At 32.6% G+C, this 461,373-nt stretch carries 444 protein-coding genes, 3 tRNA genes, 1 other RNA gene, 5 pseudogenes and 2 riboswitches (2 of these 455 only partly in view); of the genes and pseudogenes, 142 read left to right on the forward strand and 311 right to left on the reverse strand.

The window, feature by feature from the left end:
* The 11 genes from PYW31_RS08680 to zapA form a co-directional block, all read right to left on the reverse strand.
* A protein-coding gene (locus tag PYW31_RS08680) for an XTP/dITP diphosphatase (RefSeq protein ID WP_046836152.1) crosses the window boundary here: on the reverse strand, positions 1 to 127 show its 5' end (the start). It extends 455 nt beyond the left edge of the window; only the first 127 of its 582 coding nucleotides appear in the window; its start codon is at positions 125 to 127; the stop codon falls past the left edge of the window.
* Positions 128 to 143: 16 nt separating this feature from the next.
* Positions 144 to 938: a glutamate racemase gene (racE, locus tag PYW31_RS08685; protein WP_046836151.1), complete on the reverse strand. Its 795-nt coding sequence runs from the start codon at positions 936 to 938 to the stop codon at positions 144 to 146.
* A 212-nt stretch (positions 939 to 1,150) separates the two neighbouring features.
* Positions 1,151 to 1,978, reverse strand: coding sequence for a succinate dehydrogenase iron-sulfur subunit (gene sdhB / locus PYW31_RS08690; protein ID WP_046836150.1), 828 nt, complete (start codon positions 1,976 to 1,978; stop codon positions 1,151 to 1,153).
* A 2-nt stretch (positions 1,979 to 1,980) separates the two neighbouring features.
* Positions 1,981 to 3,744, reverse strand: a complete 1,764-nt coding sequence (gene sdhA, locus PYW31_RS08695; protein WP_046836149.1) for a succinate dehydrogenase flavoprotein subunit — start codon at positions 3,742 to 3,744, stop codon at positions 1,981 to 1,983.
* Positions 3,745 to 3,786: 42 nt separating this feature from the next.
* Positions 3,787 to 4,398 (reverse strand): succinate dehydrogenase cytochrome b558 subunit, encoded by a 612-nt coding sequence (locus PYW31_RS08700; RefSeq protein ID WP_046836148.1) that lies wholly within the window; start codon positions 4,396 to 4,398, stop codon positions 3,787 to 3,789.
* A gap of 339 nt (positions 4,399 to 4,737) precedes the next feature.
* On the reverse strand, positions 4,738 to 6,525 hold the full coding sequence (uvrC, locus tag PYW31_RS08705) for an excinuclease ABC subunit UvrC (protein ID WP_046836147.1): 1,788 nt from the start codon (positions 6,523 to 6,525) through the stop codon (positions 4,738 to 4,740).
* A gap of 178 nt (positions 6,526 to 6,703) precedes the next feature.
* Positions 6,704 to 7,018, reverse strand: a complete 315-nt coding sequence (trxA, locus tag PYW31_RS08710; protein ID WP_046836146.1) for a thioredoxin — start codon at positions 7,016 to 7,018, stop codon at positions 6,704 to 6,706.
* Between the two features lie 81 nt (positions 7,019 to 7,099).
* Positions 7,100 to 9,445: an endonuclease MutS2 gene (locus tag PYW31_RS08715; protein WP_046836145.1), complete on the reverse strand. Its 2,346-nt coding sequence runs from the start codon at positions 9,443 to 9,445 to the stop codon at positions 7,100 to 7,102.
* A gap of 9 nt (positions 9,446 to 9,454) precedes the next feature.
* Positions 9,455 to 11,167: a DNA polymerase/3'-5' exonuclease PolX gene (gene polX / locus PYW31_RS08720; protein ID WP_046836144.1), complete on the reverse strand. Its 1,713-nt coding sequence runs from the start codon at positions 11,165 to 11,167 to the stop codon at positions 9,455 to 9,457.
* A 93-nt stretch (positions 11,168 to 11,260) separates the two neighbouring features.
* On the reverse strand, positions 11,261 to 11,782 hold the full coding sequence (locus PYW31_RS08725) for a CvpA family protein (RefSeq protein WP_046836143.1): 522 nt from the start codon (positions 11,780 to 11,782) through the stop codon (positions 11,261 to 11,263).
* On the reverse strand, positions 11,779 to 12,048 hold the full coding sequence (gene zapA, locus PYW31_RS08730; RefSeq protein WP_046836142.1) for a cell division protein ZapA: 270 nt from the start codon (positions 12,046 to 12,048) through the stop codon (positions 11,779 to 11,781). Before zapA ends, PYW31_RS08725 begins: the two co-directional genes overlap by 4 nt.
* A 304-nt stretch (positions 12,049 to 12,352) precedes the next feature.
* Between zapA and rnhC the strand changes: the two genes are divergently transcribed.
* Positions 12,353 to 13,282, forward strand: a complete 930-nt coding sequence (gene rnhC / locus PYW31_RS08735) for a ribonuclease HIII (RefSeq protein ID WP_046836141.1) — start codon at positions 12,353 to 12,355, stop codon at positions 13,280 to 13,282.
* A gap of 73 nt (positions 13,283 to 13,355) precedes the next feature.
* Here the strand turns inward: rnhC and pheT are convergent, their stop codons facing one another.
* From pheT to PYW31_RS08765, 6 genes are all read right to left on the reverse strand, one after another.
* A complete protein-coding gene (pheT, locus tag PYW31_RS08740; protein ID WP_046836140.1) occupies positions 13,356 to 15,758 on the reverse strand; it encodes a phenylalanine--tRNA ligase subunit beta in 2,403 nt (800 codons plus the stop codon).
* Entirely contained in the window at positions 15,758 to 16,816 is a 1,059-nt protein-coding gene (gene pheS, locus PYW31_RS08745) for a phenylalanine--tRNA ligase subunit alpha (protein WP_046836139.1), read from the reverse strand. Before pheS ends, pheT begins: the two co-directional genes overlap by 1 nt.
* Positions 16,817 to 17,158: 342 nt before the next feature.
* Positions 17,159 to 17,899 (reverse strand): TrmH family RNA methyltransferase, encoded by a 741-nt coding sequence (locus tag PYW31_RS08750; protein WP_046836138.1) that lies wholly within the window; start codon positions 17,897 to 17,899, stop codon positions 17,159 to 17,161.
* Between the two features lie 25 nt (positions 17,900 to 17,924).
* A complete protein-coding gene (locus PYW31_RS08755) occupies positions 17,925 to 18,866 on the reverse strand; it encodes a M23 family metallopeptidase (RefSeq protein ID WP_046836137.1) in 942 nt (313 codons plus the stop codon).
* A 132-nt stretch (positions 18,867 to 18,998) separates the two neighbouring features.
* Positions 18,999 to 19,172 (reverse strand): 50S ribosomal protein L32, encoded by a 174-nt coding sequence (rpmF, locus tag PYW31_RS08760; protein WP_002507971.1) that lies wholly within the window; start codon positions 19,170 to 19,172, stop codon positions 18,999 to 19,001.
* 81 nt (positions 19,173 to 19,253) lie between these two features.
* The gene (locus tag PYW31_RS08765; RefSeq protein ID WP_046836136.1) at positions 19,254 to 19,802 is read right to left on the reverse strand and encodes a YceD family protein; all 549 of its coding nucleotides are present in this window, start codon (positions 19,800 to 19,802) and stop codon (positions 19,254 to 19,256) included.
* 126 nt (positions 19,803 to 19,928) lie between these two features.
* Between PYW31_RS08765 and PYW31_RS08770 the strand changes: the two genes are divergently transcribed.
* Complete coding sequence (locus PYW31_RS08770; protein WP_046836135.1) at positions 19,929 to 21,062, forward strand: nucleotidyltransferase; 1,134 nt, start codon at positions 19,929 to 19,931, stop codon at positions 21,060 to 21,062.
* Between the two features lie 134 nt (positions 21,063 to 21,196).
* On the opposite strand, the gene coaD is transcribed toward PYW31_RS08770, so the two are convergent.
* Together coaD and rsmD are read right to left on the reverse strand one after the other, a co-directional pair.
* On the reverse strand, positions 21,197 to 21,688 hold the full coding sequence (coaD, locus tag PYW31_RS08775) for a pantetheine-phosphate adenylyltransferase (RefSeq protein ID WP_046836134.1): 492 nt from the start codon (positions 21,686 to 21,688) through the stop codon (positions 21,197 to 21,199).
* Positions 21,675 to 22,232: a 16S rRNA (guanine(966)-N(2))-methyltransferase RsmD gene (gene rsmD / locus PYW31_RS08780; protein ID WP_046836133.1), complete on the reverse strand. Its 558-nt coding sequence runs from the start codon at positions 22,230 to 22,232 to the stop codon at positions 21,675 to 21,677. Before rsmD ends, coaD begins: the two co-directional genes overlap by 14 nt.
* A gap of 70 nt (positions 22,233 to 22,302) precedes the next feature.
* Here rsmD and PYW31_RS08785 point away from each other — a divergent pair, with 70 nt between their 5' ends.
* Positions 22,303 to 22,692, forward strand: coding sequence for a DUF7147 family protein (locus PYW31_RS08785; RefSeq protein WP_046836132.1), 390 nt, complete (start codon positions 22,303 to 22,305; stop codon positions 22,690 to 22,692).
* 112 nt (positions 22,693 to 22,804) lie between these two features.
* Here PYW31_RS08785 and PYW31_RS08790 read toward each other — a convergent pair whose 3' ends face one another.
* Positions 22,805 to 23,056 (reverse strand): YlbG family protein, encoded by a 252-nt coding sequence (locus PYW31_RS08790; protein ID WP_046836131.1) that lies wholly within the window; start codon positions 23,054 to 23,056, stop codon positions 22,805 to 22,807.
* 129 nt (positions 23,057 to 23,185) lie between these two features.
* Here PYW31_RS08790 and PYW31_RS08795 point away from each other — a divergent pair, with 129 nt between their 5' ends.
* Entirely contained in the window at positions 23,186 to 24,106 is a 921-nt protein-coding gene (locus PYW31_RS08795; RefSeq protein WP_046836130.1) for a lysophosphatidylglycerol phospholipase D, read from the forward strand.
* A 98-nt stretch (positions 24,107 to 24,204) separates the two neighbouring features.
* Here the strand turns inward: PYW31_RS08795 and PYW31_RS08800 are convergent, their stop codons facing one another.
* The gene (locus tag PYW31_RS08800; protein ID WP_046836129.1) at positions 24,205 to 24,639 is read right to left on the reverse strand and encodes a YlbF/YmcA family competence regulator; all 435 of its coding nucleotides are present in this window, start codon (positions 24,637 to 24,639) and stop codon (positions 24,205 to 24,207) included.
* Between the two features lie 17 nt (positions 24,640 to 24,656).
* Entirely contained in the window at positions 24,657 to 25,706 is a 1,050-nt protein-coding gene (locus PYW31_RS08805; RefSeq protein WP_046836128.1) for a CAP-associated domain-containing protein, read from the reverse strand.
* A 178-nt stretch (positions 25,707 to 25,884) separates the two neighbouring features.
* Here PYW31_RS08805 and PYW31_RS08810 point away from each other — a divergent pair, with 178 nt between their 5' ends.
* Complete coding sequence (locus tag PYW31_RS08810; RefSeq protein WP_046836127.1) at positions 25,885 to 28,143, forward strand: ATP-binding cassette domain-containing protein; 2,259 nt, start codon at positions 25,885 to 25,887, stop codon at positions 28,141 to 28,143.
* A 154-nt stretch (positions 28,144 to 28,297) separates the two neighbouring features.
* Here PYW31_RS08810 and PYW31_RS08815 read toward each other — a convergent pair whose 3' ends face one another.
* The gene (locus PYW31_RS08815) at positions 28,298 to 28,759 is read right to left on the reverse strand and encodes a DUF420 domain-containing protein (protein WP_046836126.1); all 462 of its coding nucleotides are present in this window, start codon (positions 28,757 to 28,759) and stop codon (positions 28,298 to 28,300) included.
* Positions 28,760 to 28,783: 24 nt separating this feature from the next.
* On the reverse strand, positions 28,784 to 29,695 hold the full coding sequence (gene cyoE / locus PYW31_RS08820; protein ID WP_046836125.1) for a heme o synthase: 912 nt from the start codon (positions 29,693 to 29,695) through the stop codon (positions 28,784 to 28,786).
* A 286-nt stretch (positions 29,696 to 29,981) separates the two neighbouring features.
* Here cyoE and PYW31_RS08825 point away from each other — a divergent pair, with 286 nt between their 5' ends.
* Complete coding sequence (locus PYW31_RS08825) at positions 29,982 to 30,890, forward strand: COX15/CtaA family protein (protein WP_046836124.1); 909 nt, start codon at positions 29,982 to 29,984, stop codon at positions 30,888 to 30,890.
* A 369-nt stretch (positions 30,891 to 31,259) separates the two neighbouring features.
* Here PYW31_RS08825 and PYW31_RS08830 read toward each other — a convergent pair whose 3' ends face one another.
* The 3 genes from PYW31_RS08830 to PYW31_RS08840 all read right to left on the reverse strand — a co-directional run bounded on the left by PYW31_RS08830 (position 31,260) and on the right by PYW31_RS08840 (position 37,020).
* On the reverse strand, positions 31,260 to 34,715 hold the full coding sequence (locus PYW31_RS08830; RefSeq protein WP_046836123.1) for a pyruvate carboxylase: 3,456 nt from the start codon (positions 34,713 to 34,715) through the stop codon (positions 31,260 to 31,262).
* A gap of 412 nt (positions 34,716 to 35,127) precedes the next feature.
* Positions 35,128 to 36,363, reverse strand: coding sequence for a cell division peptidoglycan polymerase FtsW (gene ftsW, locus PYW31_RS08835; protein ID WP_046836122.1), 1,236 nt, complete (start codon positions 36,361 to 36,363; stop codon positions 35,128 to 35,130).
* Between the two features lie 381 nt (positions 36,364 to 36,744).
* Positions 36,745 to 37,020, reverse strand: coding sequence for an Fpa/YlaN family protein (locus PYW31_RS08840; RefSeq protein WP_046836121.1), 276 nt, complete (start codon positions 37,018 to 37,020; stop codon positions 36,745 to 36,747).
* Positions 37,021 to 37,376: 356 nt separating this feature from the next.
* Here PYW31_RS08840 and PYW31_RS08845 point away from each other — a divergent pair, with 356 nt between their 5' ends.
* Positions 37,377 to 37,859 carry a hypothetical protein gene (locus PYW31_RS08845; protein ID WP_046836120.1) on the forward strand — a complete coding sequence of 161 codons (483 nt, stop codon included), beginning with the start codon at positions 37,377 to 37,379 and terminating at the stop codon, positions 37,857 to 37,859.
* 1 nt (position 37,860) lies between these two features.
* On the forward strand, positions 37,861 to 38,034 hold the full coding sequence (locus PYW31_RS08850; RefSeq protein ID WP_082104699.1) for a DUF2197 domain-containing protein: 174 nt from the start codon (positions 37,861 to 37,863) through the stop codon (positions 38,032 to 38,034).
* Positions 38,035 to 38,368: 334 nt separating this feature from the next.
* Here PYW31_RS08850 and typA read toward each other — a convergent pair whose 3' ends face one another.
* Entirely contained in the window at positions 38,369 to 40,216 is a 1,848-nt protein-coding gene (gene typA / locus PYW31_RS08855; protein WP_046836119.1) for a translational GTPase TypA, read from the reverse strand.
* Positions 40,217 to 40,316: 100 nt separating this feature from the next.
* On the opposite strand from typA, the gene PYW31_RS08860 reads away from it, so the two are divergent.
* Positions 40,317 to 40,508 (forward strand): DUF5325 family protein, encoded by a 192-nt coding sequence (locus tag PYW31_RS08860; protein WP_046836118.1) that lies wholly within the window; start codon positions 40,317 to 40,319, stop codon positions 40,506 to 40,508.
* A gap of 86 nt (positions 40,509 to 40,594) precedes the next feature.
* Here the strand turns inward: PYW31_RS08860 and PYW31_RS08865 are convergent, their stop codons facing one another.
* Positions 40,595 to 41,416: an inositol monophosphatase family protein gene (locus PYW31_RS08865; protein WP_046836117.1), complete on the reverse strand. Its 822-nt coding sequence runs from the start codon at positions 41,414 to 41,416 to the stop codon at positions 40,595 to 40,597.
* 247 nt (positions 41,417 to 41,663) lie between these two features.
* On the opposite strand from PYW31_RS08865, the gene PYW31_RS08870 reads away from it, so the two are divergent.
* A complete protein-coding gene (locus PYW31_RS08870; RefSeq protein WP_046836116.1) occupies positions 41,664 to 42,275 on the forward strand; it encodes a YktB family protein in 612 nt (203 codons plus the stop codon).
* A 106-nt stretch (positions 42,276 to 42,381) separates the two neighbouring features.
* Here the strand turns inward: PYW31_RS08870 and PYW31_RS08875 are convergent, their stop codons facing one another.
* Positions 42,382 to 42,876, reverse strand: coding sequence for a DUF4064 domain-containing protein (locus tag PYW31_RS08875; protein WP_046836115.1), 495 nt, complete (start codon positions 42,874 to 42,876; stop codon positions 42,382 to 42,384).
* 218 nt (positions 42,877 to 43,094) lie between these two features.
* Here PYW31_RS08875 and PYW31_RS08880 point away from each other — a divergent pair, with 218 nt between their 5' ends.
* A complete protein-coding gene (locus PYW31_RS08880) occupies positions 43,095 to 44,435 on the forward strand; it encodes an Nramp family divalent metal transporter (RefSeq protein ID WP_256201625.1) in 1,341 nt (446 codons plus the stop codon).
* A gap of 43 nt (positions 44,436 to 44,478) precedes the next feature.
* Here the strand turns inward: PYW31_RS08880 and auxB are convergent, their stop codons facing one another.
* From auxB to PYW31_RS08940, 12 genes are all read right to left on the reverse strand, one after another.
* Complete coding sequence (gene auxB, locus PYW31_RS08885; RefSeq protein ID WP_046836113.1) at positions 44,479 to 45,696, reverse strand: lipoteichoic acid stability factor AuxB; 1,218 nt, start codon at positions 45,694 to 45,696, stop codon at positions 44,479 to 44,481.
* Positions 45,697 to 45,769: 73 nt separating this feature from the next.
* Complete coding sequence (locus tag PYW31_RS08890) at positions 45,770 to 46,843, reverse strand: ABC transporter substrate-binding protein (protein WP_046836112.1); 1,074 nt, start codon at positions 46,841 to 46,843, stop codon at positions 45,770 to 45,772.
* Positions 46,840 to 47,652 (reverse strand): ABC transporter permease, encoded by an 813-nt coding sequence (locus PYW31_RS08895; protein WP_046836111.1) that lies wholly within the window; start codon positions 47,650 to 47,652, stop codon positions 46,840 to 46,842. Before PYW31_RS08895 ends, PYW31_RS08890 begins: the two co-directional genes overlap by 4 nt.
* A 5-nt stretch (positions 47,653 to 47,657) precedes the next feature.
* The gene (locus tag PYW31_RS08900) at positions 47,658 to 48,461 is read right to left on the reverse strand and encodes an ABC transporter permease (protein WP_046836110.1); all 804 of its coding nucleotides are present in this window, start codon (positions 48,459 to 48,461) and stop codon (positions 47,658 to 47,660) included.
* Positions 48,454 to 49,548 carry an ABC transporter ATP-binding protein gene (locus tag PYW31_RS08905; protein WP_046836109.1) on the reverse strand — a complete coding sequence of 365 codons (1,095 nt, stop codon included), beginning with the start codon at positions 49,546 to 49,548 and terminating at the stop codon, positions 48,454 to 48,456. The genes PYW31_RS08900 and PYW31_RS08905 overlap by 8 nt, the downstream gene beginning before the upstream one ends.
* Before the next feature lie 12 nt (positions 49,549 to 49,560).
* Positions 49,561 to 50,100, reverse strand: coding sequence for a helix-turn-helix domain-containing protein (locus PYW31_RS08910; RefSeq protein ID WP_046836108.1), 540 nt, complete (start codon positions 50,098 to 50,100; stop codon positions 49,561 to 49,563).
* A gap of 181 nt (positions 50,101 to 50,281) precedes the next feature.
* The gene (locus PYW31_RS08915) at positions 50,282 to 50,554 is read right to left on the reverse strand and encodes a UPF0223 family protein (RefSeq protein ID WP_046836107.1); all 273 of its coding nucleotides are present in this window, start codon (positions 50,552 to 50,554) and stop codon (positions 50,282 to 50,284) included.
* A 146-nt stretch (positions 50,555 to 50,700) separates the two neighbouring features.
* Positions 50,701 to 52,107: a dihydrolipoyl dehydrogenase gene (lpdA, locus tag PYW31_RS08920; RefSeq protein WP_046836106.1), complete on the reverse strand. Its 1,407-nt coding sequence runs from the start codon at positions 52,105 to 52,107 to the stop codon at positions 50,701 to 50,703.
* Positions 52,108 to 52,110: 3 nt separating this feature from the next.
* Positions 52,111 to 53,406 (reverse strand): dihydrolipoamide acetyltransferase family protein, encoded by a 1,296-nt coding sequence (locus tag PYW31_RS08925; protein ID WP_046836105.1) that lies wholly within the window; start codon positions 53,404 to 53,406, stop codon positions 52,111 to 52,113.
* Positions 53,407 to 53,550: 144 nt separating this feature from the next.
* A complete protein-coding gene (locus tag PYW31_RS08930) occupies positions 53,551 to 54,528 on the reverse strand; it encodes an alpha-ketoacid dehydrogenase subunit beta (RefSeq protein ID WP_046836104.1) in 978 nt (325 codons plus the stop codon).
* A gap of 3 nt (positions 54,529 to 54,531) precedes the next feature.
* Complete coding sequence (pdhA, locus tag PYW31_RS08935; RefSeq protein WP_046836103.1) at positions 54,532 to 55,644, reverse strand: pyruvate dehydrogenase (acetyl-transferring) E1 component subunit alpha; 1,113 nt, start codon at positions 55,642 to 55,644, stop codon at positions 54,532 to 54,534.
* A 267-nt stretch (positions 55,645 to 55,911) separates the two neighbouring features.
* On the reverse strand, positions 55,912 to 56,538 hold the full coding sequence (locus tag PYW31_RS08940; protein WP_046836102.1) for a YkyA family protein: 627 nt from the start codon (positions 56,536 to 56,538) through the stop codon (positions 55,912 to 55,914).
* Positions 56,539 to 56,665: 127 nt separating this feature from the next.
* Between PYW31_RS08940 and def the strand changes: the two genes are divergently transcribed.
* A complete protein-coding gene (gene def / locus PYW31_RS08945; RefSeq protein WP_046836101.1) occupies positions 56,666 to 57,217 on the forward strand; it encodes a peptide deformylase in 552 nt (183 codons plus the stop codon).
* Positions 57,218 to 57,269: 52 nt separating this feature from the next.
* On the opposite strand, the gene PYW31_RS08950 is transcribed toward def, so the two are convergent.
* Positions 57,270 to 57,542: a hypothetical protein gene (locus PYW31_RS08950; protein ID WP_046836387.1), complete on the reverse strand. Its 273-nt coding sequence runs from the start codon at positions 57,540 to 57,542 to the stop codon at positions 57,270 to 57,272.
* Between the two features lie 502 nt (positions 57,543 to 58,044).
* Between PYW31_RS08950 and PYW31_RS08955 the strand changes: the two genes are divergently transcribed.
* Both PYW31_RS08955 and rnjA read left to right on the forward strand, forming a co-directional pair.
* Entirely contained in the window at positions 58,045 to 58,260 is a 216-nt protein-coding gene (locus PYW31_RS08955; RefSeq protein WP_046836100.1) for a DNA-dependent RNA polymerase subunit epsilon, read from the forward strand.
* Positions 58,260 to 60,122, forward strand: a complete 1,863-nt coding sequence (gene rnjA, locus PYW31_RS08960; protein WP_046836099.1) for a ribonuclease J1 — start codon at positions 58,260 to 58,262, stop codon at positions 60,120 to 60,122. The genes PYW31_RS08955 and rnjA overlap by 1 nt, the downstream gene beginning before the upstream one ends.
* A 116-nt stretch (positions 60,123 to 60,238) precedes the next feature.
* On the opposite strand, the gene PYW31_RS08965 is transcribed toward rnjA, so the two are convergent.
* The 3 genes from PYW31_RS08965 to PYW31_RS08975 all read right to left on the reverse strand — a co-directional run bounded on the left by PYW31_RS08965 (position 60,239) and on the right by PYW31_RS08975 (position 63,364).
* Entirely contained in the window at positions 60,239 to 60,898 is a 660-nt protein-coding gene (locus tag PYW31_RS08965) for a potassium channel family protein (protein WP_046836098.1), read from the reverse strand.
* A gap of 97 nt (positions 60,899 to 60,995) precedes the next feature.
* A complete protein-coding gene (locus PYW31_RS08970) occupies positions 60,996 to 62,012 on the reverse strand; it encodes a cytochrome d ubiquinol oxidase subunit II (protein ID WP_046836097.1) in 1,017 nt (338 codons plus the stop codon).
* On the reverse strand, positions 62,012 to 63,364 hold the full coding sequence (locus PYW31_RS08975; RefSeq protein WP_046836386.1) for a cytochrome ubiquinol oxidase subunit I: 1,353 nt from the start codon (positions 63,362 to 63,364) through the stop codon (positions 62,012 to 62,014). The genes PYW31_RS08970 and PYW31_RS08975 overlap by 1 nt, the downstream gene beginning before the upstream one ends.
* 198 nt (positions 63,365 to 63,562) lie before the next feature.
* Between PYW31_RS08975 and PYW31_RS08980 the strand changes: the two genes are divergently transcribed.
* Entirely contained in the window at positions 63,563 to 63,793 is a 231-nt protein-coding gene (locus PYW31_RS08980) for a glutaredoxin family protein (protein WP_046836096.1), read from the forward strand.
* A 233-nt stretch (positions 63,794 to 64,026) separates the two neighbouring features.
* On the opposite strand, the gene ptsP is transcribed toward PYW31_RS08980, so the two are convergent.
* The 5 genes from ptsP to auxA all read right to left on the reverse strand — a co-directional run bounded on the left by ptsP (position 64,027) and on the right by auxA (position 69,618).
* The gene (gene ptsP / locus PYW31_RS08985) at positions 64,027 to 65,742 is read right to left on the reverse strand and encodes a phosphoenolpyruvate--protein phosphotransferase (RefSeq protein WP_046836095.1); all 1,716 of its coding nucleotides are present in this window, start codon (positions 65,740 to 65,742) and stop codon (positions 64,027 to 64,029) included.
* A gap of 1 nt (position 65,743) precedes the next feature.
* A complete protein-coding gene (locus tag PYW31_RS08990; RefSeq protein ID WP_046836094.1) occupies positions 65,744 to 66,010 on the reverse strand; it encodes a phosphocarrier protein HPr in 267 nt (88 codons plus the stop codon).
* 164 nt (positions 66,011 to 66,174) lie between these two features.
* Positions 66,175 to 66,717 carry a hypothetical protein gene (locus PYW31_RS08995; RefSeq protein ID WP_046836093.1) on the reverse strand — a complete coding sequence of 181 codons (543 nt, stop codon included), beginning with the start codon at positions 66,715 to 66,717 and terminating at the stop codon, positions 66,175 to 66,177.
* Between the two features lie 56 nt (positions 66,718 to 66,773).
* Positions 66,774 to 67,943 (reverse strand): class I SAM-dependent rRNA methyltransferase, encoded by a 1,170-nt coding sequence (locus tag PYW31_RS09000; protein WP_046836092.1) that lies wholly within the window; start codon positions 67,941 to 67,943, stop codon positions 66,774 to 66,776.
* 373 nt (positions 67,944 to 68,316) lie between these two features.
* Positions 68,317 to 69,618, reverse strand: coding sequence for a lipoteichoic acid stability factor AuxA (gene auxA, locus PYW31_RS09005; RefSeq protein WP_046836091.1), 1,302 nt, complete (start codon positions 69,616 to 69,618; stop codon positions 68,317 to 68,319).
* 257 nt (positions 69,619 to 69,875) lie between these two features.
* Here auxA and graF point away from each other — a divergent pair, with 257 nt between their 5' ends.
* The 4 genes from graF to PYW31_RS09025 all read left to right on the forward strand — a co-directional run bounded on the left by graF (position 69,876) and on the right by PYW31_RS09025 (position 73,193).
* Entirely contained in the window at positions 69,876 to 70,007 is a 132-nt protein-coding gene (gene graF / locus PYW31_RS09010) for a glycopeptide resistance-associated protein GraF (protein ID WP_198552176.1), read from the forward strand.
* Between the two features lie 192 nt (positions 70,008 to 70,199).
* Positions 70,200 to 70,301: riboswitch (TPP riboswitch) on the forward strand.
* 86 nt (positions 70,302 to 70,387) lie between these two features.
* Positions 70,388 to 70,963: an ECF transporter S component gene (locus PYW31_RS09015; RefSeq protein ID WP_046836090.1), complete on the forward strand. Its 576-nt coding sequence runs from the start codon at positions 70,388 to 70,390 to the stop codon at positions 70,961 to 70,963.
* A 12-nt stretch (positions 70,964 to 70,975) separates the two neighbouring features.
* Positions 70,976 to 72,394, forward strand: a complete 1,419-nt coding sequence (locus PYW31_RS09020; RefSeq protein ID WP_046836089.1) for an ABC transporter ATP-binding protein — start codon at positions 70,976 to 70,978, stop codon at positions 72,392 to 72,394.
* Positions 72,387 to 73,193, forward strand: coding sequence for an energy-coupling factor transporter transmembrane component T family protein (locus PYW31_RS09025; protein ID WP_046836088.1), 807 nt, complete (start codon positions 72,387 to 72,389; stop codon positions 73,191 to 73,193). Before PYW31_RS09020 ends, PYW31_RS09025 begins: the two co-directional genes overlap by 8 nt.
* A gap of 56 nt (positions 73,194 to 73,249) precedes the next feature.
* Here the strand turns inward: PYW31_RS09025 and purD are convergent, their stop codons facing one another.
* From purD to purE, 11 genes are read right to left on the reverse strand one after another with little or no spacing between them, the layout of a single operon-like run.
* Positions 73,250 to 74,488, reverse strand: coding sequence for a phosphoribosylamine--glycine ligase (gene purD / locus PYW31_RS09030; RefSeq protein WP_046836087.1), 1,239 nt, complete (start codon positions 74,486 to 74,488; stop codon positions 73,250 to 73,252).
* A 22-nt stretch (positions 74,489 to 74,510) separates the two neighbouring features.
* Positions 74,511 to 75,989 carry a bifunctional phosphoribosylaminoimidazolecarboxamide formyltransferase/IMP cyclohydrolase gene (gene purH / locus PYW31_RS09035; protein ID WP_046836086.1) on the reverse strand — a complete coding sequence of 493 codons (1,479 nt, stop codon included), beginning with the start codon at positions 75,987 to 75,989 and terminating at the stop codon, positions 74,511 to 74,513.
* 15 nt (positions 75,990 to 76,004) lie between these two features.
* Positions 76,005 to 76,571: a phosphoribosylglycinamide formyltransferase gene (gene purN / locus PYW31_RS09040; protein WP_046836085.1), complete on the reverse strand. Its 567-nt coding sequence runs from the start codon at positions 76,569 to 76,571 to the stop codon at positions 76,005 to 76,007.
* 2 nt (positions 76,572 to 76,573) lie between these two features.
* Positions 76,574 to 77,602, reverse strand: coding sequence for a phosphoribosylformylglycinamidine cyclo-ligase (gene purM / locus PYW31_RS09045; protein ID WP_046836084.1), 1,029 nt, complete (start codon positions 77,600 to 77,602; stop codon positions 76,574 to 76,576).
* Complete coding sequence (purF, locus tag PYW31_RS09050; protein WP_046836083.1) at positions 77,595 to 79,082, reverse strand: amidophosphoribosyltransferase; 1,488 nt, start codon at positions 79,080 to 79,082, stop codon at positions 77,595 to 77,597. Before purF ends, purM begins: the two co-directional genes overlap by 8 nt.
* Positions 79,061 to 81,250: a phosphoribosylformylglycinamidine synthase subunit PurL gene (purL, locus tag PYW31_RS09055; RefSeq protein WP_046836082.1), complete on the reverse strand. Its 2,190-nt coding sequence runs from the start codon at positions 81,248 to 81,250 to the stop codon at positions 79,061 to 79,063. Before purL ends, purF begins: the two co-directional genes overlap by 22 nt.
* A complete protein-coding gene (gene purQ, locus PYW31_RS09060) occupies positions 81,243 to 81,914 on the reverse strand; it encodes a phosphoribosylformylglycinamidine synthase I (RefSeq protein ID WP_046836081.1) in 672 nt (223 codons plus the stop codon). Before purQ ends, purL begins: the two co-directional genes overlap by 8 nt.
* Entirely contained in the window at positions 81,914 to 82,174 is a 261-nt protein-coding gene (gene purS, locus PYW31_RS09065) for a phosphoribosylformylglycinamidine synthase subunit PurS (RefSeq protein ID WP_046836080.1), read from the reverse strand. Before purS ends, purQ begins: the two co-directional genes overlap by 1 nt.
* Before the next feature lie 2 nt (positions 82,175 to 82,176).
* The gene (gene purC, locus PYW31_RS09070; protein WP_046836079.1) at positions 82,177 to 82,878 is read right to left on the reverse strand and encodes a phosphoribosylaminoimidazolesuccinocarboxamide synthase; all 702 of its coding nucleotides are present in this window, start codon (positions 82,876 to 82,878) and stop codon (positions 82,177 to 82,179) included.
* Entirely contained in the window at positions 82,878 to 84,005 is a 1,128-nt protein-coding gene (purK, locus tag PYW31_RS09075) for a 5-(carboxyamino)imidazole ribonucleotide synthase (RefSeq protein WP_046836078.1), read from the reverse strand. Before purK ends, purC begins: the two co-directional genes overlap by 1 nt.
* Positions 83,992 to 84,474 carry a 5-(carboxyamino)imidazole ribonucleotide mutase gene (purE, locus tag PYW31_RS09080; RefSeq protein ID WP_046836077.1) on the reverse strand — a complete coding sequence of 161 codons (483 nt, stop codon included), beginning with the start codon at positions 84,472 to 84,474 and terminating at the stop codon, positions 83,992 to 83,994. The genes purK and purE overlap by 14 nt, the downstream gene beginning before the upstream one ends.
* A 205-nt stretch (positions 84,475 to 84,679) precedes the next feature.
* Between purE and folD the strand changes: the two genes are divergently transcribed.
* The 7 genes from folD to rihC all read left to right on the forward strand — a co-directional run bounded on the left by folD (position 84,680) and on the right by rihC (position 91,593).
* Positions 84,680 to 85,537 carry a bifunctional methylenetetrahydrofolate dehydrogenase/methenyltetrahydrofolate cyclohydrolase FolD gene (folD, locus tag PYW31_RS09085; protein WP_046836076.1) on the forward strand — a complete coding sequence of 286 codons (858 nt, stop codon included), beginning with the start codon at positions 84,680 to 84,682 and terminating at the stop codon, positions 85,535 to 85,537.
* A 431-nt stretch (positions 85,538 to 85,968) separates the two neighbouring features.
* Positions 85,969 to 86,286, forward strand: a complete 318-nt coding sequence (locus PYW31_RS09090) for a DUF5011 domain-containing protein (RefSeq protein WP_046836075.1) — start codon at positions 85,969 to 85,971, stop codon at positions 86,284 to 86,286.
* Positions 86,287 to 86,556: 270 nt separating this feature from the next.
* The gene (qoxA, locus tag PYW31_RS09095; protein ID WP_046836074.1) at positions 86,557 to 87,678 is read left to right on the forward strand and encodes a cytochrome aa3 quinol oxidase subunit II; all 1,122 of its coding nucleotides are present in this window, start codon (positions 86,557 to 86,559) and stop codon (positions 87,676 to 87,678) included.
* The gene (gene qoxB, locus PYW31_RS09100) at positions 87,678 to 89,666 is read left to right on the forward strand and encodes a cytochrome aa3 quinol oxidase subunit I (RefSeq protein WP_046836073.1); all 1,989 of its coding nucleotides are present in this window, start codon (positions 87,678 to 87,680) and stop codon (positions 89,664 to 89,666) included. The genes qoxA and qoxB overlap by 1 nt, the downstream gene beginning before the upstream one ends.
* Entirely contained in the window at positions 89,656 to 90,261 is a 606-nt protein-coding gene (gene qoxC / locus PYW31_RS09105) for a cytochrome aa3 quinol oxidase subunit III (RefSeq protein WP_046836072.1), read from the forward strand. The genes qoxB and qoxC overlap by 11 nt, the downstream gene beginning before the upstream one ends.
* A complete protein-coding gene (qoxD, locus tag PYW31_RS09110) occupies positions 90,258 to 90,548 on the forward strand; it encodes a cytochrome aa3 quinol oxidase subunit IV (protein WP_046836071.1) in 291 nt (96 codons plus the stop codon). The genes qoxC and qoxD overlap by 4 nt, the downstream gene beginning before the upstream one ends.
* A gap of 136 nt (positions 90,549 to 90,684) precedes the next feature.
* Complete coding sequence (rihC, locus tag PYW31_RS09115) at positions 90,685 to 91,593, forward strand: ribonucleoside hydrolase RihC (RefSeq protein ID WP_046836070.1); 909 nt, start codon at positions 90,685 to 90,687, stop codon at positions 91,591 to 91,593.
* 65 nt (positions 91,594 to 91,658) lie between these two features.
* Here rihC and PYW31_RS09120 read toward each other — a convergent pair whose 3' ends face one another.
* Together PYW31_RS09120 and PYW31_RS09125 are read right to left on the reverse strand one after the other, a co-directional pair.
* Complete coding sequence (locus PYW31_RS09120; RefSeq protein WP_046836069.1) at positions 91,659 to 92,822, reverse strand: serine hydrolase domain-containing protein; 1,164 nt, start codon at positions 92,820 to 92,822, stop codon at positions 91,659 to 91,661.
* A 19-nt stretch (positions 92,823 to 92,841) separates the two neighbouring features.
* Positions 92,842 to 94,500 (reverse strand): phospho-sugar mutase, encoded by a 1,659-nt coding sequence (locus tag PYW31_RS09125; RefSeq protein ID WP_046836068.1) that lies wholly within the window; start codon positions 94,498 to 94,500, stop codon positions 92,842 to 92,844.
* Positions 94,501 to 94,971: 471 nt separating this feature from the next.
* Between PYW31_RS09125 and PYW31_RS09130 the strand changes: the two genes are divergently transcribed.
* The 4 genes from PYW31_RS09130 to PYW31_RS09145 all read left to right on the forward strand — a co-directional run bounded on the left by PYW31_RS09130 (position 94,972) and on the right by PYW31_RS09145 (position 102,314).
* Positions 94,972 to 96,309 carry an LCP family protein gene (locus PYW31_RS09130; protein WP_046836067.1) on the forward strand — a complete coding sequence of 446 codons (1,338 nt, stop codon included), beginning with the start codon at positions 94,972 to 94,974 and terminating at the stop codon, positions 96,307 to 96,309.
* Between the two features lie 22 nt (positions 96,310 to 96,331).
* Positions 96,332 to 96,802, forward strand: coding sequence for a DUF2538 family protein (locus PYW31_RS09135; RefSeq protein ID WP_046836066.1), 471 nt, complete (start codon positions 96,332 to 96,334; stop codon positions 96,800 to 96,802).
* A 76-nt stretch (positions 96,803 to 96,878) separates the two neighbouring features.
* Entirely contained in the window at positions 96,879 to 97,301 is a 423-nt protein-coding gene (locus PYW31_RS09140) for a GNAT family N-acetyltransferase (RefSeq protein WP_046836065.1), read from the forward strand.
* A 234-nt stretch (positions 97,302 to 97,535) separates the two neighbouring features.
* Positions 97,536 to 102,314, forward strand: a complete 4,779-nt coding sequence (locus PYW31_RS09145; RefSeq protein ID WP_046836064.1) for a GW dipeptide domain-containing protein — start codon at positions 97,536 to 97,538, stop codon at positions 102,312 to 102,314.
* A 185-nt stretch (positions 102,315 to 102,499) separates the two neighbouring features.
* Here PYW31_RS09145 and PYW31_RS09150 read toward each other — a convergent pair whose 3' ends face one another.
* Positions 102,500 to 102,922, reverse strand: a complete 423-nt coding sequence (locus tag PYW31_RS09150; protein ID WP_046836063.1) for a MarR family transcriptional regulator — start codon at positions 102,920 to 102,922, stop codon at positions 102,500 to 102,502.
* Between the two features lie 203 nt (positions 102,923 to 103,125).
* On the opposite strand from PYW31_RS09150, the gene PYW31_RS09155 reads away from it, so the two are divergent.
* Entirely contained in the window at positions 103,126 to 104,130 is a 1,005-nt protein-coding gene (locus PYW31_RS09155; protein ID WP_046836062.1) for an acyltransferase family protein, read from the forward strand.
* A gap of 121 nt (positions 104,131 to 104,251) precedes the next feature.
* Complete coding sequence (locus PYW31_RS09160; RefSeq protein WP_046836061.1) at positions 104,252 to 105,415, forward strand: aminotransferase class I/II-fold pyridoxal phosphate-dependent enzyme; 1,164 nt, start codon at positions 104,252 to 104,254, stop codon at positions 105,413 to 105,415.
* 234 nt (positions 105,416 to 105,649) lie between these two features.
* Here PYW31_RS09160 and PYW31_RS09165 read toward each other — a convergent pair whose 3' ends face one another.
* The 5 genes from PYW31_RS09165 to PYW31_RS09185 form a co-directional block, all read right to left on the reverse strand.
* Positions 105,650 to 106,108 (reverse strand): MarR family winged helix-turn-helix transcriptional regulator, encoded by a 459-nt coding sequence (locus tag PYW31_RS09165; RefSeq protein WP_046836060.1) that lies wholly within the window; start codon positions 106,106 to 106,108, stop codon positions 105,650 to 105,652.
* Between the two features lie 442 nt (positions 106,109 to 106,550).
* Entirely contained in the window at positions 106,551 to 107,369 is an 819-nt protein-coding gene (gene menB / locus PYW31_RS09170; RefSeq protein ID WP_046836059.1) for a 1,4-dihydroxy-2-naphthoyl-CoA synthase, read from the reverse strand.
* On the reverse strand, positions 107,362 to 108,168 hold the full coding sequence (gene menH / locus PYW31_RS09175) for a 2-succinyl-6-hydroxy-2,4-cyclohexadiene-1-carboxylate synthase (RefSeq protein WP_046836058.1): 807 nt from the start codon (positions 108,166 to 108,168) through the stop codon (positions 107,362 to 107,364). The genes menB and menH overlap by 8 nt, the downstream gene beginning before the upstream one ends.
* Positions 108,155 to 109,837: a 2-succinyl-5-enolpyruvyl-6-hydroxy-3-cyclohexene-1-carboxylic-acid synthase gene (menD, locus tag PYW31_RS09180; RefSeq protein WP_063410196.1), complete on the reverse strand. Its 1,683-nt coding sequence runs from the start codon at positions 109,835 to 109,837 to the stop codon at positions 108,155 to 108,157. The genes menH and menD overlap by 14 nt, the downstream gene beginning before the upstream one ends.
* Positions 109,830 to 111,182, reverse strand: a complete 1,353-nt coding sequence (locus PYW31_RS09185) for an isochorismate synthase (protein ID WP_046838114.1) — start codon at positions 111,180 to 111,182, stop codon at positions 109,830 to 109,832. Before PYW31_RS09185 ends, menD begins: the two co-directional genes overlap by 8 nt.
* 181 nt (positions 111,183 to 111,363) lie before the next feature.
* Between PYW31_RS09185 and PYW31_RS09190 the strand changes: the two genes are divergently transcribed.
* The gene (locus PYW31_RS09190) at positions 111,364 to 112,302 is read left to right on the forward strand and encodes a 1,4-dihydroxy-2-naphthoate polyprenyltransferase (RefSeq protein WP_046838113.1); all 939 of its coding nucleotides are present in this window, start codon (positions 111,364 to 111,366) and stop codon (positions 112,300 to 112,302) included.
* A 91-nt stretch (positions 112,303 to 112,393) separates the two neighbouring features.
* Here the strand turns inward: PYW31_RS09190 and PYW31_RS09195 are convergent, their stop codons facing one another.
* A complete protein-coding gene (locus tag PYW31_RS09195) occupies positions 112,394 to 112,960 on the reverse strand; it encodes a GNAT family N-acetyltransferase (protein ID WP_046838112.1) in 567 nt (188 codons plus the stop codon).
* Between the two features lie 166 nt (positions 112,961 to 113,126).
* Between PYW31_RS09195 and PYW31_RS09200 the strand changes: the two genes are divergently transcribed.
* Positions 113,127 to 113,339, forward strand: a complete 213-nt coding sequence (locus PYW31_RS09200) for a TM2 domain-containing protein (RefSeq protein WP_046838117.1) — start codon at positions 113,127 to 113,129, stop codon at positions 113,337 to 113,339.
* A gap of 427 nt (positions 113,340 to 113,766) precedes the next feature.
* Here PYW31_RS09200 and PYW31_RS09205 read toward each other — a convergent pair whose 3' ends face one another.
* The 4 genes from PYW31_RS09205 to PYW31_RS09220 form a co-directional block, all read right to left on the reverse strand.
* The gene (locus PYW31_RS09205; RefSeq protein ID WP_046838111.1) at positions 113,767 to 113,958 is read right to left on the reverse strand and encodes a hypothetical protein; all 192 of its coding nucleotides are present in this window, start codon (positions 113,956 to 113,958) and stop codon (positions 113,767 to 113,769) included.
* Between the two features lie 256 nt (positions 113,959 to 114,214).
* Positions 114,215 to 114,303, reverse strand: a tRNA-Ser gene (locus PYW31_RS09210).
* A gap of 2 nt (positions 114,304 to 114,305) precedes the next feature.
* A tRNA-Asn gene (locus tag PYW31_RS09215) sits at positions 114,306 to 114,380 on the reverse strand.
* Positions 114,381 to 114,534: 154 nt separating this feature from the next.
* Positions 114,535 to 115,098: a competence protein ComK gene (locus tag PYW31_RS09220; protein ID WP_046838110.1), complete on the reverse strand. Its 564-nt coding sequence runs from the start codon at positions 115,096 to 115,098 to the stop codon at positions 114,535 to 114,537.
* A 253-nt stretch (positions 115,099 to 115,351) separates the two neighbouring features.
* On the opposite strand from PYW31_RS09220, the gene PYW31_RS09225 reads away from it, so the two are divergent.
* Positions 115,352 to 115,570, forward strand: a complete 219-nt coding sequence (locus tag PYW31_RS09225) for an IDEAL domain-containing protein (RefSeq protein WP_046838109.1) — start codon at positions 115,352 to 115,354, stop codon at positions 115,568 to 115,570.
* A 99-nt stretch (positions 115,571 to 115,669) separates the two neighbouring features.
* On the opposite strand, the gene PYW31_RS09230 is transcribed toward PYW31_RS09225, so the two are convergent.
* Positions 115,670 to 116,659, reverse strand: a complete 990-nt coding sequence (locus PYW31_RS09230; RefSeq protein WP_046838108.1) for a lipoate--protein ligase — start codon at positions 116,657 to 116,659, stop codon at positions 115,670 to 115,672.
* A 201-nt stretch (positions 116,660 to 116,860) separates the two neighbouring features.
* On the opposite strand from PYW31_RS09230, the gene PYW31_RS09235 reads away from it, so the two are divergent.
* Entirely contained in the window at positions 116,861 to 117,046 is a 186-nt protein-coding gene (locus PYW31_RS09235) for a YkvS family protein (protein ID WP_046838107.1), read from the forward strand.
* Positions 117,047 to 117,051: 5 nt separating this feature from the next.
* Complete coding sequence (locus PYW31_RS09240; protein ID WP_046838106.1) at positions 117,052 to 117,654, forward strand: CPBP family glutamic-type intramembrane protease; 603 nt, start codon at positions 117,052 to 117,054, stop codon at positions 117,652 to 117,654.
* 169 nt (positions 117,655 to 117,823) lie between these two features.
* On the opposite strand, the gene PYW31_RS09245 is transcribed toward PYW31_RS09240, so the two are convergent.
* From PYW31_RS09245 to PYW31_RS09275, 7 genes are all read right to left on the reverse strand, one after another.
* Entirely contained in the window at positions 117,824 to 119,332 is a 1,509-nt protein-coding gene (locus PYW31_RS09245; protein ID WP_046838105.1) for a bifunctional metallophosphatase/5'-nucleotidase, read from the reverse strand.
* A 181-nt stretch (positions 119,333 to 119,513) separates the two neighbouring features.
* Positions 119,514 to 120,872, reverse strand: a complete 1,359-nt coding sequence (locus PYW31_RS09250; protein ID WP_046838104.1) for a TrkH family potassium uptake protein — start codon at positions 120,870 to 120,872, stop codon at positions 119,514 to 119,516.
* A 17-nt stretch (positions 120,873 to 120,889) separates the two neighbouring features.
* On the reverse strand, positions 120,890 to 122,647 hold the full coding sequence (locus PYW31_RS09255; protein ID WP_046838103.1) for a S1C family serine protease: 1,758 nt from the start codon (positions 122,645 to 122,647) through the stop codon (positions 120,890 to 120,892).
* Positions 122,648 to 122,949: 302 nt separating this feature from the next.
* Positions 122,950 to 123,750: a TerC family protein gene (locus PYW31_RS09260; protein ID WP_046838102.1), complete on the reverse strand. Its 801-nt coding sequence runs from the start codon at positions 123,748 to 123,750 to the stop codon at positions 122,950 to 122,952.
* A gap of 335 nt (positions 123,751 to 124,085) precedes the next feature.
* Positions 124,086 to 125,648 carry a peptide chain release factor 3 gene (locus PYW31_RS09265; RefSeq protein WP_046838101.1) on the reverse strand — a complete coding sequence of 521 codons (1,563 nt, stop codon included), beginning with the start codon at positions 125,646 to 125,648 and terminating at the stop codon, positions 124,086 to 124,088.
* A gap of 12 nt (positions 125,649 to 125,660) precedes the next feature.
* A complete protein-coding gene (locus tag PYW31_RS09270; RefSeq protein WP_046838100.1) occupies positions 125,661 to 125,900 on the reverse strand; it encodes a YueH family protein in 240 nt (79 codons plus the stop codon).
* A complete protein-coding gene (locus tag PYW31_RS09275) occupies positions 125,890 to 127,374 on the reverse strand; it encodes a UDP-N-acetylmuramoyl-L-alanyl-D-glutamate--L-lysine ligase (RefSeq protein ID WP_046838116.1) in 1,485 nt (494 codons plus the stop codon). Before PYW31_RS09275 ends, PYW31_RS09270 begins: the two co-directional genes overlap by 11 nt.
* Positions 127,375 to 127,813: 439 nt before the next feature.
* Between PYW31_RS09275 and PYW31_RS09280 the strand changes: the two genes are divergently transcribed.
* Positions 127,814 to 128,989 (forward strand): diglucosyl diacylglycerol synthase, encoded by a 1,176-nt coding sequence (locus PYW31_RS09280; protein WP_046838099.1) that lies wholly within the window; start codon positions 127,814 to 127,816, stop codon positions 128,987 to 128,989.
* On the forward strand, positions 128,967 to 130,160 hold the full coding sequence (ltaA, locus tag PYW31_RS09285) for a lipoteichoic acid biosynthesis MFS flippase LtaA (RefSeq protein ID WP_046838098.1): 1,194 nt from the start codon (positions 128,967 to 128,969) through the stop codon (positions 130,158 to 130,160). Before PYW31_RS09280 ends, ltaA begins: the two co-directional genes overlap by 23 nt.
* A gap of 138 nt (positions 130,161 to 130,298) precedes the next feature.
* Here the strand turns inward: ltaA and PYW31_RS09290 are convergent, their stop codons facing one another.
* The 3 genes from PYW31_RS09290 to PYW31_RS09300 all read right to left on the reverse strand — a co-directional run bounded on the left by PYW31_RS09290 (position 130,299) and on the right by PYW31_RS09300 (position 133,311).
* Positions 130,299 to 130,808 (reverse strand): YjcG family protein, encoded by a 510-nt coding sequence (locus PYW31_RS09290; RefSeq protein WP_046838097.1) that lies wholly within the window; start codon positions 130,806 to 130,808, stop codon positions 130,299 to 130,301.
* Positions 130,809 to 130,893: 85 nt separating this feature from the next.
* Entirely contained in the window at positions 130,894 to 131,640 is a 747-nt protein-coding gene (locus tag PYW31_RS09295) for an esterase family protein (protein ID WP_046838096.1), read from the reverse strand.
* A 99-nt stretch (positions 131,641 to 131,739) separates the two neighbouring features.
* Positions 131,740 to 133,311, reverse strand: a complete 1,572-nt coding sequence (locus tag PYW31_RS09300) for an alanine/glycine:cation symporter family protein (RefSeq protein WP_063410197.1) — start codon at positions 133,309 to 133,311, stop codon at positions 131,740 to 131,742.
* Positions 133,312 to 133,637: 326 nt separating this feature from the next.
* On the opposite strand from PYW31_RS09300, the gene cozEa reads away from it, so the two are divergent.
* Positions 133,638 to 134,723 carry a lipoteichoic acid biosynthesis protein CozEa gene (cozEa, locus tag PYW31_RS09305; RefSeq protein ID WP_046837376.1) on the forward strand — a complete coding sequence of 362 codons (1,086 nt, stop codon included), beginning with the start codon at positions 133,638 to 133,640 and terminating at the stop codon, positions 134,721 to 134,723.
* Positions 134,724 to 134,901: 178 nt separating this feature from the next.
* On the opposite strand, the gene fabI is transcribed toward cozEa, so the two are convergent.
* From fabI to PYW31_RS09340, 7 genes are all read right to left on the reverse strand, one after another.
* On the reverse strand, positions 134,902 to 135,672 hold the full coding sequence (gene fabI / locus PYW31_RS09310) for an enoyl-ACP reductase FabI (RefSeq protein ID WP_046837375.1): 771 nt from the start codon (positions 135,670 to 135,672) through the stop codon (positions 134,902 to 134,904).
* Between the two features lie 253 nt (positions 135,673 to 135,925).
* On the reverse strand, positions 135,926 to 137,764 hold the full coding sequence (locus tag PYW31_RS09315; protein WP_046837374.1) for a monovalent cation:proton antiporter family protein: 1,839 nt from the start codon (positions 137,762 to 137,764) through the stop codon (positions 135,926 to 135,928).
* A 10-nt stretch (positions 137,765 to 137,774) separates the two neighbouring features.
* On the reverse strand, positions 137,775 to 139,160 hold the full coding sequence (mgtE, locus tag PYW31_RS09320) for a magnesium transporter (RefSeq protein ID WP_046837373.1): 1,386 nt from the start codon (positions 139,158 to 139,160) through the stop codon (positions 137,775 to 137,777).
* A gap of 26 nt (positions 139,161 to 139,186) precedes the next feature.
* Positions 139,187 to 140,041, reverse strand: a complete 855-nt coding sequence (locus tag PYW31_RS09325) for an RluA family pseudouridine synthase (RefSeq protein WP_046837372.1) — start codon at positions 140,039 to 140,041, stop codon at positions 139,187 to 139,189.
* Entirely contained in the window at positions 140,041 to 140,850 is an 810-nt protein-coding gene (locus tag PYW31_RS09330) for an NAD kinase (protein ID WP_046837371.1), read from the reverse strand. The genes PYW31_RS09325 and PYW31_RS09330 overlap by 1 nt, the downstream gene beginning before the upstream one ends.
* Positions 140,851 to 140,862: 12 nt before the next feature.
* On the reverse strand, positions 140,863 to 141,498 hold the full coding sequence (gene yjbM / locus PYW31_RS09335; RefSeq protein WP_046837370.1) for a GTP diphosphokinase: 636 nt from the start codon (positions 141,496 to 141,498) through the stop codon (positions 140,863 to 140,865).
* Positions 141,499 to 141,514: 16 nt separating this feature from the next.
* Positions 141,515 to 141,862: a UPF0738 family protein gene (locus PYW31_RS09340; protein WP_046837369.1), complete on the reverse strand. Its 348-nt coding sequence runs from the start codon at positions 141,860 to 141,862 to the stop codon at positions 141,515 to 141,517.
* 185 nt (positions 141,863 to 142,047) lie between these two features.
* On the opposite strand from PYW31_RS09340, the gene PYW31_RS09345 reads away from it, so the two are divergent.
* The 3 genes from PYW31_RS09345 to yjbH all read left to right on the forward strand — a co-directional run bounded on the left by PYW31_RS09345 (position 142,048) and on the right by yjbH (position 143,898).
* Positions 142,048 to 142,632, forward strand: a complete 585-nt coding sequence (locus PYW31_RS09345) for a CYTH domain-containing protein (protein ID WP_046837368.1) — start codon at positions 142,048 to 142,050, stop codon at positions 142,630 to 142,632.
* 88 nt (positions 142,633 to 142,720) lie between these two features.
* Entirely contained in the window at positions 142,721 to 143,092 is a 372-nt protein-coding gene (locus tag PYW31_RS09350; protein WP_046837367.1) for a truncated hemoglobin YjbI, read from the forward strand.
* Between the two features lie 17 nt (positions 143,093 to 143,109).
* Positions 143,110 to 143,898 (forward strand): protease adaptor protein YjbH, encoded by a 789-nt coding sequence (yjbH, locus tag PYW31_RS09355; protein WP_046837366.1) that lies wholly within the window; start codon positions 143,110 to 143,112, stop codon positions 143,896 to 143,898.
* Positions 143,899 to 144,068: 170 nt separating this feature from the next.
* Here yjbH and PYW31_RS09360 read toward each other — a convergent pair whose 3' ends face one another.
* The 5 genes from PYW31_RS09360 to spxA all read right to left on the reverse strand — a co-directional run bounded on the left by PYW31_RS09360 (position 144,069) and on the right by spxA (position 149,559).
* The gene (locus tag PYW31_RS09360; protein ID WP_046837365.1) at positions 144,069 to 144,683 is read right to left on the reverse strand and encodes an NAD(P)-dependent oxidoreductase; all 615 of its coding nucleotides are present in this window, start codon (positions 144,681 to 144,683) and stop codon (positions 144,069 to 144,071) included.
* A gap of 324 nt (positions 144,684 to 145,007) precedes the next feature.
* On the reverse strand, positions 145,008 to 146,816 hold the full coding sequence (gene pepF / locus PYW31_RS09365) for an oligoendopeptidase F (protein WP_046837364.1): 1,809 nt from the start codon (positions 146,814 to 146,816) through the stop codon (positions 145,008 to 145,010).
* A gap of 48 nt (positions 146,817 to 146,864) precedes the next feature.
* Complete coding sequence (locus PYW31_RS09370; RefSeq protein ID WP_046837363.1) at positions 146,865 to 147,860, reverse strand: competence protein CoiA; 996 nt, start codon at positions 147,858 to 147,860, stop codon at positions 146,865 to 146,867.
* Positions 147,861 to 148,106: 246 nt separating this feature from the next.
* The gene (gene mecA / locus PYW31_RS09375) at positions 148,107 to 148,823 is read right to left on the reverse strand and encodes an adaptor protein MecA (protein WP_046837362.1); all 717 of its coding nucleotides are present in this window, start codon (positions 148,821 to 148,823) and stop codon (positions 148,107 to 148,109) included.
* A 340-nt stretch (positions 148,824 to 149,163) separates the two neighbouring features.
* A complete protein-coding gene (spxA, locus tag PYW31_RS09380) occupies positions 149,164 to 149,559 on the reverse strand; it encodes a transcriptional regulator SpxA (RefSeq protein WP_040030144.1) in 396 nt (131 codons plus the stop codon).
* A 305-nt stretch (positions 149,560 to 149,864) separates the two neighbouring features.
* Here spxA and trpS point away from each other — a divergent pair, with 305 nt between their 5' ends.
* Positions 149,865 to 150,854 carry a tryptophan--tRNA ligase gene (gene trpS, locus PYW31_RS09385; RefSeq protein ID WP_046837361.1) on the forward strand — a complete coding sequence of 330 codons (990 nt, stop codon included), beginning with the start codon at positions 149,865 to 149,867 and terminating at the stop codon, positions 150,852 to 150,854.
* A gap of 128 nt (positions 150,855 to 150,982) precedes the next feature.
* On the opposite strand, the gene PYW31_RS09390 is transcribed toward trpS, so the two are convergent.
* The 5 genes from PYW31_RS09390 to opp3b are packed head-to-tail and all read right to left on the reverse strand — an operon-like array spanning position 150,983 to position 156,683.
* Entirely contained in the window at positions 150,983 to 152,635 is a 1,653-nt protein-coding gene (locus PYW31_RS09390) for a peptide ABC transporter substrate-binding protein (protein WP_046837360.1), read from the reverse strand.
* A 20-nt stretch (positions 152,636 to 152,655) separates the two neighbouring features.
* Entirely contained in the window at positions 152,656 to 153,600 is a 945-nt protein-coding gene (locus tag PYW31_RS09395; protein ID WP_046837359.1) for an ABC transporter ATP-binding protein, read from the reverse strand.
* On the reverse strand, positions 153,590 to 154,672 hold the full coding sequence (locus PYW31_RS09400) for an ABC transporter ATP-binding protein (protein ID WP_046837358.1): 1,083 nt from the start codon (positions 154,670 to 154,672) through the stop codon (positions 153,590 to 153,592). The genes PYW31_RS09395 and PYW31_RS09400 overlap by 11 nt, the downstream gene beginning before the upstream one ends.
* Before the next feature lie 17 nt (positions 154,673 to 154,689).
* Positions 154,690 to 155,757 carry an oligopeptide ABC transporter permease gene (gene opp3C / locus PYW31_RS09405; RefSeq protein ID WP_046837380.1) on the reverse strand — a complete coding sequence of 356 codons (1,068 nt, stop codon included), beginning with the start codon at positions 155,755 to 155,757 and terminating at the stop codon, positions 154,690 to 154,692.
* Positions 155,757 to 156,683, reverse strand: coding sequence for an oligopeptide ABC transporter permease (gene opp3b / locus PYW31_RS09410; RefSeq protein WP_046837357.1), 927 nt, complete (start codon positions 156,681 to 156,683; stop codon positions 155,757 to 155,759). The genes opp3C and opp3b overlap by 1 nt, the downstream gene beginning before the upstream one ends.
* Before the next feature lie 246 nt (positions 156,684 to 156,929).
* On the opposite strand from opp3b, the gene PYW31_RS09415 reads away from it, so the two are divergent.
* Entirely contained in the window at positions 156,930 to 157,304 is a 375-nt protein-coding gene (locus tag PYW31_RS09415) for a DUF3899 domain-containing protein (RefSeq protein WP_046837356.1), read from the forward strand.
* Positions 157,305 to 157,714: 410 nt separating this feature from the next.
* Here PYW31_RS09415 and fabF read toward each other — a convergent pair whose 3' ends face one another.
* Positions 157,715 to 158,959 carry a beta-ketoacyl-ACP synthase II gene (fabF, locus tag PYW31_RS09420; protein ID WP_046837355.1) on the reverse strand — a complete coding sequence of 415 codons (1,245 nt, stop codon included), beginning with the start codon at positions 158,957 to 158,959 and terminating at the stop codon, positions 157,715 to 157,717.
* 11 nt (positions 158,960 to 158,970) lie between these two features.
* Positions 158,971 to 159,912, reverse strand: coding sequence for a beta-ketoacyl-ACP synthase III (locus PYW31_RS09425; protein WP_046837354.1), 942 nt, complete (start codon positions 159,910 to 159,912; stop codon positions 158,971 to 158,973).
* 230 nt (positions 159,913 to 160,142) lie between these two features.
* On the opposite strand from PYW31_RS09425, the gene PYW31_RS09430 reads away from it, so the two are divergent.
* Entirely contained in the window at positions 160,143 to 160,337 is a 195-nt protein-coding gene (locus PYW31_RS09430; protein WP_046837353.1) for a YjzD family protein, read from the forward strand.
* Between the two features lie 143 nt (positions 160,338 to 160,480).
* Here the strand turns inward: PYW31_RS09430 and clpB are convergent, their stop codons facing one another.
* From clpB to PYW31_RS09445, 3 genes are all read right to left on the reverse strand, one after another.
* Positions 160,481 to 163,087 (reverse strand): ATP-dependent chaperone ClpB, encoded by a 2,607-nt coding sequence (gene clpB / locus PYW31_RS09435; RefSeq protein WP_046837352.1) that lies wholly within the window; start codon positions 163,085 to 163,087, stop codon positions 160,481 to 160,483.
* Between the two features lie 338 nt (positions 163,088 to 163,425).
* On the reverse strand, positions 163,426 to 165,255 hold the full coding sequence (locus PYW31_RS09440; RefSeq protein ID WP_046837379.1) for an acyltransferase family protein: 1,830 nt from the start codon (positions 165,253 to 165,255) through the stop codon (positions 163,426 to 163,428).
* 280 nt (positions 165,256 to 165,535) lie between these two features.
* Entirely contained in the window at positions 165,536 to 165,844 is a 309-nt protein-coding gene (locus PYW31_RS09445; protein WP_046837351.1) for a metal-sulfur cluster assembly factor, read from the reverse strand.
* A gap of 113 nt (positions 165,845 to 165,957) precedes the next feature.
* On the opposite strand from PYW31_RS09445, the gene PYW31_RS09450 reads away from it, so the two are divergent.
* Together PYW31_RS09450 and PYW31_RS09455 are read left to right on the forward strand one after the other, a co-directional pair.
* On the forward strand, positions 165,958 to 166,800 hold the full coding sequence (locus PYW31_RS09450) for a Cof-type HAD-IIB family hydrolase (protein ID WP_046837350.1): 843 nt from the start codon (positions 165,958 to 165,960) through the stop codon (positions 166,798 to 166,800).
* A gap of 32 nt (positions 166,801 to 166,832) precedes the next feature.
* Positions 166,833 to 168,155, forward strand: coding sequence for a CoA-disulfide reductase (locus tag PYW31_RS09455; protein WP_046837349.1), 1,323 nt, complete (start codon positions 166,833 to 166,835; stop codon positions 168,153 to 168,155).
* A 322-nt stretch (positions 168,156 to 168,477) separates the two neighbouring features.
* Here PYW31_RS09455 and PYW31_RS09460 read toward each other — a convergent pair whose 3' ends face one another.
* Positions 168,478 to 169,398 carry a ketopantoate reductase family protein gene (locus tag PYW31_RS09460; RefSeq protein ID WP_046837348.1) on the reverse strand — a complete coding sequence of 307 codons (921 nt, stop codon included), beginning with the start codon at positions 169,396 to 169,398 and terminating at the stop codon, positions 168,478 to 168,480.
* Between the two features lie 141 nt (positions 169,399 to 169,539).
* On the opposite strand from PYW31_RS09460, the gene PYW31_RS09465 reads away from it, so the two are divergent.
* Positions 169,540 to 170,061 (forward strand): TetR/AcrR family transcriptional regulator, encoded by a 522-nt coding sequence (locus tag PYW31_RS09465; protein WP_046837347.1) that lies wholly within the window; start codon positions 169,540 to 169,542, stop codon positions 170,059 to 170,061.
* 84 nt (positions 170,062 to 170,145) lie between these two features.
* Here PYW31_RS09465 and PYW31_RS09470 read toward each other — a convergent pair whose 3' ends face one another.
* The 9 genes from PYW31_RS09470 to PYW31_RS09510 form a co-directional block, all read right to left on the reverse strand.
* Positions 170,146 to 170,535, reverse strand: a complete 390-nt coding sequence (locus PYW31_RS09470; RefSeq protein ID WP_046837346.1) for a YisL family protein — start codon at positions 170,533 to 170,535, stop codon at positions 170,146 to 170,148.
* A 265-nt stretch (positions 170,536 to 170,800) separates the two neighbouring features.
* On the reverse strand, positions 170,801 to 171,706 hold the full coding sequence (locus tag PYW31_RS09475) for a fumarylacetoacetate hydrolase family protein (protein ID WP_046837345.1): 906 nt from the start codon (positions 171,704 to 171,706) through the stop codon (positions 170,801 to 170,803).
* 117 nt (positions 171,707 to 171,823) lie between these two features.
* The gene (locus PYW31_RS09480) at positions 171,824 to 172,963 is read right to left on the reverse strand and encodes a DUF418 domain-containing protein (protein WP_046837344.1); all 1,140 of its coding nucleotides are present in this window, start codon (positions 172,961 to 172,963) and stop codon (positions 171,824 to 171,826) included.
* A gap of 21 nt (positions 172,964 to 172,984) precedes the next feature.
* Positions 172,985 to 176,641 (reverse strand): helicase-exonuclease AddAB subunit AddA, encoded by a 3,657-nt coding sequence (addA, locus tag PYW31_RS09485; protein WP_046837343.1) that lies wholly within the window; start codon positions 176,639 to 176,641, stop codon positions 172,985 to 172,987.
* Positions 176,638 to 180,102 carry a helicase-exonuclease AddAB subunit AddB gene (gene addB / locus PYW31_RS09490; RefSeq protein WP_046837342.1) on the reverse strand — a complete coding sequence of 1,155 codons (3,465 nt, stop codon included), beginning with the start codon at positions 180,100 to 180,102 and terminating at the stop codon, positions 176,638 to 176,640. The genes addA and addB overlap by 4 nt, the downstream gene beginning before the upstream one ends.
* A 237-nt stretch (positions 180,103 to 180,339) precedes the next feature.
* Positions 180,340 to 180,915, reverse strand: coding sequence for a signal peptidase I (lepB, locus tag PYW31_RS09495; protein WP_046837341.1), 576 nt, complete (start codon positions 180,913 to 180,915; stop codon positions 180,340 to 180,342).
* Positions 180,916 to 180,933: 18 nt separating this feature from the next.
* A complete protein-coding gene (gene lepB / locus PYW31_RS09500; protein WP_046837340.1) occupies positions 180,934 to 181,455 on the reverse strand; it encodes a signal peptidase I in 522 nt (173 codons plus the stop codon).
* 4 nt (positions 181,456 to 181,459) lie between these two features.
* A complete protein-coding gene (locus PYW31_RS09505) occupies positions 181,460 to 182,035 on the reverse strand; it encodes a TVP38/TMEM64 family protein (protein WP_046837339.1) in 576 nt (191 codons plus the stop codon).
* A 341-nt stretch (positions 182,036 to 182,376) separates the two neighbouring features.
* Positions 182,377 to 183,708, reverse strand: coding sequence for a glucose-6-phosphate isomerase (locus PYW31_RS09510; RefSeq protein WP_046837338.1), 1,332 nt, complete (start codon positions 183,706 to 183,708; stop codon positions 182,377 to 182,379).
* Between the two features lie 345 nt (positions 183,709 to 184,053).
* Here PYW31_RS09510 and PYW31_RS09515 point away from each other — a divergent pair, with 345 nt between their 5' ends.
* The 3 genes from PYW31_RS09515 to PYW31_RS09525 all read left to right on the forward strand — a co-directional run bounded on the left by PYW31_RS09515 (position 184,054) and on the right by PYW31_RS09525 (position 188,078).
* A complete protein-coding gene (locus PYW31_RS09515) occupies positions 184,054 to 185,259 on the forward strand; it encodes an argininosuccinate synthase (RefSeq protein WP_046837337.1) in 1,206 nt (401 codons plus the stop codon).
* The gene (argH, locus tag PYW31_RS09520) at positions 185,249 to 186,622 is read left to right on the forward strand and encodes an argininosuccinate lyase (protein ID WP_046837336.1); all 1,374 of its coding nucleotides are present in this window, start codon (positions 185,249 to 185,251) and stop codon (positions 186,620 to 186,622) included. Before PYW31_RS09515 ends, argH begins: the two co-directional genes overlap by 11 nt.
* A gap of 508 nt (positions 186,623 to 187,130) precedes the next feature.
* Positions 187,131 to 188,078 carry a glycerophosphodiester phosphodiesterase gene (locus PYW31_RS09525; RefSeq protein ID WP_394298760.1) on the forward strand — a complete coding sequence of 316 codons (948 nt, stop codon included), beginning with the start codon at positions 187,131 to 187,133 and terminating at the stop codon, positions 188,076 to 188,078.
* 437 nt (positions 188,079 to 188,515) lie between these two features.
* Here the strand turns inward: PYW31_RS09525 and PYW31_RS09530 are convergent, their stop codons facing one another.
* The 6 genes from PYW31_RS09530 to PYW31_RS09555 all read right to left on the reverse strand — a co-directional run bounded on the left by PYW31_RS09530 (position 188,516) and on the right by PYW31_RS09555 (position 194,557).
* Positions 188,516 to 189,760 carry a Glu/Leu/Phe/Val family dehydrogenase gene (locus PYW31_RS09530; protein ID WP_046837335.1) on the reverse strand — a complete coding sequence of 415 codons (1,245 nt, stop codon included), beginning with the start codon at positions 189,758 to 189,760 and terminating at the stop codon, positions 188,516 to 188,518.
* A 110-nt stretch (positions 189,761 to 189,870) separates the two neighbouring features.
* Positions 189,871 to 191,061, reverse strand: coding sequence for an ornithine--oxo-acid transaminase (locus PYW31_RS09535; RefSeq protein WP_046837334.1), 1,191 nt, complete (start codon positions 191,059 to 191,061; stop codon positions 189,871 to 189,873).
* A 386-nt stretch (positions 191,062 to 191,447) separates the two neighbouring features.
* Entirely contained in the window at positions 191,448 to 191,576 is a 129-nt protein-coding gene (locus tag PYW31_RS09540) for a hypothetical protein (RefSeq protein WP_256201624.1), read from the reverse strand.
* Positions 191,577 to 191,724: 148 nt separating this feature from the next.
* Positions 191,725 to 192,858, reverse strand: coding sequence for an NADH-dependent flavin oxidoreductase (locus PYW31_RS09545; protein ID WP_046837333.1), 1,134 nt, complete (start codon positions 192,856 to 192,858; stop codon positions 191,725 to 191,727).
* Positions 192,859 to 193,073: 215 nt separating this feature from the next.
* Positions 193,074 to 193,457: a S1 domain-containing post-transcriptional regulator Ygs gene (gene ygs, locus PYW31_RS09550; protein ID WP_046837332.1), complete on the reverse strand. Its 384-nt coding sequence runs from the start codon at positions 193,455 to 193,457 to the stop codon at positions 193,074 to 193,076.
* 503 nt (positions 193,458 to 193,960) lie between these two features.
* Entirely contained in the window at positions 193,961 to 194,557 is a 597-nt protein-coding gene (locus PYW31_RS09555) for a peptidylprolyl isomerase (protein WP_046837331.1), read from the reverse strand.
* 67 nt (positions 194,558 to 194,624) lie between these two features.
* Here PYW31_RS09555 and kapB point away from each other — a divergent pair, with 67 nt between their 5' ends.
* From kapB to PYW31_RS09600, 9 genes are all read left to right on the forward strand, one after another.
* On the forward strand, positions 194,625 to 195,005 hold the full coding sequence (gene kapB, locus PYW31_RS09560; RefSeq protein ID WP_046837330.1) for a sporulation phosphorelay system protein KapB: 381 nt from the start codon (positions 194,625 to 194,627) through the stop codon (positions 195,003 to 195,005).
* A 129-nt stretch (positions 195,006 to 195,134) separates the two neighbouring features.
* A complete protein-coding gene (locus tag PYW31_RS09565) occupies positions 195,135 to 197,552 on the forward strand; it encodes a Na+/H+ antiporter subunit A (RefSeq protein WP_046837329.1) in 2,418 nt (805 codons plus the stop codon).
* Positions 197,533 to 197,961, forward strand: a complete 429-nt coding sequence (gene mnhB1 / locus PYW31_RS09570) for a Na+/H+ antiporter Mnh1 subunit B (RefSeq protein ID WP_046837328.1) — start codon at positions 197,533 to 197,535, stop codon at positions 197,959 to 197,961. The genes PYW31_RS09565 and mnhB1 overlap by 20 nt, the downstream gene beginning before the upstream one ends.
* Positions 197,961 to 198,308, forward strand: a complete 348-nt coding sequence (gene mnhC1 / locus PYW31_RS09575) for a Na+/H+ antiporter Mnh1 subunit C (protein WP_046837327.1) — start codon at positions 197,961 to 197,963, stop codon at positions 198,306 to 198,308. The genes mnhB1 and mnhC1 overlap by 1 nt, the downstream gene beginning before the upstream one ends.
* A complete protein-coding gene (locus PYW31_RS09580) occupies positions 198,295 to 199,791 on the forward strand; it encodes a Na+/H+ antiporter subunit D (RefSeq protein ID WP_046837326.1) in 1,497 nt (498 codons plus the stop codon). Before mnhC1 ends, PYW31_RS09580 begins: the two co-directional genes overlap by 14 nt.
* Before the next feature lies 1 nt (position 199,792).
* The gene (locus PYW31_RS09585) at positions 199,793 to 200,272 is read left to right on the forward strand and encodes a Na+/H+ antiporter subunit E (protein WP_046837325.1); all 480 of its coding nucleotides are present in this window, start codon (positions 199,793 to 199,795) and stop codon (positions 200,270 to 200,272) included.
* Positions 200,272 to 200,565 carry a Na(+)/H(+) antiporter subunit F1 gene (locus tag PYW31_RS09590; protein ID WP_046837324.1) on the forward strand — a complete coding sequence of 98 codons (294 nt, stop codon included), beginning with the start codon at positions 200,272 to 200,274 and terminating at the stop codon, positions 200,563 to 200,565. The genes PYW31_RS09585 and PYW31_RS09590 overlap by 1 nt, the downstream gene beginning before the upstream one ends.
* On the forward strand, positions 200,543 to 200,899 hold the full coding sequence (locus PYW31_RS09595; RefSeq protein ID WP_046837323.1) for a Na+/H+ antiporter subunit G1: 357 nt from the start codon (positions 200,543 to 200,545) through the stop codon (positions 200,897 to 200,899). Before PYW31_RS09590 ends, PYW31_RS09595 begins: the two co-directional genes overlap by 23 nt.
* Positions 200,900 to 201,049: 150 nt before the next feature.
* Positions 201,050 to 202,216, forward strand: coding sequence for an NAD(P)/FAD-dependent oxidoreductase (locus tag PYW31_RS09600; protein ID WP_046837322.1), 1,167 nt, complete (start codon positions 201,050 to 201,052; stop codon positions 202,214 to 202,216).
* Between the two features lie 96 nt (positions 202,217 to 202,312).
* On the opposite strand, the gene PYW31_RS09605 is transcribed toward PYW31_RS09600, so the two are convergent.
* From PYW31_RS09605 to PYW31_RS09630, 6 genes are all read right to left on the reverse strand, one after another.
* Entirely contained in the window at positions 202,313 to 202,687 is a 375-nt protein-coding gene (locus tag PYW31_RS09605) for a PaaI family thioesterase (protein WP_046837321.1), read from the reverse strand.
* A gap of 29 nt (positions 202,688 to 202,716) precedes the next feature.
* A complete protein-coding gene (locus PYW31_RS09610; protein WP_046837320.1) occupies positions 202,717 to 204,033 on the reverse strand; it encodes a Na+/H+ antiporter family protein in 1,317 nt (438 codons plus the stop codon).
* A 224-nt stretch (positions 204,034 to 204,257) separates the two neighbouring features.
* Positions 204,258 to 205,733, reverse strand: a complete 1,476-nt coding sequence (locus tag PYW31_RS09615; RefSeq protein ID WP_046837319.1) for a M17 family metallopeptidase — start codon at positions 205,731 to 205,733, stop codon at positions 204,258 to 204,260.
* A gap of 168 nt (positions 205,734 to 205,901) precedes the next feature.
* Complete coding sequence (locus PYW31_RS09620) at positions 205,902 to 207,110, reverse strand: NAD(P)/FAD-dependent oxidoreductase (RefSeq protein ID WP_046837318.1); 1,209 nt, start codon at positions 207,108 to 207,110, stop codon at positions 205,902 to 205,904.
* A 237-nt stretch (positions 207,111 to 207,347) separates the two neighbouring features.
* Positions 207,348 to 207,707 (reverse strand): HesB/IscA family protein, encoded by a 360-nt coding sequence (locus PYW31_RS09625; RefSeq protein WP_046837317.1) that lies wholly within the window; start codon positions 207,705 to 207,707, stop codon positions 207,348 to 207,350.
* A gap of 13 nt (positions 207,708 to 207,720) precedes the next feature.
* Entirely contained in the window at positions 207,721 to 207,957 is a 237-nt protein-coding gene (locus tag PYW31_RS09630) for a YuzB family protein (RefSeq protein WP_046837316.1), read from the reverse strand.
* A 477-nt stretch (positions 207,958 to 208,434) separates the two neighbouring features.
* Here PYW31_RS09630 and PYW31_RS09635 point away from each other — a divergent pair, with 477 nt between their 5' ends.
* Positions 208,435 to 209,499 carry an NAD(P)/FAD-dependent oxidoreductase gene (locus PYW31_RS09635; RefSeq protein WP_046837315.1) on the forward strand — a complete coding sequence of 355 codons (1,065 nt, stop codon included), beginning with the start codon at positions 208,435 to 208,437 and terminating at the stop codon, positions 209,497 to 209,499.
* Between the two features lie 157 nt (positions 209,500 to 209,656).
* Here PYW31_RS09635 and PYW31_RS09640 read toward each other — a convergent pair whose 3' ends face one another.
* Positions 209,657 to 209,968 carry a YuzD family protein gene (locus PYW31_RS09640; RefSeq protein WP_046837314.1) on the reverse strand — a complete coding sequence of 104 codons (312 nt, stop codon included), beginning with the start codon at positions 209,966 to 209,968 and terminating at the stop codon, positions 209,657 to 209,659.
* A gap of 107 nt (positions 209,969 to 210,075) precedes the next feature.
* On the opposite strand from PYW31_RS09640, the gene PYW31_RS09645 reads away from it, so the two are divergent.
* From PYW31_RS09645 to PYW31_RS09660, 4 genes are all read left to right on the forward strand, one after another.
* Positions 210,076 to 210,318, forward strand: a complete 243-nt coding sequence (locus PYW31_RS09645; RefSeq protein WP_046837313.1) for a NifU family protein — start codon at positions 210,076 to 210,078, stop codon at positions 210,316 to 210,318.
* A 316-nt stretch (positions 210,319 to 210,634) separates the two neighbouring features.
* Positions 210,635 to 211,246, forward strand: a complete 612-nt coding sequence (locus PYW31_RS09650; protein WP_103356918.1) for a TetR/AcrR family transcriptional regulator — start codon at positions 210,635 to 210,637, stop codon at positions 211,244 to 211,246.
* A gap of 26 nt (positions 211,247 to 211,272) precedes the next feature.
* On the forward strand, positions 211,273 to 212,154 hold the full coding sequence (locus PYW31_RS09655) for an ABC transporter ATP-binding protein (RefSeq protein WP_046837311.1): 882 nt from the start codon (positions 211,273 to 211,275) through the stop codon (positions 212,152 to 212,154).
* Between the two features lie 23 nt (positions 212,155 to 212,177).
* Positions 212,178 to 213,785, forward strand: a complete 1,608-nt coding sequence (locus PYW31_RS09660) for an ABC transporter permease (protein WP_046837310.1) — start codon at positions 212,178 to 212,180, stop codon at positions 213,783 to 213,785.
* Between the two features lie 98 nt (positions 213,786 to 213,883).
* On the opposite strand, the gene dltD is transcribed toward PYW31_RS09660, so the two are convergent.
* The 8 genes from dltD to PYW31_RS09700 form a co-directional block, all read right to left on the reverse strand.
* Positions 213,884 to 215,032, reverse strand: a complete 1,149-nt coding sequence (dltD, locus tag PYW31_RS09665) for a D-alanyl-lipoteichoic acid biosynthesis protein DltD (RefSeq protein WP_046837309.1) — start codon at positions 215,030 to 215,032, stop codon at positions 213,884 to 213,886.
* Positions 215,029 to 215,265, reverse strand: a complete 237-nt coding sequence (dltC, locus tag PYW31_RS09670) for a D-alanine--poly(phosphoribitol) ligase subunit 2 (RefSeq protein ID WP_046837308.1) — start codon at positions 215,263 to 215,265, stop codon at positions 215,029 to 215,031. Before dltC ends, dltD begins: the two co-directional genes overlap by 4 nt.
* A 21-nt stretch (positions 215,266 to 215,286) precedes the next feature.
* Complete coding sequence (gene dltB / locus PYW31_RS09675) at positions 215,287 to 216,501, reverse strand: D-alanyl-lipoteichoic acid biosynthesis protein DltB (protein ID WP_046837307.1); 1,215 nt, start codon at positions 216,499 to 216,501, stop codon at positions 215,287 to 215,289.
* Complete coding sequence (dltA, locus tag PYW31_RS09680; protein WP_046837306.1) at positions 216,501 to 217,964, reverse strand: D-alanine--poly(phosphoribitol) ligase subunit DltA; 1,464 nt, start codon at positions 217,962 to 217,964, stop codon at positions 216,501 to 216,503. The genes dltB and dltA overlap by 1 nt, the downstream gene beginning before the upstream one ends.
* A 14-nt stretch (positions 217,965 to 217,978) precedes the next feature.
* Positions 217,979 to 218,122, reverse strand: a complete 144-nt coding sequence (locus PYW31_RS09685; protein WP_046837305.1) for a teichoic acid D-Ala incorporation-associated protein DltX — start codon at positions 218,120 to 218,122, stop codon at positions 217,979 to 217,981.
* 293 nt (positions 218,123 to 218,415) lie between these two features.
* Positions 218,416 to 219,381: a 2-hydroxyacid dehydrogenase gene (locus tag PYW31_RS09690; protein WP_046837304.1), complete on the reverse strand. Its 966-nt coding sequence runs from the start codon at positions 219,379 to 219,381 to the stop codon at positions 218,416 to 218,418.
* Between the two features lie 10 nt (positions 219,382 to 219,391).
* Positions 219,392 to 220,171, reverse strand: a complete 780-nt coding sequence (locus tag PYW31_RS09695; protein ID WP_046837303.1) for a TIGR01457 family HAD-type hydrolase — start codon at positions 220,169 to 220,171, stop codon at positions 219,392 to 219,394.
* Between the two features lie 6 nt (positions 220,172 to 220,177).
* The gene (locus PYW31_RS09700; protein ID WP_046837302.1) at positions 220,178 to 220,609 is read right to left on the reverse strand and encodes a DUF86 domain-containing protein; all 432 of its coding nucleotides are present in this window, start codon (positions 220,607 to 220,609) and stop codon (positions 220,178 to 220,180) included.
* Positions 220,610 to 220,763: 154 nt separating this feature from the next.
* Here PYW31_RS09700 and PYW31_RS09705 point away from each other — a divergent pair, with 154 nt between their 5' ends.
* On the forward strand, positions 220,764 to 221,030 hold the full coding sequence (locus PYW31_RS09705) for a DUF3055 domain-containing protein (protein ID WP_046837301.1): 267 nt from the start codon (positions 220,764 to 220,766) through the stop codon (positions 221,028 to 221,030).
* A 67-nt stretch (positions 221,031 to 221,097) separates the two neighbouring features.
* On the opposite strand, the gene PYW31_RS09710 is transcribed toward PYW31_RS09705, so the two are convergent.
* From PYW31_RS09710 to sufC, 12 genes are all read right to left on the reverse strand, one after another.
* Positions 221,098 to 221,481 (reverse strand): YutD family protein, encoded by a 384-nt coding sequence (locus PYW31_RS09710; RefSeq protein ID WP_046837300.1) that lies wholly within the window; start codon positions 221,479 to 221,481, stop codon positions 221,098 to 221,100.
* Between the two features lie 170 nt (positions 221,482 to 221,651).
* Positions 221,652 to 222,581: a lipoyl synthase gene (gene lipA, locus PYW31_RS09715; protein WP_046837299.1), complete on the reverse strand. Its 930-nt coding sequence runs from the start codon at positions 222,579 to 222,581 to the stop codon at positions 221,652 to 221,654.
* A gap of 81 nt (positions 222,582 to 222,662) precedes the next feature.
* Complete coding sequence (locus PYW31_RS09720; protein WP_046837298.1) at positions 222,663 to 223,982, reverse strand: bifunctional metallophosphatase/5'-nucleotidase; 1,320 nt, start codon at positions 223,980 to 223,982, stop codon at positions 222,663 to 222,665.
* Between the two features lie 22 nt (positions 223,983 to 224,004).
* The gene (locus PYW31_RS09725; RefSeq protein ID WP_046837297.1) at positions 224,005 to 224,829 is read right to left on the reverse strand and encodes a sulfite exporter TauE/SafE family protein; all 825 of its coding nucleotides are present in this window, start codon (positions 224,827 to 224,829) and stop codon (positions 224,005 to 224,007) included.
* Positions 224,830 to 224,839: 10 nt separating this feature from the next.
* Positions 224,840 to 225,688, reverse strand: a complete 849-nt coding sequence (locus tag PYW31_RS09730) for a DUF72 domain-containing protein (protein ID WP_063410201.1) — start codon at positions 225,686 to 225,688, stop codon at positions 224,840 to 224,842.
* Positions 225,689 to 225,935: 247 nt separating this feature from the next.
* Positions 225,936 to 227,003, reverse strand: a complete 1,068-nt coding sequence (locus PYW31_RS09735; RefSeq protein ID WP_046837288.1) for an NAD(P)H-dependent flavin oxidoreductase — start codon at positions 227,001 to 227,003, stop codon at positions 225,936 to 225,938.
* A 52-nt stretch (positions 227,004 to 227,055) separates the two neighbouring features.
* Positions 227,056 to 228,072, reverse strand: a complete 1,017-nt coding sequence (locus PYW31_RS09740; RefSeq protein WP_046837287.1) for a hemolysin family protein — start codon at positions 228,070 to 228,072, stop codon at positions 227,056 to 227,058.
* Between the two features lie 618 nt (positions 228,073 to 228,690).
* Positions 228,691 to 230,088 (reverse strand): Fe-S cluster assembly protein SufB, encoded by a 1,398-nt coding sequence (gene sufB, locus PYW31_RS09745; RefSeq protein WP_046837286.1) that lies wholly within the window; start codon positions 230,086 to 230,088, stop codon positions 228,691 to 228,693.
* Between the two features lie 176 nt (positions 230,089 to 230,264).
* Complete coding sequence (gene sufU, locus PYW31_RS09750) at positions 230,265 to 230,714, reverse strand: Fe-S cluster assembly sulfur transfer protein SufU (RefSeq protein WP_046837285.1); 450 nt, start codon at positions 230,712 to 230,714, stop codon at positions 230,265 to 230,267.
* Positions 230,704 to 231,942 carry a cysteine desulfurase gene (locus PYW31_RS09755; protein WP_046837295.1) on the reverse strand — a complete coding sequence of 413 codons (1,239 nt, stop codon included), beginning with the start codon at positions 231,940 to 231,942 and terminating at the stop codon, positions 230,704 to 230,706. Before PYW31_RS09755 ends, sufU begins: the two co-directional genes overlap by 11 nt.
* A gap of 165 nt (positions 231,943 to 232,107) precedes the next feature.
* On the reverse strand, positions 232,108 to 233,415 hold the full coding sequence (gene sufD, locus PYW31_RS09760; protein ID WP_046837284.1) for a Fe-S cluster assembly protein SufD: 1,308 nt from the start codon (positions 233,413 to 233,415) through the stop codon (positions 232,108 to 232,110).
* A gap of 99 nt (positions 233,416 to 233,514) precedes the next feature.
* Positions 233,515 to 234,276, reverse strand: a complete 762-nt coding sequence (gene sufC, locus PYW31_RS09765) for a Fe-S cluster assembly ATPase SufC (protein ID WP_046837283.1) — start codon at positions 234,274 to 234,276, stop codon at positions 233,515 to 233,517.
* Between the two features lie 367 nt (positions 234,277 to 234,643).
* On the opposite strand from sufC, the gene popT reads away from it, so the two are divergent.
* The 4 genes from popT to PYW31_RS09785 all read left to right on the forward strand — a co-directional run bounded on the left by popT (position 234,644) and on the right by PYW31_RS09785 (position 238,947).
* Complete coding sequence (gene popT / locus PYW31_RS09770; RefSeq protein ID WP_046837282.1) at positions 234,644 to 235,495, forward strand: polyprenyl-phosphate transporter PopT; 852 nt, start codon at positions 234,644 to 234,646, stop codon at positions 235,493 to 235,495.
* A gap of 209 nt (positions 235,496 to 235,704) precedes the next feature.
* Entirely contained in the window at positions 235,705 to 236,733 is a 1,029-nt protein-coding gene (locus tag PYW31_RS09775) for a hemolysin family protein (protein WP_046837281.1), read from the forward strand.
* Positions 236,734 to 237,204: 471 nt separating this feature from the next.
* Positions 237,205 to 238,509 (forward strand): TrkH family potassium uptake protein, encoded by a 1,305-nt coding sequence (locus PYW31_RS09780; RefSeq protein ID WP_046837280.1) that lies wholly within the window; start codon positions 237,205 to 237,207, stop codon positions 238,507 to 238,509.
* A gap of 147 nt (positions 238,510 to 238,656) precedes the next feature.
* Positions 238,657 to 238,947, forward strand: a complete 291-nt coding sequence (locus PYW31_RS09785; RefSeq protein WP_046837279.1) for a hypothetical protein — start codon at positions 238,657 to 238,659, stop codon at positions 238,945 to 238,947.
* A gap of 332 nt (positions 238,948 to 239,279) precedes the next feature.
* On the opposite strand, the gene PYW31_RS09790 is transcribed toward PYW31_RS09785, so the two are convergent.
* From PYW31_RS09790 to PYW31_RS09825, 8 genes are all read right to left on the reverse strand, one after another.
* Positions 239,280 to 239,729 carry a GNAT family N-acetyltransferase gene (locus PYW31_RS09790; RefSeq protein ID WP_046837278.1) on the reverse strand — a complete coding sequence of 150 codons (450 nt, stop codon included), beginning with the start codon at positions 239,727 to 239,729 and terminating at the stop codon, positions 239,280 to 239,282.
* Between the two features lie 217 nt (positions 239,730 to 239,946).
* Positions 239,947 to 240,762 (reverse strand): MetQ/NlpA family ABC transporter substrate-binding protein, encoded by an 816-nt coding sequence (locus PYW31_RS09795; protein WP_046837277.1) that lies wholly within the window; start codon positions 240,760 to 240,762, stop codon positions 239,947 to 239,949.
* Between the two features lie 24 nt (positions 240,763 to 240,786).
* On the reverse strand, positions 240,787 to 241,482 hold the full coding sequence (locus PYW31_RS09800) for a methionine ABC transporter permease (RefSeq protein ID WP_046837276.1): 696 nt from the start codon (positions 241,480 to 241,482) through the stop codon (positions 240,787 to 240,789).
* Positions 241,475 to 242,500 carry a methionine ABC transporter ATP-binding protein gene (locus PYW31_RS09805; RefSeq protein ID WP_046837275.1) on the reverse strand — a complete coding sequence of 342 codons (1,026 nt, stop codon included), beginning with the start codon at positions 242,498 to 242,500 and terminating at the stop codon, positions 241,475 to 241,477. The genes PYW31_RS09800 and PYW31_RS09805 overlap by 8 nt, the downstream gene beginning before the upstream one ends.
* Before the next feature lie 86 nt (positions 242,501 to 242,586).
* Positions 242,587 to 242,692, reverse strand: a riboswitch (SAM riboswitch).
* Positions 242,693 to 242,746: 54 nt separating this feature from the next.
* Entirely contained in the window at positions 242,747 to 243,046 is a 300-nt protein-coding gene (locus tag PYW31_RS09810) for a thioredoxin family protein (protein WP_046837274.1), read from the reverse strand.
* Positions 243,043 to 243,435: a toprim domain-containing protein gene (locus PYW31_RS09815; RefSeq protein WP_046837273.1), complete on the reverse strand. Its 393-nt coding sequence runs from the start codon at positions 243,433 to 243,435 to the stop codon at positions 243,043 to 243,045. The genes PYW31_RS09810 and PYW31_RS09815 overlap by 4 nt, the downstream gene beginning before the upstream one ends.
* Positions 243,436 to 243,702: 267 nt before the next feature.
* Positions 243,703 to 244,083, reverse strand: a complete 381-nt coding sequence (gcvH, locus tag PYW31_RS09820) for a glycine cleavage system protein GcvH (protein ID WP_046837272.1) — start codon at positions 244,081 to 244,083, stop codon at positions 243,703 to 243,705.
* A gap of 182 nt (positions 244,084 to 244,265) precedes the next feature.
* Positions 244,266 to 244,619, reverse strand: coding sequence for an arsenate reductase family protein (locus PYW31_RS09825; RefSeq protein WP_046837271.1), 354 nt, complete (start codon positions 244,617 to 244,619; stop codon positions 244,266 to 244,268).
* 143 nt (positions 244,620 to 244,762) lie between these two features.
* Here PYW31_RS09825 and PYW31_RS09830 point away from each other — a divergent pair, with 143 nt between their 5' ends.
* Complete coding sequence (locus PYW31_RS09830) at positions 244,763 to 245,083, forward strand: thioredoxin family protein (protein WP_046837270.1); 321 nt, start codon at positions 244,763 to 244,765, stop codon at positions 245,081 to 245,083.
* A 95-nt stretch (positions 245,084 to 245,178) separates the two neighbouring features.
* On the opposite strand, the gene PYW31_RS09835 is transcribed toward PYW31_RS09830, so the two are convergent.
* Positions 245,179 to 245,718: a nitroreductase family protein gene (locus PYW31_RS09835; RefSeq protein ID WP_046837269.1), complete on the reverse strand. Its 540-nt coding sequence runs from the start codon at positions 245,716 to 245,718 to the stop codon at positions 245,179 to 245,181.
* 67 nt (positions 245,719 to 245,785) lie between these two features.
* Entirely contained in the window at positions 245,786 to 246,505 is a 720-nt protein-coding gene (gene aroD / locus PYW31_RS09840) for a type I 3-dehydroquinate dehydratase (RefSeq protein ID WP_046837268.1), read from the reverse strand.
* Positions 246,506 to 246,684: 179 nt separating this feature from the next.
* Here aroD and PYW31_RS09845 point away from each other — a divergent pair, with 179 nt between their 5' ends.
* The 5 genes from PYW31_RS09845 to PYW31_RS09865 all read left to right on the forward strand — a co-directional run bounded on the left by PYW31_RS09845 (position 246,685) and on the right by PYW31_RS09865 (position 250,669).
* Positions 246,685 to 247,110 carry an organic hydroperoxide resistance protein gene (locus PYW31_RS09845; RefSeq protein ID WP_046837267.1) on the forward strand — a complete coding sequence of 142 codons (426 nt, stop codon included), beginning with the start codon at positions 246,685 to 246,687 and terminating at the stop codon, positions 247,108 to 247,110.
* A gap of 507 nt (positions 247,111 to 247,617) precedes the next feature.
* Positions 247,618 to 248,154 carry a GNAT family N-acetyltransferase gene (locus PYW31_RS09850; protein WP_046837266.1) on the forward strand — a complete coding sequence of 179 codons (537 nt, stop codon included), beginning with the start codon at positions 247,618 to 247,620 and terminating at the stop codon, positions 248,152 to 248,154.
* A 202-nt stretch (positions 248,155 to 248,356) separates the two neighbouring features.
* A complete protein-coding gene (locus PYW31_RS09855; RefSeq protein ID WP_046837265.1) occupies positions 248,357 to 248,623 on the forward strand; it encodes a hypothetical protein in 267 nt (88 codons plus the stop codon).
* A 192-nt stretch (positions 248,624 to 248,815) separates the two neighbouring features.
* The gene (locus tag PYW31_RS09860) at positions 248,816 to 250,111 is read left to right on the forward strand and encodes a CitMHS family transporter (protein WP_046837264.1); all 1,296 of its coding nucleotides are present in this window, start codon (positions 248,816 to 248,818) and stop codon (positions 250,109 to 250,111) included.
* Between the two features lie 321 nt (positions 250,112 to 250,432).
* Positions 250,433 to 250,669 (forward strand): hypothetical protein, encoded by a 237-nt coding sequence (locus PYW31_RS09865; RefSeq protein WP_046837263.1) that lies wholly within the window; start codon positions 250,433 to 250,435, stop codon positions 250,667 to 250,669.
* An 11-nt stretch (positions 250,670 to 250,680) separates the two neighbouring features.
* Here PYW31_RS09865 and PYW31_RS09870 read toward each other — a convergent pair whose 3' ends face one another.
* The 3 genes from PYW31_RS09870 to PYW31_RS09880 form a co-directional block, all read right to left on the reverse strand.
* Positions 250,681 to 250,896, reverse strand: a complete 216-nt coding sequence (locus PYW31_RS09870) for a YozE family protein (protein WP_046837262.1) — start codon at positions 250,894 to 250,896, stop codon at positions 250,681 to 250,683.
* Between the two features lie 249 nt (positions 250,897 to 251,145).
* Positions 251,146 to 251,352 (reverse strand): TM2 domain-containing protein, encoded by a 207-nt coding sequence (locus tag PYW31_RS09875; protein ID WP_046837261.1) that lies wholly within the window; start codon positions 251,350 to 251,352, stop codon positions 251,146 to 251,148.
* A gap of 73 nt (positions 251,353 to 251,425) precedes the next feature.
* Entirely contained in the window at positions 251,426 to 251,923 is a 498-nt protein-coding gene (locus PYW31_RS09880) for a hypothetical protein (RefSeq protein WP_046837260.1), read from the reverse strand.
* Positions 251,924 to 252,199: 276 nt separating this feature from the next.
* Between PYW31_RS09880 and tsaT the strand changes: the two genes are divergently transcribed.
* Positions 252,200 to 252,382: a type II toxin-antitoxin system toxin TsaT gene (tsaT, locus tag PYW31_RS13745; RefSeq protein WP_046837259.1), complete on the forward strand. Its 183-nt coding sequence runs from the start codon at positions 252,200 to 252,202 to the stop codon at positions 252,380 to 252,382.
* A 108-nt stretch (positions 252,383 to 252,490) separates the two neighbouring features.
* Here the strand turns inward: tsaT and PYW31_RS09890 are convergent, their stop codons facing one another.
* Positions 252,491 to 252,700: a hypothetical protein gene (locus tag PYW31_RS09890; protein WP_046837258.1), complete on the reverse strand. Its 210-nt coding sequence runs from the start codon at positions 252,698 to 252,700 to the stop codon at positions 252,491 to 252,493.
* 188 nt (positions 252,701 to 252,888) lie between these two features.
* Between PYW31_RS09890 and PYW31_RS09895 the strand changes: the two genes are divergently transcribed.
* The 6 genes from PYW31_RS09895 to vraX all read left to right on the forward strand — a co-directional run bounded on the left by PYW31_RS09895 (position 252,889) and on the right by vraX (position 255,885).
* Positions 252,889 to 253,137 (forward strand): hypothetical protein, encoded by a 249-nt coding sequence (locus tag PYW31_RS09895; RefSeq protein ID WP_046837257.1) that lies wholly within the window; start codon positions 252,889 to 252,891, stop codon positions 253,135 to 253,137.
* 116 nt (positions 253,138 to 253,253) lie between these two features.
* Positions 253,254 to 253,385, forward strand: a complete 132-nt coding sequence (locus PYW31_RS09900) for a hypothetical protein (RefSeq protein ID WP_256201623.1) — start codon at positions 253,254 to 253,256, stop codon at positions 253,383 to 253,385.
* Positions 253,386 to 253,521: 136 nt separating this feature from the next.
* The gene (locus PYW31_RS09905; protein WP_046837256.1) at positions 253,522 to 254,484 is read left to right on the forward strand and encodes an arsenic resistance protein; all 963 of its coding nucleotides are present in this window, start codon (positions 253,522 to 253,524) and stop codon (positions 254,482 to 254,484) included.
* Positions 254,485 to 254,664: 180 nt separating this feature from the next.
* Positions 254,665 to 254,805: a hypothetical protein gene (locus PYW31_RS09910; protein ID WP_156168129.1), complete on the forward strand. Its 141-nt coding sequence runs from the start codon at positions 254,665 to 254,667 to the stop codon at positions 254,803 to 254,805.
* 275 nt (positions 254,806 to 255,080) lie between these two features.
* On the forward strand, positions 255,081 to 255,257 hold the full coding sequence (locus PYW31_RS09915; RefSeq protein WP_169746240.1) for a hypothetical protein: 177 nt from the start codon (positions 255,081 to 255,083) through the stop codon (positions 255,255 to 255,257).
* Positions 255,258 to 255,720: 463 nt separating this feature from the next.
* On the forward strand, positions 255,721 to 255,885 hold the full coding sequence (vraX, locus tag PYW31_RS09920) for a C1q-binding complement inhibitor VraX (protein ID WP_157821428.1): 165 nt from the start codon (positions 255,721 to 255,723) through the stop codon (positions 255,883 to 255,885).
* 365 nt (positions 255,886 to 256,250) lie between these two features.
* Here vraX and PYW31_RS09925 read toward each other — a convergent pair whose 3' ends face one another.
* The 4 genes from PYW31_RS09925 to PYW31_RS09940 all read right to left on the reverse strand — a co-directional run bounded on the left by PYW31_RS09925 (position 256,251) and on the right by PYW31_RS09940 (position 258,456).
* The gene (locus PYW31_RS09925) at positions 256,251 to 256,688 is read right to left on the reverse strand and encodes a GNAT family N-acetyltransferase (protein WP_046837255.1); all 438 of its coding nucleotides are present in this window, start codon (positions 256,686 to 256,688) and stop codon (positions 256,251 to 256,253) included.
* A gap of 164 nt (positions 256,689 to 256,852) precedes the next feature.
* On the reverse strand, positions 256,853 to 257,239 hold the full coding sequence (locus PYW31_RS09930; RefSeq protein WP_046837254.1) for a VOC family protein: 387 nt from the start codon (positions 257,237 to 257,239) through the stop codon (positions 256,853 to 256,855).
* Positions 257,240 to 257,375: 136 nt separating this feature from the next.
* Positions 257,376 to 257,558, reverse strand: a complete 183-nt coding sequence (locus PYW31_RS09935) for a hypothetical protein (protein WP_046837253.1) — start codon at positions 257,556 to 257,558, stop codon at positions 257,376 to 257,378.
* Positions 257,559 to 257,625: 67 nt separating this feature from the next.
* Positions 257,626 to 258,456 (reverse strand): alpha/beta hydrolase, encoded by an 831-nt coding sequence (locus tag PYW31_RS09940; RefSeq protein WP_046837252.1) that lies wholly within the window; start codon positions 258,454 to 258,456, stop codon positions 257,626 to 257,628.
* Between the two features lie 267 nt (positions 258,457 to 258,723).
* On the opposite strand from PYW31_RS09940, the gene PYW31_RS09945 reads away from it, so the two are divergent.
* The 3 genes from PYW31_RS09945 (at position 258,724) to PYW31_RS09955 (ending at position 261,275) form a co-directional block, all read left to right on the forward strand.
* Positions 258,724 to 258,996, forward strand: a complete 273-nt coding sequence (locus tag PYW31_RS09945) for a hypothetical protein (protein ID WP_046837251.1) — start codon at positions 258,724 to 258,726, stop codon at positions 258,994 to 258,996.
* A 230-nt stretch (positions 258,997 to 259,226) separates the two neighbouring features.
* The gene (locus tag PYW31_RS09950; protein ID WP_046837250.1) at positions 259,227 to 260,663 is read left to right on the forward strand and encodes a YfcC family protein; all 1,437 of its coding nucleotides are present in this window, start codon (positions 259,227 to 259,229) and stop codon (positions 260,661 to 260,663) included.
* Between the two features lie 255 nt (positions 260,664 to 260,918).
* On the forward strand, positions 260,919 to 261,275 hold the full coding sequence (locus PYW31_RS09955; protein WP_046837249.1) for a DoxX family protein: 357 nt from the start codon (positions 260,919 to 260,921) through the stop codon (positions 261,273 to 261,275).
* Between the two features lie 36 nt (positions 261,276 to 261,311).
* Here PYW31_RS09955 and PYW31_RS09960 read toward each other — a convergent pair.
* From PYW31_RS09960 to PYW31_RS09970, 3 genes and pseudogenes are all read right to left on the reverse strand, one after another.
* Positions 261,312 to 261,719, reverse strand: a pseudogene (locus PYW31_RS09960) (CHAP domain-containing protein); the annotation flags it as partial.
* A gap of 633 nt (positions 261,720 to 262,352) precedes the next feature.
* Entirely contained in the window at positions 262,353 to 262,604 is a 252-nt protein-coding gene (locus PYW31_RS09965) for a GlsB/YeaQ/YmgE family stress response membrane protein (protein ID WP_046837247.1), read from the reverse strand.
* A 615-nt stretch (positions 262,605 to 263,219) separates the two neighbouring features.
* Complete coding sequence (locus PYW31_RS09970; RefSeq protein ID WP_169746241.1) at positions 263,220 to 264,635, reverse strand: aminotransferase-like domain-containing protein; 1,416 nt, start codon at positions 264,633 to 264,635, stop codon at positions 263,220 to 263,222.
* 110 nt (positions 264,636 to 264,745) lie between these two features.
* Here PYW31_RS09970 and PYW31_RS09975 point away from each other — a divergent pair, with 110 nt between their 5' ends.
* Together PYW31_RS09975 and PYW31_RS09980 are read left to right on the forward strand one after the other, a co-directional pair.
* Entirely contained in the window at positions 264,746 to 265,630 is an 885-nt protein-coding gene (locus tag PYW31_RS09975) for a DMT family transporter (protein ID WP_046837245.1), read from the forward strand.
* Between the two features lie 482 nt (positions 265,631 to 266,112).
* Positions 266,113 to 266,424: a hypothetical protein gene (locus tag PYW31_RS09980; RefSeq protein WP_046837244.1), complete on the forward strand. Its 312-nt coding sequence runs from the start codon at positions 266,113 to 266,115 to the stop codon at positions 266,422 to 266,424.
* A gap of 78 nt (positions 266,425 to 266,502) precedes the next feature.
* On the opposite strand, the gene PYW31_RS09985 is transcribed toward PYW31_RS09980, so the two are convergent.
* Together PYW31_RS09985 and PYW31_RS09990 are read right to left on the reverse strand one after the other, a co-directional pair.
* Positions 266,503 to 267,141 carry an HD domain-containing protein gene (locus PYW31_RS09985; protein WP_046837243.1) on the reverse strand — a complete coding sequence of 213 codons (639 nt, stop codon included), beginning with the start codon at positions 267,139 to 267,141 and terminating at the stop codon, positions 266,503 to 266,505.
* Positions 267,142 to 267,470: 329 nt separating this feature from the next.
* On the reverse strand, positions 267,471 to 267,977 hold the full coding sequence (locus tag PYW31_RS09990) for a GNAT family N-acetyltransferase (RefSeq protein ID WP_046837242.1): 507 nt from the start codon (positions 267,975 to 267,977) through the stop codon (positions 267,471 to 267,473).
* Between the two features lie 102 nt (positions 267,978 to 268,079).
* Between PYW31_RS09990 and PYW31_RS09995 the strand changes: the two genes are divergently transcribed.
* Together PYW31_RS09995 and PYW31_RS10000 are read left to right on the forward strand one after the other, a co-directional pair.
* Entirely contained in the window at positions 268,080 to 269,486 is a 1,407-nt protein-coding gene (locus tag PYW31_RS09995) for an MFS transporter (RefSeq protein ID WP_053042479.1), read from the forward strand.
* 158 nt (positions 269,487 to 269,644) lie between these two features.
* The gene (locus PYW31_RS10000; protein ID WP_046837241.1) at positions 269,645 to 270,133 is read left to right on the forward strand and encodes a P-loop nucleotide/nucleoside kinase family protein; all 489 of its coding nucleotides are present in this window, start codon (positions 269,645 to 269,647) and stop codon (positions 270,131 to 270,133) included.
* A gap of 725 nt (positions 270,134 to 270,858) precedes the next feature.
* On the opposite strand, the gene PYW31_RS10005 is transcribed toward PYW31_RS10000, so the two are convergent.
* The 13 genes from PYW31_RS10005 to PYW31_RS10065 form a co-directional block, all read right to left on the reverse strand.
* On the reverse strand, positions 270,859 to 271,329 hold the full coding sequence (locus PYW31_RS10005) for a DinB family protein (RefSeq protein ID WP_046837240.1): 471 nt from the start codon (positions 271,327 to 271,329) through the stop codon (positions 270,859 to 270,861).
* A gap of 173 nt (positions 271,330 to 271,502) precedes the next feature.
* Positions 271,503 to 271,864: a transfer-messenger RNA gene (gene ssrA / locus PYW31_RS10010) on the reverse strand.
* Positions 271,865 to 271,970: 106 nt separating this feature from the next.
* Positions 271,971 to 272,435: an SsrA-binding protein SmpB gene (gene smpB, locus PYW31_RS10015; protein WP_046837239.1), complete on the reverse strand. Its 465-nt coding sequence runs from the start codon at positions 272,433 to 272,435 to the stop codon at positions 271,971 to 271,973.
* A gap of 22 nt (positions 272,436 to 272,457) precedes the next feature.
* Positions 272,458 to 274,839, reverse strand: coding sequence for a ribonuclease R (rnr, locus tag PYW31_RS10020; RefSeq protein WP_046837238.1), 2,382 nt, complete (start codon positions 274,837 to 274,839; stop codon positions 272,458 to 272,460).
* 37 nt (positions 274,840 to 274,876) lie between these two features.
* A complete protein-coding gene (locus tag PYW31_RS10025; RefSeq protein WP_046837237.1) occupies positions 274,877 to 275,617 on the reverse strand; it encodes an alpha/beta hydrolase in 741 nt (246 codons plus the stop codon).
* A 137-nt stretch (positions 275,618 to 275,754) separates the two neighbouring features.
* Complete coding sequence (gene secG / locus PYW31_RS10030; protein ID WP_046837236.1) at positions 275,755 to 275,988, reverse strand: preprotein translocase subunit SecG; 234 nt, start codon at positions 275,986 to 275,988, stop codon at positions 275,755 to 275,757.
* Between the two features lie 68 nt (positions 275,989 to 276,056).
* Positions 276,057 to 276,518: a hypothetical protein gene (locus tag PYW31_RS10035; protein ID WP_046837235.1), complete on the reverse strand. Its 462-nt coding sequence runs from the start codon at positions 276,516 to 276,518 to the stop codon at positions 276,057 to 276,059.
* A 459-nt stretch (positions 276,519 to 276,977) separates the two neighbouring features.
* A complete protein-coding gene (gene eno, locus PYW31_RS10040; protein ID WP_046837234.1) occupies positions 276,978 to 278,282 on the reverse strand; it encodes a surface-displayed alpha-enolase in 1,305 nt (434 codons plus the stop codon).
* Positions 278,283 to 278,474: 192 nt separating this feature from the next.
* On the reverse strand, positions 278,475 to 279,992 hold the full coding sequence (gene gpmI, locus PYW31_RS10045) for a 2,3-bisphosphoglycerate-independent phosphoglycerate mutase (RefSeq protein ID WP_046837233.1): 1,518 nt from the start codon (positions 279,990 to 279,992) through the stop codon (positions 278,475 to 278,477).
* A 1-nt stretch (position 279,993) separates the two neighbouring features.
* Positions 279,994 to 280,755, reverse strand: coding sequence for a triose-phosphate isomerase (tpiA, locus tag PYW31_RS10050; RefSeq protein ID WP_046837232.1), 762 nt, complete (start codon positions 280,753 to 280,755; stop codon positions 279,994 to 279,996).
* Between the two features lie 81 nt (positions 280,756 to 280,836).
* Complete coding sequence (locus PYW31_RS10055; RefSeq protein WP_046837231.1) at positions 280,837 to 282,027, reverse strand: phosphoglycerate kinase; 1,191 nt, start codon at positions 282,025 to 282,027, stop codon at positions 280,837 to 280,839.
* A gap of 133 nt (positions 282,028 to 282,160) precedes the next feature.
* Positions 282,161 to 283,168, reverse strand: coding sequence for a type I glyceraldehyde-3-phosphate dehydrogenase (gene gap, locus PYW31_RS10060; RefSeq protein ID WP_046837230.1), 1,008 nt, complete (start codon positions 283,166 to 283,168; stop codon positions 282,161 to 282,163).
* A gap of 40 nt (positions 283,169 to 283,208) precedes the next feature.
* The gene (locus PYW31_RS10065) at positions 283,209 to 284,237 is read right to left on the reverse strand and encodes a sugar-binding transcriptional regulator (RefSeq protein WP_046837229.1); all 1,029 of its coding nucleotides are present in this window, start codon (positions 284,235 to 284,237) and stop codon (positions 283,209 to 283,211) included.
* A 364-nt stretch (positions 284,238 to 284,601) separates the two neighbouring features.
* Between PYW31_RS10065 and PYW31_RS10070 the strand changes: the two genes are divergently transcribed.
* Positions 284,602 to 284,829, forward strand: coding sequence for a hypothetical protein (locus tag PYW31_RS10070; protein WP_046837228.1), 228 nt, complete (start codon positions 284,602 to 284,604; stop codon positions 284,827 to 284,829).
* A 334-nt stretch (positions 284,830 to 285,163) separates the two neighbouring features.
* On the opposite strand, the gene PYW31_RS10075 is transcribed toward PYW31_RS10070, so the two are convergent.
* Positions 285,164 to 285,904 (reverse strand): DUF4887 domain-containing protein, encoded by a 741-nt coding sequence (locus tag PYW31_RS10075; RefSeq protein WP_046837227.1) that lies wholly within the window; start codon positions 285,902 to 285,904, stop codon positions 285,164 to 285,166.
* A 298-nt stretch (positions 285,905 to 286,202) separates the two neighbouring features.
* Between PYW31_RS10075 and PYW31_RS10080 the strand changes: the two genes are divergently transcribed.
* The 3 genes and pseudogenes from PYW31_RS10080 (at position 286,203) to PYW31_RS10090 (ending at position 287,880) form a co-directional block, all read left to right on the forward strand.
* The gene (locus PYW31_RS10080) at positions 286,203 to 286,403 is read left to right on the forward strand and encodes a hypothetical protein (RefSeq protein WP_046837226.1); all 201 of its coding nucleotides are present in this window, start codon (positions 286,203 to 286,205) and stop codon (positions 286,401 to 286,403) included.
* 367 nt (positions 286,404 to 286,770) lie between these two features.
* Positions 286,771 to 287,672: pseudogene (locus PYW31_RS10085) on the forward strand (TIGR01777 family oxidoreductase).
* Between the two features lie 19 nt (positions 287,673 to 287,691).
* Positions 287,692 to 287,880: a hypothetical protein gene (locus tag PYW31_RS10090; RefSeq protein WP_046837225.1), complete on the forward strand. Its 189-nt coding sequence runs from the start codon at positions 287,692 to 287,694 to the stop codon at positions 287,878 to 287,880.
* Between the two features lie 63 nt (positions 287,881 to 287,943).
* On the opposite strand, the gene clpP is transcribed toward PYW31_RS10090, so the two are convergent.
* Positions 287,944 to 288,528, reverse strand: coding sequence for an ATP-dependent Clp endopeptidase proteolytic subunit ClpP (clpP, locus tag PYW31_RS10095; RefSeq protein ID WP_046837224.1), 585 nt, complete (start codon positions 288,526 to 288,528; stop codon positions 287,944 to 287,946).
* Between the two features lie 153 nt (positions 288,529 to 288,681).
* On the opposite strand from clpP, the gene PYW31_RS10100 reads away from it, so the two are divergent.
* Positions 288,682 to 288,753 (forward strand) — tRNA-Arg (locus PYW31_RS10100).
* A 467-nt stretch (positions 288,754 to 289,220) separates the two neighbouring features.
* On the opposite strand, the gene PYW31_RS10105 is transcribed toward PYW31_RS10100, so the two are convergent.
* Entirely contained in the window at positions 289,221 to 291,506 is a 2,286-nt protein-coding gene (locus PYW31_RS10105; protein ID WP_046837223.1) for a CDP-glycerol:glycerophosphate glycerophosphotransferase, read from the reverse strand.
* A gap of 298 nt (positions 291,507 to 291,804) precedes the next feature.
* Here PYW31_RS10105 and PYW31_RS10110 point away from each other — a divergent pair.
* A pseudogene (locus PYW31_RS10110) lies at positions 291,805 to 292,104 on the forward strand (site-specific integrase); the annotation flags it as partial.
* A gap of 111 nt (positions 292,105 to 292,215) precedes the next feature.
* Here the strand turns inward: PYW31_RS10110 and PYW31_RS10115 are convergent.
* Positions 292,216 to 292,917, reverse strand: a complete 702-nt coding sequence (locus tag PYW31_RS10115) for a class I SAM-dependent methyltransferase (RefSeq protein ID WP_046837222.1) — start codon at positions 292,915 to 292,917, stop codon at positions 292,216 to 292,218.
* 109 nt (positions 292,918 to 293,026) lie between these two features.
* On the opposite strand from PYW31_RS10115, the pseudogene PYW31_RS10120 reads away from it, so the two are divergent.
* Positions 293,027 to 293,441 (forward strand): annotated as a pseudogene (locus PYW31_RS10120) (cytidine deaminase).
* 173 nt (positions 293,442 to 293,614) lie between these two features.
* On the opposite strand, the gene whiA reads toward PYW31_RS10120, so the two are convergent.
* The 19 genes from whiA to fakB1 all read right to left on the reverse strand — a co-directional run bounded on the left by whiA (position 293,615) and on the right by fakB1 (position 317,292).
* Entirely contained in the window at positions 293,615 to 294,559 is a 945-nt protein-coding gene (gene whiA, locus PYW31_RS10125; protein WP_046837221.1) for a DNA-binding protein WhiA, read from the reverse strand.
* Positions 294,560 to 294,602: 43 nt separating this feature from the next.
* A complete protein-coding gene (locus PYW31_RS10130; RefSeq protein WP_046837220.1) occupies positions 294,603 to 295,601 on the reverse strand; it encodes a gluconeogenesis factor YvcK family protein in 999 nt (332 codons plus the stop codon).
* Entirely contained in the window at positions 295,588 to 296,514 is a 927-nt protein-coding gene (rapZ, locus tag PYW31_RS10135; RefSeq protein ID WP_046837219.1) for an RNase adapter RapZ, read from the reverse strand. The genes PYW31_RS10130 and rapZ overlap by 14 nt, the downstream gene beginning before the upstream one ends.
* A gap of 505 nt (positions 296,515 to 297,019) precedes the next feature.
* On the reverse strand, positions 297,020 to 297,964 hold the full coding sequence (gene trxB / locus PYW31_RS10140) for a thioredoxin-disulfide reductase (RefSeq protein WP_046837218.1): 945 nt from the start codon (positions 297,962 to 297,964) through the stop codon (positions 297,020 to 297,022).
* A gap of 65 nt (positions 297,965 to 298,029) precedes the next feature.
* Complete coding sequence (locus PYW31_RS10145) at positions 298,030 to 299,466, reverse strand: tetratricopeptide repeat protein (RefSeq protein ID WP_046837217.1); 1,437 nt, start codon at positions 299,464 to 299,466, stop codon at positions 298,030 to 298,032.
* Between the two features lie 21 nt (positions 299,467 to 299,487).
* Entirely contained in the window at positions 299,488 to 299,967 is a 480-nt protein-coding gene (locus tag PYW31_RS10150) for an acyltransferase (protein WP_046837216.1), read from the reverse strand.
* A 10-nt stretch (positions 299,968 to 299,977) separates the two neighbouring features.
* Positions 299,978 to 300,814: a prolipoprotein diacylglyceryl transferase gene (gene lgt, locus PYW31_RS10155; protein WP_046837215.1), complete on the reverse strand. Its 837-nt coding sequence runs from the start codon at positions 300,812 to 300,814 to the stop codon at positions 299,978 to 299,980.
* A gap of 3 nt (positions 300,815 to 300,817) precedes the next feature.
* Positions 300,818 to 301,753, reverse strand: coding sequence for an HPr(Ser) kinase/phosphatase (hprK, locus tag PYW31_RS10160; RefSeq protein ID WP_046837214.1), 936 nt, complete (start codon positions 301,751 to 301,753; stop codon positions 300,818 to 300,820).
* Positions 301,754 to 302,028: 275 nt separating this feature from the next.
* Positions 302,029 to 304,866 (reverse strand): excinuclease ABC subunit UvrA, encoded by a 2,838-nt coding sequence (uvrA, locus tag PYW31_RS10165; RefSeq protein ID WP_046837213.1) that lies wholly within the window; start codon positions 304,864 to 304,866, stop codon positions 302,029 to 302,031.
* A 5-nt stretch (positions 304,867 to 304,871) separates the two neighbouring features.
* Positions 304,872 to 306,854: an excinuclease ABC subunit UvrB gene (uvrB, locus tag PYW31_RS10170; protein ID WP_046837212.1), complete on the reverse strand. Its 1,983-nt coding sequence runs from the start codon at positions 306,852 to 306,854 to the stop codon at positions 304,872 to 304,874.
* 312 nt (positions 306,855 to 307,166) lie between these two features.
* Entirely contained in the window at positions 307,167 to 307,397 is a 231-nt protein-coding gene (locus PYW31_RS10175) for a CsbA family protein (protein ID WP_046837211.1), read from the reverse strand.
* Positions 307,398 to 307,402: 5 nt separating this feature from the next.
* On the reverse strand, positions 307,403 to 308,044 hold the full coding sequence (locus PYW31_RS10180) for a YfbR-like 5'-deoxynucleotidase (protein WP_046837210.1): 642 nt from the start codon (positions 308,042 to 308,044) through the stop codon (positions 307,403 to 307,405).
* A 296-nt stretch (positions 308,045 to 308,340) separates the two neighbouring features.
* On the reverse strand, positions 308,341 to 309,282 hold the full coding sequence (locus tag PYW31_RS10185) for a COG3942 and LysM peptidoglycan-binding domain-containing protein (RefSeq protein WP_046837209.1): 942 nt from the start codon (positions 309,280 to 309,282) through the stop codon (positions 308,341 to 308,343).
* Positions 309,283 to 309,585: 303 nt separating this feature from the next.
* Positions 309,586 to 310,702 (reverse strand): peptide chain release factor 2 gene (prfB, locus tag PYW31_RS10190; protein WP_101116931.1). Its coding sequence is split into 2 segments (ribosomal slippage): positions 309,586 to 310,629 and positions 310,631 to 310,702, totalling 1,116 coding nucleotides; the frame shifts between segments, so codons are not numbered across the junction.
* Between the two features lie 222 nt (positions 310,703 to 310,924).
* On the reverse strand, positions 310,925 to 313,462 hold the full coding sequence (gene secA, locus PYW31_RS10195; protein ID WP_046837207.1) for a preprotein translocase subunit SecA: 2,538 nt from the start codon (positions 313,460 to 313,462) through the stop codon (positions 310,925 to 310,927).
* Positions 313,463 to 313,771: 309 nt separating this feature from the next.
* Complete coding sequence (hpf, locus tag PYW31_RS10200) at positions 313,772 to 314,338, reverse strand: ribosome hibernation-promoting factor, HPF/YfiA family (RefSeq protein ID WP_046837206.1); 567 nt, start codon at positions 314,336 to 314,338, stop codon at positions 313,772 to 313,774.
* A gap of 67 nt (positions 314,339 to 314,405) precedes the next feature.
* Positions 314,406 to 315,077, reverse strand: a complete 672-nt coding sequence (locus PYW31_RS10205) for a ComF family protein (RefSeq protein ID WP_046837205.1) — start codon at positions 315,075 to 315,077, stop codon at positions 314,406 to 314,408.
* The gene (locus PYW31_RS10210) at positions 315,070 to 316,410 is read right to left on the reverse strand and encodes a DNA/RNA helicase (protein WP_063410203.1); all 1,341 of its coding nucleotides are present in this window, start codon (positions 316,408 to 316,410) and stop codon (positions 315,070 to 315,072) included. Before PYW31_RS10210 ends, PYW31_RS10205 begins: the two co-directional genes overlap by 8 nt.
* An 18-nt stretch (positions 316,411 to 316,428) precedes the next feature.
* A complete protein-coding gene (gene fakB1 / locus PYW31_RS10215; protein WP_046837203.1) occupies positions 316,429 to 317,292 on the reverse strand; it encodes a fatty acid kinase binding subunit FakB1 in 864 nt (287 codons plus the stop codon).
* Between the two features lie 176 nt (positions 317,293 to 317,468).
* On the opposite strand from fakB1, the gene PYW31_RS10220 reads away from it, so the two are divergent.
* Complete coding sequence (locus tag PYW31_RS10220) at positions 317,469 to 318,110, forward strand: YigZ family protein (protein ID WP_046837202.1); 642 nt, start codon at positions 317,469 to 317,471, stop codon at positions 318,108 to 318,110.
* A 249-nt stretch (positions 318,111 to 318,359) separates the two neighbouring features.
* Here PYW31_RS10220 and PYW31_RS10225 read toward each other — a convergent pair whose 3' ends face one another.
* Positions 318,360 to 319,421 carry a glycosyltransferase family 4 protein gene (locus tag PYW31_RS10225; protein ID WP_046837293.1) on the reverse strand — a complete coding sequence of 354 codons (1,062 nt, stop codon included), beginning with the start codon at positions 319,419 to 319,421 and terminating at the stop codon, positions 318,360 to 318,362.
* Positions 319,422 to 319,824: 403 nt separating this feature from the next.
* On the opposite strand from PYW31_RS10225, the gene gdpS reads away from it, so the two are divergent.
* The 4 genes from gdpS to pepT all read left to right on the forward strand — a co-directional run bounded on the left by gdpS (position 319,825) and on the right by pepT (position 323,642).
* Positions 319,825 to 320,895 (forward strand): GGDEF domain-containing protein GdpS, encoded by a 1,071-nt coding sequence (gene gdpS / locus PYW31_RS10230; RefSeq protein ID WP_046837201.1) that lies wholly within the window; start codon positions 319,825 to 319,827, stop codon positions 320,893 to 320,895.
* Positions 320,896 to 321,121: 226 nt separating this feature from the next.
* Positions 321,122 to 321,883 carry a threonine/serine exporter family protein gene (locus PYW31_RS10235; RefSeq protein ID WP_046837200.1) on the forward strand — a complete coding sequence of 254 codons (762 nt, stop codon included), beginning with the start codon at positions 321,122 to 321,124 and terminating at the stop codon, positions 321,881 to 321,883.
* A gap of 14 nt (positions 321,884 to 321,897) precedes the next feature.
* Positions 321,898 to 322,398: a threonine/serine exporter family protein gene (locus PYW31_RS10240; protein ID WP_252345054.1), complete on the forward strand. Its 501-nt coding sequence runs from the start codon at positions 321,898 to 321,900 to the stop codon at positions 322,396 to 322,398.
* 11 nt (positions 322,399 to 322,409) lie between these two features.
* Positions 322,410 to 323,642, forward strand: coding sequence for a peptidase T (pepT, locus tag PYW31_RS10245; RefSeq protein ID WP_046837199.1), 1,233 nt, complete (start codon positions 322,410 to 322,412; stop codon positions 323,640 to 323,642).
* 138 nt (positions 323,643 to 323,780) lie between these two features.
* On the opposite strand, the gene PYW31_RS10250 is transcribed toward pepT, so the two are convergent.
* The 3 genes from PYW31_RS10250 to PYW31_RS10260 form a co-directional block, all read right to left on the reverse strand.
* Positions 323,781 to 324,905: a glycerate kinase gene (locus PYW31_RS10250; protein WP_046837198.1), complete on the reverse strand. Its 1,125-nt coding sequence runs from the start codon at positions 324,903 to 324,905 to the stop codon at positions 323,781 to 323,783.
* Between the two features lie 379 nt (positions 324,906 to 325,284).
* Positions 325,285 to 325,605, reverse strand: coding sequence for a bacillithiol system redox-active protein YtxJ (gene ytxJ / locus PYW31_RS10255; protein WP_046837197.1), 321 nt, complete (start codon positions 325,603 to 325,605; stop codon positions 325,285 to 325,287).
* 153 nt (positions 325,606 to 325,758) lie between these two features.
* On the reverse strand, positions 325,759 to 326,652 hold the full coding sequence (locus tag PYW31_RS10260) for an EMYY motif lipoprotein (RefSeq protein ID WP_046837196.1): 894 nt from the start codon (positions 326,650 to 326,652) through the stop codon (positions 325,759 to 325,761).
* A gap of 127 nt (positions 326,653 to 326,779) precedes the next feature.
* Here PYW31_RS10260 and PYW31_RS10265 point away from each other — a divergent pair, with 127 nt between their 5' ends.
* The 3 genes from PYW31_RS10265 to PYW31_RS10275 all read left to right on the forward strand — a co-directional run bounded on the left by PYW31_RS10265 (position 326,780) and on the right by PYW31_RS10275 (position 328,723).
* Positions 326,780 to 327,319, forward strand: coding sequence for a GrpB family protein (locus PYW31_RS10265; protein ID WP_046837195.1), 540 nt, complete (start codon positions 326,780 to 326,782; stop codon positions 327,317 to 327,319).
* 123 nt (positions 327,320 to 327,442) lie between these two features.
* A complete protein-coding gene (gene murB / locus PYW31_RS10270) occupies positions 327,443 to 328,393 on the forward strand; it encodes a UDP-N-acetylmuramate dehydrogenase (protein WP_082104717.1) in 951 nt (316 codons plus the stop codon).
* A gap of 15 nt (positions 328,394 to 328,408) precedes the next feature.
* Entirely contained in the window at positions 328,409 to 328,723 is a 315-nt protein-coding gene (locus PYW31_RS10275; RefSeq protein ID WP_046837193.1) for a CHY zinc finger protein, read from the forward strand.
* A gap of 178 nt (positions 328,724 to 328,901) precedes the next feature.
* Here PYW31_RS10275 and PYW31_RS10280 read toward each other — a convergent pair whose 3' ends face one another.
* The 8 genes from PYW31_RS10280 to nrdI all read right to left on the reverse strand — a co-directional run bounded on the left by PYW31_RS10280 (position 328,902) and on the right by nrdI (position 337,329).
* On the reverse strand, positions 328,902 to 329,225 hold the full coding sequence (locus PYW31_RS10280) for a PH domain-containing protein (RefSeq protein WP_046837192.1): 324 nt from the start codon (positions 329,223 to 329,225) through the stop codon (positions 328,902 to 328,904).
* Between the two features lie 213 nt (positions 329,226 to 329,438).
* Positions 329,439 to 330,485 (reverse strand): ferrated catecholamine ABC transporter substrate-binding lipoprotein SstD, encoded by a 1,047-nt coding sequence (locus tag PYW31_RS10285; protein ID WP_046837191.1) that lies wholly within the window; start codon positions 330,483 to 330,485, stop codon positions 329,439 to 329,441.
* A gap of 112 nt (positions 330,486 to 330,597) precedes the next feature.
* The gene (locus tag PYW31_RS10290) at positions 330,598 to 331,401 is read right to left on the reverse strand and encodes an iron ABC transporter ATP-binding protein (protein ID WP_046837190.1); all 804 of its coding nucleotides are present in this window, start codon (positions 331,399 to 331,401) and stop codon (positions 330,598 to 330,600) included.
* On the reverse strand, positions 331,398 to 332,357 hold the full coding sequence (locus tag PYW31_RS10295; RefSeq protein WP_046837189.1) for an iron chelate uptake ABC transporter family permease subunit: 960 nt from the start codon (positions 332,355 to 332,357) through the stop codon (positions 331,398 to 331,400). Before PYW31_RS10295 ends, PYW31_RS10290 begins: the two co-directional genes overlap by 4 nt.
* Positions 332,347 to 333,315, reverse strand: a complete 969-nt coding sequence (locus tag PYW31_RS10300; protein ID WP_046837188.1) for an ABC transporter permease — start codon at positions 333,313 to 333,315, stop codon at positions 332,347 to 332,349. The genes PYW31_RS10295 and PYW31_RS10300 overlap by 11 nt, the downstream gene beginning before the upstream one ends.
* 471 nt (positions 333,316 to 333,786) lie before the next feature.
* Positions 333,787 to 334,755: a class 1b ribonucleoside-diphosphate reductase subunit beta gene (gene nrdF, locus PYW31_RS10305; RefSeq protein WP_046837187.1), complete on the reverse strand. Its 969-nt coding sequence runs from the start codon at positions 334,753 to 334,755 to the stop codon at positions 333,787 to 333,789.
* A 107-nt stretch (positions 334,756 to 334,862) separates the two neighbouring features.
* Positions 334,863 to 336,968: a class 1b ribonucleoside-diphosphate reductase subunit alpha gene (gene nrdE, locus PYW31_RS10310; RefSeq protein ID WP_046837186.1), complete on the reverse strand. Its 2,106-nt coding sequence runs from the start codon at positions 336,966 to 336,968 to the stop codon at positions 334,863 to 334,865.
* A complete protein-coding gene (gene nrdI, locus PYW31_RS10315; RefSeq protein ID WP_046837185.1) occupies positions 336,931 to 337,329 on the reverse strand; it encodes a class Ib ribonucleoside-diphosphate reductase assembly flavoprotein NrdI in 399 nt (132 codons plus the stop codon). The genes nrdE and nrdI overlap by 38 nt, the downstream gene beginning before the upstream one ends.
* Positions 337,330 to 338,043: 714 nt before the next feature.
* Between nrdI and PYW31_RS10320 the strand changes: the two genes are divergently transcribed.
* The 5 genes from PYW31_RS10320 to PYW31_RS10340 all read left to right on the forward strand — a co-directional run bounded on the left by PYW31_RS10320 (position 338,044) and on the right by PYW31_RS10340 (position 344,042).
* Positions 338,044 to 338,931, forward strand: a complete 888-nt coding sequence (locus PYW31_RS10320) for a DMT family transporter (protein ID WP_046837184.1) — start codon at positions 338,044 to 338,046, stop codon at positions 338,929 to 338,931.
* Positions 338,932 to 338,945: 14 nt separating this feature from the next.
* Positions 338,946 to 339,446 (forward strand): preQ(1) synthase, encoded by a 501-nt coding sequence (queF, locus tag PYW31_RS10325; RefSeq protein ID WP_046837183.1) that lies wholly within the window; start codon positions 338,946 to 338,948, stop codon positions 339,444 to 339,446.
* A gap of 284 nt (positions 339,447 to 339,730) precedes the next feature.
* Positions 339,731 to 341,245, forward strand: coding sequence for a peptide MFS transporter (locus tag PYW31_RS10330; protein WP_046837182.1), 1,515 nt, complete (start codon positions 339,731 to 339,733; stop codon positions 341,243 to 341,245).
* Between the two features lie 236 nt (positions 341,246 to 341,481).
* A complete protein-coding gene (locus tag PYW31_RS10335; protein WP_046837181.1) occupies positions 341,482 to 342,990 on the forward strand; it encodes a peptide MFS transporter in 1,509 nt (502 codons plus the stop codon).
* Positions 342,991 to 343,100: 110 nt separating this feature from the next.
* A complete protein-coding gene (locus PYW31_RS10340) occupies positions 343,101 to 344,042 on the forward strand; it encodes a diacylglycerol/lipid kinase family protein (protein ID WP_103356921.1) in 942 nt (313 codons plus the stop codon).
* Positions 344,043 to 344,176: 134 nt separating this feature from the next.
* Here the strand turns inward: PYW31_RS10340 and PYW31_RS10345 are convergent, their stop codons facing one another.
* The 6 genes from PYW31_RS10345 to PYW31_RS10370 form a co-directional block, all read right to left on the reverse strand.
* Positions 344,177 to 344,725, reverse strand: a complete 549-nt coding sequence (locus tag PYW31_RS10345) for a 5' nucleotidase, NT5C type (protein ID WP_046837179.1) — start codon at positions 344,723 to 344,725, stop codon at positions 344,177 to 344,179.
* A gap of 277 nt (positions 344,726 to 345,002) precedes the next feature.
* The gene (gene hisC / locus PYW31_RS10350; protein ID WP_046837178.1) at positions 345,003 to 346,058 is read right to left on the reverse strand and encodes a histidinol-phosphate transaminase; all 1,056 of its coding nucleotides are present in this window, start codon (positions 346,056 to 346,058) and stop codon (positions 345,003 to 345,005) included.
* Positions 346,059 to 346,246: 188 nt separating this feature from the next.
* Positions 346,247 to 347,761 (reverse strand): ABC transporter permease/substrate-binding protein, encoded by a 1,515-nt coding sequence (locus PYW31_RS10355; protein WP_046837177.1) that lies wholly within the window; start codon positions 347,759 to 347,761, stop codon positions 346,247 to 346,249.
* A complete protein-coding gene (locus tag PYW31_RS10360) occupies positions 347,761 to 348,723 on the reverse strand; it encodes an ABC transporter ATP-binding protein (protein WP_046837176.1) in 963 nt (320 codons plus the stop codon). Before PYW31_RS10360 ends, PYW31_RS10355 begins: the two co-directional genes overlap by 1 nt.
* Before the next feature lie 334 nt (positions 348,724 to 349,057).
* Positions 349,058 to 350,836 carry a DNA helicase RecQ gene (gene recQ, locus PYW31_RS10365; RefSeq protein WP_046837175.1) on the reverse strand — a complete coding sequence of 593 codons (1,779 nt, stop codon included), beginning with the start codon at positions 350,834 to 350,836 and terminating at the stop codon, positions 349,058 to 349,060.
* Between the two features lie 13 nt (positions 350,837 to 350,849).
* Positions 350,850 to 352,730 (reverse strand): ABC-F family ATP-binding cassette domain-containing protein, encoded by a 1,881-nt coding sequence (locus tag PYW31_RS10370; RefSeq protein WP_046837174.1) that lies wholly within the window; start codon positions 352,728 to 352,730, stop codon positions 350,850 to 350,852.
* Between the two features lie 112 nt (positions 352,731 to 352,842).
* Between PYW31_RS10370 and PYW31_RS10375 the strand changes: the two genes are divergently transcribed.
* A complete protein-coding gene (locus PYW31_RS10375) occupies positions 352,843 to 353,661 on the forward strand; it encodes a ZIP family metal transporter (protein ID WP_046837173.1) in 819 nt (272 codons plus the stop codon).
* 149 nt (positions 353,662 to 353,810) lie between these two features.
* Here the strand turns inward: PYW31_RS10375 and ltaS are convergent, their stop codons facing one another.
* The 6 genes from ltaS to PYW31_RS10405 all read right to left on the reverse strand — a co-directional run bounded on the left by ltaS (position 353,811) and on the right by PYW31_RS10405 (position 361,035).
* Positions 353,811 to 355,751 carry a polyglycerol-phosphate lipoteichoic acid synthase LtaS gene (gene ltaS / locus PYW31_RS10380; RefSeq protein ID WP_046837172.1) on the reverse strand — a complete coding sequence of 647 codons (1,941 nt, stop codon included), beginning with the start codon at positions 355,749 to 355,751 and terminating at the stop codon, positions 353,811 to 353,813.
* A gap of 781 nt (positions 355,752 to 356,532) precedes the next feature.
* Positions 356,533 to 357,537 (reverse strand): 5-oxoprolinase subunit C family protein, encoded by a 1,005-nt coding sequence (locus PYW31_RS10385; protein WP_046837171.1) that lies wholly within the window; start codon positions 357,535 to 357,537, stop codon positions 356,533 to 356,535.
* Positions 357,525 to 358,232 carry a 5-oxoprolinase subunit B family protein gene (locus PYW31_RS10390; protein WP_046837170.1) on the reverse strand — a complete coding sequence of 236 codons (708 nt, stop codon included), beginning with the start codon at positions 358,230 to 358,232 and terminating at the stop codon, positions 357,525 to 357,527. The genes PYW31_RS10385 and PYW31_RS10390 overlap by 13 nt, the downstream gene beginning before the upstream one ends.
* Positions 358,233 to 358,710: 478 nt before the next feature.
* Positions 358,711 to 359,319, reverse strand: a complete 609-nt coding sequence (locus PYW31_RS10395; protein ID WP_046837168.1) for an aminotransferase class IV — start codon at positions 359,317 to 359,319, stop codon at positions 358,711 to 358,713.
* Entirely contained in the window at positions 359,319 to 360,458 is a 1,140-nt protein-coding gene (locus tag PYW31_RS10400) for a chorismate-binding protein (RefSeq protein ID WP_046837167.1), read from the reverse strand. The genes PYW31_RS10395 and PYW31_RS10400 overlap by 1 nt, the downstream gene beginning before the upstream one ends.
* Positions 360,442 to 361,035 carry an anthranilate synthase component II gene (locus tag PYW31_RS10405; protein WP_046837166.1) on the reverse strand — a complete coding sequence of 198 codons (594 nt, stop codon included), beginning with the start codon at positions 361,033 to 361,035 and terminating at the stop codon, positions 360,442 to 360,444. The genes PYW31_RS10400 and PYW31_RS10405 overlap by 17 nt, the downstream gene beginning before the upstream one ends.
* 255 nt (positions 361,036 to 361,290) lie before the next feature.
* On the opposite strand from PYW31_RS10405, the gene queC reads away from it, so the two are divergent.
* The 5 genes from queC to PYW31_RS10430 all read left to right on the forward strand — a co-directional run bounded on the left by queC (position 361,291) and on the right by PYW31_RS10430 (position 364,304).
* The gene (gene queC / locus PYW31_RS10410; RefSeq protein ID WP_046837165.1) at positions 361,291 to 361,962 is read left to right on the forward strand and encodes a 7-cyano-7-deazaguanine synthase QueC; all 672 of its coding nucleotides are present in this window, start codon (positions 361,291 to 361,293) and stop codon (positions 361,960 to 361,962) included.
* Between the two features lies 1 nt (position 361,963).
* The gene (queD, locus tag PYW31_RS10415; RefSeq protein ID WP_046837164.1) at positions 361,964 to 362,389 is read left to right on the forward strand and encodes a 6-carboxytetrahydropterin synthase QueD; all 426 of its coding nucleotides are present in this window, start codon (positions 361,964 to 361,966) and stop codon (positions 362,387 to 362,389) included.
* Positions 362,382 to 363,098: a 7-carboxy-7-deazaguanine synthase QueE gene (gene queE, locus PYW31_RS10420; protein WP_046837163.1), complete on the forward strand. Its 717-nt coding sequence runs from the start codon at positions 362,382 to 362,384 to the stop codon at positions 363,096 to 363,098. Before queD ends, queE begins: the two co-directional genes overlap by 8 nt.
* A gap of 294 nt (positions 363,099 to 363,392) precedes the next feature.
* On the forward strand, positions 363,393 to 363,989 hold the full coding sequence (locus PYW31_RS10425; protein ID WP_046837162.1) for a hypothetical protein: 597 nt from the start codon (positions 363,393 to 363,395) through the stop codon (positions 363,987 to 363,989).
* A gap of 60 nt (positions 363,990 to 364,049) precedes the next feature.
* Positions 364,050 to 364,304 carry a GlsB/YeaQ/YmgE family stress response membrane protein gene (locus PYW31_RS10430; protein ID WP_046837161.1) on the forward strand — a complete coding sequence of 85 codons (255 nt, stop codon included), beginning with the start codon at positions 364,050 to 364,052 and terminating at the stop codon, positions 364,302 to 364,304.
* Positions 364,305 to 364,398: 94 nt separating this feature from the next.
* Here PYW31_RS10430 and PYW31_RS10435 read toward each other — a convergent pair whose 3' ends face one another.
* The 11 genes from PYW31_RS10435 to norA form a co-directional block, all read right to left on the reverse strand.
* On the reverse strand, positions 364,399 to 365,469 hold the full coding sequence (locus tag PYW31_RS10435; RefSeq protein WP_046837160.1) for a glycosyltransferase family 2 protein: 1,071 nt from the start codon (positions 365,467 to 365,469) through the stop codon (positions 364,399 to 364,401).
* A 412-nt stretch (positions 365,470 to 365,881) separates the two neighbouring features.
* Positions 365,882 to 366,721 (reverse strand): aldo/keto reductase, encoded by an 840-nt coding sequence (locus PYW31_RS10440; RefSeq protein WP_046837159.1) that lies wholly within the window; start codon positions 366,719 to 366,721, stop codon positions 365,882 to 365,884.
* Between the two features lie 274 nt (positions 366,722 to 366,995).
* Positions 366,996 to 368,348, reverse strand: a complete 1,353-nt coding sequence (locus tag PYW31_RS10445) for a hemolysin family protein (protein WP_046837158.1) — start codon at positions 368,346 to 368,348, stop codon at positions 366,996 to 366,998.
* Between the two features lie 299 nt (positions 368,349 to 368,647).
* Positions 368,648 to 369,808 (reverse strand): N-acetylglucosamine-6-phosphate deacetylase, encoded by a 1,161-nt coding sequence (gene nagA / locus PYW31_RS10450; protein WP_046837157.1) that lies wholly within the window; start codon positions 369,806 to 369,808, stop codon positions 368,648 to 368,650.
* Positions 369,809 to 370,001: 193 nt separating this feature from the next.
* Complete coding sequence (locus PYW31_RS10455) at positions 370,002 to 371,945, reverse strand: PTS fructose transporter subunit IIABC (RefSeq protein ID WP_046837156.1); 1,944 nt, start codon at positions 371,943 to 371,945, stop codon at positions 370,002 to 370,004.
* Between the two features lie 2 nt (positions 371,946 to 371,947).
* Positions 371,948 to 372,871: a 1-phosphofructokinase gene (pfkB, locus tag PYW31_RS10460; RefSeq protein WP_046837155.1), complete on the reverse strand. Its 924-nt coding sequence runs from the start codon at positions 372,869 to 372,871 to the stop codon at positions 371,948 to 371,950.
* On the reverse strand, positions 372,868 to 373,626 hold the full coding sequence (locus PYW31_RS10465) for a DeoR/GlpR family DNA-binding transcription regulator (protein ID WP_046837154.1): 759 nt from the start codon (positions 373,624 to 373,626) through the stop codon (positions 372,868 to 372,870). The genes pfkB and PYW31_RS10465 overlap by 4 nt, the downstream gene beginning before the upstream one ends.
* 207 nt (positions 373,627 to 373,833) lie before the next feature.
* Entirely contained in the window at positions 373,834 to 374,313 is a 480-nt protein-coding gene (gene ybaK, locus PYW31_RS10470; protein ID WP_046837153.1) for a Cys-tRNA(Pro) deacylase, read from the reverse strand.
* Positions 374,314 to 374,388: 75 nt separating this feature from the next.
* Positions 374,389 to 375,264, reverse strand: coding sequence for a UTP--glucose-1-phosphate uridylyltransferase GalU (gene galU, locus PYW31_RS10475; RefSeq protein WP_046837152.1), 876 nt, complete (start codon positions 375,262 to 375,264; stop codon positions 374,389 to 374,391).
* A 336-nt stretch (positions 375,265 to 375,600) separates the two neighbouring features.
* A complete protein-coding gene (locus PYW31_RS10480) occupies positions 375,601 to 376,281 on the reverse strand; it encodes a hypothetical protein (RefSeq protein WP_338092686.1) in 681 nt (226 codons plus the stop codon).
* Positions 376,282 to 376,602: 321 nt separating this feature from the next.
* A complete protein-coding gene (gene norA / locus PYW31_RS10485) occupies positions 376,603 to 377,763 on the reverse strand; it encodes a multidrug efflux MFS transporter NorA (protein WP_046837150.1) in 1,161 nt (386 codons plus the stop codon).
* Positions 377,764 to 377,970: 207 nt separating this feature from the next.
* On the opposite strand from norA, the gene PYW31_RS10490 reads away from it, so the two are divergent.
* The 3 genes from PYW31_RS10490 to PYW31_RS10500 all read left to right on the forward strand — a co-directional run bounded on the left by PYW31_RS10490 (position 377,971) and on the right by PYW31_RS10500 (position 379,725).
* Positions 377,971 to 378,390, forward strand: a complete 420-nt coding sequence (locus PYW31_RS10490; RefSeq protein WP_046837149.1) for a PPC domain-containing DNA-binding protein — start codon at positions 377,971 to 377,973, stop codon at positions 378,388 to 378,390.
* Positions 378,391 to 378,835: 445 nt separating this feature from the next.
* Positions 378,836 to 379,453 (forward strand): DUF1361 domain-containing protein, encoded by a 618-nt coding sequence (locus PYW31_RS10495; RefSeq protein WP_046837148.1) that lies wholly within the window; start codon positions 378,836 to 378,838, stop codon positions 379,451 to 379,453.
* Positions 379,450 to 379,725, forward strand: coding sequence for a hypothetical protein (locus tag PYW31_RS10500; RefSeq protein WP_063410204.1), 276 nt, complete (start codon positions 379,450 to 379,452; stop codon positions 379,723 to 379,725). The genes PYW31_RS10495 and PYW31_RS10500 overlap by 4 nt, the downstream gene beginning before the upstream one ends.
* A gap of 70 nt (positions 379,726 to 379,795) precedes the next feature.
* Here the strand turns inward: PYW31_RS10500 and mdh are convergent, their stop codons facing one another.
* From mdh to PYW31_RS10525, 5 genes are all read right to left on the reverse strand, one after another.
* The gene (mdh, locus tag PYW31_RS10505) at positions 379,796 to 380,731 is read right to left on the reverse strand and encodes a malate dehydrogenase (protein ID WP_046837147.1); all 936 of its coding nucleotides are present in this window, start codon (positions 380,729 to 380,731) and stop codon (positions 379,796 to 379,798) included.
* 119 nt (positions 380,732 to 380,850) lie between these two features.
* Complete coding sequence (locus tag PYW31_RS10510; RefSeq protein ID WP_046837146.1) at positions 380,851 to 381,453, reverse strand: DedA family protein; 603 nt, start codon at positions 381,451 to 381,453, stop codon at positions 380,851 to 380,853.
* Positions 381,454 to 381,506: 53 nt separating this feature from the next.
* Positions 381,507 to 381,806 (reverse strand): hypothetical protein, encoded by a 300-nt coding sequence (locus tag PYW31_RS10515; RefSeq protein ID WP_046837145.1) that lies wholly within the window; start codon positions 381,804 to 381,806, stop codon positions 381,507 to 381,509.
* A 25-nt stretch (positions 381,807 to 381,831) separates the two neighbouring features.
* A complete protein-coding gene (locus tag PYW31_RS10520) occupies positions 381,832 to 382,740 on the reverse strand; it encodes an aldo/keto reductase (RefSeq protein ID WP_046837144.1) in 909 nt (302 codons plus the stop codon).
* A 35-nt stretch (positions 382,741 to 382,775) separates the two neighbouring features.
* Complete coding sequence (locus PYW31_RS10525; RefSeq protein ID WP_046837143.1) at positions 382,776 to 383,702, reverse strand: CobW family GTP-binding protein; 927 nt, start codon at positions 383,700 to 383,702, stop codon at positions 382,776 to 382,778.
* A gap of 226 nt (positions 383,703 to 383,928) precedes the next feature.
* Here PYW31_RS10525 and mgrA point away from each other — a divergent pair, with 226 nt between their 5' ends.
* Positions 383,929 to 384,372: a global transcriptional regulator MgrA gene (mgrA, locus tag PYW31_RS10530; protein ID WP_046837142.1), complete on the forward strand. Its 444-nt coding sequence runs from the start codon at positions 383,929 to 383,931 to the stop codon at positions 384,370 to 384,372.
* A 132-nt stretch (positions 384,373 to 384,504) separates the two neighbouring features.
* Here the strand turns inward: mgrA and cydC are convergent, their stop codons facing one another.
* Positions 384,505 to 386,181 carry a thiol reductant ABC exporter subunit CydC gene (cydC, locus tag PYW31_RS10535; RefSeq protein ID WP_046837141.1) on the reverse strand — a complete coding sequence of 559 codons (1,677 nt, stop codon included), beginning with the start codon at positions 386,179 to 386,181 and terminating at the stop codon, positions 384,505 to 384,507.
* The gene (locus tag PYW31_RS10540) at positions 386,178 to 387,809 is read right to left on the reverse strand and encodes an ABC transporter ATP-binding protein/permease (protein ID WP_046837140.1); all 1,632 of its coding nucleotides are present in this window, start codon (positions 387,807 to 387,809) and stop codon (positions 386,178 to 386,180) included. The genes cydC and PYW31_RS10540 overlap by 4 nt, the downstream gene beginning before the upstream one ends.
* 297 nt (positions 387,810 to 388,106) lie before the next feature.
* Between PYW31_RS10540 and PYW31_RS10545 the strand changes: the two genes are divergently transcribed.
* The 4 genes from PYW31_RS10545 to PYW31_RS10560 all read left to right on the forward strand — a co-directional run bounded on the left by PYW31_RS10545 (position 388,107) and on the right by PYW31_RS10560 (position 390,870).
* On the forward strand, positions 388,107 to 388,982 hold the full coding sequence (locus PYW31_RS10545) for an undecaprenyl-diphosphate phosphatase (protein WP_046837139.1): 876 nt from the start codon (positions 388,107 to 388,109) through the stop codon (positions 388,980 to 388,982).
* Positions 388,983 to 389,130: 148 nt separating this feature from the next.
* Positions 389,131 to 389,832, forward strand: a complete 702-nt coding sequence (locus tag PYW31_RS10550; protein ID WP_046837138.1) for a hypothetical protein — start codon at positions 389,131 to 389,133, stop codon at positions 389,830 to 389,832.
* Between the two features lie 4 nt (positions 389,833 to 389,836).
* Complete coding sequence (locus PYW31_RS10555) at positions 389,837 to 390,301, forward strand: YaiI/YqxD family protein (RefSeq protein ID WP_046837137.1); 465 nt, start codon at positions 389,837 to 389,839, stop codon at positions 390,299 to 390,301.
* Positions 390,302 to 390,303: 2 nt separating this feature from the next.
* The gene (locus PYW31_RS10560; RefSeq protein WP_046837136.1) at positions 390,304 to 390,870 is read left to right on the forward strand and encodes an LOG family protein; all 567 of its coding nucleotides are present in this window, start codon (positions 390,304 to 390,306) and stop codon (positions 390,868 to 390,870) included.
* A 99-nt stretch (positions 390,871 to 390,969) separates the two neighbouring features.
* Here the strand turns inward: PYW31_RS10560 and PYW31_RS10565 are convergent, their stop codons facing one another.
* Entirely contained in the window at positions 390,970 to 391,587 is a 618-nt protein-coding gene (locus PYW31_RS10565) for a LysE/ArgO family amino acid transporter (protein WP_046837135.1), read from the reverse strand.
* A 178-nt stretch (positions 391,588 to 391,765) separates the two neighbouring features.
* Here PYW31_RS10565 and PYW31_RS10570 point away from each other — a divergent pair, with 178 nt between their 5' ends.
* Complete coding sequence (locus PYW31_RS10570; RefSeq protein ID WP_046837134.1) at positions 391,766 to 393,184, forward strand: aminotransferase-like domain-containing protein; 1,419 nt, start codon at positions 391,766 to 391,768, stop codon at positions 393,182 to 393,184.
* A 71-nt stretch (positions 393,185 to 393,255) separates the two neighbouring features.
* Here the strand turns inward: PYW31_RS10570 and PYW31_RS10575 are convergent, their stop codons facing one another.
* The 4 genes from PYW31_RS10575 to PYW31_RS10590 all read right to left on the reverse strand — a co-directional run bounded on the left by PYW31_RS10575 (position 393,256) and on the right by PYW31_RS10590 (position 395,262).
* Positions 393,256 to 393,810, reverse strand: a complete 555-nt coding sequence (locus PYW31_RS10575; RefSeq protein ID WP_046837133.1) for a GNAT family N-acetyltransferase — start codon at positions 393,808 to 393,810, stop codon at positions 393,256 to 393,258.
* Positions 393,811 to 393,908: 98 nt separating this feature from the next.
* Positions 393,909 to 394,205 carry a hypothetical protein gene (locus PYW31_RS10580; RefSeq protein WP_046837132.1) on the reverse strand — a complete coding sequence of 99 codons (297 nt, stop codon included), beginning with the start codon at positions 394,203 to 394,205 and terminating at the stop codon, positions 393,909 to 393,911.
* Positions 394,206 to 394,537: 332 nt separating this feature from the next.
* Complete coding sequence (locus PYW31_RS10585) at positions 394,538 to 394,750, reverse strand: SA0632 family lipoprotein (RefSeq protein WP_046837131.1); 213 nt, start codon at positions 394,748 to 394,750, stop codon at positions 394,538 to 394,540.
* A 44-nt stretch (positions 394,751 to 394,794) separates the two neighbouring features.
* The gene (locus tag PYW31_RS10590; RefSeq protein ID WP_046837130.1) at positions 394,795 to 395,262 is read right to left on the reverse strand and encodes a GNAT family N-acetyltransferase; all 468 of its coding nucleotides are present in this window, start codon (positions 395,260 to 395,262) and stop codon (positions 394,795 to 394,797) included.
* 95 nt (positions 395,263 to 395,357) lie between these two features.
* Between PYW31_RS10590 and PYW31_RS10595 the strand changes: the two genes are divergently transcribed.
* Positions 395,358 to 396,041: a DUF1129 family protein gene (locus tag PYW31_RS10595; protein WP_046837129.1), complete on the forward strand. Its 684-nt coding sequence runs from the start codon at positions 395,358 to 395,360 to the stop codon at positions 396,039 to 396,041.
* A 177-nt stretch (positions 396,042 to 396,218) separates the two neighbouring features.
* Here the strand turns inward: PYW31_RS10595 and PYW31_RS10600 are convergent, their stop codons facing one another.
* The 5 genes from PYW31_RS10600 to PYW31_RS10620 form a co-directional block, all read right to left on the reverse strand.
* Positions 396,219 to 397,382, reverse strand: a complete 1,164-nt coding sequence (locus PYW31_RS10600; protein ID WP_046837128.1) for an MFS transporter — start codon at positions 397,380 to 397,382, stop codon at positions 396,219 to 396,221.
* Between the two features lie 282 nt (positions 397,383 to 397,664).
* Positions 397,665 to 398,153 carry a DUF456 domain-containing protein gene (locus PYW31_RS10605; RefSeq protein ID WP_046837127.1) on the reverse strand — a complete coding sequence of 163 codons (489 nt, stop codon included), beginning with the start codon at positions 398,151 to 398,153 and terminating at the stop codon, positions 397,665 to 397,667.
* Positions 398,154 to 398,158: 5 nt separating this feature from the next.
* A complete protein-coding gene (locus PYW31_RS10610; protein WP_046837126.1) occupies positions 398,159 to 399,370 on the reverse strand; it encodes a sugar efflux transporter in 1,212 nt (403 codons plus the stop codon).
* An 81-nt stretch (positions 399,371 to 399,451) separates the two neighbouring features.
* On the reverse strand, positions 399,452 to 400,312 hold the full coding sequence (locus PYW31_RS10615; protein WP_046837125.1) for a LysR family transcriptional regulator: 861 nt from the start codon (positions 400,310 to 400,312) through the stop codon (positions 399,452 to 399,454).
* A 202-nt stretch (positions 400,313 to 400,514) separates the two neighbouring features.
* Positions 400,515 to 401,267, reverse strand: coding sequence for a ribonuclease FAU-1 family protein (locus tag PYW31_RS10620; protein ID WP_046837124.1), 753 nt, complete (start codon positions 401,265 to 401,267; stop codon positions 400,515 to 400,517).
* Between the two features lie 213 nt (positions 401,268 to 401,480).
* On the opposite strand from PYW31_RS10620, the gene PYW31_RS10625 reads away from it, so the two are divergent.
* A complete protein-coding gene (locus PYW31_RS10625; protein WP_046837123.1) occupies positions 401,481 to 402,593 on the forward strand; it encodes a 5-methyltetrahydropteroyltriglutamate--homocysteine S-methyltransferase in 1,113 nt (370 codons plus the stop codon).
* 76 nt (positions 402,594 to 402,669) lie between these two features.
* On the opposite strand, the gene PYW31_RS10630 is transcribed toward PYW31_RS10625, so the two are convergent.
* From PYW31_RS10630 to PYW31_RS10645, 4 genes are all read right to left on the reverse strand, one after another.
* Positions 402,670 to 403,176, reverse strand: coding sequence for a cupin domain-containing protein (locus PYW31_RS10630; RefSeq protein WP_046837122.1), 507 nt, complete (start codon positions 403,174 to 403,176; stop codon positions 402,670 to 402,672).
* A 1-nt stretch (position 403,177) separates the two neighbouring features.
* Positions 403,178 to 403,894, reverse strand: a complete 717-nt coding sequence (locus tag PYW31_RS10635) for a YebC/PmpR family DNA-binding transcriptional regulator (protein ID WP_046837121.1) — start codon at positions 403,892 to 403,894, stop codon at positions 403,178 to 403,180.
* Between the two features lie 218 nt (positions 403,895 to 404,112).
* The gene (locus PYW31_RS10640; RefSeq protein WP_046837120.1) at positions 404,113 to 404,460 is read right to left on the reverse strand and encodes a transcriptional regulator, SarA/Rot family; all 348 of its coding nucleotides are present in this window, start codon (positions 404,458 to 404,460) and stop codon (positions 404,113 to 404,115) included.
* 421 nt (positions 404,461 to 404,881) lie between these two features.
* A complete protein-coding gene (locus tag PYW31_RS10645; RefSeq protein WP_046837119.1) occupies positions 404,882 to 405,535 on the reverse strand; it encodes a Bax inhibitor-1/YccA family protein in 654 nt (217 codons plus the stop codon).
* Positions 405,536 to 405,987: 452 nt separating this feature from the next.
* Here PYW31_RS10645 and PYW31_RS10650 point away from each other — a divergent pair, with 452 nt between their 5' ends.
* Positions 405,988 to 406,797, forward strand: coding sequence for a LysM peptidoglycan-binding domain-containing protein (locus tag PYW31_RS10650; protein WP_046837118.1), 810 nt, complete (start codon positions 405,988 to 405,990; stop codon positions 406,795 to 406,797).
* A gap of 477 nt (positions 406,798 to 407,274) precedes the next feature.
* Here the strand turns inward: PYW31_RS10650 and PYW31_RS10655 are convergent, their stop codons facing one another.
* From PYW31_RS10655 to PYW31_RS10675, 5 genes are all read right to left on the reverse strand, one after another.
* Positions 407,275 to 408,282, reverse strand: coding sequence for an inorganic phosphate transporter (locus PYW31_RS10655; protein ID WP_046837117.1), 1,008 nt, complete (start codon positions 408,280 to 408,282; stop codon positions 407,275 to 407,277).
* A gap of 13 nt (positions 408,283 to 408,295) precedes the next feature.
* Complete coding sequence (locus tag PYW31_RS10660) at positions 408,296 to 408,913, reverse strand: DUF47 domain-containing protein (protein ID WP_046837116.1); 618 nt, start codon at positions 408,911 to 408,913, stop codon at positions 408,296 to 408,298.
* Positions 408,914 to 409,445: 532 nt separating this feature from the next.
* On the reverse strand, positions 409,446 to 410,468 hold the full coding sequence (locus PYW31_RS10665) for a sensor histidine kinase (RefSeq protein WP_046837115.1): 1,023 nt from the start codon (positions 410,466 to 410,468) through the stop codon (positions 409,446 to 409,448).
* Positions 410,455 to 411,135: a response regulator transcription factor gene (locus PYW31_RS10670; protein ID WP_046837114.1), complete on the reverse strand. Its 681-nt coding sequence runs from the start codon at positions 411,133 to 411,135 to the stop codon at positions 410,455 to 410,457. Before PYW31_RS10670 ends, PYW31_RS10665 begins: the two co-directional genes overlap by 14 nt.
* A 14-nt stretch (positions 411,136 to 411,149) precedes the next feature.
* Positions 411,150 to 412,067, reverse strand: coding sequence for an NAD-dependent epimerase/dehydratase family protein (locus tag PYW31_RS10675; RefSeq protein WP_046837113.1), 918 nt, complete (start codon positions 412,065 to 412,067; stop codon positions 411,150 to 411,152).
* Positions 412,068 to 412,187: 120 nt separating this feature from the next.
* On the opposite strand from PYW31_RS10675, the gene PYW31_RS10680 reads away from it, so the two are divergent.
* On the forward strand, positions 412,188 to 412,694 hold the full coding sequence (locus PYW31_RS10680) for a GNAT family N-acetyltransferase (protein WP_046837112.1): 507 nt from the start codon (positions 412,188 to 412,190) through the stop codon (positions 412,692 to 412,694).
* A 112-nt stretch (positions 412,695 to 412,806) separates the two neighbouring features.
* On the opposite strand, the gene PYW31_RS10685 is transcribed toward PYW31_RS10680, so the two are convergent.
* The 12 genes from PYW31_RS10685 to PYW31_RS10740 all read right to left on the reverse strand — a co-directional run bounded on the left by PYW31_RS10685 (position 412,807) and on the right by PYW31_RS10740 (position 426,004).
* Complete coding sequence (locus PYW31_RS10685) at positions 412,807 to 413,838, reverse strand: alpha/beta hydrolase (RefSeq protein ID WP_046837111.1); 1,032 nt, start codon at positions 413,836 to 413,838, stop codon at positions 412,807 to 412,809.
* A gap of 122 nt (positions 413,839 to 413,960) precedes the next feature.
* Positions 413,961 to 415,028, reverse strand: coding sequence for a YkvI family membrane protein (locus PYW31_RS10690; protein ID WP_046837110.1), 1,068 nt, complete (start codon positions 415,026 to 415,028; stop codon positions 413,961 to 413,963).
* A 340-nt stretch (positions 415,029 to 415,368) separates the two neighbouring features.
* Positions 415,369 to 415,869: a hypothetical protein gene (locus PYW31_RS10695; protein WP_046837109.1), complete on the reverse strand. Its 501-nt coding sequence runs from the start codon at positions 415,867 to 415,869 to the stop codon at positions 415,369 to 415,371.
* Between the two features lie 199 nt (positions 415,870 to 416,068).
* Positions 416,069 to 416,431, reverse strand: a complete 363-nt coding sequence (dhaM, locus tag PYW31_RS10700; protein ID WP_046837108.1) for a dihydroxyacetone kinase phosphoryl donor subunit DhaM — start codon at positions 416,429 to 416,431, stop codon at positions 416,069 to 416,071.
* Positions 416,432 to 416,433: 2 nt separating this feature from the next.
* Positions 416,434 to 417,009 (reverse strand): dihydroxyacetone kinase subunit DhaL, encoded by a 576-nt coding sequence (dhaL, locus tag PYW31_RS10705; protein WP_046837107.1) that lies wholly within the window; start codon positions 417,007 to 417,009, stop codon positions 416,434 to 416,436.
* A gap of 33 nt (positions 417,010 to 417,042) precedes the next feature.
* Positions 417,043 to 418,008 (reverse strand): dihydroxyacetone kinase subunit DhaK, encoded by a 966-nt coding sequence (dhaK, locus tag PYW31_RS10710; RefSeq protein WP_046837106.1) that lies wholly within the window; start codon positions 418,006 to 418,008, stop codon positions 417,043 to 417,045.
* Between the two features lie 156 nt (positions 418,009 to 418,164).
* A complete protein-coding gene (locus PYW31_RS10715) occupies positions 418,165 to 419,181 on the reverse strand; it encodes a FecCD family ABC transporter permease (protein ID WP_046837105.1) in 1,017 nt (338 codons plus the stop codon).
* Positions 419,178 to 420,179, reverse strand: a complete 1,002-nt coding sequence (locus tag PYW31_RS10720) for a FecCD family ABC transporter permease (protein WP_046837104.1) — start codon at positions 420,177 to 420,179, stop codon at positions 419,178 to 419,180. The genes PYW31_RS10715 and PYW31_RS10720 overlap by 4 nt, the downstream gene beginning before the upstream one ends.
* Positions 420,180 to 420,189: 10 nt before the next feature.
* Positions 420,190 to 420,993 carry an ABC transporter ATP-binding protein gene (locus tag PYW31_RS10725; RefSeq protein ID WP_046837103.1) on the reverse strand — a complete coding sequence of 268 codons (804 nt, stop codon included), beginning with the start codon at positions 420,991 to 420,993 and terminating at the stop codon, positions 420,190 to 420,192.
* A 343-nt stretch (positions 420,994 to 421,336) separates the two neighbouring features.
* Entirely contained in the window at positions 421,337 to 422,173 is an 837-nt protein-coding gene (locus PYW31_RS10730; RefSeq protein WP_046837102.1) for a YitT family protein, read from the reverse strand.
* 500 nt (positions 422,174 to 422,673) lie between these two features.
* Positions 422,674 to 423,903 carry a NupC/NupG family nucleoside CNT transporter gene (locus PYW31_RS10735; protein ID WP_046837101.1) on the reverse strand — a complete coding sequence of 410 codons (1,230 nt, stop codon included), beginning with the start codon at positions 423,901 to 423,903 and terminating at the stop codon, positions 422,674 to 422,676.
* 382 nt (positions 423,904 to 424,285) lie between these two features.
* Positions 424,286 to 426,004, reverse strand: coding sequence for an ABC transporter ATP-binding protein (locus PYW31_RS10740; RefSeq protein WP_046837100.1), 1,719 nt, complete (start codon positions 426,002 to 426,004; stop codon positions 424,286 to 424,288).
* A gap of 240 nt (positions 426,005 to 426,244) precedes the next feature.
* Between PYW31_RS10740 and pbp4 the strand changes: the two genes are divergently transcribed.
* On the forward strand, positions 426,245 to 427,537 hold the full coding sequence (gene pbp4, locus PYW31_RS10745) for a penicillin-binding protein PBP4 (protein WP_046837099.1): 1,293 nt from the start codon (positions 426,245 to 426,247) through the stop codon (positions 427,535 to 427,537).
* 361 nt (positions 427,538 to 427,898) lie between these two features.
* Here the strand turns inward: pbp4 and tagD are convergent, their stop codons facing one another.
* The 4 genes from tagD to PYW31_RS10765 form a co-directional block, all read right to left on the reverse strand.
* Positions 427,899 to 428,297, reverse strand: a complete 399-nt coding sequence (tagD, locus tag PYW31_RS10750; RefSeq protein ID WP_046837098.1) for a glycerol-3-phosphate cytidylyltransferase — start codon at positions 428,295 to 428,297, stop codon at positions 427,899 to 427,901.
* 92 nt (positions 428,298 to 428,389) lie between these two features.
* Complete coding sequence (locus PYW31_RS10755; RefSeq protein ID WP_046837097.1) at positions 428,390 to 429,448, reverse strand: glycosyltransferase family 2 protein; 1,059 nt, start codon at positions 429,446 to 429,448, stop codon at positions 428,390 to 428,392.
* Positions 429,445 to 430,536, reverse strand: coding sequence for a teichoic acid glycerol-phosphate primase TarB (tarB, locus tag PYW31_RS10760; RefSeq protein ID WP_046837096.1), 1,092 nt, complete (start codon positions 430,534 to 430,536; stop codon positions 429,445 to 429,447). The genes PYW31_RS10755 and tarB overlap by 4 nt, the downstream gene beginning before the upstream one ends.
* Before the next feature lie 169 nt (positions 430,537 to 430,705).
* Complete coding sequence (locus PYW31_RS10765) at positions 430,706 to 431,506, reverse strand: ABC transporter permease (RefSeq protein WP_046837095.1); 801 nt, start codon at positions 431,504 to 431,506, stop codon at positions 430,706 to 430,708.
* A gap of 397 nt (positions 431,507 to 431,903) precedes the next feature.
* Between PYW31_RS10765 and tagH the strand changes: the two genes are divergently transcribed.
* Complete coding sequence (gene tagH / locus PYW31_RS10770) at positions 431,904 to 432,698, forward strand: teichoic acids export ABC transporter ATP-binding subunit TagH (RefSeq protein WP_046837094.1); 795 nt, start codon at positions 431,904 to 431,906, stop codon at positions 432,696 to 432,698.
* Between the two features lie 84 nt (positions 432,699 to 432,782).
* Here tagH and tarA read toward each other — a convergent pair whose 3' ends face one another.
* Positions 432,783 to 433,529: an N-acetylglucosaminyldiphosphoundecaprenol N-acetyl-beta-D-mannosaminyltransferase TarA gene (gene tarA / locus PYW31_RS10775; RefSeq protein WP_046837093.1), complete on the reverse strand. Its 747-nt coding sequence runs from the start codon at positions 433,527 to 433,529 to the stop codon at positions 432,783 to 432,785.
* Between the two features lie 240 nt (positions 433,530 to 433,769).
* On the opposite strand from tarA, the gene PYW31_RS10780 reads away from it, so the two are divergent.
* Positions 433,770 to 434,522 carry a M50 family metallopeptidase gene (locus tag PYW31_RS10780; RefSeq protein ID WP_046837092.1) on the forward strand — a complete coding sequence of 251 codons (753 nt, stop codon included), beginning with the start codon at positions 433,770 to 433,772 and terminating at the stop codon, positions 434,520 to 434,522.
* A gap of 121 nt (positions 434,523 to 434,643) precedes the next feature.
* Here the strand turns inward: PYW31_RS10780 and PYW31_RS10785 are convergent, their stop codons facing one another.
* A complete protein-coding gene (locus PYW31_RS10785; RefSeq protein WP_046837091.1) occupies positions 434,644 to 435,288 on the reverse strand; it encodes a metal-dependent transcriptional regulator in 645 nt (214 codons plus the stop codon).
* Positions 435,289 to 435,408: 120 nt separating this feature from the next.
* Here PYW31_RS10785 and PYW31_RS10790 point away from each other — a divergent pair, with 120 nt between their 5' ends.
* Genes PYW31_RS10790 through mntC form a run of 3 tightly spaced genes read left to right on the forward strand, consistent with a single transcriptional unit; the run spans position 435,409 to position 437,911 of the window.
* Positions 435,409 to 436,131 (forward strand): metal ABC transporter ATP-binding protein, encoded by a 723-nt coding sequence (locus PYW31_RS10790; RefSeq protein ID WP_046837090.1) that lies wholly within the window; start codon positions 435,409 to 435,411, stop codon positions 436,129 to 436,131.
* Between the two features lie 26 nt (positions 436,132 to 436,157).
* Complete coding sequence (locus tag PYW31_RS10795) at positions 436,158 to 436,991, forward strand: metal ABC transporter permease (protein WP_046837089.1); 834 nt, start codon at positions 436,158 to 436,160, stop codon at positions 436,989 to 436,991.
* The gene (gene mntC, locus PYW31_RS10800; RefSeq protein ID WP_046837088.1) at positions 436,988 to 437,911 is read left to right on the forward strand and encodes a manganese ABC transporter substrate-binding lipoprotein MntC; all 924 of its coding nucleotides are present in this window, start codon (positions 436,988 to 436,990) and stop codon (positions 437,909 to 437,911) included. The genes PYW31_RS10795 and mntC overlap by 4 nt, the downstream gene beginning before the upstream one ends.
* A gap of 267 nt (positions 437,912 to 438,178) precedes the next feature.
* On the opposite strand, the gene PYW31_RS10805 is transcribed toward mntC, so the two are convergent.
* From PYW31_RS10805 to PYW31_RS10845, 9 genes are all read right to left on the reverse strand, one after another.
* The gene (locus PYW31_RS10805) at positions 438,179 to 440,230 is read right to left on the reverse strand and encodes a cation:proton antiporter (protein ID WP_046837087.1); all 2,052 of its coding nucleotides are present in this window, start codon (positions 440,228 to 440,230) and stop codon (positions 438,179 to 438,181) included.
* 432 nt (positions 440,231 to 440,662) lie between these two features.
* Positions 440,663 to 441,109: a Na+/H+ antiporter subunit G gene (locus tag PYW31_RS10810; protein ID WP_046837086.1), complete on the reverse strand. Its 447-nt coding sequence runs from the start codon at positions 441,107 to 441,109 to the stop codon at positions 440,663 to 440,665.
* Positions 441,084 to 441,386 carry a Na+/H+ antiporter Mnh2 subunit F gene (gene mnhF2 / locus PYW31_RS10815; protein WP_046837085.1) on the reverse strand — a complete coding sequence of 101 codons (303 nt, stop codon included), beginning with the start codon at positions 441,384 to 441,386 and terminating at the stop codon, positions 441,084 to 441,086. The genes PYW31_RS10810 and mnhF2 overlap by 26 nt, the downstream gene beginning before the upstream one ends.
* Positions 441,383 to 441,865, reverse strand: coding sequence for a Na+/H+ antiporter Mnh2 subunit E (mnhE2, locus tag PYW31_RS10820; RefSeq protein WP_046837084.1), 483 nt, complete (start codon positions 441,863 to 441,865; stop codon positions 441,383 to 441,385). Before mnhE2 ends, mnhF2 begins: the two co-directional genes overlap by 4 nt.
* A complete protein-coding gene (gene mnhD2 / locus PYW31_RS10825) occupies positions 441,865 to 443,367 on the reverse strand; it encodes a Na+/H+ antiporter Mnh2 subunit D (protein WP_182475498.1) in 1,503 nt (500 codons plus the stop codon). The genes mnhE2 and mnhD2 overlap by 1 nt, the downstream gene beginning before the upstream one ends.
* Entirely contained in the window at positions 443,357 to 443,707 is a 351-nt protein-coding gene (gene mnhC2 / locus PYW31_RS10830; RefSeq protein WP_046837083.1) for a Na+/H+ antiporter Mnh2 subunit C, read from the reverse strand. Before mnhC2 ends, mnhD2 begins: the two co-directional genes overlap by 11 nt.
* Positions 443,704 to 444,129 carry a Na+/H+ antiporter Mnh2 subunit B gene (gene mnhB2, locus PYW31_RS10835; RefSeq protein WP_046837082.1) on the reverse strand — a complete coding sequence of 142 codons (426 nt, stop codon included), beginning with the start codon at positions 444,127 to 444,129 and terminating at the stop codon, positions 443,704 to 443,706. Before mnhB2 ends, mnhC2 begins: the two co-directional genes overlap by 4 nt.
* Positions 444,116 to 446,512 carry a DUF4040 family protein gene (locus PYW31_RS10840; RefSeq protein WP_046837081.1) on the reverse strand — a complete coding sequence of 799 codons (2,397 nt, stop codon included), beginning with the start codon at positions 446,510 to 446,512 and terminating at the stop codon, positions 444,116 to 444,118. The genes mnhB2 and PYW31_RS10840 overlap by 14 nt, the downstream gene beginning before the upstream one ends.
* A gap of 22 nt (positions 446,513 to 446,534) precedes the next feature.
* Entirely contained in the window at positions 446,535 to 447,086 is a 552-nt protein-coding gene (locus PYW31_RS10845; RefSeq protein WP_046837080.1) for a tyrosine-type recombinase/integrase, read from the reverse strand.
* 145 nt (positions 447,087 to 447,231) lie between these two features.
* Here PYW31_RS10845 and sroA point away from each other — a divergent pair, with 145 nt between their 5' ends.
* Together sroA and PYW31_RS10855 are read left to right on the forward strand one after the other, a co-directional pair.
* A complete protein-coding gene (sroA, locus tag PYW31_RS10850) occupies positions 447,232 to 447,438 on the forward strand; it encodes a sigS mRNA-stabilizing protein SroA (protein ID WP_046837079.1) in 207 nt (68 codons plus the stop codon).
* 22 nt (positions 447,439 to 447,460) lie between these two features.
* The gene (locus PYW31_RS10855) at positions 447,461 to 447,688 is read left to right on the forward strand and encodes a DUF2922 domain-containing protein (protein ID WP_046837078.1); all 228 of its coding nucleotides are present in this window, start codon (positions 447,461 to 447,463) and stop codon (positions 447,686 to 447,688) included.
* 237 nt (positions 447,689 to 447,925) lie between these two features.
* On the opposite strand, the gene PYW31_RS10860 is transcribed toward PYW31_RS10855, so the two are convergent.
* Complete coding sequence (locus PYW31_RS10860) at positions 447,926 to 448,162, reverse strand: hypothetical protein (RefSeq protein ID WP_046837077.1); 237 nt, start codon at positions 448,160 to 448,162, stop codon at positions 447,926 to 447,928.
* A 262-nt stretch (positions 448,163 to 448,424) separates the two neighbouring features.
* Between PYW31_RS10860 and PYW31_RS10865 the strand changes: the two genes are divergently transcribed.
* The 3 genes from PYW31_RS10865 (at position 448,425) to sarA (ending at position 450,625) form a co-directional block, all read left to right on the forward strand.
* Positions 448,425 to 449,354 carry a DMT family transporter gene (locus tag PYW31_RS10865; protein WP_046837076.1) on the forward strand — a complete coding sequence of 310 codons (930 nt, stop codon included), beginning with the start codon at positions 448,425 to 448,427 and terminating at the stop codon, positions 449,352 to 449,354.
* A 348-nt stretch (positions 449,355 to 449,702) separates the two neighbouring features.
* Complete coding sequence (locus PYW31_RS10870) at positions 449,703 to 449,891, forward strand: hypothetical protein (protein WP_046837074.1); 189 nt, start codon at positions 449,703 to 449,705, stop codon at positions 449,889 to 449,891.
* 359 nt (positions 449,892 to 450,250) lie between these two features.
* The gene (gene sarA / locus PYW31_RS10875; RefSeq protein WP_046837073.1) at positions 450,251 to 450,625 is read left to right on the forward strand and encodes a global transcriptional regulator SarA; all 375 of its coding nucleotides are present in this window, start codon (positions 450,251 to 450,253) and stop codon (positions 450,623 to 450,625) included.
* A gap of 289 nt (positions 450,626 to 450,914) precedes the next feature.
* Here sarA and PYW31_RS10880 read toward each other — a convergent pair whose 3' ends face one another.
* From PYW31_RS10880 to PYW31_RS10910, 7 genes are all read right to left on the reverse strand, one after another.
* Positions 450,915 to 451,715, reverse strand: coding sequence for an alpha/beta fold hydrolase (locus tag PYW31_RS10880; protein ID WP_046837072.1), 801 nt, complete (start codon positions 451,713 to 451,715; stop codon positions 450,915 to 450,917).
* Between the two features lie 194 nt (positions 451,716 to 451,909).
* Entirely contained in the window at positions 451,910 to 452,620 is a 711-nt protein-coding gene (locus tag PYW31_RS10885) for a hypothetical protein (protein ID WP_046837071.1), read from the reverse strand.
* Positions 452,621 to 452,820: 200 nt separating this feature from the next.
* The gene (locus PYW31_RS10890; RefSeq protein ID WP_046837070.1) at positions 452,821 to 453,327 is read right to left on the reverse strand and encodes an SA0570 family protein; all 507 of its coding nucleotides are present in this window, start codon (positions 453,325 to 453,327) and stop codon (positions 452,821 to 452,823) included.
* A 184-nt stretch (positions 453,328 to 453,511) separates the two neighbouring features.
* Positions 453,512 to 454,312 (reverse strand): alpha/beta fold hydrolase, encoded by an 801-nt coding sequence (locus tag PYW31_RS10895; protein ID WP_046837069.1) that lies wholly within the window; start codon positions 454,310 to 454,312, stop codon positions 453,512 to 453,514.
* Between the two features lie 4 nt (positions 454,313 to 454,316).
* Positions 454,317 to 455,015, reverse strand: a complete 699-nt coding sequence (locus tag PYW31_RS10900; RefSeq protein WP_046837068.1) for an HAD family hydrolase — start codon at positions 455,013 to 455,015, stop codon at positions 454,317 to 454,319.
* A gap of 89 nt (positions 455,016 to 455,104) precedes the next feature.
* The gene (locus tag PYW31_RS10905; protein ID WP_046837067.1) at positions 455,105 to 456,055 is read right to left on the reverse strand and encodes a FecCD family ABC transporter permease; all 951 of its coding nucleotides are present in this window, start codon (positions 456,053 to 456,055) and stop codon (positions 455,105 to 455,107) included.
* A 303-nt stretch (positions 456,056 to 456,358) separates the two neighbouring features.
* A complete protein-coding gene (locus tag PYW31_RS10910) occupies positions 456,359 to 456,706 on the reverse strand; it encodes a hypothetical protein (RefSeq protein ID WP_046837066.1) in 348 nt (115 codons plus the stop codon).
* A 248-nt stretch (positions 456,707 to 456,954) separates the two neighbouring features.
* Here PYW31_RS10910 and PYW31_RS13750 point away from each other — a divergent pair.
* Positions 456,955 to 457,047: pseudogene (locus PYW31_RS13750) on the forward strand (VOC family protein); the annotation flags it as partial.
* Between the two features lie 230 nt (positions 457,048 to 457,277).
* Here the strand turns inward: PYW31_RS13750 and PYW31_RS10915 are convergent.
* From PYW31_RS10915 to PYW31_RS10935, 5 genes are all read right to left on the reverse strand, one after another.
* Positions 457,278 to 458,168 carry an ABC transporter substrate-binding protein gene (locus PYW31_RS10915; protein WP_046837065.1) on the reverse strand — a complete coding sequence of 297 codons (891 nt, stop codon included), beginning with the start codon at positions 458,166 to 458,168 and terminating at the stop codon, positions 457,278 to 457,280.
* Positions 458,169 to 458,226: 58 nt separating this feature from the next.
* On the reverse strand, positions 458,227 to 458,865 hold the full coding sequence (locus PYW31_RS10920) for an endonuclease III domain-containing protein (protein ID WP_046837064.1): 639 nt from the start codon (positions 458,863 to 458,865) through the stop codon (positions 458,227 to 458,229).
* Between the two features lie 170 nt (positions 458,866 to 459,035).
* Positions 459,036 to 460,703 (reverse strand): arginine--tRNA ligase, encoded by a 1,668-nt coding sequence (argS, locus tag PYW31_RS10925; RefSeq protein ID WP_046837063.1) that lies wholly within the window; start codon positions 460,701 to 460,703, stop codon positions 459,036 to 459,038.
* A complete protein-coding gene (locus PYW31_RS10930) occupies positions 460,704 to 461,117 on the reverse strand; it encodes a YwiB family protein (protein WP_046837062.1) in 414 nt (137 codons plus the stop codon).
* A 201-nt stretch (positions 461,118 to 461,318) separates the two neighbouring features.
* On the reverse strand, positions 461,319 to 461,373 hold the 3' portion of the coding sequence (locus tag PYW31_RS10935) for a YwhD family protein (RefSeq protein ID WP_046837061.1). It continues 458 nt past the right edge of the window; 55 of the gene's 513 nt are visible here — the last part of the coding sequence; its start codon lies beyond the right edge, outside the window — the gene reads right to left on this strand; it ends in the stop codon at positions 461,319 to 461,321.

Here is a 461,373-nt window from a genome sequence, read left to right on the forward strand (position 1 = left end):
CTCCTGTTTCTTCTACATCAAAACCTTCAATAATTTCACTAATACCTATCACATTATATTCTGGAAAAATAACTTTGAAATCATTAATTTTGCCTTTGTTATTCGTCGCAATTACAATATCTTCCATCATTATATCTCCTTACTTAGATTTCTATTTGTTCTACTTTCACTTTCATGTGAAGCCATTCTTCAATAATACTTTCGATATGTTCCGTATCGCCTGTAGCAAAAAACTTATGGGCTGGTTTTCTTTTATAACCAGCATGTTCATTACTGAATGTTAATAACGCACTCACTTCCCGTGCTGTTTCTAAACCAGACGAAATGACAACCTTTTCTCCACCAAAATAATCATTAATATATTGATATAGCAATGGATAGTGGGTACATCCTAAAATAACTGTATCCGCATCACTATTTCTCCACTGTTTAAGCGTTTGATGCATAATAATACTGGTAATAGTTGGATCTTTATAGCGCATTTGTTCAACTAAAGGGACGAATCCTGGACAGGCAACACCTGAGACTTCAACATTAGGATTTATATTTTTAATATGATGTCTATATGCTTCAGATTTTATTGTACCTTCTGTACCTAAAATTAAAACATTTTTATTTTTAGTCGTCATAATTGCAGTTCTAGCTCCAGGTTCTATTACGCCGATAACGGGAATCGCTAGCAAATTTTGTAAATGATTCAACGCAACAGCTGTAGCTGTATTACAAGCAATCACTAACATTTTAATATCAAATGTCATGAGTTGTTCAGCCAACTCTGTTGTAAATTGCCTTACTTCAGATCCATCTCTTGGACCATAAGGACATCGTTTAATATCCCCTAAATAATAAATTGTTTCATTTGGAAGTTGACGCATAATTTCTTTAGCAACCGTTAATCCGCCTACTCCTGAGTCGATTACACCAATTGGTTTGTCCATAGTCAAATTCATCCTTACTTATTTACTTGTAATTTATTTTAGCACAGTAGTGATTTCAAAATCATTTATCACGATTGAAATAAAGGTTTTTATTATATATATAATATCTACTGGCTTTAATCATATTGTAATCCTTATTATATTATGTACAAAAAATGGGCTTAACATCTGTTCACCACAAATGTTAAGCCCTAATTTAAAATGATCGTCCATTAATTAACTTGGTGATCTGAACCAAAGAATGATTTGAACATATGGAAAGATGTTTCTCTATTTAATGCTGCAATAGATGTTGTCAAAGGAATCCCTTTAGGACATGCATTGACACAGTTTTGAGAATTTCCACACTCTTGTAATCCGCCACCGCCCATTAATGCATCTAGGCGTTCGTCTTTAGTCATTGAGCCTGTTGGATGTAAATTAAATAATCTTACTTGAGAAATCGCTTGTGCTCCAACGAAATCATTATTACTTGTAACATTTGGACAAACTTCTAAACAAACACCACAAGTCATACATTTCGATAATTCATACGCAGTTTGGCGTTTTTTCTCTGGCATACGTGGCCCTGGACCTAAATCATAAGTACCATCAATTGGGACCCAAGCTTTCATTCGTTTTAAGTTGTCGAACATTCTTGTACGATCTACTTGTAAGTCACGAATCACTGGGAATGTATTCATCGGTTCAAGTTTAATAGGTTGTTCTAATTGATCAACGATTGCAGAACATGATTGTCTTGCTTTACCGTTGATAACCATTGAACATGCGCCACATACTTCTTCTAAACAGTTCATATCCCAAATAACAGGCGTTGTTTTTTCACCTTTACTATTAACTGGATTACGTCTAATTTCCATTAAACATGCGATAATATTCAAATTTTCTCTATAAGGAATTTCAAATTCTTCTTCATAAGGTTTTGACTTATCATCATCTTGACGCTTAATTATTAGTTTAATTGATTTCTTTTTGTTTTGTTGTTGCTCACCTTGAACATCTTGTGTCGGAGTATCATTTACTTTTTTAGTTTCTGCCATGATTATTTACCTCCTTTAGACTTCGTAGAATAGTCGCGTTTACGAGGTGGAATTAAACTTACATCGACGGGTTCGTATGTAAATTTAGGTGCTTCAGTTTTTCCTTGATAAGATGCTAAAGTAGTTTTCAACCATTCTTCATCATTTCTTTCAGGAAACTCTGGTTTGTAATGTGCACCACGAGACTCGTTTCGGTTGTATGCACCGATTGTAATAACGCGGGCTAATACTAGCATATTCCATAATTGACGTGTGAAGAATACAGCTTGGTTACTCCAAGTTTGAGTATCTTCAATATCAATATTTTGATAACGTTCCATCAATTCAACAATTTTTTTGTCTGTTTCTAATAAACTCTTATTCTCACGAACCACAGTAACATTCGCCGTCATAATTTCACCAAGTTCTCGATGAAGTTTATAAGCATTTTCAGTACCTTTCATGTTCAGTAAATAATCAAATTGCTCTTGTGCATCCTGAACATGCTTCTCAAAAAGACTTTCATCTAATTCGGTATATGACTTCTCAATATTTGAGATATAGTCAATAGCATTTGGACCTGCGACAGTACCACCATAAATAGCTGATAATAAAGAATTAGCGCCTAAACGGTTACCACCATGTTGTGAGTAATCACATTCGCCTGCTGCAAATAAACCTTTGATATTTGTCATTTGATCAAAATCAACATACAAACCACCCATTGAGTAATGTACTGCTGGGAATATCTTCATTGGGACTTTGCGAGGGTCATCGCCAGTGAATTTTTCATAAATTTCAATAATACCGCCTAATTTAACATCTAACTCATGTGGATCTTTATGTGATAAATCTAGATAAACCATGTTCTCACCATTGATACCTAATTTTTGGTTAACACATACGTCGAAGATTTCACGGGTCGCGATATCACGAGGCACCAAGTTACCATAGTCTGGATACTTTTCTTCTAAGAAGTACCATGGTTTCCCATCTTTATAAGTCCATATACGGCCACCTTCACCACGTGCAGACTCACTCATTAATCTTAATTTATCATCACCAGGTATAGCCGTTGGATGAATTTGAATAAACTCACCATTCGCGTACTTAGCACCTTGTTGATAAACGATTGAGGCTGCTGATCCAGTATTAATCATTGAGTTAGTTGTCTTACCAAATATGATACCTGGACCACCCGTTGCCATAATAACTGCATCTGAACCAAAGGATTCAATTTTTGCTGTTGTCATATTTTGCGCAACGATACCTCTTGCCATATTGTCATCATCTTTAATGATTCCTAGGAATTCCCATCCCTCATATTTTGTTACGAGGCCGTCTACTTCAAAACTACGAACTTGTTCATCTAAAGCATAAAGTAATTGTTGTCCTGTTGTAGCGCCAGCATATGCTGTTCTATGATGTAATGTACCACCAAAACGTCTAAAATCTAATAACCCTTCATTTGTTCTATTGAACATGACACCCATGCGATCAAGTAAATGAATAATCTGTGGTGCTGCTTCTGTCATCGCTTTAACAGGTGGTTGATTCGCTAAGAAATCTCCGCCATATACAGTATCATCAAAGTGAACTGTTGGAGAATCTCCTTCACCTTTAGTATTGACCGCTCCGTTGATGCCACCTTGTGCGCACACAGAGTGTGAACGTTTAACAGGAACAAGCGAGAATAAATCTACATGTGCACCTTGTTCAGCTGCTTTAATTGTTGACATAAGACCAGCAAGTCCGCCTCCGACAACAATAACTTTCTTCTCTGCCATAAATTGTCACTCCCCTAAATATATATCAAAGACTTTTCTAAATTATAAAAATGCAAGAATAGCACTTAAACCGATGTATGATACTACTAAAAATACGATAAGTGAAACCCAAGTGAAAATTTGTTGTGATCTTTTAGATTGTAGTACACCCCATGTTACTAAGAATGACCATAAACCATTCGCAAAGTGGAATGTTACTGATAACATACATACAATATAAAAAATCAACCATAATGGATTTGATACAATATCGTGTACCATGTCGTAATTTACTTCATGGCCTAATGCACGTTGGATACGTGTTTGCCATAAATGAATAGCAACAAATACAAACGTTAAAATACCAGTGATACGTTGTAATAAGAACATCCAGTTTCTAAACTTAGAATAATGTCCTACGTTTTCTTTTGCCGTGAAGGCAATATGTACACCATAAACTGCGTGATAGAAAATCGGAATATAAATGACTACAAATTCCAATACAATTAAAAAAGGTAAAGATTCCATAAATCCGGCTGCCTTGTTAAATGCATCAGCACCTTTAGTCGCTTGATGATTAACAAGTAAATGAATTAATAAGAATCCACCTATTGGTATCACGCCTAATAATGAATGTAAGCGTCTTAAATAGAATTGATTTTTCGAATATGCCAAAAGGAGGCCCCCCTGTGAAACAATTGATTTTTTTGGATTTCCTTTTCTTTCAAGTGAATTAAGCTATTCTATTTATCATTAAAAACCATTAAGATAACAAGTTATTCCACCATAATATGTTTACTGCAACAAAATAATTTACTCAATTATATTTAGCAGAAAAGTATATCCTGATTTAAAATTACATATTTTCTATAATACTAAGCATTAATGATAATATCTCTCAATTAGAAAACGCTTCCAATCACAAGTAAAAAAAAGATTTCCTGTTATTTGTTATTGTAACACTAAATTATAAAGTTTTGGGTATGAGAATGATTCTCATACCTAAAACTTTTGTCACTGTTTATCACTCAAAGCTTGATGTAAATTTTGAGCGACATTCTGAGGTAAACCTGCCACTTTAAGGTCTTCAATACTAGCCGCCTTCATTTTTTTTATTGAACCAAAAGTGCGTAGTAATTTGGTCTTACGTTTAGAACCAATCCCCTCTACAGTATCCAACACTGACTGGAGGCCTGTCTTTTGACGTGTTTGTCTATGGAAAGTAATCGCAAATCTATGCACTTCATCTTGAATTCTCTGTAATAAATAAAAAGCTTGGCTATTTTTCTTTAATGGAACAATTTCGGCACTTTCACCATATAATATTTCAGAAGTTTGGTGCTTATCATTTTTACGCAACCCTGCTACGGGTATATCTAAGCCGAGTTCATTTTCTAAAACATCCATAACGCCATTCATATGTCCTTTACCACCATCGACAATAATTAAGTCTGGTAAGGGCGTCCCTTCATTTAATACTCGAGTATAACGTCTGCGCACGACTTCTCTCATTGATTTATAATCATCTGGACCTTCAACGGTTTTAATTTTATATTTGCGGTAGCCTTTTTTATTGGGCTTACCATCTATAAATGAGACCATTGCTGAAACAGGATCGATTCCTTGAATATTAGAATTATCAAAAGCTTCAATTCTTATTGGTGTTTGAATACCCATATAGTCGCCTAATTCTTCTATTGCTTTAACAGTACGTGACTCATCTTTAGAAATTAACTCAAATTTATTTTCTAAAGTAACTTCTGCATTATGATTTGCTAAATCTATCATTTCTTTCTTTTTACCTTTAATCGGTTGTACGATTTTGGTATCAACTACAGATTGAATAATATCACGATTTAAATGATTAGGTACATGTACTTCTTTGGGCAATAAATGTTGATTCAATTCATAGAACTGTCCAATAAAGGTATAGAACTCTTCTTCTGCAGTCTGTTGAATCGGAATCATCGTAGCATCTCTTTTAATCATATTACCTTGTCTAATAAAGAATACTTGAATACACATCCAACCTTTGGAGACACTATAACCAAAAACATCTCTAATCGTATTATCTGAAGTCGTGATTTTTTGTTTCTTAGTTAAATTGTGAATATGTTGAATTAAATCTCTATATTCTTTTGCTCTTTCAAAATCTAATGTTTCACTTGCTTCTAGCATCTTCTGTTCTAAATTTCTCAATATCGTTTTATCTTCACCATTTAGAAAATCGGTAATTTCTTTTGTCATTTCTGCGTATTTATTTAACTCTACTGGGTAAACACAAGGTCCTAAACATTGACCTATATGATAGTATAAACATAATTTATCCGGCATTTTATCACATTTTCTAAATGGATATATCCGGTCTAATAACTTCTTAGTCTCTTGTGCAGAATAAGCATTAGGGTACGGGCCAAAGTATTTGCCACTCCCCTTTTTTACTGTACGTGTCACTATTAATCTTGGGTATTTTTCTTTAGTTATTTTAATAAATGGATAACTTTTATCATCTTTGAGTAAGATATTATAGCGTGGTTGGTATTGTTTAATTAAATTTAATTCTAGAAGTAAGGATTCTGTTTCACTTGAAGTTACAATAAATTCAAAATCACGAATTTCCCCAACCAAACGTGTCGTTTTTGCATCATGTGCACCAGTAAAATATGATCTTAACCTATTTCTTAATCGCTTCGCTTTACCTACATATATCACTTGGTCATTGCGATCTCTCATTAAGTAACAACCAGGCTCCATTGGTACTACTGTCAATTTTTGTTTGATTTGTTCTTGATAAGTTTCCACGCCAAATCCCTCCTTCCAATTATTTTACAATTCAACACTTCATCCACTACTAAAAACTATGGATATCACTTCATCTACATTATATATGTACTCATTCATAATTAACAATGGATTAAAACACTACAAATTGAAAACTGGGACATTAAATAAATTAATGTCCCAGTTTCATGGTAGATGCTTATAAGTATTTATCTAATACTTCTGCTAAGTTTTCTTTAGGTTGGAAGCCTACTACTTTATCTACTGGTTCTCCATCTTTAAATACGATTAAAGTTGGAATACTCATAACTTCAAATTTAGCAGCTGTTGATGGATTTTCATCTACATCTAATTTTAAAATGTTAGCTTTACCATCATAGTCTCCTGCTAATTCTTCTAATACTGGAGCTATCATCTTACAAGGGCCACACCATGTTGCCCAAAAATCTACTAAATTAACACCTGATTGAATATTTTCATCAAAGTTTGAATCTGTTACTTTTACGATTGCCATAAATGCCAATCCTCCTTAAATTTCAAATGATGAAGAAATTATAACAGACTTTATATTATTCTGCATACCTCTTGCTCACGATTATTTTAATTCTGCTACGGTAACACCAAATCCACCTTCGCTTGGCATTCCGCTTCTATATGATGACACACTTTTGTGACGTTTTAAATGATTTTGTACGCCTTTTTGTAAAGCGCCTGTACCTTTCCCGTGAATAATGTAAACTTGTTCATAATTACTTAGTACCGCTTGGTCTAGATATTGGTCGACAGCAACCATTGCTTCATCATAACGATAACCACGTAAATCCAATTCCATTTTAATGCTTTGTCTATTTTCACGTTTAATCATTTTAGTTGGTTGCTCTTTTGTTTTTTTAGTTTTCTCTAAATCTTCTATAGGTAATTTCATTTTAATGATACCCATTTGTACTACAGCTTCATCATTACCTATCATTTCTAGCACTTCACCTTTTTGTCCATATGTGAGTACTTTAACTTCATCACCAGCTTTGATTTCATCCCATTTTTTCTTTTGTATATTTTGTTTAATAGATTTAGCTTCATATCGGTCATCAAGTTGTTTTTTCTTATCAATTAATTCATGTTCTTTTACATCTGCACCTTTTTTATCTCTGAGTTCACGTAATTCTTTTAATATTTCATCTGCTTCTTTTGTAGCTGATTTCACGCGCTGATTCGCTTTTTCTTTAGCTTCTTCTAGCAGTTGCTTTTCTTGATTTTGATATTTTTCATATTGTTTAGCTAACGATGCGTGGGTGTCTTGTGCTTCCCTCAATAAATGATCTAATTCTATACGCTGTTCATCCACACGTTTAGAATTATGTTCAAGAGATGCAATCATTTCATTAATCTCTTGCTCATCCTGACCAATCATTGATTTGGCTTTTTGAATAACCTTCATATTTAATCCTAATTTTTTTGAAATATCAAATGCATTTGACCGACCTGGTACACCCATTAATAATTTATAAGTAGGACTTAATGTTTTCACATCAAATTCTACACTCGCATTCATTACACCCTCTCTATTATAACTATAAGCTTTTAATTCAGGGTAATGGGTTGTAGCCATGACAAGAGAACCTATGTCATGTACATGATCTAATATACTCATAGCTAAAGCTGCACCTTCACTAGGATCTGTCCCTGCACCGAGTTCATCAAAGAGAATCAAGCTATCACGCGTCGCATGTTTCAAAATCTCTACAATGTTCTTCATATGTGATGAGAAAGTAGACAGTGATTGCTCAATAGACTGTTCATCACCGATATCACAATATACATTTTCAAATATACTTAATTTACTTCCATCTAATGTTGGAATGAGCATGCCTGATTGGGCCATCATAATAATTAAACCTAGCGTTTTTAATGTAACAGTTTTACCACCCGTGTTAGGACCAGTAATAATTACTGTTTCTATACCATCAGCAAACTCAATCGTATTCGCTACTACTGTGTTTCTGTCTAACAAAGGATGAAACGCTTTGGGTAAGTATACTGTTCTTTCCGTCGTGAATTCTGGCTTAGTTCCTTTGATAGAACGTGCGTAACGCGCTTTTGCAGTTAGGAAATCAATTTGTCCCATAATAGACTCTGACACTAAGCATGCATCAGCTTCTTCAGCGACTTGGCCTGTAAGTTCAGTAAGTATGCGTTCACGTTCTACTGCTTCATCATTACGTAAACGACTAATTTGGTTACTCATTTCTACGATAGATGATGGCTCAATGTACAATGTTTGTCCAGAAGCAGATTGATCATGTACTATACCATTAAAGTCTTGGCGATACTCAGCTTTAACTGGTATAACATTGCGCTCGTTACGTACAGTTATGATTGCATCAGATAGTTTTTTTTGATTGGCCTGACTTTTTACTATTTTATCTAAATTTTGCTTTATTCTTTGTGTAGCGCTGGAAATCTTACTGCGTATACCTTGCAATTCATAACTCGCATTATCAAACAAATCATATGCATCACATTTTTGATGAATGTTTTGATATAAATCGGATAAAATTGGCAATTGTTCCATTCTATCATTGAGAATTGGATAATTTAAATCTTCTTCTTCTAATAAACTATTATAAAAAGTTTTATACTGATTTTGTATTTGTATCAATCTTTTAATTAAATTCAATTCACTTACATTTAAAACGCCACCAATTGTTGCTCTATGAATAAGTGGTGAGATTTTAGCCAAACCACTTAGACTTGGCATGCGATGTTTGTTATAAATTTGTGAGATTTCATCTGTTTCATTCATTTGAAATTCAATAGTGTGAAAATCAGTCGCTGGTGTCATCCCTTTAACTTTTTCTATACCTATATCACTCATCGTTTCTTTTTCAACAAGTGCTTTTATTTTATCGAATTCTAAGACATTTAATGATTTCTGTCTCATACGATCCCTCTATTTCTTCATTTTAATATTATTTGTAATTAGCGATTTAAATGCCTCACGAGACATTGTATTAATCACTCTATCCTTTTTAACTAAACCTTTTTGTGCAGTAGCTACACCATATGCCATAAATTCTAAATGATCAATATGATGGGCGTCTGTATTAATCGTTAACTTCACATTAGGGTGCTTTTTCACAGTCTCCGCATTTAAATCTAAGCGTTTGGGGTTAGCATTAATCTCTAATATCGTATTGGTCTCTTCAGCAATTTCGCATAAACGATCAATATCAGGTTCATAACCTGGTCGTTTGCCAAGAATACGGCCTGTAGGATGTGCAATGTGTCTCACATATGGATTCCGACATGCGTTTTCTAATCGTTTCATAATTTCTTCTTGAGGTTGGTTAAAGCTTTGATGTATAGCTGCGATTACATAGTCCAATTGTGCCAATACTTCATCATCATAATCTAATCGACCATCTGGAAGTATATCCATCTCAATACCAGAATATATATCAATTTCATCATATTTAGCGTTAAGTGCTTTTATTTCTTTATTTTGACGTAATAACCGCTCTACTGACAAACCATTAGCTACTTTTAAGCTTTGAGAATGGTCTGTAATAACCATAAACTGTCGTCCTTTGGCAATATTAGCTAAGACCATTTCTTCTATATCAAATGCACCATCACTATACGTGGTATGCATGTGTATATCTCCATTAATGTCTTCTAATTTAATGATATCTGATAGATCTTTATCAAATTCGCTACCATCTTCTCTAATTGAAGGATTAATCCAATTCACACCAAAATGTTCATAGATTTCTCGTTCACTTTGATATTGTAACAATTCTCCATTCGCTTTTTCTATACCATATTCGCTTACTTTTTCATCATTTGCTTTTGCTAATTGGCGAATGCGAATGTTGTGATCTTTGGATCCAGTAAAATGTTGTAACGTATGATAAAACGCTTCTGGCTCTATCAATCGGAAGTCGACGCCTATCGTCTCGTCATCATAAGATAACTCTAAAGATACTTTAGTCTCTCCAACAGCCACTTCTTTTACTTTGTTTGGTATATCAAGTAATGCTTGTTGTACTTTTAGCGGCTGCTCGGTACTAATGATATAATCTAGATCCTTGCTCATTTCTTTAAAACGTCTAAAGCTACCGGCAACTTCAAATTGATCGATATCGCCTATAGTTTCTAAATAACCCTTAATCTCATAATTTAATCCACGCATTTGATCTATTGGATACTGATCTTTTTTTGCGCCTAATGCTTTTACTGCTTCTAATATATTTTGCTCTGTTTTTTTGGCAAAACCACTTAGTTCACTTACTTCACCCGCTTCACAGGCTTGTTGTAATGATTCTTTGCCATCAATGCCTAGCGCTTTATATAGCTTAGCTATTTTCTTACTACCTAAACCTTGAATTTTCAATAATGGAATTAATCCTTCTGGCACTTCTTGCTGTAACGCTTCTAGCGTAGATGATTTCTCTTTCTGACGATATTCATCTATAACCTCTCCAACACCTTTTCCTATGCCTTTTAATTCCGTAACATCTTCAATTTGATCAAGCGGTCGTTCATCTATTTCTAAGCTTTGAGCCGCTTTTCTGTATGCCGAAACTTTAAATGTATTTTCCCCTTTTAATTCCATATAAGTAGCTATTTTTTCTAATAATTGAATAATATCTTTTTTTGTCATTATCTTCACTCCATAAAAAAAGATCAAGACAAAATACTGTTATACGTTCATCAGTAAATCGATTATGTCCTGACCTCCTATATTTTAAAAACGCTATATATTCATTACAAATGTCGATACATACGGTATATGTATTACCATGTAGGTTGCAACAATTGACTCAGATAATTGTTGTTGTATGATTTCTAGTGGATACAATGCCACACCATATACTAATGTTGAAGTTATTATTATTGACGATATTACACTCATCACTACACCAATTATTCGACTTATTAAATGTAATGATTGATATTTATGTATATTATCAAATATGACGATAATACCATAGCATATCATTTTAGTGACAGTTGCTATAATTAAGAAAGCAATAATATGATCAAAACGTTGCTGTAGATTATCAAACTGCAGTGTATAATTCAAATCATATGCACGGGTTTTAGGGAATGGTACAAATAATTCTAACCGTTGTGAAATAACCATATATAATCGCTGTGCTACCCATAATGAAAATAGCGTCGAACATAAATGTATGCAACTTAACCATGCACCTCTTCTAAAGCCAATCATTCCAATATAGATAAAGATTAATACAACAATTAAATCAATAATCATTCTTCTTCACTATTTCGCAATTGTGCAATTTCTTGTTGCAAACGGTAATTTTCTTCTTCTAACTGTACTTTTTCGTGCATAATATTTACAGCCGTTAATATGGCCTTTCTCGTTGTATCTAGACCAGCACTTTTACTAGACAATTCTTTAAGTCTTTCATCAACTAAATGTGCGACATAACGGATATGCTCAGGATTGTCTTCACCGACAATTGTATAATGTTGATCATTGATAGTTACGTTAATCCGATTTTTAAACTCACCCATATTATAACTCCTGACTTTAATGTGTATTTCTGAATGTATTTTGGTTGAATCGCTTAGATTTATAGTTGTTAATTTAGAGTATTTATCACGAACCATTATACACGACTGAATATTATTTTGTAAGAGGTGTGATTTGTTATATTTGAAATATTTTAATTTTATTCCATTTAGCTAAAGTTAAATAGTCTTTTTCATATGCATGATTAATGTTATTGGCCAATAGTAGCTCACTCATTTATAGATATGATATGATAAACGTTATCTGAACAGATATTTAAGTCATTTAATAAAGTGAGGCCAAATCATGACAAATGTTGTACATAAATTAACGAATCAAGATATTCAACTGCTAATGTCAAAAATTCAATTTAATACAAATCAACTTCCTCAAGGAATGAAAGCTAAAACAAAATATAAAAGCACTTCTATTTCCATTTATAATTCGAATAAAGTTATGTTTCAAGGTAACGATGCTGAAGCGATAGCAGCTCAATTATTACCACATATTGCCCAACAAAAATCTCCATCGAAACCAACAAGTTCCAAACAAACGATACAGTATAATAAATATCAATGTATAGGTAGTGATGAAGCTGGTAGCGGCGATTATTTTGGACCGCTTACTGTTTGTGCCGCCTATGTATCTAAAAAAAATGTACAAGTGTTAAAAACACTGGGCGTGGACGATTCAAAAAAACTAACAGACCCTAAAATTATCGAACTCGCAGAACAACTCGTTACTTTTATACCTCATTCACTACTCACAATGCATAATGAAAAGTATAATGAAAAGCAAAAAGCTGGCTGGTCACAAGTGAAAATGAAAGCTGTCTTGCACAACGAAGCAATTAAAAATGTAACACAGAAAATTAACACCGATGAACTCGATTATATAGTCATTGATCAGTTTGCAGAAGCTGGCGTTTATAAAAGATATGCCCTCACTGACTTGCCTTTGAGTAATAAAACTAAATTTGAAACTAAAGGCGAATCTAAGTCAATCGCCATTGCTGCAGCCAGCATTATTTCACGCTATGCCTTTGTGAAAAATATGGACAGTATCTCGCAATCTACGCGCACCGAAATTCCTAAAGGCGCCAGCAACAAAGTTGACCTTGCCGCCGCCCGTATTATTGAACGCAAAGGTATCGATTACTTAGATTCAATTACTAAAAAACACTTTGCTAATCGAACAAAAGCGCTGAACCTTGTTCAAAAGAAACACAACAACTAAATAATTTAATATTATATTTCACAACTAAAAACCTTGGAAGCTCACTATATGGGCTCCAAGGTTTTTATTTTAGTTATCTAATTGTAGCACCTTGTGCTTGTAATGCACCCAAGATATCTTCGTGTACTGCATTTACTTTATCATCTGTTAATGTTTGTTGTGTGTCTAGATATGCCAAACGGATTGCGATTGATTTTTCATCTTCTGCAACATGTTCTCCCTCGTAGACATCAAATACTTCTGCATTTTGTAAAATATCTCCACCATGCTCGTGAATGACTTGAACTAATTTTGCAGATGGCATATTGCGGTTAACCACTAATGCAATATCTCTTGAAACACCAGGGAACCTTGGTATTGGTTGATAGTTAATATATCCAACAGAAACTGCCATTAATTTATCATAATTGAGTTCAAAAACGTATGTACGTTTTAAATCATTATCTTTTTCAGTTTGTGGATGTAACTCACCTACAAAACCAACAATTTCACCATTCAATTTCACTACAGCAGTTCTACCAGGATGTAGACCATTGATTTCTCCAGCTTCATATTCAAAGTTTATATCTAATTTTTCAGCAATACGATCTACAAATCCTTTAGCGACAAAGAAATCTATTGCTTCTTTTTTACCTTGCCACGCGTTGACTGTGTAATCGCCAGTTAAGATACCACTCAAGTATTCTACTTCATCTGGTAGTTCACCCTCACCGTTACCAAAGAATACACGTCCTAATTCATATAAGCGTACATCGTTATTTTTACGTGCAACATTATAAGCTGCTGCATCAATTAAATGTGGAATGAGACTTTGACGTAATGTTGAATGTGCTTCACTCATAGGCATTAATAATTCTATTGTTGAACGATTTTGTAAGGCAAAGTCTTTAGCTCTTTCTTTATCTACTAATGAATAGTTAATAGCTTGGCTTAAACCTGCACCCTCTAAGGTTGCTTTTACAATACGTGATTTAGACTGTCTATCTGTTAAAGCGCCATTGGTTACATCTTCAAAAACAGGTAATGTAGAAGGAATTTCATCATATCCATATATACGTGCAATTTCTTCTATTAAATCCTCTTTAATTGTAATATCTTTACGTCTTGATGGCACCATAACTGTCAGTACGTCTGAATGATTTGTTGTTTCAAAGCCTAATTGTACAAATATTGATTCAATATCAGTTGCCGAAAGTTCAAAACCTATTGTTTTATTCACTTTGTCTACTGATATTTCTATAGGAGTCACAAATTGACCTAAGTCACCTTCTGCAACACGTCCCTGCGAAACTGTTCCACCAGCATAACTTTGTAATAAATAACACGCTCTATCTACAGCTTCATCAACAAATTCTGTAGCAATACCTTTTTCAAAACGGCTAGATGCTTCACTTCTTAAATTTAATTTTCGAGAAGTATGACGGATTGACACTGGATCAAATATCGCGCCTTCAATAACTACATTTGTTGTATCTTCAGTCACTTCCGAGAAATCGCCACCCATAACACCAGCAATAGCAATCGGTGTTGTACCATTCGTTATAACAATATCAGTATCTTGTAAAGTTCTTTCTTGATCATCTAATGTTGTCATTGTTTCATTTGCCTTCGCTTGACGTACTTCAATTTGAGTAGAACCAATGTGATCTTTATCAAAGATGTGTAGAGGTTGACCATATTCTAATAATACATAGTTAGATATATCAACGACGTTATTGATTGGTCTGATACCCGCTTTAATCAAACGCATTTGCATCCATTCTGGAGAAGGTGCAATTGTCACGTTATTAACAACTCTAGTACTGTAATATGGTACTTTATCTTTATTTTGCACGCTGATATTGATTTCATCGGAAGTTTGTAATGAAACTTCATCACTTTGTGTTTCCGGCTTTGTCATTGGTACGTTATACAATGCCGCTGTTTCATAAGCAGTACCTATCATACTTAATGCATCTGCCCTATTTGGTGTTAAATCAAATTCCATCACTTGGTCATTTAAGTACAATGCCGTTAGCGCATCAGTTCCAGGTTTAACTGCAGATGAAAATACATAGATACCATTTTCAAATTGTTTAGGTACTAAGTTATTTGGGACGCCTACTTCTTGAAGTGAACAGATCATACCTTCTGAGCGTTCCCCGCGCAATTTAGCACGTTTAATTTTAACTCCGCCCGGTAACCTTCCACCTACCGTAGCAACAATTACTGTTTGACCTGCATCCACATTAGGTGCACCACACACTATTTGAACTGGTTCTGCTTCACCAATATCAACTTGGCAAATATTTAATTTATCAGCATCTGGATGAGGCGTCTTAGATTGTACATAACCAACTACTAATTTTTTAATGTCTTTTGTATAATCAATAATATCATCCACTTCGATACCCGTGCGTGTAATTCTTTCAGCTAAAACATTAACTGGTTGGTCAATATCTACATAGCTTTCTAACCATTCTTTTGAAATAAACATTAAATTTCACCTCTATCTTCTACAGCTTTAAATTGATTTAAGAAACGTACATCATTTGTATAAAAATGACGAATATCTTCTATACCATATTTCAACATTGCTATACGATCTGGCCCCATACCAAATGCGAATCCACTATATTTGTTAGGGTCAAAGCCTGCCATTTCTAAAACATTCGGATGTACCATGCCGGCACCTAAAATCTCAATCCAACCTGTTTGCTTACAGACATTACAACCAGCGCCACCACATTTGAAACATGAAACATCTACTTCTACAGATGGTTCAGTAAATGGGAAATAACTTGGACGTAAACGAATTTCTCTATCTTCACCAAAGAGTTGTTTAGCTAATAACTCTAAAGTACCTTTTAAATCGCTCATTTTTATATTTTCATCTACTACTAAACCTTCAATTTGCGTGAATTGATGGCTATGTGTCGCATCATCAGAATCACGACGATATACTTTACCCGGACAAAGAATCTTTACAGGACCTTCACCTTTACGTTGCTCCATTGTTCTTGCTTGGACTGGGGACGTATGTGTTCTCATAAGTGTTTCTTCAGTAATATAAAAACTATCTTGCATATCTCGAGCTGGATGTGATTTAGGTAAGTTTAATGCTTCAAAATTATAATAATCTTGTTCTACCTCAAAACCATCTACAATTTCATAACCTAGCCCTAAGAATAAGTCCTCTATTTCCTCTACAGTACGTGTTAAAGGATGCTTAGCACCAATAGATATTTTTCTACTTGGTAGCGTTACATCAATTTTTTCCTCCTGTAATTGTTGTTCTAATTGCTCATGGGCTAATAATTTACGACGTGATTCGATTTCACCTTCAATAGTTTGTCTTACTTCGTTAACTTGCTGACCATATGCTGGCTTTTCTTCATTTGGTAAATCTTTCATATATTTCATTAAACCAGTTACTGACCCTTTTTTACCTAAATATTTTACCTTAACATCTTGTAGTTCTTTTTCATTATGTGCCTCATTAATATCAATAATTGCTTGCTGTTTGATGTCAGCCATAGTTTCTGTTTGTGCCATACTTTGCCCTCCTAGTTTAATATACACTCATTAATTTTAAAATATACTCTCAAAATACAAAAAAAGACTTTCATCCCTTGAAACTGGGACGAAAGCCTTCCGTGGTACCACCCAAATTTATGCCTACGCATACACTTGTTGTCATTGATAACGGAAATGAAATCCGACTTAAATCTCTTTAAGTAACCAAAAAGGTGAAAAAAACTAAAAACAGCGGAACACCTCTCAGTCTCTGGATATTCTCCCTTCTACTACTGTATAAATTAGTTTACGTCTTTTTATCGGTTGTTATTCTCTTTGTCATAACATTAATTACATTATATACGATTTTTGATTACAGGGTCAACCTTTCAAATGATACATCACAATACTACCTGCAATGGCTACATTTAAACTCTCTGCTTTCCCATAAATAGGTATTGTCAAATTTTGAGTTGTTTTGTTTAACAAATCAGCATTTACACCTTCGCCTTCATTGCCTAAAAGAAGCGCAAAGTTATCCTGACTTGGTATTTGTTGATAAGGTAGCGCATTTTCTAATGCTGTTCCATAAACATTACCTTCAAAATGGTCAATAAACTCACTTAACTCCTGAGTAATAATTGGAATGTGGAATACACTTCCTTGGCTTGCACGTAACACTTTGTCTTGATATGGATCAGCCGTACCTTTTTCAAGTACGATAAGGTCTAACCCAGCAGCATCAGCCGTACGTATTAAAGTCCCTAAATTACCTGGATCTTGAATACAATCTACAAGCAATACTTGTTTGGCCTGTGTCGTTTCAGGAACTGGTTTTTCAATCACTGCAAAAAAACCTTGTGGTGTTACTGTACCAGATAAACTTTCTGCTACTTTAAGATTAATTTCAAACACTTCTTCAGCGTAAGTCATTAACCCCTCATCTAATCTTTCTACGTCAACTACAAACAATTGTTTAATTTTGACTGTACTTTGGTACGCTTCTTCAATCAGATGATAACCTTCAATAAGTGCTTGGCCAGTTTTATCTCTATCGCGTTTCTTTTTTAATTTATTTGCATTTTTAACTTTACTATTTTGAGCCGAAGTAATCATTTCCATAGCATAGCCTCTTTATTTTAAATTTTTAATTTCTGAATATTTGTGTGATGTTTGTGCTGATACTTTTAATAAATGCAGAAAAATAATTGTCTTTATTTACTAAAATATTATCTCCTGTATAGGTTACTATATCACCTTTTACAGGTGATGCGTAATTATGTAATTTTATTTTTAATGTCTGCGCCATTTGTAAATCATTACTATCCATTACTTGAAAATGTACGTGTGGTTCAGATGAATTGCCTGAATTTCCAACATTTGCAATATGTTGACCGCGTAATAACTCATCGCCCTTTTCTATTTTAAAAGAGTTGGGCTTTATGTGAGCAATCATACTATACTCATGTCTGTTGTGTTTAATAATAATATAATTTCCTTCTGGATGATTAGTATTTATTTCACCAGGCACACCATCTGCAATGCCATCTACAATTTCTACTACTATTCCATTAGCCGGCGCTAAAATTGGTTTATTATAAGCGTAGTAATTCTCGCATAATTGTGGATTACCTTTATACGTCATGCCTTGTTCTACACGAATTAAATCGAGCGCATGTCTTTGATGTTTATAATGATAATGTGAATTTAACAATACATTATCCCCACCAGACCATACAAGCCAATCTTGTACAATTGGTAACGTATAAGTTTGCTTTGTATTTTTACTTACATGTATGTGCCTAAGTGGAATTAATACCAAACTAATAATTTCTTGATATTTATTTAAAGTCACACTCACACCAGAGGTCATCTTACTATCAAACCAAATATATTCATCTTGATGATTTATATGTATATGTTTATATTGTGTGTTCGTTGTTCGAATACGATTGTACTCTTCTAATAACTTTGTTAATTCATCAAACGACGATACCTCTTGAAAATCATCACTAAAATGATGGTATATCCAATTGACATCATTATCTTCTATTCTATTCATAATTATTTGCGCGTTAATTGTCTCCATATCTTCACACAACCCATCACTTGATATCATTTTTATTCATGTATAAAATAAAAAATCGCTCAAAAATTATCAAGTGAATAATTAATGAACGATAATCGTCGACCTATATTAGGTCATTAAATTAATAAAAATTTATTTTGATACAACGTCTTCACCATTGTATGAACCACAGTTCTTACATACGCGGTGAGATAATTTGTATTCGCCACAGCTTGGGCATTCTGTCATACCAGGTACTGAAATTTTAAAATGCGTACGACGTTTATTTTTTCTCGTTTTTGACGTTCTTCTTTTTGGTACTGCCATGATATATCCTCCTTATATTCAAACACTAAATAGATATTTTCAGATTCAATAATCTATTATACTATAGATTACACAAATCTGCTATTGCTCTTCGTCATATAGTTGTTGTAATTTTTGAAGCCTAGGATCAATTTGCTTAGAATCAGATTGCTCTTGTTCTTTAGCATCATCAATCGCTTGTTCTTCGTCAATAACTTCCCAACCATTACCTTCTCGTAACATCTGATCGCTTTCATTTGAAAAAACACGCATTGGCTTTTCAATAATAACAAGTTCTTCAGCAATATCCTTTAGATTTATCATACCGTCTGTTGCATCATGATAATGTTCATCATCTTCTGCGTCATTGCTATAACGTTCATAACCTTCCAAATCAAAAATCTCTTGAGATTTGATATCTAATGGAGCTTCTACCGGAACCAAAGTACGTGCACACGCCATTGTATATGTTCCCGTGATATGCATATCTGCAATGACTTCATTTGACCTTACGGTTAATTCACCAGCAATATCAATATCAGATAGATCTATTAAATCTAATGATTTTACTAAATGATCAAAATTAACCGTTTGATGGAATTCAAATGGTTTATCTTGGAATTTTCTTAATTGTGTTATTGACCATTTCATATGGCTTCACCTCTAACAAGCACAAAATTTATTTTAACTTTATAGATATAAGTTGTCAAGATTTTTTCTTAACACATTCACATCTGTTACAATATCTATAATGAATTCTGAAAGGAAGAATTGCAAATGAAAAGCGTTGCACTAATCACAGAATATAATCCTTTCCACAATGGTCACTTATACCATGCCCAGAAGTCAAAGTCAATCACTGGCGCTGACATTTCTGTCGCAATAATGAGTGGACACTTTGTCATGAGAGGCCAACCAGCAATTTATAATAAATTTATTCGTACACAGATGGCTTTAAGCGCGGTAGACTTAGTTATTGAATTACCTGCATATGCTACGTTATCTGCCGGCCCCTATTTTGCAGAAGCTGCAGTCAAGGTTGCTGACTATTTGTCGATTGACCATTTATCATTTGGAAGTGAATCAGGCAATATTGATGCCTTTACCTCACTTGCAAAAGATATTGAAAGTGTCGAAAATTCTCAACAATTCATCATAAAATCCAAAGAAGGTAAAAGCTACCCTAGAATTTTAAGTGAGCTAGTATCAGATAACACCTTACTCTCATCTCCTAATAACACTTTAGGTATTTCTTATGTAAGGGCAATCCAAAAATGGGCTCCAACAATTCAACCATGGACTTTAAAACGCGAACAAAGTTCACATCATGATGCCGTTATTACAGGGCTTAATTTTGCAAGTGGCACTTCTATTCGTAAATCAATCAAAGATGGCGAAGAACTATGGAAACATGTAGTTCCACAGCAACTACATGACTTATATGATCAGCCAGCTGTAGAACTTGAAGATACCTTTCATTTTATAAAATATGCAATATTAAGCAATAATCTAAAAAGCCTTAATCAAATATATACGATGAGTGAAGGTTTAGAGCATCGTTTGAAGCAAGTCATTACTCAAGCAACTTCTTTCGAACATTTAATGACCTTACTTAAGACAAAAAGATACACTTACACCCATCTTCAACGTGTACTCATGAATATCTTACTAAATTTCAAACAAAACCATGCTCCTACAAATATCAATGCCGTGCGCGTACTAGGCATGAACCAAAAAGGACAACAATATTTGAAAGAATTGAAAAAGAATTATCCAGAACGTCATTTTATAACGCAAGTAAATAAAAAAAATGCACATTTCTTCTCAGATGAAATTCATGCTACAAAAATTTATAACTTATTATCACAAGATACTGCAACTGATTTTAATACACCAGTCATTCGGGTATGAAACGTTAATAACTTATAAACTGATTTTCCTAATATATTAAGTTAACAGGGTAATTAAAAGGATGATTGCTATACTATAATACAGCAACCATCCTTTTAATTACGACATTAACACCTATGATTTTCCCTTTAAAACTATTCTTCTTTTTTGAACTTTTCGTTCAGTGCTTTTTCAACGTGAACTGGCACAAAATCAGAGACATTTGCTTTATATGCAGCAACTTCTTTTACAACGCTTGAACTAATAAACGAATAATTCGTACTCGTCATCATATACATTGTTTCAACATTACTATTTAATTTCTTATTCATCGATGTCAATCGCAATTCATATTCAAAGTCACTGACCGCTCTCAAACCTCTAATAATTGTCTGAGCACCAATTTGGTCACAAAAATCTACTAATAATCCATCGAAATGATGTACCGTAACATTATTTAAATGCTTAACTGACTCTTTTATTAACGCAATACGTTCTTCAATTGAAAATGTACCGGATTTACTGCTATTCTTCAAAACACAAATATGAAGTTCATCAAAGCGATCCGCACTTCTATCTATTATATCAATGTGCCCATATGTTATTGGATCAAAACTACCAGGAATGACTGCTTTAGTTGTCGACATTTTTATCTCCTTTTTCTAATAACAAAGTATCTGTCAAACCATAATGATAACGCTTAATCACTTGGAATGGCTGAGTGTTTATTTTTTCATGATGATTGAACTCACACACGATAATACCATTTTCTTTTAATAAATTAAACTTTGCAATACCTTCCAAAGCTTTATCAATCAATCCTTTTTCATAAGGTGGATCTAAAAATATAACATCAAATTGGATTTCTCTTTTAGAAAGTGCTTTCAGTGCACGATCAGCATTATTTTTATAGACTTCAGCCTGCGCTTCAATATTTAAATGTTTTAAGTTAGCTTTAATGACTTTAACAGCTTTAAAATTTTGATCAACAAAAATCACTTTATCCATTCCTCGAGATAAAGCCTCAATTCCTAAAGCCCCACTACCAGCAAACAAGTCTAATCCTATGCCAGATACTTCATGAAGACTATTAAAAATACCTTCTTTCACTTTATCCATAGTCGGTCTCGTATTACGTCCTTCTATACTTTCTAGTGCTTTACTCTTATGTATTCCTGAAATCACTCTCATATTATTTACACTTCCATTCCTATAACAAATTTTATATAATTCATATTGCATGATAAGGAGGACATTAATAATGAAACAAGCATTTATTCAGCTTGGTGAAGGCTTAACAGACTTATTTGAATTTAATACCTTGATTGAATATAACTTTCAACGTATAGACCACATCATATATTTTCATACCCCTACATCAGAGAAAAAACTTTCTTCTGTGGCAATCATTATGGAGCCAACGAGTGGTCAGCATTTTCAAGCAATGTACATCATGATTAACGCTTTAAAATATCCATATCCAAAGCCTAACAAAAAATTCGAGCTCATTAATGCACAAGCAGATCGCTTTGACATTGACATCAAAGGCATTGATGTCCAACCTCCTGAAGCGTTTCATGACCTTGATTTATATTACAATTACTTAATCAGCGTATTAAGATTACAAAGATGGATACCGCCTTTACAATAAAAACCAACAAAATAAAGCCACCGTAGACAATCCATTGTTCTATTGTGGCTTTATTTAATTTCAAATAGATAATTGCTATCGTTACTTAAACTTTAAACTTAAATGATTTGCGTTATGAAATTTCATGCTGTTCCTTTTCATATACTTTTTCTAAATATTTATATGGTGAGCCTTCAATGTGCTTCACATATTTGAGCTTAATAAGTTTCCCGACAATTTGGTCCGCTTCTTGTTCATTGATATACATAACAACATAGCGCTGTTGCCTATTTGTACTGACAATGTGCCCAAACTTTCGCACTTGTCTTTCGTGTTTCATATGTTTCAAATATATGATTAAACTTGTTCTAGGTACAGTTTGCATTTTATTATCACTCCAATTATTAGCCCTTATATAATATCACGTCTTTTTCATTTTATAAATAACAATTATTTTGATGTAACTCTAAGTTTTGCTATATTACTCTATATACATAAAAGAGGAGGATTGTTCATGACAAATTTCAACAAATTATTAAAGGGTGCTTTTTTAAGTACGGTTGGTATAGTCAGTAGCTTGTTTTTTATAAATAGATATAAAACCAAACCTAAACCTCAAAGTATACCCGCTTTCTTTTCCAAACCTGCCCCATATATCTTAGCACATCGCGGCGGTATGGCAGTTCGACCAGAAAACACTAAACTCGCTTTTGATAATGCGGTAGCTCATAATATAGATGGTTTCGATATAAGCATCAGAATAACGAAAGATAATCAATTAATCGTTTTTAATGATACAGATGTCGATCGAACAACTAATGGTTCAGGAAAAGTCTCAGAGCACACACTTGATGAATTACAAAATTTAGATGCTGGTTATCATTATACCGATATTAATAACTTTAAACCCTATGAAGCACATCCAGATGCACGTATTTTATCATTGGGTGAACTATTAGATTTATACCCCAATCAAGTGATTAGTATTACTTTAAGTGATAATCCCAATAGTTCACACGGTCAACTCGTACCTGAGTTATTATATAAGATTATCGTAACGCATGATGCTCAAGAACGTGTCTTAGTATCTAGTGCTTATCAAGAACACATTGATCAAATTTCCAAACTAAGCAACGGTTTTATCGCAATTGGTGCTAGACCTTGTGAAATTGCTGAAGGTTTTTCTAAATTTAATTTAGGCTTAGGCCACATGTTTCAAACAAATGCACATACTTTCCACATGCCAATAGCCATTAAAGGTGTTAAATTAAATTCACCAAGATTTATTCATTGGCTAAATGAACGAAATATTGTACCAAGTTATTATGGGGTCAATAACCTTGACCTTATGAATGATTTACTATTCCATGGTGCTCATACACTTATCACTGATCGCCCAGATTTAGCTGAACGCTTTAAATTAACATATCACTAAAAAATAAAAGCTTGGATATCGCATTAAGATACCCAAGCTTTTATTTTATCTGTGATGACTCCCCACTTACTATATCCGTATTAAAAAATTCATAAATATTACAACGAACAACTACAAGAGCCACCAGTAGCACAACCACTTGAATCTTTTTGGAAAAATGGATTGCCCGTTTCAATTTTTACATTTTCAGAAACAGCATATGCAATTTTTACAATCACTTCGTCTATCAAATTTTGTAATGCTACTTCTTTTTGTTTATAGTCCATTACAACAGGTAACATTTCATATGCACGCTTTCTTTTTCGTGTATCAAGCATCACACTTTGATAATCCGGATGATATTTACCAAAACGCATAATTTCATCGTATTTGTCCTTCGATTTCAAAAAAGCTTGATATAAAAGATGTGCTTCATCATTAGCTGCTAATGCTTGTTCTGCTAATTTATATTCATGATAAACACGCGATGCTACTATTTTATCGCTAAGTTCTTCTATATCATCTAGTACAGTTAATGTTTCTTCGGTAATCATAATTACAAATCTCCTTTCTATTTTTCTTCCACAAATATATTGGTATAGTAGCCATTCATGACTTCTCCACCCATTTCATTATATTTAGAATTCAACATTCTTGACCTGTGTATATCTGAGTTTAACCAACTGTGTATCAATGTAGGTACATCATTAAAATCATAACCTACGTTTTGACTACTTGATACAAATGACACGTCTTGTTCATTAAGCTGCTGTTTTAAGGCATCTTCTGTGAATTCGACACTATCTGCTCCTGTGGCCTCATACAAGTTAAATGAAGCTATATGTGCAAGTGTATTGTTAATTTTTAATGGTTTTGCATCTTTGAGCTTTCTCATTTCATTTGTTATTTCATAAAGCGTCATCAATTGATTCGAACTCTGTTCGTAAGGTAAATCGCCATGTTTACTTTTGACTTCTTTATCTTCTTTTGAAGTTAACATTTGATATGGTTTAAATGCAGCTAATGCTTCACTATCTAAATATCTTACCGCTACAATTTTATTAGTTTGCTGATCTATATATATTTGAGCATATATATTTTTGAACTTAACTAAGGTCTGTGTTTTCATATCTGAATCAGACAATTCTAATTCATATTTTTTCCCATTAGCATTGATTGTAGGTTCTGGATTAATACTAAATTCTTCAAAAACATGGGAAGCACTATCAGAAATATGTAATGGATTCACTTTAGCCTGTTTCCCTGTCGCATAAACAGATTTGATAATACCACTTTTTGTTGTCACCAAATAATATTCATCTTTTTGTTTAAAGACATAGTTTTTAAAATCATTTTTATATGGATATACACGATCTGCTTGTCCATATTTATCAGTTAATCTATTTAAACTTTTACCTACCCACGTACCGACGCCTTCCTTAGGCATAGGGTTTTCAACATTCGATTCTTGTTCTTTAAAATCTTTATTTTGTGTAGATTTAGTTGAATCTTTATTAGGATTTTCCAAGACATCAAATTTTAAACGTGGCGAGTAAAATAGATAAATCAAAAAACAAATCAATAATAATACACCAATAACTTTAATTATTAGCTTTTTCATCACTCACCCACCTATATTTCTCTTTTGTTTATTGTACATGTTTCATTATGTTACAAGCAAGGCATGTCATTGTAAATTCTTTATTAAGCTATAAATTACTATATAAATTGAGATGTTACAAAGCAGACGTGATTCATAATACCTTTCGGGTATACATAAAATTAAGAGGTGAATTTTTATGGAAACTATCCGCATCCACGGAGCAAAACAAAATAATTTAAAAAATATTTCTGTTGATATACCCAAACACCAAATAACTGTCTTTACTGGTCGCTCTGGGTCTGGTAAATCTTCATTGGTCTTTAGTACTATAGCTGCGGAATCTGAACGACTTTTAAACGAAACATATTCCACCTATATACAACATCAACTTACTCAATATTCAAAGCCAACAGTAGATTTAATCGAAAATTTACCTGTTGCAATGATTATTAATCAAAAAAGATTAGGTGGTAATTCTCGTTCCACAGTCGGTACTATATCTGATATCTATGCTTCAGTAAGACTATTATGGTCTCGCATTGGGGAGCCCTTTGTAGGCTATTCAGATATTTTTTCTTTCAACAATCCTAAAGGTATGTGTGAAACTTGTTCTGGCCTGGGTTATGTCGAAGATATTGATTTAAATGAATTACTAGACTTTGACAAGTCGTTAAATGAAGATGCTATTCGTTTCCCTTCATTCAGACCTGATAGTTGGCGAGGTAAACGTTACTTATACTCAGGCTTATTTGATAATGATAAAAAACTCAAAGATTATAGCAAAACAGAACTTGATACATTACTTTATACAGAACCAACAAAGTTAAAAAATCCACCCTATAATTGGCCGAAAACTGCAAAATTTGAAGGACTCATACATCGTTTTAGACGGTCTTTTTTACTCAATGATAACTTTGAAAAACATAAATTTAAAGACGCTATTGACCGCATTGTAACTTCAAGTCAATGCCCAAAGTGTAATGGCAAAAGATTACATCCTAATGTGTTAAAGTGTAAAATCAATAACTATGATATAGCAGATTTCACAAATTTATCAATTGATGATGCAATCAAATTTATTAAAAACATTACTTCTGATAAAGCAAAAGTTATCATCAAACCACTACAACAACAATTAGAATCCTTGAGTTACATAGGACTCAATTATTTAACTTTATCCAGAGAGACTACTTCTCTTTCTGGTGGTGAATCACAACGGATTAAACTCATACGCCACTTAAATAGTCCACTTACGGATTTAGTATATATTATAGACGAACCAAGTATCGGCTTACATCCAGATGATATTCAACGGATTAATGAGATTATTTTATCTTTAAAAAACAAAGGCAATACCGTTCTCGTTGTTGAACATGACCCAGATGTCATACGTATCGCCGATTATATTATAGATTTAGGCCCATTAGCTGGTAAACATGGCGGTGAGATTACATTTACTGGTAGTTATCAATCATTAGTTCAATCGGCTACCAGTACAGGAACAGCTTTAAGACGGCTACACAATCTTAAAGCACATCCACGACAAGCAGAAAAATTTATCCAATTAACACAAATATCTCGTAATAATTTAAAAAATGTGTCAGTCAACATACCTCAACAAGCCATTACAGTAGTAACTGGTGTAGCAGGGTCTGGTAAGAGCTCTCTTATACGTGCCGGATTAGAACATCAAACAAATACAATCTTTATCAACCAAAAACCAGTACACGCTTCAAATCGTTCGAATTTATTGACTTATCTAGATATATTTGATGAGATGAGATATTATTTTAGTAAGAAAACAGGGTTAAAAAAATCGATGTTTAGTTACAACTCTGAAGGAGCTTGTCCAGAATGTCATGGTAAAGGCATTTTAAAAACTGAATTAGCTTTTATGCCTGACTTTACTCAAACCTGTGATGTTTGTCATGGTAAACGATATAAACCTGAAGTCTTAAACGCCACTGTGAACGGTTATTCCATTGCAGATATCCTTGCACTTACAGTGGATGAAGCTATAGAAATTTTCCAATCAACACCCACGATTTCTGAGCCTTTAAATGCACTTACATCAACAGGATTAAATTATATGACTTTAGGACAATCACTTGATACATTATCAGGAGGAGAAATCCAACGCGTTAAATTAAGTAAATATCTTACAAACACCGTTCAGCATTATACGTTTGTATTTGATGAGCCGACTACAGGTCTACACGAGGAGGACATTCCAATTTTATTAGAATGTTTTGATAGACTTATAAAAGAAAAGAATACTGTCATTATTATAGAACATAATTTAACAATGATGACATATGCAGACTGGATTATAGATATAGGCCCTTATGCTGGAGAACAAGGTGGTAAACTACTTTATCAAGGTTATCCTCAAGGTTTAATAGAAATTGATGCGTCTGTAACTGCTAAGCATTTAAAAAATTATCTATCATATTAATAGAAATTATCCTAACCAACATACAATGAACTCATTTTTAATTTTCTTTTAGCAATTTAAAAAGGTAAGCAATCATTAGGATTGCTTACCTTTTTAAATGTTATTCTTATATGCCTATTATTTCGCAAAAAACTTACGCTTTGTTTAATATTATTTATAATCCTAATGTCGCTTTAATTAAAGACGTTGTTTCTCCACCTGGGTAAAACACATATAATAATAAATATACAGCTAAACCCGTAATCGCAGTAAAGAACCAAATAATAGATGCTATAGGTCCAACGAATCTATGCACTTTAAACTTATCTTTAAAGGCTGTAATAATTTGTACTAGCCCTAAAATTCCACCGATTGTTGCTAAATTAATGTGGAACACTAAGAATATCGTATAATAAAGCTTGATTGAATCTGGACCACCAAAAGCAGTATTACCAACAAAAACGGTTCTTGAAGCATAAATGATAAAGAATGAAAGTGCAAAACCAGCTGCCCATAACATTACTTTTTTATGACTTTCAATTTCACGTTTCCAAATTTTGCGCCAACCTATTGCAACAAGGATTGCACTAATAACAATAAAGCTTGTACTGATAGTAGGTAAAATTGGTAAATTCATAAATTCCATCCTTATTATTAATTATTAGAACATTTGGATTAGAGATACGACAACAACGAGCACGAAAAATACAACTAAATAATTTAGTGAATATATAAACATTTTTGTTGCCCATTTAATTTGATCTGACTCTTTTTTAAAGCTTGTTAAGCCCATGTATATCCAACCTAAATTTAATAATGAAGCTAACACAATAAATGTGATACCTAAGTCACTAAGTAAAAATGGTAGTGGTAACAATAACACAAGCCATATAAACATGCTCACTCTCGTACGGTTAAAACCTTTAACCGATGGTAACATTGGTATATTAGCCAACGAATATTCATCTTCACGCTTAATTGCTAATGCGTAGAAATGAATGGGTTGCCAACAAAAGACTACTAAAAATAGTGCTACTGCAACCAAGCTAATATTTCCTTCAATTGCAGTCCAACCAATTAACGGTGGCACTGCTCCAGGAAAACTACCAATCACTGTATTCCATACTGTATGACGTTTAGACCAGATAGAATAAAATGATACATAACCTACAATACCTATTAAACCAATAACGCCAGATGGTATGTTTAATGCAAATAGTAAACCTTCTCCTATTAGCATCATTCCAAAACTTAAAATTAAAAGATTTCTGTTTGAAATTCTTTCATTAACTGTTGGTCTCTGTTGTTTACTTGGCATGATACTGTCAATATCTTGATCATAGTAATTATTTAAAGCACATGCGCCCCCCATAATTAACGTAGAGCCCACCAACATCATTAAGATTTGTGGTATTGACGAGAGAAAGGAATGATTAGCCAACACAACTGCAAGCCAAGAACCAGCAAATGCGGGAATTAAATTCCCTTGCACAAGTCCCATTTTGATAATTTGCTGTAACTCTTTAAAAGTTACCCGACTTGTATTATGCGACAAAGTTTGTTCTTTGTTCATAATTCCCCTCCTATTTTTTCCATATAACACAATGATATATGAAATTTGTGTTATTTACTACATTTATATAAACTAATTTGTGACACTTTAACGACATCGATAAATCGTCATTTTTATGACACAAATAAATCATCATTTATTGTTATAATTATAGTTAAGATTTATTTAATGTTAAACAAGTATGTCTTTTGGGAATTAAACATTACAAATATTAAGGCTTAACTCGCTACAACTGGAGTATTATTTAAAGTCCCAATAGTTTTATTTATAAGTGGGGTGTGAATTATTGTTTAACAAAGGAAACCTAAAATGGTTATCGGTGACAGCAGCACTAATTATGACTTGGGTTCAATTAGGAGGCGCTTTAGTTACAAAGACAGGTTCAGCCGACGGATGTGGTTCTGACTGGCCGCTATGTCATGGCGCTCTTTTACCTCAAAACCTTCCCATTCAAACAATTATCGAATTAAGTCACCGTGCAGTATCTGGCTTATCTCTTATTATTGTCTTATGGTTGGTTATTGTGGCATGGAAACATATTAGCTATATTAAAGAAGTAAAACCTTTATGTATCATTAGTGTGGGATTCTTACTCCTTCAAGCACTCATAGGTGCTGCTGCTGTAATGTGGCAACAAAATGCTTACGTTTTAGCATTACATTTCGGTATATCTCTTGTCTCATTCTCTTCAGTCTTTGTACTAACATTAATTATTTTTGAAGTTGATCGTAAATACGAAGCAGACGAATTATTTATTAGAAAGCCGTTAAGAATTTATACTTGGATTATGGCAATCATAGTTTATTTAACTATTTATACAGGCGCTTTAGTTCGACATAAAGGAGCCAGCTTAGCCTATGGTCAATGGCCTTTACCATTCAATGATTTAATGCCACATAATGTTGCAGATTGGATTAATTTCACACATAGATGTATGGCATTTATAGCGTTCACTTGGATATTACTTACGTTTATTCATGCAGTTAATCATTATCAACATAACCGTACGATTCGATATGGTTACACTGCTGCGTTTATTCTAGTCATATTACAAGTAACGACTGGTGCTTTATCTATTATTACTGAAGTGAATTTAATTATCGCACTTTTACATGCTTTGTTCATCACATTATTATTTGGCTTAATTGCTTACTTTATTGTATTGATGTTACGAACGATAAGGAGCGGTGGATAAACGCATTAAGTAACAATCCAATGATCATTAAAAACGACTAAAATCTAACTATTTGTAGTAAAAAGTACAGCTCTGTTTTTTAACAGAGCTGTACTTTTTTGATTGAAAATTTACAATTTTCAACTTCATCTTTTGCTCAAGACATATGACACTTTAATCTCTCAATCATACGATTAACTTAAATAGCAACATAGTGTATATATAATATCAACTATATTAAACGCCTTTTGATAAATTTTTATCTATACAAGTATTCATTAGATAACCAATAAAAATAAGAGATAGCCACTTTTATGAGTAGTAGCTACCTCTTATTTATGAATCCAAATACAAAAGCTTGTATCAACTTATTGCATAGATAATCGTTAATTAATCAACAGGTTCTTTTTCTATTTCTATCAACAAATCACCTGTTTCAATTGCATCACCGCTTTTAACTGTAAGTTTAGTCACTGTTCCATCAAAAGGTGCTTGGATTGTTGTCTCCATTTTCATTGCTTCAGTTATTAATAAAGCCTGACCACTTGTGACAGATTCACCCTCAGAAATTTGCACTTCTGTAACAGAACCTGGCATTTGAGCCCCTATATGATTCGGATTTAATTTATCTGCTTTCGGTTTAACACTTGCGTTTGCTTTAACATTTTCATCTTGAATATAGATACGTCTCGCCTGACCATTCATATCATAGAAAATAGTACGCATACCTTTTTCATCTGGTTCTGTTATTGTTTTTAACGTAATAATCAGTCGTTTTCCTGTATCTATTTCAATTTCAACTGTTTCATTTGAACGCATTCCAAAGAAGAACGTTGGTGTATCTAAGAGTGAAACATTACCAAATTGTTCTTGTGTCGCAATAAACTGTTCATAAACCTTTGGATAAAGTACGTAACTAATAACATCTTGTTCAGTCACTTCACGTTGTTGCTTTTCTTCTAACTCTTTTCTAACTGCCTCAAAATCTACCGGCTCTAAATATTCACCAGGTCTGTCTGTAAGCGCAGTCTGACCTTTTAAAATAACTTTTTGGAGATCTTTATTGAAACCACTGACAGGTTGACCAATGTCGCCTTTAAAGAAGGAAACCACTGATTCTGGGAAATCCAATTTATGTCCCTCATCAATAACTGCTTGTTCGTCTAGTTCATTTTGAACCATGTACAGTGCCATGTCTCCTACTATTTTAGATGATGGCGTAACTTTGACTAAATCACCAAACAAGAAATTCACACGTCTATACATATCTTTCACTTCATTAAATCGATTACCCAGTTCTAAGCTCTTAGCTTGTTGTCTTAAGTTTGAATACTGACCACCAGGCATTTCATGTTTATATATTTCCGTATTAGGTGACTTAATATCACTTTCAAAATCACTATAATACTGACGTACAATTCCCCAATAATGAGATAATTCTTCCATGCCATCAATATCAGCGCGCATATTTCTATCAAACCCATTTAATGCATAATATAATGCATTTCCACTAGGTTGACTTGTTAATCCACTCATTGAAGCTACTGCAGTATCAATGACATCGACACCTGCATCTATCGCCTCTTTATATATCATTAATCCATTTCCACTTGTATCATGCGTGTGCAAATGTATTGGTAAATCTACAGCTGCTTTTAATTCTCCAATTAATTCATAGGCTGCTTTAGGTTTTAATAAACCTGCCATATCTTTAATCGCTAAAATATGGAACCCTTCTTTTTCAAGCGTTTTGGCCATATTTATATAATATTCTAATGTGTAAATATCTGAACGTTTAGGATTTAAGATATCACCTGTGTAACAAATTGTACCTTCTGAAATCTTCCCTGCTTCTTGTACTGCCTCATTTGCAACTTTCATTTGATCTACCCAGTTTAATGAGTCGAAAATACGGAAAACATCGATACCAGCCTCAGCACTTTCTTGCACAAACTTTTTAATTACATTATCAGGATAATTCTTATAACCTACTGCATTAGAAGCACGTAATAACATTTGGAATAAAACATTTGGAATTTCTTTTCTAAGTCTTTCTAATCTTTCCCAAGGGTTTTCTTTCAAGAAATTGTAAGCAACATCAAATGTAGCTCCACCCCATAATTCTAAAGAAAAGTTATCTTGCATCACTTCAGCTGTTTTAGAAGCAATATTCATCATGTCTTTTGTACGTACACGTGTAGCTAGTAAAGATTGATGTGCATCTCTAAATGTTGTATCCGTGATTAGTACATCTTCCTGTTGTTTTAACCATGTTGCGACTGCTTGAGGTCCTTTTTCATCTAATAATTGTTTCGTTCCTTGAAGATTAGCTATTTCCTTTTTTGGTACTACTGGTATTGGTGAAGTCTCATATATTGGTTTTGGACGTTTCTCAACGTTTGGAAAACCATTAATTGAAACGTTACCAATATATTCTAATGTTTTAGTACCACGGTCTAAAGTCGGTTGAATATCAAATAGTTCTGGTGTCTTCTCAATAAATTTCGTTGTATAGTCCCCAGTTTTAAATTGAGGATGTCTTATCACATTAATTAAGAATGGCACATTTGTTTTCACACCACGAATTCTCATCTCTTGTAATGAACGATCCATTTTTTCTTCTGCTTGTTTAAATGACATGCCATGTGTGGAAAGTTTAACAAGTAATGAATCATAATATGGTGAAATCTCGGCGCCTTGGAAACCATCTCCAGCATCTAATCTCACACCAAAACCACCACTTGAACGGTATGCTATAATTCTTCCAGAATCTGGCATGAAATCATTTGTAGGATCTTCAGTCGTAATACGGCACTGAATTGCGTAACCTAAAGTTTGAATATCTTGTTGCTGAGGCATTGAAATTTCTTTATCAAAAAGATTTTCTCCATCCGCTACAAGGATTTGTGTTTTAACAATATCTACGCCTGTTATCATTTCAGTTATAGTATGTTCTACTTGAACACGTGGATTAACTTCAATGAAATAATAGTCATCTCCAGATACTAAAAATTCAACAGTACCAGCATTTACATACTCAATCTTTTCCATTAGTTGAATTGCTGAATCACATATTCTTTCTCTTAAATCATCAGTAAGTGCCACTGATGGTGCAACTTCAACTACTTTTTGATGACGACGTTGTACAGAACAGTCTCTTTCATATAAATGAACAATATTTCCGTGTTCGTCTCCAATCACCTGTACTTCGATATGCTTTGGATTATCGATATATTTTTCAATGTATACTTCACTATTACCAAAGGATTTCTCAGCTTCAGACTTAGCACGATGGAATGCCTCTTCTAATTCACCTTCTGAGTGAACGATACGCATACCTTTACCGCCACCCCCACTTGTAGCTTTAATCATCAGTGGATATCCTGCTTCATTGGCAAATGCAATTGCCGCTTCTTGACTATCAATTGGACCATCCGTGCCTGGAATAACAGTCAAGTCTGCTTTAATTGCTGTTGCTCGTGCCTTAACTTTATCTCCAAACATATCTAAATGTTCAACACGTGGACCAATAAATTTAATACCTTCTTCGCTACATCTACGTGCAAATGTTTCATTTTCACTTAAAAATCCATAACCAGGATGTATCGCATCTACGCCTGCGCGTTTTGCTACATCTAGAATACGTTCTATATTTAAATAAGACTCTGCCGGTCCTAAGTCTTTTCCTACTAAGTATGATTCATCAGCTTTATATCTATGTAAAGACCCCTTATCTTCATTTGAATATATCGCAACTGTATTAATATTCAACTCCGTTGCAGCCCTAAAAATCCTTATTGCTATTTCCCCACGATTGGCTACCAATAGTTTATTTATTTTATTCACACCATGGTCCCCCTTAAATTTTTGAATTTTCTAAAAAGTTAGTTATGAAAATCATTATATCAAAATACGAACAATGTATACAGTAAAAAATATAAGAGCAAATCTCTGTGCAATGTATAAACAGTTTATTAATTAAGGAAGCATACATAGCTACAATACATCAAATTAAACTCCTAATTCCTTACCATTAGCGTGTTCCAAAGTAATTGTATCATAATCATATCATAATAAAAAGTTATTGTTTATGATAAGTTTTTATTATTGGTTTTCTAAAAAATACTAAGTATTTCAAAATTCTGATATAATAAAATAAAAATAAGCAAACGTTTTCAACAATAATCTGTTGTAACGTTTGCTTTTAATGTATGGTTAATATTCTATTTTAAAACATCATTCATAGACACTAATACATTTAATACTTTTTAGCTATATCCACATGATTTTGACTTTTACGTGTTTTTTTCTTTTTTAATTCTTCTATTTTAATTTGTTTAGCTGTAATGAGCAACAAGCCCATTGCAATACTTAAACTTATCATTGAAGAGCCACCGAAACTAATGAATGGTAAAGGCACCCCTGTTAATGGGATGGTACCAGAAATACCGCCTAAGTTTACAAATGTCTGACTGCCTATATAACTTGCTATGCCTACACATACTAATTTATAGAAGTAAGAATTCGTTTTGTTCGCAAGTTCGAAAGCTCTGTAAACGATAAAAAATAATAAACAAATAACAAAAAGACCACCTAATAAGCCTAATTCCTCACAAATAATTGAAAAAATGAAATCTGTATGCGGTTCTGGTAAATAACCCAATTTCATAATACTATTACCTAATCCTCGACCAAACAGACCTCCATTTCCAATTGCAATAAGCGAATTAGAAATATGATAACCTGTACCTGATTCTTGACTAAACGGATTTGTTAACGTACTAAAACGTGCTGTTAAATAGTCTGGGACTAATCCTAATAGTAAGAATAGGCCTCCAATAAGTGCTACACCTATAATAATCATCAAACCATATCTAAGTGATTTTTGTACGCCTATCCCTGCATAAAATAGAATTGAAAAGAAAATGATTAATATTAGCAACGTTTGTCCAATATCTCTTTGTAAAATTACGAGCCCTATACAAAATGAAGCTAAAATAATTGGAGACATTAATAATTTCGGTTCTTTAAATACCTTAGGTCGTTTCTTTTCTATCATATATGGAATATACAATAATATTGCGATTTTCAATAATTCAGATGCTTGTAAATTCATGAATCCTAAATTAATCCAACTTTTTGAACCATTAATGTTACTACCTACCACTAATGTAGCTCCTAGTAACACAATTATTCCAGTCATCATCCATTTTTGAAATTGTGTTGATGCTAAAAATTTCACATTCATGAAAAATGCCATAAAAAAGACGAGAGATAAACTCATAATTACATACATCAACTGTCTGGTATAAAAGTAAGTTCCAGATACAGCTACACCACCTGTCAATGTACCTTTTGTGGCTGCAACCATACTTGCACTATAAACCATTACCAAACCGATGAGACATAATAATAAATATGTAATTACTAACGGATAGTCGATAAATTTAGCATTTCTGCCAATGTATCGAAAAAATTGCTTTATGTTATTCATTTGACATATCATCCAATTCTAATTATTAATATCTTTACTATTTGCTAGATCTTGATGCTTAAACCTACATATTTAGTAATGCTTAAGTTATTCATTTGACATTAAGTCTGTATTAAAAAATAATAAATTGCGCTTTTTCCATTATATCAACATTACAATATTATCTCGAGCAAATATAACACAAAGTTTAATATTTTAATTACTCACCACTTAAAAGTATATTTAAAACAAGAAAAGTGACTGCGGCCCAATCAACAAAATATTGATTTCCCAGTCACTTCTCATATGTTTATGTAGTTTTTAAATACTACAATAGCTTTTGTATATTTTTAAAATTTGGGCTATTAATGGATCTAGCCACAATACGCACTATTAACCCAATTAAACATTTGTAAATGCATCATGCAGTTTAGAAAGTTCTTTTTCTAAACGAAGCATTAAACCTTTGCCCGTTTCACTGTCTACTAAACCAAGTTCAACTGCAAAATCAACTTCTTTCTGCAATCCAAACATTTGAGTATCGAGTACTTCTTCATATAATGGGCATTGAGGTAATGTAAGATTATCCATTTGCACTTTAATAAGTTGGAGAATCCTATCAGCATCTTTATTCAACTGGTCATATGCCGCACTATTTAACTTTTGATTCTTTACCATGACATACTCCCCCTATCAATTGTAACTTTATAAATAAAAGTGTATCTCACTGAATACTAAAAAGCAAGAGAATTCAGAAATATACTAAATACTGTCATATGTGATAAAATTGTATTTAAACAAATTTTATCTCAACAGTATTTAGTACTTTATTTCAAAAACTGCTCAGCCTTGATAAGAAAGCGTTTTTATACAAAGTCATTTTTAACTAAATTAGATGTAAATATTAAATAAATTACCATCTTAATTATAAAAGTCACCAAAAATTCATGATTTGGCTTAACATTATTTTTCTGAGATAATTTTTATTATAAAGTACTATAAATATCTGTAGATATTTAAATAGGAGTGGGATTATGATTCAAATTAAGGGCGCTGTTAAATTTCCAATTACTTTAGATAGTACAACTTGGATTTTTGACGATCGCAAAGTACAAATTGAAGACTTAGAGAATGGTGTTTTTGATGGCACAAAACCAATTGCTTTTGATGATAATCGCGAATGGAATCGTGCTATTTTAGAAGGTCAAACAAATCCTCCAACACTAAATTCTGAAATTAAGTATAAGAAACGTGCAGTATTAGAAAATTCTTTTGTCATTAATATGACTCCCTTTTTCAAAAATGCGGAATTACAAGATACAGCATCTGCAATTCGTTTATTTAATCATGAAGCATCAATTGAGGTACCTATTGATTTATTACCATATTTATTTTTCCAATTTGCTAAAGATGGCAAGAGATTATATGATGACAATGCCGTTGATAGCTTTGTCTATATTCCTGATGAAGGTTATTCATATCAATTTAAGTACGTTACTCATATTGAGGTGATTTAAGATGCGGAAAGTGCAATGTATTATATGTGATACCGAAGTATTTATTGATGAAAATACATTAGAAGCTAAAAGATTAAAAAACGATCCAATGCATACTTTTATGTGTGATGAATGTAAAAGTAGACTCGATACACCTAAACATCGCAATCAAATATCAACATATAATCATCGTTAAAGTAAGCTCAATAATAATTAGTATAGCAACATCCAAATCTAGTCCGAGAGATAGATATACTGATAATCAGTTTCAAAATATAAAAGACAAACCCAATGCTATTGTTTAGCGTTGGGTTTGTCTTTTATTTTGAAAATCTAAACTTTGATCACTTGCTATAATCTTTTAAATGAACACAATGTTTCATGATAGTCATTTAGACTAACTTCTATCGTAAGACAAAAGATGAAAAATACCAGATGTTAGAGTGTCGCAAGTACAAAAAAACTGTCGACAAAGTCTAAGACCTCATCGACAGCTTGAAATAAATTTTATTCAAATCATACAAATTGTATTATTCGTCTTCTTGCATCATTTGTTTAACACGTTTTGATTCTTTCTCACGTGCTGATTTTTCTAAAATTGTTTTTCTAATACGAATATTTTCTGGTGTAGCTTCTACAAGTTCGTCGTCATTTATAAATTGTAACGCTTCTTCTAAAGTTAATACTCTAGGACGTTTCATAGTTACAGTTTGGTCTTTGTTTGCAGAACGTACGTTTGTTTGGTTCTTTTCTTTTGTGACGTTAACTGTTAAGTCATTTTCACGATTATGTTCACCAACAACCATACCTTCATAAACTTCTGTACCAGGTTCCATGAAGTTTATTCCACGATCTTCTAAGCCCATAATTGCATATGAACTTGCTTTACCTTGATCTAATGATACTAAAGCACCATTTCTTCTACCGCCAATACGTCCTTTAACACGAGGTCTAAACTCTTCAAATGTATGGTTGATAATACCATAACCGCGAGTTTGTGACATGAATTCAGTAGTATAACCGATTAAGCCACGTGCTGGTACCATAAAGATAATACGTGTTAAGCCATTATCAGTAGTTACCATATCGACCATTTCACCTTTACGTTGACCCAATGATTCAATAACTGAACCTGTATATTCTTGAGGCACTTCACATTGTACACGTTCAAATGGTTCACATTTAACGCCATCAATTTCTCTTAAAATAACTTGAGGTTTAGAAACTTGTAATTCAAAACCTTCACGTCTCATGTTTTCAATTAAGATTGATAAGTGTAATTCACCACGACCTGCAACAATCCATTTATCTGGTGATTCAGTTTGCGTAACTTTTAATGACACATCCGTCTCTAATTGTTGATCTAAACGTTCTTGAATTTGACGAGAAGTTACATAATCACCTTCACGTCCAGCAAAAGGAGAATTATTTACTCTGAAAGTCATTTCTAATGTTGGTTCATCTATTCTTAATACTGGTAAAGCATCTTGATTATCAGTAGGTGTTACTGTTTCACCAACGTTGATATCTTCCATTCCAGATACAGCAATTAAATCGCCAGCATACGCTTCATTAACTTCTTCACGTTTTAAACCGAAGAAACCAAAGATTTTTGTTACACGGAAGTTTTTAACTGATCCGTCTAATTTAATCAATGATACACTATCTCCTACACGCATTGTTCCTCTGAACACACGTCCTACACCAATACGTCCTAAATAATCACTATAATCTAGTAACGCAGTTTGGAATTGTAATGGTTCATCTCTATTATCAATAGGAGCAGGGACATAATCAATAATTGTTTCATATAATGCCTGCATGTTTTCGTCTTGTTTTTCTGCGTCTAAACTTGCTGTACCATTAACAGCTGAAGCATAAACTACTGGGAAATCTAATTGCTCATCGTTCGCTTCTAATTCGATAAATAAGTCTAAGACTTCGTCAACTACACCTTCTGGTCTAGCTTCTGGTTTATCAATTTTATTAACTACCACTACTGGTTTTAAATTTTGCTCTAATGCTTTTTTCAATACAAAACGTGTTTGAGGCATTGTACCTTCATATGCATCAACTACTAAGACAACACCGTCAACCATTTTCATGATACGTTCTACTTCTCCGCCAAAGTCAGCATGTCCTGGTGTATCTAAAATATTAATTCGATTATCTTTATAATTAACTGCTGTGTTTTTAGCAAGGATTGTGATACCACGTTCTCTCTCAATATCATTTGAATCCATTGCTCTTTCATCTACGTGCTCGTTCTCACGGAAAATTCCTGATTGTTTTAATAATTCATCTACAAGTGTCGTTTTACCATGGTCAACGTGAGCGATGATTGCTATATTACGAACATCTTCTCTAATTTTAGTCATTTTATACAAATTCCTTTCTCGAGTAAATTCCCACTTCTCTTTGCAACTTTTTTATTATATCATATAATTGGTTAAAGAAAACTATAAAGGTGTGGTCGGGATGCAACAAAAAAAATCAAAGTCAATATTTTGGGTACTCGCTATAATAGCCATTTTATTTTTACTATTATTTAGTTTTAGTTTAGCTGCAACTAATGTTCCAATGATGATTTTAACACTTATATTGTTCATTGCAACATTTGGTTGCGGTTTCACATTAAAAAAGAAATATCGTGAAAATGATTGGCTTTAAATCAGTACTTTTTTCATAAATAATTTTTAGAAGCGCCTTACTCTACAAACACGAGTAAGACGCTTTTTTTGTCTATTTGAAAATCGCTAATCACTATTTTTTAATCTTTTTTGTAATAATTCTATGATTTCAATATTTTTTTCAAAATGATTACTTATTAATTCCGAGTGAAGTTGCTTGTTTGCCATAACAATTGAACTAGGTTCATAAATAGATAATGTATCCCCCATTAAATTAGTCCCTTTACCACCAACTTCATTCAAGATAATCAACCCGCCTGCAAAATCCCAAGGTTGTAACCTTGGTGTGATATATCCTGCCAACTTACCTGTCGCTACATAAACAATTTCCAATGCTGCAGAACCGTAAGCACGTGCGCTCCTTGCTTCATCAACGATCGGTTTAAATATTTCTCCTAGCCTTGGCTTGGTCAACCAATTAGGATTTATACCTATAATACTTGTTTTTAAAGGTGTCGAAGGTATATCTGGTATTGGATGTTCATTTTCATATGCACCTTCCCCCGCTTTGGCATGGTATAGCACATCATTCATCACATCATAAACAAATCCTGCATAGGGTTTTCCTTCATTATATATACCAATCGATATTGCAAAGTTTTCTTTTTGATGTACAAAGTTCAATGTACCATCGATAGGATCTACTACCCAAACTACACCTTGTTCATCTACTAGGTCATGTCCATGCCCCTCTTCGCCGATAACTAAATGATTCGGGTATGTCTTCATTATATTATCAAATATATATTTTTCAGTAGCTTTGTCTACATTAGTTACTAAATCATTTGGGTTTGATTTTGTTTCTATTTCTATATCTTGTTTCATTATTTTTTTAACATTATTTCCCGCTTCTAATATTAGACCTTTAGCAAATTCATAAACAGTCATTGTATCAGCTCCTTAGTCTCTTTATATTATACATTAATTATTGTTCTAAAAGGTGTTGAATAACTTCCCTAATATTCATTTTTTATATGTATAGCATTTAAATTAAATTGTTTAGTTCATTAATATATCTTTGTATACCCTATTATACTTACTTTCACACGCTGATCATACGCTCAGTCAAAGTCGATGAGAGTAATAACAAATTATGCTACAATACAAACGAATATATTGAATATAGGAGGTCTATATGACTAAGTACACATTTAAACCTAATGACTTTAAAGCTTTTACAATAGATGGTCTTGATGCGCGCATGGAAGCATTGAATGAACGCGTTCGACCACAATTAAATGAATTGGGAGCGTATTTCACTCAATTTTTAGAAACAACAACTGGCGAAACATTTTATCCACATGTTGCTAAACACGCTCGTCGAAGCGTAAACCCACCTAAAGACACATGGGTGGCTTTTGCTACTAATAATCGAGGTTACAAAATGCTTCCTCACTTCCAGATAGGGTTATTTGAAGATCAATTATTTGTAATGTATGGTGTAATGCATGAAGCTAAAGATAAAGCTCAACGTGTCGATGTATTTACTGAGCAATTTGAAACATTAAAAAACTTACCAAAAGATTATAGTGTAAGTTTAGACCATATGAGTCAAGAAAAAACTTACATACATGAAATGTCTGACGAAGATTTAAATAAGGCCATAACACGTGTGAAACAAGTTAAAAAAGGTGAGTTTTTTGTTGCACGCACATTAACTCCTCAAAGCGAACAGCTAAAAAGCGATAAATCATTCTTACATTTCTTAGAAGAAACATTTGAACAATTATTAAAATTTTATAGATAATTTTCTATCAACATGGTGTAAAAGCACGGAGCTAAAGTTTAACTTTAGCTCCGTGCTTTAAATTTGTCCTTTTTTCATTACTCAACTAGATAAGTTAATCATCAAATTAATATATATAAGGATCATTGTCTTTTTTCTTTTTCATTTCCGTATCAGGGTTTACTTCCGGGTGTTGTTGTTTTTGACTGTCTCCATTTTGTTGATTGGGTTTTAGATTATTATGCTTTTTATCATTTTTTCTACTAAACAGCATAATAGCAACTATCAACCATAAAACAAGTGCAATGATATTAGCAGTAAATAAACCTATTAAACCAGCTACAATAAATAAACATGCAGATAATACTCTGTGTTTATTTATTAAAATTGTTGCTATAATACCTAATATTGTAGAAATAAGTAAGATGCTACCTTGGAAAATTGCGGTAGCTTTAAATGCTTCTGAGGATATCTCTACGCCATTTTGTTGATTCATTTCATTATACATTTCTACAAATTGTGGATTGTTTATTAAAAATAACCCTATTACTAAAAACAATAAATATATTAAACTTAGTCCATTTGCGATCCATGCAATAATGCGTTCTGCTTTTCTCTTCATCGTTATCCTCCTCTTCTATATTTTAATACTATCATAGCAAAATTATTAAAGTTTAAAAATTATCTTGTGCTATTTAGATACATAATCTATTAAATCAAGCCTATTTTATTTAATCTAATGTGATAATACTTATGTTTACAACCTTAGTTTTAGGTTGACCTAACAAATTATTTGGAGTAATCTAGAGAATATTGATGATACATTTAGGCGGTGATTTTTTGACACAACAAACAAACAATAAACATAAAAGTATGGATGAAATCAATAATACGGTTTCTGTAAACTCTAATGGTAAATTCAGCCAAAAATTACTTTCCTTTTTAGGACCTGGACTATTAGTAGCGGTAGGTTATATGGATCCAGGTAATTGGATTACTTCCATGCAAGGCGGCGCACAATTTGGTTATATTTTGCTATTCGTAATTTTACTATCTAGTTTATCTGCAATGCTATTACAAAGTATGACAGTAAGATTAGGCATAGCAACAGGTATGGACTTAGCGCAAGCAACCAAACACTATTTGAACAAACCGCTTTCGTTTATATTTTGGATTATAGCAGAGCTTGCAATTATCGCTACAGACATTGCTGAAGTTATCGGAAGTGCTATTGCCTTAGATTTACTATTTGATATTCCATTATTAATAGGTGCATTAATCACAGTACTCGACGTTTTCTTATTGTTATTTATTATGCGTTTTGGATTTAGAAAAATTGAAGCTATCGTCGGAACATTGATTTTTACCGTACTCGTTATTTTTATATTCGAAGTATTCATAGCTTCACCAGAAGTAAATGATATAATTAATGGCTTTATACCACACCAGACAATTATTACAGATAATAGTGCCCTATTTATAGCATTAGGTATTATTGGTGCGACAATTATGCCACATAACTTATATTTACATTCTTCCATCGTACAATCTAGAATGTATGATAGAAATAGTATAAAATCAAAAGCACAAGCTATTAAATTTGCCACTCTCGATTCGAATATACAACTATCTATTGCATTTGTTATTAACTGTTTATTACTCGTGTTAGGCGCCGCGTTATTTTATGGCGTAAATACGGAACAACTCGGTGGTTTTTATGATTTATACAATGCGTTGTTGCATCAACCGGTGATAGGCGCTTCTATGGGTGCAGTGATGAGTACGTTGTTTGCAATAGCACTGCTTGCCTCCGGACAAAATTCAACAATAACGGGGACAATGGCAGGACAAATAGTCATGGAAGGATTTATAAACCTTAAAATACCTAATTGGTTACGTAGGCTAATCACAAGAGTCATTGCCATATTACCTATTATTTTATGCTTAATTATATTTCATGGTAATGAAGCTAAAATGGAACAACTATTAGTATTCTCTCAAGTATTTTTAAGTTTAGCGTTACCCTTTTCATTAATCCCATTACAACTAGCAACTAACGATTATCGTTTAATGGGGCCGTTTAAAAATAAAAGTTGGGTTAATACCATTTCCTGGATCCTAATAATTATTTTAAGTATTTTAAATATCTATTTAATTATTCAAACATTTCAAGACTTATAGCGATATAAAAATGCCGATGATATCATATCATCGGCATTTTTATTTAAGATTTATCTTTTGTTTGATCTTCTGATGTCGAAGATGCTTCATTAGTTTCTTGATCTTCTGCATCATGTGATGTTACTTTTTTACGTTCTTCAAAATTCATTCTACGTTGATTTACAGCACTAGGTCGTTGCTTGCGCTTTTCTTTCTCACGTTGTCTGCGTTCTTTTTTCTCTTGCTTAATACGTGCTTTTTCTTCAGCTTTCTCTTGTTTTAATCTTGCAGCTTCTTCTGCCTTTTCTTGTTTAAGACGTTGTTGTTCTTCATATTCTGCTTGTTTACGTTGCGCCTCTTCTTCTGCAAGTTGTTGGTTATATCTTTCCGTTTCTGCTCTTTCACGTTCTGCTTGTTCATTCATTGCATCATTTTGTTGATGCTGCATTTCATCTTCAACAGGTTTACCCTTTTCATCATAAATACTACTTACCTGACCAAATTCATCATCAGAACTTTGCTGTCCATCTTGGTTTTCATGGTGCTTTTTGTTTTTATAGTTGTATTTAGCCTGTCTTGAAAGTATTTTCGGTTCTTCATCCGATGCATCTTTTTCTGTATTTACTTTTTCGGCAATTTCAGAACTATAACCACCTCTTCTGAGTTGATTATCTTTGTTTGTTTGTTGTTCTACGTCAGAAGTTTGTTGTCTGTCATCATTTTGAGGCTCCACAACACCTTGAGGTTTTGTAAATTCTTGATGTTGCTCATAATCTGTGTAATGTCCTTGATTTCCTTCTGCATAATACGCAGGTACGGTTTCTACTTTTTCTTTACGCGCAAACATCATGATTGCAATAATTAAAAATAGAATAGGGATAATCAATGTTACAAATAGTAACACTAACGGCAAAGTAACTAAAGTAGCTACTAAGAATAAGAATCCAGATAAAACTCTTATATTCATTGAAATTAATGCTAAAAATGAAATTAATAGACAAATGATAAAATATACTATAACTGCCCACACACCATTTTGTAACCATATTACAAACTGGGTTGTATTTAGACTATTATTAGCTAAAAGTTGTTGGACAAAATCATTTCCGTTCAATGAAGTTTCTAAATTTTGTATTGATGTGTCACTACTAAAAGATACTAGTGCAATAAACATCGTAATAATGGTAAGTAAGAGTAAGAATATCCAACTCAACCAACCTAATACTTTTTCTGCTAGTCGACTCACTGGACGCCTAACTTGAGTATATTGCTCTCCTGACATGTATTTACAACTCCTTATATTGCTTGTCAAACTATTATATCGAATTAACAGTAAAATAACTACTAACTACGATTTATTTTAATGACATTTTAAAATTTAAAAATCTTTCGTTATATTCGCTTAATGTTTCTTTACCTAAGTCTTTATAAACTTCTAATTTAGATTGCGTTTCTTGAGACGGATAGAAGCGATCATCATTTTTAACATTGGCCGGCAATTTTGCTCTTGCGACTTTATTAGGTGTTGCATAGCCTACCCACTCTGTATTTTGCTTATTAATTTTTGCATCTAATAGAAAATTCATAAATTTATATGCACCTTCTTTGTTTTGTGCTGTTTTTGGTATAACCATGTTATCAAACCATAGGTTAGAACCTTCTTTAGGAACTACATAATCAAATTCATCACTCGCTTGAACAATAGGTGCTGCTACGCCACTCCAAACAACTGCGATGTTTGCTTCATGTTGCTCTAACATCATTGTAATTTCATCACCTACTACACCTTTAACATTTGGGCTTAAGCGTGTTAAATTTTTCTCTGCTTTTTCTAAATGTTGTCTATGGGTATCATTTAAACTATAACCTAATTTGTTAAGTGATAATCCTATTATTTCTCTAGCACCATCTACTAATAAGACATCATCATTATATTTTTTATTGTAAAGGCTTTGCCATGAATTAAAATTATCGTTTGGATATATATTTTTATTATATACAATTCCTACAGTACCAAAAAAATAAGGCACTGAATATCGATTTCCTTTATCAAATGGCATATTCATATAATCAGAATCTAGATTTTTCATATTAGGTATTTTTTCATGATTAATAGGTAATAATAACTTTTCACGTTTCATTTTTTCTACTGTATATTCACTTGGAAAAGCTACATCGTAATGCGTACCACCATTACGGATTTTGGCTTCCATTGCTTCGTTAGAATCAAATGTTTCATAAACAACTTCTATACCAGTTTCTTTTTGGAATTGTTTAATTAACTCAGGGTCTATATATTCTCCCCAGTTATATACATAAATTTTTTCCCCGCTTGAAGAGTGATTTTTCGCAGTGAATTTTTGGCTTATAAATAAACATATCATTCCTACAGCAATTGAAACTATAATTAATTGTAAAAAGCGCTTCATCGTTGTATACCTCGCTTCAGGAGTCGTTTATGCTTCATTGTACTTTGTATTACATAATAACCTAATACTCCCATCATAATGACTACGAATAATATTGTTGATATAGCGTTAATTTCCATACTAATTCCTTTTCTGGCCATAGCGTATACTTCAACAGACAATACACTAAAGCCGTTTCCAGTAACAAAGAAACTAACAGTAAAATCATCTAGAGAATAAGTTAATGCCATAAAAAAGCCACCTAAAATTGCGGGCATTAATTGTGGTAACATGACTTTATTCAATAATTGCATCTCTGTAGCTCCTAAATCACGTGCTGCATCTAGCGTATTCCCATTCATTTCATACAGTTTGGGCAATACAATAATGACTACAATAGGAATACAAAAAGCGATGTGGGAAATGAGTACTGTCATAAACCCAAGGCCTAACCCAGTAAAATGTCCTATTGCTGTAAACATAATTAAAAATGAAGCACCAATCACAACATCTGAGGATACCATCAAAACATTATTTAATGTTAAAAGCGAAACTTTTAATTTTTTATCTTTTAAATGATATAAACCTATGGCTCCCATTGTTCCGATGACTGTAGCAAACGCTGCAGCTAACAAAGCTACTGCAATCGTATTAAAAATAACAGCCATCAAACGATCATTACTAAATAACGATTGGTAATGTTCTAAAGTAAATCCCTCAAAATGAATCATATTACCAGCAGAATTAAATGAATATACCATTAAAAATAATATTGGAATATACAATATTGCAGTTAAGCTGAAGATATATAACTTGCCATACCATTTCATTAGATTCACCCTTTTCCATTCGAAGATTTAGTATTAGTAATGATTAAGACAAGTGCCATAAAGACGATTAAACATAATGCAATCGTCGAACCCATACCATAATTTTGAATAACTAGAAATTGCTCTTCGATAGCTGTTCCTATATTAATCACTTTATTACCAGCAATCAATCTGGTAATCATAAAGAGTGACAAAGCAGGAATAAATGTAACTTGTATACCTGTTAACACACCTTGCTTAGTAAGTGGTAATATCACTTTTCTAAAAGTTGTAAATGAATTCGCCCCTAAATCACTCGATGCTTGTATTATATTATTAGGAATATCTTTCATACTATTGAAAATTGGTAAAATCATAAATGGTATATAAATATAGCTAGCAACTAATAAAAATGCTGGCGCAGTAAATAATAAATCTGTTTTAGGCAAATGAAGCATGCTCAAGATTTGATTAATAATACCATCATGACTTAACAAACCTATAAATGCATAGGTCTTGAGCAGTAAATTAATCCACGTAGGAATTATTAAGATAAGTAACCATAAGTTTTGATACTTAGATGATTTAATGAAATAAGCAGCAGGATAACTTATTAATAATGTAATGAATGTTATTGCTGTAGCAAACATAATAGAGTCCCAAAACATTTGGAAATACTTAAATGAAACAATTTTCTTATAGTTTTCAAGACTTAAATGCCCATGCAAATCAAACATTGAAAAATAAATGAGTAGAATCACTGGTATAATGATAAATAAAATCATCCATAACAAATAAGGAATGAATAAAAAATTATTAATTTTACGCATGATCTATGTCCTCATAACTTTCAATGCGCTTATCAAATTCTTTTTCTGTTTCTCCAGGCACCATAATATGAATCGCTTCTGGTTCAAAATATAAACCAACTTTACTACCTACTTCGGCTTTTTTAGTTGAGTGTATCATCCACTCATATCCTTTTCTGTCTATACAATTGATTTCATAATGTACGCCTCGAAACAGCATCGCATCTACAGTCACTTCAAATAAGCCTTCTTGCGCATCGGTTAATGTAATATCTTCTGGTCTGATTACAACTTCGACATGTTGGTTTTCTGGGATCCCCATATCTACACATACAAAATCTTGACCGTAGATATTCACTAAATAATCATTTACCATTTCTCCTTCTACGATATTAGATTCACCAATAAAGTCAGCAACAAATCTATTCACAGGTTCGTCATAGATATCTGTAGGTGAACCAAATTGTTGAATCTTGCCATCTTTCATTACAAAAATATAATCACTTAGCGCTAAGGCTTCTTCTTGATCATGTGTAACAAAGATGAACGTAATGCCTAACCTTGATTGAATATCTCTAAGTTCATATTGCATTTCTGTTCGTAGTTTCAAATCCAGTGCAGATAGTGATTCATCTAGTAATAGAATTTCTGGTTCATTGACAATAGCACGTGCAATCGCTACACGTTGTTTTTGACCGCCACTCATTTCTTCCACCGTTCTATACTCATAACCATTTAATTTCACAAGTTTTAATGCTTCTTGAACTTTCTGTTTAATTTCGACTTTACTCATTTTCTTTAATTTTAATCCAAATGCGATATTGTCATATACGTTAAGGTGTGGAAATAGCGCATAATCTTGGAATACTGTATTAACTTTTCGTTTGTTTGCAGGCGTATGCTTTATAGATTTATTTTGATAAATAATGTCACCATTATCTATTTGTTCAAATCCTGCAATGAGCTTTAATATAGTTGTTTTGCCACAGCCAGATGGCCCAAGCAAAGTATAAAAATGTCCTGATTCAATATCAATGTCTATCTTGTTCAAGATTTGTAAATCATCATAACTTTTACTCACTGACTTGAATGATAAGATTGGCTCCATTTATTTGTCCTCCTATAAATATGATGCAGTTGCAACTATCATGACTCTAGCTTCATCTTGAGTCGGGTTATATAATCTATGTATTTGATTTGCTTTAAAATATAATGCATCACCTGTCTCTGCACGATAAGTCTTATCACCTAACATCAAACACACATTGCCTTCTAAACAGTAAATAAACGTATCAGATTCTGAAGGTTTAAAATCTTTATAAGACGCATTGGCTTTTAACGTTAATAAAAGTGGCTCCATCTCTAATTCATTTGATTGTGTCACTGGCCATTTCAATATATAACCTTTGTCGTATTCATCGTAAGTAATTTGCGATACTTTCTTATATAATACCTTTTCATCTATTTGTGCTTTAAAAAAATCACTTGGATGCGTTCCTAAAACTTCTAGTATATTTAAAAAAGTCTCCATACTCGGAGATGCATGTGTACTTTCTATTTGTGATATATAGCCTTTGGATAAATCTGTACGTTCAGCAAGTTCTTCTTGAGTTAAGTTTTTAATCCGTCTTAAATTTTTAATTTTTTTACCTATATCCATTTCGTCACCTATATCTCTTTACTCCATAACGTTTGGTCATAGCAAAGTTTATTTTTAATTAGTTACAAATCTTTATTTTAAGCTCAAAATAAAAAAGCTATATTTAGTTTACTTTTATCAAACATTTTGTTTAATGCTTAATAAAAATATCAAAATATAGCTTATATGACAATAGTTATTTTTAATTTGAACTAAAATATTTTTGATCTGCTGCGCCTTTTACTGCTTGTACTGCCTTGTAACTATTATAACCACTGCTATTTTCAAATTCTTTAAAGATTTGTTTTTCCTCTGCTTTACTGGGAACAATCGCTTTGAATTGTTTATAACGTTCCAATAATACTTCCCCTTCAACTTTAGACTCATAAAATGATTCTATTGCATTGAAAAAAGATACAACTTGCATCATTTCATCATTTGACCAATCTAAATCAATAGGATATTGATATTCCATAAACAAACATGCCACCTTTTCATAATTAAATCATAATTTACAATAGCTAACGCAAATATGGCTACTCTATTATTTAAAAAAATAGCCACCAGTATAAAAACTAGTGGCTATTTCTTATGTGTTGTACGTGTATTAGAACAATATACTTACATTGTGTGGATTGGTAATCCTAATGCTTTTTCAGCTGCTTCCATAGACATTTCACCTAAAGTTGGGTGTGCGTGGATAGTTAATGCTAAATCTTCAGCATTCATACCAGCTTCAATAGCTAAACCTAATTCAGAAATAATATCAGAAGCACCAGCACCAACTACTTGTGCTCCTACTAATGTATTATCTTCTTTAAGTGTTAACAATTTAACAAAACCATTAGTATCATCTAATGATAATGCACGACCGTTAGCTGCATAAGGGAATTTAGAAGCAGTAACTGCTAATCCTTCTTCTTTAGCTTGCTCTTCAGTGTAACCAACTTGTGCAAGTTCTGGTTCAGTGAAACATACAGCTGGCATACCGATGTAATCAACTTCTGATGCTTCACCAGCAATTACTTCAGCAGCAACTTTAGCTTCATAGCTTGCTTTGTGCGCAAGTGGTAAACCTGGAACAATATCGCCAATTGCAAAGATATTTTCAGCAGAAGTACGGCTTTGTTTGTCTACTTCTAACAATCCACGATCTGCGAATTTAAGACCTAATTCTTCTAAGCCTAATTCATCAGTGTTTGGACGACGACCTACAGTAACTAATACGTAATCAGCATCGATTGTTTGCTCTTCACCTTTTACTTCATAAGTTACTTTAACGCCATTTTCTGTTTCTTCAGCAGATTTTGCCATTGCTTCAGTAACAATTTCAACGCCTTTTTCTTTCATACCTTTTTTAACAGGTTGTGTCATTTGTTTTTCGAAACCGCCTAAAATATCTTTAGCGCCTTCTAAAATAGTAACTTCAGAACCAAAGTTAGCGAAAGCAGTTCCAAGTTCAGAACCGATATATCCGCCACCAACAACTACTAATTTGCCAGGAACTTCTTGTAAGTTTAAAGCGCCTGTAGAATCAATTACACGGCTACCAAACTTGAAGTTAGGGATTTCGATTGGTCTTGAACCAGTCGCAATAATAGCATTTTTGAAGTTATATGTTTGAGCACTTTTCTCATCCATAACACGTAAGCTATTGTTATCAACAAAGTAAGCTTCGCCTTTAACGATTTCAACTTTATTACCTTTTAATAGTCCTTCAACTCCACCAGTTAATTTACTAACAACTGATTGTTTGAATTCTTGAACTTTATCAAATTTAAGTGAAACACTTTCAGCAATAACACCTAGGTTTTCTGAGTTTTTAGTTTCATTAAAACGATGTGAAGCATGTAATAAAGCTTTAGAAGGAATACAGCCTACGTTTAAACATACGCCACCTAATTCGCCTTTTTCAACGATTGTTATTTTTTGACCTAACTGTGCTGCACGAATTGCTGCAACATAGCCTCCTGGTCCTGCTCCGATTACAATAGTGTCTGTTTCAATTGGGAAATCTCCAACTACCATGTTTTACCCCTCCATTAATAATAATTCTGGATTATTCAATAATCGTTTGATATGGTTCATAGCATTTTGTCCAGTAGCACCATCAATTTGTCTGTGGTCAAAACTTAATGACAATGATAATACTGGAGCTGCTACGATTTCTCCATCTTTTACAATTGGTTTTTGTGCAATACGGCCAATACCTAAGATAGCAACTTCTGGGTGATTGATAACTGGAGTAAACCATTGTCCACCAGCTGAACCAATATTACTAATTGTACATGTAGCGTCTTTCATTTCGTCTGAAGCTAATTTACCATCACGTGCTTTTACAGCAAGTTCATTAATTTCGTCAGAAATACTAAAGATAGATTTACGATCCGCGTGTTTAACTACAGGTACTAATAGTCCTCTATCAGTATCAGCTGCGATACCAATATTCCAGTAATGTTTATGAACAATTTCGCCAGCTTCTTCATTGAATGAAGTATTAAGTGCTGGGTATTTTTTCAATGCTGAAACTAATGCTTTAACTACATAAGGTAAGAAAGTTAATTTAGTACCTTGCTCAGCTGCAACTTCTTTGAATTTTTTACGGTGATCCCATAATTCTTGAACATCAATTTCATCCATTAATGTTACGTGAGGTGCAGTTTGCTTAGAGTTAACCATAGCTTTAGCAATTGCTTTACGCATTGCAGGTATTTTTTCTGTTGTTTCTGGGAACTCACCTTCAGTTGAAACTGGTGCTGATTGTGTAGTATTTGAAGTTTCTTCACTTACTGCTTCAGAAGTACTTTCATTAGAAGCTGAAGCTGCTTGTCCGCCGCCATTTAAGTAAGCGTCTACATCTTCTTTTGTTGTACGTCCGTTTTTACCTGAAGCTACAACAGCTTTAATATTAACGCCATTGTCACGAGCATATTTACGTACAGATGGCATAGCTTTAACACGTTTACTTTCATCAACTTCTTCGTTTGATGATTGTGCAGGTGTTGCTGCTTCAGTGCTTTCTTCTGCTGGCGCTTCTTCGCTAGCTGATTCGTCACTTTCACTACCTTTAAATTGCATATCTTCTGCATCTGGTGCATCAATTTTAATAATTGTATCACCAACAACTGCTACAGTACCTTCATCTACTAATACTTCTTCAATAGTACCAGCAACAGGAGATGGAATTTCTACAACTGATTTGTCATTCTGCACTTCTGCTAAGACGTCGTCTTCTTCGATTTGATCTCCAGCTTTAACAAACCATTTTACTATTTCACCTTCGTGGATACCTTCACCAATATCGGGTAATTTAAATTCAAATGCCACGTTATTATCCTCCTAGAAATTCATATTAAGTCAAAAATTAGAAAATGAGGATGGGACGAATATGTCATGCCCTCATACTATATATAAACTTGAATGAAGTAGGTCAAACGAGGTTTCGTATTTCCTACTTCATCAAGGCTATAATTAAAATTCTAATGTTTCTTTCGCTTTTTCAATAATATCGTTTTTGTTTGGTAACCAAACATTTTCAGCTTGTGTAAACGGATAGATTGTATCAGCTGCTGCAACACGTGCGATTGGTGCTTCTAATGAAAGGATTGAACGTTCAGCTAATTCAGCTGCAACCGTTGCACCAACGCCAGCTTGACGTTGCGCTTCTTGAACAACTACTACACGGCCAGTTTTTTCAACTGAAGCCACAAGTGTCTCGATATCGATTGGTTGTACAGTACGTAAGTCAATAACTTCTACTGAATAACCTTCTTTTTCTAACTCTTCTGCAGCTTTTAATGATTCTTGAACCATTGCGCCATAAGCAATAAGTGTTATATCATTACCTTCTTGTTTTACGCTAGCTTTGCCGATTTCGATTGTGTACTCTTCTTCTGGTACTTCATCACGGAAAGAACGATACAATTTCATGTGCTCTAAGTAAACGACTGGGTCATTACTTCTGATTGATGAAATTAATAAGCCTTTTGCGTCATAAGGATTAGAAGGAATTACAACATGTAATCCAGGTGATTGAGCTAAAATACCTTCTAAGTTATCAGCGTGTAATTCTGGTGTATGAACACCACCACCGAATGGTGCGCGAATTGTCACTGGTGCTTGTTTTGAGTTACCAGAACGGAAACGTGTACGTGCAATTTGACCTGCAACAGAGTCGAATACTTCAAATACAAATCCTAAGAATTGGATTTCCATAACTGGACGGTATCCTTCAGTAGTTAAACCTAAAGCTAAACCACCAATCCCAGATTCAGCTAATGGCGTATCGAATACACGATCTTCACCGAATTCTTTTTGTAACCCTTCAGTTACACGGAATACACCGCCGTTAACACCTACGTCTTCACCGAAAAGTAAAACATTTTCATCGTTTTGTAATTCAGTTTTCAACGCGTTGTTAATTGCTTGAACCATTGTCATTTGTGCCATTGGTTACTTCGACTCCTTCTCTTTATAGATTTCATATTGCTCCGCTAAATGTTGAGGCATTTCATCGTACATAAGTTCCATTAAATCAGTAACTGATTGTTTTTCAGTATTATCTGCTTCTTTAACGGCAGTTTTGATTTCAGATTTAGCACGTTCAATGACTTCATTTTCTTTGTCTTCAGTCCATAAACCTTTATTCTCAAGGAATTTTCTATAACGAACTAATGGGTCCTTTTTCTCCCATTCAGAATCTTCATCTGATGTTCTGTATTTCGTTGGATCATCACCAGCCATAGTATGTGGACCATAACGATATGTGATTGTTTCAATTAATGTTGGACCTTCACCATTTACAGCGCGGTCACGTGCTTCTTTTGTTGCTTGGTATACTGCTAACGCATCCATACCATCAACTTGTAAACCTGGGATACCAACTGAAATAGCTTTTTGAGCTAAAGTTGTAGCCGCTGTTTGCTTACTACGAGGTGTAGAAATTGCATAGTTATTATTTTGAATAACGAAGATTGCTGGTGCTTTATAAGCAGAAGCAAAGTTAATACCTTCATAGAAGTCACCTTGTGAAGAACCACCGTCACCAGTGTAAGTAATTGCTACAGCTTGTTTGCCACGTTTTTTCATTCCTAATGCTACACCAGCAGTTTGAACATACTGTGCACCAATAATGATTTGTGGGCTAAGTGCATTTACGCCTTCAGGCATTCTATTCCCTTTAAAGTGCCCTCTTGAGAATAGGAAAGCTTCAGTTAAAGGTAAACCGTGCCAAATTAATTGTGGCACATCACGATAACCTGGTAATATAAAATCTTCTTTCTCTAAAGCGTATTGTGAAGCTAATTGTGAAGCTTCTTGTCCTGCTGTAGGTGCATAGAAACCTAATCTACCTTGTCTATTTAATGAAATAGAACGTTGGTCTAGAATACGTGTCCATACCATTCTCTCCATTAATTCAACTAGTTGCTCGTCTGACAAATCTGGTAATAGTTTTTTATTAACAACATTACCATCTTCATCCAATATTTGAATCATTTCAAATTGAGATTGAGTATCATTCAATACTTTCTCTGCATCGAATTGGGCTTTTAACTTCGGAGCCATTCAATTCACCATACCTTTCCCGTATAATAGAAATACATTTTATCCTCTAGTATTGTATCACAAAACTGTTACACTGTTAAATAATTTGAAAAAGTTCTGTAGCACTCAAAACAAGTACAGTTTTAGAACTGTATTACTGTAGTATGACGCACTGTACTACTACAAAATTCCGAGCTTTTTTTCGGAATTCAACCTAAAATGTAAGCGTAATCATGTTATATAATATAGCTTTACACATTGAATTTCAAATGAACAGCGGTTATCCTATTACATTAGATTGTCGACATCTTGTTTTTCTTTGTTCACATCGTTCATAGATTTCGAGTATTTTTTAAATACTTTATTCATTTTTTTAACTGCTTTATTTACAGCTTCTGATTTTTTATCAACCTCTTCTTGATTCCCTTGATTACCTGACGTATATTTAAACATTTCCTTCTCTTTATTCATTATACGCTTGTAGGCTTTGACATATTCGTCATGCGCCTTGTATTTTTCTTTTAATGCATCGTTCAATTGTTGAACTTCCTTTTTCTTCTGTTTATTACTAATGTTGGCTACATGCTTCTCAGCCTTTTCAAATTCTTTTTGTGATTTACTATAAGCAACTTCTTCTTTTTTAAATTCTTTTTCTCGTTGTTCGGCGTTTTTCACAAGCTTTTTAGAGACGTCTTGTACTTTATCTTGATTTTGGCCATTTACATTTTTCACTAATTTTTGCTTTTCTTGTTCTAAACTATTCAGCTTTTTGCCTACTGAGGAAACAGGTTTCTCTTTATCAGATGCTTTTTGCACTTTTTCATTATAATCTTTTATTTCACCTTTATCTGTTGTGCACCCTGCAACTAACACTGTAGAAGCAAGTAATGCACTGATGCCGTATTTTAATTTCATTTTTGAGAAATCCTCCTTTATTTGTGTGTTATATTATATAATATTTTATAATAAATCAAATGTATCACTGTCATTTATTCATTGAAGTTTGGTATATTATTTTATATTAAGGAAGGTGTATGAACAAATGTTAACAATGAAAGATATTATTAGAGATGGTCACCCAACATTGCGTGAGAAAGCTAAAGATGTACAATTACCACTATCTAAAGAAGATCGTAGTACTTTATTAGCTATGCGTGGATTTTTAATTAATAGTCAAGATGATGAAATTGCTCAAAAATACGGGCTTCGTTCAGGTGTAGGTCTTGCCGCACCACAAATTAATATTTCAAAGAAAATGATTGCTGTTTATTTACCTGATGATGGTGAAGGTAGAAGCTATGATCTTATGCTTGTAAACCCTAAAATTGTCAGCCACAGTATTCAAGAAGCATATTTACCAACTGGTGAAGGTTGTCTAAGTGTTGATGAGAATATCCCAGGGCTTGTACACCGCAAAAATAGGATTACGGTTAAAGCTACAGATATTGATGGTAATGAGGTCAAATTACGTTTGAAAGGTTATCCTGCAATCATTCTTCAACATGAAATCGATCATATCAATGGAATTATGTTTTACGATTACATTGATCAAAGTAATCCACTTAAACCGCATGAGGATGCTGTAGAAGCATAACTTTTAAAAAGCCGTTAGCAAGTTGAGTCAATACTCAAAGCTAACGGCTTTTTTACATGAAATCATCTCTACGTTCATGAAACGATATATCAAGTTTTTTGAATTCAGTTTTAAGTGCATTTAACGCTTGTATATCAATAAATTCTGGATCATGGTTATGTTTCACGTAATATTGATTATCGTTCACGTTATCAACAATTTCTTTATAATTAAAAAACATCAAGACTTGTTCCGCACGTATTTCAAATGTAATATCTTGGAATATTTTATCTGTACGCGCTTTTTCTTTTTTTACATCTTCAATTATTCTATTTACTTGATCCACATCTCTCACCCTTACCTTACTTCATTTCCACCTATTACTTTCCTCATTAAATAAGTATGTCGCATAATACCATCATAAATAAAAACGAAAGCCTACTCAAGTTAAATATAAGTTTATTACAAATTTTCTGAAAATCATTTTAATTAAAATCTTAAAATAATTAATAACTTAGAATTACAATGATGTTATTTACCTATATCAAAAGGAGTCAACATGATAAAACTGCTTTATTTATTCTACTACATCATGTAAAATGAGAAATAACTGAAAACATATGAATCATAGTATTTGTATTTTTCTAATCGAACGAAATGAAGATAACCCTATAAACATACTTGCAACAAGCTAGTATGTTCTATTTATATTAGACTGCAGAGTTAATCATATTTTAATATGATAATAACATTTTGATAATTCTAATGATGGTTCTCAGTCAATTAAATTGCAGGGTTTTACCATAAATATTAAAAATCAATTATGATTTTAGGAGGAAATATATAAAATGGCAGTATTTAAAGTATTTTATCAACAAACTAAAGAAGAAGTAATCGTACGTGAACATACGCAAACAATGTACGTTGAAGGAGAAACAGAAGAACAAGTTAGAAGATATTTAAAAGAACGTAACTTCAACATTGAGTTTATCACTAAATTAGAGGGCGCACATTTAGAATACGAAAAGCAATCAGATCACTTTAACGTGGAGCAAGCTAAATAATGAAACAAATTCATAAAAATGAAGTTGCGGTTTATGCGCTTGGTGGTTTAGGTGAAATTGGTAAAAACACTTATGCCGTTGAGTATCAAGATGAGATCGTTATCATTGATGCAGGAATTAAATTCCCAGATGATAACTTATTAGGAATCGACTATGTCATTCCTGATTTCACTTATTTAGAGCAGAACCAAGATAAAATCGTTGGTCTGTTTATCACTCACGGACATGAGGACCATATAGGTGGTGTGCCCTACCTATTAAAACAAATTAATGTGCCTATCTATGGTGGACCATTAGCTTTAGGTTTAATTAGAAATAAACTAGAAGAACATCATTTATTAAGAACAGCAGAACTTATAGAAATAGACGAAAGTAGCGTTATTAAATCAAAACATTTTGAAGTTGGTTTCTACTTAACAACACATAGTATTCCAGAAGCTTATGGTGTGATTGTCAAAACGCCTGAAGGTAATATTGTGCATACTGGTGATTTCAAATTTGATTTCACTCCAGTTGGTGAGCCTGCAAACATAGCTAAAATGGCAAAATTAGGAGAAGAAGGCGTGCTTTGTTTACTTTCTGATTCTACAAATGCTCTAGTTCCAGACTTCACATTAAGCGAACGCGAAGTAGGTCAAAATGTAGAAAAGATCTTCCGTAATTGTACTGGAAGAATTATATTCGCTACTTTTGCTTCCAACATTTACCGTGTTCAACAAGCTGTTGAAGCTGCAATTAAGTATAATCGTAAGATTGTCACTTTTGGCCGTTCAATGGAAAATAACATTAAAATTGGCATGGAGCTCGGTTATATCAAAGCGCCACCTGAAACATTCGTTGAACCTAATAAGATTAACACTGTTCCAAAGCATGAACTATTAATTCTTTGTACAGGGTCACAAGGTGAGCCAATGGCAGCATTATCAAGAATCGCTAATGGTACACACAAACAAATCAAAATCATCCCTGAAGATACTGTTGTATTCAGTTCTTCACCAATTCCAGGTAATACAAAAAGTATTAACCGTACTATTAATTCGTTATATCGTGCTGGCGCAGAAGTCATTCACAATAAAGTTTCTAACATCCATACATCGGGTCATGGCTCTCAAGGTGATCAACAATTGATGCTACGTCTTATCAGACCGAAATACTTCTTACCTATACATGGTGAATACCGTATGTTAAAAGCCCATGGTCAATCTGGGATTGAATGTGGCGTTGACCCTGATAACGTATTTATCTTCGACATTGGCGATGTACTAGCATTAACACATGATTCTGCTAGAAAAGCCGGTAGAATCCCGTCCGGAAATGTATTAGTTGATGGTAGTGGTATAGGAGATATCGGTAATGTCGTTATACGCGATCGTAAGCTATTATCAGAAGAAGGTCTTGTCATTGTAGTAGTCAGTATTGATTTCAAGACAAACACTTTACTATCTGGGCCTGACATCATATCACGTGGCTTTGTATATATGCGTGAATCTGGTCAATTAATTTACGATGCACAACGAAGAATCAAAACAGATGTGATTTCTAAATTAAATCAAAATAAAGATATCCAATGGCATCAAATTAAATCATCAATCATTGAAACATTACAGCCTTATTTATTTGAAAAAACTGCTCGTAAACCAATGATTTTACCCGTTATTATGAAAGTAAACGAAGATACGAACCAGTCATCTTCAAACAAAGTGAATCATAAAAATGATAAGCCTAAAAAAGTTCAATCAAAAACACAACCAAAACCACAAGTAAATAAAGCTAAAAAAGAAACGAACAATAACAAAAAAGTAAATCAATCTCCAAAACCTAAAAAAGATGAATCAAATAATCATACATCATCTGAATCATAGGTCAATTAAAGCGCGTGATGCTTTAGTCTTATTAACAGACTAAATGCATTACGTGTTTTTTATTGTATCATGCATTAAAAAGGCAGACGCTATCATGCGCCTGCCTTATAACTTATTTATCTTACAACTTTTTTCTCAAAGCGATTCAAATCATTATCATGACCTATCATGATTAGTATGTCCCCTATTTCAATACTCATATTCGGATCAGGTGAGACAAGAATTTCTCTTCCTCTTTTAATTGCAATAATACTAATGCCAAATTGTGCCCGGATATCTAATTGTATAATAGTTTGCCCCGCCATTTTTTCACTAGCTTTTATTTCTACAATTGAATGTTCATCAGCAAGTTCTAAATAGTCTAATACACTTGCACTCGCTACATTATGTGCAATGCGTCTGCCCATGTCTCTTTCTGGATGAACGACCGTATCTGCACCAATTTTATTCAAAATCTTTGCGTGATAATCATTCTGTGCTTTTGCTGTAACTTTTTTCACGCCAAGTTCTTTCAATATCAGTGTTGTTAATGTACTAGATTGTATATTTTCACCGATAGCTACAATGACATGATCAAAGTTTCTAATACCCAAACTTTTCATAACAGCTTCATCTGTCGTGTCAGCTACTACAGCATGTGTAGCGATATCACTATATTCATTTACACGTGCCTCATCCATGTCAATCGCCATGACATCCATATCCAATGCATTAAGTTCTCTTACAATACTTCCACCGAATCGGCCTAATCCGATTACCACATACTCTTTATCCATATGCGTCCTCCAATTTAAAAATAGAGGCAAGATGATTCAATTCGCAACATCAAACGCGTTACTGTGAATCACCCACACCTCAATTTAAAATATTATCTTATTTCTTTCCTTCAACATATTTTTTATCGAAAACAAATAATCTTAATAATAATATTAACGATGGTATCAATAAAAGTAAAGCAAAAATAAATGCTGTAATAAGAGCAATTGCCATACTATTATTAACCACACCTTCATCTATACGAATAAATGGGTAAAGTAGATATGGTAACTTACTCGCACCATATCCGAAAAACGCGAAGCCCATTTGTAAGATAACTAAAATAAATGCTAAACCATGTCCTTTTTTAATCAAAGTCAACACCATTGCGCCTATAAAACATATAAAGCTGAGTAAGAACATCCACCAATAATTTGTAACTGCATTAGTGAAATGCTCTCTATTTTGTAGTCTTAATGATAAGAAAACAAATAATGAGATAGCAATCATTGGAGGGCCCCAGAACAAGAACCAATATCTAAGTAACTTGTATGCCTCCGTGTCTTTTGCTTTTGACGCATAATACGTCAAGAAACCTGAAGAAATATAAAGCACTGACACAACTGATAAAAATACTACTGCCCAAGAATACGGACTTAAAATAAGCTGTACCCAGTCCAAATCTAAATTGTTGCTTGAACCAGTAATGTAGCCACCTTCAGAAATCGTCAATGTTGTCGCTAATGCAGCTGGTATAAATAAACCAGCAATACCATACAGCGCCAACCATGGCAGTTTCGTATCCGGACCATAATTTTCAAAAGCGTAGAAACTACCTCTAATTGAAATTAAAATAACTGCTATGGAAGCCGGTAATAAGAGTACCGAACCAAAGTATTTTGCAGTATCTGGGAAAAAACCCACCATTCCTACGAAAAAGAATACAAAAAATACATTAGTAACTTCCCAAACAGGATTGAGATAACGTGCGACAAGGTGATTAATTTTTTTATCTTGTTTAGTAATTTTTGCATGAAGTGTAAAAAAACCAGCTCCAAAATCTATTGAGGCAACGATAATATAACAAAATAAGAAAATCCAAAGTACTGAAATTCCAATATAAGCGAAGACCATTATGCCTCACCTCTTTCTTGGGCTAATTTTTCTACGTCTTTATGCGCTGGTTTGTCTCTGAACATACGAATAAGTACATATGCAGTTGTATATACTAATATAATATATAGTATCGCAAAGAGTATTGTAACTAACGTAAGTCCGCCAGCTTGAGTTGCAGCTTGAGCAACTTTAAGATAACCTCGAACTAACCATGGTTGACGACCTTGTTCAGTTAAGAACCAACCAAATTCTATTGCAAGCACTGCAGCAGGACCAGTTAATAACACACCATATAATAAAGGCTTAGAGTGTGTAAATTTGCGTAGTTTTTTAAAGGTTAATGTTAAGACAAATGCACCTGAAACAACTAAACAGAACACACCCATAAATACCATAAGATCAAAATAATAATGTACAATCATCGGAGGTCTTAACTCTTTCGGAAAATCATTTAACCCTTTAACGCTGGTATTAATATTGTTGTCAGCCAAGAAACTCAATACACCAGGTATTTTAACAGCACCTTTAACTTCTTGAGTTTCTTCATCTAGTGAACCAAATAAGACTAAATCTGCTTTAGATCCGGTTTCAAAATGCCATTCGTATGCTGCAAGCTTTTCAGGCTGCTCTTGATGTAAGAACTTCGCTGACATGTCGCCCGCTAACATAGAACCTAGTGTAAATATAATACCAAGAATCATAGTTAATTTTAATGCTTTCTTATGATATTCAGTATCTTTTTTAAATTTGTTTTTTAATAATTTAAATGCTGCTATTGCAGCTAATATAAATGCCATAGTCATAAGTGCAGTAGCTACAACATGAAATGATCTAACTAAAAAAGAATCATTAAACATTGCCGCCCATGGTTCAACATTAATCATTTTACCATTTTTCATTTCGAATCCAGCTGGTGTATTCATAAATGAATTTACTGAAGTAATAAAGAAAGCCGAGAATGAACCACCCAAAATAACAGGAATACTAATTAAGAAATGCGTCCACTTTCCTTTAAATCTATCCCAAGTATATAAATAAATGCTTAAAAAGATAGCTTCAAAGAAGAAAGCAAATGTTTCCATAAATAGTGGTAATGCTATGACATGACCACCCATTTGCATAAATGTAGGCCATAATAGTGATAACTGTAATCCTATAATCGTACCAGTTACTACACCTACGGCCACTGTAATAGTATATCCTTTAGTCCATCTTTTAGCTAATGTAATATATTTAAGATCATTATTTTTAATTCCTAAAAATTCTGCAACTGCGAACATCAATGGCATCCCTGCGCCAATGGTTGCAAATATGATATGAACTGCGAGCGTCATCGCAGTTAGAAAACGTGCTAATTCAACTGAATCCATATTATCACCTTTTTTATTTATTTGTGACAAAAATCACAACTTCCATTTATTATATACCTCTTTATATGTTTTTAAAATATATTAAAACTATAATAAAGTGACAAATTAATGACCAGTCACATATAAAATTCAACCCTTGATAATTCGATAAAAGTTTCTTATATTTAAATAAACGCACTATTGAAAGGATGAACTGACATGAACGAAGTGATTATTTATACACAAAATGATTGTCCCCCTTGTACATTTATTAAAAGCTATTTAACTGATAAAGGCGTGACATACAGTGAAAAAAACATATCAAACACACAATATAGAAATGAAATGATGGATCACGATGCATTCGCCACTCCTTTTATATTGTTAAATGACGAGCCCATGTACCAAATCGATATGGATAAATTAAATCGTGTGTTAAATATCGAATAGTAATCATCAGCTATATTTTCATATTTCTTAATATTATAACATGTGCTCCATTACTCTATACCCAATTTTCTTTGGGACAAAATGAAGGATATATTTTAGTAATGTCAAAATCATTTTTAAAATATATGCATTATACAAATTTTACTTTATCTTTTAAATTCAAAAGGCTGAGCATTCTAAAATAATAGAATGCTCAGCCTTTTTGTTTAACTACATATATCTTAACTCATGATTTATTTAGCGTATTGGTTCACTAAGTCTTGAACTTCTTCAGAAGTTGCACAATTTATTGCTCTTTGTGCTAATTCTTCCATTTCATTTTGACTTAATGCTTTAATTTGACGACGTGCTTTAAGCACTGAAGTCGCACTCATAGAGAATTCATCTAATCCTAAACCAAGTAATAATGGAATAGCAATTTCATCTCCAGCCATTTCACCACACATACCAGTCCATTTTCCTTCGTTATGTGACGCTTCGATCACTTGTTTTACTAAACGTAAAATTGATGGATTATATGGTTGATACAAGTATGAAACGCGTTCAGACATACGATCTGCCGCCATAGTGTATTGTATTAAATCATTTGTTCCGATACTGAAGAAATCAACTTCTTTAGCAAATACATCTGCTAAAGCTGCTGTTGATGGTATTTCTACCATTATTCCTAATTCAATATCATCAGATACTTCCACGCCTTCTTGCGTTAAATTATCTTTTTCTTCAAGTAGCAATGCTTTCGCATCTCTAAACTCTTGAATTGTTGCAACCATTGGGAACATGATATTTAACTTACCGTATACAGAAGCACGCAATAAAGCACGTAATTGTGGTCTAAAAATTTCCGGTTGATCTAAACATAGACGGATTGCACGATAACCTAAGAATGGATTCATTTCTTCAGGTAAGTTTAAATATGGTAACTCTTTGTCGCCACCAATATCTAAAGTACGCACAACTACACGCTTATCTTCCATTGTTTCCAACACTTTTTTATACGCTTCGAATTGCTCATCTTCTGATGGCATTTCATCTCTACCCATGTATAAAAATTCAGTACGGTATAAACCAATACCCTCTGCACCATTTTCAATGACACCTTTTAAATCATTCGGTGTACCAATGTTAGCAGCTAACTCGGCATGTTTCCCATCAAGTGTTTTTGTTTCTTCATCGCGTAATTTTTGAAGCTCTTGCTTATCTTCAAAGAAACGCTCACGTTTATTTTGATATGCAATAACTTCGTCTTCTGTAGGATCGATAATGACTTCACCAGTTAAACCATCGACAATAACCATGTCTCCCTGTTTAACTTCTTGAGTGATTGATTTTGTACCTACCACTGCTGCAATTTCTAATGATCTACTCATTATAGCAGAGTGAGAGGTTCTACCACCGATGTTAGTCACAAACCCTTGTACAAATTCTTTATTTAGTTGTGCAGTATCAGAAGGTGTTAAATCATTCCCAATGATGACAACGCTTTCATCAATCATACTAGGATTTGGTAATTCAACGCCTAATATATGCGCCAATACACGTTTTGAAACATCACGAATATCAGCAGCACGTTCTTTCATATATTCATTGTCCATAGATTCAAATATTGTAATGAATTGTCCAGTTACATCAGATAGAGCAGTCGGTGCGTTAACTTGTTCATTAGTAATTTTATCTTCAATCGGTTGAATTAATTCTGGATCATCTAATACTAATAAATGCGCATCAAAAATGGCTGCTTTGTCAGCGCCAAGATTTTCTTCAGCATTATTTCTGATTTTAGTTAATTCAACTTTAGACGTTTCGATAGCGTTTCTAAACTTTTTAATTTCAGCGTCGACATCTGAGATCTTTTCACTATTATATGAAAGATCTGGTTCAACTAATAAATATGCTTTGGCAATTGCTACACCATCTGATGCAGCAATTCCATTTATATAATTAGACATATTACTTTGTTAAGCCTTCTTTAGATAAGATGTCAGTAATTGCTTCAATTGCTTCAGTTTCGTCGCTACCGTCAGCATAGATAGTGATTTCAGCATCTTTACCTACACCTAAACTCATAACACCCATGATTGATTTTAAGTTAACTTTTTTACCGTTATATTCTAATTGAATATCTGAATCAAATTTTGATGCAGTTTGAACAAGCATAGTCGCTGGACGAGCGTGAATACCTGTTTCGTCGATTATTACATATGATTTTTGTTCCATAATATGATTTCTCCTTCGTATAGTTAGAATTGTTAGTTTATTATAAAACCTAACACAGTTTTATATAATAACATTACCAAATTATACATATAAATTCAATGCGTTGCACCCATGATATGACAATATTCAGTGAATATTGAAGATTTTATGAAAACGCTGCACTTTTAAACTAAATCTTTAATAACTTTTTCACACTTTTCGATATGTTCGTCTCCAACTTTTTTCATGAAATAGTAGCTGATAGACGCAGAAATAGCTTGCCCTACAAATGGAAACCATTTGGTTTGTTTTGCTGCAACACGTTTTGCTACATCTCGAATAACTACTTTAAGGATTGCATTAGAAACTTTTTTGCCAATAAACTGACTTCCTTGAATCGCTGCAGCCGCAAATATACGTTCTCTCATGTCTTCTTTCATAGAATTTACCTGTTTATGATCAAGACCGTAAATTTTATTCACATCTTCAATGATGTCTCTCATAATTTTTATATCTACACCAAAATCTAAACCAGGAATAGGCACAACACTTATTCCTGATGATAGTAATGATTTTTTCTTCACTAAAGTCTGAGCACGTTCGCGACGTTCCTCAATTTCTATATTTGTAGTTGGTAGATTGCTTTTATTTCTTACATCTTCAATATCTAATACTTTATTACCTAATTTTTGTGTAACATTGTTTGTGATTTTATTTTTAAAGCTCATTATATTCACTCCTTAGTAAATTAGCCACTTTAAAATAATACCCGTTTTAAACAAATTTATTGTATTTTAACAAAAATAGCTTTTAAATATTTAGATGGTTTATAGTGTGCATGTGTTTTAAAATCTTTAGGAAGTCCCATCACATCTACGATTTCAAAATCTACACCTTCAGCTGTCAAAGTTTCATTAACTACATTTTTAAATGCTTTTAAAGAAAAAGTACTATTATTTGTACACAATAATAATGTACCTTGTGGCGCAAGTATATCAAGCGCACCATTAATCAATTTGTCATAGTCTTTCAATACTGAGAACGTTTTTTTCTTGTTTCTTGCAAAACTTGGGGGATCAATAACAATTGTGTCATAGACTAAATCATGACGTTTTGCATAACCATAAAAATCAAATGTATCCATAACATATATATATTGTGATTTAGGGTCAATCGCATTAACACCAAAGTTCTCTTCTGTAAGTGCACGGGAACGATTTGCTAAGTCAACACTAGTCGTTACTTTAGCATTTTCTGCTGCAACAACTGAGAACGCACCAGTATAACTAAACACATTCAATAAATTTTTATCTTGAGCATATTGATCTTTTAATTTTTTTCTTACTTCTCTTTGATCTAAAAAGATTCCCGTCATAGGTCCATCATTTAAGTGAACATTATAGAAAGTAAAGTTTTCTTCGATAATAATTGGAAACTCTGGTGCCTCACCATCTACAAATCCACCTTCAATTTCAGAATCTTTAAATCGCATTTTCTCAAAAACTGAAGTATAACCAAAAACAGATTTCAATGCAGATAACACATTATAACGGAACTTATGAATACCTTTTGAATACCATTGAATTAAATAATGGCCATCATAATTATCGATTGTTAGACCACCGACGCCGTCTCCTTCTCCATTGAAAACTCTAAATGCATTTGTACCGTCTACATGATAGAAGTATTCACGTTCGCTTTTGGCTGTTTCGAACAATCTTTCAAAAAATGTTGTATTAATCACTTCATCTTTATCATAACTAAGTACCCAGCCGATGCCTTTGTGCTGACGCCCTACATATGCAGATGCAATATATTTTCCTTGATCATTTACGAGATTAAATAAGTCCCCTTCTTTCAAATGATCTTGAGAATATATATCCTCTTCATCTATCAAAGGGTATTGATTTAAATACTTCGTTTCTTTACCTTTATTTAATGTGGCAGTTTTCATAAAATTATGTCAGCCTTTCTTCTATTAATTATTTTTTATTTTTTCACTTATTCATCTTATCATCTCAGCTGCTTTGTAACACCATTAATATTTACACAAGTCAAATCTTAATTTTCGATTTGTTGTTAAAATAACCTTACTTTATTAAATTATATTCCCTATTGTACTATTTAAACATTTTCCATCCTAATATAATATAAAATTCTAACTTCATAATTTATTTTCAAAAATCAGCAATTCAAATGTGATACTTAGTATGCATACTTGTACACCTTTATATCAATTACACCTCTTTATAAAAATACAAAAAATAAAACCTATCTTCCAACCAATTTGGAAGATAGGTTAAGTCAAACTACACTATTTTAATCAATTAATATTCTGCTGGTTCACGTAATTTTATGATGAATCCTACTATAATTGCTATCAGCATCATAAACAGTATTGGTGTAATAAACGTTGATAATAATAATCCATGAACCATGATGTTTACAAATTCAGTAACTAACTTAAAGAATAAAAAACTTACCATAAATAATTGTAGATAATAAAATCTACCTTTTAAATAGTTTGTTAATGTCGTTAAAATATAAATTATTATAATAATCATTAACAAGAATAAAGTAATCCACTCAATAACATATTGTGTTTGAGAAATTTCCCAATCACCAGAAACAAATAATGAATTTCTATTATTAAATTCAATCAAAGTAAAGAATAAGAGAATTGCTCCACAGAATAATTCTACATATGCAGATTTAAGCCACTTCGGTTTCTTCATCCAATTTGGTACATCATCTTCTTGAATATCAATAATGTCTTTCCATTTTTTAATGAATTTATCCTTTTTATCCCTAGCTTTTTGAATATCTACACTTCTACGTGTTTTACGTGTAAATTCTGTTGTTTTGTCTTGTAAATCTTTCCAATATTCTTTTGTTTGAGTAGTTACTGCACCTTTACTCGTTCTAGATAATTCCGGTTCTTCTTCGCCGAGTTCTTGTTTCGTTAATGGCAATGATCTTCTTAGGAATAAGAAGTTCCAAATTGACATTTGTCCAAGTAACCACATAATAATGAAAAACGTGTTAACACTCAGAATATCAATTGGTACAATTTGATCACTATCTATTCTTCCATATAACACAATTTGTGTTAATAAATAACTTATGCCATAAGTGAAAATAATCCATAAATAATGATATTTTCTATGATCCGTATTTAATTCATCTTTATAAACAATGTAACCTATATGCACCGCAAAAGGTATCACAAAAATAATAGCAAAAAAGCTATAAACTTGTGTCATGAGTATAAGCGTTATAATGAAGAAAAGAATACCAATAACTAAAAAGAAAATTGAAATATCATAGTCATATCTCGTTGTTCTAAATAGCGTGAAGCCAATAAGTATTAACGCAATACCAAACAAAAGAATCAAGATTGCGCTTACTACAGGAAAGTTCCCTATATAATTACTCATCACCCTAATAATTTCACTGAAAAACGCGTTTATAAAATCCCACACATTATGAATATGTAATTCAATCTTACCTTTACCATTTAATTTATGAATTAAAGGTAAATTAATTAAAATGATGAGACTTGTGAAAAGCGAAACGATGCCTATAATATAACTATACAGTATCTCAGCGTGTTTCTTAAAAAAAGACATACCATTCACCTCAAAGTTATTATATATGAACATTTTGTTCTTGTCTTTAATAATCTAATAAATAAGTCTATAGTATGATATAAAATAGTTGTATAGTCAAAATTCCACATAATTTATACTATTAAACAATTATTTCATAAAAAGTATAAAAACGCATGGGCTATATACAATTTATATTTCTTCCCTTTTGTTTAATTACTCAATTCCGTGGTATTAAATTAATATATTCTACTTAAAGTTTAAGGAGTGTTGAAATTATGAGTAAAGAAGAATTAAACAAAGAAGCAGCTGAAAAAGCTAAAGCGGCTGAAGATAAATTAAAAGAGCAACAATCATCAAATGATGGTGAGGAAGAAACTAAAAAAAATATCCAAGATACGTTGGATTAAGACAATAAACGATTCACTTTGAGTAAGCCGAACTACTTCGGCTTACTTTTTTAATACACTTCCCTACCTTAGTTTAGCAATACACTTCCCTGCTTTCTCTATTGATTAATATTCTTATTATCCTCCAATTTTAAATTGAGAACTTGACAGAACTAGCGAAAAATCATACATTATAGTTAAATTTAAATATAATATTCGCACTAGGGGTGTTTAGTGACTGAGATGAGGTATACCCTCAAACCCTTTGAACCTGATCTAGATTAAACTAGCGTAGGAAAGTGTATTGCGATACCTTTTTCTTTTATTGGTATCCCTATGCCACTATTTAAACGCGCAACTTTCTAGAAGGTTGTGCGTTTTTTATATAGGAGGAAAAGATCATGACAAAAGGTTTAAAGCTTTCTGAAATACTCGTAACTGTATTAATTGCGGTTGTTTTCGCAGTGATATACAACATTTGGAATTTCGTCTACAAAGCTGTACAAATTACCGGACTACATTTTGAAGAATTGACGTATGGCGCATGGTTCATGGCAGCTGTCGTTGCTTATCTTATTATCCCTAAAGCTGGTATTGCTATTTTAGCTGAATTTGCTGCAGGAGCTGGTGAAACTATAATTATGGGACGTTTTGATATAGCCACTATAATTTATGCTTTATTACAAGGTTTAGCTTGTGAAATTATATTTGCTATTTTTAAATATAAATCTCGGACTGCTATGGTTGCCATGTTAGCTGGACTTTTAGCTGCAGTAGCTACATTACCGATTGACTTCGCTTATGGTTATCTTTCAGAAATTGCTGGATGGAATCTCGCATTATATATTGGTTTTAGACTTATAAGTGGCATCGTTGTTGCTGGACTTTTATCTTATTATATCGTAAAAGCCTTAGATCAAACCGGTGTAACTAAATTGTTTAGACCAGCTAGTCAAAGCGATTACGACAACTTATAAGGAGCAATTTCGTTGATAGTAACAAAAAATTTACGTCTAAAATATCCAAATGCGCAGCATAAAATATTTGATAATTTAAGTATTAATATAAACGATAAAGAAAAAGTATTACTTTTAGGACCTTCTGGTTCTGGAAAAAGTACGTTACTGAATGTCTTGAGTGGTATTGTGCCTAATCTTATTGATTTACCTATGAAATATGACGAGTTACACATTGACCATAACTGTGGCGTTATTTTTCAAGATCCAGATAGTCAATTTTGTATGCCAAAAGTTTATGAAGAATTGGCTTTTGTTTTAGAAAATTTAAATATCCCTCGTATTAACATGGACGAAAAAATTAAAGCGGCCCTCACAGCGGTAGGTCTTAATGTAGATAAAGATCAATATATTAACCAATTAAGTGGCGGTATGAAACAAAAACTGGCAATTGCAGAAACACTTTTGCAACAGGCAGATACTTTATTTTTAGATGAACCCACAGCTATGTTAGATGTAGAAGCAACTGCTGACTTATGGCAAAAAATTAAGGCATTGTGGAAAGATCAAACTGTACTTATTGTAGAACATAAAGTGGAACATATATGGCAACATATAGATCGTGTGCTTTTGTTTAATTACAACGGGGAAATCATTGCTGACGAATCCCCAACAAAGATGCTTAGAGACTATGAGGACCTATTAACAGAATATGGTGTATGGCATCCAAATGCTTGGCAATACGCCCCTAAACCCTCTACATGTACAAATACGGAGATATTACCAACAAATAGTAACTTTAAATTCAATCAAGTTACAGTCAAAAGGGGCAAGCGTAAACTGTTACGTATTTCAGAACACATCATCAACACTGGTGATTGGATTACTATTACTGGACCAAACGGTAGTGGTAAAACTACATTATTAGAGTCGATGATGCAACTAATTAAATATGAAGGAAAAATGTATATTAATGATTACCCTTTAACTAAAATCAAAGATGCAGCAAAACATATGTATTTAGTGTATCAAAATCCAGAATTACAATTTATAACAAATTCTGTTTTCGAAGAAATTTTCATTCAATATAAAAATCATTCTATTTCTAAAGACGATGCTATACAAGAGACGGTAGAAATGCTCAAAACGTTAAATTTAGAAAATGTACAATCACAACATCCATATGAATTATCAATGGGACAAAAACGAAGATTAAGTGTGGCTATTGCATTGAGCTCGTCTTCTACTTTTATTTTATTAGACGAACCAACTTTCGGACTCGACAGTCATAATACGTTTAACCTAATTAAGTTATTTCAAAAACGCATTCAACACGGACAAACTATTATTATGGTAACGCATGACTCAGAGCTTATTTCTAGGTATCCAACCCATAGGCTACATGTGGATCAACATCAATTATATGAATTAAAGGGTGGTACTCATGTTTGAAATGTGGAAAAAGCACTATTCTTTTATAGATGATGTTAATATCATCACGAAACTTATAATTGCAGTACTATTATTTTTCTTTGTTATTTTCATTCATCAATTTGATTATATGATTTATTTAACATTATTAACGCTCGTCTTTTTATTACTTTTTAATGGTTTGAAACTCAAAATAACCTTAGTTTTTGTGTTTTTTACTGTTATATTTAGTTTGATATCAGCATTATTCATGATTTTTTATGGTTCTGGGACACATATGATTTTCCAATTAGGCTTTATAAAGATAACTACAGAAAGTTTATATCGAGGCTTACATTTAGCTATGCGTACATCAACTGTATCTTTTTTTGGGATTTTAATTGCTTTTACTTCTCAAATCGTGATGATTTTTTACAGTCTCATGCAGCATTTGAAAGTTAAACCGAAGATAGCTTATGCTTTTATGGCGGCTATAAGAATGGTTCCATTGATGTTTACATCTTTAGTCCAACTTAGACGCTCATTAAAAATGCGCTATCAAATGATTGATAAATCAAACTACACAGGTTTTAAACGTATTAAACATATCGTTATTCCCTTACTAAGCCAAAATATTAGAAAAGCACATCAACTGTCAGTTGCTATGGAAAAAAAAGGATTCAAAGATGGACCTAGAACCTACTACTATAATACTTCTTTCTCATATAAAGATATTATACTCATAGTAGCTGTTGGTGCTATCATACTCCTCACTTATGTATTAGCACACTTCATCCCTATAACTGGTATTGAAGATGTACGTCTGACAAGTATTTATTAAATAAAAAAGCAGATGACGTTGCCGTCATCTGCTTTTAGTTTATGCATCTATATACTTTAACGAATCGCTTTATCGCTGATATCTTTACGATAAAATAAGGCATCGCTTTTAATTTGCTCTACTGCTTCATAAGCTTTAGCTTTAGCGCTAGCAATATCTGATCCTTCACCTAGTGCTAAAATGACACGTCCACCTGATGTTACGTAAGTATCTTCTTCTTTTTTCAAGCCACTTACGAAATAATTACCATCAAGATTGAAACCTGAAACAGCCTTACCTTTTTCGTAGTTAGCAGGATACCCTTTTGAGGCTAACATGACACCAACTACTGATTGCGATTTCCATTGGAATGCGATAGGCTGTTTTGCTTCTAAATCAAGAATATGTTGCATTAAATCGCTTTCCATTCGAGTTAACAGTACTTGTGCTTCTGGATCACCAAAACGTGCATTAAATTCAATCACTTTCGGTCCTTCAGCAGTTATAATAGCACCAATATATAATACTCCAAAGAATGAGTATCCTTCAGCAAGCATTGCTTTTGCTATAGGTTGTGCTATTTCATCATTAGTACGTTGTAGAATCGTTTGATCTATATGTGGTACTGGGCAATATGCACCCATTCCACCTGTATTTGGTCCTAAATCGTTATCAAATGCGCGTTTATGATCTTGTGCGATGCAATCAAATGGTACTGCATAATCACCATTGACAAAGGTCATCAATGAGAATTCTTCACCTTCAAGAAATTGTTCGAATACTACAACACCTTGCTCTTCAGGATACAATTCTTCGACACCAGCAACAGCTTCTTCATAAGTTGTCGCTATAATAACACCCTTGCCTGCTGCTAACCCATCTTTTTTTAATACAACTGGATATTCACATGATTCAATGTAAGCCAATGCATGTTGTTTATTTGTAATTTCTTTATATTCTGCAGTTGGAATTTCATACTTTTCCATTAATTGCTTAGCAAATAATTTAGAGCCCTCAATTTGAGCAGCAGCCTTATTAGGTCCAAACACCTTAATATCTTCTTCTTGGAGTTTATCTGCTAAACCTTCTGTTAATGGTTGCTCAGGACCAATAACTACCCATTCAATATCATTTTGTTTTGCAAAGGTCACAATTTGCTCATGATCTGTTTCTGCTATATGAGTATGAACTTGTGCAACTTCTGTCATGGCATCATTACCTGGAATTGCAAATATTTTTGTAACAAGCGGGGATTGCTTTAATTTATGTGCTAATACATGTTCCCTACCACCTGCACCAATTACTAGTACCTTCATATAATAATTGCCTCCGATTTCCTTAATGTTTAAAATGACGAACGCCAGTAGTTACCATAGCCACACCATATTTGTTAGCCATATCAATAGACTCTTGGTCTTTAATTGAACCACCTGGTTGAATAATCGCTTTAATGCCAGATTTAGCTGCTAATTCAACTGTATCACCCATTGGGAAAAACCCATCTGATACCATTACAACATCTTCATTAATTTCTAATGCACGGTCAATTGCAATCTGCGCCGAACCTACACGATTCATTTGACCAGCACCAATTCCAACTGTCTGTTTCGCATTACTTAAAATGACTGCGTTACTTTTAACAGATGCAACCACTTTCCAACCAAGTAACATAGCATCCCACTGCGCTTCAGTTGGTTCCACTTCTGTTACTATATTCATATCTTCACGTTTTAATACTACATTATCTTTATCTTGAACTAAATATCCACCTGATACAGAAACAACTTCTTGTTCACTGTTATCAATTGTCATATCAATTTCCAATAATCTAATATTTTTCTTTTTACTTAATACATCTAAGGCTGCCTGTGTAAATTTAGGTGCAATAACTACTTCTAAGAAAATTTCATGTAATGATTCTGCTAATTCAGTGTCTACAGTACGATTCAAAGCAACTATACCACCAAAAATAGATTGGCTATCTGCTTCAAATGCATATTGGTATGCTTCTTCAATTGTGTTTGCAACTCCAACACCACAAGGATTCATATGTTTTACAGCTACTGCAGCAGGTTGTTCAAATTGTTTAACAAGTGATAAAGCTGCATCAGCATCCTTAATATTGTTATAACTTAATTGTTTACCGTGTAATTGTTTAGCTCCAGCAAGTGTATGTGTAGCATTAGAAGTACGAACAAAATGTGCAGATTGCTGTGGATTTTCACCATAACGTAGACTTTCTTTATTGTCTTTGAAGAATTCTACAATAGCTGCATCATATTGATTTGTATGATCAAATACTTTAACCATAAGTGATTTACGATATTCTTCGTCTAAAGTATCATTTTCTAACTTATCAATAACTTCATTGTAATCTGCAGGATGAACTACAGTTGTTACATGTTTAAAGTTTTTAGCAGCAGCGCGAAGCATCGTTGGACCGCCAATATCAATGTTCTCAATTGCGTCATCTTGTGTTACTTCTGGATTAGCAACCGTTTCTTTAAATGGATATAAATTAACTACAACGATATCTATTAAATCAATATGTTGTTCTTTTAATTGTTCTAAGTGTTCAGGCTTATCACGATCAGCCAAAATACCACCATGTACTGATGGATGCAATGTCTTAACTCGACCATCCATAATTTCTTCAAATTGAGTTAATTCTGAAATTGATTTAACTGGGACGTCCGCTTCCACCAAAGCACGCATTGTTCCACCTGTTGAAAATAATTCATACCCTAATTGATTTAAAGATTGGGCAAAAGCCACAATTCCACTTTTATTTGATACACTTAATATTGCTTTTTTCATTTGTATTGGCACCTCTTATTGAATGATTTTTGAAATGACTTCTGGATATAAAGTATGTTCTAATGCTTTAATTCTTTCTTCAAGTTGTTCTTTAGTATCATCTGGATATATGTTACATGTACGCTGTTCGATAATCTCTCCTGTGTCCATCCCACTATCTACATAATGTACTGTTGAACCAGTGATTGTATCTCCGCTTTCAAAAGCTTGACCAACTGCATCTTTACCTTTATATTTCGGCAATAAAGATGGATGAATATTAAGAATACGTTTATCATATGCTCTTAATATATTTTCACCTATCAGCTTCATGTACCCTGCTAAGACTATCCATTCCACCTTTTCCGCTGTTAACCATTCTATGATTTTTCGTTCATAGTCTGCTTTTGAATCAAAATTTTTCAATTCGTTGATATGCACATCCAAATTATATTTTCTCGCACGTTCTATACAATATGCACTAACTTGGTCTGTATATAAAGCAGTCACTTCAATATGAGGTAACTGACCTTGTTCTATTTGTGTCATTATACTTTCAAAATTACTACCTGAACCAGACGCAAAAATAGCTATTTTGGTCACTTTTATACCCCCGATAATTGAATTGGGTCATCACCTTTAGCAATTTCACCAATTTTATAAGCTTTAACCTGTTGCTCGTTTAATATATCTAATGCTTGCTGTTCGTTTTCTTTATCAATGACCAAAGTAAATCCGATACCCATGTTAAACACGTTGTACATTTCATTTGTTGAAATTTCGCCCTGTGTTTGTAACCAATCAAATATTTTTGGAGTAGGAAACTGTGTTACATCTATTTTTGCTGTTACACCCTCAGGTAATGCTCGAGGAATATTTTCATAGAATCCGCCACCTGTAATATGTGTCATAGCATGTATTTGAACCGCTTCTTTAACAGCAAGTACAGGTTTAACGTATAAACGTGTAGGTTCTAAGAATGTGTCTAAATATGTGCGATTACTATCAAAAGTGTCATCTAAGTTAACACCAGATTTTTCAATTAAATTTCTAACTAAACTATAACCATTGGAATGTACTCCACTTGATTCAAGTCCGATGATGATTTGACCTGGTTTAACTGATGTGCCATCTATATATGCTTCTTTTTCAACAGCACCAACTGCAAATCCAGCTAAATCATATTCGCCTTCATGATACATTTCACCCATTTCAGCAGTCTCTCCACCAATAAGCGCAGTATTTGTTTCTTCACAACCATCACTTACACCTTTAACAATCTGTTCAATGACTTCAGGCACAACTTTATGAGTTGCGATGTAATCTAAGAAATAAAGTGGCTCTGCACCTGTTGTTAAAATGTCATTTACACACATTGCAACTGCATCTACACCAATTGTGTCGTGTTTATTATGATCAATAGCTAATTTTAATTTTGTACCAACACCATCAGTACCAGAAACAAGTAATGGTGCTTTCATATTTAATTGTGATAGGTCAAATGTAGCCCCAAAACCACCTAGCCCACCAAGAACTTCTTTACGCATTGTTCGTTTAACGTGACTAGACATACGTTCTACCGCTTCGTAACCTGCATTAATATCGACACCTGCTTGTTGGTATGCTTTAGACATTTAAATTACCCTCTTTATCAAAGTATTGTTTATTATTATTTAAGTATTCTTTTTGTCTTTCGCTTAAATGCTCAATATAATCTGATTCATAATCATATAAGCCAGCAGGATAATCCCCTGTAAAACTTTCAACACACAAACCACTATATGGTACGTCTTCATCAAGACCAATGGAATCAATAAGTCCATCGACTGATAAATAGGATAATGAATCAGCGCCAATATGGTCTCTAATTTCTTCAGGTGATTTATTAGCAGATATTAATTCAGCTGTCGTAGATACATCAATACCATAGAAACTAGGGAACATAAATTCTGGTGAAGCAATACGAACATGAACTTCATTAGCTCCAGCGTCTTTTAACATTTGTACAATTCTTCTACTTGTAGTACCTCTAACTATAGAATCGTCTACAAGTACAATGTTCTTATTATGAACGATATCTTTCACAGCGGATAATTTAACTCTAACACCTTGTTCTCTTAGTTCTTGTGTAGGTTGAATAAATGTCCTTGCAACATACTGGTTTTTAACAAGCCCCATTTCATATGGTAAGCCACTTTCCTCAGCATAACCAGACGCTGCAGAGAGCGATGAATTAGGCACACCAATGACCATATCTGCCGTTTCTGCTGGACTTTCTTGTGCTAATTGTTTACCAGACTGTTTTCGTACAGCATGTACATTTTTACCGGCAATCGTAGAGTCTGGCCTTGCAAAATAAATATATTCCATTGCTGAGATTGCAGTAGTTGTATGTCTCGTATAAGATTCAACTCTAATACCATCATCATTGATTACTACATATTCGCCTGCATGGACATCTCGTACAAATTCAGCACCTAGTACATCAATCGCACATGTTTCACTTGCGAGAATATAAGAACCCGTTTTCATTTTTCCTACAACTAATGGTCTAATGGCATTTGGATCAACTGCACCATACAGTGCATCTTTCGTTAATAAAGCAAATGTGAAACCACCTTTAATCTTTCTTAAACTTTCTTGTAATGCAGCTTCAAAGGTTGGTGCTTTACTTCTACGAATTAAGTGCATAATAACTTCTGTGTCTGATGAAGAATGGAAGATGGATCCTTGGTGTTCTAATGATCTTCTCAAGCTTTGCGCATTGATAAGATTACCGTTGTGACAAACTGCAACACTCATATCATAAAAATGGTATAAAAATGGTTGGATATTTTCTATACCTTTATTACCTGACGTAGCATAACGCACATGTCCAATAGCATGTTGATAGGGCTTAAATGATTCAAGTTGAATATCTGAAATTGCTTCAGTTAATAGTCCTAAACCACGCTCACCCACAAGTGCTTCACCATTTGAACAAACGATACCAGCACCTTCTTGGCCACGATGTTGTAAACTGTGTAAACCCATATACGTTAACTGTGCTGCTTCGTGATGGTTCCATATTCCGAACACACCGCATTCTTCATTTAATCCACTGATGTCATACATTTAGGAATAGCTCCTTCCCATAATTCATTCAGATTTGTAACTTCACGTTTCACTTGCACATTATTATTAGACACAGAGAATTGTCCATCTTCTGTAATTTTCCCAATTTCGACAGCATCATCTAATGATAATGATTGACCTTCTTTGACAGCTACAATATAACGGCCTTGTGTTTCACTAAATAGTTGTTCATTACTCACATTTACTTTTACATCCATACCTAATCCGTAATGTGCACTCATACGTGCTAATGTAATTAACAATCCGCCTTTACCAACAGTTTGTACATGAGAAGCGAGACCTTCACGGATGACATTTTTGATTGCTTCACCTTTACGTACTTCGTCAGACAAATCAATTGTTTCAAACTCATGGTTTACTTCGTTATAAAGTAGTTTCTCAATTTGGCTACCACCAAAATCATCTTTCGTTTCACCAACAATATATAATGTATCGTTGACTTTAAGATTAAAATCATTTAAAAATTGAATGTCATCTATTAAACCAACCATACCAACTACTGGTGTTGGGAAGATTGAAGTTTCACGTGTTTCGTTATAAAGTGAAACATTCCCTGAAACAACTGGTGTATTTAAGATTTCACAAGCTTCTGACATGCCTTTAGTTGAATCGGCTAATTGTTGATAAATTTCTTTTTTCTCAGGTGATCCGTAGTTTAAGCAGTCTGTCATAGCTAATGGTGTTGCACCGACAGAAATCAAATTACGGTATGCTTCAGCAACTACCATTTTTCCACCTTCATAAGGATTGTTGAACACATAACGAGCTTCACCATCAATTGTTGATGCTATAGCTTTATTTGTACCTTCTACACGCACAACTGAAGATTGTAAACCTGGTTTTACAATGGTATTAGCGCCAACTTGCTGATCATATTGCTCATATAAATAGCGTTTTGATGCAATGGTAGGATGTTGTAATAATGTTTCAAATACATTATCCACATCTATATTACTATAGTCATTTTTATTGTTATTATATTCTGGGGCTTCACCTTCTAATACATATACAGGCGCCTCATCAGATAACGGTTGGACTGGAATATCTGCAAATACTTCACCTTCGTAAGTGAGGACAAATCTATCCGTATCTGTAACTTCCCCAATAACAGCTGTATCTAATTCGTGTTTTTCGAATAATTCTAAGAATTTATCTTCTTCACCTTTTTCAACTACTAGTAACATACGCTCTTGTGTTTCAGATAGCATCATTTCATAAGGTGAAATCCCTTGTTCTCTTGTTGGGACTTTTTCTAATTGAAGATGTAAACCACTGCCACCTTTAGCTGCCATTTCTGAAGATGATGAAGTTAACCCTGCAGCACCCATATCTTGAATTCCAACTAGGTGATCAAACGTGATTGCTTCAAGCGTTGCTTCCATCAATTTCTTACCTACAAATGGATCTCCAATTTGTACTGACGGACGTTTACTTTCACTATCTTCACTCAATTCTTCTGAGGCAAATGTTGCACCGTGAATACCATCACGACCAGTTTTCAACCCTACATAAATTACTGAGTTTCCAACACCTTTAGCAGTACCTTTTTGAACCATATCATGATCAATAATACCTACACACATTGCATTGACTAGAGGGTTTCCTTCATATCTATCATCAAACTCGATTTCACCTGCAGTTGTAGGAATACCAATACAGTTACCGTATCCACCAATACCTGCAACAACGCCACGTAATAAACGACGGTTTTGTTTTTCAGTTAATTCACCAAAACGTAAACTATTTAATAAATTAATTGGTCTTGCACCTATAGAAACAATATCTCTAATAATGCCACCTACACCTGTAGCAGCACCTTGATACGGTTCAACGGCTGATGGGTGATTATGTGATTCTACTTTGAACACAACAGCTTGGTTATCACCAATATCAACAACACCGGCACCTTCACCAGGTCCCATTAATACGTGTTCACCCGAAGTAGGAAATTGTGTTAAAAATGGTTTAGAGTGTTTATAAGAACAATGTTCACTCCACATTACAGAAAAAATACCTATCTCAGTAAAATTAGGTTCACGCCCTAAAATTTCACAAACTTTGTCGTACTCTTTGTCGCTTAATCCCATATCTTTATATAATTGTTCTAATTTGATTTCTTCTGCACTTGGTTCAATAAACTTAGACATTTTGTTCCCTCCAACTATTTACCATTGCTTCAAATAACTTCACACCACTATCAGTCCCCAGTATAGATTCAATCGCACGCTCTGGATGCGGCATCATGCCGCATACGTTGCCTTTTTCATTAACAATACCGGCAATATCACTATAAGAACCATTAGGATTGTCAATATATTTTAATATAATTTGGTTATTTGCTTCTAAATCTTTATATATCTCTGGAGTACAATAATAATGACCTTCACCATGTGCAACTGGATATATAACTTCTTCGTTATCAGCATATAAATTTGTATATGGCGTTGTATTATTTACTACTTTTAATGTTTCATTTCTACTTACAAACAAATGTGAATCATTGTGTAATAATGCTCCAGGTAAAAGTCCGATTTCTGTTAATATTTGGAATCCATTACATACGCCTAACACTGGTTTGCCTTCATCTGCCAAACGTTTGACTTCATTAATAATAGGAGCGACACTTGCCATAGCACCTGATCTTAAATAATCTCCAAACGAGAAGCCTCCTGGTATTAATACACCATCAAAACCTTCTAATGACGTATTTCGATAATCGACATATTCAGCTTGTACACCAGATTTTATTGCCGCATTATACATATCACGATCACAGTTTGATCCTGGAAATTTCAGCACTGCAAATTTCATTAGGCTTTCTCTCCTTCTTCCAAAACTTTATAACTATATTCTTCAATTACTGTATTAGCAAATAGTTTTTCACTTAGTGTTGTAATCACATTGTGTACAGCTTCGTCAGTCGCTTCATCTATAGTCATATATAAAACTTTACCTACACGGATATCATTCACTTGCGTGTAACCTAAATCATGTACTGCGCGATTTAAAGCTTGACCTTGTGTATCTAATACTTGCGTTTGTAATGTGATGTGTAATTCGATTGTTTTCATTTTTATAGTGCCTCCAGTTTATTTAAGAAAGTTTGATAAGTTTCAATAATCGATCCTGTGTCTTCGCGATACACGTCTTTGTCAAAGTTTGTATCACTGTGTTTATCCCATATGCGACACGTATCAGGTGATATTTCATCAGCTAATATAATTTGACCATCTGTTGTACGGCCAAATTCAATTTTAAAATCTACTAATCTAAGTTCCATTTTGTCCATTAATTCAACTAATATAGTATTTATTTCTTTTGCGGATTCTTTTAAAGTGGCAATATCTTCATCATTAGCTAAGTGCAAGAGCTTAATGTGATCATCCGTAATTAAAGGGTCATTTAAGTCATCATTTTTATAGAAAAATTCAACAAGTGGTGCTTCAAATTCATGTCCTTTTTCAAAACCTAATCTTTTAGTAATAGAGCCTGCTGCTATGTTACGTACCACAACTTCTAAAGGAATAATGTCTACTGACTTCACCAACTGTTCTGTTTCCGATGTTTGTTCAATGAAATGGCTATCAACGCCTTGAGATTTGATGAAATTAAAAATTCTTGATGTAATTTGGTTATTTAAACGACCTTTACCTTCAATAAAATCTTTCTTTGCACCATTACCAGCTGTTACTTCATCTTTATATTCGACACGTAATACATCAGTTTCTCCAGTTGAGAAAATTCTTTTAGCTTTTCCTTCATATAACAAGGACATTAGTTATGTCTCCCTTCAAATTTGTTTAACAGCAATTGTTCTGTTTCATTAATATCATCAGTCAAAACTGTTAAATGACCCATTTTTCTATCTGGTTTCCGTACGTTTTTACCATAAATATGCACATGCCATTCTGGATGATTACTGAATTGGTCTTCTAATATATCTAAATCTCTACCTAGTAAATTCATCATTATAGAAGGTTTCAGTAGTTGAATCCTCTCCGGCAGTTTTTGACCAGTAATTGCAAGTATATGTGTATCAAATTGTGAATAGTCACAAGCTTCAATAGAATAATGACCTGAATTATGAGGTCTTGGTGCAATTTCATTTACATATAAATTATTTTGGGTATCTATAAAGAATTCAACCGTAAAGGTACCTACAAAATGAATGTGCTCTATAATTTTTTTGACTTCACTTCGTGCTTCTTGCTCTTTATCTGTTCGTGCAGGCACTATTGTTTTAAAAAGTATTTGATTTTGATGTTCATTTTCTTGTAATGGAAAATACGTTATTTGATTATCTTTGCCAATTGTAACCGTTAATGAAACTTCTTTGTGTAAATCTAAAAATTGTTCAGCAACACATTCTTGTTTCGAAATAAGTACTTCTGCTTCATCCAAATAAGATTGATCTTTAACCAATATTTGTCCTTTACCGTCATAACCTCCAAATCTAGTTTTAACGATAAATGGATAACCGATTTGTTCTATTGCTATAGATAAATCTTTAGGCTCAGTTAATTGAATAAAATTCGCAATTTGCGTTTGTGCTTTTTGCAATGATTGCTTTTCTATCAATCGATCTTGAAGTGTTTGAATTGCTTCATATCCTTGAGGGATATTATATTGTGAAACAAGTGACTGTAATTGTTTAGATGAGATATTTTCAAATTCATAAGTGATAACATCTGATGCTTCACCAAGTTGATTTAAAGCCTCTAGATCATCGTAATTTGCATGAATAAATTCATGTGCCACGTGTTGGCAAGGACAAGCATTATCAGGATCAAGCACAATGACTTTATAACCCATTTTTTGTGCAGATTGAGCCATCATCTTACCTAACTGTCCTCCGCCGATAATGCCAATCGTTGAGCCGAATTTTAATTTACTGAAGCTCATGTTGCATTTCACTCACTTTCTCAACTAGCGATTTTTCATAATTTTCCAAATTCTTTTGGATTGCTTTATTACCGATACTTAATATTCTCGCAGCAAGTATACCTGCGTTTTTAGCACCAGCTTTTCCTATCGCTGTCGTCGCTACAGGGATTCCCCCCGGCATTTGTACAATAGATAATAACGAATCTAAACCTTTTAAACTTTTAGACTCTATAGGTACGCCAATGACAGGTAAAGTTGTCATTGATGCAACCATGCCTGGTAAGTGAGCTGCACCACCTGCTCCAGCAATAATTACGTCATATCCATTTGCTCTTGCTTCATTTGAAAATTCAAACATCAATTGTGGTGTACGATGTGCTGAAACAACCTTTTTATCATACGGAATTTCAAATTGTTCTAACATTAGGCAACTTTCTTTCATCGTATCCCAGTCAGAGGAACTCCCCATTATAACTACCACTTTCAAATTGAACACCCTTTCAGAAATTTGAAATGTTACTACTATTAGTTGTATATTACAAATATAGCATAACAACTAAACAACGCTTTTTCAATCAAAAATCGAACTATATAGCAAAAAAAAGTTCCAATCTACGTCTTTTGGTTGATATTTATCGTTCAATTTATGTTAAAGTTAAGTAAAGTTCATACATTTTAGGAGGATATTTTTCATGGTCGCAAAAATTTTAGACGGAAAACAAATCGCAAAAGATTACAGACAGGGTCTTAAAGATCAAGTTGAAGCTTTACAATCAAAAGGATATACACCTAAACTATCAGTTATTCTTGTTGGGAATAATGGTGCAAGTCAAAGTTATGTAAATTCTAAGAAGAAAGCTGCAGAAAAAATTGGCATGATTTCTGAAATTGTTCATTTAGATGAAACAACATCTGAAGAAGAAGTTCTTAATGAACTTAAACGTTTAAATGAAGATGAAAGTGTAAGTGGTATTCTTGTACAAGTACCTTTACCTAAACAAGTAAGTGAACAAAAAGTTTTAGAAGCTATTAATCCTGCTAAAGACGTTGATGGTTTCCACCCTGAAAATATTGGTAAACTTTATATTGATCAACAAACATTTGTACCATGTACACCACTAGGCATTATGGAATTATTAAACCATGCTGATATCGAATTAGAAGGAAAAGATGCAGTGATTATTGGACGTAGCCATATCGTTGGTCAACCAGTGTCTAAATTATTACTACAAAAAAATGCATCAGTTACAATCCTTCACTCAAGATCTAAAGATATGCACAGTCATTTAAAAAATGCTGATATTATCGTAAGTGCTGTAGGTCGTCCAGGATTAGTTACAAAAAATGATGTCAAAGAAGGTGCCATTGTCATTGATGTGGGTAATACTCCTGATGAAAATGGCAAGTTAAAAGGTGATATTGAATACGATGAAGTTAAAGAAGTTGCAGGTGCAATCACACCAGTTCCAGGTGGCGTTGGCCCAATGACAATAACTATGGTATTAAATAATACACTAATTGCTGAAAAATTACGCAGAGGCATCGAATAAAATAGTATTTAATAAAAAGAACTTGGCTCTTATACCAAGTTCTTTTTTTCTTTCTTACTATTAATCAACATTACATTTAATATTGAAAGTTATTTTCGTATCATACAATTAAATTTTAATTAACCACTATTATATTCCTCTTACTACTATTATAATGTGATATTTATAAATTTTTTCGTCACAATATAAGTACAAAAATTCCAGCTTTTTTAACTTCTTTATGTAGTACGCCCTATCCACTGTTAGACATTTTAAAAACTTTAATCCCTCTAAATTATATTTCAACTCACAATTTACTTATTTTTTACTGAATGTTTTATTTATATTCACAGTAATACGTTATATTAAGACTATAGTATGATGTTTTTCTATAGTAGATAAAGTATAGTGAAATTAAATAAAATCATGACTTTCATACGGAGGTTAACGTTATGAACAAATTATTACAATCATTATCAGCTTTAGGTGTATCTGCAACGCTTGTAACACCTAACCTAAGTGCAGAAGCAACTGATAATTCGATTCCAGAACTTAAAGGCATAAAAGATACAGTCATTGAAAAAGGTGATGATTATAATTTACTTAATGGCGTGAGTGCCTTTGATAAAGAAGATGGCGATTTAACAGATAAAATTACTATAGCTGGAAATATTGATACAAATAAACCTGGTCAATATAAAGTTGAATATAAAGTAGAAGATTCAAGTGGTGCAATTGATAAATCCATACGTTATATAGAAGTAAAATAATTTATTGTCTAAATACATATATTCAATAACATTAATTGATAAGCATTATCAGTATTTTTGGACCAAAATAACTACTTTGACTTAAATATGTCACTTTTCACAAAATGTACACATAATTTTAACAAATCTTTAAAAGCCCGTCAGACGTTGAGTCTGTTGGGTTTGTTTTAATTTTACAATAATTTTTTTACTATAAACACTTGTAAATATTGCGTAATATCTTAAAATTGATGGTAAGCCCTACAATTGTAGTATTAGGAGGTCAAAAAAGTGTCAAAATTTAAGTCTTTGCTTCTACTCTTTGGCTCGCTAATTTTACTTAGTGGCTGTTCAAATGTAGAAGTTTTAAACCCAAAAGGGCCATTAGCAAGTGACTCGAAGTTTTTGATTATTTATTCAATCATCTTCATGCTTGTTGTTATTGCCGCTGTACTTATCTTATTCTCTGTATTTCTTGTGAAATATCGAATTGGAAATACTAAAGAAGCAGGTAAGATGCATCACAATTCTTTAATAGAATTAATTTGGTTTATCATTCCGGTGATTATCGTAATCGCTTTAGCCATTCCAACGGTTAAATCACTTTATGAATACGAGAAACCACCAGCAAAAGAAGATGACCCACTTGTTGTTTACGCGACAAGCGCTGGTTATAAGTGGTTCTTCAGTTATCCTGATGAAAAAATCGAAACAGTTAATCATTTAACTATTCCGAAAGATCGCCCAGTTGTTTTCAAACTCCAATCTATGGATATGATGACTAGTTTCTGGATCCCGCAATTAGGTGGTCAGAAATATGCGATGACAGGTATGACTATGGACTGGACTTTAACTGCTAGTGAAGAAGGAACGTTCCGTGGACGTAACTCTAACTTCAATGGTGAAGGGTTCTCTCGTCAAACTTTTGATGTTCATTCAGTAAGCCAAAGCAAATTTAAAGATTGGGTTAAAGATGCTCAAAGTCAAAAAGTATTGGACCAAGATACATTTGATAAGCAACTTTTACCAACTACTGAAAACAAGAATTTAACTTTCAGTGGTACGCATATGGCATTTGTTGATCCTGCAGCAGATCCTGAGTATATTTTCTATGCTTACGATCGTTACAATTACGTTCAAAAAGATCCTAACTTTAACACAGAAGAAGAAATTACTAAAGATGTGTTAGATAAACCAGATCAACCTGCACGTAAGTCGCAAATTACAAATGCTAACTATGAGCGTCATGGAATGAAAGCCATGATACTAGGCAATAAAGAACCATATAATAGTGAATTCAAAGACAAAGAATCACATAATATGGACGAAATGGAAAAAATCTCTGAAGGTGCTAAAGATAAAAAAGCATCTGAAATAGAGAAAAAAGACCATGAAAATGGAGGTGGACATTAATGAATTTTCCATGGGATCAATTGCTCGTTCATGGTAACTGGATGATTACAATGGCACAAATTGGTGCGCCATTCGCTATCATAGGCCTGATCGCAGTAATTAGTTATTTTAAATTATGGAAATATCTATACAGAGAATGGTTCACATCTATCGACCATAAAAAAATCGGTGCTATGTACTTAATCTGCGCTGTATTAATGTTTGCTCGTGGTGGTATTGACGCGTTATTACTTCGTGCTCAATTAACAATTCCAGATAATAAATTCTTGGAATCTAACCACTATAACGAAATCTTTAGTACACACGGCGTTATCATGATTATCTTTATGGCAATGCCTTTCATTTTTGGTTTGTGGAATGTCGTTGTACCTTTACAAATTGGTGCACGTGATGTTGCATTCCCTGTATTAAATAACGTAAGTTTCTGGTTATTCTTCTCAGGTATGCTTTTATTTAACCTGTCATTTATAGTCGGAGGCTCCCCTGCAGCTGGTTGGACTAACTATGCACCGCTGGCAGGAGAATTCAGTCCAGGACCCGGGGTTAACTATTACTTAATCGCAATACAAATTTCCGGTATCGGGACACTGATGACTGGTATTAACTTCTTTGTAACTATACTTAGATGTAAAACACCTACAATGAAATTTATGGAAATGCCAATGTTTACAATGACAACGTTTATTACAGCATTGATTGTTATCTTGGCTTTCCCAGTTTTAACTGTAACATTAGCATTATTTACAACTGATAGAATATTTGATACAGCGTTCTTCACAGTTGCAAACGGTGGTATGCCAATGCTTTGGGCAAACTTCTTCTGGGTATGGGGGCACCCCGAAGTATATATTGTTATCTTACCGGCATTTGGTATATATTCTGAAATCATACCGACGTTTGCTCGTAAACGACTCTTTGGTCACCAAAGTATGGTTTGGGCGACAGCTGGTATTGCATTCTTAAGTTTCTTAGTTTGGGTTCACCATTTCTTCACGATGGGTAATGGTGCTTTAATCAACTCATTCTTCTCAATTACAACTATGTTGATCGGTATACCGACTGGTGTTAAATTATTCAACTGGTTATTCACACTTTATCAAGGTAGAATTACTTTTGAATCGCCGATGCTATTCGCATTAGCATTTATTCCTAACTTCTTATTAGGTGGCGTAACTGGTGTAATGTTAGCAATGGCAGCAGCTGACTACCAATATCATAATACTTACTTCCTAGTGGCACATTTCCACTACACGTTAGTAACTGGTGTTGTATTTGCCTGTCTAGGCGCATTAATTTACTGGTATCCTAAGATGACTGGTCATAAGTTAAACGAGACTTTAAATAAATGGTGTTTCTGGTTATTCATGATCGGATTTAACGTTTGTTTCTTACCACAATTCGTACTTGGATTAGATGGTATGCCTCGTCGTTTATACACTTACATGCCAGAAGATGGTTGGTGGTTACTAAACGTAATTTCTACTATCGGTGCCCTATTAATGGCATTAGGCTTCATGTTCTTAGTTGCAAGTATTGTATATAGCTTCTTCAAATCACCACGTGAAGCAACTGGTGATAACTGGGATGGCTTAGGTCGTACTCTAGAGTGGTCAACTGCTTCAGCAATGCCACCTAAATACAACTTTGCTGTTACTCCAGATTGGAATGACTATGATACATTTGTTGATATGAAGGAACACGGTCGTCATTACTTAGACAATCATAATTACACAGATATACACATGCCAAACAATACGCCTATTGGTTTCTGGATGGGAATTTTATTCACTATCGGTGGCTTCTTCTTAATCTTTGAAACTATCGTTCCAGCAGTTATTTGTTTAATTGGTATCTTTGCTTGTATGGTTTACCGTAGTTTCGAAGTAGATCATGGTTATCATATCCATGCATCCGAAGTAGCTGAAACTGAAAAACGTTTACGTGAAGCACGTATAAAAGAAAGGGAGGCTGTAAGTCATGAGTCATGATGCAAACACAATTGATACACGTTCGCATGAAGGTAATTTAAATAAACTTGGCTTTTGGATTTTCCTTACAGCTGAATTCTCACTATTCGGTACGTTATTCGCAGCATTATTAACACTTCAACACGGCGGAGATTACGCTGGTAAGATGACTACTGAATTATTTGAATTGCCACTAGTTTTAATAATGACATTTGCATTATTAATTAGTTCATACACATGTGGTATTGCAATTTATTATATGAGACAAGAAAAACAAAAGTTAATGATGATATGGATGATCCTTACTGTATTACTTGGTATGGTATTCGTAGGCTTTGAGATTTATGAGTTTGCACACTATGTTTCAGAAGGTGTTACTCCACAAATCGGTTCTTACTGGTCTAGTTTCTTTATTCTATTAGGAACTCACGGAGCCCATGTATCATTAGGTATTGTTTGGATTACATGTTTATTAATTCAAATTGCTATGCGTGGTTTAAATAAAGACAATGCTCCTAAGTTATTTATAGTAAGTTTATACTGGCACTTTTTAGATGTTGTTTGGATTTTCATCTTCACTGCCGTATATATGATAGGGATGGTGTATAGCGGATGAATACAATTGTAAAACATACTGTAGGTTTTATCGCCTCAATCGTTCTGACAATTTTAGCGATTTTTGTAACACTTTACACATCTATGGCACTAAATGCTAAAATCACCATCATCTTCGGTTTTGCTTTTATACAAGCTGCTGTTCAATTATTAATGTTCATGCATTTAACTGAAGGTAAAAATGGTAATGTACAAGCTTTCAAAGTTATATTCGCGATTATCATTACTTTAATTACTGTTATTGGTACGTATTGGGTAATGCAAGGTGGACACTCTAGTCACTTATAATCCAAAAAAGACTTCTCTCCGGAGAAGTCTTTTTTTATGTTTAAATCCCCTTTTATGAATGATTTAACACTTTTATCAAAAAATTGTAAAATAAAGTATGATACATCTTTATTATTTGAAGGAGGATAACCATTTTATGAAACAACCAATTATTATAGACACTGATCCAGGCATTGATGATGCTGCAGCCATTAGTATTGCTCTAAACCATCCCAACTTTGACTTAAGAATGATTACTACAGTTAATGGCAATGTAGGCATAGAAAAAACTACTGCAAACGCACTGAAACTCAAGCAATTTTTTTCAAGTGATGTCCCTGTACATAGAGGTTCATCTCAACCATTACTCACAGACATTATTGATGCTAGCGTCGTTCATGGTGAATCAGGTATGGAAGGTTATCCGTTTCCAGAAGTGAATCAACAAGACTTAGCCTCTAAACACGCTGTCGAGGCAATGCGCACAGAATTACTTAATCACAGTGAACCAATTACGCTTATCCCCATTGGTCCTTTAACAAATATTGCACTTTTACTATCTACTTATCCAGAAGTAAAGGATTACATTAAGGAAATCGTGTTAATGGGTGGTAGCTCTGGACGAGGTAATGTAACGCCATTAGCAGAATACAATATCTATTGTGATCCAGAAGCAGCGCATATCGTATTTAATTCTGGTTTACCCTTAACAATGGTCGGCCTTGACGTAGCTAGAAGTTCTACCTTAAGTCACAATACTGTAGATAATTTACAATCGCTCAACCAAACTGGTCAAATGCTACATCAGCTCTTCAAACACTATAGAGGTGATGATTTTGAACACGGTATCAACGTTTACGATGCTTATACTGTTCTATATTTGTTACATCCGGAAAAATTTCATGTGCAAGAGGCAGACGTGCAAATTGAAACGACTGGTCATCTAACAAAAGGCGCCACTGTAACAGATTTTAAAAGTTCTTTTCCTAATTGCACCGTCGTCCTATCTATAGAACCTGATGCATTCAGAGATATCTTTATAGAATCCTTAAAGTATTGCAAATAAAAGAAAACCCACTTTCGCTATATTTAAAATAGCAAAAGTGGGTTTCTTTATAATTTAAGTGTGTGCTAATATGCCTTACCTACTATATTATAAGGGGCGCCTTGATCTAATATTTGATAATAGATATATTCCATTTTTCTTTCATTGTTTGTATTACTATTTTCAAAGTTTGAACCGCTGACTATAATATAATCCTGGTTAAAATAAGCAGTAAATACTTGTCCAAAAAATTTTCCATTGATTCTATTTTTATCTTCAAAAACATAAAAACCGAAGCGATAGGGTTGCGGATATTGTTTTGTAAAACTTTCGTGTATGAATGGATTCGTGATTTTATGGTTAAATATATGATTTTGTTGCAAGTTTAATATCAGATAGCCCATGTCATAAGGCGTCATAAACAAATTACCTGCACCATAATATTGCTGTAATATGTGTGGCCTTTGTTCTACTGGTGACTCGCTATCAGCCGCCTTTTTATATCCTACTGCCATTTTATTACGCAATTTTAGATCATTATAAAACGCAGTGAAATTAAGTTGAAATGGACGCGAAATTCTCTCATCAAAACTTTTAACATATGATTTGCCAGTTACTTCTTCAATTACACGGGCTAATACCAAATAATTAGCATCATTATATCTAAATTTATTATAAAATTTAGTCTCGATGCCTTTGTCTTTAATTGCGTGAACTGCATCATTTAAATCCTTAAAACGTTGGTTAGCTTTGTATTTATGTAACCCACTCTGATGTAGTATCAATTGCTTCAATGTAATAACTTGGTTTGTTTTAAAGTAAGGCAAATACTTCATCACTGGTTCATTTATATCTATTTTATGTTCATTTTCTAATTGTTTTAACATTAGTCCTGTAATAAATTTTTGGGCAGAACCAATTAAATACATTGAGTCAGCATGATTATGTTCATTATTCGCAAAATCCTTTATGCCATAACCTTTATTTAACTTTAGTTGCCCTCGTTCAAATATTGCCATTGTTCCATTAAATCCAGTTTGTTCTAAATATTGATTAACTGCATTTATTCGAGAATTTTTATCATCTATAACAGTCTTTAATACAGGTTTTATTTTATGTTGCTTAATCTTTTTATTATTGCCAAAGTATTCCGTTTCATTATGATATTGATAATACTTATATCCACTTACTATTATGATTGCCATAAAAACAAAAATTAGTGTAACTTGTTTAAATTGTTTTGCTGTCATCTTGATGCCTCAAAATAAGTTACTCGATATGATGAATATAATGCGCTTCAAATTGTTCAATAATTGTATCGATATCATCCACATTCAAAGAAAAATACAATTTAATTTTAGGCTCAGTACCTGAAGGTCTAAGCGCTATAAATCCATAATCAAAAATAAATCTTATTAAATTAGTTTGAGGGAGTGCTAATGTGTCTGTCGTTCCTTCTTTGATGTTTAGCACTGTCCCCTCTTCATAATCCTCGATACGCTTAACGTCCATACCACAAATTGATAAAATCTTTTGATTTCTAAATTGGCTCATAATTTTATCAATTTTTTGTAACCCGTTCTCACCTTCGAACGAGGGTGCCAATGTTCTATCATTAAATCTTCCAATATTTTTATAAATATCTTCCAACTCTTCTTTAAATGTCAAACCATTTTTAGCTAATAGATTCTTATATTTAATAAGTAATGGCACCATTTGAATAGCATCTTTATCTCTTGAAATCGATTGGGCTAAATAGCCATGGCTTTCTTCAAATGCGAGTAACAATTGTTTATCCTGCTCTTTTTCTTTTTGTTCTAATAAGTTCGAAATATATTTAAAGCCAGTAAGCACGTTATTTACCTCAATATCTAAAGCAATTGCTAATCTTTCAGCTAATTCACTTGTCACAATTGATTTAATAATGTATAAAGGCTTTCCATCGTCTGCTAAATCCTGAAATCTTAGTTTCGTAAATAACAACCCTATTTCATTACCATTAAAATATCTATAATCATTTTCCCCATAACGTTCTATAAATCCAAACCGATCTGCATCAGGGTCTGTGGCTACGATAAGTTGTGCATCTGTTTCTTCAGCCAATTTCAAACCTCGTTCAAAAGCTGCTTCATCTTCAGGATTCGCACTATTTACTGTTGGAAAATTACCATCAGGTGTTGATTGCTCTTCTTCAATTACAAAATTATGATAATTCATATCTGTGAGTATGTCAGAGACAATTGGTAAACTTGTCCCATGTAAACTTGTTAATACTACTTTCACGTCTTTACCATCTATGCGTTCTACTAAATCTTTTACTTTAGATTTGTATTGTTCTGTTAAATCACTGTTGATATATACAATTTTTTCGTCTTGCTTCAGTTTGTCAAAATCGCCTCGTTCAATTTGAAGTGGTGATTCTATACTATCTATATAAGAGCTCAGTTGGGCAGATTCATCAGGTAGTAACTGCCCGCCCATTTCATCATATATTTTTATTCCATTATAATTCTTAGGATTATGACTTGCAGTAATCATAACACCTGCATCCGCACGTAAATGTCTTACCGCAAAAGATAATTCAGGTGTTGATTTATAATCATCTGACAAAATAGTTGTTACACCATTTGAAGCCAGTACAGATGCCATTTCTTGTGAAAATGCTTTAGACAAAAATCTAGTATCAAAATATATAACTACAGTTGGTACTTCAATTTTATTTTTTAAATACTGTGATAACCCTAAGGCTACCTTACGTATAGTAAATGCATTAAGCCGACTTGGCCCTAAACCAAAGACACTTCTGATACCAGCAGTACCAAATTTCAAAGTACCTTTAAAGCCTTCTTCCCTTTCTGTTTCACTCTGTTTTTCATAAAAAGATTTCACTAAACTTTCATCTATTTTATCTAACCATGATTGTTGCATTTAACAGTTCCTCCTTAAATATACTTACAAAGTCTTTTGCATTAAATATAATTATATATATTCACTTTTATATCTAGTAATGAATGAATTCAACTATCCATCGCTTTATCATTTACCCACTTTGCATACTGTTAATTAATCTTCAACTATGGGATATCACACTAGCAATAATATAAATATATTATATCTTATGTTTATAAATAAATCATTTTAAACATATGCCCTAAAGTTAATTACCCCTATTACTTCAAACATGATGCAACAATATTTCATCTAAGTTGTAGATATTAACTTTTACTTTAAAATTGTAATTAGCATATTCTTAGTTGATATTTTTTAATGATAGTAATAAAATTATAAGTTATAGTACATTTTCTTCTTTACAATAATTTAACAAAGTTAATAAAGAACTATAACTATCCTTTAAACATAGTAATATGTACAAAATCATTTCCATAGGGAGCTTCAAACATGAATAAATTTTTTAAATATTTTTTAATATTTCTTTCTTTACTTCTTGTCGTTGTTCCAGTAATATTTGCTATCACTTTACTCAAATCTTCTCAAGGTGCATTTGAACACTCATTTAACGATAGTGATTCATCAAGACAGTCTAATATCCGTGATTCGAAAGTAGATCCTTCTAAAGATCCAGTTTCTATTTTGTTTTTGGGTATAGATGATAATAGCGGACGAGAGAAAAATGGACAAAGTACTGAACAATCAAGAACAGATGCTATGATTTTATCTACATTCAACACAAATAAAGACCAAATCAGAATGTTAAGTATTCCACGTGATACCGTTAGTTATATCCCTAAAGTTGGATATTACGACAAAATCACACACGCACATGCTTTTGGTGGCCCTACTGCTTCAATGGACGCCGTGGAAGCTACATTAAATGTTCCAGTTGATTATTATGTAAGAATCAATATGGAAGCATTTGTAGACGCCGTTAACGAATTAGGTGGCATTAAATATGATGTACCTTACAACATAAGCGAACCGAATACAAATGATACTGGTCAAATTAAAGTTAAAAAAGGTTATCAAAAATTAAATGGTGATGAAGCTTTAGCTGTTGCTAGAACTCGCCACCATGATTCAGATTTAAAACGTGGTCAAAGACAAATGGAGTTAATAAAAATATTATTTGCTAAGGCTCAAAAACTAGATTCATTTAATAAATTAGATGATGTCATCAGTATTGTTGGTAAAAATTCTAAACACAATTTCAATTCTAAAGAAGTTAAAGCTCTTGCAACATCATATTTACAAAATGATGTTAAAATTAAAAGTAAGCAACTTAAAGGTGAAGATGATTACTTAAACGGAGTTTATTATTACAACCCTGATATTAACAGCATTCAAGATACTTCAAATCTCTTGCGAAAAGATTTAGATTTACCTACAATTAATGATAAAGATGATTTCCTAAATCAACGCGTCACTGATTTTTACGGTACACTCATTCCACAAACTGAGTTAGACAGTAGTCTTCTTAGAAAGACTCAAAATGATAGTTCAGATGATGAAGATAATGACGAAAATGAATCTGCTGATGAAAGTCAGGATAATTCATCTATGAACACAAATGATTCTAATCAACAACAAAATAGTAATCAAAATTATGACCAACAAAATAATGATCAAACAATGCCACAACAAAATGATTCTAATCAACAAAATAATGAACAAAACCAACAGCAAATGGATCCAAATCAACAAAATAATGGTCAAAGCCAACAACAAATGGATCCAAATCAACAACAAAATACTGGTGAAGTACCAACCAATCAATATTAAACTGTAGAGAGGAGCTCACTATATGTCACGCAAAACATATGAAAAACTAGCACATGTTAATGGGATGTTTAATGTTTTGGAACAACAATTGATACACAGCAAAGATATGGCACTATTTAGAAATGAATTCTTCTATGTCAACCATGAGCATCGTGAAAACTATGAAGCCCTGCGCATTTATTATAAAGATAGTGATAATAATCCTGTAGTTGATGGAGCTTGCTATGTTGTTGCATTACCAGAAATATTTGATAAAATTGATGTTTTTGAATCCGAACTCCCATTTTCATGGGTTTATGACCAAAATGGAATTACGGAAACAATGAAACAAATTAGTGTGCCAATTCAGTACCTTATCGCTGCAGCGCTTGAAGTTACTGATGTAAATTTATTTAAGCCTTCAGGGTTTACAATGGGTATGAATAATTGGAATATTGCACAAATGCGAATTTTTTGGCAGTATACTGCTATTGTTAGAAAAGAAGCTCAATAATAAAAAATCTTCCCCTATCGCTATTATTTCGATAGGGTTTTTTTCACTTAAAAATCTATGAAAAGAGGAATGAATTATGTTTAAAATAGCTACAACCCCAAAGATGATGGAAGATGCATACAATATACGTAAGGAAGTATTTGTTCGTGAACAAGGCGTACCTTTAGAAAATGAAATAGACGAACATGAAAATATTGCTACTCATGTTGTAGGATATGATAAAAAAGATATCCCCTTTGCTACTGGACGATTCCGTCCCTATAAAGATGGCGTTAAAATTGAAAGAGTTGCCATTATTAAAACGCATCGCAACTCTGGTTTAGGTAAATTACTAATGTCATTTTTAGAAGAAGTTGCTATTAATAAAAACTATCGTAACTTAATGTTAAACGCCCAGTACCATGCCCGTCCTTTTTATGAATCGCTAGGCTATCATACTATTGGAGAAATATTTCTTGAGGAAAATATTGAACATATCGCAATGATCAAAAAAATTTGATTGAATATTATGTAATTTTACAGATGAATTACATCTATAAACTGTAATATTTGAAGAAATATAAAATAATCAACTTGGTATCAATTAGGCGTTATCACGCTTTAAACACACTTTTTATAAAAATTTAGACATTTAATAAGATTAATTTTATATTACAAAACGGTAAAAAATACTACACTCCTTCTTTAGTCGTATTATAATTACGGATAAATATATGTATAAAGGGGCAGTTTAATGACTACTAAAAAGTTTAATTACAAGGTACCTTCCATTGCAGCACTTACATTAGCAGGTACAGCTTTGACAACTCATCACGCGCAAGCAGCAGACGATATACAAGATCAGTCTAAAAATAAAAATGTTTTAGATGATGAGCACACGCTTAAACAAAGTCAAGACATTAAATCTGAAGTGAGTAAACCAACTACCAACATTTCGGGTACACAAGCTTATAAAGACCCTTCCCAAGTACAACTATCAAATCAAGAAAGCAACTCAAATTACGATGCACATTTAGATGAATTGAATAGTGAAACTTCTGATCAAACTTCAAATGATGATACATATAATGAAGAAAATCAGAATACTGAAGAAAATACCGGTACTACTCAAGACACTGAGCAATCTCAAGTTGAAGATGATGGGAATCATTCTGAAACTTCACAACAACAAGATTCTGACGATGTTGCTGTTGCTGACACTTCTGATACTGATACTGACAGCACTCAAAATACTGAGCAATCTCAAGTTGAAGATGATGGGAATCATTCTGAAACTTCACAACAACAAGATTCTGACGATGTTGCTGTTGCTGACACTTCTGATTCAGATGCTGGCAGCATTCAAGACACTGAGCAATCACAAGTTGAAGATAATGGGAATCATTCTGAAACTTCACAGCAACAAGATTCTGACGATGTTGCTGTTGCTGACACTTCTGATTCAGATGCTGAAAACACTCAAGATACTGAGCAATCTCAAGTTGACGATAATGGGAAGAAAGATGCTCAAACTACTTCCACTACTCAAGATAGCACAGTAACGAAACGAGATGATGTATCACAACAAGATCAACAGTCTGAAAATGTTAAAGATACTGCTTCTCAAGACGTAGCTGAAGATACTAAAGAAGATGAAAAGTCTCAAGACGACATCGATACTAATGATGACGCCGAAGCTAAGTCTGACGATGTTTCACAACAAGATCAACAATCTAAAGACGCTAAAGATACTGACTCTCAAGACGTAGCTGAAGATACTAAAAAAGAGGAAAATTCTCAAGACGACATCGATACTAATGATGACGCCGAAGCTAAGTCTGATGATATTTCACAACAAGATCAACAGTCTAAAGACGCTAAAGATACTACTTCTAATTCTGATGCAGCTCATGCTCAAGATGACAGTAATCAAACTCAAAAAGACACTGACTCTCAAAACGTAGCTGAAGATACTAAAGAAGATGAAAAGTCTCAAGACGACATCGATACTAATGATGACGCCGAAGCTAAGTCTGATGATGTTTCACAACAAGATCAACAGTCTAAAGACGTTAAAGATACTGCTTCTAATTCTGATGCAGCTCATACTCAAGATGACAGTAATCAAACTCAAAAAGACACTGACTCTCAAAACGTAGCTGAAGATACTAAAGAAGAGGAAAAGCCTCAAGACGACATCGATACTAATGATGACGCCGAAGCTAAGTCTGACGATGTTTCACAACAAGATCAACAGTCTGTTGCAGAAAAAGAGGATGCAACAGTAACTACAAAAGAACAGAATGATACAGATGATAGTACGCCTAAAACTGCGGCTCTAGCATCAAATACGTATAGTGCACAAAGCGCACCTAAATTAAGAACAGCTACGTACAGTGCTAATAATACTAATATGCAACGTTCTACAGCAGTTAAAGAAGCAACAACAACTAACACCCTAGCAAAATATACACCTAAAGTGAATTCATCTATTAATAACTACATCCGTAAAAATAACTTTAAAGCGCCAAATTATGAAGAAGATATCGCTAGCTATTTGCCAAAATATAATTATCGTTATGGCGCACCTGAAGGAATTGTGTTGCATGATACTGCAAATGATAACTCAACTATTACTGGTGAAATTAATTACATGAAGAATAATTATAATAGTGCTTTTGTTCATGCCTACGTTGATGGTAATAGAATCATCGAAACAGCTGACACAGATTATCTTGCTTGGGGAGCTGGACCAGCTGCAAACGATCGCTTTATCCACGTTGAATTAGTGCATACGCATGATTATGAATCCTTTGCTCGTTCAATCAATAATTATGCAGACTATGCAGCAACTAATTTAAACTATTATGGACTTGCACCTAATAGCGCTGAATATGATGGCGCTGGAACAGTATGGACTCACCAAGCTGTTAGCAATTACTTAGGTGGCTCAGATCATAGTGATCCACATGGTTATTTAGCTGCACATAATTATAGTTACGATGAGCTATATGACCTTATTTATGAAAAATATTTAATTAAAACGGGTCAAGCAGCTGCTTGGGGAGATACAACGACTACCCCACCCAAAACGGGAACAGTATCCGTTAAATCTAATAATGGAGTAGCACGTATCAATAGTAAAAATGATGGTTTATACACTACTGTTTATGATCAAAACGGTAAAAAGACAGATAAAACAAACCAAACTTTAAAAGTTACAAAATCAGCTTCACTTGATAATGAAAATTTCTATTTAGTCTCTGACTATAATAAAGGAAACTTAATCGGTTGGGTTCACAAAGATGATGTTGCTTATAATACCGCTAAATCAGTAGCCAAAATCGACAAAACATACAAAATCAAATCTGGAGAAACCCTTTACAGCGTACCTTGGGGAACAAGTGCTCAAAAAGTTGGTACTGTTTCTGGCAAATCAACACAAACTTTTAAAGCAACAAAACAACAACAAATAGGTAAAACAAATTATATCTACGGCACTGTTAACAAGCTATCTGGCTGGGTAAGTTTGAGTAAATTAGAAGGTTCAAATACTACGCCATCAACAGATACAGATAAATTAACTGTAACTAACTTAACAAATCAACAAGGTACTGTTGCTCAATCTAACCATGGTGTATATACATCTGTTTATGACAAACAAGGTGTACAAAAATCATATGTAAATGGTAAAACTTATAAACTAAGTAAAAAAGCTAGCTTGGGTACTAACGATTTCTACTTAATTACAGACAATAAAACAAATACGAACCTAGGTTGGATGCAATCTGGTGATATTAAAGTTAAAGCGCCTGCAGCAGATAAATTAACTGTAACGAATTTAACAAATCAACAAGGTACTGTTGCTCAATCTAACCATGGTGTATATACATCTGTTTATGACAAACAAGGTGTACAAAAGTCATATGTAAATGGTAAAACTTATAAACTAAGTAAAAAAGCTAGCTTGGGTACTAACGATTTCTACTTAATTACAGACAATAAAACAAATACGAACCTAGGTTGGATGCAATCTGGTGATATTAAAGTTAAAGAAACTGCTACATTAGCTCCAACAAATAAAACTGTATCTGTTAGTAAGGTCGGCCAATTATCTAATACAAACTCTGGTGTTAAAGCTACCGTATATGATGAAAAAGGCAAAGATGCATCTAAACTATCTGGACGTACTTACACTGTAACTAAGCAACGTACACAAGGCGACAACACTTATGTTCTTATTCAAAACACACAAAAAAACACCCCTATTGGTTGGGTAAATACGAAAGATATCAATACTCGTAATTTAAGTAAAACAACAGCTAAAAATGGTCAATACACTATTAAAGCAACTAACAACGGTTTATATGCAGTACCTTGGGGTACTAAAGCACAACAGTTAGATTCATTAAAAAATACGAGAAACAGTAAATTCAACGCTTCTAAATCTGTTTTTGTTGATAAGGACGAATATCTCTATGGTATTGTAAACAACAAAACCGGTTGGATTTCTGCTAAAGATTTAAATACATTACAAGAAGTCAATGGAACTCAATCAAATCAAACGGCTAACGCAACAAACACTTCTGTTACACCAGAAAAATTTGATTACGTGATATATAATGCAGACGGTAGTTACTATACTAATCCTAATTCATCTGAAGCTGCTGGTTCACTCACAGATTTCTATGAAGGTATTTTCTCTGTCTATGAAAAACAAGTCATTAATGGTGTAACTTGGTATCATGGAAAATTAGAGAATGGTGAAGTAGTTTGGATTAAAGAGAGCGATTTAATTGCAGAATTAGTAAAATATTATGAATCTGGTTTGACATTGGATGAAGCGGCAGCACTTCAAAAAGGCTTACCAACCAAACCACAAATTCAACATACGCCAGGAAAATGGGAAGATGCTAATGCTACTGAAATCAAAAATGCAATGGATTCAAATAAACTAGCTAATGATCCTACACAAAAATACCAATTCTTACGTTTAGATAAATCTCAAAACATTTCTGCTGATGATTTAAATAAACTTTTAGTTGGTAAAGGTATATTAGAAGGCCAAGGCGAAGCTTTCAGTGAAGCTGCTAAAACGAATAATATAAATGAAGTATATTTAATCTCTCATGCTCTATTAGAAACTGGTAACGGTACTTCTACATTAGCTAATGGTGGAGATGTAATTAACGATGAAGTTGTCACAGATAAACAAACTAAATATTATAATATGTTTGGTATCGGAGCAGTTGATCGTGACCCAATTAAACAAGGTTTCATTACTGCTAAAAATAACGGCTGGGATTCTGTTAAAAAGGCAATCATAGGTGGTGCAGGATTTATCGCAGATTCATATATTAATAAAGGACAAAATACTCTTTATAAAATGCGTTGGAATCCTGAAAATCCAGGTGTACATCAATATGCAACGGATGTAGCATGGGCAAGCCATAATGCGACACGAATTAAGAATTTCTATGATTCAATGGGTAAACTAGGTAAATACTTTGATATTAACACTTATAAAATGTAATCATTACGTAGACGATGTCATTTGAATTAAATGAATACTAAATTTCTATAATAAAAGGGTAGTTGCTATTATAATTTAATAGCAACTACCCTTTCTTATGTTATGAGCAGTCAACGCTCAAACTTTTTACGTTTACAACTAAATATATCACAATACTATTATTAATAGATGTCATTTAAAAACGATTATTGAAAATATGGCTGATGTACGTTTAATTTATGTAGCAACTCGTTTAAACGCTCAATATCCTCTGAAGTTAAGTTTTGACACCGTGCTTCTATTAAAGCTACTCTAATTTCATTAATTTGTTGGACAAGCACTTTTGTCTTTTCAGTAACCATTAAATCATTACATCTTAAATCTCTATTTGATTGTTTACTTGTTATATAACCCATTTGGCTTAATTTCTTAATCCAACGTGATACAATCGACTGTTCTTTATTTATTTTCATGGTTAAATCATATTGCGATAAAGTTTCATAATGATATAAAATCCTCAACATTTCTAACTGTTCTGAAGTTAAATCAGCGCGTTGTCCAAATCTTCTACTTACTAAATTTAAATCGTTACCTGTTAGAGTAATTAATTGTTCTAGTTGTTTATACATGTTGATTCATCTCCACTATCTTTTCTGTTGTTGTCGACAATTAAAATTAATTATTTTATATGTTATTATTATAATATTACCTAAGATAATATACAATAATTAACTACAATTCACCCTATTTCATTGCATTACCCCTATGATTTATAATAAATTAGTATTAGTGAATATAAATTATATTCCGTTTTCATAAAAGGAGAAACATAATGACACATTTAAAGGAAAGAGATTACTTTTTCGACAACGCTAAAGCCTTTTTGATTTTTCTTGTTGTCTTGGGTCATATCATGCAACCTTATACAGGCTCGAGTAAACATTTAGCCGCGTTGTATTTAACAATATTTAGTTTCCATATGCCGGGATTTTTATTTATATCAGGCTATTTTGCTAAAAAGGCAGGCCAAGCTGGTTATTTAGAAAAAGTATCTAAAAAATTATTAATACCATACGTAATATTTTTTGGTTTTTTCTCATTTTATTACTATTTTACTGGCAAAGAAGATAGTGTTCAATTTGATCCGTTTGACCCAGTATTTGCCTTATGGTTCTTACTCACATTATTCTTTTTCCATGTAATATTAGTAATCGTTAAAGACTATAAACCTTATTTTGTACTGCCAATCGCGATCATCTTTTCATTATTCGCTGGCTATTCTACAAATATAGATAATTATTTAAGTTTTTCAAGAACGATTATGTTCTTCCCTATTTTTTATATAGGTTACTTATTTAATAGTCACCACATAAAAATGTTGAAAAATAAAAAGTTTATACCAATTTCTATTATCGTTTTAGTTATCTTTTATGTTATATATTCAATTCATCCCATTAATTCAGACTGGTTATTTGGTGATTCTCCATATATGACATTAGAAGGGAAACAAAGCTTTTATAGTCCTTTAAAGAGATTGTTACTTTACTTTATTATTTTAGTTACATTACTTTCTTTCTTGAATTTAATACCTGAAAAAGAGAAATTCTTTACTTATATAGGAAGAAGGACCATGCATGTTTATTTATTACATGGGCTGTTCATAGGTATATTACGTGGTTTTAAAATATATCCATTTAGAGATGAAATTACAATATTCACTTATATTTACCTTATTGTTTTATCCTGTTTAATTGTTTATGTTTTATCTACACGCTTTGTATCAAAATGGACAAATCCCATTATAAATTTGCAACCTCCTTCTAAATTCAAAGAATAAATTACACTTTTACCGAATTGTATTCTTTTTAAATATGGTATGATAGATATAATTTGATGTATTACATCATCATACATATTTAATGCAATTCGGTATTTTTATTTTTGAGGTGAAAAATTAAATGAAACTTACATTAAACAACAATTCGAAATTTTTAAGCGCACCAAGCATACGTCAATTTTCAAATCGTATGAAAAATATTGATGATTGCATCAATCTAACTATTGGTCAACCAGACTTTCCAATGCCAGATGTGGTAAAGAATGCATATATCAATGCAATTAAAGAAGATAAAACGAGTTATTCTCACAATAAAGGGTTAATTGAGACAAGAAATGCTGTCAGTCTGTATTTTGAGCAGCGCTATGGCTTTAAATATTCATCTGAGGAAATTATTATTACAAATGGTGCCAGTGAAGCACTAGACACTGCTTTAAGAAGTATCATTAATCAAGGCGATGAAATATTAATTCCTGGACCAGTTTATGCTGGATATATTCCTCTGATTAAAACCTTAGGCGGCATTCCTGTATATATAGATACTACTGTGACGGACTATAAAGTTACACCTGATGCTATAGAAGCTCATATAACTTCAAAAACTAAAGCAATACTACTCAACTATCCAACTAACCCTACCGGCGTTACATTAGCTTACAATGAAGTTTATGACCTTACAGAAATGTTGAAAACTAAAGAAATATTCATCATAAGTGATGAAATATATGCAGAAAATACTTTTTCTGGACAACATACTTCTTTTGCTCAGTTTGATAGTATACGAGATCAACTTTTACTTGTTGGTGGTCTTAGCAAATCACACTCAGCAACTGGTATACGTATCGGCTTTTTAATTGGCGCTGAGTATTTAATAGAGAAATTAACTTTTATGCATGCTTATAATTGCATTTGTGCCAATGTACCCGCACAAATTGCTTGTATTGCTGCCTTAAATGAAGGATTAGAAGCACCTCAATATATGAATGAAGCTTATATTGAACGTCGTGACTATTTAATCGAGAAATTAGAAGCATTGGGCTTTGAGTTAGATGCTAAACCTGAAGGGGCATTTTATATTTTCCCTAATATCAAGAAATTTACAGACAATGATTTTGATTTCTGCGTAGATGTACTTGAAAAGGCACATGTAGCCATGGTTCCTGGTTCATCCTTTACCGACATTGGCAAAGGACATATCCGTATTTCATATGCTTATGAACTTGATGCTTTAAAAGAAGGTATGCGTCGATTAGAGCACTATATCAACAAATACTACAATCTGTAAATAAACACTATTAATGATTAAATAATACAAAAACACCGATTAAATACGTTAAAATAACAATTTAACGTTTAATCGGTGTTTTTTATTAAACCACTTTATGTATGAGTTCAACATTAACTTATACTATATGTATTCACTGCACAAAGATAGCTATTATATATTATTTTAGCCTTAAATGTATTACCTCATAATATACCCTCATATGATCTAACATTAGTTGAATAGCATACTTTATTACTCACTTAATTCTTGTTCTTTACTATAAATATTTTTATCTGCAAATTTCTTTAAAATTTGATAATACGCTATAGAATCATCTTGCTCCATATCAAATTGTTGTAGTACATCTTCCGAAATTTGACTAAAATTCTTTTTCAGATTTAATCCCTTTTCTGTTAATTGGACTTTAACTCTACGTTCATCATCTTCTGCTCTAATACGATTTATAAGCTCTTTTTTCTCTAAACGCTTTATGATAGGACTGATTGTACCAGAGTCTAAATAAAGTTCTTCGCATAAAGTCTTTATAAATATTGGTTTTTCATTTTCGATATATAACAAAACGATGTAATTAGGAAAACTTATATCATATTGTTTCAAATATCTATTGAATCGATTTACAACTTCCTTGCTTGTAATATAAAACAAGTAGCTTAGCTCTTTTTTCATTTGGTCATAAACATTTGATGTCATTATTTCCCCTCGATCCTTTTATTATAATATTAATATACGTTTTAAATTAAGTCAAATACAATAATAAATAATAAAAGAGGTGTAAAACTACAAAAGATACTATTTATATTATTACTAAAAGGGAAATTATATATTTTATTCGATTGTTTTACTACTTTTAATTTCAAAAAAATAAAATGAAATCTTTAAAGATTTCATTTTAGCTTATTAGCCGTTCCTAAGACTTTGAGGCAGTCATTCTCGCCTATTATGCCACGACAAACGCCTTATCCATTTTCCTTTAGCTAATATTTTTCGATAAAGTATTATAAATTATTTCTATAAATATTATAAACGTCGATTTATTCTGTAAGGCACCATGAAATACCCTAAAAGCTACTATGATTTAACAAAAAAACAAACCAAACGCTATTTATACGCTTGGTTTGTTGTTGTTCTAAGACTATGGGAATTTAGGGAATTGGTCAAAATCAGGATCACGTTTTTCTTTAAACGCATCGCGTCCTTCTTTTGCCTCGTCAGTTGTGTAATAAAGTAATGTAGCGTCTCCAGCCATTTGTTGAAGGCCAGCTAAACCATCTGTATCAGCATTCATTGCAGCTTTTAAGAATCTTAAAGCTGTAGGAGAATGTTCCATCATTTCCTTACACCATTGCACTGTCTCATCTTCAATTTGATCTAATGGTACTACAGTATTCACTAAGCCCATATCTAATGCTTCTTGTGCATTATATTGACGACATAAGTACCAAATTTCACGTGCTTTTTTATGTCCTACTATACGTGCTAAGTAGCCTGAACCGTAACCCGCATCAAATGAACCAACTTTTGGTCCAGTTTGACCGAATATAGCGTTATCTGCAGCAATAGTTAAGTCACATACTACATTTAATACGTTTCCGCCTCCAACTGCATAGCCTCTTACCATAGCTATAACTGGTTTAGGAATAACACGGATTAGTCTTTGTAAATCTAAGACGTTTAAACGAGGAATTTGGTCCTCACCCACATAACCACCATGGCCACGTACTTTTTGATCTCCACCAGAACAGAATGCTTTATCGCCTTCACCAGTCAATACAATAACTGATACGCGTTGATCATCACGTGCTCTTGAAAATGCATCTATCATTTCTTGTACTGTTTTTGGTGTAAATGCGTTACGTACTTCTGGACGATTAATCGTCACTTTCGCAATACCTTCGAAAAATTCATATTTAATTTCATCATATTCTCTAATTGTTTCCCACTGTCTAGTCATTTTGCTCCTCCTTATGAATAAAACCTATTACTATTCTATCAAATTCTTTAGCATCTTCCACGTGAATTGTGTGACCACTATTTGATATTTCATGTAATTCTACCTTTTTAATTAATGATTCAAGTCGCTTACCAACTTTACTAAATTTAGCGTCTAAATCCCCTACCATAATACATGTTGGTAGGTCTATGTTGGCTACTTCTGGCCATAAGTTAGGCATGTTTCCTGTACCATAATCACGTAGTGCTTTAGCTAAACGCTCTGGGTCTTGACGTAATCTCATATCGCGAATGCCTTTTCTCGTTTCTTTATCCAAATCATATTGGGTATAGAACAAAGGTAATTTCTCCCAGTCATTTACAAATATATCTAACCCTGCTATTTCTAATACTTTCGCACGTGCATAATCAATTTGTTGTCTCTCTATCTTTACATCTTGTTCTTCTATACCCGGTGAAGTACTTTCCAATATAAGACCATTCAATTTAATGTTACCATAAATGGCATAATGTAAAGCAACTCTTCCTCCCATAGAATAACCATGTAAAAAAAGTTGATATGTTGTTAAAGCTTCTAACGTCTCATCTAATTGTTGATTTATAAATGTAAAGTTCCACGTTTCGTTCATATCTGACATATCTTGGCCATGACCAGGTAAATCTATTGTAACAATATTCATTTCTTCGCTTAAATTATTAATATGATGATCAAAAGCTTGTTGGTCACTAATAAAGCCATGGAGCATCACTAATAATTTTGGTGTTTCAATCTTAGCTTGATGAAATCTATAATGTAACATTTATAATATCACTCAACTTTTTATATAATTTCAGATGTTGTTTTCTATTATCTTCGCGATGTGTCATAATTTCATAAATATGGGCACCAAATTTTGATAACTCAGTATACTTAAACGATTCAATAGATTCAAAACGATCAAATGCAAAATCATACAGTAATGCTGTATGTTCAAAATTCAAGCCTGTCGGCGTACCAAACAGCCTTTCAAAATATGATTCGGCTGCTTCTTTTTGAGGTAAATAAGAGAAAATACCCCCGCCATCGTTGTTTAATAAAATGATATTCAAGTTAATATCATTCAATTTAGACATCAACAAACCATTCATATCATGATAAAATGCTAAATCACCAATAAGCAAAGTAATATTTTTATGTACTGCCATGCCTAATGCAGTAGAAACCACACCATCTATACCATTAGCACCTCTGTTTGCATAAACCTCCGCTTCACAATCCATAAACAGATTGTCTACATCTCGTATTGGCATACTATTACTTACAAACAAAGCATCTTGAGAAGTTAATTTATCTAACACATTACTGACATAAACCGCTTCATCTGTAGCCGTTCTTAAATAATCTTTAACCTCAGCTTGCGCGTGTTTTTCTAATGATTGCCATTTTTGTAACCACTGCTTACGTTCCACAGTTGTCGCATCAGAAAGTTGTCTAAAGAAATCATTTGCTGACAACTCATATGAAACATGAGGTGGTATTGGAAATGCATCAGGATAGTCATTATTCTGTACTAAGATTTGAAATGCATCTGTCGCTTTTAGCCATTGATTTAATTTCTTTGATATTACCGGTTTACCAACGCGAATAATAAAATCAACTTCTACCTCTAATCCAGCTCTATATAATAAATCATATGTCGTGATTACATTTGGATGATGCTCTCGTCTCAATTGACTTAAAGGATCGGCCAAGATAGGCATGTCATGTATAGTTGCAAATGTTAAGATTTGATCTACATCTTGATGTTGCATATCGCCAACTATGATGATGCCTTTGCGTTTATTAACTATTGAACTAATTTCATTTAAACTTGTCGTCTTTTGATAATGTGGTAATATTTTTGTTTCTGAAGTTAGCCATTCAACTTTTTCAACATCTGGTGTTAATGGTTCTCTAAAAGGTAAATTAAAATGTATAGGCCCTCTATGTGGCCCATATAAGTATTGGCTTGCTTTTTGTAATTGAAATTTCACAGTACTCGTCATATAATCTTCATCATCATTGCCTTCTGCAATCGGAAAATCAAATTGATATTGTACAAAATTAGCAAACATATTATTTTGATTGATTGCTTGAGGTGCACCTATCCCTCTTAATTCGTGAGGACGATCACTAGTTAATACCACTAATGGCAGATGACTTAACTGACTTTCAGAAATAGCTGGGGTGTAATTCGCAGCAGCGCTTCCCGAAGTACATAGTATAGCAACTGGGCGTTCGCTTCCTTTCATCAAACCCATAGCGAAAAATGCGGCACTTCGTTCATCTGGATGAATCCAAGACTTCATTTTAGGGTGTGCTTCAATCGCTATGGCCATTGGTGTAGAGCGTGATCCTGGACTGATTACTACTTCTCTTACCCCATAAGCATATAATTCCGAAACAAATGTAAATACTTGTTTTGTTAATGCATGTATATGGTTACTCATATTTCTCGACTCCTAAAGCCTTCATCATAGGTCTAAATTTAACTGCTGTCTCTTCAACTTCACTATCTGCATCAGAATCGCTAACAATACCACAACCAGCAAATAATGTTGCTTGATTTTTCTTAATAAGCATGGATCTGATTGCAACGATAAATTCACAATTATCATACATATCTATATATCCAACAGGTGCACCATAAAGCCCACGTGTTCCGAACTCATTTTGCTCAATATACTCAATCGCTTCTTCTTTAGGATAGCCACCTAATGCAGGTGTTGGATGAAGATTATCTAATAAGCCAATATAGTATTCATCAGTTAACTGCCCTTTAATTTTCGTATACAAATGGTATAAATGATCATTTGTTAAAATTTGAGGTTCCTTATTGAAAGTAATATTTTCAACATAGGGTTCAATATCACTCAAAATACTATCAACAACAAAACGATGCTCATTTAAATTCTTTTCATCATTTAAAAAAGCATTAATGTTCTCATGATCAATTTCTTCTTGATGCGTTCGCTTAATTGTCCCAGCCACTGCTTTCGTAGATAAAACTTCATTATTCACTTCCATAAGCTGTTCAGGCGTTTGTGAAAAGAACACACTATCTTGTGATTCTAATACAAATAAATAACTGTTATGTTCACCTTGAGTTGCTTGTTTAAGGATATATGGAATATTGATGTTTTTATCAAATTGAATCATTCTTTTTCTAGCAAGTACAATTTTTTTATTTTCATCTAAAATTTCAATTGTATCTTTAACTAAATCACGCCATTCATCTTTATAAATATCTTCGATTCGTTTTATCTCTCCCATTTGAATGTCCGGATGGACACCTTCTTGGGTTAACTTATCTATAATCGCTAAAAATGCTTCGATTTCAAATTCGTCTGATTTTACAGTATAAGTAATATATGTGTTCCCATGCTCCATAGTTACTAATACTTCTGGTAAAATAAAGTGATTAATACCAAATTCGCGCCACTCATCTCCAGATTTGTGCGTAGAAAATTGAAAACCACCACATACCTTTAAGTGATGACGTTCTGAGTTTGGATGAATTAAATCAATATCACTTTTATATTTTTGCCATTCTCTGAAAATAGATTGTTTATTTTCAAAATCATTTTTAAATCTTTTAATAGCATGATAGCCAAAGAATGAAGTTTCGTTGTCATTTTTTTTGAAATAAAAACGGTCGCCTGCAAAATCTTCTGTAATATGAAATAATACAGAAGGATCTAATTCATAATTTAATTTTGTTTCTACAGAAACCCAAGTATGTTTACTTTCGTATACCGCTTCGACAATTTCACTTTCCTTGACGTCTAAAGTCATCTATTTCACTTCTTTCATTTATCAGATTACACTCATTACAATATTGTACCACTTTTCACAATATGTGTACGGAATCTAGCTTAATTCATTTGTACAATCTATAAGCTATTTGACCTTTACAAGTTCTTCCATTAAAATTGATTTGATAAAAAATTATACACAGATAAGAGGTAAAAACATTATGGCTTCTCAATATCAACAATACTCTGCTGTCAGAAAGTACTGGCACTTAATGAGACCACATACATTGACTGCTGCAGTAGTCCCAGTGCTTGTAGGTACTGCAACTTCAAAGCTTTTTCTATTAGGTAGTGAAGATCACCTTAACCTCCCGTTATTCTTAGCAATGTTAATCGCGTGCTTATTAATTCAAGCAGCAACAAACATGTTTAATGAATACTATGATTTCAAAAAAGGATTAGATGATCACACTTCTGTAGGAATCGGCGGCGCTATCGTTCGCAATGGTATGAGTCCTAAACTTGTCATGAATTTGGCAATTGCATTTTATATTATTGCAGCAATACTTGGAATTTTTATAGCAAGTCAAAGTTCCTTCTGGTTACTACCTATTGGACTTGTATGTATGGCTGTCGGTTACTTATACACAGGTGGACCTTTCCCTATTTCTTGGACACCTTTTGGCGAATTATTCTCCGGTGTATTCATGGGGATGTTTATTATAATGATTGCTTTCTTTATCCAAACAAATAACTTACAAAGTTTAGCATTTTGGGTAAGTCTTCCAATCGTTATCACAATTGCACTTATTAATATGGGTAATAATATTCGTGATCGAGTAAAAGATAAAGAAAGCGGTCGTAAAACATTACCAATCTTAATAGGTAAAAATAACTCTGTACGCTTTTTAGGATTTATGTATATCGTAGCGTACCTTTTAGTTATTTACATTGCCTTTTTCCAACCAGGTGGTTCAATTTTCTACTTACTTGCTCTATTATCAGCGCCAATGGCGATTAAAGCTGTACGCAGATTCAAAAGAAATGATACACCTCAAACAATGATGCCTGCGATGGCTGCAACTGGAAAAACAAATACATTCTTCGGTGTATTATTTGCCTTAGGAATTTATATTAGTGCATTACTAGGTGGTATTTAATCAATACTATAATCTTCATATAGCCCATTAATATAATATTAAACCTATATCAAGGAGCGACTTTCTCAAATAAGAAAGTCGCTTTTTATTGTTAATCCAATGATTTTGTTGTATACGTCATGTGATAATGCATATGACCATATAAATCAAATTCACTCGCTATTTGAAATCCTAATTTTTTATAAACGTGTAATGCCCCAGCATTTGTTATATCACAATTTAAACTCCATTTTTCTCCAGGATATGTTGTTAATACATGCTTAATAAGTTGTGTTGCCACCCCTTTACCGCGATATTCAGGAAAAGTTGCAACTGTTTCAATATAATACTCATCATCGTTTGCTTCTTTCATAGGCATAGGTGTACCAAAAGCTTTAATATCTTCCTCAAGTATCATGTCTAACCATGCCTTTTCAAGCATTTCCTCTTGTTCTCCAGGATAAGCAATTAAGCATCCCGCTATTTCACCATCCATTTCATATACCCATACATTACTATAGTGACCTCTATAATTGACCTCTACTATACTCTGTTCCATCACTTTAAGTAATCGTTCCTTTTCAACACTTTTAACCATATCTATATCCAACTCATGCCATATGATGTAGCATAATTGTGCAACTTTATGTTTATCTTCTTTTTTAGCTTTTCTGATCATTTAAATTCTCCTCAACTCATCATTACTTATTGATTCTATTATATATGAAACATAAGGTATTTTCGAAATAACAGCTAAATTCCTCACGACTTAATTGTTTTCAATTGTTGTATGTCTTATTATAAGAGATAATTAAGGTATTAATATAATGAAAGGATATAAACAAATGAAAATAAACAAAGTTATTTATGTATTACTTGCCTTTCTCCTTGGATGGAGTGGGATCCATAAATTTTATTCAAATCAATTAGCACAAGGTATTGTACATTTAATCTTCTTTTGGACAGGCATCCCTTACATCATTGCGATAATAAATGGCATAATTACTATTTTCTTTAAAAAAGCTGATGAAAATGGCATGATTAGTTTCGAAAAATAATATATTCCATCCTTTATTGAACTATTTTTAAAATATCACGATAAATCATCTTAAAATGGGTAAACAATTATAATAAAGTAGATTGAGCAATTTTGAACTGTAGTCTAGGAGGTTTTACAATGGGAAATATTATAAAGCGTATATTTAGATCACTGGTTGTGGGCTATATAGTGAAAGCAATTAAAAATTTAATAAGCAAGAAAAAATAGTTTCACTACAAAAAGAGATTAGAACAAAAGCATAAATAGCTGATGTCCTAATCTCTTTTTTAGACTAAATAGAATATCAATGAAAACAATTCCAGTTGTTTTGTTAAATTATCAAATAATAAAAAAGGTAAACAATAATGTTCACCTATTCATATATCATCGCGTATCACAAATACATTAATCATTTTTATATTGTTTAAGTTTAACTTACTTTATGCTCAAAAAAACGGAATGCTCTTGCTGGCAGTAACAATATCTTTTGTATAGAAAAATTGTTTCCCTTCTCCAGTATATGCTGGGTTAAGTATCATATTCGCTTTGGCACTGTATAACCACTCAGGATGAATTCCAGAATTTAATATCTCTTGAAATTCCTGGAAGTCTTTAGCCCAATCTAAATTTGGCTCCACATTCATTCACCTCGCTAACATAATAGAACATACGTTCCACAATGTCAACAGTGCACTACTTATATCAACCATAAATAGAATAGTAGTCAATTATTAAATGTAGCAAAACAAAACACTTTAAATACTGCTTCATGTAATTAAATCAACGAATTGTGATCATGTCACTTAACATAATCACAATTTGTTAAATACACATATCAAAAAATACCGAAATCCTATAGTTAGGATTCCGGTATTTTCGATAATATTTATATTACGGAAACGGAGGGATTCGAACCCTCGCGCCGCTTTCACGACCTACACCCTTAGCAGGGGCGCCTCTTCAGCCAACTTGAGTACGTTTCCAATGGCTCCACAGGTAGGACTCGAACCTACGACCGATCGGTTAACAGCCGATAGCTCTACCACTGAGCTACTGTGGATCAATCAGTGCTTCTCATCAAGCACAAATACTATTATAGCAACTACAAAATATTTTTCAAGAGGAATGTTAAAAAAATATGCGGAACATTTACACTATATTAATATGATGTTCCACATATTTTAATTTTTTACATTTTTTATAAATAAAGTTAGCTACTTATTTTCAAATAAAGAGTATTTAGCCAAAGCTTCGTAAATATTTAATTGTGATTTCGTATAATCAATAGGAGATTCAGGATCAAATGTAGCAACTCTAGCTGCTCTATCCATCATATAATAATAGTATATACCATTTAAGTATTGATGTTGCATACTATGTGCTGAAATATTAACAATCATAGATTGATTATCTACGAAAGTCACTTTAGATTTCTTATCTTTTAACGTCCTAATACTCTGAACATAATGAATGTTAATCCAAGTGTTTTCTTCTTTACGATCTGAATGAGTTGGAAAGAAATAAGTAGGAAATAATGGGGTGAATAAAATGGGTGGTTTACTACAAATACCAGTGATTCTCATGGTATCTTCTTTTTTAAATACATAACTACTACCATAGAACCTGCATGAACGGTCGATAATTTTATGTATTCGATCTTTTATGACATTACTTTCTTCTTTGTACTTGTAGATAGATGTACCTTCATACTGTCCAATTGACAAGTTACATGGTTGAAGCGCCATATCACCTTTTTTAATAATATATTGTTGAATCATAGCTGTTGCCCCCTTACAATTTATGGTGATACCCAAATAATATACTAAAAATATATTAAATTCAACTTATACAATAAAATATTTTATAAATTTACTACAATTAAAATTCAGTGAATATTCTTTTGATATTTCTTACTTTTTGATAAAGTTGCATTTTACACTTATTTTTTCGGAAAAGTCAGAATATTCGTTGATTTCAAAAATAAAAGACGGTATACTAAATATAAATATATATAGAAGGGCTGTGCTGGAAATGAAACACAATACTCATGTTAAATACAATACATTGGAATCTTTTGTATCTACTATCAATGATTTGGGCATTGAATTAATTATTGATGAATCACTTAGGAATGTTCGTAAGCAGCAATTAGAATATCTTATTGACGATGCATTAAAGAATAAAAACGAGAATGATTTCAAACGATTTACTGAAGAATACAGAAACTTGGAGGAATTCCTCGTTGGTTAATTTAATAGCATGTTATTTAAAATAAGGTCTATTCCCTACTTACGCTATCGAAGTTAGAGAATAGACCTTTTTGAATTTTATAAATCTTAAGTAAAACTATTATGACATTAATCTGATTAATTCATTTCTATCTATCGCGCCAAAATAATGGTGGATGTCATAGTTTGATAAAGCTTCTTCAATACTAGCAAATTCATGCAATGTCCCCACTAGGGCATTTTCAAGTTCGGTGATGTCCCCTTCGCCAAAAAAGTCGCCAAAAATTCTAGCATGTGCAATTTGACCCTTTTTAACATCTAATTTGATTTGAACAAAGCCTTTTTCAAATTTTTCTTCTCTTTCAAAGTTGTATTTTGGATTTTTACCATAATTCCAATCCCATGTACGATATTTTTCATTACTTAATTGTTCTATATTTTGCCAATCTTCATCTGTAAGTTTATACTCTTCTACTTGGTTAGCCTCTCCAAAGATTGTTTTTAAAATGATATCTTTAAAAGTATCAATATCAATAGGCTCATCTAGGAATTCTACAATGTTCGCGACTCTACTTCTCACAGATTTAATTCCTTTTGATTTAATTTTAGCTGGATTCACCCTTAAAGCATTTTGAACTTCATCCAATTCACTATTCAATATCAATGTGCCATGACTAAACATACGATCTTTCACTTTTACCATTGCATTACCAGATATTTTAGCATTCCCAACTTGAATATCATTTCGTCCACTCAATTCAGCATTTACACCCAATGATTTTAACGCTTCAACAATAGGCTCAGTAAACTTTTTAAAGTTATGGAAACTATTGCCATCATCATCTGTAATAAAACTAAAATTCAGATTTCCTGTATCATGATACACAGCTCCACCACCAGAAATACGTCTTACTACATCAATACCATGCTTATCGATGTATGGTTGGTTAACTTCTTCTACAGTATTTTGATTTTTCCCAATTATTATAGATGGTCTGTTAACATAAAAAAGAAAATAACTATCTTCTTTGGGCATGTTTTTTAAAACATACTCTTCCATAGCTAAATTCAAGGTTGGATCTGTAATATCATTATTACTAATAAATTTCATTAACTACACTCCTTTTTCCTAATATATATGCCCTTATCTTATTTATGCTATATTTTGCCGAAAAATGCCAATTATTAAGTTCAATTTCACTCAATATTTTTAATATTGTTTTATCTAATGCGATTTGATAGTTATTTGTTTATTTGTGCATGGATTTTTTGTATAATACTATCTAGTTAGCATTTCTAGGGAGGACTAAGCATGACTGTTGCAGAAGTTGGAAATATAGTAGAATTTTATGACGGTTTAAAAGGCCGTGTAGAAAAAATTAATGATAATTCAGTAATTGTAGACTTAACAATTATGGAGAACTTCAATGAACTAGACTTGCCTGAAAAAACTGTCATTAATCATAAACGATATACAATCGTTGACCAAGAAGGATAGTTAAAATGGATAGAATTTCAAAGGCTTTAATATGGTTTGTAGTAAGCTTTCTTGTATTTCACGTAATCCTTTATATTATGTGGGGTGAAAAACAAGAATATTGGTATCTATATACTGGTATTATGTTAATAGCAGGTATTAGTTACACCTTTTACCAAAGAGATATAGAATCTAAACGATTGTTAACTTCTCTTGGTATAGGGATAATTGTTGGTATCGTGTTAATCCTAGTTCAGCTTATCATAGCAGCTATTGTTTCAGATTTAAAATACTCTGAATTAATTAAAGAATTAACAAGAACTGGTGTATATTTTAAATGGCAAATGTTAGTAACGCTCGTTTTCGTTATTCCATGCCATGAACTTTATATGAGAACTGTGTTACAAAAAGAACTGCTAAAATTAAAAATGCCAAGTTGGTTAGCCATTGTGATTACAGCACTTTGCTCAGCTTCGTTATTTTACTATTTAGACAATCTATGGATTGTTTTCTTTATTTTTATTGTACAAATTGTTCTTTCCCTAAGTTATTTATATACGCGCAGAATTGCAACAACCGTAATAGCACAAATTGTTGCCGTTGTTATTCTTTTGATTTTCCACGTATAGTTCATTTAGTTTATTGTTTAGGAAAAATTGAAATATTCCAATTATCACAAAAAACTGGAAGATACTCGTCTTAAGACACTGTATCTTCCAGTTTTTTATTACATTTTTTATAGTTACCAAAACATCCACCAACAGCACAAAAGATTAACGACCTATCTTACTATTTGTTTTAAGTTATAACGTTGAAAGTTTGTTTTTGACGTAATTGATATGTGTTATTTTTTAAATTTCTAGAAATAAGTTCGACCATAGTAATATTATCAGTATCATGTATTACAGCATTTTCTAAATATTGTCGGTAGTTTCTATAACAATAATCAGTCATACTCACACGATACATGTGATCTAATCTAATATTATTTAATACCACGCGATTGAACGGTTCAGCATTCATATCAATCGTATAATCTACACCTTGCCAAAATGTACATAATGTTTCATCAATAATCGTTAAACTCAGTTCACCTTCGCTAAATTCTATATGTGAATACCCATACTCCAATATATCTTTAATATGTTGTCCTTTAAGTGTTAAGTCTACAGGCACATCTGGATGTGGATAAGCTTCATACAAGTCTTTATTCGTCACTGTGCCCGTCAAACCTTCTTCACCATTTGTAGGCAAATGTACACATGAAATATCATAATCAAAAGACAAACGAATACTATCATGCAATAATTGAATAAATGGATGTGGTTGCTTAATCACATCTGCGAGCCCGTTTACTTGTGCTTGTATATCAGATCGAGTTAAAACATCTTTTCCCCAATGTTCAACCGTCTTTCTATCATAATGCGTTAGATTTAGTAATGCCTCATCTTCTTTATATTCATTTAAATCTACAATGTGTGAGTCTACATCTTCCAACTCGTAAGAATTTGTTCTCTTCTTGAAATTAATCTTCACATGAATTAATTGTTCTGCATTTTGACCGGCTTGTACATAAAGTGTTTGATCATCTCTACCGATAAAAGTTTGATGCTGATGACCGGTAATCAATAAATCAATAACGCCTAATGTCTGCATGATTTTTTCCGCTTCATTTACATTTTGCTCACGCTCATTTGCCGACGTATTCAATTGATTTAATCCTCCATGATAAATTACTATAAGAAAATCTGGCATCTCTGTTTCATGGATAAAACGAATCCATCTTTTAGAAGATAATAACGTTTTCTCAATGCGTACATCTTTTTCCATTTCAAAATGCTCACGTTCCATCAAACCATCTGATGTTAAGCCAACGATTGCAATTTTAACACCCTCAATTTCTTTAATTGTATATGGAGTAGAAAAATAGGGTTCACGGGTACGTTTATATTCAATATTCGCTGATAGCCACGGAAACCTAGATAATGAAATGGATCTCGAAAAAAAGGATAATCCAAATTTAAATTCATTAGGACTTATACCGCTAGCATCGTATTGCATGGCATTCATAAGTTTAATCATCGGATGTCGCTTATTTGGTGCAATAATAGCATAATAAAATGCCGCCAATGATCCTGCTAAACTCCCGCCACTATCTAACAAAATGACGTGCTCGTTTTCTTCTCTTTTTTGTTTTACGTATGTGCCAGCTCTATAAATATTCGAACCATTATCTCCATTTAGAAAATAACTATGCATATCTGAAGTTGTGATAACATCTATTGCAATTTTTTCACTTAGTTTCATACGCCTCTCTCCTCATTAATGACAGTTTAACATGTATATAAATATCGTTGGTACTAAAAATGATTTTGAATACGATACATCTTCAACAATTTCCATACCTTTATAGTAATATACAAAAAAGCAAGGTGTTTCTTGCAATATCACGCCAAGAAACACCCTGCTTTTTATTTCCAACTGACTACTAGCCAATTTGCACACGTTCTTTTGGATAATGAAACTTGTCTGGCTCGCGACGGCCACCTATCATGATAATAAAACTGATAAGACCTACACGTCCTATGAACATCAGCAACATCAACACAACCTTAGTTGTATCATTAAGATCTCCAGTAATACCTAACGATAAGCCACATGTACCAAAAGCTGACATGACTTCAAAGAAAACTTGTAAAAATGATAATTTACCATTTTCAGCAACAAGTATACATATCATGCTTGCAAATGTAAGTATAGAAGCCATCGTAAATACGGCAAACGAACGCTGAATATCTGTAACGTGAATTTCACGATTAAATGCTTTGATTGAAATTTTTTCGTTATTATTATTAAAATTCAATAAAAATAATATTAATATTGCAAACGTGGTCGTTCTAATACCACCACCAACAGAACTTGGGGAAGACCCTATAAACATTAATATACTCATAATGACATTCGTCCCATCACCAAAATGACTAACATCTATAGTTTGCAGACCTGCACTTCTTGTCGTAGCTGATTGGAATAACGCATAAAACAATGACTTATGCCAAGTCATATTTTGAAAAGCATGATTATGCTCTAATAATAAAATCATTACTACGCCTAATACAAATAATACTAAATAAGTTACGGTAGTAATCTTGGCAAACAATGAAAATCTAAAATTCGGGATTCGATTTTTAATATAAGCTTTCAGTTCAATCAAAACTGGAAAACCAATAGATCCTAAAATAATCAAAAACATTACAATTGTCTGTACAAAATAATCATTTGCATACGGAATTAATGATTGCCCAGTAATATCTAGACCACCATTCGTCGTAGCCGAGACAGAAACAAAAATGCCTTGCATTATAGCATACTGTAAATCTGGCGTATCTCTATAAAAGTAAAACGCAAGTAACGCTGCACCTACAAATTCAATTATTAAAATCGTACGTACAATATCTAAAATAAGTTTTACTGTGCCACTCATTGTGTCTTTATTATTATCTAGCATGATTAATTGACGTTCACGCATACCGATATGTTTACCTAAGACAACCCATAGCATTGTACCAATCGCCATTACACCAATACCGCCAATGTTTAGAATAATCATAATAATGATTTGGCCAAACGTTGAATAAGTTTCTGCAATATTTACTGGTGATAAACCAGTCACGCTAACTCCAGAAACAGCAACAAATAGCGTGTCTACTGGATCAACATGTACACCTGATTTATGTACAAATGGTAAATTAAGTAATAAGAACGCTACTACAATAGCAACGAGATAATACATTACAATACCTTGTTGAGGGCTGGATTTCTTTAACAATTGATTGAAAATGGACAACACTTATCACCTCAACGTTACTTCAATTTAATCTTGATATCCTTAAGTTTACCATCTCTATATATTTTAGCTGGTAATGTCTGCAAATCATCTTTGTGACTAAAGATAACTTGTCTATATCTCAGATTATCTTCAATTTCTTTACCATCTAATTCTACTATGACATCATTTTTTTGCAACCCAGATTTTTCACCTAATGAATTTTCTTTAACATCACCAATCAAAATACCTTTGTTAATATCATTCGGTAAGCTAATTGCCTGACGTGTCGCATCATCTATCTCTGCAACATTTGTTATTTTAACACCTGTATTAGGATATTTCACTTCTCCTTTGGCTTCAAGTTGCTTTGCTATAGATTGCGCATCATTAACAGGAATTGCAAATGCCATACCTTCTACATTTTCCATATCAATTTTTAATGATGCAATACCAACTAACTTACCATCTCTATCAATGACACCACCACCTGAATTACCAGGGTTCACTGGTGCATCCACCTGGAATGCACTCATCAGTACATCATATTGATTATCTTTATCTATGTCTACAGGCACATGACGGTTAAGACCAGATATGATCCCTTCTGATACGCTACCTTTAAAATCAACACCCAACGGATTACCAATCACTATAATAGGTTCTCCTAGTACAAGTGTACTTGAATCACCCATTTTGATTGGTTTAACATCACTATCAGATTTCACCTTCGCTTTGACGATAGCGATATCAGAGAATTTATCTGTACCTATAACTTTACCTATTGAATAATCATCATTACCATATGTAATCTTTTGTTCTTTTTTATCACCGACGACATGTGCATTCGTCATAATAAAAATAGAGCCGCCCACTTTTTTGTAGACGACACCTGAACCTAATTCATTTTCTTTCCCAGCTTCTTGTGTCTCTTTATCTGCAGATGAAGTTTCCTTACCTGTATTATTATCAACAGTTACAATTGAATGTATGGCACTGTTTGCGCTTTTCATTGTTGTTGTATAAGCTTTGTCTTGGTGGCCTTTAAATACGCTTTCTCTACTACTACCATTGTGATCTACGTTATTAAATATTGCGTTTATTAATACTAAGAGTAATATCACACCAATCACTATAAGTAGTTTTGCCCAATGTTCCAAGAAAAACTCTCTTATTTTATCAATATTGCTTTGTTTATGATGCGTTTCAATATTGTTATTTTTTTGTGTATTTTCAACCTTCTCTTTACTATTGCTACCACTTTCCTCATCAATATATTGTTTGACGCGAGACTGTTGTGCTTCTTCTGAATAAAAATGATCATATTGCTCATTTTTACCAATTATACCATTACCGTTTACATGTGATGTTTCTTTTCTGTTTGTCTCTATATCGTTATTACTTTGCTCTGTAGTAGATTGTTCTACATTTTGTTTATCTATGTTGTGCTGTTCACTATGAACATCTTGATTTTCCTTGTTATCGTCAAGTTTATACATCTCGTCTGATGGGCTAGCATTTAAGTCGTTATCAGATGGACTATGTTTTCGACTAATCGCTAAAATTTGTTGTTGTTGAATTTCTTCTTGAGTGAGCTTTTCAATACGTGCTTTCCTCAAATTATCTTTTACACGTTCTTCATTATTTTTTGCTAACTGTTCTGCTTTTTCTGCTCGTTCTTCCTCAGCTTTTTGCTCAAGTTGTACACGTTGTTCCCGTTCTTCGTTATGAAAATATTCTCGTCGTTTTCTTCCATATTTCGTTTTTGGGATTACATGTTTTTTATTATTAGTCACTATAATTCCCCCTAATACTACATGTTACTTCAACATCTATTATGACATATCATAATAAAGATTGCTTAGTTATTTTGTTTTATAAAAGTAGATATATTTTGATTATAATCACTTTTATCTTAAATTTCTAATTATAATTAATGATTCTAAAAAAACGTGTTTATCATAGTAAAGTATTGACATATAATGTATGCAATATTCTATACATATACTTTTATAATGCAAGAAACCCAGAAAACATAATATGTTTTCTGGGTCATTGAATTATACATTCATATAAAACTCACATAAAGTAAACATGGTTATTTATTTTGATGTTTTTTGTTATTACGCATTGATGATAACCAACCAATGATTACTAATAATATCATTACACTCCAGAAAATAGACTGCCATAACGTAGAGTGTGGGAATTCTTCTGGTAAAATTAAAATATCAGGATGTGAAAGTACCATAATCACTAATTTAATACCCACCCAGCCTACGATAGCAAAGGCAGCACCTTCCAAACCTGGATATTTATTTAGTAAACCTACAAACCATGTTGCTGCAAAACGCATAATAACAACACCTAGCATACCACCTATGAACATTACGGCAAATTGTCCTAAGTCTAACCCACCGAAATGGATACCTACTGCTGGTAAAGTCACTGCGATTGCAAGTGCTGCTAGCATTGAATCAATTGCAAAGGCAATATCAGCAAATTCAACTTTTAACACTGTACCCCAGAATGCTTTAGGGCTTGCTTTGATTTCTTCTCCTGATTCATCAAAATGATGTGTATCTCCAATTTCTTGTTCTTGTTGATCTTTTGATTTAAAGAAGGATATCAAGTTCTTAATTGACATATACAGTAAATAAAGTGCACCGAGTGCTTGAATCCACCAGAAATGCGCGATAATACTAATTAAGAATAATGAGATAAAACGAAATATTAATGCACCTAATAAACCATAGAATAAAGCTTTTTTACGTTGTTCCGGTGGTAAATGTTTAACCATAACCGCCATAACTACTGCGTTATCTGCAGCTAATAACCCTTCTAAAAATACAAGTACTAAAAGTACCCATAAATAAGGTAATATCAAACTCGGATCCATCTAGGACAACTCCTTTAATTTTTTACATAAAAAATAGAGACCTAAGCTAAGTAAGTGTAATCTCTTGTCTTTTATTGTCGATTTAGATTTAAATAAACTAAATTACAATATATTACTCGATTTTCACTTTTAGCAAAGGTCTCACTCGACAATAGCGTCTGCCCATTTCACCGGAAGCGTAAAACTTCGTAATGACGATAAAATGACTACGTTAAAAGATATCAATTAAGCATTAAGTACTTTAAATATCAATTTAACAATAGTTGAGTTACTCCCCTCTGACTACAAAGTCATAGGTATTCTATTAATAAAGTTATTATACACAAATTATAGATTTATAACAAACTATATAATTTAATTTCTGGGAACTTTTCTTCAAACCATCTAGTTGCAAATTCGTTTTCAAATAAAAATACAGAATTATCATAAATATCTTTAACTAAAATTGAACGAGATGTACTCATCTTATCTTTAATATCATCTTCATTTTCAATCCAACGTGCAATTTTTTGACCAACTGGTTCCATTACAACATCTACGTTATACTCATTTTTCAAACGATGTTCGAAGACTTCAAATTGTAGCTGGCCAACAGCGCCGATAATGATTTGATTTGTATGAAGTGCTTTATAATATTGAATTGCACCCTCTTGAACCAATTGTTCAATACCTTTGTGGAAATGTTTTTGTTTCATTACATTTTTAGCTGAAACTTTCATAAATAATTCTGGTGTGAATTGTGGTAAATCTTGGAAACTAAATTTTTGGTTACCACCAACTAAAGTATCACCTATTTGATAATTTCCTGTGTCATATAAACCAATAATGTCACCGGCTACGGCATGATTTACAGTTTCTTTATCGTCAGCCATAAAAGAAGTGGATCGTGTGATTTTTTGCTTTTTATTTGTACGTTGTAGCGTAACATCCATTCCACGTTCAAAGGCGCCACTTACGACACGCATAAACGCAATTCGGTCACGGTGTTTAGGATCCATATTAGCTTGAATTTTGAAAATAAATCCAGAAAAATCAGTATCATATGGACTTACTTCTACATCTTCGTTTGTTTGGCGTGCATTTGGCATTGGAGCATGATCTACGTATGCATTCAAGAAATTTTGCACACCAAAGTTTGCTAAGGCTGAACCAAAGAATACGGGTGTTAACTCACCATTTAATAAGGCGTCATTATCAAATGTTTCTCCAGCTTCTTCTACTAACATAAATTCTTCAATTGCTTGCTCAAAGGCACTATCGTTTGTAATTTTATGTTCTTCTTCTAATTCATATTCATCATTCAAATGTAATATATTTTCTTCATCTCTAAACGGTTCAATGGTACGTGAATCACGATCTATAATACCAAAGAAGCTTTGTCCCATACCTACTGGCCAATTCATAGGATATGTTTCAATATCTAATGTAGATTCGATTTCATCTAATAATTCAAATGGTTCTTTACCTACACGGTCAAGCTTATTGATGAATGTGAAAATTGGAATACCTCGCATTTTACAAACCTTAAAGAGTTTTAATGTTTGAGGTTCAATCCCTTTCGCACAGTCAATAACCATCACAGCGCTATCAACTGCCATAAGTGTTCTATACGTATCTTCTGAAAAGTCTTCATGTCCTGGAGTGTCTAAAATATTTATTTTATAGTGATCATAATCAAACTGCATCACTGAACTTGTAACAGAAATACCACGTTCTTGTTCTACCTTCATCCAGTCACTAGTAGCAAACTTCCCACTTTTTTTACCTTTAACTGTACCTGCTTCTCTGATTGCACCACCGAATAACAATAATTTTTCAGTTAATGTAGTTTTACCAGCATCAGGATGAGAAATAATTGCAAAGGTTTTTCTTGATTTTACTTCTTCCTTTATACTCATTGATAATCTCCTTTAATTCTCAAATATCCGTTCGATAATATCTTCAGCGATAGTGTTCGCTGAAGATTCATCAATTAACGTAAACAAGTGTATCACAATTTCTTCCTTTAAATCATCTTCATTTAATGTTATATCTACCTCTAGTGACCAATTTAATTCAGGAATGGCAATTAAATAAAGTGCATCCTCACTATTTTCATAAATATATACATGTGAACGTACATTATTAAAATTTATATCTCTAATTTTCATTCGGCTCACCACCAAATTTTTCATAAGCGGCCTCTAAACCTATTAAATCATCTCGATGAGGTACTTTGACATTGCCTGGCATAATTTGGTATGGTTCGCGTCCTTTTGAAGCTAACACTACTGTATCTCCTGGCTCAGCGACATCAATAGCATGACGAATACCTTCAGCCCGATCTTCAAATTCAATATAATTATGATGTGTTGCACCTTTTGCTAATTCAGCTGTAAGTTTTTTAGGATCATCATTTGCTGGGTTATCTGGCGTAAAAATGACATAATCCGCACGACAAGCTACTCGCCCCATTTCAGGCGTTTTACCCATATCACGTTCACCAGCCATGCCACATAAGAATATCAATTTTTGTTTGGCAAATGGTTTGACTGCATCAATTAATTTGTCCATACCGTCAGCAGTATGTGCATAATCAATAATTAAATCAATAGGCAGCGAAGGATCTAATACCTCTAATCTACCTTCAACTGGTTCCAAATTTTCAACAGCTTTAATAATATCTTCCATTGCAATGCCTTTACTCCAAACAGCTATCATTGCTGCCATAATATTTGAAACATTAAACATACCCACATACGGTGATTTAACCTCAAATCTGCCTAACGGTGTGACGAATTTGAAATGCACACCTTGTAATGATTCATTAATTTGTTCTGCCATAAATTGCGCTTTATGATTAATACCGTAAGTAAATGTTTCAAACGGTGTCACCGCCCCTAAATACTCTGAAAAAGTATCATCATTATTTAAAACTGCATATTTTTCCTTAGAAAGATCTTCGCCAAGTTGGCTGAATAATAATGATTTAGCATGTCCATAAGCTTCCATGGTACCGTGAAAATCTAAATGATCTTGTGTTAAATTTGAGAAAATAGCCACATCAAAATCAACACCTCGTAAGCGCCCTAAAGATAATCCATGACTTGAAACTTCCAATGTCATAGCTTCAGCTTTGTTTTCTACCGCTTCATTTATTTTTTTAGTCAATGAGACCGTTTCAGGTGTTGTATTCGCACCCTTGGATTTATTTTCATTAATTTGAAAACCATTTGTACCTAAATATGCACTAGACTTATCTAATTTTCTATAGATGTGATGTATCATTGTCGCGATAGACGTTTTTCCATTGGTACCAGTCACACCATAAGTAACAAGTTGTTTGCTCGGATAGTCAAATAACACATTGGCTAATAAGCTAGCCACACGTAACGTATCTGGAACAATAACTTGCGTTACATCACCATTTAATGTTTGTTCCTCGCTAACTACGACCACTTGGCATCCTTTATCTACGACGTCCTGACAGAATTTGTGGCTATCTACTGTATAACCTTTTGAAGCTATAAACACGCTCCCTTGTTTAGCAGTACGAGAATCTGTAGTAATATCATTTATCTTTCTATCTAAAGTTCCCATTACTTGTTTAACTCTTATTTTCTCAAACAAAACATTTGCATCCAACATTTATCGCTCCTTTTTTTCCATTACTTCCATTATACACATTTATACATATTTTCAATTAATTTTATAGAATCTATTATCTGGTAATTTATTATGTCTTCCTATATAAATAAGTTTTTATGACTGTTTAAAATTATTTGTAAATTTATACTTATTTCTATATATATAAGAAATATTAACTTAGTGTTATTGCATTATTAAGTTTCTTTATATATTTACGAAACTCTATTGAAATAGGAGTACTATTGCAATTTCGTGGTAATGTAAAGATATAAAACAATATTATTTTAACAGAACAAAATCTTTGATTCAGTATGAATGATTTCATATCGTTATGTAAAATGATATAATCTTTAATAATTGTGTTTTTTCTTTCGCAAGCTATAAAAATGCGTTAAACTTAGCATGAGATAAATTATACTATTGGAGGGTGGCTTTAATGGTTACTCAAAATAAAAAAATACTGATTATTACTGGTTCCTTTGGTAATGGTCACCTACAGGTTACTCAAAGTGTAGTTAACCAGTTTAACGAAATGAATCTAGACAATTTAACAGTTATTGAACATGATTTATTTTTAGAAGCGCACCCAATTCTGACTTCTATATGTAAAAAATGGTACATTAATAGTTTTAAATACTTTAGAAATATGTACAAAGCATTTTACTATAGTCGCCCTGACCAATTAGATAAATGTTTCTATAAATATTACGGACTCAATAAATTAATAAACTTATTGTTAAAGGAAAAACCAGATTTAATCTTACTTACATTTCCTACACCAGTGATGTCTGTATTAACGGAACAATTTGATATGAATATACCTATCGCTACTGTGATGACAGACTATAAATTACAAAAAAACTGGATTACACCACATTCTCAAAGATATTATTTAGCAACAGAAGATTTAAAAGAAGAATTCGCTAGTATCGGTATACCTAAAGAAAAAATAAAAGTTACTGGTATTCCTATTGCTGATAAATTCGAGGAAGAAATCGATAAAGTTTCGTGGTTACGTCAAAATCACCTTAACCCAGATAAACCCACAATTTTAATGTCGGCTGGGGCATTTGGTGTATCTAAAGGCTTTGATCAAATGATTAAAGCCATATTAACTCATAGTCCACACTCACAAGTCGTAATGATATGTGGCAAGAATAAAGAATTAAAACGTTCATTATCTGCACAATTTAAACATTACGATAACGTGCTTATACTCGGATATACTAAAAATATGAACGAGTGGATGGCTTCAAGTCAACTAATGCTCACAAAGCCGGGTGGTATAACAATATCAGAGGCTTTGACGAGACAAATACCCATGATTTTCTTAGATCCTGCGCCAGGTCAAGAGCTTGAAAATGCAAATTATTTTGAAGAACAAGGTTATGGTTACATTGCTCGTACGCCTGAAGCTGCGATCCAACAAGTAGCGACTTTAACAAATTCATTAGATTCATTATCAGCAATGACACAATCAATGAACGCATCTCGCATTCCCTACTCAACATATAAATTATGTAAAGACTTATTAGATTTATTAAATCATTCAACTCACTACGAGGATGTTTACGGAAAGGTTCCTTTATATGCAAAGCTCTTCGTTAAATAACCATGCTATAAGTAAAAATTTCATAATCATGTTAGTCATCCTATTCTTAATGGAATTTGCTCGTGGTATGTATGTATTAAGTTATTTATCATTGCTGCCAACAGCAACTTCAATTGCGGTAGGTATTACTTCTACCGCAATTTCCATTCATTTTATTGCTGATGCCGCCACAAACTTTGTGATTGGCTTCTTATTAAAGAGACTAGGTACCAAACTTGTATTAACTTTAGGCTTTCTCCTTGCTTTCGGAAGTCTATTTTTAGTGATTTGGTTTCCAACTTCTCCGCTAGTATTAATTACGAGTGCTGTACTATTAGGCATTGCTGTAAGTCCAATATGGGTGATTATGCTTGCAAGTGTAGATGAGAGAAGCCGTGGCAAACAAATGGGATATGTTTACTTTTCATGGTTATTAGGCTTACTTGTTGGTATGGTTGGCATGAATATTATCTTTAAATTCCACCCTACGCAATTCGCATTTATGATGTCACTCGTTGTACTTATTGCATGGATACTATATTATTTTGTAAAAATAAGACTGACGAATTACAATACGCGTCCAGTTAAACAACAATTAGGGCAAATTGTTGATGTTACCAAACGTCATATGGTGCTATTTCCAGGTATTTTATTACAGGGCGCATCTATAACAGCTTTGGTCCCAATTTTACCTACATATGCAACAAAAGTCGTTGGCGTTTCTACAGTAGAATATACAATGGCTATCGTATTTGGTGGTATCGGTTGCGCCCTATCAATGTTATTTTTATCAAAAATCATTGATAAAAATGGTACAACTTTTATGTATAGTGTTATTTTCGGTGGTTTTATACTTTATACGTTAATGATTTTCGCATTATCATTGATTACTAACATAGCAATCGTTTGGGTATTGGCAGTCTTCATTGGACTTATGTATGGCTTATTATTACCTGCTTGGAACACATTTATGGCAGGTCATATTCATAGTGATGCGCAAGAAGAAACTTGGGGTGTATTTAATAGCGTTCAAGGATTCGGCTCTATGATTGGGCCGTTGGTTGGTGGACTAATAACAGAGTTCACTAAATCTGTGAACAATACATTTTATTTCTCTGCACTGTTATTCTTATTCTTAGCAATATTCTATGGCATATACTTTATGAAAAAAGAAAAGTATCACAACTCGTAAACAATAAGTGAATTTGATTTAAAACTAAACAAGGAGTCCCGCATCATTTGAGACAGTTGTCTTAAATGGTGTGGGACTCCTCTTTTTAATTCCTTGTGATTATCGTAAACAATAATAATTGGTTGAATCGGGCAATAATTAAGCTAAATTAAACGTATCTAACACTTTCCATTTTTCTTCTTCTTCATCAAGATACACTAATGAAAGTTGCTCAATCGTTTCTTTATAATCAATTCCCGCCAGTCTTAATTGACCGTATATATCTTCAAATTCTTGGCTTGTTAGTCCTTGAGCAATTGTGAAATGAGGCACGAACGGATGATCAGCCACACCATAAAAGTCATTGCTGTTAAATTGGTTAAATAGTTTTTCTAATGCTTCTGTTTTTTCAACTTTAAAATAAATCACATTTGTGATTGGCGCGAAATTTGATGCTTTAGTAGCATGCACTTCAACAGTCGGGATACCTTCAATTCTTGATTTAATATCCTCTTTGACTGATTCCAACTCACCATCATTTATTTTAAATTGCCCCTTAATCGTAATATGCGGCATAATTGTCGCATAGTGATTATCATAACGCTTACGATATGCATTTACTTCATCTTGAAATGCTTTTGACGGAATTAATGCTAATCCTAAAATCATTTAAATTCCTCCTTTGTTTAACATAACTTCATTATATCAAATTTTCGAAAAATTCGTTACTTTAAACTAAATTTAGTTCACATTATTAAAAAGAAATATTATCTGATAAAAAATAAATTAATAACTCATCAAGTAATTCTTTCCATGACTTCCATCTATGACTTCCATCGAATTCAAAATAGTAATGCGAAATACCATGCGCTTCGATGATATTTTTGAGTTCTCGATTTGGTGTTAGAAAATCCGCTCTCCTACCATTTGTCGGTAATTCAAAGTCATCTTCCTCTAAGCCTACAGTATGCCAAATCGATAATTGTTCTTTAAATTGACACCTTTCTAATAAAGTCTGTATAACTTCATCATGTTGTGGGCTTAACAAGCCGACTTGACTGAACACCCTTGGATAAGACAAAGCAGTCATCAACGCTACGCTTCCTGCCAAACTATCACCTAATACAACGCGTGCGTTCCCTACTTTAAATGTTGGAAACGTACGATCAATATAAGGTAAAATCTCATTTGCCATCGCTTTAACAGTTAAATGTGTTCTTGCACCTTGTGGATGAAATTCTGCACGACGCTTATCTACATCTTCATAATGAAAACCCACAAAGATTGCTCTTTCTACCTTGTTTTCTTCACGCAATCGCTCATAAGTCCTATGAATTCTTCCAAAACTAAAAAAATCTAAACCGTCAAAACAGAAAACAACTTTATATTTAAATAATCTTGTGAAGTCTTTCGGTAAGTAAATAGATAAAGTTACATCTCTATCTAATATTTCACTTGGAAAATTAATTTTATTAATGGTACCTGGATGAAAATCACACATAAATAACGCGCCTCCTAGTAGTCTTAATGACATTGTACCAAGAGACGCATAATTTTAAAATATTCAGTGCTATATTTCAATAAATATCGTGCCAATTAACTATTTGTTATATTTTTCATCTCTTAAACGTTGAGGGTAATCTTTCAACCAAAAGACCGCATTCGGTACTGATTTAGGATCCGGTTTATAGATAGCATATTTCCCTGAACCCAAACGTTTCTTCTGTTGTTCATAATCTTTTAAAGCATGCATGGCTGGTTTATGCAAAATCCATATGGCGATGATATTTAACCACGCCATCATACCTACCCCTAAATCACCCATCAACCATGCAATTTCCGCTGTTTTTACTGCACCATATATTGTAGCAGCAATCAACACAATTCGAGTTACATTAATCCAAAAAGTAGTGGTTTTATTTTTTCGTTTTCTTGTTAAATAGGTAATATTGGTTTCAGCAATATAGTAATACGCTAATATCGTCGTAAATGCGAAGAAGAATAATGCAATAGCTATAAAATATGATCCAATGCCTGAAAATGCTGGATCAAAATGGTAACTTCCACCTTGAAATGCTTTATCTATACCTGCTTGTGCATACATCGCTGTCCCTGAGTAATCTTTATCACCATTGGACATTTCTACAAATATACCATTATCTTTAATCATGCTAGGCTTACCGCCTGAACCTGTTCCCCCGTCAGTAACATTATATGTTCCTGATAATAAAATAATCAGTGCTGTCGCTGTACAAATAAATAATGTATCTACATAAACTGAAAATGATTGTACCAAACCTTGCTTTGCAGGATGAGATACCTCTGCAGCAGATGCTGCATGTGGTCCAGTTCCTTGTCCAGCTTCATTAGAATAAAGCCCTCTTTTAACCCCGATTTCTATCATGGCACCTAATATACCACCAAACGCTGCTTGCATTCCAAATGCTGATTTAAAAATCAAAGCGAATAGTGCTGGTACCTGTTCAATATTCAAGAAAATAATCACAACCGCCATTAATATATAAATAATTGCCATAAATGGCACAATTGCTGTTGCAGCAGTAGCAATCCATTTGACGCCACCGAAGATAATTAAAGCTAATAATACAGCTAAACATAGTGCAATAATCCATGGTTCAATACTAAATGCATTTTTCATTGAGCTTGATATGGCATTAGATTGAACACCTGGCAATAACAAACCGACTGAAATAACTGTGACAACGGCGAATATTAAACCATAAATCTTACCCATTTTCCCCTTTATACCATATTCAATGTAAAATGCTGGTCCACCTCGGTACTGCCCTTTTTCTTCTCTTTTATATATTTGTCCTAATGTAGATTCTATAAATGCACTACTTGCGCCTAAAAATGCTGTTGCCCACATCCAAAATACCGCGCCGGGTCCTCCTATAAATATCGCAGTTGATACACCGACAATATTCCCTGTTCCTACACGACCAGCAAGTGATAAGGCAATAGCCTGAAAACTCGATATACCTGTAGGTGATTTCTCTCCTTGAAACATGAGTCGAATCATCTCTTTAAAATGTCTAACTTGGAACAAACGCATCATCAATGAAAAAATAATCCCCGTAATTAATAAGCCATAGACCAAAGGCTTGCTCCAAACAATATCATAAAACCAAGTAAGTAAACTTTCTAACATAATGTATCCCCCTTGTTGTACCATTATGTAAAATGATATATTTTTACTCATTATACACACTTATAATATTCCGCGCAACGCATTTAATATTTTATATTTTTAAACTTTTATATATTATACGTCTAAATTGATAATCTATATTTACTTTTATAGACAAATAGTTTTATGATATTCAGTTTGTTTTTTCTAAAAATTATAAATTTCTGACGTTACATGCAGCCCTTCACACGTTATATGTAACTTTAAATTTACCTTTTGTTCTACCTATATATGATATATACTGAAAAGTAATTCAATAAATGACAATTTTTAGGAGGAAATATTCGATGTTAAACAAAGTTTGGTTTAGAACAGGTGTTGCCTTACTCATCCTGTTTTTACTAATCAAATTAATAATGGAGGTCCATAGTGTATTCACACCGTTCATCATTATTCTACAATCTGTGTTAATACCTTTATTACTCAGCGGCTTCTTATTCTATATTTGTTTACCTTTTCAAAAGATACTTGAAAAAAATAAAGTACCACGTTGGGGTAGTATTACAATTATCTTTATTGGGTTAATTATAATTATAGGTATTATTGTTGGCTTTGTAGGTCCACTGATTGCAGAGCAAATCGAGAATTTAGTTAATCAAATTCCTACACTACAACATGAAGTACAACATATTATCAATTACTCATTAGATCAAATGGAAAGATTACCACCTGATGTAACGAACCGCATTAACAAAATGGTACAGTCAATGAGTGATAATACTGCTGATATATTATCGAATTCATTTAGTTACATTACTTCAATTATCTCTACTTTGTTCTTACTTATAATGGTGCCGTTCTTCTTAATTTACATGTTGAAAGATCATGAACGCTTTATTCCTTTTATTGCAAAATTATTTAAAGGGGATAGAAAGGTATTTGTAGTAGAATTATTAGAGGACTTGGATCACACTGTTAAATCATATATTCAAGGACAAGTAACTGTAAGTATCATACTCGGAGTTATCTTATATATTGGTTATTCCATCATTGGATTAAACTATACATTATTGCTTGTAATGTTTGCCTGTGTAGCTAACATGATCCCATTCTTAGGGCCTTGGATGGCTTTCGCACCTGCTGCCATCATAGCAATCATACAAAGTCCAACAATATTCATTTGGGTATGTATCATTACTTTAATTGCACAGCAACTTGAAGGTAATGTCATTACACCAAATGTTATGGGTAAATCATTAAATATTCACCCACTTACAATTATTGTAGTGATATTAGCAGCTGGTAATATTGGCGGCTTTGGGCTAATTCTTATAGCTGTACCACTTTATGCAGTAATCAAGACGATTATTGGTAATGTATTCAGCTACAGAGAGCAAATTATGGAAAAAGCCAATAGCGATGTTAAAGAATAATACAATGCTTTGTGTATAAAGCATAAAGTGCATAAAAAAACAGGTCACATCATTGTTCAATGATGTGACCTGTTTTATATTAAAGAAAATCAATTCAATTTAAAAATACCTTCGAACCATTTATCTCGTCGTTCATCCTCATTCATGAATCAATTATAGACTAAACAACATAAACGGATTATTTAACGATATGGTAACCACTATCCACATGGATATTTTCACCAGTTACACCACTTGAAAAATCACTTAATAGATAAGCTGCAGTTTTGCCCACTTCTTCTTGATCTACATTACGTTTTAATGGTGAACGTTCTTCGATTTCTTTTAAGATTGTATTAAAACCGCCTACACCTTTAGCACTCAATGTACGAATAGGTCCAGCAGAAATTGCATTCACACGAATATTATCTTCACCTAAGTCAAGCGCCAAGTAGCGTACGTTTGCTTCTAGACTTGCTTTTGCCACGCCCATCACATTATAGTTTTGAACAGCAAATTCCCCGCCTAAATATGTTGTAGCAACAATGCTGCCACCATTAGGCATAAGTTTTTTAGCCTCACGAGCTACAATAGTTAATGAATATGAACTAATGTCTTGAGCTAATAAGAAACCGTCTCTTGATGTATCAATAAATCGGCCACGTAAATCTTCCATATTTGCAAAAGCGATTGAGTGATAAACACCATCGATTGTACCAACTTCATCACCAATTTTAGCAAATCCATCAATAACGTCTTCGTCTTTCTGTACATCCACTTGGAATACATGGTGGTCTTTCTGATTTAATTGCGCTAGTAATTTTTCTAATTCATTTTTACTACGTTCTTTTCGATATGTAAAGACTAATTTAGCACCTAGTTCGTCTAATACTTTAGCTACTCCAAAACCAATACTACGTTTATTAGCAATACCCATAATGACAAATGTTTTATTTTCTAAATTCAACATGAAATAATAACTCCTTTAATTAATTTTCATTTTCAACTGGGCGAGTTATTCTGATGTGCTGTCGCTTCATTTTGCTCAATCCCAATTCCAATATTCTTTATTTTAACATTGGTTTGATTGTTTAAACAATTTATTTTGCTATCATTATCATATTTAAATACTTTTTTTATCGTTATACTTTCATAAACAAAACAATACAACGATATAGTCACAGAAGATAAATCTTACTCTAACCTATCGTTGTATTGTTTATTTAATAATAAAGTTCCAATTCTCGTTTCAATTCATCAACATACTCTTTAGATCCAGTAACAATTAAACGATCTCTGTATCGTAACTGCGTGTCACCATGTGGCACAATTGACTCATTATTTCTAATGATTCGTACAAAGATGATATCTCCATCAAATGGGAAATTACGTAGTTGAATTTGATCATATTGATGATTTAACATCGCAATTTCATATAATGACGTTTCTACATTACTTAGTAAATTAAGCATGTTTGGTGTCTCTATTAAACCTTTCAATAAGATCTTATTACTCATATAACTACTGAAAATTTCAATGCCTTGTCTTTGTAAATCTTCATCTTCAGAACTAGATTCAAGTCTACATATTACACGTTTAACGCCATGGTTTTTAGCCATCACAGCGACTTTTCTATTAATATCATCATCGTTGGTAGAACAAACTACGATATTTCTAGAAAACAACCCTAAACGCTCTAATAACTCTTCTTCATAATCTGCAATTTCAATCATAGAGATTGCGTCAGACAACTTACGTTTATCGCTTAAATCATTTCTATAATATAAGGAAACTTGATAAAGTTGCGAAGATAAATTTTGAGCAATAGGTATCGTTAATTGGTTCTTACCGATTAGACTCACTTCAATTTGTCTTGTAACTTCATCCGGCATTGGGAACATTTTTTTAAATATAATAGGAACAAAGACACAAGTTATAACTGCACTTAAAATTAAAATACCAGATATTTCTGGTGAAATAGTACCTAGTTCTTCTGCAATTTTTGCTGATGCTATCACTAAGGACAGGGTTGACGTCAGTAAAAATGCGGATGAAATTGTTGTTTGCTTATCAAACCATCTACTTATATAAAATACTGGAATGAGTTTAGAAACTAAAAAGGCTAGTATTAAAAAAGGAATGATTAACAACAATGAAGGCTCTTTAATCAAACTAGGAATATTTAAATCTACGCCCACCATTATAAAGAATATTGGAATAAAAAAACCGTATCCAAATGAATCTAATTTCTCAACCATATCTTCATCTGGACTAAGTAAAGATACTACTACTCCAGCTAAAAAGGCACCTAGTATATTTTCCGCACCGACGCCTTCTGCTAAAGCAACTAATAATAAAATCAATGCAAATACCGCTCTGATGCCTATTTGAGTCGTACCATCCATTAATTTTTGTAAAAATTGGGCTTTTTTGAAAATACCACCCAAAAAGTAAAAAACAAGCGTAAATACGACTAATATGCCAATGAGCCACAGTGATGTGTTTCCTGAGGCATGTAATGCGCCATAGGCTGTTAATAATATCATCGTTACTAAATCAGCCAACACTGCAACAAGCAAGATAAATTGGCCTATTGTAGTACGCATGATGTTCATTTCTTTTAATGTTGGGACAACAACACCTAATGAAATCGTAGAAATAATAATCACCATAAGTAATACATCATCTACCAAACCAAACCATTTAAACATATATGCGAAAATAATTGAAATAATCATAATAAACATAAATACAACAATGGCTAATTGCAAATGACCTGGTTCTTTCTTTTGGTCTTCTTGATCTTGAGGCGTTTTATTTTTCTTAAATGCTTTAAAATCAATCTCTAAACCACTTAAGAACATTAAAAAGATAAATCCTAAAGTTGATAAAATATTTAGCATAGAGTCTCGCTCTACTAAATTTAAAAATGAATGACCAATCACAATACCCATCAATATTTCAGCTACAACAACAGGTAAAAATGTGATTCTAAGCCGATTAACTAGTATTGGTGTTAAAAATGCCGCTAATACGACAACAACGAGTGATACAAATTCCATATAACCCCCCTTATGTTAAGTAAGACATAAATGATGTTGCTAATCCAAAATAAATTAACATACTTACAATATCATTAATTGTTGTAATAAATGGTCCGCTAGCAACTGCAGGATCGATTTTCAGTTTATTCATCACTAATGGAATCATGGAACCGACTAACGTCCCAACTGTCATTGCAATAGTCAAACTTGCGCCTACAATAACTGCTAATATAGGTTGACCGTATAGTACAATAATTATAATAAATAGTAAAATAGAACAAACTAACCCACTAAAAAATCCGCTTCCTGTTTCTCTTAAAGCCACTTTAAATTTACTTTGTTCATCTATCTCACCGGTGGATATATTTCTTACTGATACGGCAAGTGATTGAGTGCCTGAATTACCAGACATTCCACTAATAATTGGAATAAATGCCGCCAACAGAGCTACTTTAGATAATGTATCCTCAAAAGAACCTAATATTGTCGCGGTAATCATACCTAAAAATGTTAAGATGATTAACCACGGTAAACGTTTTGTTGCTGTTTTTAATATTGAATCATTCGTAGCATCAACATCTGACACACCTGCTAAGCGTGAGTAATCTTCACTTGCTTCTTCATCCATGACGTCTAATATATCATCGATTGTTATAATACCAAGTAAGTGATCTTGATAATCTACAACTGGCATAGCAATAAAGTCATAATCTCTCATTTTTTGTGCAACATCTTCTTGGTCATCTGCTGCATTCGCACTGATGACACGTTCACTCATAATATCTTCAATATAAGCATCATTTTCTGCCACAATTAAATCTCTTAATGAAAGTACACCAGCCAATTGCTTATGATCATTGACTGTAAATATGACATATATCGTTTCAGCATTTGGCGCCTGCTCTTTAACGTGCATGAGCGCTTCTTTCACAGGCATCGTTGCTTTTAATGAAATATATTCCGTCGTCATAATACCGCCGGCGGTATCTTCTTCATAATGTAATAATGCTTTAATTTCCTTAGCATCTTCTTTGTTCATTAATGTAAGTAAGCTAACAATTTTTTGTTTAGAAAGTTGATTCATGATATCTACTGCATTATCGTAAGACATCTCTTCTAATACTTTACTTGCATATGTAGCATCCATGGTATCAAAAAGCGCCTCATAATCTTCTTCGTCAATTTCTAATTGTTCAAAGAAATCAGCGACTTCTTCTGGTGATAACACTTCATATATCCTTTGACGCACTTCCTCATTACTATCTTCAAAATATTCACTTTGTTCATATGTGTGCATTGATAAAAATTCGTCTCTAAATTCATCAATATTACTTTGGAATAGTAAACGATCTAGTAACGCTTGATCATATACTTGTTCATCCTCTAAACCGATTGAATCTTTTTCATTGGCCACTTTTCCCACCTCCATGAATGATTAAATTATATCATATTAAATATAGATTCTATCGCGTCATATTTATCATGAATTTCAATTGTTTTATGTGTTATAGGATGCACAAAAGAAACTTGGATGCAACGCAATAATTGATGTTTATAAATAGGATGTGCACCACCATATAAATCATCCCCGACTAAAGGATGGCCAATATGCTGAAAATGTACTCTGATTTGATGCGTTCTACCAGTCAGTAATTGTACTTTACACAAACTATAGTTTGGCGATCGTTGAAGACATTTGTATTGGGTTTGCGCTTGTCTACCGTTATTATCTACACGTCTTTGGATAATACTTGTTGGCTCTCTTCCAATCGGAGCATCAATCATTGCCTCGTCTTCTACAGCACCATAACAAATACAGTAATAATATTTCTCTAGCGTCGTCTGAGACATCAAATAATGTATAAATCCATGTTTAGCAAATATCACAATACCTGATGTATTACGATCTAAACGTGTAATAACATGTGGTGTTATTGAAAGACCCATATCATTAAAATAACCTAACACTTGTTCAACTAAACTACCATGTTTATGGTCTTTAGATGGCGCACAATTTTGAAATGCGCTTTTCGATACAACAAGTAAATATTCATCTTCATATAATATATTTAATGGTTGTATAAATGGAATTAAATTTAAACTCGGAACCTCTTGACTAAGGTGTACCTCTAACACATCATCCACTACAAGCTGTCGTCTTACAGTAACGGCTTGTCCATTAACTAATAAAGCGCCATTATGTTTAATGGCGCTTATAGTCTTCTTTGAATAATCATTTTTTTGTAAAAATGTTCTTAGCATTTCAGGAGAAGTAATATGGTACTTAAATTTCATTATTCATCGTCTCCACTAGAAATAAATGAATCATGTACCCTTTTCCAAAAAGGAAACGGTCTGAATCTTGCAAATCTCACTCTTTCATTGGCAACTCTAAATTGTATTGCATTTACATTTTTATGCTTAATACTTACATGGTCAATCGTGGTTAAAATCGTATCGTGATTGACTGGTGTAATCAAACACGTATGATGTTTCGGTAATACAAGTGGTGAACCCACTGTTCTAAAGACTCTATTATTAATAGATGCAATCTCTGCAATTTGCATAGCTTCTAAAGAAGGATGTATTAATGCACCGCCTAACGCTTTATTATACGCCGTAGATCCAGATGGTGTAGATACACACAAACCATCGCCTCTAAAACGCTCAAATTGATTACCTCGAATATTGACATCAACCACTAACGTAGATCCATTTTCAGTTTTCATAGTAGCCTCATTCAAGGCTAAATAACGCGTTTCATAACCATTATCATTATAACGAATAATGATTTCGAGCAATGGATATTCAATAACTTGGAACTCCGAATTGTTAATTTCTATAATTAACTTTTCAACTTCATGTGGTAACCAGTCTGCATAAAAACCTAGATGACCCGTATGTACCCCCACAAATGCACAACGCGATAACATATGACTATATTGATGGAAAGCTTGTAATAATGTGCCATCACCACCTACTGAAATGACTATTTCTGGATTATCTGCATCCTCAATCATTTGAAAATCTTTCATGTGGTTGATCATTTTATGCTTTAACGCATTTGACTTTGAATCGCCTTTTGATAATATCGTATATCGCAAGATTACACCTCCCTAGTCACTGTCATGCTTCTTCGCACGCTTTTTAGAATAATATTTTTGTGCTTCTTGAATTTCTTCTTTTATTTCAGACATTTCTTCATCCAGCAAAAATGCTGCTTCAGCTGCTCTTTCTAGACGGTGTTGAATTTCTGGTGGATAATCGCCATCATATTTATAACGCAAGGTATGTTCTATAGTTGCCCAAAAATTCATTGCTAGCGTTCTAATTTGAATTTCCGCTAATATTTTCTTTTCCCCATCGAGCGTCTCTATTGGATATTCAATAATAACGTGAAATGAACGATAACCACTCTGCTTCGTATTACTAATATAATCTCGTTCTTCTACTACTTTAAAATCCTGACGTTGTCTGAGAAGGTTAACCACAATATCAATATCATCTACAAACTGACACATTAAACGCAATCCGGCAATATCATACATTTCTTCATGGAGTCTATCAAAAGAAATTTCGCGTTTATTTGCCTTATCAATAATACTAGTCATAGGTTTAACCCTACCAGTAACAAATTCTATTGGAGATGCATTATCGTCTACCTCATATTGTTTTCTAAGTCCCTTTAACTTAACTTTCAGCTCATCCACAGCTTGTTTATAGGGAGATAAAAACTGATCCCATTGATTCATTGTGCCTCACTCCGCTTCACTCTAATTCGAAAGTATCTTCTACAACGGAAACGAACTCTTTACCATAGTTTAAATTACCCTGAATATTATCCAGTATGTAATTAAATTCACTTTCGAATTGTTCTAGTTCTAAATTATCATTAATTATAATTTTTTTCCCTTTGTTTTCATGTAGCATAGACCATGTTTCTTGAACAAATATTAAATATGAATATGATTGTCCATTATCTAAGATATATGCAAAACTATAATTATCACTATCAACAAGCATTTGTCCTGCTTCTTGTAAACCTTCTGTTGATTCTTCTGTATAACATTTAATACTATCATCTGTTATTTTAATTTCATTTACATATATACGCATGCTTGTTCCTCCTTATTCCTCATTATTTTAACATAATTTCAGTGTACATAACACGTTACAAGACTAATGAAATGTCATCAATACTCTAATTTTCAATTAATTTTCACAATAAAAGCAATTCAATTTGAATTATGTAGAAAGTGCTTTAAAATTAACTATTATATATTTTTAAGGGAGTGTTTGTTTTGGCAACTAACAACGAAATAGAGTTCAAACAATTATTATCAGAAGTACAATACCAAGCAATTTATACTGCATATTTCCAAGGCAACCATCCTTTCACCCAAACCAACTACTATATAGATACATCTCAGTTTGATTTACGTAATCATAAGTCAGCTTTGAGAATTCGTGTAAAAGATGAAAGTTATGAAATGACCTTAAAAGTACCATCAAAAATCGGTCTAATGGAATACAATTTCGAAACTCATATCATACCAGAGTTAGATAAAACGATTTCAGAACAAGATTTACCCACAGACATCGCCGCAGAACTTTCTAAAATGGATATCGATATGGATAATCTCGTTATTTTAGGTGCTTTAACAACTGATCGATTAGAAAAAGAAGTTCAAGGTAATTTACTTGTCTTAGACAAAAGTAAGTACTTAGATTATCAAGATTATGAACTAGAATATGAAGTTACTGATTATAATGAAGGGCTGATCAACTTTAAATCTATCTTAAAAAAATTTGATATTACTCATGTAACTCCTGACAACAAAGTACAAAGATTTTTCAAACGTAAATCAAATTTAAATAAAAACTAATTGCGCGCAAGTGCGAGAAGTCGAATTACTTCCATATGTAAATATTCATGTTATATTAGTAATACATTAACAAGAATATGGTGATATTATGACGCAAACACCTTACGAAATCATTGGACAAGATGCCTTAAATGAAATGATAGATCATTTTTACAAATTAGTTAAAAACGATGATAGAATTAATCATTTGTTTCCTGGAGATTTTCAAGAAACAAGCAGAAAACAAAAGCAATTTTTGACTCAATTTTTAGGTGGTCCAAATCTTTATTCTGAAGAGCATGGCCATCCAATGTTAAAAAAACGTCACTTAAGTTTTATAATTACAAGTTTTGAACGCGATGCATGGCTAGAAAATATGTATATTGCAATTCAACATGCAAATTTTCCTTTAGGTGTCGGTGATTATTTATACGAAAGATTACGTTTAACAGCGAATCACATGGTTAATTCCGAAAATTAATTGTAGGTGAAATAAACATGACTGAAGAACTAAAATTAATAAATACTAATAGTCGTGAAGATGCAAATCTTTCACCTGTGAGTAAGATTGAAATTTATTCATTTTTCGATCCTTTTAGTAAAGAATGCTTTAAATTATCAGCAATTCTTTCTAAATTACGTATTGAATATAAACAATATATCAGTATAAGGCATATACTCAACCCATCATTACGAGTCTTGACGAAATGCCAAGCTCAAAGTACATCTGATTTAGATAATATTGCTTTATCCTATAAGGCAGCAGAACTTCAAGGCCGTTTACGTGCAGAGCGCTTTATCCACCTTGTGCAAAATGAAATTATACCTAAACGGGACATTATTACTGAATCTATGGTTAATAATTGTATCAGTAATGCGGGTCTAGATTATGAAGTGTTTAAAGAAGACTTGCACAATAATTGCTTGAAAGATAGTTTACAAGTTGATTTGCACATTGCGCGAGAGATGGATATCGAAGAAGCACCCACACTTGTATTCTTTAATGAAGATGTTCATGAAGAAGGATTAAAAGTTGAAGGCTTATACCCATACCATATCTATACGTATATCATAAATGAACTTATAGGCACGTCTATTGAAAAAGAATTACCGCCTAGTTTAGAGAGCTATATTCAACAACAACAGCTTGTTACTAAGGAAGAGTTGCTAACTATTTATGAATGGCCTGAAAAAGTTATGAATAAAGAACTTAAAAAATTAGCATTACAACAAAAAATTGAAAAGCTTCAATCTCCGGACGGTAAATTTTGGAAATCTAAAATTTGAACAGTTGGAGATTTACTATTGTAGGTATTTCACTAAATAAAAGCTGTTAAGAAATCATTTAGACTAATGATTTCTTAACAGCTTTTTACTTTTCATTATGAATCAATGACTCATATACTTAAAATCATTTTTCACTATATGATAGTTGATTTTAATACTTTTATCACTGCTTATTTTGCAAATACAGCAAAACGTTTTTGAATATGTGTTCCATTAATAGCTTCATCTACCATAGCCTTTGCAAAGTCTGCATAGCTCACACTAGTTCCAATAACTTCATCATCGCTCACTTTATAATCACCGGTTTTTTCACCTTCAAATTGGAAGTCTGGAGCTGGACTTACAAATGTCCATTTGACATCATCACGCTGTTTTATTTCTTCAAGTGTTTTCGTTTGAGCTTGTGCCGTAGGTTTAAATTGTTCAGGGAAATCTGGTGCATCCACTAATTTTATTGTGTGTGCATCATCTACAAATAAACTGCCAGCACCACCAATAATTAGTAATCGTTGGTTCGTTCCGCTGACTAAGTCACTTAAGTGTTTCAATGTCTTACTATGCTCATCTAGTTTATTTACGTCGGCTTGCCCATACGCATCCACGATCACATCGAAAGGTGCTAAATCTTCTTTAGTTAAATCAAATATATCCTTTTGAACTACTTGTGAAGCAACAGTTTTATTTTTACCTCTCACAATTGCTGTTACATCTAGGTTTCTTTCTACTGCTTCCTTAGTGATTAAGCTTCCTGCTTTGCCATTGGCTGCTACAACTGCAATTTTCATAGTAAATAACCTCTTCCTTGTATTTATTTTAGATACAAGTTAAGTCTACAACTTTCCCTATCTAAAGTCAACTGAATAGATATTCATTTTTGATGATTGGTGTAATATAACTAAAAAAGGCATAAAAAAAACGCCGTGTCTGATTACACGGCGCTAAACAAAGGGGATGGGAGAAATTTTTTCACTTCAAACAAAGGGGTATGTTTGTTATGTGATTAATTTCATGTTTATAATATAACACGCTCATATGCCCCTTTCAACCTTTAAGTTCAAATAAATATGCTTTGTCACAAACTTGTCATATTGTAAACGAATACATCAATGCTAAGCTTTCATAAGCTTTTCAAAAGCGTCTAATTTTTGCTCAAATACCTGACAAGCTTGCTCAATTGGTTCAGGTGTCGTCATATCTACGCCCGCATTTTTAAGTATTTCTATAGGATAATTAGAGCTACCTTTTTTCAAGAATTCATTAATATATCTTTCCACAGCAGGTTGGCCTTCTGTTAAGATTTGTTGACTTAAACTTTGTGCAGCACTATATCCAGTTGCATATTGATACACATAATAATTCATATAGAAATGAGGGATTCTTGACCACTCTTTACTAATATCTTCATCTGTTTCTACTGAATCACCAAAATATTTTCTATTTAATTCAGCATATTCTTCATTCATGCGGTTCGCAGTAAGTGGCTCCCCTGCTTCCTCAATTTGATGAATCTTGTGTTCAAATTCTGCAAACATTGTTTGTCTAAATAATGTTGCACGGAAACGTTCTAGCTCTTGGTTAAGTAATAATAATCTACGATCATCGTCCAAGTGTTTATCCATGTAATCACTTAGTAACGCTTCATTGCACGTAGAAGCTACTTCTGCTACAAAGATTGTATAGTCGCTTGAGTTTGGTGGCTGATTTTGACGACTAAAATAGCTATGCGCTGAATGACCAAATTCATGTACTAATGTATATAAATCTGATACTGTATTCGACCAGTTCAATAATATAAATGGATTTGTTAAATGTGCGCCTGAAGAATATCCTCCTGAGCGTTTACCTTTATTTTCATAAACATCAACCCAGCGATTATTCAGTCCTTCATCAACAACCTTCATGTATTCTTCTCCCATTGGCTGTAGTGCTTTGACCATCCAATCTTTAGCTTCTTCATATGGCATTTCAAATTTCACATCTTTAACTAAAGGTGTATACAAGTCATACATCTTCATGTCCTCTAAGCCTAATAATTCTTTACGCAATTCAGTATAACGATGTAATAAAGGTAAATAGTCATGAACTGTTTTCACTAAATTATCATATACTGCTTCTGGAATATGATTTCTACTTAATGCAGCTTCTCTCGCAGTATTATAATTATGTGATTTGGCATTAAATACATTCTTTTTAACTTCTCCTGCTAAAGTAGCACTTAATGTATTATTGTACGCACCATAAGCTTTATATAAATTTTCAAAAGCTGATTTTCTTAAAATACGATCGTCAGATTCTAAACATTTAATAAATGTCCCTTGTGTCAGCGTATGATGGTTTCCATCTTTATCTATCGCATCTTCGAATTCTAAGTCAGCATTACTAAACATGCCATATACATTATCTGCTGTTGATAGTGCATCTTGTGCTTCTGTTAATAATTTTTCTTTATCCGCACTTAGTACATGTGGACGCTTCTCATTAATTAATTTTAAATCGAATGCATAACGTTTCAAATCATCGTTAGTTTCAATAAATTGTTGGATTGTACTTTCTTCAATTTGTAAAATTTCTGGTACTAAAAAGCTCCAACCTGAACTAAATTTAATAATAAGCTGATGTGCACGTGATTCATAGCCCGTATATTTATCATTAGCTGTATCTTGATCTTGTTTTAAGTGTGCATACACATAGACTTTTTCTAATTTTGAACCTAATTCATCTTCTAAAGCTAATGCATTATATAATGTTTGTGCATCATCACCTAAATGACCTTGAAACTGTTGCTCTTGTCCTAATTCATTTTCTACTTCTTTAAAAGCAGCTTCAAAAGCTTCATCACTTTCAAATATAGTAGTTAAATCCCATGTATATTCTGGATATTTACGTTCTTGTTCTTCTCTTGTTAATTGTTGACTCATAATAATTAGTAAACCTCCTAATAAATTCCTTAAGATAATTTTCTCACGTCACAGTAAATTTTGCACGCTATTCACTTCAGTAGCAACATACAATTGTTGAAATTGTCTTACAACTTTTCGAACGATTTTTTCTTTATCTATATTGTCCATATAAAATGGATTAAACTCTATTAAACCTAAAAAGAGTCGCGCTTTATAGTCCTTGTTGTGTAACATGAAAAGCAATTGTAATTGCCAATAGATAGGATGAGATTTGATATATAATTGTTCGGGGAAAATCAGTCCCAAATGATTACATACCCATGTTTCCGTTATACGTAAATTATACATAACGCTTAAGGATGGTTCCAATACAGTGCGTTTAAGTCGGCACTGTTTAATATAACGGCTGACGGCTGTTGGTTTAAGTTTGAATAATAGATTATTGTCTTCATCTGCTGGTTTAAGTATTAAAGCCCCTATCGAGACTTTGTTTCTTTTAGCAAAATAGAGTTGACCGCCTAAAAATTGTAATGCGCTATATTGATACAGTTGCTGTGTTTCCTCGTCCCAAGCAAATAATCTACGCTCATCATTATTAATAAATGTTCGCTCATAATTACTTAGTTTTAGTGTTTGCAATATTTCATTGTAATTAGGGTTTTTGATAATCCAAATCACACTATAACCTAAAGCTAATAATGATTTAGTTCTTTTTTGAATTTGAAAAATCGGTATTTGAGAAAATTGAATTTCTATTACATTCGTATGATTAATAATTAAATCTGGATATTGATAACTTTGAGGTACATAAGGTTCCAGTGCAACATCAATAGCATGATACTCGAACCATTGCGCAAGTAAATATTTAAGTTGATAATGTTCAAAGGTTTCTCCTTTATGACAATAATAATCACTTTTATTTTTATGTGCAAAATGTGCTCTCTTAATACCACCATTTTTGAAGATAACACTTCTATTACAATGAGGGCACATATAATTCAGCCCTTTTACTGCTTGATTAGCTAGAACAATTGAGTTGGTTTCGCTTTTAGCACGTAACATTGATACATCACCCCATACTATTACACGTTTAAGCCCATATGATTACTTTTCTATATTCATATCTTTCAGCTTAAATTCTGTTTTGACTCATAATTTCATTATATTTCTAAAATCTTTGCTAATTGATTGTATACAAAAAAGACCAATTAGATTTTGAAATCTAATTGGTCTCTATAAAAATATTGCTTTATAACCCGAATGCTTTATCATCACTTATATTTATCTTCAATCATTTACTCAATTTAATTATTCTGTGGTACTTGGAAAATAACGACGTACTTGTGATGCTACATTATGGCTCATAATAATTTTAGCATAGTCGTTTAAATATACTTCTGATTTGTCAGTAGGATATGCGAACTCAAGTAATTGACTATAGCTATCATTAATTGCTTCTTGATCTACGGATTCATCAAAGTGAATAGCATAATAATAAATATTATTAAGACTATATAATAAATCTTCAAATTCATCAGTTTTTTGATTGTTGTGATGTGCATAATCAATAACTTCTTCTAAATCATTGAATTTAACAATAACTGTGCGCGTATTTTGTTGCTTACGTTCGTTATGCTCTTGTTGTTGTGCATTCTCTTTTTGCTGTTGGCGTTGTTCAAATAAATCTTCTAAACTATCTTCTTGATCAAAAGTTTGTGACAACAAATCATTGACTTGATAATCAAGTTGTTCATTATCGTCATCTGACATATTAATAAGATCTTCGTTTTTAGATTTAGATATCGTTACTTCCACGCCTTTTTCAAACGCATGCACTTGAATCCAAAGTGGTCCTTCAACAACAAAATCTTCTTCTTCGTTGATTTCTTCCATCATATTCCAAAAGAATTCTTCCCCACGTTTACGATTTGTCCACAAATCTTCACGTTTAAATCCTCTAGCCTCAATATCACTATATGTTATAAATAATTTAACAGTAGTATCGTCAACACGCTCTATTCTCATATCATCTCACTCCTTACAGTCGATGAATAGTAATCATTATTGTATTAGAATATAGTAAAAATTACAATTCATTTGTTTGATTAAATTTTACCATTTCCTATTCGGTCTCTTATATTAACATATCCCCTTGCATAAACCAAAAAAACAGCACTTTATATTTGAGTGCTGTTGCGATTTTGTCATTCTTGTTCACATCAATCCAGCTCGTTTAATGTATACTTGAATAATTAAAGCCCTCGTTTTTGAAATATACGGAGGATGCTGCATCTTTGTTTAAAATAACAAAACCACAAAGCAACATGAATAAATGTCACTTTATGGCTAGTATTTATTATTTATTTTAATCAACCATACGTTGCGCTTCTTGTAATTGGAATGTACGCACTTTTCTTGGTAAGAAACGTCTAATTTCATCTTCATTGTAGCCTACTTGCAAACGCTTGTCGTCTAAAATGATTGGACGACGTAACAAACCAGGATTATCTTGAATAATTGAATATAAATCTTGAAGTGGTAATGCATCGATGTCTACATTTAACTTTTGATAAGTTTTAGAACGTGTAGAGATGATCTCATCTGTTCCGTCTTCAGTCATTTTTAAAATTTGTTTGATTTCGTCAATTGTTAAGTGTTCTGAAAAAATGTTACGCTCCGTATACGGAATGTCATGTTCTTGTAACCATGCTTTCGCTTTACGGCAAGATGTGCAACTTGGTGAAGTAAATAGTGTTACCATACATCTCACTCTCCTATTTTTCATGAATATAATTCATTAGATTTCATTATTTATATGATTAAGAAATATTATAGTAATATTCCGCTTCCTAACCTTACAATCATAGTATACCCTTTCAACATTAAAATTAAATGAGAATTTCTTAATTTTTTTCAAAATGTTTAAAATAATAACTTTTCTCAATAATTATTGACTGAACTCTTAGGTATGCCTATTAGTTTAACATAACTTACAAATGAATGAAATACTGTTATAATGTAGGTAATATGTAAAAATTTAAATTTTAGAAAGTAGGCATCCCAAAAATGGAAACATTATTTTCAGGTATCCAGCCTAGTGGTATACCCACACTCGGTAATTATATCGGTGCATTAAAACAATTTGGAGAAGTCCAAGATGATTACAATTGTTTCTTCTGCATCGTGGACCAACATGCAATTACGGTTCCACAAGATCGTTTGAAATTAAGAAAACAAACGAGACAACTCGCAGCTATTTATTTAGCTTCTGGTATTGATCCAGAAAAATCAACACTCTTTATCCAATCAGAAGTACCAGCACATATTCAAGCAAGTTGGATGCTGACAACCATATCTTCTATTGGTGAATTAGAGCGCATGACACAATTTAAAGATAAATCTTTAAAACAAACTGAAGGTGTGCCTGCCGGTCTCTTAACTTATCCACCATTAATGGCTGCCGATATTGTAATCTACAATACTAATATCGTACCTGTAGGCGATGATCAAAAACAACATATGGAATTAACACGAAACTTAGTAGATCGATTTAATAGTCGCTACAATGACATTTTGGTTAAACCTGAAATTCGCATGCCAAAAGTAGGTGGGCGTGTCATGAGTTTACAAGATCCAACTAAAAAGATGAGTAAAAGTGATGATAATCAAAAAAACTTCATCTCTTTATTAGATGATCCAAATACTGCTGCTAAAAAAATTAAAAGTGCAGTTACAGATTCAGATGGCATAATTAAATTTGATAGAGAACACAAACCAGGTATTTCTAACTTATTATCTATTTATTCAAGTCTTACTGATGAATCATTAGCTGCACTTGAACTCAAATACCAGGATTCAAATTATGGTGTCTTTAAAACAGATTTAGCTGACATAGTAAAAACATTCTTAACTGAATTCCAAGAAAAGTACAATCACTACTATAATTCAGAGGAATTGGATACCATTTTAGATGAAGGTAGAGATAAAGCTCAAAAAGTTTCATTCAAAACCTTGAAAAAAATGGAAAAAGCGATGGGCCTAGGTCGTAAAAGATAAAATCCCTAACACAGTCTAATATGATTAGGCTGTGTTTTTTTATATATCGAGATAACAAAAAGACCACCTCAACTAAAAATGAGATGGTCTTTTTCTTATGGCATAATATTGATCGGTATATTGGTATATTATTTTTTATTGTTACCTGTGTCTCTATCAATATCTTTGTCGATGCGTACCTCTTTCAACGAAGTATCGCCACCGATTTGATGATAATATAAACCTTTAACTTGAGGATTAGTTAAATGCGCTTCCCCTTTTTGATAAATTGGTGCAACCGGTGCTTCTTGTAACATAATTTCTTCGGCTTTTTTCATTGCCGCTTGACGTTCATCTGGCTTTTGTAATAATTTGCCATTCGCGTCCTTGATGAGTTTATCGTACTCTTTGTTACCCCATCCTGTGTTATTAGACGCATTACCTGTCGTCATAATACTTAAGAACGTTAATGGATCTGGATAATCTGGACCCCAACCAGAAAGCGAAGCCTCAAACGTTTCTGAGTGTTCTTGGTTTACCCTTTGTTTAAATGGTAGTTGCTTAATCTTCATCGTAACACCAGGTAAATTTTTCTCAACTTGGGCCTTGATGTACTCTGCCGAAATTTTCTTCTCAGCTGTGTCTTCTGTATTCATCGTGAACGTTAGATTTTTAATACCTAATTCTTTTTTCGCTTTGTCATAATGCTTTTTCGCTGACTTTGGATTATATGATAATGGCGATTGAATCGATTCTGTGAAATCCTTACCGTCAGGCGATTTTGCAGTATACTTAGATGTGAAACCATCTGTCGCTGATGAACCGTCGTTCTTAACAGCATTCACATATCCTTCTTTATCAATGGCTTGAGAAATTGCAAGTCGCAAGTCCTTATTCTTAAATTCAGGAACATTGTCTCTATTTAATTTAATATAAAATGTACTTGCTAACAGTCGTTTTTTCAGGCCAGGATTGCCTTCATACTTGTCCACTTGATCAGCAGTAATAAGCGTATCATCAACTGACCCTGTATCATACAATGAAGCACCCGCTTGTTGATCTTTCAACACTTTATAATTCACTCGATCTAAATGTACCTTTTTCTTATCCCAGTAGTCTTTGTTTTTCACAAGTTGAATTTTATCTTCAACTTTCCAGTCCTCTACTTTGAATGGTCCGTTATAGATTGACTTTTCAGCTGTTGTCCCATATTGTTCTCCATATTTGTTCACTACTTTTTCATTTTGTGGCATAAATGTCGCAAACGCTAACAATTCACTAATATAAGGAATTGGTTTATTTAATTCTACTTTTAATGTATGGTCATTCACAGCTTTAACGCCTAATTCATCTATATCTTTTTTACCTGTATTAATCGCTTCAGCATTTTTCAAATCATACATTATATATGCATACTCTGATGCTGTTTTAGGATTGACGACGCGTTTCCAAGCATATTCAAAGTTTTGTGCTGTTACTGGATCACCGTTCGACCATTTGGCATCTTTACGTAGCTTGATTGTTAACGTCTTACCACCATTACTCTTTTTAGGCATGTATTTCGCTACACCTGGTTGCGCTTTATCATTTTTATCTAATGTATATAATCCTTCATATATTTGGTTAAATACGTCAAATGATACTGTGTCTGTTACAAGTGCTGTATCTAATGATGATATATCCTGTGGTAATACCTTTCTAAATACTTGCCCTTTATCTGAATATACGCCTTCAGCACTACTACAACCTGCTAACACAACAGATAACGCTATAAGTATGGTAAATATTTTAAATTTTTTCATCGAAATCCCCCTTTCCCCTGTTATACAGATGCTTTTTGTATTTGTGATTTTAACGTCTCAGCTTCTTCATCTGTTGTAAATACATAATGACTTGGACGTACTTCATGCAATACTCTTTGGTCATTTTTAGATGTATCTTCTTTAAAAACCGTTCTTTTACGTATTCTTTCACTTTCTGGATCTGGCTGTGGTACAGCAGAAAGAAGTGATTGTGTATATGGATGTAATGGGTGATTATAAATTTCATCCGCACTGCCTAATTCGACGATTTTACCAAAGTGCATGACTGCAATTCTGTCAGAAATGTATTTCACCATAGAAAGGTCATGGGCGATAAATAGGAATGTAATTCCTCGTTCTCTTTGTAGTTTCAACAACAAGTTGACAACTTGCGCTTGGATTGAAACATCTAGTGCTGAAATAGGTTCATCCGCAATAATAAACTCAGGTTCCACTGCTAAAGCTCTAGCAATACCGATACGTTGTCTTTGTCCACCTGAAAACTCATGTGGATAGCGGTTTGCGTGCTCTTTACTCAATCCTACTGTTTCTAATAAATCATATACACGTTTTTTACGATCTTTCACACCAGCAGCAAGTTTATGAATATCAATGCCTTCTGCCACAATATCCATAACTTTCAACCTTGGGTTTAAAGAGGCGTATGGATCTTGAAAAATCATTTGTATTTTTTTATTAAATTTTAATGAGTCTTTACGATTTTTAATCTTTTGTATATCTACACCTTCATACAAGATTTCACCATCTGTAATATCATTTAATTTAATAATTGCTTTACCAGTTGTAGATTTACCACATCCTGATTCCCCTACTAATCCAAATGTTTCTCCTTTAAATACATCAAAAGAGATGTTTTCAATTGCTCTTACTTCATTATGTTTACCTTTATTAAAATATTGTTTTAAATTTTTCACTTGTAGTAACACTTCTTTATTATTGTCCATCAAACGACACCCTTTCTACTTGTTGAGGTTTATCGTAATTTTTTGGCATGTTACGTAAACGTTTTTGTACCATTTCTGGTGGATCAACATGAGGTGCGCGTTCATCTAACAACCATGATTTTACAAAATGTGTTGGCGATACTTGATACCAAGGTGGCGGCGACTTAAAGTCAATATCTAATGCGTATTGACTTCGTTCTGCAAATGCATCTCCTTTGGGTGGATGTAATAAATCTGGTGGCGTGCCCGGTATAGCTAATAGTTCAGTTTCCGATCCTGTTGTTAAATCGGGCATAGATGATAACAGTCCCCATGTATAAGGATGCTTTGGATCATAAAATATCTCATCTACCTCTCCCGTTTCTATCATTTGACCACCGTACATTACTGCAACACGATCTGCAATGTTAGCAACAACCCCTAGATCATGTGTAATAAAGATAATAGACGTGCTTATCTTATCTTGTAATTCTTTCATCAATTCTAATATTTGGGCTTGCATCGTTACATCAAGTGCTGTGGTTGGCTCGTCAGCGATTAATACTTTGGGCTCGCACGCTAATGCAGTTGCAATAACAATTCTCTGTCTTTGTCCACCTGAAAATTGATGGGGATAAGCATTAAACCGTTTCTCTGCATTTGGTAAACCAACCATATTCAAAATCTCTAACGCCCTTTTTTTCGCATCAACCTTGTTATAGTTTTTATGTTTCATCAAAGGTTCCATAACTTGTTTACCAATTTTCATCGTTGGATTCAACGAAGTCATAGGATCTTGGAAGATCATTGAAATGTCTTTGCCTCGTAACTTAATCAATTCTTGTTCTGATTTTTTTGATAAATCATCACCTAAAAAATTGATTTCTCCTTTTTTAATTCGACCTGATTCACGTTGAAATAACTTCGTGATCGCTTTAGTAGTCACGGATTTCCCAGATCCTGACTCACCAACAATCGCCAATGTTTCTCCTTTATCTAAAAAGAAATCGACACCTCTGACTGCTTGCACTTCCCCTGCATCGATATCAAAGGAAACATGCAAGTTGTTAACTTCTAATATTCGTTCTGACATAACTGTTGCCTCCTTTATTATCTACGCATTTTAGGGTCAAATGCATCTCGTAATCCATCACTGAACAAGTAGAAAAATAAGATTAATAAACTTAATATAATTGCTGGTATAAACAACTCATGTGGATGTATCAATAACATCGCTCTACCATCATTAACAAGTGAACCCAATGATGTTTTAGGCGCAGGTACACCAATACCGATAAAGCTTAAGAATGCTTCGAAGAATATTGCATTGGGTACCGTGAACATAGATGTTACTACTACTGCCCCTAATGTATTAGGTAAAATATGTTTGAAAATTAGTTTTAATTTTGAAGCACCTAATGTTTTAGATGCCAACACAAATTCTTGTGATTTTAATTTTAAAAATTCTCCACGCACAACACGACTCATACCTATCCATCCTGTAATAGCCATCGCTAATATAATTGTCCAAATAGATGGTTCAAATATCAGCACGAATAATATAACAACGATAAGCGTTGGAATAGATGCTACGACTTCAATGATACGTTGCATGACATTATCTATACGGCCTCCAAAGAACCCGGATATGGCACCATAGACAACGCCAATAAATATATCTAATAAAGCGGCTACAACACCAATAAACAAAGAAACTTGAGCACCTTGCCATGTTCTTGACCATAAATCTCTACCTAATTGGTCAGTCCCAAACCAAAAATGCTCTTTAACACCAGCTTCTTTATAAGCGTCAACACCTTTTGCACCTTCACCGTCAAAGGGTAAGAATGGTATTTGATCTAGTACTGGAATTTTTGCTGGCAAGTTACGTCTGTCAACATCTTGATCAGCATAATTATGTGCACTTACCAAAGGCCCTATCAATGCAAGTAATACAATAATGATAAGTCCAATCATCCCAACTACCGCTAACTTGTTACGCTTCAATTGCGCCCATGCATCTTGCCAAAAGTTTTTACTTTCTCTTTGCATTTCTGGTTCTTTTGAAATGTCATTGTTACTTCTAATAAAATCAGTTGCCGGAATAGCTTCAGAGGTATGTGACATAACTGCATTTGAATGGTCATCTGTTAATTTTTCATCTCTTTTATCAGCCATCATTTTTTACCTCCTTGTACACGAATACGTGGATCAATAACACCATAAAGAATATCTACAATGAAGATAGAAACAATAAATAGTGTACTGAATAAAATTGTTGTTGCCATAATCACAGGAAAATCATTTGTAGTAATAGATCTAACAAATTGGTCCCCTAAACCAGGCACACCGAAAATATTTTCAATTGTCAAAGTCCCAGTTAAAATACTAGCTAACATCGGTACAATAATCGTAATTACTGGAATCAATGCATTTCTCAATGCATGTCCAAATAACACTCTCATCGTAGAATTACCTTTTGCACGCGCTAATAAAATATAATCTGAACTTAATACCTCTATCATTTCTGCTCTTATGTATCTAGTCACAGTTGCTAGCACTGCTGCTGAGAGTGCTAATGAAGGTAAGACTGCTGTTGATATACCTTCCCATCCGGCGACAGGAAACCAATGTAATCTTACAGAAAACACATATTGTAAAAGTACTGCTAATACAAATGATGGGACAGACACTGCTATAACTGAAATTACTGTGGCTGTGTAATCAACCCAACTGTTTTGCCGTACCGCTGCTATAATCCCCAAAATTAATCCTAATATAACCCCAATCACCATTGCTATAAGTCCCATTTCAAGTGATGGTAATAATCGTGGCTGTATTAATTCCCACACGGGTTGATTATCGTACTGGAATGAATTACCAAAGTCCCCTGTCGCTACATTTTTCAAATAGCTTGCATATTGCACTGGTACAGGATCATTCAACCCATATTTTTCATTTAAAATTTGCTTTTGATCTTCACTTAACTTTTCATCATTAAATGGCGACCCTGGCATTAATTTCATTAAGAAAAATGTAATCGTTACGATAATGAATAATGATAAAATCATATATCCTAAACGTTTCAAAACATATTTAAGCATAAATTATCCCCCTTTATTTTCAAAATAAACATTCCCTTTCAAAATATTCAGAAATATTTAATAACAATTATATATTCAGTTCATCTATTAAGCAATATTGTTTTGCTTTACATTAATAAAGAATATTTTAACAAAATAATTTATTAACTAACAAAAACATTGATATAAAAGAATTTATAGATATTATTATTCTTTTTTAAGTTATATTAAGTTACAATAAATTTATTGAAACTAGGAGGCATAAAAATGAGAAGTAAACACAATATACTCATATGGGGACTTTTCACACCTCTATTATCTTTAGCTTTGTGGCTCTTTAGCGTCCATACTTTAGTGCATTTTATGAATTTACTGTTTTACATATCTACCATCTTAACGATTATATTTTTCATTATTCTCATTGTTCAAGAAGGTGTATTAGATCCTACAAGTTATGGTTTTAGAAGATTAAAATATCAACTCTCTAGCCAAAAACATAGAGATGCTTTAGAAAAAGACACATTTTTCAAACCAGGACAAGTAAAAAAAGATCAATATTTTATTACACCATGGGTAATCACTGGATTTGTTTGTAATATTATATATTTATTATGTTCTATTTTGATTTCATTTATGCTCTAAACGTTACTTAAAACAAAAAAGACTGTAAGAAATATTGTCATCCATTTAACAATATTTCTTACAGTCTTTTATTTTGTATCTAAATGCGGATTATAAAACAAAGCATAATATAGCAGTACAAACCCAAGTAATACGATAACCCCTACATATACCGACATCATCCATTTTACGTACGTTGTCATAAATCGCATACATGAGATTATTTGCCTCAAATATAAGTGAACTCATTCTAAAGAGTACATGAAGTAGATATTATGAAAAGTTTATTTTCATATTAACTACTTTCTAAAAAATAATTTTTTAACAGATCAAAAGTTCATAAAAATTGGTATACAAAAAGTGGATATAATCATCTCACAATTGATTACATCCACTTTTTATTTAGTATATTAGTGATTAAACGTCATTTTTTAATCAGCAAATTTTTTCAATATAATTACCGCATTGTGTCCACCAAAACCTAAACTATTACTCATTGCATAAGTAATATCTAAATCTTCTGCTTTATTAGGCACAATATCGATATCACATTCAGGATCTGGTGTGACAGCGTGAATCGTTGGTGCAATACGACTATCTCTAATTGAAAGTGCAGAGAATATCGCCTCAATGCCCCCTGTCGCTCCAAGTAAATGACCTGTCATTGATTTAGTTGAACTTACTTTCAATGTTTTAGCAGCTTCACCAAATGTATTTTTGATTGCTTGCACTTCTGTTAAGTCTCCAACTGGTGTACTTGTACCATGAGCATTAAGGTATTGTACTTCTTTAGCCTCAATGTTTGCATCATCTAAAGCAGCTTGCATAGCACGTGAGCCACCTTCTCCTTGAGGTGCAGGTGCAGTAATGTGATAAGCATCTCCCGTTGTACCATAACCAACGATTTCTGCATAAATTTCTGCACCTCTTGCTTTTGCTGATTCAAGTGATTCAAGTACAACAATACCTGCGCCTTCACCCATAACAAAGCCATCACGGCCTTCTTGGAATGGTCGACAAGCAGTTTCTTTGTCCTCATTTGTAGATAATGCACGACTTGCGCTGAACCCTGCAATTGCCATTTGAGTAATTGGTGCTTCCGTACCACCAGTAATCATGGCATCTGCATCACCACGTTGAATTATTTTAAAAGCTTCGCCTATAGAATTTGTACCTGTAGCACAAGCAGTGACTGTAGATCCATTAGGCCCTTTAGCACCTAAATCAATAGATACTTGTCCTGTAGCCATATCTGGGATTAACATTGGTACGAAAAATGGGCTTACACGTCTAGGTCCACGTTCTAATAATTGTGAATGTGCAATTTCAAAAGTTTCCATACCGCCAATTCCAGAACCAATCCATACGCCAATTCTATTTGCAGTATTTTCATTAATATCTAATTTAGCATCACTCACTGCTTCTCTTGCCGCGACAACTGCATATTGGGTAAATCTATCCATACGACGTGCTTCTTTTTTCTCGATATGATCTTCAATATTAAAATCTTTTAACTCTCCAGCCAAATTAATATTGAAATCTGATACATCTAAACGAGTAATTTCTTCAATACCATTTACGCCCTTTAATGCATTATCCCACGTCGTCTTTGCATCGTTACCTAGAGGTGATAATGCGCCGATTCCTGTTATTACAACACGTTGTTCTTTGCTCATATTTTATCCTCCTATTTTCCCCATCTCAATGTAACAGCGCCCCAAGTAAGACCGCCGCCAAAACCTACTAACACTAAAACGTCATCGTCTTTAATTTTGCCATTTTCCAATTCTTGCGCAATACTTAATGGAATTGAGGCTGCAGAGGTATTACCGTATTTATCAACTGAAACACTCATCTTTTCTCTCGGTATGCCTAAGCGTTCTCTCGCCGATTCCATAATTCTAATATTTGCTTGATGAGGCACAAACATATCAACATCTTCTGGTTTTAAATTTGCTTTAGCTACTGCATTATTTGATGCTTCGCCCATAATTCTAACTGCAAATTTAAATACTTCACGACCATTCATAAATATTTTGCCATTTTCTGGATTTAAATATAAATATTTACCGCCTGAGCCATCAGAACCTAATTCATAGCTCAGAATACCACGTCCTTCTGATACTTCTCCGATAACGGCAGCTCCTGCACCATCACCGAATAAAATTGCAGTGGAACGATCAGTAAAATCAGTAATTTTAGATAATTTATCTACACCTACAACAAGTACATTCTTATAATCTCCAGATTGTACAAATTGTTTAGCATTAATCATAGAATACATAAAACCACTACACGCAGCGAGTTGATCTAAAGATGCAACTTTACCAACGCCTAATCTCTCTTGAAGGATATTGGCTACTGTTGGAAAAGGAAAATCACCTGTAGAAGTCGCAACTAATATCATATCAATATCAGAGGCTTCAATTCCAGCATCTGCTATTGCTCTTACGCTTGCTTCATATGCTAAATCAGATGTTTCTTGCTCTTCACTAGCCCATCTTCTTTCTTTAATACCAGTCATTTGAGAAATCCATTCATCCGTTGTTTCTAAAAATGTTTCAAAATAGGCATTGTCTACTATATTTTCAGGTGCATATGCACCAAAACCTTTAATACCCACGTCCATGGTCGAACACCTTCTTAATTTATTTTTTATTACCAGGTATTAATTTAACATAATACACATTTCAAATACAAGAACTACCTCTAACATGTGTGTATAATTGCATATTTTATTATAATTTAAAGCATATTTAATTATAACGCAAAAATATGCTTTGATACTTTTCTTACTATACAAATAGCGGTTTCTTATTTATAATAGAGATATATTTATTATATTGGAGGCATTACATAATGAAATACCTCATAGTTCTATTTTGGTCTATTGTCTTATTAGAAATGATTAATTTTGTATTAAATAGTTTAGAGGGTGGCGGGCCACTTAACCTAATCACACCTCTTGTTGTAGCAGTTATATTTACAATTATTGTAGTGTTATTTGATATGGTGATTAAGCCAACGTCCAATGATTCTAAACAGCAGCATTAGGCATATTTTAAACTGTCGACAAAGTATCATTACTTTGTGGCAGTTTTTTATTTAACAAATTATTATAAAAGAGCCCCCGTAAAAGTCTGACAACTGATACGGGGGCTGTGCTATTTTGTGGTTGCTATATTTAATTACCTTTATCACATTTCAGGTTTGATATCTTCAAACGTCAAGCCGTCATCTGATAAATCTATATGAATTGATGTACCTTCTGGTAAATTTTCTCTAATCATTTTACGGGCTAATGGCGTTTCAATTTGTCTCTGTACAAAACGTTTTAAAGGACGTGCACCAAATTGAGGTTCGTACGCTTCTTTTCCTAGCCATGCTTTTGCCTCATCAGAAACTTCTATAGAAATACGTTGTTCCATAAGTCTAATATTTAATTGCGTCAATATTTTATCAACGATTAAACTCATATCGTCGATTGTTAACGGTTTGAAGAGCACAATATCGTCCATACGGTTAATAATTTCTGGTTTGAAATATTGATTCAAGCTTGTCATTACAGATTTTTCGGTAGATTCTGTTATAACACCTGTATCTTTAACATTTTCTAATAAAATTTGTGAACCAATGTTACTAGTCATAATAATGATTGTATTTTTAAAATCTACTTCTCTTCCTTTAGAATCTGTTAGACGACCTTCTTCAAGTATTTGTAAAAGTACGTTAAATACATCTGAATGTGCTTTTTCAATTTCATCTAGCAATATAACAGAATATGGGTTACGACGAACTGCTTCTGTTAATTGTCCGCCTTCATCATGACCTACATAACCTGGAGGTGCACCAATTAAACGAGAGACAGAGTGTTTTTCCATATACTCACTCATATCAATACGAATCATGTGTTTTTCTGAATCAAATAAAGTAGATGCTAGGGATTTAGCCAATTCCGTCTTACCGACACCTGTAGGTCCTAAGAATAAGAAGCTACCAATTGGTCTGTTAGGATCTTTAATCCCTGCACGTGCTCTTACAACAGCATCTGATACTAAATCAACAGCCTTATCTTGGCCCACGACACGTTTGTGTAAAATATCTGCCAAATTCAATAATTTTTCTCTTTCAGTTTCAACTAATTTTGATACTGGAATACCTGTCCATGAGCTCACGATTTCTCCAATTTCTTCATCAGTTACAATTTCTCGAATAATACGGTCAGTGTCTCCACTTTGTTCATCTTGGAACGCTTCTTCCAATTCACGTAATTCTTTCTCTAATGCTGGAATTTTACCATGTTGTAACTCAGCTGCTCTTTCTAAATTATAGTTCGTTTCAGCTTCTTCTAAAGCTTTTCTACTTTCATCTAATTCTGAACGTTTTTCTTGTAATTTAGCAATTTTACCTTTTTCTTCTTCTACCCGTGATTGTATTGCATTTTGTTTTTCTTTTTCATTAGATAATTCTTCTTGTAGTTCTTGTAATCGTTGTTTACTTGAGTTATCGGATTCATTTTTCAATGCAGATTCTTCAATTTCTAATTGCATGACACGTCTATTGACTTGATCTAGTTCTGTTGGGTTAGATCCCATTTCTGTACGTATCGTTGCGCAAGCTTGATCGACTAAATCAATCGCTTTATCTGGTAAGAAGCGGTCAGTAATATAACGATCTGATAATTCTGCAGCTGCTACTATAGCTCTGTCTTGAATACGTACTCCGTGATAAACTTCGTAACGCTCTTTTAATCCACGTAATATAGAAATTGTATTTTCTACATCTGGCTCGGCAACGTTTACTTTTTGAAAACGACGTTCTAACGCTGAATCTTTTTCAATATATTCTCTATATTCATTTAGTGTTGTAGCACCAATACAATGCAATTCACCGCGTGCAAGCATCGGTTTCAACATGTTACCGGCATCCATCGCACCTTCTGTTTTACCTGCACCTACAAGCATGTGAATCTCATCAATAAATAGAATAATTCTACCTTCTGAATCTTTAACTTCTTTAAGCACTGCTTTTAAGCGTTCTTCAAATTCACCACGGTATTTTGCTCCGGCAACTAGAGCACTTAGATCTAATTCAAAAATCGTCTTATCTAATAGTGATTCTGGTACGTCTTTACGTACAATACGTTGCGCTAATCCTTCAACGATAGCAGTCTTACCTACACCAGGTTCACCTATAAGTACAGGATTGTTTTTCGTTTTTCTACTTAAAATTCTAATAGCATTACGTATTTCTTCATCTCGTCCTATAACCGGATCCATATTGCCTTGACGTACTTCTTCAACTAAGTCACGTCCATATTTTTCTAACGCTTCATAATTTGCTTCTGGATTTTGTGATGTCACGTGATTTCCCCCTCTTAATTTTTTTATAATCTCAGTTATCACTTCTTTTTTATTGGCGATAAATTGTTGCGTCGTTTCGTCTATGTCCATCGCAGCAACAATAATATGTTCCATAGAAATATATTCATCTTCATAAAATTTCATATAACTTTCAGCTTTATTAAACAGTTCATTCGTTTTTTGACTAATATACTGTCCGTACTGTACGTTATCGCCTTGCACAGATGGATATTGTTTTAATTTTTCTTTATATGCATTTATCAGTGCTTCTGTTTCAATATTGGCACGTTCTAGAACACTTTTAAATAAACTATCATTCTCTTCAAGTGCTGCCATAAGTACAGCTTCAATTTCAATATTTTGATTTTCATTTTCTTTTGCTAATTCAACAGCTTTTTGTATAGCGCCTTGAACTGCATAGGTCATTTGATTAATATCCAAAATGATTCACCTCACCATTTAGTGTTTGATCAATGGAAAGTAAGTTTGACTTTGACTTTCTTTGACCTTAAGTTTATTATAGTCCTTTTTATTTAGATAATCAACACAAAAGCTTGTATTTTTTCAAATAAAACACTTATACTTCAAGCTATATACATCAATGTTTTGCCCCTTTATTAGCGTGATTAAACCATCATACTTTAACTTATTTTTTATTACATATTTCTGATATTTTAATTGTCTTTAAAAACGAATGAAAGCCCATGCCAACGTTATGTTGAAATGGACTTACTATCGTATTACTTTTCGTTTCGCTTAGGCATAATAAATAAAATTTATTATTTATCCTTTTTAGGAACCATCTGTTTTAATATTTCGTCAGTTAAAGCTTGAACGCCTGAATATTCTAAATGAATACCATCCGGAGCGAAATATTCAGAATGACCTTCTGAACGTTTATGCCAATCTACTAACGTTACATTTTGGCGATTTTTAGCAGCATCAGCCATCAAACTATTTACATGTGATTCATAATTTCTCGGAACGCGCGTGTTTACTAAATAAATTTTGGCATCTCCAAATTTACTTATCAGTTCGTTCAATTGCTCTTTTGAAAAATCACCATTTGTCCCTAGCTCTAGAACTACTTGCTCGTTTTTATTAGCATATTTTTTATAATTTTGCTCAACAAGTGGCATAGCTTCATATAAATTACGTCCAACTTTACCGTCAATATTGGCATTAGGCACATATTTAGTAAAATCTTCTCCAATATCTACCATTACAGAATCCCCAATAAGTAAAGGTTTTAGGTCTGAATATACTTTATTATTTTTATGTGCTTTGGCTTGCTTTTCTCCTGATTTTTCTTTGAGAGAAACAGTTTTAGACTTTTCTTTGAGCTTATGATTGCCTGTAGTATGATAAGACATTTTCTTATTAGCTGTAGTATCTTTACCTAAATGATCAAATGCTCCTGCAAAAATAAGCAGTGACGGGATTAGAATAATGATTAAAGCTACTGTTCGTAAGAATGAAATTTTTCTAAAACGGTTTAACGTGAACGCACGGAAACTATATTTTCTAAACGGTGTTTCGATATAGCGATAAGATAATTCTGCAAAAATGATGGTTACTATCACATCAATAATATACACATAAACAGGAATTTGCCCGTCTACAAAGTAACTATGTAAAAAACTTATCACCGGAAAATGCCATAAATATAAACTATATGAGCGTTTGCCAATGTATACGAATACTGGATTACCGAGTATCCGAGCGAAATATCCTGATGGATGTACTGCACTACTGATTACAAACAGTGTCATTGCTGATATCAAATAAAATCCGCCACTATATATCCAATCACTATTATCATCGACCAAAATAAATAGGCTTAATAAGCAAATAACACTTAATACCCCCACTGTATCAACGACGTGTCTTATAGCAACATTTGGTTTTTTCTTCAATTTAAATGGTGGCCATAAGAATGCTAACATTACACCTAAGAGCATCGTTTGCAGTCTTGTATCGGTTCCAAAATAAACACGGGAATGACCCATATGCGGTTGCGAAATCATAATCATTACAAACAAAGATACTAATGAAATAATCCAAAAAATCAATGTCACATTGCGATATTTGCGAACAGTGAGTAATAAAGTGATTAATACAATTGGAAAGAATATGTAGAACTGTTCTTCAATTGCTAGTGACCATAAATGTTTAAGTGGCATAAACGCAAACTGTTCAAAATAATTTACATCTGAAACAATATACCACCAATTAGATACGTAAAGTACTGCAGCAAATGCATCGTGTTTGATACCAACAATTTGATCTGGTTTTAAAATGAGCGTAGCTAATACCACCACACAAACTAAGACGATAACTGCAGGCATTAATCGCTTAACCCGCCTTAACCAAAAGTTTTTCAAATTAATGATACCTGTTTCTTCATACTCTTTTAATAATAAGCTGGTAATTAAATAGCCTGAAATAACAAAAAATGTATCTACACCTAAGAAACCACCCGTAAGCCATTGCCTATTTAAATGATAGATAATGATGCCTATAACAGCAATTGCTCTTAATCCATCCAAGCCAGGCATATAACGTGTATCGCGTTTTTTATCGCAACGCTTACTTGAATCGTTACTCATTTTCATCATACTTCCATCCCCAAATTTTAAAATAATGCTTTATCTACAGCGTAAATCCACTTTCATTTTACTAGCCGATTGTAATACTTTTGTAATATAAATGCAATTATTTTAATGATTTGTACGATACATTTTTTTATTTTTTCAATAGTTCGAACTTATATAATTTATTAAACGAAGTTTTTGAGTTTTAAAATTAAAAAAAGAACTAACCTCATGATCTCCGCGTTTTGATACGGTTCTCATTTAGCTAGTTCTCTTAATTATTTCCATTTATTGTTTAACCAATGCCTAACGCAATTTTAGCATAGCGAGACATCATATCTTTGTCCCATGGCGGGCTCCAAACGATATTTATTTCTGTATCTGAAATCTCAGGTATTTCTGCCAAGACCATTTTAACTTGGTTCATAATTTGTGGTCCCATTGGACAACCCATAGAAGTTAAAGTCATATCTACTTTACAAATACCTTCATCATCAACGTCTACATTATATACTAAACCTAAGTTAACAATATCAATTCCTAACTCAGGGTCTATAACCATTTCAAGCGCATTTAAAATACTATCTTTTAATCCTTCGTCCATTTGTCTCACCTCTTCGTTATTAATCATATTAACAATATATCAAATATCTTACAAAACGCCAATAAAATGCTATGATATTGATACAACAATTATTAAACATTAAGGAGATTTGCATGAAACCTTATTTAATTTGCTTAGATTTAGATGGTACACTTTTAAACGATGAAAAAGTAATTCCTACTTATACAAAACAAGTGTTAAAAACTTTACAATCACAAGGGCATAAGCTCATGATAGCAACTGGCCGCCCTTATAGAGCAAGTCAAATTTATTACCATGAACTTCATATGGACACGCCTGTAGTTAACTTTAATGGTGCCTATGTTCACCATCCTAAAGATAATAACTTTAAAACAAAGCACGATGTTTTAGATTTAGAATTGTCTAAAGAAATTATTCAGTCCTTAAATGATTATGGTGTTTCAAATATTATTGCTGAAATCAAAGATCATGTCTTTCTTAATAACTTTGACCAAAAATTATTTGATGGCTTTTCAATGGGCACGCCTAAAGTAGAAACTGGTGACTTATTGACTTCTTTAACAGCCTCACCGACTTCTATCTTAGTAGAAGCTGAAGAAGTGATGATTCCAAGAGTTAAACAAATGCTCACGCACTTTTATGCTGAAAACATTGAACACCGCAGATGGGGATCACCTTTTCCAGTTATTGAAATTGTAAAACAAGGTATTAGCAAAGCTAGAGGCATTGATTATGTTAAATCACACCTAGACATTGATCGCAACCAAATTATTGCATTCGGAGACGAAGATAATGACTTAGAAATGATTAAATATGCTAAATACGGTATCGCAATGGAAAATGGATTAGACGAGTTAAAACACGTAGCTAATGAAACTACATATTCAAATAATGATGACGGTATTGGTCGTTATCTTAACAACTATTTCCAACTTGATATTCCTTATAAAGCATCCATTACATCTCGAATATAGTCAGATACTCACTTACTAGGAGGTCATTTATTATGAATAAAATCATAGTCGTTGGCGCTGTTGCTGGTGGAGCGACCGTCGCTAGTCAGATACGAAGATTAGATCAAGAAAGTGAAATCATTGTCTTCGAAAAAGACAGAGATATGAGTTTTGCAAATTGTGCACTACCCTATTATCTGGGTAATGTTGTTGATTCACGAGATAAAATCCTAGAAGCTACACCTGAAATGTTCTATGAAAAAAAACAAATCACAGTCAAACCTTATCATGAAGTAACGGCAATTAATGATACCCATAAATCTATTACCGTATATGATAGACAAAGCAAACAATCATTTGAAGAAACTTATGATACCTTAATTCTGAGTCCAGGTTGTAGTGCAAACTCGTTAAATTTGGACAGCGATATCACATTTACATTAAGAAATATGGAAGATACAGATGCCATAGAATCATTTATTAAGCATCGTAAAGTCAGTAATGCACTTATTATTGGTGCTGGCTATATTGGTTTAGAGATACTTGATAATTTATATGAAAGAGGCATTAGCCCAACGCTAATTCATCGCTCAACTCATATCAACAAACTGATGGATTCCGATATGAATCAACCTATTATAGAAGAAATGCAAAAACGCCAAATACCATTTAGACTCAATGAAGAAGTTGAGAAAGTCATTGGAAATGAGGTGCATTTCAAATCAGGTACAGTTGAACATTTTGATATTATTATTGAAGGTATTGGTGTAAAACCGAATTCTGATTTCATCAAAACGTCTAACATCAAACTAGACGCACGTGGTTATATACCTGTCAATGATTGCTTCGAAACAAACATCCCAAACATATATGCTTTAGGTGATATTATAAATGCACACTATCGGCACGTTGACCTTGAAGCACATGTCCCACTAGCATGGGGTGCACATCGTGGCGCAAGCATTATTGCTGAACAACTTGCTGGGAATGATTCCATAAAGTTCAAAGGCTATTTAGGTGCAAACATTGTTAAATTTTTCGACTATACCTTTGCAAGTGTTGGTGTCAGCCCACAAGAATTAATGCATTTTGATTATGAAGTCGTTGAAACTAAACAGGGTGAACATGCTGGATATTATCCAGGTAATTCCCCTTTACATTTACGTGTCTATTTTGATAATACCAACCGTCGTATTATACGCGCAGCAGCAGTTGGAAAAAAAGGCGCCGATAAACGTATCGATGTATTATCGATGGCAATGATGCATCGCTTAACAATTGATGAACTCACTGAATTTGAAGTTGCCTATGCGCCACCATATAGTAGACCGAAAGATATTATTAACATGATTGGTTATAAAGCTCGAAATAAATAAAAATAATATCTGAGACAATAAAATCGATGATTTCTATTAAGTATGAAGCTGAGTAGAAATCATCGATTTTATTTCGTAAATTCATTTTTTGCTTCTTGCCTTCTAGTACAATTTCAATTTTACATACTTATCTCAAAGTTGCTTATATTTTTACTGTATCGTTCCACAATGCGCCTATTCAAATGTATCATGATTAACATTTGTTTCTAATTTAGTCACATCTTTAAACAGGGTCTCTCCATCCATTCTCTTTCAAGCTATAAATTTCATTTTAAAATTCAAAAAGATCTTATTAATTTATCTTTAAAGTATTGATTCTAAATCAATTTAATTCTTCTACTTTTTTAACTATCTTATCTAAATGACGCGTTGTCACTGCAGTTTGTTCATTTAGTAATTTAATATCTTGATATAATGATGTAACTTCGCTATTAGATCCTTGAATTTGATTCATCACTTTAATGTTTAATAAGAATTTTAACATGGGATATGCAATGAATTTAAATTTCTTAAAAAATATAGCTTGGACTTTAGGAATAATTTTATAGTTACTTTGTTCTATTAATAAGTGTAGTTCATTATATGACTTTATGATGTTGTTAATCAGTTGTTGTTGTTGTTTTCCTTTATACTGATTTTTTAGCGCTATGCCTGTATTTAAAGGTATAATCATTGCTGCATGTGACATTAGCCAATCTTCAAAATTTGCTTCATAAGTTAATTTTATAGGTAAATCTTTGAATATTTTATAAAGTTTATTTTGAAATGGTATTTTCTCCTCAAGGTGACTGACTTTTAGTTCTCCAGCATTAAATCGGATAACCGTTGTTGTGCTGTCATTTCTATTTCCCCCAGTCATTAAAAAACCAAAAGATACATTTTTAGATGTCTTTGATTGCTTAAGAACAGTTTCACGAAGCTTGTGTGGATTGGTGTTGTTCCCCACAAAAATGATATTCTGCGTAACATTTTTCCCTATTATAGGTACAACTGAATAGACATCTGAATATTTCATTGTTACAAATATAACATCATAATGATCAGTCTCATTTAATTCACTAATATAGCTAAAATGTTCTTTTGTATTTCGCTTCTGGAAATAGTGGTTTAATACGACTCCCCTATCATTCAAATTGTTGTAGGCCTGTCCTCTTGCTAATATCGTTATATTATTCTCAGGTTTGTTTAGCGCATGTGCTAAAAATTGCCCCTGCACACCAGCACCATAAATAAGTATATTCATTGGTATACTCCTCCCTTTTTAATAAACATTTGTTCATTAACTTGAAGTTATCATTATAAAACGTTAAACTCAATAAACAAAATGTACATTTTGATGTTTAATGTACAAATATCAAAAATTGTCGAGAACTAAGGAGTAATTATGGATAAAAGACAAGAAAAATCACGCCAACTCATTATCGAAACTTTTATACAACTCATGCAGGAAAAAGACGTTGCTAAAATATCTATGAAAGATATAGCTGAATTTGCCAATATTAATAGGGGAACGCTTTATTTAAACTTTATCGATAAATATGACATTCTTAATCACGCCATAGATTTTATTATGGCAGAGGCAATTGAGAAATGTGAGCACTATATGTATGCAATAGAAGACGGTAAAGAGGGTATACGAGAAATACTTGTCGCCATCGATAAGCAATATGATCTCCTTAAGAAATTGATACAAAAATCAGATTTAAATATATTAAAACAGACACTTTCAGAGAAATTCATGAAATCTATTAAGCAAAAAGACAATGAAATAATGACACAGTTTTTAGGTTCAGCAACAGTAGGCGTTATCGTTTGGTGGATTGAACAATCTAGACCATGCTCTATTGATGAATTAAGTAATGAACTATGGCGTTTATTAGCACCACATATTGAATCATTTCTATAAAAATATGCACAAAAAAACTGTCAACAAAATCAAAAATTCTGTCGACAGCTTGAAGCAATCACATAATGAATGACTGCTTTTTCTTTATAAACCAAACATTTTTGTAATTGGTCCTTGTGGCAAGATAATACCCAAACACATCGTAATGATAATGACGATAATCGTTGTCCACATTAATCCATGGCTTGGTTGGCTTTTCTTCCTTTTCGCAATGGTAACTTCCATAAGTGCAACAGCTGCTACGCCGCCTAACATTTTCAATGTTAGTAACATATGCCCTCCAGCATTATCAGAAGAAAAAGCTTGAATCCATAACCAAAATCCTGAAATTAAAACTAATACCATAAAGAGTCTTAATACCATATGAATTGGTTTAAAGTAAGGTGTTGCGCCTTGTTTTACTGAAAAGTTAAAATACGCAGCAAAGAACAAAATAATTGCAAGCACCCATGATGTAATATGAATATGTAACATTAAATAACCCCCACACATATTTTTTATTACTTCATACAACTATTAACTACAATAAATTATATATAAGTAAAATTTTTGTAGTCTTTGAATTGCAAAAATAATATGCTTCCATCCTCATCATACTCAATACTTTGTCATTTTTCAAAAAGAAATTCAAAATCTATTTTCTTACAATTCATCATTTATATCAAAGTCCCTAATTTCCATAGTTAAATCACTCAAAAAACGGACTAACAATCTCAAATGTTAGTCCGTTTAAGTATATTTATTTTTCAGCAATAAAGTTCGTTAAAGTACCAATGTTATCAATCGTTACTTTAACTTCATCACCAGGTTGTAAGAATTTGGGTGGATTCATACCTGCACCGACACCTGCTGGGGTACCTGTCGCAATAATATCACCTGGATGTAACGCAACATATTTAGATATTTCTTCTATTAATTCATCTATTTTAAGAATCATTTGACCTGTATTACCATCTTGACGAATTTCATTGTTAACTTTTGTTACAATATTAACATCTTCAGGTGTAGGCAATTCATCTTTAGTTACAATATACGGACCGACTGGACATCCACCAGTTAAACTTTTAGATAAGAATGCTTGGTCTTGTGCTTTTTGAGCTTTACGATCTGTAATGTCATTAATAATAGTGTAACCATACACATAATCTAACGCTAAGCCCTTAGGTATTTTTTCACCAGATTTTCCAATGACGATACCTAATTCACCTTCATAATCTAATTGATCAGTAATATCTTGGTGATTTGGGATTGTGCTATTATCACCAGTTAATGACGATGCCGCTTTTGTAAATACATATAACCGTTGAACTTCATGATTTAATTCATTTGCATGTTCTTGATAATTACGTCCAAAAGCAATTATATTATTTGTTGGTGTAACTGGAGGTAAAAATTCAACGTCAGCAAATTGTACTTTATAATCCTCACCTTTGCCACTATCTTCTGCAGCAACAACTGCTTTACGCACTTGTTCTTGGAAATCTACGACTTGATTCTGTTGAAGGCCATGTAATAATGTTTTAGGATGAAACTCTCCTTCAGCAAAATCAGCAAAGACTTTTTTCAAATCCCACGCTGCTTCTTCACGCTTTACTTTTACACCATAAGATGTCTGTCCTTCATGTCTGAATGATAGGAATTTCATTCAATATCAGCTCCTCATCTATATCTTAATACATATTATAACTATATTTACTACCAAATAACAAATAAATACCTGGTATTTTCTAAAAATTCAATCAGTTTAGAAATAATCGTACAATTACTTTAAATATGTTATTTTTCTCCACGCCCATTCAACCGGACCTTGTTTGAATTTTTTTAAATAGTAATAACTAGCGCAAACTTGTAAACTATATACAATAAGTACAATGAGATAGGACTGATAAAGCTCTAGCTTGTTATATAAACCTAACCCCATATAAATCAAAGTAAAAATAATACTTTGTGATAAATACACTGTTAAACTTAACTTTCCAGGATATTCAAACAGGTGGACAACTTTTCTAACTTTTGACACTTGGCATAAACGTAAAAATATTAAAATATAGCCTGCTGCTACAATCGGACCTCCAACCATGGCACTTATATATTGAAAAGCATTATTACTATAATCTATCGCGAATGGCACTTTCAGAGTATACCCTATAACTATACATAGCATTCCCCAGAAAGTCGTGCGTTTTTGATTGTTATTGTTACGTAGAACAGTGATTAAATTTAATTTTTGCGCTATTATACCGCATAGAATGTATGGTAAAAACTCTAAGTACGCCGATGTTGTCATAACATCTAAGACACTCATCACTGTTTCATTGATATTTATTTTTAACAAGTCAAAATAATTACCATTTTGCTTAACATCTATGAGTTGTCCCAAAGACATACCTGAAAAGTTATTTGTATCATTTCTTCCTGTGTTCCATGAGAATACTGAAAATGGTATGACAATGAGGATAATTTTTAATACAAACAATATTGTTGCCGCTTTAATCAATGTTTTCGTTTTCTTTTTAATTAACAACACTGCGAGCATTCCTGTAAATGCATACCCAAATAAAATATCGCCAGAAAATATAAAACACCCATGTATTAAACCGATAATCAATAAGCAAGCTAACCTTCGATATATAATCGGATAATAACGAAGGCCTCTATATTGGATATTTTCATACATAATTGCTAATCCATATCCAAATAAAAATGAAAAGATTGGATAAAATGAACTGATAACGACAAGCGTAACTATTCGTAAAAGTCCTTCGTTGATGCCGTGTACTATATCCGGTAAATAAGCTTCTTCATATGGCATACTAAAAACTAAAATATTCATAAGCACGATACCAAATAAACTCAATCCCCGTAATGCATCTAATTCGAATAACCGCTTTTGTGGTGGCACAAAACAACCTCCCTTTAGATTCTAAGAATCAATAGATAGTTGACCAAATTTAAAGAAATATAAATATCCTTTAACGTCAGCATTTAACAGTGTTTCTAATGTATTACGGTAATAATCCATTTGTACTTTATACCGTGACCTTAACTGTTCACCTATTTCTTCATCTGTCATATTTCTCCTTCTGTTAAAAGCGTCTGTTTTATAATCAACGAAATAATATTGTCCTTCTTTTACAAAAATCAAATCAATCATACCTTGAATTATCGAAGCATCTTCTTCTACTTCTCTCATCGATTCTACTTTAGACTGATTTACAACAAATGGTAACTCTCGGTATATTGCGTCACTTTGTGCGATGGTTTCATATAATTCACTTTGAACAAAATACGTTATATCGTCATAACGTATGTCTGTTTTCGCATCTTCAGGAATGATATGTTGCTCAATGAGTCGTCCAATATATTGTTCTATTTCTGATTGGTTCAGACCACCACTTCGGAACGGTAAATGTTGCATGACAGTATGCATCAATGTGCCTATTTCATTCGCTTTACGCTTGGAGCTGTGACTTAAAAAGTCTGGTCTATCGTAGGCTGCTGAACCAATACGATATTGGCGGACACGATCATAGTTGGTATCAGTTTGCTCGGTTTCTAATTGTCTTTTAAGTTCAGATACAGACTGTTTTGATGGCTTATCAATTGCCATCTGAAATGTATATTCATGTGTTAACTGTGTTTGTATTTGTTCTTTTATGGCATCATTACCAGTATTTAATGCATGAATATCTTGGATTGTCCGCTGCTCGCTTTCTTCAAATACTGTTTCTGAAGCAATATCTTGATAAAAGTCTGTTGTTAGATGGACATAAGGTATCATAGATGCTTCTATATCATGAATTGAATTTTCAAAGCGTAATTCGTTAGGTAACGATGTAGATTGATATTTGGCCAATATTGGATAAATCATCTCAATAGGTCTTTGTGCAGTTATACGGTAACTCACGGGTAAATGTGTATCTGACACTGGTGCTTGCTCTAATTGCTGCAGCTCTTTCTCGTCTTTGACACGACCGATTAAAAACAATTGCTCTTTTGCTCGCGTTAATGCTACATAAATTAAACGCATTTCTTCTGAAATCATTTCTTTTTCTGTGATAGCTTTATAAGTTACTGAAGACAATGACGGATAAGAAATATTACTTTCTACATCATAGTAATTCATGCCAAGACCGTAGGTTTGATTAAGAATTACAGATTTATACAAATCATCTCTTCTAAATTTACGAGATAATCCTGAATAAATTACAAAAGGAAATTCAAGGCCTTTACTACTATGCACTGTCATCATTCTCACAACATCATCATTTGGACCGATAATATTTTCTTCACCAAAATCTTTTCCACGTTCCATTAATTCATCTATAAAACGTATAAATTGATATAAACCACGGAAACTCGAATTTTCAAATTCCACAGCTTTATTAAACAAGCCATATAAATTAGCACGACGCCCTTTGCCACCTATAATACCACTGAAATATTGTATAACGTAATGGTCATTATAAAATTTATCAATCAATTGGTAGACTGGATGACTTTGACTATACGTTTGATACATTGCTATATCCTGTAAAAATGCTTGTAATTTTTCCACTAAATTTTTATTGGATGCTTCATGAGACATATAGTTTTGGATAGATTGGTAGAAATAATCATCATTTGGACTAAGGACACGAATATTTGATAATTCATCCTCAGTAAATTGATAAATGACTGAACGCATCAATCCTACCAAATAGATATCTTGTAAAGGGTTATCTACTGTTCTTAAAAATGATAAGACTAATTGGACTTCAGTTTGTTCAAAATACCCTTCCTTACTCTTAACATGGAACGGAATATTATGATCTTTAAAAGCTTGTTGAATCTTTCTAGCCTGCCCATATGACCTTTCTAATATGACAATATCTTTATAACTTGGCTTACGATATTGATTTGTTTTCATATCATATATTTCGTGCTCATCCATAATCTTCTCTACTTGTTGCACTATATATTCTGCTTCTTGTTCTGAACCATTTAAATCTGATGAAGGGTCTTCGACCAACATATTCATTTGTACATCATGTGGTTTATCATCGAATGCGGCACCATAGTAGAGTTGTGCTGCATTATCATATATAATTTCTCCTACGGATTCATCCATCATATGTTTAAATAAATAGTTTGTCGTCGTTAATACTTCTTCTCGAGAGCGGAAGTTTTGAGATAAATCAATACGCATACCATTGTTAGAACCATCTAATGTAAATCGATTATACTTATCGATAAATAAACTTGGATCGGCTTGTCTAAATTTATAGATAGATTGCTTAACATCACCTACCATAAATAAATTGCCATCAGCTTCAGTTCCACGCTTAAAACATGACAATATCTTTTCTTGCACTCGGTTTGTATCTTGATATTCATCGACCAAGATTTCCTCGAATTGTTGTCGATATACATCAGCCACTTCTGAAGGCGAGCCATCCTCATTCATCAATATGCGTAAGGCAAAGTGTTCATAATCAGAAAAATCTAAGAGATTTCTGCTCCGTTTCTTTTGATCAAATTGTTCAATCACATCGGCTGTGACTTTAGATAAATAAGAAACCCTTGGTGCTAATTTCTGCATGTCTTGTTTCAAATCTTGCGCATCTCGGGAAAAATAATCTTCCTGCACTTTCGAGACTAATGATTTATAATGATCATAATGCTTTTTACCGTCATCATAAGCATCAATCATCATTTCATTTGCTTCCTTTATCTTTTTATTCTTTGCTGGAAAACGAGCTTCAAATTGATGTTGTGCAATCACTTCGGAATTTAACTGTCCATCTTCCATGGCTTGATTTAAAAATGCTCTTTCCTTTTCTAACACTGCTACTTGCTTATCTACTTCTTCCAACAACATAAATAAGTTATAACTTTTATCTAGTGCTTCTAACGCTGACTCCATAAAAATCATAGCCAATTCATTCAATAATTGTAGTAATTCATTTTGCTGTGCTTCATCATAATAAGGACTTGCTAAATTTCGGAGCCATCCGTATGGATTAGGATTTGCTATACTAAAATAATACATTTGTTTAATTGTATTACGCAGTTGATCATCGTTTCGATCGGATGATAATTGTTCTGTTAAATCAACAAAACTAGGGTCAAGGATATCATAATGTTGCTCTAAAACTTCATCGATTGTTTGCTCTAATAACAGTATATTTTCCGCTTCACCACTTGTTCTAAAATTTGGATCTATATCTAATACATCATAATGATGTTGAATTAATTTCAAACAGAAACTATGTAGTGTAGAAATTTGAGCTTGATGTATTTTAATTCGTTGGTTTTTTAAATGTTCATTATCAGGCGCCTCTTGCGAAGCTTCTTGTATCCGTTGATCCACACGATGTTTCATTTCACGTGCACTTGCATTCGTAAATGTCACGACAAGTAATCGATCTACATCAATTTCATCATTTAAAATGCGCTGTATAATACGTTCAACTAATACAGCTGTTTTGCCAGAACCTGCAGCCGCTGCTACAAGCACATCTTGCCCTTTTGCATAAATACTTTTCCACTGATTATCCGTCCATCTAACATCAGCGGGTTTCACTGGAATTTGGCTCATATTTGATCATCCTCTTCTAACGCCACTTTTTGAACTTCTTCTAATGGATCAATAGATTCATCTACTGTACGATATCGTTTACTATCAATCATTCCGTCTACATGACAAACCGATTTATAATTACAAAAATCACACGGTAAAGTTTGATTATATTTCAATGGAGCAACTTCTGTATGGCCGTCCATAATATCTGATGCAGTCTCAATAAAATTTTGTTTATTGTGTTTAATGAGTTTATAAATGGTCTGTTCATCTGCAACTTTACTATTGCTTTTAATACCGCCATCTTTTTTCAATCCGAGTGGTACAATATCAGACGTATAGCTCGGTTCAATTCTTGTATCAAATGCATCTAACACAGATTCATCACTATTCAACAATCCACTCAATTTAAATGAATTAATAAATGCTTCGTCTCTCTTTTCTTCACTTAATTGGTTCCACGCTAGTTTAATACGTGGTTCATGAACATGGAAATAGAGTAAGCCGCCAGGTTTGGTCATTTCAGTTAAACCAAGTCGTGATTTATTTTGAAGAACAATATCCATATAAGTCATCATCTGCATTTGCATACCATAATATACCTTTGTTAAATCTAAAGTACCACTATACTTAGACGATTTATAATCAATAATATTTACAAAGCTTTGTTGCCCTTCATTGTAAGTATCAATACGATCTATTTGTCCGCGAATATTGATTGGAATACCTTGTGTTGTTTGCAATGCCTCTGCAAAAAGTTCGTCATGGTCTCGTGGTTTTCTTCTAAAGCCAGCTTCAAAGCGTTGTGGTGTAAATTTAGTATAATTACCTTGATATTTCAATGCGGTCAATGTTGTTTCAACTATTGCGCCAATTCGCTGTGATAAATAACGATAATACGCAGTTGAATTCAATAAATTAAATTGAACCTCGGGTAATATTTCCGATAAGGCTTCAACCGTCAATTTATGAATTTGCTTTGTATTCAAATTTTTAAAATCGCCATTCACTTTTTCTGAAATGAATTTTAATACTTGGTGAAAAATATCACCTAAATCAAAATGTTCTAGTTTATATTTTGTTCGTTCATTCAACCTCAAACCATGTGAAGCAAAGTGTTTAAATGGGCATGCTTGATATCCTTCAAAACGTGAAACACTGGCATTTATCGTACTTCCATATAAATCTTTAGATAGTGATTCGCTTAATTGCACCGTTTTATTATCATATGTCAGTGCAGATAACAAATAATTCAATCCTTTATTTAGACGATCATCATCTCTCATAACTTGATATGTATCTAACCAAGTATCTGCAACTATTTCATCGTCTAACCATGCTTTTAATGATTCAAATAACACAATTTTTGTTTGGTGTGGATGTTCCATTAAAGTAAGTGGATTAGCTTGATGTTGATGATGTATATTTTGAACTTCTAGATTTGTAAACAACTGTTGAATTTGATTTAAAAATGGACTCGGCTCTTTTTCATCACCATTTGTTCCCATAAGTGAATAAGAGAATGTCACAGCCACACGACTTCTCGTCATTGCAATATAACAGACAAAGGCTTCATCCATTTGTAGTATATCTGCTGTAGGACTTAATTCTATTGATGCTTGTTCTTGAAAATATTTCTTCTCGTCATCCGTGATCAAACTTGAAGATGAAACAGTTTGTGGGATAACACCATCATTGGCCCCTACAATGTATACATGTGCTTTGTTATCAACTTTAGCCAAGTCCATTGTACCAATACTCACTTGATCTAATGTTTGCGGAATCATGACAAATTCCAATTGATCTAAACCAATATCAAATAGCTCTAAAAATCTAGTTTGGGACATACTTTTATCTCCGAACACCGTAACAAGATCGTCTAAAGTTTGAATCAAGCCGTTCCATATTTGGTCAATTTCCTCTGCTTTTTTATGTTCACCTTCTACATCTAGTGTATCTCTTTCCGTCATTAATAAACTTGGTAAATCAAAGGCTTCCAACGCTTCATAAAATGCAGTTGCAAATCCAACCGCTGTATTCGCTTCACTCATTTTTGTTTCAAAGTGCATAACTTTGTCAATGACATCAGCTTTCAATTGAATCACACGTTCAAAAGTTTCTCGTTCATCATCTGTCAGCGGCTGACGTTTTAACCCCATTTTTCTGAACTGCTCTACATGGAAATACTTTTCGTCTATCCAACGTTTGCCATAAATGCCACGTTCCAACACAAAATTTTCTAAGATATCAATAAGTAGATGACTATCTTTAAATTTCTTAGTTAAAACATTTGTTTTAAACAAACGCATCAGTGGATCAAACTTCCAATTAGTTTGAATTACTTCAATAAGTGAACGCAACATTTCCATGATTGGATGATGTGTCATAGACTCTTTCACATCAATGTTATACGGAATACCATATTGTGGTAGGATAGACTCCATCAGATAAGCATAGGATTCGTCTCTATACAATATGGCTATATCTTGATAACGACGTCCTTGTTCACGTGTTTCTCTTAAAATACGTCGTGCAATTTCATTGATTTCTTCTCTCATTATAGAAGACTCTAAGATTTCTATATTACCTTGTGTCGCTATAGGCTCAAATTGCAAAGCATTAAAGCTCTGTTCTAATTGAGATAAAACATTATTTTTAAACCTATATGCTTGGTTAAAACGCTTAACATTTAATTGTAAGTTTAACTGCTGTGCTATATCTTCTATATGCGTAAGTGATTCTGATGGTTTTCTAAATAAACTAAACGTATCTTTATCACCATCTGTTGTTAATAGTATCGTTACCTTTTTGGCATACTTCACTAAGCTTTGAATGATTTGATACTCCAACGTTGAAAAGTTATGAAACCCATCGATATAAATTTCAGTACGTTTGAGCCATTCAGATTTGTCCATCACCGTTATAAAACGTTGCAAACTATCTTCAGTAGATACATATTCTCCATTTATTCTATCTTCTAAATGTTTGTAAATAAGTGCTATATCTTGAAGCTTATGTTTGGTTCTAGTTTGTAGTGTATTTGTCTCTATGTATGATGTTAACTGTTCAGGGGATACTGCATATTTCTTAAAATCTTGTATCTGCTCATAGAGTTTCTCACTAAAACCGTAATATTTAACTTGAGAACGATAAAGCTTTAAGTCCGATTGGTGTTGTTGAATGATGTCATAAATCATCATTTCTGTGCCTGCTTTCGACAATTGTTGTTCCATCAAACCGCCAACTTCTTGAAAGACACGATAACTTAGTCGTTCAAAGTGTAATACTTCTGTTCTCAGACTACCGTTCAGTTCAGAGTCATTTACGAATGCTTGCTCAAGTTGAAAAGTATTTTGTGTTGGAGCAATTAAGACAATCGGGTCGCCTAACGGATCTTGTTTCATTTTGTTTTTTATTTCTTCTATCATTGCATGTGATTTTCCCGTACCTGCTCTTCCAATATAAGCATTTAATTCCATGACATCTTCCACTCCTTTGACTTATATTTTAACATATAAAAGGTTGTGCATCGTTAATCTAAATACTCATAAAGCTATATTCATATTTTAATCATCAACTCATATCACAATTACTTTTATAATATTTTAAGGTTTAGAAAAACCGATTTATTAATACTTAATATGACTTATACACATTCCGGATAACAAAAAAATACTAACAAAGGTTTAAACTTTGTTAGTATTTTAAATTAAATATTATTTATCCTCTTTTGTATCAGGATCAAACCCAAATTTCATTTCATTTAGCGGCCAAAAGCTAAATGACACTTTGCCAACGACTTGATCTTCATCAATCAAACCAAATGAACGACTATCTTTACTTACCTCACGATTGTCGCCGAGTACAAGTAATTTACCTTTTGGAATTTTATTTTTCTGATCTACCTGATTAATGTCTTTGGTTTCAAAACTACCAGTAATATAATTATACTGCTTATGTTTCTCATTATAATTTAAATATGGCTCGTCTACCTTTTTACCATTTACATATAGTTTATCTTTCTTATACTCTACATTATCGCCAGACGTACCAATAACACGTTTAACATAATCACTGTCTTTCGTTGCATGGAACACAATCACATTACCTTTTTTAATGTCTCCAAATTTATAACCAAATAAATTTACGACTACGCGTTCTCCATCTTTTAAAGTAGGATCCATAGAATCCCCTTTAACTGTATATGACTGCGCCACAAAGTTTACGATAAGTAATACTAATGCAACTGCAACAACGATCGACACAAACCATTCCAATATCTCTTTTTTCAATTTTTACACCTCATCTATTTAATTAAAGTTCATTGTGAATTTTTTAAAAGGATAATATCTCAAACTCACATCGCCTATGATATCGTTTCTTTGTATAAAACCAAATGTCCTCGAATCATCCTCATGCTTCCGTTGGTCATTAAGAACGAAATAGGCATTGGGTGGAATAATATCTTCTTCAGAATGTTTAAGATTCCTAAGTGATAAATTAGTTATACTTTCATTATTAACATAGGGTTCATCTACTTGTCTATCATCTCTATATAGCGTGCCATTTTTATACGCAATAGACTGTCCTGGCTTTCCAATAATTCTACTTACTTTAATATCATTACCTTCACGATACATTATAATGTCATTATTATCTAGTAAATTAAAAGTTGTTTTAACTTTATTTATTATCACTCTATCCCCTAGTTTCAAACTCGGTTCCATAGCGTCATTCTTTATGACTGTACCAGTGACAATAAAAGCCTGAATCAATAGTACAATAATAATCGCAATAATGATGGAAATCAAATGTTTTAATATGCTTCGCATAATGTCACTCTCCTGAAGAATGCATAAAGTACTTCTCGATTTTGCGTCCAATAAACCATACAATAACAAACACAATCATAATTAAAATAAGTCTTGTAGGATTTGTAAATAATGTCGTTATATCATTACCTAGCCATCCAATAAGGCCAATCATAACTAATTTCGATGCAAAAAGTACTGTTAAATATACATGTGCTCTAATATGAGATAAACTAGCTACAATATTTACAAATGCACTAGGTGTAAATGGAAAGCACAATAAAATAAATATAGGTATAATGCCACGTCTATCAATAAAATGTATCAATCTTTGAACTGATGTGCGTTGTTGCAATTTCTTCATATATTTTGTATGTGTAAGTCTCCTGAAAATAAGAAACACAATATAGCTACCAACCACTGTTCCAAGCCAAGCTAACAACGTACCAATAACCAAGCCATAGGCATTGACGTTCACAATTACAAATACAATGATTGGTAAAATAGGAAGAAATGCTTCAATAAACGGCAATAAAAAACCTATAATATAGCCTAGACTTCCAAATAAATCAAACCAATGCTGAACTTGTTCTTCCGTCATCAAATCATTCCTCATAATATTACTATTCTTCGTAATTATAATTGTAACCTCAAACTTTTCAAACTATAAAGTGTTAGTTTGCTCATAAATCAGTCTTAAGAACGAATAAGTATGCTTATCATCGACTCATAGATTTTTTACTTAAATAATGTATTTAGATAATAGAGTATTGCTTATAGTCATTCCTAAACATAAATAAAAAAGTGACTCATCTAAATCTGAATTTAGGATGAGCCACCTTTTTATTTATTCAATTTAATAGATAGAAAACGAACAAATTTAAATTTCATACATACACGTACATATTTTATTATGAAGTCATCAATGAAATACGATTTAAATTATAGGCGTTTTTCTAATTCTTGTTTTTTGTCTTCAAATCCTGATTTACCTAATAATGCGAACATATTTTGTTTATATGCTTCTACACCTGGTTGGTTAAATGGATTAACACCCAATTGGTATCCACTCATAGCACAAGCAAGTTCGAAGAAGTAAACTACATAACCAAATGTTTCTTCATCTAAACGAGGAATATTAACAACTAGGTTAGGAACACCACCATCAGTATGTGCTAAAAGCGTTCCTTCAAATGCTTTCGTATTGACTTCATCTATTGTTTTTCCAGCTAAATAATTTAAGCCATCTAAATTATCACTATCTTCTTCAATAGTAATATTATGTTTTGGATTGTTCACTTTGACTACTGTTTCAAATAAGAAACGACGTCCTTCTTGAACATATTGTCCAAGTGAGTGCAAATCAGTTGTATAGTTTGCGCTTGAAGGATAGATACCTTTGAAATCTTTACCTTCTGACTCACCAAATAATTGTTTCCACCACTCGTTAAAATATTGCATAGATGGTTCATAGTTAATTAACATTTCAGTGTCATAACCTTTTGCATATAATACGTTACGAATTGTTGCATATTGATATGCAATGTTATCTTCTAAATTTTCTGATGACAATTCTTCACGGGCTTTAGCAGCACCTTGCATCATTGCTTCAATGTCTATACCAGCTACCGCGATTGGTAATAAACCTACTGCAGTTAATACAGAGTAGCGGCCACCAACATCATCAGGTACTACAAATGTTTCATAACCTTCGTTTGTAGCTAATTGTTTAAGTGCCCCTTTTTCTTTGTCTGTAGTAGCGAAAATACGTTTTTTCGCTTCTTCTTTGCCATACTTACTTTCTAATAACTGTTTGAACAATCTAAATGCCACTGCTGGTTCTGTTGTCGTACCAGATTTAGAAATAACGTTAACTGAATAATCTTTACCATCTAAATAATCAATTAATTCTTGTGTATAAGAAGAAGATAAATGATTACCTACAAAAACGATTTCTGGATATTCATCACTATTTCTAAATGAAGACGTTAACATTTCAATCGCCGCACGCGCGCCTAAATATGAACCACCAATACCTATTACTACAAATACGTCAGAATGCTCTTTCACACGTTTAGAAGCTTCTAATATGCGTGAGAATTCTTCTTTATCATAATCTACAGGAAGGTCTATCCAACCTAAGAAATCACTGCCAGCACCTGTACCTTCATGAATCGTTTTATGAATCGATTTCACTATATCTTTTTGTTGTTGTAATTCATGTTCGCCAAAAAATTCTAAAGTTTTACCATAATCTAATTGAATATGAGTCATTTGATTTGCCTCCAGTGTTTTTAATTTCAAAATCATTTTACTAATTTTATTTTCACTATTCAAACAACTAGCCTATAGATAATTGTAAATTATGACAATTTCGTCAAATTTTACTATTTAAACAACTTGCATCATATTCATATTTATATGCATTTATAATACACCCTTCAAACGCTCTTAAACTTACATACACATTCCTTGGTAATCATAATTCAAAATTCACCACCGAAATATTTTTGTATATTTATGTATAAAAATGGTTTTATTTTCATTTATTATCTGCTATACTAATCAATATCAAATTAACAAAACAAATTATTAAAATTACAAATAGAGGTGGAAGTTATGAAAGAGAAAATTGTATTAGCATATTCAGGCGGATTAGACACAAGTGTTGCAGTAAAATGGTTATTAGATAAAGGTTACGATGTTGTAGCTTGTTGCTTAGATGTTGGAGAAGGTAAAGATTTAGATTTAGTACATCAAAAAGCATTAGATATGGGGGCAATTGAGTGTCATATTATTGATGCTACTGAAGAATTTAGTGAACAATTTGTATCTTATGCTATCAAAGGGAACTTAATGTATGAAGGTACATATCCATTAGTTTCTGCATTATCAAGACCTTTAATTTCTAAAAAATTAGTTGAAATTGCTGACAAAACAGATGCTGTAGGCATTGCTCATGGTTGTACAGGTAAAGGTAACGACCAAGTGCGTTTTGAAGTGGCGATTAAAGCATTAGATCCAAATTTAAAAGTCTTCGCACCTGTTAGAGAATGGGCTTGGAGTCGTGAAGAAGAAATTGATTATGCAATCAAACATAACATTCCTGTTCCAATTCAACATGATTCACCTTACTCAATTGACCAAAACTTATGGGGTAGAAGTAATGAATGCGGTATATTAGAAGATCCTTATGCAGCTCCACCAGAAGATGCATACGATTTAACACAAGCGTTAGAAAATACACCAGATGAAGCAGAAGAAATCGTTCTATCATTCGAACAAGGTATTCCTACCGAGTTAAACGGTCAATCCTACAAATTAAGTGAACTTATTTTAGAACTCAATCAACTTGCTGGTAAACATGGTATTGGTAGAATCGACCATGTTGAAAATAGATTAGTTGGTATTAAATCAAGAGAAGTATATGAAACACCTGGTGCGGAAGTAATTGTCAAAGCACATAAAGCGCTCGAAACGATTACACTTACAAAAGATGTCGCTCATTTCAAACCTGTCATTGAAAAACAATTTTCAGAACAAGTTTATAACGGTTTATGGTTCTCACCATTAACTGACAACTTAAAAGTATTTGTAGATAGTACGCAACAATATGTGTCTGGGGATGTACGTATTAAATTGTACAAAGGGAATGCCATAGTTAATGGTAGAAAATCTCCTCATACATTATATAATGAAAAATTAGCAACTTATACTAAAGAAGATGCATTTAATCAAGAATCAGCAGTTGGTTTCATAGATATCTTTGGCCTACCTACTCAAGTGAATTCAATGTTACACGGTGGTTATCACGATGAGCACTAAAGCTTGGGGTGGCAGATTTAGCGAACAGCCTGAGGAATGGGTTGATGAATTTAATGCTTCTATACACTTTGATAAGGCATTAATTCAATATGATGTACAAGGTAGTATTGCGCACGCAACCATGTTGGCCAAACAAGGTATCATTTCTGATTCAGACTGCGATCAAATCATTAAAGGTTTAAACGATATTTTAACTGATTATGAACAAGGTAACTTATCTTTAGATGTTTCTTTAGAAGATATTCATTTAAATATAGAACATGAATTAATTAAGAGCATTGGGGATGCTGGTGGAAGGTTGCATACTGGTCGTAGCCGTAATGATCAAGTAGCTACAGATATGCATTTATATACAAAAGAAGCAGTATCTCATTTGATTGAACTCATCACTTCTTTTCAACAGACAATTGTTAAAGTTGCTGATGCGCATATTGATACCATTATGCCTGGATATACGCATTTACAGAGAGCACAGCCAATATCATTTGCACACCATATATTAACGTATTACTGGATGCTAGAAAGAGATAAATCTTGTTTTCAAGACAGTATGAAACGTATTGATATCTCCCCACTTGGCGCTGCTGCATTAAGTGGTACAACATATCCAATTGATCGTCATGAAACGCAATCTCTATTAAACTTTAGCGCTATATATGAAAATAGTATGGATGCAGTGAGTGATAGAGATTATATTGTCGAAACATTACACAATATATCTTTGACCATGGTTCACCTATCTCGTTTTGCTGAAGAAATTATTTTCTGGTCTTCTGCCGAAGCAAACTTTGTTACATTATCTGACGCATTTTCTACTGGATCATCTATTATGCCTCAAAAGAAAAATCCCGACATGGCCGAATTAATTAGAGGTAAGGTTGGTAGAACGACTGGTCATTTAATGAGTATGTTAATGACATTGAAAGGCTTGCCACTTGCATACAATAAGGATATGCAAGAAGACAAAGAAGGATTATTTGATGCGATTCACACGCTCAAAGGCTCATTACGTATCTTTGACGGTATGATAGATACAATGACAGTCAACGTAGATCACTTACACCAAACCGTCTACAATGACTTCTCTAACGCAACAGAACTTGCAGACTATTTAGTGAATAAAGGCGTACCATTTAGAAACGCTCATGAAATAGTTGGTAAAATTGTACTTTGGTCTATTCAAAATAATGTTTATTTATTAGATGTGCCTTTAGAAGAATATCAAAATGCTCATACAAGTATCGAATCTGACATTTATGATTATTTAAAACCAGAAAACTGTGTAAGTCGTAGAATCAGTTATGGTTCAACTGGACAAGAAGCAGTTAAACAACAATTAAAAGTAATCAAAGCACAAAAATAACTTTAAACTACATTTAAGGATTGGAACAAACATAACTTGTTGTTCCAATCCTTTTTCCTTTTTTAATTCTTTTTTATTTCATACTTCTTTTACACACCTTTAACATTTTACAGTAAAAAAACAACTAATTAACTTACAATTAATATATCAAACTATAATTAATTTTTTATACTTTTAATTAAGAATACGTAAATAGTGTTTAAAATATTATATTCAAAGGTAATATGTATGTACAGTTCAAATTAAGGAGTGAAGCACTATGAAAAATGTGAAAAGAATTATGGTATCAAGTATGACGGTTTTATCTTTATCATTACTAGCCTCTACCTCTATGGCAAAGGCTGATGAAAATAACGATGCATCTCAAGTTCAAACAAAAACAGTAGCACAACAGCAAGATACCCAAAAGCAAAATCAAGTCAACACTCAAGAACAAGACTCACCTCAATCACAGTCTTCTACGAATGAACAATCATCTGTAGCATCCCAAGATGATACTACTAAAGAACTGGAACCAAATGCTTCACAAACACAAACTCAAGATACTACTAAAAACCAAACACAACCAACTGAACATACAAACAACGAAAATACTACTTCGTCAGCAAAAACAGTTAACGAGGCCGACGATAAAAGTGCAGATACTAAGGAAATACATAATTTAAATGGAGAGAAATATGCAACGATTGCTCATAGAGGTGCAAGTGGCTATGCACCAGAGCATACATTTCCCGCATATGATAAGAGTCACAATGAAATAGGCGCTTCATACATTGAAATCGATTTACAAATGACTAAAGATGGTAAACTCGTAGCAATGCACGATGAAACTGTAGATAGAACAACTAACGGCACAGGTAGAGTAGATTCATATACATTAAAAGAACTTAAAAAACTAGATGCCGGTAGTAAATTTAATGAACAAAATCCTGACTATGCTGATGAAGCATATAAAGGAGCGAAAGTCCCTACATTAGATCAAATTATTGATCGATATGGTGCAAATGCTAATTACTATATCGAAACAAAATCACCAGATGTTTATCCAGGTATGGAAGAAAAGTTACTTGATACCTTAGATAAGCATAATTTACTTACCAACGATGCTTTAAATAATGGACATGTCATCGTTCAATCTTTTTCACAAGATAGTATTGAAAAAATGAACAACTTAAACCCAGATGTTCCTTTAGTAAGACTTTTAAATAAGGGTGAGTTGCCTAATCTGTCCGAACAAGATTTAGAATACATCAAAAAATTTGCGATTGGTGTAGGTCCACATTATACTGATTTAACTAAAGATAATGTAAAAAATTTAAAAGAACTCGGCTTCTTAGTACACCCTTATACTGTTAATACCAAAGCAGATATGGAACGTTTAAATAGTTATGGTGTTGATGGCGTATTCACTAATTACGCTGACATTTATAAACAAGTTGTAGAAGATAGTAAATAAACATCTACACACTTTAAAATACTTTAATAATAAAAGTATGAATACGCCTTTTTAGATTTAAAAGAACCCATTCGTTAGCAATGAATGGGTTCTTTTCTATAATTATCCAATAATTTTATAAGTATTCATCCTAATCGCTAATTCATTAAATCTTACAATCTTTCACGTATAGTATGCTTTACAATGTCACGCTTCATAGAAGTCAGTGATTAATTATAAACTAAATATTATAATATGATTGCGTTAACGTTTTGAATCAACACCGAAATATTAAATCTAGTAAGTAACCTTTAGCAACAACATATACTTACTTACTAAATTTAATATAAAAAAGGTGATTTCTATTGAAATAAAAATAGAAATCACCTTTTTAAATTCTGAGAATTTCATATCCCAGATACTGCTTCATCTATAATAGATTAAAGTCCTACGTTCACTTATGCCCAACCACGATATCGTGCAGCTTCTGCTGTACGTTTAATACCTACAATATACGCTGCTAAGCGCATATCAATTTTACGGTTTTGTGATAATTCATAAATCGTATCAAATGCAGTTATTAATTTTTCACGTAATTTTGTATTTACTTCTTCTTCAGTCCAATAATAACCTTGGTTATTTTGCACCCATTCAAAGTAAGAAACTGTCACGCCTCCAGCGCTCGCTAATACATCTGGTACCAATAATATGCCACGCTCAGTTAAAATACGTGTACCTTCTGGCGTAGTTGGACCATTTGCTGCTTCAACCACAACATCAGCTTTAATATCATTAGCATTTTCAGCTGTAATTTGATTTGAAATTGCTGCTGGTACTAATACATCACAGTCGATTTCAAATAACTCTTTATTTGAAATTGTTTCCTCAAATAAATTAGTTACAGTGCCGAAGCTATCTCTTCTATCTAGTAAATAATCGATATCTAAACCTTCTGGATCGTGTAATGCACCGTATGCATCTGAAATACCTACAATTTTTGCTCCCATGTCATATAAGAACTTAGCCAAGAAGCTACCTGCATTACCAAAACCTTGAATTACGACGCGTGCACCTTCGATTTCAAGACCTCTTCTTTTAGCAGCTTGTTCAATTGCAATGACTACGCCTAATGCTGTTGAACGATCACGACCTTGTGATCCCCCTAAAACAATAGGTTTACCAGTAATAAAACCTGGTGAATTGAATTTGTCTAATGAACTATATTCATCCATCATCCATGCCATAATTTGAGAGTTTGTAAATACGTCTGGCGCTGGAATATCTTTAGTCGGTCCAACGAATTGAGAAATTGAGCGAACATATCCACGGGATAAACGTTCCACTTCATGTATACTCATTTGTCGTGGGTCACAAATAATTCCACCTTTACCACCGCCATATGGTAAATCCACAATGCCACATTTCAATGTCATCCACATTGATAATGCTTTAACTTCCTCTTCGTCCACGTCAGGATGGAATCTTACTCCACCTTTAGTTGGTCCAACAGCATCATTATGCTGCGCACGGTACCCAGTAAACGTTTTAACAGTACCGTCATCCATACGTACAGGAATTCTGACCTGTAAAAATCTTAAAGGTTCCTTCACTAAATCGTACATACCGTCGTCAAATCCCAGTTTATGCAATGCTTCTTTAATAATTTGTTGCGTAGAAGTAACTAAATTATTATTCTCAGTCATGATCCATTTCGCCTCTTTTTCGTCACTAATGATTTCGCTTTCATGCTAATTGTAACATAAGATTTTTCTTTTTAAAGTCTTTTCAAAACTTATGTTATGGAACTGTATATTTACGCAAAAACGCTTCTTACTTTGTCTAATGCAAAGTCTAATTCTTCTTTTGAAATAATGAGTGGTGGCGCAAATCTAATCACAGTATCATGTGTTTCTTTACATAATAATCCCTGCTCTTTTAGCGCTTCACAATACGGTCTAGCATTCTCATTTAATTCAATACCAATAAACAATCCACGGCCACGCACTTCTTTAATTGAAGGGTGGTCTATCTTTTCTAATTCTGATTTGAAGTAGTTACCTAATTCTAATGATCGTCCAGGTAAATCTTCGTCTACAATCACATCTAATGCTGCATTGGATACCGCGCAAGCAAGTGGGTTACCTCCAAATGTAGAACCATGTGATCCTGGTGTAAATACGCCTAAAACTTCTTCATCTGCTAATACTACAGAGATAGGTAATACTCCGCCACCTAAAGCTTTACCTAAGATATATACATCTGGCTTAACATCGTCCCAGTCTGTTGCAAATAATTTACCAGAACGGCCTAATCCAGCTTGAATTTCATCGGCAATAAATAAAATATTATGTTCATCACATAATTCTCTGATTGCTTTTAAGTAACCTTCTGGCGGTACATTAATTCCAGCTTCACCTTGGATAGGTTCAATTAGAATTGCAGCAGTATTTTCATTGATACCAGCTTTAACAGCTTCGATATCTCCAAAATCAACTTTACGGAATCCTTCTAATAATGGGCCGTATCCACGTTGATATTCAGCCTCTGATGATAATGATACTGGCGCCATTGTACGACCATGGAAGTTACCATTGAACGCAAGAATTTCTGCTTTATCTGGCTCGATATTTTTAACATCATAAGCCCAACGACGTGCTGCTTTCAAAGCAGTTTCAACCGCTTCCGCACCTGTGTTCATTGGTAAAGCTTTTTCTTTACCTGAGAGCTTACAAATTTTTTCATACCATTCCCCTAGATTTTCACTATGGAAAGCACGAGAAACTAATGTAACTTTATCCGCTTGATCTTTTAGTGCTTGAATAATCTTTGGATGTCTATGGCCTTGGTTTACAGCTGAATAAGCTGATAACATATCCATATACTTGTTACCTTCTGGATCTTTCACCCAAACACCTTCAGCATCCGAAATGACAATCGGAAGCGGTACGTAGTTTGACGCTCCATAATGATTTGTTAATTCAATGATTTCTTCTGATCTTGACATGATATCTCCCCTTAGTTTAAATTTAAGAGCCTTTAAACTCTTTAAATGATACTCATTCATAGCATAACGTATTTGCAAGACAACTGAAACTATTTTCTTAAAATGCCCAATTCCCAAGGGTTATGAATCGAAAAGTACCACAAAGTACAATTAAAAAATATCACTTTAACTTCATTTCTTTTATGTAAGCCCTTACATATATAATGACATATATCCCTACACTTATACAAGGCAATTCTATTATTTTATAAAATTAATTTATTTCCAATTAAAATTACAATAAATTGTATAATTAGTCATATCAAAGCTTGCTGTAACGCTTATATAAACTTTCGGTATTCATTAGCATTCATTACTTTAAAAAGAAGAATAAAAATTATTTTGATTTAATAACTTTCTTTCCAATCATAAATAAGTTGCTGATAATCTGCCGAAAATGCGTTTATATGTATCATATTATTTACTTGAACATGAATCCATGTCTTAAATTCATTAATTAAATATTGTCTGATCACGCTTTAAACCACCTTCATATATAAACTTTAATATACTAAGGTTAATAAGTTTGATTCATAAATACATCCATCTTTAGTCTTAAATAACAAATGGAGTATAGATACACTGATATCAGGGTATCTATACTCCATGGTTATATGCTAAATTCTATTTTTCATCTTTTCTAGGAAGTGGATAAAATCTTTGATTAAATTGTGTCCAAAGTTTTTCTGGTAAATGGTGTTTGTTTTCATCATCAGGATCAAATTCGGAAATAATTTGGTCTTCGTTACCTTCTTTAATTTTGCTCACAAAATTATGATCTAATAAAATGCCTCTACCTAATGCAATTAGTTCTGCGTTTGTTGATTCAATACCATCTAAAGCTTGTTCTGCTGTGAAGATTGAACCTATACCTATAAGCGGCATACGACCATCAATCCATTGATGTAATAAATCAATGCGCTCTTGACCTTCATATTTACCTTCACGTGTTTTAGAATGAATATCAAATAATGACACATGTAAATAATCTAGCGGTTTTTCAATAAGATGTTTAATTAATGTTTCAGTTATTTCCATACTTATTCCTGGTGACTCTGCTTCTTCTGGTGAAAATCTATATCCTACGATAAAATCTTTATTACCATATTTTTTAACTGTTTCAGTTACTTCATCAACAACTAAAGAAGCAAATTTCAAACGATCTTCGCCCCATTCGTCATTTCTACGGTTATAATAAGGTGATACGAATTGATGGATTAAATAATGGTTAGCACCATGAATTTCTACACCGTCAAATCCCGCTTCTATTACTCGGCGTGTAGCTTCACCAAAGTCTTTAATCGTATTTTCAATTTCTTCAACTGTGATTTCACGTGCATGATGTTCTTCTTGTTCACCAAAACTTTTCATTGAGATAGGACTTGGTGCTGCTACATCCCCATTAGGTGTTAAGTTTGGTAATGCTTGTGCACCACCATGATGAATTTGTACCACTGCTTTTGCACCATTTTTCTTCATGGCTTTAGCTAATCGTTTTAAGCCTTCTAAATCTGAATCATGTGCTACTGAAGGTTGACCTGGAAAAGCTTTACCAATATCAGTAACATTACTTGCTGCAGATATAGCTAAACCTACATCTTTTGAGCGTTGCTCCATATACACAACTTCTTCGTCTGAAATAGTACCATCATCGTTTGATGATACATGTGTCAATGGTGCTAATACAAATCTATTTTCTAACACTACCTTATTAGGTAAAGTTAGTTTTTCAAATAACGGTTGGAATTTTTTATTCATTTCGATATTGCCTCCTAAATTTTAATACTCGTTCAGTGCTCATTAATTCTAACTACTTTGCTATAAAATATAAAACAATATGCTCATGCATGTATTTTTAATTTCATTTATAATATCTTACATGGACTATATACCCATCACTAAAATATAAATACTTCTATACAAACGAAAAACCACTCAACATCTCATAAAATGTTAGTGGTTTTTTCGAAAGATTATTTTTCATCTTTGATCGCGTTTTTGGACTGTTTAATCCAAACCGGTAAGCGTTCTTTAATTGTTTGAAACCCATATTTTTCGGTTTCTTTAATTTCATCTAATACTGATTGCTTTTCTTTCTTACGTTCATAATTTTTAAAATAGTCATTATCTTTTAAAGAAAAGTTCAACTTTCCTTCTTCATCAATTGAAATTACTTTCGCTCTTACAATTTGTCCTTCTGATAAAAACTTCTTCAAGTTATGGACGTAATCATCCATGATTTCAGAAATATGGATTAATCCTTCAGCATTGTCAGGGGTTTCTACAAAAGCGCCATACGGTTGAATACCAGTCACACGAACTTTAATATGTTGACCTACCTTATAGTGATTATTCAACGTGATAACCCCTTATTTCGTAATACTTAACACTATTATAATAGCATAAATTATAGGAAGTCACTAACATTAATATAGAAAAATTTCACGATTTGTTAGATTATAGTTTTGACAATAAAAACTCAAATAAGCAAATATAACTGTTATAACAGCATTACTAAGTTAAATTGCACGAAAAAAAGGCTTAAATATATACACGATGCTACTACTACAATGTGCACACTTTAAACCTTGTTCATTCTATTTATCATTTATATTCTGCCTCTAATTGCAATACTTAATTTGCCATTTGAAGACACACTTCCTAATCTAGAATTTCATCGAAATGAAAATCCGTAAATTATTTGAAATGGTTGAGCTATTTCTTCAGCTTCCCTAATAGAAGTGTTGCATCCATGTGATCATAGACTTCAACATCTCCCACTGTGGTATTTGAAAATTGCATAAGATTTTAAGCGGGCGACAATTTATATAATTGTTGCCCGCTTCATAATCATTTATTATTATCTTTCTTCGATATCAATAGAATCAATTGTAATATCATGTAATGGTTTATCTTGAGGACCCACTTTTGTACTCGCAATATCTTCTAAAGTTGTTTCACCTTCAATTAATTGTCCAAAAACTGTGTGTTTTTGGTCTAACCATGGCGTACCGCCTTTTTCGCCATAAGCTTTAACGATTGGTTCTGGCCAACCACCATCAGATAATTGACCTAACATTGATTCAGGTACGTTGTTCATTTGAACAATAAAGAATTGTGATCCATTTGTATTTGGACCTGAGTTCGCCATTGATAAAGCACCATATAAATTAAATGCTTCAAGTGAAAACTCATCTTCAAATGGTCCGCCATAAATACTTTCGCCGCCCATACCTGTAGCTGTAGGATCTCCACCTTGTACCATAAAATCATTAATAACGCGGTGGAATGTTATACCATCATAGTATCCATTTTTAGCATGTGTCACAAAGTTTTCTACTGTTTTAGGTGCCACATCAGGCAATAATTTAAAAGTCATATCGCCTTTATTAGTATGCATTACTAATTTAATTTCATTACCATTTATTTCTGAATTTAACTGAGGATAGTTAGTCATTTTCATTCTCCATTTCATGTTAAGATGATATATGTATTCTAACATAAATGAAGGGAAGGAATGAACGATGTTATATCGATTTGCACATAAAACTGGAAGTTATGGTGTCTCAATAGTAAAAAATGATGAAAATCAAGTATTAGTACAAGTTGAACAAGTAATTAAACACCCAAAACAAGGCGATTTACATAACCCTAATGAAACCGAAAATGTTTTTTTTCATGAACGTAAAGCACTCAGCCAATTTGAGAAACGTTATACAACACAATCACACCTTAAAACTTTTAATGTAGAGGAAATGCCCTATGTAGATTCTTTGCAACAAGCAATCACAAATTTAGAACAAAAATTAAAAGCACAAGGTACATTACACGCAGCAAAATCCTTAGAAAATTTACAGCAATTAAAAAAAGATTATGCAATCCAATATAAACAAAATTTTGAATAAAAATACCGTGTTTCTTCTTATTTAACTAAACATGTATCTCAACTGTTTCAAGGGATAATCACGTTTTTCAGAATAGTCTAAATCATGTATAATAAATTTTATACTATATTTTCAAAGGAGGATAAAATAATGAGTTTGTTACATATAGCGGCACTCTTACCGTTAATATTTGCACTCATTATTCCGTTTGTATATCGTCTTCAAAAACGAATACATATAGGATGGTTTGTGTTACCCATCCCTGTCGTCTTATTTATATATTTTTTATCATATATTTCAACAACCATGTCCGGTCAAACCGTCATGCAAAACGCAAATTGGATGCCCCATTTTGGCATGAATTTTAATTTGTATGTTGATGGCTTGGGGTTACTTTTTAGTTTACTCATCACTGGTATTGGTAGTTTAATCGTACTGTATTCTATAAGTTATTTAAGTCGACAAGAGCAGTTGGGGAATTTTTATTGTTATCTTTTACTCTTTATGGGCGCAATGTTAGGAGTTGTATTATCAGATAATATTATTATTTTATATCTGTTTTGGGAGTTAACTTCTTTTTCTAGTTTTCTGCTCATTTCCTTTTGGCGTGACAAACAAGCTTCCATTTATGGTGCTCAAAAGTCAATGCTCGTCACTGTATTTGGTGGCCTGTCGCTATTAGGTGGGCTTATCCTACTCTCAATGGCAGGTGGTACAACAAGCTTACAAGAATTAATTGGTAATGCTTCAGAAATACAAATGAGTCCAGTCTTCATTTTATCAATGATATTTGTATTAATTGGTGCAATGACAAAGTCTGCTCAATTTCCATTTTATGTATGGCTACCAGATGCAATGGAAGCACCAACTCCAGTTAGTGCCTATTTACACTCTGCAACAATGGTAAAAGCTGGACTCTATCTCGTAGCTCGAATGACACCTATTTATGCGGTCTCACAAGGATGGATATGGACAGTAACTGCAGTAGGGTTAATTACATTACTCTGGGCATCGTTAAATGCAAGTAAGCAACAAGATTTAAAAGGCATCTTGGCATTTTCTACAGTTTCACAACTAGGAATGATTATGTCCATGTTAGGTATTGGTGCAGTGAGTTATCATTTTGAAGGTGCTCAAAGCCAGCTCTATGTTGCAGCATTTACTGCAGCTATTTTCCATTTAATCAATCACGCAACTTTTAAAGGTGCGCTATTTATGATTACTGGAGTCATTGATCATTCGACAGGTACACGTGATGTTAAAAAATTAGGTGGGCTCTTAACAGTTATGCCTATCTCATTTACGATTACCATCATTACTGCTTTAAGTATGGCGGGTATACCACCCTTTAATGGTTTCTTATCAAAAGAGAAATTTTTAGAAAGTATGATTGATGTAAGCCACGCAGGCATATACAACTTAAATACCATTGGCATATTGATACCAATCATAGCCATTATTGGTAGTATATTTACCTTTGTATATTCTATAAGATTTATTACTCAAATCTTTTTAGGTCAAGGCAATGTAAATGCTTTACCTAAAAAAGCGCATGAGGCTTCATTCTTATTATTAATATCACCAATTATTTTATCGATATTAGTAATCGTGTTTGGATTCTTCCCATCGCTTTTAACAAAATCAATTATTGAACCTGCTGTTAACTCAATTAGTTTACATACTGGTAATACAGCAGAATTTCATATGTTCCATGGTTTTACACCTGCTTTTATTTCTACAATTATCATATACATTATAGGGATTTTATTGATTTTAAGTATTGGCTATTGGGTGCGTTTACTTAAAGCACAACCACGCAAGCTTACATTCAATTACTGGTACGATAAATTCGGAGGTTATGCGCCAAATTACTCAAGCACTTTCACTAATACTTATGTGACAGGCTTTACGCGTAATAATTTAGTTATTATCTTTACTTCTTTAATTGTTATTACGTTGGTTACATTATTAGTAACGCCTTTCAGTATTGATCTTAACAATGTGAGTGAGATAAGACCTTTTGAATTGATTATCGTAGTACTGATTATCACTGCTACATCTATGATTGTATTGGCAAACTCTAGATTGTTCAGTATTATCATGGCTAGTGCTGTGGGTTATTCAGTCGCAATATTCTTTATTTTCTTTGGAGCTCCCGATTTAGCACTCACACAATTTGTTGTTGAATCTATTTCTACAGCTTTGTTTTTACTATGTTTCTATCATTTACCAAACTTAAATCGTCATCAAGAATCTCGTTCATTCAAACTCGTAAATGTATTGATTTCTATAGGCGCTGGCGCTGTAGTGATTGTCCTTGGCTTAATTGCTTATGGTAATAGGCACTTTGAATCTATCGGCGCATTTTATAAAGCCCATGTATATGACTTAGCCCATGGTACAAACATGGTTAACGTGATTTTAGTAGATTTCCGTGGTACCGATACTTTATTCGAATCTGCAGTCTTAGGTATTGCAGGTCTCGGTGTCTACACTATGATAAAACTACGTACAAAAAATAAAGCTACAGAAGAAGGAGGTAAAAACGTTGAACAGACAGAAAAATAATTTAATTTTCCAATATTCAGCTGTGATTATCTTCTTTCTAATAGTTATGTTTGGTCTATCATTATTTTTAGCAGGACATTATACACCTGGTGGCGGATTCGTAGGTGGCCTTTTGCTATCAAGCGCGCTTGTCATAATTACGGTAGCTTTTGATATTAAAACGATGAGAAAAATATTCCCCTGGGATTTTAAAATATTAATTGGTATTGGGCTACTCTTTTGTGTAGCAACTCCTATGGCAAGCTGGTTTTATACTAAAAATTTCTTTACGCACACACCTTTTGAAATACCACTTGGTTTCTTAAAACCGATGGAAATGCATACTGCAGTATTCTTTGATTTGGGTGTAATGTGCGCAGTTATCGGAACAATAATGACTATAATCTTATCGATTGGAGAGAATGAGTAATGGAAATAGTTATGATTTTTGTTTGTGGTATTCTCACAGCAATGAGCGTCTATCTCATTCTTTCTAAGAGTTTGATACGCATCATTATTGGAACTACCATACTAACGCATGCATCAAATTTATTTTTAATGACTATGGGTGGATTAAAGAAGGGTGACGTTCCAATTTATGAAAAAGGGATTACTTCATATGTCGATCCAATACCCCAAGCATTAATTTTAACAGCTATAGTAATATCATTTTCTGTCACAGCTTTTTTCTTAGTATTAGCTTTTAGAAGTTATAAAGAGCTAGGTACAGACAACGTCGAAAGTATGAAAGGAGTACTTGATGATGATCGAGAATAATCTCATTATTTCACTGCTTGTCATACCCATGTTAACTATTATTCTATTAATATTTATCGGTAAGCGCCCTATAATCAAGCGTTATGTCGCATTGATTGGTACTGGTATCACATTGGTTTTTGCATTTATAAATTTAAGTAATGTATTAAAAGATGGCCCTATTAAATTAGAACTTGGTTCTTGGTCTGCACCATATAGTATTGTATTTGTACTTGATATATTCAGTGCATTGCTTGTAATTACCAGTCTAATCGTAACTATGCTCATCATTTTATATTCTTATCAGTCTGTTGGTATTGAACGTGAAACATATTATTATTACTTTGCAATCATGTTTATGGTTACTGGAGTAATAGGTTCATTTATCACGGGTGATATTTTCAACTTATTCGTATTCTTTGAAGTATTTCTAATGGCTTCCTATATCTTATTAGTCATTGGAGGTACAAAGGTACAATTAAGTGAAACTATTAAATATGTCCTTGTTAATGTAACTTCATCTGCATTTTTTGTAATTGCAGTAGCCATGTTATATTCAGTAGTCGGTACATTAAACTTAGCGGATATCAGCCAAAAACTGAGTCAACTGCCCTCTCAAGATAGTGGGATTGTGAGCCTTATATTTATAATGTTTATTTTCGTCTTTGCAACAAAAGCTGGTGTGTTCCCAATGTATATTTGGTTACCTGGGGCATATTACGCACCGCCTGTAGCAATCATTGCATTCTTTGGCGCCCTACTCACAAAAGTAGGCGTATACGCTATTGCTAGAACAGCAAGTCTCTTTTTCAGAGATACAACAAGTTTCTCCTTCTACACGATACTTTTCTTAGCTCTCTTAACCATTATCTTTGGTTCTGTAGGAGCGATAAGTTACTATGATACGAAAAAAATTATCATTTATAATATTATGATTGCTGTCGGTGTTATTTTAGTGGGCGTCGCTATGATGAATCAATCAGGCATGATGGGTGCGATTTACTACACTTTACATGATATGTTAATTAAAGCAGCTTTATTTTTCTTAATTGGTATCATGTATAAAATTACTAAAACACACGACTTACGTAAATATGGAGGTCTTATTAAAGATTATCCAGTACTAGGATGGACATTCTTTATCGCATCACTTAGCTTAGCAGGTATCCCTCCATTAAGCGGCTTTTATGGGAAATACTACATTGTTCAAGCCACTTTTGAGAAAGGGTTCTATATCAGTGGTATTGTCGTACTGTTATCAAGCTTAGTAGTACTTTATTCCGTTATTCGCATTTTCTTAAAAGGATTCTTTGGTGAATCTAAAGGGTATAATGTAAATCATCATTTACATTATAAAGGATTACTTGTAGTAGCGATTATTTCAGTTATACTTTCAGTGATGTTCGGATTATCTGCAGACTATTTACAACCAATAATTAAAGAAGCGGCCGAGACCTTCTATAACCCTAGTGTCTATATTGAAAGCGTATTGGGGGGTAAATAATATGGCAGTTCAAATATTAGTGAATTTAATACTTACTATTTTTTGGTTATTCTTAACAGGTAGCTACACTATTAATAACTTTATATTAGGTTACTTATTTGGTTTATTATTAGTATTTATCATGCGCGGTATTTTACCTGGAAGATTTTACCTTATAACGATTTATAAGATATTAAAACTCTTCTTCGTATTTTTAGTTGAATTAGTCAAAGCAAATATCGATGTCATACGAATTATTATTAAACCAACTATCAATAATGCACCGGCATTTTTTACTTATCATACTGATTTGAAAACAGATTGGCAAATCGCCTTATTATCTAATCTAATTACGCTTACACCAGGTACTGTTGTATTAGGAGTCAGTGATGATCGTACTAAAATTTATATACACGCCATTGATTTTAGCACTAAGGAAGAAGAAGTTGAAAGTATCAAATCCTCCCTTGAAAAAGTGGTTAGAGAGGTTGGCGAAAATTAATGAACTATAATATCATTTTAATCATTGCATTGGTAATCGTAGCGTTATCTATGCTAGGTATGCTCGTACGCGTCATCATCGGTCCTTCTCTTGCTGACCGCGTTGTTGCCTTAGATGCAATGGGAATACAGTTAATGGCCATCGTTGCTCTATTTAGTATTTTCTTAGGTACTAAATATATCCTTGTTGTCATCTTAATGATTGGCATTTTAGCTTTTTTAGGCACTGCAGTCTTCGCAAAATATATGGATAAAGGTAAGGTGATTGAACATGATAACTCAGATCGTCATTAGCATCTCACTTATACTCGTTATTCTTGGATCAATCATCAGTGCGCTTGCAGCAATTGGCCTATTACGCCTAGATGATGTCTATTCCAGAGCACATGCAGCTGGAAAAGCAGCTACACTCGGTTCAATGTTGTTAATTAGCGGCGTATTTTTATTCTTTATAGGCAAAGAAGGATACGTAAATATGCAATTGCTTGTCGGTATCTTATTCATCTTGATTACTGGTCCTTTAGCAAGTCATCTTATTATAAAAGCAGCTTATAATTTAGATACACCTTCTTCTAAGAGAACAAAGCTCGATGATATCAAAGATGATTTGAAAAACACAAAATTATAATCGTTTATATGCAAATTTGAAAAGCACCTATCTTAAAAAGATAGGTGCTTTTTAAATTACAAATTTATCAGAAATAAATATTTGTCATACACTACAATCAATGTTATATTAAATCGTAATTATTACGATTTAATAGGAGGTTATGTCATTATGGCTACTTGGACTATCATCGGTGGCGGTATTCAAGCAGTAACAATCGCTATCAAATTAAGATCACAAGGTTTAAGTCCGCATAAATTACGTATCATAGACCCTAACCGTAATCTATGTCAGCAATTCAATCAATTTACCCAACGTATCGCTATGCCTTATCTTCGATCACCTGGTGTGCACCATACGCATCCTAACCCATTTCATTTAAAGCAATTTGCTAAAAAATGCCAATATACCAACGCCTCGTATGGGCCATACCAACGCCCAAATCTTGAGATGTTTATGAATCACACACACGAACTTATTCATCAATATCATTTAAACCATAGTCATATTCAAAGTTCTGTATGCAATATTAAGCAACTAGACCAACTTTGGCATATACAATTAGCGGATCAATCTTGGATTTCAACGACACATTTAATTATTGCATTTGGTTGTAACCACAATACATATACACCAGCACTATTTAAGGATGAAGCAGATGTATCCCATATTTTTGATGATGACGACAAAAACTATGACCATACTTCTCACGTAGTCGGTAGTGGCATAACAGCTGCACACTTGACCTTAAGATTACTCAAAATAAAGTCTGAGAAAGTCATTCATTTATGGACTAACAAACCACTTGAGGTCCATGATTTTGATGCTGATCCTGGTTGGTTAGGTCCTAAAAATATGAATAAATTCCGTAAAATTCACTCATCTGAAGAACGTTTAAAGATTATTAAACAAGAACGTCATAAAGGCTCAATACCTAAAGAAATTGAATTAAGGCTTAAAAAATATGTAGAGCAAAAAAGATTAGTCATTCATACGAATGAACTTGTTGAAGTTCAACATCATCATATTTGTACGCATCGTTACTGCTTATACTATGATCAAATATTATTAGCAACTGGTTTTCAAGATGCTATCATGGCACAACCTATTATCAAACAACTCATAAATAAACATCAGGCCCCAGTGGCTGACTGTGGCTTGCCGTCTATCAATAATAATTTAGAGTGGCTACCTAACCTTTTTGTTTCAGGCGGCTTAGCAGACTTAGAACTTGGTCCATTTGCTAGAAATATTATGGGTGGACGAGAAGCTGCTATTCGAATATCACAAGCTTTCAATAACATAGAAAATGAAGCAATAACAAAAAAAGCACTATAAAGTTCCATATACTGATTGTTTACACAAAGTGTGAGCTGCTTCCTCCCACTTTGTGCACAGTATAATACTTTATAGCGCTTTGCTAATATTCATATTTCATTTTCTCGCTTTAATCGCAATTGTCCCACGCATGATACTAATTAAACGATTGTTGTCATCTTTAATTTCTATATTCCACACCTGTGTGGTCTTTCCTTCATGGATAATGGTCGCTGTCGCATATACTATACCTTCAGTAGTACTACTTATATGGTTAGCATTCATCTCTAAACCTAAAGGAACATACTGATTCGTATCAATCATATTTGCCGCACCTAAAGAGCAAGCCGTTTCACCCAGAGCTAAACTTGCCCCACCATGTAAATATCCAAAAGGTTGTTTAACACGATCAGTCACAGGCATCGACATTACAATTAATCCATGTGCTTTTTTTTCTAATTTCATGCCTAATGTTTCTAACATATTAGTCATTTTGACACCCCGTCTATTCATTATTAACTTTATAATATCATAGCCGCAATAGTACCAAAAATAATTAATGGAATATTGTAAAATATGAAGTTAGGTATACATGTATCTCTAATATGATCATGTTGTCCGTCTACATTTAAACCTGCAGTTGGTCCAAGCGTAGAATCACTTGCTGGTGATCCAGAATCACCTAAGGCACTTGCTGTACCTATAAGCGCAATTAATGCCATCGTACTTAAGCCAAGAGACTCGCCTAATGGAACAAATAATGTAGCGATAATCGGGATTGTAGCAAATGATGAGCCTATGCCTAATGTGACAATTAGACCAATGATGTACATTACAATAATGCTAATGAGTTTATTATCGCCAGTAATACCACTTAAACTATGGACTAATTTAGTAATATCACCTGTCTCATTCATTACACCTGCAAAACCATTGGCAGATAGAATTACAACACCAATAAATGACATGATTTGGATTCCATCTACAAATTGTTTATCTAATTCCGTCCATTTATAAACTCTAAACACAAAGAATATTAGCACCCCAGCTAATGCACCAAAAATCATTGAATCAGTAAGTGTTTGTACAATAAATGTGGCCAATATAGAAATAATTGTCACTACCAGTACATAGGGTTTCAGTTCTATATGACTCATATCTTTAACATCTTTATATTCTTTATATTTTCTTGGTTTTCGAAAATAGAAAATACCAGCAATCAATCCAAAAACATACCCTAATGATGGAATAATCATTGCTTTCCAAATCATTCCCATTTCAATTGGATGATGTGCTTTGGTGAAACCATTTTGTATAATTTGGTGGAATATTTGACCAAAACCAAATGGTAGAAGTATATATGGCCAACATAATCCAAAACCTATAATGATAGAGATTTGTCTTCTATCAACTTTAAGTTCGTTAAATAAACTTATTAATGGAGGTACTACAATTGGTATAAATGCAATATGTACAGGTATGATATTTTGACTCATAATACTAAGTATTAATAGTGCCACGATAATAATAACCTTTACCTTCACACGAGACATTTTACTGTTTTCAGCGTGAATGCTATTTATAATTTTATTTACTAAGTAATCAGTAATTCCACTGTATGAAATGAGCGCTGCGAAACCACCTAATAGTGCATAACTTAACGCTACCTCGGCTCCATCAACTATATTTTTACCAAATACGGAAACAATTTCAGGTATACTCATACCTGCAACTAATCCACCGACTAATGCACTGACGAACAAACTAATCACTACATTTAATCTACATAAACATAAGATAATCATCAATACAACTGCTATTACAACTGCATTTATCACAAAGCATAACTCCTTTATTACGTTATCGAACTAAAGTATCACGAGATTTATACTATCAATAACCACTTAAATTGTCAATCTTATCTTTTCAGGTTCATAAATATTTACACAAGCTTTTTTCAATAAATCTTTTGCACTTTGTTTATTATAAAAAAAGGAAAAACTCATTTAATGATTAGCGAGTTTTTCCTTTCAATTATATTATAAATTAAGTATTGCGTGTGCTATTGTTTTCTCAACCATTGAACTATAGTAGAAATTAAGTAACCTGTTGGTCCTTTAGGCCCTTTGTGTGTATTTTTATTTATCGTAGCAGGGCCAGCGATATCAAAGTGAAGGTGTGGTGTTTCACCAGCAAAGTGATTAATAAATGTAGCAGCAAACAGTGCTTTACCATGACCATTTGTATGATTTACTAAATCCGCAACGTCACTATTACGAATTAGAGCTTGTTCTGTAGATGTCATTGGTAATTCAAATACAAATTCATCCATTTTTTGCGCTTCTACCAATATCTCATCCAGCTGCACTTTTGCCTTTTTATTGAAAACTGCAGCCTTATCTTCACCAAGTGCAGCAACAGCAGCACCAGTCAACGTAGCAAAGTCCAATATTACTTTAGGTTGAAATTGATTTGCATAGAAAACTGCATCTCCTAATACTAGGCGCCCTTCAGCATCAGTATTAAGAACTTCTACCGATTCTCCGCTTAATGCTGTGAATACATCGTCCGGTTTCATTGCTGCTTCATTAACCATATTTTCAGCTGCAACGATCACACCGATGATATTTACTTTGAGGTTTAAGCGTTGTGCTGATTCTATCATTGCAACGACATTGGCGGAACCACACATATCATATTTCATAGTTTGCATGCCGACTTTTGATTTAATTGAATAACCGCCTGAATCGTATGTGATTCCTTTTCCTACAAGTGCTATAGGCTGTTCTCCTTCTTGTCCCCCGTTGTAAGTTAAAGTAATTAATCTCGGATCATTTTTTGAACCTTTACCTACTGCATGTATCAAACCAAATCCTTCACGTTGTAAAGTAGCCCCATCTTTTACATCTACAGTAACTTCTGTATTGTTAAAATGGTTAGATATTAGTTCTGCATAATAAGCAGGTGTCAAAATATTAGGCGGCATATTACTGTAATCTCTTGCAAGATTTATAGCAGAAGCCAAAGCTACGCCATCTGCAAGCGCATGCTTAACATCTTCGTCATTTGTATGTATGTCTAAATCAATTTGATATGGTGCAGTTTTATCTGTTTTATAACTATCAAATTGATAAATAGATTGCTCACTTTGTCTTCCTAATAATTCAGCAAGCTCAAGTTTACTCAGTATTTTAGATGCAAAAGTATCAAATAGTAATGCACCTTTGAAAATTCTATCATTTTTTAAATGCTGGAATAACTTTCCAAATACAATTAAAAAATCACTGGAGTCAGATGTTTTTAAGTTGCCTAAACCTACTGAAATCAACTTAACATAGTTACCATTTAATAAAACTTGCGTGCTCGATACATGTCCTACATTACTGCTGATGATTTGATTATGCTTCAACGTTTTTAATAATTCATTTATATCTTCGTCTTCTACTACAATCTGACTTAATTGGTTTATATGTTCAGGTACACCAACAATTAAAGTAGTATGCTTGATTTCTGCATTGGGTTTTATTGTTGCTTGCATATGGAATCCCTCTTTTTCACATTTATTTTCTTCAAATTATAACAATAAATCTTATATTTCTCGAAATTAATTGCCATTTGTTAATAAAAAGACCTATCTAGTAATAAGATAGGTCTTTTGTATGTACAGTACACGTGTATGTGTTGCTGTATGAAATCTATTTATTTATTAAAATTTACCTTTTTTGAATGCTAAGCCGATACCGCCAAGTTTGAATACAGCACGTGTATCGATAACTTTTTTCATAAACGCAGCTTTTTTACCTTGGATATCTTTACCATATACAACACCAACACCGTCGCCAGAACCTAATGAACATACAGTACCACGGTCAACATAAGAGAATTCTTGTGTAGGTTGACCTTCTAAAATATTTATAATATTTTTCGCAGTGTGTTCACCTTCTTGCATAGCGATTTGTGCAGTTGTTGGTAATGGACGTTCTTCTCCAGCAGGGATGAATGCAGAACAGTCACCAATTACAAAGATATCGTCATAACCTTCAATTGTTAAATCTTGTTTTGTAACGATACGACCACGTTTAACGCCTTCAAATGATTCTTCCATTAATTTACTACCACGAACACCAGCAGCCCATACAACTGTATTTGCTTCTAATTGTTGTTCAACATCATTAACTTTAACTACGAAACCTTTTTCGTTAGCAGCAACGATAGGTGTAGCAATCTTGAATTCTACGCCTTTACTTTCTAAATAACTTACAGCGTGATTAACTAATTCGTCAGAGAATTGTGGTAACATTTTTGGAGCAGCTTCAACACAAGTCACTTTTACTTTACCTTGTTCTACGCCATATTTATTACATAACTCAGGAATACGATCTGTTAATTCACCGATAAACTCGATACCAGTGAATCCAGCACCGCCGACTAAAATAGCTAAATCTTTATCATCTTTTTGTTTTGAAGATGCATAGTTAGCAAATTTATCTTCGATATGACGAGATAATTTACGCGCAGTTAATACATTTTCAATTTGGAAAGCATGCTCTTTCATACCTTTAATACCAAATGTTTCACTTTCAAAACCTAATGATACTACTAAGATATCAAAGTCAAAAATACCGGCATCAGTTTCAACTTTTTTAGCATTACGATCAATTTTTGTAACTTCTGCTTTTACAAAGTTAACTTTGTCTTTATTTACTACACTTTCAACTGGATATAGTAAATCTTCATAGCTAAGTGTACCTGCTGAAGCTTCATGTAACCAAGTAGCTTCATAGTGGTAATCATTTTTATTAATTAACGTAACTTCAGCTTCATCTGCTGAAATTTGCTTTTGTAATTTTGTAATAGTTTGTAATCCAGCATAACCAGCACCTAGAACTAATACTTTTTTACGATCTTGAGCCATTTCATTCACCTAAGCTTTCATAATTTTTTTGTTGCGTCAGTCTTTTTCTATACCCTAAATGAAACATATGTAAGTCACAAAAAAGACAATTTTTATCCAACACCAATTTTATAGCTTTTATTCTTCATTTTCAAGCGCTAACGCACATATTGTTTATTTTTTCACATAAACTTATAAAAGACTATAGTTCACACTTTATTTTATGCGTACTATAGCCTTCATTTTTTTTACATACTACTAACAATCTTCTGGTGAACCCGCAACTTTTGCAGTTCTAAATGAACTTCCACAACCACATGATGCAATTGCATTTGGGTTATCAATTTGGAAGCCACCACCCATGAGAGATTGTTTAAAATCAATTGTAGTACCTTCTAATACTGACTTATCAGTTTTATCTATTAGTACTTTTAAACCATGAAATTCAATAACTTCATCATTTTCACCTGGTTCAGCTTCTGCTGACATGCCATAAGTAAGTCCAGTACAGCCACCGCCATTTACTTTAACTTTTAAATAGCCATCTGCCATATCATTTTGTTGTAACATGTCTTTTACTTCATATACTGCTGCTTCTGTTACTTCTATTACTGCCATCGTAAATACCTCCCTAGAAAATCCATGTTTCTTCTATATGTGCATAAATATTTTGTAGTAAGTCGTCTGGCGATTCACCTTCAACGATATCACCATTAACCAATGCATACAACCCACTTGAACATAGTCCACAATTTTGTAAGCAACCATATTCTAATACGTCGACGCCTGGGTCATTTTCAAGTTGATTATATACAAAGTCCCCACCTTTCGCTAAATTCGAAATGCAGAACTCAACTATTGGATTCATATTACACCCTCTCATTAATTATCAGTTATACAATTATAACAAAAATCAGATGATAATGACTACATTCTAGCTTACAATAATTGCTTCTTAAAAAATTTAAAATAATAAGAAGATACTTATAAAATTTTTTTGTGTAAATTAACAACCTACCTTTCAAACTTGCTAAAGCCTATATCTAGTGCCATTAGCCGTTTTAAACGAAAGATACTTTCTTATTTAAAACGATTACAATTACAAATTTTACTATCTTTACTTATTTGTAGTAGTTTATAAAAAAGCATATAATATATATAAGTAAGCTGATTATAGAAAATTGGTATATCGATGCAAGGTAAGGTATGATTAAACCATATTAAATTTAATAACTTACATTGTAGCATTTAAGGAAGCTTTACTATCTCATAAGATTAAAGTTATTGTGTTTTATGAGTTTTCTGTAAATGCTCAACACAATATTTACTAGAGGGGTATTACAAAATGAAAAATTTAGTACTGTTAGGTGGCGGCTATGGTAATATGCGCATTATGTCACATATTTTACCTAATGCTCTACCAGAAAATTATTCTATTACATTAATCGACCGTATGCCGTATCATGGTTTAAAACCAGAGTTTTACGAATTGGCTGCTGGTACTAAATCCGATAAGGATATTCGTATGAGTTTCCCTGACTCTGATCGTATTAATAATGTTTATGGAGAAATCAATGATATTAATTTAGATGATCAAATTGTATCGGTTGGTAATACTAAAGTAGACTATGATGAATTAGTCATCGGTTTAGGCTGTGAAGATAAATATCATAATGTGCCTGGCGCTGAAGAATATACGCATAGTATCCAAACATTATCAAAATCTCGTGAAACATTCCATCATCTTAGTGAATTACCAAATGGCGCTAAAGTAGGAATTGTTGGTGCTGGTTTAAGTGGTATAGAGTTAGCAAGCGAATTACGTGAAAGCCGTGAAGATTTACAAATCTTCCTATATGACAGAGGTGAACGAATTTTAAGTCGTTTCCCAGAAAAATTAAGTACTTATATCGAAAAATGGTTCAGTAAAAATAACGTTACTGTCGTACCAAATTCGGATATCAATCGTGTTGAACCTGGTCGTATTTATAATAACGATGTACCAGAAGATGTAGATTTAATCGTCTGGACTGCCGGTATTCAACCCGTAGAAGTCGTTAGAAATTTACCAATTGATATCAGTAAAGGTGGCCGCGTGATTTTAAATCAATATCACCAAGTACCAACTTATACTAATGTATATGTTGTTGGAGATTGTGCTGAACTACCACATGCACCAAGTGCCCAATTAGCTGAAGCCCAAGGTGACCAAATCGCAGATGTTATGAAACTACAATGGCAAGGTAAAAAATTACCTGACAAAATGCCTGAAATTAAAATTCAAGGTTTCTTAGGTTCTCTTGGAGATAAAAAAGGGTTTGCTTATATTATGGATCGTACCGTAACAGGTCGCCTAGCTTCAATCCTAAAATCAGGCGTACTTTGGCTATATAAATACCATAATGGTTAGACAAATATTGAGTCTGTAAGTTAATGACTACAGATAACTAATAACTAAAAAAGATGGTTTCTATGTCATTTTACATGGAAATCATCTTTTTTATGTGTGCTTATCATTTAGTTTTTAATACTCCAAAATGGTCTGTTAAATATCGTGAACTAACAATTTATTGTTTATCCATAAATTGAGTAATGTCTTTTAATTGTACATAGCCATCTGTGACATATTCATCGTTCATTGTAATTAGAGGATAAAACAATTCATCTTCTTGTATACGTTCTATATATTGTTCATCGTGATCAGTTAAATTTTCTGTATCCTTTTCAATATCAATATAAGTAAATTCAAAATGCATTTCCGGATATTTTCTTTTTAATAATGGCTGCAACCAATCATAGGTATTACGTGCGGTTGGTGCATTAACACAACTTGCACATACAACATCTGCACCATAGACAACTACGCTCACTTTATTCATTTAGACTTATCCCCTTTTATCTTGATTTATAGATTTTTCAGTACATTTCTATTATAATAAAAAGATAAGTAGAAAATGAAATAATTTACTTGAAAGGAGGCATATCCATGCCAACTGAAAACGTAACAATGTTTGATCAAGTAGCAGAAGTTATTGAAAGATTACGTCCTTTCTTACTACGTGATGGTGGTGACTGTTCACTCATCGATGTAGAAGATGGTATTGTTAAATTACAATTACATGGGGCGTGCGGTACATGTCCTAGTTCAACAATCACTTTAAAAGCCGGTATCGAACGTGCTTTACATGAAGAAGTACCCGGAGTAATAGAAGTAGAACAAGTATTCTAATTGATACAATAATCATATATAAATAAAGAACGTCTTAAGATATAATTTCTATCGAACATTTCTAGCCTATCCATATATTTGGATAGGCTTTTTTTATTAAAATTATCATGGTCATTGTTTTAATTATTTCATTTACGATGATGTTGAAAACGGTTTAACCCTTTGCATTAAATTCGTTGTATTTTCATTTTATTTATGTCACCTCATATTCATTTAAATATTTTTTTATCATTTGACTTACTTCCACATAAAAGCTACACTCCAATTGACCACATCGGTCATTTCATTTAGAAAGGAGCAATTGCTTATTAATTATATGTTTACTCAACTACACAAAGATAAACAGAATAATATTATTAATGTTGCAATGAATGAATTTGTAAAAAATGGTTTTGACAAAGCCTCTACGAATCATATTGTAAAAAAAGCTCATATTTCCAAAGGGTCATTGTTTAATTATTTCAATAATAAAAAGGATTTATATTTATACCTCATTGATTTCAGTATTCAAACTATAGAAACTATGTATGAACATATTGATTTTAAAGAAAGAGATTTATTCCAGAGAATTGAAAACATAGGATTACAAAAATTATACATACAACAAAAGTCACCTAAAGTGTTTGATTTTTTAAAATCCTTATCTCAAGAAAGCTCAGCTGACGTACAAGATATCATTAAAGAAAAAATAAGTTTAACTTATGAAGAAGGTACAAAAAAGATATTTCATAACCTTGATTATTCTAAATTTCGAGAAGATATTGATATTGAAAAAGCTATAGAAATACTAAATTGGACGATGCTTGGATTTGGAACAAAAACACTTACGCAAATCACTACTTTTGATAATTCATCTCAATTTGGTGAGACATACCTAAATGAATGGAAACAATACGCCCAGATATTAAAATATAGTTTTTACAAATAAACATTTGGAAAGAAGCGTGCATTGCTATGGAGAAAATTATTAAAGTCAGTAATTTACAAAAAAAATTCGGTAAATTTGAAGCATTACGTGATGTAACATTCTCAGTCAATTGTGGTGAAGTTGTTGGCTTCATTGGACCTAATGGCGCTGGTAAATCTACTACCTTACGCACTTTATTAGGCGTCATCAAACGAGACAAAGGCGATGTAGAAATATTTGGTAAGGATGTTTGGAAAGAAAGTACAGAAATTCATAAAAGAATATCCTATGTACCTGGGGACGTCGTATTGTGGGGCAATTTATCTGGCGGTGAAATCATTGATTTATTTATGAAATTACATGGCTGTGGCGACAAACAAAAACGTGATGCTTTAATACAACGTTTTGAATTAGATCCAAAGAAAAAAGCCAAAGGTTATTCAAAAGGAAATCGTCAAAAAGTTGGTTTAATTGCAGCGTTAGCCGTAGAATCAGATTTATATATCTTTGATGAACCGACATCGGGCTTAGATCCTCTAATGGAAAAAGTTTTCCAAGAAGAAGTTGAACAACTTAAAAAATCTGGAAAGACAATTTTACTATCTTCACACATTCTAAGTGAAGTTGAAAGGTTGGCTGACAGAGTAGTTATTATTCGACAAGGAGAAATTGTAGAAAGTGGTACACTTCATGAATTACGCCATTTAACACGATCCACAATTACCATAGAAACCGAAAGAGATGTGGCTAAAATAGCTACTTTAGATGGAGTATTTGACTTTGTACAGGTTCACAATCAAGCGACATTTTCGGTAGATAACCAATATCTCAACGATATTTTAATCCAACTAACTCAATTAAACATAAAGAAAATAGAATCTATCCCTCCAACACTTGAAGATTTGTTTATTCGTCATTATGAAAATTAAGTTAATGAAATGAGGGCTGCTTTATGAAAGAAAGCTTTATATACTGGAACCTTCTCTTTTTAGAACATTTAAAAAGAGATTGGAAAAAAATCATAATTTGGATTTGCGGACTTTCTGTATTTTCATCTGCCTTTATTCCATCATTTGAAGAGATTGCAAAAGGTAATGGTTTAAGTGGTATGTTCGAAACTTTAAAAAACCCTGCAATGATTTCAATGGTTGGGACCACGCCTATTGTTCAAGCAACTCAATACACTTTAGGTGCCCTTTATGCACATGAAATGCTATTGTTTTGTAGTTTACTTTCAATGATTATATCTCTTTTACACGTAATTGCACATACACGTAAAGAAGAAGACATAGGTCTTTCAGAATTCGTGCGTGCTTTCAAGGTAGGTAGGCAATCAAACACCTTCTCAGTATTTGTAGAAATCATTCTTATTAATGCGATAGTATCCATTTTTATCACTGGTATATTATTGAGTTTTAATGCTCAAACAATCACTATGCAGGGTTCGCTATTATATGGCGCAACAATTGGTATTGCGGGTATTATTGGTGCAAGTATTGCTCTTTTAACCGCTCAAATAATGCCGAATGCTTCCGCCTCAACTGGATTGGCACTTAGTATCGTAGGGTTACTTTATATTATTCGAGGTGCCACAGATATCACGAATGTTGAATTAGCTAAATTCAACCCTATTGGTTGGACTTATATCACTTACCCATTCACAGAAAATAATTGGGGCCCTTTAGGATTTGCTGTTATTTTCATTGTAATTATTGTAGTAATAGCTTTTATACTTGAATCCTCACGTGATATGGGTACGAGTTATATACCTGAAATAAAAGGTAGACCCACAGCCAAAAATTCTTTGCTATCGGTTAGAGGTTTATTGCTTAAAATAAATAAAGGAACTATAATAAGCTGGTTTATTGCTTTTATAATAATGGGTATTGCTTATGGTTCAATTTATGGAGATATGCAAACCTTTTTAGCAAGTAATGAATTAATGAAACAAATGTTTTCACAATCTAATGTATCTATAGAAGCTTCATTTACAAGTAAAATTGTAATCGTAATGATTTCTTTAGTGACAATATTACCTATCGCAATCATCAACAAATTATTTAATGAAGAAAACAAAGCACGTCTAAATCAAATGAGTGCTACAAAAGTGACACGCAATCATCTATATTGGACCAATATAGGTTTAGCACTTTGTACAGGTATAATCGGCATATTTTTAACTGTATTCAGTCTTGGCGTTACAGCACTTACAGTAATGACGCATCATGAAAATATAGATTTAGCGGATTTCCTTATCGCCGGTTACAATTTATTGCCAGTAGTATTATTTTTCACGAGTATGACTGCTCTAGTACTTGGTTGGATACCTAAAATAGGTAAATTGATTTATTTATATCTTGGTTATGCCTTTGCAATAAATTATTTTGGCGAAGTTTTAGAATTTCCAACATGGTTTTCAAAAACTTCTGCTTTAAATTGGCTGCCACCGATGCCAAAAGAAAGTTTTGAATTCTCTACCTTTTTTATAGTAGGTATAATCAGCCTCGTATTAATGTTTATAGGCTACTTAGGGTATATCAAACGTGATTGGATTGGATAAGCATCTACGACGCTATAAAATAAAAAGGTAGCCTTAAAATAAGGCTACCTTTTTATAATTTATATATCAGGCTTATGCTAGAGAAAATAGTGTTCACTTTAAAAGTCACTTATATGTTTCTCAATGTGTTCACCTATATAACTCCAGCCTTTCCATCCAATGTGTACAGCATCACTTACGACATAAGGTTCATAATCTTTGTCTGTCATATCATAGACATGACCGTCTCTTTGTTCTATCGTTTGATTAATTTTTTTATAAACCTTTTGTCGTCTATCTTTATCAATACCAATATGATCATACCATTTACCATTAGATGGTAAATTAATATATGTTACATCTGCACCCGCTTCATGTAATGTATCTACAAGTAATGCTAGATCTTTAAATTCTGGGGAGTTAATATTAAATTCATAATCTCGATTAATTTTACGTTTGTGTTGTTTTATTAAATCCCAGTATTTATCTCTAATACCAAATTCATTTGACTTCACTTGATTGGAACCATACGCTTCAGCGCGATTTCGAATTGTCTTCCATGAGTCTGATTTATTTACTATGGGTTCTACATGTGAAAGTGGTGAACTACGTACTGGAAAAATAGACTTAATTGCTTCAATTTTTTTTAATTGATTGTCTTTGAAACTAGAAATATAATTCCCCTTCACTGCATTAGGGTGATGAGCTACTTGCTTTAGATAGCTTCTATTTTCGACCTTTTTAAATTGCAATAATCTTCGCGCATAGCGTTGCTTTAGTTTTGGGCTTAAAGTGTCTTGATTAAACAACTGATTTAACTGCGCTTGAGATATACGTGCTTTAAAGTTGGAATTGGTCAAACCATGATTTGTAAACCACTGTGGTGAAATGATAAAGGCCATTTTCTTACCTTTTAAATTGTCACATTGTGATGCTAATTCCACAGCATTTACTAAATCAGTCGAACCTCCCGTACCAATTAGAAACGGTTTTTGAGATATTTCTTTTTTCCCATTTAATACTATGGCTGGATTAAATGGGTCATCTTTTTCAAGTTCACTTGAACCATAAATGGGATAATAATCATTAGATTGATACATCTTATCTTGAACCAATGTACCTTTAAGTACTTGATCAGTTAAAGCTATGCGTTGTGATTCTAATGTTTTACTATTAATGAAACCTGTAAACCAACTGGCAGGCATGATTAAGAAAATTCCAAACAATAACAGACTTACAATAATTGGTATAAATGGTTTCAATTTCATCTTAATGCTTCTAATACTGCTACTATCTTATTAGGTGTCGCCCATTCATCTCTATCAAAATCCATAATAGATACTTCAATATCTAATTTATTTTGAATTTCTAGTAAAAGTCCTACCGTTTGGAATGAATCTATAATACCTTCTTCAAATAATTCCACATCTGGGTTTTCTTTAACCACACTACTTTCACTAACGTCTTCCAATACATCTAATACTTGATTTCTAAATTCCATAATAATTTTTCCTCCAATTTTTTAAAATAATTTCCCTGAAAAGATTAGAAAACCAAAAGCTACAAAATGAAACGTTATGATGATGCTTATTATTGTAGTTATTTGATTTTTCCATCTAGGGGGATGAGTTTTTCTCCATCTTTCATAATATCCATAACCTATAAATAGTAATGCATGATATAAGCCATAAGCAATATAGTAAATTTCAATGCCATGCCATATCCCCATGATTATAAAATTGAGTGAAAAGGCAATATTAGACATTGCAAATTGGCTTTTTAATAACTTCTTCTTAGATAAGAAAAATAAAGTTCTCATATAAATACAATCTCTAAACCAAAATGAAAGGGTCATATGCCATCTATTCCAAAAATCTTTAATATTTTTAGCTTTAAATGGTTGTTTAAAGTTTGGCGGTGTTTGTATGCCATATATATAACTAAAAGCAATTGCAAATAGTGAGTATCCAGCAAAATCAAAGAATAAATACAAACTGTAGGCATACATATAAAGCCATTTTGTAGTAAACCCATTAAAATCTAGCATCAACGGATTAATGGCATAGACTTGAATTAAGTACGCAATAATATATTTGTATAAAAATCCAATCATAATAAAGTGAACAGCCTTCAATAACATCTGATGATATTGCATACCGCTTGGTATTTTTTGATCGTCTTTTGCAAACCTTTTATAACGATCTATAGGACCTGATGATATTGTAGGGAAGAATGATATAAATTGGATGATTTTCCAGAAGTTTACCTCTTTAATTGAACCATCACGTATTTCCATTAACAATTGAACACTTTTAAAGGTAATATAAGAAATACCTAAAAATCCAATTAATTCAACAACCTTACTCTCATGAAAATGTATGCTTGAAGCGCCTATCAAGGAACTTTGAGCTATTTTAACAATGACTAGCGGTAAAATAGATAGTACGATAACTATAAAAAATTTACTAAACGTATTATTTTTTGCACGTGATTTCCAATAATATAATATAATTGCGACTTGCCACAGGATATACAGTATAAAGTTAATAAATTGTACACTTAACCATGTTTGTCCAAATAGATTATGTTTATCCGAAGAGAATATGAGTTCAATCATTACGAGTGTGCTGAGCCCGTTATAAATACGACTTCTTTTACCTTGTAACCCCAATATAATAACTGGTATTAATAATACAAATGCAATTAAAAAGAAAGTAAATGTGCCATAAGGAATCATTAATTTACACCCTCAGCTATCTTTTTACGATCTAATTTACCGTTGACCGTTAATGGTAATTTATCCGTAAAGTGTATTTTTTTAGGAATCATATACTCGGGAATATGTTCCTTTAATGCTCCTTTAATATCACGAGTCATTTCTTGTTCAGTTAAATCAATATGATTTGGTCTATTAGATACAACCACTGCATGTATTTGTGTGACTTTGTTGTCTTTATATATAGGCACGACAACCGCTTCTTTAACACAGTCTATCTGTCTCAATTGAAATTCAATTTCTTCTAATTCCATCCGATAGCCGTTCAATTTAATTTGAAAATCTATACGACCGTTAATAAACCACTGCTTGTCTCTTTGCTCAGCTTTATCACCGGTGTGATAAGCGCGTTGGTTATTGGCTTTTTTAAATACCTTATTCGTTTTAATCTCGTCGTATACATAACCCATACTGACACAATCACCAGTTATAATAAGTTCATCATTATGTCCTAAAATTAAGGAAGTTCCTGGCCTTGGCGCCCCCACTGGTAACGGGTTATACTCGCGTAATATGTCTTCTGTTATTAAAATACTAGTAACAGCTACAGTAGCTTCAGTTGGGCCATAAGTATTATAGATCCATGCAGAAGGAAAACGTTGTAAAAGCATTTTGGCAGTTCTATGTGCAAATATTTCACCGCAGAAGAAAAACTCTTTTAAACTAGCGTATTTTGTTTCTGTTAACTGTGGTAACATCAAGCACATTTCCATAAATGATGGCGTTGAAACCCATACATTAATTTTTGCTTCATCCAACATCTCACTGAGTCTTTTAGGTTTATTAATCATCATCTTATCGACTAAATTTAATGTCCCCGACGTTGCTAAACAAGGATATATAGCCATTACTGATAAATCGAAAGAAAATGGCGCCTGATTTAACCATTGTTGATATTCTCCTAATTGATTCAGATCGACCATCCATCTTGTAAAGTCATTTAGACTTTTATAACTAATTTGTACGCCTTTAGGCTCCCCTGTAGAACCAGATGTAAATATTGTATAAGCAATATCATCTGCTTTAATTTTAGATTCAAATGTAAGTTCGCAAGTATTGTTTTTTATTGTATTAATATCAATCACATTTAATTCAAATTGCTCAATGTTTTCATCAGTTGTATTGATTAAAAATTGAGGATTCATTTTTTTTATAATTGTGTGCAAACGGTCTTGAGGTAAAGATGTATCCAAAGGTACATAGCCACATCCTGCTTTAATACTGGCAATCATTGCTACAATCATAAACGGCGACATGTGACCATACGCTATAATAGGTCTATCCGTTTCTTGTATCATACGAGCAAGTATATTCGAATATTGATTTAACTCTTTATACGTTAATTGCTCATGATTATGTTGCACAGCTATGTGATGTGGGCAATTTTTTTCACTTTCACTTAATGATTGAATTATATCTTTCATGCTTGTCTCCTTCATTAAAATTCATTATAAATAAAGTTATTATGTGTATCACCACTACCATAAATTAAATATAGTGCTATAAATATTACAAGATATAATAGCGTTAGCAAGTATGGTTTCACTGTGAGATATTTAGTATTACCTTTATCGTTATTCATAATTCACCTCTTTTACAATTATTGAATGTATGTATTTAAATCTATCTAAAATATGTATAACGACTTTTTACAAATTTCCCAATTTATTATACATTCTTTTCAACGATATTACAATTTAATAAACAATTTCCTATATAACAAATGTGTTATATTGAATGCGTCTCAAATTTTAAGCATATTTTTTAAAATAAAAAAATAAAAGCCGATAGAAATCCTAAAAAGGAACTCTACCAGCTTTTATTATTATAAATCATGCTATAATCTATTCACTTTAATAACTTTACATACATTTTTTAAATAGCTTTTATAGGTGTTTTGGGTTGATTATCGTTTAAAACTAAGCGAATATTATCAACACAAAGTTGAATCATGCGATTTCTAGTAATAACTGATGCACTACCAATATGAGGCACAATCAATGCGTTGCTCATAGAAAGGAGTGGATGCGACATATCTATCGGCTCTTGACGTAAAACATCAAGACCACAAGCTGCTATTTCTCCTTCTTGCAGCGCTTTGACAAGCGCTTGTTCATCTACAACTGCGCCACGTCCAATATTAATAAAAATGGCATCATTTTTCATTTTCTTAAATGCCGCTTCATTAAATTTATCACGTGTATCTTCTGTAAGCGGCGCTGTACAAACAATAAAATCACTATTTTCTAATAATGTATCAAATGATACATATAATGCACCTAATTTTTCTTCAGCATCCTTATATCTCGTTCTATTATGATACATAATATTCGTGTTAAATCCCTTAAGTCGACGTGCAAAAGCTTTACCTATGTCGCCCATGCCGAATATCCCGACTTTAGCATTGTATAAATCTTTACCTGCTAGTAAATAAGGTCCCCAACTTTGCCATTCGCCTCTTTGCACATATTGTTCAGCTTCAACTATGCGTCGCGCTACACTTAACAATAATGTGATACCTAATTCAGCTGTCGTTTCTGTAAGTACTTCTGGCGTATTCGTAGCGATAATACCTTTACTATGCACTAATGGTACATCAATATTATCAAATCCAACTGCCATATTAGCAATTACTTTGAGATGTGGTGCAGACTCTATAACAGCTTCATCAATTTTCTCACTTAACGTAATAAAGCATGCTGTAGCATCTTTTAATGAATCTAAAAACTTTTCTCTCGGCATTGGTGTGTATGACTCATTCCATACTTCAACTTCTGCAAATGCTTCTAGTTGTTCTATAAATGGTTGTGGTATCTTTCTTGTTACGATGACTTTTTCCATTCAATCACTCCTACCTTTTGAGTTCGTTGATAACTTCATTTAAATCTTTAAACGTGTATGTCGGAGGTACATCTTTCACTTCAATTTCTTCTTTCGTAGTCACGCCAGTTTGGACATGAATTGTATCTATATTAACATTAATCCCAGATAAAATGTCAGTATCATACAAATCACCAACCATTGCTACTGCAGATGGATCGATGTCTAATGTTTCTAGAGCCTTATTCATGATAATAGGTTGCGGTTTGCCTATAAATGTAGGTTGAACACCCGTTGAGACTGACACCACACTTGTTATCGCGCCATTACCAGGTAAAAATCCACGTTCTTTAGGAATAGATAAGTCTTGATTCGTTGAAATAAATTTGGCACCATTACGTACACCAAGTGTCGCAGTTGCTAATTTTTCATAAGTTACCGCTTCATCTAAACCAATAACCACATAGTCTACAAATTCATCATCTTTGATTTCTAAACCATAGGCTTTTAAAGCTGTTTCTAAGCCACTACCGCCTAACATATAGACTGAAGCGCCGGGCGCTTCCTCAGCTATATATTCTGCAGTAGCAAGCGCTGAGGTAACGACTTCATTAGGCTTTGCATCTATGCCCATTGTATGTAATTTTGAAGCTACATCTTCAGGCTCTTTACTTGAATTATTCGTCACATATAGGTGTGGTATTTGTTGTTGATTCAAATATTCTATAAATTGTGCTGCCCCATCGATAATTTCATTACCTTTATATAACGTCCCATCTAAATCTATAAGATAAGCTTTATAATTTTTCATTTCTGTTTACTCTCCCTTTTTACCAAATGCTGTAATCGGTACATCTTCATTTTTTAAAAATTGTGTTACTTCTTCAATGTATTGCTGATAATATGCTAAAGATTCATCAAAGAGTGGCACTAATTTGTTTACGTCTAATTCATCATAATAATGGACAAAATGCTTTCTAACTTCGACCGTTTGATTAATCTGCACCTGTGTTTCTTTAGAAATTACATTTTCTAACTCTAAAATATCAATAACATCCTTATAATTTCCAGGATCTCTTAATATAAAAGCATCAATAATCATATTGCCAATATCGACAGCTGATTCTATAAACATCTGTGAAATACGTTCAAATGCATAATGATTATCTTTATTTTGAGGATAATCTGTTATTAATTGTTGTAAGTAATTTAACTTTATATTTAATTGATTCTTATTCACGAAATACATTATTTTCACCCCTATTAATGTCATCATACCATACCTTTGCAGTCGAATTCATTTATGGTTATACTAAATATTAAGACTTTATTGGGTTAGTAAAATTCAATGTTTAAAGAATTATTTTTTTTAAATCACAATCTATTATTAGGAGCGTTTTAACATGATTGATATGTATCTATATGACGATGATGAATCTGCACAAGTCCAATTTGTTGGTTTTGTTGGTGAGCACAGTCGCTATGATTTAATGTTAGTACAAACAAACCGCCATTATGGTAAATCTATTGTCCTCAATATGCAAACGAATAAGTTTGGTATTATAGGGACTGATGATTTAGAAGAAGAAGGTTATATTTCCCATATACTTGGCGTGAATGAAGAAGAAGGCAACGAAATTACTGAATACCTTAACGAAATCATTCAATAAAACAATAAATCATTTATATCAAATATATTAATAAAGAACCAAGCGTCTATGTATGACACTTGGTTCTTTATTTGTCCGTTCGTTGTATACTTGGCTGAATCTTCACATCATGAAGCTTATTCTCTTCGAATTCAGCATCAGCTATACGTGTATCATCTATATGACGCTTTGCTTCCTTTTCAGAAACACGTCTTAAAATAAAATAAGGGCAACCAAAGTTACAATACTCTAACAGATAATCTTGTATTGTGGAAAATCGTTTACTTAATTCTGCTTTTTTATTTGTATCATTATAAAACCCTTTTAATCTTAATTGATCATACCCAAAATCGCCTACTATAAAATCATATTTATCTAAAATATCAGAATAACGATTTGCAAATATTTCTTCGTCAAATGATGCTCTATAATCTTCAATTATTTCAAAGTATTGTTCATTCACTTTTATCATTTCATTCACCTAATCTAAATATGTCACATATCAATGTAGTATTAAGAAGTGCTATTACATTTCACGACATATATGAATTATATTTCTAATAAAGACTTAGCTCACAAGAATACGCTGTATTGAAGCATAATTCTTCATTGAACTAAGTCTTTGGTTTCTATCTTAAATTATTATAAATTTGTCTCTTGATTCAACTGTTCTTCACCTAAACGTTGTCTCTCTTTTGCTGCTTCATTAACTTGCTCATCAGCATGATATGAACTACGCACAAGAGGTCCAGCTTGGCAATGTTTAAAACCTTTGTCCATTGCTATTTTTCTTAATTTACCAAATTCTAGTGGTGTGTAGTATTTTTCAACTTTTAAATGTTTGCGTGAAGGTTGCAAATATTGTCCAATAGTTAAAATATCTACATCATTTGCACGTAAGTCATCCATTGTTTCATAAATTTCTTCGTGTGTCTCACCTAATCCAACCATCAAACTAGATTTCGTTGGAATATCTGGTTGTAATTCTTTTGAACGTCTTAAGAATTCTAATGTACGATCGTAAGTCGCTCGCGCACGAACTCTTGGCGTTAAGCGGCGTACGGTTTCGATATTGTGGTTAAGTATATCTGGTTTCGAAGCCATTAACGTTTCTAAAGCTTCAAAATCTCCACCCATATCAGAAGGTAAAATTTCAATTGAAGTAAACGGATTACGTTCACGTACTTTACGTACTGTTTCTGCATATACGTTAGAACCAGCATCTCTTAAATCATCACGTGCTACTGCTGTAATTACAACATGTTTCAAGTTCATTAATTCAACAGATTCAGCTACACGTTCTGGTTCGTCTAAATCTAATTCGTTCGGCAAGCCAGTCTTTACTGCACAAAAGCGACAAGCACGTGTACACACTGCACCTAAAATCATAAAAGTAGCAGTACGTCGTTCTCCCCAACATTCATGTATATTCGGACATTTTGCTTCTTCGCAAACTGTGTGTAAATTCTTTTCACGCATCATTTTCTTAAGACCAGTGTAGTTTTCGTTTGTGTTCAGCTTTATTTTCAGCCAATCTGGTTTACGTAAAATTTCTTCATTTTTAGTAGCCATAACCGCACAATCCTCCTGATTTGAAATCTCTACTCATTATAACGAAATTTTCACTAAATTAAAACGTAAATCGGTTATAATTTAATATTCTAGTAATTTCTCTTTAAATATATCTCTTAAAAACTCGGGCATTAAATAATCTGTCGGTTGGTCTTTGAGTGTTGGAAAGTAACGACCAAAGGTATACATATCTATAGTTCCCAATATATATGTAGTTTCGTCATCAATCTCTTCACCGTTTATAAAATACTTTGATTCTGATTCAATAAAGCCTAAATTATACAGAATATATCCTCCAAAGATATCACCTCTAAACCCTAATCCTTGCGCATGTTCATTAATATATTCTTGTTTTTGGCTTTTTAATATTACATTTTTTAATTCTTGCCCGTTCAGTTTAATACGTACGACATTGATAGGATGTGGTAACATTTGATGAATGTCATATTCTGTCACTTCATCTGCAATAACATCCTTAACAATAAGGCCAGCGTTAATAATTGTACAATCAGCATTAGTAAATTCAAATACACTTTCAGCTAACATATATGCCGTTTGTGAAATGACATTCGTCTTTCTAGGTAAATTCACAGGACGATTGATAATAGCATCACTTAAAAGCGCCTTGCCCTCAGCTTCAAAATTTGTTTCAAAGTCTGGTAATGTTTCAACCGGATGCAACTTAGCTACTTTGTTCACAACGCTTTTATTTTCAATTTCTAATGTCACTTCACCTAAAAAGTAACCATATTTACCCGCTGCAGCCATTAATACACCATTATTCATTTCACCCTGTTCAAAATAATGATGTGTGTGACTCCCTAAAATCAAGTCAATCTCTGGAATCTCTTGACATAATTTTTCATCAAAGAATACACCTACATGACTCATAATTATAAGTAAATCATATGCGCCTTCATTGGCTTGCACTTCATCCTTAATTGCTTCTAATGGATTGGTTACTACCCAATCTAAAGCACGGTAAAACGGTGTAAACGGAGCTGTAGCAGCAATAAATAAAATTCGCACACCTTCAATTTCTTTAATGTAAGAAGACGACATATTATGGGGTAAACGTCCCTGCTCATCAAAAACATTTGAACATGTTACATGAAAATTTGCTTTATCGTATAGCGTATTTAGCGCATCATGTGAAATCGTCATGCCTTCATTGTTACCAATCGTTGCAAGATCACATTGTGCTTGATTTAACAACTCTACATTTTTAATACCCATTGTAGCCTCTGTGACTGGCGCAGATAAATCAACATGGTCGCCGATATCTAAATAAAGAGAGGGATGATCCAACTTCGGTCTTGCCTCAGCTAAATAAGCTGAAATACGTGCGTATTCATGTAGATGACTGTGTATATCATTAGTATGATAAATCGTTAACTCCATCTCTAATTCCCTCCTCTAATACTTATAAAAATGCTTTTATTATTAAATATATACCCATTAACAACATGACTGTACGCAATAGATTTACAACTGTAGATGATTGAATAGAATGGTTAACTTTCACACCTATTTTAGCACCAAAATAACTAGCTATGATTAAGACGATAGAATAAATCCACGCCACATGTCCGAGCGCTATATGACCTACCGAACTCATCACACTTGAGAAGAATATCATCATCATACTTGTTCCAACTGCAACATGAGGTGGGAACCTAAATACGATGAGCATTAATGGGGTCATTAATGCTCCCCCACCAATTCCAAATAATCCCGTTAAAATACCAATGAATAGTGTTGCTATAAATGCAATAACAGGTGGTACACTATAGTGATAGGTTGTCCCATTACCATCGACATATGTACGTTGATACTTGGGTTTATCAAAAACTTTCAATGGTTTAATTTTGTTTCTTATCATTAGTAATATAGCTACAAATATTAAAAATATACCAAAATATAGGTTAAATGATTCTAATGTTAAATAACGACTTAGTATTGAGCCAATGAGCGACCCTGGTAACAAACCAATTAAAAATATAGATCCATTTTTCACATCGACTTGCTTTGTTTTCAAATAACCTAACGTAGATGATAGACCTGTCACAATTAATATTACAGATGACGTTCCTATTGCTATTTGTGGTGTAATGCCTTGGAGTAAATCATTATCTACGCCGAGATAAACGAGCGTAGGCACGATGATGATTCCACCGCCAATACCTACTAATGACCCAATAATTGCTGATAAGCCACCAATTATGATCAATAATACTATAGTTAACATTTTATCGCTCCTAAAATAATTTTAATTGCTGTGGTGCTAAACCTTTATAATCAATTCCCAATATCTTTTGATATGTTTTGGCATTTTGTGCTGCATGTCCACCGGAATTATTGTTAAATACAACGTAAATCTTTTTTGCTTTATGCTCTAATACTTTCACTTTGTTTACTAAAGCTTCTAATTCTTGCTGGCTATAGTCATAAAGATATCTGACATCTCTCCACGCCTCATCAGTCATATCTTTCTTCGTCCATCCGTGCACATTGCGTCCATGGTAACGTACAAAAGCAGTATCGTGTGTAATTCTATTAACTAGCGGTACGGAGCCTTGACCCGCCTGTGGTTCATCACAAACAGCATGTATAATTTGTTGCTGTGTTAAAAATGCTAATGTTTCCTCTTTATATGTTTCATTGAACCATGATTGATGTCTAAATTCTACACAGATAGGAAATGATTTTAATTGTTCTCGGACGTAACGGATATATGTAATATTTTGCACTGAGCAATCAAACCAAGGTGGAAATTGTACTAATACCATTGCGAGCTTACTTTCTTCTTGAAGCGGTTGAAGCATAGCTTTAAACTGATTAAATAATTCTTGGCGTGTTTCTGCGTAATCATGATAGTCTGCATGTAATGTTAAAGCTTGATGAATTTTAACTATAAATTCAAAACGTTTAGGTGTTTCTCTTATCCATTTTTTTATATTTCTTTCAGGCTGAATTGCGTAATAAGTAGCATCTAATTCCACTATAGGAAAATGACTTGCATATGTAATTAGCTTATCTGATTTACGTTGCAAATCTTCATATAAGGTATCATGATCTCCCCAACCTGTTAATCCAATATTTATCATATTATCACCAAATTAATGATACCACAGATGTTTTATCGGATTCACTAGATTAAATTCAATTTACGTTAACTTAAAGAAATAGAACTATGCTTTCATAACTTTCTATAAATCAATACTGGGCTTCTCATTATGTATGATTAGATATTAATAAAAATGGCGCTAATTACATCATGTATTAGCAGCCATTTTATTATATATTTAAAACGTTATTTCATTTCAATTTGCTTTGTTTAAGACATTATATATGCTATTGCTGAAGTATATTTTCAGCTTCTTTCACAACTTTTTCAATCAATAATGCTGCCGAAAGGCGTTGTGCTAATCTTGGACTTTGTCCACTCCATAAATGCGTCCACTGTGCATTCCCTTCTTTAGCTGCAGCTTTGCGAATAGCATTTGTCAATTGATTTTGAATTGGATAATCTGGAATATCGTCATTATAACCTTCCATATTATGAATAAATTCATTATCAATACCACGTGCTGGTTTACCACTAAAGACGTTAGTAACGACTGTATCTGTTTCTAAACTTTGCTTGATAGCATTTTTATATAATTCAGTAGCTGCACTTTCTTCCGTTGTGAGGAAACCGGTGCCCATTTGTACAGCTTGTGCGCCTAATACTAATCCTGCTACTAAGCCTCTTCCATCCATAATTCCACCAGCAGCAATCACCGGAATATTTACATTATCAACAATTTGTGGAACGAGTGACATCGTACCGACTAAAGGCATTTGGTTATTGGATGTTCTGGTAAACGAACCTCGATGCCCACCTGCCTCACTGCCTTGTGCAATGACTACATCCATGTTTGCACTTTCATTCGCAATCGCTTCTTCAACTGAAGTCGCAGTACCTATTATAATAATATTGTGCGCTTTCAATTTTTTTATAACTGCTTGGTTAGGAATGCCAAACGTAAAAGAAACAATCTTCACACCTTTATCAATCACAATATCAATTGCTTTATTAAACACCTGTTCCTCACTAATATTTAGTACAGGTTCTTCTAAATTAAACGCACGTCGATACGGTCTCAACCAAGCATTCATGTGTTCAATTTTTTCTGGAATATATAATTTTTCACTTGGTACAAATAAATTTACTGCAAACGGCAAATCTGTTAACGCTTGAACACGTGTGATTTCTTGTTCAAGTTTTTCAGAATTGAAGTAGCCTGCACCTATTGTTCCTAAGCTGCCAGAGTTACTCACTGTTGCAACTAATTCTGGTGTTGTACTACCAGCCATCCCTGCTTGTATTATTGGGTATTCAATGCCTAACAAATCAGTGATTCGTGTTGATAACTTCATGTCATACACTCCTTTTAAAACATATCTCACATTCATAACATAAATATATTCATCATTTATTATTGTATGCTTTCATTTGATGTTTAAGCTTTTCTTTTTCCTCTTCATCCATCTCATCTTCTATTTCCATACCTAACATTTCTTCTATTAAGTCTTCGTGTGACACTATTGCATCTGTACCTCCATACTCATCTAATACGATAGCTAAATGCTTACGTGCTACTGTCATTTTTCTTAACACCCATTCTGCCTTGTTATGCTCATTCACAAACAAGGGCTCCGACGTGTATTGTAAAATATCGTTCGAAGTCTCTCTACTCCATGCTAATAAATATTTCGAATGAAAAACCCCAATAATATGATCCATATCGTTTCCATACACAGGATAGCGCGTATAAGGTTTAGAGATAATCACATCATATGCCTCTTCATATGAAATATTAGAAGGGAACGCAGTTACATTAATTCTTGGCGTTGTACTAATATCTTTAATTTTTAGCTTTTCAAAATTCATAACACCTTGAATGCGTTCTCGTTCCATTTCATTTAATGCACCTTCTCTATCTGCAATTGCGAGCATGTGTCTAAGTGCATCTTTTGAAAAATCATGATTCTCTTGCCTACCATCTATAATATTATTAACTATGCCTGCAATAACGTTAAGTACTTTAGTCATAGGCATAAAAACCACAACAAAAAAAGAAACAGGTGCATAAACTAAATGTGAAGTTTTATAAGGATTTGCCGCGGCAAATGATTTAGCAATTACTTCTAATATCGCAATGACGATCACTGTGATTAGGGCAGCAAGTATTCCAACCTTTACACCCGACCTTATCGCTATAATCGTTACAAGTGCTGCTAGAATAACTTTTGATATATTCTTCCCAATAAGCATAGTCGTTAACACAGTACTCAGTTTAGTTAATAATTGATTAACTTGTGCTGCCTTGTTATTTCCTTGATCAGCTTCTGTTTGTATCTTTATTCTATTCACGGTAGTTAGCGCAGTTTCACTACCAGAAAAGAAAAAAGAAGCAAATAAAAGTATGATTATTACAATAATCATAAATACATAACTCCTTAATATTAACTGTATTTAAAAATTGATAGATTATTAAATGATTCCCGTCTTTTAATTTATATAAACGCCTTAGATACAAAGTTGTAAACATTATCACTTTATGATGTTAATCCTATTTTCGCATTTATTTTTTTAAATTACGTTAACTAAGCCTTATATGATGATTAATTATGCAAGTTTTTTGGGTTGCATCGCATTAAAAAGAAATTCAATTAAGTTTACCTTAATGTATTGAGGGTATTGATAATGCCATATGTATTTACATCTTGAATTTTCATCATAATATTAAATTAAGTTGGAGCGATAAAACACATGCAAATTTTAGATTACGAAGTAGGCATTAGAAATATTAATTATACAGTCAAAACAGAAGACGGCATTATTTTTTCTCACAAATTACCTAAGGACACTTCATCTATACAGGTTAGAAAATGTTTGAAAGTCATAGCTAATAAACTGGATGAACGCAATAAAAGTTAATTGAATAACATAAAAAAAGCACAATACAATACAGTTTCCGATAACATTCAATCATAAGTGTTATCAAAATCGTATTGCATGTGCTTTTATTTATTTGAAAGCTTTAGATTTCAATCTATAAAACTAACCGATACTGCCTTCCATTTCGAACTTAATCAAACGGTTCATTTCAACAGCATATTCCATAGGAAGCTCTTTTGTGAATGGTTCAATGAAGCCCATTACAATCATTTCAGTAGCTTCTTCTTCAGAAATACCACGGCTCATTAGATAGAATAATTGTTCTTCTGAAACTTTAGATACTTTCGCTTCATGCTCTAATGAAATATTATCATTAAATACCTCATTATAAGGAATCGTATCTGAAGTAGATTCGTTATCTAAGATTAACGTATCACATTCAATGTTTGAACGTGCGCCTTTCGCTTTACGTCCAAAGTGCACGATACCACGGTAAACAACTTTACCGCCATCTTTAGAAATAGATTTAGACACAATTGTTGATGATGTGTTTGGCGCTTTGTGAATCATTTTCGCACCGGCATCTTGTACTTGGCCTTTACCAGCGAATGCGATAGACAATGTGCTACCTTTAGCACCTTCACCCATAAGTACACAGTTAGGATATTTCATAGTTAATTTAGAACCAAGGTTACCATCAACCCATTCCATATTACCATTTTCGTATACTAATGTACGTTTAGTAACTAAGTTATAAACGTTGTTCGCCCAGTTTTGAATTGTTGTATAACGCACGTGTGCATCTTTGTGTACGATAATTTCAACAACAGCTGAATGTAACGAGCTTGTTGTGTAAACTGGTGCAGTACAACCTTCTACATAGTTTACTGAAGCGCCTTCGTCAGCAATGATTAATGTACGTTCAAATTGACCCATGTTTTCAGAGTTAATACGGAAATATGCTTGTAATGGTGTGTCTAACTTAACATTCTTAGGAATATAAATGAATGAACCACCAGACCATACAGCTGAGTTTAATGCTGAGAATTTGTTATCTGCAGCAGGTACTACAGTTGAGAAATACTTTCTAAATAATTCTTCATTTTCTCTTAACGCACTGTCTGTATCTTTAAAAATAATACCTTTATCTTCTAGTTCTTTTTCCATGTTATGGTAAACAACTTCTGATTCATATTGCGCTGAAACCCCAGCAAGATACTTTTGTTCTGCTTCCGGTATACCTAATTTTTCAAACGTAAGTTTAATTTCTTCAGGTACTTCATCCCATGAACGCTCTGTATTTTCTGAAGGTTTAACATAATAAGTGATATCATCAAAGTCTAATTCTGATAAGTCTCCGCCCCATTGTGGCATCGGCATTTTATAGAACTGTTTTAATGATTTCAATCTATAGTTAAGCATCCATTCAGGTTCTTCTTTCATGTTTGAGATTTCACGGACAATATTCTCCGTCAAACCACGTTCTGATCTAAAAATGGAAACATCTTCATCGTGGAAACCATATTGATAATCTCCAACATCAGGTGCTTTTTTAGCCATTTCAATCACTCCTTTTATATATTAAAAACGACTTGTGTGCAAGATCATTTACTGTATTTTTACCTTCAATGACTGTAATGAAAGTCTGTTTATATTGAATTATTCTTAAATTTAGTTCCCTGTTGTATCTACTAGTTTGAATGGAATATTACACGATGTCAATGCATCAGTTCCACTTAATCTTCTGTGTTACCTTCTTTTTCAACTGTACCCTTTTCTAAAGCTTTCCAAGCTAAAGTAGCACACTTGATTCTCGCTGGGAATTGAGATACACCTTGTAGTGCTTCTATGTCGCCCATCTCTTCAGTAATTTCGAAATCTTCACCAAGCATCATTTTTGTGAACTCTTGGCTCATTTTCATAGCTTCAGCTAATGAATGACCCTTAACAGCTTCAGTCATCATAGAAGCACTAGACATTGATATTGAGCAACCTTCTCCATCAAATTTTGCATCTTTAATGAAACCATCCTCTATATCAAACGTAAGATGAATACGATCCCCACATGTTGGATTGTTCATGTCTACAGTCATGGAACCATTATCTAATGTGCCTTTGTTTCTCGGGCTTTTATAATGATCCATAATAACTGAACGATACAACTGATTTAAATTATTAAAATTCATATGAGAAAAACTCCTTCGTTTGTTTCAAGGCTTCAACCATTTGGTCAATATCTTCTTTAGTGTTGTATATATAGAAACTCGCACGTGCTGTTGAAGATTGATTCAACCATTTCATAAGAGGCTGTGCACAATGATGACCTGCTCTGACAGCTACACCTTCTGTATCTACTGCTGTAGCAACGTCATGCGCATGAACATCAGTCATGTTAAACGTAATCACGCCAGCACGACGTTCTTTAGAAGGTCCATATATTTCAATACCTTCTATTTCAGACATTTTGTCGTAAGCATATTGTGTCAACATCGTTTCATGTTGATGAATGGCATCGAACCCTAAACTTTCAAGATATTTTATTGCTTCTGCTAAACCGATTGCTTGTGCGATTAAAGGTGTACCGGCTTCAAATTTTGTAGGTAAGTCAGCCCAAGAAGCATCATATTTCCCTACAAAATCAATCATGTCACCGCCAAATTCAATAGGCTCCATGTTTTTCAATAAACGACGTTTACCATATAACACACCGATACCTGTTGGACCAAGCATTTTATGACCACTAAAACTATAGAAATCCACGTCTAGGTCTTGCATATCTAAGTCCATATGAGGGGCAGCTTGTGCACCATCTACACTTATAATCGCGCCATGTGCGTGTGCTACTTCAGTAATTGCCTTGATATCATTTACCGTTCCAAGCACATTAGATACATGAGTGATTGCAACAATTTTAGTGTTATCATTTATTGTTGCTTTTACATCCTCGATATTTAATTCTCCATCTTCAGTCATAGGAATAAATTTCAATTCTGCATTTTTTCGTTTGGCTAATTGTTGCCAAGGCACAATATTCGCATGATGTTCCATTTCAGTAACGACAATTTCATCGCCTTCAGAAATGTGAGCATCACCATAACTATGCGCAACAATATTAATACTTGCAGTTGTACCACGCGTAAATATAATTTCTTCAAAATATTTTGCATTAATAAAACGTCTAACTGTTTCACGGGCGCTTTCGTAACCATCAGTAGCTAAAGAGCCAAGTGTATGAACACCACGATGAACATTAGAATTATAACGTTTATAGTAATCATCAATTGCATCAATCACTTGTACTGGCGTTTGACTCGTCGCTGTAGAATCTAAATATGCCAGTCTGTTGCCATTAACTTGTTGATTAAGAATTGGAAAGTCTTTTATAATTTCATTAACATTTAATAATTCGGTCAAATTATCCACAGACCTTTCTAAATTAAGAATCTATAATCAGACCTTAGCATATGATAGGAACATGCTGTAGCACCATCTATAATAAGCACTATAAATGGTTGCTTTGGCCGTTCCTAGCACTTTAGTACTATTGTCTTGAGTTTAACTTCTATGGTTGATTACTGTTTATTTATTAACTTTAAGTTCGATGACTTCACTTAATTGTCGTTTTACATCTTCAATTGGTAATTCACGTACTACTGGGTCTAAGAAACCATGAATAACTAAACGTTCTGCCTCTTGTTGAGAAATACCGCGACTCATAAGGTAGTATAATTGTTCAGGATCTACACGCCCAACTGATGCTGCATGTCCTGCTTCTACATCATCTTCATCAATTAATAATATTGGGTTAGCATCTCCACGTGCGTGCTCTGAAAGCATTAATACACGAGACTCTTGGTTAGCAACAGATTTCGTGCCACCGTGCTTAATATATCCAATTCCATTAAAGACAGTAGATGCATGTTCACGCATTACACCATGTTTTAAAATATAGCCATTAGTTTCTTTACCATATTGTACAATCTTAGAAGTTAAATTAATTTTTTGATCTCCAGTACCAACTACTACAGATTTCAATGCACTCTCAGAGCGGTCGCCAATTAAATTCGTAGTATTATCAATAATTTGACTACCTTCATTCATTAGACCTAAAGCCCAATTAATCGTTGCATCTTCTGCTGTGACACCACGGCGAATAATATGACCAGTAAATCCTTTATCTAAGTAATCTACTGAACCGTAAGTGATTTTTGAGTTTGCACCTGCATTGACTTCTGAAATAATATTAAGTTGCCCAGCTTCACTAGCAGCATTTGATAAGTAGTTTTCTACATATGTGACTTCTGCACTTTCTTCAGTCGTAATAATCACATGATTATAAAAACTAGCATCAGCATCATCATGTAATACAACATATTGAATTGGATGTTCTACAACTACATTTTTAGGAACATATACAAAAATACCACCATTGATAAGTGCTGTGTGTAATGCTGTTAAGCGATGTTCATCTACAGTCACTGTTTCATTCATTAAATGTTGTTTTACTAAATCTGGATGATTCACTAGTGCTTCTGATAAACCTTCAACAATAACACCATCATTGCTTGCTGATTCTGAAACCTTAGTAAATGCAAGCGTATTATTATGTTGTATAATTAAATTTTCAGAATTTTTAATATCAATGATTTCTTTTACCGCTTCAGGCAATTCATCTAATGCATTGAAAACTTCTCCTGTCGTTTCATGTTGTTTAAATGAGTCAAAATCCCATTTATTTATTTTTGTTTTATCTGGTTTTGGCATTTCTAAAGTTTCAGTTAATTTCAACGCTTCTTTACGTAATTCTGTCATCCAAGCAGGCTCATTATGGGCTTGTGAATATTCAACTAGTTGCGCTTCAGAAATGTTCAAAGTTTCAGTCGTCATACTTTTTTCCTCCCATTTGATGATTGTATGATTCGTTTATAGTATCTAAATCAAACCTTAAATCTTCATCTAAATTAATATTTACATATGAGTTGAGACTTATTCTGTAGCACCGAACTCTTCTTTAACCCATTCATAACCTTCTTCTTCAAGACGTTTAGCTAATTCAGGTCCTCCTGAAGTTACTACTTTACCACCGAACATTACATGTACGTGATCTGGTGTAATATAGTCTAATAAACGTTGATAGTGAGTGATGATTAATGCACCAAACGCTTCTCCACGCATTTTATTGATACCTTTAGAAACTACTTTTAAAGCATCAATATCTAGACCAGAGTCAATTTCATCTAAAATAGCGAATTTTGGTTCTAACATCATTAATTGTAAAATTTCATTACGTTTTTTCTCTCCACCTGAGAAACCTTCATTTAAATAACGTTGCGCCATATTTTCATCTATATCTAAATAACCCATCTCTTTATCTAATTTTTTGATGAATTGCATTAAATTTATTTCATCGCCTTCTTCACGTTTCGCATTTATTGCTGAACGCATGAATTCTGCATTTGTAACGCCTGTAATTTCTGATGGATATTGCATTGCTAAGAACAATCCAGCTTTTGCACGTTCGTCAACTTCTAATTCTAAAATGTTAACGCCGTCTAATAATACTTCACCTTGTGTTACTTCATAGCTAGGGTGTCCCATAATCGCAGATGATAATGTTGATTTACCTGTACCGTTAGGCCCCATAACTGCATGGATTTCATCCGTGTTAATTGTTAAATTAACACCCTTTAGAATCTCTTTATCTTCAATAGACACATGTAGGTCTTTAATTTCTAATGTTGATGGCATACATATTCCCTCCGTAATATATGATATGTTTTTCTTTACTAGTTTATAATAATTTTAATCTACAGTCAAAAGACTAAAACTAAATTACATCCTCTAATTATAACGTAGTTATATTTGAATATAAACCTTTTCAAGCGCTAAATTAAAATAGTTATTAAAACATAATCATTTTCGATAACAATACTAAGATTTTCGTAACTGATAATTTAAGATATGATGTTCTCAATAATATTCGCTATGTATAGTCATTGTTACAATAGAATGCATGTTAAAGTCATATATTACGTTTAATAACTCACTTTAATATTGTAATACTTAAATTTTATGATAATATCATTTATACAATTTATATAGAAAGGAGATAAATATGTCGAAGATTAAATGGTCTAATTTATGGCGTGGATTCGCTATGGGGACCTCAGATTTAGTTCCTGGTGTTAGTGGTGGTACGATCGCCCTTTTGCTAGGCATATATAATGATTTCATACGTTCTATCAGTGGTATTTTCTCTAAACGTTTTTGGGAAAGTTTAAAGTTTTTAATTCCCATTGTACTTGGAATGTTAATCGCTATTGGTTCATTAAGTAAGTTGATTAACTTTTTATTAAATACACACCCTATCCCAACGTTATTCTTTTTTGTTGGACTTATTTTAGGTATTATTCCATATTTATTAAAAACTTCACGCTTCAAACAAACTTTTACAGCTAAGCATTATATGCTAGTAGTATTGGGTATTGTCGTTATTGTAGTGATTACTTTATTAAATAATGGTAATAAACATGCAGGTGAAACGCTAACATTTTCTACAAGTCTTTTTATTAAATATTTTATCGCTGGAGTTTGCGCTTCAAGTGCAATGTTATTACCAGGTATTTCAGGTTCATTTATGCTACTAGTATTTGGAGCTTATGGCACAATTATGTATGCAATTTCAGAATTTTTATCATTCAATTTCAATGCCGTGCCCATATTATTAACAGTTGGACTTGGTATTATCGCTGGTTTCTTATTATCTAGTAAAGCAATACAATATTTCTTAAACTATCATACATCTTTAACCTACGCCTTAATTATTGGATTTGTGGTAGGTTCACTCTATGCAGTATTTCCTGGATTACCTACTTCTATATTCATGTGGTTTATTTCAGCACTAACATTAATTATAGGATTTTTCATTAGTTATAAGTTAGGTCATATTAGCGAAACTGGTCATTAATATTTATATAAATCACTCATATATTTTACAATGTAGATTAGTTAATTTCTTTTATCTCATCCTTATTTTTAACATATATTGTGGATTTTCATTTTTAACGAGATAAAGTGTAATTCGTTACAGTAGCAATCATTCATATATTTTTATATAATAAATCTTCAATCTTTTAAAGATTGAAGATTTATTATATCGGAGGAATTAATTAATTTTTGGGAACCTTTATTAGTTTAATTACATTTATCATTCTATTAGCACTTACCGCTTTCTTTGTTGCCACAGAATTCGCAATAGTCAAAGTGCGAACATCGAGAATTAATACACTGGCCAATGGAAATAATAAAAATGCGCTTGCAGCTCAAAAAGTTGTCACTCATTTAGATGAGTATTTGGCGGCTTGTCAATTAGGTATTACAATCACTGCTTTAGGTATAGGTATGGTTGGAGAATCAACCTTTGAGTTCTTATTGCACCCTCTTTTCAGTAGCTTAGGCTTGTCTGAAACTATGATCCATATTTTCACACTTATTAGTGCCTTTATCATTGCCACTTACTTGCATGTTGTAATTGGTGAAATGGCGCCTAAGACGATTGCCATTCAAAAAGCTGAACAACTTACTTTATTAATTGCTAAACCTATTATTATGTTTTCTAAATTATTTTATCCATTTATATTTATACTCAACGGTTCGGCACGCTTAATTTTAAAATTGTTCGGCATGCAACCTTCTAAGGAAAGTGAACTTTATCATTCTGAAGAAGAACTAAAGTTACTTATTAAAGAAAGCCATGAAGGCGGCGAAATTTCTGAGAATGAATTAACGCATATCAATCGTGCATTTGCCTTTGATGAAATGACTATCCAAGATGGCTATATACCTATCAAGGATGCTTCGCTAATTAATATAGACAAGTCAATTAGCGAGACGAAATCTTATATCAGTCATGCGCATTATACTCGATTTCCTGTATATAAGGAAAATAACACAAATATCATTGGTTATATCCACGCCAAAGATTTGCTAAACGACAGTGTTACTTCAATAAAAAGCATTACCCATGATATCCTTAAAATACGTCTCAATACCAAATATCATCAAGTACTCGAGCAAATGAAGAGCAACCAAATTCATATCGCACTCATAGAAGATGAAAATGGGCAGCCCCTAGGTATTATTACTATGGAAAACATACTCGAAAACATTGTCGGCGATATCAAAGACGAACATGATCAACGCTAAGCAATGACATATGATTACGTCTTGATTCAACCTTAAAATTGTAAAGCTATGCATCATTTTACTCAAAAAAGTACACTTCCACTTAAATGGAGGTGTACTTTTTATATTAAGCGCTCGATCTATCATGACTAGGATAGCTTTACAATTTCTATATCGTCTCTTTTATAATTATGTATCGTTTGGTTAGAATTTAATTTAGCTACTGTAAAAAATTTATGCCACAACATGAAACGATAAATTTAAATATCTGATGTAATATAATTCCAATTACTCTCATTGATATAAATGACAGTTAAATTTATTGATTTTATTACTATAAAAAGATTGAAAAAATTTTAATAAAGCGTATTATAATTATCTATTAACATAAACTCTAAAAAATTAACGTGAAAGCATACGTTATAATCAAGTTTCCTAGTTATTAAGTAATGAAAAGCCAAAATATAATTGTTCCATAAGGAGATTGTATACGTGAATAAAATAAATAAACCTATATATTTTTATCTTTTGTTATTTTTATCAACTACATTAGTTGGTGCTGCTTTATTATATCTTCCCTATACAGGGAAAAAACCATTAGATTTTATAGATGCTTTATTTATTGCGTCCAGTGCTTTTACAGTAACTGGTTTATCTACGATAGACATTTCATCACAATTTAATATGCTTGGTGAATCTATCATCCTCTTACTGATTCAGATTGGTGGATTAGGTATTGTAACCGTTACTTTACTTACATTAATATTTTTAAATAAAAAAATAACTATTAAAAATAGGCACCTGCTCATGGTGACTTGGAATATTGATGAACCAGGCGGTGTAGTAAAATTAATTATTCATTTATTAATTTATAGTTTATCTACCGAATTTATTGGAGCGTTATTACTATGTTTATCGTATATACCAAAATTCGGTGTTGGCAAAGGTATTTTCGTCAGTTTGTTCACATCCGTATCAGCCTTTAACAATGCTGGTTTTGCACTTTTCAAAAACAATCTAATGGACTTCACAAAGGATCCTATTACAATGACAGTGCTTCCCCTATTAATAATAATGGGAGGAATTGGTAATTTTGTATTAATTGATTTAATTCATTCTAAAAAGTTAGCAAAGTTATCTTTACATTCAAAAGTAGTTCTAGCAACCACACTTGGCTTAATCACTATTGGTGCGCTATTTTTCTTTATTCTAGAACAATATAATACCTTAAATGGTATGACATTGATCGAAAAACTAGGCGCTTCATTTTTCCAATCTGTAACTACGCGTACTGCTGGATTCAATAGTGTTGATATGGGTAATATTCACACATCAACAGCGCTTCTAATGATGGGTCTAATGTTCATAGGTGGCGCGCCATTAAGTGCTGCTGGTGGTATAAAAGTAACTACTTTCGCTGTAATACTTGTATTTTTATTCAGTAGCTTACGAAATGTTGAGCGTCCTTCACTGTTCCATAGAACTATTTCGGAAAAAACAATACGTAACGCATTAACAATATTTTTATTATCATTTATTTATGTACTAGCTACGACTTTCATTTTGAGTCTTTTAAATGCTGACACACTATTTGTAAAAGTGTTATTTGAAGTTATTTCTGCATTTGGAACTGTTGGGTTAAGTATGGATTTTACAACGGAATATGGCACTATAACCAAAATTATAATTATAATAGTAATGCTGAGCGGAAAGATAGGCTTATTAACGCTAGCTCCTATTTTTGTAAACCCTAAAAATCGCAGATATTATTATGCCAAAGGCCAAATCCACTTATAAATATTTAAATAAATTACATCATCTTTTCATAGTACACATCATAGCACTCCTTAAATAGCTTGATTATATATATCGATAGCTTCAATTACAAAATCACACCACCTAAATGTTATACTTATCATTAATAACATTTAGGTGGTGTGACATATGGTAAAATTAGCTACAATAACTTTTATTAATGACAATCGTATTGACTTATATAAAGATACTTATATCCATGCTGTAAAAAACATCTCAAATATAGATTATTTTAACAGCCAGGTTGTGTTTTCTAATACTTTAAATAACCACATATCATCCATAAGTGATTTAGATACCTCAGACTTTGAAAAAGTAATACTAGGTATTTTTGCTGAATGTGATTTCTTTAAAATCAGTGACATCCAAGACCTTTATTTCAAATGTTCTTCTATTCATTCAATTAATTTTCTGAAATAATTGAGCACTATACGCAAACGATTATATTTTTAATTTTTCTGACTTCAAAGTTGCTTATACTTTCTAGTTGTTTTATACAGCAAGACGGTATTATAGTTCTTCAAGCTTTTTAAAATGGATATACTACTATCACAACAAATTCAAATAACACAAAAATTATCCTTTGACCAGCGCTTGAATTATAAAAATGCATGTTATGTATGCATTGCGCATTCATAAATTCCCACCTTTTAATTGAGGTGGTTTTTTCATTAAACTGCAAAAACAAATATGACTTGGACTTGAATCGTAAATATATTTCTCTTTAACTAGTATTCTATGCCCAGCACTACTTATAATCGCTTTGATAAACAAATCATATCCCGACATAAAATACCATGCTCATATATAGGATCTTCATAATTCCTTTCAAAAAAGCCAAAATCTATACTCGTAATTCTAAAACCTGATTTTTGATAAAATAAAAGTGGTTGCACGCTTGAATTTCCCGTTCCTACACAAATTTCTATATAACCTTTTTCTTTCGCATAATCACAAGCATTGGCTAATAGTTTCTTACCAATTCCTAAGTTTTGCTTACTTTCAGCAACTACGATATTAACGATCTCCACAGATTCTGTGCTCACTTCTCTTAATACATAGCATCCTATAATTTCCGTATTCTCCTTAAATACAAAACATTCTCCTTTTCTAAGATGCTCTAAAATGAATTCTTTTGAAGGGTCTGCTAATAATAACAGACTGAACGGTGCTTCTTTGATGCTGTCAATTTTTTCTATCATAAAAATTCACCTCTTATTAAGTTAAACTAATATCTTTAATTAAAGTCATGTACTCTCAAACTTTGTAAGTGTAACGCTACATTTATAATATACAACATGTAACAAGTGATTATTGAGTCATCTATTATTACACAGTTTTCAATATACATTTTAAACACTTTTACAAAAAACACCTCTTAACCGATATCGTTAAGAAGTGTTTGTGATTCATTCGCTATTATTTTGCTGGTACAACGGCGCCATCATATTTATCATTAATGTAGTCTTTAATCTCTTTAGATTGTAGAACATCCATTAACGCTTTAATTTTTTTGTCATCTTTTTGTCCATCTTTTACTGCAATTAAGTTAGCGTAAGGATTGTTTTTCGCTTTCTCCACTACAATTGAATCTTTCTTAGGACTTAATTTTTGGTCGATAGCAAAGTTAGAGTTAATAATTACGGCATCTGCTTTTTCATTTTGATAAATCTTAGGTAAGTATTCTGCAGATTGTTTATTATTAAATTTAATATCTTTTTTGTTTTCAGCGATATCTTTAAATGTTGCATTTTCAGGTTTTACACCTTTTTTAAGTTTAATTAATCCTGCATCTTCAAAGAATTTTAAGAAACGGCCTTCTTCAGCTGGATTGTTTGAAACATAAACTGTCGCACCTTTTGGTAAATCTCTTAACTTTTTATATTTTTTTGAATAAACTGCCATTGGTTCTAAATGAACATTACCTGCAGATTCAATTTTATAGCCTTTATCTTTTTTATCTGTTTTCAAATAAGGTGTATGTTGAAAGAAGTTTGCGTCAAGTTCACCTTTATTTAACAACTTATTAGGCGTTGTATAGTCGTTAATAGTTTTAATTTTCAAATCATAGCCTTTATCTTTCAATAATGGTTTAGCCTTTTCTAATATTTCAGCATGTGGTGCAGGAGAAGCTCCAACTGTAATGGTCTTATCTTTTCCACCACCGCCATTACCACAGGCTGCTAAAACTAATGCTAAAACTAATACTGAAGCTAAACTGAATAATTTTTTCATTATATTAAAGTCCTCCTTTAAGGTTTATCGTTTATCAACTTTGTTTGTAGCCCAGTCACCAATAAATTGAATGATGAACACAATGATTAATATTAAAATTGTAGATACTAAAATAACGTCATTTTGATTTCGTGTAAATCCAGTTAAGTAAGCAAGGTTACCTAAGCCCCCTGCACCAATTACACCTGCTATTGCCGTAGAACCAACTAAAGCAATTGCTGTAACGGTGATTCCAGAAATTAGTGCTGGCATAGCTTCTGGTAAAAGTACTTTCTTCACAATCGTCCAGGTATTTGCCCCCATTGACCAAGCTGCCTCAATTACACCCTTATCAATTTCTTTAAAGGCAATTTCTACAAGTCTGGCATAGAATGGTGCTGCACCAATAATTAACGCTGGTAGTGCACCAGTCGGACCGCTTATTGTACCTAATATTAAACTTGTAAATGGTATTAATAAAAGGATTAAAATAATAAATGGAATAGCTCTAAATAAATTGACTACAAATGAAACGATACTATAAAACACTCTTGCTACCGATGATTTACTCTTCGCTGATAAGAACAGTAGCACACCAAGTATAAGACCAAATATACATGAAAATATTGTCGCAATCACAGTCATATATAATGTTTCATAAGTGGCTAACCAAACTTCACTCCAACTCACATTTGGCATTGTAATCATCTCTTGGAGAATGTCACTAAATGAATTACCCATGCTTTAACACCTCCACTGAAACATGCTGCGCTTCTAAATCATTTATGAATTTTTCGAACTTTTCTGAATTTACATTCGGAATATGTACCGCCAAAAACCCAATTGATCCATCTTTGGTGTGCTTGATATTCGCTTCCAAAATGTTAACGTCAATGTTGTGTGTCTTTGTGATATAGGATACTAATGGTTCCGTAGTATTTTTACCTGTAAAATTCAAACGCACGATATAATCATTTGCATTTAATGGTACAAGATCTGTAATAGATTCATCAAACTCATCATCCAAATCATCTTTAACAAAACGTTTTGTAACTGCATGTTGCGGATTCTCAAATACGCTTGAAACTTGACCTTGCTCTATAACACGACCATTTTCCATTACCGCAACCTCATCACATATACGTCTGATGACATGCATTTCATGTGTAATAATTACAATCGTTAAATTTCTTTCTTCTTTAATTTTCAATAACAGTTCTAATATTTCATCTGTTGTCTGGGGATCTAGTGCACTCGTTGCTTCATCGCAAAGTAACACGGTCGGTTCATTTGCTAATGCGCGTGCAATACCTACACGTTGTTTCTGACCACCCGATAGTTCTGATGGATAAGCATGTTCTCTACCTTTTAGCCCTACGAGTTCCACTAAATCTAACGCTCTTTGTTTCGCTTCACGACGCGATACACCAGCTATCTCTAAAGGAAAAGTAATATTATTTAATACAGTTCGTGACCATAGTAAATTAAAATGTTGAAAAATCATACTCACTTTTTGACGTTTTTGTCTTAACTCTGATTTAGATAACTTACCAATTGTATCTCCATCAATGATAACGTCACCTGAAGTCGGTTGTTCTAGGTTATTTAAAAGTCTAATTAATGTACTTTTTCCTGCTCCAGAAAATCCAACTACACCAAAAATTGAGCCTGATTGAATACTTAAATCAACATGATCTACTGCTAGTACGTCCTGTTTTTTCGTCTTGTACCTTTTGACTATTTGATTTAACTCAATCATCACAGTTGCCTCCTAAATTATTGCTCTATCAATTAAAAAATGCTTTCCCTTTGTTCACTTAAGAATAGAGAAAGCATTAATCGCTTCTCTCATCTCTAAAGTTAAAGTAACTTTATGTGACTTGGCACCATTTCTGTTACAGACGGTTGCCGGGCTTCAAAGGGCACATCCCTCCACCTCTCGTGATAAGAGTTTCATTATTTAATTATTTTTAATCCTACCATCGCACTAATGTTTCGTCAATAACTATTTCAAATTTTCTAACAAATAAGGTACTGATTGAAAGGCATAGATTCTTTTTTGTTCTTTCCCTTTCGACATGACCATAAGTACTGGCACAGATTGTATTTCATTTATTTGGCTAAAATCTGGATGAAAATTCAAATCTATTTTTGTTACTGGTAATTTTAAAATTTCATTTGCGATATCTAACATACGTTCAGATATCTTACATGTCCCACACGTCGGTGTATAACCAAATATGAGATGTTTTTCTTTTTCATCATGTTCATGTATATCTACATGTTCTTCCTTTATTACATTCATGTCAATAAACTTACCCTTTCAGCTATATAATCCAATTTTGCTTTTGCTACTTTTTCTTCATCTTTTACAGCAAAACCATGCTTACTTAACACTCTAGATAAATATGGTTTTGGACACCGAGCAACTTCGCAATATTGTTTATCTATTCTTATATGTCTGCTTTCACTTAAATATCGTTTGAACCATTTACGTATTTTCTCGCCTTCACGATCTGAATCAACGAGAATAAATACTTGTTTATCATACAAAGATTCTATCATTTCGTCTAGTTTTCCGACGCCCATAGTACCGTTTGTACATATGATATCTATCGGCTGATCAATCACTTGCTTTACCCGCTTTTTGTCTGATTTTCCTTCGACAACAATCACTTGGTTTAGTAACGTCATGACATCCACCCTCTAAAAGTTGATAGTTAATGCTTTCTATTTAGTTTTTCACGATAGCTTAAGTTTATAAACATAATTTACATATTCCTAATTTCATCTTATTATCAAAACAACTTTTTGTCATCTAAAGGCTTTCAACGCACCTTTAATACATATATTAACAAGTATGCTTTACAAACTATTTATATTACACATGCCTATCTTAACATCATTAACTTATATAAAAGAAAAACTCCAAGATATGTTATATCGTGGAGTTCAAATATTTTATTCGCCAATCATTTCAGAGTATTGCTCAGCTGATAATAATTCATCTAATTGACTTTGGTCACTTAATTCAACTTTAACCATCCAAGCTTTATCAAATGGTGATTCATTTACGAATTCTGGGCTATCTTCTAATGCTTCATTAGCTTCGATAACTTTGCCAGATACTGGTGCATATAATTCTGAAACTGTTTTTACGGATTCAACACTACCAAAAGTGTCTCCTTCATTAATTTCATCGTCAACTTCCGGTAACTCAACGAATACGATATCGCCTAATTCACCTTGCGCATATTCAGTTATTCCAATTGTTACTGTGTTACCTTCAATTTTAACCCATTCATGCTCTTTAGAATATTTTAATTCACTCGGTACTGCCACGAGAATCCCCTCCTAAATGATTTTACATGTTTAATGATGCCACACGAATAGCCTTCAAGCAACTATTTCCTTGAATATAATCACAAATTCAAAGGATTTAGCACGAAAGGATAAAGCGTTTTCTTAAATTGATTAAATACTTAGTTACTTTGACAAGTTTTTACTATCTCTAGCATTACTTTTTACAACCAAGTTTCTTTATATTCGTCTTCTTTAAACCCAACAGTCACTTTTTCTCCAGAAACCGCCAATGGTCGTTTAATCAACATACCATTTTGTGACAATAAATCTAATTTCTCATCATCTGTTAAATCTTTAAGTTTGTCTTTCAAACCTAGTTCACGGTATTTTGCCCCGTGTGTATTAAAAAGTTTATTAATTTCAATATCTGTTGCTTCTATAATATCTTTAAACTCACTTTTAGTAGGTGTGTGTTGTACAATATCAATTGGTTCAAAGCTCACACCATATGCTTGTAAAAATTTAGCGGCCTTTTTACAAGTTGTACAATTAGGATACTGGTAAAATTTTATCATGATTCTGTACCTCCTATGTCTAGTTAACACTAATATATCAAATTTATTAGCAAAACGCTCTAAATATCAAGCTGATTTTTTTTATAATAGTTAAAAGTCGTCTATAATATGGTTCATAATAAGTAAATAAAGGAGTTATTACGATGCAATCAATTAATACAACTGATTATTTTAAAGAGACCGTACAAAGCGATAAACCAGTCATCATTAAATTCGAAGCAGGCTGGTGTCCAGACTGTAAAGCAATGGATATGTGGATCGATCCAATTACTGAAAAATATAATGACTATCAATGGTTTACCGTCAATAGAGACGAACTAGAAGATGTAGCAGCTGACAATGACGTTATGGGTATCCCTAGTTTGTTAGTATTTAAAAATGGTGAAAAACTTGCTCATTTACATTCAGCTAATGCAAAATCTCCAGAACAAGTTGAATCATTTTTAGAAGAAACATTTAAATAGTAAGTCATAGCTATTTTTCCTTAAAAAGGTAGGTGCATCTTTAACTGAGCACCTACCTTTTTTATATCTTATTAATATTAATTTATTGTATATTGTCAAAATTTTTTAATGATATTTTCTGTATGGCGTTTTTTATAAGGCATTTCATCTTCTAAGTCCGTTAAATATAGAAAGCCTACTAAACGTTCATCTTCTTTCACATCAAATAATGCCTCAATGTTCGGGTCAAAAATATATGGTGGTGTTTTCCAACAGCTACCAATATTCACTTCGTGCAATAACAACATAAGATTTTGAGTAAAAGCACCAAACGCCATATTGTTTTCTAAACTATCTAGTTGTTTGGTATCTTCTTTTAAAATCAAAGCCAACATGCCACCTAGATTTGTAACGACCTGATAATGATCTGCTTGCTTTTTCGGTTGCTCTGCGAATGCTATTTTGGTAAGTAATTTGCTCATATCCCCTAATCTATCTTTAGCGATGTGGACTACTCTCCATGGCTCTCTATGACCATGATTGGGTGCATCAGTTGCTTGTTTAATTGCTTTGTATAAAGCATTATCATCTATGGTCATATCTCGTTTGAAGTTTTTTACACTTCTCCGTTGCGCTATCGCATCTTGTAATTCCATAATAGTATCGTCCTTTCGTTAATGATAACTATTTTCAATTATAAATCAGGAGCCTATGATTTTCAAATTACTCATATATGTCCAATTGTTGTTGCAACATACGCACGTGTATTTGACCAGGTGCTTTAGGACTATCCAAACAACCATATGAAATTGATCCCCCAAATAAACCTTGTGCAGTTCTAGACACAATACCCAGCTTAGACATTGCAATACCTACCACTTTTTGAGATACAGCATCAGCTGTTTCTGCCATTGCTTCTAATAACTTAAGGACATCCTGTTTATCGTGTGGCATGACCGCAACTTTTAAATAATCTGGCTCTAGCTGATGCATTTTAAAATAAAGATGTTTTAAATCTTCTAAAGTCGGCGTTTTTTTGAAATTGTGATGTGACAATACCACTTTTATTTGATTATTATGAGCTTGATTAATCAAATTTTGCAATGGTTGTGTGTCTTTCATCTTATCAAATTCAATATCTAACATATCTATACATTTCATAGTAGCTATTTCACTCAACGTGTGTAGGTAATCTTCGTATGAGAGAACGCCTTCCCCACCTTGTGACGCTGTGCGATAAGTAACTAAAACTTTTTTTCCTAAATGTAATCGATAGAGATGATCTAATACCCCTGCTAAATGTGTTTTATCAAAGTTACGCCATTGATCTATTCTTAATTCAATAATTTGTATTGCATCTTGATATTGTACTAAGTCATCAATGGTAGACTGTGATAGACCTTCTGTTGGTGCTATCGTTACTGCTATATCTACTTTAGTCATAATGATTACGTCCTTTATTTTAATGATTAAAATGATTGTATAACAATTTTCGAAAATAACACAATCATTAAATAGCTTATGTGCTTAATTGAATTTATTATATATTAATACTTATTTATATGATTTAAAAATTTTTCTAAGGGTAAAGAATATTATTAAGTCTTTTAGGAGGTAATAAAATGGCAGTGAACTATGAAACGAAAGCGACAAATACAGGTGGTAGAAATGGCCACGTTCAAACTGATGATAAAGCAATTGATGTTGCAGTTATCCCACCAGCTCAAGCTGATGCAGAAAAAGGTACAAATCCTGAGCAATTATTTGCAGCGGGCTACGCTTCATGCTTTAACGGTGCATTTGATTTAATTTTAAAACAGAATAAAGTAAGAGGTGCAGAACCAGAAGTTACTTTAACTGTACGTTTAGAGGATGATCCAGATGCAGAGAGTCCTAAATTAAGTGTATCTATTGACGCTAAAGTAAAAAGTGTATTATCTCAAGAGGATGCAGAAAAATACCTACAAGATGCACATGACTTTTGTCCATATTCAAAAGCCACACGCGGTAATATCGATGTAGATTTAAATGTAGAAGTAGTAGACTAATATATTTCATACCAAACATTCAGGACACAAAGGTCCATGTTTAAAATAAAAGTATACCTTCACTTTTTAGTGGAGGTGTACTTTTTTTGATTGCACAATTATTTAAGATTATATGCTTCCTTAATCATTGTCTTATCCTATGTATTAGCATGTCGTAAAAAAATCAGTCACCCCTTATATACCAAAATCTCACTATATTCGGTTCCCTATCTTCCAATTCATTTTCAATGATTATACACCTATATTAAACCAACTTTCTTAATTACAACAATTTTATTCTCTTTTTATTCTATACTAGGTCATTACTTAAAAATAATATCAAGAAATTTATACACTCTATAAAATAATATTTTTTTGCATTTCGAATTATAAGCGCTTACATATTTTTTGTTAAAAACCAAAGATAGTATTGCTGAAATAATTTTTTTCCTTTAGTATTAGAATTAATTAACAGAACATATATTATATTTTTATAATAAATACTTCGGAAAATTCAGGAGGCCTTCAATGACTCATATTCGTTATTTAACAATTGATGATTTATCTATTTATTATACATTTTTATTGCAAGGCATCCATAAAGAGCATGAAGTTTATGCTTGGAAATTACAAAATGAAAAATGCTTAACCAAGACTAATATAAAAGGCTTACTGTCAGAACATAATACCAATTACACAGTCATTGGTATTTTCGAACAAAATGAATTAATTGGGGCAGTGACACTCATTCATGATAATACTTACGATATCTCACATAAAGCAGTTATGGAAAATATGTGTGTTAAAGGAAATGATCATAGTTCAAAAGAACGTATCGCTAAATTATTAATGCGCTATATCTTTCAAATTTGTCATGAAAAAGAAATTGAAATTTTAATGACTTCCCTTGTTTCAAATAATATCAGTGGCAAAGTATTTTTTAGCAACCTTAACTTTGAAACACTTGGTTTAGAACATCACGCTAGAAAATACGACAATTATTATGTCGATGAGCATTGGTTGATTTACTACTTTAACGGCAATGACTTCGAGATATTTGATTAAAGAATAAACAATTGTGTATCTGTTAGTCCATTGCACAGTTTGAGCTATAAACTCTTCTCATTTGAAATATAATTTTTTAAAATAACTTGCAATTACTTTAATAAGACAATATCATTTTATTAAGTTATCCTTCGTCACATCTATTCAGTTTCTATTTGTGACTTTATAAATCATCTTTCATATTTAGAGAGGACTGAACATTTTGAAATATGCTACGACGTTATTATCATTATTTTTATCATTAATCACACTTGCCACGCCTTTATTATCAGTTAATAAAATATTAGATGGTAACCTTTCTATATTGGCTGGAGGTTTGTTTATTTTAGGTGTTTTATTGTTAAATTTATATGCTCTTTTACGTGGCGATCGCATCGCTAATATATTCGCAATGGTTGTATCGATATTTTCATTTATCTTATTAAGTTATCCTTTATGGTATACATATATAACAGCTTTTATAGGTTAAAACTTCAATTATAGAATGACTATTGCATGTTTAGCCTTATCCTAAACGCTTTGTACTAAATTCAAAATTAGTATAAAGCGTTTTTCTATTGCTGTTTATTTACTTTAAATTATTTATTGGGATTTTTCACATTTTAATTTTACAAATATTCTGAAAGCGCTATAATGAAAAAATAAGGGGGGAATAAGAAATATGAATTTAGCTATATTAGGTTTTGTCATGATTGTCATTTTTATGATATTAATTATGACACGAAAAATGTCAGCATTAATTGCCTTGATTGTCATTCCGACAATTTTTGCATTAATAGGAGGTTTCTATGCTGGTCTTGGTAAATACATGCTCGAAGGCATAGAGACTGTCGCACCAACTGGTATCATGCTTACATTCGCTATCTTATATTTTGGGGTTATGATAGATGCAGGTTTGTTTGAGCCTGTCATCAACCAAATCATTAAAGTGGTCAAAGGGGATCCAGTTAAAATTGCAATTGGTACAGTTATTTTGGCATCAATGGTTGCCTTAGATGGCGATGGTACAACTACTTTCATTATAACTGTGACAGCAATGATGCCACTTTATAAAAAGATTGGTATGAGTTTATACACACTTTCAACATTAGCACTTTTATCTATAGGCGTTATGAATATGTTACCTTGGGGTGGACCCACAGCACGGGCCATTTCATCGTTACAGGTCACTACTGAAGAAGTATTTGTACCTATCATACCTGCTATGATTGCAGGTATTGTATTTGCATTTGGTGTCGCGTACATCTTAGGACAGCGTGCACGAAAATATATCACATCTAGTACAAATATTGATTTAAACGATGTTAAAGTAAATAATACAAAAGAAGAATCTTTATTAAAACGTCCAAAAATGATTATACCTAATGCAATATTGACAATTTCTTTAATTGTTTGTCTTGTTATTGGTTTATTACCTATACCAGTTATGTTTATGCTCTGGTTTGGTGTAGCATTATTAATCAACTACCCTAACCTGAGTATTCAAAATTCCGTAGTAAAAAAACACGCTGGTGATGTGCTAGCTGTAATCAGTCTAGTGTTTGCTTCTGGTATTTTCACAGGCGTCATGAACGGAACGAAAATGGTTAACGAAATGGCTAATGCTTTAGTACATATTATTCCCGATGCAATGGGTAATCATTTTGCATTAATTACTGCCATTCTTAGTGGTCCATTTACATATTTTATGGCTAATGACCCTTTTTATTATGGAGTTTTACCAATACTTGCAGAATCGGCACAACAGTTTGGTATTTCTAAAGTAGATATGGCAAGAGCATCCGTTTTAGGACAACCGTTACATGTATTAAGTCCTTTATATGCTGCAGGTTATTTACTCGTCGGTATGCTAGATATTGAATATGGACAAAACCAACGTATTGTTATTAAGTGGGCAGTCGGCTCAAGTTTATTTATGATATTAGTTGCTTGTATCCTTGGTATCATACCTTGGTAATAACTACAAAATCATTTTAATATAAAATTAAACCTGGAAGCACTCGATAAATGTGTTTCCAGGTTTTTTATATGATTCACGTCATACATTTATACATAATATAAATATATCTACTTTGAACAACAATTAATAAATATTTAAAAATATTTTGATTAATTTAGTTCGTAACTTGGGTATAGATAAGAAACATAACACCTTAACAAACGTTATTACAAAACTAGGGAATATAATTCAACATAAATCATTTACTAATTATCGTTTTAATTAATGCCTATCGGGTAAAAGTTAACGTAGAATTTACATTATTAAGGAGTGTTTTTTATGAATCGGCTTAGTGAATGTAATTATATTAATCCTTCAAAAGTTTCACTAGATTGGGAATGTTTTGTTCTTAGTAAAACTGACATGGAATTGGATGGATTGCCAAAAGAACTAATCAATGCTTGGATGGCAGAAAATATAATTGAACCCTTCTCTATTAGAAATAACGAATTAAATTTTAAAACCAAAGATATTAGAGAAGCACTAGCAAAACAAAATTGGTACTATGAGACATAAGTCTTTTCTTATTAAGCTAAATTTAAATTAGTACGGTATAAACTAAGTGCTCTATTAGCAGAGGCCAAAACTTCATGATCCATATAATTACTATAAAAATATGAGTGTAATTCTTTATAACATGTTGCTTGTTTTGGGAAAAACTTGTCTCTTCTTATGTTATGAGCTAATTGACCAAGTGGAGTATCATCTGCTTCAAAACCTATTACAAAATCATAAAATGTCATAAGCATTACCTCGATTATATATATTTTAATCGTTACATGTTTTGTTGTATTTATATCTTTGCTTAATCATATCAAATATTTAAAATTTGTCTATCACGGTATATTTAAATTTATATCAAAATTGTTCTCACATTCTTTTCATAGCAATATTTAATTCAAATGTGTAAAAAATGTAAAAAATTTATGTCATTTTAGTTAATGTACAAAAGCGACGCCTTTCCATAATTTTGAAAAGCGCCGCTTTTGTATTTATACTAGAATATTTCCATTCTGATCAGCAGGTTTAAATAGCGTAATAATAGCTCCTACCACAGCTAAAATTTGGGGAATACCTGTCCAACAAAATACTAAATAGAGTAATCCTATTATAGTTTTTCTGGCATAAAATTTATGGATACCGAATCCACCTAAGAAGATTGCGAGGACAATATAAATGACTTTATTTACTTCATTCATGCTTTCATCTCCTTAACACTATACTTTATAATCATTTGCTATATACTATTTAAATTAATTATCACTTTATTCTTTATGAATGGTTATAAACTTCTTCAAAAAATGCTTTTTCAAGTTTCAAAATTTCTGTATATTCGCTGGGCATAATTTCATTACTGAGTTCAATCGCTCGTGATAAAACATAGTCAAGTAATTGATAATCTGTAGCAGGATGATTAAAGTGTTTTTTTACTTGCTCAATTAATGTATTTTCTTCAATAAGTACTACAGCCCTGCCATACACTTTATCTATTTTTCCACGTTGAAAGACAGGCTCTAAATAATTAATAATTTCATCAACTTGATTAAATGATTCAAATCCTGTTTGTATATGTGCTTCAATCTTACTGGCAATTTGCTTTAATCTTTCATCTTCTTGTTGATTATCTGGCATTAAATAACTACGTATCCTATTTTTTTGTTCAACAATTTCCGCTTCAACTTCCTCATACTTCAGTTGATTCCCATCATTTTCTTTTAACTCTTGTAATAATCCCTTTATTTCATCTAAATTCACATTATTTTCCCCCATTTTAATAGGCCCCTTTTTTAATGTTATTTATTAAAATAATATAGTCTTTATGTTACCTTATTTATACTTTCTAAAACCTACATTTCTAAATATTTATAGATATATGAGCGCACAATATATCTAATTTTCACATTTTACTATTGCTAGTACTTAAATAGTGATAAGATAATAATGCTATAATAATAAATTGCAATTTCATCTTTGTACATCACATCATTGATCAAACAATTTTTTCATCATTTAAAAGTTCTTATATATTGAAGGAGGTGTAGCGTTTTGAGTCTACATTTCATGATCGTCTTCTGGTTATCCTTTGTTTTTCTAGTTGCTGGCATCATATCTCTCATTGCCTACAAGATTAAAGGTTCACATGAAGCTAAAGAATCTCTACTTGGATTAACTGTAATATTAATGCTTTTTGGAGTTGTTGGGATACTATTCTCCCTTATATTTAGTTAAACCTTAAATTTTATAAAGTTCTGAAACCATGTTAAACGTAATGCTATAGTCATTATGCTATTGATTGTGTTTCAGAACTTTATTTTTTAGCTTTTTCTCTTTCAAACCTTAATCAGTTAAAAAACTGTAAATCATTAACATGATTAATATTAAAATAAAGTAATATATAAATCGTTTGTATGCTCTATACTTCTCTTCTTTAATTTTCTCAGGTGAGTGATTTACATTTTCATGCAATCGAGTATTGATAAACAAAAAAGGCATGGTTGCTAAAAAGGCAAATACTAGTGCTAAAATAATAGCTAGCAATAAATTCATATCGTCACCTCAATTTCACTTCATTTTCACTGACCTTATTCCCTAATGTTCAAAACTTAATGACTATGTTACTTACATTATTTTAATATACTATTATAAATTAGTAATTCTTTGTATTTATGGTTTATAATGTATGTAACCATATGAACGCGAGATAAACCGATAAAAATGAATTAGGAGGGATCACTTTGAAATTAACTTATTTACCCCAATGGGAAGTCATTAATCAAAGTCAAAAACAATTTGTTATTCAGGAAGATTCAAATTCCCTTTCTCTAGTAAGTCCTATAAACGACTATGCTATGGGGATATTGAGCCAAGTCTTTTTTACTATCAATAACGATGAAGTCACTTCTACAAAAGTTGAGAACAATAGTAAAGCACTTAAAATTGAAGTCAATGAAGCGCAGTCGCAAATTAAAATTTTAGATCTTTAATTAAAGTCTAAATTCGTTTATATCTCAAAATATATACCACACTAGCTTCTTACATTTATCAAAAATATTGAACTGATATTCAATATAATTCTACTAATGAATGGTGAGTGATGAATATGAAATTATTCAAAAATATACTTCTTCTTATAACAGGTGTATTAGTCATACGTGCATTGCTATTAAGTGTAGATAATTCAAACGAGGAGAAAGTTGAGAATAAAGTAAGTGTACAAGATAAACAAAAATGATAGTTTTGTTACAACACAATTACGTTTCCTTATGGAATTGTTAATTGTGTTTTTCTAATTTTATCGGCTTAAACCACTTTATTTCTAGAGCATTCTAGTAAAATAATGTAAAACATTCATTTAAATCGAGGTAATTATGTCAAACTTAAAAACACGCATAGAACATCATCAAATTTACATCTATTTTGTAGCATTAATTCTAGGTACTATTGCTGGAATGTCTTCAATTACTTTGTCTAATATTTTAGATTATTTTGTCACGTTTTTTATAGCTATATTAATGTTTAGTATGTTCTCACAAATACCATTTTCAACTATTAAAAACCATTTTTTACCGGTTAAATATATCATTGCATTGGTCATATCAAACTTTTTTCTTATTCCTATTTTAGTATATGGATTAATTCATTTATTCAATATAACTTCTTTACCAATTTTAATAGGTTTATATTTAGTATTATTGACCCCTTGCATTGACTATGTCATTGTATTCACGGCTTTAGGAAAAGGAAATGCTCAATATATGTTAATTTCAACACCTATTTTATTTATACTACAAATACTATTGTTACCCTTATACTGTGCTTTATTTTTAAATAGTCATGTACTCACACAAATAGATAGACAGCCATTTTTAGAAGCCTTTTTAACCTTTATAGTTCTTCCACTAATATTTGCAATACTCCTGCAACTATTTAGTGGTAAGTTTAAACCTATGCAACAATTACAAGTTATGGTTGGTTGGCTTCCAGAATTGTTTATGGCCTTTGTACTTTTTACAGTAGTAGGCTCACAAATCAATACAATTATTCAAGACTTATCCATTGTATTAACTGTTATCCCTATTTACTTATGCTTCATGATGATCTCACCTTGTTTAGGTGTATTATGTGGTAAGCTTTTTCGATTAGATGTACCTACATTACGCACCTTAGCTTTCAGCAATGGTACAAGAAATGCACTCGTTGTTTTACCCTTAGCGCTCTCCTTACCAAATCAATGGGTCACAATTGCTACGACAGTCATCGTAACGCAAACACTTACTGAATTATTCGGTGAGTTAGTTTACATCAAATTAATACCTAAATTTATAAAATAGCGCAGATCTATTTCATATTAATGTAAATTATATAACTCAAAATTATATATTTAATTTAAAAGTTTATATTCGAAAAATGTGTGATACTGATATAAAATAATAGTAATACTTTTCTTAATTATGCTATTTTTTCTATGCATAGGTTAATTTAAGTAATTTAAAGCAAAGGGGCTTAATGTTTTGAAGAAACTTCCTTTATTTTTATTAGGGGCTGGTACATTGCTATTTTTAGGAATATCTATTTTTAGTTTTCTTACAGAAGATGATAGTGCCGAGATTGATGACATGGCAGATGAAGATAGAACAAATACACAGTTTTAATCTCTCCTATGATTGGAACTGAATCATTGTCGAATATTTTAATAGCAACAGTACATTCATATTAAAATGTACTGTTGCTATTTTTAATTCATTATTTCACATTATTCTTCTCTTTGTTGTCTATTTTTACGATTCAAATAGTTTTATTTTCATGTAAAGTGGTATAAACTGTTAACTAGATGTAATTTTACACTTATGTATTTTCGTTCTCTCACAACTAGTGACATACGGTTAAACCTTTGCACACTCGTAATCCGTTTAATGAGGTGATAAAGATGAAAATTTTAAGAAAAGTTAATGAAAATGAAATGCTTATTTATCATATAAAAACAAATTTAGGATTAATTATTAAAGTTAAAACACACGCGAATTTAAGTAATGAAGAAGTTGAACAAACACTCACTAATATATCTAATGATATGGATGAGAAATTAAAAAGTAATATTGAATAATACGTTACAAAGACTTTAACGTTCCCCTATTCTCTTTATATTTCCATGAGATTTTTCAATCAAATCAAAACACGCCACATTATAAAGTGGCGTGCCTACTAGAAAATATAATTTCACACTAGAGTTTGGAGGACTTCTTGTGCTTACTCTTTATATACCCCTTTTAAATAATTAAAAACTGAAATATTCAAAAAAATTAAGCGCTTTCAATAATAAATTTTGATTGGCATTCATTACTACTTATAACTTATAATTCTGCAAGTTACTTTTGTAAAAATTTAATTAAAATGAACCATACTGTTGGAAAACAACTAAACAAAAAGTTATCCTATAGATAAGGTGTTTATAACTACGCTTATTAAATAGTAATATTAACGCTGTTATATTCAAAGTGAATTTCTTTGTTATTTTAGTTTAATTAAATATATTCACATAGAAGTGTTATAGAAAAAGGGATGATGGAATGGAAATCTTACGTAAAGTTTATAAAGATGATGAGCCCGTTTACCATGTCAAAACTGACAAAGGCTCTGTTGTTAGAATTAAAGGCTCCGATGAATTAACAGAAACAGAAACACAAGAACTGTTAACGTTAGTTTCTCAGGATATAGACAAAATGAAAAAGTAGATTATGCGTGTGATAAGATATATATTAAATTTTATATTCTAAGAACAATAACTGTATAGCAGTTAAGGGGCAGTATCAATATACGCTTAATATTTCAAAAAGAAAATATAAACTCACTTTTTATTTAAAGTTAATACTTTTTAGATAATACTATCAATTATTGTCTAGAAAGCATGCATGAATGTATCCTCGACAAGTCATTAATTCCAAATATAATTTGCTATTTTTTCTGTTAAACAAGTCTTCATAATTTATTTTGAACAGATGAAATGGCGAATGTATTTCATTTTTAAAATTATATATAAAAACACCTCTGTAAATGGTATACCGTTTACAGAGGTGTTTTTGCTAAGTAAAACAGAAAATCATTTCACTTCTAAAGTCATATCAATATGAGGAATATTGTCTTCAAGATAAACCTCTGAAATACAAATAAAACCAAAAGAACTATAAAAAGATTTTAGATGTGCTTGACCGGATATCTTTATTAAAGTTTGTTTGTACTGTGCCTTTATTACATCAATCGTCTTTTGCACAATTTCACGGCCATAATACTTTTTTCTATAATTTTGCGTTACTAAAACTCTACCGAAACTTACATATGATTCATGATCGATGATGCGAGTGTATGCAACAATATCATTTCCATCTTTAAGCATGACATGTATTGCATTAAAGTCTGCTCCATCAACTTCTTGATAAGCACAATTCTGTTCTACAACAAAAACCTTCACCCGCGCTTGAAGGATATGTAGCAATTCATGATTAGTGAGTTCCTTTGTATGTTTCACAATTAAATCCATATTATCCCACCTAAGTTTAAAAATAGTACTAGCTTCATCCTATTTATCAAACTAAATATGACTATTAGGAATAAAGTTAGCACTATAAAAATATTATTTATAAAATGATTATATAAATAATATTACTCGCTTTCATATCAATACTCAAATTACTTTCAACAACTTCATTGTTCAATCAACTGAATTAAATTACCACATGTATCATCTATAACTGCTAATTTAATATTTTCGACTTCTTTGGGTTCAGTATGAAAAGTGACATTCGCTTCAACTAATGCACGGTGTACATTATCTAAGTTTTCAACTCCAAACATCGTTATAGGTATGCCTGCTTTGTATAAACTTTCTTGATAATTTTTAGCTATTGGACTTTCATTCGGTTCTAAAACAATTTCCACAGGGTTGTTAGAATGTGCTTCTTTGACCGTTAACCATTTAAATCCTCCCCCCATATCTTTATCATGTACCAGGTCAAAACCTAATTTTTCAGTATAAAAAACCTTAGCTTTTTCTTGATCATCAACAAAAATACTCATAGCAATAATTTTCAAATTTTTTCACCCTATCCTTTATTTTAAAATATGACAACTTCAGTATTCCTAAATGCATAAACTATTAGTTACATTCCCTTATAAGTGTTTTATATCCTCATAGACTTAATATATTGCTTTACCTTAATCCTAATAATCATTTGTTATAAACTATCGTAATAAAATAGTCTACACCTTCTACACTATTAGTCACTGCTGGTGTCACACTTACAATTTCATAATGTTGTGCGTCAGTCAATTGTTGTAAGTATTTATTTACCCGATCATCAAAAGCTTCAAAATCTTCTTCATATTTCATATGCAGTGTTTTAATTCTCATATTATTCTTCCCTCCTTATCCTATATACAGTGATTACTAAATCATACTTTTAAGGAACAGTTGCTTGTTATTGAATCGCCTTGTTACCCTGCAATATTTCATTTTCTAACCAATCGGTAATTTCACGAAATATACTCTGATTATAAGAGCTTTCATTAAATATTTCATGTTGTAACCCATCATAAATATGCAGTGATTTATGTTTAGATCCAATTTCTTCATATAACTGCATTGAATCTTTATAACTTACTAACCCGTCATCTTTACCATGTAGTATTAATATATGCACTTTAAATGCATCTGCATGATTTTTTAAATATTGCACACCGTCCATTAGCGTGTATATTAGTCCCATTGATATTTGTTTTGCATTCAAATCATCTAATTTATATTTAGTGATTACTGATTTATCAGAGCAGACACCCTCACCTAAATCATTATCGATATACGTATGCGAAGATATACTACGATCCAATTCACCAAATAATTCATAATTATATCGTGTTAACGCGCCAGAAGTGATTACCCCATCAACGACATTTGGATGTTTAGTTCCATATAACATCACAGTATATCCTCCCATACTATGACCAATGAGATATACTTTATCTCCATAATTTACTTTCACCTCATCAATAATTGTTGATAAATCTTCAACAATTTCTTCAACGTGACTAAAGTATGTCTGTTGTCCATCAGAACGTCCATGTCCTCGTTGATCATATCGTATAACATTAAACTGTTTAGCATTTAAATATTCAGTAATTTCATCATAACGGTCTAAATGTTCAGCTAATCCATGTACAATAATGATATTCGCCTTTGCGTCTTTGACTTCATTTATCTTAGTATATAACCTTGTTCCATCTTTAGAAGTTAAATATTTAATATAATTCATTACATACACCCCAAAATAATAATCATATTTTAAAATCTCATTTCTAATGAAGCTATCTATTATAATAAATAACTACCCTAAAATTAGCTTTAATACACTGCTCAAAATTACTATATTTATCATCTATCAAAGTAAGACATTTAAACGTATATATAGAAATAATCCTTTCCTTTAATACTATTCTAATTGTATTTTTTTAGTAAAGACAATCTTCGTCCAACTTTTACTTAACATATAATGATATGCTTAAATAGGAGCGTGATTCAAATGACAAAATATATACTGTCTTATAATTTAAATTCAATAGCTTATGGTTATGAAAAATTACCAACACAATTAAACGCATTAGGCAACGCATTGTATATATACAGAGGTTTATGGATTTTAAATAGCAGTTTAGACCAAAGTACAATTTGTAACAAAATTAAAAGTTCTTTTAATTCGAATGACGATTTTTTGATTTTTGAAATAGCTCAAGATCCATTAGGAACATTAAATGAACAGAAATATATTGAAGTGCAACGCTTGCTTGACCTGTAATCCCTTCTCAATGGGGATGTACACAGCTTGTTTAATTTTATAAGCGTGTGCGCTCGTTCCTCATTTTTATAGATCGTATTATCTCCTTTGTATAACCCCTTCATACTAAATATATTTCAAAAAATCATTGTAATATCTCACAAATAAATATTTTAATTTTTCAGATTATTACAATAATTCCCTGTCGTTTATATGCTAAGATTAATTTATTTTAGTATTATACAAAGGGGATGAATCATTTGGGCAAATCTAATAGTAAAAAAGAGAAACAACAACCCAAAAACACTAGTAAAATGCCACATATTTACGTTATTTTATTTATTTTTGGGGTTATTGCAACAATATCTACATATTTAATACCTGCTGGAGAATTTAAACGTATCAAGGGGCCGGAAGGTAGAGAAATGGTAGATGCAGATTCATTTCATTATATAACTTCCACGCCAGTCGGTATTGTAGACTTTATTTCAATCATACCTAAGGGGTTAATTGAAGCTGGTGAAATTGTCTTTTTCACTTTAATTATAGGTGGAATGTTTATGGTATTGAGACGTACTGGCATCATTGAAATTGGCGTAGATAAACTTGCACGCCGTTTTCTAAATCACAGTATTTTTATCATTCCTGTATTGACTGCGGTATTTGCAACTATAGCCACACTCATAGGTACTGCGGAACTTTCACTTGTATATATTCCAGTAATTATACCTCTCATTATTGCTTTAGGTTACGATTCCATTACAGCTACAGCGATAGCACTTTGCGGTACAGTAGTTGGATTTACAGTAGGTGTGTTAAATCCTATTAATACGGGTTTAGCGCAAAAGCTATCCGGGCTTCCTGTATTTTCTGGCATTGGCTTACGTATCATTATTTTTATTGTTGTACTATTTGTAACCATTATTTTTATTATGCGCTACGCTAAAAAAGTACAAAGTAATCCTACACTTAGTTCGGTCTATCAAGAAGATACTGAAAAAAGGCAACTATATAAAAATATTACAAAGCAAAACCCTATAATTGCAACAAAACGCCAAAAGATAGGTATTGCAGTGGTCTTACTCTTCTTCATTATTCTTGTATACGGTGTAACAACACAAGGATGGTTTATGGTAGAAATGTCTGGTTTATTTATATTTATGGGCATTATCGTGGGACTTGTTACCGGATTAAATACAAAAGAGATATGTGAAGCTTTTAATGACGGTTTTAAAGATGTACTGATGGGCGCAATTATTGTAGGACTCGCTCGTTCTATAGTAGTCGTGTTAGAAAATGGAAAAATCATGGATACGATTGTTCATGGTTTAGGATCAGTCATAGATGGAACAACTCCGACAGTGGCCGTAGTAGGTATGTATGCAGTCCAAGTCGCCATCAACTTCATTATATCTTCGGGAAGCGGTCAAGCATTGGTAACAATGCCTATCATGGCTCCCCTCGCAGATATGTTAGGTGTTACAAGACAAACAGCTGTACTCGCCTTCCAACTCGGTGATGGCTTCACTCACATTTTCTATCCAACGAGTGGTTACTTTATGGCTGCTCTCGCTATCGGTGGCGTTTCTTATACCAAATGGATACGTTTCTTCTTTCCATTGTTTATCATATGGGCCATTATCTCTATCATTTCATTAGTGATTGCACAACTCATTGGTTGGTCATAAGGCGTCTATACCATTTCTCATTATATTTTATGAAAAAATTCATAAAATCGACGATCTATATTGAATATAGATCGTTTTTTAATACAAAATTCATGAAACTGATATTTAATCATAATAAAAATAGTATATTATATAAATACTTACATCTAGATAATTTATTAGGATTGTGGGTTATGTATATGATTTTAATGGTTTATTTTATAAATACATATCTATGCAACAGTTTTCTTATATTTTTTAAGGAGGTTCAGTGAGTTGAAAAAAGGCATGCTATTAATCAGATTAATGTTAGGTTTAACATTTCTTATACATGGTAGTCAAAAAGTGTTTAGTGGCTTTGAAGCGCCAATACAAATGATGCAAGGCTTAGGTCTCCCAGCCTTTTTAGGTATCGTATTAGGGCTATTCGAATTCGTTGGAGGCATTTTAATGATACTAGGTATCCTCTCTAACTATATCGCTTTAGGTTTTATTATTACGATGTTAGGCGCTTTATTTACAGTTCATTTGGCACAAGGATATATGTCCTCAGAACTTGTTATTATTTTATTAGTAATGAGTATTGCTGTGACAGTATCATATAAATGGAAAAAATTTATTGAATTCTATTAAAAAACAAGGCACACATAAAGTGTGCCTTGTTTTTATTTATTGATTATAATCTGGTCGTATAAACCACATTTCCGATTCATAATCATGTACTACTCTATGTGCTACTTCTGTCTTTTCTGCGCCGCCACCGTTCCAATTTTGATCTAATGATTCAAATTTATAATGATTACCATCATAATTTCCATCTGTTACGATAGCTGTATGTCCTGCTCCGTTACCAAATTCCTCATTAAAAACAACGATATCACCAGCTTTTGCTTCAAATGTTGCTGAATTCTTATAAACAGTAGCTTCTCCATCAAAATTATTTTTAGTAGGTATTTCTTTTGCATAGTCTCCTTTTAAACCATGACCATATAAGTAGTCCCATTGCTCATTCACTAAATCAAAACACTGCCAACCGTATTCATTATCATAATCCCATCCCTTACCTTCAAGAGATTTGGTATGATCCACTGATTCCTCATGCGTTGCACTTGTTGCGGCTGAAGCAGTATTTACCTGGCTACTCATCCATAAACAAGTCGTAGCCATAAGCAAATATGTAAATATTCGAACAATATATTTTGTCATAATTCTCCCTTTCAAAACAAAATTTCACATAAAATATACAAGTCACACTTATATTGTGATGCCTGAATTTTTAAGTGTAAATGAATTTTTTATTACGACAATAATATATCATACTGATTTTGCTAATTGATTACACTAATATGAAATTTATTTTAATTTTTAAATTTTATTTGTAATGTATATTACATTTGTTATAAATTTAATTATTAAATATTTGATATCAAAAAATCTTCACTTTTAAATGATATTTAGACCTGGTGGCAGTTTTTATTCATATTTCTTAGTATGTTGTTGTGAATCAGACTTCGGTTAGTCATTTTGACACAGCCGGGTCGCTTACCCACCGATGCCATATTACCTAAAAATAGTGCTTTGACTGGTAAAATGTCATGAAGGCCTCAGTTTATTTAAAATTTACAGTTAATAATCAAAAAAGCCAAACACTATATTTAGCGTCTGGCTTTTCGATATTCTGATACTCACGTTTAACGTAAGTGTTTACTGCTATTTTTTTCGAACAGCTTTTAAAATAATTGAAACGATAAGAATTAACACGATTGCACCAATTAATGCTGGTATAACCGGTACGCCGCCTAATACAGGTCCCCACATACCTAATAATTTGCTACCAATAAGTGAACCAATTAATCCAGCAATGATATTACCAATGATACCACCTGGAATATCTTTACCTAAAATTGCACCGGCTAACCAACCGATTAAGCCGCCTACAATTAACATTATTATGAATCCCATCTATATTACCTCCATATTACAAAAATTAAACGCCTTTAAATATTGTACCACTTAATATGTATACATAAACATTTTTTAAAATAAAAATAGCACACTACAATAAATGTGCTATAATAGCTTATAATATTAAGCCAAAGATGGACATTAATCACGCTATACTGTATTTAAACTTATATGATATATTGTATGAATTTCATATATTTAGCTTAAACCACTAAGTAAAGATATCTATAAATCTTTACCTTTATTTATTGAAAAATCATTCCTATACACCGCATGATTATATGTCTTTTCAAAATTTAAACGAGGTGATATATATTGAACATATTTTTAATTATATGTATTGTTGTAGCTTTAATATTAATTGCTCTGAGTCTCTTTAGCATATATGAATATAAACACGAGAGAAAAATGTTATACACGAAGTTTTTGGAATCTCATGAAAAGAATGGGATAAAAACACAAACCAGAAAAATACTTATATTTTCACTTGTGTTATTCATCTTGGCAATTGCATTTCTAGTGTTTCCACTCATCATTACATAGTTAATGAACAATGAGCAAAGCCTACAATCAAAATGATTGTAGGCTTTGCTTGAGTTGAATCCCTTAAAATCACGAAAAAGCATCGATTTCTTTTTTTACATATTTTAGTAATATCTTTAAGGCATAACGCATATTTTCAGTACTCTCATAAGCATATGACAATCTAATAGCATTTTCATCGCTGCCATAAATAAATCCAGGATTAAATAATATTTTCTCTTTGTTAAGTAGCTCTGAAAATAATTTCTTTATATTAGCCTCTTTTTGTACTTTTAACCAAATAAAAAAACCACCTTCTGGTATATTCCATGTTGCAACTTCTGAAAAATGCTCCTCTAAAATTTCTAACATATCATTTCTCTTACGCTCTAACGCATTGCGCAAATTGTCAATATGATGATCATAATCACCACTTTTCAACAGTTCATACACTACCATTTGAGATAATATACTAGAACCATAATCAATTTGCATTCTTATATCTGCTAGCTGTTCAACCACTTGTTCAGAAGCAACAATCCACCCTATTCTAATTGCAGGGGCTACTGATTTTGAAAAACTACTAATATGTAATACATTACTTTTTTTATCTAAGGTTTTAATTGGTTTTGGTGGTTTATTCTGAAACCATAAATCCTTATAAATATCATCTTCAATAAGAGGAATATTATGCTTTTCGCTATACTTTAATATATCTTCTCTATATTGTTTAGAGCGCACGTGTCCAGTTGGATTATTAAAAGTTGGTTCAATATAAATCGCTTTTTCATTACTACTTGGGTATTGGTTAATAATTTGTTTAAAATCTTTAAATGTTTCTAATGAAATCTTCACTTTTCTCATATTTCCAATATTAAAAGCATGTGTGGAATCAATATACGATGGCGTATTTGAAAAAATTATCGTGTTTTGACTCAAAAAACCAATCGATAATAGTTGGATAGCGTGTAAAGCTCCAGAAGTAATGAGTACATTTTCTTTAGATATATTAAATCCTTCCACATTCAAGCGTTTTGCAATTAACTCACGCAACTTATTGTAGCCATATCCATTATTATAACCAAACGACAAGGATTCAATATATTGAGAAACCTGATTCATTGCCTTTTTAAGTTTGTCCTGTGGAATAAGTGCTTTTCCTAATTCACCTTTACTAATATGTATATAAGCATCACTTGTTTCTAATTTATTAATTATTTGTACTGTATATCTACTCCGTGTACTTGAACTCCACTGCATCATCTCTAACCACTTATGTTTTATAAAATCTTCACTTAAATAATCGTTAACATAAGTCCCACTACCACGTTTGGTATATATAAATCCTTCTGACTCTAATAATTCTATACTTTTTATAATCGTAACTCTATTCACATTAAATTGATTGGCTAATGTTCTTTGCGACGGTAACTTCATGCCATAAAACCAGTCACCTTCTATTATTTTATTTCTTAAATACGAAGCGACTTCTTTATATTTCATAATGATGACCTCCATTCTAAATTGGTTGGGTTATTTTTATACAAATTGGTTGCACACGCTATAACGCTAATTATTTATGATAAATATATTCTAAATAAGAAAGTGTGATTATAATGAACTACATACAAAATAAGGGTAAGGTCTACTTCGCTTTTACAATAACCATCATCTTATGGGCTTCTGCATTTCCAGTAATTAAATTAGCATTAAGCGACTTTTCAGCTGTACACTTATCATCATTACGGTTGTCAATTGCTAGCTTGATTCTCTTAATTTTAATCATCATTAAAAAAATACCTATACCTGATTTTAAAGATATACCTATTATACTATTATTAGGTTTTTGTGGGTTTACCTTATACCATATTGCTTTGAGCTTTGGAGAATATTATGTTAGTGCTGGGATTTCAAGTTTAATCGTTTCAACAACACCCATTTTTTCTGCACTTTTAGCAACTTATTTTTTAAAAGAAAAATTTTCAAAACTTGCTTGGATTGGTTCGGTTATTGCATTTATTGGAGTTGCATGCATTGCTTTAGGTAATGATTCTAAAGTAATAGCAATGTGTATTGGCATTGCCTTAGTGCTCATTGCCTCTATAGGTGAAAGTATCTATTTCGTGTTTCAATCTAGTTATTTTAAAAAATATGGGTTTATTCCATTTACAATTTACACAATGCTTGCGGGATCGTTGTTCACCTTTATATTTTTACCCGGAGCTATTCATGAATTACAATATGCGGACACTAACACTTTACTTTTAGTATTATATTTAGGCGTTTTTCCAACAGTTATTCCCTATTTTGCACTTGCTTATACAATATATAAAGTAGGTGTTGCTGATGCAACAATGTCCCTGTACTTAACACCAGCCTGTGCGCTAGTACTTTCTTTTATTATGGTTGGTGAAATGCCTACCATGGTAGCAATTATTGGCGGAATCGTTACTTTAATCGGAGTGAGCATCACTACTAATCATGCAAAAAATATCGGCTAGCGATTTAATGTAGCAACACACTTGTCACTATGATTAAAAAATAACTGTTATAAATTATGTTGTCGCACATTTATTTTATAAACACTTAAGCGTATTTTCATTGTATTGCTGCTACTAATGCTATAGTATTAGTACTGATAAGGGATTAAATATCCAACTTAAATTATCGCTCGAATGTGAAGCCTCTCTAAGATAAAGGCTAAGTTTATCTTGATTGTGATGCTCACGCATTTGAGCTTCTTTTGTTTACATACAGACAATGATACATGTGGCAAATTCGATTAGAGCGTATTGTTTTAAGTGCTAAAATACACCCCTTATTATAAAAGGATTAGCTCATATGTACAAAATAGCATTTTATAGAAGATTATATTTCAAACCATTTATTGAAGTTTATAGCCTTCTCACCATAAGCTAGACAACATGATTATTATTTTTTTAAAATCAAAAAGAACGTACGTTCTAAAAATAGGAGAATGTTTATGAATTTAACAGAATTTCAAGCACACATAGAAGATAAATTACCAGCTTTAGATAGCTTTTACGATAGAGCGATTAACTTCCAATTAGAAAAAGACAGTAGAAGACCACCTAAGAAACGTTGGTCAGAAGCAAAAATAGAAAGAGCTGCCAATAATATGTATAAAGATTTAATGAAAGGTATATATGAAAAAGTTAAATCTTTAGTTGAAGAAAGAGAAAAGCAACCCTCTCACGTATGGATAGATTATTTAGAAAAACATGAAATGTATGAACAAATCAATGAGTCACTATACGAAATTGAGTTTGAATAAACATACTAAAAGCAAAATGGACTCAATTCTAAGTCCACCTTGCTTCTTGTTAATACGATTTTGTTCAAGTACTAATGATTAACTATCCCATTTTGAACGTAAAATACATGAACAAAAATTATTTTGTGGATACTCTGGTTCGAAATATTTAATTACGTCGGATTTTATATTTCCGAAGGTTGTTTCAGGCTTATGTTTAAATCCATCGTAAAAAGATTGGATGACATCATTTTTAAAATTGCCTCTTGGGAATTTAGTGATAATTGCTTTTCTGATGTCATCAGCATATTGATCCCAATTATTCCCCATAACGTCCATTCCTACGCCATGATATAACAATGCTACATTGCTTTCTTTATGTTCAGCTACCCCTAATGTCGTATGCAATGCTATAGAATCCCAAGCTAACTGTAAATCTTGATTATTGTAATTGTAAGCCTCCAAAAATTGTCTTACAGCATTAGCGCCATCTACTTCAAATCTTAAATCATCACTACTATACTGCTCTGTTAAACCTAAATCATGAAATAATGCAGTTATATAGAGTAGTTCTTTATCATAATTTAACTTATCTTGTTGACCTTTGATTTCTCCAAATAAATAAACTCGATTTGAATGATTCCAAATTAATTCATTCCCATATTCTTTAACAATTTCTTGAGCATTTTGTATAATTTTACTATCAGGTACCTTAATGTCATTTATATTAGTTATCATAATAAATACTCCTTTATTTGTATGATTAAATATTTCATCTAAAATGAATAACGCTTTTGATGTGGCTTTGTGGAAAATTATTTATAAAAATAGAAAACCTAAATTTTAAGAAAGCTTGAATCACTATCTACCAAGTTTTTTGTTCTCATAATTCAATCACTTATGTGATTTTGTTATCATTAAGTATATAGAAAATATCAGCTAGTTCTTGATTAACTTGTAAAGCAGTCTCTCATTCATCTACGTTCATTTTAAACTTAATAATTGTCTTAATTTGCTTGTTGTTTGTTTAAATAATTATCCTATGCTTTACCAACTATATAAACAGCTTATAAATGTTTAAACATAATATAGTCAATTTGTTTTTCGTCCCCCATATAAAATGAATGCGCATCAATTTTTTCAAACCCTAATTTTTCATAAAATGCAATAGCATTATAGTTCTTTTCCCAAACACCTAACCAAATATGGTCGCATGATAATTCTTTAGCTACCTCTATTGATTTATCATATAGCTGCTTGCCTAAACCAAGTTTTTGAAATTGATTTAAAACATAAATACGTTCAATTTCTAAATTGTTTCCTTCATAAAATTCTGTTTGTGCATCTTGAATATTTAATTTCAAGTATCCTGCTAATGATTCTTGATAGAATATAAAATAAAAAAATGAATTTGGATTTTGAAATTCTTTTAATACTTTCTCTTTAGTGAAAGTGCGTAGTAAATAATTATCAATATTCTCTTTTTTATTTTGTGCTCTAAATGTTTCATCAAATGTTTGATACGCTATGTTTCGTAATTCTTCTAAATCTTCCATGACACATTTTCTTATCATTCTTTTGCCACCTTTTATTTTTTATTGCATTTGCAACTATTTTACTTGATAATAATATAACATATATCAGTTATTTTTACATAGAAAGGTGCAGTGTATTCAGTGGAAAAATATAATAAAGTATCTATATTTATAATTTTATTTGCAACATTCCTATTTGCTTTCACACAATTCCTATTAATTAATGCCTATCCTACTATAATGAGAGAATTTAATGTAAATAATAGTCAAATTCAATTACTCACTTCATTATTTCTATTTACCACAATGATTTTAATTCCTTTTACAAATTATTTGTCGGATACATATAAATCTAATCACCTAATAATAGCCGCTTTATTTTTATTAATACTTGGTACTTTTTTAGGATGTCAAAGCTTCAATTTTTATATGTTATTAATTTCTAGGATCATACAAGGTGCAGGTTACGCAATTATTCTGCCAATCTCTCAATCAGTACTTTTAAAAATTGCTCCTAATAAGCATCAATCTTTTATTTTAGGATTACTTAACTCCGTAATAAATATTGCTCCAGCCATAGCTCCGCCGATTACTGGCATATTTTTAGCGTTTTTAAATTGGAAAATTATGTATTGGCTATTACTACCGTTCGAAATTTTAGTTATAATTATCTCAATAATCTATTTAAGTAACACTTTTGAAAATAAAAAAACTAAATTAAATAAAAAGATTGTTACGCTGTATGCAATGGGCAGTGTATTTCTATCTCTAATGCTTTTGTTTTTGGATTTAAATATAATATTTAGCTTATTGAGTGGTTTTATTAGTTTTCTTATTTTTACTGTTTTTATTTTTTTAGATAGGCATAGTGAAGTCTCATTGATTAATTTTAACTTGTTGAATTTTCGAATAATAAAATTGCCTACAATTGCCTTATTTCTAGTGATGATGTTGTTGCTTTCTGTTGAGAGTATATTACCAATTTTTACTCAATCAATTTTAAATTATACACCTATTGAATCAGGTTTTATTATGACCCCAGGGACTTTAATATTAATAATGGCTACATTTATATCGAGTAAGTTATATGATAAAAACCAAAACAGCAATATCATTATTATAGGAGTAATAACCACTGCTGTATCCTTAGTATTATTTATTTTTATCGATATTCATTCATATATGGTTACAACAATAATTGTATTTTGTCTATTCATGTTCGGCATTGGTTGTACTATTACACCGCTAACAAGCATTGCATATATAAATTTAGATGCAGCTTACCTTTTTCAAGGATCTGCATTAATAAATACCTTTAGACAATTTGGCCTAATACTAGGTGTGACTTTATTTTCTAAAGCTATCAATTTTATAAGTCATCTATCTGTATATCATTCAACGACTTCTAATCTATTATTAGGAATAAGAATTTCTTATATAGCAATGGCTTTAATATTAGTTATTGTTTTGAAACTAGCATTGTCATTAAAAGATTTACAAAATAAAATATCGTTATCTCATACCAATAATTCTAATATCAAATTGTGAAGTTGCTTGATAATCGTTAGGCATTACTGTAAATTTTTTGTTCTTCATATTGTAAGCAAGATTTCAAAATAGTATCAATATCCTCCCTATTCATTTAAGTTGGCTATTTAGTTATAATAATTATGTTAGTATCTTGATTTTTTAATGGAGGCTTTAAAATGAGTACTATTGGAACTTTATATTTTTTCTCTGGAAAAATGGGAGCAGGGAAATCAACCAAAGCTAAAGAGATAGAACAAACTGAAAATGCAGTGTTATTATCTGAAGATGAATGGTTAGAAAAATTATATCCAAAGCAAATTTATAATTTTGATGATTACTTAAATTACTCAAAGTTGATAAAGCCATTATTGAAAGAACACATTCAGCGTATTTTAAAAGTCGGTAGCAATGTAGTATTAGATTTTCCAGGTAATACTACAATTCAAAGAAAATGGTTATTGAGCATAGCTTCAGAAATTAACGCAAATCATCAATTGATTTTTCTTAATATAAACGATGATCAATGTTTGAAACGAATTAATAAAAGACGTAATGAAGAACCAGCAAGAGAACAATTCGATACTAAAGAAACTTTCGAGTATGTTTCTAGTTTCTTCGAATCGCCTAAATTTTCAGAAGGTTTAAATATTATCGAAATAAAATAATAAAAGCCCACCTAGTTATTTAGGTGGGCTTTTGCATACTCTTCTTTACATTTATTACTATTTGGACAACCACTCATTTGAATGATTTTTTCGACACACTTTATAAAATTGCTAAGATCAAATTATCTATTTATTTTTACCATTCTTCAAACTAACTATTTTCGCTCTACTAACTCAAGTATTTTTTTTAATTTGATAAGCTGTTTTATCTGAACCTAGAAATTTTTGAATTGTATCATACACTTCATTGATTGCGTTCATTTAAAACACCCACCGGTTGGTGAGTCTTAAATAATGAAAAATTAGAACGTTCACATGCAAAGATATCAATTTTGACAATAAATTTTACTCATATAAAAAACGGCTATCACAGTATAGTGATAGCCCGTAAAACAAAAGCCACTACACATGATATTTACTTACTCATATGACAGATGACTTACAAAATATTTTAATTGGTATAAAAAAAATAATATTTAGTAAAATAATGATGTACTATTCAGAACATTTATTAATACTTTTAGCAAAGGACTTATTGATAGAAGGTTGAATAATATTCTTAAAGTATTAAATGACGCATTGCCTAAATATGAACCATTTCCACGCATAAGTGCTAGTTTAATCATTATTGCTTAATGATTAAAACATACACCAATTGAAGAAGTCATATCACATTATGGCCATTTATCTTACTATCCAAAAAGAAATAATAAAATATTATTATTTTAATCTAATTCACTTATCATCGATTTTAATAATACAATTTGACCGAAGTGTCGATTAGTATGAATAATAGCAAAATGGATAGATTCATTAAAATTGTTCATAACGATGTCTACATCTTTAAGCACAATTGGTTCATTTCTATCTTTCTCTAATTGCTTTTCTAGACTATTAAAGATTCTATCAAGTTGTTCATTTAGCAATACTTTTAATTCATCAAAAGAGGGTTCATTTCCATCAAAATTTATTGGTGATGTCCCCCATAGAAAATATTTTGCAGCACTTTGCTCTAAGACTTTTTGCCCATTAATAGTTTCAAATACTAGAAAATCATTTAACAATATTAAATGACCTAATTGCCATTTGATATTATTATTAGCAATAGCTGGTTGAAGTGTAGCTTTCTCTTCATCAATATCTTTAATATGCTTTTTTAATAAATTATATGAAGCTTGAAATTGTTCTCTAATCATTTGTAATCCCTCACTTAAAATACTTATTGACTGAACTGTAAACAGAATAGTATTGAAACAATATCACTTATCTTTTTTAATTGCAAAATACTCAATTTAATTCTTATGCAGTTGAGGCTATACTGATTCATTCAAAATAAAAAAACCTTTAACCACTATGGTTAAAGGCTTAAGTATGGAGACGGCGGGATTCGAACCCGCGTCCAGAGGTTCTGATACTAGCACTTCTACGTGCGTAGTCTATCATTAGGTTTCGCGTAATGGGAGGTGATAGACATCCATCATTACGCTAGTTTGATTGATCTCTTCTAGGCAGACTTCAAACGGCAGTGCCTAGCGTATCCTACTATAGGTTGAATCGCGATTAACAGCACATAGGAGATGCTGTTAGGCGATGCAGAGTGCTATTACGCAGCTACTGCGAAATTATTGTTTTCTTTGCCAGTTATTATAACTGTGTGTGTTGGTGACGGAGACAACCCTCCGACACGCTTAACTAGCTCATGGAACCCCTGTCGAATCCAAAAACGCCCCCAGAATAATAATTAAATGTACTTTCTGTTCACTCTATCATCGTTATAGAGCTTTTAGAAAGCACATTCAATATTACCAAAGATTAAGGTCTTTGGCAATATTTTCGCTTAATAACGGGCCTTCATCTCTCTAGCTACATCACGTTTGACTGCTTTTTCTTTTAAAGCTTGTCGTTTATCGTATTTTTTCTTACCACGCGCAATGCCTAGCAAGACTTTACAATGTCCATGTTTAAGATAAAGTTTCAAAGGAACAATTGAATAGCCAACTTCACGTGTGCGCTCACCAAGCTTCTCTATTTCTCTCTTGTGTAATAATAGCTTCCGTGAACGACGTGGATCATGATTAAAACGATTGCCTTCTTCATAAGGAGCAATATGCATGTTATTCAAATACATTTCACCACGATTGACTTGTGCGTAACTATCTTTTAAGTTGGCACTGCCACGACGAATCGATTTAATTTCTGTCCCTTGTAACACAATGCCCGCTTCAATCGTATCTTCAATATTATAATCATGTCTCGCTTTACGATTTTCAGCTAACGTACCTGGTGATTTTTTCTTTGGCATTGAGTTTCACCTCTTTGTTGAGTTATTTTTTCTTCTTACGTGCTTTGTTTTTAACATTTTTATCTTTATAAAATGGTTTGTGTTTCGTATTGCCGCTACCTTTGTCAGCTTTATTACGTTGATTTTTTCCTTTGCGTGGTTTGCGCTTGTTTTGACTTTGCTTATCATCTTTAGACTTATCTAATGATTTACCACGTGTCTTAGCTTGAATCGTCTTACCGCGTGCCGGTCTTTGGCTGCCACGATCATTTTTTGGTAAAGGCATACCAACGATTTGGAAATCAATCATACGTTCATCGACGTCAACGTTAATCACTTTAATTGTTACAGGATCTCCGATACGGAATACTTTAGCTTGGCGTTCACCAATCATAGCCATTTGACGTTCATCAAAATGATAGTAGTCATCTGTTAGATTAGATACGTGCACCATACCTTCAATAGTATTCGGCAATTCGATAAACATACCAAAGTTTGCAACTGAACTAATAATACCTTCGAACTCTTCACCTATATGTTGTACCATATATTCAGATTTCTTAAGCTCATCCGTATCACGTTCAGCTTCAATTGCTCTACGTTCTCTTTGAGATGTATGTTCAGCAATTTCTGGTAAAGCATCTTCCCATTTATTCATTGCTTTCTTATCCATAGATTTTTCTACAATATACTTACGGATAAGTCTATGAACAATTAAATCTGGATATCTACGAATCGGTGATGTGAAGTGAGTATAGTACTCTGCTGAAAGACCAAAGTGTCCTAAATTCACATCATCATAGCGTGCTTGTTGCATAGAACGTAACATCATCGTTGAGATAACCATTTGCTCAGGTTGACCTTCAACTTCTTGTTGAATCTTTTGAAGTGTAGAAGGATCAATTTCTTCTCCCGTACCTTTAATCATAAGACCAAAATTAGTAATAAAATCAAAGAACTGACGTAAACGCTCTGACTTAGGTTGTTCATGTACACGATAGATAAATGGAACTTCTAAACGATCAAAATGTTCAGCTATCGTTTCGTTTGCAGCTAGCATAAATGACTCAATCAGACGCTCGCCTTCACCACGTTTTCTCAATTCTACGTCCGTTGGAATACCTTCACTGTTCACGAGTACTTTTGCTTCACTAATATCAAAGTCAATTTCTCCACGACGTTTTCTCATATGAATCAAACGTTCAGATAAATCTTGTGCTAAATCAAGCATTGGTGTGACTTCGCTATATTTTTCACGTGTTTCTGCATTTTGATCAGTAATAATTTCATTTACTTCATCATATGTCATACGATAATTTGAGTGAATTACACTATCAAATATTTCATGTTTAACTACCTCACCACGTTCATTCAACTCCATGCGACAACTTAATGTAAGTCTGTCTACATTAGGGTTCAATGAACAAATACCATTACTTAAGCGATGTGGAATCATAGGAATAACTCGATCAACTAAGTAAACACTCGTTGCACGTTCGTATGCTTCTGCATTTAAAGCAGAACCTTCTGTCACATAATAACTTACATCAGCAATACTTACAGTTAACTGCGTATGGCCATTGCTTAATTTTTTAACACTGATTGCATCATCTAAATCCTTCGCATCTGCCCCATCAATAGTAATTGTTAATTCATCACGTAAATCATGACGTCCTTCTATTTCTGAAGGCTCAATTTGATCTGGCACTGCTTCTGCTTCAGATAATACGTTATCTGGAAACTCAATTTCTATTCCATGTTGATAGATAATAGATAAGATGTCTACACCCGGGTCATTCTTATGACCTAAAATAGCTGATACGTGGCCTTCTGGGTTATCTGTGCCATCTGCGTACTTAGTAATTTGAACTAATACTTTATGACCATCAATAGCACCAAGGTTCTGACCTTTTGGTATAAAGATATCTTGCATAATACGTTTATCATCAGGGATTACAAAACCAAAGTGACGCGCTTCACTATATGTCCCTACCACTTGCGTGACTGAATGGGTCTCTATAGATTTAACTTCACCTTCTGTTTTTCCTTTATGGTCTCCCTTAGAATTTTGCACCTCAACTAGGACAGTATCTCCATCCATCGCTCTATTGATCTTATTCGGTGGAATAAAGATGTCATCTGTGTCACCTTCTTCTGGACGTAAGAATGCAAATCCTTTTTTATTTTGACTTAATTTACCTTTTACCAATTTGGATTGCTTTCCTTTATTAGATTCCCTACGTTGGTATCTATCTGTTTTGGTACGTTCAATTAAACCAGTTTGTTCTAACTCTACAAGCACCTTAATTAAATCTCTAAATGAGTCGGCACTATTTAAGCCTAAGGCATCTTGAAAATCAGATACTGACATTGGTTCATAATCTGGTTGTTTAATAATCTCTTCAATGGATTGTTTTAAATTCATTATGCCCCTCCTTTCTATTAATAAATAATTCTAATTTCTATTCAGACCAATCTAATGATTCTAAAAAGACATATAAATCTTCAAATACAGCTTCTTTTTCTTTGTCTATTGTAATGACATGCCCTGAATTCGCATACCATTTAATATCTTTATCATCAGATTCGCTTTCATTGTATATAATGTTTGCAGAATCCGTGTTAATCATTTGGTCTTGTTCTGCTTGAATAACCAATAATGGATCCATCACTTCATCTACGTGATCTCTCACATCTTGAATTTGTCCTTGAAGTTCTTTCAAGGTCTCAGTAGGTTTAAATGCATCCATTTCTTTTTCAATTGTAGCTTCGTCTTTACCTTCATACTTCTTGAAGTTACGAGCGTATGATAAGACGCCTTCAAACATAGCTCCTTCAGTCTTAATGTACATAGGCGAACACATGGTTACAATACCCTTAACATCTCTGTTTAAGCTTAATTTTAATGCATAACAGCCACCAAGGGATAGCCCAGCAACTACAATTTCATCATAACCTTTTTCTACTAAAAAGTCATAGCCATCTAATGCATCTTTATACCATACATAAGGACTTGATTCTAATATCTCTTCAGGTGGCGCTGCATGTCCTTCATATTGTGGCGCATAACATGTATACCCTTTTTTCTGTAAAAATCGACCTAATTGTCTAACATCTGATGAATTTCCAGTAAAACCATGTAACAATAGTACTGCACGATTACCTTCTTCAAAAAAGAATGGTTCTGGAAGTTTGATTTGCATCGTGATCCAACCCTTTCGCTTATGCTTTTAACTACTTTAATAATCTATTTATATCATTTATATTATCATTAACTATAATTTCAACATCTTATATATCCATTATAAATAAAAAAGCCCGACTTTAACATTGTCGGACCTTATAAACCAAAATAACTTATGCCTAACATTAATAAGAAGAAAATGATAGACAATACAATTGTTAATCTATGCAAGAATAAATCGATGCCGCGTTGCTTTTGTTTACCAAATAACTGTTCGGATCCACCACTTATCGCACCTGATAGTCCATTACTTTTACCTTCTTGGAGTAACACAACAGTTACTAATGCAATACAATCTAAAATTAAAAGGATCGTGATTAATGTATGCATGAAAATTGTCCTCCATTCATTATATACGAATCGCATTATATCACACGTTCGTCTTTTTTAGCAAACTTCTATCTGTTGAAAGTACTTTTGCGTTTAATTGAAACGATAAACATATAAATTGCTAATATGAATGACATGACCATTACAATTGTTAACGGAAGAATATTAATCATAGATTTACTATCTAATATCGCCCCATAAACAGCGCCAATATTAATGAGGTTGTATAAAATTTGTGAAGTAAATACAGCAAACATAAACCACCATAAATACGTGTGTCTATTCCAAATTGAAATGATACCTGCTAAGTTTGCAAGTATGTACATCACACCGGTAAACTGAAAGCTATTTTTGATCGTTCCAACAGCGTTATCTGACGGTTTCTGGCCACTATTAATTAACATTTGCTTAACGACACTATCATCTAAAATAACAAATAAATGTATAGCATAAAGAATGGCGATGATTAGTGAACTATATGCAATCAGATGAGCCGTTTTCGTTTCTCTTGAACTCGGTTTTAAATCCATAATAAGTTAGGACTCCTTCTATAATTTACATCTTTAATTATATCAGTTTCAAAGTGAAATATGAACAATTTAAACAACTCCTACTATTTAAATAGAAAGTACTTAGAAATAAACGTATTCAAATATTCCTATATGATATATATAACGTTAAAATACTGCAATCCCAAATCTTATTTTATAGTCCTACTAATCTCAATTTCTTAGTCCTACTTATCTCAATTTCTTAGTCCTACTTATCTCAATTTCTTAGTCCTACTTATCTCAATTTCTTAGTCCTACTTATCTCAATTTCTTAGTCCTACTTATCTCAATTTCATTGAGAAAGTCTTTGGTCGTTTACAATAGCCTTGCTATTGCATAAGTCCTACTAATCTCAATTTCATTGAGAAAGTAGGACTATAAAAAACACGCAAGTCAATGACTTGCGTGTTAGCGCGTGAACTCTTTTTTAACTGTGTATTATTTAGCTAAATTATAGAAAGATTTAAGTCCGTCAAACTTACCTGTTTCGTATAATTCATCTTCAATACGTAATAATTGGTTGTATTTTGCAATACGGTCAGTTCTTGATAATGAACCTGTTTTGATTTGTCCTGCATTAGTTGCAACAGCGATGTCAGAAATTGTAGTATCTTCTGTTTCACCTGAACGGTGAGATACAACTGCTGTGTAACCAGCTTTTTGAGCCATTTCAATAGCGTCAAATGTTTCAGTTAAAGTACCAATTTGGTTAACTTTGATTAAGATAGAGTTACCAATACCTTTTTCAATACCTTCAGATAATTTAACAGTGTTTGTAACGAATAAATCGTCACCAACTAATTGAACACGATCGCCGATACGGTCAGTTAATACTTTCCAACCATCCCAGTCGTTTTCGTCCATGCCATCTTCAATTGTGATGATTGGATATTTGTTAACTAATTCTTCTAAGTAGTCAACTTGTTGTTCTGCTGTACGTTTAGCACCATTTTCTCCTTCGAATTTAGCGTAGTTATAAACGCCATCTTCAAAGAATTCTGAAGAAGCACAGTCAAAACCTAAGAATACATCTTTACCTGGTTCTAAACCAACTGCTTTAATAGCTTCTAAAATTGTTTCTACAGCATCTTCAGTACCTTCGAATTTAGGAGCGAAGCCACCTTCGTCGCCTACTGCTGTTTCTAAACCACGGTCTTTAAGGATTGATTTAAGGTTGTGGAAGATTTCTGCTCCCCAACGTAATGATTCTTTAAATGTTTCTGCACCAACTGGTAATACCATGAACTCTTGGAATGCAATTGGAGCATCTGAGTGAGATCCACCATTTACAATATTCATCATTGGAACTGGTAATTGTTTACCATTGAATCCGCCTAAATATTTGTAAAGTGGTTGGCCTAATAAATCAGCTGCTGCACGAGCTACGGCGATTGAAACACCAAGAATAGCATTAGCACCTAATTTACCTTTATTTTCAGTACCATCTAATTGAATCATCATTTTGTCGATAGATACTTGTTCTAAAACTGAAAATTCACCTTCAATAATTTCTGGTGCGATAATGTCATTAACATTTTCAACTGCTTTAATAACACCTTTACCTAAATAACGTGATTTATCACCGTCACGTAATTCTACTGCTTCATGTTCACCAGTAGAAGCACCTGATGGTACTAATGCGCGACCAAAAGCGCCACTTTCAGTTAATACTTCTACTTCAACTGTTGGGTTACCACGTGAGTCTAAGACTTCGCGAGCGTAAACATCTGTAATAATTGGCATGTTTATAATCTCCTTTATAAATAAGTAGTTTAGAAATATTAAATTTCCTCTTCATTATAGCCTCTAAAGCTATAAATACAAAGTAATTTAATTGTTTTTAATTTGTTTGTCCATGCTTTAAAACAACACTAATTTTAAAAAAATTCATGTATTTAAAACATTGTTGTTTTCTCATTTTTAATTTAAAAATGATTAATGATTAATTAATGATTCACCAGTCATATCCTCTGGTTGGTTAACATTAAGTAAATCTAATAATGTCGGTGCTAAGTCACCTAAACGGCCTGTTTCACGTAATGTTACACCTTCTTTAGTAACGATTACAGGAACTGGATTTGTCGTATGTGTCGTCATTGGTTGGTCATCATCAGTCAATACCATGTCTGAGTTACCATGGTCGGCTGTAATGATTGCATGACCACCCATATCGATAATTTTATCAACGACTTCACCTAGACACTCGTCTACAGCTTCTATTGCTTTAACAGTTGGTTCAAGCATACCACTATGTCCAACCATATCCGGATTAGCAAAGTTTAATAAGATTAAATCCAAATCACCTTTATCTAACTCTTCTATTAAAGCATCTTTAACTTCGTATGCACTCATTTCTGGTTTTAAATCGTAAGTTGCAACTTTAGGTGAATCAATTAAACGACGACGTTCACCTTCAAATTCATCATTACGTCCACCACTCATGAAATAAGTTACATGTGGGAATTTTTCTGTTTCAGCAATACGCAATTGTTTTAAACCATTGTCTTGAGCAACTTCACCAATTGTGTTAGTTAAGTCAACTTTTTCAAAAACAATTTCTGCGTCAACATTATCATTGTATTTCGTAAATGTTGCATAGAATAGATCATTAATTCGATCTACTTTAAAGCCTTCAAATGCTTTGTCAGTAAATACTTCAGAAAGTTGTCCCGCTCTATCCGGACGGAAGTTATAAAATATTACTGAATCGCCATCATTAATACCGTTATTTTGATCAGTAACGATAAATGGTTCAACAAATTCATCTGTTAAATCTTTAGCATAATTTGCTTCGACACCAGCTTTTGCTGACTCAAATGTTTCTCCATCGAAATTACGGATAGCATTATAAGCTTTTTCTTCTCTATCCCAACGTTTATCACGATCCATTGCATAATAACGTCCTGAGATAGATGCGAATTGACCAATGCCTAAGTCTTTAAATTTAGCTTCAGTTTCTTCGATATATTTTAATGCAGATTTTTGGTCTACATCACGTCCATCTAAGAATGCATGTACATAAACGTTTTCAACGCCTTGCTTTTTCGCTAGTTCTAATAAAGCAAATAAATGTTTGTAATGACTATGCACACCACCGTCTGATAACAAACCAAAAAGATGAAGCGCTGAATGATTATCTTTTACGTGTTGAATTGCATCGTTTAATACGTCATTGTCAAAGAAATCCCCGTCTTCAATTGACTTATTGATACGAGTCAAACTTTGATAAACAACACGTCCGGCACCAATATTCATATGTCCAACCTCTGAATTACCCATTTGGCCTTCTGGAAGACCTACATCTAAACCGCTTGCTTCGATTTGAGTTGTTGGGTAGTTACTGTAGTAACGATCAAAATTGGGTTTGTTAGCTAGTTTCACAGCATTACCGTGTTCGCTCTCTCTGTTTGCAAAACCATCTAAAATAATTAATGCAGTTGGTTGTTTAGCCATATTACTTTGCACCTTCCAACAATTGGACAAAATCTTCAACTTTAAGTGATGCGCCACCTACTAATGCACCATCAATATCTGATTCAGCCATGTATTCTTTGATGTTGTTAGGTTTAACACTGCCACCATATTGAATACGAGTTGCATCTGCAACTGTTTGGCTAGATAATTCTGCAACTGTTTCTCTTACGAAAGCACACATTTCGTTTGCATCTTTAGCAGTTGATGATTTACCAGTACCAATAGCCCAGATTGGTTCATATGCGATAACAACTTGTTTCAATTGTTCTTCAGATAAACCTTCTACAGCTTTTTTAACTTGGTTGCCAACAACTTCGTTTGCTTTACCACTTTCACGTTCTTCGTCTGTTTCGCCTACACAGATGATTGGTGTCATGCCATGGTTGAATACAGCATGTGCTTTCTTGTTAATTTCTTCATCAGTTTCGTGGAAAATTTCACGACGTTCTGAATGTCCAATAACAACAAATTTCACACCTAAGTCTGATAATGCAACTGGAGAAGTTTCACCAGTAAATGCACCGTTATCTTCGAAATATGCATTTTGTGCACCGATTTGTAAGCCTTGCGCTTTACCATCGTTAATTAATGTAACTAAAGCGTCTAATTGAATTGTTGGGGCACAAATAACAGATTCTACTTCTTTTGTATCTGGTAAAGCTGGTAATGCATTAACAAAATCTTTAGCTTCTTGAACAGTTTTGTTCATTTTCCAGTTACCTGCGATAATTGGTTTTCTCATTATATTACACTCCTATTAGTTAATTATGATGAAACGTTTTAAAACGTTTCATCAATGTCTATCATTTTACTAGTTGTGCGTTTATTTATTAGCGATTGCAACAACGCCTGGTAATTCTTTACCCTCTAGGTACTCTAATGATGCACCGCCACCTGTTGAAATATGACTGAAATCATTTGCGTATCCTAATGAAATTGCTGCAGCAGCTGAATCGCCGCCACCAATGATTGTATTTGCATCTTTTAAGCCAGCAATTGCTTCACAAACTCCAATTGTACCTTTAGCAAAGTTGCTTAATTCAAATACACCCATAGGTCCATTCCAGATTACTGTGTGCGCACCTTGTAATTGCTCTTTGAATAATTCTACAGTTTTCGGTCCAACATCCATTGCTTCTTGATCAGCTGGAATATCATCTATAGAAACTTCAGTAATTACTGCATCATTTGAGAATTCTTTTGAAACTTTACAATCAACTGGTAATACAATTTGGTCACCAGCACGTTCTAATAAGTCTTTAGCGAAATCTACTTTATCTTCTTCTAATAATGATAAACCAATTTCTTTACCTTGTGCTTTAAAGAATGTATAAGACATTCCACCACCGATGATTACTTTATCAGCAATATTCAATAAGTTAGTGATAACACCAATTTTATCTGAAACTTTAGCTCCACCAATAATTGCAACTACAGGTTTCTCAGGGTTCTCAACTACACCACCGATATATTTGATTTCTTTTTCCATTAAGAATCCTGCAACAGTTTCTAAGTTAGATGCAATACCTACATTAGAAGCATGTTCACGGTGAGCTGTACCGAACGCATCATTTACAAATACGTCACCAAGTGAAGCCCAGTATTTACCTAATTCAGGATCATTTTTAGATTCTTTTTTACCGTCAATATCTTCAAAACGAGTATTTTCGACTAAAAGAACATCTCCTTCATTAAGGTCTTTAACGGCTTGTTCAAGTTGTTCGCCACGAGTCTCAGGTATGAATTTAACATCTTTACCTAATTTCTCTGATAAAGCTTCTGCAACAGGTTTTAAAGTCAATTCTGCTTTATCACTTTCTTCTTTAACTTTACCTAAGTGAGAGAATAATACGACTTTACCACCTTCATCAATAATATAATTGATAGTCGTTAATGCTTGAACGATACGGTTATCGTTTGTGATTTCTCCATCTTTCATTGGGACGTTGAAATCAGCACGGACAAGTACAGTTTTACCTTTTAATTCTATGTCAGATACAATTTTTTTAGCCATCTAAACTTCCTCCTCTTAATGGAACAATAAAGTAAAATAAGCGGAGAAGCGTTTGTGCTCCCCGCTTACTCCTAAGCTTATCGTTAAATTTAACAAAGCACATTGGGCTTGCTAAATTAATTTTTGCTTCAAATTATTTAGCTTGAGTTGCTAAGTGTTCTAATGTACGAACTAATTGTGAAGTGTAAGACATTTCGTTATCGTACCAAGCAGCTACTTTAACTAATTGACGATCGCCAACAGTCATTACACGAGTTTGAGTTGCATCGAATAATGAACCGTAAGTCATTCCAACTACGTCAGAAGAAACGATTTCATCTTCAGTGTAACCAAATGATTCGTTAGAAGCATTTTTCATTGCTTTGTTAACGTCTTCAACACTTACGTCTTTTTCTAATACAACAGTGATTTCAGTTAATGAACCAGTTGCAACTGGAACACGTTGAGCGCCACCGTCTAATTTACCATCGATTTCAGGGATAACTAAACCAATTGCTTTAGCAGCACCAGTTGAGTTAGGGATAATGTTTTCAGCTGCTGCACGTGCACGACGTTTGTCGCCTTTTGGATGTGGAGCATCTTGAGTACTTTGGTCACCAGTGTATGCGTGAATAGTAGTCATTAAACCTTCAACTAAACCGAAGTCGTCATTTAATACTTTAGCTACTGGAGCTAATGAGTTAGTAGTACATGAAGCACCTGAAACTACAGTTTCTGTACCGTCTAATTCAGTGTGGTTCGTATTGTAAACGATTGTTTTAAGATCACCAGTTGCTGGAGCAGAAATTAATACTTTTTTAGCACCTGCATTAATGTGAGCTTCTGCTTTTTCTTTATCAGCGAAGAAACCAGTACATTCTAATACAACATCGATGTCTAAGTCTTTCCAAGGTAATTTGTTTGGATCTGGTTCAGAGAATGATTTAACTTCTAAACCATTAACACGGAATCCGTCATTTTCAACTTCAACTTCTCCTGTGAAGCGACCTTGCATTGTATCATATTTTAATAAGTGAGCTAACATTTCGTCATCTGTTAAGTCATTTACTGCTACTACGTCAATACCGTCAACGTTTTGAATTCTTCTAAATGCTAAACGACCAATTCTACCAAAACCATTAATTGCTACTTTTACTGCCATTAAAATGGCCTCCTTTAATAATGATATTTAAAAAGTGAAATCACTTTTTATTACTATTGTTTGCGATTACTCTTGCCGCGCCTTCATCTGTTATTAAAACAGTGTTATTAGGCGCTATTGATAGGTAAGCTTTAATTGCTTCCCCTTTTGATTTACCCCCAGCTACTGCAAAGATAAATTTTTTCGATTCAAGATCTTCTAATTGAAGTCCAATCGTTTTCACTTTATGAACGATTTCACCTTGATCATCGAAATAATATCCAAATGCTTCGCCTGAGGCATTGTGATGTTGAAGTTTATCTATAACTTCACTAGATGATTGACGTCTTCGCGCCATCTTCAGCGCATCACCAATGCCATGGATCGTAATATTGGATTGCTTTATTTTCTCAAGTGTGTGAATCACTGATGGCTCTAACATCAGTGTATTATACGTTGTCTCACTCACATTGTCTGGTACATACAATGTTGTATAATCGCCACCCGTTTGCTGTGCCATACTAGCTGCAATCGTGTTAGCTTGATATACAACATTCTCTCCAAGACCACCGCGGGCAGGTACAAAAAATACATTGTATGGCTGATGATGCATCGCTTCACTGACATATGCCATCGTAGAACCGCCTGTCACAGCAACAATCGATTTTTCATACAGTACATCTTCAACAAGTTGACCCGCCTGACGTGCTAATTCAATCTTAACTGTCTTATCAGAATCAGAGTCGCCTGGAATAACATAAACATCTTTGATGTTGTACTGCTCTTTTATAATTTGAGCAAGATGATGGTCGTCAGAATAACTATTAAAATAACTATTTAACTGGCGAACCGTTGCTTCACCTTCTTCAGTTATTTCCATGCCTGTGGGCTTTACCTTTACAAGTTCTTGCTTCTTCAATGCATCCGTTTCAGATCGCAACACGCGTTCAGTTAAATCCATATATTCACTTAAGCTACGCCTACCTACAGGTTGATACTTAGAAATAGTAGTGAGAATTGAAAAACGACGATACATCTTTTCAACAATTTCAGGAACTAACTTCTGTTGAATTTTTATCAAGTCTTTCACTACTATCCTCCTCCTTATCAAAATTAAGGGCCAAGTTCTAACCACAGGTTGACTTTTTGCGTCCCTGGTGGGACAAAAAAATATAACCTTTTATATCTGCAATACTACTACTATATATTCTAAATTGCAAGAAAAATACTAATCTAATATTTAAATAAAAAGCATGCTTAAAAAATCACATTTACAACATCCTTTTCATTTACTTTTTACCCTTTCGACCTATTACTTAATCATATTTGTTTTATATTTTACAATTGAACTCCTTTCGTTCCATCGCAGCCTTTTGCTTGTAAGTGACTATGATTGAACAACCATGTAAATACCATTAAACTAAGTTTATATCAATATATTAGGAGGAAGTGCTATGGCTCAAAATGACCAACCAAAAGTGATTGATCCTGATGACGAACGATATAAAGACTCTGACTATTTTAAAAAAGGCGACGCACGACCTAACGACCGTAATTTTAAAACTTACAAATATACGAGAAATACTGGTTGTGGATGTGGACCATTAGGATGTGGTAGTGGTTGCTTTACGCTCATTTTATTATCGCTTTTCCTTACTTATTTAATTAATCTTCTATTTTAAAGCTCAGGTTGCTTCAAAATAGATTAAGGTATGAATAAATTCTATCAATAACTATAACTTCTATGTAAAACCTGCTCATTATGTCGAAACCCCTGATTTTTTTAATGTATAAAGCAATGCTCTATCAATTTAATCATAGCAGAGTCGTCTTATATGTTTCATATCACATTATATGCTTGATTTGGGTTCTATGATCATTTTTGAAAATAACTTAGAATAAAGTTCATATGCTTTCAATTACACAATACACAAAAAGGCAATACTCACGCTATCCAATGAGTACTGCCTTTTATTTTTAACTTCTACTATATTTTGAGTGAAATATTTACGATTATCAGTCGTCGTCTGTTGATTTTGAGTTAGCGCTGTTATCTTGAGAAGATTGTTCTTGTCCACTACTTTGACTGCTTTTTGCTGATGTGGCCGGTTCACTAGTAGCGCTGGGCTTTTCTTGTGTTGTTGCAGGCTCAGATGTTGGTTCTTCAGTTTTTTTTTCCTCGGTTGAAGGTTCTTCAGTTGTTTTTTCTTCTGTCGATGGTTCTTCTGTCGTTTTCTCTTCTGTGGAAGGCTCTTCAGTTGTTTTTTCTTCCGTAGATGGTTCTTCTGTCGTTTTCTCTTCTGTAGAAGGTTCTTCAGTTGTTTTTTCTTCTGTGGAAGGCTCTTCGGTTGTTTTTTCTTCTGTCGATGGTTCTTCAGTTGAACGCTCTTCGGTTGTTTTTTCCTCTGTAGTACGCTCAGCAGTAGCAGGTTGTTGAGTCTGTTGCTGTGTTTGTTGTTGCGTTTGTTGCTGTGTTTGTTGTTGTGTCTGCTGTTGCGTCTGTTGAGACTCTTCAGTAGATTTTTCTTTTTTCTTTTTCTCTTCTTTAGTCTTATCTTTTTTATTTTCTTTCTTTTCTTGGCTTTGATTGTTTAAGCGATCATTAGCTTTATTTGAATGATCCACAAATGCGAAAATGGCAAATATCAATCCACCTACAAGTAATAATACAATGATTCCACTTACAATTTTTGCAAAACGACTCATTTTTTTGTTATCTTGATTATCAAAATCATTATCCTGCTTATGCTTTGGCATATGCTCCCCTCACTTCAATTTATATCATAACATTTATGTTTTTCTCATATATAATCCAATAGTAAAAGTATATTTTACACTATTTCATGTACGAATTAAACTTATTAACTATTTTTTAATACAGCTGTTATCGTCGTGTCATATCTATAGTAGAATAGACGTATCAATATTTTAACTATGTTCTTCATATTTCAACTTTACATTAATCTATAGGCGATCTCACCTTCAATATATTCACTGAATTTTAACCTTACCTTATTATAATTATACTACTATCATAACAGGATGTGGCGTCAATATGAAAAAACATGATCCATTACACGACTATGAGCGAATTAATCTCAAGGATGAAAAAAGTAACAAAGGACTTCGTCAAATGATGGTTGAAAACGACAACTATGAATCTCGTAAATATACAAAAACACGTTTTGTTTTCTTTATTTTTGTAATCTTTTTAATACTCATTGCTTTTGGCATCATTAGCATTTTTATTTTATAATACTACTTCTAGTATAAGTTTTATTATTAAAGTAATCAAAAGTTAAAAAGATAGTTCCTAATCATTAATTGCGTTAACATATAAATATAGGCCTATACGATACTCGCATAGGCCATTACTAAAGGGAGTCAAAATTTTACCTTCGTTAGTATATTATGGGGTATACTCGAAATAATTAAGAGATGATTAATTAATATCGAAGGTACCTTTATTATAACCTATACTATTTTAATTTAAATACTTCTAGCAAGAAGTTAATGACATATTAATGAACAAATTTTGAAAAAATTATGTCCTTCAAATGCGATTAGATTATCCTACCTTTAATCATTGCAAAATTAGGCACTATTATTTAAGAGGTGATAAGATGAAAAACTATTTAATTACAGGCGGGACTGGCATGATAGGCACACAACTTGTGGAAGCCATCATTCAAAGCGATGCACATATAACTATTTTGACAAGACAAAACAAAACAAATCAAGTTCACACCCGAAGATTACTTATGTGAATTGGTCAGAATCTGATTGGGAATCTAAAATTCCTCATATTGATATTGTCATCAATCTTGCAGGTGCTAGCTTAAATCAACGGTGGACAAAAGCACATAAACAATCCATTATGTTAAGTCGCTTACAATCTACCCAGGCATTATTTGATTTATTTAAAAATCGTGAACAAAGACCTTCTGTATTTTTCAATGCAAGTGCTATAGGTTACTACAAACCAGATTTAAATAGAACTTATACAGAATTATACAAAACTTTACCATTCGATTTTCTTTCAGAAGTGGTTTATCAATGGGAAAGACGTGCCCGTCAATTTGAAGCATTAGGTACACGCGTCGTAATTGGTAGATTTGGAATGGTTCTCTCTCAATCAGGCGGCGCTCTACCTTTAATGAAACTGCCCTACGAACTTTATCTTGGTGGTAAACTTGGGACTGGAAGACAGTGGTATTCATGGATTCACTTAGATGATTTAACAAGAGCCATCCTTCATACAATTAATACCGAAAAGGCTCAAGGCGTGTTTAACTTCACTGCCCCAATCGTGGAACATCAAAATTTATTTGGCTATACACTCGCTCGCGTTACACATCGTCCACACTACACTTGGGTACCTTCTTTTGCACTCAGATTAGTATTAGGACAAATGTCAACAGTCGTACTCGACACCCAAAAAGTCATTCCAAATAAATTACAGGCTATTGATTTTAAATTTAAATATCCAGATTTAAAAATTGCTTTGGAAGATTTAGTTCACTAACTTTTATGAGAGGGATAAAATGAAAGCAGATAGTCTAACACATATATTATTACTCATTATTAGTTTATTACTTTTATTAAATGGCTGCTTTGCTTTTGATAAGTCGCTAGCTATGACGATAGTATCTTCTATTTTTATCATTGTAGGATTACTACTAATGATTGTATCAGCAAAACTTTTCTATAATAATATAGTTAAACAGAAATAGATGTCAAAAAAAGACAAGTCGCTTATAACGACTTGTCTTTTTTATTAAAACTTTAATTTTAACTTATGATTCTGGAACCATGACTTGGTCAACCAGACCATATGTTTTAGCTTCTTCAGCTGATAAGAAATTATCACGATCTGTATCTTTTTCGATTTTTTCAATAGATTGACCTGTACGGTCTGCTAAAATTTGATTTAATTTAGAACGTGTTTTAAGAATATGGTTCGCAGCAATTTCAATTTCTGTAGCTTGACCTTGCGCGCCACCTAATGGTTGGTGAATCATTACTTCAGCATTTGGCAACGCAAAACGTTTGCCTTTTGCACCAGCTGCAAGTAAGAATGAACCCATGGACGCAGCCATACCAATACAAATTGTTTGAACATCTGGTTTAATATGTTGGATTGTGTCATAGATTGCAAAACCAGCTGTCACACTACCACCTGGTGAGTTGATGTAAAGGTAGATATCTTTTTCAGCATCTTGTGCTTGTAAGAATAATAATTGAGAAACAATAGAGTTTGCTACATTATCATCGATTTGTGAACCTAACATGATAATACGATCTTTTAATAAGCGTGAGTAAATGTCATATGCACGTTCCCCACGATTTGTTGTTTCAATTACTGTAGGTATTAAATTCATTAATATTGCCTCCTTATTTCTAACTGATAAATATATTTTAACCTAAAAGTCAAACATGGTCAAAAAATAACGCTTGAAATTTTCACGAAATTTCTTCAGTTGTTATTGACCATTGCTATTAAGATTTGTACACTTAAAGTATTGTTAAATTCCCCCCTCGTAGTGTAATGGATAACACATAAGATTCCGGTTCTTAGAATAGGGGTTCGACTCCCTTCGAGGGGATTTATAATATGTATATACTTTCCAAAATAAAGAGCCTTGTCATATCAAGGCTCTTTTTGTTCTGTTATCTAATGACACTATATAGTAAAGTGTTTTTCAGGGACTTTCTACAGTCCCAACATTTAAAACCACTCTATTTATTTTAGCTAAAAGATAATATCCTTTTATTTTTCTTAATAATTCCATAAACAAAGAAATGAAAACTTCTTTCGAGCTTTTATTTTTAGGCTTATTTTTGAAAAATTGAATCTTTTCTTAATCCCTCATTCATCTTAAATATAAGGTACTTTACTAGGTTTTCATGCACATTGATAATCTGTGTTCAAAACTGTCATTTTATTGTATTTATTCCTCGTCTTCAATAGAATAGTATTCATGAATAGCATTAATTTCCTTATTTCTAACAAAATTTATTCCTAATATAACTAATACTAATAACAAAATTTTTTTCACGATAGTTTTCCCCTTTATTTTATAACTGCTTCCACTATTCTTTTAGTAGCGTTACCATCTTCTAAATAGCAATATCTTTGATAGAATTCAGCATATTTTTCTTTATACTTTTCTTTTGTTAAATTTAAATTTTTGATGGAATCTACTAATTGATCATTCGTAAGTAATAACGGTCCCGGCAATTCATTGTATACGTCTATGTAAAATCCTCTTAGCATACTTTGATATTTCTCGATATCATAAGTGAAAAATAATATTGGTTTTCTTAAGTTCGCATAATCAAAGAATACAGATGAATAATCTGTAATTAAAATATCACTTGAAATATATAGATCATTAATATCGTTGTACTTAGAAAAATCATAAGCAAAACCTTCAAAACCTGTTAAATCCATATTATCTGAAATGAAATAATGCATTCTTAAAGCGATAACGTATTCGTCGCCAAACTCTTCACACATTCTTTCTAAATCCATTTGTAATTTAAATTTATAATTCCCAGCTGAATGGAATTCATCATCTCGCCATGTGGGAGCATATAAAATTACTTTTTTAGATGCAGGCAAATTCAATTTTTGTTTAATATTACGTTTATGTTCATCAGAATAATTATGTAATATATCATTCCTTGGATATCCATAAGTTAATATATCTTCTTTTGGATACATAAAGGCACTTTCAAATATTTCTTCGCTATACTTATTAGCTGCAATTAAATAATCCCATTTTCTAGATTGGGTATAAAAATCTTTTTTATAATTTTTGTTAGCAGATGTCACATTTTCCATATCGAATACAAGGCGTTTTAAAGGCGTTCCATGCCATGTTGATAAAATTGTTTGTTCATCTTTTTTAAATAACCATTTCGGTTGTCGCATATTTAATACGAAATATTTAGATACAGTTACGTAATAAAAGTACTTCCAACCAAAACGTTTTATGATTTTCACATTTTTATTCTTAAACTCTTCTTGGTTTTCAATAAGACTTTCATCATTTAATATCCATACATGTTGCCAAGTATCTTTATCATTTTCTAAAAGATACTTAAAAATCGCTTTAGGACTGTCAGAATAATTTTTACCTAAAAAGCTTTCGTATAGAATAGTATTTTCTTTTATAGGCAATTTGGTAAATAAATTTTTTTGTAATTTTTTCTGTCTAAATTTTTGATTTTTAGGTTTAATAAATTGATACGTTTTATAACCTAATACTCTAGTTTTACTTAACATGAATGCTTTTTTAAATTTCCCATTTTTTATAGCAGTGATTTCAAGATCATGTCGTTTACTCAACTTAATTTTAGATGATGGGTAGTTTAAAATTTTATGTAATAATTGATATATTTCGTGAATTTCACTATAAGATCCATTAAACAAACTACTTTTTACAATTTTATATAAATAATATCTTATTGCTTCAATTTTTATTTGTTTTGCTAAATTTAAATTCACACATTTTTCTAAGCCTTCTTTTAATGCTTTTATTCTTTGTAAAAATCTATCATCATGTTCTTCCTGTGTTAAAGAAGGACTATTTATTGAATCATTATGTATATATTTATAATATAATTTTGTGCTGGATTGTACGATGTGATTGGTTTTATTATAAAGATCCATTAAAAAAGGAATATCATTATATAGTGGGTTATCAGTTTCAAAAAAGAGTTGATTTTCAATTAAGAAAGATTTTCGAATAATAAAGCTATGTAGTTTAAATTGGTAATTTAAATTTTTCAAATAGTTTTTAGGTTTAATTGTAGTAAATTGATGGCTAATCATTTGTTTTTCAAACAAACCGTTTATTATACCTTTAACTTGCTTATTACTAACCGGTATACCTGTTTCATTTAATAATACTTCTAACTTATTAAATGCTTCGTTATCAAAAAAGGCTCTACTATTTGTACTTAATGTTGCAGTTTTATCTAAATTAGTTTTGCTAATACCAAATTTATAAATATCGATACTTTCATTTTTATCTTCAATCATTTGTTGAGCATAAATTAAAGCATTGGGATGTAAGTAATCATCTGCATCTAAGAAAACTAAAAACTCTCCAGAAGCATTTTTAATTGCTTTATTTTTATAATCTGAAATATTATCGTTTTCGCTCATTTTTAATTGTTTAATAGTTAGTTCTCTATTCTTACATAGTCTATCGATTAATTCTGTGTCATTATGTACCAGAATAACTTCATAACTATTATATGTCTGATTAATAATACTATCTAAACAATTATTGATGTATTTTTCATTCCCCCATTTATTTTTATATGTAATTATAATAGAGAAATTCATATATTCCCCTGCTTTCTTATTTTTTATATATATATTGCCCATTAGAACTATTTTTAATTATAATATTATATGTAGTTAAAAACAATGTGTTTTTAACATTAAATTAATTTACTTCACAAAACTTTGTTGTGTGAAAAGTGGGCTATCAAAAAATTCTGCAAAAAAGCTATACGTTAAGTGAACGTACTATTTGTTCAACACTAAATGGTGTCTTGTATAATGTTTAGAGTTATTGGAGATAAATATGTGAAAATGGCTTATATATAACACAAAGCAGATTCATCTTCTAGTCATGTATATAGCAAAATCAGATATGAAACACATATTAAGTATTATTAAAGGTAAGCCTATAAGTTACGATGGATATATATTTTAAAATATTGGAGCTATAATATCATCTAATGCAATTAACAAAACACTAAAACAGCATGTGATAAGTCACACTCATTGTTCTTACCTTTTAGTAAAAGGTATAGCTATTTATTATATTTCAAAATGAATAAGTCACAAAAACATATCAATTAATACTTCTATTTATTCACATTTGTTAGAAGAAAAATACAAAAAAGAAAAAGACTTAAAAAGATTTAAACACTAATCCTATAAACTTTGAATGTCCCTTTTATAGGATTAGTGTTTAACGAACTATGACAAATACATCAACACTACTAAGCATTTGAACTCTTTATATAAACTAAACTGATAATAATCATTTCACTATTTTTAACATCGTATTAGCATGTGTTTGAAATTCATAATCTACTTTGCATTCACTAACGTTATATCCTAATTCAGTTAAATTTTTAATGATATGGTCTAAATATGCATAGCGATGACCTTCTAAATCAACCAACGGGAAGATTCTAAGCTCTTTTTTGCTCACTCTTAACAGTTCTTCTAAACACTTTATATGAAATGCATAATCTAATCTATCAGCATACATAAATAAAAAATGCGCAGATAATACGATATCAAATGCTTCATCGCAGTACGGTAATTCTGGTAATGATACAGCTTTGTATTGATTATTGTGACGCTTCATATCTTCGACACAATCTTCCAATGCCTGTTGCCGCTGATATTTCAAATCCTCTATATTTTTAAAGTAATTCCAATTATAATTATCCTCGGAATTTTTCATTTTTTCTATCGTATGTTGAATGTCCTCTTTACCTTTCGCATACAAATCAACTCTATTAAAATAATATGCTATATCACACGCTTCTATATTTAATCCTTTTTGTCTTCCTTTTGCAGAAAATGAACAAGCTCCAGCAGGACAATCCAAAATATTTTTTCTCTCTAACTCAGGTAATGATAAATCAAACATCTTCAAATATTCTTTATATGTACGTCCTATAAAAATAATTCTTTCTATTTCTAATTTTTCACTTCTTAATTTATTAGTCAAAGTACCTCTCCTTAAAAATATGTATTTTGAGCGATTTAAGTAAATAATTCTTAGAAATAATGGTATCATTATTTTAATTAACTGAAAATTCTTTTTATTTATGGCATATATGAATATTGAAGAAAAACTTTTTAAAACAGCACAGCAATTTATAAAATCTAGGTACCCTGAAGGTTGGGGAGCAGCCATGTATTCAAAAAAAGGTAATATCTGTTAGCACCAGAAATTATTAATGCTTCCTCAGCCTTTGTATTGAAACAGGTGCCATTTTAGAAACACATAAAAACCAAGATACTATTACTCATTCTATTTGCGTAGTTAGAGATGATACACAAAGTCATTTTAAAATTTTCACACCTTGCTAGACTTGCCAAGAAAGACTAGCCTATTGGGGCGGTAAAATAAAAGTAGGCGTTACTACACGTAATAATCAATTATTATACAAAGATTTAAAAGAACTTCAGCCATACCATTGGACACAAGCTTATGACGACATTAAATATTGTGATGATGACGATACTTAATTTAAATAACTTATTAATGAAAGGCATTTATTGTGATTTCATTTGCCATATCTTGTAGCTTAGACGTTTTCTATCTAAAATATTATTTATTCTAAACTTAAAAAAGTAGTTTCCATAATTATGGAAACTACTTTTTTAAGTTTAGAAATTCGTTTTACATTATTTGTATTTTCTTATAATTCTAATGGCTCACCTGTTCTTAGTTTATCAGCCATTTCGTTTAATTTTCTTAGGCGATGGTTCACACCTGATTTAGATATACTACCGGTAGACATCATCTCTCCAAGCTCTTTTAGAGACACTTCTTGATGTTCAACTCTTAATTTGGCAATTTCCCGTAGACGTTCTGGCAAGTTATCTAATCCAATTTCTTGATCAATCAATTGAATACTTTCCACTTGCTTCATTGCAGCACTAACAGTTTTATTTAAATTTGCAGTTTCACAATTCACTAATCGATTCACAGAATTTCTCATATCTCTAACAATACGTACGTCTTCAAATTTTAATAAGGCTTGATATCCACCAATCAAACTTAAAAAGTCTGAGATTTTTTCTGCTTCTTTTAGATAAGCTATGCTGCCCTTTTTTCTTTCTAAGTGTTTAGCATTTAACTCATAATTATTCATCAACTGTGTTAAACCTTCTGAATGATCTTCATATAATGAAAAGACTTCGAGATGGTAGGATGATGTCTCTGGATTATTCACAGAACCACCAGCTAGAAATGCACCACGCAAGTAACTTCGTCTCATCTCATCATCTTGTATCATTGCTTCGTCAATTTCATGCGTAAATACGCCATTTTTTAAAATACCTAACTCGTCTAATATTTCTTTCGAGCGTGCTTTGATACGACATATATATATATTGTTCTTTTTTAACTTCATTTTCTTTCTTACAAGTAGCTCAATCTCAACATTAAAAACTTTTTTAATTAACGAATAAATTCGTCTTGCTGTAGTAGCATTTTCTGTCTGTACGTTAATTACAAATTGTTGATTAGCTAGACTGAGTGCACCATTCATCCGTATAAGTGCACTGAGCTCTGCTTTAGCATTTGATTCATCTACTTCTATTCTTGTTAGTTCGTTTTTCATTTCGGATGCAAAGCTCATTATTTAATCAGTCCTTTCTTAAACTAAGACATCGGCTTAATTTTTATTCATTGCTATCTTTATTTCTATTAAACTCAATTGTTTCTGTTTCTCTCATTGCGATTTCATAAATCATTTTAGCCAATACTTCTGTATTATGACGTACATAATTTTCTGAAGAGATTTCTATTAATTCAGGATGTGTAAAAACTTCGATATCTTGTGCTTCCATTACTTCAGTATGACATTGAACAGGTTCTGCGTTCTCTTGTCTATATCGCTCTAAAACATCTTTATTATATGTCTGAGTTCCACAAATTGCATAATTAATACATCTTTGTCCGATATGGTCATGAATCGCATTAACGTGATCAAGCACAGTATACCCATTTGTTTCACCAGGTTGTGTCATAACATTTGAAACATATAATTTGGGTGCATCACCACTTAACAAAGCGTCTGAAATCCCCTTCACACAGAGATTAGATATCACACTAGTATATAATGATCCTGGTCCTAGTACTATTAAATCTGCTTCTTCTAGCGCTTCTACTGCTTCTTGCATCGGTTCTACATCTTCTGGCTCTAAAAATACACGCTGAATTTTTTTATTTTTTTTCGGAATTTTAGATTCGCCATATACAATTTCCCCATCTTCCATTACTGCATTCAAACGTACACTTGTGTTTGTTGATGGAATGACGCGCCCTCTGATATTTAGTATTTTACTCAATTCCTTCACAGCATGTCCAAAATCATCAGTGATATTCGTTAATGCTGCAATAAGTAAGTTTCCAAGTGAATGTCCTTCAACTTGATTTTCTTTAAAACGATATTGAAATAATTGTTCTAACGTAGATTCTGTCTCACTTAATGCTGAAATTACATTTCGTATGTCTCCAGGCGCAGGTATATCCATTTCACTTCTGATTTTACCTGTACTTCCACCGTCATCGGCTACAGTAACTATTGTAGTAATATCAATTGGGTAATCTTTTAAACCACGCGCCAAAACGGATAAACCTGTTCCTCCACCTATGAGTACAAGCTTAATTCTCTTCATCTTTTTGTTTCACGCCACTTTCGACATATGCATCTCTATGATGCACATACACGTTATAGTCAAACTTTTCTTTTAATTCTGTCCCAATACGTTTCGCTAATGCTACAGAGCGATGCTGTCCACCTGTACAACCAATAGCAATGACTAATTGAGATTTACCTTCTTTTTGATATCTAGGAATCATAAAAGCTAATAAATCAATTAACTTTTCATAAAACATATTTGTTTCTTTCCATTTCATAACGTAGTTATAAACTATTTCATCTTCACCTGTTAAAGGTCTCAATTCATCAACATAGTGTGGATTAGGTAAGAACCTAACATCAAAAACTAAATCTGCATCCATTTGGATACCATGTTTGAATCCAAAACTTGTCACATTGATATTAAAGGTTGGAAAATCACTACGGTTAAAGTAATCACCTATACGCTTACGCAATGCTTTGGGCTTCATATGTGATGTATCAATCGTATAGTTAGCTATACCCTTTATCTCACTCAATAGTTCTCGTTCTTCATCAATAGATTCAATTAATGAACGCTGTCCATTTTCATTTAATGGATGTGCACGACGCGTTTCTTTATAACGCGAAATAAGTCTTTCGTTTGAAGCTTCCAAGAATATCATATCAACCATTACACTGTCATTGCTTTTAATTTTATCAATTTCTTGAATTAATGATTTAAATAATTCTTTCCCTCTTAAATCAATTGCAATCGCTACTTTTTGTAAAGACGGGTTGCCTTGCTCCATCAACTCTACAAATTTAGGCAGGAGGATTGGAGGTAAATTGTCTACGCAAAAGTAACCAATATCTTCTAAACTTTGAATTACTACGGATTTCCCTGCACCTGATAAACCTGTTACAACCAACAATTCACTTTTTACTAGTTCATTTTCTTCTCGCTGCATCTATTTACACCATCCATCGCTCATTTTATAACGCAAAATTTATATCTAAGTTGTTTTAAAATTTCATTAGTATTTAAAAACGCATTGCAAGCACTATTCATTCGTCCTCATTCATTGAAAATGGCACTCCATCTTTACATACCATTAAGTTTCTATCAAAAACGTATCTACTAAATGCTATGCTATCATATTATATTTTACATTAAAAACGACTAAGGTAGTAGTATCATTGCTTATATTTAACATCATTATTAATCAAAATCTTATATACTATACGACAGTATGATTGAATCGTATAGAATCATTTTCACTTTTTTCTCATAAATTCTAAGGCAATTAATACGCAACATGCCGTATCCCTATCCTGACTTTATTCATAAAAAAATAGAATGCCCTGACTCACATATAAAATGAAAGTCGAACATTCTAATTATGACTGAATTTTATTTCAATACACAGGTTGCCTAATTTTCAAGCAATATGCAAGAGGCATTCATCAGTATCATTATACTTCAACTGTATCGTTTAAGTGTTCAATATAAGCAATAGCGCTTTGTGCAGCAATACTACCATCACCAGTAGCTGTTACGATTTGACGTAAACCTTTATCACGCACATCACCAGCTGCATAGATACCAGGTACTTTTGTGCTCATATCTTCATTTGTTTCGATATAACCTACGTCGTTTGTAATACCTAAGTCTAAGAATGGTGTTGTTAATGGTTTCATACCGATATAGATGAACACGCCATCTGCATCTAATGTTTGTTCAGAACCATCTTTTGTTGATTCTAAAGTTACAGATCCTACTTTGCCATCTTTATCATTAATTGTTTTTAACGTGTGGCTCCAAATAAAGTCGATTTTATCATTTTTAAATGCTCGATCTTGTAGGATTTTCTGTGCACGTAATTCGTCTCTACGGTGAACAATAGTTACACTGTCAGCAAATTTCGTTAAGAATGTTCCTTCTTCAACTGCAGAATCTCCGCCACCGATAACGAATAATTTTTTCCCTTTAAAGAATGCACCATCACATACAGCACAATAACTTACGCCACGGCCACCAAGGTCTTGTTCGCCTGGTACACCAATTTTTTTATATTCAGCACCCGTTGAAATAATCACTGCACGTGCTGTTATTTCTTTATTTCCAAGGTTGATGACTTTGTAGCCACCTTTATCTTCAATTGATTTAATATCGCCATATTGGTATTGAGCACCAAATTTTTTCGCATGTTCAAACATTTTTGTTGATAAATCTGGTCCTGTGACCATTTCAAAACCAGGGAAGTTTTCAACTTCTTCTGTATTTGCCATTTGACCACCTGGCATACCACGTTCAATCATTACAGTACTTAAGTTTGCACGTGACGCATAAACAGCAGCTGTCATACCTGCTGGTCCAGCACCAATAATTGCAACATCAAAATCCACTTGTTCAGCCATTTATATTGCCTCCTATTTATTAATTCATTATGCGCATTATATATGATTTCTTGCATTTTATAAACTTATATGCTCAACAAATAATCTATCATTTTATTTAAGCGATATTGAGAAATATGGAACCATTCTAATACCTGTTGTTTGGTCACTTTTGTCTCGGTATTGCGATAATACATATACACAAACGCTGCTACGTAGTCATCAACTGGTGTGAGATCTACATTTTCAGAAATAATAGCTTCCGCTTGATCAATCCATACGATAAACAATGTTTCGTTATTTTTCAATGATTCCACATTGTACATCATTAACATGCCCTTGTGAATAAAATCTAACTTATTTAATTTTAAATCTTGAATTAAATACGTTAGATATAATTTTTCGTAATCATTCATCGTCTCTAGCACGGCCCAGATTTCTTCAGTCATAAAAACTTCTCTACCTCTTAATTGATTCAATAAGAATACACCATAAAGTCTATGGTGACTATCGTCATTCAACAATAATGGTAATATATGATGATCAAAGTAAACCTTACTATCTGCAACAATCCATGGAGCATAACCTACATCAACTTGTGAAATCTCCTGTAATTTAGACCAAAAATACTTACTTTCTTCTAGATTACCTAAATGGTAGTGATTATAACTCAAAGCGTTGTACATTTGAATAGAAAGGAACTTTCCTTTTCTATATAACGGTTGCAGAATGTTTTGAGAAGCTTGGTATTGTTTCAAATAGCATAATACGATACCTAACTTAAACGATTCATCATCATTCATTGGCATGACTGTGTTTAAAATTTTTAAATAGCGTTCGTACTTGTCGTTATCTTTTGTATTATAAAGCAACAGTGTATAGTGACATAATGCGTGTACGTCAGTATTATCTTCGGAGAGTAAACGCTCAAACATTTCTCTAGCGATATCATACTCGTTTAAATATAAATAACACATCGCAAGCAAATTACGTACCACGCGATGTTCTTGAATAGTCTCATCTTGATCTAATATATATGTCCTTGCTTCTGACAATCTCCCTTGCGAAAATAAATATTGAAAGATTAATTGTATTGCAAATAATTGACTTTCAATTTCTATTTTCTCTGCGGAATGATAGGACACTTCGAACATCTCTTCTAGTTCTTCTTGATAGTCTTCATCATTAGAAGCCAAAACGTAATTCATCCCAAATAAAAATGATTTATTTGGGTCATTTAACGTAATATTTAATTGGCTAAGTTGATAAAAACTATCTGGAACTTCTTCAGAACGAGCGATATTCTCATAAAAAATATGCTCAGCCTTGCTACCTAAACCAAGTTGAACAAGACTTTCAGCATATTTTACTTTAATATCAAATTCTTGAGGTGACATATCAAGCACTTTCCCAAAATAATCTGCGGCCTTTTTATAATCGTGTTGAAGAAACTTCTGCTCTCCAAGCTTTTTATAAAACGGGCTATCTAGTTTCATTTGTATCACTTTATCGTTATGCGCCATCTATAATCACCTCCTAGTTACTTAATTATTTTTCATTAGCATAGGATTACCATAAGCTAATGTATGATCGGGTATATCTTTTGAGACTACAGTACCTGCACTCACTTTAACGTAATTTCCAATGCTCACCCCTGGTAAGATGATTACATTAGCGCCAATTAAAGTATGATTGCCAATATTTACTTGACCAGTTCTAAATTCATCCACTAGAAACTCATGCGTTAATATTGTCGTATTATAACCAATTACACAGTTTTCTCCTATTGAAATGTATTCTGGATAGAGTAAATCTGGCACAACTTTATAAGCAAATGCAGTATGTGCCCCTATATTCATTTTTAAAACGTTACGATATATCCAATGCTTGATTTTTACTTGAGGTAAATACCTACAAATTTCAATAATAATAGTCTGTTTAACTATTTTAAATGTCTTAACGTAACGATACATGTACCAAAGTGGGTTCTTACCTTGTGTTTTTTTAGTGTTTAATTTGCGCATTTTCGCCTCATCACTTCGCTTTTTGATTCGGCCAAGTTAAAGGTCCGACATCTTTGTAACGTGGTGCTTTATATTTTAATCTTCTAATAATCATTATGGCAATACCTACAATAATTAAAATAATAGACATGAGTTGTGCAACGCGAATATTACTCGTCAACATTAAACTATCCGTACGCAAACCTTCTACGAAAAATCTGCCGATCGAATACCAAATTAAATACAAGCAAAGTGTATCTCCAACTTTTAAGTGCTTTCTTATGATTAATAGTATGACAAATCCAGCAATATCCCATACAGATTCATATAAAAATGTAGGCTGGTAATATTTGCCATTAACATACATATTATTAATAATAAAATCTGGAATATGTAAGTGTTCTAAGAAAGATTTTGACACAGGACCTCCATGAGCCTCGTGGTTCATAAAGTTGCCCCATCTACCAATTCCTTGACCTAATAACATACTTGGTGCAATAACATCACCGATTTGAAATGGATTAAGATTTTTCTTCTTACACACAAATATCCCCGTAATAAATCCACCAATTAAGCCACCATGTATTGCAATACCGCCATGCCAAATCATAGGTATTTCAATTGGATTTTGGGCATAATATGGCCATTGAAAGATCACAAAGTAGAGTCTTGCAACAATAAAGCCAAATATAGCACTCCAAAAAATGATATCGACCAATGTATCTTTGTCATGGCCGATACGTTTTACGCTAGCTTGGGCAATAAAATAGCCTAAAAGTATACCTGTGGCAATAATAATCCCGTACCAACGTACTGAAATGGGACCCAATTGTATAGCAATTGGGTCGATGTAATTTAACGTCATCATTTGTTAGTTCTCCTCATTGTTATTGCCATTACGCATTATTTCAGCATTTAGACGATCGTTGAATTCTTCAGCAGTATTGATACCCATAATATTCAGACGATAGTTCATTGCTGCAACTTCTATAATGACTGCAACGTTACGACCTGGTCGAACCGGAATTGTTTTTTTCGTAATTTCGTTATCTAATATTTTTAATTTTTCTTCGTTTAAACCTACACGGTCATACAACTTTTCTTTATGCCAATTTTCTAAATGTATATTTAGACGTAAGCGTTTTTCAGTTAATATAGACCCTGCACCAAATAATGTCATAACATTAATAATGCCTAGACCTCTTATTTCTAATAAATGTTCGATAAGTTTTGGTGCTTTACCAATTAATTCATCTTTACTAATTTCTCTAATTTCGACATTATCATCAGCTACAAGTCTATGACCACGTTTCACTAACTCAAGCGCCGTCTCACTTTTACCTATACCAGAATCACCAGTAATCAGTACACCTACACCATATACATCAACAAGCACACCATGTAGCGAAGTTGTTCTAGCTAGCTCATGCTCTAAAAATGTTGTTAGACGTCCCATGAGTTGTGTAGTAGCAATTTTAGAAGTAATTAATGGAGTTTCAAGCTCTTTAGCCGCCTCTATAAGTTCTTCGGGTGGCTCTAAATCTCTCGTCACAATAATAGCTGGTGTTTCTGGTCTACATAATTTTCTCATACGTCCTTTACGCTCTTCATCTGGTAATAAATTATAGAAAGATAATTCCGTTGTACCTAGCAATTGAATGCGATCTGAAGCATAGTGAGAAAAATAACCTGCCATTTCTAATCCAGGTCTTGAAATATCCGTATTTTTAATTTGTTTGTTTAAACCTGTTTCTCCTGCAATTAAATCAAGTTCAAACCGTTCTACTAAGCTTTTTGTAGTTAACATAGGTTCACCTCTATCAATATTTCTCCTACATGTGCGATATATTATTATCATATCAAAAAGACAGGATAATCCATATTAAAAAGTGTAGCAGAGCGATAATTTAATACTTAATATGAATATCATACCGTATATTAATAATCTATGATACACGTTATACACGATTGCAAAACACTTCTTTTTCTAATTAACCTTTATTATAACAATAAAATACATGATTATGCTTAGTTTCAACAAACAGAGGGTGCTCAAATGAACACCCTCTGTTGTTTATAGTATTATCGTTTTACCGTATCTCTTTCTAATACAGCTTTTAAATATTGACCAGTGTAACTTTCTTTTACTTCAGCAATATCTTCTGGTGTGCCTGTAGCTACAACGGTTCCGCCACCGTCTCCTCCTTCTGGTCCTAAATCAATAATATAATCGGCCATCTTGATAACATCTAAGTTATGCTCGATAATGACAACAGTTTCTCCATTTTCCACAAGTTTATTAAGTACTTTTAGCAAGCGGCTAATATCATCAACATGGAGGCCCGTCGTTGGCTCATCTAGAATATAAATGGAACGACCAGTAGAACGTTTGTGTAATTCAGAAGCAAGTTTCACACGTTGCGCCTCACCACCAGATAAAGTAGTTGCAGGTTGCCCTAACGTTACGTAGCCCAACCCAACATCCACAAGTGTTTGTAATTTACGATGAATCTTCGGTACTTTTTCAAAGAAAAATGTTGCTTCTTCAGCAGTCATTGCTAATATATCAGAAATGTTCTTTCCTTTATAAGTAACTTCTAGTGTCTCACGATTATATCTTGAACCACCACAAACTTCACAAGGGACATATACATCAGGTAAGAAATGCATTTCAATTTTAATAATGCCATCACCTTTACACGCTTCGCAACGGCCACCTTTAACATTAAAACTGAAACGCCCTTTCGAATAGCCTCTCACTTTGGCTTCATTAGTTTGAGCAAAAATATCTCTGATGTTATCAAAGACTCCTGTATACGTTGCTGGGTTCGATCTTGGCGTACGTCCAATCGGTGACTGATCAATATCTATAATACGCTCCAATTGATCAATACCTTGTATATCATCACAGTCTCCGGGTTTAACCTTAGATTTATTAATCTCTTTTGCTAATGATTTATATAACACTTCATTTACTAGCGTACTCTTACCAGATCCTGAAACACCTGTGACAACAGTCATTGTAGATAACGGAAAATCAACGTCGATTTCTTTTAGATTATTACTACGTGCACCTTTAACACTTATCTTTCTATCTGTAATTTCACGACGTACTTCAGGCACTTCTATACGTTTTTTACCACTTAAATATTGACCAGTTAAGGATTTTTTACTATTCATTACCTGCTTTGGAGTGCCACTAGCAACAATTTCTCCACCATGCTCTCCTGCACCTGGTCCAACATCTACTAAGTAATCTGCCGCCCGCATAGTATCATCATCATGTTCGACAACTATAAGTGTATTTCCAAGATCACGCATTTCTTTCAAAGTATCGATAAGTCGGTCATTATCACGTTGGTGTAACCCAATTGATGGTTCATCTAAGACATAGAGTACACCTGAAAGTCTTGATCCAATTTGAGTAGCCAAACGAATACGTTGTGCTTCTCCACCAGATAAAGAACCTGACGCACGATTAAGCGTTAAGTATTCTAAACCAACATTATATAAAAACTCAAGACGTGAAATGATTTCCTTTAATATTTGATCTGCAATTTTTTGATCTTGGTCTGACAATTCAATATGTCGATAATGATATAACGCTGTTTTGATTGAATTTTCAACAATTTCACCTATATTTTTCCCAGCGACATAAACAGATAACGCCTCAGGACTCAAACGTTTACCATGACATGTCTCACAAGGTAGTTCCGTCATGTACTTGCTCATCATTTCTCTCACGAGTTCTGAGGGAGATTCATGGTAACGTCGATTAATATTATTGATAACACCTTCAAATTCCATAGTACGTTTACGTGTTGTACCGTTTCGCTGTTTAAAGACAAATTCAATTTCTTTGCCGTTTGAACCATTAAGGATAATATCTTTTTGTCTAGCTGTTAATGTTTTAAATGGTTTATCCATGTTAATTTTGTATACTTCACATACACGATTTAACAGTGTTGGATAAAAATCAGAACTCGTTGGTTCCCATGCTACAATAGCACCTTCGTTTAATGTTTTATTTTTATCAGGTACGATTAAATCTAAGTCTACTTTTAATTTTTGACCTAAACCATCACAAGTTGGACATGCTCCAAATGGACTGTTAAAACTGAACATTCGTGGCTCTAATTCTCCAATTGAAAATCCACATATTGGACATGCATGATTCTCAGAGAACTTTAATTCATCGCCGTCAATGATATCTACAATTAAACTACCTTCTGAAAGATTCAAGCCAGTCTCAATAGAATCAGCAAGACGCGCTTCTATGCCTTCTTTGACCACAAGTCTATCAATAACAACTTCAATTGTATGATTTTTATTTTTGTCTAATTCAGGTACTTCATTTACATCTGTAATCTCACCATCTACACGTACGCGTACATAACCTTTTTTGCTGATATCATCGATAAGTTTTTCTTGTGATCCTTTTCTATGTGAAACCACAGGCGCTAATAGTTGAATCTTAGAACGTTCTTCAAGCTGCATGACGCGATCTACCATTTGCTGAACGGTTTGGGATTCTATTTCAATACCATGATTGGGGCAGAATGGCTTTCCAACACGAGCATAAAGCAGACGAATATAATCATATATTTCAGTAACTGTCGCTACGGTTGATCTTGGGTTCTTACTTGTCGTCTTTTGATCGATAGATATTGCTGGAGATAAACCTTCTATAGTGTCCACATCAGGTTTATCCATTTGACCTAAAAACTGTCGTGCATAAGCACTCAAAGATTCTACATATCTGCGTTGTCCTTCCGCATATATCGTATCGAAGGCGAGTGAGGATTTGCCCGACCCTGATAGACCTGTCATAACAATGAGTTTATCCTTTGGTATTTCAATATCTACATCTTTTAAATTGTGGGCGCGTGCCCCTTTTACTACAATGGATGGTTGTTTCATATTTGTCACCCTTCTGCTTTTAATTCAAATAACATATCTCTAAGTTCTGTAGCTTTTTCGAAATCTAAATCTTTAGCTGCTTGCTTCATTTCTTTTTCTATATTGGCAATCGTTTTTTGTCGTTCTTTTTTCGTCATTTTCTTAGGTACTTCAGTTTGTTGTTGTTCATTTGTTTCATCATTATCAACTGTAGCACTAATGACATCGTGTATTTTTTTATTGATTGTAGTTGGCGTAATGTTATGTTTTTCATTATATGCTTGTTGAATCGAACGACGTCGCTCTGTTTCATCCATAGCGAAGCGCATAGAGTCAGTAACCTTATCTCCATACATAATAACTTCTCCACCACTATTACGCGCTGCACGTCCTATGGTTTGTACGAGTGACCGTTCTGAACGTAAGAAACCTTCTTTGTCTGCGTCGAGAATAACTACAAGCGAAACTTCAGGAATATCGATACCTTCACGTAATAAATTAATCCCTACGATGACATCGTAGGTGCCCATACGCAAATCCCGAATGATTTCAATACGTTCTAACGTTTTAATTTCAGAGTGTAAGTAGTTTACTTTAATTCCCGCTTCTTTTAAATACGTCGTTAAATCTTCACTCATTTTTTTAGTCAACGTGGTAACTAACACACGTTCATTACGTTCTATGCGTTCATAAATTTCGCTGATTAAATCATCAATTTGATTTTCAGTTGGACGTAAATCAATCTTAGGATCTAATAATCCGGTTGGACGAATAATTTGTTGAACCATTTCATCTGTATGTTCTAACTCATATGGCCCTGGTGTTGCAGATACATAAACAAGTTGATTAGTTTTATCTTCAAACTCAGAAAATTGCAAGGGTCTGTTATCCAAAGCACTCGGTAGACGGAACCCATGATCGACAAGCACCTGCTTACGTGCACGGTCACCATTATACATACCCCTTATTTGTGGTAACGTCACATGTGATTCGTCGATCATCACTAACCAATCGTCTCCAAAATAATCTAAGAGTGTATACGGTGTAGAACCCATAGGTCTTAATGTTAAATGTACTGAATAATTTTCAATACCAGAACAAAAGCCCATCTCTCTCATCATTTCTAAGTCATAATTCGTACGTTGTTCTAAACGTTGTGCTTCTAGTAATTTATTCTCAGAGCGTAATTCAGTTAATCGCTCTTCTAATTCTGTTTCAATTCTTTGAATGGCTGATTTCATTTTTTCTTCGCGTGTTACGAAATGGGATGCTGGGAAGATAGCGAAGTGGTCACGTTCTCTTAATACTTCCCCTGTTAGATAATTCACTTCTCGTATGCGATCAATTTCATCACCAAAAAACTCTACCCTAATACACATTTCTTCACGAGAGGCTGGAAAGATTTCTACTACATCTCCTCTGACACGGAACGTCCCGCGTCTAAAATCAATATCGTTTCTTGTGTATTGAACATCTACAAGTTTTCTTAAAAGTTCACTTCTATCCATTTCCATACCTACTCGAACACTAACAACTAAATCCCGATATTCTTCGGGATTACCTAAACCATAGATGCAACTTACACTTGCGATAATAATAACATCATCCCGTTCAAAAAGTGCACTTGTAGCGGAGTGGCGTAATTGATCAATTTCATCGTTAATTGAAGCATCTTTTTCTATAAATGTATCTGTAGATGGTACATACGCTTCTGGTTGATAATAATCATAATAACTGACAAAGTATTCTACTCTATTTTCTGGAAAAAATTCTTTAAATTCACTATATAATTGTCCTGCTAATGTTTTATTATGAGCGATAATCAACGTAGGTTTGCCTACTTGCTGAATAACGTTACTCATTGTAAATGTTTTACCTGTACCCGTAGCCCCAAGTAATGTTTGGTGTCTTTTGCCTTCGTTTACACCCTTTACAATTTCTTTTATCGCTCCTGGTTGATCACCTTGTGGTTCAAAGTCAGATTGTAGTTTAAATGGATAGTGTTCCATAGTGACACACGCCTCCTATATTTTTTCTAGTTACTATGAACATACTTTATGTGCCTATTCCCTATGTTAAAAATTGTATGTTTAATATCTGCATATGCTTAATCTTGTTATATATTTTAACAGATTTCAAGTTATTAAAGCAAACATTTGTTCGCATAAATAACATAGTTTACTATAAAGAAAAAACAAACATAGTGACGTTACCATGTTTGCCTTAATTGCTTATGCCAATTTTAATTTTTTATTATTTAGGATATATTATTATAATGTTTTCACTTTACTATAGCAATTTAGTTGCTCAATACACATTGTTCAGTCATCTTCTTTTTTATGTAATTTTAATTGGTCAATAATAATGTAACCAGCTAATAATGAGACAACATCGATAAAAATGATCCATTCGTTATGAAAAAATCCCTTTTCTATTGAGGCGCCAACAATGACAAATGCCAAAATTGACCCTACCCACTTGCTTCTAGTTAATACGCTAAATAATACAACGAGAATGCATGGAAAAAATGCTGCAAGCATAAACCAAATCATTCACTTCACCCATTTCTATTGTTTAGAATGGCCATCGTCGTTTCTCGTAACTCTTTTCTTGGTATAAATTTCTCTGTTAACATTTCTGGAATAATATTATCGATAAAATCTTGTACTGAACTAAGATGATCGAATTGCATGATTGTCTCTAAAGACATTTCATATATTTCAAAAAATAACGGCTCTGGATTACGTTTTTGTATTTCTCCAAATGTTTCATATAATAAATCTATTTTATCAGCGACCGATAGTATCTGGCCTTCAAGTGAATCGTCTTTGCCTTCTTGGAGCCTTTTACGATAAATATCTTGATAAGGTTCTGGAATTTCTTCATTTATAAAGTGGTCTACCATTTCTTCTTCAACTTGTGAGAACAATTTTTTTAATTCCCCACTTGCATACTTCACTGGCGTTTTAATATCTCCAGTAAAAATTTCTGCAAAATCATGGTTCAAAGCTTTTTCATACAAACTTTTCCAATCAACTTCATTGCCATGGTATTCCTCTACCGTTCCCAAATATTGTGCAATTTTAGCAACTTTAAATGAATGCGCAGCGACATTATGTTCAAAGTATTTAAATTGTCCCGGTAATCTAATTAATTTTTCTAAATCAGATAAGCGTTTAAAATATTGATGTACTCCCATGACATCGCCTCCTAGTTTATTTAATGATTGATTATACTTGTTTTTATAATATCATTCAACAATCAAAATGTCTTATCAATATAACTGAAGATAGATAATTATTTTTATGATATAGATAATTTAATAAATCAATTACTTTTGTTGCCTAATAATATAACAACCACTCCTCTATATTATTGGAGTGGTTGTTATATTATTGAATGCTTATTGAATTAGAAATACACATTATGGCGAGACTTTTAGCGTCTTGTATTCTCACGTTACTGTATTCATTAATGATTGATTATAATCAATCATTAATGAATATAGTTATATTGATATGCATTATGAATTGTTCTATATGACTTTTGTCCTAGGCCTTGCCAATTCATTTCTGATACTAAAATAGAGCCGTCTGCATTTTTACGTTCTACAACACCTACATGACCATATTGGCCTGCATTACTTTGAATAATAGCTCCTACTTCCGGTGTATGATTTACGCGATAGCCGTTTTGACTTGCGGCAACAGCCCAATTATTTGCGTTGCCCCATAAATTCCCAACTGATTTACCTAGTTGTTGGCGACGATCAAACGCATAGAACGTACATTGTCCACGGTCATAATAATTACGCCCATTTGAAACTACTGGTACTTCATTATTTGGCTTTGTTGGTAAATAATCTGCGTGTGAAGTGACGCTTTGTTTCGTTACTTTTAAATCTGGGGTATGTGTCCATTCATTTTGTACTACCGGTATTGCGCGGTTTGAAGTCACAGATGTGTTTGAATTGGAGGATGAATTATCGACACGGCTACTACCACTTGTATCTTGAGTATATGTTTGATTTATTTCATTAAAATATGTTTGTTGTTGATTATTTAAATGTGCCGATCCTTTTTCTGACACTGCTAATAGTTCCCCTGGATATATCATTTCTCCTACGTTCGGATTTAGTTGATACAACTGCTCCATGGTGATATTGTACTTTAACGCTATACTTTGTATAGTATCCCCATATTTTACTTCTACTATATCGCTATCTGGTAAGATTAACTGCTCACCTACACTCACATCATATTTGTCTGATAATTGATTTAATGCTTTAATTTCACTCGTTGTTGTTGCGAAGGTTTGTGCTATATCAGATAAATTAGTATCCTCTTTTACTGTATGTACTTGATCGGCTGAAGCGATACTATTAATTCCCAAAAATAATGCTGTCGATGTTACAAAAAATGCTATTCCCTTCTTCATGATGTCTCAATCCTTTGCTGTTTTAATTTTATTCACCATTAATATAGCACAAAATATTATATCTTTTTCTTATGTTACCCGAATGTAATATAACCGTTATTTTATATGTTGGGATTTTTATTTTATAACGTCAACAAAACAACATAAACATTGATCTGACAATGTTTAAACTTATTATTTACCATTCCTCAGTTTAAGGCGTGTAATAAGAATATTTGAAAATTACATTTATTTATGTTCCTCTTTAATCAATAAAAAACTGAACACACATGTTTAAATGTATGCTCAGTTTTTGAGTTTTCTTTAATTTTCAGAGTGATCCATTTGGCTACGTAAATAAGATTCTATAAATGGTCCTATATCTCCATCCATAACAGCATCAACTTTCCCTGTTTCTTCATTTGTTCTATGATCTTTGACCATAGCATAAGGGTGAAAAACATATGATCTAATCTGGCTACCCCAACCAATTTCTTTTTGTTCACCACGAATTTCTGCCATTTCCTGCTCTTGTTCCTCAATTTTTAATTGGTACAATTTGGATTTCAATGTTTTCATAGCAGCTTCTCTATTTTTGATTTGAGACCGTTCATTTTGGTTATTGACTACTATACCAGAAGGGTGGTGAGTAATTCGAATTGCGGATTCTGTTTTGTTAATGTGTTGTCCACCTGCACCTGATGCTCTAAACGTATCAACGGTAATATCATCAGGGTTGATATCAATTTCAATTTCTGTATTATTAAATTCTGGTATAACATCACACGATGCAAATGATGTATGTCTTCTGCCAGACGAATCAAATGGTGATATACGTACTAGACGATGAACGCCTTTTTCTGCTTTTAAGTAACCATAAGCATTATGTCCTTTTATGACTAAAGTAACACTCTTAACACCCGCTTCATCTCCAGGCAAGTAATCGGCAATTTCTACCTTGAAACCTTTTTGTTCACAGTAACGTTGGTACATTCTTAATAACATGTTCGTCCAATCTTGAGACTCTGTACCGCCAGCGCCTGGGTGAAGTTCCATAATTGCACCATTTGCATCATAAGGCCCATCAAGTAATAGTTGTAATTCAAATTGATCTATACTTGTTTTGAACTCCATAACATTTTGCTCTAAATCATGTTTCATGAGCGCATCATCTTCTTCAAGCAATAGCTCTCTTGTAGTATCCATATCATCAATTTCAGATTCTAAACCACGGTATGCATTTACTATAGATTTTAATGCGTTATTTTTATCAATGACTGCTTGGGCCTCATTTTGGTCATCCCAAAAAGTAGGGTCAGTCATCTTTTCTTCATATTCTTGAATATTTGTCTCTTTTTCTTCTAAGTCAAAGAGACCCCCTAAGTTGTTCTAATTTTTCTTTATAGTTATCTATATTACGCTTAATTTCTGATAATTCCATTAGACATCTCTCCTGTTATTGTACGAATGATAAATTTATTAAACTCCAAAATCATTTTATTCAATATAACTATTCTACAAAAGTTTTATATTAATGCCAACTTTATTCGTCTCACAACATCTTTCAGTTAATATAAGATAAATTCACTTCAAGACAAATAAAACTGGAAGTTGATAGCATTACCATCAAGTCTCCCAGCTTTAAATAAGCATCACTTATACATTATGCACCGTGACAATTTTTGTATTTTTTTCCACTACCACATGGACAAGGGTCATTTCTACCTACATGTTCATCTTTAACAAAAGGCTCTGATTTTGTATCCTCTTTAGAATTATCACCATCTGCAGATACATGTTCCGCATTACCAAAATTTGTCGTTTTATCTCTTTCTAAATCATCTTCCACAGAAACGACTGATTTCAAGATAAACTTACTTACATCTTCTTCGATATTCTCCATCATCGTATCAAAAAGTTGATGCCCTTCATTTTGATAGTCACGCAGTGGATTTTGCTGACCGTATGAACGTAGGTGTATACCTTGACGCAACTGATCCATTGTATCAATGTGATCAGTCCAATGATTATCTATTGAACGCAGTAAAATCATACGCTCAAATTCATCAAACTGGCTACCAATTTTTTCTTTTTGATCTTTTAAGCCTACTTCAACTTTAGACCAAACCACATCAAAGATATCTTCTTTGTCTTTACCTTTAATTTCTTCTTCTTTTAAATCACCTTCGTTTAAGAACACGTCATCAACATAATTAATAAATGGTTCATAATCTGGCTCATCATCTTCATCATTCACATGATAGTGTACACTTCTTTCAAGCGTTGAACGGAGCATTGCATTGACCAATTCACCGCTTGCATCACTATCAATAATTCTATTACGCTCAGTATATATAATTTCACGTTGTTTACGTAATACATCATCATATTCTAGAACACGTTTACGTGCATCGAAGTTATTACCCTCAACACGTTTTTGCGCAGATTCAACGGCGCGGGACACCATTTTGGATTCTATCGGTGTAGAGTCATCCATACCTAAGCGGTTCATCATACTTTGTAAACGTTCAGAACCAAAGCGAACCATCAATTCATCTTGTAATGATAAATAGAAACGACTATCACCTCTATCACCTTGACGACCTGAACGACCACGTAATTGGTCATCAATACGACGAGACTCGTGGCGCTCTGTACCAATAACGGCTAGACCACCAATTTCTTCTACGCCAGCGCCAAGTTTAATATCAGTACCACGACCTGCCATGTTCGTAGCAATCGTAACTGCTCCACGTTCGCCAGCGCCAGCTACTATTTCCGCTTCACGTTCATGGTTTTTAGCATTTAACACATCATGACGCACACCATTTTTCTTCAATAAATTTGAAATATATTCGCTGGTTTCAACTGCCACTGTTCCTAATAATACTGGCTGACCTAACTTATGTTTCTCAATTACGTCTGCTACAACCGCATCAAATTTACCTTTTTGGCTAATATATATTAAATCAGGTTTATCAATACGTTGAACAGGTTTGTTTGTAGGTATTTGAGTTACAGTCATATTATATATATTTCTAAACTCTTCTTCTTCCGTCTTCGCTGTCCCTGTCATCCCTGATAATTTATTATACATTCTGAAATAGTTTTGGAATGTAATTGAGGCCATTGTTTTAGATTCATTTTGAATCTTCACACCTTCTTTAGCTTCAATAGCTTGGTGTAAGCCTTCAGAAAAACGACGACCAGGCATAGTACGTCCGGTAAATTGGTCTACAATTAACACTTCGCCGGCATTCACCATATAATCAACATCTTTTTGAAGCGTTACATGTGCACGCAAAGCTGTATTAATATGACTAATAATATCGACGTTTTTAACATCATATAAATTGTCAATTTTAAACATACGCTCTGCTTTATCCGTACCTTGTTCTGTTAATTGTACGGCTTTTGTTTTTTCATCAAAATTATAGTCGTCTTCGTTTTTTAACATTTTAGCAAAAACGTTTGCTTGAGTGTATAGGGAAGTTGATTTTTCTGCTTCACCTGAAATGATTAATGGGGTACGGGCTTCATCGATTAAAATAGAATCGACCTCATCAATAATAGCGTAATGAAGTGGTCTCATTACACGTTCTTCCGCATAGTTAACCATGTTATCACGTAAGTAATCAAAACCTAACTCATTGTTTGTACTATACGTAATATCACTTGCATATGCTTCTCTTTTTTCATCTGTACTCTTGCTGTTTAAGTTTAGTCCTACAGATAACCCAAGGAATTCATAAAGTTCTGCCATTTCTTCACTTTGACTACTTGCTAAGTACTCATTTACTGTGATTACATGGACACCACGTCCTGTTAATGCATTTAAATAAGTTGGCATCGTCGCAGTCAATGTTTTACCTTCACCTGTTCTCATTTCAGAGATATCACCATTATGAATTGCGATCCCCCCCATAACTTGTACTTTATAAGGGATCATATTAAATACACGTTTTGAACCTTCTCTCACTATAGCAAAGGCTTCTGGTAAAATATCATCAAGCATTTTATTTTGCTTTTTCACATCTTCTTCTTCACGTAATTTAGCTTGAAATGCTTTTGTTTTTTCTCTAATCTCTTCATCAGTTAATATCGACATATCCTCTTCTAACGCTAGGACTTTGTCGGCTAATTTACCAAGGCGCTTTATTTCTTTTTTATTGCCATCTGCAATTTTTGATAAAAAACCCATTCTGTTCGCTCCTTTAGCTTTATAACTCTTAGCTTACAACATCTTATGATACCATTTATAAGCTGAAATTTACATTTATTCACTTCACTCTTTAAACTCTCGTTTAGCTTGTTTAACTTGTAATTATCCTTCATTACTCATCAAGAATTTTCATATTTCTATATATTTTTATTATACACTTAAAATATACACATATTGTTGGTCAACTTTCAAATTATTACATACTAACATAGCAAAAAATGAGCGTCCATGATTTAACACAATCATGGACGCTACGGCTAATTATTATTTAGTATGATTTAACATAAATTATTCAGTTGTTTCGATTAAACCATATTTTCCATCTTTTCTTTTATACACAATACTAGTGCCGTCTGTTTCACGATCTGTGAAAATAAAGAAATCGTGTCCCAGCAAATCCATTTGTAGCACTGCTTCTTCTGAATCCATTGGTTTTAAACTGAAATTTTTTGCACGAATGATTTCAATATCATTGTCACTATCATCACTTTGAAGTTCAGCTGCTTCATTTTCTTCTGGTAATGATGCGAATACTTCTTGATCGCCACGATTACGTTTTTTACGATTGACACGCGTTTTGTATTTTCTTACTTGTCTTTCAAGTTTACCATTGATTAAATCAATGCCTGCGTATAAATCATCATGGCGTTCTTCAGCTCTTAAGGTAACATTTTTCAATGGAATAGTTACTTCAATTTTTGAAGCTGAATTTTGATAGGTTTTGACTTTAACGTGTGCAGTTGCATTTGGCACATCATTAAAGTAACGTTCTAATTTACCAATTTTCTCCTCAATATAGTTGCGAATCGCATCAGTAATAGTGAGGTTCTCCCCGTGAATTTCAAATCTGATCATAGTAATCGACTCCTTTAAAAACCTCTATATTGGTAATATTGCTTATCCTTATAATACCACTTTTCTACTATCGTGCAAACGTAAAGACATCGAATTTTCTGATTTTTCTCACAAAAAGACTTTTTGCTGCTTTATGAACCGTTATGCCTGTAGTGTATATATCATCTACAAGTAAAATGAATTTATTTTCTAAATCGATAGAACTGGTTAATTCAAATGGATGATCGACCTGTAACCGCATTTGCTTTCCCATTGTATACTGTCTTGGTCGTAATTGAGTGGATAGAAGTGTTTCATATTGAATTTGCTTGTAATCTAATACGGTAGTAACTGGGTTAAACGTACGTGCCTTATCCCTTTCTATTGGTGAAGGTATTGGCACAATATAATCATAATTTACTTTAGGTAACTCTATTTGTTCTGCTAGTATTTTACATAAAGCTACATCCTTCATAAACTTATATTTATGAATAGTTGATTTCATAATCCCCTTATATTGAAATTGACAATGCAGTCGATTCATTAATACATAATGCATAGATAAAAATAGACAGTCCCTACACTTTTCTTCGTTAATGTCTAATAACTTCAGACACCTTGGACAACGTTGGTACATAGTCATGCCCACTACTTTCCATTGTTCTATACAATGTGCACACCATGGAGATGGTTTTTTATAAAAATTTTGGGCATTGAGTGATTCGAATATATTTTCGTGGCATTGTATGCATTTAGTCATCTATCCACCCCTTGTATCGAGCTAAATCATTCATTTTTCTTATATTACGTCGGGCTTTAAGCATATTCAAAGTAATACCTTCATGAAAAAATAGTACAAGTCCCGATGGTGCTTGTGCTTTTCTTCCTACCCTACCAGCAATTTGAATTAAAGCACTACTGTCAAACGTATGACTATGCATGACAATGACATCCAAGTTTGCCATGGTAAAGCCTCTTTCTAAAATTGTAGTCGTAAAAATAATATGATATTTTCCATGTCTCAAATTTCGTATTTTTTCAAATCGCAAACTATCTTCGCTGTGTACATATGTGAGCGAAGCAATTTTCTTTTTATAATGTAGGTACATTTGTTTCATTAATTGAATATGATTGAAAAATACGAGGGTATATCGTTTTGATTGAATTTGATGCATAAATATATTTAACAGCATGTATTGTATTTTATAGGGCTGAATTTTGTAATATTTAAATTTAGGAAGAGGTAAAGCGTGTCTGTGGAATCGCGCGGGTAACGTGATAAGTGTATCATCAGGCATTTGTCGTAACAGTTTGCGGGGTGGTGTTGCTGTCATGTAAACATGACTATAACGCTTTTTTGAAGCTGCTGTTATAGCATGCATTAACGATGGATCCATAGAAAGCGGAAAAGCATCAACTTCATCTACTATGATGACATCAAAATGACGCTTAAATCGATATAATTGATGTATAGTGGCAATTATAAAATGTCCATTATACATTTGCCGTTGCCCTTGATAAAGTATATCTATATACTCTTCTTGAAAAGCCTCTTTCATGCGTGAACTCACTTCTAATACTACGTCTACACGAGGCGATACGATTGCAATATTATCACCTCGTTGTCTCGCAAATTTTATACCTTCAAATGTCATCTCTGTTTTACCTGCACCGGTTACTGCATATAATATTAATGAACGGTATCCTTGGATTGCATTGACAATTTTTGTGGAGGCGAATAATTGTTGCTCAGAGAGTTCAAACGATAAGTTATATTTTCCTCCAGAACTTTGTTGTCTTGATTCAGTAACATAAATGTCTCTGATATTATCCATTCTACCCAGGCTAATACAATTTCTGCAGTAAACAATGGTTTGACCTAATACTTTTGAAAAATATTCATAAAAATGCTTTGGCTCTGCAGTATCGCATTGATAGCATCGCCACATGCCATCCTTTCTTACAATACCTTTTGAACGAAACTTAATTACTTCATCGGATAATATAGTTCGATCAGTGATTAACTTTCCATAATGTTTGATTGATGATGACCTCCATAAAAAAAGACATGTTTGCCTTAACTGGCATACCATGTCTTCATCAAATTCCGATTAATCTGTGCGTATATTCCTACCTGTATAACCTAAACCCATACCTCCAGAACCAAGGTGTGCTGCAACCACTGGTCCTAATTGAGAACTATAAACTTTATATTGTGGATAATTTTCTGTTAATTCTTTATACATCCACTGCGCATCCGCCTCTATATCGCCTGCAACAATATATAAAGTCACTTCATCATATGCTTTTACATGATTTATAACTTTATTTATAATCTCTTTTAAAGCGCGCTTTTTAGTACGTACTTTTTCCTCAGGTAAAATCAGTCCATCTTCAAATTTTAAGACTGGCTTCATTTTAAGCATAGTACCAATCCAAGCTTGAGCACCTGTTATGCGACCACTCTTTTGTAAGTTTTTAAGATCATCTACCATTAAAATAGCACCTGTCACTTCGCGCATTGATTCTAAGTCTTCGATAATTGCTTCAGGTGTATATCCTTGTTCGATCATTTCAACCGCACGTAACACGTACCCTCCCTCAATCATAGCTGCTAACTTCGAATCGAAGGTGTGTACTCGAATACCTTTAACCATTTCGCCTGCTTGGGTAGCTGTTTGATAACAACCACTAATTCCAGATGATAAAAACACACATATAATATCAGTGTATCCTTCGTCACGTAGTTTTTCATAATTCTCTATAAATTCACCAATAGCAGGTTGGCTTGTTGTCGGTATGGTTTTTGAGGTTTTCATTCTCTCATAAAATTCTGGCGTTGATATTGTTTCATTCTCAATATAATTTTCACCGTTATCGAACGTAACACTTAACGGTGCGATTTTAATGTTATATTTATCGATTAAAGTTTGAGATAGATAACTCGTTGAATCTGTCAAAACAGCGATTTTCATCATAATCCTCCTCAATTATACTCACAACTATAATACCTTATTTTATGTTAAAAGAAAATTTATTTTTGTATTTAATACATTATTCAATTCAGTGTATAATATATGTAATTAAAGTATTTTAAAGCTACCATCAATAATAATACTCATAATAAATTAAAAACTGAGGTGTCGTTAAAATGGAATCATCTATTATTACGATAAAACAAGAACATATAATAGAAAATGTGATTAGTAAATCACGTTTTATAGCACATATAAAGCCTGTTTCATCTGAAGCAGAAGCTAAAGCTTTTATAGACGAGGTGAAAACTCAACATAATGAGGCTACACATAACTGTTCAGCTTATACAGTTGGCGATCAAATGAATATCCAGAAAGCCAATGATGATGGAGAACCTAGTGGTACTGCTGGAGTGCCTATGCTTGATATTTTAAAAAAACTAGAGGTACACAATGTTTGCGTGGTAGTGACACGTTATTTTGGCGGTATCAAATTAGGTGGCGGTGGCTTAATTCGAGCATATAGTGGCGCTGTCAGAGATGTGATTTATGACATTGGTCGTGTAGCACTGCGCCCTGCTATACCGACGATTGTTACAATTGCTTATGACTTAACTGGAAAATTTGAATACGAACTGGAAACAACGACTTTCTTATTACGTGATACGCAATATACAGATAAAGTCAGTTATCAAATTGACGTGGTCGAACCGGAACACCCACAATTTATCGATTTTCTAAATCGTATAACATCTGGAAACTATGATTTAATCGAAAATGATATTGTTCGTTTACCTTTTGACATACCAACTACTTAAAAAGCATTTAAGATTATGGCAATACCATTTTCATCTTTCTTATTACATTCAATAAAGATACATAATTTTTATAAATTAAAACATCTTGTGTGTGACAGAGCATCATTTCTCCAAATTGATGTGTTCCACGTTTAATAGCATACGTAGAAATATATAATAAAAGGCTCGGCAGATTTCAAAAATCTGCCGAGCCTTTTATTATTCTGGTTAATACTAATAACAAACAAGTTAATTATCAGTCATCATCACTTATGATTGATTATCATTATGCTTTTCTTTGTTTTCTATTAATTTCATTAACGGGCGATAGTCATCATCGATAAGGCCAGTAAATTCTACAATTAATTCAATTGTTATTAAAATAAGTATCAACATCATAAGAACGCCCCATGGTTGAGACAAGTATAATATAATGCTAGAGAGACTAAATAACAAAGCAATAGAATAAATAAGTAATACTGTTTGACGATGAGAGTAACCAAGTTCTAATAATTTATGATGTAAGTGTGATTTATCAGCCTGCATAATATGTTGGCCTTTCTTCACACGACGTATCATTGCAAATAAAGTATCGATAAATGGTACTGCTAGAATAACGATTGGGAAGAATAGTGAAACAAATGTAATATTCTTAAACCCTAATAATGATAGGAAGGCCACTATAAAACCAATCAATAATGCCCCACTATCTCCCAAGAAAATTTTAGCTGGGTGGAAATTGAAACATAAGAACCCTAGTAATGCACCGATTAACACACTACATATCATGATGATAAAAATATTAGCTTGTAAAATTGCTATGAATCCAATTGTCATTAACGCTATCATCGACACACCAGAAGCCAAACCATCTAGCCCATCGATTAAATTGATGGCATTCGTAATTGCAACAATCCATATTACGGTAATTGGGATGGCAAACACACCAAAATGTAATGTTGGTCCGATAGGCAATGAAATAAAATCAATTGTAACGCCATAGTATACAACTACTAACGCAGCAATGATTTGTCCTAATAACTTTACAATTGGCTTCAGTTCATAGATATCATCTATGAGCCCTACCAAATAGATTAATACTGATCCAATAACAAGTGGTTTAACTTCTGTCTCTATGGGATGGCCTAGCCATATGCCCACTAAAAAAGATAAAAGTATAACCGTTCCACCAAGTACAGAAACAGGTTTCGTGTGCACCTTTCTAAAATTAGGTTTATCCACGATACCAAGTTTATGTGAAACCTTTATGATAATTGGTGTTAGTATTAAACTGACAATCATTGAAAAAATGATTAATAATAACGTATACATCAGTTCACCTTCAATAAAATAATTCTTAATTATTTTTGATTTTAAAATTTTAAGTTTAAAAAGTCTTATTTCAATGTTTCCATTAAATGATAAAAACATTAACTTCTTATTTTTCTTAATTCATGATAAGCTATATAAATTTATTAGTCATATCAATAACTTAAGTATATAATACATGATTCGCTTTTACATATACAAATAGTAATGAGATAATTAGTAATCATACATCAATATAGTTAAATTTATTATAAAATAAGCGAATTATTTTTTATATTATCACTCAGAGGGATATTTTAACATGAAATTTAGGTGAATGTTATATATTTCTATTTACATATTGATGACAAATGGTAAGTTTTCACTTACAATAACTAGGTGTTAATTCAAAGGAGCGTAAAGTAAAATGTTTGAAGCTATTATCTATAATATGTCTGTTATTGTGGCTGGTATATATTTATTCCACCGTTTACAGTACTCAGAGAATAAAAATATGGTATTTTCAAAAGAATACGTCACTGTATTAATGACGATAGTGGCACTTTTACTATCTGTTTATCCTGTGCCGTTATTTCATGAATATTCACTCTACTTAACATTTGTACCTATATTATTCTTAGGAAGATACACAAATGTCTTTTACACTGTACTCTCAGCAATTATAGTATCAATCGTTAATGTACTCATAGGTGACTATACGGTTATTGCTGCTGTCATATTGATTGTAATCGCAGTCATCGTCGGAGCTATTGGCCCATTTTTAAAACAAAGTGATAACATTTCATTACAAATACTCAATGCCATCACTTTAGTCATTTATCTCATTTTAGCACTAATCAGTCCTTATTATGAGATTACTGAAGTATTATTCTTAATCCCATTATCATTTATTCTAACGATTACATCATCTGTTACTTTTGTAGATATTTGGCATTTCTTCTCATTAGTCAATCGCTATGAGAATGAAGATAAATTAGACTATCTTACTGGTCTAGGCAACGTTAAAGAGTTTGATAGACATTTAAATGAAACCACAGCTCTCGCTGAAGCAAATGATGAAAGCTTAGGTTTACTACTCATCGATATCGATGGATTTAAAGACGTGAACGATATGTATTCACATAAATCTGGTGATGCTGTCTTAAGACAAGTTGCACAATTATTAAAAAACTACGTGCCTCAACAATTTAATATTTATCGAAATGGCGGCGAAGAATTTTCTATTGTATTAAATAATTATACGCTAGATCAATGTGTTAAATTAGGTGAAAGTATTCGTTTAGGTGTAGAACAATCAACATTCCATCTACCAAACAAGGAAGTTATCAAACTATCTGTCTCCATTGGTGTAGGCTACCTCACTCAAGATGATCATAAATCTCAGCGTAAAGTGTTCAAGGTTGCCGATGACATGCTACACATGGCTAAAAACGAAGGACGAAATCAAGTTATGTTTAATCCTATCGTTAAGTTATAATTACAGTGATATAGCAAATTTTAATATTTATGTTTACTGACAACATACATTAGCGTATGTTGTCAGTTTTCGTATAGAAGTTAAAGCATTAAAAAGTAATTGAGTTTGTTACAATATATATATAAGATAAAAAAAGATGACGGAGCACTAAAAGTGATTGAAAGTTATAATTGTAGGTTGTAAACTTTCAAGTGTTCTATTATCTATATTAGGAGGTGAGTCATCTATGTCAGAATCAATTACAATTATTGATGAAGATAAAGTCATTGATGTCGTACTAATTGCAGGAAGAATATTATTAGAAAGCGGCGCAGAAACTTACCGTGTGGAAGATACGATGACACGTATCGCTGCGAGTTACGGTTTAGATGATACATATAGCTTTGTGACATCTACAGCAATTATATTCTCCCTCAACAATCGTACGAATACAAGATTGATACGCATTCGCGAAAGAACTACTGATTTAGAAAAAATTGCTCTAACTAATGGTATATCACGTAAAATTTCAAGCAAACAACTCGATATAGATGAAGCAAAGTCTGAACTCATTCATTTGCACCACGCTTCCTTACAATTTTCATCCATTACGAAATTCTTCGCAGCAGCCATTGCATGTGGATTTTTCTTATTTATGTTTGGCGGCGTAAAACAAGACTTTATTATCGCAATTATCGCAGGAGCCGCAGCATTTTTAACGTTTGACTTTGTTCAACGTTTTATTCAAATCAAATTCTTTTCAGAATTTATTAGCGCTGCAGTAGTGATATCTGTTGCTGTAACATTTACACATTTAGGTTTGACTCATAACCAAGATATTATAACCATCGCGGGTGTGATGCCTTTAGTACCTGGTATATTAATTACAAATGCTATTCGCGATTTAATGGCTGGTGAACTCATCGCTGGCATGTCTCGTGGTGTGGAAGCCGCACTGACTTCATTTGCCATTGGAGCCGGTGTCGCTATCGTTTTACTACTATTTTAAAAAGGAGCGTTTCCATGATTATAGGTTATTATGTACTACAGTTTATAGTAAGTTACTTAGCTACAATGCTTTTTTCAATTATTTTTAACGCTCCAAGACGTCTCCTTTTAGCCTGTGGCTTTGTTGGAGCAATGGGATGGATTATTTATAAGCTTTCCGTGGACTTAGATTTCGGTAAAGTTATGGCTGCATTTCTCGGTAGTTTTATATTAGGACTTATGAGCCATGTGATGAGTCGTCGTTATAAAAGACCTGTCATCATCTTTATTGTCCCTGGCATCATACCATTAGTTCCAGGAGGATTAGCGTATGAGGCTACTCGCCTTTTAGTCAGCAATGCGTACACACATGCTGTAAATGCTTTTCTTGAAGTTACATTAATTTCTGGCGCTATTGCATTCGGCATTTTATGTGCAGAGATTATTTATTATATCTATACGCGTATTAAACAATATTTTGGTAAAATGAATGGTAAGATATATAGAAAATCATATAATATGAACAACAGAGCTTAAGGGGTGTTTTTATGAAAAATAATATAATTGATCGTTTAACAAGATATGTCATGATTGATACACAGTCTGACCCAGAATCTAACACTACACCATCTACAGAGAAACAATGGAACTTACTAAATTTGTTACATCAAGAATTAACGGCTTTAGGATTGGTTACTGACATGGATGATAATGGTTATTTATTTGCAACTTTAGAAAGTAATGTTGACGTTGCATTACCAACTGTAGGCTTTCTAGCGCATGTAGATACCTCACCTGATTTCAATGCAACGCATGTAAACCCACAAATTATAGATGCCTACGATGGCACTCCTATTCAATTAGGTCAAACCAATCGTGTTTTAAATCAAGATGTATTTCCTGCTCTAAAAAATGTTGAAGGTCACACGTTAATGGTGACAGATGGTACATCTCTGTTGGGCGCAGATGATAAAGCCGGTGTCGTTGAAATTATGGAAGCAATGAAATATTTAACGGAACATCCAGAAATTAAACATGGCCGTATTCGTATTGCCTTTACACCAGATGAAGAAATAGGCAGAGGTCCTCATGCTTTCGATGTTGAACGATTTAATGCCGATTTTGCTTATACAATGGATGGCAGTGAATATGGAGAGTTACAATTTGAAAGTTTCAATGCCGCTGAGGCAGTCGTAACCTGTCATGGCGTGAATGTACACCCTGGTTCTGCTAAAAATGCCATGATTAATGCAATTCTTTTGGGTCAACAATTTAACGCATTATTACCACAAAATGAAGTGCCTGAAAGAACTGAAGGATACGAAGGTTTCTATCATTTAATGAAATTTAATGGTGATGTTGAGAAGTCTACGTTACAATATATCATTCGAGATCACGATAGAAATAAGTTCGAACTACGTAAGAAAAATTTAATTGAAATTAAAAATGATATTAATACACATTATGAAGATGATCCTATAGAAATTGAAATTAATGATCAGTATTACAATATGAGAGAAAAAATTGAACCTAATCCACTTGTTATAGATATCGCTAAGCGTGTATTTGCTGATTTAGATATACCTGCGAATACAGCACCTATTCGTGGTGGTACTGATGGTTCTCAACTTTCTTATATGGGATTACCAACGCCAAATATTTTTACAGGTTGTGACAATTTCCATGGTCCATTTGAATATGCTTCTATCGATGTAATGTCAAAAGCTGTAGAAGTGATTATAGGCATCGCTCAAGAAGTTGTGCGTACTTATAATAAATAGTTAATATCTTATACAGTAGTTACGCTGCAATACGGGCTTAAGTACTCTAAACTAAAAAGCGTCCTAGCAGATGTTGAACATCTGCTAGGACGCTTTTTTAGTTCGATATTACATACCATCTTATTCTACTGTAGCAACTTATTTATAAACATCGAATTCTGTTTTCAATAGCTTAATCGCTTGTACTGTATAATGTCTAATTTGAATGCCCATTTTAAAATCAGTAAAACTTTCAGGCATTTCAATAAAAGTATTAAACATCGAAGTAACACCCATCGATTCAAACAAATCAAATTTATCATCCGTAGCACATATTGCAATTGACGGCTTATTATATTTTGTAGCTAATTCTGCAATACGTATAGTTGTTGTCTCTAGTAATTGATCTTCTTCATTGACGCCTTCTCCAAAAATGATTAAATCTGCTTGTTCAATAAGTGTTTCCAAATGTGTAATTTGGTCTACAAGCTCGTGACTTGTCATAATTTCAGCACCATAAAGTCCATTTAATACTGCAGCAATACCTCCGCCTGCACCACCATTTTGAATCGGGCCTAACGCAAGTCTTAGCTCACTTTTGAAAATTTCACTTAAATACCAAATTAAATTGTCTATCTCTGCAGCACTCTCACGTGTAAGTCCAAGTGATTCATATGTTTGCATAATCTCACTATTTTTCCCATACAACTTACTGTCAAAATCTGTCATGAGTTGTAATCTAATATCTTTTAATCTTGGATGCAATTCAGAAGTATCTATTTTACGTATATATTTCAATACACTACTTCCTTGTCTTACATCTACTTCCTGAGCTTCATCGTCATAGAATTTAGCTCCTAAGGCTTGTAGCATGCCTGCGCCGCCATCGAAGCTACCAATACCACCTAGAGATATGATAATATGCTCAGAATTGTTATCTAAAGCATCTACGATTAACTCACCTAAACCATAGCTTGTACGTTGATGAATAGGTTTGTTCCCTGTTAAAAATAGATTGCCTTCAATGACTGTCACTTGATTATCTGTAATACCATAAATTGCTTCCACTTCATTCATATCTGCATCATGAGCATATACTTTATATTTCGTTCCTGACTGCCATAGAAAAACTGAGTCCATTAGTTCATGTCTCCCGTTAAATAAAGGAACTTGGACAATATCTGCGCTTTCTATTTGGCTCGCAACTGCTTCTTCAACATAACGATTGGCTTGATAGCTAGATATAATACCATTAAACTCATCCATCGCCACTAAAACTTTCATCTTGTCACCTCAAATATTTATATTAATAACTGTATTGTATGCTGATTGTGAATCCATGATATCCCGATCATGTTCTTTTTGATTTCACAATTAATCACGAATCAACTGCGTGAATTATTCTGCTATGATATCACTACATCCATGTATATATTGCTACGGTTTGATCATACTCAGTTTATTATATCAACATTTAATTCTTAGACTACATAATTTAGCACTATAGATTTGTAGACTATCATATAGTAGTCATTAATTCTCATACATCTATACATTATACATGTCATTAGTAATTTTTTCACATTATAAGAAACGCTTGTTATACTCTTTCTATTAAAAAAAGTGTAACAAGCGTTTGATAGTACTTCTATTCTTTTGTTGGTTACTCTTCAGCGTTAGCTAATGAAGTAACATTAATATCGCCATGATTTGCATGCCAAATCGCCTGTCCCTTTACAAAGTAAAACGCTTGTGGCGATTCATGCTTTACATGTGTTTTCTCTTCTATATAGTTAGATAATTCTCTTTCTTGTTGTACAACCAAATAATAACCATCCATATCTCTTTCATATAAAAATTTGTTGAATTGGTCAAATGCGTTTGCTGAAATAGGACACGTTTCGCTATGTTTCAATACAAACGCGTAATTATTTTCTTCAATAATTTGCTCAAACTGGTCAATCGAACTCAGCTTCATAGCCATTCTATTCACCTCTAAAAATATTTAACACACAATAAGTTTCTACAAGTGTGAAAGTCCCACGATATATACATATCATTGCTTCCAATTATACACAATTACCTTTTTGTTGTTAACCGTTTATTATAAATCTAATAACTTCACTCACTACATACTTTAATTATAGCTATGCTTAAGTTCACTGTATCGTTTGTCGAAAGTCTTGTCAAACTGCTCTATATCTTTACCTTCTTGTGGCAATTTATCATAGTCTATACGTTTTAATTTCTCACTATTTTCTATTGTTTCTTCTCTTGTTTCATAATAATTTTGTAGACTATAGTACATTTCAATCGCATTTTTACGTGCATCATTGACGTAACCATCTTTAATTTCAGCTTTATTTAAATCTTTAATTTCTGCAGTAATCAACGGCATGATTTCTTCGTTAATCGCATGTTTTACTTTATTAGAATCCGATGATTCTAATGCACTTTCTGCAGTTTGTCTTAAATCTTTATTGTTCTGTTCAAGTTTATGCTTAAAGTTATTTACGTCTGCCGTTTCTCCAGCATTATTAGCTTTTTGCATATTCTTTTCTACTTGTGATCTATTTTTTTCGAATAACTTCGTATAATCTAAAATATCTTCATTCGCTTTAATGGATTGATTATATAAATCAACAAATGATGTTAACTCATTGATTGCTGATTTTTTCTGTTCTACAACATCTAAATAGGATGATTTTAATTCTTTTGTTTCCTTAGATTCGGCTGGCAATTGTTTAGCTGCTTTTTCATATTCATCCATCTTAGGCACTAATTGGCTATTTAATCGATTTTGCAAATTATTAAATTCTTTCTTATTTTCATCAGTCATATCGGTTTTACTTAAATCATCTAACCGCTTCAAATGGATATCATCTGTCACTTTTTCAACTTCATTACCTTTATTTTTGACATCGTTGAGTGATGTATCAAAATCTTTAAATTCTGAAGATGCTTTGTTTCCGCATGCACTCAGTGCCACAGAAAAACAAATTACCAAAATAATACAAAGTATTTTTTTCATTTCTGCACTCCTTATTATTCCGTATTATACAGAAACTTATTTAACTTGAAAATGATATGTGATATATTATTTCAGAATTTACAGTTTAACAGTTCTATCACTAGATTTAAAGGAGTGCTCAACAGATATGTATACAAAGATACAAACATTTATAAATGAAGATACAGACTATCATTTTACTAAACTATATGAAACGTATCGTAACATACTTTTCAATTTATTAGATACGCCTATTCAATCAACACACCACATTGGTGGCACAAAACATTTCAACTATCCAACCGAGCCTATATTGGATATCTTAGTTGGCGTTGAGAGTTTACACGACATCACATCTTTAGACGAAAAGCGTTTAAACTACGCAGGGTTCTATCGTTTACATCATACTTATAAAAAGAAAGTTGTCATGGCACAATTTAATAATATGATTGATTTAAAACAAATCGCTCGTTTGCACATTATTCAAAAAGATTCATTACTCTACAATGAATATTTACAAACGAATAGTGCATTGTCTACAGATAATCATATCGCAAAAGTATATGGCGAAAATAAAGCACAATTAGCGCACAACGTGCCGACGATTCGTGCATATGATAACCAAAAACAAAAACTATTTTCAAAATTAGCCAAAGATCTTAAACGTGATGAAGTAACATTTAAATAGTTTATGAGCCTTTTTAACGATTAATTCACATAGATGACTATAAATTGTAAACAAAATATAAATTTCTATGATAATTTGCCATACTTTTTAGCAAATACATACAATCATTGGTATAATAAACAAATGAATTCAAGAGGAAAGGATGTTCTAAATTTGCATAAAGACAACATCTTAAAAGAATTAGAAGTAATTGTACCCAAAGACATTATTAAAATAGACGAACCTTTAAAACGTTATACATATACAGAAACTGGTGGAAAGGCCGATTATTACTTATCACCTACTACTAATGAACAAGTTCAGGCTATCGTACACTTTGCCTATTCAAATGATATTCCTGTTACATATCTAGGGAATGGGTCAAATATCATTATTCGTGAGGGTGGCATTAGAGGTATTGTACTTAGTTTGTTATCTCTAAATTACATTGAAGTATCAGATGACGCAATTATTTCTGGAAGCGGTGCTGCTATTATCGATGTATCACGTGCTGCTAGAGATCATTCCCTCACTGGACTAGAGTTTGCATGCGGCATACCTGGTTCAATAGGTGGCGCTGTCTTTATGAATGCTGGTGCTTATGGTGGAGAAGTTAAAGATTGTATTGATTATGCCCTGTGCGTAAATAACAAAGGTGAGTTACAAACCTTTACAAATAAAGATTTAGAATTAGATTATCGTAATAGTATCGTGCAAAAAGAGCATTTAGTGGTTTTAGAAGCTGCGTTTACTTTAGAACCTGGAGACAAACAAGACATTCAGGAAAAAATGGACGATTTAACAGAACGTAGAACGTCTAAACAACCTTTAGAATATCCTTCATGTGGTAGTGTCTTCCAACGCCCGCCAGGTCATTTCGCAGGTAAGCTTATTCAAGATTCTGACCTACAAGGTCATCGAATCGGTGGTGTCGAAGTTTCCTTAAAACATGCTGGATTTATGGTAAATGTAGACAAAGGTACTGCTACAGACTACGAAAACTTAATTCATTATGTTCAAAAAGTAGTAAAGGAAAAATTTGATGTTGAATTACATCCAGAAGTAAGAATCATAGGAGAATATCCTCAAGATTAATAGGAGATTGATACGATGGTTAATATATACGGTCCTACAGTTGATGATGAAAGTCGCTGCATCCATTACCAAACGCCATTAGATATAATTGCAATCAAATTCAAGTGTTGCAATAAATATTACCCATGTTATAAATGTCATAACGAAGCTGCTTCCCATACTATACAGCGATGGGATTCAAGTGAATTTAATGAAAAAGCAATATTATGTGGTGTATGTAAACATGAAATGACTATAAACGAATATATGATGATAGAAGCATGCCCTAATTGCGATGCTCACTTTAACAATCGTTGTAAATATCATTATCATCATTACTTTTCCATATAAGTTTGCTTTCATCCTTAAAAGCAATTATTACAATCCAATTAAGCGTAAAAATCAACTAAAAAATAGCTGATAGCTTAACTCGTTTGGCCATGTCCTATGCGAGTTATACTATCAGCTATTTTGTTTGCTTATCATACTTTCATACCACTCAAATTCGACTCAAATGATCAAGTTGCGTTTATTTAATATTATTTTCCACATATTTCACAAAGGCTTCTGCATCACCTTTTTGAATATCTTTCATTGGCATTGGACCAATGTTAAATTTGAAATTAATTTTTCCACTGTCATATTCGATGCTTTCTACTTCATTATAAGCAATACTCCTATAATAAAATTCTCCATTCATATCGACATTTAAAATAATGCGCTCATTTGTAGCAATAAAAGCACCTTCAAATTCTGTAGAACCTTGAACGGAATATTCAATGGTACCTAAAACAGCAGGCCCTTTTTTCTCGGTTGGATATAAATCATTTGGATTCACATTATCTAATATCACGTGTATCTTCCCCTTTTTTTCATCATTTTAAATCATTATACAATTTTTCAATAGAATTTTTGACTGAATTGCTCATTACTTCTTTATCATAGCATTATATAAATAATTAATGATTCTTCAAGGTTTGAAACACTATATAAAAAGAAGCCACTCATTATATATTATGAATGGCTTCTCTATTTAGCTAATTACATGGCCCACACGGCATGCTTTTTATTTATCTAATAATTTTTCTACTTCATCAATTTGCTTGATTGCTGTAGTTGTAGAACCGCTAGCAAAATACCAAAGTTTTGGATCTAACTCTAAAACTTTATTGTCTTTAATAGCGTCCACATCTTTTATTACATCATTACCTAATGCTTGTTTTGCAGTAGATTTTCCACCAATTGCTTGTCCACGGTCCATCGCAAAAATAATACTTGGATTTTTTTCTGCAATATACTCGTTTGTTATATTTTGTCCATGCGTACTATTTTTAATATTTTCATCTGCAGATGCGAAGCCCATTGTATCAAAAATCATTGAACCAAAACGTTCTCCAGCTCCAAATGTAGATAATTCTCCTTCATTAACTAATAAGAATAGTGCTTTTTTATCTTTCATATCTTTTGTTTTATCTTTGATGCCAGCAATTTTATCATCTAACTCTTTGTTTATTGATTTTGCTTTATCTTCTTTGCCGTAAATTTTACCTATATTTTCAGCATTTTTCTTCATTGAATTGACTTCATCTTTTTCATCTGCACCAACATAAACCACTTTTGCTTTTGGCGCTGCTTTTTTAAATTCGTCTAGATTTTTTTGATTAGCTGTACGCCCAGATATGTATATAACGTCTGGTTTTGCTTCAGCTACTTTATCGAAATTCACTTCTTTAAGGCTACCTGTATTTAAATATTTTTCATCTTTAAACTCACTTAAGAAATCTGGTAATGATTTACTATCTTCACCTTTAGGAACTGCTTTAACTTTATCTTCAAGTCCCATTTCTTTCATCGTATCCAATGTACCATAATCAAACACAACTGCTTTTTCAGGATTCTTAGGTACTTCAACAGTTTCTTTTACCTCTTTAGCATCGCTACCATCACGTTTTTCCCCACTCGCTTGGTAGTTATTTTCGATTTTCACTGTCTTATTTGATTCTTCATTACTTGATTTAGAGTCTGATGATTTTTTCTCATCTGCTCCGCCATTACTACATGCTACTAATAAAAACATTAAACCTACTACTAATAATAAAGCATATTTTTTCATGTTGTTAAATTCCTCCTGTGTTTTATATCGTTTGTCTACCTTTTATGTGCCTGTAAAAACTTTATAACGTTACGTTTACATCACTCCTTTCAAAAAAGTTTACAAACTACGCTTATAACGAATGTACAAGTTCCAAATCCTGTTGTTCAGCCATCATTTCATCAAAATACACACAAATACGCTGACCTCGTATTTCTTCGATCCTTACTTCCATATCATAAAGCGTGCGCAATGTGTCTGTTTGTATGACATCATTTTTCTCACTTGCTTTAATTACAGCGCCATCTTTTAAGGCGACGATGTCATCCGAATAACATGATGCAAAATTAATATCATGAATCACTACAACAATCGTTTTATTTAAGTCTTGAGCAAGTTGTCTTAAAGTTTGCATAATTTGCACAGAATGTTTCATATCTAAATTATTTAATGGTTCATCTAACAATATATAATCTGTATCTTGTGCAATCGTCATAGCAACATATGCACGTTGACGCTGACCACCAGATAATGTCTTTAAATAACGGTGTCTAATTTCATTCAGTTGTAACAGTTCTAAAGCATATTCAACCTGTGCTTTGTCATCTTCTTTTAAATGGCCTTTAGAATGTGGAAAACGTCCAAAGTTCACTAATTGTTCAACTGTAATATTAAGCTCTGTATGATTGGATTGCTTTAAAATCGATAGTTTTTTAGCTAAATCATTACTTTTATATTTATTAATAGATTTGCCTTCTATATCTATTGATCCATCTTCAAAATCTATTAAACGTGTTATTGCTGATAATAGTGTACTTTTACCAGCACCGTTTGGTCCTATCATAGACGTTAAACGTCCTTTTTTTATTTCAACGTTTATATCTTTTAAAATGGCTTTATCCTGAATCGTTTTGTTAAGACCTTGTACTCGTATCAATTCGCATTTCTCCTTTTTATTAATAAGTAAATGAAGTAACTTCCACCTACCAAATCAATAATTATGCTTACTTGTGTCGTTGCTTCAAATAAATTTTCCACTACCGCTTGTGCTATAAATAAACTTAACCAACTCATACAAATCGTTGCTGGTAATATATACTTATGCTCATACGTTTTCATCAATTCATGTGCTAAGTTAACAGTAAGTAATCCTAAAAATGTTATTGGACCAACAAGTGCTGTTGATATAGAAACAAGAATCGCAACTAATATCATCATTACTCGCGTCACTGTTTTATATGAAATGCCTAGGTTGATAGCTTGATCTTTTCCTAATAACAGTACATCTAAATACGGAACGGCAATAACAGTTATAATCACTAAAATGATGAGCATAATACCACAGAGGGTCACGAGCTTACTGTTTGATGCATCAAAGTTTGCAAACATCGCGCTTTGTACTGCCAAGAAATCTTCAGGATTGATGATTAATTCTAAAAAGCCAGTGATACTTTTGAAAAATGTTCCAAGTATGACCCCTACAAGTAATATAAAATAAACTGACACGTCGCCAATTCTAAATATGCCTTGGAATAAAATGAGTGAAAAAACAATCATAACCACTAAAGTAATTATAAAGTTAAGATATAGATTGGTTACAAAAACAGATTGGACGCCAAAGACGAAAACTAGTAGTACTTTCACAAACATATAGACTGAATCCAAACCCATAATTGATGGTGTTAACAACCTATTAGTTGTTACAGCTTGAAAAATGACTACTGAGGCAGCTATCGCAGCGCCAACTAACAACATTAATATTAGTTTTCTTAAACGACTTGAGAATTGGTATTGAAAAATATCGAAATCAATACCTAATACAAGGTAAAGCGCCCCAGCTAATATGGTTAAAGCAATTAATATCAATAGCTTATGTTTCGCACTAATTTGCATAATGATGTCGTCCTTTCATCAGCAAGATTATGAAGATAATAGTGCCAAAGACGCCAATTGTTAATCCGATATTAATTTCATAAGGATAAACGACAATTCTTCCTATAATATCTGAAAACATAACAAATATAGCTCCTAACATCGCTGTATGAGGCAACGCATTCTTCAAGTGATCTCCTCTAAAAATAGAGACAATGTTAGGAACAATTAATCCTAAAAATGGTAACGTCCCCACTGTCACCACTACCAATGCAGTAATCGTAGCTGTAATAAATAATCCGATGTTTATTACTTTTTCATAATTCACACCTAAATTGTTACTAAAATCTTTTCCCATCCCTGCTATCGTAAAATGATTTGCGAATATGTATGTAAGTACTAATAATGGAATACTCAAATATAATATTTCATATCTTCCACTCGTGATAATTGCAAAGTTCCCATTCAACCAATTGCCAACACTTTGGACCGTATTTGTTCTTAATGCCATAAAAGTAGCAAAACTAGAGATAATACCACCTAACATAATTCCTAATAACGGTACAAAAATGACATCTTTGAAACGAATAAGCTGAACCAGTTTTACAAATAAAAATGTTCCAGCAATACTCAAAGTAACTGCAAATGCTAACTTAATCATGATGTTTTCTTCTGGAAAAAATATAAGAGAGATTAATATACCTAACTTAGCCCATTCCATCGTTCCTGCTGTAGTTGGACTTACAAATTTATTTTGCATCATCTGTTGCATGATTAATCCTGCAAGTGCCAAGGTACTCCCAGATATTAATATACTTACTGTTCTAGGGATTCTACTAGAAACAATAATATTCATCTGTTCTTTAGATAAATGAAAAATATCTGTAACAGAAACTTTACTTACACCTATAAATAAAGAAAGGATAGTTAATAATAGTAAAATAATAAATAAAACAATACCATTAAGTAAAAATTTCATAATATAGACCTTAATCCTTTCTATGTAATATTGAATCAAAAATCATAATGGTTATGATAATCATTATCAATATCTATAATAAAATTTTACCATTTTCCTCTATAAATTCAATAGTTATCACAAATTTTGTTAAAATATCGTGAAATTATATGGATATATATCTAATAATAATGAAATAAAATATTTAATATTAAATATTGGTATGGATATAGTACTAAAAATTGCTGAATTTTATGTATTTTATGAATAAATATAATTTAGAACATGAATCTCAATTTATTAGTTTTTGAAACACTTCAATCAATGCGTACTGGCAAATTTTCAATAAAAAAGGTGTGCTCTCAGATAATTGTAATCTGAGAGCACACCTTTAAAATGTAGCATGTTTGTCCCCAACTTGTTGCATTGTAAGTTGGGATATTTATACATATAACCTTACCAATCCATTTTTAAATTCAATACATATGCGTATTAATCTTCAAAGACGAAATCATCATCCGTTAATGCTTCAACATTTAACGCTAATGTATAACCATCACCTTTAACAGAGAAAAAGTCGTGATTTTTCGTAGTTGTATCTAAAGCATTTTCAATAATTGGATTAAATTCTCTTTCTTCAAAGTATGGATCGAATCCTAAGTTAGATAAAGCTTTATTACCGTTATATCTTACATAGTTTAATACATCTTCTGATAAACCAACTTCATCATAAAGTGAATGTGTATACGATACTTCGTTTTGATACAAGTCATCTAGCAATTTATACATATCTTGATCTGCTTGTTGCTTTTCACTTTCTGATAATTCATTACGTAAGCTTTGCGCATCCATACCTGTAAACACACCGTGAATAGATTCATCTAGTAATATTTTACGGATGATTTCTCCGGAAGTTGTCATTTTACCTTGCCCAGCAAGATAAAGCGGATAATAAAAACCAGAATAGAATAAAAATGTTTCTAAGAACACACTTGATACACGAGCCATATATTGATCATAAACAGAAGCTTCTTTACCCCATAATTTATGATAATTATCGATAATTTTATCTGATTTGTATTTCAAATGAGGTTCTTCAATAATCCATTTATCTAATAAGTAGTTCGTTTCACTAGATGGTAATAAAGTCGTGAAAATGTGAGAATAACTTTTCGCATGAATTTGTTCCATCATAGCCATAAATGAATATACTGCTTTCTTACGTAAATCAGTCGTATGTAACATGATTAGTGGCATACCATCATCTGCTTGATGCGTATCTAACCCTGTTAATCCTGCTAAAGCTTTTTTGAAGGCATCTTTCTCTGCTTCAGATAACGTCTTCCAACTTGCGATATCTTTTGATACTTTAAATTCAGTTTCTACCCACATTTGTGAAATATTTTGGCGCCAAAACATATTTGTCATGTCTTCTTGCGTATTCCAATTGACTGCTTTCATTTAGGTAATATCTCCTATCCATTATAAATTTAATTGAACAGTGATTTACAGCCTAATCTTTTATGAAAATTAGGCTGCTTCTAGATACCACTGTTTTTATTTTGATCTTATATTGAGCAACTTGTACATTCTTCAACGCTTAATAATTTATTTCTAGTGTAGTATAAAGATTTTAACCCTTTATGATGTGCATAAACGTATAATCTAGATAACTCACGCGTAGATATTTCAGAATTAACATAAAGAATTGTAGAAATTCCTTGGTCAACATGTGTTTGAATTGTTGAGATTAAGTCTATAAGTTTCATTTGGTCTGTGTTAAATGCAGACTTGTAATACCACATTGTTTCTGGTGATAGGAAAGGCATAGGATAAAATGTTTCAGCATTGCCGTAAGTACGACGTTCAATTTGATCTACAATCGGCATAACAGAGCTTGTTGCGTTTTGTACATAAGAAATACTTTGTGTTGGTGCAATCGCTAAACGATAAGCATGGAATAAACCATGTTTTTCCACTTCTTTTTGTAATGCTTTCCAATCTTCAGGAGTTGGAATTTCTAAACCATCAAACAATTTACGTACTTTTTCATATTTAGGTGCAAATGTTTGTGATGTATAAAATTCAAAATATTTACCATTGGCATAATCAGATTGTTCAAATCCGCTATATACTTCTTGACGTTCTTTTGCAATACCCATAGAACGTTCAATAGAGTAATAATTCATCATCATAAAGAAGATGTTAGCAAAGTCTTTCGCTTCTTCTGACTCATAACCAATTTTATTTTTAGCCAAGTAACCATGTAAGTTCATTACGCCTAAACCTACAGAATGTAACTCACTATTTGCTTTTCTCACACCAGGTGCATTTTGAATATCTGCTTCATCACTTACTACAGTCAACGCATCCATACCTGTGTGTACTGAGTCTTTGAACTTGCCAGACTCCATAACATTAACGATATTTAATGAACCAAGGTTACAAGAGATGTCACGTTTAATTTCATCTTCAATACCATAGTCATTGATAATTGATGTTTCTTGTAGTTGGAAAATTTCAGTACATAAGTTACTCATTTTAATTTGACCAATATCTGAGTTAGCATGTACTTTATTCGCATTATCTTTGAACATTAAATAAGGATAACCCGATTGCAATTGTGTTTGTGCAATCATATTTAACATTTCACGTGCATCTTTTTTCTTTTTGTCTACATTAGGATTTGCTACTAAATCGTCATAGTACTCATCAAGATTAATATCATCTAAAGTTACACCGTATTCGTTATAAACTGTATGTGGTGCAAACATATGGAAATCTTTACCTTCTTTTGCTAAATCAAAGAATTTAGACGGTACAATTAAACCTGTTGAAATTGTAGACAAACGTAAATCTTCATCAGCATTTACCTTTTTCGTATCTAAGAATTCTTCAACATCATAATGGAAGATGTTTAAATATACTGCACCTGCACCTGGACGTTGACCTAGTTGGTCAGCATAACTAAAACCGCCTTCTAATGATTTCGCAACTGGTAGCACACCTTTTGCTACGCCTTTGATGCCTTTGATTGCTTCACCACGTGCACGTAATTTTGATAAATTAATTGCTACGCCGCCACCAATTTTACTTAATTGTTTTGCAGTCGCATCAATAAAGTTGATGGAATTCAAACTATCATCCACTTCTAATAAGAAACATGAAACAAGTTCCCCACGACGCGCACGGCCAGCATTTAAAAATGTCGGAGTCGCAGGTTGGTAACGTTGTTCAATCATCGCAGAAACAAACTGTCTAGCAGTTTCTTTATGGCCATTTGCTAAATATAACGAAACTATCACAACATGTTGTTTATAATCTTCTAAATATTGACTTTTATCATTTGTTTTTAAAGCATAATCTTTAAAAAATTTACTTGCTGACATATAACTAGCAAAATTAAATTCGATATTTTTAGCAAATTCAGTGATTTCTATTAAGTCATCTTCTGAATATTTTTTAAACACATCGAAATAGAAGTCATTATCAACGAGATAACGGAGACGTTCAATTTCAGTATCAAAATAAATGGTCTTATCTTGAATCTCCTGTAAATATACTTCTAATGCTTCTTGATCTTTTTCCAAATTGAAAAAGCCATTCTCTTTACGTTTGGTAACTTCATTGTTTAACTCAATATGATTGTATTTCTTCTCGTCTATTATCTTCATTGAAATGTCCCACCTTATCTTTAAATTCGCTAATATCGTCTAATGTGCCTTGTACTTCAAACTTCATTAATAAAGGCACTTTGTAACGTTCCGAAATGGAGCGTCCAGCCTTTGCAAAATTTTGTCCCCAGTTACGGTTTCCGCTCGCTGCAACGGCTCTAATTAAGTCATTGTTCATATCTAAAAATGATTGGACAGGTTGTGGTACTTCACCAAATCCTATCGTTCCAGTGACCAATATGAATGGTTCATCTATTCGCTCAGTGCAATTATTTTGCGTAATTTCTAAAGTATTACTTACTTCCGCACGCTTTATAAATCTACGCACATTACCTGAAAAAGAAAAGTATACCACCTTCATCGGACCACCTTCTTTCTATTAATGATTTAACAAATATGAAAAATTCGCCTTTTTATATTTAAAGTTATGGTACTGGGGTCTTAAATGACGCGTTAGTATTAACTTATTGAGGTGACCACAATATATAGTAATTGTAATATCTATATGTAGTCATGTAAAAACTCATTTTTTAGGCATTAATACTATTTTTGTCATGATTAAAAGCCCAAAACAGTGTTATTTTACTTAAAATTTGGTTTATTATAAATAAATTAAACACGTACCAAAACACTATATATTGTGTTTCGTCTTGGTAACAAATACTATATTATGTGTTTCATTATACATAAGTCCAGAGCCGATTAAAAGGCTTTAATTTTCAACAAAATGGTGAATGATGAATGGAAATGGCACCAATTCAACCCTAAACAGATATTTTACTTATTGAAAAAATTTTTTTGCTGAAATTAAGGTTATTTTATTTGCTTTTTCCAAAAATCATATAAGGCTTGATGCACCGTCATTTAAGTCAAAACCTGCATTCCTAGTGATCTAAATAAATTAAAAATTTTATATTTTCAATCTACTTATTTTTTCACTATTATAAGTTGTTAAAGAACATTTGTTCGTGTATGTATCTTAATATATAAATTCCCTATTTTCAAGCATATATACACGCTTATCTCTTTTATGCTAATATGAATACGTTAAAAATTAAAAATTGAGGCGATATATGTGAATCCTAAAGTTAAGGGTATCATTGCTATCTTAATTTCAGCAGTTGGATTTAGCTTTATGTCTGTATTCTTTAGATTAGCTGGGGACTTACCAGTTTTTCAAAAGTCACTTGCTCGAAATTTAGTAGCTATGTTCATTCCGTTATATTTTATTTTCAAATATAAACAACCATTGTTCGGCAAATTGAGCAGCCAACCTCTATTAATCACTAGATCTACTCTAGGTTTAATCGGTGTATTGTTAAATATTTATGCGATAGACCATATGATTTTAAGTGATGCTGATACGTTGATGAAACTTAACCCGTTTTGGACAATTTTATTAAGTTTACTCTTCTTAAATGAAAAAGTGCGCAATTACCAATTCATTGCTATGATTGTAGCCATTTTTGGTATGCTATTTGTTGTTAAGCCCGAGTTCTCTTCTTCCATGATTCCAGCAGTTGGCGGATTATTCTCCGGTATCTTTGCTGCTAGCGCTTATACATGTGTAAGAGCATTGAGTACTCGTGAAGCACCATATACTATTGTTTTTTATTTTTCATTCTTTTCTATTATAGTATTAATACCATTTACTATATTTACGTTTGAACCTATGTCAATGATGCAAATCATCTATCTCATTGGTGCAGGTATCTCTGCTGCTGCAGGACAAATAGGTATTACACTTGCTTATAGTTATGCACCAGCTAAAGACATATCTATATTTACTTATGCATCAATTATATTTACAGCATTATTCGGATTGATCTTATTTGGAGAATCACCTGATTTGTATGCAATTCTAGGCTATATTATTATTATAGGCGCAAGCTATTATATGTTTGAGAAAGCACGCCGACAGCCCCTCACAATTCAAAAAGAGACACATAAACCAAAACACTAAAGGAGCGATATATTATGTCTGAAGGACGCAATAAAACGCAATTAGAAGATATTACTTTATTAGGTAATCAAAATAACAAATATGAATTTGATTATACACCTAATGTTTTAGAATCATTCGATAACAAACATCAAGGCCGCGATTATTTTGTGAAATTTAACTGTCCAGAATTCACCTCTTTATGCCCTATTACTGGTCAGCCTGATTTCGCTACAATTTATATTTCTTACATCCCTAATATTAAAATGGTAGAATCGAAATCTTTAAAGCTCTATTTATTTAGCTTTAGAAACCATGGTGATTTTCACGAAGACTGCATGAATATTATTATGAATGATCTTATTGATTTGATGGATCCACACTACATTGAAGTTTGGGGAAAATTCACACCTCGTGGTGGAATTTCAATCGATCCTTATACAAACTATGGTCGTCCTGATTCTAAATATGAAAAAATGGCAGAACATCGTTTAATGAATCATGATCTTTATCCAGAAAAAATAGATAATAGATAACTATTTTTTATCTACGCCTCAACTACAATGATTGAAATTTTGGGATATTAATATATGTCTACCATCATTAAACCATCGACTAAGTCACATGATTTAGCTGATGGTTTTTTGTATGCTTTCACGGGGATAAATTACTAAACTTTAATATGACATTCTCCCCCTATGTTCATAGTTTTTTAATGTATAGTGTGAAAGTTACTTATATTTGAATAATTCAGGGACACACTTGTTTTTTTTATAAAAACAGTATAGAATAAATCCAACCATTTAAGGGGAGGGAAATTATGAAAAAAGTTAATCATAGTCACGAAGAAATCATGAAAAGCATTCCAAACAAAGGTTTCTTCGGACATCCAAAAGGACTAAGCACACTATTCTTGACTGAGTTTTGGGAGAGATTCAGTTATTATGGTATGAAAGCCATATTAATTTTCTATCTATATTATAGTGTTGCTGACGGTGGCTTCGGGCTTAGCCAAGCAGTTGCTATGCAAATTGTTGCTATTTACGGAACTTTAATTTATATGTCTGGTCTTATCGGAGGGTGGATTGCAGATCGGATTACTGGAACTCAAGATGCCGTCTTCTATGGCGGGTTCCTCATCATGTTTGGACATATCCTATTATCCATTCCGGGTAATTTAACAGCAGCAATGATAGCTTTACTTCTAATTATCGCAGGTACAGGGTTATTAAAACCAAATATCTCTACTACTGTTGGTGAATTATATGAACGCAATGATCCAAGACGTGATGCAGCATTTACGTTATTTTACATGGGGATTAATTTAGGGGCATTGCTTTCACCTTTAATTACTGGGCAATTGCAAACTAAAATTGGTTTCCACGCTGGTTTTTTAGCAGCAGCAATTGGAATGTTTTTTGGTCTTATCGTTTTTGCACTCAAACGTAAAAAGAATTTAGGGTTAGCTGGTCGCAATGTGCCAATACCGTTAACAAGACCAGAAATCAAAAAATTCGTACTTATTACTGTTGGCGTTATCGTTTTATTCTTAATATATTTATGGATTCTACATTTAAATAATGCCTTAACATTAGGTAACTTTAGTTTCTTAATTACACTGTTAGGTATTGTGTTACCGGTATACATATTCCTTAATATGATATTAAGTAAGAATATAACAAAAGATGAACGTTCACGTGTTTATAGTTATGTACCTTTATATATTACTTCCGTGGCTTTCTGGATGATTCAAGAACAAGGTTCAACGATACTTGCAACATTTGCAGATAAAAAAACACAATTAGAAATGTCAGAATTAACAAATGGTTTAATTGATTTTTCAATACCTGCAGCATGGGCACAGTCATTAAATCCCATTTTCATTGTGCTCTTGGCACCAATTTTCGCAACACTTTGGATGAAATTAGGAAAGTACAACCCGCCTACCGTACACAAATTTGCTATCGGCACGATTATCGCGGGCTTATCCTATTTAATTATGATTATTCCATTAGCTACAGGCAACGCGTTAATCAATCCATTATGGCTTGTACTCAGTTTCTTATTGATTACGATTGGTGAACTTTGTATCTCACCAGTAGGTTTATCTACAACTACTAAATTAGCACCAATAACGTTCACTGCACGTATGATGAGCCTATGGATGCTAAGTAATGCAACTGCACAAGGGCTTAACGCTCAACTTGTTGTTGTCTATACAAAGATGAATCAAAGTGACTACTTTATGTACTCAGGCCTTATCGCTGTAATAATTGGTATTCTATTACTGATTTTTTCACCAAAAGTAAGACGTGCTATGAAAGGCGTATATTAAAAATACACTCTGTACTTTTCCAAAACAGTAGTGGTACCTAATCGTACCCTACTGTTTTATTTTTTTCTAAAACAATGAATACTACCACTCAAATAAATTTAATGCAATTCATTACAAAAATTAACTGAATATTTAGAATATTGCTATTTTGAGAATATTATTGAAATTCAATTATATAAGGAGTAAAATGTTTTTTATATATTTTTACAGGGAGCAAGAAAGGACGGGAATGTTTTATGCAAAATCAAGATACAGCCCAAGATCAAGCTGTCCAATCAATTCCTCAAAGAGGCTTCTTTGGACACCCTAAAGGACTAGGTGTTTTATTCTTTGTTGAATTTTGGGAAAGATTCAGCTATTACGGTATGCGCGCATTACTTATTTTCTATATGTATTTTGCTATAAAAGATGGCGGCCTAGGTATGGACAAAGCAACTGCTCAATCCGTTATGGCAGTCTACGGCGCACTTATTTATATGACTTCGGTACTTGGAGGATGGATTGCAGATAGAATTACAGGAACACGTACAGCTACCTTAATAGGTGGCGTCTTAATTATTATAGGTCATATATGCTTAAGTTTACCTTTCGCAGCAGTCGGACTATTTGTATCTATGTTCTTTATTATCGTTGGTTCTGGATTAATGAAACCAAATATTTCAAATATTGTCGGTAGATTATACCCTCAAAATGATTTACGTTTAGATGCTGGTTTCGTTATTTTCTATATGGCTGTAAACTTAGGTGGTCTACTGTCACCTTTAATATTAAATCAATTTGTTGATTCTGGTGACTTTCATGCAGGCTTCTTAATAGCTGCAGTCGGAATGGCACTTGGTTTAATTTGGTACATTATATTTAATAGAAAAAATTTAGGGTCAATTGGGATGACAGCTTCCAACCCATTAAATCAAAGCGAAAAAAAGAAATTTACAATTTTATTTGCAGCAGCAATTATACTGATTGTAGTCGTTTTACTTGTTACAGGGTTAACTGGGACGCTATCATTTAATTTAGTCAGTACAACAGTGCTTGTAATCGGCGTACTTTTACCAATTATTTACTTTACGATTATGATACGTAGTAAGGATGTAACACCTGATGAGCGTTCACGAGTAATCGCGTTTATCCCACTATTTATCTTAGGCGTACTCTTTTGGTCTATCCAAGAACAAGGCGCTAATGTATTGAATATTTACGCCTTTGAAAGTTCAGATATGACATTAAATATTTTTGGATGGACAACAGGTTTCGGTCCTGCATTATTCCAATCTATTAACCCATTGTTTATCGTATTGCTCGCACCGATAGTTTCTATCATTTGGGCAAAAATGGCTAAACGCCAACCAAGTCTAGCAACTAAATTTGTATTAGGGACACTTTTAGCTGGTGCTTCCTATATTATGATTGCGTTAATTGGTCATTCAGCAGGAAATGCAACTGTGAGTGTCAATTGGGTGATTCTATCGTATATTATTTGTGTAATTGGCGAATTATGTTTATCACCTACGGGTAACAGCGCAGCAGTCAAACTTGCTCCAAAAGCATTTAATGCGCAAATGATGAGTTTATGGTTATTAACAAATGCATGTGCCCAAGCTATTAATGGAACATTAGTAAAATTAATCGAACCGCTTGGCTATAAGAACTATTTCTTATTCTTAGGTTCGATTGCTATTATTGTCAGTCTCATTATTCTTGCATTTGTACCTAAAATCATTAAAGGCATGCGTGGTATTAAGTAATACTTACATTCTGACTACTAAAGATATATCTTTAGTAGTTTTTTTTATTTTTTAAGAAAATAGGGTAAAATTAGGAAGTAATAAAAACTAAAAGAAATATGGTGAATCGATTGAGTAATACAAAATATAATCACGGTGTAATATTTTATCATGAACATTCCGGTATCAAAGATATTTTTAGAGGTCTGGGGGACGTCGCATCTTCACTAACTACTTTTTGTAAACATCTCTCTATTCAATTAAGTGAAAATGAAGGCGATATTCTCAAGTACTGTCAAAAAATAAAAGATGGTAGTTATAGTGATGATGTCGATATTATTTTCATTTTAGGTGGAGATGGGACCGTTAATGAACTTATCAACGGCGTCATGCAAAGTGAATTAGAGATCCCTATCGGCATTATTCCAGGTGGTACATTTAACGATTTTGTAAAAACCTTAAACTTAAATCCAAGACATAAGGTTGCGAGTCAACAATTAATAGAAGCTGAATTAAAATCTTATGATGTAATGAAAGTAAATGGACAATACGCATTGAATTTTGTTGGTCTTGGGCTGATTGTGCAAAACGCCGAAAATGTTCAAAATGGAAACAAAGATGTATTTGGTAAATTGAGTTATGTAGGCTCTACTGTAAAAACATTACTTAACCCAGAGCATTTTGATTATAAAGTGACTGTTGATGACAAGACAATTGATGGAAACACATCTATGCTTGTAGTAGCCAATGGTCCCTTCATAGGCGGTAGCCGTATTCCATTAACTGATTTATCACCGAGTGATGGTTATCTCAATATGTTTATATTTAAAGAACAAGGTTCTAGTGTGTTAAACGACGTATTTAAACAACGTGATAGCATGAATTGGAACAATATGACTGATGGTATCCAGCATGTCTTAGGCAAGACAATCACTGTGGAAACAGAGCCACAGGCAAAAGTAGATATCGATGGCGAAATCGCCTTAGAAACGCCGCTTCAGATTGAAGTCATTCCTGAGGCAGTACAAATTTTGACATTAATTGATGACGATCAAAATAATCAAACAACATAAAACAATTGAACTTCACATTATTGTTTCACATGAAATAAAAGGTGATACCCGCTATATGGGTATCACCTTTTTAAAATTAAAATATACTACAATAGACATTAGCCACGTGTGTTTATCAAAATAATAGACAAATATTAAATATTATATTCAATATCCCCTAAGAAATAATTTTCTACGTCTTTCCAGTTATTTACTCGTGCAAATCTATCATCATGAATGTTATGCGAAGCTGTGTACATAATTGGTGTACCAGTAAATATACTCAACTGTCTTGGATTATCATCAATTAAATAATCAGCCTTCACAATATTTTTACGTCCACAAAAAACAAATTGTTGTGGATCTAAAAATGAAAAATGCTCTCTCAACCAAGCGTATTTATCATGAAACGATGTTGGCACATCCATCGCTGCAGTCGCAATATAAACATCATAATGCGCAGTTAATTTTTTAACAACATCTTGGGCATCTTCCATAATTTCAAGTTTTTTGAAAAAGCCAGGTTCACGTAAGATTTCTGTTAATAAGCCGTCATGTTCAGGCATCGCATGTCTTAATTTCTTCCCGTCCAACATATCATAAGAGATATCCAAATCTGTACGTTTATTTACATCATTAATAAGCGCACCTACTGTATCAGCTAAAACTTCATCCATATCGATAGCAATTGATTTTCTTGTCATTTACTACTCCTACTTCCTTTTAAATATCTTTATTCAACATACTTAAATGTCACAATAAAGCATTATAATCATCAAACTTAACTTAATGTTACCGCATATCATTATAGCAAAGAATGCTCATAGAAAAGCAAATTACACGCATAGTTTTAATATCATTCTTTTGTTATATGCTTTCTATAACATTTCAAACATGTATAGCTAACACTCATTTCATTACAATACTTCGTAATACATAATTTAGTTTGGCGAACGCTTGTATATACCTAAGTTTCTTTATTTATAAATCAAAATGTTTCAATACTTCAATCATTTTATCATTATGTTCTGGGAAGCCTATCGTAATACGGACACCATTGGGAAATTCTCTAGTAATACAACCTACATTCAAAAAGGCTTCGTATAAGTCATGAGGTTTATTTGTATTAATATAAACAAAATTCGTTTGGCTTGGATAAAAGGCATTACTATTTTCAAGTTCAAAAAATTTCGCTCTTTCTTGAGCATTACGTTCACGTATAGATGTCAAATACGCTTGATCTTCTAAGGCTGCTAATGCAGCATATTCAGATAAACGTCCTACGTTAAATGGTGGACGAATAATGTTCCATTTTTCAATGGCTTCTTTTGCTGCTACTACATAGCCAATACGCATGCCAGCTAAGCCATATGCTTTAGAAAATGTACGTAGTAAAAAGGCATTTGAAAATTGTTGTTGTAATGCCAACGTATTAGGAAAATCATCAGCAGTGACAAATTCTACATATGCTTCATCTATAATGACAGGAATATGACTAGGTACGCGTTGTAAAAATTGTTGTAATTCATCGTGTGGGACATAAGTGCCCGTTGGATTATTTGGATTACACAACCATACAAGCTTTGTATCATCATCTATCTCTGCCAATATACCTTCTAAATCAAAATAGCCTTTATTTAATGGAACTTGAGTGACATTCGCTGATTCAACAATCGCATTATGATAATATTGACCAAATGTCATTTCACTCGTTACAATCTTATCTCCTACCGTTAACACTGCACGTGAAATCATTAAAATTACTTCATCTAAACCTGCACCAAATAAAATACGAGATGCATCGACGTCTAAATGTTTGCTAATTGCTTCCTTGATTAATGGAGAACCCGTTTCAGGATAAAAATGTAATTCATCTAAGTGAGATTGAATTGCTTCTTTTACCTTTGGTGATGGACCATATAAATTTTCATTAGAAGCTAACTTATATAATTCACCTTCAATTCCATATGCCTCTTTTAATGCTCTAGGTGATAAACCTGGTTGATATGCTGATAATTGCTCAATTTGTTTTTTCATCGTTGTTACGGTCCTCCTTAAATTTACAGAAATTTCAAAACTTATTAACCATTATAAACCTTTATAGTGTTGAAAACAATGCTCCCTCTAACTCCATTTTTACTTTGTTAGTAATAAAATAAGCATCCACTCATGATACATATTTAAAGATATGTTTCATGAGTGGATGCTTGCAAAAAGACCAGCGTTTAATTTATTAAATGATGTTTTTCTAAATAGTTTCGAGCAACTTGATAAGGGTCTTTTTTCTTAACTGTTACCTCATAATTCATTTGTTGCATATCTTCGTTTGAAATTTTACCAGCTAATTTATTAAGTGGATCTTTAATTTCAGGATGTGCTTTTAAATATGATTTTTTAAACATTGGTGCGCCTTGATATGGCGGGAATACGTGTTTATCATCCCTTAATACGACCATATTATATTGTTTTAATTCAGCATCTGTTGAATACGCATCTATTAAATTAATATCTCCACTTTTAACAGCTTGGTAACGTAATTTAGGCTCCATTGTTTTGATATTATCAACATGTAGATGATAAGCTTTTTGCACAGCTGGATAACCATCTTCTCGATCGTTAAATTCCATTGTGAAGCCAGGTTTGATCTCACTACTCACTTTATTTAAATCCCCAATTGTCTTAAGATTATGCTTCTTAGCAAAATCTTTTTTTACTGCTAAAGCATAAGTGTTATTGTATTTCATTGGTTTCAACATAGTCATACCTTTTTTATCTTCTAAACTAGATTTAGCTTGATGGTATACCTTGTCTTCTTGCTTAGACTTCAAATCTTCCTTAGTTAATTCACCTAGCACAGTCCCCGTAAACTCAAGATAGCCATCAATATCGTCTGATTTTAAGGCATTAAAAAGAAATGAAGTTTTACCCATACCATCTTTCACTTCGACTGTGTCATCTGTTTCTTCTTCAATTAAAATTTTATACATATTAGTAATCACTGATGGCTCTGAACCTAACTTACCCGCTAATGTTACTTTATCACCTTTTTGGGCTAATATCGGCGCAATAATGACAAGAAGCAATAAAAGAATAATACAGGCCAAGGAAATGACTAATTTTTTATACGATAGCTTTTGCATGTAACGCAATACTAAATCAAATAATATAGCCAATAAAGCTGCTGGTATTGCTCCAATAAGAATTAAGGAGCTATCATTTCTATCAATACCAAGTAATATGAGATCTCCCAATCCACCTGCTCCAATTAACGCTGCTAACGTAGCAGTCCCAATAATTAGGACCATTGCTGTACGCAACCCTGCCATGATTACAGGCATCGCAATTGGCAATTCTACTTTTGCTAACCTGCGTCCCGGTTTCATTCCTATGCCTTTGGCAGCCTCAACTAAAGAGGAATCCACCTCACTTATCCCTGTATATGTATTTCTCAAAATAGGTAATAAGGCATAAACAACTAAGGCAATAACTGCAGGGACTTTGCCAATACCAAATAATGGAATCATTAGACCAAGTAAAGCTAATGATGGGATTGTTTGCAATATAGCTGCTATATTCATAACGATTTCTGATACCTTGCGCGTTTTCGTTAATAATATACCGAGAGGTACACCGATGAATGCAGCAATCAATAATGCTAGAAATGAAATTTGGATATGCTCAAAAATAGTAGTTATTAATTGCCCTTTACGTTCAGAAAGTGTACGAATGAATTCATTCATCAATTTTGACCTCCTTTACGAAAATCTGACAAAAACTTAAACATATCCTCTCGTTTAAGCACACATTGTGTTGACTTTGTATTATCTTCAATAATAATCGCCTCATGTTCTGCTAAATCAGCGTAAACTTCTTTTACTAACTGATCACTACTAAATATAGGATACCCTTTGGTTATTACTTGTTCATCAATGCTTAGATTTCCAGTAACTTCCGATAACTTTATATCATTAATCGACAATTTAGCTTTATCACCTATAAATTGTTTTACAAAATCATTATTAGGATGAGTAACAAATCCATTAGGGGTATCGATTTGTTCAACGTGACCTTCATTTAATAAACAAATACGATCACCTAACTTCATTGCTTCTTCAATATCATGAGTTACAAAAACGATTGTCTTTTTAATTTTTTGTTGTAATTTTATTAAATCATCTTGTAACTTTTCTCGACTAATAGGATCCAAAGCACTGAAAGGTTCATCCATTAATATGACTGGAGGATCAGCTGCTAGCGCTCGTACAACCCCTACACGTTGACGCTGTCCACCAGATAATTCCTCTGGCTTTCGTGCTTTGTATAATTCTGGTTCTAGGCCTACCATGTCCAATAATTCATCGATTCGAGCCTCGATATCTTGCTCTTTCCACTTCTTCATTTGAGGTACTTGTGCAATATTCTCTCTAATAGTCATATGTGGGAATAATGCAATTTGTTGTAAAACATAGCCAATATCCCATCTCATTTCATAAACGGGATATTCACTGATAGGTTTATTTTTAAAATAAATATAACCATTAGATAATGTAATTAAACGGTTTATCATTTTTAATGTTGTTGTCTTTCCACACCCTGATGGGCCGATTAATACAAAGAATTCTCCTTCTTCAATGTTAAAGCTTATATCATCTACTGCTGTTTTAGTCCCATATTTTTTTACTACATTTTTAAATTCTATCACTTTGTCACCTTCACTTTAATTTACTCTTTAGTATCATTCATTCCCATTTGAATTCATTATTCCCTAATTACAATTTTTTTATGTATTATCAGAAGGATTTTTTGAAATAAATATTCTTCAAAAGCATATTACGTACAATTCGTTGTATAAATAAAAATAGCAAAGTTAAACACATACAAAACATATAAGAAACGCATAACGTGCCTTAATATATTATGAATATCGAAATTAACTTTGCTATTTTAAGTAGATTTATTAAAAAATAAGAAAACATTTAATTTACTTTTAAAATTTTGTTGATGAAATATGTTCAAATTACAATTATTGAAGTAACTTATATTTGAGCTTTATAGGATTGAATTGTTTCTAAAAACATAGGGCAATAATGTTTTAATTTATAGCTTCCCACCCCATCAATGGAGATCATATCCTGTTTTGATTCTGGTTTTCTTTTGGCAAATTCCTCGAGTGTATAATCAGAAAATATACTCACTGGCGCGATGCCAAGATTCTCACTTAATTGTTTACGCACTGCAATCAATTCGTCAAATAATGCTCGATCAACACCTTCTACAGTATTGATATTAACTTTCTCTTTTGTCTTACGTTTAAATGGTGTAGTAAATATAGTAATTTCGTCACTTAACAACGCTTTTACAGATTTATCACATGTAAGGATTTCATCGTGCTCATTTAAGAAACCCTTAAATCTTAATTCATCAATAAGATGACTTAAATCTGATGTTGTGTACTGCTTCATAATACCATGCGTAGATAACTCATTATAATCACAATAACGAATATAATCGGAATCTTCACCACGTAACACTTGGATAATAACACTATAACTTTCTTTCTGTTTCATACGGGCGATACAACTGACAATCATTTTTGCTTCATTTGTCATGTCATATGTTTTATTTTCTCTTGTACAATTACTACATTGCTTACATTCTTCCAATTTTTCATTTGGTTCAAAATAATGTACAAGTGTCGCTTCTAAACACTTTTTGGTTTTTGTGTAGAGAATCATTTTTGTGAGCTTTTCACCCATTTTATCTTTATAATCATCATCTGCGCGCGATGATGATATAAAATATTGATGTAAACCAATGTCGCGTTCACTAAACAATAAAATACAATTACTATTCAATCCATCACGCCCTGCACGGCCAGCTTCTTGATAATAAGACTCTAAATCACCAGGCATATTATAATGAATAACAAAACGCACATTGGACTTATCAATCCCCATACCAAACGCATTTGTAGCAACAACTACTCGCACGCGATCATACACAAAATCATTTTGTGCTGCTTCACGTTCTTTATTTGATAAGCCAGCATGGTAGCTTGTGCTATTAATTCCTTTATCTTCTAATGCTTCTTGTAATTCTTCAACTTGCTTACGCGTGGAACAATAAATAATACCCGCTTCATTTTTATGAGACGTAACATATTCCATCACAAATTTTTGTCTCTGATAGGTAGGATTAACCTGAAAGACTAAATTACGTCGTTTGGTGCTTGTTTTAACCTCATTATTTTTACTAATGTTAAGGCGTTCCATGATATCTTTTTGAACTTCAATCGTTGCTGTTGCTGTGAGCGCCACAATAGCAAAATCTTGAGGTAAAGCAAACACTTTATGAATAACGTCTTGATAGCTCGGTCTGAAATCATGTCCCCACTTTGAAATACAGTGGGCTTCGTCAAACGCAACTAAATGTATTTTTAACTGTTGTAATAAACTAATAAAATAACCATTATCAAAGCGTTCAGGTGCTACATATAAAAACTGAATTTCGCCATTCCTCAATTGCGTTTCAATCGCTTTCTGTTGCTTTTGAGTTAAGCTACTATTCAAATATGCCGCGCGTATACCCATGGCCTTTAATTGATCAACTTGGTCTTTCATCAATGAGATTAATGGGCTGATTACAATTGTTGTTCCGCCTAGCATTAATCCTGGTACTTGATAACAAATTGATTTTCCCCCGCCAGTAGGTAAAACACCTAACACATTATGATGATCCATTACTCTTGATATAATTTCCTTTTGGCCTGGACGAAATGTGTCATAACCAAAATAATGCGATAAAGTTGATTCCATGTTATAAGATCCCTCATTGTTCTTTTAGTTCTTCAAGTTCACTCCATCTTGCAATATCTTCTTCATACGTTTGATTAAGACGTTGCTGTTCTTCGCTTAATTCTTTGATTTTTGCGTAGTCTGAACTTGCATTTGCCATTTCTTCGTCTATTGTTTCTAATCTCTGTTCTGTAGTGTCAATACGTTCAATAATTGTTTCATACTCTTGCTTCTCTTTATAAGATAGACCTTTTTTCTTCTTTCTTTCAGTAGGTTGCTTAACTTTACTTTGCTGTTTTTGTTGATCTTGAACCTTATCTTGGTCTTTTTTATATGCTTCATAATCTTCAAAAGTACCAATGATACGGTCCATTTTACCATCATGAATATACCAATATTCTTGAGCTACTTTATTTAAAAAGTATCTATCATGACTTACTGTAATTACTGATCCACCAAACGTACTAATATAATCTTCAAGTATCGTTAATGTTTCAGTATCTAAATCATTAGTTGGTTCATCTAATAAGAGCACATTCGGTTGATGCACTAACAATTTTAACAAGTATAACCTTTTTTGTTCTCCGCCAGATAATTTGTATATTTTTTTGCCGTGTGTTGCACTTGGGAATAAAAAACGTTCAAGTAATTGTGTGATTGAAACTGACGTGCCATCTTTTTCTTTAGCGACTTCACTTTCTTCTCTCAAATAATCAATCATTCTTACGTCCCGTTCTAAACGTTCTTCAGTTTGTTTAAAATAGGCAACTTTCACGGTTTGACCAATTTTTAAATTTCCATCAAAATCTTGATCTTCTCCACTTAAAATATTCAATAACGTTGTTTTTCCTGCTCCATTAGGTCCAACGATACCGATTTGTTGCCCACTTTGAATGATTTGAGTAATATCTTCGAAAAGTGTGACATTGTTAATATGCTTACTCAGATTTTCCATTTCAAAGACTTGCTTTCCTAGCCTAGAATAGGCAAGATTTAAAGAAGCTTTATCTTGTTGATGTTGGTTTTTTACATCTTGTTCTAAATCATTAAACCTATTTTTACGTGCTTGCTGTTTCGTAGAACGTGCTTTAACGCCTGCGCGCATCCATGCAAGTTCTTGTTTATATAACGATTGTTGTTTAGCTTGTTGCTTTTGTTCTATTATTTCATTTTCAGCACGCTGTTCAATATACGCTTCATAATTCCCCTCATATGTAGCTAACTTACCTCTATCTAATTCAATAATTCGAGAAGATACTTCATTTAAAAAGTAACGGTCATGGGTAACAAATAGCACAGTATGTGGGTACTGTTTTACATAATTAATGAGCCAGTTGATAGATTCAAAGTCTAGATGGTTTGTAGGTTCATCTAATAATAATAAATCAGGTTGCTCAATTAAAGTCTTAGCTAATCCCACTCTTTTTTGTTGACCTCCAGATAGTTCGCTTACTTCCTTTGTCGTATCATTGATACCTAATTTAGAAAGAATCGTTTTAATTTCAGAACTATAATCCCAAGCTTGATGCGTATCCATTGCTTCTTGTGCTTGCATCATTCTTTGGAAATCTGACTCACTCTGCGTGTCGTTGTATTGTTTCATGGCAGCTTCATAAGTTCTGATAATTTCTAACGTCTTTGTCTCTGAGGTTAATACCGCTTCAAATACGGACATCCCTTTATCAAAGTCTTGCTTTTGAGATGAATAACGTATGCGATAGGAGTTGGGATGAGAAATTTCAGCTTCATAATCTTCATCTTGTCCGGCGATAACTTGTAACAGCGTACTTTTTCCTGTGCCATTAATGCCAACGAGACCTATCTTTTCACCTTCTGAAATCGATAGGTGTAAATCATCAAAAATTACTTTGTCGGCATATGATTTGTGTAAATGTTCTATTTTGTAAGCTTCCATCGTCCAACATCCTTTTTAATATCGATTATTACAATTAATTCTGTTAAAATTAATTTCAGTTCCATATATTATACACCTTTTTGATTACAAATGATACAAAGGAGACAAGCTTATGTCGGAATTTTTCCAAGACTTACCTCCTTATATCCAAGCATTAATAGCTGGCATTATTACTTGGCTACTAACTGCGTTAGGAGCAGCGGCAGTATTTGTTTTTAAACGCGTGAATGATAAGATTCTAAATTCTATGCAAGGATTCGCTGCCGGCATCATGATTGCTGCGAGTTTCTGGTCTCTGTTACAGCCAGCCATTGATTATGGTAAAGATGCATCGCTTCCATGGTTACCAGCTGCAATCGGTTTTTTGTTGGGTGGATTATTTATTCGTGCCTTAGATTTAGTTATTCCTCATATACATCCCAACACCAAAGATACAAATCAGTTTCATGAGGGTGTAGGTACTAAAAAACTCAATAAAAACACGTTACTTGTTTTAGCCATTACGCTTCACAACATACCAGAAGGACTATCTATTGGTGTTGCTTTCGGTGGTATTGTTGCCGGGAATGGTCAAGCTACGTTTTTAGGAGCATTAGGATTAGCCATAGGTATAGGTATTCAAAATATTCCTGAAGGCGCCGCATTATCTATGCCTATTCGTGCTGCAGGTGCTACAAGATGGAAAGCATTCAACTATGGTCAAGCATCTGCAATTGTAGAACCTATATTCGCTATGATTGGTGCAGCAGCTGTATTAGTTATTACACCTATGTTACCATACGCTTTAGCTTTTGCTGCAGGCGCAATGATATTTGTAGTCGTTGAAGAACTCATCCCTGATTCACAAGCAAGTAATAATACAGATCTGGCAACATTAAGTTTAATGCTAGGTTTCACTATTATGATGATACTCGATGTTGCACTTGGATGAGGAAATATATTAATATCTATTACTTTATTAAAAATACGATTAAAGCTTATAAGCTTTAATCGTATTTTTATGCTTCAACACATTCAGCAATTATATCCTAAAAAAAGAACTAACACACCTTCACTAGGTGTATTAGTTCTTAAACATTATTATTTTTTCTCTTGTCCTTTAGGACCAGGTTTATATTCATAATTCGATGGTTTTATTTTTTTGAAATCTGGATTGTCATAGAATCTGAACAAGTCACCATTAAGTACATTATCGCTCATTTCTAAATCTTTTTCAGATTGTTGTTTACGTTTTTCAAAATCTTTAGGTTTTTCTGTTACCGGTTCATTATTCTTATTATCATAAATTCTACCATTTACATATTTATAATCTTTCGTTACAAAGTCTCCATTTCTGAAAGGAACTGTATCATCATGATCTTTAGATAATAAGTCTGTACCCATCATTAAGTAATTCTTCGTATCGATACCCATTAAATGTAATATTGTAGGCATAACATCTGCTTGACCAGCATATGTTTTATCTACTGTACCTTCTTTACCAGGAATTTTCAGCCAGAAACCAGTACGATTTAAATCAGTAAATTTCGCCGGTGTAATATCTTCACCTAATAATTTTTCCATCGCTTTATTATGGTTTTCAGAGATACCATAGTGATCACCATAAATCATAATAACCGAGTCGTCATAAAGACCTTTTTTCTTCAATTCACTTACAAATTGTTCTAATGATTCATCTAAATATCTTGCTGTTTGTACATAACCATCTACTGTTGAGTCGCCTGTATTAGGTCTCTCAATTGATGCGTCTTCTGGAGAAACTGTAAATGGATAGTGATTTGTTAATGTAATTAAATGACTATAGAACGGTTGTTTTTCTTTTGCTAAATAGTCAGTCGATTCTTTAAATAGCTCTTTATCTTTTAGCCCTAAGTTTTCAAGATTATCTTGTGACATATCATAATATGTTGCATCATAAAACTTATCTACGCCAAAGTGTTTATAAACTTGATCACGGTTCCAGAATGTTTTGTAGTCTCCGTGCATAACACTAGAAGTGTAACCTTGCTTTTGATCGAGAATTGCCGGTAGTGATTGGAACGTATTGTCACCTTTCAATGAAAATGCTGAACCTTGTGGCAAACCGAACAAACTATTATCCATCGTAAACTCAGAATCTGACGTCTTGCCTTGTCCTGTTTGATGGAAGAAATTCGGATAATATCTATATCCTTCTTTACCTGTAGAAAGTTTGTTCAAGAATGGTGTAACTTCTTGACCATTTACTTTTTTATTAATCAAGAAAGTTTGGAAACTTTCTAAATGGATTTTGATAATATTTTTCTTCTTAGCCGCTCCATAATATTCTGGATTAGGCTCTGTTTGTTTTTGTTTTGTATAATTTAATACTTTAGTTAAATCATCTTCATTTGCTAAAGCTTTTTGTTGATTATTTTCAATCGTTTTAACGCCATCATAAACTGTGAAGTTATATGGACCTAAGTATTTCACTAAATATTTATGGTCAAACGTACGTGTTAATAACTCTGGACGATCTGATTCAGCAAAAGCTAAGTTCAAGAAGAACAGTGCTACTGAAGCTGCCATAATCACTGGTACAAATTTCTTACTAAATACACGTTTATCAAACCATTTTTGTTTAAAGATCAACATAAACAGGTAAACGATTGTATCCGTAAAGTAGATAAAATCATACCATTTAAACGAGGCGGTAACTGCACCACCCATTGACTCTACATTTCCTACTTGGTTCAGTGTACTAAATGTTAAAAAGTCAGAGAAGAATCTAAAGTATACAACGTTAGCATATAATAAAAAACTTAATAAGAATCCACCAATAAAGATGAACCAAAAAGCTTTCTTCCCTTTGAAGAATAAGAAAATACTTAATACTAAAGCGATTAAACTATATGGATTCATTAATAAGATTAAGTTTTGTACTAATCCTTTAACACCTAAAGAAAAATCGACGTAATATGAAAAGTACGTTTTCAAGGTGACTGTTATCACCGTCAAAATAAAAAACGCAAAAAGAGTCAGTTTCTTTTTGTGTAAACTCATGTTTGTTTCCCCCGATTTTAGATTAATATAGGCTGGAAAAATATCCGCGCCTAGTAAATACTTGGCAAAATTTCTGTTAATAATGCCCTATTTAGTTATGTATCCAATGTAAATAGAGACACAGGTCGTTATTGGCGAAAGTTACATTCTTTAGGTTGGAAATTCATACTCCTTCTCATAAAATCTTACATTATGATATAGACATCAAAATTTCACTGCTTTAAAAGTTCAATTGTCATTATTAATAATATTAATTTTCCATGTATTCTTAAGATTATTGTTGTTTATTTCAAGTAACAAAATGCATGTATATAAACATCACATATTAACCTTTAATGTTCTTTTTACATTCTTTATCGTTTTGTAATCTTACTGTAACAAAACGTATACAGTTCAATTAATTAATATAAAGCAATAGTAGTCAAATATCAAGTAAAAACACACTTTTTACGAGAAATAAAGCTATTTGTTCGGCTTTATGAATGCCTTATTAACGCCACGTTAATACATTATTAAGAAATAATATGCTTTTTAATTATACTCTGATTAGAAATGATATTAATCGGACTATAGTCGCAGACAAAATAACATATTGATTATAGCTAGATTACAAAGTATTTTCTTTTTTCTAAACCATAGTATCGAGATACTAATTCTTATGTATATTTTAAGTTTATAGAAAAAGCTAGCGTAAGCGATAAAACTTACACGCTTTACTCTAGCAATTTTCTCTTAGCTCAGTATTTTTATATTTAATTCATTACCTTTTTATAAATACTTATTATTTCAACATTTCTAACTGCATTCTATATTCAATACCATGAAAAAGTTGATTTAACCAATTTGTATATTTAATTAAATTCTTTTCAGCACTTTCAATATCGATAAATTGAAATTTCAATTTTGCGCCCTGTGGTTTTTGTCCTATTTTAGTTAAATGATAACTTGCAATTGTTCCTATTTGAGGATAACTACCTAATGTATAATGATCATTTAATAAAATAATTGGCGTTCCATCTCTTTTTACTTGTATCGTACCTCTTTGCACGGATTGATGTGCCGGCATATCCTCATAAAATGCTTTTACGGGAGCACCTTCAACTAACATACCTGCTCTATTTGCTTTACTAGTCACTTTATATTCATCAAGAACAAAACGATTCAGTACATCTTTTTTGAAATCTTCTGTTCCTTTATTTTTGATTACGTGAAATACATCGGACATATAATTAAAAGAAAGTGCATAACCATCAATACCCCAGTCTGTTTCATGTTTATCTTCTAAGTTTTCGAAGAGTTTATGATGGCGTTCTGTATAATTACGCTTCATATTAACTTCGTCCCCTTTTTGCAACTGACGCCCATGAAATCCACCAATTTGTGACTTGAAGTCGGTTGAAGTAGAACCTAACCATTCGTCTAATTCAAAACCGCCGCCCACAGCTAGATATACTCTAGATGTACGACTTGTTTCAGTAAAGACGATTACATCACCTTTTTCCATTAAATATAGTTTGTTAGGGATAATTTTCAGATTTTCTGTTTTAGCTTTAAAATTACCACCACTAAGTGCAATTAATGTAGGTTCAGTAAAACGTATACGTGCCATTCTATTTGTCATTTCTAATGTTGCTTCTCGTTTATCATTCGCCACGAGTCTATTAGCTATTTCATGTGATAATGGATCCAATGCACCACCAGGAATCACACCATCATGTTCATACCCTTGGCGACCAAAGTCTTGAAAGCTTGAAAATAAGCCTTCATCTTCTATTATAATTGACATGGTTTAAAGCCTCCTAAATCCAACGCTTCTTTTGTCGTAGGCTTAAATATGACATTATCGCCTAATTTTAATTTAGTAAACTCGGTTTGATCAGGATTAAACAAACGAACCGGTGTATATCCAATAACCAACCAATCTCCGTATGTATCAGTTGTAGTAATTCCCGTCTTTTTGCCTTCAATAATAACTGATCCAGCAGGTATAAAACTCTTTTTTCCACCTGTATGATTTACAAATAAACGCTTTGTCATTCCAGTTAGATACGGAAACCCAGGTGAGTAACCCATCATGGAGACAAAATAAGTTGGTTTTGTATGTAACTTTATAAATTTATCCATATCCATCTTATAATGAGCAAGTAAGGTATCTAAATCAGGTCCAAATGTTCCACCATATATAACAGGGATCTCCATAGCTGTTGTGTTTTTATCCTCGTGCTTTATTTCTAATTGCACCGATTGCATCAATGCTTTCATATATAAAAAGGGAGAGATAATATGATGATGCTTAATCATGTCTCGAGCATCATAACAAATCATCATATCTGATTCTGTTGGTACTATTTCTGTAATAAATGGATAGTTTTTTTCAATTAAATAATTTTTTAAAGCTAACAAATCTTCTGTTAAATCCTTAGAGACCTCTTTTTCTATAGAAACCACTATAGCTTGGTCACCTTGGCTATATATCTTCATAGATTCACCTCATAAATTGTTACTAATGATAAAATACATTGAGTCCCTGAACTATATAATTCATCAGCGCTTTCACTAAAAAATAGACAAAAACAAACTGAATGATACAAAAAATTGTGACAACAATTTGTGCAATGAAAACCGATTGTTTTTTTAGCAAATGATTTGTAATCCATTTCGTAAGCACAGTTAACATCATAATTGCCAGTAACCATATCAATATCATTCTCTTGCCTCACTCACTGTCTATAATATGCTATATTATTATTTGACTTCTTCGTCAGTTAATCTTATATCTATTTCAAATTTTTCATTAAAATATTTTTGTCGTTGTGCTTGGTAACAATTGCAAAGTTATACTGTATTCAATAATCTATGTGCGGTTAATTGTTTAAGCTATTTATTTTGATATAACTTTTTCGCATTTTGGCTATATCTCTGTCATAGAGCTTATACCATTGTTTACGCTTTCTATATTCTATAGATAAATCTCTACATCGGCAACCTCTCGCAAACTATTTATTAGAAAAACCTGAATCTTTTCTAATTGTAGTTTCTGTTTAAACTCTTCCACATCATAGTCTTTTTGCTGTAAAACACCTTTTTCTATGAGTGATTGTCTCATACACCCTCGCAAAAAATCATGATTATATTTGGGTGTATAATACTGGTTTTCTTCCTTAATCATAATATTACCGATATCAAATTCTAATATTTTCCCCTCTAAATCATATAATAATATAATATCTGTTTCATGATTATGGTCTAAATGTGCTCTATCCGTTGTCTTATTTACAATGACACTTTCGCTTGTATTATTACTCGTTTGAATGAGTTTGGCTGTAAAATTCACTTTAGTTGTGAGTTCTGCTACGACATAATCAAATGTTCCGTTAGCATCCACTAAAATTTTCACACGGAATGCACCTACTGAATACGTTTCAACTAATTTGTAAACCAAAGCATCCCAACTTATTTCATTAAAATCAAAGCCAAGTTGCTGACACGATGTTTTCATTCTATTTTTATGATAAGACAGGCGTGGAAATACGCCTTCTTCTAATCGCATAGTTTCAAATAATTGCATTATAACCTCTCCAATATTTTAGTTTTATCTTTAAATTCTTGAACCTCTAATTCAGGTATAGAATCGATCGTTATACCTGCACCAACGCCATAGATTGCCTGATTGTTCAAATATTGAATAGTACGTATAGGCACATTAAAGATAGATTTACCGTCGGGTAACAGTAAGCCAATTGTTCCACAATATATATGTCTTGGCACTTGTTCTAATAGTTTGATATATTTCATCGTATTTATTTTAGGTGCACCTGTTATAGAGCCACAAGGAAATAGTGATTCAAGCACTTGCATGAGTTGTGTTTCATGACTTAATCCTCCTGTAACCATTGTGGTCATTTGAAATACAGTGTTATACGCTTCTATATGAAAAGGCTTGTATACTTTAACTGTCCCCGTGTTAGCAATGCGGCCAATATCATTACGTAATAAATCAACAATCATCACATTTTCCGCTCTATCCTTTGCAGAGTGCGTTAATGTTTGTAGATTTTCTTGGTCTTGTATTGCTGTTTTGCCTCTAGCTATGGTGCCTTTCATAGGTTTACTCAATAAGACATCTTCCTGTTCTCCAAAAGGACCACGTTGGAAGAACAATTCTGGAGATAATGAAGCGACTTGGATCTCTTCTGTGTCTATAAGCGCTGAATAAAAGCCATTATTTTCACGTTGTAATACTTCATACAACGTATAAATAGGATAATGAATATCGTCTATCAAACGTGTCGTGTAATTCACTTGGTATGTATTACCTTCTATGATTGCGTCTTGCACTGCCTTAATATGATCTATAAGTGTCTCTTGCCCTAAGCGGAATTGAAAATTACATTTCGCTATGTATGATAGCTCACGTGTTATTGATGTGCCTGATTGTTCAGCAAAAGCATATGCTGCCCCATAAATATAAGGCCCTTCAATGAGCGCAGTTTCCATTTGACTATTAAAAAATGGTGCTGCTTCATAAGGTAAGTATAGCGCTACATAATAACCTTCTTTTTGCTTAGCTTCAGCATAGCGAACCACTTCTCCTACTTGATCCAACGACTTCGCTACCTTTTGACCAATACAGCTCGTAAAAGTATATTGGTGTTGTTCGTAATTGTCTTCATCTAATAAATATCGATAATTATATTGGATTTGCATGATAGTCCTCCACAATTTCTATGAATAATGCGATTTGAGCTAGTCCAAACTCACTTAATATGGATTCTGGATGATATTGTAAGCCATATATCGGTAATGTTTGATGTGCAAATGCCATAATCATACCATCACAATTCGATGCTGTTATTTCTAGGACAGCAGGAAAAGTTTGCGCATTTGCACACAAAGAATGGTATCGCATCACATTAAACGACTCTGGTAATCCTTTAAAAATATTTTCGCCATTATGCTGGATGCGCGTGGTATGGCCATGAATCGCCTTACCACTCTTTATTATGTCTCCACCATAGTAAGTAATAATCTGTTGGAACCCTAAGCACACACCTAATACCGGTATAGATGTTGAAAATATTTTCAATATCTCATTTAAAATGGGATAATCATCTGGTGCACCTGGACCTGGTGAAATCACAATCGCCTCCGGTGAACATAACCTTACCTTTTCAATTGATAGACGTTCAACATCTATCACTTTTACTTCTCCGCTGTATTCTTGCTCAATATAATCTACAATGTTATAGGTAAATGAATCTTTATTATCAATCATTATGATCATCGTATCACCTCTTTAAGTTACTTTTTATCAATCTATTATACTCATTATCCCAAATATCAACTTGCTTTTACAACGTAAATATATTATTCTAGTCACGGTATAAATTGAATATAAAGAGGTTCCTAGCTGATACCCTCTATAAAAAACTAGACACTTGAAAAACGTCTATCTTTTTATGGAGATAGACGTTTTTTTGGCGTCATGACGGATAGAAAAAAGAAGCTAGTAAGACAATATTAAGGAGTGCAAGTATTTATGACGCAACACACATTAAATAATAACAAGGCAATCGTAGTTTTCAGTGGAGGACAAGACAGTACCACATGTCTATTTTGGGCCAAAAAGCATTTTGATGAAGTCGAATTAGTTACATTTGAGTATGGTCAAAGACATGATACTGAAATCGAAGTTGCTAAACAAATTGCTCAAGAACAAAATCTTAAGCACCATGTTTTAGACATGTCCTTACTTTCTCAACTAACACCTAATGCTTTGACACAACACGATTTAGAAATTGAAACGAATGAAGACGGTGTCCCTAATACATTCGTACCTGCCAGAAATCTCCTATTCCTTTCTTTTGCTGGCGCATTAGCGTATCAAACAAATGCAAAACATATCATTACTGGTGTGTGTGAAACAGATTTTTCTGGATATCCAGATTGTCGTGATAGTTTTATTAAATCAATGAATGTTACATTATCGCTATCGATGGACAAAGATTTCGTGATTCATACACCACTAATGTGGTTAGATAAAAAAGCAACGTGGTCATTAAGTGATGAACTTGGCGTCCTAGATTATATTAGATATAATACTTTAACTTGTTACAATGGAATTGTTGGCGAAGGTTGCGGAGAATGTCCAGCCTGTCATTTGAGAGCACGTGGTTTAAATACCTATTTAGAAGAAAAAGGAGCGGAATAAAATGTTCCAACAAAATTATCCTAGTGTTCAACATCCTTATTGTTTTGAATTAAATAAAGATTTTAACTTTTCAGCTGCGCACTATATTCCAAATGAAGATGCTGGAAAATGCATGCGTACACATGGTCACACGTACTTTGTTAATTTAACGATAGCTGGTGATACATTAGACCATAATGGGTTTTTAGTGAATTTTAGTGACTTAAAAAAACTCATACATGGTCAATTTGATCATTACTTACTTAATGATTTACCTCAATTCCAAGGTAAAAGCCCTTCAACAGAAATCGTCGCACAGACGATCTATGAAATGGTCCAAAATTCATTAGATGAACGAGACAATCAACCAAAATGCCTTCAAGTCTATGTTCGAGAAACTCCAACGAGCTATGTTGTTTATAGACCAAAGGGGTCATCACATGAGTAAGATACCAGTATTAGAGATATTTGGTCCAACTATACAAGGGGAAGGCCGTGTTATTGGACGTAAGACAATGTTTGTTCGAACAGCAGGTTGTGATTATCGTTGTAGCTGGTGTGATTCAAGTTTTACGTGGGACGGTAGCGCAAAAGATGATATACGGATGATGACTGCAGAAGAAATCTATGCTTCACTTTATGAAATTGCTGGAGACTCATTTAACCACGTAACCATTTCAGGAGGCAATCCAGCGTTGATTAAAGGGATACAAGACCTAGTAGATCTCTTTGATTCAAAACACATTCAAAGTGCCTTAGAAACGCAAGGGAGCAAATTTCAACCGTGGATGACACAAATTGATGATTTGACAATAAGTCCTAAGCCCCCAAGTTCAATGATGAAACCTAATCTACCTATCCTAGATGAAGTGATTGCACAATGTGTGCCTGAATCATTAAACTTAAAAGTCGTTATTTTTGATGATGCAGATTATCATTTTGCTAAAATGATACACCATCGTTATCCTTCGATTCCTTTTTATTTACAAGTGGGCAACCCATACTTAGATGGTGAACATGTGGAATCACACACAGAAAAATTATTATCTTTATATGAATCCCTTGTGGATCGCGTGATGGAAAGCAGTGAAATGAATAATGTTTATGTTTTACCTCAATTACACACCCTCTTATGGAGTAATAAAAAAGGTGTTTAAATTGAGTATTTCATGTGATGCGTTGTATAATGCTCTTTGTCCATACAATGCGTCACTTTTTTATTTAGTGGAATTTAGTACTATACATATAATTTTCATTTATAGTAAAGGCCTTTATATTCAACCATTCGGACTAACATCGCTGCGACACATTTATATGTATATAAATAATTTGAAATTAAAGAATTTGAATGAATATTTAACAAAAATTTAAAAAATTAAATGTTATCAAATGAATAACTTTATCTTAATTGCTATAATATTGCAGTGAAGTATCTAGGTTAGGAGAGCAACATGCTAATTAATATAATCATAAATATAGCTGCGGTATTAATCATTCTCGGAATTGATTTATATCGTCAGAATTACAAACAACTTAAGTTTAGCTCTATACTCATTGCATTGACCATCAATGCCATCATCAATTTATTTCTAATAGGAACATTTGATTACATTGCTCTATATACATGTTTTCAATTCATTCTTTGGACAATATTACAATTATATATAAACTATAAAATTCAAACTCACGTCATCACACAACAAAAATTTATTGCTATGATTCTTACTATTATATTAAGTACTTCTTTGATACTTACGTATAACACGAGTCATGACTCTTACTATATGTCTATACCATATTTGGCGCCAGCCATCTTTATGATTGGTGCAATTATACTATTCTATAGTACCTTCAAACCGCAGGAAAAAGAAAAGATTAAAATATTAACTCGTATTAAACGTCCAGTTCTTACAGGTCATTTACTCATCATCATCTCCTGTATCGTTATGACACTTTTAACGCCTTATTGGTATGCCTTCCTACTAATAAATTTAATTTTTATTTTGTTCATATTATGGCAAAATATATTTTCTAATCTAAATGATTAAGATAATATATTTTGTGGTATATATTAACAGTTAAATCATTTATAAAGGAGGCAAAATCATATGGGCTTTATACTTATGTTAATTATCGGTGGTTTAATCGGTTGGATTGCCGGTGGTATTGTCGGAAAAGATATTCCAGGTGGTATTTTAGGGAATATTATTGCAGGTATCGTTGGGTCAGCACTCGGTTCATGGTTACTTGGTGATTGGGGTTGGCACATAGGTGGTATTGCTATATTCCCAGCACTTATCGGTACAATTATACTTGTTGCGGTAGTTTCCTTTATTGTAGGTAAATTACGCAAAAAAAAATAAGACTTTGAAAAGAGGATGACACTAGTGTCATCCTCTTTTTTATCTTTTAAAACAAAAAATCAACAAAGCCGTTAAAGACTTTGCTGATTTTTAATTATCTATGATTTACTAGTTCCTTTTCACGTGCTTTCGTTTTGTCATCATAACGATAATGATTACGTTCTACTTCATCCTCTATGCTAGTCTCAATGTCGTTATTAATATCTTGTTTTGCTACTTTACTTGGGCAATTTAAATTGGATGCCTGTACAATATACTTCGGTCGTTGTTTCACTTCATAATAAATACGTCCTATATACTCTCCAACGATACCAATTGAAATCAATTGTATTCCGCCCAGCAATAAGACTGCTGCAATTGTAGAGAAATAGCCTGGTGTTTGAATACCATTAATTACTATACTAGCAAATATAAAACCTATATAGAGAAGACTAATGAAAAATACAATCAAACCAAGATAAATCATTGCACGTAATGGTTTATTATTAAAAGAAATTAACCCATCTATACCATAGTTTAATAATTTACCAAATGACCATTTTGATTCTCCATCTTCTCTTTCTACATTTTCATAAGTAAATACTTTTGTATTATACCCTATCCATTCAAATAACCCTTTTGAAAAACGATTATACTCATTGAGTTCAGTTAACGAACTCACTGCTCTGCGACTTAATAATCTAAAGTCACCAATACCGTCTTCTAATTTTATATCTTCAACAAAATGATTGATTGCTTTGTAATACATTTGAGTCAATAATTTTCTAGATTGTTTTTCGCCTTTTCTATCTCGTTTTGCAACCACTTGATCATAGCCATCCATATAGCCCTCTATCATCTGCGGAATCAATTCAGGCGGATGTTGTAAATCGGCATCAATCATAATCACAGCATCACATGTTTTACTATGTTGATATCCTGCAATCATTGCAGACTCCTTACCAAAATTACGGCTAAACGAAATAAATTTTACATGTTGATCCTTCGTAGCTATATCTTGAATATAATTTATCGTCTTATCTTTACTACCATCATCTACAAACAATAAGTCATAATTATATTGATGTTTTTGACTATCTTTGGACAATATTGCTTTTAAGCGTTGATAAGTCTTTAATACTACTTCACCTTCATTATAGCAAGGCACTACTACTCTTATTTGCATACCTAAACACCTTCATTTCAGTTACTTCAAATTCACTTTACCAATTTTCACCGTTATTATGCTATTGTAATCAATTATATTTACTCAATCTTTATATTGCCTTAATATTCATGAATAAAACTTAATCTCTACATAAACTTTTTAAAATACAGCATAATATTTCACGCATGCTATTTGGTATTAAAATGCTGGAACTTTTCTTTTTAGTATTACAAAACCTAATAGTATATAAACTCTTTTGTAAAAATTTTATAACGGATTGTAACTAATTCACTATAAAATTATAAAATGTAACTTAAGCTTATCAATTTTCGCTGTCATTTCAAAATAAAAACCATTATTTCAGCAACTAAAAAGACTGTCTATTCCATATTTTATGAATAGACAGTCCTTGTTATATATATAAATTAAGTTATTTTAAAGTACCTATTCTTACATTCTCTGGATCATTACCTTGGCGGTCGCCCCTATCTAAACTATCAATTTCTGCGATATCCGTTAATTCTAAATTAAAGTCAAAAATATCATAATTTTCTCTAATACGTTCTGGTGTTTTAGATTTAGGAATAATGAGGCGATTGTGTGCTAAATGCCAACGCAATACAATTTGCGCAGGTGTTTTATCATATCGACTAGCCATATCAGTTATAAGTTTATGCTCTAACAGTCCTTTGTTTCTCATTAATGGCATCCAAGCTGTTACAGCAATATCATGTTTATCACAAAAGTCTTGCAGTTCTTGTTGATTAAAATATGGATGTACTTCAATTTGATTAACAGCCGGCACTACATCCGTTTCTTCCATTAATTTCTCTAAATGATGTTTATTAAAATTACATACACCAATAGCACGAATCTTGCCGTCTTCATATAATTTTTCCATCGCTTTATAACTTTCAATAAATAAACCATCAGCTTCACATGGCCAGTGAATTAGGAATAAATCTAAATAATCTGTGCCTAAGTTCTCTAATGATTTTGTGAAAAATTCGATAGTTTGATCATATCCTTGGTAATCATTCCATAACTTAGATGTTATAAATAAATCTTCACGTTCTACGTCAGACTTTTTCAAAGCATTTCCTAAAGCGATTTCGTTTTTATAAAAATATGCAGTATCGAATGCACGATATCCTACTTCCAAAGCAGTTTCTACAGCAATATCCATTTCTTCTTCTGAAATTTTATATACTCCAAGTCCAACTTTTGGCATAGGGTAACTATTATTTAAATAATATGTATCATTAATCATGGTGATGCCCCTTTCAACACATTTAATTTTATTTCTAAGGTATTATATAATATTCTAATACGCTTTTCATGAAAAATATACTATACTGCCTTGTTATACATTAAATTGGATCATAGTCACACAATTATATTTCATCTTATACTGATAACCCCATTTCCCCCTCTCCTCTAATAATAATATTCATATTCTAGAGCAGCATTTATACCTCATACATAAAAAAACACCCTATCGGACTATTAGTATCAACAGTTCATAGGGTGTAAGTATCATTTAATTATTTATCGTTATCTTCTTCATCTTCGTCTTCTTCAAGTGTTGGACGCGTATCATTATATTCAAATTTTAATATTACATTGATGATTTGATGATTATCAATTTCTGAAATAACCCAACGATCATATTCAGTATCTACAAAATCATTTTGTTGTAAATTTGTATTATGTGCTTGTAACCAACCACCGATTGTATCAATATCATCAGAATCAACAAATTCAATACCAAACTGATCATTTAAATCATCAAGCAACACACGACCATTAATTTGATATTTATTGTCACTTAATTTGACAACATCATTAACTTCATCATCATCAAATTCATCACGAATTTCACCGACAATTTCTTCTAAAATATCTTCCATAGTTAAAATACCGGCTGTACCACCGTACTCATCGATAATAAGACTGATGTGCACGTGTTCACGTTGCATACGGATTAAAGCATCGCTAATACGTGTAGTTTCTGAAATCATAGGTAAGTCATGAATATAGTTACTTACTTTAATTTGCTTACCTGAAGCATATTCTGTTAAAAACTCTTTCACATTTAAAAAGCCTTTCACGTGGTCCTTATCCCCATCTTCTGTAATAGGGTAACGCGTGAATTGATGTTCTTTAATTGTATCTAAAAGTTCATCTACATTAAACGGTTCATTTAACGTAATCATTTGCGTACGTGGGACCATGATATCTTTAGCATGACGTTCATCAAATGAAAAGATATTTTGCATATAAGCTAATTCAGTCTGGTTAATTTCTCCACCGTTATAACTATTGTTGATTATAATCTTAATCTCTTCTTCTGACATTGCATCATTATTAGCATCTGGATCCACCCCAAACATACGTATAATCATACGTGCTGAGCCATTCATCAACCATATTAATGGTTTCATAACGATACCAAAGTAATACAACGGCCTAGAATAAAGTAACGCTAATTTTTCAGTATGTTGAATTGCTAACGTTTTCGGAGCTAACTCGCCAAGTACAACATGTAAATACGTTACAATAATAAATGCAACAATAAATGAAATCGTTGTTGTTAATGCAGCGGGTAAATGAATAGCTTCAAATAATGGATGAAGTAATTTATTAAATGTTGGTTCACCTAACCACCCTAATCCTAAAGATGTCACTGTAATACCTAATTGACATGCGGATAAGTAATAGTCTAAATTTTTCACCATTTTTTTGACTACGCGTGCGCTCCCGTTGCCTTCTGCAGCGAGCTGCTCAATTCTTGTAGTTCTGACTTTCACTAATGCGAATTCCGATCCTACGAATACAGTTGTTAATGCTATTAAAAGAAAAAATATTACTAAGTTCATTATGGTCACTGTTTCCAATTAGTTCCCTATTTCTAGGGATTCACCTCCAAATATTGTGTCACAATAGGTGACGTTTCATAAAATTTTTCGTGCTTCTTCACTATAATGTTATATACTAAATCCTTCCCATTGTAACACCTCCCTAAAAATGCGCATTTCCTTTATCTTATCACACTGTTACCTTGCAATCTATTTTATACTTATTAAAATTTCATTTGTTCAACTAGACATTTAAACGTAAATTTTAATTTGAGTCAACTTTTTGAATTAAATATTTTTTAATAAGTAAAATAAATGATAGTCGCAACACTGTTTTATTATTTTTCAAAATTATGAATTTGTCCTTCTTTAATGGTTGTTTGAACATTGATTTCATCGTCAACGATAACAATATCCGCATCTTTTCCGACTTGCAAACTACCTTTTTGATGATTTATATCTAAAGCAATTGCTTGATTCAAACTAGTTACACGCCAAAGGTGCTCTAATGTATCTCCTGTATATTGAATTAAATTCTTCAAACCTTCATTCATTTTCAAAATACTTCCGGCTAAAGCACCCGTTTCTAAACGTGCTTCCGAACCTTTTACAATCACGTTTTGACCACCCAGATCGTATTCTCCATCAGGCATCCCTTTTGCTCTCATTGCATCAGTAATTAAGAAAAATCGTTTATTTCCTTTTTGTTTATACGCAATTTGAATGGCTGCGGGATGTGCATGTATGCCATCAACGATAAGTTCTGTACTTAGTCCATCATTAGTCCATGCTGCTCCAAACAGTCCCGGATTTCGATGTTCAAAAGGTGTACCCGCATTATATAAATGTGTCACATGCTTTGCACCATTGTTAACTGCCTTATTGGCTTCTTCAAATGTAGCTACTGTATGTCCCATAGAAAAGCGAATCTTATCATGTAGCGCCTTCAATATTTCTTCTGCGCCCTCAACTTCTGGAGCAAACGTGATGACTTTTATTTGATGATTAGCAGTATCCTGAAATTGTCTTATTTTTTCTATAGTAGGTTTCTGAACATATTCAGGATTCTGTGCCCCTACTTTATGTTCAGAAATAAATGGACCTTCTAAATGTATACCGACGATGTCCGCTGTATTTAATTTATCTTGCTGCTGCTGATAATTAACAATATTTTCTAAGGCCTTAGTAATATTCTCATCTGACTGAGTCATTGTCGTAGCCAAGAAACTTGTTGTTCCTTCAGATAATAAAGACTTAGCGAGGTGATTTATACCATCAAATGAGGCATCCATTGCATCTTCGCCATACCCACCATGAATATGGATGTCTATAAATCCGGGTAAAATATGCTGCCCTTTAGCATCGTACTTAGTCAATTTACCTTCGTATATACCTTTACCTACACCAGCGATTTTCCCATCTTTCACAATGATATAACCGCGTTCTATCGTTTCGTATTCCGTATAAATACGTCCATTTTCAATAACATATTCAGTCATTTCCATACCTTCTTTACATTAATTTACTTCAATACAGCCGATTTAATACTTTAACCTTATTTTACCAAACTTCGTTAGCTTATTATATTCAAAAGTGTCTCCTGAATGATTTAAAACTCAAAAAACCAGAAGAATATCTCATTTATTCATGAGTTCCTTCTGGCCTTTATCGTTTGCTTTTAACATCTTGTTTTTATTCGTTCATAGCTTGTGAAGCACGAATTTCATCTTCACTTAATTTCGGTTTCAGTAAGCCATACATAATCGCTGAAACAATTGCGCCTATAATAATTGCGATTAACGATTGTAAGACATGACTAAAATCAGTACCGACAATTACGAAAATACCACCATGTGGGGCTTGAATCGATGAGCCTAATCCTAATGCAATCGCACCTGCAATACCAGACCCTACCATCATTGACGGGATTACTCTTAATGGGTCTGCTGCAGCATATGGAATTGCGCCTTCAGTTATAAAGGATAACCCCATCACATAGTTTGGTACGACAGAACCTCTTTGTTCTTTTGTAAATTTCTTTCTAAAAATTAACATTGCTGTTGCAATCGCAATTGGTGGAACCATACCACCAATCATTGCTGCAGTGATTGGTGCTGCATTACCTTCTGTTAACGCTGCTGTCGCAAATACATACGCAGCTTTATTAAAGGGTCCGCCCATATCGATTGCCATCATAGCACCGATAACTAATCCTAATAACATGATATTTGTTCCAGAAAGACTTTCTAATCCATTAAGCAATAAATTATTTAACCATGATGCTGGTGGGTTTAATACATAAATCATCAATAAACCTGTAATGGCTACTGAGAACACAGGGAAAATTAACGTAGGTTTTAACCCTTCTAATGCTTGAGGTAAACCACTAACCGCTTTCTTAATACCTTGTGTGAGGTAACCTGCTAAGAAACCAGCAAGAATACCACCAATAAATCCTGAATCACCTGAAACTGCCAACATACCTCCGACTAAACCAGCTGCAAAACCTGGTTTATCAGCAATACTACGCGCTATATAACCGGCAAGGATAGGAATAATTAATGCAAAGGCACTTTTGTTTCCAATATTCCAAAGTTGTTCAGCGAATGCGTTATGTTCAGAACTTTTTGGATCAAATGAGTTTGCGCCAAATAAGAACACGATTGCCATTAAAATACCACCGGCAATAACAAGCGGTAACATATTTGAAACACCATTCATTAAGTGTTTGTAAATCGTTTTACCTACACCTTGTTTCTCATTGCTTTCTGCTTGGCTATGATTTTTATTACCACGTGCCACAAAAGCTTTACGTGACGTATCTTGGGCCATATTAATAAGTTCTTCCGGTCGTTTTATACCGTCTGCTACAGGTACTTCTACAACATTTTTACCATCAAAACGATCCGTTTCTACATGTACATCGGCTGCTACAATTACGCCTGAAGCTCGATTAATATCATCCTCGGTAAGATGATTTTTAATGCCTCCAGATCCATTAGTTTCGACCTTAATTTTAACGTTCATTTTTTCAGCTTGTTTCTTCAGTGCATCGCGAGCCATATAAGTATGGGCAATACCAGTTGGACACGCTGTAACCGCTAATACGTAAGGTTCATTTTCATCTGTTGCTGCTGATGTAGTCACAGCTTCTGTTTCCGCTTCTTCCTCTTCAGTTGCTTCGTCATCAGCTTTATCAATAATTTGTAATAATTCTTGTGGTGAAGTTGCATTAAGCAAATCTTTACGAACATTTTCATCCATTAAAACACCGGACAATTTCGCTAAAGCATCCAGATGTGTTTGCGCACCACCTTCTGGCGCTGCAATCATGAAGAAGAGATGTGCAGGTTGCATATCTAAACTTTGATAGTCAACACCTGCTTTTGATTTACCAAAAGCAATGGCAGGGGTCTCTACAGCTGCTACTTTTGCATGTGGTATCGCAATACCTTCTCCGATTCCTGTAGTACTTTGAGATTCTCTATTATGAATAGCTTCTTTAAAACTTGTTAGATCATTAAGTTTCCCAGCTTTGTCTAACTGATTTACTAATTCGTCAATGACACCGTTTTTATCATTTGAAGTAAGGTCCATAGCAATTGTATCTTTTGTTAATAATTCGGTAATTCTCATAGTTATACACTCCCATCTAGTGTCGTAATCATCACTTGTGCTTTAATTTCTTCAATAGCATGTTCTGTGGCTAAGTCATCATTAAACGCTGTCGCTGTTCCCGCTGATACTGCCTGTTTAAATGCATCTTTAATTGTAAGTCCCGTTTCAAGTCCTGCAACCATACCCGCGACAGTACTATCTCCTGAACCAACCGTATTGACTACATGTCCATTAGGCACGATAGCCTTATAACTATGTTTATCATCTACATAGATTGCACCATCACCTCCAAGGGAAATAATCACTGACGTTGCGCCCATCCCTAATATTTCACGCGCATAGTTCATGACTTCTTTATCAGATCGAATCGACGTATTAAACATTACCTCTAATTCGTCTTTATTAGGTTTAATAAATAGCGGCTTGTATTTTAAAACTGTTTCAACTAAATCTTTTTCAGCATCTACAACTAATCTCGCACCAGTTTCTTGAGTAATTTTTGCAATTTGTTCATATGCATCACTTGGTACACTTTTTGGAATACTTCCAGCAACAATAACTATATCTTGGGCTGAAGTATGCTTGATTTGTGTTAACAGTGTTTCGAACTGTTCATTCGTTATTGTAGGGCCCGGAGCGTTAATTTCCGTTTCATTATCTGTTTTTAATTTGACATTAATACGTGTATCTTCAGTCGTTCTTACAAAATTCGTATTAATATCTGCTTGTTGTAATGTGTCTTCAATGAATTGACCTGGAAATCCTCCAGCAAATCCTAACGCTGTAGATTGAATACCTAATGTTTTTAAGACTCTGGATACATTGATACCTTTTCCTCCAGCAAATTTGTAGGTTTCAGTCGCTCGATTTAATCCGCTAAGTTCAAAATCTTTAGCAAACATTATATAGTCAATAGAGGGATTGAAAGTTACTGTATAAATCATAATGTTCCTCCAATAAAATTGTATTTTTCAGCAAAGCATTTAAATGTTGTACTTTCTATGGCCTTTTTTGAAGTTATTAAAGTAATTTCTTCGTTTAACAGCACGTGAGCAAAATATACTTTGTTAAATTTAGAATGATCAACAACTACAAAATTCTGCGCGCCTAATTCCATAGCTTGATTTTTGATAACTGCTTCATGTTCATCTGGCGTTGTTAAGCCATACTTTAAATCAATGCCATTCATTCCGACAAAAACTTTATCAAAACGATAGCGATTTAATGTTTTTATTGCACTCGACCCTACTGTGGCAAAAGTCGTTGATTTAACTTCACCGCCAAGTATAAGTGTTCTTATACCTTGTTTTAACAATTCTTCTACGTGGGTAAGACCATTGGTTACTACAATAATATCTTTAGCCTTAATGTATGGAATAATTTCCAAAGTTGTTGAACCAGCATCTAAGTAAATACAATCATTATCTTCAATTTGACACGCTGCTAGGCGTCCGATTTCTTGCTTTTCTCTGAGGTTGGTACTTCTCTTATCTGCTAAATTAGGTTCTAATACAGATGATTGATTGAGTGTTGCACCACCATGAACTCTTTTTAATTTTCCCATTTGTTGGAGCTTAGATAAATCACGGCGTATAGTTGATGCACTACATCCAGTTCGATCAATAAGCTCTTGTAATGTTAAAAAGTCTTTTTCTGACAGTTCAGTCAATATTACTTCATGACGTTTTTCCGTAATCATTACTTCACCTCATCTCCATGTTATTATAATGTTTCCGCTTTCTTTTTTCAATCACTTTTTCTCAAAAACAATCAAAACCAATCATTTTTTTAATCTTAATATTCAAAATTCCGTCAATTTTCTACCTTTGAATTCTTTATAAATCATAAAAAAACACAAAGACATAAACGCGTTATGCCCTTGTGTTACTAATTTAAATATATTTTCTTAAGGATGTACTACAGGTGCAACCTTTGCTTGTGTAGCTTCAATTAACTCTTTCACAGCTATATTAATTTGCATGCCTCTTTCCCCACCACTAACATATATTTCATTTAAATTTACTGCTTGTTGATCAATAATCGTTGGAAATAATCGCTTCATTCCAATGGGTGAACAACCACCCCGAACATATCCAGTAACTTTCTTTAAATCATCTAAAGGCATTAAATGAAGTTTCTTTTCATTTATAACTTGCGCAGCGGATTTCATATCTAATGAGTCATTCACTGGAATGATAAATACAAAATGATCATGATTAGTATTTTCTAACACTAATGTTTTATAAATTAATTCAATATCAACGCCCACGCTTGCAGCTACATCCTCACCCGACATATGCTTTTCTGAAACTTTGTAACGATTTACTCCGTATTGAATATTTTGGCGATCTAATATACGCATAGCGTTTGTTTTCTTTTGTTTCATTTTTCAACACCTCGTATCGATTCACTGGTGGTTAGTAATGTTATATGTGTACATGAAATTTCATTTTACTCATTGTTAATGACTATCTAAATCTAAGTTTTTGATAAATGCTTTCAAATCTTCACGCATCGTATCATCTTTTAATGCGAATTCTATTGTTGTTTTTACAAAACCTAATTTTTCTCCAACATCATATCGATTGCCTTCAAAGTCATATGCAAAAACTTGGTCATCTTTATTTAATCTTTCAATAGCATCCGTAAGCTGAATTTCTCCTCCTGCACCGGTGCCTTGGTTTTTTAAGTAATCAAATATATCCGCTGACAGTACATAACGACCCATAATCGCTAAATTTGATGGGGCTGTGCCTGGTTTAGGCTTTTCAACAAATTGTCGCACTTCATATTTTCTGTCAATTTTAGTTAAAGGATCAATAATACCGTAACGATGTGTTTGATCTTCTTCAACTTCTTGTACTCCAATCACAGATTTGCCTGTATCTTCATAAGCATTAATCAATTGTTTAATAGCAGGAGTATCAGATTCAACAATATCATCACCAAGCAACACTGCAAAAGGCTCATCTCCTATAAATTGACGTGCAGAATAAATTGCATGACCCAATCCTTTTTGTTCTTTTTGTCTAACGTAAAAAATATTCGCTAACTCTGTAGAAAATTTTACTCTTCCAAGTAAATCTGTTTTACCTTTCGTTTCAAGAATCATTTCTAATTCTTTTTGATTATCAAAATGATCTTCTATAGCTCTTTTATGTTTGCCTGTTACTATTATAATATCTTCTATACCAGCATTAGCGGCTTCTTCAACTATGTATTGAATTGTAGGTTTATCTAATATCGGTAACATTTCCTTAGGCATTGCCTTTGTCGCCGGCAAAAACCTTGTACCTAAACCAGCTGCAGGTATGATTGCTTTTTTTATTTGTTTCAAAGTACCCACCCTTTCTATTTACATTGTCAACTTCTATTAATAATGAAATATTTTCTATTATAGAAGTAACACATTTAACTGATGTTATAATCATAACATTGATAAATAACTCTTAATACTTATTCATACCACGTTTTGTATTAAAAATAATTAATTCTTCAAAATAAAATGCTACCCCATTATATATTATTGGAGTAGCATTTTATTGATTTTAATATTTTTAAATCATATTTAAATCTCAAAATTTATTTTAAATAACTATACACTTCATTTTTCACACTAAAGATATTATTAGTCTTAAGATATAATTCAATAAAGGTGAATTATATCTTAAGACTAATTGAGCGCTGGTTGACGTATAACGTCTCCAGCTTTATTTACTATAACTTTATATTCTTGTTTCGTTTCCGAATTCCAAAACGTATAAAACATGCCTTCTTTAGACTCTTTAACTTTTTTCAAGCTTGCATTAGCGCCTAGTTTATCAACAGCATATTTTTGCGCAACGACTTCAGACTCCTGTGGTGATAAACACGGTTTGTTCGACCCTAGATGATCTGTTTCACGATAGGATCGATCAAATATATGTGCCTGATTATCTTCATTTACAGTAACTCTATAATACATATGCGGTTTATCATTATTTTTAAAGGTAAAAATATAATAATAAGTCCCTTGACAGGTGCTATCGATACCATAATCATTATATGTATTAGAAATATCATTATCACGGTTAACCGTGTTTTGTGCTTCTTTTAATGCAGCGGAAAATTGTGGCAAGTTAGACTTCCCAACCTCATTATTTTTTAAATTGTGTGTTGTCAGTTTGGCTATAGGTACATAATTTTCAGCATAATACGGCTCTTGTCTGTCCTCATTCTTTTCAGTATCTTTCATTGCTGCACTGATTGAATGATTTGCTTTATGATTGGCTTGTTCCTTAGCTTTCACCACTTTATGCGAATCTGAAAAACTAGAAATTGATTCATGCACTTTAGCAAGTGCTTGCTGATTCATAGCAAGAAATAAAAGAAACGCTAAACAACAAGCAAGAAAGAGCGCCATGATTCCCAAAGTTAAATTCTTCAAATCGTTCTCCTTACCTACATTTCTGTTAACATTTCTTTATATACTAGCACATTATTTTAACAAAAAAGTTATATAGGCTACAATTTAAAACAAATGTAATCTCTGTTACACAAATATTACGCAAAACCTTTTTTCTTAATGTTTATGACATATTTGGTTAATATAAAGAAAACATTAAGAAAAAAGCTCCTCCTGAAAGTTCTCACTTTTAAGAGGAGCGTACCAATAAACACGCTTTTATGATTTTAATTAAGTTTTCTGCCACTTGGCTCTGATTGCTTTTTCTACATAGATAACGAGTATGCCTAGTAACATAACGACTACTGACATATATAATGGGAATTCAAAGTTAACATCATACAGTGTTCCTGCTACTAAAGGTCCTATAAAGTTTCCCATACTCGTAAAAGTTGAATTTAATCCACCAGCAAATCCTTGTCGATCTCCAGCAATGTTAGAAAAGTAATTTGTAATCGCTGGACGTATCATATCAAAACCGATAAATACTACAAAGCTGATTAACATAATTGACCAATAACTGTGTACTAAGGTTAATCCAAGTAGAATTAATGCAGAATATATTAACGCATAAGTGATAAATGTAAGTTCTTTAAAATATTTCATAAACTTATCAAAGAAAAACACTTGGAATACTGCCCCAAATATACCGCCACCTGTAATTGCTATCGAAATATCTAATGGTGAATAATGTGCCTTATCAGCTGTATATAATGGGAACAATGTCTCAAATGCTGATAAACCAAATGCCAATACAAGCGTTAAAATAATTGGCGTTAAAAATACTTTCCAATTCATTTTAGTTAGTAATTCTGGTTGATATTTTGTAAAACCATCTTGTGTTTCATTTTTAGGATTTTTAATTAATACGACTGAAAGTATTAATGCTAAACATCCACTGAAACCAGCTACAAAGAATGGTAATCTATGAGAAAATTCAGCTAGGAAACCACCTAAACCAGGTCCTAAAATAAAACCGGAATTGATAATTGCTGACATATAACCAAAATTTTTCGCTTTGTCTTTACCTTTTGAAAGGTCTGCAATCATACCTGTAACACCTGGCATGACCATCCCTGCACTAAAACCACCAAGAATTCTTGATACAATTAGGAGCGAGAAAGTATGGCTGACCGCAAATAAAAATTCTGAAATTGCAAAAAGTGCTAAACCTATACAGATGATTAACTTTTTACCTAACTTGTCAGCAAGTGTACCTCCAAATGGTGAAATAATCATTTGCGCCAAGGCAAATGCTGCAACAAGCACACCTAAATCGCTACCATTCAATCCTAAATCTTTCAAATAAACTGGAAGAACTGGGACGATTAAACCTATACCTAAAAAGACTAGAAAAATATTAAAATACAAAATTACAAATTGCTTATTCACGTTTCTCCCTCCATTCGTAAGAATACTTATAAAATGCTTCACTCATATGGTCTTAGTATAACTGACGAAAGCACAATATTAGAACAGTTTATACTATTTTTCTTACAAAACACAATAAAAAAATCTTATTAAAACACAATTATACAATCATCGGAAAATTACTTGTATAATAAAGGCGTAAATAAAAATTTTGGATGGGGGCTCATTATGATATATCAAGTAGATGGAAAGACAATTGTACTCGTATTAGAACAAGGCGAAGATATCATAGAAGCGGTTACAGACTTAGCAAAAGAGCAAAATGGTAAGTTTGGCACAGTGAGTGGTATTGGTGCTTGTGATGATGTTGAACTTAACTTCTATAACATAGAGACCAAAACCTATGAGAAAAAAAGAATACAAGAACCTTTAGAATTAATTAGCTTGTTAGGTAATATCTCACACATTGACGACAAACCTTTTGCGCATCTTCATGCAACTTTTGGTACAAACCAATATGAAACATTAAGTGGACATCTTACAAAAGCAATCGTATCTGCTACGGCCGAAATCGTTATCCATATGACTAACTTAGACATAAATCGTAAGCACAATGAAACTATAGGACTTAACCTATTAGACCTATAACTGCATTCACCACTCTCAAAATGAATTGATACAATTACAAAGACTGATGAATTTATAGATATGTAAGTCCACAGTCTTTGTATTTTTTAACATTTTTAACTATCTCATTATTTTAAAATCACCCTACTTATAACAGCAATCATTCTTTTCAACATTTTATTTTCGTCTTTTTTAATTAAGTCAATCGTATACTAACTACTGTAACCACACTATATCAAGCTTTATTTTTTACAATATTTTATTTTTTTATCATTGAAATTTATATCTGAAGCTTGTATCATGTAGTCTCATATTGCAAAATTACGGTTTTATGTCCCTTTGAATTCCATAGGATAAGGAAAAATTTTATTAACCTTTTTATTTATCAAATTCATTACTATTTTTTTAGCTAGTGATTTTCAATATAGTTTTAAATGTTTTATTTTGAAGGAAAGTAGGTGTACTTATGAATGCTCGTTATATAGCTAGATCATCCTTTCTTATTCTAATCATTATTTCAATTTTCTTTAATAGTTATTATAAATTTATGACTTTAAATTTATTTCTAGCATATGTGCCATTTGAATTATGCTTACTATTACATTTGTTTAAACCGAAATTTAAATTTGAATGGCCACTGTTTATAATTTTCTCTCTTATTTTCTTATTTATGGTACCTAACACGCTTTATATGGTTACTGATTTGATTCATTTAAATCAATTTACATTTAATTTTTATAGAGGCTTACTGTTAATAGAATGGGCATATTTTACTTTTCTTGTCGCAGCCGTATTACTTGCACTTTACCTGTTGATTTTAATGTTTTTAGAAATGGAACAATTTACGCATCATATATGGCTAAATAGAAGTATTATTGGGGCTATGATGTTTCTCAATGGTTTAGGCATTTATATCGGTCGTTTTTTACGATTACATTCTGTTTATTTAATTAATGAACCGCTTCGTATTTTTCACGAAGTATGGTCAAGTCTCAGTCTGACTGCTTTATGCTTTGTGTTATTGTTAGTTGCTTTACAAATATTATTATTTTCTTTTGCGAAAGGAGTACGAAGTGCAAAATGACATTAAATATCATAATACTGCTTATTGTGCTTATCGTATCCCAACTGATTATCGGACACCTTTTGCATGATATTGGATTTTCTTATACTCATAGCATCATATTGATGTGCCTTCCCTTAGGCATTGGATTATTTTATCTCCAATTATTTTATTACGAACGTCAATTTCCTAAATGGAATGTGCCTATAAAAGTAAAATTAAGATTAAAGTACATGTATATTTTAACCTTTTTCGAATATGTTGCACTATACATCTGTATTTTCAAAATGTAATCCTACACAAAGAGAGCTATCAGCTTTTACACTCTGATAGCTCTCTTATTTGATATTATCGATAATATCATTATTGTTTTAATGATTGTTTTACTTCTACCACAGAATCAGCAGAAATTTTTAATTGTGCTTGTTCTTCTTCAGATAATTCTAATTCAACTATACGTTCAATGCCTTGTTCCCCTAATATCGTAGGTACACCTAAGCAAATATCAGAAAAACCATATTCGCCTTCTAATAATGCAATACTTGGTAATAAACGTTTTTGGTCCTTTAAGATTGCTTCTAGCATACTATATATAGCAGAAGCTGGCGCATAATAAGCAGAGCCATTTCCAAGTAGTTCTACAATTTCAGCCCCACCTTTTCTCGTACGCTCTACAATATGTTCTATTTGCGCTGTATCTAGCATTTTATTCAAAGGTACGCCGTTAACATTTGTGGAGTGCACCAAAGGCACCATAGTATCACCGTGGCCTCCCAAAACTAAACCTCTAATATCTTTAATAGATACATTTAATGCTTCTGCTATAAATGTTTGGTATCTCGCTGTATCTAAAATTCCAGATTGACCAATCACTCTTTCTTTAGGGAATCCAGAAGCATTGATTACAGCATATGTCATCGCATCTACTGGATTAGTTAAAACAATAATTTTACAATTTGGGGAGTGCGTAACGATTTCTTGTGTAACGTCATACATCACTGCTTCATTAACTTGTACTAAGTCGTCTCTACTCATACCCGGTTTACGCGGTACACCAGCAGTTATAACAACAATATCAGAATTAGCTGTATCCTGATAATCGATTGATCCAGTTACATTAACATCAAATCCATATACAGGACTACTTTCTAATATATCTAGGGCTTTCCCTTTAACCTGTCCTTCATTATGTGGGCGATCAATAAGCACGACATCTGCCAACTCTTGTTGAGCAATTATAAATGCTAATGTAGCTCCCGTGTTTCCAGCACCTATGATTGAAACTTTTTTCTTTGCCATAATATCCCCTCTAACGTCTTTAATATATTTATTATAACATCTCATTTTTAATAAAGAGTTATGTATGGCTTGAAAGTGCAATTCAATTTAATTAACTAATACTATCACATTTACTTATTCTACTTTTGACGTTTTAGCCATTTCCATATCAAGAATATGATTAAAATTGCTAAAACAATATAAATAATACGTGAATAAACATCCATATAATTAACAATAGTATGCCAATTACCGCCAACTGCTTGTCCTAAATAAATTAACACCACGTTCCATATAAGTGTTCCAATCGTTGTAAATACTATAAATAAAGGCAAGTTCATACGTGTTAACCCAGCTGGGATTGAAATCAAACTTCTCAGTAATGGTACAAAACGACAGAAGAAGATTGTCCAATAACCATATTTTTCAAACCATCCAATGGTCTTATCTAAATCCTTTGTCTTCACTCGCAAAATTTTACCGTAACGGTTAATGAATCGATACAAATTACGCTCACCAATCCATGCACCAATACCATATAAGGCAATTGCTCCAAGAACTGAACCAATTGTCGAAGTAATTGTTACACCAACAAAACCTAAATCAGATTTTGTTGTCATAAATCCTCCAAAAGTTAAAATTATTTCAGATGGGATGGGCGGAAAAACATTTTCTAAAAAGATTAAAAATGCTATCCCCCAGTAGCCAAACTTCTCCATAAATTGTGTAATCCAGACTTCCATTTAATCCCCCTAAAGTTTAAAGTCATATAACATTGATCATTGTATTCTAGTGATTAAAACAAATTATTTGTCTTTGCGTATAAATAAAGTGATAAACCAAATAAAACTAGAGACATCACAGTAAGTATTAACGCTAAAATTGTCGTACGTTTATAATGTTTTATAAATGACACAAACAATAGTCCACCGTTGTATAAGAAAAATAGTCCAAATAATGTCATCATTATATTAATATCTGGATAAGCTATATTGAGTATTGCTACGATTAGTGCAAATACTAAAAATGGAAAGCTTATAAAGTTTCGTTCAAACTTAAGTTGACTTCTACGTTGTTCTTCGTTCTGATTACTCATTTTTTACTCTCCTCCAAAATTCACTTTATGGGATATCATGACCTAAAGAGGCCGTATAGATATCAAACCATTCTTGATCCGTAATTGTAATTTTCAATCCTGCTATAGCTTCATCAATACGGTCAATTTGATGTGTTCCTAATACTGGCATAATAGCGGCTGGATGTTTATTAAACCAGGCCATAACAATACCATTTGCTGTTACGTTGTATTTCTGGGTTAAAGGTGAAATCACTGTCATAATACGCGCTGCTTTCTCGTCTTCTAAATCAAATAATTTTCCACCTGCCATTGGGCTCCAAGACATTATTTTCACATCATCTTTTAACATGTGATTCATCGTGCCATCTTCAATAATATCTAATGTGTATGGCGAAACTTCAAGTTGATTTAAAGTGATATGTAACTTATCACAAACGAGACATTGATTAAGTAAATCATATTGTGATTTATTAAAATTAGAGACACCAAATGATTTCACTTTACCTTCAGTCACCAATATTTTCAACGCTTCTGTAACTTCTTGTGGGTCCATTAATGGTGAAGGTCTATGGATTAATAACGTATCAAGATAGTCAACTTGTAATTCCTTTAAAGAGCGCTCTACTGACTGTTGAATATGCTTCTTACTGTGATTATAACGATGTCCATCTGCACCTTGTATACGATGCGAAGGCAAGACGATACCACATTTAGATACTATTTCCATTTCTTCACGTAATTGTGGAGATAATTTTAGTGCCTCTCCAAATACACCTTCACATGAATAATCACCATAAATATCTGCGTGATCCATTGTTGTAATACCACGTTCCACTAATTCATTTAAATAGCGATTTAATTGTTGCGGTGTCCAGTGCCAATCTTGTGCTCTCCAAAATCCTTGTATCACTTTTGAGAACGAAACATATTGATTAATCTTTACTTTATCCATAATTACCAACACCCCTTATATTTTTATTTGAAACCTCAAGTAAATTGCAGCATCTCTAAATCGTTACGCAATCGGTTAACGTCCATTTCTTCCCCGATAAGTACTATATTTAATGGCAGTATTTCTTCGATAATTTGATAATCTGGCAACCCATGTGCATATTGAAATTCGTAAATATCATTTGGCATATCTCGAAACTTTACATACCCCTTTAATCTTAGAACATTATCCGGCAACCGTAAAATAAATTGATAAAATAATTGTCTATCTATAGGACCTGTAAAACGATACTGCATACTATTCATACCATGGTGGTGCGCATGATCACTCATATCTTTAGAAGCTTTAGGCGTTACAGATAACAATTTATTCATATCTACTTCTGCATAAGTCGTATACACTTTTGGCGCATATGCATTAATATCAGAAATTCCATTTAATGCTTCTCGTGCGGACTCATCAATTAAATCCATTTTATTTATAATGATTGTATCACTTACAGATAATTGCTCTTCCATTAAAATTTTTGTATTATTTGAATAATTGTTTCTAGCTAAAAATCTTGGTGCATCCACAAGACCTATGATGACTGGAGGATTAACGTTTTCTACGATTTCTGGGTCTTGGCACGCAGCTATGATTTCAATTGGATGAGCGATACCTGTGGCTTCAATTATAATATGTTGCATTGCACTTTCCTTTAGAAAATGTTTTAATTGTTTTATTAAATCTAGTTGCAAGTCACAACATACGCAGCCATTTAATATCGATGCAACCTTTACATCATCGCTTAATGTACTGCTGTCTATATTTAAATTGCCGTATTCATTTACGATAATGCTAGGTTTTTCGTTGTTACTAAGTAAATATTTTACATAATTACTTAAAAATGTGGTTTTACCACTACCTAAAAATCCAGTTATTACTGTTATAGATATTCTTGAGTCTTCTTTATTTGTCATACTAATCACTCATTTCTCAAAAAATGTTTGCATTAAAGGTAAATTATTCATATAATTAACCCTTTACTTGATAAATTTTAGATTTCTTCTGAAATTTAAACACAATTTATTTTAGCACGGCAAAGTGCCAAAGTATGTCTAAGGAAGTGTCACACACAACATTAGACGGATTCAGTCCGATACACAAAGAATAAAAAAACGGATAGAATGTCTGGAGGAGAACTTTATGTCTGAAGAACTTAATTTAAAGGATCAACTTTGTTTTAGTTTGTATAATGCTCAGAGGCAAGTAAATCGCTACTACTCTAATAATGTCTTTAAGCAATACAAATTGACTTACCCACAGTTTTTAGTTTTAACAATTTTATGGTCACAGTCACCTGTCAACGTGAAAAAAGTCGTTACCGAACTTGCTCTTGATACAGGTACTGTATCCCCGCTACTTAAAAGAATGGAACAGGTTGATTTAATCAAACGCGAGCGTTCTGAAGTAGATCAACGCGAAGTATTTATTCATTTGACTGATAAGAGTGAAGCAATTCGCCCAGAATTAGATACTGCTTGTCAAGATGTTGCAGTAGCTTCTTCATTAAGTACAGATGAGACTAAAGAATTAAACCGATTACTTAGCAAAGTAATTTCTTCATTTACAGAAGAAAAAATTAAATAAATATCTATTGTAAAATCTCAGTAAGAAACATATCAAAATACATTAATTAAATATACTTTATTTACATTAAGAGCTCAAACACAATTGTGTTTGAGCTCTTGATTTATTAATAACTAAAAACAACTTCTATAATTATATGGTATTCATTTCTGTCATTTGATATAAATAACCTTGTTGAGCGAGCAACATTTCATAACTTCCACACTCCACAATTTTCCCTTCATTCATTACTACTATTTTATCAAAACTTGGCAATAATCTTAAATCGTGTGTCGCTACAATTAATGTTTGTGCTTTATTGTGAATCATATCCATCACTTTATCTGTATGATATATATCTAATGCTGTAGTTGGTTCATCGAGTATCCATATTGGTGCATCTTTTAAAAGTAATCTCGCAATACCTAGTCTTTGTACTTCTCCGCCAGATAATGTGTTTCCGGATATTGTAATCACTCTATCTAAATTAATATGTTGTAAACCTAAATCATCCAATACATCTCGTATCACTTCATCCGACTCTTCGGTAAATAAATTCTCTTTCACTGATCCATCAAATAATTGTTGTGACTGTAACAAAGCATTAAATTGACTATATTTTTCTTCATCTAAAATCCTAGTCATATCCTGATGATTCAACAGAATTTTTCCTTCATCACTTTGATATAGACCTAACATTAATTGTAATAATGAACTTTTTCCCGATCCTGATGGTCCAATGATTGCTATATGTTCTCCTTTAACAATGGATAACTGGATATCATCAAGTACATAACTCGATTGATTCCAATATTTAAATTTAATGTCACGTACCTCTAATAAATTGACAGCTTCTTTGACATTCGAGTGAATAGATTCAGTTCCTTGAGGCGTAGGATGTGCAATGACTTCATTGATATCGCTTAAAGCTTCATCTGTATCTGCTTTATAATAAGCTACATTACTCATAGGAATTGCTTGTTCAAATAATGTTAACATCATTAATACGATACTTGTTAAGTATACTGCGTCCAATTGATGTTGTTGGATTTGTGCTACACCTAAATATAAAGTAGCAAATAACGCTAACATCGAAACGATATTCAAACTGTACTCATACAATGATAAAAATCGTTGTTCTTTCGCTTGCGCTTTTTCATAAGCCTCTAACTGCCCTAGTACTTCATTTTGATAATATGCTGTTTGGTTAAAGCGCTCTAACTCTTCATATCCTTCTTTATAATCATAAAATTGATTTAAAAATTGCCCTTGAACTTCATTCATCTGTTTTTTTAAAGCGCGCGCTCTTTTAGCGCTTAATAAGGGAATTAAAATTAAAGATACTATCATACTTAAGCATATAATTAATGCATGGACATAAGAAAAATATAACATGACTAATGCAGAAATAAGTGCTGTGATACCTATGACAACTGGAGGATAATAAACACGTAAGTATATATTTTGTAAAGATTCTACCCTCCCTATCATTCGTGCAATCAACTCACTTGAATTGAATTTTCTATATACATCTGGGACTACAGGAGTCAGATTTTTAAAAAATTGTACTCTCACATTTCTGAGCATTGTAAAAGTAGTCCTATGAGATAGTAACCTTTCGATATATCTTGCAATTGCTCTTAAGAACCCAAACATCTTCACTGTAACTATTAAAACCATTAATGCAAATAGTGGTGCACCCAAGGCGCTTTGTGTCACCATGTAACCACTTAGAAAGAACATACCCAAAGCGATTATACTTCCGGCTACACCAACAAGAATAGAAAGTAGTAAATCTTTATCTATTTTGAAATGAATATGTGGCTTCATGTTACTTCACCACCTTTAATGTTTTCATTGATTACTAATTGATCTAATGATTTCAATTGCCCGTTTTCTATATATACACGTCTATTGGCATTTTTAATTGTATGCGCTCTATGAGCAATTATAATTATTGTCGTACTATTAAATTGTTGTGAAATTACATCTTGTATAATATTTTCTGTTTGTACATCCAAGCCTGTTGCAGGCTCATCGAAGACTAAAACGTCCGGCTGTGCTACTAACACGCGCGACAGCTCTATTCGCCTCATTTGTCCGCCTGAGAGCATTTCTCCACCTTCTCCTATCCACGTATCTAAACCGTGCTTCAAAGATAGGATTTTATCTTTCATGCCAACCGCTTCTAATACCTTTAAAACTTCAGCTTCATCAATAGATTGAAACATCGTAATGTTATCACGTATTGAAGCATTAAAAATATAAGGAGACTGACTTAAAAATCCAATGCTTAAATTGGGTTGATTGTATGTTACAGTTCCTGAATTAGGTATATATCGCTGTACGATCAGTTGCGCCAATGTAGATTTACCAGCGCCACTTTCTCCTATAAGCGCAATTTGTTCGCCTTTATAAATTTCCAAATTTATCTCATTCAGTGCATTAAATGGCGCAGAGTCATATTTATATGATACCTTCCTCACTTTAATAAGCGCATTTTGTTGTGAATTAAAATTAGGTACTCTATTATCTACTTCCTCTTGGCTATCTAATAACTCAAAGACAACATCACTCGAACCTTCACTTTGCTTTCCTGTATGGAATGACTGACCTAGATCCTTTATTGCATTATAAAATTCTGGCGCTAATATAATAGCAATTGCTGCTGTTTTAAAATCAATACTATCAAATAATATCAATCCTAATCCTGCTTCTAACGCTACAAGGCCAATTCCCAACATGCTAATAAATTCCAACATCAATCCTGATAAGAAAGCACTTTTTAAGATACGCATAGTTAAATCTCTAAACGTTGTACTCTCTTCATATAATGCTCTTTCAGTTTGTTCTGTTCGATTAAAAAGTTTTAGTGTTATAAGTCCTTTCACTTTATTTAAAAATTGTTGACTAAACTCGTTTAAGTACGTCATCTTATCTTTAGATTCATCTCTTGTTTTCAGTCCAAAAATAATATAAAAAAGTGGAATAAATGGTGCAGTCACCATCATAATTAAAGCAGTATTTAAGTGTATAAAACACATTGCTATAATAATAAAAACTGGAATCATCATTGATTTAAATACCTGCGGAAGGTAACTATTAAAAAAAGGTACAATTCCATCAATATTTTCAGTCAAGGTATTCATTTGAACCCCTATAGGTTCTTTAGACTGCTTTAAAATGAGCTGACGTCGTAAATGTTGTTTCACTTTTGTCGACATACGATTACCTATCATTTGATTAAGCGTATTAAATGTTGCCCTCGCTAATAACACAACTAATATAAATAATAGCAATGTCCATAAATCTTCTTTAGTATCTAACAAGACTGCATTTAACACTTCTGCTATTGAAATGTTTTGAACAACCACCGTAATCGCTAATAATATACTGATTACAAACATACATGCTGGATATATTTTATATTTAATTGCTAAATTTGTTAATCTTTTCACAAATATCACCTGCTTCACATTATAAACTCATTATGTAAAAATTAAATGGATTCGCTCATAATTTTAAGAGCTTTTTTATGCTTAATTCATATTTTTGTCATAAATTCAAATTACACCATTTAATAATATTTACTATAATTTTTTGAATGGTTTTATTAGAAGAATTTATTTTGTAAAATTATTTTAAGACTTGAGACTGAAATCTCAGTTATATGTGGTAAATTACATTTTCATTATGCTATCATGATAAAATGAAAATGTATAAAATTTAATAAGTGATATGAAAGTAGGTAAAATATGTTAATACTTGAATTGATAAAAGGTATCATTCTAGGTATCGTCGAAGGTTTAACAGAGTTTGCACCTGTGTCTTCTACAGGTCATATGATTCTTATCGATGACATGTGGTTAAAATCAAGTGAATTTTTAGGATCTCAATCCGCTTTTACTTTTAAGATTGTAATTCAACTTGGTTCTGTTTTCGCTGGTGCCTGGGTATTCCGTGAACGCTATTTCGAAATGTTACATATTGGTAAATATAGATCAGAACCAATTGATGGTATTGGTCAAAAACCAAAACGTTTAAACCTACTACATATATTAGTAGGTATGATTCCAGCTGGTATACTGGGTGTATTATTTGATGATGTCATTGAAAAATACCTATTTAATGTACCAACAGTAATGATAGGACTATTCATTGGCGCAATATATATGATTATTGCAGATATTTATAGTAAAAAAGTTACAAATCCAAAAACAGTTGATCAAATCAATTACTTACAAGCTTTTATTATTGGGTTGTCTCAGGCTGTAGCCATGTGGCCAGGTTTTAGTAGATCAGGATCTACAATATCTACTGGTGTATTGATGAAGATGAATCATAAGTCAGCTTCTGATTTCACCTTTATCATGGCCGTTCCTGTAATGTTAGCAGCAAGTGCACTATCATTAGTTAAAAACTTTGAGTATATACATTTAAATCATATTGGTTTCTATATTTTAGGTTTCTTAGCAGCATTTATTGTAGGCTTAATTGCAATTAAAACTTTCCTCTTCCTCATTAGTAAAGTTAAATTAATACCTTTTGCAATTTACAGAATTGTATTAGTCATCATCATAGCTATTCTCTATTTCGGTTTTGGCATTGGTCAAGGTATTTCAGGAGAATAAACCGATGCATCTCTACTTCTTAGTTAACAACTAAAAGTAGAGATTTTTCTTTATTAGCAAATACGTTGTAATAAGCTGTAATTACAGTTTATTTTCCTGTATCATAGGGTAATAAGTAGATAGTATAAATTAAATGGAGGCAACGAGTATGGACAAAAAGCAATTAATTAAAACAATCATCACAGTATTACCTGTGTTTTTAGTACCGCTCATCGTTGAGCGCAAACGTATTAAAGATCATCCTGACGTGAAAAAAGCAACTGATGCAACAGTTAGTGCATCTAAAACCGTTGCGAATAAATCAGTCCAATTCAAGGATAGTGTTGTAGAAAAATCATCACATGCAAAAGACTACGTTGCAGATAAAAAACACAATGTAGATCAAAAACGCGAACTTAAACGTATTGCTAAAGCATACGATCCTGCTTATATTGAGAAAAAAGGCGAAAAGCTAGAAAAAGAAAATCGCAAAGAAGCAGCTAAACTAGATAAGATTCTTCAAAAAAATATCGACAAACGTCATAAGGAAGAAGAAAAAGTTCGTCAAGACAACAAAAAACAACGCATTAAAGATATGAAAAAAGCCAATAAGCACATGGAAAAAGTTGGTTTAACTCCAGGAAAACTTGATGATTCAACTGAGAAAAAAGGCGAAAAGTTAGAAAAAGAAAATCGTAAAGACATTAAAAAGTTAGATAAATTATTGCAAAAAAATATCGACAAACGTCATAAAGAAGAAGAAAAAGCTCAAGAGAAAAACAAAAAAAATCGCTTATCTGAGTTCAAAAAATATAAAGACTACGTGGCCAAGAGTGTTGTAAAACAAAACAACGAAGACAAAGGTAAATAAACTTATGACCCAAGTCATTATAGATGGAGATGCTTGTCCTGTAACCAATTCAGTAATTGAATTGACTTTAGGGACAGGCATTTTTGTTACAATTGTACGTAGCTTTAGCCATTTTTCCACTGTTGTTCAACCAAACCACGTGAAAGTCATTTATGTAGATGACGGCCCAGATGCTGTAGACTACAGAATCGTTAAGCTTGCACAAACCAGCGATATTGTAATCACTCAAGACTATGGACTAGCAAGCTTACTTCTAAATAAAGTAAAAATGGTCATGCACCATAAGGGATTCATTTTTAATCATCAAAATATTGACACACTGCTTGAACAGCGACATGCAAGTGCCCAATTTAGAAAAAGTGGCGGTCGCACAAAAGGGCCTTCCGCATTTACTGAACAAGATGTCTCAGTTTTTGAGTCTATATTTTCATCTATTATTAAGGAACAAATATCTGAAAAGGAGGAATAACTATGAAAAGAATTGCCATATATTGTGGTGCCAGTAAAGGCAAAGATGAATCATACATGAATGAAGCATACCAATTAGGAAAATACATGGCCCAACAAGAATATGAATTAGTATTTGGTGCTGGCTCCGTTGGAATTATGGGCGCAATTCAAGATGGTGTATTAGATCATGGGGGCCAAGCAATTGGCGTTATGCCTAATATGCTAAACGAACGAGAAATCACAAGTGAAAAATTAAGTGAACTCATACTTGTGGACTCTATGCATGAACGAAAAAACAAAATGGCCGAACTTGCAGATGCCTTTGTCATGGCTCCAGGCGGTGCTGGTTCTTTAGAAGAATTTTTTGAAATGTATAGTTGGGCTCAAATTGGAATTCATGAAAAACCTATTGCTGTTTTTAATATTAATAATTTCTTTGGGCCTTTGCAAACATTACTTAACCATATGATTAGCGAAGGATTTATTGACGCTAAGTATAGTCGCCTAGCACCTTTATGCGATACTAAAGAACAACTTTTCGAAACGATTCATAACTACAAACCACTAGGCGTAAGAACTTATGATTAACATTTAAACTAAAAAGAGGTCGGATACACTAATATATCTTGGATGCCATAGATTAGCTTTCCACATATATTACTCATGTCCAACCTCTTTCTTTTTCTTTTAACAAACAATCATCATTAATTGTTTGAATATTATTCCGAAAACCACCAAAATAATAACCACAGATATTTTATTGATCATTATAATGTATTTTCCCGATGTATCCATATGGCCAAGTGCTTTTCCTAAAATGGCTAAAAGGAAAAACCACAACCATGAGACACTAAGTGTCGCTATCATAAATATTCCTTTAGATACGCCTTCATAAATCGCACCATTTGTGCCTATTACCCCGATTGTATCCATAATTGCATGAGGGTTGAGTAACGAAACAGACAGAGCAAACGTGATTTGTTTCTTTGTTGACATGGGACGCGTAGTGTTTACTCTTTCTGGCTTTGCCATCCACATACTCCATGCCATATATAATAAAAATAGTAATCCAATACAATAAATCGTTACTTGTAGTATAGGAAATGACAATAAAATCACTGAAACTCCTAAGACTGCTAATATAATTAATAACGAATCACATACCCCTGCTGTAATAATTACAGGTAATACTTTGAAAATACTTTTATAATTTGCACCTTGATTAAATACAAAAACATTTTGTGCTCCTAAAGGTAATATTAAACCCAATGCTAATAAGAAACCATGAATTAAAGGTTGTAGCATATACCTATCCCCCTTCCTAATAAATTCCACAGAAAACTGTACCAGTTCATTTTATAGTCATGCTTCAAAAACTCTGCTTAATACATTGTCTGCAACGACTATGCTATAATAAATCCACAGAAAATGGACCAACCAATAGATAATAAAAATACCAATCAGATAGCATAGGAGAATATGTATGTTTAAACCAAAATACAAGCAAATTATCGATGATATCATGACACAAATAAATAAGGGAACGTTGGAACCAGGCATGAAATTACCTTCACAAAGACAAATGGTACAACATTATAATGTTAACCGTTCAACTGTTATACAGGCATTAGATATTCTTCAAAGCTATGGTGTTTTAGAGGCCAAAGAACGAAGCGGTTTGTTTCTTTCTGACAACAAACTCAATACATATATCAATAATAATATAAATTGGCATAAGTATATTAGTAGTAGCACCACTAAAAATAATCAGTATTTCATAAAAAAAATAAATGAATTAGAATTTAAGCCAAATATAATTCGCTTAGGTACCGGAGAGTTAGCACCAAATCTAATACCCAATGACAAATTCCAGGATATCCTCTCTTCCAACCAAACTACCAATTTGCTCAACACTAATTATGAACCTCCATTAGGAAATTTAAATCTTAGAACAGCGATAATTAATCATGTTAAGAAACTTGGTATCATATGCACAACAGACAACGTTTGTATTACCTCTGGTGCATTACAAGGTTTAAAATTAATTGCCGATGGGTTATTGATTCCTCAATCTAAAATTATTGTAGAAACCCCATCTTATATTAACTCTATACACACTTGGCATAATAATAGAGCAGATATCAAATACCTGTCCATAACTGAAATAAAGAAAAATATTAACAATATATTTAAAGCGCAATCCGAATATCACAACAGTATTTTTTACTGTATTCCTAATTTACATAACCCCACTCAACATTCATACACATTAGAGCAAAAGCAAAAGCTAATCGCTCAATGTAAACAAACTGGTATCCCAATTGTAGAAGATGATGTATATGGTGATTTATATTTTGAAGATTCCCGCCCTATACCATTAAAATCTTTAGAGGATAACGATAATATTTTATATTTAAGTAGCCTCTCCAAAACCGTAAGCCCTGGCTTAAGAATAGGTTGGATTATTGGTAAAGCTTCGGTTGTCTCCCATTTAGCCGATTTAAAAATGCAAAATGACTATGGTGCAAGTTCTCTGTCGCAATTCGTTGCTACTGAATGGCTAAACAATCCAAAGTACCACGACCATCATATTCAGACCTTAAAGCAAGCGCTAATAGCTAAGCGAGATGCTTTTTTGACATCGCTCACAACTCACTTTAATCAAATCGGCACATGGCAAATACCACAAGGTTCATTTTATATTTGGTGTAAACTCAACGTTGCCATTGATATGAAATCGTTATTTGATGAAGCAATAAAACATAATCTACTTATTAATCCCGGAGAGATATATGATACACAATCATCAAACTATATCCGTTTTTCCTATGCTTACATTAATATAGAGGACATAGATCATGCTTTATATACACTAAGTAAACTTATAAAATCACAATCTTAGCTACTGAAATAAAAAATAGGATACAAAAATCCATGACTTTATGGATTTTTGTATCCTATTACAGCGTCTTGCTATTTTACATATCTAGTTAAATCTTTATAATACCTTACACATTTTTTTAGGGAATGCTGTTTACTAAGGTCAGGATAATCAAAATAATCGTAAACGGTCATGCCAATCTTTTCCATGACTTTACGTGAAGGTTCATTGTTTTCTGATGTAAAGGCATATATTTCATTCACACCTTTTTCTCTAGCATAATTCAAGACTGCTTCAGCACCTTCTGTAGCAAATCCATTGCCCCAAACTTCAGGAATTAAACGCCAGCCAATTTCATTAAAAGGTAGTTCTTCAAATGAATATTTACTCTCTTTACTCACATAATTCAAACCAATGAACCCTAACCAACCATTGGTTTCTTTCAATTCAACAGCAAACAAACCAATACCGTGAGCCTTTATATTTTCATTCATTTTATTCATATCGTGTTCTGAACGTCGATAACTTAATAAGCTTGGAAAGTATCTTCTAACTTGTGGATTGGCATTCATTTGCTGGAATAATAGTAAATCTTCCTCTTGCCAGTCTCGTAACCTTAAACGTTCAGTTTCAATATAAACTGTCATAGCGTTACACCTCTAAACTGGTAAAATAAATTTCAATAGAAAAGTAACGCGTTATGAAACTTGTCATACCGCGCCACCCTCTAAATTTTCAAAAGTGATTATGCTTTTGAAATATAACTAATTAATTCAACATTTACCGCTACTTCTTTTAAACGATTACGTTCACTTTTCGGCGCAGTGAATGTTGCATCAATAAAATCATTTTTATGATTTAATCTATAGGTAGCAACAAATGTGTCTGTATCCGACTCAAAATTTGGTAAATGTGCAATCACACGTTTAATTTCACCTGTTGAATCTTTAATTTGTCTACCTGTGATATTTTCAATTTCTCTACCTAATTCTGGCAAAGTGATCGTACGACCTTCTAATAAGTTAAAATCTTTTTCATGCATAATGATTACCTCTCTCCCTATGTAGCATAATTATTTACTTCATCCTATAAAACAACCAACCCTATGAAGTAATATTTTTGAATAGTAATTAACCTTTATACGATTATTATTTTTTATATTTTTACTCTTATATATTTTACACTAAACTACATTATGATTAATGATACCCATTATAGCAATTACTAAAACCATAATACAATAATTTCCGAGGAAATACTGTACTACAATTTGATAATACCATAGAGCACGATAGAGTTATATTATACATATAGAGTAATATAATCACCGTTCATTAATTTCAAATGTAATGTTATAACACGTGCATTATTACATTATGTATCCGCACTAATATCTTTTTCTAGACTTTTTGACTTTTCTTTTAATTTATCATGTTCTTTTTTCAATTTTTCTTGTTGTTTCTTCAAATCTTTATTTTGTTTTTCTAATTTATCTACGTCTTTTTCCAATGCAGCTTTTTCATCACTTTTACCACATGCAGACAATGTAATCGTTGCTGCCAATATGAGTGTTAAACATTTTTTCATGTAGGAACTCCTTCATATTTCATTATAATATATTAATTTTATCATTATTTTTTGTTATCTTCATTAATAGTCTTTAAGTTTTTTGTCATAATTACCTTACTAATATGATAATCACGTTGAAGATTTATATTTTTCATCTGTATATTGTCATAAGCAACAGTACTTTCAATTTGTTGTACACCTAATAAAATTGCCCAGTCTTCTATTGCATCTTTAAATCGTGAAGCAAGTCCTTGTTGACGATATTGTTCATCTACATAAAGCATTTCAATAACGACTTTATCAAGATTTTTTTCATATCGCGCCCAAATAAATCCTTTTAATTGATTCTTTTCGAAATCAGCTAATATGATATCACGCTTATAGTATAAACCACGTTCAATCATTTCTTCACGTAGCGCAATAGATATTGAAGACATATGATAATTTTCATATTGACGTTCAAGTTCACGTTCATGTATTTTAGCTATTTCATATATATAGTCTTTCTGTTGATAAGAAACTTTCTTCATATTTACTCCTTTGAAAAGTAATGTTGATTTATATTGTTATATTCGTCATAATTGTCCTTATTATTATATTTTATAAAAAGGACTGCAAAATTCAAATGAAATCTACTGAAAGATTAACGCGTGAAAACAATGTAAAATCTTTGCGATTGAATAACACCGATAGAGCTATTTTTGAAAAATATATGACTTTCGTTCGTGCAGATTTAAGCGTGAACCCGCATGATTCAGAAAAGATGTTGAATCGCATCTTATATCAATTATTTAGAGCTGAAAAAGAAGGTCAACTTGCAATGGATTTCTTTAATCATAATCCTAAAGCACATGCTAAGGCAGAATTAAAAAAGCTTCCAAATGAGACATTAATAAACATCTTCAAATATATTATGCAACATTTTATATTATTTATAGGTATTTTTTGTTTTTTAAAAGGATTTATCGGCTTCTTTATTGGTGCGAATCGCCTATATTTATACACATTTCCAATCATGATTGTAGTTGGATTTGGAATTATATTTTTATTTATATGGATGTTGTTTAGAACAGTTCAAATGCAATGCTTCACTAAATCACATTGGACTTGGGTTTTAACCTATATCGTCATATTGTTGCTTTTATCTGCAATATTCTACGTGTTTTTTATACCACAATCTATTTTAGCGTTTGGACCTTATTTTATGATTAGCAATTGGACCTTTATAATTTTCTCTTTAATTATATTGCCTATAGCACTATATGTGGATCATCACTATGTAAATAAAAGCACAAATACTTCTCTATAATTAGAAAGGTAAAGCGTTATATTTCAGTTCATAGCATTTATAAAACAGACTTATCTCAATTTACACGCTTAAAAGCACCCATCTACTAAAAATAGATGGGTGCTTTTAATTTTAAATATTAGCATTGATTACTCAAATGACTGATAAAGCAATCATTAAATTCAAATGGTACCATCTCTATGATGGTGCCATACCTTCTTTTCTCTCTACAACAATACTGATGGATAAAAATACAAGACCTATCACTGTCAAAATTGGTGCAATAAGGCTTAATGATGCTAAAGGTAAATTAGTCACAACTACGCCACCTATAAAAGCACCTAAAGCATTACCTAAATTAAAGGCTGATTGATTCAGTGTACTAGCAAGCGTTGGCGCGTCTTTTGAAATAAGCGTACTTTTAAATTGTAACGAAGGGCTCATACTAAATCCTATTAAACCAAAGAAGAAAATCCCCGCAACCATTAGGAAACCGTTCATTTGTATAAAGTATAATAAGATGAAATAAAGAATAAAGACTACAAATATAACTTGTAATGCTTTATTTATATTTTTGTCTGCAAGTTTACCTCCAACAATATTCCCTAAAGTCACACCGACTCCAAAAATAATTAATAGGAAAGAAATTAAATGTTCTTGCACATGTGACACTTCAGTCAATACTGAAGAAATATATGTGAAATATGCAAACACACTGCTAAACCCAAATAATGTAACTGCTAAAGTCAACCACAAGCGTTTTTCTTTTAAAATTTTCAATTCATTAAGTACTGAAGACTTCACAGTGTCACGTTGCATTGGTACAAACACTATGATACCAATTAATGCTAAAGCACCTATAATTGAGATAATTATAAACGTCATAGGCCATCCAAAATTTTGGCCAACTAATGTTCCAAATGGTACGCCAAGAATATTACTTAAGCTTAGTCCCATAAACATTAAAGCCATAGCGCTCGCACGTTTTTCAGGTCTGACCATACTAGCTGCCAAAATTGAACCAATACCAAAGAATGAACCATGCGCTAATGAAGTAACAATACGACTTGTCATCATTAATCCGTAACTGGGACTAAATGAAACTGCTAAGTTTCCTAGTATAAAAATCCCCATCAATGCAAGTAACAAATATTTACGATTCCATTTGATTGTTAACATAACTAAAATTGGACCACCAATAGCTACACCCAATGCATAGCCAGTAATAAGTTGTCCCGCTTGGCTTACTGAAACGTCAAAATCTCGCGCAATGTTCGGTAATAGTCCCATAATAACAAATTCCGACATCCCTATCGCAAACGCTCCAATAGCAAGCATCCATATAGCAACTGGATATTTCATTTTGGCTCCCTCCAATTTCCATTTTTTTCAAACATGGTTGTGATTATACTAAAATTAAGTAAGTGAAAACAAGGGTGTTGCTCAATTTACATCATAAATACGCTTACATTTCATTTGACATTCATCAATTTGTCATTTTTTAAATTATTTGCTATCTATTTACACATTGAAATACATTTTGTAAGAAAAAAAGAGTTAGTTATCATCTAATGGAATGAATAAGTGTCACGTCTCCTAACACCTATATTTCGAAAGATTATAACTAACTCTATAAATTGAATTTTAATTGATCAATAACGCATCTATGAAGAACCAAACAACCATAATAAACATGATAAATGCTTGTGCAGCAGAACTCGCTAAGAAAGCGACAACCGATCCAAAACTTGCTTTCAATGCTTTTGCCAAATTTGGCTCTTGAATCATTTCTACAATTAGTACTGCTACAAAAGGAATAATAATAATCCCAAATGGTGGGAAAACAAAACAACCGATGATCACACCAACTAGTGCGGCATATTCACTCATTTTAGAACCACCAAATTTATTCACGAAGTATTTATTCATTAAGAAATCTGCTACTAAAATAAATACTGTAAACAAAATCATAGAAACATAGAAAACCCATGATAAATGACCATTATGAAAACCGAATTGATAAATTAGAAAACCAATCCATAATACGAGTACAGATGGAATAATAGGTTTAATTAAACCTACAAAGGCTAAAATAAAAGCTACTATAATTAATAACCATAATATAGCTGTCATTTGGACTACACCATACTTTCTTCAGTAAATTTTTGATCTTTTGTGAAATATATTAATATCATTCCTATAAAAATAGCAGCTGAAGATACAAAGAATACATTACCTAAACCAACCCATTGCCCCATAAAACCACCGAGCAAGTTACCACAAAATTGACCAATTACCATTGCATTAGCAAATAGCGTAGATGCGTAGCCTGGGAAGTCGGGAAGAATATCTTGAAAATAGCTGATGCCTAAACCAAGTAATATAGCTAAAAATATAGCTAAAAAGACTTGCCCTACAAACATCATAATTAGACTATCAAAAACACCTATACTAAAATAAAACAACCCACCAAAAAGTCCACCTAATATTAACAAAGTTCTAGTTGTAAGTTTCGCAGATAATACACCTAGCAACACCATAAATGGTACTTCAAGTCCAGCACAAAGACTCGCAAGACCACCTACAAAACCTTCTGGTTCTTTCAAATATTTCGTAACATATAACGGCATATTTAAGGTGTACATCCATTGCCCTATGTGTAATAAAATAAATGCTAAAAATGGTACGAATAACTTTTTATCTCGCAACATATTAGGCGCTGCCTTTTCAATATGAGTAATGTCAGTGACATTCTTTTTATTCGTCTTTATATCTTTAAAGAAGAACACCTGTAATAACAAGGTGAATAAGATGATTGTAATTGTACCACCAAACAAACCTGAATATCCATTCAAACTAAGTAATAGTGTACCGATTAACGGACCAAATAAGAATCCAAAAGAAAACATTGAACGTAGTACTGCATTGGCAAATTTCGCTTTGTCTTTAGAAGCCGAAGCATTAATTGACTCTCTCGCTGATGCATACATTTGAGGCATTGCTGGTGCAAAACACCCTTGGAAAATAGCATATAAAGCTATAAATATCCAAATTTCATGAATATAAAAATATATAGAAAAACTTAGTGCTCCCATAAACAATGCTGCAATAATAATAATTTTCCTATTAATATTATGTGTATCGGAAAACCGTGCAACAATAGTGTTCATAATAAATTGTGTAATAGCCGCTAATCCGAGGAGTAAACCATATTGCGAAGATGTCATGCCTAATTCATTTGTAGCAAATAAGATAAGGAAAGGCACTGTTATTGCAATCCCCATTCCTAAAAGCATCATATTTACAACAAATAATTTATAATTTTTAATATGTAATAACGCTCCAAACATTGAGTCGACCTCTATTCTTATAAATTATGTATTACTTATCATTCATCTTTAAATCACAGTATTTCAAAAATTATATTGTTGTTACTCTTTTGCGACATATTCCATCATTAAATTTATAAATGAATCCACTTGAGGTAACTGCAACATGCTCGAATCATAACTTAAAAAGGTCGAACGAATGAGCGGTTTTTCATCTATATTCACACGTTTGAACTCAAATTGTTCGCGATTAATTCGCTTCATCATAATTTCAGGCAATATCGTAACACCTACACCATTTAACAGCATCTCTTTACATGTCGCTACTTGGTCAACTGTAATCATTGCTCTATAGTCTTGCCCTATTTGGCTACCATACCATTCTTTAATTTGATTGATATAGATGGGATCTGCTTGAAATTCAATAAAAGGCATTTTGTCTACCTCGTCATTACGATCTTTAGGATGAATGAAATAATGTTCATCGTTAAATAAATGTGTGTTACTTAAATTCATAATTTTATTACCACGTATAATAATGACATGATAATCTCTGTGATTTGCTTTAATTTGTTCACTTGAACCTACTTGGACTTGAATTTCTACATTAGGAAATTGTCGCGTATATAAATTTAAAACTTCAGGTAACAATGTCTGTCCAATCAATGAAGAGCAACCTATAGAAATAGTACCATTCACTTCACCAATGTGCGCCTGCATTTTATCTAAAAATAAACGCTCTCTATTTAACATATCTCTTGCATGTTCAATAATCATAGTACCTTCTGTAGTTGTAATCAATTGTTTCTTAGTACGTATAAAAACATCTACCCCAAAAGCATTCTCTATAGCTTTTAAACGTTGAGTGACTGCAGGTTGAGAAATATATAATATTTCTGCTGCTTTTCTTAATGTTTTCGTTTCATCTAAAGTAGTTAACAAGCGATAATCATCAATCTTCATATTATCCCCCTATATTTAAAAGCACCATTCTTTGATTCACATATTGATTTATATTTTTCTTAAAGACTTGACTTATTTCACACAAATGAATCGATATATTTAAATTCAATTATAATGTTCACTATAACACGATTAAGCCCACACATATACCGAGTTTTCATGTGATAACATGACACTATATCATCTTCAACAAATGTTTCAGTTATTGATGTTTTTGTGATTCATTCTGTGATGGTTCTATTGGTTTATGACTACCATCTTGCGATTTATGGTAATTCTCAGATTGTACATGCTTATTTGGTTGTTGGTGTTTGTTTTCAGTGGACTTAGGTTCTTTAGGTCTATGCATTTTAGGTCTATGTTCTTTGTGTTTATGTTCTTTGTGTTTATGCTTTTGCGCTTTATTTTGTTTTTGAGATTTAGCTTTTTGTTTGATTTTATAATAACAATACATAATTTTTTCTTGCATTGTCGGAAAATCCGTATCGATCTTAATCATTAATTGATGTGCGATGACATACGCCTCATGATATTGTTTTTTCGTAATTTGTCCTTGATCTAATGCACGTTGTAAATCGTCTTCATCCACAAGCTCATATTCTCCATTAGGTAAGACAAGCACATCTAAACATAAATCTATTGTTCGCGCATGCCCTTTTTGCGTAACATTCTTAATATTTATGTCAAAGTAGTACTCTAATGGATTCCCTTTATCATCTAGCATCACTGTGATACTATAACGTTTCTTCTCAGGTAAGATTTGTAACCACTGATAATTGTCATCTGCAACGATAATATTCTGACCTACAACATTTACTTCTAATGGTTCGCGTACTTTTTTCATTGTAACTAATCCAATGATACCCTTGTACTTGTTATTATTCACTTTTACTTCTATATACTCTCTATCAATGATGCGACGCCAGTGACGCTTATCGATATATTTTACTTTCACTGCCACCAACTCCTTATCATTATTATATAAAACTGATTTCTGCATGTCATCCCATACTTAATATTAACCAACTCATAATTTTGTGCCGCGAAATTTATTTATTGTTATTGTACTATATTTCATAGTGTAAAAGCGAAATTGACAATCATAGTGAATTCTGTTAAATTTTACATATATTTTTCAGAAAATTCTATAATTAAAGGAGATTTAAACATGTCAGTTATTCAGAGGCCTTTCAGAGCAGATCATGTCGGTAGTTTATTACGACCACAACGCTTAAAAGATGCACGTACAGATTATCAAAATAATGTCATTACTCAAGAGACATTAAGTAAAATCGAGGATGAAGAAATTGAACGTATCATAGAAAAACAATTAGAAATAGGATTACATAGCATTACCGATGGTGAATTTCGTAGAAGCTGGTGGCACTTTGACTTTTTAGAGCATTTAGATGGTGTTGAAGGTTATCAACCTGAACATGGTTTATCATTCGCAGGTGTTGAAACTAGAAGTTACAATGTTAAAGTTATAGATAAAGTTACTTTTAATCCAAACCACCCTCATTTTAATCACTTTTCATTTTTACATAACAAAGTTGATGGACGTGCAACAGCAAAAGTTTCAATTCCAAGTCCTAACCAACTTTTCCACCCTGATATATTAAATGAAACTATCTATCCTGACATAGAAGATTTTGCTACAGATGTTTCTCAAGCTTATAGAGAAAGTTTACTTAAATTTTATGAATTAGGTGCACGCTATATTCAACTCGATGATGTATATTGGGCGAATTTAACTTCTGGTTCTCAAAAGACACGTGGCCGTGATCGCTCTGAAGAAGAAAAAGAAGTTGCTCGTCAACTTGCTTATCGCGTAATCAATGACGCAGTACAAGACTTACCTGAAGACTTACTGATTACAACTCATATTTGTCGCGGTAATTATAAATCTACATGGGCTATCTCAGGTGGTTATGAACCAGTAGCGCCATATTTATTCAAAGAAAACTTGGGCGGCTTTTTCTTAGAATACGATGATGAACGCTCTGGTGATTTCGAGCCCTTACGCTTTTTCCCAAAAAATAAGTCAGCAGCAGTATTAGGTCTATTCACTTCAAAAACAGGTGACTTGGAAGACAAATCAAGTATTTTAAAACGTATTCAAGAAGCACAAAACTATATCGATTTAAACCAAATTTGTTTAAGTCCGCAATGTGGTTTTGCCTCTACTGAAGAAGGAAATAAACTCACTGAAGATGAACAATGGCAAAAATTGGCTTATGTGGTAGAAATAGCAAATGAAGTTTTTGGCACAGCTAAGTAAAAATTAATATATAGCAACAAAAGCGAATGATACCTTCACTCAAATTGTGAAGGTATCATTCGCTTTACTAATACGCTCATTTGTTATTTTTATTGATTGTTTCTAATGACAGAGCATATTTTCTATTAATATCTTTAAGCTCTGGATATTGATTATTCAGCCATTCATTACTATATAATTCAAAGTTTTCAAATTTAAATGCAGGCTGACACATACAACCTACTAATGCGTAACCGTCCGTACCTTCAATTGATGATGCAAAAATCGTCCCTTTCGGAACAACATATTGTAAAACATCGCCACTTTCTAAATCTTTGCCAATAGTGACTTGGTGATACATACCATCTGGGTTTATCATATGAACAGTTAAAGATTGACCAGCGTGATAATACCAAATTTCATCTGCATCGATACGATGAAAATGCGATATATTATCATGTGTTAAAAGGAAATATATACTTGAGTATGATTCACGTCGTAACGTGCTATCATATGCCCCTTTTATCACTTCTCTATAGTAACCGCCTTCAGGATGTGGTAGTAGTTGTAATTGTTTTATCCAATTTTGTATTTCTTGTTTCATCTTATTTTAAATCCACATTATGAAAGACATTTTGAACATCTTCTAAATCTTCTAAAGCATCAACGAGTCCTTCAAATGTTTCTTGATCTTCTTTAGATAATTCTATATCAGATTGTGGTAACATCTCAAATTCAGCTACTTTAAATTCTTCAATCCCAATCTCACGTAAAGCATCTTGAACTTGCGCAAATTGATCTGGTTCTGCATATACAATTGTCAAACCATTGTCATCAACGACATCTCGAACATCAACATCTTTTTCCATCAATGCTTCTAATGTATCATCTCCACTTTTACCTTCAATACCAAATACGGCTGTATGGTCAAACATATAAGCAACAGAACCAGAAACGCCCATATTCCCACCATTTTTACCAAAAGCAGAACGTACATCTGATGCTGTTCTGTTAACATTGTTTGTAAGCGCATCTACAATAATCATTGCGCCATTTGGCCCGAAACCTTCATATCTTAGTTCGTCATAATTTTCTTCTCCCGCGCCTTTTGCTTTTTCAATAGCTCTATCTATAATATGATTAGGAACTGCATATGTTTTAGCGCGTTCCAACGTTAGACGGAGCGCTTGATTAGATTCAGGATCGGGTTCACCTGATTTAGCTGCTACATATATTTCTTTACCGAATTTTGCATAAATTCGACTTGTATTTTTATCTTTTTGGGCCTTTTTTTCTTTAATATTATTCCACTTACGTCCCATAATTTCATCTCGCTTTCTCGATAACTACTAATTTACTAACAAGATATATTATACAATATTTTATTAAGATAACATAGACGGATGCACATATCATTCTTAGACTGAAAATCACATTATATATCATAAATTCTGAAAATAAAGTAGCACGTTTTTGCTAATTTATTTATTATTTTAAATGTTTTATTATTTATCAGAATCGCCCCTGCAATCTATATTTCCTACATTTCAATATCTTCTAACAATGCATTATATTTTTTGATATTTGCTTTATTCATTAAAAGGTATACTTTGCGTTCGTCTTCTGATGAACGCACTTTATTTACTCTACCTTGGTCAATTAATCGTCTAATAGAAGCAAGAACCTTCGTTCGACTTAATTCTAACTCATCTATAACTATTTTTAAGAATGTCTGTAATAACATTTTTTGTTCACTACAATGTTTCTGAATGAGTTCTAATATCGCTATATCATTCATGGTTAATTTATAAGTTGAATCTATATAGTGCATTAAACTATTGTATTTTTTATAGACATTTAAATAGTATGCTTTCTTTTCTTCCTTCACCCTTTATACCTCCAATAAATATGAATTATCCAGCTATAAGATAATCATTATTCTATATATTCTGCTTCATTATCATTTGGCATTCACTCATGTATTGTGTTAAATACTATATCCTATACTTAGATTGGATATCATCCCTATTCCAAATAGAACACTAATATGCATAGTATTATATTCCATTTATGGTGTCAATTTATCGATTGTAATGATAATTTTCATATTTTATGACATTAATTCATATCTGCTAAACTAATCAATCCTTATATTCATACCCTTTAAATGTCATATTATTATATTTAATTCATAATAATTTCCAATAAAAAAACACACTCAAATATACTTAAAGTGTGTTAAAAACTAACTTTTAGAGTTATCTAATATCATGTCTATAACCTATCAAACATAAACATTATGCGTGAAGTTATTTTTTGAAGCGATTTGCTAAGTTTAATACGTACTTTATGATGTGTAATAGGTTTATAAATAAATTAAAGCCCATCTCTCGTGGTGAAAATTGCCCCCGTTTCATACGATTAAAATCATATAATGTGTATAGGAGAAAAAGTAATAATCCGACTACGGTTATAATTGTATGGAAAATTGGATTTTGTATAAACATCCCTATAAGACTTGCAACAATTAAAGCAATCAATGTTACAAATAAATATTTTCCCATACTAGAAGCATTTCCAATTAAGAAATAGCCAATAATACCAAAAGCTATAAATGCTGCAATAGCTAATATAATATTTTTATAGAATACTTCTGGCCCTAGATTCTGCAAATATATCGTGAAGGTCGCATATGATAATAAACCGACTACTATTGCATATATATGGGAAATCACGAGTCCATATTTACGTGCTCGGTTTGAAATAACCGTAATAAGGACCAATCCGAGTAGTACAAATGATAATGGTTTTCTCCACTCCATTGGTAAGTATTGTCCAAAGTAACAACCTATACCAAAAATAATCCAGTAATATACAAAAAATAGCCAAACTTTACCATATGCATGTGACTTAGACTTACTTTTAGACTGTTGCTGATGTGTGTGTTGTGCTGATTCAGCCAATTCTCCCACTCCTTAATTATCTATCATTACTTTTGTAACCAATATAACATTTCTGAATCAAAGTTAATATCATTCACTCATTCCATTACTTTAATATTTATATTTTCACTCATTTCTTATATTGCAAACATCATTTTGAAGTCATCACTTTCAAAATTTAACTATAAGGTACAAAAATAGGTGCAAAAATAGTCCAAAGAAATATTACAGAATGTTAAAGTGACAGGATTAATTATAGGTATATGATGCTTTTAAAACTGCATTGTGAAGGTATTCAACCAATATATTATGATTTGATTTTAAATGTTAATAATATTACAACTCTATAACATCAAACACAAAGCAATGCTTTTTTGTTAGTATGAAACGTGAATTTAGATTAAAAATCTTAAAAATGTATTTAATTACTTAATCGGGCGTTAAATATAATAGGAATCAGAGGAGGAGTTCTTTTGAAAAAGTTAGCATTTGCAGTCACAGCTGCTTCAGGTGCAGCGGCATTTATCGCTAATCATGAAGCCGATGCTTCAACTCAGCACACGGTAAAATCTGGTGAGTCACTTTGGACTATCTCACAACAATACGGCGTATCCGTAGAAGAGATCAAACAAAATAACAATATCAATAATAATATTGTATTTCCGGGACAAGTTATTGAAATTGGTGGAAGTGCATCACAAGAAGGCTCAAGTTCAAATACTACTTCACAATCATCTGGTGGCACTACACACACGGTTAAGTCTGGAGAATCATTAAATATAATCGCTAATAATTATGGTGTTACTGTAGATGAACTTGTTTCAGCAAATAACTTAAATGGTTATATTATACAACCTAACCAAACACTAACTATTCCTGGTACTACAGGAGCAGGTGGCTCTGGTGGTAACACTACACAAACAAGCAACACAAACACTGCTTCAACAGCTAGTGATCAAAACTTATACGACTGGGGACAGTGTACATGGCACGTATTTAATCGTAGAGCTGAGACTGGCCAACCGATTAGTACATATTGGTGGAACGCTGATCATTGGGCAAACAATGCTGCTGCTGATGGTTATACTGTTAATAATACGCCAAGCGCTGGATCAATCTTACAAACATATTCAGGCGCTGTAGGTCACGTTGCATATGTAGAACAAGTTAATCCTGATGGAAGTATTTTAATTTCAGAAATGAATTACAATACACCTCCAGGTACAGTGGATTATCGTACTATTCCTGCTTCAGAAGTTTCAAGCTATAATTATATACACTAGTACAAATTAAATCGTTTATGGATTATCTCCATACCGACGTAGTTCACCGATAAATTTTCTAATGTGAGTTTAACTCACTTATGAAGATTTATCGGTTTTTTTAATTTACATACATTCAATAAAATTTAAATACTAATTCTATATATAGTAACGATATTTTCATATATTTCTATTATCATAGTCATAATTTGACAATTTCAAATATGATTTTGTATGCATAACCTCTGTGTGACCGTAACAGCAATAATCAAGGCTTATATATACTTTCTGTTGAGGTTAATCCTTTCATTTTATATTCCCTCACAATAACGCTCTACACCTCACTTATAAAAATGGTTTTTATTGCTCATATTGTATGAAATATCATAAAAAATAAGCAATAACCTAAAATGGTTATTGCTTATTTTTTAATGTAGCTATCATCTCATGTGAAAACTACTATATATTAATACCTATTATTTTAATTGAAGTTTAAAATTAAAGGAAAATATTCATAATATAAAATATAACTGCTGCTAATACTGCCGAAATAGGTAATGTAATTACCCAAGTTATAATCATTCGCTGTGCCGTGTTCCATTTCACACCTTTAATACGGTTAGATGAACCAACACCTAAGATAGATGAAGATACAACATGTGTCGTTGATAGCGGAAAATGTAATGATGATGCTACAAAAATTGTTAATGCAGATGATAAATCTGCTGCAGCTCCATTAGCTGGACGAATTTTCATGATGTTTCCACCAACAGTTTTAATGATTTTCCAACCACCAACTGCAGTACCTAAGCCCATTGCAGTCGCACAAGCAACTTTAACCCATAGTTGTGGTTCTACACTTGAACCTGTTTGCACACCAGCAACGATTAAAGCTAGCGTAATGATTCCCATTGATTTTTGAGCATCGTTGGTACCATGTGAAAATGATTGTAATGATGCTGTGAAAATTTGGAAAAATCTAAAATTACGATTCGCTTTCGTCAAATTAGCATTTTTAAATACGACTTTTACAATAGAGTAAATAATGAACCCTACACCAAAAGCAATGATTGGTGATACAAGTAATACGATAATGATTTTTGCAAATCCTTGATAATGTAGTACAGCAAATGAACCTTGTGACGCTATAGCCGCTCCTGCGATTGAACCAATCAACGCATGAGAAGATGAACTTGGTATACCATAAAACCAAGTAAGTAAATTCCATAAAATTGCTGAAATAATTGCAGCTAATACTACAACTAGCCCATTTTCTAATTTAAATGGGTCTACAATATCTTTTGTAATTGTACCTGCAACCCCAGTAAAAGTTAATGCACCAATAAAGTTCATAACTGCTGCTAATAGAATAGCAGTTCTAGGAGTTAAAGCACGCGTTGAAACAGCAGTAGCAACAGCATTGGCTGTATCATGGAAACCATTGATAAAGTCAAATACAAGTGAAAAAATTACGATAGCTACTGTGATGATCAAAATATATTCCATAAGTTAGGACTCCTTAGCTATTTTTCATAATTATAGTTTCAAAGTTATTTGCTACAGCCTGACATTTATCAGCGATTTCTTCCATACTTTCGTATATCTCTTTAATTTTAATAAGTGTGATTGGATCTGTCTCACTACTAAAAATATGTTTGATAGACTGACGTAAAATACCATCACAATTTGTTTCGAATTCTTTAATATTAATTGAATGGATGCGCATGTGTGATAATTTTTTATCAACAAGTAATCCAACAGCTAGCTTCATTTCTGCAATAGCTTTTTGAATGTTGTCGACAAATTCAGCCATATATTCATCTGTGTATTCAATAGAGTACATTTCAAACATTGCTGATGTTTCTTCCATTGCATCTAAAACATCATCAATTGCGTTACATAAAGAGAGGATATCCTCACGTTCAATAGGTGTGATAAAAGTTTGATTTAAATCTGAAATGACTTGATGCATCAATTCGTCACCATGTGATTCATACGTTTTAATGTTGTCTGAATATGCTTTAAGATCTAAGTGACTATTAAAATCCATTTTACCAAATTCAATTGCTGCTCGGTCTAAGTTAAAGACCATTTCCTCAAGTTGCACCATGAACTTATCTTTTTTCTTGTTAAACATCCAAAAAATCCTCCATTTACAGCGACTGTTTCCAATCACCTTCAATAAATTTAAAAAATTAAAATCCTTTCAGACAAACTAAGATTGGCAAGATTTACAATTCCCTCATCATTTTATTAATCAATATGTTTGTTTGTTATATGTATATTAATGAGTTTTTGCTCGTATAGTTTTAAAAAATCTCACAAAATGTCGATTTGTCCTTAATTGAAAATAGCACAAAATTTACAATCCCACAATTAAATTTACAAATTCTTAACATTACATTTCTGTAAACATATTGATTGTGTGTTATTACACTTAATAAATATATTGATTTGTAACTCCTAATTTATGTTCATTATTAAATTGTACGCATTTCCATTTCTATTACAAAACAATAACACACTACATATAATTGCATATTTATTATAATGATTCAACTAGTAATTTTGTTACTGCTTATATTGTTGTCATTGCTTATTTTTCTACTATGATAAAGCCATAATGTTAACCCACAAAAAAACTTTGGAATACAAAATGACTTCCAAAGTTATTGCGATAATCTTTCTATTATTTCGTTTTGATTAGGAAACATAAATTTAACTTCTGTTCCTTCTAGCTCGTGAGAACTAATATCTACCTGTATACCTAAACTATTTTTAACATTATTTACAAGATACAAACCGATGCCCGAAGATGTAGTCTCATTTCGAAAGCCTGTAGAGGTAAAACCTTTATCATAAATTCTAGGTAAGTCTTTCTTACTTATCCCCCTACCTTCATCTTTAATAACTAATGTCACATGATTATGATCATTAAAGCTTTGAATATGAATTGTCCCTTCATTGCTATATTTGATAGCATTAGATAATATTTGCCTAATCATCATTCGAGACCATTTACTATCTGTATATACTTTATACTCATTTTCAAAATTAAGATCATAATCAATACCTTTAGCCTGACTAATATATCGTGTGATTTGTATCTCTTCTATAACCAATCTTTTTAAATCAACGTATTCAAAAAATACATCATTATTTCGTGACTCTAACTTTGTTAAATAAAGTTGTCTGTCTAACATATCGTTAATGCGTGACCATTCAAAAAGAAGAGCCCGTTTTCTTTCTATATCTTGTTCTTTTTCAATCATTAATTTTAAAGCTGTCACTGGTGTTTTAATATCGTGTACAAAATCAGTGAGCGAAACCTCAGTTGAACGAATTTGTTTCTTTTGCTCAGTGACAACCATTTTTTGGTCTGTAATTTTTTGATATAAATAATCGACAATTTCCTTTTGAAATGGTGTATCAGCTAATGCTTTATGTTTAAGTGCTTCAGGCTCTATATTATTTTCCAAATGTAAATAAAACCTTATTTCTTTAATATAAGTAAAAATCAGAAAGACAACTGATAATCCAAGATTCAATACTATGATATATAAAATACTGTTCACACTTATATCAACATCTATATATGCAATACCTAAAACTATAAGATGTAATACAATCAGCCATAATATCCAATTTATACGTGACTGGATAAACTTAAAAATCCATTTAAAATGTATCATGCGCCATGTATCCTTTACCTATCTTCGTTTCAATGGCATCTTTCATATCAATATCTGCCAATTTTTTTCTCAAACGATTCACATTTACTGTAAGTGTATTATCACTTACGAAGGCTTCATCATCCCATAACGCTGTAATTAATGTGTCTCTCGTTACAATTTCACCTTGTTTTTTTACTAACATTTCTAAAATAATCATTTCAGTTTTAGATAAATAAATTACCTTATCCTCTTTAGTTATACTATCTTTAGACAAATCAAGTGTTGCCTCTAACCAAGATAATACACGTTTTTCTTCTATACTAAATTGATAGACTCTTCTATAGACAGCTTGAAGTTTAGCTATAAGCACACTTGTATTAAAAGGCTTTTGTACATAGTCATCTGCACCCAATTCCATGCTCATTACTTGATCCATAGGATTATCTCGAGATGATAAAAACAAAATCGGCGTATTGGAAATTTCTCTTATTTTTCGAGTCCAATAGAACCCATCGTATTTAGGTAATTTGACATCCATAATTACAATAGCAGGATTCACTTCTTTAAATTGCGTCAATACGTCATTAAAATCATCGATACCATTAACTTGAAAATCCCATTGTTCAAGTTCTTCACTTAATTCCTTAAATAATGACATATCATCCTCTACTAATAAAATGTTCACAATTCCACCTCTTTTTATTTTGTGTATTTTATATCTTCACCTGACTGAATACGACCATTAAAATGTTTAATACGACAATCTATTTCAAAGCCTCTCATCATTAAACCTTGAAATGGCGATTGGATTAAATAATATATAGGCCATATTAATTTAGGTATATAGTCATATAAATGAACGATAACTGTTTGCGTACCTTGTAACTTTCGAAATTCTAGTTTACCTTGTTTCTTTAAATTTGGTTTAACTAAGGTACCACCCACTAGATGTAATGTAATTATATCTTCTTCTGTATACGCTTTGTGCAGCACAAGTAATGGCTTACTTTTATCTTTAATATATATCATATAATTATTATCGTCCCTGTAAGTATGTAACAATGTGCCATTTGTTTCATTTAACCAACTCATGTAATAGTCTACCATTTGGTTAAGTGACCAATTCATTGGTAATTGCATACTTAATGCACTACGTACATCATCATATTTTGAAACTTGAAGTTCTACAGCCACATGCGGACGTGGTACTTTTGCTTCTGTTTTTTCTACTGGTACACCATATGCAGATAAGCGTTGTACCGTTTCATCATCAAATCGCCCACCACTAATGTAAATCATTTTACTCACACCTTGTTTAGCAGCAGCGCGCCCAAAGTTATCTGCAGCAATAAGATTCATATCTCTAGCAGTAGCTTGAGTAAGTTTGGCTGAATGTTTCGTAGGATCTAAATAGAAAATAGCTATATCCATTGTTTCCATTGATTCTAACACGTCATTATAATTAAAAATATCTTTCTTTAACCATGTTATATCTTTAAAATCATCTTCTTTTGGGTATTTAGACATTGTAAATAGCTTTGCCTCTGAATTGATAAATTGAATAAGATGCTTGCCTATATACCCTGTTACACCTGCCAATAAAATATTAGGTTTCATAGTCTTACCTCCTGATATTAGTTTACCTCAATTTTATTATTGTCTAGTAAAATCATGCTAATGATGTTAAGTTATACTATAATTGCGCATTAGCAAATTAGAAATGAGGAGTGGACACTTATGGTTCATCAAATTCGAGAAATTAGTATCAATGATATAGATGCTTTCATAAAATTATTAACTACAATTTATGATGAATCTGACTATTTGATATATAATCCTGGTGAATATGCACCATCTACTACAGATGCCATATCTCATTTGGAACATTTCATAACATCGCCTTCCAACGCCATTTACGTAGCTGAAAATAATAACGAGCTTGTTGGTTTCGCGACTGTTACTACAGAAAATTTAGAACGTGCACGTCACGAAGCCAACTTTTCAATGGGCGTAATTAAGCACTACAGAGAAAAAGGATTAGGGCAAGCATTAATTAATTCTATAGAAGCATGGTGTTTAAACCATGAAATCCGTCGCATCGAAGTCTCAGTAGTACCGGAAAATGCAACTGCCGTCGACTTATTCAAATCCGCAGGATATCAACTAGAAGGCGAGTTAAGAGATAAACTTTATATTGATGGTCGCTATTACAACAAATATGTTTTATCTAAATTATTATTATAATCTACCTCTTAGATCATGAAGTAAACGTTTCTTTATTATTATTCTAATAATAAAAGCAATAAAAGCCAAATAACAATATTGTTATTTGGCTTTTATTGTTAAGTTTTTATTTTTAATACGGATTTAATTCGATGCCATTTGGATTTGATTCCCCAGATTTTAATTCTGTTTCTACACCTGAAGCACTTGTATTCCTACTTAAGAACCTCAATGTATCTTTCATATTTTGTTGTGATTCTGGTTTATTCATATGAAATTGGTACTGATGCCTCAATTGGTGCGAACCATCATAAAATAATTTATCAGTAGGTACATCTTTAGATTTTAACTTCTTATAAAATGCTATATTTTGACTATAAAATGGATCAGCATCGCCCACCGATAAAAATGTAGGAGGGTAATCTTTTGTAACTTGGTTTATTGTAGACATTTCACTTATATATTTAAATTGTTGTTCCCAGTCTCGCTTACCTGTATAACTTTCCATGAAAAGCTGTATTCTAGGAAATTCTGTAGCTTTCACTGTTTTCATATCATAAAAACCACCATAAAAAATAGCCGCTTTAATTTGATTTGGTTTAAACTGTTGTTTAAATTTCATATCATCTCGTAAAGATTTGTTAGTTTGGATTGCTGTATACTGGCTAGACAATTGTGCTCCGGCCGAATCCCCACCAAACACAACCTGATTAAAATCAATAGGTAATTCATGTTGATTCTTTTTAATAAACTGTACTGCTCGATCAATCTGATTTAATTGAGTTGGGTATTTATTGTCAGGCGCAAGGGCATAGTTTACATTTACCACTATATATCCTTGTTCAGCAATTTTGGAGAGTAATGGGTTTTTATATTGTTTATCGCCAGCGATGTAGCCCCCACCATGCATCCAAAAGATAACAGGTAATTTGTTATCTCTTTCTAATTCAGTCGGTGTTAATATATCTAATCTACTATTTGGTAACCCGCTACTATAAGTAATATTTGTAAATGCGTTTACATTTTTATTGTTGATTTGTACCTTTTCTCTTACTTCTTGTGCATGTTGTCGATCAAATTGTTGCTTCAACAACACTGCAGTAACAACTGCAACAATTACAAATATAAAAAGCGTAATAATGGTCCATTTGTGTTTTTTCTTCATGCCTTACCTTTCCTTTCGGATGCATTGTAACATAATTTATAATGACACTGTAGTAAATGTAAATACTATCGTTATATAAACAAAACCCCAGCCTACTTTTTAAGTGGCTGAGATTTATTTAATTAAGCAATATGCTTTTTATTTTGACTCTTTCTAAAATAATATTTAATAAGTACTGCAACAACTACAATTAGTCCTATCACACCCATAATTGGATATAAGAAATTAATTAGGCCAGCGAAACCAACAAAACTCAAACCATATGCTACTAATGACATAACAACTATCAATATATGATATTTTTTACTGTATGGCTCTGTAAACCTTGCTGAAAATGAATACATGAGTCCAAGAATTGTATTGTACATTACTGCTAACATAATGATTGATAATACTAACCCTAACCATGGAGTGATATTATTCGCTAAAGTTAATGTCGGAATAGAGACATCTTTAATTTTGGGATATTCTGCTTGTAATGCAAAATTGATGAGTGCAAGTAAAACAGTATAAACAACACCACCAAATAATGCACCTGAACCCGAAATTTTACGTTTAGAAGCATCTCCGCCTATAGCAACTATCGTACTAAAACCAACTGCAAACGCTAAGCCACCATAATTAATACCATACATAATACCTTTCCAAATACTCGTTTCTGGCATTGTTTGGTTTACTTTATCGAATGAAATGCTTCCATTAAATAAATAATATATTGCGATGGTTACTACCAAAATAATTAAAAATGGCGTCACCACACCTAATGCACGGACAATTTTATTAAAATCCATTAATAGCGTGATATATATTGCAATTACCATAATTAAGGCACCCAACCAAGTAGGTACACTAAAACTTTCTTCAAAAGTTGCACCAGCACCAGCAATCATTGTCACCGAGATACCAAATAAGAAAAAGATTAGTAAGTAATCTATAATTTTACTAAATACACCACCAAATAAGTAATCTAATGTTGATTCATGATTTTGTGCATCAAATGCTGTTCCTATTTTAGCAACTTGTCTTCCAATAAATCCTAAAATCAAACCAGAAAGTATAACACCTATGTAAGACCATAAACCAAATGGTGTAAAGAATTGCATGACTTCCTGACCAGTAGAAAAACCAGCACCTACAACGATGCCAACATAAGCAAAACCAATTTTTATAGCTTCTTTATTCAGCCCCATCTACTAAAAAACCTCCTTATTGTTAACACATTGAGTTATTATAACTCAATAAATATATTTTGCAACATAGTAAAATATAAAATTACAAAAAAAAATCAATACACTACTTACCAATTTAAAATTAAAAAATCTTTGGTCACCCAATAGCTTTTTGATTATATTTTAATAAACATAATTCTATTTTTTAAATTTAATTTTTACTTTAGAAAAATTTAACAATAACTATACCAGGTTTTTTTAAATAAAAAACCAGAGAACGCATATATTTAAGCGAGTTCTCTGGTTTTTATTCATCACGTCAAAGTCCAATAATAATCTTTCAATTAAAGTATATCGTACATTAATGTGCATTTTTAAATCGATTAAGTTCATTGAAATCTACCACTACATTATCCATACGTTTAGCAGTTTCTTTAAGTACGTTACGCGCAACGCTATTAGACGGATCTAATTTAAGTATTTGACGAGAAACATCGAATGCTTTTTTATCAGAAATAACTGGTTCAGGAATTGCGTGTAACAATAACATTTGTAATAAACTTTTCACTTCTTTGCCATCAGTAAGTTTTATGGATGACTCTGCATGATAAAAAGCAGAATCTAAAGCCCCTTGTAGTTCACTAAGAGGATAAACTAATAATAGAAAAGCTAAATCATGCATTTCTGCAGTCTCTTCTATTTTCATCATATCTAAGATACATGTATAAAACATGATACTTTCCACTTCATGTGCACTAGAAATATAAGCTTCTTCAAATTCCATAAAATCTGCTTCGGACATCAAACGTTTAACTGACTCAAATTCGCCGTTTAAGACATGCTTTTTAATTAACTCTTTCATGGCAATGTCCTCCTAAGTCTCCAGATTTCTATAATAGTTAGCTTCTATTTTACCATAATATAACTATTTATTCATTTAAAAAAGAAGCTATTCACTATATTAACTTAAGTTTGATCACTAGATACAAGAACACTACCTTAAATGAACTAGAACAAAAACAACCTTTTCCAAATTATTTAGACATATATACTAATCATAATTAACCAAAGGTTTTATTTAAATCCGCAATAGCATCTTCAATCGATCCACCGACAGATAATTTTACAGCTGCTGTAAAACTGCCTTCGACAATCGGGGCATTCACTTTTTCTATTTGATAATTTCCTGTATACATTTCAATAGCTAAATCTAAATTCATCTCTGCGGAACCAATATCGTAAAAACAAAGTGCATCGTCCTCTAACTCATTGACTAAAGTTTGAATATGATCATATGAAGTGCCGATGTTACCCTCGACACCACCTTGTGCAATCACATGCACTTCATTTGCCATTTGATTCAATAAATCTTTTGTTCCATTTGCGATATCTTTACTGTGGCTAACTATTACAATTGTCGTCATAACTATTCATCTCCAATCAATGCATTTAAAATATAAACACTACTTTGTGCACCTGGGTCAATATGACCAATAGATGCTTCTTTAAAGTAGGAAGCTCTTCCTTTAGTTGCTTCTATATCTTTCGTTAAATCTGCATACGATTGTAAAACTTCTTCTGTTAACTTTTCGTCATTTTCTGCTGCTTCACTTGCACGCTTAATTACATCGTACATCGTTTTTTCATTTAACTCTACTTTTCCTCTTTGAGCAATAGCCTCCGCAAAAGTATTTAATATAGTTTTTAAGTTCTTATCGTTGATGTCATCTTCTACTACTTGAGACATCTTAACAAAACTAAATCCGTATAATGGTCCTGAGGCACCACCAATATTTGACATTAATGTCATACCTGTAGATTTTAACAAACTCTGCATAGAACTATCATCAATATTATCTGGCAGTGCTTTAAAGCCTCTAACCATATTTACTCCGTGATCACCATCACCAATCGCACGATCTAATTCAGTCAATAAACCTTCTTTTTCTTCAAATATTTCTACTAAATTAAGTAATCTATCTTTCAATTCGACAACATTCATATTTATTCGCTCCTTTTTACAATGTTATATGCCTTAATTAAAGTACGAACTTTCCGTCGGTTCTGACAGTGCCGTTAATACAGCTTCGTTATATGGTATAAAAGTTAATGAAAAACCTTGCATATCAAGCGCAGTCATATAATCGCCAACCAACCAATGTTTAACTTCAATATCCCGTTGACTCAAGTTATCATTTACATACTTCGTTACTATGTTCAATTCTGATAATGGTGTAGCCCCCATTCCATTGACCATAACTATAAGTTGCTTTGCTTCAACTTCTTTCATTAATTCCGAAATTAACCGTTCTACGATTTGATCTACTGGCACTATTTTTTCTCTAGATAATCCCTTTTCACCATGAATACCGACGCCAATCTCTATTTCATCACTCTCAATATCAAAACCATATTGTCCTGTAGTAGGTACCATAGGTGCAGTTATTGCCATTCCAATTGTTTTAATTTCAGATATAAATTGTTCTACCTTCTCTTTTATATTATCTAAGTTCTCCCCTTGGTCAGCCAAATGTCCAGCATACTTGTGTACTAAGACAGTCCCTGCAACCCCTCTTCTTTTATCTTCATCACTCACTGCAATATCATCTTTAACAATAACTGTGGCCACTTGAATATCTTCCATTTCTGCCATCTCTTGTGCCATTTCAAAATTCATAACGTCACCGGCATAGTTTTTCACTACGAGTAGCACACCATTACCATTATCTACAGCTTTAATTGCACTTAGTATTTTATCAGGTGTTGGTGATGTAAAGACTTCACCACATACGGCAGCATCTAACATACCATCCGCCACGTATCCAGCATGTGCCGGCTCATGCCCGCTCCCACCTCCAGATACAATAGCGACACCTTGTTTTTTCTTCTCTTTTCTTACAACAACAGTATCTGCAATGACTTCAATTTGAGTATTCATTCTTGAAAGTCCTTCTAACATATCAGTTAAGAAGGACGTCTTTTCTTTAATTAATTTTTTCATAAAGTTAGCCTCCTGTTATCATTGTTCTCTTACATTATACCCCACTCACAAATGTAAACGCTAACACCAAGGAAGAAATCTATTTAATATTCATTTACAAAGTATAAGAAAAGGATGTAAACCACTTTCATGGTATACATCCTCATTATCAATCATTTATACTGATTTCGTTTTATACATCAAATATAAGAAATACGGCGCGCCAATAATCGCAACTACGATTCCTGCAGGTACTCCAGAAGGTTGTAAAATAACTTTCCCAATCGTATCTGCTAATACTAATAAAAACGCACCTATCAATATAGATATAGGTAAAAACAGTTGATGCCTCGGGCCAACAATAGATTTAGCGATATGCGGTCCCATCAAACCAATGAACCCTATTGCCCCAGCAACTGATACAGCTGCTGACGATAAAATCACTGCCACCAAGAGCAGAATAATACGTTCTTTGCCAATTTTCACGCCTACACCTTGAGCAATATATTGATGCGTACTCAACAAATTTAGCACATTGGATTTAAACAATAAGAATGGAATTAAAATAATAACCCATGGTAAGAATGCGATAACAAATGTCCATTCATCCCCCCATATGTTACCAGCAAACCATGAGGCAATAAATTCGGATTGGTCTTCATCAAATTTAGACATTAAAGTCAATGAACCACCACTAAGTGCTGCAGCCATCCCTACACCCACAAGTACCATGCTCGCAGGTGTAATACCTTCTCCTTTATTATAACTAAAAGAAAAGATAATCAACGCTGTTAATATGCCGCCAATCATACTTACAAAAGGCAGGATATACACAAAATTATCCGCATTAACTTGACCAACAACAATAAATAAGGCTATAACGAAACCACTACCTGCATTTATTCCCAAAATACCTGGTTCTGCTAATGGATTTCTTGTAACACTTTGTATCACCGCACCGCTCATAGCTAGTGCTGCACCTGCCAAAATAGTAATTATCATGCGTGGTAGTCTAAATTCCATCAAAATAAGTGTATCTGTATACGCTCCCTGACCTATCAACGTCTTAAAGAAAGTGCCTATCGACATTTTATATTCTCCTGAGGTCATACTCCATGCACAAGCAAGCAAGACGAGTACACATAAAATAACCATTGTTATCCATTGTTTATATCTAAGTTTTGGATTTATCATGAGAAGCGACCTCCTCTTTTAACTAAATATAAGAAATAAGGTACGCCTATAAATGAAATGATTGCTCCTACTGGCGCTTCACCTAACATACGCGCAACAGTATCTGCCACAAGCATTAACAGACCACCGACAACAGCTGTTAATGGAACAACACGTGCGTAATCTGTACCTACTAAATAACGGACGATATGTGGAACCATTAGTCCAACGAATGCAATTTGTCCAACCATAGCGACTGCTATACCAGCAAGTACCATAGATAAGACCAACGTGATACCTCTAGTGAAAGCTACATTTTGCCCTAACCCTCTTGCTAGAGTTTCCCCTAAATTCAAGATGGTTAATTGCTTACTCATAATAATAAGTACAACTAGTGAAATAATAATAAATGGGGCGGCCCAAATTAGTTGACCCCACGTTGTACCAGAAACACCACCAGCACTCCAAAAAGTAAGACTTTGATTTAATCTAAATAAAAGCGCGACACCTTGGCTTAATGCAGTTAATAATGCACTGACTGCTGCACCAGCAAGAATTATGCGCATAGGATTAAAACCATCACTTCTTGACTTTCCTATCATTAATACGATAAAACCACCTAACAACGCGCCTATAAAACCAGCAAACATCAGTACTAAAAAAGGCGCAGAAGGGTATAGTGCAAAAGTGAGTGCAAGCATAAATGAAGCTCCAGAGTTCAAGCCAATTAAACTTGGGTCTGCTAACCCATTTTTAGTAACACCTTGAATCACAGCTCCTGAGGTAGCCAATGCAACTCCTACTAATATTGCACCTATATCTCTAGGAATTCGTATTTCACTAATAATATTGTGCTGTTGGTTTTTTGAATCATAATTGAATACCGCATCAAAGATTGTAGTTATATGAATCTTGGCATCACCCAATAAAATAGACACAGTAAGTGCAATTAATAATAAGACAACACTCACAAGTAGTGTTGTCGTAAAGTTTAGTTTCCCTTTTCTCTTTGTCATCATAAATTAACTCCTAAACCTCTGTATAGCTCTTTCTACATAAATCATATGTCACTAACATAGGTTTTCCCGTTCTAGGATCCGTACTAATTTCAACATCAATGTTAAATACTTTTTCTAAATTTTCTTTAGTTAAAACTGCTTCAGTATCTCCATGAGCAACGATATCCCCATCTTTCATAGTAATTAAGTGATCTGAGAAACGTACCGCTTGATTGATATCATGTAACACCATAATAATTGTACAATCTTGTTCACGGTTTAGCTGAGTAATTAATTCTAAAATTTCTAATTGATGAGATATATCTAAATACGTAGTAGGCTCGTCTAAGAAAATGATATCTGTACGCTGCGCTAGTGCCATAGCAATCCATACTCTTTGACGTTGCCCCCCACTCAAATCATTAATTGGACGATGTTTAAAATCATAAGTTCCCGTAACTGTCATAGCCCAATCGATTTCCTTTTTATCTTCAGCAGACAATCGACCAAAACCTTTTTGATGTGGAAAACGACCATATGAAACTAATTCTCCGACTGTCAATCCATCTGCAACCTCCGGGGATTGCGGTAAAATTGCAATTTTTTTAGCTACATCTTTTGTAGATTGCGCATGCAAACTTTCACCATCTAATTTTATTTGACCATCTTTAATTGGCAATAAACGCGACAACGCTTTTAATAACGTTGATTTCCCACAACCGTTAGGCCCAATTATTGAAGTGATTTTCCCATCAGGAATATGAATATCTAAATTATCTACAATGACATTATCTCCATAACCTATAGTAACTTGCTCTCCTAATAAACGGTTCATAAGTTCCCTTCTTCCTTATAATAAGCATAATTCTTTATCTATAATTTCATTTTATGATTTACGACAATATATTTATTTTATTTTCAATTAATTTTTGTAAATGATAATCATTATCACAGGTGTCATTATATCATTTTTTACTAATATTGACTATCAAATATTATTACTATAATTATTAATTACAGTTACTATGCCCAGAAGGAAAATCTAGTGAATTATAATTTTGAGTCGTAGAATGATCATATTATGATGCCAAAGATTATTTTGTTTTAAAAAAGCCTTGTTTCTTGGTAAAAAAACCAAAAGACAAGGCATCGCAAATTATTTGTACATCGTAATTAAATTAGTGTTCATCTATTAAAAAACCATTACCATATACATCGCGTACATCATGAATGACTAAAAAGGCATCATCATCTATTTTTCTAATTAAACGTTTGGCCTTTGTGACTTGGGTCTTTGTAATAACGACATAAAGTATGTCTTTCTCTTGTTTTGAAAAATAGCCCCTACCATTGAGTATAGTAAGTCCACGTCCAACCTGTTCATCAATAACCTTCGCAATTTCATCAGGTTTACTTGAAATAATGGTCATTGCTTTTTTCGTATTTAAACCTTCAATAACGTAATCCATTACTTTTGTGCCAATATATAATGAGATTACTGTGACTAAGGCACTGGCAATAGGTATCACCGTTAAAGAAATAACTACTACAATTAAATCAAAAAACAATAAAGCATATGGCGTGCTGACATCTAAGTATTTATTAGCTATTTTCGCTAAGATCGTAGTACCTGCAGTTGTACCACCCGCTAGTACGATAACACCAATTCCTAGACCAACACACGAGCCACCAAAAACTGCATTGACTAGTAAATTTCCAGTTTCAATATGCCAACTTTCAGTCACCTCTAGAAATACTGATATTAATATAGTCGCAACAATTGTTAAGTACATACTTCGCTTACTCAAAAACTTATAGCCTAAAGCAATAAGTACGGCATTTAATACGAAGTTAGTGATACTTGGAGAAATGTGAAAGGCATAGTAAAGTACAATTGCTAAACCAGTCACGCCTCCTTCACCTAAATCAGCAGATATAATAAATGTATTTACGCCTGCTGAGAATACAAACGATCCGAAAACAATTAATATTAAATCACGCGCTGTTTTATTCACCTACACAACCTCCTTTTATTTGGTTCAATCAATTGAATGTTAGCAAATATCAACACATACCACAATATCATTATGAATAAATGATTATCTATTTTTCTATAAAATTGAATGTATTGCCCCTTAATTAGCGACCGAATTTAATTTTTAAAAATTCTGAATTTTCGATTTACTTATACAAACTACTTTGCTATAATAAAATTTATCTTCTTATTGATAGCCAATAAGAAGCCATCTCCTTTGTGTTGTTTATAGTAACAAACAAAACAATTTTTGCTCGAGTATATTAATAGTACCTAGTCCTTACTACTAATATACAATTAATTCATTTCCCGTAAAAGCCAAGTAATGATGAATGTGTCTCCTCACTTCATTCACTTGGCTTTATTTTTGTCTTTTAAAAATTTACCTCAATATATAACATACACATTCATTGTAATAAAAAACTGATGTAGAACCTCATTAAGGTCCACACCAGTTTTTTATAATTCCATTATTTCTAGTTACCAAGCAAATAATCCTACAAAACCAGCTGTCATTAATGATACAAGAATACCTGATAACAGTAACATTGGAACATATTGAGATACGAAGTCCGAAGTTTTTTTATCAACTATGCCTTTTAATGTTCCAACAATCATTCCTATTGTAGAGAAGTTTGCGAACGAAATTAAGAATGTCGTCAGTACTGCACGTCTATGAGGCGAATAAGAATCAATTACATCTTTAATTTGACCCATTACTACAAATTCGTTTGTAACGATTTTCTTAGCCATTTGTTGAGCAACTATCCACGCTTCATCCCACGGTAAACCTAACAATAAAGCAAATGGATACATGAATACACCTAAGATTTGATCTAAACCAAAACTTCCTTTGATTCCTATCCAACCAGCTGCAATACTTGTAATTAAGTTAATGATTCGATCGATTAAATCAGATAATGCTACAAAACTAATAACAAATGCAACAATAATTAAAATTAATTTACCTGCATTTAGTACTGAGTCTCCCAAGAATGAGAAGAACGGCTGACGCTCTACTTCATTATTTTGAATACTATAAATAATATCTTCTTTTTCCTTTAATGTAACAGGATTTAATATCGAAGTTATGATAATAGCATTAATAATATTTAATGGAATCGCAGTTAATACCAAATCTCCAGGAACCATAGAAACGTATGCACCTACAATTGCGCCTGATACAGAACTCATAGACATCATGGCTACAGTTAATACACGCGTTTCTTTCATACGTTTTAACTGTTCATTAGACACTGCTAAAGCTTCTGTATTTCCTAAGAACATCATTTCAATACCAAAGAATGACTCAAATTTAGGTTGGCGTGTGATTTTTGCTAGAACCCAACCAATACCGCCTATAACTTTAGGTAATATATTTAAATACATCAAAATATCAAATAATGGTACTACTAATAGTATTGGAAATAACGCGCTTACTGCCATATCCATTGCACCAGGTTTAACCCAACTTGCAAACGCAAATCCAGTACCTGCGTGTGCAGAATCAATCATCCAAGAAATACCATTCGCTAATCCTTGTACGCCGCTTTTCCCCCAAGGAAAATAAATTAAGAACCACGCTAAACATAAGTTTAAAATGACAAGTATTCCAATAGATGTCCACTGTATGTTTTTTCTATTTCTAGAAAACAATACGGCAATCCCTAAGAACACAAATAAACCAATTATGTTAATTACTAAAAACATAATACACCCACCATTTCTATTTTATATCAAGGACAGCAAAGAATTTTTGAAAATAATTCGTCGTTATGTATTAGAAAAGTTAAGATAAACACATAGTCAATCCAAAATAACTTGAACTCATTCCTAAACCATAGTTAATATGCGCACCTTAACCCTTCTATCTATTTAAATAAATATAATTTACAAATATTAATGACCACACTTCTCATCCAATGCTTCTTTGAATAATTCACAATAATTATAGCATGTATGTACTTTAGTGAAAATAACTATTTCAAAGTTCGATTAACAATCTAAAGTAACCTAAAAAAAACATTTAACATACGTGTTTTAGGGTGAAACCGAATACATTTATGATCTATTTATTTGTAATTACCATTTTTTAGTCTGCTAAGTTTTGAGTATTTACAAATTGTTGATATTTTTTGTGTGATGCCATTAATTCTTGATGCGTACCTTTCCCAGTGACTTCTCCACCATCTATAAAGATAATTTGTTCTGCCTTTTTAATAGTCGAAAGTCTGTGCGCAATAACCACGGTTGTACGATTTTCCATTAATTCCTCTAATGCGTCTTGAATTTTACGTTCACTTTCACTATCTAAATTTGCTGTTGCTTCGTCGAGCAATAAAATATCTGGATTTTTAACAAAACTTCGTGCAATATCTATACGTTGACGCTGACCACCTGACAGCTTCAATCCTCTCTCGCCGACGAGGGTATCATAGCCATCGTCAAACTGTTCAATAAATTCATGACAATTCGCTAAACGTGCATAATGGATTAATGCTTCATCCGTTACCTCTCGATTAATACCATACAAAATATTATCTCTAATCGTACCATTCATTAAAGCGTTAGATTGCATAACATAGCCAATTTTTTCACGCCAATCTACTAAAGATATGTCGTATATCGATTTATCACCATAAGATATATCCCCTTTTTCAATATCATACATTCGTTCAATAATATTAAATATTGTACTCTTACCTGACCCTGACGGACCTACAAATGCAGTCACCTTACTGTGTGGAATATTAAAAGATACATCTTTTAATATAGGTTTAACATCATATTTAAAATCGACATTTTTAAAGGTTAAATCTCCATCTTTAATTACATCTTCTTGCGTTAAATATAATGGTTCTGTTGGCTCTTCCATAATTTCATATATACGACTACTCGCTCCTACAGCCTTTTTATAATCAGTAACTAATGTCGATAAGTTGATTAATGGCGTAGACAATTGAATAACATAGAAAATCATGGCAATTAATGTACCTGCCGTAATAGCACCCGTCGATATTCTAATCGCACCAAAACCTAATATAATAGCAATAGTTAATAACATAATCAAACCAGAAATCGGCTGAATAATTGCAGTAATTTTTGCTTGTTTTAAACCTAAAAAATAGATTTCTTTTAAGTTTTTATGTGCATTATCTAACTCTAAATGTTCTGTACTTGATATTTTTACTAAACGCATCTCTGTCAATACACGACCGAGCAAACCACTAAAATTAGCAATTTCTGCCTGAGTTTTTTTAGATATATTTTGCATCACTTTACCTAATGGAATCATGATTAACACAAAAATTGGAATAGTAATGAAGGTCAGTAATGTCATTTTCCAATCCATCACAAATAACATAATTAAAGAACCTATAATTGTTAAAATAGAAGGTAATAAGTTCGGTAACTTTTGGGATATAAATTCGTTAATGACTTTAGTATCGTCTGTTAAACGACTCATTAATTGTCCACTTTCGTTTTGATCGAAAAATGGCATTTTCAAATGAATAATATGTTTCCATAAAATCGAACGAATCGCATATATTATTTTTTCACCAATCTTACTTAATAAATATAACCCTAGACCGCTCAATAAAGCATTCAATATAAATATTGCTATAAATGCAACTACAAAACCCCAATTAAAATTTTCGAAGGAAAACTTATCTACAAGTTTACCCGTGAAAAATGGTACGACTAGTCCTGTAATACTCCCTAAAGATGAAATGAGCACAGCAATAACTATAAGCCCAGTCGGCCATGATAATCTTTTAAACAAATAAAATAATGGATTTTTTTGATTCATGTCTGATACCTCTTCTAAAATATTTTCAAAAATCTTTACTCTGCTTTAAAAAGCAGTTAAACGATATATTAATTAAATTTTCCACTTAAATATTTATTATATATTCTTACTACTTATATATAACATATTTTACACAACATTATACATCATAAGCTAGATATAAAATTTTTAAATAGTACTTCAATATGCTAAAATAAATCTATTATACAAAAAATTGAATATGTAAGAAGGAATGTAATTATGAAAAAGTTAGTTCTGACAATTGTAACTGCACTCTTTGCCAGTACAATTATAACACCTTTTGCAGATGCCGAAACAGTAACGCCTACTCAAGCAGCAAATCAATATGGTTATAATGTATCTGACAACTATCAGCCTGAGGGCGCAGTTAACATTGCACAATCGGGACAAGTTCTTTATCAATATAATATGAATAAAGAATGGTATCCCGCATCAATGACCAAGCTGATGACGATGTACCTAACACTTGAAGCTATTAAAAAGGGAGATTTGTCCTTAAACGATAAAGTTACTATTACAGATGACCATTATCGTATGTCTACCCTACCAGAATTAAGCAATACAAAATTATATCCTGGGGAAACTTATACTATTAAAGAATTGCTACAAATTACTGTTTCAGCTTCTAGTAATGCCGCTGCTTTAATTTTAGCAAATGAAGTATCTGGGAATACTTCTGACTTTACTGATAAGATGAACGAGAAAGCTAAGTCTATAGGTATGAAAGATACACACTTCGTTAACCCTACTGGTGCTGAAAATAAACAATTGAAAGATTTCGTGCCAAAGAAATACCAAGCTGAGGATAGTACAACATCTACAGCAAAAGATTTCGATATTTTAGCACAACGCACGATTAAAGATACACCTAAAATTTTATATTTCACTAAGCAACTTGCTCCAACCCAACACGGTGTAACTTATTACACCTTCAACCATTCACTTGAAGGTGCAGACATGAGTCTAAAAGGGACTGATGGTTTGAAGACTGGCTCAAGTGATCAAGCAGACTATAATCATACAATTACTACTAAGCGTGATGGGTTTAGAATTGTTCAAACCATTATGGGAGCAGGCAATTATGATAATCTCGGTGGAGAAAAACAACGTAATATGATGGGAAATGCATTAATGAATATGTCCTTTGATCAGTACAAATATCAAAAGATATTAGCTAAAGGAGAACATAAGATTAATGGTCATACGTATTTTGTAGAGAAAGACTTTTACGATGTCCTCCCACGCGACTTCACCAAAAAAGATTACAAATTTGTTGTAGAGGACGGTAAAGTACATATTGAATACGACCGTGACTTTATTTCTAGTAAATATGGCCCTCCATCTGTAGATGTTAATAAGCCGCTTGTACACAAAGCGACAACAATTGTAAAATCTTCATGGGATGAGCATCCATTATTAACATTAATAGGAACATTGTTTATCATTGCAGCACTCGCTATTATAATTTTTTTAATCATCGATATGGTTAAAAAAAGAAAAAAGAAAAAGTAAACAGAAACCTTCACTCTAGTTCATCATTAAAATAAGCTACGTCTCACAACAAGCAAAACACGCTAATATATAATCATCTTCAAAATAAAAGTACACCTCTATTTAAAATAGAGGTGTACTTTTTTATGCTTGAAATTTCACAATTTTGAACATTCTTATTTGTTTAAGTATAACTTTGATGGTGCAATGCCTCACTCATATCGTTCTCTAACTTAACAATACATTATACATTCTATGTGATTAAAAAAAAGACGCACGATATACTGTAAGTTCGAATATCATGCGTCTACTAAACCTTTAAGATTTATATCATATTTTTCATTTAAAGCTACTCATTTTACTATTCAAAAAAGAATAATCTTTATTTTTCTGAATCGCCATAAAGTTCTTTTTTAATTTTAGTTGTAGAAATACCTTCTGTACGATTTAAATAAGTAACTTCGCATTTATCTTTTAAGAAGTCAAACTCACCTTCCCAATCATGGCCCATAACAAATTTATCTATTTCAAAACGTTCAACATCTATTTCTTTTTGTCCCCATCCGCTTTCTGGAATAACAAGGTCAACATAACGAATAGACTCTAACATCATTTTTCGTTGTTCATAATTATAATAAGATTTCTTATTTTTAACACGGTTAAATTCATCTGTAGAAAGTGCAACGACTAAATAATCGCCCATCTCTCTTGCTCTTCTTAATAATTCAATGTGACCGTAATGTAATAAATCATACGTTCCATAAGTAATAACACGTTTCATTTTTATTTACTCCTTAACAAAAATTTTATTTTAATTTTACATTTTTAAAAATTATAGCATATTGATACAAAGTTTACGAATTCTGCAAAAATTCATCGTTTCAAATACTGCTTCAATTTCATTTTTCCTCTAAATTTTGCACGCCTCGGTAATATTTCCACTTTAAAACGATAATAGCTAGGTCTGCCTATACCCACGCTCAATAACGCTTCTCTCCATTGAGTGTAAAGTGATTTAGTCCAGTTGCTACCTCCACGTTCAAGGACACTCACAATTCTAAACAGCGCCTCACCAGAATAATCTGTTGATTGCATTGTTTTTATATATGTGATTACCGTTTGCAATAATTGTTGTGTAATTGCCTTGTGTTTCATCAAATGTGCTTGTAACAAATAACTGACAATTAATTCATCCATACGGTAGCTATAGTATATTCGTTCTTCAGGCAACAATAAAGTCTCCATAACACGAGCCCTTACATTTATTGCATCTCTTATATAAATTTCAAATTGCTCTGCACGTTGATCGGTAACAGAGCCTTCAACTTCATTGTAACCATAAACAATATTCGGTAAAAGTTGTATGTCCCTTGCTTTTTTATACGCTTGAATCATAAACTGATGTTCTTCACAAAATACAATGTCTTCATCAAATCGTATATCAACGTATTTATTACTAAACATTTTACCGCCCGGACCGATGGACTGCATGATTTCTGGACATTGCGCTAAACTTACTTTTTCTTGCTTTTGTATAGCCTGGTGTGTTGCAATGGTCTGCCATTCACCATTATTTTCTCTAGCTATTTGGCCAATAACGATGTCAACATGCTCATCCTGTTGATAATAATCTGCCATAAAATCAATACGACTTGGTAAAAACTCATCATCTGCATCTAAGAACATAAATACATCACCGGTCATACATGATAATCCTTTATTTCTACTTGCTGCAGCTCCTTGATTTTCTTGATTTATACAGACAATATTCTTATATTCTTTTTGCAACTGTTCTAGAAGCATTGCACTCTCATCAGTAGAGCCATCATTAATACATATAATTTCGTATTGATGTTTGGTATCTACTGAAGCAATAGCTCTACGCAACGTATGTGCTGCATTATATACAGGAATTATTATTGATATTTTCATACTTTCACCATTTTCTCTATATAATTAACGACTTGTTCCAAACTATCTTTACTATTGTATTCATGCCACGACTTAAATAATGGCACTAAAGGTACTGAATCTTCTTTTAATTTTTCCACTAATTGCATTTCGTCATAAACTTTATATTGACTTGGAATGTCATTATAAAATTCATTTAAACCACGTTCTTTCTCGTACCGTTGTTCGTCATAAACATAAAATAATGTGGGTTTATTTAACAGACTCGCTTCTATCGCTAATGAACTATAATCGCTAATAATGATATCTGCCATAATCATTAAAGATTGTAAATCTATTTCTGTTTGATCATCACTTGCAATAGATGGATGTAGTTTATTCAATAAAGTATAATGAGGTAATTCTGATTCGAATCTCTCCTTATCAATATCACGATTAGATTGTTGATGTTCTCGATACGTAGGGACATATATCGCGACTTTGCCCTCTATGCCATATTGAATTTTTAATTCTTGTTGTTTTTTTACAATATCTACAGTGCTATAAGGCACAAGTCTCGGCAAACCTGTTTTTAAGAATTGATCATCTGTTGCTTCAAAAGCATTTTTAAAGCAAGTGGCCATGGCATCTCCCCCAACTAAATAGTTATCCGTAGCTTGATACACTTTTCTATACTGATTAACCATATGTTTATTGGATAAATCAACTTGGTGATCTGTCAGCCCGAAATTTTTTAATGCGCCTGCAGCATGCCAAGTTTGGATAACGGTCTGATTCGTTTTCTTTTTAAAACCACCTAACATTAAATAATAAGTATCTATAATCATTATTTTTGCTATACTTAAGGCCTTTATATGTTTGAAAACTTGTTTGTTTCCTGCAGGTATAAATGTTGCATTTTCAAATGGTTGAATATATCTTCTATTTTCTTCTTTACTGATAACAGTAATTTGATAACCTTTTTTATTTAATGCTTCTATAATTGGTAGCACATCTTCTGCAAACGTCATGATCACAGCAATATGATGGTCTTGTACTTTTTTTCTACTATAAATTAAATTTAAAAAACTAATAATAGTCATATAAAGTTTTTTAATTATTTGCCTCAAAATTTCCACCGCCAACTTGAATTATGAATTCCATTCCTTATATTATATCTATCTTATAGTTAAAATTATAGAAAAATCCTTTAACGACTCTACACAAGTCATTAAAGGATATCTATATAATCATTTAAAATTCCATTCATCTATCTAACCAAGTAACTGATTATGCCTCTTACATAAAGTCTGCAAAATGATCTCTGTACCGCATGTGTAGGAAAGAACCTACCATAAATAATAGCAGTATAATACACAAGTTATAGCATGTTAGTTCCCAATGCGTAATAAAATACCATTCTTTATGTAACACTGCAGAGCGATAAGCCTCTGCTAAATAGTATATTGGATTTAATTGCATTACATCTTTAACAATACCTTCTGGTGGTACAATTAAAATAGATGATGCGAAAAATACCATTCTCATTAAAGCCTGAATCGCCTGTTGTGTATCTTTAACTAATACACCTAAAGTAGATGTAAACAAAGCTATGGTTGTTGTGAGAATTAAAGCGAATGGCACATAAAGCAATAACTGTAATGTATATATTGTTGGATAAAAACCTGATAACATACACAATAAAATGACCACTGCTAATAATGCAATGTGCCCATAGAACCTACTCATAACGATATATGAAGGTATAATTGACAGTGGAAAGTTCATCTTAGCCACTTGATTATATTTCGTCGCTATCGCTTTGGTACCTTCTAAAACACCTTGGTTTACAAAGAACCACATACTAATACCTACAAGTAACCAATAAATAAATGGAACGCCGTCTACTGGACCATTATTTCTAATTCCTAAACCAAATACAAACCAATAAACCATTATTTGTAATGCTGGGTTAATTAATTCCCACGCCATTCCCAAATAGTTATTCGTATTAGAAATTTTTAATTGGAACTGCGCTAACCTTTGAATAAGATAGAAATTTTTTAAATGCTCCTTCAAAACTACCCAAACTGCATTCATTTAACTAAACCACACTTTCAATCGATTTGACTTTATCACTATTTTCTCATGACAATAAAGCATTCAAGTTTAATATACGACTTGTTCCCTATCATAACAACAATTCTTTACTTTCGTAAATTTCCACTATTAGATATGCTATGAATATATTAATCTGTATACTAAAGATGAAAACAAAAGCTAGTGAAAACAAAATAAAAGTTGTTTTATTTTTTATATTTCCATTTATTTTATCTTTATAGTTGATTTTACATCCTAAATTCAGTAAAATTTAACAACTGTATAAGAGTTAAAATCGTTAAATTGTACTCACTTACTTTACAATAGGTTAATAAATTTAACAACTAATATAATATATAATATACTTGAAGTAACTGTAAATAAGGAAGGTTAAATTATGAATGTATCGGTTAACATTGAACATGTAACTAAAGAGTATCGTATTTACCGTAATAATAAAGAGCGTTTAAAGGATGCTATTGTACCTTTTCATAAGAACAAAACATTTTACGCTTTGAATGACCTATCCATAAAAGCTTATGAAGGCGATGTCATTGGCCTTGTAGGCATCAATGGCTCTGGGAAATCTACTTTAAGCAATATGATTGGTGGATCTTTATCACCTACTGAAGGCAACATTCAGCGTGATGGTGACGTAAGCGTTATCGCTATCAATGCTGGCCTAAATGGTCAATTAACTGGCGTCGAAAACATTGAATTTAAAATGCTCTGTATGGGCTTCTCAAGAAAAGAAATTAAAGAATTGACGCCACAAGTTATTGAATTCAGTGAATTAGGTGAATTTATTTACCAACCCGTTAAAAAATATTCTAGTGGTATGCGCGCAAAATTAGGTTTCTCAATTAATATTACTACAAACCCTGACATCTTAGTAATTGATGAAGCGCTATCTGTTGGTGATCAAACGTTTGCTCAAAAATGTTTAGACAAAATTTTCGAATATAAAGCCCAAGGGAAAACAATTTTCTTTGTAAGCCACAATATGAAACAAGTTCGTGAATTCTGTACTAAAATCGCTTGGATTGAAGGTGGAAAACTCAAACAATACGGGGAATTAGAAGAAGTATTGCCAGAGTATGAAAAATTCTTGAATAACTTCAAAAAACGTTCAAAAGCTGAACAAAAGAAATTTAGAAGCGAGTTAGATAACTCAAGATTTGTGGTTAAGTAAAAGTAAATTATCACATATAACTTATCAGATTGATTAAAAGCGTGAATTCCAGTTAGTACTAATTGGAATTCACGCTTTTAATTTTTATTTTTTTATCGCTACTTTAATAACTTTAAAAACAAACTTAGGAATAGATTTTAATCTACCTAACCTTTTCCAATCTATAATCACTCGATAAATCCATTCTATATTTAAACGTCTGAATAGCATAGGCGCTCTTTTTTTAGTTCCGCTAAACACTTCTAGAGAGCCTCCAACGCCCATCAAAACAGTTTGATTAAAACACTCCGTATAACTTTCAATCCATTGTTCTTGTCTAGGATAGCCCATACCAACAAATATATAATCTGGTTTAAAAGATATCACTTGTTCCAACACCTCTTCATCTGAGAAATCAAAAAAGCCATGATGGAAATCAAAATTGATATTAGGGTACTTTTGTTCCAATCTTTGTTTCGCTTGTATGACAACATTATTTTCTGCACCTAATAAAAATACATTTTGTTGTTTATCGTTAGCAATTTCCAAACAGCTTTCCATCATTTCAATACCGGGAACACGTTCTTTAAGTGGTGTTCTCAATAATTTAGAGGCTTTAACAACACCTGTCCCGTCAGGAATAACATAATCAGCACGATTAATTAAATTACGATATTCATTATGCTCAGTAGCATAGTCTACGATTTCAGGATTAGCAGTAACGATAAATAAATTATCTTTTGCTTCTGATAAGAAAAATTGCTTAATATTTTCTTGCATATCGATTAAAGTGACATTATCAAAATATACTGATAAAATATCAACCTTGTTCAGCTTGTTGCTTTCTGTCATTATGCATATGCTCCTAACTCAATATATCTTATAATTGATTAATCTTTATTTTAATTATTGTAATTTTAACACATGACCTGCTTAACACATATAAAAATGTAATGATTCAAGAGCGCTCAGATAAAATATACATCCAAAGTCTAAATGCTTTCTCATCAACAATACTTTATACTAAAATATATGTTAAAAATTTAAAGCTAATGTATACATGCTTTTGAAAATTTAAATCGAGGTTATACTATGACAAAACTACATGAATTTTTCAGTTTCGCTATCCAACTCAATCTTTACTGGGTGATATTGGTAGCATTACTATACATAATTATTCATAACTACCGCAACAAACCTATAAATCGTATTTTAGATATCTATTTGAATTATATACCAGTGCTCACACATGAATTCGGGCATATATTATTCAATAAAATTAGTGGTGGAAAAGCAAAGGATCTAGTTATTGTAGCCTCTCCTACCGAGCGGATGGAAACATCTCAACAAGGATATGCTATTACACAATCAAAACATCGTCTTGGCCAAACTATCACAACTTTTGGTGGTTATGTAATGCCGCCACTCATGTTACTACTAGGGTTTTGGGCTATAGATACGCAATATCCTAGCTTATTTATAGCATCCTACTTATTAATCTTTGTTTATTTTTTAATATTAACTTCACGAAAGTTAGTTCCAATCATTATGATTATTTTACTTTTTACATTGCTTTACTTATTATTTCAAAATGATAATCACTTTATGATGTTCTATATCTTAACAATTACTTATCATTTCATATTAGCTGTGTTGTTAGGTGAGGTCCTACAATCATCTTGGACTATTTTTAGACTTACTTTTTCACAACAACCTATATCATGGGATGGCAGTACTTTAAAAGAATTAACACGTATCCCTACGTTTTTATATAGTATAATTTGGATTACTATCAATTTATTCACTGTCTACCAACTATTTCTCTCCTATTTTTTAGCTAACTAAAAAGCATGGTATTTATGTCTCTTACATAAATACCATGCTTTTTCTTGTATTACTATAATATTCTATGCCTTTTATTTATAAAAAAGGCAACCACAACTCAGCACTTTCAAAAAGAGCATTTCTATTTTTCTACATATATATGAGCTGCGTTATCATAACTTAAAATAGTGATATTTTCTTCTTTTTGTACAATAATCACTTTATTTGTGTCATCTTTATTAATAAGCGTAATTTCTTCTCCAATTAAAATGTCTTTGCTCGTAAGATAAACTAACAATTCTGTTCGATCTCTCACACGTTTAACCGTTACTTTGTCCCCTGCTTCATATGATAATAAATTCGTTGTATAAATCTCTTTATAATCATTATTGCGAGGGATAACGCCTCCGTGTGGGCATGTCTTTGGATAATCTAATAACTTATCCAAGCGCTCCACAAACAAATGAGAAACCTTATGTTCTAAAACTTCTGCTTCTTGATGCACTTCTTCCCAATTATATTGCAGGATCTTTATTAAAAAGAGTTCTAGTAAGCGATGTCGCTTAATAATATCTAATGTATATGTTAAACCTTCCTTAGAAAGTTGTACGCCTTTATACGGTTTTGTTTCTACATATCCCGACTTCTCTAAACGATTCACCATTTCACTGACGGATGGCGGCTTAATGTTTAAATATTGGGATAGTGTCTTATTTGAAACGAAAGAACGGTCGCCATCATGTGTTAAAATCGCCTTCAAATAATCTTCTTTTTCTTCAGTTAGCATTATCTCACCTCTCAACTCATTGACCTTATTATACCATGAATTGACTTGACACGCTAAAAGTTCATAGTATATGATTAATTAAATTAGGTTAACCTAAAAATTAAATTAAGGAGGGCTAATATGTTAGAAATTAAAGATTTAAATCTCACTTTAGGTAATAAATTGATATTACAACATATTAATCTGGACATCCCTGTTCAAGGTGAAATCATTGGAATTATGGGGCCAAATGGTGCTGGTAAATCATCACTGCTCAAATCAATTATAGGTGAATTTAAATCGACTGGAACAGCACATTTAAATAAAACCCCTGTCGAAAATAGTTTAAAGTCTATTACCTACATTCCACAAAAAGCACATATTGATTTGGATTTTCCAATTGATGTGGAACATGTCGTTGTATCAGGAGCATACAAAGATATTGGGTGGTTTAAATGGGTAAATGTAGAAACTAAAACCAAATTAAATCAATTGATGAAAACTTTGGAATTAGAAGATTTAAGACACCGTCAAATATCTGAATTAAGTGGTGGCCAATTACAGCGTGTACTTGTTGCTCGAGCATTAATGACCGAGAGTACATTATATTTATTGGACGAACCTTTTGTTGGTATTGACTTCCATAGTGAAGAAATCATTATGTCTCAATTAAGACAACTAAAAAAAGAAGGAAAGTTACTCTTAATCGTTCATCACGATTTATCGAAGGCTGAAACTTACTTTGATCGTGTCATCCTATTAAATAAATCCATTCGCTATTTTGGAGATAGTGTTACTGCCATGAAACCAGAACATTTGAATCATACATTTTTAAATGCTCCGATTCAAAATGGCATGGCTTAAATGCATTAGAAAGGACGTAACTTAACATGGAGTTTTTTAACCATTTATTTGATTATCAATTTTTAAGCAATGCGCTTATTATTTCTATCGTCGTGGGAATCGTATGTGGTACAGTTGGTTGCCTCATCGTACTTAGAGGTCTCTCGCTTATGGGGGATGCTATGAGCCATGCTGTTTTACCAGGTGTTGCCTTATCATTCCTATTCGGCATACCAATGTTTATTGGTGCGTTAGTCACGGGCATGATTGCTAGTATTTTTATAGGGTTTATTACCAAGAGTAGTAAAACTAAACCCGATGCTGCCATAGGTATAAGTTTCACTGCTTTTTTAGCAACGGGAGTTATTTTAATTAGCCTTATTAATAGTTCTACAGATTTATATCATATTTTATTTGGTAACTTACTAGCAGTTACACATTCTACATTTTGGTCAACGATTGTTGTCGGTATCATAGTCATGTTATTAATCATCGTCTTTTACAGACCATTGATGGTATCTACATTTGATCCAATATTTAGTAGAATGAGCGGTTTAAACACTACATTAATACACTATTTTGTAATGCTCTTATTGTCTCTTGTAACAGTTGCTAGCATTCAAACTGTAGGTATTATTTTAGTTGTTGCCTTATTAATCACACCCGCTTCAGCTGCATTTTTAATTGCAAAAAAATTACATACCATGATGATTATTTCAAGTGTCATAAGTACCATTAGTGCTATTGTAGGTCTCTATTTCAGCTATGTATATAACATACCTAGTGGTGCCACAATTGTATTATGTGCATTCTTTATTTACATTATTATTTTTATATGCAACAAATTACAACTTTTCAACAAGAAGGGACAGGTTTCATGAAAAAATTAATATCACTCGCTCTTATTTTCTTACTTTTTTTAAGTGCGTGTAGCAATCATAAAAACGATACTTCCTCTAATGAAAAACTAAAAATAGTTACAACTAATTCTATATTATACGATATGGTCAAACATACAGCTGGTGATAACATTGAAATTCACAGTATTGTTCCAATTGGACAAGATCCGCATGAATATGAGGTGAAACCTAAAGACATTAAAGCTTTAACTGATGCTGACATTGTATTTTACAATGGTTTAAATTTAGAAACAGGTAACGGTTGGTTTAATAAAGCGTTGGCACAAGCAGATAAATCACCTGATGATAGCTCTGTAGTAAAAGTCTCTGAAAATGTTAAGCCATTATATTTAAATGATGCTGAAGGTGATGCGTCTAAACAAGACCCTCATGCATGGTTAAGCTTAGAAAATGGTATAAAATATGTTGAGAAAATTAGAGATACATTACTAAAGCATGACGAGAAACATGCGGATGATATTCAAGGTCACAGTAAAGATTACATCGCTAAATTAGAGGCGCTTAACAAAGAAAGTCACGAAAAATTTAATGACATTCCGAAAAATGAACGTGCCATGATAACAAGTGAAGGTGCCTTTAAATATTTCTCTAAACAGTATGATATTAAACCAGGTTATATTTGGGAAATTAACACTGAAAAACAAGGTACACCTGAACAAATGAAACAAGCCATTGAATTCGTTAAAGATAACAACTTAAAACACTTACTTGTTGAAACAAGTGTAGATCATAAGAGTATGCAAAGTTTAAGCGAAGAGACTAAGAAAGATATCTATGGTGAAGTATTCACTGATTCTATTGGTAAAAAAGGGTCTAAAGGAGATTCTTACTACGATATGATGAAAGAAAATATCGAAACGATTCACGGTAGCATGAAATAAAAGTTTTAGGCTATTAACCTCATTCGTAGGTGAATAGCCCCATGCCGTACGTTACCCTCCTTAAAACGTACGGCATGGTGGTATTCAAGCCTTATAATCATCTCCCATACTCCATCAACGGTTGGCTCCTCCCCCCGTTGATGGAGTTTTTAGAGTCACATATATGAACAGGCACTATTTTCTTAAGTTATTGATAATACAATGTTTTAATGCAAAAAAGCAGCTTTCCAATTTAGGAAAGCTGCTTTTTTATGTCTATTTAAAATTTTAATCTGTTAAACTATCAACAATAACCATTTCATCATAATTTATAGCTTCTCGTATTTTCAAAGCTGTTACTTCACTTACTTCTTCATCTTCAACAAGTTCATTTAACACACGTCGTTGTTCTTTAAGCGCAGTTAATTTAATTTTTGTTATTGAATTTTCATGTTTAGGATTAAAGAAATTGGACGGCGTTAAATTATCTGTTCGTAACAGATAACTATCACAAATCATACCTATTTCTAGTTTATTATCTTCTGTGGTCTCTTTTGCAAGACGGCTTACTACGCGATAATGTACCGTACGCATCACATTTGAAATTTCTTGCAAGTTATCTACAACAGATAAAGAAGAAGCAGCGTTTGTTTTAACTTTATTTTTAATTCTTCTCTTTAACCACATGGCTCGAATTTCAACTTTAATACGTTGTATCAAAGATGCTTGTTTATATACTTGAGTACGTTCTGAATAACGCATATAGTTATCTAATACGTTCGTAGTAATATCTCCATTCTCAACCAAGCTATTTAAAGTATTATTCTCAACATCGAAAGCTAATTTTTGCAATCGTTGCAATTCTTTCGTGTTTTCATCTTCATTCTCAACTGTTCTTAAGAATGCTAATTTATCATGATAATCTTTAATCACATTTCCATACTGAAAACTAGATTCTACTGTAGAAGCTTGATTTAAACTATCAATTACTTTTTCCAAAATATAAACACGTGCTTGTTTGAAATTCATGCCTTGTACCTTAGGTTTTTTAGCAGTAGGTGTTACTAAAGGTAATAAAAATTGTGCAACAATCAAACTGATAATAACCATACCTGATGCTATAAAAAGTAAATCGTCTCTAAAAATAAATGAGTGGTGATTTGCTAGCATGTATGGCAAAGTCAGTGCTATGGCTAACGAAATCGTTCCATGAACTCCACATAATGACATAATAAAAGCATACATACCTCTTCTCGGTGGTGATTCTGTGGCATTATCTTCATTTTCATTATGAGAAATCATTTTTTGGAACGGACTGACTGGTAAATAAAAATATGGATATAATACAAAAACCCATAAGAACCTAAATAAATAAATCGCTAATGCAATTAAAAATGTAACGACAATTAAGAACATTAAATTGTGTGGTTCATTTTCTATAATTCTCCCCACTACTTCAGGCACTAAAAAGCCTAAAATCGTAAAGACAAATCCATTTAAAGCATATCCCAAAATATTCCAAGTATGATTATAACTCATCTGTAGTCTGGTACGTGCTTGTGCAATACGATCACGTTCAAACCCATGCACTAAACCGGCAACTACAGCAGCAATGATACCTGATGCATGGAACATTTCTGCCACTATATATGTGATGAAAGGTGTAACAAGTTGAATAAATGTAAACATATTTATATTTTCTATGCCACGTCGAGATAAAGTTACCCTAAACCTTACTAGCGCAACACCGATTAAGATACCAACTATAAATCCACCAATCGACGAAATAAGAAATTGTTCAATGGCGTTTGCCATTGAAAATGCTCCTGTTACTAGTGCAGCTACAGCAATTTTAAAAGATATGATACCCGCCGCATCATTTAGAAGTGATTCACCCTCTAAAATTGTCATAGAACCTTTTGGTAAAACTTTCCCATTAGTGATTGCTTGAACAGCTACCGCATCAGTTGGGCATAGAATTGCAGCAAGTGCGAAGGCAGCAGCCATAGGTAAATCTGGCCATATCCAATGAACAAATAACCCAACTACAATTACAGTGGTAACTACTAATCCTAATGCCATCATTAATACCGGCTTAATATAACGCCTTAGGTGCACACGCGAAACTTTAACTCCTTCAACAAACAGCAATGGCGCAATTAGTGCAACCATAAATAATTCAGAATCAAAATTAAATTCGACAGGGACCGGCGTTACATATAACAACACACCTAAAATGATTTGAATGAAAGCTAATGGTACTTTAGGAAGAAAAGTATGCACAAAGGAGCTAGCGATGACTAACGCTAAAAAAACAAGAATCGTTTCAAATATTTGCAAGGTTTCACCTCTTTTCAACTAAATTATTTGTTTCATAATTGTTGAGGTTGAAACATAAATTAAACTGTCTTCTAACGAACATAATGTGTCCCAAACCCTTATAGATTATTTACAAACAGCTTTAGGGTTTACTGTTCGCCTAATAATTTAAAAATTAACACAATTACAAATATATATTATTTTATCATTTTTTTACCCACTTCTTAAATGTATTGCACTTCTCAAGTAGTATTTTTTAAAATTATTAAATTTAAATCATTACATTCAACTCGTTATACCTTTACTATTTAACAATAAAATTGCAACTTTCTTTATGTCGTGAAATTATATATTCGTTCTCCACAAAAAAATATCCCCTCAACAAAGTGCGCACTTTTGAGTGTCAACTTTGGTGAGGAGATTGTTATTTTCAATCATTTTATTGTCTATACACTAATAATCCTGCTCTTTTTCATATGTTTCACGTCTACGCTTTTCCCTGTCTTGTGCACGTTTTTTCAATTGATCAAATGTATTATTCTCAGTGGAACTCAATAAAATATTGGTTTGTCTCGGTGCATCACTTTTGCGATACATATACGCTCCTGTACGATAAGCAGCACGTGAGATCAAATGCCCTCCAACTGGTGCTGTTAAATTAATGAACACTAACGCTAAAATTAATCTTACACTCAAATAACCTTGTGAAGAAATAAAATAAATAATAACGCCTACTAACGTTAACAAAACCGAAAGCGTGGAACTTTTTGTCGAGGCATGGCTTCGTAGAAACACATCTTGGAACTTAATTAATCCAATCGCACTTATTAGCGCTATAATACTTCCTAAAAACATCATAAAAGCAGCTAGTAAATTAACGATTTCGCTTGTTATTTGCATTGAACACGTGCCCCCCTTCTATATATCTGGAAATTGACACGGAACTAACAAATGAAATGATAGCAATAAGTAAAATTGAATCTAGGAATGAAAATGTCCCATATACAATACTTAACACGCCTACAATTGACATAAGAATTGCACTTGCTGTATCAAATGCTACGACTCTATCTGCAGTTGTGGGTCCTTTAATTAACCTGAACAGCGTTAATAATAATGCTATTCCGAATATAATTAAGGCGCTTGTAATGAAAAAATCAATAAGAGATTCTATCATTCTGTCACCTCCAATATCAGTCCTTCGTATTGTCTAATACTTTTTAGCAATTTCTGTTTTTCTTTATCTGAAACATCAATGGCATGTATAAAGAACTTTTGCTTCTTCTTCGATATTCTTATAACTGTAGACCCTGGAGTAATTATAATTAATATTGTTAAAAATGAAACTTCCCAGTCACTATCTAACTTTGTTTCATAAGTTACTAAACCTGGGTTTAAATCCTTTGTTTTAAATAATATATAGTTAATTGTTGTAATACTAGATGTAATTAATTGGTACAGGTATACTACTAAAAACTTAATTGCTACCCAAACTTTTTTTAAATAAAATTGTTGGCCAAAAAAGCGATGTAATATATAAATGACTAACAATCCAATAAGATAGCCAGCGAAGAAGGTAGATGCTTTAAAGGAGTCTTCATCTTGAAATAAAACCCATAAAAAAGCTATGACAATGTTAAGTAAAACTTGTCTCATTATTTAGCCTCCTTCTTCAAATGAGGATTAACCGCTTTTTCATAGCGTCCATCATCCATATTTAAATGTGTAGCATTATCTGTAACTTTAAATATAAGTGGCGCTACAATACCCATTGCTAATACCGTGCCTACTAAAATAGCTATGAGACTCTTACGGTATACAGGAATAGCTTTAAATATTTTTTCTTCGCCTTTTTTTTCATTGCCTAAATACATCACGAAAAACACACGGAATAAACTGAACATCGCAATGAGACTAGTAATAATCATTAACGCTAACCCTATATAATTACCATTTTCAATAGCACCTTTAAATATAAACACTTTTCCCGGAAAGCCACTAAATGGTGGCACGCCACCAATAGCTAATATCATAATCACAAAAGCTACACCAAAAAACGGCTCTTGTTTAGCTAAACCATGTAAGTGTCTGTATTGCCTGTATCCAGTAATATAAACTAAACTTCCTATAAGGAAGAATAATAGCGTCTTAACGACCATATCGTTAGCTAAATAAAATATTGCCCCATTCACTCCTGCATAAGTATTTGAACCTAGTCCTAATATAATAAAACCAATTGATAGAATGACTTGGTATGCAGCAATTTTTTTAATATCTTTATAAGCAAGTACACCGAATGCACCAATTAACATTGTAATACAAGATAAAAATACTAGTAATGGATGTGTTATACCATCATGTTCATCAAATATTAATGTAAAGAAACGAATCAAGGCATAAGCTCCCACTTTAGTCATCAACGATGCAAATAGTGCCGCTAGCTCAGTATTAAGTACTGCATAAGCTTTAGGAAGCCACATAAAGAGTACTAAAGCCGCCTTTGCACCAAATGCGATAAGGAAGACCATAGATACAATAACTATTGAACTTTGATTATCCATCTCACCTATTCTTTGGGCCACCAATGCAAAGTTTAATGTACCTGTTAATTTATATAATAAGCCAATACCTAAAAGTAAAAGCCATGATCCTAATATATTTAAGACAACATATATAATAGCTGCACGTAATTGTTCTACTGATTGCCCTAATGTAATTAATACAAAGGAAGCTAATAACATTACTTCAAACATAACATATACATTAAATAAATCTGCTGTTAAAAATGAACCAATGACACCAACTGTTAAGAATAAAATAAAACTTGGTAAGTAGTAACGAATCGCCCTTTTTTCTGCTCTCCCAAAACCATACGCCATGATTAGCGTTACAACAAAACTCGAGGTTGTTACCATTAATAAACTTAACGAATCTCCTACAAACTGGATGCCAAACGGCGCCTTCCATCCTCCAAAGTCTAAAGCAATAGGCTTATTGTACATCACATAAACGAGTAACAATAATGAAATTATCGTACTCACTGCCATAGTACCAATTGAAAAGATTCTAGATAATCTACTTTGTGTACGTATGAAGACTAGTGCTAAAGCACACACTGCAGGTAGAAGTAATGGTAAAATCAACAAATTACTCATCATCATCGTCATCATCACCTCTCAACACATCAATTTCGTCTTCTTTTGTAACACGGTATGTTCGATACACAAGCACTAATAAAAAGGCAGTCATAGCAAAACCAATGACTATTGCCGTTAGTACAATAGCTTGTAATAAGGGATCAACAAAATGTTCGTTCCCCTCTCCAATTAATGGTTCAGACATATTTTTACTATAGTGTCCCATACTCATAATAATTAAATTACCTGCGTGGGTAAATATCGAAATTCCTATTACAATACGGATTAAATTGACCGATAATATCATATACGTTCCAATAAATATTAAGAAGCCAATAACTAATAATAAGATTAAATTCATGAGCGACCACCACTAATGGACAGCATTACTGTTACAACTACACCAACAACAGCTAATACGATTCCCGCTTCAAATAGCGTAACCGTCGTTAGATGAACTTCCCCTAAAATTGGTAATTGTACATGTGCATCTGTTTGGTAAAGGAACGGTTTACCAAAAAACATAGGTATGACTGCTGTAGCAAATGATACTAAAGATCCCGTAATCATTAATATTCTAAAATCTAGCGGTAAAGATACTAATACTTGCTTAACATCGAAGGCCAAGAACATCAACAGAAAGGCTGAACTAAATACGAGACCGCCAATAAAGCCTCCGCCGGGATTATTATGTCCTGCTAAAAACAGGTAAAAACCAAAAGTTAATAGTATAAATACAACAATTTTGGTTACCGTTCGTAATACTACGTCATTCTCTTTCATCTTGACCCCTCCTATCTTTAAAGTTAAGTAATGTATAAATACCTAAACCAGCAATTATAAGTACCAGTCCTTCAAATAATGTATCTAAAGCACGAAAATCTCCAAGTATCGCATTCACTATATTTTTACCACCTGTTAATTTATATGCATCGTGATAAAATGTTGATATCGTAGGCATTGAATCACTTTGCTGTGCAATAAATACAAGCGTCACAACGATAATTGCCATCATCAGTGAAACAACAATCTTCACTGCTTCACGTTTCTTATGTACTTTTGTACGTGGTACGTTTGGCAATCTTGAAAAACTGACAATAAATAATATTGTAGTAATTGTTTCTACAACCAGTTGTGTCAGTGCTAAATCAGGTGCTTTCATTAATATGAAGAAAATAGTTACACAATAACCGATAATGCCATTCAGTATAACCATCGTTAAACGTTGACGAATAAATGTTAAAGCTATTCCTAGAACAAATACAACGATGAGGGTAATTACTTCCAATGGTCCAAACTCACTTACATGAATTTGATGCACTTTTGGAAATCCTGCTTCAATGATGCCGTAAGTTACAATCATTATAAAAATCAGTAGTGTTAACGTGATGTAGTGATTTAAACGGTTATTCATCAATCCACGAATACTATATCCTGAATAATGTTCAAAATGTTTATATGAACCTAAATAAATTTCCGTAATTGATTTCACTTTAATATGATTGGCATATTTTTTCCAATCTATTTTAAGGGCTGCTATAAAGCCAACTATAATGACGATAGCACTTAATGTTAAGGGTAAATTGAAACCGTGCCATTGTGAAATATGTGGCGCTAATTCATCTACATTTTCTCCAATTGTGATACTTCGTAATGCCGGTAAAATGATTGATTCTCCAAATAGATTTGGTATGAAAAAAATCACCGGCAACAAAATCATCATAATTGCAGAAGGTAGTGTGAATAAAAAGGGTTCGTGTGGCGATTTTAAAGGTAGATCTGCTTGCTGAGAATCCCCCCAGAAAACTTCTTTAATCATATAAACAGCATAAATCAACGTAAATATGCTCGCCACTACTCCAATCGCTGTGATAATTATAGTAAGTATAATATTAAACTGTGGTAATTCATTTGTACTTACTAAACTTTCAAAAAACATTTCTTTACTTAAAAATCCATTTAGGAAGGGTATACCCGCCATAGATAATGCAGAAAGCAACATGACAATATGTGTTATAGGAAATACCTTTCTTAACCCTGATAATCTCCGAATATCTCGTGTCCCTGTTTCATGATCTATGATTCCGACCCCCATAAATAACGCACCTTTATAGAGCGCGTGATTCATAAGATGAAATAATGCTGCAAATAGTATTAATCCATAGACCTTAGAAGCTTCTCCAGAGGGATGTTGTGCAAATCCCCCACCAAGACCTACCATTGATACAATCATCCCTAATTGGCTAATTGTAGAATAGGCTAATATACCCTTCAAATCAAACTGGCGAGTAGCATTAATTGCACCAAATAGCATTGTTATTAAACCAACAAATGTAACACAGTATATGTAGAAATCACTCAATCCCAATACTGGCGTAAATCTGAATAGTAAAAAAATACCCGCTTTAACCATTGTAGCTGAATGTAAGTATGCACTTACCGGTGTCGGTGCTGCCATGGCTTTAGGAAGCCATATATGAAATGGAAATTGTGCAGATTTTGTAAATGCCCCTAATAATATCATGATAATAATAGGAATAAATAAATTACTTTGTGCTAATTTATCACTTTGTTCTATTATTTCAGAAATTGAATTTGTCCCTGTCACTATATAAATCATTATAAATCCAGCTAATAAAGCAAGACCACCAAATACTGTAATCATAAATGATTGTATAGCGCCAAATTGACTTTCTCCCTTGTTGTACCAATACGCGATAAGTAAGAATGAAGATACACTTGTTAATTCCCAAAATACATACATGAGTATTGTGTTATTAGAAGTTACAACACCTATCATACTGAACATAAATAATAATAAGTAGATATAAAAACGTGGTAAGTTATCATGTTCTTTAGATAAATATTGTGTCGCATAATAAAAAACTGCTAAACCGATCAATGATATTAATAAACTAAAAAATAAGCTTAAACCATCAACTCTAAAATCGATATTAATATCTAATAGCGTAAGCCATGGTATTTTAACCGTTACAAAATGTCCTTGCATAACTCGTGGTATTTGCCACAAAAAGTATATTGATGAAATGATTGGTGCTATCAATACAAATTGCCCGGCATGTTGTTGTAACTTGTGATTCGTTAACGTAAATAATAATAAAATCATTATGATTAACAAAGCACTAAATAGATATACTAAGCTCATCCTATTCCTCCTTTTTATTTAATTATAAACTCAAAGCGATGGTTGTTTTACTCGCTTTTGTTGAAATACCAATAAATTTCATCGTTTCGAATGTCGTCTGGTGTCCAAGGTATTTTTGAATAATTGAAATTGAAATGCCAGACTGATAAGCATGATATGCAAACGTCTTCCTTAATGTTGTTAGCCCTATGTGTAGCATACCTAACTCATCTGCCGCAGCATGAATAATCCGATAGGCTTGCTGTCTTGAGAGCCCTTTCAATGTGCGATTCGATTGAAATAATAATTCATCATCCATCAATTGTGCTTGTGAAATAAATTGTGATAATTCTTGTCGTAATGCTTCAGGTAATTTTATATAAATACTCGGCGCATGGTCTTCTAACCAATACACCTTTATATCATCATGTTCTCCTTTAACATCTGCTACACAAAGGTTTAATAACGCCGATAACTTAACACCCGTATGTATAGCAAATTTAAACAATAAATAATCTCTTTTAGACTTACGGCTTAACACTTCATACATCGCTCTTATCTCTTTAATATCCCTAATTGGATCCACTTGATTCATATATTCACCTCTGACCATCTTAAATGTTTCTTATTTAATGATATATGATATTTAAGTAACATGAAAGTGTTTAAGATTATTTTTTTAAATTTTTTGACCATTTTGCCTTTTTATTTCGATATATATAATGAAAGGAGGTTAAAATATGAATCAAATCAATCAACTTGCTGTTACATTGTCACGTGTATTGTACGATAAAGATGGAAAAGCATCCCTTTTCAAACGTCACTTTGCTAATTTAAATACAGATGCAACGCCTGAACAATTAAAGAGCTTTAAATCTATTATCGAACAAATCACAGGAGAACGTTTTGAAACACTAGAAGTTATCAAAACAGAAACGATTAATTAAATATTAAGGGGGAGTCATTACAATGGCACAAACACTAGAATTTATTTTCAACGATGCCGTAAACAAGTCTATAAAAATTCAATTGCCCAAAATCGAGCATTTTCTCAATGATACTGCTGTAAAAGAAGGTATGAACAAATTAATCGCTCTAGATATATTCAGACCTAAAGCCGGTATTCCTACAAAAGTGCATTCAGCACAAATTATAGATAAATCAACTAAAGTTATCTTCGAAACACTTACAAAATAAATTTCACTATTGCTTATACGATATATGTAGAAACTGTTGGCAAAGGCGTGCGACTTTGTCGACAGTTTTTTCAAAATGACACGATTTCTTGAAATACATGTTTAACTTTTAATATTTAGCTGTATTAATTCCTAGATATTCACGCCAAATTATTGTTATTAGATTCATCTTGATAATAATAAAAAACCAAACGTCATTTGCGTTTGGTTTTTTATTACTCTATTTAATCATTCAATATCATTGATTTTTCAGTGGTCTCAATCTGACTCTGTCACCAAAAAATATCTTCTTTTTACCTAATTTTTTGCATAATGCGTATTGGTCATAAACTTCTATAATCTGTGCCAAATTTTTATAAGATCTTCTTGGGTTTAATATCTCAATAAATTGCTTATTTTGTATACCTTCATCGTTACCTGCTCCTACAAAAAAAGTTTCCTCATCTAAAAGACGAATTATGGAAAGTTGCTTCAATATATTCAGTCACTCACTTCTTAATAACATTCTTATTATTTAATAATATTTATTTTCTTAGTTGTGTATATTCAAGATTCATTATAATAGTTAACCTTTTTATTTCCGAAAAGATTCAACTTATATATCTTATTACACTTTGTGTGTTGTGTACATCATTATTTATTATAACTACAAAACCTTTTTCTCAAATTAACTCATATGATTATTTTACACTTTACTATATAATGATATAGACAAACTTTTCAGAAAGAGTGATTCAATGTTTCTCTTATATATAGTAGGTATTATTGCAGGTATGGTCGTACCTTTTCAGACTTCTATTAATTCTAGATTAAGTCTTTATACACGATCTTCTTTCTATGCATCCACAATATCATTTGCAACAGGGACAATTTTTTTAATTTTACTTAATATTATTATTAATCCTCATGTTTTTACACCGGACTTTTATGATAATCAATCTTTTAGTTATATATGGTTTTTAGGTGGTTTACTAGGAGTTATTTTCCTCACTGGCAACTTAGTGCTATTACCTCGTTTAGGCGCTTCTTTAACCGTGGTTATGACAGTAGCAGGGCAAATCATCATGGGCGTAACGATAGATACATTGGGTTGGTTTGGTGCAGAACAAGAAACTTTCACCTTATTTAAAGTGTTCGGTATTATCTTTTTAATCATAGGAATTGTCTTAATGAACTATGTTCGCAGTAATAAAAGAGCTACACAGACACATTCAAAAGTCTATATTTGGATTATAGTTGGTTTTATTTTTGGCTTTTGTCCACCGATTCAAACGGCTACAAATAGTGCGTTAGGGCAACAAATACACTCTTCAGTAATGGCAGCGCTTATATCATTTACAGTGGGTACAATAGCATTATTTATCTTGACACTCATTTTTAACCGTAGCCTTAAACTGAGTTCGTATGATACCAAACAAGGTAAAATTAAGCCGCTTTATTTTATTGGCGGAATCTTAGGTGTTATTTTTGTCACTACGAATATTATTTTGATGCCTCACCTGGGCGCAGCGCTTACTACAATTATAGTTATGCTGGGTCAAATGTTGATGGGCATTATTATTGATCACTTTGGTTTACTTGGCACTCATGTCAATAAAGTTACCATTCGAAAAGTTAGTGGCATTATAGCAATTATGATAGGTATTATTTTATTAAGATTATTTTAAAATAGTAGCACCGAGTCATTTACTTTCAACATATAGTAAATGACTCGTTTTTTTAATCCTCACAAAGATTATTTGGATGTATAATATAACCATCATTACTACTAGAGGTGACATCAATGAAAAAAGTGATTATGATATGTGCAATCATAGCAATAATTACAACTATGCTTATTTTCTACTGTATCTATTTTAAGACGCAACTTTCCTCCACAAATACTTCTATTGAAACGATTAAAATAACGTATAACAAACCTTTCATTTTTGTTGGCAAAAAAGTTCCCTCGAAAATAGCTTCCATTACATATGATAAAAGCAAAGGCTATATTAATGACTGGTTTGTAAAATCAAATGATTGAATTACCAAAATCCACAATATATCAAGGGCAATTTGTTTTTATACAAAAAAATAATAAATTTATTAAAAGGGTTATTAAAACTCAAAATATGGGTAATAAAGAACATGTAACAATCGTCGACGGATTAAAACCGGGAGAAGTAGTTGTTAAAAATGCTGATATTATGCGCTCTAAAAATTAGATGTGCACATCATAATTAGTAAGCGCTTTAATTTTTTTAGTGTTCTTGTTTAATTTTTATCTAATGACAAAAAATTGAAATTTGATAGAATAAAATTATTTTCTTGGATTGGTCTGTAAATAATTGTATTAAATACAGAAATCATTATTGTAACGCTTAAACACTTTTTTGTTTACTTTCTATTTTTATTTAGTTATAATAAACTAAATAAAAGAGGCTTTAATAAATTTTATTCAAATATAATTGAGTCATAAATTATGAAGAATCTTTGTATTCAACTTTGAATTAAGACAAATAATTATACAAAAATATTTTTAATATGTATACTAAATTGGGAATTAGAATAGGGAGGAATTAGGATGGCTATCACAAAGATCAATGATTGTTTTGAATTATTAGCTATGGTCACATATGCTGACAAATTAAAAGGTATTATTAAAAAGGAATTTTCTGTAAGTTTCGAGGAATTCGCAGTATTAACATATATTAGCCAACACGAAAATGAAGAATATTATTTAAAAGATATCATTAACCATTTAAACTATAAACAACCCCAAGTGGTTAAAGCTGTTAAAAACTTGTCACAAGAAGATTACTTTGATAAGAAACGTAACGAACACGATGAAAGAACTGTTTTAATTTTAGTGAATACTAAACAACGTAAAAAAATCAATGAGTTATTATCTCGTGTTAATCAACGCATTAAAGATGCTAATGACGATAAAGAAGTTTAAAAAATCTTAAAGTTACTACCCAACGCATACAAACTACCCACCACTTATAATAGTTGGTGGGTTTTTATTGTGTCTTAATTCCAATATAATAAGTAATAACATTTCTCTTCAATATTTTATAAAGCTTAATTTAATTCAAACGCTAATTTTCACCATATTTTATAATACTTAAAAAATAACATTTATGCAAACAGGAGCAATCACTAAATTATAGTAATTGCTCCTCTTCATAATCAAACTATTATTTTTTCCTTGAATTCCAAAGTTATATTTATTTTATTATTAGTTTTTAACTTTGATATTCCAAAGCATTTACAAATTTAAGATAAATCTCCATAAAATGCTCAGCTTCTTCTACATGTGGTGCATGACCTGAGTGATTAAATTCAAATATTTTTAATGAAGTAAACGCATCATGATATTGTTGAAAACTTTCTTTAGAACATAATGGATCATAGCGACCATAGATAACTAAAGTAGGAACGTTCACATGCTTAATTAAATTATTTTTATCATACTCTGGAAAATTCATCAGAGCTCTCGTTGCAATAGCACTATCTTCAGATGACTGACGACTATATATCAATTGGTTTTGAAACCACTTTTTAGCAACATCTTGTTTTTTGTACAAATAAGGAAATAAAATAATGAGCGCTTCAGATTTATCAAAGCCTTCAATTTCATCTTGATGTTCAATCATCAACTTATTCAATCCATGCACACTATTATTTAAGTTAGAAGCAATGAGTGTGAGCGATCTTACGCCTGTTTCATATTGATCAGTAAAGTGCTTTGCAATCACCCCTCCCATATCGTATCCAATTAAATGTGCCGGTTCAATGCTCAATTTATGCATCAATATATTCAAATCTGAGACATGATCTTGCAAATGAAAAGAATTAGGTTTTGATGATTTACCATGGCCTCTTACGTCATAAATAATAACTTCAAAGTACGTTTTCAATTTATTTTTTAAATCATATAAAGAGGCCATATTTCCGTCAAGCCCGTGAATTAATATAATAGGAATACCTTGACCCTCGCGGATGTATGCAATCTCGGTGCCGAAACTCGTTTCAATTTTTTTCATCATGGGTCACCTCCCTTTACAAAACTAATATACCCTCATTTTGTGTTTATTACGCTACAATTCATTATTCTTCTATATTTAATTTTTTATAAATTCTTTTATGTTATCCTACATAAAAAGCATCCATCAACAAGATAAACGAAATAATCGTTATCTTGTTGATGGATGCTTTTTCATTATATTTCACGCTTATTTTAATTTCTTGATGATATACGTATCGTATAATAAATAATCACAATAAGTAATAATACCCATATAACTATGGATCCGATTTGGGCAATGTTTGAATTCTTAATCATAGCGTCTATTGTTTTTTGACATAATAATAATCCAATGCCAGTAAATTCTAATCTTCTAAAATAAACACCTGAAATACTAAATATAATTCCTACAAAAAATACAAATTGATGGGCATATATGGTTACTGCTACGATACCTAAATTCAAATCAAATGCATGAACAATAACGAGCACAAATGCAGCACCTGCCACAATCAAACCAATAATCCTCTCAAATTTGTTACTATACAAATAGTTTTTCCAATCTATTCGCAAGTAAATAAATATTGAAATTGGTAAAATCACCAAACAATAGAATATTGATAAACCTGAAGCAGCTTGAAATGATACATAATGCTTATCATATAAATAGGACAATAATATAAAATTCACAATAAAAAATACAATAGGATTCAGCTGTAATGTATATAAATTGCGTTGTATGGTCAAAATAATTTCTGCTGGTGATTTACTTCTATACTCAATATAATCCTTGTCTTGAGCTTCCGATTTATGAAAATCTTTTTTCAATTTTTCCTTAATATCGTCTATTAAATTCGGTGAAAGACCTTTATGAGTGAAGTAATCATTAATATTTTCTACTAATACTTTGTCATTAACTCTCATGGTAGGCTCCTTAAAAATATTATTAAAAATTTATCCAGTAAATAATAATATTTAACTTTTTATTGATAAATGTTGTATTTGTTTACTGCAATTTAATTTATAATCTCATACTTTTTCATAATTTGAAAATAAAATAACCGACAAGTATTAAATTCACACTTGCCGGTTATGTTATTCATTTTATGTGTTGCTAGTGATGTTTATTTACTAATATCTATGCGATATAGTTTAATATCTTTATCACTTGGTGATGCTGAACTAAATTGATATGACACATCGTCATCTTGGATATAACCAAAATTACCTGTCACATTATTATAATGTTCACGTGTAATAGCATTATGGCTTACATGCTCAGTTACTTCTTTGTAAGATGGACCATCTGTATCATTATAGCTCATAGAAACACGTGTAATCTTACCTTCATTCTTCTTACCGTTTGTAGTTACGACTAGCACGCCATCATCTTGTTTAAACTCATAGTAATGCTCTTTACCATCAGGTCTATGTGAATAAATAGGTTTACTATTATTTTTCAATACACTTTGAATGGATGATCCTAATTTAGCACCTTCTAAAGTTGTGTCACCTTGTTGTAGTTGATCAACACTTTGGATAGAGTTACCTGAAGCTGCTGAAGCACTTCCTGCATTAACTCCAGAAAATGCCAAACCTGTGACTAAAACTGCTGCGACTAATTTTTTCATAGCACTCTCTCCTTCTATTAATTATGCGTTATTTTTCCTTATTCATATTGTACTATAAATATTACTTAATTAACAGTGAGGTTACAGAAATATTACAAAACTTTCGTCACTGTAATAAGAAAGCAACTTAAAGTGGTATATTTACCATTATTGTTTTAACTGCTATTCATATTACCTTATTCAATTAATTTGTTACCGTTGTTTCGTGTTCATTAATAAAATTTTTACTAAGTTCAATAAATCTAGATTTTTCTTCTACAAACGGATAAAGACCTGATTCTTTAAAAACTTCAAACTTAACATCACCAATATAATCACCAAATTCTTTAGCTTCAACAACACTAGTACGTTCTCCATGTTGGCCAACAATAATTAATGTAGGTGAATTCACTTTCCCTAGATAATAAGAAATATTATTATTATTAAATGATTGTTTTACAGCCGACAATTCATTTTTAGTCGCGATGCCATTTGTGTTGTCTAACTGTTTCAAAAATTTCTTAACCTTTCGTTTTGAATAATATAAATGTTTATCAAGAAATTTTTGTTGCTTTTCTTCATCCCAATTCCTTATTTTGTTGGCATATTTACGATATAATCTTTCAGCTGGATTCATGTCGTTTAACATTGTTGGATTAACTAATGTTAAGGATGTAGCAAGTGTTGGAAATTCAGCTGCAATTGAAACAGCTATAGAAGCGCCCATCTCATGACCTATAAATGCACATTGTTCAATATACAAATAATCTAATAAAGCTTTTACATCTTCTGCATATGTTTTAAAATGTAGGTTATTCGGCTTATCAGAATAACCGTGCCCTCTTAAATCAATTAATACAACCTGATGATTCGTATTCAATTTCTTTTCAATCTCATTAAAAACAGTTAAATTATCAAACGCAGTGTGAATCATAACAATAGCATTGCCTTCACCACTCGTTCTATAGTTTAATGTTATGCCATCATTTGTGGTAAATAATTCCATACTGTCAGCTTCCTTTCTTCGCAATTGGTAATATCGATAATAGTTCTTCCATCGTTGTAATAGTAAAATCCACCTCTTCTGGTAAAGGTTCTACCTCTACATCATCATCTTCTTTAAACCATACACTAATCATGCCCATTGCTCTTGCTGGGGCTACATCATTGAGCGCGTCATCGCCAACATACATCGTTTCTTCGGGCTTGGTACCCAATTGAGATAACATATCCTCAAAAACCTTTGGATGCGGTTTACGAAACCCGACTGTTTCAGAAGTAGTAAGATAGTTAATAGCATCTTCAACCCCTAAAGCATGTAAGCGATATTGCTTGATTTTTGATTTACCATTAGCAATAACCCCAGTCAAATATCCATATTTCGATAACTTTTCAAGTGTATATAAAGTATCATAATAAGGAAATACATAACGATAAAAATGCATTTCAAAATCATTGAATAAGTCCTTCCATGTTAATCGATCAACATGGAAATCTTTTATGATTGCTTTATATAATTCTGGTTTATCATGATCCTCATCATCATCTAATTCTATAAATTTTTTCCTGAAATCTGCAAGTTGAATACGCACTAAATAATCATGAAACCTTTCATATTGTTCTTCTATAAATTTATCTCTAGATTTTTTGCGGTCTAATAATGTACCTTCTAAATCGAATACAACTGCTTTTACTTGAGTTAAGTCCATATTCATAACCTCTTTATTTCAAACATTTATTTTCTTTTTTTATAAGTACTACAATTTATATTCCATGATGGCTTTTTAAATAAGTTTTGTTATTCATACATACGGGGTTGTGAAATCATTATATAAAACAAAACAGGAATACCTAATAAAGCCAGTATAATACTTGCTGGCACTTGGAATGGATCCAAGATAATACTTCCTAACCAATCTGAAAGCACCATAATTGTACCACCAATTATCATATTAAGTATCATTTGTTGTCCCAAATCATAATTTTGGCTGTGCCTTTTTACAAGTTGTGGTATGACCATACCTACGAAGCCAATAACACCTACATATGCGACGATAACAGCAGTTAAGATAGATGAAATAAGCAAGACTCCATAAGTTACACTTTGGACATTTAATCCTAAAGATTGAGCACGTAAATTTCCAAGTTGTAATAATTTTATTTTTGAAACCATACATAATAAAATCAATCCACCTGTAACTAACACAACGCCGATATAAATAACTTCATTATATTCTGCAGAAGAGAAACCACCGAACATATAACTCACAATATTATTCAATTTATTTTGATTAAATATTATTAATACATATAATAATGCATTGAATAATGCGCCTATCATTATCCCTGATAATATTAATGTACGTACTGGGTATCCTCTCGACATTGCTGTAGTTAAAGCAATAACTAAAATAAGCGTAGTAATACTGAATATAACAGAAAACAGCGGTAACCAAAAAAATGATAAACCAAGCACTACTGCTAAACCTGAACCAAATGTAGAACCACTTGCTAATCCTAAAGTAAAACTATCAGCCAATGGATTATTTAACAATGTCTGAAACATATGTCCAGCAAGCGTTAAACCTACACCAGCTAATAACGCTTCTAATGCTCTTGGAATTCTGACCTGAAAGAGAATGGTTTTTGATAATAAACCATTTAAGTCACCAATCCCCCATAATAAACTTAATAATATACTTATAATAAGTACACTTGTCCAAATGATTAATGTCTTATAGTACCTCATTTTTTTGCCACGCTTTCAGTAGTATCTTTCAATTATTACAATACCATCTGATTTAAATTAAAACTACAGTATTTTATCTTATATACAACAATATATACTAAGATGGTATGTGCTTTTTAAACGCTTATGGAAACTAGCTCCCTTTTAATATCTATCATTTAAAAAGTAGAAAAGTATACTAACCTAATGTTATCAAAAAGACAAAATTAAATCCCTTAAATTACGCAGTTAACTTTATTCTATATTGCTATAACTAAATTATAAAATAAATAACAAACAATAAACTTATGCTCTAATCATTTGTTATTCTGTGTTTACATATGTAAGTAGCTTAGCGATTAATATGCTAATAAAGTAAATTATAACTGTATAAACAACAATTAAGTTAACAGGTGTTTCTGGCTTGAAATAACTTACTGCCTGTTCATTAGAATTCAATAGATATATAGAAAATATGATGGAGCTTATCATCGAAACAATGTTTAACATTAAAACGATTACTAATTTATACTGTCCGATTGATAGATTATTCAATGTGATAAGCATTACCCCAAATACAATATAACCAATTATTGTAAACGATAGGTAATCTGTAAAAATACCTAAAAATGTAAAAGGCAATATATATGCAACTGGTATGAAATTCTTCATGATGAATCTCCTTTTAATAAAGTAACTAGTTTAATATCTCATGATATATTTTTAATTTTGAGTTATCTTTATAATAATATCAATAAAACAAAAACTTTTCTCATTATTTTTATATAATAAATATACTAAATATTTACAGTAAATAATTAATATTATTAAAATTACTGATTATAAAAGTTACTTCAAAAATTAATATTCAACATCAAGAGGAAGTAGAACAAGTAATTGAATAAGCAAGAAACGCTGGTGCTACTATCATAATTGAACTTCACAAATCTTTTTTGGGTGGTTATTCAAGATATTTTCAAGATCCAGACGGTCATCTGTGGGAAGTAGTATGAAACCCTAATTTAGTAATCAAAGAATAAATCTATATTATAGACTCTGAATACAAACCACACTACTTTGAAATAGAACAGCCAACCCAAATAAAATGGGTTGGCTGTTAACTTTATATGACTTTATTTCATTTTTAAAAGCGCTACGTTGAAGTATTAAGGTATTTTACGAAATATTTTTCATTTACACTTTAAATACCAAATTAAACTAAAAAACGAAGTTACTATTCCAGTTAGTTATTTTTATAAATAGCTTCCTTCAAGGCTTTTAAACCATCGTCTATACGTGGCCCTGGTCTAGAAATTTCGTCACCATTTACCGATTCTATGTTAGATTGCTTCACAGCGTTTATATCTTTAAATCCACCACGTTGCGATAACTCTTTTTTATAATCTTCTTTAGATATTCCCATAGTAGATATCATCATATCTGGATTTTTCTTAATAATAGCTTCCTTACTCACTTTTTGCCATCCTTCTAAATTAGAAAAGCTGTTTTGGGTTTTCAATTGCTTTAACATATCATCAAAAAAAGTATGTTTGCCAGCAGTATATATTTCTGGCTGTGATGAAATTTCCATAAATACTTTCTGGGATTTACTATTTTTAGGAATTGATGCTTTTACTTTTTCTATATTATTTTTTGTTTCTTTTACAAGTGCTTTCGCAGCTTTTTCTTTACCTGTTATTGTACCAATTTGATTGAATGTGTCATACATTTCATTAATAGATTGCGCATCTTTTACGTAAACTACTTTTACACCGCTTTTTTTCAATGATTTTAATACTTCACCACTTGTCGCTTTTTGTGACTCGTGTGCTAATATTAAATCTGGCTTTGCCTTCAACAAAGTTTCTTTGTTTAATTTCATAGCGTCAAATTGTTTTTTGTCTTTTACCTCTTTGGGATAGTCATCCACAGTTGATACTCCGACCACTTTGTTTCCTAAACCTAATTCATACAGTATTTCTGTATTACTAGGCATCAATGATATGATTCTATGATAAGAAGGGGTATCCGACTTTCCAGCTTTATGATTAGCTTGATCTTGTCCTGTCCCACAAGCCGCTAACAATAACACTAAAATGATAGAAAGATATAATATTTTGTATATTTTTTTCATTTCATTGTCTCCTCATTGTCTTTTACATCTATCATATCAAATTCTCAGTGCTTATCTACTATGTTATTTCAAAATAACAATCTAAAAATGTATATTTCTTTTTATCTTTACCATTAAAATAATTTTTCCCAAAGTTATCTAATAGTGCATGAAATTCATTCGCATCTTCATTTGTAAAATTTTCTGGTAACATAATATGTTTTTTTAATTTTTCGTAGTTCTCAGTATGCTTATAACCGAGCTTCCTATAAATTCTACGTGTATAGCTATCAGGAATAAAGGTTACACCACCAAATATATATACTATAAGTACATCTGCTGTTTCACTCCCAATACCTTTAATTGTTAATAAAGTTGACCTTAAATCACTTTTATATTTTTCAGCTATTGCTTGATAGTCAAAATTAAATTGCTGCAACCAACGTAATAACGAGAATATTGTTTGAGCTTTGTTTTTATAAAAGCCACTAGATTTTATCAATGTTTGAAGTTCTTCTATCTCTAATTTCAAAATGTTTTGCACTTGTAATTGCGTCTTCTTTTTTAATGTTTGAATGGCGTAATCTGCGTTTCTCCAGTTTGTATTTTGGACCAATATCGCCCCCAAAATAATTTCTATTTTAGATTCTGCTGGCCACCAACCTTGTGGTCCCATGTGCTCATATAACTTGCGATATAAGGTGTAGGTATCTAGCATAATTTAACTCAACTCCTATTCACTTAAAATAAACACCGTTCTCATCATTATAGTATGAAATAAAAAAAAGAGCTGCAATGATTTGTTAACATGGTTTGGAGGTGCGTCCAACAGTGTTAACAAATCTATCGCGAGCTCTATTAAGCATGCAATTTAAACTGCTTTATTATTTACATAGCTTCTGGTGCATTAACACCTACTAAATGTAATGCGTTGCGTAAAGTAATTTTAACTGCGTCAATTAAAGCAATTAACGCTTTTGTCTTCTCAACATCATCTGTTAATACTTTTTCAGCATTATAGAATCTGTGGAAATGTGCTGCCAAATCTTGAATATAATTTGTAATTCTGTGTGGCGCTCTATGCTCTGCTGCGCTTTCGATTGTCTTTTCAAATTCCGCAACTTTCTTTAATAAATCAATGGCTTTATCATTGGTAATAAGCGCATAATCTGCATCAGTTGAAGGTGTAATTCCTCTTTCTTTTGCTTGATTTAAAATAGAACAAATACGCGCATGCCCATATTGTGCATAGTACACTGGGTTGTCTTGAGATTCTTGCTTAGCAAGTTCCATATCAAAATCAAAGTGCGTATCTGGACTACGCATAGTTAAGAAATAACGTGCTGCATCTACGCCAACTTCGTCCATGATTTCACGTAAAGTAATCGCATTCCCTGTACGTTTACTCATCTTAACTTCTTCGCCATCTTTCATTAAACGTACCATTTGCATGATTTGTATTTCAAGACGATCGCTATCAACACCAAATGTTTCCATTGAAGCTTTCAAACGATTTATATAACCATGATGATCTGCACCAAATAAGTTAATCAAAATATCATTACCACGTTGAATCTTGTCAAAATGATAAGCAATGTCTGGTAAGAAGTAAGTGTAATTACCATCTTTTTTAATTAACACTCTATCTTTGTCATCATTAAAATCTGTAGTACGTAACCATGTCGCACCATCTTGTTCATATGTGTAACCAAGTTCTGCCATTTTATCTAAAACTACTTGAATTTCACCTTTTTCGTATAGTGAAGTTTCGCTAAACCAATTATCATAATGTGTATTAAAATCAGATAAATCTGTTCTTAATTTACCCATTTCATAATCAACACCAAGTTGTCTAAATGTTTTTATGCGTTCGTCTTCGGAAAGGTCTTTTAATTCAGGTTGTTTAGTAGCTAAATCTTTACCAATATTAATAATATCTTTACCGTGATAACCATCTTCTGGCATTTTATATGCCGTATCACCTAGTGCTTCAAAATAACGCGCCTCAATAGAACGTGCTAATTTAGTAATTTGATTACCTGCATCATTAATATAATACTCTCTTGTTACATGATAACCTGCCGCTTCTAAAATGTTCGCTAACGTATCACCTACAGCTGCATTACGCGCATGACCAATATGTAAATCACCTGTTGGATTTGCTGACACATATTCCAATAAGACATTTTGACCATTAGCTTCTTCTACATGTCCAAATTTTTCATCTTTTTCAATTGCTTCAGATATAATAGCTGTTAAATACGTATTATCTAAATAGAAATTAATAAATCCTGGACCAGCAATATCTATTTTTTCTACTTTTGCTTTAGAAGTATCCAAATTATCTACAATTGCTTGAGCAATTTCACGAGGATTACGTTTCGCTATTTTGGTTAAGACCATTGCAATGTTTGTTGAATAGTCTCCATTTTTATTATCTTTTGGAATTTCAATTTTTATTTCTGGAACTTCACTTACATCCACAAGTTGTGCTTGCTGAATACTTTTATAAATTTCTTCGATTAACGTCTGTTTCACCTGGTCAATTATATTCATTTACGGTGTCTCCTTATAAGTTATTTCATATTGATAAGAACCCATCTTCTCTTCATCTTGAATTAAATCATAATGTACTTTTAATTTTCCCCCATCATCTGTTACAAAGTGCAAAATGGAATGTGTACGTACGGTTAATGGTATGCGACCACCACTAATTTCATATAAAGTAATGGTATCCTCACCTTCTACAAAATGAAGGTTCATTTTTATTTCTCCATTACGAATAATTTTCACACCAGTCGCTTCGATTTTAACTGTAACATTTACAGTCGCCTCTTCGATTTGTTCCTGATAACGTATAAACTCTGCTTTACGTTTTTGCCAAGAGCCTTGTGTATTTAATGAAAATTTTTCTTTATGATCTTTTTGTTTTACCACTTGTTTTGTATGGATTTCAACATTGTTTTCCAATGTACGTTTCACCCTAATCTTTAAAATAATACACATCATTATAGCATACTTGAAATGTGCATTACAGTTGCTAAAATAATTTTAACACCATGGCTTTAATGTTTACAGCTTTCTTTTCATTCTAGTCTGTACACATGGCTACTATAAAATAAAAAGAAACCAAAATACTTAATATTTAGCACTTGGTTTCTTCAGTGGTACTTATTTACTTTCCAATACTTTGTGCAATGCTTCGTCAGAATTGTTCCACATATTT

The sequence above is a fragment of the Staphylococcus succinus genome, assembly GCF_029024945.1.
Classification (GTDB): domain Bacteria; phylum Bacillota; class Bacilli; order Staphylococcales; family Staphylococcaceae; genus Staphylococcus; species Staphylococcus succinus.

Excerpts from the sequence above, each read along its gene's own strand:
- racE (WP_046836151.1), bottom strand. The coding sequence starts at position 938 with ATGGACAAACCAATTGGTGTAATCGACTCAGGAGTAGGCGGATTAACG.
- sdhB (WP_046836150.1), bottom strand. The coding sequence starts at position 1,978 with ATGGCAGAAACTAAAAAAGTAAATGATACTCCGACACAAGATGTTCAA.
- sdhA (WP_046836149.1), bottom strand. The coding sequence starts at position 3,744 with ATGGCAGAGAAGAAAGTTATTGTTGTCGGAGGCGGACTTGCTGGTCTT.
- trxA (WP_046836146.1), bottom strand. The coding sequence starts at position 7,018 with ATGGCAATCGTAAAAGTAACAGATTCAAACTTTGATGAAAATATTCAA.
- PYW31_RS08715 (WP_046836145.1), bottom strand. The coding sequence starts at position 9,445 with ATGAGACAGAAATCATTAAATGTCTTAGAATTCGATAAAATAAAAGCA.
- polX (WP_046836144.1), bottom strand. The coding sequence starts at position 11,167 with ATGACAAAAAAAGATATTATTCAATTATTAGAAAAAATAGCTACTTAT.
- PYW31_RS08725 (WP_046836143.1), bottom strand. The coding sequence starts at position 11,782 with ATGATTATTGATTTAATTGTTGTATTAATCTTTATCTATATTGGAATG.
- zapA (WP_046836142.1), bottom strand. The coding sequence starts at position 12,048 with ATGGGTGAGTTTAAAAATCGGATTAACGTAACTATCAATGATCAACAT.
- rnhC (WP_046836141.1), top strand. The coding sequence starts at position 12,353 with ATGACAAATGTTGTACATAAATTAACGAATCAAGATATTCAACTGCTA.
- pheT (WP_046836140.1), bottom strand. The coding sequence starts at position 15,758 with ATGTTTATTTCAAAAGAATGGTTAGAAAGCTATGTAGATATTGACCAA.
- pheS (WP_046836139.1), bottom strand. The coding sequence starts at position 16,816 with ATGGCACAAACAGAAACTATGGCTGACATCAAACAGCAAGCAATTATT.
- PYW31_RS08750 (WP_046836138.1), bottom strand. The coding sequence starts at position 17,899 with ATGGAAATGATTACTTCGGCTCAAAATAGTAAAGTTAAAAATGCAAAT.
- PYW31_RS08755 (WP_046836137.1), bottom strand. The coding sequence starts at position 18,866 with ATGGAGACAATTAACGCGCAAATAATTATGAATAGAATAGAAGATAAT.
- rpmF (WP_002507971.1), bottom strand. The coding sequence starts at position 19,172 with ATGGCAGTACCAAAAAGAAGAACGTCAAAAACGAGAAAAAATAAACGT.
- PYW31_RS08765 (WP_046836136.1), bottom strand. The coding sequence starts at position 19,802 with ATGAAATGGTCAATAACACAATTAAGAAAATTCCAAGATAAACCATTT.
- PYW31_RS08770 (WP_046836135.1), top strand. The coding sequence starts at position 19,929 with ATGAAAAGCGTTGCACTAATCACAGAATATAATCCTTTCCACAATGGT.
- coaD (WP_046836134.1), bottom strand. The coding sequence starts at position 21,688 with ATGTCGACAACTAAAGCAGTCATTCCTGGTAGTTTTGATCCAATAACA.
- rsmD (WP_046836133.1), bottom strand. The coding sequence starts at position 22,232 with ATGAGAGTGATTTCAGGAATACATAAGAGTAAAGCACTAGAAAGTATA.
- PYW31_RS08785 (WP_046836132.1), top strand. The coding sequence starts at position 22,303 with ATGAAACAAGCATTTATTCAGCTTGGTGAAGGCTTAACAGACTTATTT.
- PYW31_RS08790 (WP_046836131.1), bottom strand. The coding sequence starts at position 23,056 with ATGCAAACTGTACCTAGAACAAGTTTAATCATATATTTGAAACATATG.
- PYW31_RS08795 (WP_046836130.1), top strand. The coding sequence starts at position 23,186 with ATGACAAATTTCAACAAATTATTAAAGGGTGCTTTTTTAAGTACGGTT.
- PYW31_RS08800 (WP_046836129.1), bottom strand. The coding sequence starts at position 24,639 with ATGATTACCGAAGAAACATTAACTGTACTAGATGATATAGAAGAACTT.
- PYW31_RS08805 (WP_046836128.1), bottom strand. The coding sequence starts at position 25,706 with ATGAAAAAGCTAATAATTAAAGTTATTGGTGTATTATTATTGATTTGT.
- PYW31_RS08810 (WP_046836127.1), top strand. The coding sequence starts at position 25,885 with ATGGAAACTATCCGCATCCACGGAGCAAAACAAAATAATTTAAAAAAT.
- PYW31_RS08815 (WP_046836126.1), bottom strand. The coding sequence starts at position 28,759 with ATGAATTTACCAATTTTACCTACTATCAGTACAAGCTTTATTGTTATT.
- cyoE (WP_046836125.1), bottom strand. The coding sequence starts at position 29,695 with ATGAACAAAGAACAAACTTTGTCGCATAATACAAGTCGGGTAACTTTT.
- ftsW (WP_046836122.1), bottom strand. The coding sequence starts at position 36,363 with ATGAATAACATAAAGCAATTTTTTCGATACATTGGCAGAAATGCTAAA.
- PYW31_RS08840 (WP_046836121.1), bottom strand. The coding sequence starts at position 37,020 with ATGGTAAAGAATCAAAAGTTAAATAGTGCGGCATATGACCAGTTGAAT.
- PYW31_RS08845 (WP_046836120.1), top strand. The coding sequence starts at position 37,377 with ATGATTCAAATTAAGGGCGCTGTTAAATTTCCAATTACTTTAGATAGT.
- PYW31_RS08850 (WP_082104699.1), top strand. The coding sequence starts at position 37,861 with ATGCGGAAAGTGCAATGTATTATATGTGATACCGAAGTATTTATTGAT.
- typA (WP_046836119.1), bottom strand. The coding sequence starts at position 40,216 with ATGACTAAAATTAGAGAAGATGTTCGTAATATAGCAATCATCGCTCAC.
- PYW31_RS08860 (WP_046836118.1), top strand. The coding sequence starts at position 40,317 with ATGCAACAAAAAAAATCAAAGTCAATATTTTGGGTACTCGCTATAATA.
- PYW31_RS08865 (WP_046836117.1), bottom strand. The coding sequence starts at position 41,416 with ATGACTGTTTATGAATTTGCTAAAGGTCTAATATTAGAAGCGGGAAAT.
- PYW31_RS08870 (WP_046836116.1), top strand. The coding sequence starts at position 41,664 with ATGACTAAGTACACATTTAAACCTAATGACTTTAAAGCTTTTACAATA.
- PYW31_RS08875 (WP_046836115.1), bottom strand. The coding sequence starts at position 42,876 with ATGAAGAGAAAAGCAGAACGCATTATTGCATGGATCGCAAATGGACTA.
- auxB (WP_046836113.1), bottom strand. The coding sequence starts at position 45,696 with ATGTCAGGAGAGCAATATACTCAAGTTAGGCGTCCAGTGAGTCGACTA.
- PYW31_RS08890 (WP_046836112.1), bottom strand. The coding sequence starts at position 46,843 with ATGAAGCGCTTTTTACAATTAATTATAGTTTCAATTGCTGTAGGAATG.
- PYW31_RS08895 (WP_046836111.1), bottom strand. The coding sequence starts at position 47,652 with ATGAAATGGTATGGCAAGTTATATATCTTCAGCTTAACTGCAATATTG.
- PYW31_RS08900 (WP_046836110.1), bottom strand. The coding sequence starts at position 48,461 with ATGCGTAAAATTAATAATTTTTTATTCATTCCTTATTTGTTATGGATG.
- PYW31_RS08905 (WP_046836109.1), bottom strand. The coding sequence starts at position 49,548 with ATGGAGCCAATCTTATCATTCAAGTCAGTGAGTAAAAGTTATGATGAT.
- PYW31_RS08910 (WP_046836108.1), bottom strand. The coding sequence starts at position 50,100 with ATGGATATAGGTAAAAAAATTAAAAATTTAAGACGGATTAAAAACTTA.
- PYW31_RS08915 (WP_046836107.1), bottom strand. The coding sequence starts at position 50,554 with ATGGAATATCAATATCCTATTGATTTAGATTGGTCAAATGATGAAATG.
- lpdA (WP_046836106.1), bottom strand. The coding sequence starts at position 52,107 with ATGGTAGTTGGAGATTTCCCAATTGAAACAGACACTATTGTAATCGGA.
- PYW31_RS08930 (WP_046836104.1), bottom strand. The coding sequence starts at position 54,528 with ATGGCACAAATGACAATGGTTCAAGCAATTAACAACGCGTTGAAAACT.
- pdhA (WP_046836103.1), bottom strand. The coding sequence starts at position 55,644 with ATGGCTCCGAAGTTAAAAGCCCAATTCGATGCAGAGAAAGTATTGAAT.
- PYW31_RS08940 (WP_046836102.1), bottom strand. The coding sequence starts at position 56,538 with ATGAAATTAAAATACGGCATCAGTGCATTACTTGCTTCTACAGTGTTA.
- def (WP_046836101.1), top strand. The coding sequence starts at position 56,666 with ATGTTAACAATGAAAGATATTATTAGAGATGGTCACCCAACATTGCGT.
- PYW31_RS08955 (WP_046836100.1), top strand. The coding sequence starts at position 58,045 with ATGGCAGTATTTAAAGTATTTTATCAACAAACTAAAGAAGAAGTAATC.
- rnjA (WP_046836099.1), top strand. The coding sequence starts at position 58,260 with ATGAAACAAATTCATAAAAATGAAGTTGCGGTTTATGCGCTTGGTGGT.
- PYW31_RS08965 (WP_046836098.1), bottom strand. The coding sequence starts at position 60,898 with ATGGATAAAGAGTATGTGGTAATCGGATTAGGCCGATTCGGTGGAAGT.
- PYW31_RS08970 (WP_046836097.1), bottom strand. The coding sequence starts at position 62,012 with ATGGTCTTCGCTTATATTGGAATTTCAGTACTTTGGATTTTCTTATTT.
- PYW31_RS08975 (WP_046836386.1), bottom strand. The coding sequence starts at position 63,364 with ATGGATTCAGTTGAATTAGCACGTTTTCTAACTGCGATGACGCTCGCA.
- PYW31_RS08980 (WP_046836096.1), top strand. The coding sequence starts at position 63,563 with ATGAACGAAGTGATTATTTATACACAAAATGATTGTCCCCCTTGTACA.
- ptsP (WP_046836095.1), bottom strand. The coding sequence starts at position 65,742 with ATGTCTAATTATATAAATGGAATTGCTGCATCAGATGGTGTAGCAATT.
- PYW31_RS08990 (WP_046836094.1), bottom strand. The coding sequence starts at position 66,010 with ATGGAACAAAAATCATATGTAATAATCGACGAAACAGGTATTCACGCT.
- PYW31_RS08995 (WP_046836093.1), bottom strand. The coding sequence starts at position 66,717 with ATGAGCTTTAAAAATAAAATCACAAACAATGTTACACAAAAATTAGGT.
- PYW31_RS09000 (WP_046836092.1), bottom strand. The coding sequence starts at position 67,943 with ATGAAAACTGCCACATTAAATAAAGGTAAAGAAACGAAGTATTTAAAT.
- auxA (WP_046836091.1), bottom strand. The coding sequence starts at position 69,618 with ATGTCTTTTTTTAAGAAACACGCTGAGATACTGTATAGTTATATTATA.
- graF (WP_198552176.1), top strand. The coding sequence starts at position 69,876 with ATGAGTAAAGAAGAATTAAACAAAGAAGCAGCTGAAAAAGCTAAAGCG.
- PYW31_RS09015 (WP_046836090.1), top strand. The coding sequence starts at position 70,388 with ATGACAAAAGGTTTAAAGCTTTCTGAAATACTCGTAACTGTATTAATT.
- PYW31_RS09025 (WP_046836088.1), top strand. The coding sequence starts at position 72,387 with ATGTTTGAAATGTGGAAAAAGCACTATTCTTTTATAGATGATGTTAAT.
- purD (WP_046836087.1), bottom strand. The coding sequence starts at position 74,488 with ATGAAGGTACTAGTAATTGGTGCAGGTGGTAGGGAACATGTATTAGCA.
- purH (WP_046836086.1), bottom strand. The coding sequence starts at position 75,989 with ATGAAAAAAGCAATATTAAGTGTATCAAATAAAAGTGGAATTGTGGCT.
- purM (WP_046836084.1), bottom strand. The coding sequence starts at position 77,602 with ATGTCTAAAGCATACCAACAAGCAGGTGTCGATATTAATGCAGGTTAC.
- purF (WP_046836083.1), bottom strand. The coding sequence starts at position 79,082 with ATGTATGACATCAGTGGATTAAATGAAGAATGCGGTGTGTTCGGAATA.
- purL (WP_046836082.1), bottom strand. The coding sequence starts at position 81,250 with ATGTCTAAGTTTATTGAACCAAGTGCAGAAGAAATCAAATTAGAACAA.
- purQ (WP_046836081.1), bottom strand. The coding sequence starts at position 81,914 with ATGAAATTTGCAGTGCTGAAATTTCCAGGATCAAACTGTGATCGTGAT.
- purS (WP_046836080.1), bottom strand. The coding sequence starts at position 82,174 with ATGAAAACAATCGAATTACACATCACATTACAAACGCAAGTATTAGAT.
- purC (WP_046836079.1), bottom strand. The coding sequence starts at position 82,878 with ATGTCCTTGTTATATGAAGGAAAAGCTAAAAGAATTTTCTCAACTGGA.
- purK (WP_046836078.1), bottom strand. The coding sequence starts at position 84,005 with ATGAGCTTCAGTAAATTAAAATTCGGCTCAACGATTGGCATTATCGGC.
- folD (WP_046836076.1), top strand. The coding sequence starts at position 84,680 with ATGGTCGCAAAAATTTTAGACGGAAAACAAATCGCAAAAGATTACAGA.
- PYW31_RS09090 (WP_046836075.1), top strand. The coding sequence starts at position 85,969 with ATGAACAAATTATTACAATCATTATCAGCTTTAGGTGTATCTGCAACG.
- qoxB (WP_046836073.1), top strand. The coding sequence starts at position 87,678 with ATGAATTTTCCATGGGATCAATTGCTCGTTCATGGTAACTGGATGATT.
- qoxC (WP_046836072.1), top strand. The coding sequence starts at position 89,656 with ATGAGTCATGATGCAAACACAATTGATACACGTTCGCATGAAGGTAAT.
- qoxD (WP_046836071.1), top strand. The coding sequence starts at position 90,258 with ATGAATACAATTGTAAAACATACTGTAGGTTTTATCGCCTCAATCGTT.
- rihC (WP_046836070.1), top strand. The coding sequence starts at position 90,685 with ATGAAACAACCAATTATTATAGACACTGATCCAGGCATTGATGATGCT.
- PYW31_RS09120 (WP_046836069.1), bottom strand. The coding sequence starts at position 92,822 with ATGACAGCAAAACAATTTAAACAAGTTACACTAATTTTTGTTTTTATG.
- PYW31_RS09125 (WP_046836068.1), bottom strand. The coding sequence starts at position 94,500 with ATGCAACAATCATGGTTAGATAAAATAGATGAAAGTTTAGTGAAATCT.
- PYW31_RS09130 (WP_046836067.1), top strand. The coding sequence starts at position 94,972 with ATGAATAAATTTTTTAAATATTTTTTAATATTTCTTTCTTTACTTCTT.
- PYW31_RS09135 (WP_046836066.1), top strand. The coding sequence starts at position 96,332 with ATGTCACGCAAAACATATGAAAAACTAGCACATGTTAATGGGATGTTT.
- PYW31_RS09140 (WP_046836065.1), top strand. The coding sequence starts at position 96,879 with ATGTTTAAAATAGCTACAACCCCAAAGATGATGGAAGATGCATACAAT.
- PYW31_RS09145 (WP_046836064.1), top strand. The coding sequence starts at position 97,536 with ATGACTACTAAAAAGTTTAATTACAAGGTACCTTCCATTGCAGCACTT.
- PYW31_RS09150 (WP_046836063.1), bottom strand. The coding sequence starts at position 102,922 with ATGTATAAACAACTAGAACAATTAATTACTCTAACAGGTAACGATTTA.
- PYW31_RS09155 (WP_046836062.1), top strand. The coding sequence starts at position 103,126 with ATGACACATTTAAAGGAAAGAGATTACTTTTTCGACAACGCTAAAGCC.
- PYW31_RS09160 (WP_046836061.1), top strand. The coding sequence starts at position 104,252 with ATGAAACTTACATTAAACAACAATTCGAAATTTTTAAGCGCACCAAGC.
- PYW31_RS09165 (WP_046836060.1), bottom strand. The coding sequence starts at position 106,108 with ATGACATCAAATGTTTATGACCAAATGAAAAAAGAGCTAAGCTACTTG.
- menB (WP_046836059.1), bottom strand. The coding sequence starts at position 107,369 with ATGACTAGACAGTGGGAAACAATTAGAGAATATGATGAAATTAAATAT.
- menH (WP_046836058.1), bottom strand. The coding sequence starts at position 108,168 with ATGTTACATTATAGATTTCATCAAGCTAAGATTGAAACACCAAAATTA.
- menD (WP_063410196.1), bottom strand. The coding sequence starts at position 109,837 with ATGAGTAACCATATACATGCATTAACAAAACAAGTATTTACATTTGTT.
- PYW31_RS09185 (WP_046838114.1), bottom strand. The coding sequence starts at position 111,182 with ATGACTTTAGACGTCAAGGAAAGTGAAATTGTCGAAGCGGTATACGAA.
- PYW31_RS09190 (WP_046838113.1), top strand. The coding sequence starts at position 111,364 with ATGGCTTCTCAATATCAACAATACTCTGCTGTCAGAAAGTACTGGCAC.
- PYW31_RS09195 (WP_046838112.1), bottom strand. The coding sequence starts at position 112,960 with ATGATCAGAAAAGCTAAAAAAGAAGATAAACATAAAGTTGCACAATTA.
- PYW31_RS09200 (WP_046838117.1), top strand. The coding sequence starts at position 113,127 with ATGAAAATAAACAAAGTTATTTATGTATTACTTGCCTTTCTCCTTGGA.
- PYW31_RS09220 (WP_046838110.1), bottom strand. The coding sequence starts at position 115,098 with ATGATTCAACAATATATTATTAAAAAAGGTGATATGGCGCTTCAACCA.
- PYW31_RS09225 (WP_046838109.1), top strand. The coding sequence starts at position 115,352 with ATGAAACACAATACTCATGTTAAATACAATACATTGGAATCTTTTGTA.
- PYW31_RS09230 (WP_046838108.1), bottom strand. The coding sequence starts at position 116,659 with ATGAAATTTATTAGTAATAATGATATTACAGATCCAACCTTGAATTTA.
- PYW31_RS09235 (WP_046838107.1), top strand. The coding sequence starts at position 116,861 with ATGACTGTTGCAGAAGTTGGAAATATAGTAGAATTTTATGACGGTTTA.
- PYW31_RS09240 (WP_046838106.1), top strand. The coding sequence starts at position 117,052 with ATGGATAGAATTTCAAAGGCTTTAATATGGTTTGTAGTAAGCTTTCTT.
- PYW31_RS09245 (WP_046838105.1), bottom strand. The coding sequence starts at position 119,332 with ATGAAACTAAGTGAAAAAATTGCAATAGATGTTATCACAACTTCAGAT.
- PYW31_RS09260 (WP_046838102.1), bottom strand. The coding sequence starts at position 123,750 with ATGGATCCGAGTTTGATATTACCTTATTTATGGGTACTTTTAGTACTT.
- PYW31_RS09265 (WP_046838101.1), bottom strand. The coding sequence starts at position 125,648 with ATGAGTATAAAGGAAGAAGTAAAATCAAGAAAAACCTTTGCAATTATT.
- PYW31_RS09270 (WP_046838100.1), bottom strand. The coding sequence starts at position 125,900 with ATGAAAATTAGAGATATAAATTTTAATAATGTACGTTCACATGTATAT.
- PYW31_RS09280 (WP_046838099.1), top strand. The coding sequence starts at position 127,814 with ATGGTTACTCAAAATAAAAAAATACTGATTATTACTGGTTCCTTTGGT.
- ltaA (WP_046838098.1), top strand. The coding sequence starts at position 128,967 with ATGCAAAGCTCTTCGTTAAATAACCATGCTATAAGTAAAAATTTCATA.
- PYW31_RS09290 (WP_046838097.1), bottom strand. The coding sequence starts at position 130,808 with ATGATTTTAGGATTAGCATTAATTCCGTCAAAAGCATTTCAAGATGAA.
- PYW31_RS09295 (WP_046838096.1), bottom strand. The coding sequence starts at position 131,640 with ATGTGTGATTTTCATCCAGGTACCATTAATAAAATTAATTTTCCAAGT.
- PYW31_RS09300 (WP_063410197.1), bottom strand. The coding sequence starts at position 133,311 with ATGTTAGAAAGTTTACTTACTTGGTTTTATGATATTGTTTGGAGCAAG.
- cozEa (WP_046837376.1), top strand. The coding sequence starts at position 133,638 with ATGTTAAACAAAGTTTGGTTTAGAACAGGTGTTGCCTTACTCATCCTG.
- fabI (WP_046837375.1), bottom strand. The coding sequence starts at position 135,672 with ATGTTGAATTTAGAAAATAAAACATTTGTCATTATGGGTATTGCTAAT.
- PYW31_RS09315 (WP_046837374.1), bottom strand. The coding sequence starts at position 137,764 with ATGGAATTTGTATCACTCGTTGTTGTCGTATTAGCGGCATTTTTAACA.
- PYW31_RS09325 (WP_046837372.1), bottom strand. The coding sequence starts at position 140,041 with ATGAAATTTAAGTACCATATTACTTCTCCTGAAATGCTAAGAACATTT.
- yjbM (WP_046837370.1), bottom strand. The coding sequence starts at position 141,498 with ATGAATCAATGGGATCAGTTTTTATCTCCCTATAAACAAGCTGTGGAT.
- PYW31_RS09340 (WP_046837369.1), bottom strand. The coding sequence starts at position 141,862 with ATGCGTATATATGTAAATGAAATTAAAATAACAGATGATAGTATTAAA.
- PYW31_RS09350 (WP_046837367.1), top strand. The coding sequence starts at position 142,721 with ATGACGCAAACACCTTACGAAATCATTGGACAAGATGCCTTAAATGAA.
- yjbH (WP_046837366.1), top strand. The coding sequence starts at position 143,110 with ATGACTGAAGAACTAAAATTAATAAATACTAATAGTCGTGAAGATGCA.
- PYW31_RS09360 (WP_046837365.1), bottom strand. The coding sequence starts at position 144,683 with ATGAAAATTGCAGTTGTAGCAGCCAATGGCAAAGCAGGAAGCTTAATC.
- pepF (WP_046837364.1), bottom strand. The coding sequence starts at position 146,816 with ATGAGTCAACAATTAACAAGAGAAGAACAAGAACGTAAATATCCAGAA.
- PYW31_RS09370 (WP_046837363.1), bottom strand. The coding sequence starts at position 147,860 with ATGTTACGTGCTAAAAGCGAAACCAACTCAATTGTTCTAGCTAATCAA.
- mecA (WP_046837362.1), bottom strand. The coding sequence starts at position 148,823 with ATGAGAATAGAGCGTGTTGACGATACTACTGTTAAATTATTTATAACA.
- spxA (WP_040030144.1), bottom strand. The coding sequence starts at position 149,559 with ATGGTAACACTATTTACTTCACCAAGTTGCACATCTTGCCGTAAAGCG.
- trpS (WP_046837361.1), top strand. The coding sequence starts at position 149,865 with ATGGAAACATTATTTTCAGGTATCCAGCCTAGTGGTATACCCACACTC.
- PYW31_RS09390 (WP_046837360.1), bottom strand. The coding sequence starts at position 152,635 with ATGAAAAAATTTAAAATATTTACCATACTTATAGCGTTATCTGTTGTG.
- PYW31_RS09395 (WP_046837359.1), bottom strand. The coding sequence starts at position 153,600 with ATGGACAATAATAAAGAAGTGTTACTACAAGTGAAAAATTTAAAACAA.
- PYW31_RS09400 (WP_046837358.1), bottom strand. The coding sequence starts at position 154,672 with ATGTCAGAACGAATATTAGAAGTTAACAACTTGCATGTTTCCTTTGAT.
- opp3C (WP_046837380.1), bottom strand. The coding sequence starts at position 155,757 with ATGGCTGATAAAAGAGATGAAAAATTAACAGATGACCATTCAAATGCA.
- opp3b (WP_046837357.1), bottom strand. The coding sequence starts at position 156,683 with ATGCTTAAATATGTTTTGAAACGTTTAGGATATATGATTTTATCATTA.
- PYW31_RS09415 (WP_046837356.1), top strand. The coding sequence starts at position 156,930 with ATGAGAAGTAAACACAATATACTCATATGGGGACTTTTCACACCTCTA.
- fabF (WP_046837355.1), bottom strand. The coding sequence starts at position 158,959 with ATGAGCAAAGAACAACGTGTTGTAATAACAGGAATCGGCGCATTATCA.
- PYW31_RS09425 (WP_046837354.1), bottom strand. The coding sequence starts at position 159,912 with ATGGACGTGGGTATTAAAGGTTTTGGTGCATATGCACCTGAAAATATA.
- PYW31_RS09430 (WP_046837353.1), top strand. The coding sequence starts at position 160,143 with ATGAAATACCTCATAGTTCTATTTTGGTCTATTGTCTTATTAGAAATG.
- PYW31_RS09440 (WP_046837379.1), bottom strand. The coding sequence starts at position 165,255 with ATGAGTAACGATTCAAGTAAGCGTTGCGATAAAAAACGCGATACACGT.
- PYW31_RS09445 (WP_046837351.1), bottom strand. The coding sequence starts at position 165,844 with ATGGACGAAGGATTAAAAGATAGTATTTTAAATGCGCTTGAAATGGTT.
- PYW31_RS09450 (WP_046837350.1), top strand. The coding sequence starts at position 165,958 with ATGAAACCTTATTTAATTTGCTTAGATTTAGATGGTACACTTTTAAAC.
- PYW31_RS09455 (WP_046837349.1), top strand. The coding sequence starts at position 166,833 with ATGAATAAAATCATAGTCGTTGGCGCTGTTGCTGGTGGAGCGACCGTC.
- PYW31_RS09460 (WP_046837348.1), bottom strand. The coding sequence starts at position 169,398 with ATGAATATACTTATTTATGGTGCTGGTGTGCAGGGGCAATTTTTAGCA.
- PYW31_RS09465 (WP_046837347.1), top strand. The coding sequence starts at position 169,540 with ATGGATAAAAGACAAGAAAAATCACGCCAACTCATTATCGAAACTTTT.
- PYW31_RS09470 (WP_046837346.1), bottom strand. The coding sequence starts at position 170,535 with ATGTTACATATTCATATTACATCATGGGTGCTTGCAATTATTTTGTTC.
- PYW31_RS09475 (WP_046837345.1), bottom strand. The coding sequence starts at position 171,706 with ATGAAATTCCTATCATTCAGACATGAAGGACAGACATCTTATGGTGTA.
- addA (WP_046837343.1), bottom strand. The coding sequence starts at position 176,641 with ATGAGCCAAATTCCAGTGAAACCCGCTGATGTTAGATGGACGGATAAT.
- addB (WP_046837342.1), bottom strand. The coding sequence starts at position 180,102 with ATGGAATTAAATGCTTATATTGGAAGAGCAGGTACGGGAAAATCACAT.
- lepB (WP_046837340.1), bottom strand. The coding sequence starts at position 181,455 with ATGCGAAGCATATTAAAACATTTGATTTCCATCATTATTGCGATTATT.
- PYW31_RS09505 (WP_046837339.1), bottom strand. The coding sequence starts at position 182,035 with ATGACGGAAGAACAAGTTCAGCATTGGTTTGATTTATTTGGAAGTCTA.
- PYW31_RS09510 (WP_046837338.1), bottom strand. The coding sequence starts at position 183,708 with ATGACTCATATTCAATTAGATTATGGTAAAACTTTAGAATTTTTTGGC.
- PYW31_RS09515 (WP_046837337.1), top strand. The coding sequence starts at position 184,054 with ATGAAAGAGAAAATTGTATTAGCATATTCAGGCGGATTAGACACAAGT.
- argH (WP_046837336.1), top strand. The coding sequence starts at position 185,249 with ATGAGCACTAAAGCTTGGGGTGGCAGATTTAGCGAACAGCCTGAGGAA.
- PYW31_RS09530 (WP_046837335.1), bottom strand. The coding sequence starts at position 189,760 with ATGACTGAGAATAATAATTTAGTTACTTCTACGCAACAAATTATTAAA.
- PYW31_RS09535 (WP_046837334.1), bottom strand. The coding sequence starts at position 191,061 with ATGTCAAGATCAGAAGAAATCATTGAATTAACAAATCATTATGGAGCG.
- PYW31_RS09545 (WP_046837333.1), bottom strand. The coding sequence starts at position 192,858 with ATGAATAAAAAATTCCAACCGTTATTTGAAAAACTAACTTTACCTAAT.
- PYW31_RS09555 (WP_046837331.1), bottom strand. The coding sequence starts at position 194,557 with ATGACTAACTATCCTCAGTTAAATTCAGAAATAAATGGTAATGAAATT.
- kapB (WP_046837330.1), top strand. The coding sequence starts at position 194,625 with ATGTTATATCGATTTGCACATAAAACTGGAAGTTATGGTGTCTCAATA.
- PYW31_RS09565 (WP_046837329.1), top strand. The coding sequence starts at position 195,135 with ATGAGTTTGTTACATATAGCGGCACTCTTACCGTTAATATTTGCACTC.
- mnhC1 (WP_046837327.1), top strand. The coding sequence starts at position 197,961 with ATGGAAATAGTTATGATTTTTGTTTGTGGTATTCTCACAGCAATGAGC.
- PYW31_RS09580 (WP_046837326.1), top strand. The coding sequence starts at position 198,295 with ATGATCGAGAATAATCTCATTATTTCACTGCTTGTCATACCCATGTTA.
- PYW31_RS09585 (WP_046837325.1), top strand. The coding sequence starts at position 199,793 with ATGGCAGTTCAAATATTAGTGAATTTAATACTTACTATTTTTTGGTTA.
- PYW31_RS09590 (WP_046837324.1), top strand. The coding sequence starts at position 200,272 with ATGAACTATAATATCATTTTAATCATTGCATTGGTAATCGTAGCGTTA.
- PYW31_RS09595 (WP_046837323.1), top strand. The coding sequence starts at position 200,543 with ATGATAACTCAGATCGTCATTAGCATCTCACTTATACTCGTTATTCTT.
- PYW31_RS09600 (WP_046837322.1), top strand. The coding sequence starts at position 201,050 with ATGGCTACTTGGACTATCATCGGTGGCGGTATTCAAGCAGTAACAATC.
- PYW31_RS09605 (WP_046837321.1), bottom strand. The coding sequence starts at position 202,687 with ATGACTAATATGTTAGAAACATTAGGCATGAAATTAGAAAAAAAAGCA.
- PYW31_RS09615 (WP_046837319.1), bottom strand. The coding sequence starts at position 205,733 with ATGCAAGCAACAATAAAACCCAATGCAGAAATCAAGCATACTACTTTA.
- PYW31_RS09620 (WP_046837318.1), bottom strand. The coding sequence starts at position 207,110 with ATGGCTCAAGATCGTAAAAAAGTATTAGTTCTAGGTGCTGGTTATGCT.
- PYW31_RS09625 (WP_046837317.1), bottom strand. The coding sequence starts at position 207,707 with ATGGCAGTAATAGAAGTAACAGAAGCAGCAGTATATGAAGTAAAAGAC.
- PYW31_RS09630 (WP_046837316.1), bottom strand. The coding sequence starts at position 207,957 with ATGAATCCAATAGTTGAGTTCTGCATTTCGAATTTAGCGAAAGGTGGG.
- PYW31_RS09635 (WP_046837315.1), top strand. The coding sequence starts at position 208,435 with ATGAAAAATTTAGTACTGTTAGGTGGCGGCTATGGTAATATGCGCATT.
- PYW31_RS09640 (WP_046837314.1), bottom strand. The coding sequence starts at position 209,968 with ATGAATAAAGTGAGCGTAGTTGTCTATGGTGCAGATGTTGTATGTGCA.
- PYW31_RS09645 (WP_046837313.1), top strand. The coding sequence starts at position 210,076 with ATGCCAACTGAAAACGTAACAATGTTTGATCAAGTAGCAGAAGTTATT.
- PYW31_RS09650 (WP_103356918.1), top strand. The coding sequence starts at position 210,635 with ATGTTTACTCAACTACACAAAGATAAACAGAATAATATTATTAATGTT.
- PYW31_RS09655 (WP_046837311.1), top strand. The coding sequence starts at position 211,273 with ATGGAGAAAATTATTAAAGTCAGTAATTTACAAAAAAAATTCGGTAAA.
- PYW31_RS09660 (WP_046837310.1), top strand. The coding sequence starts at position 212,178 with ATGAAAGAAAGCTTTATATACTGGAACCTTCTCTTTTTAGAACATTTA.
- dltD (WP_046837309.1), bottom strand. The coding sequence starts at position 215,032 with ATGAAATTGAAACCATTTATACCAATTATTGTAAGTCTGTTATTGTTT.
- dltC (WP_046837308.1), bottom strand. The coding sequence starts at position 215,265 with ATGGAATTTAGAAATCAAGTATTAGATGTATTGGAAGACGTTAGTGAA.
- dltB (WP_046837307.1), bottom strand. The coding sequence starts at position 216,501 with ATGATTCCTTATGGCACATTTACTTTCTTTTTAATTGCATTTGTATTA.
- dltA (WP_046837306.1), bottom strand. The coding sequence starts at position 217,964 with ATGAAAGATATAATTCAATCATTAAGTGAAAGTGAAAAAAATTGCCCA.
- PYW31_RS09685 (WP_046837305.1), bottom strand. The coding sequence starts at position 218,122 with ATGAATAACGATAAAGGTAATACTAAATATCTCACAGTGAAACCATAC.
- PYW31_RS09690 (WP_046837304.1), bottom strand. The coding sequence starts at position 219,381 with ATGGAAAAAGTCATCGTAACAAGAAAGATACCACAACCATTTATAGAA.
- PYW31_RS09695 (WP_046837303.1), bottom strand. The coding sequence starts at position 220,171 with ATGAAAAATTATAAAGCTTATCTTATAGATTTAGATGGGACGTTATAT.
- PYW31_RS09700 (WP_046837302.1), bottom strand. The coding sequence starts at position 220,609 with ATGTATTTCGTGAATAAGAATCAATTAAATATAAAGTTAAATTACTTA.
- PYW31_RS09705 (WP_046837301.1), top strand. The coding sequence starts at position 220,764 with ATGATTGATATGTATCTATATGACGATGATGAATCTGCACAAGTCCAA.
- PYW31_RS09710 (WP_046837300.1), bottom strand. The coding sequence starts at position 221,481 with ATGATAAAAGTGAATGAACAATACTTTGAAATAATTGAAGATTATAGA.
- lipA (WP_046837299.1), bottom strand. The coding sequence starts at position 222,581 with ATGGCTACTAAAAATGAAGAAATTTTACGTAAACCAGATTGGCTGAAA.
- PYW31_RS09720 (WP_046837298.1), bottom strand. The coding sequence starts at position 223,982 with ATGGAGTTAACGATTTATCATACTAATGATATACACAGTCATCTACAT.
- PYW31_RS09725 (WP_046837297.1), bottom strand. The coding sequence starts at position 224,829 with ATGTTAACTATAGTATTATTGATCATAATTGGTGGCTTATCAGCAATT.
- PYW31_RS09730 (WP_063410201.1), bottom strand. The coding sequence starts at position 225,688 with ATGATAAATATTGGATTAACAGGTTGGGGAGATCATGATACCTTATAT.
- PYW31_RS09735 (WP_046837288.1), bottom strand. The coding sequence starts at position 227,003 with ATGAAGTTATCAACACGAATCACTGATTTGTTAGGCATTGAATACCCA.
- PYW31_RS09740 (WP_046837287.1), bottom strand. The coding sequence starts at position 228,072 with ATGATTATTGTAATAATCATACTTTTATTTGCTTCTTTTTTCTTTTCT.
- sufB (WP_046837286.1), bottom strand. The coding sequence starts at position 230,088 with ATGGCTAAAAAAGCACCTGATGTTGGAGATTATCAATATGGTTTCCAC.
- sufU (WP_046837285.1), bottom strand. The coding sequence starts at position 230,714 with ATGAATTTTAATAATTTAAATCAGTTGTATCGTTCAGTTATTATGGAT.
- sufD (WP_046837284.1), bottom strand. The coding sequence starts at position 233,415 with ATGACGACTGAAACTTTGAACATTTCTGAAGCGCAACTAGTTGAATAT.
- sufC (WP_046837283.1), bottom strand. The coding sequence starts at position 234,276 with ATGCCATCAACATTAGAAATTAAAGACCTACATGTGTCTATTGAAGAT.
- popT (WP_046837282.1), top strand. The coding sequence starts at position 234,644 with ATGTCGAAGATTAAATGGTCTAATTTATGGCGTGGATTCGCTATGGGG.
- PYW31_RS09785 (WP_046837279.1), top strand. The coding sequence starts at position 238,657 with ATGGTAAAATTAGCTACAATAACTTTTATTAATGACAATCGTATTGAC.
- PYW31_RS09790 (WP_046837278.1), bottom strand. The coding sequence starts at position 239,729 with ATGATAGAAAAAATTGACAGCATCAAAGAAGCACCGTTCAGTCTGTTA.
- PYW31_RS09795 (WP_046837277.1), bottom strand. The coding sequence starts at position 240,762 with ATGAAAAAATTATTCAGTTTAGCTTCAGTATTAGTTTTAGCATTAGTT.
- PYW31_RS09800 (WP_046837276.1), bottom strand. The coding sequence starts at position 241,482 with ATGGGTAATTCATTTAGTGACATTCTCCAAGAGATGATTACAATGCCA.
- PYW31_RS09805 (WP_046837275.1), bottom strand. The coding sequence starts at position 242,500 with ATGATTGAGTTAAATCAAATAGTCAAAAGGTACAAGACGAAAAAACAG.
- PYW31_RS09810 (WP_046837274.1), bottom strand. The coding sequence starts at position 243,046 with ATGAATGTAATAAAGGAAGAACATGTAGATATACATGAACATGATGAA.
- PYW31_RS09815 (WP_046837273.1), bottom strand. The coding sequence starts at position 243,435 with ATGACGTTACTAAACCAAGTGATTGTTGTCGAAGGAAAATCAGACAAA.
- PYW31_RS09825 (WP_046837271.1), bottom strand. The coding sequence starts at position 244,619 with ATGATAAAATTTTACCAGTATCCTAATTGTACAACTTGTAAAAAGGCC.
- PYW31_RS09830 (WP_046837270.1), top strand. The coding sequence starts at position 244,763 with ATGCAATCAATTAATACAACTGATTATTTTAAAGAGACCGTACAAAGC.
- PYW31_RS09835 (WP_046837269.1), bottom strand. The coding sequence starts at position 245,718 with ATGGAATTACAAGATGCGATAGCGCAACGGAGAAGTGTAAAAAACTTC.
- aroD (WP_046837268.1), bottom strand. The coding sequence starts at position 246,505 with ATGACTAAAGTAGATATAGCAGTAACGATAGCACCAACAGAAGGTCTA.
- PYW31_RS09845 (WP_046837267.1), top strand. The coding sequence starts at position 246,685 with ATGGCAGTGAACTATGAAACGAAAGCGACAAATACAGGTGGTAGAAAT.
- PYW31_RS09850 (WP_046837266.1), top strand. The coding sequence starts at position 247,618 with ATGACTCATATTCGTTATTTAACAATTGATGATTTATCTATTTATTAT.
- PYW31_RS09860 (WP_046837264.1), top strand. The coding sequence starts at position 248,816 with ATGAATTTAGCTATATTAGGTTTTGTCATGATTGTCATTTTTATGATA.
- PYW31_RS09865 (WP_046837263.1), top strand. The coding sequence starts at position 250,433 with ATGAATCGGCTTAGTGAATGTAATTATATTAATCCTTCAAAAGTTTCA.
- PYW31_RS09870 (WP_046837262.1), bottom strand. The coding sequence starts at position 250,896 with ATGACATTTTATGATTTTGTAATAGGTTTTGAAGCAGATGATACTCCA.
- PYW31_RS09875 (WP_046837261.1), bottom strand. The coding sequence starts at position 251,352 with ATGAATGAAGTAAATAAAGTCATTTATATTGTCCTCGCAATCTTCTTA.
- PYW31_RS09880 (WP_046837260.1), bottom strand. The coding sequence starts at position 251,923 with ATGGGGGAAAATAATGTGAATTTAGATGAAATAAAGGGATTATTACAA.
- PYW31_RS09890 (WP_046837258.1), bottom strand. The coding sequence starts at position 252,700 with ATGAATTTATTGCTAGCTATTATTTTAGCACTAGTATTTGCCTTTTTA.
- PYW31_RS09900 (WP_256201623.1), top strand. The coding sequence starts at position 253,254 with ATGAAATTATTCAAAAATATACTTCTTCTTATAACAGGTGTATTAGTC.
- PYW31_RS09905 (WP_046837256.1), top strand. The coding sequence starts at position 253,522 with ATGTCAAACTTAAAAACACGCATAGAACATCATCAAATTTACATCTAT.
- PYW31_RS09915 (WP_169746240.1), top strand. The coding sequence starts at position 255,081 with ATGAAAATTTTAAGAAAAGTTAATGAAAATGAAATGCTTATTTATCAT.
- vraX (WP_157821428.1), top strand. The coding sequence starts at position 255,721 with ATGGAAATCTTACGTAAAGTTTATAAAGATGATGAGCCCGTTTACCAT.
- PYW31_RS09925 (WP_046837255.1), bottom strand. The coding sequence starts at position 256,688 with ATGGATTTAATTGTGAAACATACAAAGGAACTCACTAATCATGAATTG.
- PYW31_RS09935 (WP_046837253.1), bottom strand. The coding sequence starts at position 257,558 with ATGAGAATTAAAACACTGCATATGAAATATGAAGAAGATTTTGAAGCT.
- PYW31_RS09940 (WP_046837252.1), bottom strand. The coding sequence starts at position 258,456 with ATGAATTATATTAAATATTTAACTTCTAAAGATGGAACAAGGTTATAT.
- PYW31_RS09945 (WP_046837251.1), top strand. The coding sequence starts at position 258,724 with ATGACAAAATATATACTGTCTTATAATTTAAATTCAATAGCTTATGGT.
- PYW31_RS09950 (WP_046837250.1), top strand. The coding sequence starts at position 259,227 with ATGAATCATTTGGGCAAATCTAATAGTAAAAAAGAGAAACAACAACCC.
- PYW31_RS09965 (WP_046837247.1), bottom strand. The coding sequence starts at position 262,604 with ATGGGATTCATAATAATGTTAATTGTAGGCGGCTTAATCGGTTGGTTA.
- PYW31_RS09975 (WP_046837245.1), top strand. The coding sequence starts at position 264,746 with ATGAACTACATACAAAATAAGGGTAAGGTCTACTTCGCTTTTACAATA.
- PYW31_RS09980 (WP_046837244.1), top strand. The coding sequence starts at position 266,113 with ATGAATTTAACAGAATTTCAAGCACACATAGAAGATAAATTACCAGCT.
- PYW31_RS09985 (WP_046837243.1), bottom strand. The coding sequence starts at position 267,141 with ATGATAACTAATATAAATGACATTAAGGTACCTGATAGTAAAATTATA.
- PYW31_RS09990 (WP_046837242.1), bottom strand. The coding sequence starts at position 267,977 with ATGATAAGAAAATGTGTCATGGAAGATTTAGAAGAATTACGAAACATA.
- PYW31_RS10000 (WP_046837241.1), top strand. The coding sequence starts at position 269,645 with ATGAGTACTATTGGAACTTTATATTTTTTCTCTGGAAAAATGGGAGCA.
- PYW31_RS10005 (WP_046837240.1), bottom strand. The coding sequence starts at position 271,329 with ATGATTAGAGAACAATTTCAAGCTTCATATAATTTATTAAAAAAGCAT.
- smpB (WP_046837239.1), bottom strand. The coding sequence starts at position 272,435 with ATGCCAAAGAAAAAATCACCAGGTACGTTAGCTGAAAATCGTAAAGCG.
- rnr (WP_046837238.1), bottom strand. The coding sequence starts at position 274,839 with ATGAATTTAAAACAATCCATTGAAGAGATTATTAAACAACCAGATTAT.
- PYW31_RS10025 (WP_046837237.1), bottom strand. The coding sequence starts at position 275,617 with ATGCAAATCAAACTTCCAGAACCATTCTTTTTTGAAGAAGGTAATCGT.
- secG (WP_046837236.1), bottom strand. The coding sequence starts at position 275,988 with ATGCATACATTAATCACGATCCTTTTAATTTTAGATTGTATTGCATTA.
- PYW31_RS10035 (WP_046837235.1), bottom strand. The coding sequence starts at position 276,518 with ATGGATTTAAAACCGAGTTCAAGAGAAACGAAAACGGCTCATCTGATT.
- eno (WP_046837234.1), bottom strand. The coding sequence starts at position 278,282 with ATGCCAATTATTACAGATGTTTACGCTCGCGAAGTCTTAGACTCACGT.
- gpmI (WP_046837233.1), bottom strand. The coding sequence starts at position 279,992 with ATGGCTAAACAACCAACTGCATTAATTATTTTAGATGGTTTTGCAAAC.
- tpiA (WP_046837232.1), bottom strand. The coding sequence starts at position 280,755 with ATGAGAAAACCAATTATCGCAGGTAACTGGAAAATGAACAAAACTGTT.
- PYW31_RS10055 (WP_046837231.1), bottom strand. The coding sequence starts at position 282,027 with ATGGCTAAAAAAATTGTATCTGACATAGAATTAAAAGGTAAAACTGTA.
- gap (WP_046837230.1), bottom strand. The coding sequence starts at position 283,168 with ATGGCAGTAAAAGTAGCAATTAATGGTTTTGGTAGAATTGGTCGTTTA.
- PYW31_RS10070 (WP_046837228.1), top strand. The coding sequence starts at position 284,602 with ATGGCTCAAAATGACCAACCAAAAGTGATTGATCCTGATGACGAACGA.
- PYW31_RS10075 (WP_046837227.1), bottom strand. The coding sequence starts at position 285,904 with ATGCCAAAGCATAAGCAGGATAATGATTTTGATAATCAAGATAACAAA.
- PYW31_RS10080 (WP_046837226.1), top strand. The coding sequence starts at position 286,203 with ATGAAAAAACATGATCCATTACACGACTATGAGCGAATTAATCTCAAG.
- PYW31_RS10090 (WP_046837225.1), top strand. The coding sequence starts at position 287,692 with ATGAAAGCAGATAGTCTAACACATATATTATTACTCATTATTAGTTTA.
- clpP (WP_046837224.1), bottom strand. The coding sequence starts at position 288,528 with ATGAATTTAATACCTACAGTAATTGAAACAACAAATCGTGGGGAACGT.
- PYW31_RS10105 (WP_046837223.1), bottom strand. The coding sequence starts at position 291,506 with ATGAATTTCTCTATTATAATTACATATAAAAATAAATGGGGGAATGAA.
- whiA (WP_046837221.1), bottom strand. The coding sequence starts at position 294,559 with ATGAGCTTTGCATCCGAAATGAAAAACGAACTAACAAGAATAGAAGTA.
- PYW31_RS10130 (WP_046837220.1), bottom strand. The coding sequence starts at position 295,601 with ATGAAGAGAATTAAGCTTGTACTCATAGGTGGAGGAACAGGTTTATCC.
- rapZ (WP_046837219.1), bottom strand. The coding sequence starts at position 296,514 with ATGCAGCGAGAAGAAAATGAACTAGTAAAAAGTGAATTGTTGGTTGTA.
- trxB (WP_046837218.1), bottom strand. The coding sequence starts at position 297,964 with ATGGCTGAACAAGTGGATTTTGATGTTGCAATTATTGGTGCTGGACCA.
- PYW31_RS10145 (WP_046837217.1), bottom strand. The coding sequence starts at position 299,466 with ATGGCGCATAACGATAAAGTGATACAAATGAAACTAGATAGCCCGTTT.
- PYW31_RS10150 (WP_046837216.1), bottom strand. The coding sequence starts at position 299,967 with ATGCGCAAATTAAACACTAAAAAAACACAAGGTAAGAACCCACTTTGG.
- lgt (WP_046837215.1), bottom strand. The coding sequence starts at position 300,814 with ATGATGACGTTAAATTACATCGACCCAATTGCTATACAATTGGGTCCC.
- hprK (WP_046837214.1), bottom strand. The coding sequence starts at position 301,753 with ATGTTAACTACAAAAAGCTTAGTAGAACGGTTTGAACTTGATTTAATT.
- uvrA (WP_046837213.1), bottom strand. The coding sequence starts at position 304,866 with ATGAAACAACCATCCATTGTAGTAAAAGGGGCACGCGCCCACAATTTA.
- uvrB (WP_046837212.1), bottom strand. The coding sequence starts at position 306,854 with ATGGAACACTATCCATTTAAACTACAATCTGACTTTGAACCACAAGGT.
- PYW31_RS10175 (WP_046837211.1), bottom strand. The coding sequence starts at position 307,397 with ATGATTTGGTTTATGCTTGCAGCATTTTTTCCATGCATTCTCGTTGTA.
- PYW31_RS10180 (WP_046837210.1), bottom strand. The coding sequence starts at position 308,044 with ATGGGAGTACATCAATATTTTAAACGCTTATCTGATTTAGAAAAATTA.
- PYW31_RS10185 (WP_046837209.1), bottom strand. The coding sequence starts at position 309,282 with ATGAAGAAGGGAATAGCATTTTTTGTAACATCGACAGCATTATTTTTG.
- secA (WP_046837207.1), bottom strand. The coding sequence starts at position 313,462 with ATGGGTTTTTTATCAAAAATTGCAGATGGCAATAAAAAAGAAATAAAG.
- hpf (WP_046837206.1), bottom strand. The coding sequence starts at position 314,338 with ATGATCAGATTTGAAATTCACGGGGAGAACCTCACTATTACTGATGCG.
- PYW31_RS10205 (WP_046837205.1), bottom strand. The coding sequence starts at position 315,077 with ATGACTAAATGCATACAATGCCACGAAAATATATTCGAATCACTCAAT.
- PYW31_RS10210 (WP_063410203.1), bottom strand. The coding sequence starts at position 316,410 with ATGGTATGCCAGTTAAGGCAAACATGTCTTTTTTTATGGAGGTCATCA.
- fakB1 (WP_046837203.1), bottom strand. The coding sequence starts at position 317,292 with ATGAAAATCGCTGTTTTGACAGATTCAACGAGTTATCTATCTCAAACT.
- PYW31_RS10220 (WP_046837202.1), top strand. The coding sequence starts at position 317,469 with ATGGAATCATCTATTATTACGATAAAACAAGAACATATAATAGAAAAT.
- PYW31_RS10225 (WP_046837293.1), bottom strand. The coding sequence starts at position 319,421 with ATGTATACGTTATTATTAATCATTTTTTCAATGATTGTCAGTTTAATA.
- gdpS (WP_046837201.1), top strand. The coding sequence starts at position 319,825 with ATGTTTGAAGCTATTATCTATAATATGTCTGTTATTGTGGCTGGTATA.
- PYW31_RS10235 (WP_046837200.1), top strand. The coding sequence starts at position 321,122 with ATGTCAGAATCAATTACAATTATTGATGAAGATAAAGTCATTGATGTC.
- PYW31_RS10240 (WP_252345054.1), top strand. The coding sequence starts at position 321,898 with ATGATTATAGGTTATTATGTACTACAGTTTATAGTAAGTTACTTAGCT.
- pepT (WP_046837199.1), top strand. The coding sequence starts at position 322,410 with ATGAAAAATAATATAATTGATCGTTTAACAAGATATGTCATGATTGAT.
- PYW31_RS10250 (WP_046837198.1), bottom strand. The coding sequence starts at position 324,905 with ATGAAAGTTTTAGTGGCGATGGATGAGTTTAATGGTATTATATCTAGC.
- ytxJ (WP_046837197.1), bottom strand. The coding sequence starts at position 325,605 with ATGGCTATGAAGCTGAGTTCGATTGACCAGTTTGAGCAAATTATTGAA.
- PYW31_RS10260 (WP_046837196.1), bottom strand. The coding sequence starts at position 326,652 with ATGAAAAAAATACTTTGTATTATTTTGGTAATTTGTTTTTCTGTGGCA.
- PYW31_RS10265 (WP_046837195.1), top strand. The coding sequence starts at position 326,780 with ATGTATACAAAGATACAAACATTTATAAATGAAGATACAGACTATCAT.
- murB (WP_082104717.1), top strand. The coding sequence starts at position 327,443 with ATGAATTCAAGAGGAAAGGATGTTCTAAATTTGCATAAAGACAACATC.
- PYW31_RS10275 (WP_046837193.1), top strand. The coding sequence starts at position 328,409 with ATGGTTAATATATACGGTCCTACAGTTGATGATGAAAGTCGCTGCATC.
- PYW31_RS10285 (WP_046837191.1), bottom strand. The coding sequence starts at position 330,485 with ATGAAAAAATATGCTTTATTATTAGTAGTAGGTTTAATGTTTTTATTA.
- PYW31_RS10295 (WP_046837189.1), bottom strand. The coding sequence starts at position 332,357 with ATGCAAATTAGTGCGAAACATAAGCTATTGATATTAATTGCTTTAACC.
- PYW31_RS10300 (WP_046837188.1), bottom strand. The coding sequence starts at position 333,315 with ATGAAATTTTTACTTAATGGTATTGTTTTATTTATTATTTTACTATTA.
- nrdF (WP_046837187.1), bottom strand. The coding sequence starts at position 334,755 with ATGAAAGCAGTCAATTGGAATACGCAAGAAGACATGACAAATATGTTT.
- nrdE (WP_046837186.1), bottom strand. The coding sequence starts at position 336,968 with ATGAAGATAATAGACGAGAAGAAATACAATCATATTGAGTTAAACAAT.
- nrdI (WP_046837185.1), bottom strand. The coding sequence starts at position 337,329 with ATGAAGGTGGTATACTTTTCTTTTTCAGGTAATGTGCGTAGATTTATA.
- queF (WP_046837183.1), top strand. The coding sequence starts at position 338,946 with ATGTCTGAAGGACGCAATAAAACGCAATTAGAAGATATTACTTTATTA.
- PYW31_RS10330 (WP_046837182.1), top strand. The coding sequence starts at position 339,731 with ATGAAAAAAGTTAATCATAGTCACGAAGAAATCATGAAAAGCATTCCA.
- PYW31_RS10335 (WP_046837181.1), top strand. The coding sequence starts at position 341,482 with ATGCAAAATCAAGATACAGCCCAAGATCAAGCTGTCCAATCAATTCCT.
- PYW31_RS10345 (WP_046837179.1), bottom strand. The coding sequence starts at position 344,725 with ATGACAAGAAAATCAATTGCTATCGATATGGATGAAGTTTTAGCTGAT.
- hisC (WP_046837178.1), bottom strand. The coding sequence starts at position 346,058 with ATGAAAAAACAAATTGAGCAATTATCAGCATATCAACCAGGTTTATCA.
- PYW31_RS10355 (WP_046837177.1), bottom strand. The coding sequence starts at position 347,761 with ATGAATGAATTCATTCGTACACTTTCTGAACGTAAAGGGCAATTAATA.
- recQ (WP_046837175.1), bottom strand. The coding sequence starts at position 350,836 with ATGGAATCAACTTTATCGCATTATTTTGGTTATGACACATTTCGTCCA.
- PYW31_RS10370 (WP_046837174.1), bottom strand. The coding sequence starts at position 352,730 with ATGGAAGCTTACAAAATAGAACATTTACACAAATCATATGCCGACAAA.
- PYW31_RS10375 (WP_046837173.1), top strand. The coding sequence starts at position 352,843 with ATGTCGGAATTTTTCCAAGACTTACCTCCTTATATCCAAGCATTAATA.
- ltaS (WP_046837172.1), bottom strand. The coding sequence starts at position 355,751 with ATGAGTTTACACAAAAAGAAACTGACTCTTTTTGCGTTTTTTATTTTG.
- PYW31_RS10385 (WP_046837171.1), bottom strand. The coding sequence starts at position 357,537 with ATGTCAATTATAATAGAAGATGAAGGCTTATTTTCAAGCTTTCAAGAC.
- PYW31_RS10390 (WP_046837170.1), bottom strand. The coding sequence starts at position 358,232 with ATGAAGATATATAGCCAAGGTGACCAAGCTATAGTGGTTTCTATAGAA.
- PYW31_RS10395 (WP_046837168.1), bottom strand. The coding sequence starts at position 359,319 with ATGCAATTATTTGAAACTATGCGATTAGAAGAAGGCGTATTTCCACGC.
- PYW31_RS10400 (WP_046837167.1), bottom strand. The coding sequence starts at position 360,458 with ATGCAAATCCAATATAATTATCGATATTTATTAGATGAAGACAATTAC.
- PYW31_RS10405 (WP_046837166.1), bottom strand. The coding sequence starts at position 361,035 with ATGATCATAATGATTGATAATAAAGATTCATTTACCTATAACATTGTA.
- queC (WP_046837165.1), top strand. The coding sequence starts at position 361,291 with ATGACGCAACACACATTAAATAATAACAAGGCAATCGTAGTTTTCAGT.
- queD (WP_046837164.1), top strand. The coding sequence starts at position 361,964 with ATGTTCCAACAAAATTATCCTAGTGTTCAACATCCTTATTGTTTTGAA.
- queE (WP_046837163.1), top strand. The coding sequence starts at position 362,382 with ATGAGTAAGATACCAGTATTAGAGATATTTGGTCCAACTATACAAGGG.
- PYW31_RS10425 (WP_046837162.1), top strand. The coding sequence starts at position 363,393 with ATGCTAATTAATATAATCATAAATATAGCTGCGGTATTAATCATTCTC.
- PYW31_RS10430 (WP_046837161.1), top strand. The coding sequence starts at position 364,050 with ATGGGCTTTATACTTATGTTAATTATCGGTGGTTTAATCGGTTGGATT.
- PYW31_RS10435 (WP_046837160.1), bottom strand. The coding sequence starts at position 365,469 with ATGCAAATAAGAGTAGTAGTGCCTTGCTATAATGAAGGTGAAGTAGTA.
- PYW31_RS10440 (WP_046837159.1), bottom strand. The coding sequence starts at position 366,721 with ATGATTAATGATACATATTATTTAAATAATAGTTACCCTATGCCAAAA.
- nagA (WP_046837157.1), bottom strand. The coding sequence starts at position 369,808 with ATGACTGAATATGTTATTGAAAATGGACGTATTTATACGGAATACGAA.
- PYW31_RS10455 (WP_046837156.1), bottom strand. The coding sequence starts at position 371,945 with ATGAGAATTACCGAATTATTAACAAAAGATACAATTGCTATGGACCTT.
- pfkB (WP_046837155.1), bottom strand. The coding sequence starts at position 372,871 with ATGATTTATACAGTAACTTTCAATCCCTCTATTGACTATATAATGTTT.
- PYW31_RS10465 (WP_046837154.1), bottom strand. The coding sequence starts at position 373,626 with ATGATTACGGAAAAACGTCATGAAGTAATATTGACTGAACTGTCAGAA.
- ybaK (WP_046837153.1), bottom strand. The coding sequence starts at position 374,313 with ATGAAACAAAAGAAAACAAACGCTATGCGTATATTAGATCGCCAAAAT.
- PYW31_RS10480 (WP_338092686.1), bottom strand. The coding sequence starts at position 376,281 with ATGAATCAGCAAGCACTTGCTAAAGTGCATGAATCAATTTCTAGTTTT.
- PYW31_RS10490 (WP_046837149.1), top strand. The coding sequence starts at position 377,971 with ATGATATATCAAGTAGATGGAAAGACAATTGTACTCGTATTAGAACAA.
- PYW31_RS10495 (WP_046837148.1), top strand. The coding sequence starts at position 378,836 with ATGAATGCTCGTTATATAGCTAGATCATCCTTTCTTATTCTAATCATT.
- PYW31_RS10500 (WP_063410204.1), top strand. The coding sequence starts at position 379,450 with ATGACATTAAATATCATAATACTGCTTATTGTGCTTATCGTATCCCAA.
- mdh (WP_046837147.1), bottom strand. The coding sequence starts at position 380,731 with ATGGCAAAGAAAAAAGTTTCAATCATAGGTGCTGGAAACACGGGAGCT.
- PYW31_RS10510 (WP_046837146.1), bottom strand. The coding sequence starts at position 381,453 with ATGGAAGTCTGGATTACACAATTTATGGAGAAGTTTGGCTACTGGGGG.
- PYW31_RS10515 (WP_046837145.1), bottom strand. The coding sequence starts at position 381,806 with ATGAGTAATCAGAACGAAGAACAACGTAGAAGTCAACTTAAGTTTGAA.
- PYW31_RS10520 (WP_046837144.1), bottom strand. The coding sequence starts at position 382,740 with ATGGATAAAGTAAAGATTAATCAATATGTTTCGTTCTCAAAAGTGATA.
- PYW31_RS10525 (WP_046837143.1), bottom strand. The coding sequence starts at position 383,702 with ATGACAAATAAAGAAGACTCAAGAATATCTATAACAGTAATAACTGGA.
- mgrA (WP_046837142.1), top strand. The coding sequence starts at position 383,929 with ATGTCTGAAGAACTTAATTTAAAGGATCAACTTTGTTTTAGTTTGTAT.
- cydC (WP_046837141.1), bottom strand. The coding sequence starts at position 386,181 with ATGAAGCCACATATTCATTTCAAAATAGATAAAGATTTACTACTTTCT.
- PYW31_RS10545 (WP_046837139.1), top strand. The coding sequence starts at position 388,107 with ATGTTAATACTTGAATTGATAAAAGGTATCATTCTAGGTATCGTCGAA.
- PYW31_RS10550 (WP_046837138.1), top strand. The coding sequence starts at position 389,131 with ATGGACAAAAAGCAATTAATTAAAACAATCATCACAGTATTACCTGTG.
- PYW31_RS10555 (WP_046837137.1), top strand. The coding sequence starts at position 389,837 with ATGACCCAAGTCATTATAGATGGAGATGCTTGTCCTGTAACCAATTCA.
- PYW31_RS10560 (WP_046837136.1), top strand. The coding sequence starts at position 390,304 with ATGAAAAGAATTGCCATATATTGTGGTGCCAGTAAAGGCAAAGATGAA.
- PYW31_RS10565 (WP_046837135.1), bottom strand. The coding sequence starts at position 391,587 with ATGCTACAACCTTTAATTCATGGTTTCTTATTAGCATTGGGTTTAATA.
- PYW31_RS10570 (WP_046837134.1), top strand. The coding sequence starts at position 391,766 with ATGTTTAAACCAAAATACAAGCAAATTATCGATGATATCATGACACAA.
- PYW31_RS10575 (WP_046837133.1), bottom strand. The coding sequence starts at position 393,810 with ATGACAGTTTATATTGAAACTGAACGTTTAAGGTTACGAGACTGGCAA.
- PYW31_RS10580 (WP_046837132.1), bottom strand. The coding sequence starts at position 394,205 with ATGCATGAAAAAGATTTTAACTTATTAGAAGGTCGTACGATCACTTTG.
- PYW31_RS10585 (WP_046837131.1), bottom strand. The coding sequence starts at position 394,750 with ATGAAAAAATGTTTAACACTCATATTGGCAGCAACGATTACATTGTCT.
- PYW31_RS10590 (WP_046837130.1), bottom strand. The coding sequence starts at position 395,262 with ATGAAGAAAGTTTCTTATCAACAGAAAGACTATATATATGAAATAGCT.
- PYW31_RS10595 (WP_046837129.1), top strand. The coding sequence starts at position 395,358 with ATGAAATCTACTGAAAGATTAACGCGTGAAAACAATGTAAAATCTTTG.
- PYW31_RS10600 (WP_046837128.1), bottom strand. The coding sequence starts at position 397,382 with ATGAAATATCCAGTTGCTATATGGATGCTTGCTATTGGAGCGTTTGCG.
- PYW31_RS10605 (WP_046837127.1), bottom strand. The coding sequence starts at position 398,153 with ATGACAGCTATATTATGGTTATTAATTATAGTAGCTTTTATTTTAGCC.
- PYW31_RS10610 (WP_046837126.1), bottom strand. The coding sequence starts at position 399,370 with ATGTTTGGAGCGTTATTACATATTAAAAATTATAAATTATTTGTTGTA.
- PYW31_RS10615 (WP_046837125.1), bottom strand. The coding sequence starts at position 400,312 with ATGAAGATTGATGATTATCGCTTGTTAACTACTTTAGATGAAACGAAA.
- PYW31_RS10625 (WP_046837123.1), top strand. The coding sequence starts at position 401,481 with ATGTCAGTTATTCAGAGGCCTTTCAGAGCAGATCATGTCGGTAGTTTA.
- PYW31_RS10630 (WP_046837122.1), bottom strand. The coding sequence starts at position 403,176 with ATGAAACAAGAAATACAAAATTGGATAAAACAATTACAACTACTACCA.
- PYW31_RS10635 (WP_046837121.1), bottom strand. The coding sequence starts at position 403,894 with ATGGGACGTAAGTGGAATAATATTAAAGAAAAAAAGGCCCAAAAAGAT.
- PYW31_RS10655 (WP_046837117.1), bottom strand. The coding sequence starts at position 408,282 with ATGGAATATATTTTGATCATCACAGTAGCTATCGTAATTTTTTCACTT.
- PYW31_RS10660 (WP_046837116.1), bottom strand. The coding sequence starts at position 408,913 with ATGTTTAACAAGAAAAAAGATAAGTTCATGGTGCAACTTGAGGAAATG.
- PYW31_RS10665 (WP_046837115.1), bottom strand. The coding sequence starts at position 410,468 with ATGATACATTTTAAATGGATTTTTAAGTTTATCCAGTCACGTATAAAT.
- PYW31_RS10675 (WP_046837113.1), bottom strand. The coding sequence starts at position 412,067 with ATGAAACCTAATATTTTATTGGCAGGTGTAACAGGGTATATAGGCAAG.
- PYW31_RS10680 (WP_046837112.1), top strand. The coding sequence starts at position 412,188 with ATGGTTCATCAAATTCGAGAAATTAGTATCAATGATATAGATGCTTTC.
- PYW31_RS10685 (WP_046837111.1), bottom strand. The coding sequence starts at position 413,838 with ATGAAGAAAAAACACAAATGGACCATTATTACGCTTTTTATATTTGTA.
- PYW31_RS10690 (WP_046837110.1), bottom strand. The coding sequence starts at position 415,028 with ATGGGGCTGAATAAAGAAGCTATAAAAATTGGTTTTGCTTATGTTGGC.
- PYW31_RS10695 (WP_046837109.1), bottom strand. The coding sequence starts at position 415,869 with ATGAAAGAGTTAATTAAAAAGCATGTCTTAAACGGCGAATTTGAGTCA.
- dhaM (WP_046837108.1), bottom strand. The coding sequence starts at position 416,431 with ATGACGACAATTGTAATAGTTAGCCACAGTAAAGATATCGCAAATGGA.
- dhaL (WP_046837107.1), bottom strand. The coding sequence starts at position 417,009 with ATGAATGTTGTCGAATTGAAAGATAGATTACTTAATTTAGTAGAAATA.
- dhaK (WP_046837106.1), bottom strand. The coding sequence starts at position 418,008 with ATGAAAAAATTAATTAAAGAAAAGACGTCCTTCTTAACTGATATGTTA.
- PYW31_RS10715 (WP_046837105.1), bottom strand. The coding sequence starts at position 419,181 with ATGATAAATCCAAAACTTAGATATAAACAATGGATAACAATGGTTATT.
- PYW31_RS10720 (WP_046837104.1), bottom strand. The coding sequence starts at position 420,179 with ATGATGACAAAGAGAAAAGGGAAACTAAACTTTACGACAACACTACTT.
- PYW31_RS10725 (WP_046837103.1), bottom strand. The coding sequence starts at position 420,993 with ATGAACCGTTTATTAGGAGAGCAAGTTACTATAGGTTATGGAGATAAT.
- PYW31_RS10735 (WP_046837101.1), bottom strand. The coding sequence starts at position 423,903 with ATGTTTTTAGTAATTAACATAATTGGTTTATTTGTGTTCTTAGGGATT.
- PYW31_RS10740 (WP_046837100.1), bottom strand. The coding sequence starts at position 426,004 with ATGAATCAAAAAAATCCATTATTTTATTTGTTTAAAAGATTATCATGG.
- pbp4 (WP_046837099.1), top strand. The coding sequence starts at position 426,245 with ATGAAAAAGTTAGTTCTGACAATTGTAACTGCACTCTTTGCCAGTACA.
- tagD (WP_046837098.1), bottom strand. The coding sequence starts at position 428,297 with ATGAAACGTGTTATTACTTATGGAACGTATGATTTATTACATTACGGT.
- PYW31_RS10755 (WP_046837097.1), bottom strand. The coding sequence starts at position 429,448 with ATGAAAATATCAATAATAATTCCTGTATATAATGCAGCACATACGTTG.
- PYW31_RS10765 (WP_046837095.1), bottom strand. The coding sequence starts at position 431,506 with ATGAATGCAGTTTGGGTAGTTTTGAAGGAGCATTTAAAAAATTTCTAT.
- tagH (WP_046837094.1), top strand. The coding sequence starts at position 431,904 with ATGAATGTATCGGTTAACATTGAACATGTAACTAAAGAGTATCGTATT.
- tarA (WP_046837093.1), bottom strand. The coding sequence starts at position 433,529 with ATGACAGAAAGCAACAAGCTGAACAAGGTTGATATTTTATCAGTATAT.
- PYW31_RS10780 (WP_046837092.1), top strand. The coding sequence starts at position 433,770 with ATGACAAAACTACATGAATTTTTCAGTTTCGCTATCCAACTCAATCTT.
- PYW31_RS10785 (WP_046837091.1), bottom strand. The coding sequence starts at position 435,288 with ATGCTAACTGAAGAAAAAGAAGATTATTTGAAGGCGATTTTAACACAT.
- PYW31_RS10790 (WP_046837090.1), top strand. The coding sequence starts at position 435,409 with ATGTTAGAAATTAAAGATTTAAATCTCACTTTAGGTAATAAATTGATA.
- PYW31_RS10795 (WP_046837089.1), top strand. The coding sequence starts at position 436,158 with ATGGAGTTTTTTAACCATTTATTTGATTATCAATTTTTAAGCAATGCG.
- mntC (WP_046837088.1), top strand. The coding sequence starts at position 436,988 with ATGAAAAAATTAATATCACTCGCTCTTATTTTCTTACTTTTTTTAAGT.
- PYW31_RS10810 (WP_046837086.1), bottom strand. The coding sequence starts at position 441,109 with ATGCAAATAACAAGCGAAATCGTTAATTTACTAGCTGCTTTTATGATG.
- mnhF2 (WP_046837085.1), bottom strand. The coding sequence starts at position 441,386 with ATGATAGAATCTCTTATTGATTTTTTCATTACAAGCGCCTTAATTATA.
- mnhE2 (WP_046837084.1), bottom strand. The coding sequence starts at position 441,865 with ATGAGACAAGTTTTACTTAACATTGTCATAGCTTTTTTATGGGTTTTA.
- mnhD2 (WP_182475498.1), bottom strand. The coding sequence starts at position 443,367 with ATGATGAGTAATTTGTTGATTTTACCATTACTTCTACCTGCAGTGTGT.
- mnhC2 (WP_046837083.1), bottom strand. The coding sequence starts at position 443,707 with ATGAATTTAATCTTATTATTAGTTATTGGCTTCTTAATATTTATTGGA.
- mnhB2 (WP_046837082.1), bottom strand. The coding sequence starts at position 444,129 with ATGAAAGAGAATGACGTAGTATTACGAACGGTAACCAAAATTGTTGTA.
- PYW31_RS10840 (WP_046837081.1), bottom strand. The coding sequence starts at position 446,512 with ATGAGCTTAGTATATCTATTTAGTGCTTTGTTAATCATAATGATTTTA.
- PYW31_RS10845 (WP_046837080.1), bottom strand. The coding sequence starts at position 447,086 with ATGAATCAAGTGGATCCAATTAGGGATATTAAAGAGATAAGAGCGATG.
- sroA (WP_046837079.1), top strand. The coding sequence starts at position 447,232 with ATGAATCAAATCAATCAACTTGCTGTTACATTGTCACGTGTATTGTAC.
- PYW31_RS10855 (WP_046837078.1), top strand. The coding sequence starts at position 447,461 with ATGGCACAAACACTAGAATTTATTTTCAACGATGCCGTAAACAAGTCT.
- PYW31_RS10865 (WP_046837076.1), top strand. The coding sequence starts at position 448,425 with ATGTTTCTCTTATATATAGTAGGTATTATTGCAGGTATGGTCGTACCT.
- PYW31_RS10870 (WP_046837074.1), top strand. The coding sequence starts at position 449,703 with ATGATTGAATTACCAAAATCCACAATATATCAAGGGCAATTTGTTTTT.
- sarA (WP_046837073.1), top strand. The coding sequence starts at position 450,251 with ATGGCTATCACAAAGATCAATGATTGTTTTGAATTATTAGCTATGGTC.
- PYW31_RS10880 (WP_046837072.1), bottom strand. The coding sequence starts at position 451,715 with ATGAAAAAAATTGAAACGAGTTTCGGCACCGAGATTGCATACATCCGC.
- PYW31_RS10885 (WP_046837071.1), bottom strand. The coding sequence starts at position 452,620 with ATGAGAGTTAATGACAAAGTATTAGTAGAAAATATTAATGATTACTTC.
- PYW31_RS10890 (WP_046837070.1), bottom strand. The coding sequence starts at position 453,327 with ATGAAAAAATTAGTCGCAGCAGTTTTAGTCACAGGTTTGGCATTTTCT.
- PYW31_RS10895 (WP_046837069.1), bottom strand. The coding sequence starts at position 454,312 with ATGGAATTATTTACCACAAATGATGGCATAACATTAAACTATAGAACG.
- PYW31_RS10900 (WP_046837068.1), bottom strand. The coding sequence starts at position 455,015 with ATGGACTTAACTCAAGTAAAAGCAGTTGTATTCGATTTAGAAGGTACA.
- PYW31_RS10905 (WP_046837067.1), bottom strand. The coding sequence starts at position 456,055 with ATGAGGTACTATAAGACATTAATCATTTGGACAAGTGTACTTATTATA.
- PYW31_RS10910 (WP_046837066.1), bottom strand. The coding sequence starts at position 456,706 with ATGAAGAATTTCATACCAGTTGCATATATATTGCCTTTTACATTTTTA.
- PYW31_RS10915 (WP_046837065.1), bottom strand. The coding sequence starts at position 458,168 with ATGAAAAAAATATACAAAATATTATATCTTTCTATCATTTTAGTGTTA.
- PYW31_RS10920 (WP_046837064.1), bottom strand. The coding sequence starts at position 458,865 with ATGCTAGATACCTACACCTTATATCGCAAGTTATATGAGCACATGGGA.
- argS (WP_046837063.1), bottom strand. The coding sequence starts at position 460,703 with ATGAATATAATTGACCAGGTGAAACAGACGTTAATCGAAGAAATTTAT.